We start from the raw sequence: 461373 nt of genomic DNA, 5'->3' as shown, positions 1-461373 counted from the left end.
GTCGATGGCCTGCCACAGCACCGATTCCAGGTGGGCACGATCGCGCGGAGCGGCCATCATGAGACCAGGAACGATCCCGCAGATGGCAAGATCCCACATGCCGTTGTGGCTGGCTCCATCCGTGCCGGTGATCCCGGCACGATCCAGGACGACGGTGACTCCCTGCTCATGCAGGCCGACATCCATGAGCAACTGGTCGAAGGCTCGGTTGAGGAAGGTCGAGTACAGCGCAACGACGGGGTGCAGACCGGCGGTGGCCATACCTGCCGCAACGGTGAGTGCGTGCTGCTCGGCGATACCGACGTCCATGACGCGATCGGGGTGTCGGGCAGCGAATGGCGCCAGACCTACCGGATAGAGCATTGCCGCAGTGATCCCGAAGACGTCGGGGCGTTTCTCACCGATCTCCACCATGCTCGCAGAAAAAGCACCGCTCCAGGTGTGTGCGCTGGTCCCACCCAAGGATTGTCCGGTGGTGGGATCGATCTTGCCGACCGCGTGGAAGGCGTCCTCCTTGTTGTTCTCGGCTGCTGCGAAGCCCTTGCCCTTGACGGTGATGGCATGGACGATGACGGGACGGCCAAACCGTTTGGCAAGCTCGAAGGCACGTTCCAGGTCGGCCACGTTGTGACCGTCGACCGGCCCCAGATACTTGATCCCGAGGTCTGAGAAGATTCCCGGCCCACCGACCAGGACGTCCTTGACGCCAGCCTTGACACCGTGCATGAGCCCGTAGACCTGCTTGCCCAGGGGGGCACCGGTCACGGCCTTCTTCATGCGCACCAAGGCGTCCTCGTAGTGCGGGTCGGTACGGATGGCCGAGAGTCGATCGGCCAGACCGCCCACCGTTGGGGTGTAGGAGCGTCCGTTGTCGTTGACGACGATGACGAGTGGGAGGTCTGGCTGGGCGGCAATGGAATTGAGTGCCTCCCACGCCATACCGCCGGTGAGTGCCCCGTCTCCGATGACAGCCACCACGGTGCGATCGTCACGTCCTTGGTGCTGGAAGGCCCTGGCCATCCCCTCGGCCCACGACAACGAGGTGGAGGCATGGGAATTCTCGACCCAGTCGTGCTCGGACTCCGCACGACTGGGGTACCCGGACAGCCCGTCCTCCTGACGCATCCTGTCGAACTGGTCGGCACGCCCGGTGAGGATCTTGTGGACGTAACTCTGATGACCGGTGTCGAAGATGATCGGGTCCCGTGGGGAGTCGAAGACCCGGTGCAGGGCGATGGTGATCTCCACGACGCCGAGATTCGGGCCGAGGTGGCCTCCGGTGCGACTCACATGCTCGATGAGGAAGCTACGGATCTCCCTCGCCAGTTCCTCTGACTCCTCCGGGGAGAGGTGTCGAAGATCATCTGGGCAGTGAACGCGGTCGAGTAGGGACATGGTCACAATCCTATGCTCAATGCATGGCCAGTCACGTCGGTCACCTCATCGGGATGATGGGTTGACACGCGCCATGCGGTTCCTGACGTGTGGTGCCCTGCGATACGCCCGTCTCAGCGTGTCGCAGGGCACCTCGTCAGACGTGGTCGCGGGTCATGCGCATCTGGGGTGGCCCGAGCTGGAACGTGTCACTTCGCCATCCGACGCAGCACGTACTGCAGGATTCCACCGTTGAGGTAGTACTCACGCTCCCCCGGGGTGTCGATACGCACGACGACGTCGAACTCGGTGGCCCGGCCGTCCCTGGTCGCGGTGACGTGAATGGTCGGCGGGATCGTCTCATTGATCTGCTCGATGCCCTCGAAGTCGAAGGTCTCCTCACCGCTCAGACCCAGCGAGTCTGCGCTGACCCCCTCGGGGAACTGCAGGGGCAGCACACCCATGCCAATGAGGTTGGAGCGGTGGATGCGCTCGTAGCTCTCGGCGATGACGACCTTGACGCCCAGCAGCATGGTGCCCTTGGCGGCCCAGTCGCGTGAGGATCCCGAGCCGTACTCCTTGCCGCCCAGGACGACGAGCGGGGTGTTGGCGGCTCGGTAGTTCACCGCGGCGTCGTAGACGGTGCTCACCGGGCCGTCTGCGACGGTGAAGTCACGGGTGAAGCCACCCTCGGTGCCGGGGGCGAGCTGGTTGCGCAACCGAATGTTGGCGAAGGTGCCACGCATCATGACCTCGTGGTTGCCGCGGCGGGAACCATAGGAGTTGAAGTCCTTGCGCTGCACGCCCTGCTCGGCCAGCCACAGCCCGGCTGGGGAGTCGGGCTTGATGGCACCGGCCGGGGAGATGTGGTCGGTGGTCACCGAGTCGCCGAGCTTGAGCAGCACCCGGGCGTCGTGGATGTCGTGCACGGGCTCGGGACTGGCGGCCATGCCGTCGAAGATCGGCAACTTGCGCACATAGGTGGAGTCGGCATCCCAGGCGAAGGTGTCACCCTCGGGTGTCTCCAACGACTTCCAGCGCTCCCCTCCGTCGAAGACGTCGGCGTAGCGCTCGGTGTACATCTGCGCCGAGATGGACGAGTTGACGATCTCGGCGATCTCGGTGGCCGAGGGCCACAGATCCGTGAGGAACACCTCCTTCCCGTCGTCGGTGACGGCGACCGGCTCGGTGGCGAGATCGATGTCCATCGTCCCGGCCAGCGCATAGATGACGACCAGTGGCGGAGAGGCCAGATAGTTCATCTTGACATCGGGGCTGATGCGTCCTTCGAAGTTGCGATTGCCCGAGAGCACCGCAGTGACGGCCAGATCGTTGTCGTTGATGGCCGTCGAGACCTCGGGGATGAGCGGTCCGGTGTTGCCGATGCAGGTGGTGCAGCCGTAACCGACGAGGTCGAACCCGACAGCGCTGAGGTGCTGCGCCAGTCCAGCACGATTGAAGTAGTCGGTGACGACCTGGGATCCGGGGGCCAGGGAGGTCTTGACCCATGGCTTGGGCTTCAGGCCGAGCTCGTGGGCCTTCTTGGCGACCAGACCGGCGGCGATCATGACACTCGGGTTGGAGGTGTTGGTGCACGAGGTGATCGCGGCCACGGTGACGGCGCCATTGGCCAGCTCGAAGGAACGCCCGTCGGACAACGTCACCGGAACCTTGACACCCGGGTTGGAGGTGTAGCTGGGCACGAGACCCTCGAAGGACTCCTTGGCCTCGGTGAGTTCAATACGATCCTGCGGACGTTTCGGACCAGCGATGGCGGGGGTGACGGTGGACAGGTCGAGCTCCAGGTATTCGGAGTAGCGCGCCTCGTGACTGGGATCGTGCCACATGCCCTGGGCCTTGGTGTAGGCCTCGATGAGCTTGATCTGGTGCTCGTCGCGTCCGGTGAGTCGCAGATAGTCCAGGGTGACGTCATCGACCGGGAAGATCGCGACGGTCGAACCGTACTCGGGGCTCATGTTGCCCAGGGTGGCCCGGTTGGCCAGCGGAACGGCGGAGACACCGGAACCGTAGAACTCGACGAACTTGCCGACGACCTTGTGCTCACGCAGCATCTGGGTGATGCGCAGGACGAGGTCGGTGGCCGTGACCCCCTCCCGGAGCTCCCCGGAGAGCTTGAAGCCGACGACACGCGGAACGAGCATGGAGACCGGCTGGCCGAGCATGGCAGCCTCGGCCTCGATGCCGCCGACCCCCCAGCCGACGACGCCCAGCCCGTTGACCATGGTGGTGTGGGAGTCGGTGCCCACGCAGGTGTCCGGGTAGGCGATCCTGGTGCCGTCCTCCTCACGCACGAAGGTGACGCGGGCCAGGTGTTCCAGATTCACCTGGTGGACGATGCCAGTGCCCGGCGGGACGACGCGGAAGTTCTCGAAGGCCGTCTGCCCCCACCGCAGGAACTGGTAGCGCTCCCGGTTGCGATCGTACTCGATGCCCATGTTGGCCTGCAGGGCGTCGGGGACGCCGAACTTCTCGACGATGACGGAGTGGTCGATGACCATCTCTGCCGGGGAGAGCGGATTGACCTTGTTGGGGTCTCCGCCGAGGTCGGCGATGGCTTCTCGCATGGTGGCGAGGTCGACGATGCACGGCACCCCGGTGAAGTCCTGCATGATGACGCGCGCCGGGGTGAACTGGATCTCATGGGAGGGCTGAGCGGTGGCGTCCCACTGGCCAAGAGCCGTGATCTGGTCGGCAGTGATGTTGGCACCGTCCTCGGTGCGCAGCAGATTCTCCAGAAGGACCTTCAAGCTGTACGGAAGGTCGGAGGAACCGGGAACGGCGTCGATGTCGTAGATCTCGTAGGACTGACCATCGACGTCGAGGGTACGCCGGGCGCCGAAACTGTTGATGCTCATCGAATGAACTCCAAGCTCTAGATGACCGTTGGCTCCATCATCGCGCGAGATCGCCACCGCGTCTCGATTCCGAAGGATATCTTGATGTCAAGATACCATGCGACCATCGGGAGCGCAGAGTTCCTGCGCCATGGATCGGTGAACATCGGATCCTCACACCGCGGAGGTGACCGCCCCCGTCTCGGCAGGGGAATCGAGGATCTTGTGGAGGAGCCGGTGCAACTCCTTCGCCTCCCCTTCACTCAGCGGGAGGCATGCCCCCACGGCCTGCGGGATGTCCTTCACCTCATCGCGCAGGGCCTGCCCCTCAGGAGTGAGTCGGATGTGTACACGCCGCTCGTCCCGAGTGCAGCGAGACCGTGTGATCCACCCCTTGGTGGCCATCTTCTTGAGCACCGGGGTGAGAGTTCCACTGTCCAGATGAAGCCGTCGCCCCAGGTCATTGACCGAGACGTCATCGTGCTCCCACAGCACCAGAAGAACGATGTACTGAGTGTACGTCAGACCCAACTTGCGAAAGTACGGTGTGTAGACGCCAGTCACCTTCCGCGCACAGGCATACAGCGGGAAGCACAGTTGGCGATCGAGCAGCAGATCGTCCTCGCTCACAGCAGACCCTCGACGCAGTCCCGGACGTCCTTCATGTCGGCAGTGGGCTCGAAGCGAGCAACGACGTTGCCAGCCCGGTCGATGACGAACTTCGTGAAGTTCCACTTGATGTCGGGGTTCGACTTGTAGTTCCTGTCGATCCTCTTGAGCATGACGCTCATGGCGAACGCCTTGGCACCTCGTCCGAAGCCCTCGAAGGGCCGCTGGCCCTTGAGGTAGGTGTAGAGGTCCAGCGCATGCTCACCGTTGACGTCACTCTTGCGCATCTGCGGAAATTCCGTGTGGTACTTGAGAGTGCAGAACTCATGGATCTCCTCGTCGGTGCCCGGCGTCTGCCCCTTGAACTGGTTGCACGGTATGTCGATGATCTCCAGACCCTTGTCGTGGCAGTCGTGATAGATCTGCTCGAGGTCCTCGTACTGCGGGGTGAAGCCACACCCGGTGGCAGTGTTGACGATCATGATCACCTTGCCCTCGTACTGCTTGAGATCGAGGTCGGTTCCATCGGGGGTGGGAATGCTGTAGTCGTAGATGCTCATCGCTGCATGCCTCCTGGGGCTCAAAATCAAGTGACAAATAAAATTGTACACAACTTAATTTGATGTCAAGCAGGTGCTTGACCTCCTGCGCGGTGGAGTTCTGCTGGGGATCACACCTCTCGTTCGAGGATGGCGACTGCCTCCACGTGGTGGGTCATCGGGAACAGGTCAAAGGCCTGGATGGTTCTGGGGCGGTAGCCCTGCTCGGCAAAAAGTTTGAGATCGCGTGCCAGGGCTGCCGGATCGCAGGCCACATGGGCAATGGCGCGAGGTGACGTCGCAGCCACGGCCTCGACGACCTTGCGCCCGGCTCCCCGACGCGGCGGGTCCAGCACAACGACATTGGTGCGACGGGGCAGCCTGCCCAAGGATCGCTCCATACGCCCAGCAATGAATCGGGCTCCGGGCACGTTCCTTCTGGCCAGCCGTACAGCTCGTCTGGAGATCTCGATCCCCGTGACACGAGCTCCGGCATCGGCCAACAGGCCGGCGAAAAGTCCCACGCCGCAGTAGAGGTCCAGGGCAGTCTCACCGGGACGTGGTGCGAGTTCTTCCAGGACGACCGATCCGAGGGTCTGTGCAGCGTGCGGATGCACCTGCCAGAACCCGGAGGCATCCACTTTCCAGCGCCGATCACCCACCGACTCGGTGACCGGGGTGGCCCCGAGAACCAGCTCCCCGTCATTGATGACCGACACCTGTGGATCATCGGTCGATGCCGCCGAGACGGTGACGAGAAGCAGGTCCTGGGTGTGGGGGGCCGCCGCAGTCGCGGCAGCTCGGCCAGCAGGATGGGCAAGGGGGCAGCCGTCGTCGGGAACCGCGACGAGGTCGTGGGATCGGTGGCCACGCAGGGCGGGAACGCCATCGAGGGATCGGTACTGCATACGAGTGCGCCAGCCCAGACCATCCTCGGCTCCCGGGATCGGCTGCACCCTACCGTGCCAGTCGATTCCAGCGATGCGATTGAGCTGCTCGGCAAGTACCGCACCCTTGAGTTCTCGCTGTTGACCCAACTCGACGTGCTGGAAGTCACAACCCCCACACAGCTGCGCCACGGGGCAGGGGGGCACGACGCGGTACGGGCTGGGGTGCCGAATCGAGACGACCTGGGCGAACCAGTGCGATGCGTGGGAATCGTCGGTGATCTCGATGCTCACGTCCTCACCTGGCAGTCCGCCTCGCACGAACACGACGCGACCGTCCACCCGTGCAACGCAGTACCCGCCGTGCGCAATGGGGCCAAGATGAGCATCACAAGTCATGTCTGGACCTCATCCCGATGTGTACCTTTCGAGCAATGGCGTGCTCTGTTCGGCGTGACAACCTCGCATGGGCGCACACCGTGCCGGGAACGCCACCCACTGCGGGGACATGAGTCTGGCGTCGCGCATGCCACATGGGGGTCGACGCGGTGCCCACGCCCTGCTCACCTCCGGTCGAGGGAGCAGCGACACGGCCTGTGGAACAATTCACAGCGCCCTACCCTAGCCGGTGTTGCCGTAACGCAGCACGTGCCGAGGCTGCAGATCAGCAGTAGTTGCATGCGGGCCGGTCCCCGTGTCTATCGCTGGTGTGGTGCTCAGCCAGTCACGTGTGCGCCACCGTGCAGATCAGGTGCACCGCCGACAGGGGCAAGGACCACACGGGATCACTGCTGTTGCTGCTGTTCGTCGGCTCTCAACTGGTTGGGCACCTGCAAGGTGATGAGATCGCCCGGAACGCGTGGTGAGTCGTCACGGCGTACCACGAGATTGCAGAAGAACTCCAACAGCAGTTGACCCGTGGCGTTGAGATCCTCCTGGAACGCGGCCTCCCCCATGAGGACACCACGCAGCAGCCACCGCGGCCCCTGGACCAGCCAGGTACGCGAGACGTGGTATCCCTCCTGGCCTTCTGGCGTCTTGACGGGGACGATCCGACGCAATTCGGCTCCCAACGGGCCGGGGCCAACATTCGCCTCGCCTCCCTCGGAGGCAGTACCACTCATCATGTCACGGTGGACGTCGTCAATGATGAGGCCAGTGGATGGAGCAGCGAAGAGCGCCACTTCCAAGGCACTGCCGCCCTGCATGATGAGCAGGGACTGCACGGCGCCGCTCTGCTGATCCAGCTGGATCTGCATCTGCATGTTCTCGAAGGGAGTGAGGATGAGGGATCCGAAGTCGATACGCTCGATCTCATCGGCGTCGAGATCGACCTCCTCGTAGTCGAACGGTCCGTCGACACGCTCGAGGTTGGGCCGGTACAGCTCAGCCACCTCGTCGTCCTGGTCAGCCTCTACCTCGTCCTCATCACCGGGAGCGTGCGACTCAGTCTCGTCGTCGAGATCCTGTTGCTCATCCAGTTCTTCCTTCTTGGGCTGAAATGGGCTCGTCTCGTCGACGGCGTCATTCTTCTTCTTGCGACCGAACACGACTTGCGAATCCTTCCTACGGCAACGCCGCGTATTCTAGCTGGACGACGTCACGAACCACGAGACAGGTCTCCTGAGAGTTCATCGCAGATTTGCGCCATGCGGCATGGCCGATGGAGGCGCCTCAGCTGCGACCCGTGGATCCATAACCGCCTTGGCCACGTTCGGTGTCGTCCAGCTCGTCGACACGGACGAACTGGGCATGGACGAATGGAACGATGACGAGCTGCGCGACACGATCACCAACCTGGAGCTCAATGGGCTCGTGCTGATCCAGGTTGACCAGCGCCACCTTGATCTCGCCTCGGTACCCCGAGTCGATGGTTCCGGGAGCGTTGACGATGGACAGACCGGTACGGATGGCAAGCCCCGACCTGGGATTGACGAACCCCACATGTCCATCGGGGATGGCGGCTCGAACGCCGGTGGGGACGAGCCTGCGCTCCCCCGGCCGGAGAATGACGTGTTCCCGACAACGCAGGTCGGCTCCCGCGTCTCCGGGCAGTGCGTAGCGCGGCAGCGACGAGTCATCGTCAACCACACTGGGAACGATCATGATGCCTCCTGTGGCGAGTCCGCACGGCACCGCGAACAGAGTCGTCGCGTGCCAGTCTCATCTGCATGGTACTGATGCAGCCCACAGGAGGCATGTCACAGCGATCCGGAGGGCAGAACCGGGCAGGACAGGTTTCTCGGCTGGGGCCACATCCCACGTCGATCGCCCATTAGAATCGTGGTCATGAAGCCCGAAAAAATCGCTTGGAAGATCTACGCCAGCGCCATCGGTGCCGTCACCACCCTCGTCTCCCAGAAGCTCGTCGAGGGGGCATGGCGCTACGTCACCGGAGATGACGAGCCGCCCAGTGCGGAGGACCCCGAGGAGACCACGGGGCGCGCACTGTCGTGGGCCGTGGCCAGTGGCCTGGGAGTTGCCGGGGCGCAGCTCATCGCGCGTCGGTTCACCAACCGTCGTTGGATGAAGTACAGCTTGGTGAACCCGGTCACCGGCAAGAAGGTGGGAGTGCGCAGGCAGGACGACGACTGATCCAGTCGCACACGCACGAGCGCCCCCATCGTTGTCTTGGGAATGATCGTGCCCACACCCCGGCACCCACCGCTTGATGAGTCGATGCCCATGCTCTGTACTCATCGCGCACATCTGGGGTATCTGGGGTGAGAGAGGATGGCGAGACGCATGATGTGCCTCGCCATCTCGACATTCGGGGGACGTCCGCCGTCGGGGCTCAGACGCAGTCGACGCAGTAGAACTTTCCGTTCCGTTCCTCGGCCAGCTGCGAGCGTCCCTTCACCAGGAAGCAGGAGGCGCAGGTGAATTCACCGTTCTGGCGAGGCAGTACTCGTACCGTCAGCTCCTCGTGGGAGAGGTCGGCACCTGGTAGCTCGAAAGCCTCGGCAGCTTCGACCTCGTCCTGGTCCACCTTGCCGGAGTTCTGCTCGTTCCGATGGTTCTTGAGCTCCTCGATGGAGTCCTCGCGGACCTCTTCATCGGACTTGCGCGGGGCGTCGTAATCAGTTGCCATGGTTACCTTCCCTGACCTTGATGTTCGGCCATATGTGTATCACGCCTGTCAAATTGATCGGGGGACATGCATGTCAAGCCATGTGGTGACGCAACCATATACGGTTGGATGAGAATGCCCGGGTACTGGTTACCCTGCATGACAAAGAGAGGTTGACGATGGACAGTGCACTCAGCCCACGCGAGATTCAGGCGCGCATCCGCAGTGGCGCACGCGTGACAGACGTCGCTGACGAGGCTGGTGTGTCCGTGGAGGATGTCGAACCCTTTGCCGTGCCAGTGCTCGCCGAGCTGGACCACGTCGTCAGCACTGCTCTGGACGGTCCGATTCGGCATCGCAACAATCCCTCGTCACGACGCAGTCTGCGCTCGGTCGTCGATCGAGTGGCCACCAAGGTCGGTTTCGATCCCGACGATCTCACTTGGAGTGCACGTCGTCTTGCGGATCGGTCCTGGGAGGTCTGCGCTCGATGGCACGGGGAACAAGGCCCCGCCGATCCACTGTCCGACGACCCCCAGTCGCATGTGGCAACCTTCCGATTCGACCAGCACACTCGCCGCTCGCGCCCACTGGATGCTGGAGCCCGGTGGCTCACCGATGACCGAGTCTCGGCGTCCCGCACTCGCGAGACCGAGAACCCTGACGAGGAACCCACCGTCGATCTCAACGACGAGCTGGCAATCGTACGAGCGGTGAGTGAGTCGGCGGACCGACACTTCTTCGCCGGCCTGCTGGGCCAACCCGAGGCACCTGGCACGGGCGAAGCCGACCAAGTGGGCCAACCTGGCGGTGCAGCCGACACCCGCCGTGCAGCACAACGCCCCCGGACAACCACGGACCACGACCAGCACTCCGATGGGGCAGAGCAGGGCATCGCCTCGAGCACCGAGCAGGCCGACACCCCCACGTCGTCGAGCCCGACGATCCCCGGCATGACGTCGACCAACGGGGTCTACGACTTCGTTCCCTCAACCGACAGCCAGATGGACGCCCTGTACGAGGCCGTGGCTGGTTTCCAGGAGGATTCGGTCAACATCTACGAAGGCCTCAACTCCCCCATGAGCGCCACCGCCACATCGGATCCCGACGACGACTCGAGCACGACCACCGGACAGGCGACGGACGGGGACGACGCCGCAGGCACCGGGTCCCCCCGGGGGCAAGTAGCGGAACATGATGCATCGAGCAACGACACAACCCCCGACAAGGACGCCGCCACCCCCGATGACGACAAGGACTCCACGAAGGACCCCAAACCAGGCCAGGCCAGGAAGAAGCAGTCACGCAAACGCCGCAAGCGCGCCTCGATCCCCAGTTGGGACGAGATCATGTTTGGTGGTCCCGCCCCACACGCGTGAGACCCGCCTCACGCCGAACCACGCCCGAACCAAGAAATACCAATCGCCTCACAACTCGTCGAAGGGCAGGGTCTGTTCCGACAGGGTTGCCCGTGACCTTTCAGCGGTGATTCGCTGCCGGTGATGGCGGCGGCACAGCACCTCGTAGTGCACCTCGTCACTGGTGTCGGTGTCACCGACGACGACCTGGTCACCTTGGGTGGTCATGACCCCGTTGACGACACGGGCATTGTGGGTTGCTGGCCGGCCACACCAGCACAACGGCATGACGGGCGGTTTGTCGAGACGATCACACAGCTCCACCAGACGCCGGGACCCGGGAAAGAGCTCGGTTCGAAAATCGGCGAGAATGCCGAAACAAAAGACATCGATACCCAGTTCGTCAACGACCCGGGACAATTGGTCGATCTGCTCGGGGCGATAGAACTGAGCCTCATCACATATCAGATAGTCAACCCGAGTGCCGGTCGTGAGGGTCGCCACCACGTCGTCATAGACATCGATGCCATTGACGTCACGGGCCGTGGCGGACAACCCGATCCGGGACGTGATCATCGTCTGACCAGATGATCCGTTGTCTGGCGGATCGCTCCTCCGAGACGCCTCAGGACGTGACTCATCATCTTCTGAATCAATCTGGCCAAGGCTTTCTCGGTCCGAGGTGGCGTGCTCCGGGTCATCAGGTTGGCAACCGGCATGACCGGACCGGTCATGCATGGTGTACCGCATCCCCTGACGGTCGTGGGCCGACTGGCTGTAGTCGAGCTGCAGCGCCAAGGTGGATTTCCCCGAATCCATCGGTCCAGTGTAGAAAACAAGCTCTGCCACGGGATCAGCCTTCACAGTACAGAAGAGGAATGAGCATTTCATCATCCGTGAGCGAACCGTGCATACCGATCAGGGACATCTCCCTGGGCATCTGACGGGTCATCACCGCCCACTGCCCCCTCATGAATGCCAGGACGTCTCCCAACCGATTGCGCATCGCCGGGTCCCACTTCCCCAGAAGCCCCATGTGCAGGGCCTGGTCGGCGGTGAGGACCATGGCTCGATCGGCGAGGATGGAACGCCACCGCTCGGCAACCTCATCTGGGTGATCGGTGTAGACGTGTCGGGTACGTGGCTCCCCGCCCAGCTCATTGACGTCGGCCAGCAACCCGGCCTGGTCCTCGGCGATGATCATGTGGTCATCCGGCACATCGACCATGCCATGATCGGCGGTGACGACGAGTGCGCTGTCTGGCGTGAGCACCTCACCAATGGCCTCGACGAGCTCATCGGTCCACGTGAGACGACGTCGCCACTGCGCCGAACGGCATCCTGAGCCATGCCCGACGTGGTCGAGGGATCGTTCATAGACATAACTCACCGAGGCAGTCGTGCCGCGCAGGGTGTCGGCAACCAGTTCGGCACGCAGGTCGATGTCGTCCTCATCACGAACCGAGAGGTACCGCGGACCGCGCAGCCCAGACTGGGTGAGTCCAGACGTGACGAATCCGGTAGGGCCGATGCTGAACGTCTCCACACCGTGCTCGGCGAGACGCTCGAAGGCGGTGGGACGGGCCTGCATGGTGAGCGGATCGGGGCCATTGGCCCAGCTCAGGGCATTCATGATCGGCCCCTCTGGGGAGCGGAAGGTGTAGCCCAGGGTGCCATGGTGCCCCGGCTCCATCCCGGTACCCAGGCAGGTGAGTGAGGTGGCCGTCGTGGAGGGTACGGCACAGGTCATGTCGGGTATCGAGTTCATCCGGGTGAGGAACGGTGCCAAGCTGGCATGTTCCTCCACCAGGTTCCTGCCCATCCCGTCCACGAGCATGACCACCCAGTGACGTGCCTGCGGCAGGGCAGCCATCGGATCGGCGGGTGCACTGCGTCCGGACCATTGGCGATCGTCAAGGCCAAGGCTTCGAGCCACAGCTGGCATCACGTCAGCCAGACAGTGACCGCCGTAGCGCGGCAGGACGAACTCGTCGGGAAGCTCGACGAGGTTGTCCATGGCCGACGAGTTGGCCGATGGCTCATCGAATCGATGGGTGGGGACATTGGAACTCACCGCGCCATTTTCCCACGTCTCCAGGCAGATGGGCCACCTCGCACAATCATGCGGCCGCTGGTGCACCCGAGGCGGTGAGTCGATGGTCACCGCTCCCCCGCCCCGGCATCGACGGAAGGTTCTCGAGAGTTCCCGGCACACACGACGGGCCGGAGACGACTATCGTCTGTGTCATGTCCGACCGCCCGTTCATCGGAGCCCGCATCGAGGACGCCGTGCACCGGCGTCTGGGTGCGGTATTGACCAGACGCGATTGGAAACCACTGCTCATACCGTTTCGCGGCTACGGCTCACAGAACCACATCCGCATCCTGGCCCGCGTGATCCTGGCCCCACACGAGATCGCCGAGGACCCGTCGAGCTGGTACGACTCCGACATGCTCGTGCGACGTGGCTGGCGCAACTTCGGTGCCGTGCCAGCCCCCCAGGTGAGGATCGAGATCGAGACTGGTGGGGCCTGCATCATGGCACGCACCGACCGACTCGGGTACTTGGATGTCCGGGTGCGCAACGAAGGGCTCGCCCCCGGCTGGCACGATGTCCTGCTGCGCACCGAGGAGGGACGCGAGACCAGCGCACCCATACTCGTCGTCGACTCGTCACAGACCTTCGGCATCGTCTCAGACATCGACGACACGGTGATCTCCACCTCGCTGCCGCGCGGATTCATCGCAGCATGGAACACCTTCGTCCTCACCGAGCAGGCCAGGCAGTCAATTCCCGGAATGGCTCGGATGTATCAGAAGCTGCTCGCCGAGCACCCCGCTGCTCCCGTGATCTACGTGTCCACCGGATCGTGGACCACATACCCGTTCCTCACGCGATTCCTCCGCAGACATGGGTATCCAACGGGTCCCATGCTGCTCACCGACTGGGGACCGACGAACACTGGCTGGTTCCGTTCTGGCCCCAACCACAAACGGCAGGCGCTGCGAGAACTTGCCCGCGACTTCCCCAACATCACGTGGCTGCTCGTCGGCGACGACGGTCAGCGCGACATCAGCCTGTACCAGGAGTTTGCCGAGCTGCAACCAGGTCACGTCCGGGCCATCGCCATTCGCCAGCTCTCCCCCACCCAGCAGGTGCTGGCACACGGCACGGCAGTCATCATGGAGGACGACGAACATGTGCAGTGGGTGCCTGATCCCGCCCCTCTGGTACGGGCTCCCGATGGCGACAAACTCCACCTGCTGCTCAAGGACGTACTGAGCTGAGCTGTCGTCGCGGAACCTTCCGACCGCCCGATTCGATGTCGCCCTGCAGCTGATTCCCCGGCCCAGGACCCACCAGTCACTGCCCCACCGGAGGTTTGCGTCCAGTCCATCTGGGATGTGGGGGACGGTGGCATCGGGCAAAAATTTCTCCGATGAGCAAGAATGGAACCTTGCCAACCCCCGAATCCATGCGGGGGCGGATCGACATGGGCAGGAGTAGGAATGGCCAGGAGGACGGCCGACGACGATCTCACCGAGAGCATCATCGATGTGGACGTCTCCAACGAGATGGAGAACAGTTTCCTCGAATATGCGTACTCGGTGATCTATTCACGTGCCCTGCCCGATGCACGCGATGGCCTCAAACCGGTGCAGCGACGCATCCTCTACTCGATGGACGACATGAACGTGCGTCCGGACCGTCCACACGTCAAGAGCGCCCGTGTCGTGGGACAGGTGATGGGCCAGTTGCACCCGCATGGGGACGCTGCCATCTATGACGCCCTGGTCCGGTTGGCGCAGCCGTGGTCGATGCGGCTGCCACTGGCCGATGGCCACGGCAATTTTGGTTCCCTCGACGCCGGCCCGGCCGCCATGCGTTACACCGAGTGCAGAATGGCTCCGGCCGCCCTGGCCATGGTGGAGGGGCTGGGTGAGGACACCGTCGATTTCGTCCCCAACTACGACGGCAAGGCAACCGAGCCGGGGGTTCTTCCGGCCGCTTTCCCCAACCTCCTCGTCAATGGCGCTTCTGGCATCGCCGTGGGCATGGCGACGAACATTCCCCCACACAACCTGGTGGAGGTCATCGCTGCACTGAAGTACCTGCTGAAGAACCCGGATGCGGATCTGGACAAGGTCATGCGCTACGTCCCCGGCCCAGACCTTCCCACTGGGGGGTCAATCATCGGACTGGACGGGGTGAAGAGCGCTTACACCTCCGGTCGGGGAACATTCCGGATCCGAGCACGGGCAACGATCGAGAAGGTCAGCCCGCGTCGTCAGGGAATCGTCGTCACCGAGCTTCCATACACCGTGGGCCCGGAGAAGATCATTGCCCAGATCAAGACACTGGTCCAGTCCAAGAAATTGACTGGCATCGCCGACGTCAAGGACCTCACCGATCTCAAGAACGGCACCCGTCTCGTCATCGAGATCAAGAATGGTTTCAACCCGGAGGCCGTCCTGGAACGTCTTTACAAGATGACGAAACTCCAGGACTCCTTCGCCATCAACACCGTGGCACTGGTCGAGGGACAGCCACGCACCCTTGGCCTGCTCGAACTGCTCAACGTCTATCTCGACCACCGACTCGAGGTCACCCTACGGCGTACGAAATTTCGCCTGGGGAAGGCGGAGGAACGTCTGCACCTCATCGAAGGACTGCTGCTGGCCATCGTCGACATCGACGAGGTCATCGCCATCATCCGATCCTCCGACGACACGGCGTCGGCTCGGGAGCGCCTCATGAAGGCCTTCGATCTGGACGAGCCCCAGGCCAATTACATCCTCGACATGCAGCTGCGTCGGCTCACCAAGTTCTCCCGCATCGAGTTGGAGTCGGAGAAGGACCAGCTCAGCAGCCAGATAGCCGAGTACACCAGGATCGTCACGTCCGACGACGAGCTGCGCAAGGTCGTCGCCGACGAGCTCACGGCCGTCTCCAAGAAGTACGGCACCCCGCGACGGACGGTCCTGCTGGGGTCCACCGGCATCACCGCAACCGACGTCCCGTTGGAGGTACCCGATGAGCCGTGCTGGATCCTCATGTCGGCCACTGGGCACCTGGCCCGTATCGACACCGTCGACCCACTGCCACAGGATGGCCCGCGCGCCGACCATGACGTCATCACCTCGGCAGCACGTACCACGACTCGCGGCGAGTTCGGTGTCATCACCTCGGCAGGACGTCTGATCCGAGCACGCGCAATCGACCTGGTGTCGCTTCCCGCCACGGCGACGGCACCCTCGATGTCCGGAGGATCCCCCCTCACCGATCTCATCGACCTGGACGCTGGAGAACGCGCGTTGGCAATCGTGAGCTTGGACGGGGGCGGCCCGGAGCTGGCACTGGGCACTCGTCATGGCGTGGTCAAGCGAGTGAATCCGGAGCTGCTCAGCAGGGATTGCTGGGAGGTCATCACGCTCAAGGGCGACGACGAGGTGGTCGGTGCCGTACAGACACACGGCGATGCCGGGGAGCTGTGTCTCATCACCCGAGGAGCCGCGTTGCTGCACTTCCCGTTGGCGTCGGTTCGGTCGCAGGGGCGCCTGGGTGGCGGAGTCACCGGTATGCGTTCTGCGGACCCGGTCATCTGGGCCGGGGTCGTGTCCGATCCCGACTCGGTCGTCGTGACCGTGGCCGGGCACGATGCCACGTCCGGTGCGACTGGATCGGTGAAGGTCACCGCATTCGAGGCCTACCCGGGCAAGGGACGAGGAACCAAGGGCATGCGGTGTCATCGGTTCCTCAAGGGTGAGACGGCCCTGGTGCAGGCCTGGGCAGGGGCGAGGCCTGCAGTGGCCTGCAGTCCCAAGGGCAAACCGGTGGAGCTGCCGGAGGTCGATTCCCGACGTGACGGTTCGGGCACCAGCGTCGCGGCGTCGATACTCGCGATCTCCACACGGTGCTGGTCACACCCGACTGCCTCTGATCCAGGTGCTGCCGAGAAGACCGCAGTGGAGGCACAGCCCCGTTCGACTGCGGGCAGCGCCATCAGCACCGACGGCCCCGGCAGCCCTGACACCGCCAGTGGTCCCGGCAACGATGGTCCGACCCAGAGGACGAGGCACGAGACCGAGCAGCCGGACCTGTTTGACGAGTGATCCGGTTTCCATCTTTGACGAGTGATCCGGTTCATCGTCATGCACGGTGGACCCCAGACACAGGGGCGTACAGCACAGGGGCGTCGTCGTTACTGTGAATGCTGATGGACCCACGGGGCGTATGGGCCAGAGTCGTCGTTGCTGCCGTGCATGGTGATGAACCCCATGCACGAGGACGTCGTGGCGGGGTGAGAACTGGGGGCTGCTGCGCACGGTGATGGAACCATGCACGGGGAGGTACGGCGCAGTCATTGTGCTGACGGCATAGTGAGGGCGAACCGGTGAGCACACGTTCTGCGGCACGAGTCGTTCCGGCCCCGCGACCCCATGCGTCGCCAGCCTCGCTACCGTATGCGTCTACCGTGCAGGAACCGCTCGGCAACCTACCCGGTACTCTCCTACTTGGGGGTACCCACGTGTCGTGTCCGTGCTGCCGTGCCATGTCCGTGCTGCGGGATCCTGTTCACTGGCCCAGACCTTGGATCTCGACACGACACCCCCGCACATACTCAGGCATCGATCTGCTCGCTGTCCAGCCGATAGGCACCCTCGACGATGAACTTCTTGCGGGGGGCGACTTCCTGGCCCATGAGCATTTCAAAGGTGTGCTCCGCCTCCACGACATCGTCGACAGTGATCCTCCGGAGCATTCGATGCCGCTTGTCCATCGTGGTCTCCTTGAGCTGATCGGCGTCCATCTCGCCCAGGCCCTTGTAGCGTTGCGGTTCCTTGAACCGCACACCTCTCTTGGCCAGTCGAGCAGCAGTGCGCTGGTACTCAGCGTCGGTGTAGGTGTAGATGTACTTCTCCATGCCCCGTTTGGGGTTGATGAGTTCGAACCGATGCAGTGGTGGCACGGCCGAGAAAACCCGGCCCGCCTCGACCATCGGTCGCATGTACTTGAAGAACAACGTCGCCAGCAACGTGCGGATGTGTGCACCATCGGAGTCGGCATCGGCCATGAAGATGACCTTGCCGTACCGAGCTTGGTCTATGTCGAAGGTCTTGCCGGAACCGGCACCAACCACCTGGATGATCGACGCACACTCGGCGTTCTTGAGCATGGCGCCAAGATCGGCCTTCTGCACGTTGAGGATTTTTCCCCGGATGGGCAGCAGAGCCTGAAACTCCGAGTCCCGTGCCACGTTGGCCGTCCCCAGGGCAGAATCACCCTCGACGATGAACAACTCGGTGAGGTCGGGATCGGAGGATCGGCAGTCCTTGAGTTTGGGAGGCAGGTGCGAGGACTCCAGGGCATTCTTGCGTCGCTGGTTCTCCTTGTGCGCCCGAGCGGCGACTCGGGCGCGCGAGGCATTGACGACCTTCTCCATGACGGTACGGGCCACCGGTTTGACGGCTGCCTTGCTCGACGTGAGGAATTCCGCCATCTCGGACTCGACGATCCGGCTCACGATCCGACGCACCGGCGGGGTACCGAGCACTTCCTTGGTCTGCCCCTCGAACTGCGGTTCGGCCAAACTCACGGTGACGACTGCCGTCAGCCCTTCCAGGACGTCGTCCTTGACGATGTCATCGGAACTCTTGAGCAGCCTGGTGCCCTCCAAGGATGAGGAGAAGGCCCGTAACAGTCCCTGCTCGAATCCTTGGACGTGGGTGCCGCCCTTGGGAGTGGCGATGATGTTGACGAAGGAACGCACCGTGGTGTCATAGCCATCGCCCCATCGAAGAGCGATGTCCACCTGGAGGTCACGATCAACGTCGGTGGGCGTCATGCCGCCATTCTCGTCCAGCATCGGGACGGTCTCGGTGAAGGAGGACTTCCCCTGCAACCTCATGACGTCATTGACCGGCTGGTCATTGGCGAGGTACTCGGCGAACTCCGAGATACCGCCGTCGAAACGCATCGTCTCGGAGACGGTCTCGAGGACATCGCCGGTCTGCGGATCAGTCTGGACGCCACGCTCGTCGGTGATGACGATCTCCAGCCCCGGGACGAGGAAGGCGGTCTGACGAGCACGGTCGGCAAGCTTGGACCACGACAGCTTGGCATCGGGCAGAAAGATCTGCGAATCCGGCCAGTAACGCACCCGGGTACCGGTGGCTCCCCGCTTGGCCTTGCCGATCTTGCGCACCCCGGACTCGGGGGTGAAGGGGGCATCGGGGCCGTCGCCGTCGAAGACGCCGGGGACACCGCGTCGGAAGCTCATTCCCCACACCGTGGACTTGCGGTCCACCTCCACGTCCAGACGAGAGGAGACGGCGTTGACGACCGAGGCGCCCACACCGTGAAGGCCACCTGAGACGTTGTAGGCGCCGCCGCCGAATTTTCCACCGGCATGGAGCTTGGTGTAGACGACCTCGACGCCACTCAGCCCAGTTCTCGGCTCGACGTCGACCGGAATACCGCGACCCTCGTCGGTGACGAGGATGGACCCGCCCTTTTCCAGGGTGACGGTGATACGGCGTCCGAACCCGGCCAAGGCCTCGTCCACACCGTTGTCGAAGATCTCCCACAGACAGTGCATGAGGCCGCGGGTGTCCGTCGACCCGATGTACATGGCGGGACGCTTTCGGACAGCCTCAAGACCTTCGAGAACAAGAATGTTTCTCGCCTCGTAGTCCCGGTCCGTCGCTCGTTTCGTTGCTGCCCGCGGTTTCGCTGTACTCGAAGCCGATCCACTCTGGGGCAATCCACTCTGGGTCGTCACAGTCCTCAATTCTATCGGGGTGGTGTTCCCACGTCGTTCTCGCGAACACGTCAAGTGTATCGAACTGGAATTCGATGTTCAAGTCCGAAATCGAACAGATGTTCCGTCCTTCGTGATTCTCATCCTTGATCGGGAGGCTCACTGGCTATGATGGAGAACATCAGATGTCACTCAGGTTGAGTTGGCATCCACAGCAAGCGTCAAGCGGTGCGGAACGCATGAGTGAATCATGCTTCCCACCGACAAGGACGAACCGTGGCTCAGGAATGTCAGGAGCGAATCGGGAACAAGCGATGGTGTCGTTGCGTTGCGACACCATATGCCAGCGTCAGAGGAGGAAGCCATGAGCACCATGATGATCGAGGACACCGCACTGACCACTGCGGATCGCTGCGACCGATGCGGAGCACAGGCTTACTACCGTGTCACGCTGAACAACGGCGGTGAACTACTGTTCTGCGCTCACCACGCACACATGCATGAGGACAAGCTCAAGCAGGTTGCCCTCCACATCCAGGACGAGTCCGCCAAGCTTCACTGATCAGTCCGGCCGCCCGATGAGGCCCCTGGGCAGGAATCACCGCAGCGACAGCCACCCACTCGCTGACGCTGACCCCCGCTGAGGTCACACTCCCCGAACCATGCGTTGCAGCGGGATCCCGCCCAAGGTGTTGTCCAAGGACCCTGCGGTGTGGTCCAGGCTGAAACCGTTCTTCTCGAAGAACCCGATGGCGTGCTCACTCGTGTTCAGCACCCAGACGAATGCCGGTTCCTGACCAATGGCGGTGCTCAAGAGCTCATCGGCCACTCCTTGCAGTCGTGCCCGCGGCATGACGTGGATGGTGGCAAGTTCCAAGGTGGTCGGCGCCTCTGCTGGTGGCATGCGTCGTGTCATGACAACCCCAACGATCGCACCGTCGTCATCAAGCACCCAGAACTGAGCGCCCTCATCGTAGAGCTGCCGCCACTGCTCAACCGTTGACTCCACCGCATCCTCACTCGTGAGTGCAGCAAGGACGTCGGCATCGATGGACCCAGCACCTATCTCGGCCAAACACTCGGACTGAACACGAGCTGCATCCGGAAGGTCCTCCCCGGTCGCCCTGCGCACCCGAGGATGTTGTGGCTGACGGTCGGCAACGCTGCATGATGTGTCCATGCCAGAAGCTTAGCCACACAGAGGCATCGCCGAGGCCATGAAGTGAAAACATCTCGGTACCCAAGAATCGTCCACGGCAGAGAATCTGAGGACTGGTCCTATCGTGGACACATGGGCTCTACATCCCGATCCACCCGGCACCTGCCTGGAGTGACCACCAAGCTCCTCACTGCCACCGCCATACTCATGGGGAGCGTGCTGGTGCTGCTCACCATCATGGAACTGACCCCGAGCCTCAACAACGCTGGTCTGGCAGCATCAGTCCTCCTGTCGTCCACCGCACCGTGGTGCGTCGTCGCCGCCCTTGTCGCACTGACAATGGCTTGGCTGGGCCGGCGCGCCGAGCGAGCCAGTCGTATCGCAGCCATACTCACCACGATCGGTCTCGTGCTGCCACTGACCGTATGCGTGACCACCCCGGTGACCGTGAGGCACGCTGGCGGGACGGCCAATCCTCTCAGCGCTCTGCACACAGCCTCGATGATCTCTCCACCAGATGAAGTCCTGCATGACACGCCCCGCAAGGGGCAGTCGATTCAGGTCTACCGACCCCACTCCCCCGGGCCACATCCGGTGCTGGTCGACATTCACGGTGGCGGTTGGAACACCGACGCGAAAATGCCAGCGGTACTGCGTTCCCTGGCTGACACTGGCTGGGTCGTCGTACGCCCCAGCTATCCGCTGTCCACTCCGACCAGAGCAACATGGGAGAAGGCTCCTGAGGCAGTGGCATGTTCCTGGGCCTGGGCAGGAACCCATGCCGACCGACTGGACGCCGACACCTCGTCAATGGTGATCATGGGAGACTCTGCTGGCGGGCAACTGGCCATCAATCTGAGCTACCAGATTGCCCAGGGCAAGGCGTCCACGTCCTGCGGCAAACTGCATGAACCAGCTGCAGTCATCGGACTCTACCCTGCCCTTGACCTCACCCAACTGGCCTCACTCAAGGCCTTGGGGATCAACCATGCAGCCACCGAGTACCTTGGTGGGACACCGGAGCAGTATCCTGACCGGTACCGCTACGCGAACAGTGTGACGTGGGTCTCACCCAAGGCACCGCGCACGTTCATTGTGCGCGGCGGACGCGACACCCTCGTCCCACCCTCCGGCACTGACAGGTTCGTCGCCAGAGCCCGTGCTGCCGGAGCTGACGTCACAGATGTGAAGATTCCACTGCTCGATCATGCCTTTGACTCACAGACTCGCAACTCGCTGGGATACCAGTCAACTGTTTCGGTGCTGAGAGCATGGCTGGCACAGGTGCGTTGAGCCTCGCCCCCGACGGCGATGCCGTGGTCCGTCAGGCCATCTGCATCCCCCGACATCGAGTAGCTGCACGACATGTCGCTCGCGATCATGTACGATCACTCAGTGCCTCGATCGGGAACTCATCGGCAGGCGTTGCGGCGGGAGTGTCAGACAGAGTTCGTGTTCTGCTATTTCACCGGCCGATAGGTGAAGCATTCGTCACTGGGCAAGCAGGGTGAGTGCACGTTCCCACCGCTTGGTGGCAGCAGCACAGCCACTCAGTACGTCGTCCATGTCGGCCACCTGACGTCCACTCGGGACGGCGACACGCCGTGGTCCGACACCGGCCATGCTCTGGGCAGAGTAAGCGCGACGCATGGAATCATGTGTGATGGGTGCACTGCAATTCTCACCGGGAGCGCAATCACCACGTGCTTCCTGCCAAGGACGCTCACCGTGGCTCAACTCGCCAAGAGCAGTGCCCGAGTTGTCAGCATAGTGGGCAAGGACCGCGTCAATACTGGCCTTCTGTTGGTCAGTGAGACGCACGTCCTCGTCAGCCATGACCGTGGTGTGGCGCAGACTCGGAACCACCGGGCCGTTCTTCCACGCCTCAATCCTGCCATCGAAGAGAGGCACCCCGTCCCATGCCAAGGACCACGCCTGGGCATAGTACAAGAGCTTGTGCATCTGTATTTCCCCAGAGAACTCATGCCTGGAACGGATGTGCGAAGCAATCTCGTATGCAGTGGTCATTGTCGCCCTCCCCCCGTGACCTTGTCATGTTCAAGACCATTGTTCCTGATTGTATCTCACGGAGAATCTGCTCAGTGAACTGTCACGGACAGGCTGCTCACCCACGTCAAAGCAACGCAGGTACTCGATCGCCACCGGCAACCACGAAGTGGAACGTATCGCTGAACTCCGAATCCTCCTCAGGCCAGGACAGCTCGGAGAACCCACGACCAGCGGTGTCGTTCCAGCTCGGTCCACTCAGTCCAAGTAGTCGCGCAGCACCTGGGAGCGACTCGGGTGACGCAGCTTGCTCATCGTCTTGGCCTCGATCTGACGGATCCGCTCACGCGTGACGCCGTAGACCTTGCCGATCTCGTCAAGGGTCTTGGGCTGACCGTCAGTGAGGCCGAAGCGCATCGACACCACGCCCGCCTCACGCTCGGACAAGGTGTCGAGGACGTCGTGCAGCTGCTCCTGCAGCAGGGTGAAGTTCACGGCGTCTGCCGGGACGATCGCCTCGGAGTCCTCGATGAGATCGCCGAACTCGGAGTCGCCGTCCTCACCCAGCGGGGTGTGCAGCGAGATCGGCTCGCGGCCGTACTTCTGGACCTCGACGACCTTCTCGGGGGTCATGTCGAGTTCCTTGGCTAGTTCCTCGGGAGTGGGTTCCCGGCCAAGGTCCTGAAGCATCTGGCGCTGGACACGGGCAAGTTTGTTGATGACCTCGACCATGTGCACCGGGATGCGGATGGTGCGCGCCTGGTCGGCCATGGCACGGGTGATGGCCTGCTTGATCCACCATGTTGCATAGGTGGAGAACTTGTAGCCCTTGGTGTAGTCGAACTTCTCGACGGCGCGGATGAGGCCGAGGTTGCCTTCCTGGATGAGGTCGAGGAAGAGCATGCCGCGGCCGGTGTAGCGCTTGGCCAGCGAGACGACGAGACGCAGGTTCGCCTCGAGCAGGTGGTTCTTGGCCACCACTCCGTCCTCGGCGATCCACTCGTAGTCGGCGCGATCGGCGTCGGCCACGCTGGCATCCGGATCACTCAACTGCTCACCGGCGAACAGTCCGGCCTCGATACGTTTGGCCAGGTCAACCTCCTGGGCGGCGTTGAGGAGCGCCACCTTGCCAATCTGCTTGAGGTAGTCCTTGACAGGGTCGGCGGTCGCACCGGCAACCATGACCTGCTGCTCGGGCTCATCGGTGTCGTCGTTGTCGGAGACGACGAAACCCTGCGCCTCCTTGTTGAGCTCCGCCTCGTCCTTGGCAGCCTGCTTGGGGTCGTACTTGGAATCGTCGATGTCGTCGAGGCTGCGCTTCTTGCCGCCGATGGTGAGGACGATCTCGTCACCCTCGCGCTTGGCTTCCACATCCACCTGGCCGGAAGCGGCCTCGGCGATCGTTGGGTCCTTCTTCTTGGCCGGGCTCTTCTTGCCAGTGCTCTTCGTGGACCGCTTGCGCGTGGTCGTGGTGGATTTGGTGGAAGCCTTGGTCGACGTCGTCGACGCCTTCTTCTTCGTAGCAGTCTTCTTGGCGGTGGTCGTCTTCTTCGTTCCGGAGGTCTTGGCAGCGGTCGCCGAAGTCTTCTTCGTCCCCGATGTTCTGGACGTGGTCGACTTCGTTGTACCGGTCTTCGCGGCCGTCTTGGATCCACTGGCCTTACCTGCAGACCCAGACTTGGTGGCCGAAGCGGAAGACTTGGTCGTCCTTGACGCACTGCCACGACGTGTGGTTGACGACGTCGACGTGCGCTTCCTGGTCGTCTTGGTGGGCTTCGCCTCCTCGTCGACAGCGGACTTGCTGGTGCTGGACGTGGAACGAGACGTCACTGCGATCCTCTCGAAGGCGGACAGAACCTGTTAAGGGCACACGAAAGCCCCGAGGGCGTCAAGTGCCTTGTCACATTGTGGCACCACAACACCTGCATTGCCAAATGGGAGGCGAAACCTGCCCCAGTCGTAGCACGCGAACCAGGCAACTACGACTGTGGTCTTAACCTCCCGTACTTCGCGCTACCAAGGGCTCTCATACCCGAGCAGGGAATGACGCGGACGTCATGACGCGTTTGTATGGATGTCGCAGGTTGAAAACTGCTGAAAGGCGGAACTCATGGACACCAAGACTCGCGTCCGTACCACTGACGGAATTGATGGCAAAGACGCTGTTGGCCTGTATCTGGAAGGAATCGCCAAGACCCCACTGTTGAGTGCTGCCGATGAGGTGATGCTCGCCAAGCGCATTGAGGCCGGACTGTTCGCCCAGGCCGTCCTGGACGGAACCGTGGAGACGAAGGTCGAGGCCAGCACCGAGGAACTCCAGCAGATCGCCGAGGACGGCGAGGCTGCGATGGCCCGGTTCGTGCGCGCCAACCTTCGTCTGGTCGTCTCCGTCGCCCGCAAGTACGGCCGCTCACGGATGCCGCTGCTGGACCTCGTCCAGGAGGGCAACACCGGTCTCATCCGCGCGGTCGAGAAGTTCGACTACGCCAAGGGCTTCAAGTTCTCCACCTATGCCACATGGTGGGTGCGTCAGGCGATCAGCCGTGGCATTGCCCAGCAGGGACGCGTCGTGCGGCTGCCAGTGCACGTTGCCGAACAGGTCAACCAGGTGTCGGCGGCACGACGTGACCTGGAACGCGAACTGGGTCGCGAACCCGAGCTCTTCGAGATCGCAGAAAAACTGGACCTCACCGAGGAGAAGGTTGCCGAGCTCGTCACCTTCGGCCGGGACCACGTCAGCCTCGACGCACCTGTGGAGGACGACGGTGACACCAGCCTTGGCGACCTCATTGCCCGTGAGACGGCACCCGGCCCGGACTCCATCGTGCTCGACGCCGAGGATCGCACCCGGCTCGAGGTGATGCTGCAGGATCTCGACCAGCGCTCCGCAGACGTCGTACGTCGTCGTTATGGACTGCTCGACGGACGTCAGGCCAAGCTCGCCGACATCGGCAAGGTGTGGGGCATCACCGCTGAGCGGGTGCGTCAGATCGAGCGGGCTGCCCTGGCGACGATGCGTGAGGCCAACCAGGAGGCCATGGCTGCCTGAGACACCTCACGCAGCCTGAGCCCGGACATCCTGCTGGATTCCGGGTTCGGGTTCTTGGGCGTGTGACCCCGATGTCCTGAGCATCAATGTCATGGCACGGATCTGGATCATGACAGGGACAGGGCCGTGCCACATGAATGTGTCACGATCACCGCGTGGGAGCGCCGAAGGGTGAACCCTGATCGGCCACGTCCACGACACGTATGACCCCTTCCTGGGCACACGAGGCAATGAGTCGTCCATTCTGGATGAGCCGTCCCATGGAGAATCCGTGGGACCCCGAGGCACTCGGCGAGATCTGGTCGTAGAGCATCCACTGATCCGCGATGCCCTTGCGATGGAACCACATGGCGTGATCGATTGACGCCGGACTCACCGTGTGACCGGCCGGCAATGCTGGCAGGTGCGGCAGGATCGCCGCGGCCATGAGACTCATGTCCGACAGGTAGGCGAGGATCGCGCGATGGGTAACGGCGTCATCGGGAAGCGTACTGCTCGCCTTGACCCACAACCGCATGTGGGTTGCATGGTTCTGATGGTGGTACGCGCTGCCGTCACCGGCGTAACGCACGTCGAGGGCATCCCACTCTGTGCCCATGGGCATGGCGCGTCCCATGGCAGCCGCCATGGCTTGGGCCAGGGTCGGGCACTCCTCGGGATCCGGGACGTGTGACGGTTTGCGATCACTGTGGTCCAGTCCTTCCTCGGAGGTCTTGAACGACACCTCCGAGGTGAAGATCACTCGGCCGTGCTGACGGGCGTCAACACGACGCGTCGACAGGGTCCGTCCATCCCGCAACCGCTTGACGTCGTAGATGATGGGCGCGTCGTTGCGTCCGCCATGCAGGAAGTACGCGTGCAGGGAGTGGACCTTGCGATCCTGCACGGTACGGCACCCAGCGACGAGGGACTGCGCCAGAACCTGACCACCAAAGGTACGTTGCCAGGTCGTCTCAGGGCGTGGCCCCCGGAAGAGGTTGGGCTCGAGCACCTCGAGATCGAGCAGGTCGAGTAGTTCTGCAGTCGTTGATGGCATGGATCAACTCTGCCACCACCCAGGCAATCGTGGTCAGGATTGGGACCGAACCTGCCCGATGGCCTGACGAATTCGCTTGGGAGAGACCGGGATGTGGGTGCGCAGCCGCTGGGCGAAGTACTGCACGCGAAGCTCCTCGATCATGAATCCCACCTCCTCCACCTGGGCAGGAAGCCGGCCAGCAGGCTGTTCGGCGCAGAGCTCGTCGTACTCGCCGAGCAGGACGTCGATCTCATCCATCTGGGTGGCGTCCCTGCCCGGGTTGAGCAGCAGCGACTCCGCGCGCACGACGACGGCATCCATCCACCGCGACATGTAGCCGAACCACGGGTCCGGGGTGGCCGAGACGAAATTGCAGAACACCAGATCCTCGAGTTGGGAGGTCATGTCCGCACGTGCCGCCCCGTCGGGCAGGCTCAGCAGTGCTCGTCGCGCCCCGGCATGGGACTGGAGGATCCGCGATGTCTCCTCGACCACCTGGGCCATCCGCTCGGCCTGGTCCTGCCGCACCTGAAGTGCCAGGGAGTCGAAGGCCTTCTCGTCGCGGATGGTGGCGATCCCGTCACTGTGTTTCCTGGCCAGGGAGTCGACCGTCTTGAGTCGGCAGTCCGTCAACAGATCGGGCACCGAGGGGTACGGCGAGTCGGCCAGGGACAACTTGGTGGCGTTCGACATGTGTGCCACGACCCACTTGGTGGGGTCGGGAAGGCAGAGCATCAGCAGACGGACGACTCCTTGACCGTGACTCTGATCTGCTGCAGTGCGGGTCTCCTTGACAGCGGTGCCCACCCCGTCGCGCTCGTCGACCAGGCACGGGTATCCGACGGCATCGACCCCAGCACGTCGCACGTCCACGTGTGACGGCACGGCACCGAATTGCCAGCTCGTCGCACCGTGAATCTGCTTGGTTCGGGCTGCCTTCGTCAACGTCTTGGCTATCTTGGGCGCCAGATCCACCTGCAGTTGACCCAGATCCTCCGAGTGAGCCATCTTTCGGGGCTGGGAGGTACGAGGCCGCTGGGACTTCTTGACGTTCTTCGATGCCGCTGTTCGGTGACCGGACCCGTCGAGCACCTCGAACCCCACCCGCAGGTGTGACGACAGATTTTCTGGATGCCAGTCGGAGTCCTTGATGGAGACACCGGTGAGAGCGGTGAGAGCGCGGGCAAGTTCGCCGGTGAAATCCTTCGTGTGGTCGGCGCCGTTGTCGGCAAGCCAGAGCAAGGCCGCACGGGCACGATCAGGTGCTGGGACGAGCTGGGTGCGAATCTGTTTGGGCAGACCGCGTACCAGTTCGGTTGCCAGTTCCTGACGCAGCCCGGGAACCTGCCAGGTGAACGGTTCCCGAGGTACCTGGCCCAGCAAAGGCAAGGGAATCTGCACCGTCACTCCGTCATGACCGGATCCCGGCTCGAAGACGTAACGCACCGGCAGGTCGAGGTCTCCCACCTGCCATGTGTCGGGAAACTGGTCGACCGCCACGGCTCCGGGCTCGATGAGGTCGTCCACGGTGAGGTCGAGCAGATGCTTGTCGTCCTGGCGACGCCACCACGCATTGAACTGGCTGCCCGAGACGATGTCACTGGGGATCCGCTGATCGTAATGGTCGTACAGCGCCTGGTCATCAGCCATGAGTCCGCGCTGCCGAGAACGATCCTCCAGCTCCTGGGCCTGGGCCACCACGGCGTCGTTGTTCCTCAGGAAGTCATGACGAGCACGCCAGTCACGTTCGACCAGAGCCGATTGGATGAAGATCTGTCGTGCCACCTGGGCGTCGATGCGTCCGTAATTGACGCGTCGATCCGTCCACAGCGGAACACCGTACAGGGTGGCGCGTTCGTTGGCCACGACCGAGGCGCTCGAGGCGGCCCAGTGAGGTTCGGAGAAGGAACGCTTGAGCAGGTGCGAGCCCACCTGCTCCACCCACTCCGGACGAATTGCCGCCACATTGCGCGCCCACAGTCGGGAGGTCTCCACCAGCTCGACTGCCACGACGAGTTCTGGCGGATGCTTGGCCAGAACCGATCCGGGATTGATGGCGAAATTGGAGCCCCGGGTGCCCAGGTACTCTCGCGGACCGGGACGTGCTCCCTTGCGTCGTGCCGAGGTGCGTGTCTCCGACGTCTTGAGCAGACCGATGTGCGACAGCAGACCAGAGAGCAGGGCGGTGATGATGTCTCCCACCTCGGCTGGCTCATCGTTGCGCCGCAGTTTGAGGTCCTTGGCGATACGTTTGAGTTGGCTGTGCAGATCCTGCCACTCCCGGATTCTCAGGTAGTTGAGGTACTCCGCACGACACATCCGCCGGAATGCCGAGCTGCCCATCGCCTTGCGTTGGTGGCGCAGATAGTGCCACAGCCGCACGATGGACATGATGTCTCCGCCATCATCGATGCCCTGCGATGGCGACGTGGATTCCCCGCTCCGTATGTGCTGGCCCCGTGTGCGTTGGCCCTGCGTGTGCTGGTCACGACCGGCATCCCGATGGTTCTTCCCACGCGAGTTCGCACGCTGTGCGGGTTTCACCGGACGAGTCCCGGTGTGGACGGTGTGGCGCAACGGCCGTCCGGCGGTGTCGGTGGCAGCGACGGCAGCTTGGGCCGTCTCGCGTTGCCGAATCGTCGACCAGTCGCCACTACGGTGATCGTCGGACCGATCGACCGCACTCAACGTCGTCTGCAGAGCAGCTTCGCTGGTGAACCGGCGATGAAAACCGTCCGCCTCGTCTCGCTTGTCACTGGGGCGTTCTCGCACGTCCGGAATGGACAGCGCGGAGACGATGATGAGGATTTCCCGCAGACATCCCCGTCTGGCTCCCTCCAGGATCATGCGTCCCATACGAGGGTCGATGGGGATCTGGGCGAGCTGATGACCGACTCTGGTGAGTCGTGGGGTGTCGTGGTGGCCCGAACGCAGCGCTCCGAGCTCGTCGAGAAGTCGCAGACCATCATTGATCTGGGAACGATCCGGGGTCTCCACGAAGGGAAAGTCGTTGATCGCCCCCAGACGCGCCTGGGCCATCTGCAGGATGACCGAAGCAAGGTTGGTGCGCAGGATCTCCGGCTCGGTGAACTCGGGACGGGTCTGGAAGTCCTGCTCGGAGTACAGCCGGATGCAGATTCCCGGAGCGACACGGCCACACCGTCCGGCGCGCTGGTTGGCACTGGCCTGGCTGATGGGCTCGATGGGCAGACGCTGCACCTTGGTCCGTGAGGAGTACCTGGAGATGCGGGCCGTCCCCGGATCGATGACGTAGCGAATACCGGGCACGGTCAACGACGTCTCGGCAACGTTGGTGGCCAGGACGATGCGTCGCCCCTGGTGCGCCGTGAAGACCCGATGCTGTTGGGCAGCGGAGAGCCTGGCGTACAGCGGCAGGATCTCCGTGTTGGCCAGGGCCAGGTCTGCCAGGGCATCGGCGGCGTCTCGGATCTCGCGCTCCCCGGCCAGGAAGACGAGGATGTCACCCGCGCCCTCCCGGCTCAGCTCAGTGACGGCCTGACAGATTCCCGTGGGCTGGTCAATGGCCTCGGCCGGTTCTTCGGGGTCGTCGGGCTGGGTCTCCAGGGGGCGGTAGCGCACCTCGACCGGATAGGTGCGTCCGGAGACCTCGATGATGGGGGCATCGTCGAAGTGTGCACTGAATCGTGCCGTGTCGATGGTGGCCGAGGTGATGATGACCTTGAGGTCGTCACGCCTGCTCAGCAACTGTTTGAGGTAGCCCAGCAGAAAGTCGATGTTGAGGCTGCGCTCGTGGGCCTCGTCGATGATGATGGTGTCCCAGGCTCGCAGGTCGCGGTCATGGGAGATCTGGGCGAGCAGGACACCATCGGTCATGACAGTGAGAGCGGTGTCACTGGTGGTGTGCCGGGTGAACCTCACCTGGTACCCCACTTGGTTGCCGAGTTCGACGTCCATCTCATCGGCAACTCGCTCGGCGACCGTGCGCGCAGCGATACGGCGCGGCTGGGTGTGGGCGATGCGGGTACGCCCCAGCCCCAGGCAGATCTTGGGCAGCTGGGTCGTCTTGCCCGAACCGGTTTCACCAGCGACGACGACCACCTGATGACTGGCGATGGCCTCAGCGATCTCGTCGGCATGCTCGCTGATGGGAAGGTCTGGGGGAAAATCGATCGTGCCGCCATCGGGCAACGTATTGCGCAGGGTAACAGCCATGACCGAACAAGTTTATCGCGTGACGGGGCACATCTGGACGATGCACGAGCAGCGACGATGAGGAGGTCCCTGGGGCGCCCCGGATCGGTACCTGCCGCAGGTCGGGTCAGTGCCTGCCGTAGGCGGAACGGGGATGGCGCCGTGGTGGCGGTGTGGATCCGACCGTCACACACCGCCACCAGCGTTTCATCAGTGAACGATCCCCAGTGGGCACTTGGCGTGTGCCATGATGCCGCGGGCCACTCCCCCAGCAGTCCAGCCGAGCAGTGGGTGCTTGTTGACGCCGATGATGAGTTGATCGACGGTCTCCGACAAACTCACCAGTTCGTCGACAGGTTGCCCGGTGAGCACACGTCGATGACACGACACCTCCGGGTAGGAGCTGACAACTGGATCGGCGATCTCGGCCAGACGTTGATCGAGTTCGCTGATCATGCGTTCCATGGACTCATCGGTGAGCTTGTAGCCACCGGTGGCACCAGCGGGCAGTGGTGGGGTCACGGTGACGACTTCCAACTCGGCGTCATAGCGCTTGGCCTGGTCACAGGCGAATGTCAGGGTCTTGGTGTTCGAGGTCTGCGGCCCCACGGCAATGGCGACCTTGTGCTTGTCGCCCACGGGGTGTGGTGTGGCAGCCTGGGAGATGACGATGACTGGGCAGGATGCCATTCCGGCGATGGCCACCGACGTCGAGCCGACGAACATGCGCTCCAACCCACTGGTGGCACGGCGTCCCACGACGATGAGTTCGGCCTTCTCGGAGCGGTCGGCCAGCAGGGCTGCCGGGTTTCCGACGATGACCTCGCCATGAATGCGTTCCTTGTCGAGGCCCTGTTCCAAAGCAACCTTGATGGCGTCCTCGACGATGGCCTGCCCCACCTCCTCCAAGGCCTTGCGGTCATAGGCAAATCCCCATGCCCCGGCAACGCCATTGTCGTCCACGGCATGGATGATGAGCAGATCGGCACTGCGCGCCTTGGCTGATCCGGCAGCGAACTTCGTGGCTCGCAGGCCGTCCTCCGACCCGTCGACACCGGCAATGACGACACGTTGCGTCCTGTTCTCAGTCATCTTCGTCCTTCCTCGGCAGGTCAACCACAACCGATCATTGGTCGTCGGGTTCGTCGGAACTGACCGCCCGACCACTCAGGGAGGTTATCGAGATGGTCATCACATTACGCCGAACACCGGGTGCCCACGTGAGTTTCGGTGCTCCCGCCGCCACGACAGCGGCCTCATCGGGGTAGCTGTTCACGGACTGGACCGTTCCCCGGGCGACGACGTCCCACCCGGTGTGGGTGGCCTCGTCGAGTTCATCCACCTCGAAGGCGATCCGCTGGCCCACCCCGATACGGGCCATGGGGGTGTTGGGTGCGATTCGCATCACCAGCGAATGACCAACGACATGGTGTGTCACTGGCATGAGTTCGATGTCGTCATCCTGGGTCCAGGCGAGTCTGCCGGCGGAGCGAGTCGACAGCAGTTCCAGACACTCCTCCTCACTGAGGGTGATGAAATGTCCGATACCCAATCCTGGCTCCTCTCCTGTTGCTCACACAGTAGCGAAGTGCGATGGCCGAATCGAACGGGTTTCTGTCCACAGTGATGTGCTCACATACGTTCTCGACGAAAAGCAGCAGTCAGGTCCAGTCCTCGGTGTCCCTGTCGAACGTCGTGCGTCCGTGCAACTTGCGTGCGAGTTCGTCGTCGATGCCGTCGGACAGCTGCGACATGATGCGCACTGCCCGGTGCAAATGTTCTGGTACGAACGGTTTGGCCATGAGCGACATCGTGACGAGAACACGGTCCTGGTGCAGGGCGAACCGCCCGTAGCGTGACTGAACGTTGAGGTCATTGAGTACTTCCACGGCCCGGGAACGTCCGTCGACGTCATGGACGATGACGGAGAACAGCAGGAGCTCCTCCCCATCGCTGGTGGCTCGGATGAACACCATCGTCGATCCCACACGGATTGCGAAGTCGCCCTCCTCGTCACGGAACGGTGGGTGGCCGAACATGGTCGTGAGTTCGTCGGCGACCTGCTGGGCCAACACTGGTCCGTCGAGCTCACTGTCGTCCTGTGGTTGCAGGACCTCAGCAAGCTGGTCTGGAGCGAGGAACACCGGGTGCTGGACGCTGAAAATCGTTCGCAGTGTGGTCACGGCGAGTTCTGCCACGTCATGACAGTCGTTCTGCGAGCTGAGAACCCAGAAATCGCCATGTGCCAGGGCCTCCTCGTGCGCGGGATTCCCAGTGCGGTTGAGCCGCCCATCGTTGGGCAGTTCCTCCTCGTCGGGAAGCTGCCACCCCAGGCGGGTCATCTCCTCGACCTGCGGCTGGGTCAGCTGGGACGAGGGGCCCAGATGGGCGTTGCTGGAGGCTTGCAGCACGATTCGCGCATCGTCGCGAGGATCATCAGGATCGATCTGGACGAAGCGGACATAGGGAACCATCTCATCGCGCAACGACGGCGTGCCAATGGTGAGGCTTCCGTTGTCGTCAATGACGGAAACCACCTCGGCAAGACGCTCGGTGAATTGTGCCCACGCTTGCTCGATACTCCGATCAAGATCGAAATCAAAGTCCGCTGGCTCATCCATGCCTTCAACCTAGCAAGACTTCTTCCCCGGGATTCACCGGTGGTGGGAGAACTGCCCGTCTGGACGAACGACGACCTGCTCGACGTCCCGGCGCACTCCGAAAATCCAGCGCACCCCGAAAATCCCTGCTCCCGATGGTGGGCCGTGGCGGTGGGGCCGCCTCCTGCGACCGGTGCTCCCCGTTCAGCTCGGAGATGCACATGCCCGAGACCGGGAAAGGGGCGACCCGAGCTGATCTCTCGCTGGGCCAGACACCCTGCACACGCACACGCATGGTCGAGCGTGGAATCGACCGTCACCAACCGCCGTGGCGATGGTTACCCTTGCGCAGGCCCAGAACAGGGCGAGATGGCCATGTACTGCTCTCCTGGGATGACGGCCACTTCGTGATGACAAGTCCTCGCACTGCAGACAAATGGGGTGCTGGAGTGATTCATCATCACCCCAGCACCCCGAAACCTCATCCTCTCAGCCACCTCAGCCAGAAGACGTCATGGCATGAGAGTTACTCGGAACATCAGCTGCATCCGCTGGTGGATCCGCAGCTCTCGCACACGTAGCAGGACCCGGATGGGCGCATCTTGGTACCGCAGGTCATGCACAACGGAGCATCAACAGCCATACCAGTCATCTCCTCGACCAGCTCAGCGCTGGTGTGAGCATTCTCGCCCTGGGCAGCTGCGCTGGGATCAGGATCGAACAGTCCGGGCTGATTTGCCCCATCCTCGTGCACCTGCACTCGATCGGCTGGGGTCGATTTCAACGACTCGGACTCGATGAGTTCGGCGTCCTCGTCCTCGAATTGGTACGACCCGGTCTCGACGTACTGCGCTCGTTCAGCGGCGGTGTAGATGCCCAACTCGGCACGCTCATCGAAGTCGAGGTAGTCAAGGGCGAGGCGGCGGGCAATGTAGTCGATGATCGACTGGGCAATTCGAATGTCCGGATCATCGGTCATGCCGGCTGGCTCGAACTTGAGGTTCGAGAATTTCTGCACGAAGCTCTCAAGCGGGACGCCGTACTGCAGACCGATGGACACGGAGATGGAGAGGGCATCCATGACTCCTGCCAAGGTCGATCCCTGCTTGCCCAGCTTGAGGAATATCTCACCGAGACGACCGTCGTCATAGGCTCCTGTTGTGAGGTAACCACCAGCACCAGCGACCTGGAAGCTCGTGGTGCGACCCGCACGGGACTTGGGAAGCCGTTGACGGCGCGGACGGTACTCGACACGCACCTCTGGCTCGGGAGTGGCGTCCTCCTCATCCTTCTTGTCGGAGAGCGGCTGGCTCACCTTGCAGTTGTCGCGGTAGACGGCCAATGCCTTGAGGCCGAGTTTCCAGCCCTGCATGTAAACATCGGCAATGTCCTCGACGGTTGAGCTCTCGGGAAGGTTCACCGTCTTGGAGATGGCACCGGACAGGAACGGCTGGACAGCGGCCATCATGCGCACGTGACCCATCGGGGCGATGAACCGAGCGCCCATGGCACAGTCGAAGACCTCGTAGTGTTCCTCGGCCAGGTGCGGGGCATCGATCACCGAGCCGTGCTCCCTGATGTGCTCCACGATCTCGGCAATCTGCTCGGGGGCATAGCCCAGATTTGTGAGTGCCCGCGGAACGGTCTGGTTGACGATCTGCATCGAGTCACCGTCAACCATTTTCTTGAACTTCACCAAGGAGAAATCCGGCTCGATACCGGTGGTGTCACAGTCCATCATGAAGCCGATGGTCCCGGTGGGCGCCAGCACCGAGGCCTGCGCATTGCGGTAACCGTTCCGGTCGCCAATCTCGATGACCTGATCCCACTCGGCCTTGGCAGCGGCGAGTACGGCCTTGTCATTGGTGTGCAGTGGCTGGACGTCGGCATTGGCATCACGGTGCTTGCGCATGACGGCCTTGTGAGGCTCGGTGTTGGCGGCATAGCCCTCATAGGGGCCGACAATGCCAGCGAGTTCAGCGCTACGCCGGTAGGCCACACCCGTCATGAGCGAGGTGATGGCAGCAGCCAGGGCTCGACCACCGTCGGAGTCGTAGCCCAATCCCTGGGCCATGAGCAACGCACCAAGATTGGCGTACCCGATACCGAGCTGCCGGAACTTCCGGGTGATCTCGGCGATCGACTCGGTCGGGAAATCTGCGAAGCAGATGGAGATGTCCATGGCAGTGATGACCAGCTCGACTGCACGACGGAACTTGTCGATGTCAAAGACATCCTCATCCAGGAACCGCAGCAGGTTGAGGCTGGCCAGGTTGCACGAGGAGTTGTCCAGGCTCATGTACTCTGAGCACGGGTTGGACGCGTTGATGCGGCCGGTGTTGGCGCTGGTGTGCCACGAGTTGATGGTGTCATCGAACTGAATACCGGGATCGGCGCACTCCCAGGCGGCCTTGGCCACCTTGCCGAAGAGGTCGCGAGCGTCAACCTCCTCGATGATCTTGTCGGTGGTACGGGCCCGAAGCCCGAACTTCTCACCTTTCTCCACGGCATGCATGAAGTCATCACTGACGCGCACCGAGTTGTTGGCGTTCTGGTACTGCACCGAGTTGACGTCCTTGCCGCCAATCCCCATGTCGAAGCCAGCAGCGCTGAGGGCGCGGATCTTGTCCTCCTCGCGCGCCTTGGTCTCGATGAACTCCTCGATGTCGGGGTGATCGATGTCGAGGACGACCATCTTGGCAGCTCGGCGAGTGGCACCACCGGACTTGATGGTTCCGGCCGAGGCATCGGCACCCCGCATGAAGGAGACCGGCCCGGAGGCGGTCCCGCCACTGCTCAGCAGCTCCTTGGAGGAACGAATCCTGGAGATGTTGACTCCAGCGCCAGAACCGCCCTTGAAGATCATTCCCTCCTCGGTGTACCAGTGCAGGATCGACTCCATCGAGTCGTCCACCGAGAGGATGAAGCAGGCGCTGACCTGTTGTGGGCTGGCAGTACCGACGTTGAACCAGACCGGGGAGTTGAAGCTGAAGTACTGGTGCAGCAACAGCCACGTGAGTTCCTCGCCGAACACCGTGGCATCGGCATCGGTGGCGAAGTAACCATTCTTCTTGCCGGTGCTCACGTAAACCGCAACGACACGGTCGATGAGCGTCTTGAGGCTGGCCTCGCGCTGCACCGTGCCCAAGGCACCACGGAAGTACTTGTTCGTCACGATCGTGGCGGCATTAGCGCTCCAGAAATCGGGGAACTCCACCCCACGCTGTTCGAAGACGACCTCATTGGTACGCCAGTTCGTCTGGACGACGTCGCGACGCTCCCAGGTGACCTCGTCGTAGGGATGAGTGCCCTCAGTACTGAAGAACCGCTCTATGTGCAGCCCCTTGCGTCGAGAATTCGACGTGCGCGACGTGGCTTTGGTTTCGGTCATGACTCCCTCTGCTGTCTGGTGGTGGGTGGGGGTGATCTGTCGATCGGGCAGTTGACGAACTGCCGTGGAACCGTCAGAAAAGTGGCTGATGGGAAGATGTCGAGTACCGGTCCTCCACCGGGGTCTCGGCATCGTCGGCATTGGCTGTCTCATCACGCAGCCGATCAATCTCGTCGGCGAAGTCGTCGATCGAGTCGTAGTTACGGTAGACGCTGGCAAATCTCAGGTATGCGATGGGATCAAGATCACGCAGCGGCTTGAGGATGGCCACCCCGATCTGGTCGGACGGAATGGCAGCCATGCCGCGGGCGCGAAGCCCATCCTCGACACGCTGCCCGAGCACCGCGAGATCAGAGTCGTCGACCGGCCTGCCCTTGCAAGCTTTCCGCACACCGGCAATGACCTTCTCTCGATTGAAGGGTTCCTCAGTCCCATTGCGTTTGAGGACGGTCAACTGCATGCGCTCGATCGTCGTGAACCTGCTGCTGCAGACCGGGCACTGTCTGCGACGACGGATCGCCGTACCGTCCTCGCAGACTCGTGAATCAAGAACTCGGGAATCATCATGCTGGCAGAATGGGCATCTCACGACTCATCCTCCTTCACACCTGACGTCTCCGACACTCGAGAACACTACCTGCAATTCGCCGTGCATCAAAACTACAACCACAAGTTGTAGTACTACATCACCAGATGTCCACTAGATATGGTGTTTGCATCATCACTGTCGCGACACGCGTCAGCAGTCATGATCCCTGGCTGTCCACCCCACTGTCATCACTGGACGTCCAGAACGCTGACACCACACCTCGCCCATCTCGACCATCGGCAACAGCATCCAGCCGAACCACGGCCGTCACCGCACCAATGATCATGATCGCTGCGGCAAAAGCCATCAGGATGTCCCAGAACAACAATTCCCCTCGCCGGGGTCTTGCCTCCCCCACGGCAGCTGCCCTCGACACGACGATCGAGTCCACCGCGCCAGCGGATCGGTCTGCGACATCTGCATCGAAACCAGTCAGTGCAGCTGCCAGCTCCCTTCTGTCAAGACGGACGACCGGCTCGTACTCGATGTCACCCGCCTCGTCGTCCGGCCACGGGCCATGCACGACTCGGGATCCTTCCCTCCGCCGCAAACCCACAGTCAGACTGGAGGATGCACCAGCTCCATCACGATCTTCTGCGGAACCCAGAACACCCCACTCACGGGTCACCACGCTCATTGCACACCTTCCTCGTCGCCACGAAAGCAGCTGTCACACGCCAACACGTCACTTCGGCACCATGCGCCACAGTCAATTCAGACGGGACATCCGACTCAGCATCGAACGTCTTTGCGATTGAAGATTAGAACATCTATTCGACAGACGCAAGATGCGGCGACCTTGCATCTCTCGCCACCCCCGGAACCAGCACCATTGGGTGGCGGAAACGATCTCCTGGGCTCGAAAGCAGGTTCACACTCCAGTGAGACATTCCGGGAAAACACTCATGCGCAGGATCGAACACATGTTTGCTTTGCCGGGAGGTGATCGATTATCCTTGATGCCATGGAGCAGCACGAGCACCCCCATCGACAACTGGCTGGGACGACACCTGTCCCGACGCCCGGTGACGTCGTACCAGATCCGGCGATCCTCACACCGCGCCAGCGCAAGGTCTACGAGTTCATCGTCACCAACGTTGATGAGCGCGGGTACCCGCCGAGCGTGCGCGAGATCGCCGACCAAGTTGGCCTGTCCAGCACATCGTCAGTGCACTACCAGCTCAGGGCTCTGGAGGATAAGGGATTCATCCGGCGCGATCCCAGGCGACCACGGGCACTGGAGATCGTGGGGCACAACCGCCCTGCACCGATCACCACACATTCCATCCCCGTGAGCGACGGGGGTGATGCCGACTCGATCACCGTGCCGCTCGTCGGTCGAATTGCGGCTGGCGCCCCGATCCTCGCCGAGCAGAGCGTTGAGGACACCATGGCCGTGCCCACCCAGTTGCTCGGTCACGGTACGCATTTCATGCTGGAGGTTCACGGTGACTCCATGATCGACGCAGCAATCTGCGACGGGGACTGGGTGATCGTGCGCCAACAGCAGCAAGCCGAGAACGGCGAGATCGTTGCAGCACTCATCGACGACGAGGCGACCGTCAAGATGCTCTCCCAACACTCCGGGCACACCTGGCTGCTGCCACGCAACCCCGCCTACTCCCCCATCGATGGCGACCATGCCAGCATCATGGGCAAGGTGGTCGCCGTCATGCGCCGAATCTGACCCGCGATCTGGCACCCAGTACCGGCAAAACCACTACTGGGGCCCGATCACGATATGTAGGGTGGCCGAGACACTGGCGTTGCCGGTTTGCCCGACCAAGCGATGACCGGCCAATGGTGCAGCTGGTGCAGTGTCACCATGTGCCGTTGATCTGCCGCCTATTGCCCGAGTCGTCGCAAGGCTGCGAGTGTTGTCGACAGATCCGTCGTCATCCAGAACTGTGGCATCGACTTGCGCAGATATCCCGCGTATCGAGCCGTGGAAAGTCGGGGATCCAGAACTGCCACGACTCCCCGGTCGTCGGATCGACGAATGAGTCGTCCCGCTCCCTGAGCCAGCAGCAGCGCAGCTCGCCGCACGGAAATCGCCATGAATCCGTTCCCGCCTGCCTCCTCGACAGCTTGACTACGCGCCAGCACCAACGGATCATCCGGACGCGGGAAGGGAATCTTGTCGATGACCACCAGGCGGCACGTGTCGCCGGGCACATCGACCCCCTGCCACAGTGACATCGTTCCAAACAGGCAGGTCTGCGGTTCAGCAGTGAATCGGCGAGTCAATTCGGCGAGATGTCCCTCCCCCTGCCGCAGGATCGTCAGATCGTGCAAGTGCTCGCGAACGTACTGTGCGGCTGCCTCGGCATTGCGCTGCGATGCGAAGAGCCCAAGAGTCCGCCCTCCTGCTGCCTGGACGAGCTGCACCAGGGCATCCAGCACCTCATGGGGCATCTGATCGCGCCCGGGTCTGGGCAGGGAACGTCCCACGAACATGATCCCCTGCCGTGCATAGTCGAATGGCGAACCCACGTCCAGGCCCCGCCACCCCAACTGGGTCTCCATGACCTCCGGTGCCTCGTCGGCAATGTACTCCTGCGAGCTGAGTCCCACATCACGCGCCGCCGGTCCCAGCTCACCACCGATCTTCAAGGTCGCCGATGTGAGAATCGTCGTCGCAGTCGTCAGGACGTGCTGTCTCAGCAGGCCGGACACACTCAACGGTGCCACGTGGACGCTGCGTTCACCGCGTTCGGACTCCGACACCCACACGACATCCTCGGTTCGCAGGGCACAGACACGGTCCGTGATCTCGAAGATCTCCCGCATGGCGGCATGGGCCTGCACCCGATCCGGATCGGATTTCTCGTCCTCGTCCTGCGGATTCATCACCGACAGCGCCTGACGAGTCAGTCCTCGCAACGTCGTCGTGGCGATGAGCAACTGGGACTGTGGATCGGTGATACGTCCTGGCCGAGTGACCTCCAACGCTTCGTGCAACACATCGACCTGGTCAAGCAGATCAGCACCGAGATCATCGTCAAGCCAAGTGAGGCCTTGCCTTGCGACCGTCGAGAGGCGTCCCGGCCACAGATCGACCGAGGCAGCACCGGTGAACCGGTCAGCGACCTCATGCGCCTCGTCAATGACCACCACGTCATGCTCGGGCAGCAGGGTGCCACCATTCATGGCATCAATGGCGAGCATCGCGTGATTCGTGACGACGATGTCGGCATCACGGGCCCGTTCCCGGGCACGTTCAGCCAGACACTGTGGCCCGAACGGGCAGTTCTGCGCTCCCAGGCACTCGTTGGCACGCATCGAGACCTGATCCCACGCCTGCTGACTGTGGGCGGGCGCGTCGTCCCGATCGCCCACCCCGTTCTCTGCTGCCTGCTGCTCGGCCCACTGACGCAGGGCAATGACCTCGGCACCGAGTTCACTGGCCTGATCGGTGCCCTTGCCGTCCGATCTGGCCGCAAACGAGTCGGCGTCGTCGAGCAGCATGTCCTGATCCGGACGAGAAGAACCACCACGCACCTTGTGCAGACATGCATGGTTGTGTCGGCCCTTGAGGATTGCGGCTCGCGGTCGACGTGGCAGGACCTTCTCGGCTGCGGTGAGAGCGGCCGGGATGTCCTTGCCCGCCAACTGGGCCTGCAGCGCCAGGGTTGCCGTCGCCACCACCACGGCCTCATCGTCCAACACGGCATGGGCCATGGCCGGGGCAAGGTACCCCAACGACTTTCCAGTACCGGTACCGGCCTGCACGAGCAGGTGGATCTCCTCGTCAATCGCCCGATCTACGGCTTGGGCCATCTCCACCTGGCCAGAGCGCGGCGTTCCGCCGATGGCGTCAACCGCCACCGACAGTATGCGGGCGGACTCCTCGTGAGCAGACATTACCGGACCCCCACCGCACGAACCTCGGCTGCCAGCCCAGGATGCAGATCAGCAATGACGTGGGTCCCCTGCACACCGTGCTCCAACTCATGGATCGTGCCATGTTTGTGGATTCGATCGACGAGGTCCCCGCGGGAGTACGGGATGACGACGTCCACTCGCTCCTGGGGTGTGGGCAGGGCCTGCTCGACCTGGGAGATGAGCTCGGCAATTCCCTCTCCGGTACGAGTGCTGATGAACCGAGCACGCGGATGGCTGGCTCGCAGCCCAGCCAGGGTCACCTCATCGATGAGATCGATCTTGTTGAAGACGAGGATCTCCGAGACCTGGGAGATCTCGGAGGACTGTGGTCTGTCCTGCAGCGATCGCAGCACATCACGTACCGCAACGATCTGTCCGGAAGGATCGGGATCGGACGCATCGACGACGTGGACGAGGACGTCTGCTCCAGCGGTCTCCTCCAAGGTCGACTTGAACGCCTCGACGAGGTCGTGGGGAAGATGCCGCACGAAACCCACCGTGTCGGTGAGGGTGTAGACCCGACCGTCCTGGGTGGTGGTGCGCCGCGTCGTCGGGTCCAAGGTGGCGAACAGGGCGTCCTCGACAAGGACACCGACTCCGGTGAGCCGATTGAGCAGGGACGACTTTCCAGCATTGGTGTAGCCCACGATGGCCACCGACGGAATGCGATCACGCTCGCGACGAGCTCGAGTGGTGGCTCGTGTGGAATCCATCTGCCGGAGACGTCGCCGCAGCACCGTGATCCGATGGCCGATCCGACGTCGATCGGTCTCGATACGCGTCTCACCCGGACCACGACCGCCGATACCGGCGCCGCCGGCAGCTCGACCACCAGCCTGACGGGAGAGACTCTGCCCCCAACCACGCAGCCGCTGTTTCAGATACGTGAGTTGGGCAAGTTCCACCTGGGTCTTGCCCTCGGTGCTGCGAGCATGTTGGGCGAAGATGTCGAGGATGAGGGCCGTGCGATCCACGACCTTGACCCCCACTCTGTCCTCGAGGTTGCGCAGCTGGGCTGCGGTGAGTTCGCCGTCACAGATGACGGTGTCGGCACCGGTGGCACGGACCAGGTCTGCCAATTCGCGTACCTTGCCACTGCCCAGGTAGGTGGCGGGATCGGGAACGTCCCGACGTTGGACGATCCCTTCCAGCACCTGTGATCCGGCGGTCTCGGCCAGCGCCTTGAGCTCGAGCATGGCGTTCTCGGCATCCTGAACGGTGCCGGTGGTCCACACCGACACCAGGACGACACGTTCCAGACGCAGCTGTCGGTACTCGACCTCGCTGATGTCGGACAGATCGGTCGACATGCCGGGAACTCGGGTGAGCGAGAGCCGTGCCTCAAGATCGAACTGGTCACCGTCCGGGTCCCGCTGGTCGTCTGGGGCAGCCACGTCACCGAAGGGGAAATCCGGTGACTCGTGCTGAGTGGTCATCGGCTCACCGCTTCATCGGGAATGTGCACCTCTCCCTGGGCCACCAGCACGGCAGGGCCCGTGAGACTCGCCAGCACCTCGCCGTTCTGCGATTGCGCAAGTTCGACGGTGATGCGCCCGCCGGGCACGTCGACGCGCCACGGACCGAGATCTCCAGTACGGCGGGCCATGACAGCGGCCACGGCGACAGTTCCCGTCCCGCAGGACAGCGTCTCCCCTACGCCACGCTCGAAGACTCGCATCTGCACATGCGTGCGTCCCACCTGGCGGACGAACTCGACGTTGACCCCCTCAGGAAAGGCCTCGGCAGGTGACCACACCGGCGCTGAGCTGAGGTCCATCCCAGTCACCGATTCGTGGCCGTCGAGGACCACGACGGCATGGGGGTTGCCGACATCTGCCGGACGGGCTGGGCAGGAATGCCCGGTGGTGGAGATGCTCACCAGTTCATCGCCCACCTGCACCGGTCCCAGCTCGGCGTGTACCGTGCCGTCATCGAACAGCCGCACCCGTTTGACCCCGGACCGGGTCGCCACCTCGGCCTCGTCGCCGTCGATGAGTCCCTCGGTGCGCAGGAATCGTGCGAAGACCCGTAGCCCGTTACCGCACATCTGCGCCACCGAGCCGTCTGCGTTGTAGTAGTCCATGAACCACAGATCGGGGTCACCATCCCACTGGGGGACGTCGCCCGCAGGCAGGGCACGCAACAGCCCGTCCCCACCGATACCGAATCGACGGTCGCACAGCCAGCGAATCTCACGAGCACTGGGTGAGGCCGCCGACCGGTCATCGGGAAGTATGACGAAATCGTTGCCAGTTCCGTGCCCCTTGATGAATCGTGTCGTCACCATGAAGTCATCGTCTCCTCAAGATGGGTCAGCACGTCACCCACGGCATGGGGTGACAATGCATCGACCCAGAAGATGCGGTCGTCCTTGCGATACCACATGAGTTGTTTGCGGGCGAATCTACGCGTGCGCACAATCGTCTGCTCGAAAGCCTCGTCCTCGTTGATCTCACCGGCGAGGAATTGCAGGATCTGACGGTACCCCAACGCACGACTGGCGGTACGCCCGCACGGAAGATCAGGGAGTGCGCGCACCTCGTCAACGAACCCATCGCGCCACATCTGCTCCACACGCAGGGCGATGCGTCGGTCCATGTCCTCTCGTGGCAGGGTCAAACCGATCTGGATGACGGGGGCCACCTGCGCGTCGTAACGACCAGTGGGCATGGTGGCGGTGAAGGAACCAGTGAGTTCGACGACCTCCAGGGCCCGGACGAGGCGACGCCCATTGCCGGGAAGAATGGCCTTGGCAGCCTGGGGGTCGAGGCGACCCAGCCGATCGTGAAGAGCATGTGGACCGGCCTCGACGAGTTCTGACTCAAGACGCGCCCGCACAGCAGGATCGGTGGGGGGAATGGTCATCTCGTCCAGGATCGCCCGTGAATACAGCGCGGAGCCCCCGACGAGGATCGGTACGACGCCTCGACCACGAAGGTCGACAAAGGTCTGTCTGGCACGTGACTGCATGAGCGCAACGGATGAGCTCTGGGTCACGTCGAGAATGTCGACGAGATGGTGCGGTACGGTGGCCCGATCATCATGGCTGGGCTTGGCCGTGCCGATGTCCATCCCGCGATAGACCACCATCGAGTCACCATTGACGATCTCGGCGGGGTGGTCGTGCTGAGCAAGGGCCAGAGCGAGTTGGATGGCCAGAGCAGACTTTCCACTGGCCGTTGGCCCCACCAAGGCGATGACGGGAAGTGGCACTGGCAATTCCTCTGCACGGGTCGAGACGGGTACTTGGATTCGGTCCTCAGACAAATTTAGCGCCAACTGGTTGTGCACACCATGACCACCTGCAAGGCTGGACACGTCAGCCCCAATCGGGGTAACCAACAGAAGGGAGTCACGGTATGGGACTGCTTGACAAGGCCAAGGATGCCATCAACGATCACAAGGACGACCTCAAGGACGCTGCCCACGACCATGAGGATCAGGTCAACGACGCCATCGACAAGGGTGGCGACGCCATCAACGACAAGACCGGTGGCAAGGCCTCCGATCAGATCGACAAGGGCGAGGACTTCCTCAAGGACAAGGCCAAGGACCTCTGAGGTTCATGAGACTTCACACCATCCCCGTCACTGGGTGACGACAGGCTCCGAATGGGGGCCATGGGAGGTTGACACGGTGGTGACGAGCGAAACTCGTCACCACCGTTGTTTTTCACCAGTTCCGCCGTGTCCGTTCAAAACACACCGGACTCATGGTCATCGCGGCTCCCGCGTCACCGATTTTCATGACCGGGGAATCCTCGGCATGCCCAGGTCCACACCTGTGGGGGCACCATCCTGGCCGGCCTCCTGACGTGCCTGCCAGGCATCACCGCCAGGAGTGCGACGCAGGTCCAGCAATCCGTGGTCGGCGGTGAGGTGATGCGGATGCGCACCGGTGATGACGACATGTGCAAGGTCACCGGGACGGGGTACCTCGTCATGGGGCCCCAGACCGACGTGCACGAGCCGATTGTCGCGGCTACGACCCGTCATGCGATGGGTCTGGTTGTCCTTGCGCCCCTCCCCCTCAGCGAACATCACCTCGACGGTCCTGCCCTGCTGGGCTTGGTTCTCCTGCCAGGACATGTCGTCCACCAGGGCGACGAGCCGTTCGTAGCGTTCCTGGACGACCTCCTTGGGCACCTGATCGGTCATGACACCAGCCGGCGTGTTGGGGCGGATCGAGTATTGAAAGGTGTAGGCCGCCGAGAACCGTGACTGCTCGACGATGCGCATCGTCTCCTCGAACTCCTCGTCGGTCTCGCCGGGGAAGCCCACGATGATGTCCGTGGTGATGGCGGCCTCGGGGATTGCGGCACGCACTCGATCGAGAATACCGAGGAATTTCGAGGAGCGGTACGAGCGGCGCATGCGACGCAGCACCGCGTCCGACCCGGACTGCAGCGGCATGTGCAGGCTTGGCATGACGTTGGGGGTCTCGGCCATCGCCTCGATGACGTCGTCGGTGAAGGCCGCCGGATGGGGAGAGGTGAATCGCACCCGCTCCAACCCGTCGATCTCACCGCAGGCCCGCAACAACTTGGCGAATGCTCCCCGATCCCCGAACTGAACCCCGTAGGAGTTGACGTTCTGCCCGAGCAGGGTGATCTCCTGCACACCTTCGTCGACCAGGGTCTGGATCTCGGCCAGAATCTCGCCGGGGCGTCGATCGGCCTCCTTGCCACGCAGCTGCGGCACGATGCAGAAGGTGCAGGTGTTGTTGCACCCCACGGAGATGGACACCCAGGCCGAGTAGGCACTGTCCCGATGCGTCGGTAGGTTGGAGGGAAACGTCACGAGAGCGTCCTCGATCTCGATCGCGGCCTCATGGTTGGCACGGGCCCGCAACAGCAGTGCCGGCAGGGAGCCGACGTTGTGGGTGCCGAAGACGACGTCCACCCACGGGGCCCTGGTCAGGACGGTGTCCTTGTCCTTCTGAGCCATGCATCCGCCGACGGCCAGCTGCATGGCGGGGTGCTTGGCCTTGACGGCAGCCATGTGACCGAGCGTTCCGTAGAGTCGGTTGTCGGCGTTCTCCCGGACGGCACAGGTGTTGAAGACGACGACGTCGGCCGGGTCCAAGGTGTCCTGTCTGGGGTCGCGAACATAGCCGGCGTCCTCCAACAGACCGGCTATCCGTTCGGAATCGTGGACATTCATCTGGCACCCGTAGGTGACCACCCGATAGGTCGGCGCAGCTTCACGTGTCATGGCGGCCCAACTCTACGACTCAGGTGAACCCATGTCACAATTGCAGACGCTAGGGTTGGTCCATGACCAGCAGTGATGCGCAGAATCACCCGATGCCGCCCACCGGCGAGCAGTATGAGATCTCGGGCGGAGGCTACTGCGCGGTCGTCACCGAGCAGGGGGCGACCCTGCGTGCTCTGAGCCATGACGGTGTCGATCTCATCGTCCCCACCGCAGTCGACGCAGTTCCCACGGATGCACGCGGTCAGCAGCTGTTGCCCTGGCCCAACCGGGTGCGCGACGGGCGCTACGTCTTCGATGGTCAGCCCCAGCAGCTGGCCATCAATGAGGTGGAGCGTGGCAACGCCATCCACGGGCTGGCGAGGTGGGCCATGTGGCGCCTCGTCGAGCTGGGGCAGGACACGGTACGTCAGCGGCTGGTCATCGCTCCCCAGGACGGTTGGCCTGGAATGCTGGAGGCACTTCTCACCCATCATCTTGACGCCGGGGGCATGACGGTGCATCTGGCAGCACGCAACGTGGGCACCACTGCTGTGCCGTTCGGCTACGCCGCACACCCCTACCTCGTCATGACCGGCTCGATCGATCAGTGGCAGGTGAGCTCCCCGTTCCGCACGTGTGCCGTGGTCAACGAGCGTCTGCTCCCGGTGGAAGTTGCCACGGTGCAGGGCCCGACGGATCTGAGCGACACCACTCTTGGCGAGCGACATCTGGACACTGCCTTCACCGGAGGCCCTGGTGGATCCTGGCAGATACAGCTGAGATGCGGGGCCGAGCGTCGCGTTCTGTGGGCGGACGAACATTTCGGATGGGTACAGATCTACACCCCCGACGACCGCTCGAGCCTTGCCGTCGAGCCCATGACGTGCGGACCGGATGCCTTCAATGAGGGCCCCACCCATGATTCGATGTTGCGCCTGGAGCCTGGATCAGGCGTCGAGATGAGGTGGGGAATCCACCTCTGAGGGGAATCCACCCCCTGGCGTCCCTACGAACCTGTGATTCGGGACGCAGCAGTCGCCGGAGCAGGTACCGCCGGGGCCATGGCCCGACATGTGTCACCGGGCCCGAGGGGCCAAGCAGCACACATGCGCTTCGACTGCTTCGCCCCGCCGGCGTGGGATGACCCGGTGTGACACATGAGGGAAATCCCGCTTGTTCCCATCTGACAACAGCATGGTCACTGAGAGGCAGGCATCTCAGTCGCGCGGCCCGGATTGGCCGATGACCTCCACGGCACGAGTCTCCCGAATGACGATGACCCGTACCTGGCCCGGTACGACAACTCGATCCGCCACCTCGGCGACGATGGAGCGGGCCAGCTCTCGAGCTGCCAGATCGTCGATCTCCTCGGGATCGACCATGACACGCAGTTCTCGCCCCGCCTGGACGGCGACTGCCCGCTGTACCCCGCTGTGGGATTGCGCAAGGGTCTCCATCTCCTCCAGCCGGCTGACATGGGACTCCAGGGAATCGCGTCTGGCACCGGGGCGTGAGGCGGAGATGGCATCGGCGGCCTGGGTGATGAGATCGGTGACGGATTCCACGGGTATCTCGTCGTGGTGGGCCGCGATGGCGTGGACGACCTCGTCACTCTCCCCATACCGACGCGCCAGTTCAGCGCCCACGGCCGCATGAGGTCCCTCGATACCGGGAGTGAGGGCCTTGCCGATGTCGTGCAGAAATGCCGCTCGGGTACACGCCTCGGCATCCGCCCCGATCTCGGCGGCAAGTTGGGCAGCCAGACGCCCACACTCGACACTGTGGGACAACACGTCCTGGCCGTAGGAGGTCCGGAACTTCAGCGACCCGACGATGGGGCGCAACGGATCGGGGAACTGGGTGATGCGGAGTTGGCCGAGAGCATCGTCGGCTGCCGACAGACACATGTTCTCGATCTGCTCCACGGCTCGTCGATGTGCCTGCTCGATACGTCCGGGATGGATCCGGCCATCGGCGACGAGACGCTCCAGCGTGGTCTTGGCGACTTCACGACGCATGGGGTCGAAACAGCTCACCAGGACGATGCCGGGGGTGTCGTCGACAATGATCGTGGCACCAGTCGTCTGCTCGATGGCGCGGATGTTGCGGCCCTCACGACCGATGATCCTGCCCTTCATGGCATCGGACGGCAGGTCGACGACGGCCACCACGGAATCAGCAGTCACCTCACCGGCATATCGCTCGATGGCCGTGGCGATGACGTCCCGGGCCTTGGCCTCGGCATTCATTCTGGCCTGGGCCACGACGGATCGGGTCAGCTGTTCGGCCTCCAGGACGGCCTCCTCCCGCGCCCGAGTCATGATCTCCTCGCGAGCCTGTTCCGCAGTGAGAGCACCGATGTGCACAAGCTCGTCGTCAGCTTTCTTCAGCTCGACCTCCGCCTGCTCGATCTTCTCGTCGAGCAGCGCCATTCGATCCGCATGTGCAGTGTCGAGGGACTGTCGGTGCCCCTCGATATCGGCCTCGAGATCGCAACGGCGTTGGGCCATCTGCCGTTCCAACCTGGTGCGATCCCGTTCCAGTTCGTCACGACCGGCTTCGACGACCGATCCGGCCTTGCGTCGCGAGAGAAATCCACCGACGATGGTGGCGGTCAGCGCAACGGCCAGAACGATCGAGACGACCGGCCAAGGATTCCATGACACGAGGGTACCGATCTGAGCGATCATTTCGTCCCCTTCGTCAGCAGATGATGCACGCAACGCACCATCGTTCTTTGATAATTGTAGGGTTCAACCTTGCCACAATCGATCGCACAACGGCTCACTGGGGTATGAGCACCTCACCACTCATCGTCGCCCAGTTCCTCCTTGACCTGGCGTACCGCCTGCCAGGTGATGTCTGGACCGTAACCCTTGCGCGCCAGTGCAGCGGCAACCCTGCGAGTGAGTCTGGGCTCGGGCACCGAGGCGCCTGTTCGAAACTTCTTCCGGGCAAGTTCCACGGCTGCCCGGGCCTCGTCATCATCGGAGATGTGGTTGACGGCCTCATCGATGACGTCCGGGGCCACGCCCTTGCGGGACAGCTCCATGGCCACAGCTCGCCGGGACAGTCCACGCGCGCCATGGCGTGACTCCACCCATTGCATGGCGAAGTTGCCATCGTCGATCAGACCAAGTTCCTCGAACCGATCCAGAACCTGGTGCTGGACCTGCTCAGGCACCCCGTTGCGGGACATGGCGATGCCAAGTTCACCGCGTGTGTGCGCCCGTGAGTCAAGTTTGGTGAGCACGACCTCTCGTCCTCGCTCATACCATTCATCGTCACTGAGCTCGTCAGGGTCGGGGATCCTCGCTCTTCTCCGAGACCCCCTCCCCCGTCGTGATGAGGAACCGACCGTAGCGGCACCTGTTTCCGGGCGCGTGTGCTCACCCCTGGTCACGGTCAGGATTCCGCCTCGTCAGACTTCACCTCGCCAGTGTGGGGATCGACTCCCTCGGGCACCTCCTCCTCGTCGAGTCCAAGCTTCGTCCTGATCCGTGCCTCCAGGGAATCAGTGACGTCAGGGTTGGCCCGCAGGAAGGTTCGCACGTTCTCCTTGCCCTGCCCCAGCTGCTCCCCGTCACAGCTGAACCACGACCCGGACTTGGTGATGATGCCGGTGTCCACACCGAGATCAATGATGCTGCCCTCCCGGGAGATTCCCCTGCCGTAGAGGATGTCGAACTCGGCCTGCTTGAACGGCGGAGCCACCTTGTTCTTGACGACCTTGACCCGGGTACGGTTGCCCACCATGTCCCCACCGTCCTTGAGCGTCTCGATGCGTCGCACGTCAAGACGAACCGAGGAGTAGAACTTCAGGGCCCGACCACCAGTGGTGGTTTCCGGGGAGCCGAACATGACGCCGATCTTCTCACGCAACTGGTTGATGAAGATTGCCGTGGTACCAGCGGCATTGAGAGCTCCGGCCATCTTTCGCAGCGCCTGACTCATCAACCTGGCCTGCAGACCCACGTGGGAGTCGCCCATCTCACCCTCGATCTCCGCCTTGGGAGTGAGAGCAGCCACCGAGTCGACGACGATCAGTTCCAAGGCCCCCGACCGCACCAGGGTGTCGGCAATTTCCAGGGCCTGCTCACCGTTGTCGGGCTGACTGACCAGCAGCGCATCGGTGTCAACACCCAACTTTTCCGCGTACTCGGGATCCAGTGCATGCTCGGCGTCGATGAAAGCGCAGATGCCCCCCTCGGCCTGGGCATTGGCGATTGCGTGCAGGGCAACCGTGGTCTTACCGCTGGACTCCGGTCCGTAGATCTCGACGATCCGGCCACGTGGGAGTCCACCAACGCCCAGAGCGATGTCGAGCGCGACCGATCCAGTGGGGATCGCCGCAATCTTGACTGCTTCGCGTTCCCCCAGTCGCATGACCGAACCCTTGCCATGCTGCTTCTCAATCTGACTGAGAGCAGCCTTGAGCGCCTTTTCCCGATCCGCCGCAGCTACCATCCTTGACACCTTTCATCAGGGCAGGTCGGACCTGCCATCGTCAACCGGATCATCCGGCAGTCACTCAAACCGTAGGCGCTGGCAGTGACAATCCGGCAGAGGCGAAAGACATCTGTGGATCATCGACGCCGCGCAGCGTGGCCCTGTGGACAACAGGATAACGAACATGTGTTCGATTTTCAACCAAGGGAGTCCCCCGGTCAACGCAGCGAGTCGGGCAGTTCCAGCAAGGTCCAACACGCACGCCAGATAGTCTTCGGTGACTCGCCCTGTTCCAGGGCCTCGAGGACGGTGCGCGAACCCAGTTCGGGAATGGCCTGGGAGCCAGCCCAACTGCGCACATATCCATCACCAAGCACCTCGGTCAAGCGTCGCCACAGCTCAGATTCACGCACGAGGCCAGAGTATGGCACCTGGGGAGCACGTAGAATGGATACCCGTGGTGGTTCGCTCACAGCCGCGAGGACCGTGGAGCATCCAATCGGGAACCCACCACATCGTCGAGCACGCGTCGCCCCCGAAGCACGATGGTTGACGCCAGGCATCGCTCCACTGCAAGGAGGCACCATGGTCAGGACGAGCGAATCCGCCACGTCCAGCAGACGCAGCGAACGCATGGTCACTCTCCTGGCAATTCTCAGGGAGCATGGTGAGGTTCAACTTCGAGACATTGCGACAACATTGGGGACCAGCGTTGCGACCATCCGGCGTGATGTCGCAGTCCTGGCGGAACAGGGCCTCCTGATACGCACCCACGGTGGGGCTCGCAGCACTGGACCAGATGGGGAGCTGCCCGTCAACCTTCGCGATGGCCGTCACCACCAGGCCAAGCAGGCCATCGCTAGAACCGCCGTGGCCGAGTTGCCGCGCGGACGTCACGCCATCGCGCTCACCGGAGGTACGACCACCGCCGAAGTGGTGCGGGCCCTGCACCACCGTCACGATCTCACCATCGTCACGAACTCGGTGAGCATCGCCCTGGAGGCTGCTCGTCACGGTCAACAGCGGGTGCTCATCACCGGCGGTGTCCTGCGCAGCTCCTCGTTGGAACTGGTCGGCCTCCTGGCGGAGAACACGTTCAAGCTCGCCAACATCGGTACGGCCATCGTCGGGTGCGATGGCCTGAGCGTTGCAGGCGGGTTGACCACCCATGACCCCATCGAGGCGGCCACGAACCACACCATGATCCGGCAGGCGCCCCGCGTGATTGCCGTCGTCGACGGCTCAAAGATCGGCCAGGTGACACTCGCCAAAATGGCCGAGACCAAGGACATTGACGTCCTCATCACGGACGACACGGCAGACGCCCGCGAGATCTCGCGCATACGCAGTCTCGGAGTCACCGTGCGCATCGTCACCGATCCCGACTGCCCACCGGACCCCAAGGCCAAGACATCGTGAATCAGGCTGCCAGGGCAGCCTTGCGGGAGCTACCGTCCTCGAGCTCACGGAACTTGGCAGAGACCAGCAGCATGAGATCGGACTGATTGAGGTCCAAGGCGTGGCAGATCGAGGAGATGAGTTCGCTGGACGCCTCCTTCTGCCCTCGCTCGACCTCGGAGAGATATCCCAGGGACACGCGGGCATCAGAGGAGACTTCGCGCAGGGTACGACACTGCGCGAAACGCTGCTCCCGGAGTGCCTCGCCCAGAAGTTCACGTAACAGACCTGGTTTCATGCTGATCCTCCTTGTTCGTTCACGAGGTACAACACGCAGCAGGATCAGTTCATTCCCGAAAATCAAGGAATGTCTTTGATCTTTTCTCGTATTACGTGACATGTGAATTCGAGGAGAGCGGAAACAGTGCCAAGACGAACTGCCTCACGCTCCCCGGAAAGACTGAGCTGACGGGTGAACACCTGGGCATCGTGGGCCACGGCTATGTGCACCGTCCCGGGACGCTGCCCGTCCTGCCGGTCGGGTCCGGCAACACCAGTACAGGCCAGCCCGAGATCGGCCTGACAGGCCTGCGCGCACCCAGTGGCCATTTGACGAGCAGTCATGGCGTTGATGACGCCGTGCTCGTCGATCCAGTCGGCGTCCACCCCTGCCAGAACGGTCTTGAGATCGCTCGCATAGGTGATGAGACCACCACGGAAAATGGCTGAAGAACCGGGTACCGAGGTGATCGTCGCCCCGACCAGTCCACCGGTGAGGGATTCACAGGTGGCCGCGGTGAGCTCGGCATCGGCGAGCAGGTGCACGAGACGGTGAGCCGATGCATGGGACTGCTCGAGCATGGTGTTGCTCCTCATGATTCATTCCCCTCAATCCGATTGATTCCAAACCCGGCCATTGCACGAATACGTCCCGGAGGAATCATTGCCGTTGACGCACGGCATCACGTCGGATTCGCCAGGCATCACGCAGATAGAACAGACCGGTGAGAATCGTCAGGACGAAGGCCACGATCATGACGCTCCAGGCGATGACGACAACCCAGGTGGGCACGCGCCACAGACCAAGACAGAACATGATGATGGCGAGGGCCTGGGTGGCCGTCTTGAGTTTGCCGCCCCGGTTGGCAGCCATCACCTGGTACTTGAGCATGAACACCCGCATGAGGGTGATCCCCCACTCCCGCAACAGGATGAGAATCGTCATCCACCACGGCAGTTCACCGAGGATCGACAACCCGATGAATGCCATACCGGTGAGGGCCTTGTCGGCCACCGAGTCCCAGATCTTGCCGAAATTGGTGACGAGGCCGTACTTGCGCGCGACCTTCCCATCGACGAAATCGGTGAGGATGGCGACGATGAAGACGATCGTCGATGCGCTGCGCCAACTGCCCTCGTGGGCATGGGCAAGCAACATCCATCCGAAAACCGGCACCAGAACGATCCTGAGGACCGTCAGCGCGTTCGGGACGTTGATGTTGCTGGGTCTGGTCTCGTCGTCACTCATCGGTATCCTCGCATGGTTACAGTATGTCGTTTCTGGCAGCGCCTCGGGCCGCGGACGGCACGGACGACCACCGGAAATGACGTGCGAATCAGGCCAGCTCCCCGGTGAGGTCGATCCCCTCGCAACCAGTGATCGTGACGTCCACCAGATCTCCGACGTGCAGCCCCATCGCATCGGGGAGGCACACCGTTCCATCCACCTCGGGGCCCTGGTGCGGGGCTCGGCCCGTCGCCGTCTGTGCGTCGACGTCCTCGATGAGCACCCGAGTGCGCTCCCCGATCCGCTCCTCGGCACGCTGGGCCATGAGTTCGTCGACGAGATCGGCCAGTGCGGAACGACGTTCCTCGATGACCTCGTCGGGAACATGTCCGTCGAGGGTGGCAGCCTCGGTGTCCTCCTCATCGGAGTAGGCGAAGACTCCAGCAACGTCCAGCCGGGCCTGGGCGAGGAAGTCGTGCAGGACAGCGACGTCCTCGTCGGTCTCACCGGGGAAACCGACGATGAAGTTGGATCGGAACCCCGCCTCGGGGCAGCGTCGGCGAATGTCGTCGATGATCCCCAGGAACGACTCGGCGTCACCGAACCGACGCATCCGCCGCAGCAAGGAGCCAGAGGCGTGCTGGAAGGACAGGTCGAAGTACGGGACGACCTTTGGGGTGGTGAGCATGACGTCGACGAGGCTGGGGCGCAACTCGGCCGGCTGCAGGTACGACACACGCACCCAGTCCAATCCGGCTACCCGGTCCAGGTCGACCAGGAGTTTTTCGAGCATGCGCAGATCCCCGAGGTCCTTGCCGAACGAGCTGGAGTTCTCCGAGACGAGGAACACCTCACGCACACCGTGGTCGACGAGCCAACGGGCCTCCTCGACGATTTCCTGCCGAGGCCGGGAGAGGTACGATCCGCGAAACCGCGGGATCGCGCAGAAGGCACACCGGCGATCACAGCCCGAGGCCATCTTGAGTGGGGCGTATGGGCCAGAACCCAAGCGGCGTCGTCGTGCTCGTGGTCCGGAGGCCGGTGCCAGTCCAGCGGGAAGATCGGGGGCGTTCTCAGCGGGATTGAGAGTCGCCGCGGGCGAACCTGACGATGCCTGACCTTCCTCGGTTCGAGCAGGGGCGGCTGCGCGGTCACTCGAGGCGGTGTGCTGATCCGCAGCAGGAGCAGTGTGGTGGCCTGGTGCTGCGACCTCGTCGGCTGCGGCCTGACGTGCCACTGGCGAGAGCGGTAGCAGGGTGCGACGATCCCGGGGGACGTGGGCCTCGATGGATCCGCCGGACAGAATCGTCTGGAGTCGACCAGCGATGTCGTCGTAGTCGTCGAAACCGAGCACTGCGTCCGCCTCGGGCAGGGCCTGGGCGAGTTCTCGTCCATACCGTTCAGCCATGCATCCCACGGCGACGACGGCCTTGGTCGAGCCAGTCTCCTTGAGGTCTGCTGCAGCCAGCAGGGTGTCCACCGAGTCCTTCTTGGCCTGTTCGATGAACCCACAGGTGTTGACGACGACCGTCTCAGCCTGCTCGGGATCGTCCACCAGACGAAATCCCCCGGTCTCCAGTCGGGCCGCCAATTCCTCGGAATCGACGTCGTTGCGCGCGCACCCCATCGAGACGAGGTGGACGGTCATGAGTTTGTCGGTGCCGGACACGAGACTCCATTCACGGTCGATGCTGATCTCCGATGTTACGTCCTCACGGGTCTGCGAAGCATCCCGGCCGAGTCATGCAGGCCGACCTGGTGTGACGAACGACGCCCACATTTTCGTCACACATCGAGCAATTTGACACACGTCCATTTTTGTCACATCTCGAGCTCTGGTACGTATGTGGTACGAGCGTCCCGGCCCCGCCACACGCGACGAGCCCCCTGCCACACGGAATGAGCCCAACGTGACACACAGTCATCTGCACAGCCACACCTCGGCACACCATCAGTCCCATGCCGTACCACATCCGAGCGATCCCGATCCGGCTGGCTCCCGACCACTTGGGCCAGGACAGATCGCGCTGATCGTCGTCCTCGTCATCGTCGGTGCCCTCACCGCCCTGGGCTTGGTACGACTGTGGCCACACGGCAACATCCACGACCACGTGGCTGCTGGCCAGGGAGCCACCTATGCCGACGGTGTCACCGTGCACGAGGCCACGGTGCAGAAGGCCACGGCGATCTCGTGTCAGGATGCTGGCCTGGAGACTCCCGCACAGGATCCGTCCAACAAGTGTGGCTCCCTCAGTGTGCGTATCGACACAGATGCCGGCGCAGGCAAGGTCGTCGATCTCACCGTCAACCACGCCGTGTGGGACTCGGGAATCAGCCCCGGGCAAAACGTCGTCGTCTATCACGTGCCAGATCCGTCCGGTGGGGACGGTACCTACCAGTTCCGTGACTTCGACCGGAACCACTCGATGATTGCCTTCGCCCTCATCTTTCTCGTCGTCGTCATCGCCGTGGCCAGGTGGCGAGGGGTACGTGCCGTCGTCGCCCTGGGGTTCGCATTGTGGCTCATCTGGACGTTCATGATCCCCGCACTCGTCATGGGTCGTGACCCGCTGCTCATCGGTGTGGTGACCAGCCTGGCGATCATGTTCCTCGTGCTGTACCTCACCCACGGCGTCAACATGCGCACCACGACTGCGCTGGTCGGCACGATTTTCGGCATCCTGGTGTGCGCCGGACTGGGGATGTGGGCAGCGACCTGGTCACATTTCACCGGTGTGAGCGGCGAGGACGACCTTCTGCTGGGAGCGATCGCACCGCAGATGCACATGTCGGTCCTCGTCACCTGCGCCATCGTCGTCGCCGGACTGGGTGTGCTCAACGACGTCACCATCACCCAGGCCTCGGCAGTGTGGGAACTTGCCGACATCTGGGAGGGAGGACTGGACCGGCGACGGTTGTTCACCAGTGCCATGCGTATTGGACGCGATCACATCGCCTCGACGATCTACACGACCGCCTTCGCCGCGGCCGGAGCCGCGCTGCCGGTGCTCGTTCTCATGCACCTGGACAACCAGCCGTTGTGGCAGGTGCTCACCAGTGAGCAGTTCGCCGCGGAGATCATCCGAACGCTCGTCGGGTCGATCGGTCTGGTGCTGGCCGTTCCGTTGACGACGGCGGTGGCGGTGGCCAGTGTGCCAACACGTGCTGACGGGCAACGCACAGTCCCAGCGGAGGACGTCTCGCCGTTCGCACCGCAGGATCGCTGAGCGTGGCCATCGTGGCACTGTCCTGACACGAGATGTGTACGCACCGGGGATTCCGGACTCGAATGGCGAGTTTCATCGCGGGTGATACGGGATGTCTGGGAACGCCTGGCTGAAACACCTAGGCTCGAGACGTGAGCGCATCGCAGACCTTCCGCAAGACCGATTCCCGTCCCGGAGCCATCGACTACGAGGTGGCAGGGTTGACGTGGCTGGCGCAGGCCGGCCCCCAGGCTGCACCGATCGTCCCGGTTCTCGACCACGGCTCGACCTGGCTCACCGAGCCACGCCTGCGGTCGGTGGCCCCGACCGCCGAGGCCGCCGAGGAGTTCGGGCGTGCCCTGGCCCACACCCATGCCGCCGGGGCCGAGTATCTTGGTGCTCCCCCGCCGGGGTCACCGTCCCACCGCTGGATCGGGCAGGCCAACCTCAGCTTTCCCACCGAACCCACTGGTGGCTCGTGGGGTGAGTTCTACGCGACCTACCGCATCGCGCCATATCTGGATGCCCCGGCCTTCGACCACGACGACCGCCGGATCATGGACAAACTGTGCTCCACCCTGGCCAGTGGAGCACTGGACCATGACCAACCTGAGCTGGTGCGACGCGATGGCGTGGCGGCACGCATCCACGGCGACATGTGGAGCGGTAACATCATGTGGACCCCAGACGGCGCCACCCTCATCGATCCGGCGGCCCAGGGCGGGCACGCCGAGGAGGACCTCGCCTCCCTCAACGTCTTCGGAGCACCGTTCACCGAGCGCATCCGCGCCGCCTACGACGAGGAGTCCCCCTTGGCCCCAGGATGGCAGGAGCGCATCGAACTGCACCAGGTGCACATGCTCGTCATGCACTGTGCCGTGTTCGGACGCTCCTACGTGGGCCCGACGGTGTCCATCGCACGCCGCTGGGCGTGAGATCTGGTGGGACTGGTGTGAGACACGGTGGGGTGAGTCACGGCTCACACCACCGATGGATCCGCTGCACATGCCCCACCGACATGTGCTACGGATGACCGGAACTGGCTCAGTGGGCGTCCGACCAGGCCTGCGGATCCGCCGACCAGGTCTTGAGGGCTGCCAGCTGGTCCGGCGTGATGGCCTGGTTCGCCGCCGCGACCTCGATGAGGGTCGGATAGTTCGACAGGGTGAACAGCGGCCAGCCGGTCTGCACAAAGGCCTGGTGGCCGCGTTCCAGCTCGTAGGAGAAGATCGCCAACACACCGACGACGGTGCTGCCAGCCCGCTCCACGGCCTTGGCCGCCTCGATCACCGAGCCACCGGTGGAGATGAGATCCTCGACCATGACGACCGAGGAACCCGGCTCGATCCGACCCTCGATCTGGTTGCCCTTGCCGTGATCCTTGGGGGCCGAACGCACGTAGGCCATCGATGTGCCGAGCCGGTCGGCGGCCAGCGCCGCATGAGCGATACCCGCCGTCGCGGTGCCGGCAACGACGTCGACGTGTGTGAAGTTCTCGGTGACGAGGGTGGCCAGGCCCTCGGCGATGAGCCCGCGGGTGCGGGGGTCGGACAGGGTGATGCGGTTGTCGCAGTAGATCGGCGAGTGCAGTCCCGAGGCCCAGGTGAAGGGCTGGTCCGGGCTCAGGGAGACCGCCTTGATGCTCAGCAAGGCGCTGGCCACGTCACGGGCGAGGTCTGGGTGGGAAATCGTCATGGCTGATCCTTTCCGAAAATCGTGTGAGGGTGGGTTGTCGGGATGATCGCTCAGGCGTCCTGACCACTCTGCCAGGCAGCACGAATGGTGTGGTAGGCAGCCACCGGATCGTCGGCCTTGGTGATTGGACGGCCGACGACGATCGCGGACGATCCCATCGACGCGGCCGTACCGGGGGTGGCCACCCGGGCCTGGTCACCCACGGCGCTGCCCGCCGGGCGGATTCCCGGGGTGACCCGCAGGAAGTCCTCCGCCGTGGCGTCGGCGATGGCTCGGGCCTCCAGGGCGGAGCACACCACACCGGCCAGCCCGGCCTGCCGGGCCAGGTCGGCGTAGTGGCACACCGACTCGATGAGCGGGGCCTCGACGAGCTGCTCGTCGCGCAGGGCCTGCTGCGAGGTCGAGGTGAGCTGGGTGATGGCGATGACGTTGGACGTCGATCCGCCGTCGTGCAGGCCTTCCAGGGCCGCCTCCATCATGGCCCGGCCCCCGGCGGCATGGACGGTGAGCAGGTCTGCCCCCAGCCGGGACAGGCTGCGTGCTGCGCCACGTACCGTGTTGGGGATGTCGTGCAGCTTGAGGTCACAGAAGACGTCGTGGCCGGCGTCCTTGAGCTCGGTGACGATCTGCGGCCCGGCAGCGTAGAACAGCTCCATGCCCACCTTGACGAAGAGTTTCTCCTCGGTGAACTTCGAGACGAAGCCCAGGGCGTGCCCGGCGGATGGAAGGTCAAGGGCGATGATCGGTCTGCTGGTGTCCATGCGTTCTCCTGTGCGGGTGGGCTGTGTGGATGGTGTCTGGGCGAAGGATGACGAGTTGGCGAAACCACTGTGGTGTGGCGGGCGAGACGTGGAGGATCCCGACGAGTCGCGGTGCAGCCGTCAGGTCGTGCGGGATGAACGAACCTCGGCACGCAGGCTCTCGAGGGTGTCGATGCCCAACTCGTCCATCAGGGGTTCCAAACCGTCGATGATCCTCGGGCAGGCCAGCGGATCGGTGAAGTTGGCAGTTCCCACCCCGACCGCGCTGGCTCCGGCCATCATGAGTTCCAGGGCGTCTGCTGCCGTGGTGACCCCGCCCATCCCGATGACCGGCAGGTCCACCGCACGGGTGACGGCGTCGATCATGCGCACTGCAATGGGCAGCACAGCTGGCCCGGACAGCCCTCCGGTGCGATTGGCGATGATCGGACGACGCCGGTGCAGGTCCAACCGCATCCCGGTGAGGGTGTTGATGAGGGTGAGGCCATCGGCCCCGGCGTCGGCCACGGCTCGGGCGATCTCGGTGATGTCGGTGACGTTCGGGGAGAGCTTGACGTAGACCGGCACCGACGACACGGCCATGATCGCCGCCGTCAGGTCGTGGGCGGCCTGCGGTTGGGTTCCGAAGGTGATTCCGCCCTGCGTGACGTTGGGGCAGGAGATGTTGATCTCCAGGGCTGCGACGTTCGGCGCGGTGGAGATGCGCTCGGCAACCGCCACGTAGTCCGATGTCGTCGTGCCGGCGACATTGGCGATGATCGGCAGGCCGGGAGCGTGCTGTTCCAACCACGGCAGTCGTTCGGCCAGGACGACGTCCAGGCCGGGGTTCTGCAGTCCGATGGCGTTGAGCATGCCCGAGGGACTCTCGGCCACTCTTGGCACCGGGTTGCCCAGGCGCGGCTCCAGAGTCGTTGCCTTGACCATGATCGATCCCAACCGGGTGAGGTCGAAGTATCGGGCGTACTCCTGACCGAATCCGAAGCACCCGGAGGCCGGCATGATCGGATTGGTGAGGTCAAGCCCGGGAAGATGTACGTTCAGCCGTTCGTTCACAGGATCACCTTCCCGGCATCGAGGACGGGTCCGTCGTAGCAGATTCGCCACTGGTGGTCAGTGTGCTCGGCGTCCGGAACGACGCAGGCGTAGCAGGCCCCCACCCCGCAGGCCATCCGCTCCTCCAGCGAGAGCTGGGTGGGAAGATCGGCGGCAAAGCTCTGCTGGACGTGGCGCAGCATCGGGATGGGGCCGCATGCATACACTGCGTCGGGAGGAAATTGCCTGGCCTGGTCGGTGCCCTGCAAGTCGGCGACCGTGCCACGGGTGCCGACCGAGCCGTCGTCGGTGGAGACGAGCACCTCACCCAGGTGGGCGAACCGGTCGGTCCAGAAGACGTCTGCCGCATCGCGGAAGCCCAGTCGGAACTGAACCTGCACGCCGCGCTCAGCCAATCGACGACCCAGCAGGTACATCGGCGGTACCCCCACTCCCCCGCCGAACAGCAGCGCCCGGTCCCCGGCCGCGGTGAGGTCGAAACCGTGTCCCAGCGGCCCGGCACAGTCGATCTCGGCGCCGACCGGCAATTCACTGAGTACCGTCGTGCCGGCACCGACGACCCGGAAGATGAGGGTGATGAGCCGGCCGTCGTCGGACACGTCGGCGATGGACAACGGGCGACGCAGCACCATCGAGGTGACGCGAGTGCCGCACAGCACGTTGAGGAACTGGCCAGCGGCAACTGGGGTGGTGGGGTCGTCGCGTCGCACCACGATGGCCCACACCCCAGCCGCGATCTGCTCGCGAGACTCCAGCCTCATGAGCTGGCCCACCTCAGATCACCTCCGTGGAGAAGACCCGCGATTCCATGACCCGGCAGATGGCACGGGCAGTGTCCAACGAGGTGAACAGCGGGATGGCCCGGCTGATCGCTGCACGCCGGATCTGCTTGCCGTCGATGATGGTGCTCTGCCCCTTGCTCATGACGTTGATGACGGCGTCGCAACCAGAGCTGTTGATGAGATCGAGCACGGACTGACTCGACTCGTCCTGCGTGGCTCCGATCTTGAGGGCTGTGGTGACGCTCAACCCGTTGTCACGGAAGTACTGCGCCGTGCCCGAGGTGCCGATGAGCTGGAAGCCGATCCGGTCGAACCGGCGGGCGATCTCCAGCGCCTCCCCCTTGGCACCGTCAGCCACCGTGAAGAGGATCCGGCCGTACTCGGGCACGTGCAGCCCGGCAGCCTCGAAGGCCTTGTACAGCGCCTTCTCCAAGGTGGAGTCGGATCCCATGACCTCACCGGTCGACTTCATCTCCGGGCCGAGGTGGGAGTCGACGAGGTCAAGTTTGGAGAAGCTGAACACCGGGGACTTCACGTGAATGCGCTCGGGCTCGGCAAGCAGTCCGGGGGCCAGACCCAGGTCGGAGAGTTTCTCACCCAGGATCACCCGGGTGGCAGCCTCCGCCATTGACACCCCGGTCACCTTGGACAGGAACGGCACGGTACGCGAGGCGCGTGGATTGGCCTCGATGACGTTGACCTGCCCCTCGTAGACGACGAACTGGATGTTGAGGATGCCCTTGGTGTTGAGCCCCAGGGCCAATTTGGTCGTGACGTCGACGATGCGGTCCTTGACAGCCTGCTGCATGCCGACCGGCGGGTAGACGGCCATCGAGTCACCGGAGTGCACCCCGGCTCGCTCGATGTGACGCATGACGCCGGGAATGAGCACATCGGTGCCGTCACAGATGGCGTCCACCTCGCACTCGATGCCCTCAAGATATCGGTCGATGAGCACGGGTCGGTCCGGGCTGGCATGCACGGCCTCGGACATGTAGGTGCGCAGCTCGTCGGTGCTGTTGACGATGGCCATGGCCCGCCCACCGATGACGTAGGACGGGCGCACCAGCACCGGGAATCCGAGGTCCTCGGCAACGGCCAGGGCCTCCTCGGCAGAACGAGCCGTGCCACCGGGAGCCTGTGGAATGTCCAGCTCGGCCAGCAGCGACTCGAACCCCTCCCGGTCCTCGGCCCGGTCCAGGTCCGCCAGCTGGGTACCGAGGATTCGCACCCCGTGTGCCGACAGCGGGGCAGCGAGGTTGATGGCCGTCTGACCGCCGAACTGGACGATGACTCCCTCCGGCTGCTCCAGATCGACGACGTCCAGGACGTCCTCGACGGTGAGCGGCTGGAAGTACAGCTTGTCGGAGACGGAGAAGTCGGTGGAGACCGTCTCCGGGTTCGAGTTCATGATGATGGCCTCGTAGCCAGCAGCCTGGATTGCCTTGACGCAGTGGACGGTGGCGTAGTCGAACTCGATGCCCTGCCCGATGCGGATCGGGCCGGATCCCAGTACGAGGATGCTGGGACGATCGCTGCGCGTCGACTCGTTCTCCAGCTCGTAGCTGGAGTAGAAGTACGGGGTCTGCGACTCGAACTCACCGGCGCAGGTGTCCACCATCTTGTAGACCGGGACGAGTCCGTTGTCGTGGCGAGTCTCGCGAATCTCATCGGGGGTGCACTGCCAGGCCCGCGCGATGGCCGGATCGGAGAATCCGTTGCGCTTGGCGGTGCGCAGCAGGTCGACGTTGCCCGGATTGGCGGCCAGGGCATCCTCGAGCTCGATGATGTGGGCGAGTTTGTCGAGGAAGAAGAGGTCGATGCGGGTGAGTTCGTGCAACTCGCCAATGGTGCGGCCGCGACGCAGGGCCTCGGCAAGGCAGAACAGTCGATCGTCCCGAGCTGTGGTGATCCGCTGGACAAGGACATCATCGGGCAGCTGGGTGATGGCCGGGGAGGACACATGGTCGACGCCGATCTCCAGGGAGCGCACCGCCTTGAGCAGGGACTCCTCGATGGTGCGTCCCAGCGCCATGACCTCACCGGTCGCCTTCATCTGGGTGCCCAGGCTGCGATCGGCACGAGCGAACTTGTCGAACGGCCAGCGCGGAATCTTGGCGACGACGTAGTCGAGCATCGGCTCGAACATGGACCACGTCGTGCCGGTGACCGGATTGCGTATCTCGTCGAGGGTGAGACCGACGGCGATCTTGGCGGCGATCTTGGCGATCGGGTAGCCGGTGGCCTTGGAGGCCAGCGCCGAGGACCGCGACACCCGCGGGTTGACCTCGATGACGTAGTAGTTGAACGAGGCGGGGTCCAGGGCGAGCTGGACATTGCACCCACCCTCGATACCCAGTGCGTCGACGATGGTGATCGCCGCGTCACGCAGCATCTCGTGCTCGACGTCGGTGAGGGTCTGGGTGGGAGCGAGGACGATGGAGTCGCCGGTGTGCACGCCCACCGGGTCGAAGTTCTCCATGGTGCACACCACCATGGTGTTCCCGGCACCGTCTCGCATCATCTCGTACTCGATCTCCTTGAATCCGGCGATCGACTGTTCGACGAGACACTCATTGACCGGGGAGAGTTCCAGGCCCTTGCTCACCACGCGCACCAGATCTGCCTCGTCATCGCAGATCCCGCCACCGGTACCGCCCAGGGTGTAGGCGGGACGCACGATGAGTGGGTAGCCGAGTCGAGCGCCGACCTCGACGGCCTCCACCACCGTGTGGACGATGTCGGAGGACGGGATCGGCTGGCCGAGATCCTCCATGAGCTTCTTGAAGAGGTCACGGTCCTCGGCCTGCTCGATGGCTGACAGGTCGGTGCCGAGAAGTTCGATGCCGAGCTCGTCGAGGATTCCGCACTCGGCGAGGTCACGGGCCATGTTGAGACCGGTCTGGCCGCCCAGGGTGGGCACGATGGCCTCGGGACGCTCCCGGCGCAGGATCTGGCAGACGAACTCCAGGGTGATCGGCTCGATGTAGACCCGGTCGGCGATCTCACGGTCGGTCATGATGGTGGCCGGGTTGGAGTTGACGAGGATGACCTCGTAACCCTCCTCACGCAGGGCCAGGCAGGCCTGGGTCCCGGCGTAGTCGAACTCGGCGGCCTGACCGATGACGATCGGGCCGGATCCGATGACGAGGATGCGGTGGATGTCGGTGCGGCGTGGCATCAGCACTTTCCTTCCGCCCGTGCGCTGCGATGGGAACGCATCAGGTCGATGAAATCGTCGAAGAGGTGGACGGCGTCGTGAGGGCCGGCAGCAGCATCGGGGTGGTACTGCACCGAGAACGAGCCGGTGCGTCGGTTGCGCACACCCTCGATGGTCTCGTCGTTGATCTCGATGTGGGTGACCTCCAGATCGGTGCCCGTCAGCGACTGGGGGTCGACGGCGTACCCGTGATTCTGGCTGGTGAACTCGATGCGTCCGGTGCGCAGGTCGCGTACCGGGTGGTTGAACCCGCGATGGCCGAACCGCAGTTTGTAGGTGTCGGCCCCATTGGCCAGGCTGAGCAACTGATGTCCCATGCAAATACCGAAGATGGGGTATTCCTCCTGGAGATCCCGGATGACGTCGATCGCCTGGGGAATGCTCTTGGGGTCGCCGGGGCCGTTGGACAGCATGATCCCGTCGGGTGAGAGGGTGCGCACCCGGTTTGCGGTGAAGTCGTGCGGGACGACGGTGACGGCGCAGCCACGTCTGTCGAGTTCCCGCAGGATCGAGTGTTTGAGACCGAAGTCGAAGAGGACGACGTTGTACTTGCCCAAGGGGCTGGGATACGCGGTACGTGTGGACACCTGGCTGATCTGGTCGGTGGGCAGCTGCCGAGCACGCAAACCCTCCAGTGCGGCCCCGAGGTCGGCATCGGGGCCGAGCAGCGTCCCCTTCATGACGCCGTGGTCCCGCAACCGACGCACCAGAGCCCGAGTGTCGATCCCGGCCAGACCGGGAATGTCGTGGGCCCGGAGGAACTCGTCCAGACTCATCTGGTTGCGCCAGTTGGATGCCACCCGAGGTACCTCACGGCACACGACCCCCGCCGTCGTCGGGAACAACGACTCCATGTCGTCGCGGTTGATGCCGGTGTTGCCGATGAGCGGGTAGGTGAAGGTGACGATCTGACCGTTGTAGGACTGATCGGTCAAGGTCTCCTGGTAGCCGGTCATACCGGTGGTGAAGACGACCTCGGCGCTCACCTCGGCGTCGGCTCCGAAGGCCTCCCCCGGGAACGTCGTACCGTCCTCGAGCAGCAGGGTTCGTGTCGTCATGACAGATCCTTTCGATTCGAGTGGACCACGACTCCGTCAACGAGGGTCAGGATGCAGTCACCGTGCACCTCACGGCCAGCGAATGGCGTGTTGCGCCCCTTGCCAGCGAAGTGCTCTGGGTCGATGACGGTCTGTCCGACGAGGTCGAAGGCAGCGAGATCAGCTGGTCCCCCGACCCGCAAACGCCCGGCCTCCGGCATACCGTGCAGATCGGCCGGGCCAGAGGTGAGCCATCCGACGAGCTGGTCGAGTCGGAACCGTCCGGGCAGGACGAAGGCGGTGTAGAGCAGGGCGAAGGTGTGCTCATTGGTGATGACGCCGAAGGCGGCATCCCGCATCGAACAGTTCTTCTCCGCAGCGGTGTGCGGGGCATTGTCGGTGGCGATGGCATCGATCGTGCCGTCACACAGACCCGCGACGATGGCGTCGACGTCGGCTCGAGTACGCAGCGGCGGGTTCATCTTGTAATTGCCGTCGTCTGAGGGGATGTCCTCATCGGCCAGCAGCAAGTGGTGGGGCTCGGCCTCGGCGGTGGCATGCACCCCGTCGGCACGGGCGCGACGCACGGCACGGATGGATTCGCCGGTCGAGGCGTGACACAGGTGGTAGTGGACACCGGTCTCCTCGGCGATGGCAAGGTCACGCACCACCTGGACGGTCTCGGCGAGTCGGGTGGTGCCGGGCAGTTCCAGCTGCGCACTGCGCCGCCCCTGATTAATGACACCGCCACGAACCAGGGAGTTGTCCTCGGCATGCGCGGCAACCGGCAGGTCCAGCCTGGCGGCGGCAGTCATCGCGTCATACATGACGCCGGCGCTCTGCACCCCCTTGCCGTCGTTGGAGAACCCGATGGCGCCGGCACGAGCCTGGGCGTCGAAGTCCACGAGCTCCTCACTGGTCAACCCGGCAGTGATCGGTGAGTACGGCAGGGTCTTGACGACGGCGTCGCGGGCGAACCGCTCACGCAGCTCGGTCAGCAGCTCCGGGGTGTGGGGATCGGGTGAGGTGTTGGGCATGGCGCAGATCGTCGTCCATCCGCCCCGGGCGGCAGCTGCCGTACCCGAGGCAATGGTCTCCTTGGCCTCCTGGCCCGGTTCACGCAGGTGATCGTGCAGATCCACCAGCCCCGGCGTGACGAGGGCACCGTCCAGGCTCCTCACCTGGGCATCGGCACCGTCGAGCTGGTGAGCCCTGCCGATTGACAGGGCCTCGATCCGGCCTGCGTCCACGAGGATCTGGGAGGGCACCGGCGTGCCCCCCTGAAGCATCACCAGGTCGGTCAGCAGGGTGCGCGTCATGCCTGCTCCGCTGCATCGAGAACGGATTCGAGGATCGCCATGCGCACCATGACGCCGTTGTGCATCTGTGCGAAGATGCGCGACTGCGGAGCCTCGACCAGTTTGGAGGAGATCTCGGTGCCACGGTTGACCGGGGCCGGATGCATGATGATGGCGTCCGGGCGCATCTGCGCAGCACGTTCATCGGTGAGACCGTAGGCGTGCAGGTAGTCCTCGGCGGAGAAGTCTGGGCCGGCATCGAACCGTTCATGCTGCACACGCAGCATCATGGCGACGTCCACGTCCTCGATGACCTCATCGAGGGTGGAGATCTCCCCCAGCCGAGTCACCTCGTGATCCATCCACTCACGTGGCCCGGTGAAGATGACGCGAGCACCCAGTCTGTTGAGGATCTGGGCGTCGGAGCGGGCAACCCGGGAATGGGCGATGTCTCCACTGATCGCGATGGTGAGGTCGTCGAAGTGGCCGAACTCCTCGGCAATCGTCATGAGGTCCAGCATGCACTGGCTGGGATGCTGGCCTGACCCGTCACCGGCGTTGACCAAGCTCAGTTCCAGACGTCCGGGAGCCAGCAGCTGATCATAGTAGGCGTTGCGGGAATGACGGATGACGGCCACGTCGGCACCAATGGCGTCCACCGTGCGCACCGAGTCGTAGAGGCTCTCCCCCTTGGTCACCGAGGAGTGCTTGGGGTCGAAGTCCAGCACCTTCATGCCCAGACGGTGCTCGGCCATCTGGAAACTCGTCATGGTGCGGGTCGAGTCCTCGAAGAACATGTTGATGGCGACGCGGTCGGGCCCCAGACGAGGACGGGCGCCAGCCTTGAAGGCACGACCGCGTTCGACGATCGCCAGGACGGCGTCATTGGGAAGATCCTCCACCGACAGGAAGTGCTGGGAGGCATAGCGGGATGGGATGGTGAAACCGGTGGCGCTGCTCATGCGTTGACCTTTCGGATCGAGACGAGATCCTCACCGTCAACCTCTGAGACGTTCACGTCGACGGCCTCGTCGAGGGAGGTGGGCAGGTTCTTGCCGACGAAATCGGCGCGAATCGGCAGCTCCCGGTGGCCACGGTCGACCAGCACGGCGAGCAGAATGCGATCGGGACGCGAGTCGTCCATGATGGCGTCCAGGGCAGCACGGGTGGTGCGTCCGGTGAAGAGCACGTCATCGACGAGGACGACCGTGCTACCGGCCAGGGACTCCGGAAGGTTGGTTCCGTGCACGACGGGCCCCTTCGCCGGGGTGGGCTGTTCATTGGGATCGAGGTCGTCGCGGTACAAGGTGATGTCGAGCTCACCGCACGGAACTCGTGTGCCCTCGATCTCAGAGAGGCGGGCAGCAATGCGTTGGGCCAGATGTGCCCCACGGGTACGGATTCCGACAACGACGAGGTTGCCGAGCCCCTCATTGCGCTCGATGATCTCGTAACAGATACGAGCCAGTGCCCGATTGACGGCGCCTGCGTCCATGACGGTCACGGCACCACTGGTGGTGGACATGTCAGTACTCCTCCTTTTCATGACGCCGCTTCAAACGGCGCGATGGGCCGGTGAGGCGGAAGGAGGTAGCACCTGGGGAGCCATCAGGGGACCGTGCACCACGGGCTCCGACAGCTTCACATCGTGAGCCGGCTGATACCCCGGCTCCGTGCCAACGACCTTCGCGACCTCACGGGATCGCTCTTAAAGGGCGTTGAACAGAGCATAGCAGGCATGGGAACGTCGAGGTCAATGGCATCAGATGATGAGATGCCACCAGCGGTCTGAATCGCGGTCGATGGCGTCCAGCGGCAACCAATCAGGCTGCCCGGGTGCACAACGCACGTGGCGAGGACGTCCCCCAGGACCGCAGCCGATCAGGACAACGCATCCTTGACCAGGGCAGCGGTGGTCTTGCCATCGAACCTGCCCATGACTCGCGCCTGAACGGCCTTCATCACCGATCCCATGAGTTTCATCGTCGCCGGGCCACCATCGGCGGCCTTGGCGATCTCCTCGTCGATGATGGTCCGCACCTCGGACTCCTCGAGCTGCGCAGGCAGGTACTTCTGCAGAATGGCGAGTTCGGCCTCCTCGGCCTCGGCCAACTCGTCACGGCCAGCGTCCCGGTAGGCCTGGGCGGAGTCCTTGCGAACGTTGACCTGTTTGGTGATGATGGCCTGCTCCTGGTCGTCGGTGAGTTCCCGGGCGGAGTCGCCGGCAACCTCCTCCGCTGAAATGGCCGAGATGGCCATGCGGATGGCGGATTTTGCCTTGTCGTCGTGCGCCTTCATGGCCGCCACGAGATCGGACTTCAGTTGACTCTTCACAGCTGCCAAGGCAGGTTCCTTCTTCCGTCGTCGGGTGTTGATGGGATGAGGCGTCTGGCACACGTGTCACGGCATGCCACGCCACGAGGATTCTTTCATGGGACGATTTTCATGGATCGCCGCGCAATTCAGAGCTGGTGCTCGGCAAGCACCGTCTCGATACGGATGAGGTCGTCATCGGTGAGCTGGTTGCCCGACAGGGCGTCGATGTCGGCATCAAGCTGGGTGACATTGGATGCCCCCACGAGCACCGAGGTGATGCGTTCCTCACGCAGGATCCACGACAGGGCGAGTTGGGCCAGGGACTGGTCCCGGTCCATCGCGATCTCGTTGAGGGCACGCACGGTGTCCATCGTCTGCTCGTCGAGGTTCTCCGGGCGCAGGTGACGAGAGCCCATCCCGACGCGAGAATTGCGTGGGATCCCGGAAAGATACCTCGTCGTCAGCAGCCCCTGTGCCAGCGGGGAGAAGCAGATGACGCCCATCCCCTCCTGCTCACAGGTGTCGAGCAGATCGTCCTCGATCCACCGGTCGAACATGTTGTAGCGCGGCTGGTGAATGAGCAGTGGGGTTCCGAGCTCACGGGCAATGGCGGCAGCACGGACCGTCTGCTCATGGTCGTAGGACGATATACCGATGTAGAGGGCGCGTCCGGATCGCACGATGTGGTCCAGCGCCCCCATCGTCTCCTCCAACGGGGTGTCCGGATCGAATCGGTGGGAGTAGAAGATGTCGACGTAGTCCAGCCCCATGCGTTTGAGGGACTGGTCGCAGGAAGCGATGAGGTACTTGCGACTGCCCCCACCTTGCCCGTAGGGGCCGGGCCACATGTCGTAGCCAGCCTTGGTGGAGATGATGAGTTCATCGCGATGGGGCTTGAGGTCGGAGGCGAAGATGCGTCCGAAGTTGGTTTCGGCCTGGCCGTAGGGCGGGCCGTAGTTGTTGGCGAGGTCGAAATGCGTCACCCCGCGGTCGAAGGCACGGCGCAGGACGGCGCGTTGGGTGCCCCCGGGATGCAGATCTCCAAAATTGTGCCAGAGTCCGAGAGACACCGCCGGAAGCATGAGACCGCTGGTGCCACAACGGCGATACTGCATGTCGTCGTACCGGTTCTCAGCTGCGACGTAGGAACTCACTGCCATGGGCACAGGCTACCAAGGGCACGACGGTCGGGAAGATTGTCCCACTGACGGGATGTGAGGTGCGTACCCCCGAGACAGGGGCATGCCGTGCCAGCGCATCGGAACTGGTCGAATCCAACGACCTCCCATTCCCAGAGGCAGTGGGCCAGGAATCACATCATCGCCGTACGCCGCGCGGACGCACCACCTTGTGGGCCTGCCAGTCGGAGTCGAGGTTGTGGGTGGAGGTCAGCGTCATACCGGCCGTCTCCGCCCCCTCGTTGAGATCGGAGGCATCGATGGCGCCCGGCCGTCCCACCTTGGGGGTGACCAAGACGATGAAGCCATCATCGGAGAGGTCTCGCATGGCGTCGACGAGTGCATCGGCAACCTCGTCATCATCGCTGCGCAACCACAACCACACAGCATCCACAGCGTCCAGGGAGTCCTCGACGAGGTCACCGTCAATCGTCTCCATGAGCAGCTGGCGCAGCTCCTCATCAACGTCCTCGTCCCAGCCCAGCTCCTGGACGATTTGTCCGGCCTCAAAACCAATTCTGTCGAAACCGGTCCCGTTACTCACTGATCCTTCGCTTTCCTTCGTTCATGATCTCCCCTTGAGGGGTGATCGGCGGTGCAGGTGGAGTACCTGTCAGTCATAGCGTGCCAGACCCGCCCCGTCGAAGCCAGCGAATCCCCGGGAAGAGAGGTTCGAGTGAGTCACACCACTCTCCCGCTGTTTTCCGCAAAACATCAGGGTTGACGTCCGGGCAGATGATGGCGCTCAGCTGTCTGGAGCGAGACGTCACCGTCCACCGCCCCCTCTACGCCCTCGGAGGTACCACAGCCGGTCAGACGACCATGAGTAGGATCAATCATTGGCACACCTTTGCACGGTGGCGACCACCAGCAACGACCAATGACCAAGGAGGACCATGGCACGTTCGTCCGACACCGAGAAACGATCTCGGCCCGCAACGACAGGCCGCGACATCGTCCCCTCCGATCGCACCCGCAAGGCCATCACCAAGCGCCTGGCCTCCCACACCTCCGCCATGACGACGGCGACCCTGGCGACGATGAGTTCACGGCACTCGTGGTTCCGCCGCCTGTCCGCCGAGGAACGATCCTGGATCTCCATCGTCGCCCGATCCGGCATCGACGGTTTCGTCACCTGGTTTTCCGACGACCAGACCAAGCCCTACCGACCCACCAACATCTTCGGAGTGGCCCCGGCGTCCATGACGCGCAAGATCTCACTGCGTCAGACGGTTGATCTGGTGCGCACGACGATTGACGTCGTCGAGGATCAGATACGCACCACCATGTCGCGCTCCGACCGGCAGGTGCTGCTCAATGCCATCGTCCACTACTCCCGCGAGGTCGCCTTCGCCGCAGCCGAGGTGTACGCCCGCGCAGCGGAACGGCGCGGCACCTGGGACGAGCGACTGGAGTCACTGGTCATCGACGCGGTGGTGCGCTCCGAACCCGATGACGAGCTGATCTCCCGAGCCTCGACACTGGGATGGCGCTCCGGGCTCAACCTGTGCGTCGTCGTGGGACGTGGGGCCGGCTCGGGGGTCGGCGTCCGCGCACTGCGCCGAGCCGGGGAGCAGAAGGGGCTGACCATTCTTGCCGCAACCCAGGCTCACCGTCTGGTGGCTGTCGTGGCCGGGGAACAGATCGTCGACGACGCCTCTGCCGTCAAGGTGGTGGCCGCTCTGGCCGATCATTTCTCCGAAGGGCCCATCGTCGTGGGCCCGGTGGTTGACGAACTGACCAATGCACCGACCTCGGCACGAGCCGCCATGGCGGGGGCCCGGGTGGCCAGTGGCTGGCCGGAGGGCCCACGAGTGCTGTCCTCGACCGATCTGCTCCCCGAGCGTGCGCTGACCGGTGATGAGCAGGCCATTGCCTGGCTCGTCGAGCAGATCTACGAGCCACTGTCCAGATCGACCGGCAACCTCATGGAGACCTGTGTCGCCTTCCTGGACCATGGCGGTTCGGTCGAGGGCACTGGACGTGCGCTCTACATCCACCCCAACACGGTGCGCTACCGCCTCAAGAAGATTCAGGAGACCACGGGATACTCCCCCAACGATCCCCGGGAGGCGTACGTCATGCGTCTGGCGATCACCTTCGGTCGACTGCACACGACAGACCAGAACGACCAGCACCGCCCTGATCTGCCTCGTTTCCCGTTCCCTGCTCTAGGGTGAGGGCATGACGATGAACTTCATGATCCCGGTACGCGACGACGGATCCGTCGAACCACGATTCGGCCGAGCACCCAAGGTTGCGGTGGCCACCGTCGACGACTCCGGATCCATCACCGGATGGCAGACCTTCGACGTGCAGTGGGACCGTCTGCACGACGAGGGCCCGGAGGGATCCCACCACGCCCGTATCGTCCGCTTCCTACGCGAGCACGAGGTGGCTGCGGTCGTGTCCACCCACATCGGGGCAGGTATGCAGCACACCATCATGAAGATGGGGCTCGCCATGCTGCCAGCCACCAATCCTGATGCCCGCGCCAGTGTTGCGGCCGTGGCGGAGCAGGTCGCCCGATGATGGATCGTCTCAAGGTTGCCGTCGTCGGCGCAGGTGCCATTGGAACATTCTACGGAATGATGCTCGAACAAGCCGGAGCCGACGTGAGTTTTGTCGCCCGAGGCGCCACCTTGGCGGCCATCCGACGCGACGGGCTGCGCATCACGGGAAAACGTACGAGAACGATCCACCCTCTGGTCACCGACGATCCAGCCCAGATCGACGTGGTCGACGCAGTACTCGTGTGCATCAAGACATTTCAGGTCGCACCGGCCCTGGAGGACTACTCGTCATCCCTCATCGGCCCGGACACCGTGGTCGTGACCACTCAGAACGGGGTGGCGACTCCTCAGGTGGTGGCCGACATCGTGGGACGACGACGCACCTGTCCAGGTGTGTGCCGGGAGTGGGTGAAGATCGTCGAACCGGGAGTCGTGGACGACATGGGCGGCCCGGCCAGCATCCACATCGGCATGCTGGATGACACGCAGAACCCTATCGTGGACGAGATCCGGTCCAGGTTCGAGTCGGTGGGGGTCACCTGTCCCCCGGTCGACGACATCACCACCGAGCTGTGGTTCAAGGCCGTCAACGTCTGTGCCCAGGGAGCCATCGGTGCCGCCCTGGAAGCCACCCTGGGCGAGCTGCTCACCTACCATCGTGACCTCTTCGTCCGATGTGTCCGTGAGTGGATCGCCGTGGGTGAGGCGCACGGTGCGGACTTCTCCCCAGACGTCCTCGCGGCGGTTTTCGCATATTTCGAGTCGCAGGAGGACCATCTCACCACCTCTTTCCAACGTGACATCACAGCTGGACGAGCCAGTGAGTTGGAGGCCCAGGTGGGTGCCCTGCCCGAGTTGGGCGACGAGGTCGGCGTCGACACACCACTCAACGATGCCTTTGCCGCCGTGTTGCGAGCCAAGGCAGCACGAGCCGGGCACTGAGTACCTGCCTCTGCGGCCCGCACCTGTCGACTCCACGGCATTGTGGGATGTCCACAAACCATTGTGGGGTACCCACAAAGAGTGGGAGATCGAATTAGCTGGCCCGTCGGTGACACAACGCTGTGACAGGAGGCACAGTGGGAACATGCTTGCACTTGTCTCACCGGGCCAAGGTGCCCAGAAACCTGGTTTTCTCGGGCCCTGGCTGGAGGACGCATCCTTCGCCGCACACCTGAACTGGCTCTCCGCAGTGGCGAACATGGATCTGGCCGAACATGGCACGGTGTCCGACGAGGCCACCATCAAGGACACTGCCGTGGCCCAACCACTGCTGGTGGCCGCCGCACTGGCCACCGGGTGGGCCGTCAAGGACAACTTCTTCCCCCAGGCAGACATGATCGCCGGCCACAGCGTCGGTGAGATCGCCGCAGGAGCTGGGGCGGGGGCATTCAGCCCCGAGGCCGCGATGGTGCTGGTACGTGAACGTGGTCGGGCCATGGCCGAGGCCGCCGCCGTCACCAAGACGTCGATGACCGCCGTCATCGGTGGCCAGCCCGACGAGGTGCTCGCAGCCATCGAGAAGCACGGACTCACCCCCGCCAACCACAATGGCAAGGGTCAGATCGTCGCAGCTGGCACCGTCGAGCAGCTCGAAGCATTTGCTGCCGAACCCCCGGCCCGCACCCGACTGTTCCCGTTGAGTGTCGCCGGTGCCTTCCACTCGGTGCACATGGAACCAGCCGTTGGCCACCTTCGTTCGGTTGCCGCAGCCATGCCGACCTCCTCGTCGCTGAGCACCACTCTGCTCAGCGATCTGGACGGCGCTGTCGTGACCGACGGACGCGACTTCGCCGACCGCCTGGTTGCCCAGGTTGCCCAACCGGTACGCTGGGACCTGGTCATGCAGACCATGGCCAGCCGTGGCATCACCGGTATGATCGAGCTCGCCCCGGCGGGTACCCTCACCGGTATCGCCAAGCGCAATCTCAAGGGCGTCGAGCTGTTCAACCTCAACACCCCCGACCAGTTGGAGGACGCCCGCGCCTTCGCTGCTGCACACAGTCACAAGACCCCGGAGACCGCATGAACAACCCGACCCTGTCGGCAAGCACCGGAGCATCCTACGCCCGGATCCTCGGAACCGGCTCAGTACGTGGTGACCGCGTCGTCACCAATGAAGAGATGTGCACCATGATCGACTCCACCCCGGAGTGGATCGAACAGCGCACCGGAATTCGTGAACGGCGTTGGGCCACCCCCGAGCAGACCGTCATTGCGATGGCCTCCCAGGCGGCTCGTCAGGCCATCGAGGACGCCGGGCTCACTCCCGACCAGATCGACACCGTCATCATCGCCTCGGTCTCACACCACCGCCCCTCCCCCTCGCTGGCCACCTATGTGGCCCGTGAGATCGGCGCCACGTCTGCTGCCGCCCTGGACATCAACGCCGCATGTGCTGGATTCTGCTACGCGACAACCCTCTCGGAGTCGCTCATCCGCTCCGGGGCGAGCACCCACGTCGTGTCCATCGGGGTGGAGCGTCTCTCCGACATGATCAACATGAAGGACCGTTCCACGGCATTCCTGTTCTCCGACGGTGCCGGTGCGGCTGTCTTCGGCCCGTCCGAGGAGCCTGCCATCGCCCCGACGCAGTGGGGATCGCGCGCCGACCAGGTCGAGGTCATCGAGATCGAGGACTGGACGCAGGCAGCCAGCCATCCGGACGTCAACTACCCGCTCATCGCCATGGAGGGCCGGAAGGTCTTCAAGTGGGCGCTGACCGAGGTGGCCGCCAAGGCCAAGGAGGCCATCGCAGCTGCCGGCATCACTGCAGACGACCTGGACGTCTTCATCCCCCACCAGGCCAATGACCGTATCGTCGACGTCATCGTGCGCCATCTCGGACTCCCAGATTCCGTGACGGTGTGCCATGACATCGCCGGGATGGGCAACACCTCTGCTGCCTCCATTCCCATTGCCATGGATCGGATGCGTCGGCGCGGAGACGCGCACAGCGGCGATCTGGCACTTATCATCGGATTCGGGGCCGGGCTGGTCTATGCCGGCCAGGTCGTGCGTCTACCTTGACGTCGACCGGGCCCCACCCAGACGCGTCATCTCCCGATGGCGTTTCCACCACCGCGTCACCGCTGGGTGATGCGATCTACAGATGAGGAACACCAATGGCTGACAAAGCCCAGATTCTGGCCGATCTCGCAGACATCGTCAACGACATCACCGGTGTCGAGCAGTCCGAGGTGACCGAGGAGAAGGCCTTCACCGACGATCTCGACGTCGACTCCCTGTCCATGGTCGAGATCATCTACTCCTGCGAGGAGAAGTTCGGCGTCGAGATCCCCGACGAGGAGTCCAAGAACCTCCGCACCGTCGGTGACGCCGTGAAGTACATCGAAGATCACCAGTCCTGATCCAGCACCCCATCTGCCGAGGAGAGTACATGACCGACGTCGTCATCACCGGATTCGGAGCCACCACACCCTTGGGGGCAGACGCCCCGAGCACGTGGCAGGGGCTTGTCGAAGGACGTAACGGCGTCCACACCCTTGACCACGAGTGGGCCGAGGGGCTTCCGGTCACCTTCGCCGCTGAGGTCGTTGACGAACCCGGTAACCACATACCCCGCCCGCGGGCCCGTCGGCTGGACCGTTCCAGCCAGTTGGCGCTCGTTGCGGCACGGGAGGCGTGGGCCGATGCCGGACTGTCGCTGCCGCGCGATGAGGACGGCAACCCAGTGGACAACGGTGTCGACCCGGACCGGCTCATCGTCTCGGTGGCCACTGGAATCGGTGGTCTGCACTCTCTGCTCGGGCAGTGGGACGTCCAGAAGGACAAGGGATTTCGACGGGTGAGCCCGTTCACCATCCCCATGCTCATGGCCAACGCGCCGGCTGCAAACATTGGTCTTGAGTTTCATGCGACCGGTGGTATCCACACCCCGGTGTCAGCGTGTGCCTCCTCCTCGGAGGCCATCTCCCTGGGGCTGGACCAGATTCGCCTGGGACGCGCCGACATCGTCGTCGCCGGCGGTACGGAAGCCGTCATCCATCCCCTACCACTGGCCGCCTTCTCCCAGATGAAGGCACTGTCGTCGCGCAATGACGACCCGGAACACGCATCCCGTCCCTGGGACGTGGACCGCAACGGCTTCGTCCTCGGTGAGGGCGCGGCCATCCTCGTGCTGGAGACCCTTGAGCATGCCCAGGCCCGCGGTGCCACGATCTATGGCACCTTGGCTGGCTCGGGCATTTCGGCCGATGCCCACGACATCGTCCAACCCGATCCGTCCGGGTACGGTCAGGCCTCGGCGATGCGCAAGGCCTTGGCTTCGGCAGATCTGGAACCCAGCGACATCAAGCACATCAATGCCCATGCCACCTCGACGCCGCAGGGTGACACGGCGGAGGCCATGTCGATCCGCGAGGCCCTGGGCACGGCAGCAGAGGACGTCCTCGTCACCGGCACCAAGTCGATGACTGGTCATCTGCTTGGCGGAGCGGGTGCCTTGGAGTCCTTTGCGACGGTCATGGCATTGCTGCGCCACAAGGTTCCCGGCACGATCAACACCGAGCATCTCGAGGAAGGGCTGCCGGTACGGATCGCCACCGAGACGACGGATCTTGTTGACGGCGATCTTGCCGCCCTCAACAATTCCTTCGGTTTCGGCGGACACAACGTCACCCTGGCGTTCACCAATCAGCACGCCACTCGCTGACTGCCCAGCCGACAACCTCGGCCGGTAAACATTGCTGGTCGAGGTTCGCGGTCGTCTGCCACGCGGCGTCGCCCGAAAAAGTGGCCACCCGCACATGTGACCGCCATCCACATGGCACCGCAGAACCCCGATGTCACGGTGCGTCAACTGCACATGTGCCGCCGTCCTGTGCCCGACTCTCGGGAGAGCAGGGTCGGACGAGCCTTGCAGGGATCGCTCAGCCAACCTGGGCGGCGAACCAACTCACGTCGATGGTGGGATCGCCAGCGCGATACGCCTCCAACTCAACGTCCCACGGTTCGCCGAGCAGATCGGAGATCTGGGTGGCGAGATCCGTTCCCATCCGGCGAGACTCCATCACGGCGGTCCGCAGCCGCACCTCGTCGACGCGGATGGATCCGGCGTCATCGGTGGCGCAATGAAACACCCCGAGGTCGGGTGTGTACGACCACCGCTGAGTGGGAGCACCCGACTCGACCGTCACCTCGAATCGCAGTTTCCGCCATGCACACAGTGTGGAGACGAGACCGACGACCTGCTGCATGTCACCGCTCCACGCAACCTCGGCGCGCCAACTTCCCGGACAGACCGGTTGAGGCCTCCACTGCCACATGGGCGCGACAACAGCGGCATTGACCATCCACTCGATGTGGTCGCGCAATGCCGTCGGCGCCGAGTGGATGAAGATCATGCCCTCGGCATGCAGGTGTGAACTGCTCATGTGACCGTCCTCTCGGTACCACGTGCCTTCCCCTGCAGGGTCCCGAAGCGGTCAGGCTCCATTGTGCCGTTCCGGGTCCGAGCACACAAGTACGAAGAAAAATCAATGGGACATCGCGGGCACACCAAGAAAAACTCAGATGTCGGGCGAGCACCTGAGCACATGCTGCGTGCGGCAATTGCCACCCTCGTTCACTTCAGGGCACAGCCCTGGGCCATGCCTCACCGTCCCATGGGCGGCCTGCTGCCGAAGATCGCCTGGCCAACCCGCACCGTCGTCGCGCCATGTGCAATGGCAATCTCGAAATCTCCCGACATTCCCATGGAAAGGTCGTTCCAGGAACTCACCTCGGAGGCCTCGTTGCGCAGCTGCTCCTGGACCACCCGCATCCGTTGGAAGCAGGCAGTCACCTGGGATTCGTCATCGCTGTGGAGCGCGACCGTCATCAGGCCCTTGACGCGCAGTGCGTCGAAGGCGCTCAGCTGTCGCGCAAAGTCAGCTGCCTCGGACGGGGCCACACCAGACTTCTGGGGCTCACCGGAGGAATTGACCTCCACGAGCACGTCGAGTTGGCGTCCCTGGGCATGGAGTCTCTTGTCGAGTTCCCGAGCCAGCCGCAGCGAATCCAGCGCCTGGAACTCGGAGGCAAATTTTGCGACGTCCCGTGCCTTGTTGGTCTGCAGATGGCCGATGATCGCCCACTCGATCTGTGGATGGTCGTCGGAAAGCTCCTGCCACTTGCCCATCGCCTCCTGGACACGATTCTCGCCGAACCGCCTCACACCCGCCTGGGCAGCCTCGACGACGTCACTGGCCGGCTTGGTCTTGCTCACCGGCAGCAGCCGCACCGATGCCGGGTCACGATCCACCTGGCGACATGCCTGGGCGATACGGCTGTGAATCATCTCAAGGTTCTCTGCGATGGTCATGTATCCACTCAACCACTAGGGCCAGCGAGCGGCCAGCATCACCGCGCCACCTGCCGCGACAAGGGCCAGAATCACCGATATTCCCACGTAGACGTCCGTGATCTCGGCATAAACCTTGTCCGATCCCACGGAGTGCGAGATCTCTCGGTACACCTTCTTGAGTTCGCCCAGGGATTGCGCCGAGAACTTCTCACCGCCAGAGGCCTTGGCCACGGCAGCCAACTCGCTGCGATTCACCGGCACCCGTTGCCTCACCCCATCCTCGACGAGATACCCACGCGCCGTTCCGTAGGCAATGGTGTACACCGGAACTCCCTTAGTACCGGAGTCCCGACCTGCCTGCAGGGAGGGGCGCCCCATGTTCGTCGAACCATCGGAGAGCAGGACGATCGCAGCAGGAGCCACCTCCTTGGGATGTTTGGGGTCGGGCGGAGCCAGCTTGATGGCGTCCAGGCTGGTGTAGATGCCCTCCCCGATGGCCGTGGATGGCAGCACCTTGAGGTTGTCAATGGCACGGTCCACGGTTCCCCGGTCCGTCGTCGGGGGGACGACGACCTGCGCAGTGCCGGCGAACCTCACCAGGGCCACGTTGAATCGTGGCGGCAATGACCCCACGAACTCCTTCGCCGCGTCCTGGGCAGCCGCGAGGCGATTGGGTTCGACGTCATTGGCCTCCATGGATCGTGACACGTCGATGGCCACGGCAATGGTGGCGCGGTCCCTGGGCACTGATCGGTACGACTGGGGCTGTGCAAAGGCCAGGACCAGGCATGCCGTGGAGGCCACCGATGACATCACGGCGAGCCACCGTTTCCAACCGTTTTGGTGTGGCAGCACGCGCCGCAGCCGGTCGTCGGGGCTGCGCACCGAACGGCGTCGGATGTCCAGCACCAGCCAGGCCAGGAGCAGCAGCACCGGGACGATGAGCCACCACAGCCGTCCGGGACGAGCGAAATGTATGAGCATCGTCATACCTACCGCCTCACTGCCATCGTCAACACACCAACTCCTGCGAGTACTGCGAACCCCATCGCGTAGAAAGCCCACGTGGCGGTGACTTCCTTCTTGACGTCCTCGTAGCCCACCGAGGAGTGCACGTCCTGGTACACCTTGTCGAGCCGGGGAGCCGAGTCAGCCTCCCAGCTCTGCCCTCGCGACGACGAGGCGATCTGCTTCATGACCTGCGTGTCGGGAGCGACTCGTTCCCGACGCCCGTCCAGGTCGACATAGCCGGTCTGGGTGCCGAAGGCGATGGTGTAGATCGGAACCTTCGCCCTACCAGCCTTGGTCGCTAGGGGGACCGGGTCCGGCCCATGGTTGTTGCCCCCGTCGGAGAGCAGGACGATCGCTGCCGGGGCGGGGGTACCATCCTCGGACTTGGGAGCCTGCCTGATGGAGTCCATGCTCTCGATGATGGTGTCGCCCAAGGCCGTGCCGTCGCTGGGTTCGATGTTGTCGATCGCGCGTCGCACGACGGCCCGGTCCTTGCTGGGAGGCACGAGCACGGTCGGGCTGCCCGACACACGCACGACGGAGACGTTGAATCCCTCGGGCATGGTGTCGATGAATCTGGTGGCAGCCTGCTTGGCGGCGTCCATCCGAGTGGGGTCGACGTCCTTGGCCCCCATGGATCGGGAGGCGTCGATGGCCACGACGATGGTGGCCCGCTCCCGTGGAACCTTCTCGATCCCCAATGGTCGGCACCAGGCAACGATGGCGGCTGCCAAGGCCAGCAGTGACATGGCCACCGAGAAATGTCGTTTCCACTGCGGTTGGCCCCGCATGACGGCAGCAACCATTCCTGCATTGGGGGTGCGTACCGGGGAGCTGGCGGATCTGCGCAACGCCACCAGGTAAAAGGCGAGCAGCGCAGGAACGGCGAGCAGGGCCCACAGATGGTGCGGTGATCTCAACTCGGGCAGGCCCAGGACCATGCTTGGCAGGGTCTTCGGCAGGATCGTCAAGGTCTGTGCCGTCATGGGTTCATCACCTGGCCGGTGTTGTGCAGCACGGGTGCCACCCTGCGGTAGCCGATGACGAATCGGGCGATGTCGCGCACCCAGTCGGAGTCGGTACGCAGCTGGACGTGGGCGGCTCCGGAACGTCGAATGGCTGCCGCGACCCGGCGGCGTTGGGTTGCAGCTGCCTCGTTCATGCGCATCCGGGCCTGTTCGTCGGAGGTGTCGACGAGCTGTGCGGCCGATGTCTCCGGATCCGCGATGAGTACCTCGCCCATGTTGGGGAAATTGATCTCTGCCGGGTCGACGATCTCCATGCACACCACTTGATTGCGACTGGCCAGGCGGCGCAGCGCCCGTTCCCACTCGGTGGGCACGGCAGGGTCGAGTTCAAGATCTCCCGGGGTGACGAAGTCGGAGACGACGATACGCATGCCCCGACGCCGCTCCACCCGGAGCACATGCTCAATACCCTCTGACAAGGGCATTGACGGCGATGAACTGTCCGGGACGATGGGCTCGGTGAGCATGGAACGCAACAGCGCGTACAAGGCGGTACGTCCGGATCGGGCCGGGAACCGTCGTACCGAGTCGTGTCGCATGATGATCCCGCCGAACCGGTCACCCATCTTCTGGGTGAGGAACCCCATGGTGGCGATCCCTGCGATGCCAAGGTCGCGTTTGGTCATGGTTCGGGTGCCCCAGTTCATCGAGGCGGTGGCGTCGAGCAGGGCCCACACCTCGAGTTCCCGATCGGCAATGGTGTCGCGCACGTGCGGCTCGGTGGTACGAGCAGTGACGGCCCAGTCCATTCGCCGTACATCGTCCAGGCCAGGCTGGTAGGGACGCGCATCACTGGTCTCGGTGCCCACCGCAGGAATGAGTCCGCGATGGTCGCCATGCAGGAAGCCCTCCAGTCGACGCACGATACTCAGTTCCAGGCGCTGCAGTGCAGCTTCGGGGGCCAGCTGGTGCAGGGCCACCGATGCCCCGGTCGGCTGATGGACAATGGTGTCGACCACCCCGTCCGTCGTACTCGTTCGGCGTCGATTCGTGGTAGCCATGGCCACCTCAGTTGTCGTAGGACGCGTCGTAGCGATGCTGCTGGTGGGACGTCTCGCGTTGCTGCCTGTTCCACACCGGGGTGGGCGGGGGAACCATGGCGAGGATGCGATCGATCACCTGAGCCGGGGCGATGTTGTCGGCCACTGCGTCGAAGGAGAGCATGATGCGGTGTGCCATGACGTCCTTGGCAATGGCCTGGACGTCGGTGGGTAGGACGTAGTCACGGCCGTGGATGAGGGCCAGGGCGCGGGAGGCGGCCACCAGTCCCAGGGTGGCACGCGGGGAACACCCGATCTGGATGACGGGTTCCAGGTCGGGCATGTCGAAATCACCGGGGCTCCGGGTGGCCAGGACGAGACGCACGATGTACTCGGCAACCAGGTTGTGGACGAAGACGTCGGAGGCCATGTCCTGCAGCTCGATGATCGTGTCGGTGGTGAGTACCTGGGTGGGCTGGGGAGCCTTGACGCTCATACGCCGCAGGATCTCGAACTCCTCGTTGCCCCGCGGGTAGGGCACGTCGACCTTGAGCAGGAACCGGTCTCGCTGAGCCTCGGGCAGTGGGTAGACGCCCTCGGACTCCACTGGGTTCTGAGTGGCGATGACGCTGAAAGGTTTGCGGGCCGGGAAGGTTCTCCCGGCGATGGACACCTGTTTCTCCGCCATGAGCTCGAGCATCGCCGACTGCACCTTGGCAGGGGCACGGTTGATCTCGTCGGCCAGGACGAAGTTGACGAAGACCGGGCCAAGTTCGATGTCGAACTGCTCGCGTGATGCGGAGTAGATCCTGGTGCCGATGATGTCGGAGGGCACGAGGTCGGGGGTGAACTGCACACGGGCGAAGTCCCCGCCCAGGACCGTTGCGAACGAGCGTACTGCCAGGGTCTTGGCCACACCGGGCACGCCTTCGAGCAGAATGTGTCCCTTGGCGAGCACCCCCACCATGAGCTGTTCGACCATGTGCTCCTGACCGACGATGACCCTCTGCACCTGTCCGATCGCCTCGCCGAGCAGGCGGGCGGCTTCGGCATTGCTCATCGAGGCGTTCGCATTCCCGGTGCCGATGTTCTGGCCACCGGAAATCTCGAAGGGCGCTCGACCACCATGCTGGTCTGCCGGGTTCGTCGACGGTGTGCTCACAAAATCTCCTGCCTGAATCGTCGTTCCCACCTGCGAGGACGCCGACCTGGATGGCCTGCCGAAGCAACGATACCTGCACTGGAAAAGGTATCCAGTCGTGTGCGGCTGGGAACGATTTCGCCGATGTGGTGAGATAGACGACGATGTCTACCACACCACCAGCAGATGCTCCCCAGCCTGCACCGCTGCTCCCCCAGGATCCCCCCAAGGTGGGAGAGTTCTGGCTCGATGCCCGGGCTGCGGATTCTGCTGCCGGTGTGGCATATCTTGCCCACCGGAGCACCCAGCGGGTGATCCTCGTCATGTTGTGTGCGGGGGCGGCATCCGATGGCGGCGCCCGGGACCGCCTGGCCGGCCAGGTGAACCTGTTGCCGGCACGCATGGTCCTTGCCCGTGGCGGGCAGGGGCAGGACTCCGGACGGTTGGGGCATCTCTTCCAGGAAGTCGCGGATTACCCCGCCCCCGTCGACCAGACCCCACCAGCACCGTGGGTGGCGCTGGTGGACGACGAAACCCCCTACGCACTCCAGGAGGCCCGACGAATCCTCGGCGAGGTGGAGTTGGCCCACATCAGTCAGCTCGGGAGGGTGGCCGGCCCCTCCTTCCAGGTGCACTGGGCGAAGGATCGTGCCCCGGGGACCTCTCGGTCATGGCCGCTTCCCTGGCCCGGACGTCATGACCAAGCCGGCTGGTCGACGACAGTGGTGGCCTGGCTGCTCACCCTCGTCATTGCTGGGTTGGGGCTGCTCATCGCCGTTCTGCTGTTCCAGAACGTTCCGCCAACTCCCCCACCGCCGCCGGTTCCCACATCTCCTCCACCACCCCCCACATCGAACAGTTCCAGCTCGCCGACGTCCTCGCCATCGAGTTCGCAGCAGTCGCCGTCGTCCGGTGGCAGTGGTTCCTCCTCACCGAGTCCGCAACCCAGTGATGCGCAGAGCTCACGACCGGAATCGAGTTCCTCCCCCAGCGAGGGGCCGGCCTCCCCAACCCCCACCTCCAGTGGTGAGCCACACGACGGACGGCCCAGCGCGTCCGGCAGCCCCGACGATCACCCCAATGGAAGGCTCTGATGACCTCTCTCACGCTTGTCGCCACTGACTTGGACCACACCTTCCTGGGAGCCGATCAGCGGCCCTCGGAGCTCAACACCCACTCCGTGTTCGCCGCCGCCGAGCATGGGGCAGCCGTCGTCTTCGCCACCGGACGACCACTGCGTTGGCTCGATCTGTTGGAGGTCTTCACCGACGTCAACCCGACGGTGATCGCCTCCAATGGTGCTGTCACCTACGATCTGCGCAATCATCGGGTGATCTCGGACACCCCATTTCCCATCGACGTCATCACGGACGTGGTGAACGACATTGCCTCTGAGCTGCCCGAGGCCAAGTTCAGCCTCGAGGAGGCACAGAGATGCTGCGTGGAACCGGGATTCGATCGGGTGGACCACGGCCGGCCCGTCACCCATCAGGGGCCGATACGCGAGTTCCTCACGCCAGATTCACGGCCGGTGAAGATGCTGGTACGCGCCTTCGGCATCCCCACCGAGGAGCTCTTCGAGATCGTGGACGGTCTCGTCGACGGCAGGGTGTCCACCACATTCTCGGTGCAGCTGGACGACGGTCTCGTCGAGCTCGCCCCGATCGGGGTGTCCAAGGGGGCAGCCCTGAGCGCTACGGCCGAGCAGCTCGGTGTCGATCTGGCTGACGCTGCTGCCTTCGGCGACATGCCCAACGATCTGTCGATGCTGCGACTGGTGGGCCACCCGTTCGTCGTGTCCAATGCACACCGCCGCGTCCTGCAGGAGGGCTTCCCCGTCATCGGACACCACGACACCTCAGCGGTGGGACATGCGATCCTCGATCTGCTCAATGGACGACAACCCGCTACAGTGTCCTGAGACACACAAGACCTTCGAGGCAGCCCACTGCCTTGGGGATGTCGGGGGCGTTAGCTCAGCAGGTCAGAGCAGGGGACTCATAATCCCTGGGTCGCGGGTTCGAGCCCCGCACGCCCCACCACATACCGCGATTCGGTCGGCACGAGCTGCGATGTGGTTGGCACGGGCCCGGCGCCTGTCCCTTTGCGACAGTCATCACCGTGGATCCCTCCGAAAGGATCACGTCCACCAGCCCCCAAGGATTGAGACGTGGTGTGACCTCCCATGCCATGCAGCTGCAAAGACAGCATGAGACGTGTTGGGCTGTAGACCCTCGACCAAGCCACGCCGGTGGTTGTTGAGTTTTCCACGGTCTATACTGGGGCGCAGGAAAAAACGGAGTTGGAATCTGCGTGATAGCCAACACGACCCCCGGTGGGATGTCCAGCCTTGTGCGGACCGATGCCGGGGGATTCCTCATATCTGGACGGTGACGGTGTGGCCATCGTGTGCGTCGCCTGCCTTGCCCTTGGTCGCGGCGAGGCGGCTGGGGTGCGTGGCTGCGGTAGCTGTGGGGCTGTCGGCCTGCCATGGCGGCAGGGCGGCTGACGGATTGTCGCGGGGCGGTGGCCCGCTCTGGATGCCGAGGTTGGCCAGGAACGGAGCGCGTCGAGGTTGGCTTACCCCCACATGCGCCGTAGTGCTCGAAAAACCCAGGCCGTCATGGAATCCTGTGGTGAATGTCTGGTGGCCGATGTGCGTCCTCGTCGGTGAGGACGGTGTCGCTGACGCTGTCTTCCTCTCGGCCCTCAGCAGAGCGATGGCCTTCCGCTTGCGTGCGGCCGCGTGCGTGCTCCAGTGCCTTGCGGGCGTGGCACTCTTCCCTTGCACCTTTTCTCACATGCGTTACGCTCCAGCCTCGCCATCCAAACGAACCTGGACTGTGACCGAATCCTCATCGGGTCCGTCCTCATTCCAAGCAGCAATGATCCCGCGGGCCTCGTCTGCGACCTGACCCAATTCCGCTGCCTGCCCGACAACCCCCGAGGGCCGGAATCTCGAACACCCAGAAATTCGCCTCAGCCGAGACCTCACGATGGGTGACCACTTCATAGGTCGTCCCACTTTCCACGGTCGTGTCCATCACTTCCACTCCTTCGGAGGTGAAGTAGCGAGTGAGGGCTTCCTGGATGATCCCCAACTCACTGCGCCCCTCAGCATGAGCCCGCTCGGCGAGCTGCCTGTTCAACCACACCGGTAGCCCATCAGACACCGCAAGACCCCAAGCACGCCGAGCAGCCGCAATACGCTCACCCGACCACCCCAGCTCGAAATCAGCAGCAGCCGCCTCATCATGGGTATCCATGTCCGTCATCATAGGCTCCCCTCAGATCACATCGGTGCAGCGCTTACGTGCAGACATCGCATGAAACACGATTACCGGAAATGAAGAAGCAGGAGCGGAATGAGGCATGGGTGGAGTGTCTTGTTCTGGTTGTCGTCTGCAACGTGTTCTCCAGGCGATGTCGCGTGCGTATCCTGTTGTGTGCGTCAGTGGTTCACCCGACGAATGCGTTGAAACACGGGTCAAGTGTGGAGCTGGTTCGACAGGCGTATGAGACGGGTTCGGGTGGTGCTCGGGTACGTCGGGGTGCTGAGGAGAGCGAGATGAGTGAGTTTGTTGCCGACAACGGTGTTCGTGTCACCGACGAGATGGTGCGGCAATGGGCACGTGAGGCCGAGTCGGGTTTTGAGGGCACGCAGGTCGAACTGTTCGAGGGCCGAGACTGGGAGGAAGTGGAGACTGAACCCCTGGAACCTCGCACGATCCGAGTGAGTACCAGCGTGTGAAGGATGATCGAACAGGATGCGTCCCGGCAAGGCATGACCGTATCCGCATGGACAGCACTCACCCGCGAAGCCACCCAGACCCGCAAAGCCAGCTGAGGATCCAAGAACCGGGGGCTCTTGGAGTCGTTCTGAGGCCGTGATTTCCGTAGACGTGCTCCCTGACTGCTTGTGGTAGGGGGACGCGGGACGTCGAGCGTTCGGTGATTGCGGTCGGTACCGAGTCGGGGCTTGATGTGGTGGGTGTCGAGGGTGGCCAGGACACGGAGCGCGTCGAGGTTGGCCTCCACGCGCGCCGTGGTGCCTGAGGGGGCCAGATCGTCCTGCGAGCCCGGGGTGAATGTCAGCTGGCCGGAATCGCGTCCTCGCCCAGCAGCTCCCTGCAGCGGGCGACGAGTCTCTCGTGTTCCTTTTCCTTGTTGGCCATTTTCTCCTGTGCGTCGTACTTTCGTCCGATCAGTGACCAGTACAGGTCGTACATGTCCTCGTCCTCCTCCGGGTCGGGTTCTTCCTCGATCCACGGCAGGAGGTAGTAGTTGACCCCCGTCGACCACCATTCCGCTGCCTCGCGATCGTCCATCAGATCGTCGCTGTCGTCCTCCATCAGGTCGGCTGGTGGACGACACATCTCGACGATCACCTGCCCGCGGGCTGCGTTCGTCGCCTGCTGGATCCGTCCTGCCTTGGCCATCGTCGATTCCCCTGGCTTGTCCGGGCCCTGCATCGCTGCTGCCAGTTGGCTCTCCTGTTCCTGGGCTCGCTCCCCCAGTCTCGAAAAGAACGTCCTGGGGTCCCGAAGCATCCCGAATGCTGTCGGGGCGTATTCCTGCCATGCTTCCCAGGTGATCCGCGCCAGTTGAGTCAGCGCCTCCATGTCGTCGGGCGCCTCCTGCCAACCTTGTTGTGTCCCGTTGGTTTCCGTCATGGGGGTCTCCTCTGTCTGGGCGGGTTCTGGTTCCTGGGCCCACCAGTCCTCCGGGGTTGGCTGCCACATGTTGTCGTCATGGCTGTGCCGCATGATCCGATGCTAAAGCGGGGGTGAGACACTCCCGAGACGCGATGAGGTCTCCCCTCACTGGCGAGGGCGTCGAGACCGTTCCACATATGACCCACCATGACGCTGAAGTGGAGCAACACTGGTAGTCACATGGCGCTGGGAGGAACTGAGCCCAGGCCAACACGGTATTCTTGTCGCCCTATCCTCGCCCTTGACCTCCAGGAGAACCGATGCCTGGCACGAATCAGCAGCCGTGGGACACCCGCCCCCATCCCCAACCCGGCAGCCTCCCTGCCTCCCAGCAGCCATCCGGTTCACCTGAGCCGGACCCACATCGGCCACCTCGGATGAAGGCGTGGGTGGGGATTGCAGTCCTCGTCATCCTCTTCGGATGGCCGTTCCTGGCCGGCAGGACGTCCTTGGGGCTCATCCTGTGCGCTCTGTTCCTGCTGGGCTCGACCCTGTGGCACCTGGCCTTCGGGCACTCCTGGATCACGCCACTGTTCGACGCCACTCGCAAGCAGTCGTTGTGGGGTCTGCTCGTCTCCTTCGTCCTGCTTGTCACCGGCGGGGCCATCGCCCCGGCCGACGAGTCGGAGTCGACCGCTCCACAGACATCCCCATCCGCGTCGTCCCCGGCTGGGGATGCCGAGGACCCAATCGCCACACCGAAGCCACATGCCGTGGACAGGCCGAGTGCCACCTCTCATCCCAGTGTCTCTGCGCACCCTTCGACAAGCTCATCGGCCTCCCCGAGGCCACGTGCCACGACGTCCGGAACCACCGCTGGCAGCGCACTGGAGATGCTTGCCACCCTGCCGGTGAAAGGGCGAGCGCCGAAGACGGGGTACTCCCGCCAGCAGTTTGGGGACGCCTGGCTGGACGTCGACCGCAATGGGTGTGACACGCGCAACGACATTCTGCGCCGAGACCTCGTCAACAAGACGTACAAGTCCGGAACCGGCGAGTGTGTCGTCGCCTCCGGAGATCTCCCCGATCCCTACACCGGGCGAGTGATTACCTTTCACCGCGGGCAGAAAACCTCGTCGGCAGTGCAGATCGACCATGTCATCGCCCTGTCGAATGCCTGGCAGACTGGCGCCCAGAAGATCCCGCTGCAGCAGCGGGTGGCCCTAGCCAACGACCCGCTCAACCTCCTGGCAGTCGACGGCCCGGCCAATCAACAGAAGTCCGATGCGGACGCCGCAACCTGGCTACCGGCGAACACGTCGTTCCGTTGCGCCTATGTGGCTCGTCAGGTGGGTGTGAAGAAGAAGTACCAGCTGTGGGTGACGCTGGCGGAGAAGGATGCCATGACCCGGGTATTGCACGGCTGCCCGAACCAGTCCGTGCCCAACGCGGTGAGCGCACCCATCGTCAAGGTTCCGGCGGGGATGGCGAAGGCCCCTGCCACCAAGCCCAGGACGTCCAAGCCCAAGACACCCCGGAACAGGACGACTCCAAAGACACGCCACACCACCAAACCCAGGCCAGCCAGTGGCGGCGCGTACTACGCAAGGTGCAAGGACGCCTGGGCTGCAGGAGCAGCCCCACTCCACCGCGGTGAGCCCGGGTACCGAACCGAGCTGGACCGTGACGGGGATGGAATCGCCTGCGAAAAACCGCCCCGCTGATGGAGTGGGTGGGCCCACTCGTCATGACACCCCCGACAGGGCCATGTGTCGCCCCCACGGGGGCACCACCCGTTCATGGGTAGTGCCCCGAAAGAACGGCCATCTGTGCAGAATCGCTGTCCCAACCACACGTGCTCCCCCACCAGACGACGCCGGCCGGGAAACCGCACCCAGGTGATCGTCGAGACCCCCATGTCCGGGAAGTCCCGACGACCATTCACGAGGACCCGTCGGAGGTGACGCATCCGCTACAGTCGATCCACCCAGGTGCGGTGAATCGTGAGATCCTCGTTCTGCTCAGGGTGAAACGCCAATGCCGTGATCCGACCCTGCTGGACGCCGACCACACTGCCATCACTCATGGTCGCGATGGCCTGGACGGCGGGCCCGAGTTCCACCACTCGAGGCGCGCGAATGAAGGTGGCCGGCACTGATCCGTATCCCTTGACGTCGAGGGTGGTCTCGAAGGAGTCCACCTGGCTTCCGAACGCATTGCGTCCCACGACGACGTCGAGTACCCCGAGGGTCTGCTGGCCGACAGCGGCGTCTCGAACCTCTCGTGCGCAGTAGATGAGTCCGGCACAGGTCGCCAAGGTGGGCAGACCACCGGCGATCGCGTCACGCAACGGCTGGTCGAGGTGGAATGCACGCGCCAGCTTGTCGAACACCGTCGACTCCCCGCCGGGCAGGATGATTCCGTCCAACCCGTCAAGATCGGCTGGTCGCCGCACCTTCCTCACCTGCACATCGAGTTGCCGAAGCTTGGCGGCGTGCTCGTCCACTCCTCCTTGCAGGGCAAGGATGCCGACCCTCACCATCCGCGTTCGGCGAGTCGGTGGGGCGCGGGCACGTCGGCGACGTTGATGCCAACCATGGCCTCTCCCAGGCAGCGGGACACGTCGGCGATGGCCTGGGGATCGTCGAACATCGTCGTGGCATTGACGATCGCCGCAGCACGTTTGGCAGGATTTCCGGACTTGAAGATGCCCGATCCTACGAAGACGCCCTCGGCTCCCATCTGCATGACGAGCGCGGCGTCCGCCGGGGTGGCGACTCCACCGGCGACGAACATGACGACTGGTAGCTTGCCGGTGTGGGCCACCTCGGCGACGAGATCGTAGGGGGCCTGGAGTTCCTTGGCTGCGACGTAGAGTTCGTCGTCGTCCATGCTGGTGAGTTTGTTGATCTGGCCGCGGATGGTGCGTAGGTGCTTGACGGCCTCGGAGACGTCCCCGGTGCCCGCTTCCCCCTTGGACCGGATCATGGCTGCACCCTCGGTGATGCGCCGCAGGGCCTCGCCCAGGTTGGTCGCACCGCACACGAAGGGGACGTCGAATTCCCACTTGTTGATGTGATTGGCGTAGTCAGCCGGGCTGAGCACCTCGGACTCGTCGATGTAGTCCACCTTGAGTGCCTGCAGCACCTGTGCCTCGACGAAGTGGCCGATGCGGGCCTTGGCCATCACCGGGATGGACACGGCGTCCTTGATGGCCTCGATGAGCTCGGGGTCGCTCATCCGTGCCACGCCGCCCTGGGCGCGAATGTCTGCAGGCACGCGCTCCAGGGCCATGACGGCCGACGCCCCGGAATCCTCGGCGATCCTCGCCTGGTCGGGGGTGACGACGTCCATGATGACGCCTCCCTTGAGCATGTCGGCGAGTCCTCGCTTGACTCGGGTCGTGCCGGTGTGTGAGGTCCGAACCTCTGTGTTCTCAGTCATGGGCTCCATCCAAGCCGGGCAAGTGGTCCATCACAAGATCCACATCACACGAGTTGCAATGGACCACTTTTGGGGAGTTCACTGAGTGAGGTCCAGTTCTCGCCCCATTTCCCAGGAGGTGCCCGTGCGATATTTCCTAGGAGGTTCCCGTGCGATCGGATCTCGTCGTCGATCTGCCCGTGACGCTGGATCGCACCGATGACACTGCGCTCCCCCAACAGCTGGCCCAGCAGATCCGCGCTCTCATCGGACGTGGGGTGCTCAATCCCGGCGATCAGCTTCCCAGCGGACGCGCTCTGGCCGGCGAACTGTCGGTGGCCCGTGGCACGGTCGTCACCGCCTACGAGGAGCTGTGCGCCGAGGGATATCTGGTCGCCCGTCACGGTTCTGGGACGATGGTCAATCCGAACCTTGCCCATCTGCACCCGCAGGGAACCACCACCCCACTACGCACCCCGGTGCGTCACAGTCGTCTCGTCGAACTGACCCCGGGCGTCCCCGACACCTCCGACCTGGCCGATCCGTCCTGGCGCGCGGCATGGCGGCAGGCCGCAGCCCATCCAGGAATCACCAACTCCGATCCGCTGGGGCTGCCAGAATTGCGCTGGCAGATTTGCGAGCACCTGCGTCAGATGCGCAGTCTGGTGTGTGACCCGGGCCAGGTCGTCGTCACGTCTGGAGCCCGGGAAGGTCTTGCCCTGCTACTGCATGTTGCACGGGGTTCCCGGCAGACCATCGGTGTCGAGTCGCCGGGATACCCGAGCCTGCGCAAGGTGCCGCCCGCGCTGGGGCATCGCACCGTCAACCTGCCCACCGACGAGCACGGTCTGCTCACCGATGAGTTGCCGGAGCAGGGGCTGGACGCCGTCCTGGTGACCCCAGGGCACCAGTACCCCGATGGCGGGAGCCTGTCGACACCACGTCGAGTCGAGTTGGCCGCCTGGGCAGCACGTACCCACAGCTGGATCATCGAGGACGACTTCGACTCCGAGCTGCGTCACGTCGGCCAACCGCTTCCAGCCCTGGCAACCCTGCAGCCCTCCCACACCGTCCTGTTGGGAACGTTCTCCTCGGTGATGACGTCGGCCCTGGCCTGCGGATACCTCATCGTCCCGCCCCGTCTCGTCCCGGTGATTCGAGATCATCGGCGGGCCACCGGTCAGCCGGTCGGAGCCCTGGTGCAACATGCCCTGGCCAGTTATCTGGAGACCGGGGCACTGCGGCGGCGAACCCAACGGCTACGCCAGGTGTATCGCCGTCGCCGTCAACTCGTCATCGACACCTTGGCAGACGTCGACGGCACCGAACTCCTGCCGATCAATGGCGGGTTGCACGCGGTACTCGTCATCGATCCCACCGGTCATGCCGCCGCTCGTGGGCCAGCGGATTCGCATGCAACCAGTGCAGAGCTGGAGACCTCCCTGGTGCGTTCCTGCGCTGCCCATGGGATCGGGGTACGTGCCCTGTCCCGGTACTGGGGTGGCGAAGGCGCCAAGCATGGCATCGTCCTGGGGTTCGGCAGGTTGAGCGACGAGGTCCTCGCCGCTGCCCTGGAGCAGGTGGCGAGGATCATTCGCACGAAGCGATGAGATGTGTCCCCATCACTCCGACGTCGTACCCACACGTCGGGCGATCTCGTCGAGGAATGCGGCAACTCCTTCCGGGCCATCACAGAGGATGTCTGCGCGGGAGGCGAGTTGTGGCTGCTCGGCGGAGTACGACACCACACGAGCTCCCGATCCGCCGTGCCGGATCCATTCGTCGACGGCGCCGAAGGCCGGCACGTCCCCCAGGTCGTCGCCGCACATGACGATGATCCTGGCATGCGTCTGCTCCTGCAGTTCGCGCAAGGCATCATCCTTGCCGATGCTCTCGGCCTTGAGCTCGATGACCTCGCGACCTTCCTCGGCGTGCAGATCGTGCTGGTCGGCCACCTCGTGACACAGTGGGGCGAAGATACGCCATGCCGCCCTGCTGTCGCGTGCCCGCCGGGTGTGAACCGCAACGGCACGCCCCTTGTCCTCGACATGTGTACCAGCGAGCCGGGAGTCGGCCACGCACATCTGATCGATGCGCTCTGTGAGTTCGGACACCGCTCGACGCACCTGTGGCGGGTCGTCCGGAACGATCAGTTTCCCACTGGCTACGTCGTAGCGTTCCACCCCGTACTGGCCCAGGACGACGAGATGATGCAGCTGAGGATCGGTGTCGAGTCCAGCCATCTCGCGCACGGCCTGCACCGGGCGTCCGGTGATGATCGCGCAGCCGCCCAGCGCTGCTCCAATGTGGCCGATGGCGTCTCGACTCGCCGGGAGAATACGGCTCTGGGTGGGATCGGAGACGATGGGCGCCAGCGTCCCGTCAAAGTCCATGGCAAGCAGGGTGGTCTGCGGTTCGGCAGCGATCGCATCCACGACGTCCTGACCGGCACTGGTCGTGGCGACCCACGAGCGCGGTCCGAGCCGCACCCCGTCCGGCAAGGTGATGACGTCCGCGGACTCAGCTGAACGCAAATGTTGTGCATCATCCATGCCTTCATCGTCACACACGGAGCAACACACCGTTGATATCCTTCACACAAAGGAGGAGATTCTCATGACCTCTACATCAGATGACCTGGCGACATTCATCGTCGTCGCCAACAGACTCCCAGTGGACCGTGTTGTCAATGAGGACGGAAGCATCGACTGGACGACGTCACCTGGTGGCCTCGTCACGGCACTTGAACCCGTCATGCAGCGCAAGGGTGGTGCGTGGATCGGTTGGCACGGTGCCCCGGACGAAACCGTCGAGCCCTTCCACCACGAGGGGTACGACATCGTCCCAATACCGTTGAGCGCCCAGGAAGTCACCGAGTACTACGAGGGCTTCTCCAACGCGAGCCTGTGGCCGCTCTACCACGACTGTGTCGTCGATCCCGAGTTCCACCGTGAGTGGTGGGACTCCTATCGCACGGTCAACACCCGATTCGCCGAGGAGGTCGCCAAGCGGGCGGCGAAGAATGCCACGGTGTGGGTGCAGGACTACCAGCTGCAGCTGGTCCCCCGGATGCTGCGTGAGGCCCGCCCGGACCTCAAGATCGGTTTCTTCCTGCACATCCCCTTCCCGCCGATCGAGTTGTATCAGCACATCCCATGGCGTGGTGAGCTCGTCGACGGCCTGCTGGGCGCCGACCTCATCGGTTTCCAGACGCCGGGAGCGGCCCACAACTTCGCCCGGCTGGCCCATCACCGCGACGGTGTCACTGGCCCCGACGACTCAGACGACATCGCCACCCTGTCCGATGGTCGCGTCGTGAAGATCAAGGACTTCCCCATCTCCATCGACGCCCGGGGATTCCACGAGCTGGCATCGTCTCCCCAGGTGCACCAGGAGGCCGAGGAGATGCGCACGGAACTCGGCAACCCGTCGACAATCATCTTCGGTGTGGATCGGCTGGACTACACCAAGGGTCTTCGGCAGCGCATTCGGGCCATCGGCGAACTCTTCGACGAGGGCAAACTCGACCAGGAAGACTGCGTCTTCCTGCAGCTGGCCACCCCGTCCCGGGAGCGAGTCGAGGAGTACAAGATCCTGCGCAACGACATCGACCTGCTGGTGGGCCGCATCAATTCGGCCTCCGATACCCTGGCCCGTCCCCGGATCGCCTACCGCCACACCTCGGTGCCGCGCAGCACCTTGGCGGCCATGTACCAGATTGCCGACATCATGATCGTCACCCCGTTGCGCGACGGGATGAACCTCGTCGCCAAGGAGTACCTGGCCTGCCGTGACGACGACAACTCCGCACTCATCCTCTCCGAGTTCGCCGGTGCCGCTCTGGAGCTTGACGAGGCATACATGGTCAACCCGTATGACATTGACGGCATGAAGACAACGATCATGAAGGCCATCAATGACTCCCCGCAGGCCCGCGCCCAGAAGATGCGTGCCATGCGACAGCAGGTCTTCGCCCACACGATTGACGACTGGGCAGATTCCTTCCTCACCGAGCTGGGTGAGTGATCATCCTGCCCATTTGAGCGCATGCCCAGGTGGGGGAAGCTGGTCCAATCATCCTCTGACAACTGAACGCAGCTGTGGGGCCCGTCGTTGACGAGCCCCACAGCTGCGTCATGGCTTTCAGCACCGCATCAGATGTCCAGACCATGCCAGCTCGGGAATCATGAGTTGGTTGGGGATGAATCGCACTGACGTGGCTGGATCCGATGATTTCCGATGACCTGGCAAAGGCTTTGGATGGCTTGGACATGATTGTCTGACGGAGCAGCTGACATGTCAGACCTGCCAACCGATTCGGGCAGCTGAGTTACCGGAAGGTGACCACCACTCCACCTAACTGACCAGTTGAGGAAACCTTGTCGTCATCCCCAGGTGGCACACTTGTCAATGTGACCGAAGAGTGCTGCATCGAGTTCACATCCAGCTCGCGACGTCACTGCCCGACCTACGTCAGTGACACCGCCGGTCGAGCACGCTCTCGGATCAGCCGCTGGAGCGTCTTCAAACGCATCGACCTGGGATTCTCCATTGCCGCAACTGCGGCGGTGCTCTGGTTGACCTGGGTGGTTCTGCGATCGAGTTTCGACACCCATCCGGCACACATTGCGAATCTGTTGATTTTCTGGCTGGTTCTCACCTATCTCGCGCTGCCGCGGATCCACCAGGTACTCACCTCGTTCTACGTCCCGGACTACTTCATCGGACGCACCCGTAATGGTGACGGGCTGCTCGGTGATCCGGTCAACCTGGCGCTTCTGGGTTCGCAGCAGCAGATCTGTGAGGTGATGACCCAAGCTGGTTGGTGCACTGCTGATCCGATCACTCCTCGCACGGCCTGGCACACCATTGCCGCAACGCTGGGACGTCACTCCTACCCCACTTCGCCGGTGTCGAACCTGTACCTCTTCGGCCGCGAACAGGATCTGGTCTTTCAGAAGGAGTCGGACGGCAATCCAGCCAACCGGCACCATGTGCGGTTCTGGCATGTGCCAGAAGGCTGGTGCCTGCCCGGTGGACACCACGTTGAATGGGTCGCCGCGGGGACCTTTGACCGCTCGGTCGGGTTGTCTGCATTCACCTGGCAGATCACGCACAAAATTGATGAGAACGTCGACACTGAACGCGACTACATCGTCGAGGACGTGCAGTGGGCATGCCCCGAGGCGCGGCACCGGGTCATCGAAGGTTTCTCGACCTCATACCGTTCGCGCAACGGTGGTGGCGACAACATCGTCACTGACGGTCATCTGCCAGTCATCGACCTGCGTGAGGTGCCCAGCCACACCACTCGGATGACGTCTGACACGCCAGCGACCGGCAGACCCCGTCCGGCCAGCTTGGTCTTTGGAGTGATACTTCCCTTGGTGTGGACGCTGTGCGCTGGGACGTCATGGATGTGGCATCACGTCGTGACCGGCGACACCTCCGGAGCGCAGTTGTCCTGGCTGCCATGGTTGGGCAGTGCGTCATTGCCCATTGCGTGGGTTCTGGGCACCGTGATGATGGGTGTCCTCATCTGCTCCGCAGTGGCGACGTGGCGCGGACATCCGCGCGGGCGAGTGATCTTCGAGGCAGCTCTCCTGGCACACATCATCATCACCGGCATGCAGATCGAGGCCAGCACCAGTCACACGATGACGTCGATGCTCACCATGATGTGCTCGGTACTGGCCCTGGTTGCCGTCACCTCCCAACGATCCAGACAGTGGAGCGCGCAGACGAAAGCAGCAGCGCTGAAACTGCAGGAATCCGAATCATGTAAGAGCGAGACGGCCGCACCGAGCAATCCGATGACGGCTACCACGCTGCCCTGCTGAGGACCTCATACATCTACCGAATCATGTGACCAAGCCCCCGAAGCTTTACCCCATTGTGCCAAGCTGTGTGAAACCGTTTCCTCGGTTGTGAACTCGGTGGTCCGAACGCACCAGAGGGGGGACCCATATGACGCAGAAGCCCCCGACACGCCACCTCCGACACCGCCAGTTCAGAGCGTTGCTGCAGGGCTTGGCCTTCTGAGATCTAAGGGCTGCGTGGCCCGGTGACGACGAACCAGAGTTGAATAAGAAATTCGGGGGCTGTCCTCGAGATCTGGTGACTCCAGTGTGACCTGATTTCGACCCGCCAAGCATTCGCACTGCTGTCAGGTACTTTATGGTGCAGGTTCTCATCCGCCTCGACCACCGGGTTGAGACCTTATTCCACTGCCGAATCCGCCACAAATCCTCTACAGATTTTGCGGCTACCAACGTTTAACCTAGTCAAACAGACATTAACAAGCTCCCCCGACTGGACTCGAACCAGTAACCCTCTGATTAACAGTCAGATGCTCTGCCAATTGAGCTACAGGGGATCAGCACTGCAAGCGCGAGACATCACTATAGACCCCTCCCTAGGCTCAATGCAAAACGAGGTCCATGAACATGCCTCTGCCCTTGTCATGACGCAGTTTTCAACGGCTCTCCCACCGTCCTTTGAGATCCTCGGAATGTTCCAGGACCAATTGTTTGGTTTCGGGGTCGCTCAGGTCGGCCTCCCCCACGGCCATGGCCGTCCACAGGATCGAGGGATCCCGTCGGCCCAGTGCTCCGGCGCGGCGGCGCCCAGCAACAACGACTCGCCCGCCGGGGACATCCACCCCCTCCTGACACAGGATGGTGGCGTTGACCTGACTCTGGAAAACCCCGGGGATGTCGCCAGGTTGATCCATGATGATCCTGACTTCACTCTGGTCGAGAACCATCCACCACAGCGCCGACTTCTCCTTGTGCCAGCCACCACGGATGATCTCGTGCCAGGCCACCGCCCCAGGCTCAGCCTGCTCGGGCACGACGACCAGCCCTTCCTCAACGGCAATGACGGTGACCGGGCCGTCCATCCGACCGTGGCCCCACGCAAGCACCTTCACCATCGACTGGCCGAGAACCTGCCTGACCGCCGCCATGACGTCGTCGCCGGGGCGTGACTTCCTGAATAGTCCCATGGACCCATTGTGGCTCATGCCACCTCAGCCAGTCCTCGCCCCAGCTGGGTGCGCAGCCGCGAGTGTGCCTGCTTCTGAATGCGCCGCACAGATCGTTCCGAGCACCCCAACTGGCATGCCACCTGGTCCAGGCCCATGGGTGCTCCCTCGAAACCGTGCCGCAACCGCACCACCGACCGATGTGGCTCGGGGAGCGTCTCGACCAGTTTCCGGACGTCATCCAGTCCGTTGTCGGTGATGTCGTGAGTCATCATGCGCATGTCGGCGAACAACGCAATGCCCTCCAGTGGAACGTTCTTGTCGATCTGCCAGCGCTGCCGCACCCACTCCTTGGGACGGCCGAGTTCAGCCGCCACTTCGGCGACGGTTGCTGCGTGGCCACGCAGCGTCGACAAATTCTCCGCCGTCCTGGCGACGACCATCTCGGTACGTCGACGCCACATGGTGCGACTCGTGCCGTCGCACAGGGATTCCTCGGAGACGTATCGGCGTATCCACGTCCATGCCAGCGTGGAGAACCTGGTGCCCCGACTCGGATCGTAGCGACGGATCGCCTCGGCGAGTCCGATGCAGCCAGCCCCGACAAGATCGTCCAGACTTGTCCTTCCTCGTGCATGCGGTCTGGCCATGGACCACACCATGGGCAGAAAGAGGGTCCACACCTGAACAGTTGCCTGCTGACCCTCGGCAATGATGACGGCCAACTCCTCGGAGCTGGCATCCGTGTCCAGATGTCCGTCGACAGCAGCTTGGGCGATGACGCCCAGTTCGATGGCAGCAAAAAGACGCTGCTCCCGTTCTCGGGACTGGTTCTCGGTCCGAAGCGGATCGTGGATGGGGGTGATGCTCATGGCCCAATCCTGCGAAACCCTCCTGGGAACGGACCAGTGGTTCTCGACAACTGTGGACAACTTTCTGGTTGTCCACACCCGTTGATCGTGCAGTTGCCAAAATGAATCATGTAAGCAGGAACACGAGCTGACGCGTTTCTCGAGAGGCGAAGGGAGAACACATCACCGTGCCGCTGCAACCACACTCACCCCCAGATCGACCGCTGCAACGTCATATGCATCGATTCACGCATGGCGTGGAGCCATGAAGCAGCTGACAGCGTCAGTCCTCATTCCACGGCGCTGCGGCCTGTGCTGCGATGAGTTCCTTGCGTAGGGACTCCAAGGTCACCAGATCGGCAAACATGGCGTTGTAGGCCTTGGGATCCTGTTGCGGGTTGGTGCGCTGCAAGCGTGACTTCAGGTTTGCGATGTCGTCGACGACTGAGAGCAGACGCACCCGTGCCGCATAGGCTCGTGCATAGAAGGCTGTCGGATCATCGTGCAGAACAGCCTCCACGAGCAGGGAGACGATGAGCTGTTTGACGACGTCGTCGTGGGTGGCTTCCTGGATGCGCTGTTGCCAACCGTCACCTGGCTGTGTCGTGCGGACGAGGTCGAAAACGGTGCGGTAGGTGGGATGTCGGAAATCCTCCGGCTCCACCAGCGCCCACTGGGCGTCGAAGAGTTGCGGGTACTGCAGCATGAGCTTGAGCAGTCCCCGTTCGGCCATGAGCTTGGGATCGCGCGGATCTGGCCACGGAGTGGACGGGACCGACTCACCCGCCCCGGTGGCTTCGACCAGCGACTCATCCGAATCGACTGTTCGTGGCGAGACGGGGGAACCGGTGGGAGCACCTGCACCCTGACCATCGATCACCCGTAATGCGGGTGCTCCTCCCCCGCGGGACGCGAAGGGTCTCACATCACCATCTGGATGTCGCTGGGCCCCGCCATGCAGACCGGTCGGGGCCTGTCCTTGGTACGTGCCGTAGCCGTGCGTGCCCTCACCGCGAGTGGTTCCGTAGTGCCCTGCCGATCCTCGTGGGTTTGCTGGGGCTCCACCTGAGCTGCCACCATGCGGGTGCCGACGGGCAGCCACCACTTCACGACGCACGTCGTCGACGTCCATGCCGATGATCTGGGCAAGTTCGCGGGTGAACTCGCTGACCAGTGCGGCGTCGCGAATACTCGTCACCAGTGGTGCTGCAGCCCGTGCCGCGGCGAGTCGCCCGTCAGCCCGATCGAGATCGAACCTGTCGACGGTGTTCTCCATGACGAATCGGTACAACGGCACCCGTCGTGCCACGAGCTCCCGAACTGCCGCGTCCCCCTCCTGCATGCGCAGGTCGCACGGATCCAACCCGTTGGGTTCGACGGCCACATAGGTCTGGCTGGTGAACTCCTCGTCATCCCGGTACGCCTTGAGCGCTGCCGATCGACCGGCCGCATCGCCGTCAAAGGTGAAGATCACCTCACCATTGAGGGCACCGCGATTGCCCATGAGCCGCTGCACCAGGTGCGCATGCTCCGGACCAAATGCCGTACCACACGACGCCACGGCGGTGTCGATCCCGGCGACGTGCATGGCCATGACGTCGGTGTAGCCCTCCACGACGACGACTTGGTTCTTCTTGCCGATGTTGGTACGGGCCAGGTCGAGCCCGTAGAGAACATGGGACTTCTTGTAGACCGGGGTCTCAGGGGTGTTGACGTACTTCGCCGGCATGCGGTCGTCGCCCCACACCCGCCTGGCACCGAATCCCAGCACCGACGCCGCGGAGTCCTTGATCGGCCAGAGCACTCGTCCCTGGAAGAAGTCCCATCCCGAGTCGCGGACCAGCCCCGAGGTCACCAGCACCTGGGGCGTGAATCCCTGGGCGAGCAGATGATCCCGCAGGACATGGCCGCCCTTGGGGGCATACCCCATGCCGAAGTACTCCGCATGCTCGCGGGTGAATCCGCGTCCGGTGACGAAATCGCGTGCGATGGCTCCCTCGTCGGAGAGCATCTGGCGGCGGAAGAACTCGGCTGCTGCATCATTGGCAGCCAGAATCTGGCTACGCATCCCCGGCGGGGTGGACGGGGTGCCGTCGTCAATGATCCTCAGCTGCACGCCGGTGCGGTCTGCAAGACGTTGGACCGCCTCGACAAAGGTGAGGTTCTCGATGAGCTGAAGAAAGGTGATGGTGTCGCCGCCGGTCTGGCAGCCGAAGCAGTAGAACAGGCCGCGCGACGGCGTCACCTGGAAACTTGGCGTCCGCTCGTCGTGGAACGGGCACAGCCCCTTGAGTGAGCCGCCCCCAGCATTGCGCAGTTGCACATAGTCCCGGACGACCTCGTCGATCCGAGCCCGTTCGCGGACCAGAGCAATGTCTTCCTCATTGATCCGTCCAGCCATGTGTCGATCCTATTCACTCATCTGAGAGACTGACAGTTGTGTCAATCAATCCAACATGGCAGTTAGCACTGAGTCTCGTCCTACTCGTCGCACTCACCGTGGCCTTCTCGGCGTGGGGACGGTTGGGAATCGGCAAGGCCTCGGTGTGGGCAGCAGCACGCGCCATCATCCAGCTGGGTGTGGTCTCGATGGTGCTGGTCTACGCCCTCAAGCATCTGTGGGCTGCCGCACTGTTCACGTTGCTCATGTTTGCCGTGGCAGTACGCACGACGGCCAAGAGGACCGAGATCGGAAGGGCCTGGCCCTGGGCGGCAGCCGCGATGGCCTGTGGCACCCTTCCAGTGCTGCTCATCGTCTTCGGGACGGGTTGCTCACCGTTCACGGCAGCTTCCCTCATCCCGCTGGCCGGAATCATCATTGGCAACATGATGAACGGTCACACCCTGGCCGGACGGCGACTGTTCCCCACCCTGCGTGACAATTTCGGCACCTACGAGGCGGCCCTGTCGATGGGCGTGCTGCGCCCTGAGGCGATCCGAATGGTGACCCAACGTTCGGTGGCCGAAGCCATCATCCCGACCGTCGACAACACCCGCACCGTGGGGCTGGTGACCCTGCCAGGAGCCTTCGTCGGTGTGCTGCTGGGTGGCGGGTCGGCTCTGCAGGCCGGTGCCTCCCAGATGCTCGTCCTGCTGGGAATCCTCGCCGGGCAGGCCGTGACGATCGTCGTGGCCCACCGATTCATGATGCAGGGCCGTCTGCTGCCGAGCGACCTCAAGGAGAAACTGCACGACTGAGGCGTCAGTACCCGCGTCCCAGCCCCTTGGGCACGCGCGCCTTGTCCCAGCCCAGATGGATCTGTGCCTGATCGAAGGCGAAGGAGTCCGTCATACCGGCGACGTAGGCGACGACTTGATGCACCCGGTCCGTCGGCCGAGCCAGAAACTCCTGCGGCACCAGGTCGAGATGCTCCAGGTAGTACTCGACGAGCTGCTGCAACACCTTGACGACGACCTCGGCCTGGGCCAGGGACTCCTCACGGGTGTAGATCCTCATGTAGTTGAAGGAACGCAACTTGGCCAATGACTGCGCAGTCTGGGGATCCATTCCGACTCCTCCGGTACGGCATGTGGTGGCGATGACCGAGCGAATGAATCGGGACAGCTGGGTTCGCCGATCCTCCCCCGCCACCTCGCGCACCTCTTGGGGCAGGTCGTCAACGGTGACGATTCCCGCATGGATGGCGTCCTCCAAGTCGTGGGCACAGTAGGCGATCCGGTCGGAGAACGACACGATCTCACCCTCCACGGTGAGTGGTGTGGGGCGTGACCAAGAGTGGTTGCGAATCCCGTCCAGGGTCTCGGCACACAGGTTGAGCGGTTCCAGGCTGACGTCGGAGCCCCATGGCCCGTGATCGAATCCCTCGGGGAGAAAGGCGTCGAAGGCCTGTTCGGAGGCATGCCCACCAGGGCCGTGGCCGCAGTCGTGCCCCAATGCCATCGCATCGGCGAGGGTGACGTTGGCGCCGATTCCGGCAGCAATGGATCGTGCCACCTGCGCCACCTCGAGAGCATGGGTGAGTCGGGTGCGCTGGTGATCCGTGGGGTGGACGACAACCTGGGTCTTGCCGGCCAGGCGTCGAAACGCCGTCGAGTGGACGATACGGTCCCGGTCGCGTTCGAAACAGGTGCGTTCCGGATCCGGCTCCTCCGGACGAGCTCGGTGCCCGGCACCACTGGCCAGGGTCGCGCCCGGGCGCAGCATCTCGCGCTCCCGCTCCTCACGCTGCAGGCGCCCCACGATGTCACCGGCAGCGATACGTGGTCCGGCGTCACGATGGGAGTGGATGACACCGCCCGTACCGTGTCCAGCCATCGTGGTGGCCCACTGACGAGCGCGATCGGAGATCTCAGGCATGGTTCCATCTTCGCACGGTCACTGGCACCTGCAGCGGACGGTAGGTCACGAGACGGCAGGGCTGGAAGCGATCAGGTACCTGCCCCCAAGTTCACGTACTTGCTCCCAGGGCAGTCATGAGCGTGTTCAGCCCCCACACAACGCTCCGCCGCAGCCGGGGAGGGCCGGGGGCACATCAACAGGCGAAGTCGGCACGATGCCGCACTGCCCCCCGCACACACTCACTCGGCGTCATCGGCAGGTCAGCCGCCGGAGATGCCCAACTCGGCCTCGGAGAGGTCGTGATCGTCCAAGGTGCGCGAGTCCAGCCAACCCATCGGCATGACGACCTTGCGCCGCGGGGTGCCTTGTCGCCCCCGTGCCTTGCCCAGTTCCTTGACGGGGAATGGGGCGTCATGATCGAGCGAGGAAAGCAGCTCGTCGAGCTCGTCAAAATTGGATATCTTTCCCAGTGCATGACGAGTTTCCCCACCCACCGGAAAGCCTTTGAAGTACCAGGCCATGTGTTTGCGCATGTCGACCAGACCGTGCATTCCCTGGTATTTCACAAGCAGTTCGGCATGCCGACGAACCATCTCACACACCTCTCCCAGGGTGGGCAGGGTCTGGGTCTGGCATCCGCAGAAGGCGTCTGCAAGGTCTCGGAACAGCCACGGACGGCCCAGGCAGCCGCGTCCGACCTCCACCCCGGCGCATCCGGTCTGTTCCACCATGTCAACGGCGTCACGGGCTTCCCAGATGTCACCATTGCCGATCACCGGGATGTTCACGGCACTGACGAGCTCGGCGATGGCCTGCCAGTGCGAGTGACCGGAATAGGCCTCGGCAACACTGCGAGCATGCAGACACACGGCGGCGGCGCCAGCATCCTCGGCAGCCTTGGCGGAGTCGATGAAGGTGACATGGTCGTCGTCGATGCCGATACGCGTCTTGACACTCACCGGTACGTCGAACTCGTCGGCGGCCTGCACCACAGCAGCGACGACGGAGCGGAATCGATCCCGTTTCCAGGGCAGTACACCCCCACCGCCCTTGCGCGTCACCTTGGGTACCGGGCATCCGAAATTGAGGTCGACGTGATCGACGTGATACTCGGTACACAGAATACGGGTGGCATCGGCCATCATCTGTGGATCCACACCGTACAATTGCACGGAACGAATCTTCTCGTTGTCGGCGAAGGCCAGCATGTCCTTGGTTTTGTGGTCGCCGTACACCAGACCGCGCGAGGTGATCATCTCGCACACGTACAGCCCTGCCCCCTGCTCGGCGCACAGTTGACGGAAGGCAGCATTCGTCACCCCTGCCATCGGGGCCAGGACGACCGGGACGCGCGCCGTCACACACCCACCGGAGGGGGCGCGCAGTGTCAGGGGGGCAACATTCACCCGCGCAACGATACGTCGCGCAGACGACAGCTCCCAAAAAGACTGTGGGCACCGCCGAAGCGGTGCCCACAGTGCGGATCAACGTGTCTCAGATGACTCAGTTGTCCTTGGTCCTGCCACGGAACCCGGCACGCATGCGTTCCTTGTTCACGGTGGCAACGGCGGCCAGCGGAATGCCCACCGGGCAGGCCTTGGCGCACTCACCGTACAGCGAGCAGGGCCCGAAGTAGGTGTCCAGAGCGTCAACCATGCGACGGGCACGGCGGCTGCGCTCATGGCTGCCCTGAGGCATCTTGGACAGGTGAGCGAGCTTGGCACCGGCGAAGAGCATTGCCGAGCCGTTCGGGCAGGCAGCCACACAGGCACCACAGCCGATGCAGGAGGCGAAGTCGAGAGCCTGCTCGGCCTGCTCCTTGGGCTGAGGAACGGTGTCGGCGTCCGGGGCGGTGCCGGTCATGACGTCCACCGTGCCACCGGCGCGGATGAGCGCGTCGAGCGGGCCACGGTCGACGGTGAGGTCGCGCACCACGCGGAAGGCGGTGGAACGCCACGGCTCCAGCTTGAAGTGGGTCACGCCGGGGAAGGCACGCAGGTGCTGACGGCAGGCCGGAGTGTTGTCCAGCGGGCCATGTGGCACACCGTTGACCATGAACCCGCAGGCGCCACACACACCCTCGCGGCAGTCGGACTCGAAGACCACCGGGTCTCCGCCATCCTCGACGATCTGGTCGTTGAGGCGATCGAGCAGCTCGAGGATGCTCCACTCGGCCTCGGCATCGTTGACGACGTAGTTCTGGAAGTGCCCAGTGGCCTTCGGGCCGTCCTGACGCCAGATTTCAAGAGTTACTTTCATCGGTAATCCCTCACCTGCAGATCGATCAGCGAGAACTCAAGAGGCTCGGCGTGACGCACGTGGACGCCGTCGGGACGGGTCTGCCACGCCGACACACATGCCCACTCGTCGTCATTGCGCTTGGCCTCACCCTCGGGGGTGGAGTACTCGGTGCGGAAGTGGGCCCCGGCGGACTCGCGACGGTCCAGGGCGTCGAGCACCATGACCTCGGCGAGTTCGATGAAGTCGGCAACACGACCGGCCTTCTCCAGCTCCTGGTTGATGCGGTTGGGGCCACCGACGACCTTGACGTCGTTCCAGAACTCCTCGCGCAGGGCACGCACCTCGGCCAGGGCCTTGGACAGGCCCTCCTCGTCACGGCTCACACCACAGCCCTCGTAGAGGATGTCACCGAGCTTGCGGTGGAACCACTCCGGACGGTGGGTGCCGTTGATGGTCAGCAGCTTGTCGACACGCTTGTTGACCCGGTTCAACGCGGCCTTGACCTCGGGAGCGTCCAGAGGAAGCACCGGGGCCTTGATGTAGTCGGCCAGGTAGTTCGGGATCGACAGCGGCAGGGTGAACCATCCGTCGACCGAGGCCGACAGCAGCGAGTTCGCGCCCAGACGGTTGGCACCGTGGTAGTTGTTCGACGCCTCGCCACCCACGAACAGGCCGGGGATGGTGCTCATGTGGTCGTAGTTGACCCACAGGCCACCCATGGTGAAGTGAGCACCCGGGGCGATGCGCATCGGCACCTCGTAGGGGTTCTCACCGGTGGCGTCGAGGTACATGTCGAAGAGGTTGCCGTAGCGCTCCTTGATGACGTCCTTGCCGAGACGCTCGATGGCGTCGCGGAAGTCCAGGTACACGGAGTTCTTCAGCGGTCCGACACCACGACCGGAGTCGATCTGGGTACGGGCGTTGCGCGAGGCGACGTCACGCGGGGTGAGGTTGCCGAATGCCGGGTACTTGCGTTCCAGGTAGTAGTCACGCTCGTTCTCCGGGATGTCGTTGGCGGCACGCGGATCACCGGGCTTCTTGGGCACCCAGATGCGTCCGTCGTTGCGCAGCGACTCCGACATGAGGGTCGTCTTGGACTGCCAGTGCGAGCTCACCGGCAGGGCCGTCGGGTGGAACTGCACGAAGCAGGGGCTGGCGAAGTAGGCACCCTGGCGGTGGGCACGCCACGTGGCGGTCGCGTTGGATCCCTTGGCCAGCGTGGACCAGTGGTACACCGAACCGTAGCCGCCGGTGCACAGGGCCACGACGTGGGCGGTCCAAGGCCGGATCTCACCGGTGAGCAGGTCACGGGTGACGATGCCCTGGGCGCGTCCGTCGGCGACGATGAGATCGAGCATCTCGGTGCGGGTGTGCATCGTGACGTTGCCGGCGTCGATCTGGGCCTGCAGGGCCTGCGAGCAGGCAACCTCGAGCTGCTGACCGGTCTCGCCACGGGTGTAGTAGGTACGCGAGACCTGCACACCACCGAACGAACGGGTGGCGAGCTGGCCGCCGTACTCACGGGCGAACGGGGCACCGATGGAGTACATGTGATCGATGACGCGCACCGACTCGGTACCCAGACGCACCACGTCGGCCTCACGGCCGCGGTAGTCGCCACCCTTGACGGTGTCCTTGACGAACCGCTTGAGCGAGTCGCCGTCCACCTTGCGGGCACGAGCGGCGTTGATACCGCCCTGGGCAGCCACCGAGTGGGCGCGACGCGGGGAGTCGTGGAAGACGAAGCAGTCCACCTTGTACCCCAGCTGACCCAGGGTGGCAGCCACACCCGAACCAGCAAGTCCGGCGCCGACGACGATGACGTGCATCTTGCGACGGTTGGCCGGGTTGACGAGCTTGTACTCGGTCTGACGACGGGTCCACGCGGTCAACGGATCCCCGGCGGGGGCGCCACCGTCGAGCTCGTCACCGATCTCGTAGCCGGCAGCCTTCTGCGCCGGGCCCATGATGTCGCGCGGCAGCTTGCCGTGTCGTTTCGGAGCTTCCGAGGCCGAGGCGGGTTCCGGGGCCTTGGGAGCTGGCACCGACTCGACCTTGGTCTCGGTGTCGGTGTGTGGGAGCTTGTCGTGCAGGAAGTCCTTCAACCCGCTCATGAGATCACCCCAGCAAGAATCAGCATTGGAAGTGCGCCATTGCACACGGCGATGGCGAGGGCAATGAGGATGGCCACGATGAGCCACACCTTGCGCAGACGCGGACCGGTGCCACCGAGGTCATTGATGGCGTTCCAACCGCCCTGGCACAGGTGCAGGCAGACCACCAGCATGACGATGGTGTAGAAGATCGCCATACCCGGACGCGAGAGGCTCGCGACGAGGTTCTCGTAGGCGCTCATCTGGACATCCGGGCCCGGGTTCTGCGGTCCGGAGAAGCTGGACGACGCGACACCGGCGCCGATCGTGAGGTCCAGGATGTGGACGATGATGAAGGCCAGGATCAGCAGGCCACTGAGGATCATCGTGCGGGATCCGAAGGTCAGACTGCGCATGCTCTTGCGACGGTACGACCCACGTCCCTTGCGACCACGGATCCAGATCGTCAGACCTGCCCAGACGTGCAGGACCAGACAGGTGAGGAGCACGATGCGGAAGATCCACAACGCCCCCTCGTAGGGCAGCAGCGGATAGAACAGTGTCCGCAGCAGCTTGGCATAACCGTTGTAGTCCTCAGGACCCATCAGGGCCTTGAGGTTTCCAACCATGTGTACGAAGACGAACAGGCCCAGGATCGTACCGGTCACTGCCATCGTCACCTTCAATGTGACGTGAGACGGCCGGACCTTCGTCCGGTCGAGCTCTGGCAGCTGATCCCCTCGCTGTTGCGTCCGTGTTGCGACGCTCATGGAGCAACTCCCTCGTGAAGCTTGACGCTAGAAGCTTTAGCCGGAGACTAGCAAATAAGTAGCTCAGTCCAGTAACCGGGGGCCAGCACTGCACAATGATCCATGACGGCCTGGTCACAGCCGCTTGGTGATCGACTCCCGGCGCACGGAGGAGGCCATACGGGACGCCTTGCCACACGTGACCCAGAAGTGATCAGCCCTGGCCTGCGTACCGCGGGAGGATACCCGGCATGTGACATGGGCTGTTCTCAAGCTATTCTGCAGGTCGTGGTTCACGCATCATGCGAAAGACGCTCACACGACATCCCCCATCGCTGCACGAAAGACCACGACAACCGGAAGATCTCATGACCACACTCACTTTTGACGATGTCTGCCACTCATACGGCAGACACCGCGCCTTGGACCATGTCTCGTCCACGATCGGCACCGGTGTGTGCGGACTCATCGGGGAGAATGGTGCGGGCAAATCGACGTTGCTGGGTGTCTGTTCGGGTGCGCAGGTACCCACCAGCGGTCACGTGTTGATCGACGGTGTGGAGCTGACCGCTCGCCCTTCCCGTCGAGAGGCGCTTCGCCGCATTGCCTTCATGCCCCAGTCGGCGTCCGCGCCCGGGAATCTGTCGGTGCTCGAGACGGTGACCTATCTCACCTGGATGCGCGGCGCACCGTGGTCACGCGCTCGTCAACAGGCTCGTCAGGCGCTGGCACTGGTCGATCTGGAGAAGATGTCTGACACTCGTTGCAAGGCCCTGTCGGGTGGTATGCAGCGACGGGTCTGGCTGGCACAGGCACTGGCATCCGAGGCGGACGTGCTGCTGCTCGACGAGCCGAGCACCGGTCTGGACCCCCGACAGCGTCAACTCATGCTCACCGCCCTGCATCGCGCAGCCGAGACGGGGGCCACCATCGTGTTGTCGAGTCACGTCCTGGAGGACGTCGCCGATCTGGCAGACCATCTCGTCGTCCTCACGCATGGCACGGTCGCCTTCGACGCAGCGATGCCGGAGTCGTTGGACTCCACGTGGTTCCTCGACGTCACCGATGGAGTCCGTCCATGAACGCAGTTCTCATGTGGATGCGACGCACCTGGATGCTGGGCATCGTCTTCATCATCATCCAATGCCTCACTTGGTTCAGGTACCAGGAGGCCTACCGGGACTGGTCGTGGACGATCTCGCTTGTGCAGGGTGCGACGATGCTGGGCTCTCCGTTCATCGCCGGGGTGTGCGCCTACATGGTTCACCGACAGTGGCCACGCACGACGCGCCGTGACCTTGCCGGGACCGGCCGCTCCCACCACCTCGTCTCGGACATGACATGGGCAGTCATCGCCTGGGGATGGGCGGCCCAGGCCGTGTTCCTCGTCATCGGGTGTGTCTCCTGCGTGGTGCATCATGCCGATTCAAGCGGTCTCACCCTGCCGTGGCAGCTGCTCACCGGACCGATCGCCCTGGGAGCGTCGGCGTGGCTGGGGACGCTGGCGGCATGTCTGTGGGACTCGGTGATGACGATTCCGGTCATGGTGCTCGCCGTGTTCCTGGCCCATCAGATGTTCTGGGACATGCATCTGCCTCAGCTCCTGTCGCCGGATTTCGCCACCGTCCCGATGTCTCCCATGCGTCCGAACCCGGTCCACATGGCGCTGAGCATTCTTGGCAATGCCGGCATCCTCGTCGCCGCCAAAGCTGGATGTCGTTGGCAACAGTCACCGGCTGGGGCGAGATCTCACGGTGCACTCGCGACGTCGATCACCGGGATGGTGGCGCTGGTCGTCAGCTGTGTGCTCGTGGCGACACATCCGTCGGCCGACCTCATCTTCATCTGATCGCCATGCACGTCATCACCATTGCACGAGCACGCCAGTGGGTCATCACCGCTCTGGTGGTGGTAGCCGTTCTGGTCATCGCCGCCCTGACGACCCGCGTGACGGTTGGCGTACCGATCGCCGACGGCACCAGGACCGTGGCCCTCATCCTGGCTGCGCTCCTGCCAGCGGTGTCAGGAGTCGTCCTCATCGACCGTTTTCCGCGACTTTCCCCAACGTTCTTGCGTGAACGGCGCCTGCGCACCGTTGAGTTGACGGGATTCTGGATCGCCAATGCCCTCGGTATCGTCATCACAGGTCAGGGCAGCGTGCCCTACCGGCTCTACACGGTGACCTCTGGACTGCTGCTGGCCGACATCAGCCTCGTGCTCGTCTCCTGGCTCGGAATGACCGGTGTGCTGGGATCGTGCCTGGCCGGAGTTGTCTGGATCATCGGGGCAGGAGGCCTGGCGCAGGTGCTCGGGTACCCGCCCGATCTCCTCACCGACCCGAGCAGTCAGGTATTGGCCATGTGGGTGCGTCCGCTGTACTACTACGAGTTGGGTGGCGTCGTGGCGCTGGGGCTTGCCGCGAGTCTGCGACACGTCCTGCGGCGAGGTGACAATCGACCGGATGCGTGAGCGAAGGGTGGTCGCATCCCGGCAGGCGACCGCACTCCATCGTGGCGAGCACCACCGAGCTGGGACTCCACCGGGACGAAAGCACCACGGCATCTTCGCCAAGCGTGCTTCCCTGGCTCGTCGCAGACCTCACGTCTGGAACTCGGGGGCTGTTCAGTTGCCGGGGGCCAGCACTGCGAAGGGGTCCGTGACGGCGTAGCGGCGATCAATGAACCGCCAGGTCGACGCCGGACGGCCACCCCGCTCCCCCGGCGCCGCCACATCACCGGTCTTCTCGATCTGGTCACGTCTGCGCAGCACCCGACCCAGGTTCGTGACGTCCACCTCGTGGCCAAGAACGGCCTGGTAGATCGCGCGCAGTCGGGCCATCGTGAACTCCTCGGGAGCCAGGGCGTAGACGATGTTGGTGTAGGAGGTCTTGCTGCGCAACCGTCGCGCGGCTGCGGAGACGATCTGCGCATGATCGAAGGCCATGTTCGGCAGGTCATCGACGGGCAACCAGCTGTTCCCGACCATCTCGGGCAGCCCGTCGGGCGGGGTGAGTGCGAGATATGCGGTGGCGATGGTGCGCTCGAACGGGTCACGTGCCGGGTCGGAGACGGTGCTCACCTGCTCCACGTGTACCGGCCGAGCCCCGTCCAGATGTCCGGTCATGTGCCGAGCGATCGCCTGCTCCATCGTCTCGTCGACCTCCACCGGTCCGCCGATCAGCGCCCACTGCCCCACGAAGGGGTCCCGGGAACGCGGTGTGGCGAGCACCTCGAGCCGTTCATCGACGCGCAGGATGGCGGCAAGCACCTCATGACGGTACTTGGCGACGCCACGGTGGTCACGGTAGGGCCTGTTCCTCACGGGTAGAGCCTATCCGACGACAGTTTTCGTCTCCTCGTCGAAAAAGTTATAGACTACCGATCAATAACCGTCGGAAGGAGAGGTTCCGTGACCACGACGACGTCGATGTCCTGGGCGCAACAGGTGCGCAGGGAGGCAGACCGGCAGGATGCCGTCATCCTTGCCCACAACTATCAGGATCCCCAGATCCAGGACGTCGCCGATCACGTCGGCGATTCCTTGGCGCTGTCCCGGATCGCCGCCACGTCGGACGCCTCGACGATTGTCTTCGCCGGGGTGCACTTCATGGCCGAGACCGCCAAGTTGCTCTCCCCCGACAAGCGGGTGCTCATTCCGGACGCCTCCGCCGGTTGCTCCCTGGCCGACTGCATCACCGCCGACCAGCTGCGAGCGTGGAAGGCCGAGCACCCCGGCGCGGTCGTGGTGAGCTACGTCAACACCACAGCGGCCGTCAAGGCGGAGACCGATGTGTGCTGCACGAGTTCCAATGCGGTCGACGTCGTCAACTCCATCTCCCCCGATCAGGAGATCCTCTTCTGCCCCGACCAGTTCCTCGGGGCCCATGTGCGTCGGGTGACCGGACGCCGCAACATCCACGTGTGGATGGGCGAGTGCCACGTCCACGCCGACATCTCACCGTCGGACCTCGTCGACCAGGTGCGCGCCGACCACGATGCCGAGTTGTTCGTCCACCCGGAGTGTGGATGCACGACATCGGCCCTGTGGTTGGCTGGGCAGGGCGAGCTCCCCGAGGAGCGCACCCATGTCCTGTCCACCGGTGGCATGCTCGATGCCGCCCGTGCCACCAGCGCTGATCGGGTGCTGGTGGCCACCGAGGTCGGGATGCTGCACCAGCTGCGCGCCGCGAACCCCGACACCACCTTCGACCCGGTGAACCAGCATGCGATCTGCCCATTCATGAAGCTGACCACCCCCGACAAGCTGCTCACCTGCCTGCGCGAGGGAACCGACGAGGTGACGGTGGACCCGGCAATTGCCAGCCGGGCGCGCCGGGCCGTGGAGCGCATGATCGAGATTGGATCGGGCCGTGACCACTGACCTCATGGGTGAAACCCAACTCATCTGCCCTCCGGTGCAGGAACATCTGACCACGCAGGTCGTGATCGTCGGATCGGGAGCCGCCGGGATGCGCACTGCCCTGGATCTTGCCGACGCCGGTGTGCCAACCCTGCTGGTGACACGCGGCGAACTCACCGATTCGGCCACCGACTGGGCCCAGGGTGGTCTGGCGGCGGTGTGGCGTGCGGACGACTCGGTGGACCTGCATGTCGCAGACACCCTGACCGCTGGTGCCGGCCTGTGTGACGAGCAGGCGGTACGCACCTTGGTGACGCGAGCACCCGGTGCCCTGCGCCGGCTCATGGCCGATGGTGCATCCTTCGACACCGACGACGCAGGCGACATCGATCTGCACCTGGAAGGCGGCCACCATGCACGGCGAATCCTGCACGCCGGGGGCGACCAGTCCGGTCACGAGGTGGAGGTGACGCTGGCCCGTCGGGCAGGAGCGCTCGACGTGTGTGACCATGCGCGCCTCATCGACATCTGCACGGACTGCCGCGGTGCGGCATGTGGTGTGCTCGTGGCCCGGGGCGGGACGACCGTCGAGATCTCCTGCGACCATGTCGTGCTGGCCACCGGGGGTATCGGGCAGTTGTGGTCGACCACGACCAATCCAACGGTGTCCACCGGCGACGGACTGGCAGCAGGTCTGCGCGCCGGAGCAGTGGCCCGTGACGTCGAGTTCATGCAGTTCCACCCGACGATCCTCGTCGTGCCACCAGCCCACCGCATTCCCGATGATCGCGGGGTGCTCATCTCCGAGGCGGTACGTGGTGAGGGGGCATTTCTCGTCGACGCCCACGGTGGGCGCGTCATGACCGGGGTGCATCCGCTTGCCGATCTGGCCCCGCGCGACGTCGTCTCCGCGGCCGAGTGGGCGCACATGATGCGTATTGGCGCCGATCATCTCTTCCTGGATGCCACGGCGTTCGGGGTGCACACGTGGGAGACGATGTTCCCGTCGATCCTGCAGATGTGCCGGGAGCGCGGCATCGACCCGGTGGCGGAACCCATTCCGGTGCGGCCAGGAGCGCACTACCACTGCGGGGGTCTGGTGGCCGACATGGCTGGCCGCACCAGTGTGCCGGGGTTGTGGGCGGTCGGTGAGGTCGCGTGCACGGGGGTGCAGGGGGCCAATCGGCTTGCCTCGAACTCCTTGACCGAGGGACTCGTCATGGGCGAGCTCGCGGCGCGCGCCATTGCAGAACAGGTGCTGGGAGCAGATCCCCAAAAGGATCTGGCACCCCATGTGGACCCTGACACTTCGGCTGTGCGGCGAAACCACATGAGTCATGGGATCAGGGATCAAGCGATCCCAGAGCATCCGGTCCCGGAGCGCCTCACCGCCCGTCGTGCCGTTTCCCGACGCACGGTGGCCCCGGTGGCAGCCAGTCAGCTCAGCGAGTTGCACACGCTCATGGACCGTCACATGTCGGTGCTGCGGCAGGAGGCAGGAATGCACGACGTCCTCGATTTCCTCGACCGTCTGGAACCAGGATCGTCACTGACCGACGACACCCTCACGACGACGAATCTGTGCACGGTGGCCTGGGCAGCGACGACGTCGGCCCTGGCACGTACCGAGTCCCGTGGCTGCCATCGTCGTTCCGACCATCCAGATCGTGACGCACGGTGGCAGCGCCATCTCGACGTGTGTGCCTCCAGTGGCATGGTGAGGGCAGCATGATGGGCAGCGCGAGCAGTACGCACGACGACATCGTTGCAACCCTGAAGGACGCCGGTCTGGACCCAGCTCAGGTGCGTACCCTCATCGAGGCGACCTTTGCCGAGGACCTGCGCTGGGGGCCGGACGTCACCACCGAAGCGATCTTCGGCGACGAACGTGCCACCGCCCAGGTGGTGAGCAGAGCGCACGGCACGCTGGCCGGAGTGCCGGTCGGGGCGTACGCACTGCAGTTCATGGCGCCGTACTCACCCGCCCACCGCCTCACAAGTCAGGGGAGTCACGAAACACAGGTCCACGTCCAGATGCGGATGACCGATGGTGAGCGAGTGCATCCGGGTGACGTCGTCCTCACGGTTGAGGGGCCGGTGCGCACCCTGCTCACGGCTGAGCGCACCATGCTGAACCTCGTCTCACAGCTCTCCGGGGTGGCAACGGCCACCGCCGCCTGGGTGGATGCCCTGGCTGGCAGCCCCACCAAGGTGCGTGACACCCGCAAGACCGTTCCCGGGCTGCGGGTGCTGCAGAAGTACGCGGTACGGTGTGGCGGGGGCGTCAATCATCGTATGGGACTGGGTGACGCCGCGCTCGTCAAGGACAATCACATCGCCGCGGCGGGATCGGTGGCAGCGGCACTGGCTGCCGTGCATCGCCATGCCCCCGAGGTGGGCTGTGAGGTGGAGTGTGACCGGCTCGATCAGGTGAGCGAGGCCATCGAGGCAGGTGCGCAACTGGTGCTGCTGGACAACATGAGTCCCGATCTCATGGCGCAGGCAGTGGCCCTGGCCCGTCCGGCCGGAGTGCGCACCGAGGCGTCCGGTGGGTTGCGGCTGGACGACGCCCCGGCCGTGGCTGCCACCGGAGTCGACTTCGTCGCAGTGGGGGCGTTGACACACTCAGCGCCGGTGCTGGACCTGGGCCTCGACCTGCTCGGCTGAGGCAGCCGCCCTGCCTGACCCCAGGTGGAGCCAGGCAGGGCGGGCATGTCTGAAAAGGCGTTGCCTCAGAAGCGCGGAAGCCGCTCGGCGAGGTAGTCCTCCACCTTGTCCAGCGCGATGCGCTCCTGACCCATGGTGTCGCGGTCCCGCACCGTCACGGCATTGTCGTCAAGGGTGTCGAAGTCCACAGTGACGCAGAACGGGGTGCCGATCTCGTCCTGGCGACGGTAACGCTTGCCGATGGCCTGGGCATCGTCGAAGTCGACGTTCCACCGCTGACGCAGCTGCGCGGCAAGGTCACGAGCCTTGGGCGAGAGGTCGGAGTTGCGGCTCAGCGGCAGGACGGCGGCCTTCACCGGGGCAAGACGCGGATCGAGCTTGAGGACGGTGCGTTTGTCGACACCACCCTTGGCGTTGGGGGCCTCGTCCTCGGTGTAGGCGTCGACCATGAACGCCATGAGTGAACGCGTGAGACCGGCTGCCGGCTCGATGACGTAGGGCAGGTAGCGCTTGTTCTGCGCCTGGTCGAAGTACGACAGGTCCTTGCCGGAGTGCTTGGTGTGGGTGCCCAGATCGAAATCGGTGCGGTTGGCGATACCCTCCAGCTCACCCCAGTCCGAACCGGCGAAACCGAATTTGTACTCGATGTCGACGGTGCGCTTGGAATAGTGGGAGAGCTTTTCCTTGGGATGTTCGTAGTGGCGAAGGTTGTCGGCATTGATTCCCAGGTCGGTGTACCAGTTGGTGCGCTCGTCAATCCAGTACTGGTGCCACTTCTCGTCGGTTCCTGGTTCGACGAAGAACTCCATCTCCATCTGCTCGAACTCGCGGGTACGGAAGATGAAGTTGCCGGGGGTGATCTCGTTGCGGAACGACTTTCCGGTCTGGGCTATGCCGAACGGCGGCTTCTTGCGTGCCGAGGTGACGACGTTCTGGAAGTTGATGAAGATGCCCTGCGCGGTCTCGGGGCGCAGGTAGTGCAGTCCGGACTCGTCCTCGATGACGCCCAGGTAGGTCTTGAGCATCATGTTGAAGTCACGCGGCTCGGTCCACTGGCCCTTGTTGCCACAGTTGGGGCAGTTGATCTCTGCGAGGTCGACGGAATCGGGGTCGTCAAGGCCGTGCTTCTCGGCGTAGGCCTCCTGCAGGTGGTCAGCGCGCATACGTTTGTGACAGGAGAGGCACTCGGTGAGCGGGTCGTTGAAGACGCCGACGTGACCCGAGGCGACCCACACGTCCTTGGGAAGGATCACCGAGGAGTCCAGACCGACGACATCGTCGCGAGTGGTGACCATGTGGCGCCACCACTGCTTCTTGATGTTCTCCTTGAGCTCGACACCGAAGGGGCCGTAGTCCCAGGCTGCTCGGGTGCCGCCGTAGATCTCTCCGCACGGGAAGACGAATCCGCGTCGTTTGCACAGGTTGATGACGTTGTCCAGGGTACTCGTGGGGGCCATGGCCGTCCTTTCTTCCAAGTCCTCATTGGCATAGCCGTCCGGATGACGGCTAGGTGAATTCGGCTGAGCCGCTGAGCGCGATTGTAGCGGGTCAGATGAGAGGCATGGTGACGGAGTCAGTCGCGATCTGTTCCAAGCCATGGTTTGTCTTGGCCTTGGGGCCCGCCCAGGCGCACTGCCGGCCACAAACGTGGGATGGCGAATGGCTGCAATGAGAAATATGTACCATGTAGCTACAACAACCTATTTCCCCGGCTGAATACGACAGAGAGCTCCTGCATTCCCATGAGAGAACAATTCACAGCTTCCGTCACGTCGACGTCTCAAGTCCTCAGCCTCGTCGGAGTGCATCATCGGTTCAGCTCGGGGACCGAGGTCCTCAAGGGTATCGATCTCGATTTCACACCGGCCACGACGACCGCGATCATGGGACCGTCGGGCTCTGGTAAGACGACGTTGTTGAACTGCCTGTCCGGCATGATTCGACCGAGCTCGGGTCAGGTCCTCTACCGCGGTCAGGATCTTGCGAAGATGAGCCAGTCCAAACTCGACTCGCTCCGGCGCAAGGCGTGGGGCTTCATTTTCCAGCAGTACAACCTCATTGATGCCCTCACGGCCATCGAGAATGTCAAGCTGCCGGCTCTCTTCGACGGGACTCGCATGGCTGACGACGTCGCCACCGAGTCGCTGACCCGCGTCGGGCTGGCTGAGTTGACTCACCGCTACCCCGACAAGATGTCAGGTGGTCAGCAGCAGCGGGTCGCGATCGCCCGAGCCATCGCGACGCACCGGGATATCCTCTTCGCCGACGAACCGACAGGGGCCCTCGACTCCGAGTCGCGCCGCGAAGTCATGGACAATCTCGTCGCGCTGCCCGAGGTGGGAACCACCCTCGTCATGGTGACCCACGACCCGGTCGTCGCGACCCAGGCGCAGCGGGTCGTCTTCCTCTACGACGGTGAGATCGCCGATGACACGACAGGGTTGAGCACCCAGGAAATCTCCAACCGTCTGGTGAACCTGGAGGCGTCGGCATGATCGCCATGATCCGCTTGGCATGGCGCCTCGTGAAGCGTCATCTCGACCTCTACGCCGGCGTCATCGTCACCGTCGTGCTGACGATGCTCATCGGTGGCGCCGAAGTGACACTGGCCTCCGACTTCTCCGACCCCTCCCGGGTGAACGTTCCCGGCGTCAGTGCCGACGAACTCGCCGTGCAGCTGGACAACGTCAGCTGGATCCTGTGGTTCATCGCCATCCTCGCGGTGACGATCTGCGGTTTCATGCTCATATCCATCGTCACCCAAGTCGTCTCCTACCGTCAGCGCGAGTTGGCGATGATGCGCTTGGCCGGCGCGACTCGCCGGCGCCTGGGGTGGCTCATGTTCCTCGAGTGTTTCTTCGTCTCACTCGTGGCCGGCGTGCCCTCGGTGATCGTCGGGGCGCTCCTCGCCCCGACGTTCCTGCGCGGACTGCAGGCCATCAAGTTCTTCGGGCCCAACGTGTCGGTGAGGACCGGGGTCAGCGTCCGGCCACTGCTCATCCTTCTGGTGGTCATGGCTCTGCTGGCAGGGCTGGCCGGTCGCAGAGCCCTGCGACGGATTCCCGATCGCGAGCTCGTCGATTCCCACGACAACACCGTCTCCTCGATGTCGAAGTGGTCCGTCACCCTGCGCTTGGTCATCGGTGTGGGCGGGATCCTCGCCATCATCTTCCTGGATCCACAGACCCTCGGCGCCTGGGGCATGCTGGCCCTGCCCTTCCTCGCCATCATCCCGGCCATTGCACTCGCCCCCCTGCTTGTGCCGGCGGGAGCGTGGCTCGTGGGTCACCTCGTCGGCCTCGTGGCACCGGGATCGGGGCTCCTAGCCGCCAAGCGCTCCTCCAAGGACCGTCTGCGTTACGCACGTCTGGCGACTCCGGTGATCGTGGGGGTGGGCATGATCGGTGGCTTCATGGTCGCGAACGTCCCCGACGAACAGGTGCAGGCTGCCAACTTTCGCAAGGCCGCCCAGTCACAGACCGTCTCCGAGGCGATCGGTCTGGACCAGACTGATCGTGCCGCCCAGGCATGGTCGAGGCATGGTGGGAAGGTCGCACGATTCGCGATCCTCCCCCGGCTCGACGACAGCTGTTCCTTCGCCGACGTGAAGACCATGGAAAAGCTGACGGGACTGAAGATCATCTCCGGTGACGCGAGCAAGGTCCACGGCACCGACGTCGCGGCCCTCGCGAAGGGTTACAACGTCGGCGACACCATGGACGTGACGGACGTGCAGGGACACAAGCTGACGGCCCACGTCGTAGCGACGTACACGCACCCGTTCCTCGAAACCCCGATCATGAGCTGGGACCAGGTGGGCCGCTTCGCCAAGGAACCCGACAAGCTCCACACGACGACGTATCTCGACAGCTTGGACGCCTCTGCGGCCGAGCAGGTTGCGAGCTCCTCCGGTGCGAGTGTGACACCCATGTCCAAGGAGCAGTGGGTCAGCAACGCCATCGCCGAACGCAAGGCGAACTCCTACCAAGGCAATGTGGGCATCTTCGGTACGGTCTACGTCATGTGCCTCGTCTCCGTGATCCAGATGGCCGTGAGCGGAGCCATGGCACGACACCGCGAGTTCCACGTCCTCCATTCGTTGGGGATCGGGATGCGTCGCCTGCTCAACGTCGTAGGTACTGAGACTCTCATCGTCCAGCTGGCAGCCGGCGTACTCATCGCGCTGAGCATCACGGCACTGGGGATCGAGTTCGCCACGACCAACGGAACCTCAGCCGGCTCGGCGCTGGCAGAGGTGGCTCCGCTCAGCCTCGAGACGTTCGGATCGATCGTCCTGCTGACCCTCATCGCCCAGCTGGGTGGAGCCTGGGTCGTCGGGAGCCGCGCCCGCAACCCCGAATGACCTCGATGGCGCCACCGGCGGGTCGTGTCATCACAGCGCTGGCAGCGTGAACGACTCATCGGTGGCGTCGGAGTACGCGGTGGGTTCGTCGATGAGCCAGGCCATCACCGGCAGGAAAGCAGCGCGGCCAGCCGCTCCAGTGAAGGCGTTGCGCCATGACTTGGGAAGGTCCCACGTGGTGACCACGGTGTGCAGCCCATCATCGTCGACCGCCACGCCGACATGCAGCGATTCCAGGCCGGAACAGCTCCGCAGATGATGCTCCAGATGCCTCAGGGCAGCACTGAAACCGGAGCGAGCGGCAGCGGGGACACGGAAACGCAGGATGACGAGCATGACGGAAGCCTACCGAGCACAAAAGCCCACCGACAGACCCCAAAATGACATACGAGGTATGCTTGATGAGCCGGAGAGACAGCGACCGAGTATCCTTGACAAGGTCATGTCGGCCAAACCTGATGGAAGGACGAATCGTGGCCACACCTCGCACTGGACGTCGCACCACCAAACAGCGACTGGCCATCAGTGCCGTGTTCCAGGATGAATCGTCGTTCATGACTGCCCAACAGGTGTTCGACGCGCTGCGTGATGGTGACGTCTCCGTCGGCCTGGCAACCGTCTATCGCAATCTGCAGGCCATGGCCGATGATGGCGAGCTCGACGCCATCCGCACCCCCGAGGGCGAGATGACGTACCGCCGCTGCTCCCCCACCCACCATCATCACCTGGTGTGCAGCCAGTGCGGGACAGCCGTGGAAATCGAGGCTGACTCCACCATCGAGCAGTGGGCTCGTAACATCGCCACCGATCATGGATTCACCCTTACCGGCCACGACATCGAGCTGTACGGGACGTGCGGAAAATGCACGGCCAAGGCACAGCAGGCTTCTCACCAGGGGTAAGGCCCTTGGGTCCTCATCGGACTCACACCCAGGACACGAATCGATCACTTCGATGGCGACCTTCTGACGTCGTACTTCCTGAGACCAGCATCTTTCCCATGCCTCACTGTGCCGTTGTGACGGCTGGGTGCCTCCGCCCCACCCAGAAATCTGACCGCCTGGCCATCTGGTGACACGTGGATGAATTCCTGTGCACCCACAGATGAAATGTGACGATCAACCCTGTCACCGCGATGAGTGGCCCGCATATGACAGAAGTGTCCACGCAGACCTCATTCACATCCCCATTTTCTCAGGTGAGGACCCATGACACTTCGACATGCCACTGCCATCACCGCAGCACTTGCTACAGTGCTGGCTGCCTGCACTGCCTGCGGCCACAACACAGACGCTCCTGCTTCCCCTCCGACTCCCAGCCATCGGCCCAGCTTGGATCTCAGTCATGCCGAAGGGGCACCCGTGCCCTATGACGAGGCCGTCAAGACATACGCCACACTCATGGAGAACATCTATCAAATACACAAGCAGGGGACATTCACACCCGATGGACCTGTACCGAAAGAATTAAGCGATTACTCACAGGGGGAGGCGCTAAAAAAGCACTCCACTTCTTTAAATATTCTCGCAAAAAATAAGATTGGATGGAGATCAGGAAAGTATAGAATATCAAACATACACCAAATTCCAACCCCCTCAAATCATCCAAAAGGTACGACCTTACAGGCATGTGAGGACTGGAGAGGACTCACTAACGTGAGAAATGGGAAGGAGAGCCATGGTCTTGCCACGATCTTCCGTAGCACTTATCAATACACCACCGATGGCAAGGTCAAACAGGTCTACTTCGACGGAGCGGATGTCGAGTCATGCAAGTAGCACTCACACTTACTCTTGCAGTCATGCATCCTCTTCAACAAGAAATCCCATCTTTTTCCGATACGAATGACAGTATCGATAGTATTATCAGAACTAATACATCAAAAAATGATGCGGAAATCGATGTTACCGTCACCCGAACCCGCCCAGGTGGTTCGGGTACCAGAAACCGTGGTTCCGGTGCCAAAAGTCCCCACGCCCACACCACGATCAATAGCCACTCGACAGCCAAGGAATCTGCCGAGGTCGCACGTCGGGAACGCGAACGCATTGCCAAATGCAAGGAGATTGCCCGGATGCTCACCGACACCATTGATGGTGCCCCCAACCACAGCCAGGCCGACGCTCGCGACAAAGCCGTGCACAGTTGCATCGTTGGCGACCCCGCCACGGCAAAGCCATCAAAACCGGGGAAGCCTGCTGCCGTCGCGCCGGCTCCAGATCCTGAGCTGCTGGCTCGTCGAGCCATGTTGGGGCTCAACCTGCCCCAGCCCACGCCCATCGTCGAGCCCAGCCCGAACCTCAACAAGTGGCACACCCTGGCCATCGGACAGCCCTTGTGGCTACGCACCCGTGACAATGCCACCACCATGACTCGCACCATGACCGTCGAGGGATATCCGGTCCGTCTCACCGCCACCCGACGTCCCATCTCCTTCGCCATGGGTGACGGCCACACGGTGACCTGCACCAGGACCACATCTTGGAATCCGCACGTTGATCCCGACGCCGATTCACCGACCTGCGGCTACCGCTACGCCACGCTCCCCAAGGGCGACCACAGCTACACCGTCACCGCCACGACGCCCTGGACCATCACCTGGAGCGTGCTGGGCAAGAGCGGCACGACTACCCTCACCAAGTCCGACGCGACCACCATCCCCATTCATGAGATCCTCACCGTTCTCGTCCCCAACCGTGGTCGAGCACGCTGAAACCGGCCGGCGTCACCGAGGCCACAGACACGTCACAGGCACAGTGTCATGACGAGCCAGCCCACCGGGGCGGAGAACAGCAGGGAGTCGAGCCGATCCATCACTCCCCCGTGACCGGGGATGAAATTCGACATGTCCTTGAGGCCCACGTCGCGTTTGACCATGGACTCGACGAGATCGCCAGCGGTGCCGAACACCGCCAGCAGCACGCCAAGGACGAGCCCGATCCACCAGTGGCCGTGCAGCAACCACACCGTGAGTCCGATCCCCACCAGGGCTGCTGTGACCACTGATCCGATGAACCCCTCCCAACTCTTCTTCGGGCTGATCCTGGGGGCCATGGGGTGACGTCCGAGCAGCACCCCAACGGCATACCCGCCGGTGTCGGAGCCGACGATGCACAACATCCACGTAATGATGCGTCGAGGCCCTTGATCGTCGCCCATCATGAGCGGGATGAAACTGCCCAGCAGCGGAACGTAGGCGATCGTCAACAGACTGGCGGCGACGTCACCGACGAATCCCCGTGCCCCGCGTGGCAGTCGCCACAACATGGCCAACCCCGTCGTCAGCCCCAGTGCAGCAATGAGAAAGGTGTTGGGGGGGATCGGCACCGTCCGGATCGACGCGGCATAGGCGCCGATCACCATGACGACCACCCCGATGCAGATCGGCACGACGGCCGACGTCATGCCGATACGATTCATGGCCCGATGCAGCTCGACCGTCGCGGCACACAGGACGGCTGCGAGCAGGAAGACGAATCCCCAGTGCCACCATCCCACCGTGGCGATGACGGCTCCGGCCAGGATGACACCGGAGGCGATCGCCGCTGGCAGATCGCGACCGGCGCGACCCGCTGACGGTTTCTGCTGCTCCGAGCCACTCCGGCCGGTTGAGGACTTCTTCTCGCTCACTGGCAACCCCGTCAGATTTCGAGCAGTTCCTGCTCCTTGACCTTGAGCAGGGAGTCGATCTGCTCGACGTGACGCTTGGTCACCTGATCGAGTTCCTTCTCCAGCCGAGCCAGGTCGTCCTCGGAGATCTCCTTCTCCTTCTCCTGCTTCTTGAAGAGGTCGTTGGTGGAGCGACGGATGGCGCGGATGGCGATTCGGCCTTCCTCAGCCTTGGCCTTGGCCATCTTGGTGTACTCCTTGCGGCGCTCCTCCGTCAGCTGTGGCAGCACGCAGCGCACCACATTGCCGTCACTGGACGGATTGACCCCCAGATCGGAGTCGCGCACGGCCTTCTCGACCTCGTTGATGCAGCCCTTGTCGAACGGGGCGATGAGGATGGTGCGAGCCTCGGGCACCTGGAAGGTGGCCAGCTGCTGCAGCGGGGTGGGAGTGCCGTAGTACTCGACCATCAGCGTGTCGAACATCTTGGGATTGGCACGGCCGGTTCGAATGGTCGCGAACTCCTCGCGAGTGTGGTCCACGCTGGCCTCCATCTTGCGGCCAGCTTCCTTGATTGCGTCGTCAGTCATGGTGAGGTCCTTCCGTAGGTCGTGAGTGAGGGTGCGGGTCTCAGTGGACCGTCGTCCCAATGGGTTCTCCATTGACGACCCGGCCGATGTTGCCCGGGGTCTCAAGATTGAAGAAGATCATGCGCAAGTCGTTGTCTCGCGCCATGGCGACGGCGGTGGCGTCGGCAACCTTGAGGTCACGAGCCAGGAACTCGTCATAGGTGAGGTCGTCGAACTTCGTGGCGGACGAGTCCTTGGCAGGGTCACGGTCGTAGACGCCGTCCACCCCCTGCTTGCCCATGAGGAGTGCATCGGCGCCAATCTCCAAGGCACGCTGGGCGGCCACCGTGTCGGTGGAGAAGTACGGCATACCGGAGCCAGCACCGAAGATGACGACTCGCCCCTTCTCCATGTGACGCTCGGCGCGACGCGGGATGTAGGGTTCGGCCACCTGGGCCATGTGGATGGCGGTCTGCACACGAGTTGGGGTGCCGGTCTTCTCCAGGAAGTCCTGCAGGGCAAGGCAGTTCATGACGGTGCCGAGCATGCCCATGTAGTCGGCACGATCTCGATCCATGCCGCTCTGCTGCAGTTCGGCACCACGGAAGAAGTTGCCCCCGCCAACGACGATGGACACCTGAGTGCCCCCGGCGACGACCTCGGCGATCTCCTTGGCCTTGGTGTCGACGACATGCGGATCAACACCGACCCCTCCACCGCCGAAAACCTCGCCGGAAAGTTTCAGCAGAACACGATGATAAGGGGTTGACATCTCTCTCCTAGGTCGCTGGTGCGTCACCCAAAGCCTATCGCGACACGTGGGAGCGAGCGACTTGGCGGCACGACGTGCAGAGGACATCGCAGATCAGATGCCCGCACACGAACAACAGGGCCCCGCCACCGAGGTGGCAGGACCCTGCAGAAACCGTGGGATGCGACTCACTCGCCAGCGGACAGGCGCACGAAACGCGTCACGGTGACACCAGCAGCCTTGAGCAGGTCACCGACGGACTTCTTGTCGTCGGAGACGGCCGGCTGCTCGAGCAGGCAGTTCTCCTTGTAGAAGCCGCCCAGACGACCCTCGACGATGCGGTCGATGATCTTCTCGGGCTTGCCCTCCTCGCGAGCCATGTCGGCGGCGACGGTGCGCTCGTGATCGATGACGTCAGCGGGCACCTCGTCACGGTTGACCCAACGCGGGTTCATCGCGGCAATCTGCAGACAGACGCCGTGAACGGCCTCGGTGTCCTCACCGGTGTACTCCACCATGACACCCACCTGGGGCGGCAGGTCCTGGGAGCGGCGGTGCAGGTAGATGTGGGCGTTGCCCTCGAAGTAGGCGGCGTCGGCCAGCTCGATCTTCTCGCCGATGGTGCCGGCCAGGTCCTCAAGGGTCTGGGCAACGGTCTTGCCGTCGTCGAGCTGCACCTGGGCGGCAGCATCCTTGGAATCGGCCTTGGCGACGTCAACAGCCTTGGCGATCTTGTCGGCGGTGGCGACGAAGTCGGCGTTCTTGGCGACGAAGTCGGTCTCCGAACCAATCTGGACCAGGGCATTGCCGGCGCCGACGACCAGCCCGTTGGCAGCCTCACGGTCGGAGCGCTTGGCGGCCTTGGCCTGGCCAGCGACACGCAGCAGGTCAACGGCCTTGTCGAAATCACCGTCAGCCTCGGTGAGAGCCTTCTTGGCGTCCATCATGCCCGCGCCGGTGGCGTCGCGCAGCTTCTTCACATCAGCAGCCTTGATGGCCATGGATGTCATCCTCTCGGTGGTGCTTGTACCTCAGTTGGACTTCTCGGCGGACTCGGGCTTCTCAGCAGCCTCGGTGGACTCCTCCTTGGGGGCTTCGGCCTGGGCGGCAGGCTTGTCCTTGCCCTCCAGGAGTTCACGCTCCCAGTCAGGCATGGGCTCGGCCTGGGCGGACTCCTCACCGGACTTGCCCTGGGAACGAGCCATGAGGCCCTCGGCAGCGGCGTCGGCGATGATGCGGGTCAGCAGCGAGACGGAGCGGATGGCGTCGTCGTTGCCGGGGATGGGGTGATCGACCTCGTCGGGGTCGCAGTTGGTGTCGAGGATGGCGACCACCGGGATGCGCAGCTTGCGGGCCTCGTCGATGGCGAGGTGCTCCTTCTTGGTGTCGACGATCCAGACGGCCTGGGGAAGCTTGCCCATGTCACGGATACCGCCGAGGTCCTTGGCCAGCTTGTCCTTCTCGCGAGAGAGCATGAGCAGCTCTTTCTTGGTCAGGCCGGTGCCGCCGGACTTGTCGAAGTTCATGGCCTCGAGCTCCTTGAGGCGGGCGATGCGCTTGGAGATGGTCTGGAAGTTGGTGAGCATGCCACCGAGCCAACGCTGGTTGACGTAGGGCATGCCAACCCGGCTCGCCTGCTCGGCGATGGACTCCTGGGCCTGCTTCTTCGTGCCGACGAAGAGGATCTGGCCACCCTTGGCCACGGTCTCCTTGACGAAGGCGTAGGCCTTGTCGATGTAGGTCAGCGACTGGTGCAGGTCGATGATGTAGATGCCATTGCGCTCGGTGAAGATGAAACGCTTCATTTTCGGGTTCCAGCGACGGGTCTGGTGTCCGAAGTGGACTCCGCTCTCGAGCAGTTGACGAGTGGTGACGACGGCCATGACCGTGTCCTTCCATGATCAGGGTGCACCCGAAAGGTGGCACCGAACGGTTGACCGATGACGCCCGATGCGTCATCGCCTGACGCGCCTGCCTGACACCGCTCGTCCGTGGACGAGACCAAGGCGACAGGCCCCTTCACGGGACAGACGCATGCGAAGTCAGTCCAAGATGACCCCAGACTGCACCAGCAGTCTACGTCATGAGCCCCACCAGACTCCATTCGAGGACCGACCTGCCGTCCACGACAGACCAGACTCCTGAGATCTCGCTGCCGGTCACGCTGTCCACAGGCAGGTGTCACACGGTGACGGCGTTGTCCACAGGCGTCGGAAAAACTGCCGGATGACGGCCCGGCTCTCAATGATTCCCATCGTGAGAACCCTGACACAGCCCAGATCATGGCACCACCGTTGCCATGCCGTACCACCGCCGCGCACCAAGGTCCCATGCCCCACCCACGCCGGTGTCGTGCCGGTCGACCCAGCCCCGACGTCCCGAACAGAATCGTGCCGCGGCTGGCCCAGATCGATGCCGGAGCACCCGACGTCGGCCTCGACATCATCCCGTCTGTCGCACCCCCGTGCTCTGGTCACTGGGTGGTTGGTGACGATCGTGTGCGCCGTACTGCTCATGAAACCGATGGCGACAACGGCACTGGCCGTGGGAGCGCGCACGACACCCGCGCATGCACAGCCCCCAGTTCCCGGAGCGGTGGTCAGAGGATTCGACCCACCCGACCAGCCGTGGTTGCCCGGACATCGTGGTGTGGACCTACAGGCCTCGGCAGGTGCACCAGTACGCTCTGCGGTGGCCGGTGTCGTCGTGGTCGCCGGCCAGGTGGCGACCAACCGTGTCGTCGTCATCCTCATGCCCGACGGGCGACGCCTCACGCACATGCCGGTGGAGCCGTCGGTCCAGGTGGGAGACGTCGTACATGCCGGCCAGGTGATCGGACATGTGCTGCCCAACACCCACTGCCAGACGTCGTGCCTGCACTGGGGGCTGAAGAAGGATGGGGGCTACGAGAACCCATTGTCCCTGATCGGGCAGGTACCGGTTCGGCTCCTGCCAACGGGCAGCAAGCCCGATCCGGACCCAGCTCCGACCGAGGTGTTCGATCCGGCGAGTCTTCCCTCGGCCGCGGGGATGGGCGGGGCCTCGGCACTGTTGCGGCCGGTGCCCGGTCCGGTGTCCTCGCCGTTCGGGTATCGGGTGCATCCGGTCACCCATGTGCGCAAATTGCACGACGGCGTGGATCTGGCTTCCGGATGTGGCACGCCGGTACACGCGGCGTACACCGGACGGGTGGTGTGGGTGGGCAGCACTCGGGCCTGGGGAAACCGCGTCATCGTCGATCACGGCACGGTGGGATCGACCCACCTGCGCACCACGTACAACCATCTGGAGAGCATCGGGGTGGGCCAGGGATCGGTCGTGCTGCGTGGCCAGGTGCTGGGACGCGTCGGCTCCACCGGATTCTCGACCGGGTGCCATCTGCACCTGGGGCTGGAACGAGACGGCCACCTCGTCGATCCGCTGCCCTACCTGGCAACACGCTGAGTGAGGCACGGATGGGAGCAGGTCATGAGGTCACACCGGGCCACGTCATCATCAGGAGTCATCGTCAGGGCACGAACGAGCCGGGCCTCCGATCAGGACGCAAACGAGCTGGGCTTCCAGCCGTGCGTCCCCGTCGCCACCGTCAGGCGCGCGGATGGGCCAGTCGGAAGGCGGCCTGCAGGCGTTCATTGGACACATGGGTGTAGATCTGCGTGGTCGCCAACGATTCGTGGCCAAGCATTTCCTGCACCGATCGAAGATCCGCCCCGCCTTCGAGCAGATGGGTCGCCATGGCGTGTCGCAGACCATGCGGACCAAGGTCGGGGGCGTCCTCATCGAGTCGGAGGTGGGTGTGGACGACGCGGCGCACCACCCGGGGATCGATCCGCCCACCACGCACCCCCAGTATGACGGCCTGACCGGAGGCCGCAGTGACCCACTCCCCTCGTCGTGGCAACCATCGATCCAGGGCCTGCCATGCCGGATCACCCAGTGGGACCGTGCGCTGCTTGTTGCCCTTGCCAAGCACCCGCACCGTCGCACGGCCACGATCCAGATCGGAAAGATCCAACCCGCACAACTCGGAGACTCGAATGCCGCTACCGTAGAGCACCTCGAGTATGGCGGCATCGCGACAACCTCGGGGGGATTCGTCGTCCTGAGCAGCCGCGACGGCCTGGTCCATGATGCGAGCAGCCTGTTCGGCACCGAGCACCTGCGGCAGCCGCTTGGGAACCTTGGCGGAGCGCACTCCGGCAGAAGGATCGGCCTCGATGAAACCATGCGTCCTGGCCCAGCGGAAGAAGCTGCGCGCAGCTGCCCAGTGACGTTGGATCGTCGCTGGGGATTTTCCGTCGTCATGCAGACTGGCCAGCCAGGTTCGCACATCGGTGACGGCGATGCTCGGCAGGGCGTCCACCCCGCAGTCATGAACACATGTCATCAACGAGGTGAGGTCGCGTCGGTAGGCACGAATGGTGTTGTCGGATCGCCGGGCAAGCTCCATGTCTGCACAGAAGTCGTCCACCGGCACGCGCAGGGCGGACGGCAGGTCACCGACATCATGTTGGTTGGTCATCGCCTCCACTGTGACACGTCCACCAGAATCGATCGAGCAGCCACGACGAATCCCCTAAGCTCTACCCATGTCGACCACTCCGGTACTCGCCAGTTCTGCCAACACCCGCGCCCCAGAAGGATCTGGAGCAACGACACCAGGTGGCCTGACCACCTGGCTCGTCACGAACGATGGGGACGATCCTGCCGCCACACCAACCGCGCAACAGACCGGCTGGGTCGAGTTGGGCGATGCCAGCTGGGTGAGTCCGATGGGCAACCATCTGGCGGTGCTAGGAGAGCACGACCACCACCTCTGGGTGATGAGCCCCGGCCTGAGAATCGTCAGCGAGTGCGATCTTGGCGGTGGACAACCGTGTCACTGTGCCATCGATCCCACCGGACGGCTCCTGGCCGTGGCCCACTACGAGTCCGGTGAGGTCAGCGTGGTGCAGGTCGACCAGTGGGGAACCGATCCGCAGATCATCGCCCATACCCATGTCGAGGGAGAAGGGCCGGTTGCAGGACGACAGGACTCGGCACATCCGCACCACATCCTGTGGCTGGATCGCACGCATTTTGCCGTCACCGACCTGGGGGCCGACGCGGTGCGGTTCCTCAGGCTGTCGGGTCTGGGACTGGAACAGACCGGTGAACTTGCTGCTCCCGCTGGCCTGGGGCCACGTCACGCCCTGCTCACCCGGGATCGTTCCAAACAGATCCTCACGGTCTCCGGTGAACTCTCGGCCTCGGTGCAGAGCTGGTCCCGACGGGCCAGCGAGGACGCCTGGTCACGGGGTTGGCGTCTGGTGGACCAGACGCCGAGTTCGTCAGATACGACTGCCGTGCCCTCGGCAATCGTTCCGGGCCCCGATGGCCAGCTGTTGGTGGCCAATCGAGGCGTCGGAACATGTGGCGTGCTCTCCGGGCCATTGGGCCATCACAAACTCATCGACGAGTTCCCGCTGGGCGGCGTCCAGCCACGTGACCTCACCAGCGACGGAGACCAACTGTGGGTTGCCGAACAGGCTGACGGAGCTGTGCTGTGCCTGCACAGATCCAGCGAGGGGTGGCGGCAACGACTTCGGCTCGATCTTCCGGGAGCGAGCAGGGTCCTCATCGGTCCAACGCTGGGGTGAGGCGGGACCGGCCGCACACCGTGGACTCGACCGGCCAATTCGGTACTTCACAAGGAGAAAACCATCGGTGGGAATCTCACCTGGTGCCCGAGCAGCGAGCCCACCCTTGCGGGGCCTGTCATTGGCAGAAGATCCATTCACTCGTGCGGTGGAACGAGCCAGCTCCTGCGTGGACCACGCTCAGAGGCCGATGCCTCCAACCGAATTGTCTCCAGCGAACCCACCCCTGAGTGAGCCACGCCATTTGCAGAAGAGCCCTTCACACGTGGGCTGGAACGAGCCAGCCCCTGCGCAGGCCACGCACGGTGGGAAACCCCCCCGATCATGGGGCCGCCATGCATGGGGCCGCCATGCTTCGACGTGGAACCACGAACGACGCAGCGGGGCGAAGGTGGCACAATGAGTCGATGAGTTCGCATGGCCCCAGGGGACGGCACCACACCCGTCAGCACCGGGGCTCACGTCATGACCAACTGGCCGACGACCTGCAGGAGTTTTCATGAAGAAGCACACCCCGACTGACGATCCCCGTTGGGAAGATCTGTTCACCGGTGGTTCCCTGCGCCGGGTGACGAGGTGGGGCGAGCCCGTCCTGCATGCCCGGACCAAACCGGTCACCGACTTCGACACCGACCTGCACGACCTCATCCGTGACATGTTCACCACGATGGATGCTGCCGACGGTGTGGGGCTCGCAGCCACCCAGGTTGGCCTGGGAATTGCGCTGTTCGTGTACGTCTGCCCCGACGACGACAATGTCATGCACCACGGAGCCGTCTGCAACCCCGTCGTCACGCTGCCCGAGGGCAGGGATCGTCGCCTCGTCTCCTCCGAGGAGGGGTGCCTGTCGTGGCCCGGCGGTTTCAGCCCGTTGGCACGTCCCGACCATGCCACCTGCGAGGGGCAGGATCCGTGGGGCAATCCGCTCACGGTCACCGGCACCGGATTCTTCGCGCGGTGTCTGCAGCACGAGACCGATCACTGCAATGGCATCGTCTTCGGGGATCGCCTCTCCAAGCGTTCGCGTCGCAAGCTTGACGAGCAGCACGAGGGACGAGCCCACCTCTACCCCGACGACTGGCCGATCCATCCCAAGGGTTGATGCCACTACGCGCTGCCCCCGTCTCTGCTGGCCCCTCGCTGACTCCGGCGCCGCGAAGTGGCAAACATTCGCCCCCGGACTGAGGGGTCACTCTGTGGCGGGCATGTCGGCAACGGCGCAGCCGTGGTTCGTCCCCAGACTGAAAAGGGTCACTCCCCCGGACCCATCGCGTAGCAGGCCACGGCAGCGGCGGCTGCGACGTTGAGGGAGTCGACCTGACGCGCCATCGGGATGGTGACGATGACATCGGCCTGATCGATCCATCGCGAGGACAGACCCGACCCCTCGGTTCCCATGAGCAGCGCGATCCGGTGTGGTTCGCGAGCCTGCTGCCGGACGAACTGCGGCAGGGAGACGGCATCGTCCGACAGGGCCATGGCAACCACCGTGAATCCGCGCTCCCTGAGCTCGTCAAGCCCACCCCTCCAGTCCTCCATACGGGCCCAGGGCAGCGAGAAGACCGTCCCCATCGATGTCTTGACGGCACGTCGGTACAGCGGGTCGGCAGCCCGAGGGGCCAGCAGCACACCGTCCCAACCCAGACCGGCCGCGCACCGAATGATGGCCCCGACGTTGGTGTGATCGACGATGTCCTCGCACACGACGAGCCGGTCGACGTCCATCAAGTCCGCCATCTGCCAGCGGGTCTCCCGCCGCATCGATGCCAGAGCCCCACGATGGACGTGGAATCCGGTGATCTGCTCGGCCAAGGCCTCGCTCACCACGTAGACCGGCACGTCGACGGCGTCCAGGATGTCGCGCAGCCCATCGATCCAGCGCGGTGCGAGCAGGAACGATCGTGGCTGGTACCCGGCCTCCCCCGCCCGTCGGATGATCTTGGCCCCCTCGGCGATGAACAGTCCATGCTCGGCCTCCAGGCTGCGCCGCAGGTTGACGTCGCGCAATTGGACGTAGTCGGCCAGTCGCTCGTCGGATGAATCGTTGATCTCAATGAAGCAAGCCACGCAGACAACCTACCCACACCTGGGGCACCACACGTGGCCCGGACGGTCTCCAGCGCAGAAATCACTCATCGCCCTGCCATAAAGTGGCGGCCATGAGCACCAAGCGCCATCTGCCCATCGACGGATTCGTCACCGCAATCGTGGTGACGGCCGTCATCGCCTGCCTGTTACCGGCACGGGGATTCATGGTTCCGGTCCTCGACTGGGCGGTGAAGGTTCTGGTCTTCGCACTGTTCTTCCTCTACGGCGCACGCCTGCACCCCTCCGAAACCCTTGAGGGCCTGAAGAACTGGCGGATGCACAGGCTCATCATGGCATTCACCTTCATCGCCTTTCCCCTCATCGGTCTGGCGCTGAGGGTCCTCGTACCCTGGGCGCTGACTCCGGCTCTCCACACCGGTGTCATGTGGTTGTGTCTGGTGCCTTCCACGGTGCAGTCGTCAATCAACTTCACCTCGATCGCCCACGGCAACATCGCCGGTGCCATCGTCGCCGCCACGACGTCCAACCTGCTGGGTACATTCATCACGCCAGTCCTGGCGATGCTGCTCATGTCGACCAGTGGCGGGCTGCAGATCCAGGCCTCGTCCCTGCTCGACGTCGCCATCCAGCTGTTGCTTCCCTTCATCCTGGGTCAGCTGTCACGACGATGGACGGCCGGCTTCGTCACGGAACACAAGAAGCCGCTGAAGTTCGTGGACCAAGGCGTCATCATCGTTGTCGTGTACTCGGCGTTCTCGGAGGGAATGCGTGAACACATGTGGTCGCTGGTGACCACACGGTCGTTGGTGGCGGTGATCGTCGTGTGCCTGGTGGTTCTCGGGTTCATGCTGTGGTTCACCTGGGCGGTGCCGGGCTGGCTGGGATTCACTCGCGAGGATCGGATCGCCGTGCAGTTCTGCGGTACCAAGAAGTCCTTGGCGACCGGTCTGCCGATGGCCACCGTGCTGTTCGCAGGACAACCGGTCGGTCTCATCGTCCTACCGCTCATGCTCTTCCACATGGCTCAGCTCATCGCCTGTGGCAGCCTTGCCGGCCGTTACGCACGCCGGTGGGAGGCTGCCCAGAACCATGTGGCGTGATCCTTGGCCACGCCGCCCTCCCGCGCCCGACGTCCTTGGCCGCAGCAGTCAGCGCACAGAGCTGACGCGATTCGTCACTGCACGGGACTGACGGGTTCATTTGCTGCACGGGGCTGATCGGGCTGTCGAACGGACAGCCGCCGATCGGTGGGGATCCACAGTTGTCACACCGTTGCCCGGCGTGCCGCATGTTCGCAGCAGTGACCAGGGCTTCCGGGGAGACACGTCCCCCGGGAACGCCCCGACGTCTCATCCCTGCTCCGGGTCGTCACCCTCCTGGCCCCGGGACTGCTGCCGAGGTTCATCGGATTCGTCATCATGAGCAGGATGGTTGGTGCCGCGGTCGGAATCTGAGTCGCCGTGGGCGGAGGCGACGTCGTCACCGCGAGCAGATGGCGACCCCTCATCAGGGGTCGTGGTCAGCTGCGTGTTGCTGGTCTGCCGATCACTGCCGGGGCCGACCTGCTGCGGTTGAGCACGTCGGGTCATGCGGGGACGATTCCCGGGCGATTCCAGTTTGGCCGCCTCGTCAATGGCTTTCTGCACGGTTGCGTCGGACGACTTCTTCTCGTCGGCCTTCTGGGCCTCGATCTCGGAAAAGACGTCGATCTTCTCCGGGGGCTGGAAATGCGTCGGATCGGCAGTGTGATACGAGCCCGTTCCCTCCTCCGACTCACCGTGGCCAACCATCGAGCCCAAACCACGCAGGGCGTCGTTGAGCTCGGATGGGACGACCCACACCTTGTTGGAGTCACCGTGAGCCAACTCCGGCAACATCTGCATGTACTGGTAGGCCAGCAGTCCTTGATCCGGCTGCCCGGCATGAATGGCGTTGAACACGGTCGTGATGGCCTGGGCCTCGCCCTCGGCACGCAGCATCTGGGCCTGACGGTCTGCCTGAGCCTGCAGGACGGCCGCCTCTCGCTCACCCTGGGCACGCAGGATGGCCGACTCCCGGTCACCGCCGGCAGCAAGGATCTGTGACTGCCGCTGTCCCTCGGCCAACAGGATCGAGGCCCGCTTGTCGCGCTCGGCACGGGCACCCTTCTCCATGGCGTCGCGAATGGTGGGCGGCGGCTCGATGGCACGCAGTTCAACGCGATTGACCTTGATGCCCCACTTGCCGGTGGCCTCGTCGAGGACGAGACGTAGCTTCTGGTTGATCTCCTCACGGCTGGTGAGAGCGGCCTCCATGTCCATACCGCCGATGATGTTGCGCAAGGTGGTCATTGTCAGCTGTTCGATGGCCGTCTTGTACGACTGGGCCTCATAGGCTGCGCGCTCCGGGTCGACGATCTGGAAGTAGATCACCGAGTCGATGTTGACCATGAGGTTGTCCTCGGTGATGACGCCCTGCGGCGGGAACGGGACCACCTGCTCGCGCATGTCAAGGGTGTACCTGACTCGGTCGATGAAGGGGAGCATGAGGTGTGGTCCGGGATTGAGACGACGATGGTACTTCCCGAGCCGTTCCACCAGACCGATCTGTTGTTGGCTGATGATCTTGATGGTCGATCCAATGGCCACCAGGACGACGGCCAGAATGATGACGGCGACGATGACTCCTCCAGGCACGACCGCTTCCTCTCTGCACAGCGTGTGAGGCGAATTCAGGTGTCACCTCGTCCACCCAGAATCGCGCATGGCCCATTCTGCCACTGGCAGTACATCCGTCGGGTGAGGGGGAATCGGACGTCACCGCCCACGTGCGTGATCAAGCTGGCCATCGCTCGGATAGACGAGCAACGTCGTCCCCTCCACGGCGTACACCTCGACACGGTCCCCGTCCTCGACTGGGCCTGCCGCATCCACGAGTCGTGCCGTCCACGTGTCTCCGTTGACGCGCACCGTCCCGGAATGGTCGGTGATCTCGCCGAGGGCATATCCCGTCGATCCGACCAGAATGTCCAAGGAGGAGCGGTAGCCCACCGAGTCACGCACCCTGCGCAGCAGGGTGGGGCGTAGCAGGGCGAGCAACAGTCCGGCGACCAGGGCAGCCACCACGACCTGTACCACCCACATATCGGGAGCAATTGCAGCGGCAGCTGCTCCAGCCGCAGCTCCGACCGCCACCATGAGCAGGGTGAAGTCTGCCGTGAGCATCTCGAGGCAACCGAGCACAGCTGCGGCCAGCAACCAGCCGATCCAGGCGTTGTCGTCAAACAGGCTCATGCCTCACCGCACCGCCCGAGCGCTCCATCGCCCGTCATCATGGCTCACCACCAGCGGCAACCCGAATGCCGTGCCGAGCACCTCGGCGGTGAGGATCTGCTCGATCGGGCCAGCCTGCACGATCCGTCCCTCGTCCAGGACCAGGGCATGGGTGATCCCAGCCGGGATCTCCTCCAGATGGTGGGTGACGAGCACCGTGGCGGGAGCTGTCGGATCGGTGCACAGTTCCCCGAGTACCGAGACCAACTGTTCTCGTCCGGCAAGGTCCAGCCCCGCTGCGGGTTCGTCGAGCAGCAGCAGTTCCGGGTCGGTCATGAGGGCCCGAGCAATCTCCACCCGTTTGCGTTCCCCCTCGCTGAGGGTCCCGTAACGGCGCGTCTGCTTACCGGCCAGCCCCATTCGGGCGATGAGTTCATCGGCGCGGGCCTCGTCGGTGGGGTCGTAGGTCTCGCCACGGCGGCCGAGCACCGCCCAGGCAGCCGACACGATGAGGTCGTGCACGGTTTCCTCGTCGGGGATGCGGTGTGCCAGCGCAGACGAACACATGCCGATCCGGGGACGCAGGTCGAAGACGTCGACCGTGCCGAGGATCTCGTCCAGAATTCCCACCAGGCCAGTGGTGGGAAACGTCTGGGCCGCGAGGATTTGCAGCAGGGTCGTCTTGCCAGCACCGTTGGGGCCGACGATCACCCAACGTTCGTCGTCCATGACGGTCCAGTCGAGGTCGTTGAGGATCACATTGTTCCCGCGCCGCACGGTGACATCGGCCAGCTGCACCACTGCACTCATGACAGCGAACCTACCTCACCACGAGCTGCCTCAACCAGTGCCGCGCGCATATCCTCGTGGGGTGCTCGAGATTTCGTTGCGTCTGACCTGTCTGCTCAATGCGCTGGCGGCTGGCACCACGACGGCAGCCCACGCCGAGGAACACCTCAACCGGTGGGCGGTGGCCCACCACGTCAACGATCCGGATGAGTTGTTGGCGCTGCCCGACCACGATCCCATCGCCTCCCTGCCCATCCGTCAGGCCTTGGCACGGTTGGAGCACGGAGGAATCGATCATACACGTGCGCCGGAAAGCGCAGCAGCCGGCATCGTACGCACGGACCCCGAGGCACCGACCGCCTGGGAGCTGGTGCTGCCCACTCCCGGCAACTACGCCGGGCTGCGTGGCCCGGCACGGATCGTCTCCGAGGCTCTCGATACCGGGACAGCGGTGATCTGTCACCAAGGTGCGTGGGCAGGAACGATGTGGATCGGCACCAGGGTGGGGCACGGTGTCCACTGGCGGATCCTACGGGCCAATCCCCCACTGCCCCCGATGTCACCTCTGGAGGCGCTGCAGGAACTGCGCGCCCAGATGCGTCATACGGCCGACCTGCTGGAGGGTCTGGGGCTGAGCGCCGGTGAGCGTCCGGACACCGTGGCTCCCCGGCTCGGCAGCGGATACTCCAGCGGGGACCAGGCCGTGCTGGAGACGGCCTGGACGGTGTGGCACGCATGCCAGGCCGGGCTGGACTCGGCGCACGAGGTACTCACCGCCCACGGCGTGCGAACCAGGCTGGATGCGCTGTACCACCTGCGCCACGCCGCAGGACAGGCCATCACTGCCGCAACGGCGTGGCCCAGAACCGCCCGTCCACCACACTGATCCCCTCCCCGACCCTCAAGGGCCGGGTTCTCAGGGGCCGAGGGCACGGAACGTGAGTGCGTCGGGCGGTGCAGATCTTCGCCAGTGCCGAGGGAGGTGGTTTCTCAGGCCCCGGTGGAGTGCAGACCGCCGTCGACGTGGATCATCTCGCCGGTGGTGGCGGGGAACCAGTCCGAGAGCAGGGAGACGATCGCCCTGGCCACGGCCGTGCTGTCCTTGGGGTCCCAGCCCAGCGGGGCACGTTCGGACCAGACGTCGTTGAACTGCGAGGCCCCCGGGATGGCCTTCTTGGCAACGGTGTCCAGCGGGCCGGCTGCCACGAGGTTGCAGCGAATGCCGTCCTTGCCGAGGTATCGGGCGAGGTAGCGGTTGGCCGACTCCAGACCTGCCTTGGCCACCCCCATCCAGTCGTAGAACGGCCAGCTGACGGTGGCGTCGAAGGTGAGTCCGACGACCGAGGCGTCCTGCGTCAGCATCGGTGCCAGGGCGCGAGCCAGCGCCACGTAGGAGTAGGTCGAGGTGTGCAGCGCGACATCGACGTCGTCCCACTCGGTGCTCAGGAAGGCACCACCCAGGGCACGTTCCGGGTTGGCGAAGGCGATGGCATGGACGACACCGTCGAGCTTGTCCACACCAAGATCGTTGAGCACCGACGGCAGGGCCGTCAGCTGATCGGCATCGGTGACGTCGAGCTCGATGACGTCTGGTTCGACGTCGAGTCGGCGCACGGCCCGTCGGGTGGCGCCGATGGCCCGCTCCAGATTGGAGACGATGACCCGGGCACCCTCCTGCTGGGCGAGCTGGGCGGCGCGGAACGCGATGGAGGTGGGCATCGTCACACCGGTGACGAGGATGGTGCGTCCGTCAAGGAGTCCCATGAACATTCCTTTCAGAGAATTGTGATCGTGAATTGTTGGCCTCAGTCGTGACTGGCCTCGGTCATGACTGCTGGGTGCCACGCAAGCTGTTGGCTGAGCTGTGGTCAGTGCCCCATGACCAGGCCACCGTCGACGGGCAGCACGGTTCCGTTGATGTAGCCGGCCTCGTCGCTGACGAGGAACTTCACAGCGGCGACGACGTCGTCCACCTCACCCAACCGCTTGGCGGGGATGCGTTCGAGATAGCTCGCGACGGTCTTCTCCGGCAGCCCGGCGGTCATGTCGGTGTTGATGAATCCGGGAGCGACGAGGTTCGCGGTGACGCCACGTGACCCCAGTTCCCGGGCCACCGAGCGGGCCAGACCGATCATTGCGGACTTGGAGGCGGCGTAGTTCACCTGACCGGCGGAACCCAGCAGCCCCACCACCGAGGAGATCGCGACAATTCGGCCGAACCGGGCTCGTGTCATGCCACGGGCGGCTCGACGCACGACCCGGTAGGTGCCGGTGAGATTCGTGTCGACGACCGAGGTGAAGTCGTCCTCCTTCATGCGTGCCAGCAGCCCATCGCGGGTAACCCCAGCGTTGGCGACGAGCACCTCGACCGGTCCGAGCTGCTCCTCGACGGTGGTGAAGGCGTGGTCCACGGATTCGGAGTCGGTGACGTCACACACCACCGGAAGCACACCGTCGGGGGCCTTCCCAGATCGGCTGGTGGCGGCAACTCGGTAGCCTGCCTGGGCCAGTGCAGCGGCGATGGCAGCGCCGATTCCTCGGGATCCGCCAGTGACCAGGGCGACACGGCCTGCATTGACTTGCTGTTCGCTCATACCGTAAACCTAGCGCGCTGGGCGCTCTGACGCCCAGCGCTGGGTCAAAAGTCGCGACGGGCTGAAATTCGGACGGGTTGAAATCAGTTGGTGCCGAATTCTCCCTGCAGTTGCGTGTCGGTGCTGCTCCCCCGGTGCTCGCACTCCTGTTGCTCACCCTTCGGCCCTGTTACCAGACTTCGGCACAGAAACCTCACGGATGGCGTTGACGCCAGACCGCCGTGTGCTGGGGGCAGGGTACAGTCGCTGTACATGCCCACCGAGGAGAGACATGGTCGCACACATTGAGCGTCTGGAACCGGTCATCGACTGGTTGGCCTGCCCCGTGTGTGCCCGGCAAGGCTGCTGGCAGCGACTCACGGCGGACGGCACCAGCCTTGTCTGCCCGCACCGCCACACCATTGACGTGGCCAGGCAGGGATATGCCACCATGACGGCTGGTCCGGCCGGCGTCAATGCCGACACCGCCGCGATGCTTGACGCCCGCACCCGAGTGCTGTCCAGCGGGTTGCTCGACCCGGTGGACGATCTGCTGGCCCGTCGTCTGCACGGCGCACGCCGCATTCTTGAGGTGGGTGCCGGAACCGGGTTTCATCTGGCAGCGGTGCTGGACAGGCTGGGCGCACCGGCACAGGGATTGGCGACCGACATCTCCCCCGCTGCGGTGCGACGCGCTGCCGTGGCCCATCCCCGGATGTCTGCCGTGGTGGCCGACACCTGGCAGCAGATCCCGCTGCGCGACGGCCAGGTGGACGCGATCATGTGCATCTTCGCGCCACGCAACCGTGCCGAGTTCGCTCGCGTCCTCCACGACGGGGGAACCCTCGTCGTCGTCACCCCCATGGCGGACCACCTGATGCAGTTGAGGGACCTCACAAGGATGATCTCGGTCGCGCCACACAAGCAGTCCACCCTGCTCGCGTCATTGTCCGGATCCTTCGAACCGGTGGCTCGCGATCACATTCGCAGGACGGTGACACTCGAACCAGACCTGGCCGCCGACGTCGTGGCCATGGGACCGAGCGCCCACCATGCCGCTGCTGCGCACCTGGATGACTCGGTGGATGTCACCGTTGCCCTGGAGGTGACCACACTGCGCAGGACGGCATCACATGCGGCGAAGGAGTCCGATGGGTGAAGGCGCCTGAGGACGCCACGTCCCACCCCGGCAAGGGTCATTCTCCGGCATCGGCCGCCGGACGGCTCCTCGCCGAGTGCCGGGCCCGTTCCAGCGCCGACTCGGCCTGTTCGAACACTCGCTGCGCCTTCTCAGCCTTGCGAGCCTTGCGCTTGGCCTTCTTGACCGCTGCCTTGCGCTTGGCCTTCGAGGCACCGTTCTTCTTGATCTTCCTGGCCTTGCGACGAGCCTTGTCAGCCTTGTGTCGCGCAGCCTTGGCGTGTTTCCTGGCCTTCTTGAGGTCAGACTTGAGTTCGGACGTCGAGGGAGCGTCGGGGTCCTCCTGGGGCTCCGACGGGTCGGGAGGAATGACACCCTTCTCGTCCTGGGGATGCTCACGGGCCTCGTCATGGGACTGCTCACGGGCAGGGGAATCCGGGCCAGTCATTGGGCCGTGGCTGGGGCCTTCTGAACGATGGGCCTGTTGGGCCCGAACCTGTGGCGATGCTGGATTGGCCCCACCACGAGCCCGAAACTGCACCCCGGCCTCCGTCAGCAACCTCTGACACAGACCGTAGGATCGTCCAATCTCTCGGGCCAGAGCCCGGATCGACGCGCCCTGTTCGTAGCGATGGGCAAGCTCACGCGCCATGGCCTGACGTTCGGCCCCGACGAGACGGGGTGGACGGGTGGGCATGAAACCTCCTGATGGCCATGGGCACAAGGGTGACATCGCAGAACACGAGTGTGTGACATTTTATGACGTCACGCTCGTCACCGCTGGTAGTCACGACAACGAGATGAGCTCGGCGTAGTCGTCCCCCCACATGTCCTCCACCCCGTCGGGCAGCATGAGGACGCGATCGGGCTCGAGAGCTCGCACTGCTCCCTCGTCGTGGGTGACGAGGACGATGGCCCCGCCGAAGTTGGCGATGGCACCCAGCACCTGCTCCCGGCTGGCTGGATCAAGGTTGTTGGTGGGTTCGTCGAGCAGCAGGACGTTGGCCGAGGACACCACCAAGGTGGCCAGGGCCACTCGGGTCTTCTCACCACCGGAAAGTACCCGCACCGGCTTGTCGACGTCGTCACCGGTGAAGAGGAACGAGCCGAGGATCTTGCGCATCTCGGTCTCGTTGAGATCCTGGGCGGCCGAGGCCATGTTCTCCAGGATCGTGCGGTCCATGTCGAGCAGATCGTGCTCCTGGGCGAAGTAGCCGATCTTGAGCCCGTGCCCCGCAATGACCTCTCCGGTGTCGGGCTGCTCGGCACCGGCCAGGATGCGCAGCAGGGTCGTCTTGCCGGCACCATTGAGCCCCAGGATGACGACCTGACTGCCACGATCGATCGCCAGGTCCACCCCGGTGAAGACCTCCAGGGAACCGTAGGTCTTGGTGAGGTTCCTGGCCATGAGAGGCGTCTTGCCGCATGGTGCGGGCTCCGGGAACCGGATGGCGGCCACCTTGTCGGCGGCCCGCTCCCCCTCCACGGCGTCGAGCATGCGTTCTGCTCGTCGTGCCATGTTCTTGGCAGCGACGGCCTTGGTGGCCTTGGCCCCCATCTTCTCGGCCTGGGCCTGCAGGGCCGAGGCCTTGCGTTCGGCGTTGATGCGCTCCTTGTGGCGACGTTTCTCGTCGGCAGCGCGCTGGCGCAGGTAGAGCTTCCACCCCATGGAGTAGATGTCGATCGTCGAGCGGTTGGCGTCCAGGTGGAACACCTTGTTGACGGTGGCCTCCACCAGATCCGTGTCGTGGCTGATCATGAGGACGCCACCGGAGTATGACTGCAGGAAACTCCGCAGCCAGACGATGGAGTCGGCGTCCAGGTGGTTGGTGGGCTCGTCGAGCAGCAGGGTGTCGGCCCCGGAGAAGAGGATGCGGGCAAGTTCCACTCGGCGCCGCTGACCGCCGGAGAGATTCCTCAATGGTTGGGAGAGCACCCGGTCGGGCAGCGCCAGGTTGGACGAGATACGTGCCGCCTCAGCCTCGGCCCCGTAGCCACCAGCTGCGACCAGACGGGCCTCGGCCTTGGTGTACTTGTCCATGGCACGGTCGCGTTCCTCGCCAGTGGCCGTCGCCATGGTCTGTTCCAGGTCGTGCATACGGTCCAGCAGATGGTCCAGCCCACGGGCCTGGAGGATCCGGTCCCGAGCCAGGGTGTCCATGTCCGGGTCGCGTGGATCCTGCGGCAGGTAGCCCAACGTACCGGTGCGTCGTACCGTACCCGACGTCGGGAGACCTTCACCGGCAAGGATGCGGGTGAGCGTCGTCTTGCCGGCGCCATTTCGGCCCACCAGACCAATCTTGTCGCCAGCAATGACCTGAAAACTCACGGGCTTGAGCAGCAACCGGGCACCGACTCGAACCTCAACATCATTGACCTGCAGCACCCGCATATATTGCCCCGCTGCCGGGGCATAACCCAAACCGTCTCTGGCGAATAACCGCTTCCACACCTCGAATGTCGGTGGCACGACGCCCTCACATCTGCGAAGACCGCACGACACGAACTGGTGTGCCGATTCCCACCTCGCAGTGACCACTGCCGGACATCCTTGACCAACCCTGTCAGAATGGGCCCATGGCTTCTCCGCGGCACGCTGCACCTGCTCCTGATGACGAACCGGATCTCGCCGAGCTCAACCGGGCCTGGCGCCGTTATCTTGCATGGATCATCGCAGGACTCGTCATTGCCGTCCTTGGCCTGGTGATCTTCGGATACCTCGGCTGGTGGAGCATGTGCGGAGTGGCCTCCGGCACGTGCGGACACACCGAGCCCGCCATCTACTGGGGGTCGACAATCAGCGCCGGTCTGCTGGGCGGCCTCATCGGTCTGCTGCTGCAGGGCTGGCTGGACAAGCGCACGAGCACGATCATCGCGATCAGCGCAGGGGCTGGGATCATCGTGCTCATGAGCATCTTCTGGTTGCTCGTCTGAGGGATCAGACGTTGAACCCGATCGCCTGCAGCTGGGTCCGTCCATCATCGGTGATACGCTCCAGCCCCCACGGTGGCAGCCACACCCAGTTGATGCGCACCGAGTTGACGAGCCCCTCCAGAACGGTCTGGGTGTCGTACTCCAGTCGGTCGGTGAGCGGACAGGCAGGGCTGGTGAGCGTCATGTCGATGACGACATTGCCGTCGTCATCGATGTCAACGCCGTAGACGAGCCCGAGATCCACGACGTTGACCATGAGCTCGGGGTCGATGACATCCTTCATGGCCTCGATGACGTCGTCGACGCTGGGCTTGACCGAGCTGCGGGCAGCAGCGGCCTGTTCCGAGAAAGACTCCGAGTCCGGTGTGGACTCGGGGGTCTTGGGCCCCGATCCGTCCGGCAGCACGTCGTCAACAAGGTCCGAGGGTTTGGTCTCAGGGTTGTCCGTCATCTCAGTGTCCCCTTTCCTCAGGACGCGTCGGTGGTCTGGGTGGCGTGGGTACCAGCGTCGCCCAGGACGTCGCTCTCGACGAGGGCGTCCTCCAGGGCTGACCAGCCGAGCATGGCGCACTTCACCCGCGCCATGAGCTGGGCCACTCCCTGGAAGGCCACGGCATCCTCATAGGCCTCCTCGTCCAGGCTGATGGTGCCGCGTGAGCGCATCATCTCCTGAAAACCCCGGTACAGCTGCTGGGCCTGTTCGGCAGTTTTCCCGATGACGAGATCGGTCATCACCGAGGTGGAGGCCTGCGAGATGGAACAGCCCACCGAGTCGTAGGAGACGTCGGTGATGGTGTCACCGTCCAGGTGCAGACGTAGCTTGAGCTCGTCACCGCACGACGGGTTGACCTGACTCACCTCGGCGGCGTAGCCGTCCCGCAGTCCGCTGTGGTGCTTCTCCTTGTAGTGGTCAAGGATGATCTGCTGATACATCTCCTCGACGTTCATGACCGCGTCCCTCCGACGAAGAAATTGCGTGCGTGGTCGACGGACTCGACGAGTCGATCGATCTCGGCCTCCGTGGTGTACAGGTATGACGACGCACGCAGCGACGACTGTATTCCCAGTCGCTCGTGCAACGGCCGGGCACAGTGGTGACCACCGCGCACGGCGACACCGCGACCGTCCATGATGCTCATGGCGTCGTGCGGGTGCACACCGTCGACGGTGAACGAGACGGTGCCGGTACGAGCCGTGGCATCCGTGGGGCCGAGGATGTGCACCCCGGGCACCGACCCCAGCCCCTCGAGCATGAGTGCAGCCAGCCGATGTTCTCGCTGGGCGATGGCAGCCATTCCGACCTCGTCCAGGTAGTCGGCAGCGACCGCGAGGGCCGTCAGCTGGGCGATCGGCGGGGTGCCTGCCTCGAAGCGGTGCGGGGGTTTGGCATAGGTGGAACCCGTCATGCGCACGACCTCGATCATCTCCCCGCCACCAAGGAAGGGTGGCAGGTCGTCGAGCAGGTCGTAGCGCCCCCACAGGATGCCGATGCCGGTGGGGCCGAGCATCTTGTGGCCGGTGAAGGCGAGCAGGTCCACCCCGAGTTCGGTGACGTCCACTGGCATCTGTGGCACGGCCTGGGAGGCATCGACGACGACGACCGCGCCCACCTGATGCGCCCACTGGGCGATGCGCTGCACCGGGTTGATCGTGCCCAGCACGTTGGAGGCCAGGGCCAGTGAGACGACCTTGGTGTGCTCATTGATGAGTCCCTCGCGCTCGGCCTTGTCAAGATCGAGTTGGCCGTCGTCGGTGATGTCGAACCAGCGCAGTTTCGCCCCGGTACGTTCACACACCAGCTGCCAGGGCACCAGATTGGAGTGGTGCTCCATGATGGTGATGACGACCTCGTCGCGGGGGCCGAGTCGGGTTCCGAGGGTGTTCGCGGCAAGGTTCAGCGCCTCGGAGGCATTGGACAGGGCGACGACCTCCTCGGGTCGACTCGCCCCGAGGAACTGGGCGATACGCTCACGTCCACCCTCGAATGCCTGGGTGGCCTCCAGACCCAGCCGGTGCATCGCCCGGGCGACATTGGCGTTGTGCTGGCCGTAGTGCTCGGCGATGGCATCGATGACCACCTGGGGTTTCTGGGAGGTGTTGGCCGAGTCGAGATAGGTCAGCGGGTGGCCGCCCACCTCCCGATCGAGGATCGGGAAATCGGCCCTGATGGCTGCGACATCGGCCTCGGAAAGACTGGCCGTGGCATCGACGTTGCCAGCCATCAGGCGTTGGCCTTTGCAGCCTCGACGTACTTCTCGTAGCCGGTGGCCTCGAGTTCCTCACCCAGCTCCGGCCCGCCAGTGGTGATGACGCGTCCGTCGACGAAGACGTGCACCTGGGAGGCCTTCACGTATCGCAGGATGCGGGTGTAGTGGGTGATGAGCATGAGCCCCCTGGAGGAGTCCTCCAGGTAATGGTTGACGGCCTTGGAGACAACCTTGAGGGCGTCGATGTCCAGTCCGGAGTCGGTCTCGTCGAGAATGGCGACCTTGGGGTGCAGCAGCTCGAGCTGGGCCATCTCGGAGCGCTTCTTCTCGCCACCGGAGAATCCCTCGTTGACCGAACGCTCGGCGAAGTCGGGGTCGAGCTCCTGACGGGTCAGGGCGTCATTGACCTCCTTGACCCAGGTGCGCAGCTTGGGGGCCTGTCCGTCCACGGCAGTGCGCGCGGTGCGCAGGAAGTTCGACATGGAGACACCCGGCACCTCGACCGGGTACTGCATGGACAGGAACAGTCCGGCGCGAGCCCGCTCGTCGACGCTCATGGCGAGCAGGTCCTCACCGTCGAGGGTCACCGAGCCGCCGGTGACGGTGTACTTGGGGTGGCCTGCCAAGGTGTAGGCCAGGGTGGACTTGCCGGAGCCGTTGGGGCCCATGATGGCGTGCACCTCACCGGAGTTGATGGTGAGGTCGACGCCCTTGAGGATCTCCTTGGGGCCGGCTTCGGTCTCGACATTGGCGTGAAGATCGGTGATCTGCAGGGTAGCCATGGGTTCAGGACTCCTTCATGGGGTTGTCGACGTCGACGAGGACGTCGTCGCCGTCAATGGTCACGGGGTAGACGGGGACCGGCTCGGTGGCCGGGAGGCTCAAGGGTTTTCCGGTGTGCAGGTCGAACATCGCGCCGTGCATGTAACACTCCAAGGCGCATTTCTCGACGTCACCGTCCACGAGGGGGACGGCGGCATGTGAGCACAGGGCGGAGATGGCGAACACGTCGCCCTCGGTACGTACCAGCACGACGTCGGTGCCATTGACGTTCGTCTCGACCGGTGTGTCGTCATCCAGTTCGTGCAGGCTGGCTGCCTTCACGGCGCTCACTGCCCTGCTCCTTCGACGGCTGGGGACTCGGAGGTGCCCAGGGCATCGACCAGTTCGGACTCGATGCGCTCGATGAGCTCGTCACTCACCGACTCCACACCGATACGCCGCACGATGTCGGTGAAGAATCCGTGCACTACCAGGCGACGGGCCTCGACCTCGTCGATGCCACGGGCCTGCAGGTAGAACAGCTGATCGGCGTCGAATCGTCCGGTGGATGCGGAGTGCCCGGCTCCGCGGATGCGTCCGGTCTGGATCTCCAGGTTCGGCACGGCGTCGGCACGGCAACCCTCGGTGAGCACGAGGTTCTTGTTGGACTCGAAGGTCTCGATGTCCTCGGCGGTGGGACGGATGAGCACGTCCCCGATCCACACCGAGTGGGCATCCTGGCCCTGCAGACATCCGCGGTAGTCCACGTGTGACACGCTGCGCGGCTCGTTGTGGTCGACGAACAGCCGATGCTCGACGTGCTGATCGGCGTCGACGAAGTAGGCGCCAAGATCGGTGAGGTCACCCCCGGGGCCGGTGTAGCGGGCTGCCTGACTCACACGAACCGCCTTGCCACCGAACGACGCCTGGGCGGTGCGCACGACGGCGTCCCGCCCGATCTCGAAGGCGATCTGGGCACCGTGGACGGCCTCGGCCTCCCACTCCTGGATGAACAGGACGACGACATGGGCCTCGTCGCCGACCCGGAAGGTCCAGTTCTCACCGAGCTGGGCCGTGCCGCGGTAGCGCACGATGACCGTCGCACGAGCGTTGTGCCCGATCTCCACGACGACGTTCTGGAATGCCGCCTCCTCGACGCCGGTTCCGGTGAGGGTGGTCTCGATCGGGGAGTCGAGTTCGACGTCATCGGGAACGACGATGTGACGGGGGGCATGAGTGGAATTGGCCGCGGCCATCATCGAGATGCGATCCTGTGGCGTCTCGGCGAGGTCGTGGAGCCGGGCAGGATCGAGTTCGTCCACCTGCACCGATTCCGGCGCGTCGATCGTCCAGTCGAGGCACGCCGTGGTCGTCTGTTCGGCCAGCACGGTGGCGAACTTGGCGATGGGAGTGAATCGCCAGACCTCCTCGTGCCCGGTGGGCATGGGATGATCGGCAACCTGCCAGGACGGGGTGGGATGGAGATGGGACTCGACGTCGCCCTCAATGGTGACGTTGTGTTCCTTGTCGGTTGGAGCCGACGAGCTCTGAGGTGCGCTCAACGCAATCTGCCTTTCTGAGAATGTCTGATGTGCGTGCCGGCGTCAGCCGACGGCACCTTCCATCTGAATTTCGATGAGCCGGTTGAGCTCGAGGGCGTACTCCATCGGCAGCTCCTTGGCGATGGGTTCGACGAATCCACGCACGATCATGGCCATCGCCTCCTCTTCGGTCATTCCACGCTGCATGAGGTAGAAGAGTTGGTCCTCGCTCACCTTCGACACCGTCGCCTCGTGGGCCATCGACACCTCGTCGGTACGGATGTCGTTGTAGGGATAGGTGTCGGAGCGCGAGATGTCATCGACGAGTAGGGCGTCACAACGCACGGCCGACGAGGAGTGGTGTGCCCGCTTGTTGACACGCACCAGGCCACGGTAGGCCGAGCGTCCACCTCCCTGGGAGATCGACTTGGAGACGATCGTGGAGGACGTGTGGGGTGCCATGTGCACCATCTTGGCGCCGGTGTCCTGGTACTGACCCTCGGAGGCGAAGGCCACCGAGAGCGCCTCACCCTTGGCATTGGGCCCCATGAGATAGCAGGCCGGGTACTTCATGTTGGCCTTGGACCCAATGTTGCCGTCGATCCACTCCATCGTGCCGCCCTCCTCGACGTAGGCACGCTGGGTGACGAGGTTGTAGACGTTGTTGGACCAGTTCTGGATGGTCGTGTACCGGCACCGGGCGTTCTTCTTGACGATGATCTCCACGATGGCGGCGTGCAGGGAGTCCGACTTGTAGATCGGTGCGGTGCATCCCTCGACGTAGTGCACGTAGGAGTCCTCGTCGGCGATGATGAGGGTGCGCTCGAACTGGCCGAGGTTCTCGGTGTTCATGCGGAAGTACGCCTGCAACGGAATGGTGCAGTGCACCCCCTTGGGCACGTAGATGAACGATCCACCCGACCACACGGCGGTGTTGAGGGCAGCGAACTTGTTGTCGCCGGCTGGCACTGCGGTACCGAAGTACTCCTCGAACAGTTCCGGGTACTCTCGCAGGGCGGTGTCGGTGTCGAGGAAGATGACGCCCTGACGTTCGAGTTCCTCATTGATCTTGTTGTAGACGACCTCGGATTCGTACTGGGCGGCGACACCGGCCACCAGGCGATCCTTCTCGGCCTCGGGAATGCCCAGACGGTCGTAGGTGGTGCGGATGTCGTCGGGAAGGTCGTCCCAGGACTCGGCCTGCCGATCCGAGGCACGCACGAAGTACTTGATGTCGTCGAAGTTGACCGAGTCCAGGTTGACTCCCCAGGTCGGCATCGGCTTGCGATCGAAGATGCGCAACGCCTTGAGTCGGCGTTGCAGCATCCACTCCGGTTCATTCTTCAGCGTGGAGATGCCCCGGACGACGTCCTCGGAGAGCCCACGCTGGGATGCCGCGGCATAGGCGTCGGAATCGTGCCAGCCGTACTTGTAGCCTGACAGCGCAGCGATGTGCTCGTCCTGGCTCTCCCCGGTGCCGGGCAGGGCGGCGTCGGAGGTGGTGTTGTCTACCTGGGTCATTGATCAGCCTTTCGGATGGATCACTCATCGGTGGAAGCCGGGGTGGCCGCACAATGACACAGTGTCCTTGCCACGACCGGATCCGCAGGCTCAGTTTTCACGCAGCCATTGTTGCGTAAATGCCGAGCTCGTCAAAGTTTGCCGTCTGTGGACTGCGGGGGCAACGGATTTCGCCGGCGAATGAGATCGACGTCGATGGGGACGTGAGTGGTGCACACCCCATCGCCGTGCGCAATGGTGGCAAGCCGTTGCACCCGCGAACCCAGAAGTTCGGAGAACAGCTGGGTCTCGGCCTCACACATCTGCGGGAAGGCCTTGGCCACCTCGGCCACCGGGCAGTTGTGCTGGCAGATCTGCTGGCCAACGGCAGCCGGAACCGTCGAGGCGGCGTAGCCATCGGCGGACAGGGCCTCTGCCAACGCCTCGACCGGATCTCGCTGGGGGTCCTGCTCCCGCAGCGCCCGGTACCTGGCCTCGATGTCGTCCACCCGAGCCTGGGCGACGGCGTTGAGGGCGTCAGGGCCACCGGCCCGGGCGAGTTGCCGCAGGGCAGCGATGGCAAGCGCGTCATAGGCCGTGTAGTAGTCGGCGCGACCGGAATCGGTGAGGCAGAACACCCGGGACGGGCGTCCTCTCCCCCGAGCCCCGAAGACTCGCTGTTCCCGGGACTCGACGACCCCGTCCTCGGTGAGGGTGGTGAGATGACGACGGACGGCCGCGGCAGTGAGACCCAGTCGGTCGGCAAGCTCAGCAGCCGTCGACGGGCCATTGTGCAGAATCGACGAGATGACGCGCTGCCGGGTCGAACCGTCCGGGACCACACCATGCTGAGCAGTACCCGGTTCCAGCGTGAAGTGGGCAGAATTCTGCCCACTCGCAACGTCACCAAGGGGCTGTACCGCCGGGGTTGCGTCGGCCGGCGTCAGGGCGTCAGAGGATTCCACAACCCCATTGTTGCGTAATTTGGTTTCTCCGCAACCCGTCCTCGCAGACCAACGCCATCAGCGTACTGGCGAATCCGCCATTCCTCACTCATGTGGTGGTTGACAAGGACGAGGACGAGGCTCTTCGGGGAGCGCTCACCTTCACTGAGCTGTCCACAAACGCTCACCCACAGTGAGCGTTTCCCCTGGTTTTTGTGGCGTTGCCCACACAGTATGCCGAGATCGCTGACACCACGACATCACCCTCCTACCATGAGATTGAATCCCTGCACGGATGCAGGGGACGCGATTTTCAGAGACGAAGAAGGTGAGCCGTATGGCCACGAATTCTCTCCAGGGTTCCAGCGAGCCTGTCATGTCCAGAAATCACCGGTGGGCCGCCGGGCTGGCACTGCTGGCACTTTTCCTCACCGGGTGCAGCTCATCGAACGGGCGGGCCGGCGGTGGCGGCGAGGCCAACCTCAAACTTCCGCCCCTCGACGAGCAGGTCGGTTCGGTGTCTGGCACCACCTTGTTGTGGATAGGCCTGGCTGTGTGCGTGCTGGGCCTGGTCTTCGGCCTGACGACATACTCGAAACTACGCAAACTTCCGGTGCACCAGGCCATGCGTGAGGTCTCCGAGCTCATCTACACCACGTGCAAGACGTACCTCAAGCAGCAGGCCAAGTTCCTCATGGTGCTCTGGGCGTTCATCGCCATCGTCATCGTCGTGTACTTCCTGTTCCTGGAGCACATGGGTGCCAAGGTGCTCATCATCCTGCTGTTCAGCCTCATCGGCATGGCCGGATCGTTCGGGGTGGCCTGGTACGGCATTCGCGTCAACACCTTCGCCAACTCTCGCACGGCACACGCCTCGCTCAAGGGTCGCCCGTTCGAGTGCTTCGACATTCCGCTGCGTTCGGGTATGAGCATCGGCATGGTGCTCATCAGTGTCGAGCTGTTCATGATGCTGGCGATCATGCTCCTGCTGCCCGGCGACCTGGCCGGCCCATGCTTCATCGGCTTCGCCATCGGTGAGTCGCTGGGAGCTGCCTGCCTGCGTATCGCCGGCGGCATCTTCACCAAGATCGCCGACGTGGGCGCGGACCTCATGAAGATCGCCTTCCACATCAAGGAGGACGACGCCCGTAACCCCGGCGTCATCGCCGACTGCACTGGTGACAATGCCGGTGACTCGGTGGGGCCGTCGGCCGATGGATTCGAGACCTACGGCGTCACCGGGGTCGCCCTGGTGACGTTCATCCTCGGCGCGGTACCCAACCAGTCCGAACAGGTGCAGCTGCTGGTGTGGATCTTCGTGGTACGAGTCGTCATGTTGGTGGCGAGCTACCTGTCATACCTCGTCAACAACGCCATCGCCCGTGCGAAGTACGGCAAGGTTGACGAGTTCGACTTCGAGAAACCCCTGTCGAGTCTGGTGTGGATCACCTCGGCGATGTCGATCCTGCTCACGGCCCTGACGACGTGGTGGATGCTCGGCGGCATGGGTGACGGCACCATGTGGTGGAAACTCACCGTCATCATCTCGTGCGGCACCCTGGCCGGAGCCCTCATCCCCGAACTGGTCAAGGCCTTCACCTCCACCAACTCCCGTCACGTGCGCGAGGTCGTCACCAGCGCCAAGGAGGGCGGGGCGTCGCTGGACATCCTGTCGGGTCTGGTGGCCGGCAACTTCTCCGGATACTGGCTGGGTGTGGCGATCGTCGCCCTCATGGGTGCCGCATTTCTGGTCTCGGGAACCGGATCGGGCCTGGGTGACATGGGCGCGATGAGCGAGGTGAAGTGGGCCGTCTTCGCCTTCGGTCTGGTGGCCTTCGGTTTCCTCGGCATGGGCGCGGTGACGATTGCCGTCGACTCCTACGGGCCTGTCACCGACAACGCCCAGAGCGTCTACGAGCTGTCGACCATCGAGGAGCTGCCCGACATCGACGAGCAGGTGAAGGCCGAGTTCGGCTTCACTCCTCGGTGGAAGGTGGCCAAGCACTTCCTGGAGGCTCAGGATGGGGCGGGAAACACCTTCAAGGCCACCGCCAAGCCAGTGCTCATCGGGACGGCCGTCGTCGGAGCGACGACGATGATCTTCTCGATCATCATGATGCTCACCGATGGCTTGCAGAACACCACCGAGGTGACCAAGCTCGGCCTCACCCATGCTCCGTTCCTGCTGGGTCTCATCACCGGTGGAGCCATCATCTACTGGTTCTCCGGGGCCTCCATGCAGGCCGTCACCACTGGTGCCTACCGGGCCGTGGAGTACATCAAGGCCAACATGAAGCTGGATGCCACGGCCACCAAGGCCTCCGCCGAGGACTCCACCCGCGTCGTGCAGATCTGCACCGAGTACGCCCAGAAGGGCATGATCAACATCTTCCTGGCGGTGTTCTTCTCCGCCCTGGCCTTCGCCTTCGTCGATCCCTACTTCTTCATCGGCTACCTCATCTCGATCGCCGTCTTCGGCTTGTACCAGGCGATCTTCATGGCCAACGCCGGTGGCGCTTGGGACAACGCCAAGAAGATCGTCGAGGTGGATCTGGACGCCAAGGGAACACAACTGCACGATGCCTCGGTGGTTGGTGACACCGTGGGTGATCCGTTCAAGGACACCTCCTCGGTGGCCCTCAACCCGGTCATCAAGTTCACCACCCTGTTCGGCCTGCTTGCCGTGGAGCTCGCGGTCTCGATCGGGGCAGGCCCACTCACCCACATCCTGGCCGTGGTGTTCTTCCTCATTGCCGCGTTCTTCGTGCACCGCTCGTTCTACGGCATGCGTATTCGTCGCACCGATGACGACTTCGTCTCCTTCGACGACGTCCCCCATGCAGATGACGAGCCAGCGGCGTTCGCCGGAGCCGGGCACGAGACGTCGCCCTCGAGTGATCCGAGGCCACGTCGAGTGGATCCGGAGCACTGACAACCGGATCACAAAGTCATCCGTCCCCGTGGCGGGCAGGAGGGCGTGCCAATCCCATGGTGTGCCCTCCTGCGTCGTGGCGAGGCTTCTCGTGACTGGCTTCGGTGCCCACCGGATCTGGACTTGACTGCACCGATGTGGGAAAGTCAGTGAAAGATCAGACTTACCGATGCTGCGGGTGTCTGACGCAGGAAGGGTGGGGACGATGCCGCATCAGCGTGTCATCCGGTACTTGTCGGCCAACGACCTGGCCGACGGGCTTGCGCGCCGCCTGGTTCGGGCCATACTCCATCGCCAGGACACCCAGGGTGAGGTGCATCTGTGTGTCGCCGGCGGCCAGGCTGCCACCCGGGTGTACGAGTGTCTGCACGACGTGGACGAACGCACCTCGGTGGATCCGTCCCGGTTGCACGTGTGGTGGAGCGATGACGCATTCGTCCCCACCGGCGATGCACAGCGTACGTCGTTGCGCACCCTGCCGTTGCTGCTCACCGCCTTTCACCTGGATCCCTCCCGCACCCACCCCATCCCGACGATGGACGGCAAGGACGATGCCGACGATGCCGCCTACGCCTATGCCCAGGAATTGGGCAACACCATCTTCGACATCTGCCTGCTGGACGTGGGGGAAAGCGGTGCGGTGGCGTCGCTCTTCGCCGACGATCCCTCGTTCTCCCCACACACGACGGCACTGGCGGTGGGGGTGACGGCCTCGCCCACTCCCGCCACGGAACGGATCTCGCTCACCCTTCCCGAGATCAATCGTTCCCATCAGGTGTGGCTCATCGCATCGGGTGCGCACAAGGCCAAGGCAGTCAATGAGTCCTTGCTGGAAGGGTCTCAACTGCCAGCTGCCCTGGCCCATGGCACCGAGGAGACGCTGTGGTGGACCGACCAGCTGGCCGCTGCACAATTGCCGAGCTACAACTGCTCGCTGTGAATCCTGCCGCGTGAAGGACCCGCAGGGATCACACGTACCCCTGCCCTCCAGCACTGCCGACGTCGTACTGCCCCGCCCAGATCATGAATCGACGATCTGGGTGCCAACATGCACTACCGCCTTGGACGCCGGGAACGACTCTGGAAGACAGCGCCTACCATGACGTCATGGACAAGACGACACAGACTCCCCCGGCGCACCAGAAATCGTGGCAACGCTGGGTCGGACTGGTGGCACGGCTCATCCTGGGAGTCACACTCATCGTTGCGGGACTGCTGAAGGTCACCGCCGTGGACTCGAGCATCGCCGCGGTACGTACCTATCGCATCGTCTCGTGGGATTTCGCGAAGGTCGTCGGCACTGCCATGCCGGTTGTCGAGATCATCGTGGGGCTGGCCATCCTCGTGGGACTTCTCACCCGATGGTCGGCCCTGCTCGGCGCGCTGGCCATGGTGGCGTTCATCGCCGGGATCGCATCCGTGTGGGCCCGCGGGATCAGCCTCGACTGCGGATGCTTCGGCGGAGGCGGACTGCGTCAGGACCCGTGGTCCACCGTGGTCCACGGTTACATCAAGGACATCGTGCGTGACACCGGCCTGCTCCTGTGCGGCCTGTGGCTGGTCATCCATCCACGTACCGCCCTGTCCTTGGACGGTTGGATGAGCGCACCGGACGCTGCCATGCCGCCCGAGAAGCCTGTGGCCCCTGAACACGCGTCCCAGCTGCAAGGCAGCGTGGGCGATGGGCGGTGAACGCGTGTTCTTGCCGTCTCGTCTATCCTGAACTCGTCACCATGAGTCAACCCCTGGAGCACCAATGAGCCAGAACTCCTCCCGCCGCGAAGCAATGCGGGCCCAGCAACAGGCCGAGGAGGCCGCCGCACGACGCCGCAAGATCGTCGGCATCGTCGCGGGCATCCTCGTCGTCGCCATCATCGCCGCTGTCGTCATCTGGGCCGTCAATCGGGACAAGGGATCTGAGGAAGCCACCGGACCTCAGGTGAAGCCGCCGAGTGCCACCGGCTCTGCCCATGCCTACGTCGTCAACAAGGGCAAGGCCAAGAAGGGTGCCCCGGTGCTCAAGGTGTACGAGGACTTCCAGTGCCCGGTCTGCAAGCAGGTGGAGGACATCTTCGGCAAGAAGTTCGAGGCCTTGGCAGCCTCCGGTGACATCGAGTTGCAGTGGCAGACCCTCACTTTTCTAGACGATAAAATACCTGGTGAGTCTTCTCAGCGCTCTGCAGTTGCCACCGCCTGTGCTGACACTGTTGGCAAAATCGCTCCATATCACGACGTCGTTTTCGCCCACCAACCAGAAGAGGGCACCGGCTACACCGACGACCAGCTGCGCGGCGCCTTCGCCAAGGATGCCGGAATCACTGGCGCCGATCTCACCAAATTCCAGAAGTGCTATGACACAAAGGCCACCAAGGACTTCGCCACGAATGCTGCCGAGGAGGGGCTGAAGGAAGGCATGAAGCTCGAGAAGAAATTCGGGACTCCATTCATGACAGTTGACGGAAAACCCTGGAATGACTGGACGAACTTGGCAGAAGCCAATCAGAACCAGCTGCTAGACGCCATCAAGAAGGCCGCCAAGTGAACCTTTCATCCTGCCCCACGTGGGTTCGGGTCCACCACTGCTGACGAATGACTCGCGGGTGGCAGGTGAGTGACTGCCACCCGCGAACCCCCACCATGCGAAGCCATCGAGAACCCGGGTCATGACGCCCCTGGACGCGGTGTGGATGCGAACAACAGTCTCAGCATTCACACCGCGTCCGTCGCATTCACTAGACTTCAGGCCATGACGTCACAGACCCACGAAGAAAACGGCACGCCGACTCGCGGCGTGGTGCCCGACAAGCCAGCCCTGGAGGGGCTCGAAGCCAAATGGGGCAAGGTCTGGGAGGACGAGCAGCTCTACGCATTCCATGGTGACCAGGTGGAGTCCCGCGAGGCAGTGTTCTCCATCGACACCCCGCCGCCGACCGTCTCGGGACATCTGCATCCCGGGCACGTGTTCTCCTACACCCACACCGACACCATCGCTCGTTACCAGCGAATGCGGGGCAAGAAGGTCTTCTACCCGATGGGCTGGGATGACAACGGCCTGCCCACCGAACGTCGCGTCCAGAACTACTACGGCGTGCGCTGCGACCCGTCGCTGCCCTACGACCCGGACTTCGAGCCACCGGCCAAGCCGGATCCCAAGCACCAGATCTCCATCTCGCGTCGCAACTTCGTGGAACTGTGCGTCAAGCTGACCGCAGTCGATGAGAAGACCTTCCAGGACCTGTGGCGTTCCGTCGGTCTGTCGGTGGACTGGAATCAGCTCTACACGACGATCTCACCGGAGTCCCAGCGCATCGCCCAGTTGGCGTTCCTGCGCAATCACGCCCGCGGCGAGGCCTACCTCAACGACGCCCCGACCCTGTGGGACGTCACCTACCAGACGGCGGTGGCCCAGGCCGAGTTGGAGGCTCGCGACTACCCCGGTGCCTATCACCGACTGGCCTTCCATCGCGACAATGGTGACGACGTCTTCATCGAGACGACTCGCCCAGAGCTCCTGGCAGCCTGCTGCGCCCTCATCGCCCACCCCGACGACGAGCGCTACCAGCATCTGTTCGGCACCACCGTCACCACACCGTTGTACGGGGTCGAGGTGCCGGTGATCGCCCACCCGGCTGCCGAGATGGACAAGGGCGCCGGCATCGCCATGTGCTGCACCTTCGGTGATCTCACCGACGTGCAGTGGTGGCGGGAGCTGCAGCTGCCGACTCGCACCATCATGGGACGCGACGGACGTATCATCCGCGAGACGCCGGACTGGATCGTCAACACCGAGGCCTACGAACAGATTGCCGGCAAGACGGCCTTCACCGCCCGCAAACTCGTCGTGGAGGCCGTGACGGCATCCGGTGAGATGGACGGTGATCCCCGGCCCACCGAGCGCAAGGCGAACTTCTACGAGAAGGGCGACAAGCCCCTGGAGATCATCGGCACCCGCCAGTGGTACATCCGCAACGGCGGCCGCGACGAGGAGCTGCGCGCCCAGCTGCTGGAACGTGGCCGCGAACTGGACTGGGTGCCCGAGCACATGCGGCACCGCTACGAGAACTGGGTCGAGGGACTCAACGGTGACTGGCTCATCAGCCGTCAGCGCTTCTTCGGGGTGCCGTTCCCGGTGTGGTACCGGCTCGACGAGCAGGGCGAGCCCGACTACGAGCATCCGATCGTGCCTGCCGAGGACGAGCTGCCGGTCGACCCGGCCTCCCAGACCCCGCAGGGCTACCAGGAGGAGCAGCGCGGCCAGGCTGGTGGGTTCATCGGTGACCCGGACGTCATGGACACCTGGGCGACCAGCTCACTGACCCCGCAGCTGGTGACCGGTTGGCAGCGCGACGACGACCTGTTCGCCAAGACCTTCCCGATGGACTTCGCCCCCGAGGCCCATGACATCATCCGCACCTGGGTGTTCTCCCGCATCGTGCGTGCCCATCTGGAGAATGGCGTGCTACCGTGGAAACGTGCCGCGATCTCCGGGTTCGTCACGGATCCCGATCGCAAGAAGATGAGCAAGTCCAAGGGCAACACGGTGGTGCCCACCGAGATCATCGAGCAGTTCGGTGCCGATGCGGTGCGTTGGCGTGCGGCGATGGCACGGCCCGGCATGGACTCCCCCTTCGACAAGGCACAGATGAAGGTGGGTCGTCGTCTGGCGATGAAGGTCCTCAACGCGTCGAAGTTCGTGCTGGGTTTCGGGGAGGGCGGCGAGCTCACGGACGTGACGAACCCCGCCGACCTGGCCATGCTGGCTGGACTGCGCCAACTCATCGCCACGGTCACCGAGGCTTTCGAGCAGTTCAACTACACCGCTGCCCTGGAGGCCTCCGAGCAGTTCTTCTGGACGTTCTGCGACGACTATCTGGAGCTCGTCAAGGAACGTGCCTACGACTCCGACGGCGCCGATGAGGCCGGTGCACTGAGCGCTCGCACCGCACTGCGTACCGCCCTGGACGTCCTGCTGCGGCTCTTCGCGCCGTTCCTGCCGTTCGTCACCGAGGAGGTGTGGAGCTGGTGGAAACCTGGCTCGGTACACATCGCCTCGTGGCCGATTCCCGAGGAACTGCCCTGTGCCGGTGACGTGGAGCTGCTCGAGGACATCTCGGCGGCCCTGGTCGAGCTGCGCGGCGTGAAGTCCACCCACAAGAAGCCGATGCGCACCCCGATCCTGCACGCCACGGTGAGCGCCCCGGCATCCATGATCGAGCATCTCAAGTTGGTGCAGACCGATCTGGCGTACGTCTCCAAGACCGAGAAGTTCACCTGGGTCGAGGGCGGTGAGGAGCTGAGCCTGGAGGCTGAGCTCGGCGAGCCGCCAGCCAAGAGGAAGTAAGGCCGCACCGCTGACGTTCGTCAGAAGGACGCCAGCGCAGGACGGGCGTTGGTGTGAGGTTCGCGCCAACGCCCGTTCCCGCACCACGCACATTTCACGTCCCGGCAAGGCATGTCACCGGCCAGAGACTTTGATCCCCTCCGGGGCCCTGACCACTCGACCTGGTAGGTCAGTGCTGAACGAGCGGTGCGGAACAGCCGAGCGGTACGGGCAATACTCGGTGCGGGACAACACGAGCAGTGCGGCACCACGCAGTACGGGACACCACAGGAGGCACAGGGCAACACAGGTATGCAGGGCAGCACGAGTGGTGACCCGCCCCCCGCGAGGCAGACGGGTCACCGCTGCATGTGATGGCTTCGTCAGCGCGGCACGACCCCGCCAGGATCGGGGCAGCTTCCGTCAAGGCACGGGGGCTGCCCAGGCGTCGTTGCGACGGTTCAGGGGCAGACCGGCCGCTTCGTCAGTGACGGGGCTGCCTCACCAGGATTGGGGGCAGGATTGCGGGCTTCCTGTCAGGCTGCCCGCGGCTCACTCCTCCACCGGACCACCGAAAGCTGCCGGCGGCATGGCAGGTGGGATGGCAGCCGGCCGCTCACCCAGCTGGGCGATGCAGTAATCGATGGCGGCATCGAGCTGGACGTCGCGATCGGACTCCCAGTCCTCCGGGCGAACGGTCACGGTGATGTCCGGATCGACGCCGTGGTTCTCCACGCCCCACCCGTAGTCGCCGTACCATCCGGCATAGCGCGGCTGGGTGACCTCGGTGCCGTCGACCAGGTCGAAACGTCCGTCGATACCAACCACACCACCCCAAGACCGCTCCCCCACGATCGGGGCATATCCCATGGCCTGGGTGACGGCCGAGACGATGTCACCGTCCGAACCGGCCCACTGGTTGGTCACCATGACGATCGGACCGCGCACGGCATTCTGGGGATACGTGGCGGGGGTGTCATACCATTTGCCGAAGTCCCAGCCGAGCACCTGACGTGACAGCCGCTCCACGACGAGCTGGGAGGTGTGGCCGCCGTGGTTGAAGCGCACATCGGCAACAACCCCTTCGTGACGAGTGGCCTCGACGATCTGACGGTGCAGCTCGGCCCATCCGTTGGAGACCATGTCTGGTACGTGCAGGTAGCCCAGCCGCCCACCGGATCGTTCCTCGACATAGCGGCGTCGAGAGGCGACCCAGTCGTGGTAACGCAATGGGGCCTCATCGGCCATGGGTACCACGGCCACCCGACGCATTTGATCCCCGGTACGCACGGTGAGTTCCACCGTGTGCCCGGCAGAGCCCTCCAGAGCCTCGCCCAGGCTGAGATCGTGCCCGAGCTTGTTGCCGTCCACGGCCACGATGACATCGCCATCGCGCACTGCCACCCCGGCGGCACGCAACGGTGACCAGGCCAGCGGGTCCGATGATTCGCCGGGCACGACACGCACGATCGGTACCCCATCGTCGGTGGGGACACCGTAGTCGGCTCCGAGCAGTCCAGCGCGCAGACTCGGGTCACCGTCGAGCCCGGCTGGCGAGACGTAGGAGTGTGAGGTGTTGAGCTCGCCAACGGTCTCCCAGAGGATGTCGTACAGGTCGTCGACGCTGTGGATACGATCGACCAGTGGGCGGTACCGACGCAGCACCGCCTCCCAGTCGACGCCATTCATGTCGTCGCGCCAGTAGTGGGTGGCCATGAGACGGCCATTCTCGTCGAACATCTGACGCCACTCGTCACGCGGGGTGATGCGTCGACGCAATCGCGTGAGATCAACGGCAACGTGGGCGGGATCCTCGGCATCCACCTTGTGATCGCTGGGCACGACGCTGACCTCGTCCTTGTGACGCACGATGAGTCGTTCCCCGTCACCGGAGACGGCAAAGGTGTCGACGGCCTCGACGATCCTCTCGATGCGCCGGGAGGCGAACCCGTAATGGACGAGGGCGTCGGCGGGAGCCTCACCGGTGACCCCGGCACGGGCGGCTCCGAGCTCACCGCCCCGATCGGCCTCCTCGATCCACACGACACCGTCCTTGACGGCAGCCAGACTGCGATACCGACCCGAGGCAACCGGGAAGGGCACCAGACGCTCCTCGAAACCATCACTGTCCAGTTCGCAGGTGACCGTGGGTGCATGGTCCGAGTCACCAGCGGCGTTGGCGAGAGCCTTCGCCTTGGCGTCCTGCACCTCGCTGATCCGCCATCCTTCGGGAACCGGTCCGAACGGTGAGGGTTCACTCGCCGACAGGGGCGCAAGCCACGGCCGGATGGTGTGCCCGAAGGACAGGTCGAAGGTCTGACCGTCGTAATGCGGGTCGAAGGTGCGTGCGGAGAGCACGACGAGATACTTGCCGTCCGCGGTGAACACCGGGTTGGAGTCATCGAAGGTGCCCTTGGTGAGTTGGAACGACTCGCCGAGCCCGTGTTCGTCCCAGCAGAAGATTGCTCCGCAGCTGTCCTCACCGTCGCGTGCCTGACGCCACACCAGGTACCGTCCGTCCGGGGACCATGCCAGGCCGGTGGCCTCACCCTGTGGGGAGCGACCCACCTGACGTACCTGACCGGATTGCACCGTGACGATGAGAACACGTCCGTCGTGGCTCACCACGGCAACCTTGTCACCGGCCGGGGAGGGCTCCAACCAGAGCACCATGCCCAGCTGGCCGGCGGCGATCCGACGCGGCTCGCCACTGTCGTGGTAACCGGTCCCGTCCAAGGCGGCCACCTCCAGGCAGTCGTCGTCGGTGACGTCACTGGCCCACACCCCCAGACCGGTGTTGCCCAGCGCCTTGGGGCAACGCACTCGGGCCGTGCCGTCGGCGGACAGCGCACGTGCCGGGCCGCTGCGATGGGTGAGATAGTAGGCAGCTCCGCGCCACTCGATCAGGGAACCGTCCCCACCGAAATCCGAGGTGATCGACTGCAACCGATCCGTGGGATCGACCGGAACCGGGGCGGGGGCACCGATGCCCAGTTCCACATCGATCTGGTCGGAATGGGCGTCCAAACCGTCCATGACGTACAGCTGGCCATGCGCATGGTAGACGATCGTCGTGCCGTCGGTGCGCGGGTCACGCACGTAGCCGTGTTCCTCGGAGTGGTGGGTGTGCTGGCGCAGATCGGCACCGTGGGCGTTGACCGACCACAGTTGGGCCTGTTCGGTAGGGTTGTTCGGCAGCACGGCACCCATGTCGGAGCTGAAGATGAGTCTGCCGTCGATCCAGCCGACTCCGTACCGTCCAGCCTCGACGTCAATGCCGTCATGGTCCTCGCCATCTCGCAGCAGACGCGTGAACTCGTCCTGCCCAGCGGCCCGCAGCCAGATCTGCCCGGCGGTGCCGCCTCGATAGCGCTTCCACTTGGAGCAGTCACCGGAGTTCGGGGTGACGGTGGCGATGTCACCCTCCGGTGAGATCGCCAGATCCATGCCGGGTCCGTATTCCAGTCGCTCGATCTGACCGTCCAGACTCACCGTGTACAGCCACATGAGGCCGATGTCATTGGTCTGGTGCGGGGAGCAGAAGACGATGTGGTCCTCGTCGAGCCAGCCGATCGTCAACAGTTTGCGAGCACCGAGCCAGGTGAGTCGGTGCTGTTGCCCACTGGCCAGGTCGAGTACGTACACCTCGGGACGCTGGGCCAGGTATGACGTCCACGCAATGCGCGTGCCCGACGGCGAGAACCGAGGATTGCGTACCGGGACATGGTCAGTGGTGACGCGGCTGGCGCGTCCTCCGGTGACGGGAACCAGCCACAGATCGTCGTCAGCGGTGAACACCACCAGGTCATCGTGAATGTCGGGGTATCGCAGATAGCCAGATGCCATGAATTGAGCCTAGCCGAGCGATGGAACACTTGGGGAGCATCTCTCGATAGAATCGTCGTTACCTCATTCGACACCACCGACCTGTGAGACGAGGAGTGACCATGGCAGGCAAGTTCAAGGCAGCGAAAAAGGCAGTCGGAGCCGCAGCCGCGTTCATTCCCGTGGCTCAACGCGCCTGGGACACCATCAACGAGAACGACCGTGCCTCCAAGGCCCTGCACACCGGAGTCGATGGGATTCGCCGATGGGCGATGTCACGCACCCGCACTGGTCAGCTGATCCTCACGGCCGAGGCCATTCGACAGTATGCCCGGCAGTCACACGATCCCCGGGCCAGCCAGTGGATTGCCAAGGCCGACGAGATTGATCGGCTCGTCCCGGTGCTCGATCGTCAGAATGGCGCCCAGCGCAGGAAGACCTTGGACCAGCTCAGGAGAAGCGCCGATCAGGTCCTGGACGAGGTGGCACACCACACCAATCTCACGGACGTCTGAGGATCCAAGCTGGACCTGCTGCCACACCACGTCGGCTCCTCCCCACGACCAGGCGACCAACCCGGTTCATGGCGACGCCGCGCAAGCACCGGGCAGGCAAGGCCCGCGGGATCGAATCCGTCAGGCGGACAGCCTGCGGGGCCGAGTCCGTCAGGCGGACAGCCTGCCGCGGGCCACTCGGGCCCGGGAGGAGTACTTGCACCGAGCGAGGCCACGCACGGCGTCTGCGGTGACGACGACTCGTGCCACGTCCTGACGCGACGGCACCTCGTACATGACCTCCATGAGGGTCTCCTCGAGGATGGCACGTAGTCCACGAGCGCCCGTGCCCCGTTCCAAGGCCTTGTCGGCAACCGCGCCGATGGCCTCCTCGGTGAACTCGAGTTGCACGCCATCAAGCTCGAAAAGTTTCTCGAACTGCTGAGTGAGCGCATTGCACGGCTCGGTGAGAATGCTCATGAGAGCCTCCCGATCCAACGGATCCACCGTCGTGATCATGGGCAGTCGCCCAATGAACTCCGGGATGAGCCCGAACTTGTGCAGATCCTCCGGGGTCGCCTGGGAGAGCAGGTCGTCCTCATCGACGACGTCGCAGCCGTCATCGACGTTGAACCCGACCGGACGGGCCCCAACACGCTGGTTGATGATGTCCTCCAACCCAGCGAATGCCCCCGCGACGATGAAGAGAATGTTCGTCGTGTCAATCTGCAGGAAGTCCTGGTGCGGGTGCTTGCGTCCACCCTGGGGCGGCACCGAGGCAGTCGTCCCCTCGAGGATCTTCAGCAGGGCCTGCTGGACGCCCTCACCCGACACATCACGGGTGATGGAGGGATTCTCGGACTTGCGGGCGACCTTGTCGATCTCGTCAATGTAGATGATTCCGGTTTCGGCGCGTTTGATGTCGAAATCAGCGGCCTGGATGAGTTTGAGGAGAATGTTCTCCACGTCCTCACCGACATACCCGGCTTCCGTGAGAGCCGTGGCATCCGCCATGGCGAATGGCACATTGAGCCTGCGCGCCAAGGTCTGGGCAAGGTACGTCTTGCCACACCCGGTTGGTCCCAGCAGCAGGATGTTCGACTTGCCCAGTTCGATGTCGTCGTCCTCGGCACGTCGGGCGTGGGACACCTCGGTGGCGGCGTGGATGCGCTTGTAGTGGTTGTACACCGCCACGGAGAGAGTACGTTTTGCTCGTTCCTGACCAATGACGTAGGTGTCGAGGAATTCGCACATTTCCCGTGGCCGAGGAAGATCCTCCAAGGAGGTCGTCTGGGATGACTCGGCGAATTCCTCCTCAATGATCTCATTGCACAGGTCAATGCACTCATCACAGATGTACACCCCGGGCCCGGCAATGAGTTTCTTCACGAGTTTCTGACTCTTGCCACAGAAGGAGCACTTGAACAGATCACTGCTCTCTCCCAGACGCGACATGCGGTTTCCACCCATCAGGATCAGATGTATTCGTCACGCGGAACACTGAAGAATACTTTTTACCGTTCAATGAATTTTAGCTCGCGGTGTGGTCCGGACAAAAATATCGAATTGTCTGTGGACGAAACCACGGCATGGGGTACGCAAGGTGGTGGACAACTCCGGTGCCCACCACCTTCAGTACGTGCTCAGGCCATCACGGCCTCTCAGGCCACTCCGAAGATCTCGTCAATGAGACCGTACTCCTTGGCCTCGGGTGCCGTGAGGTACTTGTCGCGGTCGACGTCCTTGGACACCTGCTCCACACTCTGCCCGGTGGCCTCGGAGAGCATGGTTTCCATGAGACGACGAATTCGCTGGATCTCGTTGTCCAGGATCTCGATGTCGGTGGCCTGACCGTACGTGGCCTGCCCCATCGCCGGCTGGTGGATGAGGATGGTCGAGTTCGGCAGCGCGAACCGCTTGCCCTTGGTACCAGCAGCCAGCAGGACGGCAGCAGCCGAGGCAGCCATTCCCAGGCAGACGGTCTGCACGTCGGGACGCACGTACTTCATCGTGTCGTAGATGGCGCTCATCGCCGAGAAGGAGCCGCCGGGTGAGTTGATGTACATGCTGATGGTGCGCTCCGGATCCATCGACTGCAGGCACAGCAGCTGGGCCATGACGGCATTCGCGATGTCATCGGTCACCGGGGTGCCAAGGAAGATGATGCGATCCTCGAAGAGCTTGGTGTAGGGGTCGACCCGGCGCACGCCGTAGGAGGTGCGCTCCTCCCACTGCGGGATGTAGTAGTCCATGGACGGGTTCATCGGCGCGGTGCCGGACGGTGTCGACTCGGATTCGCGCAGTGCAGCACCCGCCTGGGCTGCGTTGAAGTCAGCCATGTCGAAAAGATTCATGTCAGTCCTCACTTGCTGGGAGCGTCCTGGCTCAGATGAGCCGCGCTGGCATAGACGTGGTCGATGAAGCCGTAGTCGAGTGCCTCGGCAGCGGTGAACCAGTGGTCCCGCTCGGAGTCCTCGATGATCTTCTCGACGCTCTGGCCGGTGTGCTCGGCATTGATCTCGGCCATCTCACGCTTGGTGTCCTTGAGGAACTTCGCATTGATGGAGATCTCGGTGGCAGTGCCGCCCACACCGCCCAGCGGCTGGTGCATGAGGATCTTGGCGTGTGGCAGGGCGTAACGCTTGCCCTTCGTGCCAGCGGTGAGCAGGAACTGCCCCATGGAGGCAGCCATACCCATGGCAACGGTGACGACGTCGTTGGAAATCCACTCCATGGTGTCGTAGATCGCCATGCCGGCGGAGATCGATCCACCTGGGGAGTTGATGTACAGGTAGATGTCAGCGTTCGGGTCCTCGGCATTGAGCAGGAGCATCTGCGCGCACAGGGCGTTGGCATTCTCGTCCTTGACCTCCGAGCCAAGGAAGATGATCCGGTTGCGCAGCAGGGACTGGTAGACGTTGTCCGTCATGCCGACTCCAGCAGACGCGGCGTCAGCCATCCGGGGCATGTCCGGCGCAGTGGGTGCATTCTTCTCATTCACGTCTACGAAACTACCGCGTCAGACCAACACATTCGACGAGCACCCCAGCATTTCGCCACAAGCCGGTTCATACTGGGCCGTCCGGGGTGATCGTGCAGCTGGCTCGTGCGCACGAGAGCATTGGTCGGGACCGAGCTCGTACGCACTGCGGTCAGCCCTCAACCCCCGTCGTCCAGTCCCGTCACCGAGACGCCCGGGCCGAACTCATGGAGTCGAGGTCAGGAATGCTTCGACGGTGCGGGCGGGCCCACCGCCTCCTCGGGGTCGTTGGAGATCAGCGCGTTGACCCACCGCGAGTTGGGGTCGTGGTCCAGCAGCAGCGACTTCACGAGCAGCGAGCAGGGCAGGGCGATGAGTGTGCCCAGTGCTCCGAAGCACCACCCCCACAGCAGCAGGGAGACGAATGACATCGTCGGTGTGAGCCCCACCGCGTCACCGGCGAACTTGGGCTGGATGATCGACTGGATGACGAAGTTGAGCACGCTGTAGGAGACGATGACGGCCACGCAGGCGACCCAACCGTCCTGGAAGAAGGCCAACATGGCCGGGGGGAGCAATCCGACGATGAAGCCGATGTTGGGAATGTAGTTCGTGAGGAAGCTGAACAGTGCCCACACCCCGGCCAGCGGCACACCGATGATGATCAACGCCACCCAGTCGAAACCCGCCACGATGAGGCCGAAGACAGTGGTCACCAGCCAGTAGCGGCGGATGCCGTGGGCGAAATCACTGAGTCCCAGTGCCATCCGGGGCTTGCTCAAGGCGGTGAGCTCAAGGCGTCGGTGCATGGACGGGGTGTCCATCACCATGAAGATCATTCCTGTGAGGATGACGACGATGAGGGTGACGACGCTCGAGGTGTCGGAAAGCACCGAGGACGTCACCGAGATGATCTTGCTCGTGTCGATTCCCTTGAGCTTCTCAGCGATGGCGTCCTCGCTGAAGCCGATCTTCGCCAGCCCTCGAACGCTTTCCTCGTAGGTGCTCACCATCTGTGGCATGTACTTCTGCAACTCGGTGACGGTGGCGGCCACCGACCACCCCATCCCGACGAATCCCAGGGCCAGGACGATGAGTACCGTCAGCCCAGACGTGAGGGCGCCGAGCCAGGAGGGGAAGGAGTGCTTCACCATCCATCGGTGGATCGGGTATGCCGTGATGAGCATGTTGAGCGCGAAGAACATGGGCGCAGCGACGTCGGAGAGCTCGTGCAGCAGGCTGAGCACCAACCAACCGGCAGCAGTGGTGATGAGGACGACGGTGATCGACGGCAGCGGTCGATGGACGACGGCATCGGGATCATCGGCGCGACGCTTGTCGACGGCGTCCACCAGGGCGGAGGCCGCCTTCATGATGTCGCGCTGGTTGGCCTCCTCGGTGGCCACGACCTCCGCACGCAGCTCTTTCTTGAACTGCTCGGTGGATTGGCGGACTGCCTCGTCCTCGGCGGCCTTGCGTTCCCTGCGGGCCACTTCTCGGCGTCGAGCGTTGTCGTTGATCCGTGTCCCTGACCAGAGGTCTCGAAGCTTCTGAGGCAATTCCATGTGCTCTCCTGCTGCAGAAATAGGGGGACGGGACCAGCGCACGTGTGTGGCCGACCCGGTGAGAGATGCGTCATGACGGATACGCCAGTCTCATTCTGACAGAGTGGCAGCCAGTGCCCAAAGCGCGTCAAGTGACAGCTCCCTGACGAGGATTTCCGCACCGGACCGAACCCATCTTCTCCCGGGAGACGGCACGGGCACCCCACTGCTGTGGAGTGCCCGTGATTCTGCGTCACTGTGCCGAGGGATCAGTCCTTCTCGACGTCCTTCTTGTCCGCGGTCTTCTTCGCCGTGGCTTTCTTGGCGGTCGACTTCTTGGTTGTGGTCTTCTTGGCGGCTGGCTTCTTGGTCGACTTGGCCTTGGTGCTCGACTTCTTGGCCTCGTCATCAGCCTTGGAGCTCTTGGCGTCGGCAGCCTCGTCAGCGGTGTCGGGCTGAGGATCCTCAGCGGGCTTCTCGTCCTCGGCCGGCTCGATGACGGCCCCGTCAGGACCGATGTGCTCAAGGTCGAGGACGGTGCCATCGGAATCCTTGACGGTGGCCTTGGCGACCATGTCGGCCAGGGCCTTGCCGCGACGAATCTCCTGCATCCACTCACCGACGAGGTTCTGCTCCATCATGCGCTGGGCCTCGACCTCCGGGGAGGTGCCATTGGCCTGGGCCTTCTGGAAGAGCAACTGGGTGAGGTCGTCCTGCTCGATCTCGAACTCGCCGTCCTCGGCAGCCTTGTCCAGGATGAGCTGGGCACGCAGGGCGTCGATGGAACGCTTCTCGATCTCTGCCCAGAAGTCGTCCTCGTTGTCGATGTCCTCCTCGGAGTCCTCGAGGTACTGCTCAACCGTGAGGCCGGCCTGGGCGAGCTGCTGGGTGACCTGCGTGCGGCGAGCCTCGATCTGGGACTCGACGACCTTCTCGGGCAGGTCGAAGGACGTCTTGCCGAGCAGGGCCTCCAGGACGTTGTCCCGGGCGTCGGCAACCTGGCTCAGACGAGCCTGGTTCTCCATGGACGTGCGCAGGTCCGCGCGCATCTCCTCGACGGTGTCGAACTGGCTGACGAGCTGAGCGAACTCCTCGTCAACCTCCGGGAGTTCCTGCTCTGACACCTTGGTGACGGTGACCTTGATGTCGGCCTCCTCACCGCGCAGTGCGCCACCGACCAGGGTGGAGTGGAAGGTGGCGTCCTCACCGGCCTTGAGTCCGATGACGGCGTCGTCAAGGCCCTCCAGCATGCCCTCGGCACCGACCTTGTAGGTGATGCCCTCGGCAGTGGCGTCCTCGAGGATCTCACCATCCTTGGAGCCTTCGAGGTTGATGACGGTGATGTCGCCCTTGGCGGCGGCACGATCCACCTCGGTGTTGGTGGCGAAGCGCTCACGCAGCAGCTCGACCTGCTTGTCGATGTCCTCGTCGGCAACGGTGAGCACCGGCACCTCGGCGGTGACCTCGGAGGCATCGGGAACCTCGAAGTCAGGACGCACGTCCACCTCGGCGGTGAACTCGACGAGTTCACCATCCTCCAGCTTGGTGACGTCGACCTCGGGCTGGCCCAGGGGAACGATCTCGTTGTCCTGGATGGCCTGGTTGTAGGCCTCCGGGAGAGCATCGTTGATGGCCTGCTGCAGCACGGCGCCGCGGCCGAAGCGCTGGTCAATCACTGGGGCGGGAACCTTGCCCTTGCGAAAGCCGGGAACGCTCACCTGGGAGGCGATGTCCTTGTAGGCCTGGTCGAGAGTGGGCTTGAGCTCATCAAACGTCATCGTGATGGTGAGCTTCACCCGGGTGGGGCTGAGCTGCTCGAGGGTGCTGGGCACGAAAGGTCTCCTGAGTGGTCCGATATTTCCTCCGCCGGTTGGGCGGACACATGCTCAGCAATTCTAGCGAGATGGGTGGATGGTATCCAAGCCCGGTACCCACATGGGTCCAGCCATCACAGGACAATTCAGTGTTCGCGGGCTTGACTGGTGGGTTCGTTGGTGCCCACACGTCGCAGACATGGGATGCTCTGGAAACTGGAAAAGGCCCCTTGCGGGGCCTTCTGGAGCGGATGACGAGAATCGAACTCGCGTAGCCAGTTTGGAAGACTGGGGCTCTACCATTGAGCTACATCCGCACGTTCCGCACGGAACTTGGTCAAGTGTACACGACCTGAGCGGACGCGTCACATCGTGGAGCGCCGTGTCATGACTCCTCCAGCAGTGGCAACGATCTCAACCCCCGTTCCAGATGCCAGGTGACGTAGGCCGAGACCAGGCCAGCCGCCTCACGGATGACCACCATCGGCACGTCGCGAACCGCGGGCCAGTCCCCCACCAGCAGGGCCTGAAGGTAGGCAAGGGTTTCTGGACGCGGATGTGGGGTGGCGGGCGGCTGGCAATCCGCACACACCACTCCCCCCAGGCTCGGGGAGAATCCGGCATGCGGTCCGGGACGTCCACACACGACGCAGTCCTGCAGGTCGGGTGCGTACCCGGCTGCCGACAACGCTCGCAGCAGGTAGGAGTCCATGATGGTCTCCGCAGGGCGCCGCCCGTCAGGGGTCCCATGACCCAGGGTGCGCAGTCCACCGGCCAACAGACGGTACTGGACCGGGTCGGGCTCCTTCTCCACCGGTACCAGCCGATCGGCGGTCTCCACCATGACCTCGGCGGCGGTGAACAACTGGTAGTCCAGTCGCAGTGGGCGTGAGTATGCGGTGATCGTCTCCACCTGCGAGACGACGTCCAGACTGCGTCCGACGACCAGCTGCAGGTCGACGTGGTTGAACGGGTCGAGTCGTCCGCCAAACTTGCTGGACGTGCGACGAACGCCTCGCGCCACGGCACGAATCTTTCCGTGGTCCCGCGACAGCATCGAGATGATGCGGTCGGCCTCACCGAGCTTGTAGGTGCGTAGCACGACGGCACGATCACGATAGGTGGGCATGCATCCCATTATGTGCCCGCACCACCAGCGCACCGCCTGCGTCCTGGAGCAACACCGTCGCGCCACCAGTCCACCTTGCCATCAGGAGCGCCACCGGATCATCTGGAATGCTCACCAAGTCATCAGGAGTGCTCACCCATCTGGGGCTTCACCGGAACAGCTGCAATGGGGCACGGCCGGTCACGAGGAGTCGGTCAACCGCTGCTTGGCAAGTGCTTTGGCCACTCGGAGCCCACCAACTAACATGGCCCCATGTGAATTTCGGTGTTCTTCTCATGCTCGCAGTGTCCATCTCGATCCAACTCGGAAACACGTTCGCCGCAGTTCTCTTCCCCACCGTCGGCCCGATGGGAACCATGACACTGCGCATGGTGATCGCAGCACTGCTGCTGGCACCGGTGGCCCGTCCCAAGATTCACAACCACACCCGCTCCGACTGGATCTCGGTCCTTGAACTTGCCGTGTGCCTGGGCGGTCTCAACATCTGCATCTACTACGCCCTGTCACACCTGCCCATCGGTGTCGCCGTCACCGTGGAGTTCCTCGGACCGCTCACCCTTGCCGCCCTGGGCAGCCGCTCATGGCGCGACGGCATCGCCATTCTTCTCGCCCTCACCGGTGTGGCAACGGTCTCCGGGGCGATCAACGCCGACTGGAGCCAGCTCGATCTCTTCGGACTGGGCATGGGACTGGCCGCCGGAGCCTTCTGGGGCCTGTACGTCAATGTGGCCCAGCGAGTGGGACGCACCTGGCCGCAGGTCGAGGGGTTGTGGTGGGCCATCCTCATCATCGGCATCGGCGTGACGCCATTCGGCATCTCCCAGGCGGGCTCCAACCTCGTCGCACCGAAGATGCTGCTCGCCGGCGCAGGAGTCGCCCTTCTCAGCTCGGCACTGCCCTACAGCCTCGAGATGTACGCGCTGCGCCGCATCAAGCAGAAGGTGTACGGGATCATCGTCGGTCTGGAGCCCGTGGTGGCAGCCCTTGCCGGCCTCATCGTGCTGCACCAGCACCTTTCCGGCACCCAGATCGGCGGTATCGCCCTGGTCATCGTCGCCGGCTGGCTCGTCCTGGCCCGCGACAAGTCCGAGGAGCAGACGCTCACCGTCGAGGCCGGGCAGGACGATGGGACCGAGGACGTGGCTGCGGAGGATCCGGCATCTGCCGGAGCTGCGACTGCGGCCACGGCAGAGGCCGATGCACATGCCCACGCTGACCACTCATCGGCATCTGCCGGAGCTGCGACTGCGGCCACGGCAGAGGCCGATGCACATGCCCACGCTGACCACTCATCGGCATCTGCCGAGCCGCACAACAACGCATGATCCCCTGTGGTCGTGAGGTTCTGGCCCCAGCCAGTCCGCCCCCGTGCCTGAATCTGCCCCGTGCCTGGCGTGACCGACCCCGCGCCTCGCTGCAGTTGACGCCGACCTTGGCCAAGTAGGCTGGCTCCATGCCATCGACCTCTCGTCCTGCCAAGCACGGCCCCACCCCCCATCCCTCGGGTGCCCGTCCGCCGAGACTTCCCGCCGAACTCATCCCCCGCCATGTCGCCATCGTCATGGACGGCAATGGTCGATGGGCCAAACAGCGCGGCCTCAAACGCACCGACGGGCACGCCAGGGGGGAGTTCGCCCTCTTCGACGTCATCGAAGGGGCCATCGAGATGGGTATCCCGTATCTCTCCGCATATGCGTTCTCCACCGAGAATTGGAAGCGCTCCCCTGAGGAGGTCCGCTGGCTCATGGGCTTCAATCGCGACGTCATCCACCGCCGCCGCGACCAGCTCGACGCCCTGGGGGTACGGATCCGGTGGGCCGGACGCCGCCCGAAACTGTGGAAGTCCGTCATCAGGGAGCTGACGCAGGCCCAGGAGCAGAGCGCCGACAACACGGTGCTCACCCTGCAGTTCTGCGTCAACTACGGGGGACGCGCCGAGATCGTCGACGCCACGCGTGAGATCGCCCGTCAGGCCGCCGAGGGCCGGATCGACCCCGACCACATCTCGGAGAAGACCTTCCGCACCCACCTCGACGAGCCCGAGATTCCCGACGTCGACCTGTTCTGGCGATCGTCGGGCGAGCAGCGACTCTCCAACTTCCTGCTCTGGCAGAACGCGTATTCCGAAATGGTGTTCTCCGACAAGTTGTGGCCCGACGTCGACCGCCGCGATCTGTGGGAGGCCGTCGTCGAGTACGCCTCCCGCGACCGCCGGTTCGGAGGGGCCATCCCCAACGAGGTCGCCGGGAGCGCGGACGAACGACGCTGAGTGCTGTCGGCAAGTGAGTGCTGACCCCGGCATGTGCGTCATCCAAGAACCCCGGTTGCCCAGCGGTTCGGCCTGTTCTGCTCGAGGGACGTCGGGGCCAGCTCACGGCATTGAGCTGTCCGCACCCCGATTCAGAATCCCAGCCGATTGAGGTACCTGGGGTCGGACTGCCAGTCCTCCAGCACCTTGACCTGAAGGTCCAGATGCACGGGGGTGCCCAGCAGGGCCGAGATGTGGCTGCGGGCCCGAGTGCCGACCTCGCGAATGTGTGAACCCTTGGCGCCGATGAGGATGCCCTTCTGGGAATTGCGCTCCACGACGATGTTGGCCACGACGTCCAGCAGCGGGCGATCCTGCGGACGTCCCTCCCGGTTGCCCATCTCGACGATCTCCACCGCCACCGAGTGCGGCAACTCGTCACGCAGATCCTCCAAGGCCGCCTCACGAATGAGCTCGGCCACCAGCGTCTCGGTGGGCTCATCGGTGATCTCGCCATCGGGATAGTACGCCGGCCCCTCCGGCAACAGGTCGATGACGATGTCACGCACCTCGTCGACCTGGCTTCCCTCCAGGGCCGAGCACGGCACGATCTCGGCGAACGTCACGCCGGTCTGCTGCTCCAGCTCGGTGATCGAGGCAAGGTGCTCGGCCATCCGCCCCGAGCTCACCAGATCGGATTTCGTGGCCAGGGCGATGAGTGTGGGCCGGTGGGCAAGTTCGGCGATCTGGGAAACGAGGTAGGCGTCGCCCGGCCCGATGCGCTGGTTGGACGGCAGGCACACCCCGATGACGTCCACCTGCGACCAGGTGTCGAAAACGAGGTCGTTGAGCCGTTCGCCCAGCAGGGTACGCGGTTTGTGCAGACCGGGGGTGTCGATGAGGACGAGTTGGGCCTGCGCCGTGCTCACCACGCCACGGATGACGTGGCGAGTGGTCTGCGGCTTGGAACTCGAAATGGCGATCTTGGAGCCGACCAAGGCATTCGTCAGCGTCGACTTGCCGGCATTGGGACGGCCCACCAGGCACATGAACCCGGAGTGGAAACCGGGGGTGGTGGCCTCGGCGACCCGTGCCGCGACGTAGTCGACGTCGCTGAGGCCCTCCTCGTCGCCATCCATGAGATCGGCCAAGGACGGCATCTGCTCATCGGTCATCGTCGTTCTCCTGTTCCATGCTGTCCTCGGGTGCCCGGCGCACGACGTACGTGGCCACCTGGTGACGTCGTCCCGTGGTCTTGTCGGCAGTGATCTGCAAACCCTCCCACACGATGGAGGACCCGGCGATGGGAACCACGGAAAGTTCCTTGGCGACCAGACCACCGACCGTCTCGACGTCGTCGTCGTCGACGTCGAGGTCGAAGAGCTTGCCCAGATCATCGACCTGCATGCGAGTCGGCACCCGGAACACCCCGTCCTCGAGCTGCTCGGTCTGGGTGGGCTCGGGATCGTACTCGTCGACGATCTCGCCGACGATCTCCTCCAGGATGTCCTCGATGGTGGCAAGTCCCGCCGTCCCGCCGAACTCATCCACGACGACGGTGATGTGGTTGCGGGCCATCTGCATGTCCTTGAGCACCCCGTCGACCGGGCGGGAGTCCGGGGAAAACACCGCAGGGCGCATGATGGACGACACGGTCTCACTGCGATCGGCGTCCGGCTTGTCCTGCAGCCGCTTGACGATGTCCTTGAGGTACAGCACCCCCTGGACGTCGTCCAACCCCGCACCGATGACCGGGATGCGGGAGAATCCGGACCGCAGCGCCAGGGAAAGGGCCTGACGCAGATTCCTGTCTGCCTTGATGAAGACGACGTCGGTGCGCGGAACCATGACTTCCTTGAGCAGGGTGTCACCCAGGTCGAACACCGAATGGATCATGTCGCGTTCGTCGGCCTCGATGAGGTCGCTGGACTCCGCGTAGTCAACCATTTCGCGCAGTTCCGACTCCGTGGTGAATGGTCCGTCGGCAAAACCCTTCCCGGGGGTCACGGCATTTCCCACCAGGATGAGCACCTGCGCCACCGGGGCCAGGACGGTTGCCATCCCGGCCCACAGACGTGACCAGAACATGCACACCTTGACGTCGTGCTGCTTGCCCAGGGTCCGTGGGGTGACACCCCACATGAGGAAGCTCACCGCGACCATGATCGCCCCGCTCACCAGGACCTGCTGCCACACGGCGTCGAACTGTCCGAAGATGACGACGGCCACCAACAGCACCGAGGCAATCTCGGCACAGGTGCGCAGCAGTGTCGAGGCATTGACGTAGGGAGCCGGGTCGGAGGTCATGTCGATCAACCGGCGATGGGAGGCTCTGCCGTCCTCGGCGAGTTCCACGGCCCTACTGTGCGACAGATGGTCCAGGGCAGCTTCGGCATTGGCACACAGACTCGCGATGATCGCGAACAGCAGTGCCAGGACGAGGTCGATCCACTGATTCTGGGTCATTGGCCACTCGCCTGACGGTGTTCGTCCCAGGCGGCGATGATCTCGTCGTTGAGGCCGAACATGATGCGTTTCTCCTCGGGCTCGGCATGGTCGTGGCCCAACAGGTGCAGCAGACCGTGGATGAGCAGGTACTCCGCCTCACCGTCGGGGGTACGACCGTTCTCGGGAGCCTGGCGGGCAGTGACGGTAGGGCACATGACGATGTCGCCGAGCACCCCGGTGGGTGGTGTCTGTCCGTCGGCCGGGACACGAAGCTCGTCCATGGGGAAACTCAGCACGTCGGTCGGGCCGGGAAGCCCCATGAACTTCTCGTGGTAGGCCGACATGGCCGTCTCATCGACGAGAAGGATCGACAGTTCGGCACTGGGATGGATCCGCAACCAGTCCAGGGCAAAGGTCGCCAGACCCACCAGTCGCTGTTCGTCAACCTTCTGGTCGGATTCATTGATGATGTCGATCATGCATTCCTCCTGGGGGTTGCGTGGTCCCCGTCCTCACTGGTCCGCAGGTGCGTGGTGCCGGACTGACGCTCGGTGATGGTTGCCATGTGGGTCCTGGCATCTGCGATGACCCTGCCCGGACCTCTGCTCCCCGAGTCATGTTCCATCTTCTGTGCATCGTAGTGGTCGTAGGCGGCGACGATACGTCCCACCAGTTCGTGGCGTACCACGTCGGTGCTGGTGAGATTGCAGAAGGCGATGTCGTCGACACCGTCCAGGATTCCCCGTACCACTCGCAGGCCCGACTGCATCGAACCGGGCAGGTCGGTCTGGGTGATGTCTCCGGTGACGACGATCTTCGACCCAAACCCCAGTCGGGTGAGGAACATCTTCATCTGCTGTGGCGAGGTGTTCTGGGCCTCGTCGAGGATGACGAAGGCGTCGTTGAGGGTACGACCACGCATGTACGCCAACGGAGCCACCTCGACGGTACCCGAATCCATGAGCCTGGGGACGGCGTCCGAACCCACCATGTCACGCAGCGCGTCATGGAGCGGACGCAGGTACGGGTCGATCTTCTCGGTGAGGGTACCGGGCAGGAACCCCATCTTCTCGCCGGCCTCCACTGCTGGACGAGTGAGGATGATCCGGCTCACCTTCTTGGCATGCAGTGCCTGCACCGCCTTGGCCATGGCCAGATACGTCTTCCCGGTGCCGGCCGGGCCAATCCCGAAGACGATGGTGTTGGCATCCATGGCGTCGACGTAACGCTTCTGGTTGCGAGTCTTGGGGCGGATGACGTGGCCGTGATGGCTGATGATGTCGGCCGTCATCACCTGCGCCGGGGCCTCGCCCTTGCGGGTCATGGTGACGATGCGATCGACGTCATCGATGCGCAGTGAATGCCCGGTGCGCAGAATCGTCACCATCTCGGTGAGGACCTCGGTGGCCTCACTCACATGATCCGGGGAACCGGACAGACGGACCTCATTGCCACGTACCAGGATCTCCGCGTCCAGATCGTCCTCCAGCCGACGCAGGAATTCGTCACTGGGGCCAACCAGACCGATCATGGGGACACCGGCGGGAACGGTGAAAACGCGAGTGGCAGGTGCGTTGGGTGTTGTGGTGCTCAGGACAATCTCCATGGGTGCTCGCGTGCCAGATACCCTTCAACTGTAGTCGAGTACCGTACAGCGTCGAGAACCCGAGCATCCCACCCGACCATGACGAGACGTCCGAGATCTGGCACATCGGCGGACGTACAGTTTCAGACGGAGCAACCGGGCAGCTTGGGTCGTGAACGCATGAGAACCGGCGAGCACGGGATGGAGGCACGTATGGGCATGGGTTGGATCGACGATGCCGCATATGTCCTGGGCAGTGAGCTGTCGGTGGCGCAGACGCTCGGTACGGGGATGCGCACCTCGGTGGCCCGCTGCTGGGTGGACGGTTCGACAACGGCCACTGGCGGTGCCCGCACCGTGATCGCCAAGTGCTTTCACTCCAAGGCCATGTCACACAACTCCGGCGGGTTGGGGATCGTCCGGGAGATTGCCGGGTTGCGCAGTCTGGCGAATGCACCACTGTGCTACGCGGGCGACCAGGACCTGGGCGTGGTGGTCATGGAGGATGTGCCAGGCACGAGTCTGGGAACCATTCTGGCAGGCAACGACCCCTCGGCCGCGCTGGCCGCCGCCGAGATGTGGGGACGGGCGACAGCGACTGTGATGGCGGCATCGAGGCAGGAAACTTCTGATCGCCCGACACGCGACAGGGTCGTCGCATTTCAGGACGCCATCCGTCGCCTCGACCCACAGACACGTTCAGCGGGCGGGCCAGCCTCTCCTCGTCTGCCAGCGCGTGGCCTGACGACACTGTGCGCGGCACTGGGACTCGACGTGCCCAACGATGCCGAACTCGAGATGTTCGCGACACTACGTGGGGGTGAGGCTGCAGAGGTCGTCACCCAGGCCGATCCACGTCCCGGCAATGTGCTCATCACCGATCACGCCAGATTCGTCGACTACGAAGCAGCCTCCGTTCACCACCCGGCAGTCGACGTCGTCAATCTGGTGATGCCGTGGGCCAGTTGTGATGGTCTCGTGGGAGTTCCCACAGAGTTCGTCGCTGCCGTGCGCGACGGATTCCTGGCTGGTTCCCGTCATGCAGGTTCGTGGCTGGCCGATGAACCGATGATCGGCCTGGCGGGGACGGCGGCAACACTTCAGCTGACCGAGCTGTCCCTGGACTCGCTTCGTCGAGACCGCCTGGATCAACGCAGCGACATGGCCAGGGGTGCGATGGTGTACCGCTGGTCATGGACCGCAGCACATGGCACGCTGACACCGATCATCGCGGACCTGTGCGGGCGGATGGCGCAGCGTGCAGTTCGGAGCTGGGGATGGCCCGAGCACCTGAATGTTGCACACTGTTTTTCACCCGAGAACCTCAGAGGCTGAGGATGCCCGATGTGATCAAGGCCATGTCCACCCGCATGGAATTGGGTGGCGTTGTCATCTTCACCGCCCGGCGAACTCGTCACACACCTTGACCAATTCGGACGTGATGAGCGGCTCGAAGGCGGAGTGGCCGGCCATGACGATGCGCAGGTCTGCCGTCGGCAGGGCACGTTTGAGATCCACCGCCGTGGTCGCCGGGCAGCACATGTCGTAGCGGCCCTGGACGATGACCGTCGGGATGTCTGCCAACAGATTCGCGTTGCGGATGAGCTGGCCCTCCGTCATGAATCCGTGGTTGACGAAGTAGTGGTTCTCGATGCGGGCGAAGGCCAGGGCGTACTCGGGATCAGCCATCTCGTCAACGTGGGACTGCTGGTATCCCAGCGTCGTCGTCGCAGCCTCCCAGCTCGTCCATGCCACGGCTGCCGGTCCGTGGACGGCCGGGCTCGGGTCCCACAGCAGGTCGTAGTAGGCCGAGATGTTGTCCTGGGAGAAGTCATGGCCGGCGCGGCGCAGTGGCTCGCAGAACTTGGCCCACAGGTCCGGGAAGACGTTGGAGGCACCTTTGTTGTAGTACCAGTCCAGCTCGTTCTGGCGCAGGGTGAAGATGCCGCGCAGCACGAGCTCGCTCACCGCCTCGGGATGGGTCTCGGCATAGGCCAGGGCCAGACACGAACCCCATGAACCGCCGAACACCTGCCATGTGTCGATGCCAAGTGCCGTGCGCACCCGTTCGCAGTCGTCGACGAGATTCCACGTCGTGTTGGTCGCCATGTCGGCTGGTGTCTGGGCCGAGGCGATGTGCGGGGTGGACAGGCCACAGCCACGCTGGTCGATGACGACGATCCGGTAGGCCTGCGGATCGAAGAAGCGACGACGCTCGGTGCCACCACCGCCACCGGGGCCACCATGCAGGAAGATCACCGGTTTGCCCTCGGGATTGCCGCACTGCTCGACGTAGATCTGCTGGCCATCGCCCAGATCCAACATCCGGGTGTCGTAGGGCTCGATCTCGGGATACAGCTCGGCCTGCGGCTTGATGCCGAGTTCGCTCGTGGCGACGGTCATGACTCCTCCTCAGGTGTGCGGTGAGATCGACGATAGCAGCACCACCCGCCAGCCCGGCGAACCCAGCAGAGCCCGTGAGCACCAAGGCGCGGGAACGTCCTCGGCGTCATGCCGGATTGCCCCGAAAAGCGCCGGGAATGGCCCTGAGGAGTGCATTCACCGATGTCAGGCCGCGGGGCCTAAAATGCTCTGGCGTGACAACCAACGAGACCACTCGTACCCCGAGAACTGCCGTGTACGCCGATCGTGGCTCCGGCTACTTCGACATCATCCTGGCAATGATGTGCGTCACCGTGATCATCAGCAACATCGGTGGTTCCAAGGGCGTGCAACTCGGCCCGATCACCACCGACGGTGGCTTCTTCCTCTTTCCGCTCGCCTACGTCCTGGGTGACATCACCACCGAGGTGTACGGCATGAAGGCTGCCCGTCGTGCCATCGCCATGGGATTCATCATGGCCCTGATGGCGGTGCTGTGTTTCTGGGTCATCATCGCCCTGCCCGGATTCGACGACGACTACTCCCGCATGCACGACGCCCAGATCGCCGGGGCCCTGGGGCCCGTCTGGCAGATCGTCGCCGCCGGACTGTGCGGATTCGTGTGCGGTCAACTCACGAACTCGTTCATCATGACGCGAATGAAGGGTCGCTGGCTCGAACGCGGCCTCATCGGGCGTCTCATGAGCTCCACCGGCGTGGGCGAGCTCGTCGACACCGTCATCTTCTGCACCATCGCCGCCCCGGTGGTGGGCATCTCCAGCTTCGGCCAGTGGCTCAACTACGCCTTCTTCGGTTTTCTGTGGAAGACCCTCGTCGAGTACGCCTTCATCCCCGTGACGCGCCGGGTGATCGGGGTCATCAAGAAGCACGAACCGAGCTACCAGGCACGGCTGGCCGAGCAGACTGGGGCGTCCGAGCAGACGATGCAGCGCTGAGAGGCCGGACCCACCAGACGTATTGGCTGGCTGCGCCGGGCTGAAGGATCAGGCGACGACGTCGGTGCTGCGCCATGCCACGCGCAACTTGACCTTTCCACCGGTCTTGAGCACCGAACGACGGTAGATACGCTCCCCACCCCAGATCGTCAGGGCGGAGAACAGCACCGAGATGAGTATGGAGACGACGACCTCCCACCACGCAGCTCCACCGGTGGCCACCCGGGTGGGCATCGCAATGGCGGAGGCCACCGGGACGTAACTGGCCACCACGGCCGAGATGCCATGATTCTGCACGGCCTGAATGCCGAAGACGTAGGCAATCATGACGATCATGACCAGTGGCATCGAGGTGGATTGCAAGTCCTCGGTACGTGATGCGAGTGCACCGGTAGCTGCCCACAGGCAGGCCAGGGACAGAAATCCAACGATGAAGAAGACGATGAACCATGCCGTCGGAACAGCAATGGTGCCGAGCAGGTCGGCAGCTGGGGTGAACGACACCCCGACACACCCCAGGACGAGCAGGATCAACATGAGTCCTGCCGCGAGGATCGTGTTTCCGATGATCTTGCCGGCCAACAACTGACGGGCTGGGATGCAGGCAAGCAGGATCTCGACGATCCGGGACTGCTTCTCCTCCACCACGGAAGCTGCGATGCCGTTGCCGAAGAACATCATGGTAAACATGTAGACGACAGCGAAGCCCACGCCCATGAACGTGGCGACGGTGTCGCACCAGTTGTCGGCCTGGCCTGGGTCCACCGTTCCCGGTAGAACCGTGCCATCCGCCACTGCCTGCTGCGGGTCAACACCTGCCTTCTGCGCCAAGTCCGCGGTGGCCCGCGCCTCGACGGCCTTGGCAATGAGCTGGCCTGCACCACTGGTGACCGACGGGGGTTCATCACCGGACTCCAGGTGCCACGTCCCATCCTCGTGGTGGAGCACCAACTTCGCCTTCTCATCGGTGACGACCTCCCGCCCCTGTTCCAGCGAGGTCGTCCGCACTGTCTCGAGGATCTGCCTCTCACCGGTCTGCTGTGCCATCTTCTGCGCCTGGGCGACGATGGCTGCGCCGGCATCATCCGTCACGGCAACCGAGGTGGGCTTGTCATCCGAGGTACCCGATGTGATCAACGAGACTCCCACCGAGACCGCCACGATGACCAGAACGATGATGAGGGAGACGAGCAGCGACCTGTCGCGGATCTTCACACTCATCTCACGTCTGGCCACCGTCCACCACATCGACGACGTGCCTGCAACCCCGTCGGATCCCACACCGTCCCGCCGTGCACTGCTCGTTGCGTTGTTGCTCATGAGGCCACTCCTCGGTAGATCTCGGCGACGGTGGGCACGATGGCAGCGAATTCCTCCAACCCACCGTGCGACAGTGCCTCGGCGACGACTCGGTCCCTAGCCGCTGGATCGGTGAACTCCAGGATGGCACGTGCCCCCTGCTGCTCGACAACCTTGACACCGGCGAGGCCATGCACCCAGTCCACGTCGGAGGTGGCCACGAGACGGTGCCGTTCCGGACCAGATCGACGCAGCTCGTCGGTGCTGCCCTGGGCAACGATCCTGCCGTGGGACAGGATGACGAGGTCGTCACACAGTCGCTCGACGAGGTCGAGCTGATGGGAGCTGAAGAGTACCGGAACACCAGTACTGGTGACTTCGGAGAGAATGGCGGCCATCGCATCGACGGCAACCGGATCCAAGCCGGAGAAGGGTTCGTCGAGGACGAGGGCCACTGGCTCACCGAGCAGGGCCGCAATGACTTGGACGCGCTGCTGGTTGCCCAGCGAGAGTTCGGTGAGCTTGTCCTTGGCCCGATCGGCCAGGCCGAACCGCTCCAGGTACTCCATGACCTGGACGCGTACTCGATTCGTGGTGTACCCCTTGAGCGTTCCCAGGTAGACCAGTTGGTCGATGACGGGTTGCTTGAGGTACAAGCCACGTTCCTCGGGCATGTAGCCGATCTGACGGCGTACTCGGGTGGTGATGGAGTGGCCGTCCCACAACACCTGCCCACTGGTGGGTTCCAGGACGCCGACCACCATTCGCATCGTCGTCGTCTTGCCTGCACCGTTGGCCCCGACGAAACCTGTCATCACTGCCGAACGCACCGTCATCGACAGCTGATCGACAGCTCGTATCTCACCAAATGATCGACACAGATCCACAGTTTGCAGCAGGCTCATTGGCTCCTCACAGCATCATCAATTCCACTGGTTACATTCACATGGATGGTCATCACGAGCGACGATATCATAGAAATACTCTGAATTGAGAAATTATCCAGAAATCACATTCTTAATATCTGTCAAAATTGCTGGGCAGCAAATCCCCAGCTCAAAGAAGCAAGCATCAAAGTCCCTCGCATCAGAATCCTGTGACATCGCATGAGTCATCGAGGAAGAAGACGTATGAATACTAAAAGAAAGCCAGAAGAAATGGGATAATTCATCCTGGGATGAATCTCCGAAAGACATCATCGTGCTGTTGGCACCAGACGTCCACCGTAGGCATTCCATCGGCCCATGAACTCTGCCTCGAAATCGTCGAGTTCGCCATTGGCCATGGCGGCACGGATGCCGTCGACCAGACGTACCGTCCACCGTTCGTTGTGGATCGTCGCCAAGGTGTTGGCGAGCAGCTCCCTGGCCTTGAAGAGGTGGTGCAGGTAGGCGCGGGTGACATGGGTGCAGGTGTAGCAGTCACATCCCGGTTCCAGTGGCCTGAAATCGTGACGAAACGGCGCGGTGTTGACGTTGTAGCGTCCGTCGGCGGTGTAGATGGCGGCATTGCGCGCCACCCGGGAGGGGTTGACGCAGTCGAAGGTGTCGGCACCGGCCCGACACGCGGCGAAGAGATCGTCGGGTTCGGAGATGCCGAGCAGGTGACGGGGACGATCCTCCGGCAACTCGTCGGCACACCAGCCGACGATCGTGCCGAGATTGGCCTTCTCGATGGCCCCACCGATACCAAACCCGTCGAAGCGCTGCCCGTCGACCGTCATCGACGAGAGATCGCGGCAGGCCCTGCGACGCAGGTCCTCGTACTGGGCTCCCTGAATGACGCCGTAGAGGGCCTGGTAGGGACGCTCGGCACGCTCGGCGCTCAGACGTCGATGCTCGGTCAAGCACCGCTCGGCCCACCGCCGGGTGCGTTCCAAGGCCTCCTCCTGGTAGGCGCGGGTGTTGAACAGGGTCGTGAGCTCGTCAAAGGCCATCATGACGTCGGCCCCCAGCCGGTGCTGGATCGACATCGAGACCTCCGGGGTGAACCGGTGCAGGTCGCCATTGAGCGGGCTGCGGAAGGTGACGCCGTCATCGTCGACCATGGCCTTGCGGTCCCGATCGGCCGCGATGACGTCGGCCTCGGTGAGCTGGGAGACGTCCATGGCGAGGGTCTTCTTGAACCCGGCCCCCAGGCTCAGCACCTGGAACCCTCCGGAGTCGGTGAAGGTGGGGCCATCCCAGGCCATGAACTGACCCACTCCCCCGGCCTCGTCCACCAGATCGGGTCCAGGCTGCAGGAAGAGGTGGTAGGCATTGGCCAGCACGGCCTGGGCACCCAGATCGGTGAGCTGGTCGGGGGTGAGTGCCTTGACGCTGGCCTTGGTGCCCACGACGATGAACGCCGGGGTCGCGATGTCGCCGTGCGGAGTGTGGATGATGCCGGTACGCCCCAACCCGTTGTCCAGCCGTGAGGTCACCTGGAAGCCAAATGTCATGGCAGCCATTCTTGCAGGAATGACACCATGACCCACCCGCCGAGGGGGCGGCTGCCGTCGTGTGGCGCACAACACTAAACTCCGAATGGTGAATCTCGGTGTGCTTCTCATGCTCGCCACAGCACTGTCGGTCCAACTGGGCGGTGCCGTCGCAGCAACCCTCATCCCCCCCAGGTCGGCCCAATGGGCACCGTGGCGTTGCGAATCACGATCGCAACGCTCCTCATCGCCCCCGTCGCTCGCCCACGGCTACGTGGTCACAGCCGCACCGACTGGATCAACGTCATCATCCTGGGGCTGTGTCTGGGCGGTATGAACACGTCGTTCTACTTCGCCCTGGGGCATCTGCCCTACGGTGTGGCCGTCACCATCGAGTTCCTGGGCCCGCTCACCCTAGCTGCTCTGGGGAGCAGGTCGTGGCGCGACGTCGTCGCCATCATCATGGCTCTGCTCGGCGTTGCTGGCGTCTCGGGAGCCATCGGCGCGCGCTGGAGCCAGTTGAGCCTGTTCGGTATCGGCATGGCGCTGCTCGCCGGACTGTGTTGGGCGTTGTACGCCAAAGCGGCGCAGCGAGTGGGAGGTGCCTGGCGTCAGCTCGAGGGGCTGTGGTTCGCCATGGTGCTGTGCACCCTCATCCAACTGCCCCTCGGCATCGCGCAGGCGGGGGCGAACCTGCTGCACCCAACGACGCTGCTCCTGGGGCTGACCGTCGCCATCCTCAGTTCCGCCCTGCCGTACAGCTTCGAGATGTACGCCCTGCGCCGCATCAGCACCAAGGTCTACGGCATCATCGTCGGTTTCGAACCGATGCTCGCTGCCCTGGCCGGGCTGGTCATCCTGCACCAACGCCTCACCAGTTGGCAGATCGGCGGAATGGCGCTGGTCATCGTGGCCGGATGGCTCGTCCTGGCACGCGAACGCACGGGCTCGGTCAAGGTCACTGCCAGCGACGACACCGTCCAACCCGAGGACTCCCCAGCACCACGACCCAACAGCCACGGTTCCCGGGCGTCCGACCGGCACACACGGTCGTGATACTCGCCGCCCGACCAGCGAAGGTGGCCCCATCCCACTGCCCCCATTCATCGACACGCCCGTTCATCGCACACCCCCGATCGGTGCCGCCTGATCGGTGCCGGGACGCCGATTCCCAGTGGGCATTCAGACGTCAGGCACACATTGGGTGGACGCGGATACGCTGGACCCATCACACATCTCGGCCCGGAAAGGACGACTGATGGACAATCGTGGAGCTGCAACCGTCGAGGCGCTCATCGCCAAGGGGGTCGAGATCCCCAATCCCAGCACCGTCGACATCACCGACGACGTCGATCCCGACCTCATCAGTGCCGAGGGTGTCGTCATCCATCCGGGGTGCCGGATTCGTGGTTCTCGTACCGTCATCTCGTCCGGGTCGATCCTCGGGGCCGAAACCCCGATGACGATCGAGAACTGCCGGCTGGGTAGGAACGTCGAGCTCAAGGGCGGGTTTGCCCAGGATGCCGTTTTCCTGGATGGGGCCTCTATGGGCTCGGGAGCGCATGTGCGCAGCGGATGTCTGCTGGAGGAGCAGGCCAACGGTGCACACACCGTCGGGCTCAAACAGACGATCCTCTTCCCGTTCGCCACACTGGGCAGCCTCATCAACTTCTGTGACGCCATGCTCACCGGCGGTACCTCGCGTTCCGACCACTCCGAGGTGGGGTCGTCGTACATTCACTTCAACTTCACCCCGGACGGCGACAAGACCACGGCCTCCCTGTTCGGCGACGTGCCGCGCGGGGTACTGCTCGACCAGCCCCCGATCTTCCTGGGCGGCCAGGGTGGAGCGGTCGGCCCGGTGAGGACTGGCTTCGGGACCGTCGTCGGGGCCGGCGCCGTGTTGCGAGCGGATGTGCCCGATGACGGCATGCTCGTACTGCCCGAGACCCCTTCGGGGGTGAATCGGCCGGTGGAGGCAGCTTCGTACCGCAAATTGGCAGCCGTCCTCGCCAAGAACATCACCTATCTGGGAAACCTGTCGGCCCTGGAATCGTGGTACCGCCAAGTGCGACGACTCTTCCTCACCCGACTCGAGTACGGCGACGCCATCCTGGCTGGTGCCCTGGACTGCCTGGCCTCGGCGCGTGCCGAACGAATCAAGCGACTGGGCCGTCTCATCGAGAAGGTGAGGCCAGACACCCCGGAACGTCAGGAGCTCGTCGACAATCGTGCGAAGTTGCTGGCCACGCTGACGGTTGCCGACGGGCCAGCTCCGGCACATATCATCCGCAAGTTCGGGGCGGCCTCTGGTGACGGCATGGAATATCTGGATGCCATCGCGACATTGAATGATGAGGAACGTCATGACATCACCGCATGGTTGAGCGCAATCGTGGCGGAGCAGCACAGGACTGCTGCGCAGACCATTCCTGCTCTGTCAGCGCAGTTCTGAACGCCCGCATCATCACGCACGTCGCGTGGCACGATGGAACCACAGCATTGTCACCGCAGGAGGAGTCCACATGTCCTTGTTCAAATTTGTCGCCCGCGCCGCCGCTGCCGCCCCCATGGTCAGGGGTGGCCTCAATGCCGCACAGAACGCCGACCAGCTCACCGGGATCATCGAGGAGTTCATTGACTCCCTCCCCCAGCAGGTCAAGTCACAGCTGAGCGACGTCGAGCCGGCCCTGCTCGCCAAGATCAACGGTTGCACGATGGTTGCCGCCTCCGCAGCCATGGTGCTGGGGATCAAGCCGCGCACCGCTGCCACCATTCTTGCCCTGCAGCTCGTGCCGACCACCCTTGCCGGCCATCCCTTCTGGAACTACGAGGGTGACGCCCGTGCGCAGCAGATCGACGAGTTCGTGCGCAACGTCGGCTACGCCGGCGGCCTGCTCGCCATCGCGACCGCTGCGAAGAAGTCCAAGAAGAAGTGAGACTGCGGACGTTGCCCGTCGTCGCGAGTGTGAGTCGAGGACATCACTCGAGCGACTGAGAAACCACGGCTCTGGCCCCGGTTGACGCCGGGGCCGGGTCGTACACCGACCTCTCGACATCCCCATCATCGTACCCCGACCCTTCGACATCGTCACCAGGGGCGGACCCATCACGATCACCGTGGAACCGTGAGACGGTTTTTCTGCGAGAATTGACGCGGCGCCCTCAACGAGTGCCGAGCACCATGTTCGGGTGTGCCTGAACCAGGTGTCATGCACACCTGCTCACCTCACAAGGCTTCAGCCGCTCAGTCCTCCGCGAGGATCCTCAGCTGGGCCAGTCCGACCACACCAGCCGTCGAGGTACGCAGCACCCCGTCGGAGACGAGGACTGGGAGCGCGCCAGCGTCAACGAAGGCATCCAGCTCGTCGGGACTGATGCCGCCCTCGGGGCCGACGATGAGCATGACCTCTCCCCCAGCAGGAATCTGGCTGGGATCGATCAGGGCGTCAGCTGATTCGTGCAGGATGAAGGTGCGCTCGACCTTGCGGATACGTTGGCAGATCTGCTTGGTGGTGGCAAAGCGCACTGGGGGGATCGTGAACCTGCGCGACTGTTTGGTCGCCTCACGGGCGGTGGCCTGCCATTTGGCCACCCCTTTGTCACGTTTGTCCGCCGACCACCGTGAAATGGATCGGGAGGCCTGCCAGGCGATGATCTCGTCCACGCCCATCTCGGTGAGGGTCTCCACGGCACGATCCGCGCGATCCCCCTTGGCCAGGGCTTGCACGGCCACCCAGCGGTGCGCATGCTCGGCGGATCGCAGGGTCTGCGCGACACGCACCTGCACACACCGCTTTGCGACGCCCACGACCGGCCCACGTACTGCGAGTCCCTGGCCATTGGTGACCAGGACGGACTCCCCGACCTCGATGCGTCGCACCACGGCAGCATGATGGGCCTCGGATCCCGTGATCTCCACGAGGTCGCCGACGGCCAGAGGCTGGTCACCCGACGTGGCAGGGCCCAGATCTGCGATGAAGCAGGCGTCACTCATCCGCCGAAGGCCTCACGCAGCCGGGAGAACACCTTCTTGCCCCCCGAGGAGGAGTGCACGGACACGGCCGGGCTGGTCTCCTCGCGCATCTCGGCAAGCCGATGCAGCAGTTCCTCCTGCTCGTGATCGAGCTTGGTCGGGGTCTGGACGATGACCTCGACGACGAGATCGCCGCGTCCGGATGCCCGCAGGCGTGGCACACCGCGTTCCTCAATCGTCACCTTGGTCCCGGACTGGGTGCCGGCGGGTATGTCCAGATCGACGCTGCCCAGGGCCTTGTCCATGTCGTCACGATCGGCCTCGAGGGTACGTACCGGAATGGTTGTCCCCAGGGCAGCGGCCGTCATGGGCACCGAGATCGTCATCTCGAGGTTCTGCCCATTGCGACGGAACACGTCATGCCTGGCCACGGTGAGCTCCACGTAGAGATCACCAGCCGGGCCACCACCGGGGCCGACCTCCCCCTGGGACTCCAGGTGGATGCGGTTGCCATCGGCCACACCTGCTGGAATGCGCACATTGATCGTGCGAGTGGTGCGTACCCGCCCCTCACCGGAGCACTCCTGGCAGGGATGGGGGATGACCGTGCCGAAACCGCGACAGACTGGGCAGGGCTGAGCGGTGCGAATGTTGCCCAGGAAGGAACGCTGCACCGAGATGACCTCACCGGAACCCTTGCAGTTCTCACAGGTCGTGGGTTGCGAACCGTCCTGGGAGCCGTTGCCCTGACATGTGGGACACACCACTGCGGTGTCGACGTCCAACGGTTTGGTGATGCCGAAGACGGCCTCGGCAAGGGTGAGGCGCAACCGCACCAGAGCGTCCTGTCCGCGCCGGGTTCGGGAGCGTGGTCCACGGCTGGATCCGCCGAACGGGCTGGCATCGCCGAACATGGCGTCGACCAGATTGGTGAAATCGAATCCACCACTGCTGAAGCCATCGAACCCGCCGCCACGGGAGTTGGGGTCACCGCCTCGGTCGAAGACGGCCCGCTTCTGCGGGTCCTGGAGCACCTCGTAGGCCTCCTGAACCAGCTTGAACTCATCCTCCGAGCCCGGTCCGGCGACATCGGGGTGCAGTTTCATCGCCTTGCGGCGATATGCCTTCTTGATCTGCTCGGCACTGGCATCCCGCGGGACGCCCAGGACCTCGTAGTAGTCCGTGCTCAATTCGCATTCATCCTTCTGCCAGGAAACGTCCGACGTAACGGGCCACGGAACGCACTGTGGCCATGGTTGACGGGTAGTCCATTCGGGTGGGCCCCACGACACCCAGGCTCGCAAGCATGTCGGCCTCACCGTAGGGGCTGGCGATGAGACTCGTCGACTGGAACGACTGATCCGCGTTCTCCGAACCGATGCGTACCGTCACCTCACCCAGGTCGCCGCTCACCTCGCCCAGCAGACGCAGCAACACCACCTGTTCCTCGAGCGCCTCCAGGATGGGCCGCACCGTGGTGGGAAACTGCGCCCCGAAGGCGGTGAGGTTCGGCACCCCGGCCACCACGACGCGAGAGGACGTATCGGTGGCCAGCACCTCCAGGACGGCGGCTGTCACGGCAGCCGTGTGGCTGGTGGCGTCGGGGTGAGCGCGCTCCACCATCTGCGACAGCAGGTCGGCAGCCTCGGCCACGGGATGACCCACAACCGCAGTCCCGATCCGATCCCGCAGCATGAGGAGATCCTGCTCGTCGTGGGCTGGCAACTCGATGGTGCGCTGCTCGACGGTGCCGGAGGAGAGGATCACGACGACGAGGACTCGATCGGCCGACAGACTCACCAGTTCCAGGTGACGCACGGTGGCCGAGCTGGTCACCGGATACTGCATGATGGCCACCTGACGAGTGACCTGGGCCAGCAATCGCACGGTTCGGGTGACGATGTCGTCCAGATCGACCGCACCATTCATGAAGGTGGCGATGGCCCTCTTCTCAGGTGCGGAGAGGGGCTTGACCGTTGCAATGCGATCGACGAACATGCGATATCCCTTGTCGGTGGGGATCCGCCCGGCACTGGTGTGGGGATGGGTGATGTACCCCTCATCCTCCAGAACAGCCATGTCATTGCGCACGGTTGCCGGTGAGACCTTCAGACCATGCCGCTCGACAAGTGCCTTCGAACCAACCGGCTCCTTGCTGGAGACGTAGTCGGTGATGATGGCCTTGAGGACCTCGAGCTTGCGATCGTCAAGCACTTGTTCCTCCTCATCTGGTGGTCTCGCCCACATGCGCCGACTTCGCGACGAGTACACGTCTCGCACACGTGCACCACAGATTCTGGCACTCAACGTGTGCGAGTGCCAGTCTAGTGGCCCGCAAACAGGATTCCACCCTGCTGCCCCCGAGCAGCCGTACCGCCCGGTCACTCACCCAGAGCAGGCGTCCGTATCCCACTCAGGCCATCACCGTGATCGACGTGGCCAGATGGGCATGAGACAATCCACATCATGGCATCTGACATCCAGTGGTGTGCTGTGAGCTCCCATGTGTGGACGACGAGGGTCGACCCCGAGTCGGTGACCATCGGCCTGGTCATGGGATCGGAACACCTGCTCATGGTCGACTCCGGGTCGACACCCCAGCAGGGGCACGACCTGGCCCTCTCGGCAGCCATGGCCCTGGGCAGGCCGGTGGACCGACTGGTCATCACCCATCACCACGACGACCACGTCGGTGGCCTCTGCGGTGTGACGCGGTGTGCGCAGGAGTCGAAGGTCGACATGGAGTCATGGATGCATCGCCGCGCCGTCGACCGCTGCTCCGACGCCGCCATCAGTCATCCCATCTCGCTCATGGCGTATCTGGATCTGGGAGGCGTCACCGCCGAGATCCTGCATCCGGGAGCGGCACACACCGACGGTGATCTCACCGTTCGGGTGCCAGGCGATCATGTGACCTTCATGGGTGATCTCATCGAGACCTCAAGGCCACCACAGGCCGACTCGACGACCGACTTCTGGGACTGGGCGGGAGCCATCGACATGGTGATGAACGTCACCGACGCCAAGGACCGCTACATTCCCGGTCATGGCGACCCGACCGACGACCAAGGCGTCATGGCGCAGCGCAACGCCATCTGGGGCCTCGTCAGTGCGGTGCGGGAGGCCATGGAACACGGCCGGGCACCCGAATGCGCACTCGACGACACTCCCGCAGGCCTGGATCGTGCCGCGGTGACGGGTTGGATCACACCCATCGCAGAGCAACTGACTGCCCGGGGAATCACTCGCAAGGGGCTGCTGCCACTCACCAGACAGTGACGTCAGTGCAGCCCCACCGGCGAAACACCGCTCTCGGAGTCCCCAGAGCTGGATCCCACCTCAAGGCTTGCTCGGTGGGGCGGCCACGACGCCGTCAGTCGTCCTCCAGGGATTGGGCAGCGATCCGCCAGGACCGCTCGTCGCGTGCCGCAATGATGACGCCACGCTGTTCGGTGTGCCGCGCGCTGTAGTCCGCTCCGCCGGCGACGCGCACCACTCCCCCACATTCGGTGACCATGAGGGCACCGGGCAGATGGTCCCAGGGGTGGATGTGGAACCAGCAGGCCACTTCCTGCTCCCCCAGGCAGATCAGGGGGTAATCCACGCCACAGCAGGAATGTGCTTCCGACCACGTGAGTGACGGGCTCGTACGCCGGTTGTGGGGGTACGCCGTCACGGCACGGACCACTTGCCGATCAGCAGTCACCCGTTGAGCGGGATCCGGGTGGTCGAGCAGCTGAGCGTTGGGGCCGATCGTCTCGGGGTCAGGGCGCCGCCGATCCGACGTCACCGGTTCACCGTCGCAGACGAGCCCGTTGCCACGCTCGGCGATCCACATGTGCCCCAGCTGCGGCTGCCAGATCCATGACCGGGTCGTCACCCCGTGCTGCACCTCGGCGACCATGACGGCATGATGCGTCGATCCGTTGACGTAGTTCTTCGTCCCATCGATGGGGTCGATGACCCAGGCCAGCTCGGCGGTGGTAAGCTCCTGCAGCACCGAGGCATCATCATGCACCGATTCCTCACCGACAACGATCCCGCCACCGGCAGAGGTCAACAGGCGCGACAGTTCGCCTTCCGCCTGACGATCGAGGTCCGTGACGAGGTCGCCGGGTGCCTTCTCGTGAATCTGGTCGGGGGAAAGCCGCCGAAACCCCGGATCGATCACTCGTGTGCTGACCCCACGAATGATCTCGGCAACCTCGGCAGTCGTGACACTCACTGCAATTCCTCCAGATGATCGGCCGTGACGAAGTCGATGAGCTTCTCCATCTCCATGTTGAACCTGGGATCGAGATCGTGCCAGTCGCGCACTCGCCCAAGAATCGCCTGCCAGGCCTTGCCGACGTCCTTCTGGCTCTGGTGTGGCAGCCCCAGCCGTTTGAGGGTGCCCAGCTTGAAGTCTTCGTCCATGGGCACCTCGGGCCAAGTCTTGCGGCCGATCCGCTCCGGTGTGATCGCCTGCCAGATGTCGATGAAACGATGGCCCGTGATCATGACGTAGTCACCGTAGCCACCGCGTCGCACCTCCTCGGCCACCCGGGACTCCTTGGTGCCAGCGACGAGATGGTCGACGAGCACCCCCAACCGGTGCCCCGGTCCGGGGCGGAAGTCCGCGACGATGTCGACGAGATCGTCCATGCCGCCCATGTACTCCACGACGACTCCGACGTGGCGTAGGTCGTCTCCCCAGATCTTCTCGACCAGCTCGGCGTCATGACGCCCTTCGACGTAGATGCGTGAGGGAAGGGCGGTTCGGGATGGCTCAGGCTCCTCACCCACCCGCGACCCGGAAGCAGTGTGGGTCGGGCGAGCCGCACCCTGACGTGACGGGACGCGCAGGGTGACGGGTTTGCCGTCGATCCAGAATCCCGGCCCCACCGGGAAGGATCGGTGATGACCACGGCGGTCCTCGACGACCACGAGTCCGTTCTCCCAACCGACGATGGCCCCCACATAGCCCGATGAGGGGTCCTCGACAACCATTCCCAGCTCCATGGGCACGTCGATGCTGGTGGGTCTGCCCGCTTTCTGCCAGCCGGGCGCCAACACGTCCTTGCCGTATCGATCAATCACCGCTCAAGCCTATCGAGAGGTGACGGGACTCATCGAGAGGCGACGGGGCACATCAAGAGGTGACAGGGCACATCAAGAGGTGACAGGGTTCAGTCACCGGCAAGGAGCAGGTCGGTGATGATGCGATCGGCGACGAGACGTCCATCCAGGGTGAGCTGCAATCGTCCCCCGACGATCTCGCCCTGGCCTCGTTCGACGACCTGTCCGGCGAATCTGCGTTCGGCTGGGGTGAGCCGGGACAGTTCCAGCCCGTCGGCGAGTCTGAGCTGCAACAGGACGGTCTCCTCGTGGCGTTGCTCGTCGGTGAGACGTTCGCTTCCCTCGATGGGGAGCCGTCCTGCCATGAGTTCCTCGTGGTAGCGCCTGGGGTGCTTGACGTTCCACCACCGCACACCATTGACGTGGGAGTGTGCACCCGGCCCCGCGCCCCACCAGTCATGTCCGAGCCAGTAGCCCATGTTGTGTCTGCTGCGGTGATCGCGCCCGGCGCGGGGGCGAGCCCAGTTGGAGATCTCATAGTTGACGAATCCTGCCTCGGTGAGCACCTGCTCGGTGATGAGGTACTTGTCGGCCAGATCGTCCTCGTCGGTCATGGGCAGTTCGCCACGGCGTACCCGAGCCGCGAATCGGGTTCCCTCCTCGACGATGAGCGAGTAGGCGGACAGGTGGTCCACATCCGCCTCCAGGGCCGATTCGAGGCTGGCTCGCCACGAGTCGACGGATTCCCCGGGAGTGCCGAAGATGAGGTCGAGCGAGATGTCGTCGAATCCCACCTCACGGGCCAGACGCGCCATGTGCACCGCCCGTTGCGGGGTGTGGTGGCGATCCAGCAGGGCCAGGACGCGCTCGTCGGCGGACTGCATACCCATGGACAGTCGATTGACGCCCCCCTCGAGCAGCCCGTTGAGCACTTGGGCGTCCAAGGTTTCCGGATTGGCCTCGGTCGTCACCTCGGCATCCGGGCTCAGACCCCACAGATCGCGCACATGCCCAACGAGCTCACCCAGTTGCGAGGGGCGAAGCATGGTGGGGGTGCCCCCGCCGAAGAACACCGTGCTCACCGGGGGCATGCCTGCACCATGCCCATGTTCGTCAGCCTCGTACGTGTGTATTCCTCCCCGCGGCAGGTCAGACCCAATTCGCTGCATGCCGTGGGACAGATGTGCTGCTGCCAGGTCCAGCTCGCGGTGTGCCGCGGCGAGGTAGTCATCCACCGCAGTACTCCCCATCGACGAGAGTACATAGGTGTTGAAGTCGCAGTAGCCGCACCGACTCGAGCAGAACGGCACGTGCAGATAGACCCCCCACGGCTCGCTGACTGCGAGCTCGACGTCTTCTCCTCTGGCGGTTCCCGAGGATCCGCCAGCGTTGCCGGAGCGGAGATCAGCAGAATCACGGCGGGTTCCCGTCACCGGGGCTTCCCCCACCGCCTGCACCGAATCCGTCCGCACCGACGTCGTTGCCCTCTCGCGGGTCGCCGGGACGTCCGGCGCACGAGGCCCGTCATCAGGGCGGGCACACGCCTTGTCGCAGCCAGGATGTCCTCCCGGCAACTGCAACGGCTCTTCAGACATGACGTCTCCCAATCGACGGGGATGCACCCGTGGTATTTCTGCGTGTACGCAGCGACGATCCCACATCACGTGTCACCACGCGAGTTGACCAACACAAAATCCACACGGGTCGTGGAACATGTCGCGGCGCCATTCGGGTTACCCTGTGCACCATGAGCATTTCTCGACGTCATCTGCTGGGCGGAATAGCCGCAACCGCCGTCCTGTCCGCATGTGGATCCAACTCCGGTGGCGTCGACAATGGGTCGGCCAATGCCTCCAGCCGAACGAGCACGGCAAAACTCACCCAGTGGTACCACGAGTACGGTGAAAAGGGCGTCCGGGACGCCGTGCAGCGATACGCCGCCGACTACAAGAAGTCCGAGGTCTCCGTGAAGTGGAACCCGGGCGATGCCTACATGAAGCTGCTCTCGACGACGCTGCTGTCGGGATCGGGAGTGCCAGACGTCTTCGAGTCCGAGAACGGCGCCACCCTTGACATGATCCAGCAGGGCCAGGTCACCGATCTCACCGAGCTCATCGGCGATGACAAGGACAAGTTCTCCCCCCGCGTCCTGGATCGCATGACCTTGGACGGCAAGATCTACGCCATCCCGATGGCGGTGGACATGCAGATGCTGTACTACCGTCCGTCGCTACTGGAGAAGGCCAAGGTGTCGGCTCCCAAGACCTTTGCCGAACTCGCCGAGGCCGCCAAGGCCGTCAAGACCGACTCCATGGGAGGGTTCTTCGCCGGCAATGACGGTGGCCTCGGGGTGCTCGCCAACCAGATCATCTGGTCATCCGGCATGGAACAGCTCAACTCCGAACGCACCGACCTGGGCTTCCTGGAGAAGGAGTTCTTCGACGCCGTCACCGCATTCCGGGAGTTCTTCACCTCCGGCGCCCTGCTGCACAGCGCCTCCAAGGACTGGTTCGACGCCTCGCCATTCATCAACGAGGAGACCGCCATGCAATGGGGCGGCCTGTGGTCGCTCAACGACGTGAAGAAGAAATGGGGCGAGGACGTCGGCGCCGTCGCCTTCCCGGCATTCGGTTCCACCGGACGCCCGTCGGTGCCGTTCGGTGCTTTCGGTTCCTGCGTGGCAACAGTGGGTGCCAACAACGACGTCGAGGCGGCCAAGGCGTTCAACCGGTGGCTGTGGATCGATCAGACCGACAAGCAGGTTGACTTCGACGATTCCTATGGAACGCACGTGCCCGCCCGCACCGACCTGGTCTCCCAGGCCACCCAGATCTCCGAGGGTGTCGGCAAGCAGGCTGCCACCATGGTCGACGAATGCGGTCACGCCTCCGACCTGTTCTGGACCAGCGCCATTGCCGAGGCCTTCAACGCCGCCCTGACCAACGTCGTCAAGAAGGGTGCCGAGCCCAGGAAGGCCTTCGAACAGGTGCGCCGGACCGTGCGCACCGAGCTGGAGCGCGTCAAGAAGTGAGCCATCCTCTCGCAGCAAGCCAGAAGACGCACCCACAACGCGAGAGAACCTTGGGGGCCCGGCTGCGCGGTCGTCAGGGACGCAACCTGTGGTTCGGGTTGTTCATCGCACCATTTCTCACTGGTCTGATCGTCTTCGTCTACGTCCCGATCGGCTGGAGTGCCGTTCTGTCGTTCTTCGACGCCCGGGCCACCTTGCACCCGACGACATTCGTGGGGTGGCGCAACTACCGGTACCTGCTGACGGACCCCCTGTTCCGCGACTCACTGCTGGTGTTCACCGTCTTTGCCCTGTTCATCGTCCCGCTGACGTATCTCTGTTCCTTGGCGCTGGCCCTTGCGCTGGACAATGTCACCCGATTTCGGGCTTTCTTCCGCTCGGCATTCTTTCTTCCGGCAGCATGCTCCTACGTCGTCGCGGCGATGGTGTGGCGGCTGAGTTTCTTCAATGGTGCCCGGTTCGGGTTCGTCAACTCCATCCTGCACCGGTTCGGCGCCGATCAGATCAACTGGCTCGGCGGGCAGGGCTACTGGTACTGGATCGCTCTGGTCTCGCTGCGCCTGTGGCTGCAGGTGGGCTACTACATGATTCTGCTCATAGCTGGGCTCAATCGTATTTCGCCGAGCACCTATGAGGCTGCGGCCCTCGACGGGGCCGGACGGTGGCAGACCCTGCGTCACATCACCCTGCCGCAGTTGCGCGCCACCTCGGCAGCCGTCCTCATGCTGCTGCTCATTGGCGCCTTCCAGGCCTTCGACGAGTTCTACAACATGCTTGCCAGTGCCGGCACCTACCCACCGTATGCCCGTCCACCACTGGTGCACCTGTACTCGATCAGCGTTGGCGGGGCCCAGCAGGACCTGGGACTCGGTGGTGCCGGAACCGTCATCCTCACTGCCATCATCGTCGTGTTCGGAGTGCTCCAGAATCGTCTCACGGGAATGGGGAGGAGGATGTCATGAGCATGGTGCGTGGTCATCGTGGCAAGGGGCTGCACCTAGCGAAAATCGTCCTCCTGTTCCTTCTTGCGCTGCTGTTCCTCCTGCCGTTCTACGTCATCTTCCGCAATGCGTTCACCAGCGAGGAAGGTTTTGTCTCGGCCCAGTGGACGTGGATCCCGGACAATCTGCACATCAGTGTCCTCACCGAACTTTTCAACGATCCAGACCTGGATTTCGCCTCGGCCATGGTGCATTCTGCCGTGCAGTCGGTGGGCCAGACGGTGTTGACGATCCTGGTGAGCTTCATGGCCGGCTACGCGCTGGCCCGATTCGACAACAAGGTGACCGATGTCGTTGCCAAACTCACGGTGCTCACCCTCATGGTTCCCACCGCCGTCACCTTCGTGCCGAGTTTCATCATGACGAGTCAGCTGGGATGGATCGACTCCTATCGCGGGCTCATCATCCCCATGTCATTCTCCGCCTTTGCCACCTACCTCTTTCGCGCCAGCCTCATGGAATTTCCCCAGGAACTGGAGGAGGCCGCACTGTTGGATGGGGCAAATCCGTGGACGACGATGTGGCGTATCGTTGTACCCAATTGTCTGGGCATCATTGCCGCGGTGTCCACCATCACGTTCCTCGGCGCATGGAATGCCTTTCTGTGGCCACTGCTGGTGGCCCGTGACAACACCCACACCGTACAGCTGACCCTCAGCTCGTTCATGACGAGTCAGGGGGTGGACTACTCCCGACTGTTCGCCGGAGCCCTGGTGGCCGTCCTTCCGGTGGCCATCGTCTTCCTGTTCCTGCAACGTTTCCTCGTGCAGGGCATCGAGACCTCTGGCCTGGACTGACCCCACGGTCTGACCCCCCACCACGGTTCGGGAAGCTACACGCCCGTCCACCACCACACCGTTTCCGACACACAGCACCGACCGAACACATCGTGAGACCACCCACCCGGTTGAACCCATCACGCACACTGAAGACATGGAGACTGTTGACATGAGCACCTTGACGCCGCGTGAGCCTGCGCCGCCCTCGCGCATGCACAATGCCTTGTCCAGTGGGGCAACCATGCTGGGCATCGTCGCCATCATGTGGATCCTGGAGGGGATCGACGTCGTCCTGGGCAACAGCCTCGACAATCTGGGCATCCACGCCCACACCAGCGCCGGACTGTGGCAGATCTTCCTGGCACCGTGGCTGCACTACGGATGGGCACACCTCACCAGCAACTCCGTGCCGCTGTTCGTCCTGGGTTGGCTGGTCCTGGTGCGATCCAGGCGGGACTGGGCAATTTCCGCCGTCGTCATCATCATCTGCTCCGGGCTGGCAGCCTGGGCATTCAGCCCGCCGGGATCGATCACCCTGGGGGCCTCCGGGGTGGTCTTCGGATGGCTGGCGTTCCTGCTCGTCAAGGGCCTGTTCACGCACAAACTCAGTGACATCGTCATCGCGGTGATGGTCTTCCTGGTGTACGGATCGGTGTTGTGGGGAGTGCTTCCCGGCACGTCCGGGGTGTCGTGGCAGGGCCACATGGGTGGTGCCATCGGCGGTGTCGCCTCCGCCTCGCTGCTGCACCGCCATCGGGAGCCACCAGCGGTGACCAGCTCGTACCCCAACCCCTACCGATGAAATGCCGATGGCGCCTGTGAAGGGGGGACGGGTCAGGGGTGCGCAGCCATCCTCATGGATTTCTCTCGCGCCCCTCGAGTCAACACCTCATGGTCGACAGATCTGCGCACCGATGACATGGTCTGCCTCGCGCCCCCGAGCCACCGCCCCGCGCCCTTGGACCACCTCACACCCCTGGACCAACGCCTCAAGGGCATGGGCCAACCGCCTCATGGACACGCACCACGCATGTGTGGGCGGCCTCCTTGGGTGACGACGAATCACCGCGCATGACCCCCCCCACCCGCGTCATGGGCTCAAGGCCCATGACTTCAGCACCATGACTTCAGCCCCGGTGACCACAGAATCGGGATGCGACCACAGGACCGGGAGGTGGCCACGGTGAACGAGGTGGCCACGGGAACGGGGCGCGACACCTTGATCCCTTGGTCGGCGCGACAGCCGTGGTAACTTCACGAGGGTGAGTAGCCTGCCCTTCGTCTCCGACACCTTTGCCGCCGATCGGTGGCGTCAGATGGACGTCGACCTGACCGACATGACCTTTCACCGTCTCATCTCGCGTGGGGAGGTCGATGGTGCACCGGCAGGTGAGGACCTGCCCGTCACGCGGATCGCCTTCGACCGGCCCAGCCTGCGCAATGCCTTCCGCCCGCACACGGTTGACGAGCTCTACCGTTGCCTGGACATCGCACGGTGTTCTCCCGACGTGGCAGCCGTCATCCTCACCGCCAATGGCCCCTCCCCCAAGGACAGCGGGTACTCGTTCTGCTCGGGTGGCGACCAGCGCATTCGGGGGGCGGCTGGCTACCAGTACGAGACGACGCAGAGCTCCTCCGACGACGACCTGGCCACCTCGGCACGTCGGGAACGCATCGAGAAGGGCAGGCTCGGCCGGCTGCACATCCTCGAGGTGCAGCGGCTCATGCGCGCCACTCCCAAACCGATCATTGCCGCCATCCCCGGCTGGACCACCGGGGGCGGGCACTCCCTCATGGTGGTGGCCGACCTTGCCGTGGCGAGCCGGGAACATGCGCAGTTCAAGCAGGTCGACGCCAATGTGGGTTCCTTCGACGCAGGGTACGGATCGGCTCTGCTGGCCCGCCAGGTGGGTGACAAGCGCGCCCGTGAAATCTTCATGCTGGCGCAGACCTACGACGCCGAACAGGCCGAGAGCTGGGGCGTCATCAACCGTGCCGTGCCGCACGTCGACCTGGAGACCACAGCAATCGACTGGGGTCTCACGATCGCCGGGAAATCACCGCAGGCCATTCGGATGCTCAAGTATGCCTTCAACATGGTCGACGACGGCATCGCAGGCCAGCAGGCCTTCGCCGGTGAGGCCACCCGGCTGGCCTACATGACCGAGGAGGCCCAGGAGGGCCGGGACTCCTTCCTGGAACACCGCCCGGCGAACTGGTCGTCGTTCCCCTACTACTTCTGAGGTCCCCCACGTGCATCGACTGGAAGGACAGGCATCCCATGGGAATTGAGCTCACCGCTCGGGTACGAGCGATTCCGGTGGCTCGCACTGCCGAGGACGTCGCTTGGCTCGCCGGACGCCTGGAGAAGTTCTTCGCCGGCGCGACGAATGCCATCTACGCTCCGGTCGGAGGCGACGAGAATCCGGTGACCGTGTTGCAGGACGTCGAGGCCCGCACGGTGTGGATGCCCGAGGATGCCGGAGTCATCATGCGCACCTCCGGGTCAACGACCGGATCGGGACGACTCGTGGGTCTGTCGGCGGCTCAGATGCGCGCCTCCGCTGCTGCGACCGAGGCACGGCTGGGTGGACCGTGCAGCTGGGTGCTTGCCCTGGCCCCGCATCACATCGCTGGTCTGCAGGTCGTGGCCCGAGCCCTGCTCAGCGAACGTGAGGTCGTCACCTGCGAGGGCAGGGTGGATGCCGAATCCATCGTTGCGGCCATTGATCGGGCACATGCCGCCCATCCCGACGGCCGGGTGGCGGTCTCCCTGGTGCCCACCCAGCTCGCCAGGCTCCTCGCCGATGAGCAGGCGACGGCAGCCCTGGCTCGGTGCACCGCCGTGCTGCTGGGCGGCGCCGCGGCGTCGCAGGAGTTGTTGAGCCAGGCGGATGCCGCGGGTATCACCGTACTCACCACCTACGGCATGAGTGAGACGTGCGGAGGGTGCGTCTACGACGGCATGCCGCTGGAGGGAGTGCAGGTCGATCTCGCCGCGGACGGGCGGATCGGCATCCGTGGTCCGATGGTCATGAGCGGGTACCTTGACGAGGGGCCGGTGGGCGAACGGCTGATCACCAACGACCTGGGGCACTGGCAGGACGGTCGCCTCATCATCGACGGCCGTGCTGACGACGTCATCAACTCCGGAGCGCTGAAGATCCCGGCCGACGTGGTGGCCCGGGAGATCATGGCCACCGGCATGGTGCGTGAGGCAGTCGTCGTCGGAGTCGACGACCGCACCTGGGGCCAGCTGGTGTGCGCCGTCGTCGTACCGGGCCGTGGCTGGAAGGGTCCGGAGGAATTACGTGACCTGGTGGGACGCCGCATTGGCCGGGTCCGCTCCCCCCGCGCCGTCGTTGAGGCAGACGACCTGCCCATGCTGGCCTCCGGCAAGGTCGATCGCAAGGCTGCAACCCTGCTCGCCCAGCAGCGGACGGCCGCGGGAATGGCCTGGTTGGCCACCTCGAACGAGAACGACTCCGCCCCTGCCGACACACGATGAGGTATCACATGACCGTTCTGCCCTGTTCCGACGGAATCACCGCACTGCCGGGTGCGCAATGGCTGGCGGAGGTGTTGGCTTGGGTTCCCGATGGTGTCGATCCGTGGGTGTGGTTGGCCCCGGACGAGGACGACGCCCCGGCCATGGTGGCCTGGTACGAGCAGCACCGCTTCACCGCGCGCGGCGAGAATGGGATCGAGCAGGCTTGGCGGCAGATGGTCGACTGGGCCCGGGAGCAGCCCGAGGGCACATGCCCCATTGCGATTGGTTCCTTTCCCTTCGATCGGTCAGACGCCGGATTTCTCGTCGTTCCGCAGGTACTCATCATGCGTCGTCATGTGGGCGCCCCGACTGAGGTCTTCGGAGCCGAGGAACCGTTGACACGCGCCAGGACGTGCTGGCCACAAGACGACAGTCACATTGCGGCGCGGCCTGTCGACGGCAACCTCGAGATCGATGAGCAGAGCAGCGACGTTTCGTCACTGTGTAGCGACGCCGCAGATACGGGTGGACACATCGTCACGTCCACACCAGTGATCACCGAGGAGGAGTGGACGACGACCGTCCATCGTGCGGTCGACGAACTCACCTCCGATCGGGGACTGCAGAAGGTCGTCCTGGCTGGGGCGCAGGACCTCACCAGTGACGTGCCCATGAATCGCGCACACGTGACCGCAGCCCTGGCAAGGCGTTTCCCGGGATGCTGGACCTACAGCGCCGACGGTCTGGTGGGCGCCACCCCGGAGCTGCTCGTCGACTGCAGGGACGGCCTGTTCCGTTCCCGGGTGCTTGCCGGAACGCGCAAACCCGAATGGGCCGACGAGCTGCTCGATGACCCGAAGGAACAGCATGAGCACGAACTCGCAGTGACTTCGGTACTGGACAAGCTGGCTGACGCGGGGGTCGACACGCCTGCGGTTCATGGACCGTTCCAGCTGCGACTGACCAACGTCGTGCACCTGGCAACCGACATCACCGCGCACGTCGACGGGTCGAATGCCGCCCGGATCGTTAACGCCATGCACCCCACTGCCGCGGTGTGTGGTGCGCCCCGGAGCCAAGCTCGTGAACTCATTACCGAGGTGGAGACGTTGGATCGCGGACGTTTTGCCGGGCCCGTGGGGTGGATGGACACCACCGGAGCAGGCCAGTGGGCCCTGGCGCTACGCTGCGGACAGTTCAGCACGGATTCTCGTCAAGTTCGTCTCTTTGCCGGGGCAGGCATCATGCCCACCTCGGACCCGCACCATGAGTGGATCGAGATCGGGGCGAAGATGCAGGCCTTCTCCTCCGTCCTGGAGACCCAGCACTGAGAATCAAGGAGATCTGGCCCACGACTGTCAGCTCGCCCAAGACGATCAGAAACCTTCTGCACTCACTCTCGATTTTGAAGGTGTAGTCAGGTTTTCGAGTCCGCTCACGTCACTTCGCAGTAATCAGCTGACAGGATCCAGCTCACTCAATCAATGAGACATTGAACCACGTGTTCGGGAAGACAGGCCGAGAGATATGCACGATCGTGCAATGGAGAAGGGAAGACACTGCACATAATATGTGGTCTTCCGTATTCACCATCACCACCCACGGATACATATAGCCTTCTCACAGATCTCATCGTCGAGACAGAAAGTGACCCATGAAACTCACCACAGCTCTTCGCACCATCACCATTGCCGCAAGCACCGCGGCCATCGGCCTGGTTCCCACGGCCGGGGCGCAGGCCCACGCTGCACCGGCGTCCGACGCGCAGGCCCACGCTGCACCGGCAGCCGATACCCCCGGCTACTCCGGCTACACACCCGAGGAGGCCGCGTTCCTCAAGACCGTCGAGGTCAAGGGCAGCCCGGGCGGCGTACCTTCCGGTAGCGACGGTCCTATCCAGCGTATTTTCTACACTGCCTCTTCCTATGCGACATCACACCCTGGCACGAACCCGCCTGGTGCCAACAACTTCAGCTGCAAACCAAAGAAGGGGCAGAATCCCGTCGTTCTGCTTCCCGGCACAAAATCCGATGGTTATGTGTCCTGGTCGATGTACACTCCACAATTGCGTGCTCGCGGCTACTGCCCCTTTGTTGCGAACTTCAACGGCCTGCCCTGGCTGTCGAGTTTCGCCTACACCGGTGACATCCGCACCTCCGCCAAGGCCACCTCGATCTTCATCGATCGCGTGCTGCGCGAAACCGGCGCCAAGAAGGTCGACATCATCGGCTATTCCCAAGGAGGCGGGCCGCTGCCGAACTACTACATCCAGAAACTTGGCGGCGACAAGAAGGTCGACAAGCTGATCGGCATCGCCCCCGCCAACCACGGCGTCGGCGGCCCCATCATCGCCAAATGGATCAACGAAGCCCTCCCCGATGAAACCCACACCTCGATCGAGGATGCCGCCAAATCCGTCCATATGGCTTCCTACCCCCAGCAGCTGGCCTCCTCACAGCTCATGAAGGAGCTGTACCACAGCGGCAAGGTCACTCGCCCAGGCGTGAAGTACATCAACATCGAGGGCAAATACGACTACGTCGTGGCCCCCTACACCAACGCGTTCATCCGGGAACCCGGCGTGAAGAACATCACCGTCCAGGACACCTGCCCACAGGACCACGCAACCCACGTCAACTTCCCCTACGACACCAACGTGGCCCAGATGGTATTCAACGCACTCGACCCCGACAACACCAAGCCGGTCAAGTGCAAGCCACAGCCCTTCATCGGCTGATTCTCCTCAACCATAACCATTTCTCTGCTGTGGGGTCCTCAATGCCGAGGACCCCACAGTTAATCGCACACCTACTGCCTGTATCAATCCGCAGGCATGAGGAATGAAGTCTCTAGTACCAAGGTGACGGCTTAGTTCAGAGCCTCTTGCTCAACCAGTTCAACGCCTCTTTAATATTGAAATGTATGGCAGCTTGAAACTGTCGAATTACGATCATATCGAACAAGGATTAGGAAATTGATACCCGGAACCAGACTCTGAAACCAAGACATATTGAAATTCCTGCAGCACATCTGGTGGCCTCGGAGTGATCTGCCCATTTCTTCCATGGCTACAGTGCAGGGACGACCGCTGTCACATCTGACCCAAGTCCCCTGGAAATAACTCCGTGTACACAACAGCAACGTCTTGAACCACATCGCGGGAACCACCAGAGAAAAGATCCGGACTATCTCGCGTGTGAGACGCATCTGCCACAAAGGCCACTACAGACACTGGATCATTCCCCCAAGCGCTCCATCGACTACATACGACACTCGCTGTCTGGAATCTCGCCTGCTGAATTATCCTTCACCAACTTGTCACTTGATTACATTGTGGCTCAGTGGCACGAATTGGAGAATAAACATTCCCATGACGATCGGAAGGCCCCCGCTCATGCGGGGGCCTTCTCTCCTGTTCGCGTCACAATCGTGACGTCATGAACGCTTCACCAAGAAGTGACTCACTTGTTGTGGTTGTTGATCCAGTCAACGGTGATCTTGATGGGCTCGTTCTTGATGGGCTCGTTGTAGATCTCGTGCATGAGACCGGTCCACAGGTAGGAGGTCTTGTCCTTCGAACTGATGGCATTGAGCCAGTTGTCGTCGAGGTACGGAGGCATGAGGCCGTCAGCCTCACCGTGCATGATCAGAGTCGGTTCCTTGAAGGTGGGTGCGTTGAAGGCGTTGTAGAGCTGGCCAACGGCCATCTGCTGAATCATGCCCGGAGTCATGAACTTGTTGATGAGCGGATCGTACTTGTAGTCATCGGCAACTGCACGGTCGGTGCACACGCCCTTGCCCGGAGCAAGGTTGTAGACCTTGGGAGCAACACTGGTGATCGGCGACGGAGCAGTGAAGTTGCCCGGGTCTTTCAGAGCGAGAGGCAGAAGCTTGGACTGGTAACTCGTGACCTGCTGCAGGGGCAGCTTCGTGGTCGGGTTCGGCTTGGCCTTCTTCTCTGCCGCGGTGAGGTTCGGAGAGGTGATTCGCTCTGCCTTCTGTGAGTTCTTCTCAGTGGTGGGGTTGATGAAGATGCCACCACCGGTGGAGACGATGCCCTGGACGTCACCAGGGTACTTGATGCCGTAGGACTGCACAGCCATAGCACCCAAGGAATGCCCGACGAGGAAGACGTTCTGGCCCGGGTTCTCCTTCTTGGCCATGTGGACGAGTGTGTGGATGTCGCCAACGAAATTGTGCCAGTCGTCAATGTGACCACGCGGGATGGTGTTGTTGACGTAGGGGTTGGCGCTCTTGCCGTGACCACGGTTGTCAATGCGGTAGACGGTGTAGCCCGCCTCATTGAGTTTCTTGGTGATGTAGTCGTAACGGCTGTGATGCTCGGTGGCACCGTGGACGACGACAACGACGCCCTTGGCGTTCTCGACGGCGTTGGTCTCCTCGAAGAGCATCGTGCCGTATTTGTCCTGCGACGTGATGTAGCGCGTGGTCGTGGTGACCTTCGGTGCAGCGGCCTTGGCGACGGCAACCGGGGCGTCAGTAGTCGGAGCAGCCTGGGCGGGGGCCGTGAGGCCGGTGACCGCCATTCCAGCAGCAGCGACAACGGCCAACGCGTTGCGTGCCACATGAGTCTTCTTTGACATGTATTTTCCTCCTTGGCTTCATTCCACACACAGTGCTGTGGAACATAAATACCTTGCAGAGCTCTAGAGCATTCTCGTCTGTCTGGGATTGCACATATCAGGTCGCGCAACTCGTGGTGATCTCTTGTCGATGAGACACGTCAACTTTCACCGTCAGAAATCTGTTGCACGCCTGAGAGAGACCGGCACCGCTGTCAGTGCACCAGCGTCCTGCGGGAGCACCGCGTCATCAAGTGTTCTGCGATGCCGGTCTCGTTCAGATCTCGTTCACCCCTGATCGAGATCGTTGTTCATCGGCTCACTTGTCGTGGTTGTCGATCCAGTCGACGACCATGTCGATGGGCTGATCCTTGACGGGCTCATTGAAGACCTCGTGCATGAGACCGCTCCACACGTATGCGGTCTTGTCGTTGGAGCTAATGGCGTTCTGCCAGTTGACGTCGTAGTACGGCGGAACGAGACCATCGGACTGGCCGTGCATGATGAGTGTCGGGGTCTTGAAGTCGTGTGCGTTGATCGAGTTGTAGACTTGGGCCACGCCCATCTGCTCGATCATGCCCGCAGTGAGATCCTTGTTGTTCAGCGGATCGGCCACGTAGTCGTCAACGACGGCCTGGTCGGTGCACACACCGCCACTGAACGGGTTCTTGATGTGGATGGCCTGCGAGGCTGCCGTGACGGAGGGGGCGGTGAAGTTTCGACGGTTCTTCAGGGCCTTCGGCAGGAGCTTGCTCTGGTAGCTGGTCAGAGCGGGCAGCGGAATGTTCTCGGTCTTGGCCGGCTTGGCGTTGCGCTCAGCCTCGGTCAGGTTGTCCGCGACGATCGTCTGCGGGAACTGGGTGCTCTTGCCCCACGGGTTCATGAAGATGCCACCGCCATTGGAAACGATGCCGTCAACGTCACCGTACTCGATGCCGTAGGACTGCACGGCAAAGGCACCCATCGAGTGACCGATGAGGAAGCTCTTCTTACCCGGGTTCTCACTCTTGGCAATCCCCACCAACTGATGGACATCGGCAATGAGACTGTGCCAGTTGTCGATGTGAGCGCGCGGCACGGCGTTCTTGACGTACGGAGCAGCACTACGACCATGCCCACGATGATCAAGACGGTAGACGGTGTACCCAGCATCATTGAGACGCTTGGTGATGTAGTCATAACGCCCCTGATGCTCAGCAGCACCATGAACGATCACAACAACACCCTTGGCATTGGCAACAGCGTTCTTCTTGGTGAAGATCTTGGTGCCATACTTGTCAGTCGACGTCATGTACTTCGTCGTGACAGTGACCTGGTTCTCGACAGCCTGCTGTGCGATCGACGGCTGAGCAGGAGAGTCGGATGCCGAGGCCATGGTGCCGGTGGTGGCAATTCCTCCGAATGCCAAGCTGGCGGCGGCTACGGCAGCGAGGGTGCGCTTCTTCACATCAGTCTTCATTGACATGTATTTCCTTCCTTGGCCTCGTCCCACCCTGTTGTGGGGCTCGGTTACCGTTACTGACATCCAAGGAGTTCTCGAACTTGAGAGCAAGACGTTTTCAAATAATTGACCATCTGCTTATGGTCGAACCATTTTTCATGAACAAACGTCAACCATGCCCGTGGTCTCCCATCACACTGTTGGCAGGCGCACCTCAACGAGGCTGGTACCCCGGAAAGACCTACCGAGAACGTCGTCCATCACCATGCAGGGATCTGGGGCCAGACCGTCGGAACTGGTCGACGTGAGGTCGACGGTGGTGCATGGAACCCCCACCGCCTGGGCAAAAGCAGTGACATTGAGATCCTGTGGGGTGAGGAAGAATCGTTGCAGCATCGGCCGAGGCGCTCGGGCATGCTCCAACCCGGCGAAGATCGCTCCTCCGTGGTCGTCGAGGACGATGACCTGAAGGTCCAGTGGCTCCTGGCCTGCAGCCTGCAGCAGGGCCATGGCATCGTGTGCGAAGGTCAGGTCGCCCAGGACGACGCGCACTGGTCTGCCGGTGCCCATCGCAATCCCCATGGCGGTGCTCATGGTTCCATCGATCCCGGCAAGGCCCCGGTTGGCATACGCCTGCGCAGGGATGGCAGCAGAGGCAGCATGTCTGTCGAAACTTCGAATGACGTCGGAGGCACCGATGACCAAGGCAGGGGCGGACTCCTGGGCAGACACCTGCCAGATGGTTGCGCAGACGGACTGCTTGATGCTCGGGGAGACACCTTCTCGATCAGCTCGCTTCCACCGCTCCACCCACGTCTCGTCACGCTCAGGGATGTCGAGCTGCACGGGCAGATGAACGGCGCGGGCGACACCGGCGACATCCGTCCACCGCGCACGATCGGTGAGCACGGTGATTCCTGGACCGGTCAGGAGACGAGACACCGGCCGGGAGAGAGTCGGGTGCCCCAGCACGAGCACCCCCTCCACCTCTGAGGCCAACGGCCCGGTGAGGAGGGTCTGGTAGTCGGTGAGGGCATTGTCACCGCACCGAGCCTGCGAGGTGGGTTCGGCGAGCAGCGGCCACCCACCCTCCTCGGCAAGTTCTCGCGCCCGGGGGCCGGCTCCGTCACCGGCGACAACGACGGTGTGCACCGGCATGGTCAATGGGACAGCTGGGCGCAGCGGTGGTGGTTCAAGGACGGCTCGGGGTGACTCGGCATCGTGGGAGGGCTGCCACGGGGAATCTGGCACCAGGGGGTCGTCAAAACTGACGTTGAGATGCACTGGGCCAGGATCATCGGTGAGGGTGCCTCGCGCCGCACTCACAGCGCGCAGCACCACCGCGTCCAGCCGATCATCGGCCGGGAAGCCCGCCGGTACACTGAGCTGCCACCTGGGTGCCGGGCCGAAAATGCCGGTCTGCACCGTTGTCTGGTTGGCCCCGGTGTGCCACATCTGTGCCGGACGATCCGCCGAGATGACGATCATCGGCACTCCCGCCGCATCGGCCTCGGCAACCGCAGGATGCAGATTGGCCACCGCCGTGCCAGACGTGGTGACGACGGCAGCGGGCCGACCGACCTTGCCCAACCCCAGAGCCACGAATCCAGCGGATCGCTCGTCCAGACGCACCGTGAGGTGCAGCATGCCTGCCTCGTCAGCGGCTGCAAGGGCATAGGAGAGTGGGGCATCACGCGATCCGGGGCAGACGATGACGTCGGTGACGCCATGGGCCACCAGGGCCGAGACGATTCTGCGAGCGACGTCGGTTGAACTCACCGAGGACTCCTTTCACACATGCAGCCACGTGAACCCCACCCAGCACCTCCCCGGTGGGGCAGCACCACGGTATCCGTCTTTCGCAGGGTCCGGTTCACGAGCAGCGCTGGACGAGGCGCATTCTGCAGCTGCCTGTTTCCGACGTACGTCAACCACCTGGCCCCGGTGGGGCTAGGCACGACCCGACTCGCTGCGCAGGACGGCGATCGTGGCGTCGAGACGTTGTGCCCAGCGGCGTCGGAGGTCCGCACCGGCATCCCCGACGCGAGCACTGTCAGCGCGTCCACTGGCATCGTGCGCGTCATCGGCGCACATACCGTCGGTCTGTGCTGTCGGGCCATCGGTCCATGCCGTCGGGCTCACCTCGACGTGTCCCACCGGCAGCGTCCCGTCACGAGGAAGGAGCGAGGGGGTGGCGAGGTCACCGTCGAACAGGCGTACCGTGCCGAGTCCGCAGGCGTGGTCGAGCCGCTCCACCTGCCCGGCCAGCTGAGTCGCCATGCCGATCCCGATGCTCGTGTCCAGGGCCGAGGAGACGACTGCGGGCAGCCCAGCCTGCTCAACGATCCGTGTCGCGCGACGCACCCCACCCAGGGGTTGCACCTTGACGATGAGGATGTCGGCTGCCTGAGCCCTCGCCACGGCCAGCGGGTCCTCGGCCCGGCGAACCGACTCGTCGGCGGCGATGGGCACCTCGACCGAACGACGTACCTGGGCGAGTTCTGGGACGCTCGAGCATGGCTGTTCGACGTACTCCAGCCCTCCCGCTGCTCGATCGAGCTCATCGATGGCGCGTCTGGCCTGCTCGACGTCCCAACTCGCGTTCGCATCCACCCGAATCTGCCCCGATCCGATCGCGTCACGCACCGCCTCGAGACGGGCACAGTCCTCGGCCAGTGAGGTGCCGGGATCGGCGACCTTCACCTTGGCGGTCCGACACCCCGAATCGGTGACGATCTGCCAGGCACGCTGCGGACTCGTCACCGGGACCGTGACGTTGACACAGACCTTCTCACGCCTGGGAGGCGGCATCGGCACCGTTGCCGCCTCCACACCGGCACGCAACCAGGTCGAGGACTCCTGAGCGTCGTAGTCCCAGAAAGGCGACCACTCCCCCCATCCAGCCGGACCGTGCAGCACCATGCCTTCCCGCACCAGAATCCGACGGAACCTCATGGTGAGCGGCACCGACCACACACCGAGTTCATCGATTCCCCGGTCTGCGAGCCAGCCCGGGACAGGTAGGTGATACAGCTGCAGAGTCACTTCTTCTCAGACCCCTCACCGGTACGCAGTGCAGCGACGAAAGCCTCCTGGGGCACCTCGACCGAGCCCACCATCTTCATGCGTTTCTTGCCGGCCTTCTGCTTCTCCAGGAGTTTGCGTTTGCGCGAGATGTCACCGCCGTAGCACTTGGCGAGAACGTCCTTGCGCACGGCTCGGATGGTCTCCCGGGCAATGACGTGGGATCCGATGGCGGCCTGGATGGGCACCTCGAACTGCTGACGCGGAATGAGCTCCTTGAGCTTGCTGGCCATGGCCACGCCGTAGGAATAGGCCTTGTCACGATGGACGATCGAACTGAACGCGTCCACCGGATCCCCATTGAGCAGGATGTCCACCTTGACCAGGTCGGAGGACTCCTCACCGACCTCGTGATAGTCGAGGGAGGCGTACCCCTTGGTGCGCGACTTGAGCTGGTCGAAGAAGTCGAAGACGATCTCCGAGAGCGGCAACCGGTAACGGATCTCGATACGGTCGCTGGAGAGGTACTGCAATCCCTGCTGCACCCCACGTCGCTGCTGGCACAGCTCCAGGATGGCGCCGATGAACTCCGCAGGAGACAGGATGGTGGCGTCCACCATGGGCTCGTGGACCTCGGCGATCCTGCCCTCGGTGGGGTACTCCGAGGGATTGGTGACGACGACGTCCGAACCGTCCTCCAGGACGACGTGGTAGACGACCGACGGGGCGGTACTGATGAGGTTGAGGTTGAACTCACGCTCCAGACGCTCCCGCACGATCTCCATGTGCAGCAGTCCGAGGAAACCGACCCGGAAACCGAATCCCAGAGCGGTCGAGGTCTCCGGCTCGTAGACCAGGGCGGCATCATTGAGCTGGAGCTTGTCCAGGGCATCACGCAGGTCGGGAAAGTCCTTGGCGTCGATGGGGAACAGCCCAGAATACACCATGGGCCGCGGATGCTGGTAGCCGCCCAGATCCTCGGCAGCGGGCTCCGTGGCCAAGGTGACGGTGTCACCCACCCGGGACTGACGCACATCCTTCACGCCGGTGATGAGATAGCCCACCTCCCCAGCACCCAGGCCCTTGGCCGGTGTCATTTCAGGGGAGATGACACCAATCTCCAACACCTCGTGGGTGGCACGGGTGCTCATCATGAGGATCTTGGTGCGGGCCGAGAGCTGACCGTCGACAACGCGCACATAGGTGACGACACCCCGATAGGTGTCGTAGACCGAGTCGAAGATGAGGGCGCGGGCCGGGACGTCGGGCTCACCCTCCGGACCGGGAACCACCTCGACGATCCGATTGAGGAGTTCACGGACGCCGTCCCCGGTCTTGGCCGAGACACGCAGCACGTCGTCGGGATCACACCCGATGATGCCGGCGATCTCCTCGGCATGCTTGTCGGGCTCGGCGCCGGGCAGGTCGATCTTGTTGAGGACCGGGATGATCTCCAGATCAGCCTCGAGAGCCAGGTACAGGTTGGCCAGGGTCTGGGCCTCGATGCCCTGGGCCGCGTCGACGAGCAGGATGGCACCTTCGCAGGCCTGCAGGGAACGGGACACCTCGTAGGTGAAGTCCACGTGCCCGGGGGTGTCGATCATGTTGAGCACGTAGCTGGCGCCGTCCACCTGCCACGGCATGCGCACCGCCTGGGACTTGATGGTGATGCCGCGTTCCCGCTCGATGTCCATCCGGTCGAGATACTGGGCGCGGGCATCACGTTCGGCCAGTACCCCCGTGATCTGCAGCATGCGATCGGCCAAGGTCGACTTGCCGTGGTCGATGTGCGCAATGATGCAGAAGTTACGGATGAGCGACTGCTCGGTACTGCCAGGCTGCGGCGTGGACGCTGACATCTGCTCCCTTTGACGATTCTGGACGGCATGGGTGGTGTGCACCGGCAGTGCTCCACCACGACGGATCGCGCTGGTCACGAGGCAACCCGTCATGACAGTCTCTCACGTCACGATGCCTCACGTGACGGACTGGTCCTCAGACCCAGGTCACGCAGCATCCACCGCGATTTGAGGCACGGGGCGGCAAACTGGTAGTCTTGCCTCTCGCGTCTGTGCAAGCCATCATTGCGCCTGCGCACGTCGCCATCAATCATATCGTCATCTCGAGAAAACAGAGGCTGCCCAGTGCCCAACATCAAGTCGCAGGTCAAGCGCGTGAAGACCAACGAGAAGGCTCGCCAGCGCAACAAGGCCGTCAAGTCTGCCCTGCGCACCCACGTGCGCAACTTCCGTCGCGCTGCCGAGGCCGGTGACGCCGAGAAGGCAACCCAGTACGCCAAACTGGCCAACCGTCAGCTCGACAAGGCGGTCTCCAAGGGCGTCATCCACAAGAACCAGGCCAAGAACCGCAAGTCGTCGATCTCCAAGAAGCTCAACAAGCTCGCCTGAGTCTCTTTCTCCGAACTCATCCTCGTGGGTGAGTATCTCACTCCAGCACAGCGCCTTGACCCACTGGGTGGTTGGGGCGCTTTTGCTCGTGCGGTTCCACGTTTCTGATCCTGAGGACGCAGAACAGTGTGACGGGGCGTGGGCAGCCACCATTGGCAGTGCGAATCGCACTCGTGAGCTCCGGAGCACCGGGGAGCGCGACACGGCCAGTCCCTCACTGGGCGTCAGCGGCCCACCCGGGCCTGTTCCACCTCGAGCACCATGGCCTCCAGCGCGTAGTGTGCATCCACGGCTGCTCCCTTGACAGCGGCATCGGCCTGCACGACGTGGCGTAGGGCCCGTGCCACCGCGGCGGAGTCCCAGTGCCGGCGCTGCGCCTCCAGATCCTTGATCTTCCACGGCGGCACACCGATGACGGCGGCGATCTCGGTGTTGGCCATCCTGCGTGTCCGCGCATCGAGGTAGCGCCCCAGGTTGCGCAGGCTGCCTGCCATCACGGTCGTGATGTACGTCGGTGACACCCCGGAGTCCAGGGCCCAGCGCAGATCTTCCAGCGCCTTGTCGACGTGGCCTGCCATGATCGCATCGGCGACGGCATAGGAGGTCACCTCGGCGCGTCCCCCGAAGTAGATGGACACCTGTTGGGAGTCGACGTGACCGTCGCTGTCGTCGGCCAGCTGCTGCACGGCTGCTGCCAAGGTACGAAGATCGTTGCCCAGGGCACGATGCAGGGAGTCGATGGCCGCACGATCCATTCTGAGTCTCGCACCACGTGCCTCATGGGCGATGAAATCGGGAATCTTCCACGGCTTCACCTGATCGGCCTTGACGGTCGTCACCTTGGCCTTGCGCAGTTTGTTGAGCAGACCTCTGCCCTTGTTGCCGCCCGGATGATCCATGATGAGGCACAGGTCATCGGACGGTTGCGCAGCCACGGATGCGACGAGATCGAAGAGGTCCTTGTCCACCTCGCTCAAGGCGTGGACGACGACGATCGTCGTCTGTGCGAACAACGATCCGCCAGTGGCCTCGGTGAAGGCCCCGACGTCCATCCCAGCACCGTCGAGTTCGATGAGCTCGGCATCGGGGGCCTGCCGACGGGCGTCGCGGACCCTGGTGGTGACTGCCCGTTCCCGCAACAGCTGTTCTGGGCCAACAACCAGCAACGACGTCCCAAAGACCGATCCACTCACGTGTTCATCATCTCATCTGGCGAGCAGTTCAGTGCGTACGCAGCCAGGAGGATCGGCGCTGCAGCAACTCGACGGGGGCAGATTCGTTGCGCGGGCCGGGAATCTCCCGATACAGCTGGGCCCAGGCAGCCTGCGGGGTGAGGCTGTGGGATCGTCCGAACTCCAGCAGTTGGCTGGCGATCATACGGCGGAGTTCCTTGGGATCGTCGATCTCGTCGAAGGCCGAGCCGCCGAGTCGCTGCACCTCGATGAGTTCCTCCCGACGGGTCTGACGCTCCTGGGCCTCGTGGACTGCCCGGGCCGCACGTCGCTGCTGGGCAACCTTCTTGGCCTGTTCGGCGCGGGTCTTCTCGTCTCGAGCCAACAGGGCGCGTTCCTGGGCCGGAGTGAGCAGACCGTCCAGGGAGAACAACCCATCGTCACCCGAGTCCCCCGTCGTGGGGGCATAGGTGTCGATGACCTCTCCGAGGATTGCGTCCGAGGCCACTGCGCGCCATCCTCGGGACTCGCCGTCGGGCTCGGTACGCGTACGGTTGGCCTCCTCCAGCTCATCGCCTTCCTGGGGCGGTCCTATGACGTGGTCACGCTGCTCCTCCATCTGGGAGGCCAGGGCGGTGAGTCTGCTCACCGCGGGCAGGAACACGGTCGCGCGTTCCCGGCGATTGCGGGCACGCACCACTCGCCCCACCATCTGGGCGAAGAACAGTGGGGTGGATGCCGTCGTGGAGTAGATGAGCACGGCGGCATCGGGAACATCGACGCCCTCGGTGATGAGACGCACACAAACGGCACATATCGCATCGGGGTTGTCGCGGTACTCGGCGAGCTTGCGCGAGGAGGCGGCATCCTCGCTGAGGATCACCGACGCAGTATTGCCGGTGACGTGCTTCCACACCTCGGCGTATTCCTTGGCGACCTTCTGGTTGGAGGCTGGGATGAGTACCTTGGCGTGTGGGATCCGGTTGGACTCACGCAGGTGGTTGACCCGTGCCCAGGCCGATGCCATGACGTGGGCGATCCACTCACCGTCGGGGTCCAGGGCGGTACGCCACGCCATGTCCTCATTGGTTCTGGTGAGCTCGGAATCACCCAGGATTGCCGTGTGCTCCTCACCCTCGGTGTCGGTCCAGGTGGATCGCCCGGAATAGGTGGCGAAGGTCACCGGTCGCACCACCCCGTCACGCAGGGCCTGTTCGTAACCGTAGGAGTAGTCGGAGACCGATTCGTAGACGCCGTCTCCCACCTCCTCGTAGCGCACATGGGCGATGTGCGCCTCATCGGAACGAAACGGTGTTCCGGTGACCCCGAGGCGGCGGCGAGCTCCGGTGAAGGCGTCGAGGACGGCCGAGCCCCAGCTCATGACATCGCCGGCATGGTGGATCTCGTCGAAGATCACAAGGGTGCGTTGGGAGGTGGCTCGGCCGGCGTGCAGACCTGGATTCTGAGCCACCTGGGCATAGGTGACGACGCAGCCGTGTGCGTCGGAAGGCAGTCGTTCGGAATTGGGGGTGTCCCGCAGGTCGAACCCGAGCGCACGCGCCGCCAGGATCCACTGGGAGCGCAGATGGTCGGTCGGGCACACGACGATGACGCGATTGATGACGTGGTCCTGCCACAGATGGGCAGCTACCGCCAAGGTGAATGTCGTCTTTCCGGCACCAGGGGTGGCACACACCAACCAGTCGGACGGGTTGGCGGCGATGTACTCATCCAGTGCCTCGCGCTGCCAGGTCCGTAGCCTGATGGGCATTCTGGGACCCTTGGTCGAAAAACGTGACGCCACCTGCTCCCCCTTCATCGGCACAACTCGCCACCCACGGGCACCCACTGACCAAGTCCATCAACCGGCCCTCGATCATTCGGACACCGCTGCGCCTGGGCCAGGCTGCCGCCCGGACCACATTCGATCTGGCTTCCCGTGGGAAGAACGCGGCGAGAATCACCGGCCGTCCACAGTAGCAGGCCAGGCCGGCAGAACGTGGGGCAGAACGTCGCCACACTGAAACCCGCCACTCTCATCCCATCGCACCGTGTGTGTCGCGTGTCACCAGGGAATCACCACTGCTGTGTATCGCGATCGACCCGTCCCGATCGGTGCGCATGGTCTGCATGCCCAATTCGCGGGCAAGGTTGAGGGCTTTCGCGGAGGGATGACCGTAGGAGTTGTCGAGTCCTGCCGAGGCCACGGCAAGGCGGGCGCCAGTCGCGGTCCAGAACCGACGATCCTGTCGTGCCGAACCATGATGTGGCATGACGAGCACGTCGCAACCCAGATCAGGGTGTCGTCGCATCGCCGCCTGTTGACCGCCTGGTTCGATGTCGCCGGTCACCAACGCTCGCAGCCCACCGCTGCTGGCGCGGACCAGCACCGAGGAGTCGTTCTCCTTGCTGGACTCCCCCGAGCCAGCCTCCTCCGCCTCGATGAGTGGGGAATCGAGAATCTCGACCGTGGCCTCCCCCACCGTGCGGATCTCTCCGGGGGCAGCATGGCTCACCTCGATACCGTGCTCGGACATGTGGTTCTGCAGCTCCTTCGCAGTGGTGACCGGTGAGTCGAGATCAGAGACAATGGCCTGGTTGACGCCGAACCCGGTGAGGACGGCATCAATGCCCCCGACGTGATCTGCATGGTAGTGGCTCAGGACGATCAGCGGAATCTGGTTGACGTGCAGGTCCGCGACGCAGTCGTGCAGGGGCTGGGGCTCTGGCCCCGCGTCGATGAGCACGGCAGTATTGTGTCCGGCGTTGACCAAGGTGGCGCTGCCCTGACCCACGTCGCACACGACGACCTGCCATTCGCCGGGCCATCCTGGCACCGGGGGCCGGATGATCGATGCCAGGACGAATCCGATGAGGGTGAGGATCGTGGCCCACCATCGTCGAAGCACCCACGGAGTGATCCAGGCCAACCCCAGACAGATGCCGGCCAGGACGCCGAGCGCAAGTGGGGTGACCGGCCACTGCAGTTGCCCGGCTGGGGCGGTGGCCCCCACATGGGCGATCCACAGCACCGGCTGGACGCACCACCCGGCCAACCATCCCGCGGGGACCCCCAGCGGAACCCACAGGCTGGCGGCAATGGCAGCGCTCATTCCCAGGATCGTTGCCGGCCCCACGAATGGAGCCGCAGCGAGGTTGGCGAGCAGCCCGGTGACACTGACGCTGTGTGACAGGGAGGTGACGAGGGGCTGAGTCGCAAGTTGTGCCGCCCAGGGGACGACCAGCGCCATGGCGACAGGTTGTGTGGCCCACTGCATGACCTTGACCCATCGCGTGGACCACCACAGGATCCCTGCCGTTGCCGCCACCGACAGCCAGAATCCGATGGAGCGCACCAACCAAGGATCGGCGAAGGCGAGAATCGTCATGGCAACGGCGAGGGATCGTATCCCTGCTGAGCGATCGAACGACACCCCTGCAGCGCTGAGAGCGACGATTCCCATCGCTGCAGCTCTCATCACCGATGGCTCGGATCGACAGATGAGGACGAAGAGCACCACTCCGAGCACGGACATGACCCGCAGCCACCTTCGCCGCAGCCCCAACCAGGATCCCGACCACCACAGCAGTGCCATGGTCGAGGCCAGATTTGCCCCCGAAACCGCCATGAGATGGGTCAGTGCCGTTGCCTTGAATTCCTCCGACATCTGGGAATCCACGGCAGCCGTGTCGCCCACCACCAGGGAGGGGACGAGGGCTCGCTGCCGTTGTGGACTGAAACGACAGGCCTGCACCAGGGCATCTCGTATGTGATTGACCCGGGCGTCGAGCCAGTTGGCCTGAGTGAGTGCGGTCAGGTTCTTGACGGCGATACGTCCTGCCTGCGAATCGGTCGGTTTCACCGGTGCCAGCCGACCAGTGACCTCAACATGTTGCCCCACCGCGGTGTGGCACAGCTGGTCGGTGTCGTTGCCGCTCAGGGTGATGGCTGCCCGCTGGGAGATGACGCGTCCGCGAGTCGTGACCTGTACCGTGCGAGCTGGGAGGAAGGCCAGTTGCGGCCGGGGACCCTTCGCTGCCACGACTCTGCAGTCTCCCGTGATGATGACCCGAGCAGTGGTCATGGCTCGCTGCTCGGACAGGGCCCCGACCCCCGTGTGGTGCAGAGCCTCCTGCCGCGCACCAGCAGTGACGGCAACGGTGAGGGTGACGAGCGCCACGATCGTCACCGCAACGTGCCCACGTAGGAGGGCCAGCAGCCCCATACACAGGCTGATCGCAGCCAGGACAGCCCACCACGTACGGTGCCCCGCGGTGGCGATGGCGGCGGCAACGACAGCTCCTGCTGCCACCGGGACCATTCGCAGGTCAGGGCTGGACACGGACCCTGTCCTTGAGCTTGGCGAACTTCTTGGGTCCAATCCCGTCAATCTCCTGCAGTTCGTCGACGCTGGTGAATCGTCCATGCTCCTGACGCCAAGTGAAAATGCGCTCCGCCATGACCGGGCCCACCCCGTCGATGGTCTGCAGCTGCTCCACGGTGGCCGTGTTGAGGTCCACCAGGTCGCCGGAGGCCGGACCACCCTGAGTTGCCGCACCATTGACGACGCCCGGTGCAGCTGCCGCACCAGCCAGCGCACCGCTGCCACCCGGCGCACCGCTCGGTGCCGGTTGCCCACCCGGGGATCCGCCACCGCCCTGGATGCCTGAGGGGGCGATGACCTTGCCATTGCCAGAGGCGGGGATGAGGATCTGGCAGCCGTCACACACCGGCTGTGCCATGTTGAGTGACCCCGGATGGGCCCCGGAAGCCATCCCCCCTGCCGCGTCGATGGCATCGATGATGCGGCCGTTGGCGGAGATCTCGTGTACTCCCGGATCGTTGACCCTGCCGATGACGTGCACCCGAATGCTCGACGGCGTGGCCGGTGCCATCGTATTGGGATCTGGCGTCGAGTTCACCGGGGATGCGGAGCCCTGCGGGCTCCCCGAGGCGGCGAGCACCGGCTGGGTGGCGGCAATCTCGGTCGGCCGGGAGCGCATGAGCTGCACGGCAACGACCACCAGGATCAGAACGAGCACCACACCGATGGCCGACAGATGGGCGCGAGTCACCCGACGATGAGGAGCGGGGTCCTCGCCGTCTCGATCGACTTGCCCGGCGTCCTCCTCATCATGTCGGGAGGGAAGCTCGGCCAACAGGTTGTCCAACCGGTCTCGAAATGCATCGTTCACATGAGGATTGTCGGTGCCTCAGCCGTCGATCCGGCACGTCACTGCACATCTGTGGATGACGAATTGGCGCCTGCGGAAACTGTCCACAGGCACCAATGGGTTCGGGTCCGTGCGCCAGCACATCATCATGGTTGACGCACGGTGCGAATCATTTGACGACCAGTGACAGCATCCTCGGCAGCCGGGCGATGACCTTGACGATGTTCTTGTCGGCAACGAACCGTTTGACATTGGCATCCGCCAGCGCGAGCTGCCTGGCCTGGTCCTCGTCAACGTCCGGGCTCACCTGGATCTTGCCACGCACCTTGCCGTTGACCTGAACGACCATCGTCACCTCGTCGGCGACGAGCAGAGCAGGATCGGCAGTCGGCCACGAGGAGCTCGCCACCGAGGGTTGGTAGCCGAGCAGTTCCCACATGTCCTCGGCCACGTAGGGGGCGAACAGGCTCATGGCCTGGGCCGCGAATGTCACAGCCTCGCGTACCGCAGGATCATTTGCACCACAGCCAGTGTCGATGGCCTTGCGCACGGCATTGATGAGCTCCATGCAACGCGCCACGATGACGTTGAACCGCTGCCCCTCGACCAGGGTGGTGATCTCGGAGATCATCTTGTGAGTGGTCTTGCGCAACGCCACATCGCCGGTGGTGACGTCGACCCCCGGATCGGAGGTGACGTCGTCGGCAACCCGCCACGCACGCTGCAGGAACTTCAGGCTGGCCCCCGGCGAGACGTCTGCCCAGTCGATGTCCTCCTCGGGTGGACCGGCGAAGATGACCGTGGTGCGCACGGCGTCAACACCGAACTCGTCGATCTGTTTGCCCAGGTCCACCCCGTTGCCCAGGGACTTCGACATGGCCTTGCCCTCATTGACGACCTGCCCCTGGTTCATGAGTTTGGTGAACGGCTCGTCGAAGTCGACCAGTCCGAGGTCGTGCAGGACCTTGGTGAAGAACCGGGAGTACAGCAGGTGCATCGTGGCGTGCTCGACACCGCCGACGTACTGTGACACCGGCATCCACCGACGCACTGCCTCACCATCGAATGCTCCTTGGGAGTACTGCGGGTTGCAGTAGCGCAGGAAGTACCACGAGGAGTCCACGAAGGTGTCCATGGTGTCGGTGTCACGCTCGGCCGGGCCGCCACACCTGGGACAGTTCACCTCACGCCACTGCCGAGCCTCGACACCTGCCAACGGCGAGGTGCCCTTGGGGGCCAGATCGGCACCGCGCAGATCGGGCAGCTTCACCGGCAACTGCTCATCGGGAACGGGGACGTCACCGCAGGCCTGGCAGTGGATGATGGGGATCGGGCAGCCCCAGAAGCGCTGCCGGCTGAGCAGCCAGTCACGCAACCGGTAGGTGACGGTTGGCTCACCGATCCTGCGATCGGTGAGGAACTCACACACCTTCGCGATGGCCTCGGCCTTGTTCTCCAGTCCGTCGAGCACGCCAGAATTCTGGTAGGCACCATCACCCGTGGTCGCCACCCCGGACTCGCGTGGATCAGCCTGCCCGGTGTCGATGACCGGGATCACCTCAATGCCGTAGCGTCGTGCGAAGTCGAGGTCTCGCTGGTCGTGCGCGGGCACGGCCATGACGGCACCCGTTCCGTAGTCGGAGAGCACGTAGTCGCCAGCCCACACCGGGATCTTCGCACCATTGACCGGGTTGGTGGCCTCCACCCCCAGGTAGACGCCGGTCTTCTCGTGCTCGGTGGACTGACGCTCGATCTCGGTCTGCTTCTTCACCTGTTCGAGGTACTCCTCGAAGGCTGGACGTTGCTCGTCGGAGACGATCTCGTCAGCCAGTCGGGCGTCGGGGGCGACGACCATGAACGTGGCACCGAACAGGGTGTCCGGGCGAGTGGTGAACACACGGACCGGCTCGTCGCGCCCATCGATGCGGAAGTCGACGTAGGCGCCCTCGGATCGTCCGATCCAGTTGCGCTGCATGGTGAGGACGCGATCGGGCCAGTTGCCCTCGAGCCTGTCCATGTCGTCGAGCAGACGCTGGGCGTAGTCGGTGATCCTGAAGTACCACTGATTGAGCTGACGCTTGGTGACGACGGCGCCACAACGGTCGCAGCGGCCGTCCTTGACCTGCTCGTTGGCCAGCACGGTCTGGTCGTTGGGGCACCAGTTGGCCCACGAATCCTTGCGGTAGGCCAGCCCCTTCTTGAAGAACTGCAGGAAGAGCCACTGGGTCCAGCGGTAGTACTCCTCGTCGGAGGTGTGCAATCGCTTGCTCCAGTCGAAGGAGATGCCGTAGCGGCGGAATGAGGCCGCCTGGGTGTCGATGTTGTGGTAGGTCCACTGCGCAGGATGGCTGTCATGCTTGATGGCGGCATTCTCAGCGGGCAGCCCGAAGGAGTCCCAACCCACCGGGTGCAGCACGTCATAGCCCTTGAGACGCCAGTACCGTGCCGTGACGTCACCAATGGCGAAGGCCTCGGCGTGTCCCATGTGCAGATCACCGGAGGGGTAGGCGAACATGTCCAGCAGGTAGCGGCGTTCCCGGGACCCGTCGTCCACGACCTTGAACGTGTCGTGCTCCTGCCAGTAGGTGGACCACTTCTGCTGGGACGCGACGGCGTCGTATCCCCGAGCCGCGGCCTGTCCAGAATCGCTCACAATCAATACCTCCAGGTCACTGCGTGCCCTCCGGCACACACATGGCCACGACTCTACCGAAAAGGCAGGCACCCGGTGACCTGCGTCTACACAGGTGGGCAGTATCCGCCCCGGAAGCACGGGACAGGCCTCACGATCCTCGCCCCACCCTGCTCGATTGGGCATCCACACCCTTCCGGCAGTCGTCGCGACCACTCAGGCGCACGGGCGCGGTGCGGCAACGCTGAGTGATTCGTCCGTTCCCTCGCCGAGCGCCATCACGGCGGGATCCCGTGGCATGACATCCCATGTGTGGGGAGCGAGCAACGCTCGATACGTCGTCTCCAGTGCTGCGATGAGAGACGTACCTGCAGGTTGGCTGGATGGGTCTGCACGGTGAATGAGACGGGCCCGTTCCAAGCTCACCGACTCCAACGCTCCGTCGCCACACAGCCAACAGGCCAGGCCGTGCAGTGCCAGCACGGCCAGGGCATGATCGTCCGGGCAGTGCGTGAGAACCTGGGACCACAGCTCAGCGTGTTTGCGGGCACCGTCTCGCGGGGTTGTCTCCCACAGGTGCCGAGCCACCTCGTCGTTCTCCAGACAGATGACCAGCTGCCAAGCCTGCTCGGCGGACGGTGCAGCACCAGTCGCCACCACACCATCACGCACCTTCTGTGCCAGAGCCGTCTGCTCATCACTGCTGAGATGCGCCACCTGCTGCTGGACTGCCACCCGCACCGGGTGCTCGATGCGAAGCTGGCTGGGGTGGGCCGGGCCCACGGCTTCGGCGAGGCTGGACCTGTTCGGCAGCACGGCAAGTCCGCGATAGACCGCTTCAGCATGAACTCTGCTGCCATTCGCCACCCGGTGGCCAGGACAGTCCTCGGCACAGGAGATTCCCTGCCACATCACCTGGTCGGTGACCACAGCCTCCAGTACCCGGCTACGTGTGAGCAGGGGAAGGCCATTGCGCAGGATGGTCAGGCCCTGATGCACGTCCTGGCTGAATACCACCATGAGCATGTCACAGGATGGGTACGCCGTCTCTATTGCGCCGGGGCCAGCAAGGAAACCAGCACGTGTCGACAGGGGCAGGAGATCCATGCGAGCCACCAATCCTTCGGCGGAGCAGCCGGGCGGACCGACGATGAGGGTCACCAGGCTTTCCTCGGGTTGGAACCCCAACAGATGAGGAAGAAGGTGGATCGCGTCGTCGATGGAAGTGATACGTAACGGTTCCTGGGAAGATCTCATACCCATGTTGTCGTGGTGACTCGCCGAATCCGGCACATCACGAACACACCTGTGGACAGCGCACCTGCGAGTCGCATCTGCCCTGTGGATGAACGAGGCACCACCATTCCGACCACTCTGCTGGAAAGTCCTGCAGGATGCAGCAGACAGCACCGGGCATCGTCGCGCGGCGCGCACTGCATGGTGCGAACGCGGGGCACGTACTCTTGAACTCATGAGCCAGCCGAACATCAGTCAGTACCGGCCTCCCAGACGACGCGCCGGATGGCTCATAGCCGTCCTGGTCGCTGCCTTGGTCGTGGGGCTCGGCGTCACGGCGTGGAAGGTGACGAACGAACCTCAGCTGGCTGCGCCGTCGGCCACGCCTTCCGACGGCGTCGATGGTCCCAGCACACCGGATCCGAACAGCACCGTGGCCCCCTCGATGCCTGGGCACACCCCAACCGGGTCACCGAGCCCGACACAGTCGACGCCATTCGTCGCACACAACGGGGAGGTCAAGGGCACGTGGCGGATCGACTCGACCGAATGGCACCAGGACGAGGTGGTGCTCACCGTCTCTATCACCGTGTCACAGGGCACCCTGGACGACTACAGCTTCTTCATGATGACCGACGACACCGCCACCGTGAACCGTCCGGAGACCTCGAGCGATCCCCGGGACATCTCGACAGGGACCGTCGAGCAGGGCCGCACCGTCACTGGGACGCTCACCATCGCGACGCAGCGGAAGAACTCCATGATCGTCCTGGCGCAGAACGGCGGCGCGACGGCCATCTCGGCCCTTGAGGTCGTGGGCTGAGAACCCTGACCCAGCAACCGCATGGGGCCCGCCTGACCCCACCATCACGCGTCAGATCTGACCGGCCATCACCCGAATCCTCCTCAGATGACCTCGATCCTGGGGTACTCCGGTCGCCACATCGTCTGGAATATCGTGTCCACCGGGTTGTCGAGGTCCTTCTGGGCAAGACCTTCCTGACTGGCCTGCTGGGCCACGGCCATACCAACCCGTGCCGAGATCGGACGCAGCTGGTCGATGTCGGGCAGCAGTGACTCCCCGAGCTTTCGGGGCCGCCCCACCTTGGCCAAGGCCTTTGCAGCAGCAGAGATCATCGAGTCGGAGACGAGCTTGGCATTCGAGGCGATGACGCCGAGCCCCACTCCCGGGAAGATGAGTGCATTGTTCGCCTGGGCAATGTGGTACGTGGTGCCGCGGTACTGCACCGGATCGAACGGTGAGCCAGTTGCGATGAGGGCAGAACCCCCAGTCCACTCGATGATGTCGGAGGGAATCGCCTCAGCACGTGAGATCGGATTCGACAGCGGCATGATGATCGGGCGATCACAGTGGCGGGCCATTTCCTTGACGACGTTCTCGTCGAAGGCACCCTGTTGGGCAGAGGTACCAATGAGAATGGTCGGTTTGACGTTGCGGACGACGTCAATGAGCTCATACATTCCGGGGTCTTCCGTGTGCCATCCGGACAATTCCGAGGCCGGCCGGGCAAAGGATTCTTGGAAATCGCGCATCGGAATCCCCTCCCGCAGCAGTCCACGCGAACCGAGGGCCCAGAAATGGCTGCGAGCCTCGCTCTCACTCATGCCTTCTTCCATCATGAGTTTGATACCGAGTTCGGCTATTCCCACGCCGGCCGTGCCGGCACCGTGGACGACGATCCGATGATCGGAAAGCTTGATCCCCGACACCTTCACGGCACTGACCAGGGCCGCCAGCACCACAGCAGCCGTGCCTTGGATGTCGTCATTGAATGTGCAGTAGTCATCACGGTATCGATCCAGGATTCGGGTGGCATTTGCCGCTCCGAAATCCTCCCAGTGAATCATGGCATTCGGATACCGATCATGGGCTGTGGTGAGGAATTTGTCGATGAACTGGTCATACTTCTCGCCACGGACCCGGCCATGACGGACTCCGAGGTATCCATCGTCATTGAGCAATTCCATGTTGTCGGTTCCCACATCCAGCACGACGGGCAGAACACGATGCGGATGGATTCCGGCAGCTGCCGTATACACCGCAAGTTTTCCAATGGTGATGGCAACCCCACCGACACCTTGATCACCGATTCCAAGGATTCCCTCGGAATCAGTGACGACGATGAGGTCGACCTCGTCGGAATCATGCCCCATGGCAGCCAAGGATTCCTCGATGCCATCAGGATCGTCGATGGACAGGAAGATGCCGCGTGGCCGGTGGTACCAGTAACTGTACTGCTCGATCGCCTGGCCGATGGTCGGCGTGTAGACGATGGGGAGCATCTCCTCGATGTGCTCGCCCAACAGCCGGAAGTACAACACCTCGTTGCGATCATGCATGGCGGTGAGGAACAGGTACTTGCTCAACGCATCCGGCTGAGCACGGTACTGGGAGTAGACGCGTCTGAGTTGGTCCTCGATGTCAACAACCTGTGATGGAAGCAGACCGGTGAGATCCAGTGCCTCCCGTTCTGCAGTGGTGAAGGCTGTTCCGCGGTTGATCAATGCATTGCCGAGTACATCAGTCCCGCGGGCAGCAATGCGAAGCACTTCCCCGTCGGGATTTTCGACGAACTCAAAAGAACTTGTCATGGCTCATACGCTAGTGCTCCACGTCTTCGTCGGGGCACCGCAACTACTCACGGGGGCAGCACATAGACATACGTGCACACCTTCGAACGATTGTGCACCGTGACCGGCATTCCCCAGCACTTACCTAGATGTGCCGGCCACGGTGAAAACTGTCTGGTCCTGCTCAAATCTCTGAGCAGCCCGGCAGATCAGATGTCCAGGCTCGACAGGCTGTCCTTGAGACGCTCGGCGGAAGCGTGCAACTTGGTGATCTCACCATCGCTCATCGGTACCGGGACGACTCCTTCGATACCTTCGCGCGAGACGATGCACGGCATGGACAGGGCGACGTTCTTGACGCCGTGGACGTCGTCGATCACGCTGGACAGCGGAAGGATCGAACGGTTCGCTCCCAGCAGGGCCTCGGCAAGTCGAGCACCAGTCAGGCCGATGGCGTAGTTGGTTGCTCCCTTGCCCTCGATGATCTTGTAGGCGGCGAAGGCTGCCTCGTGGGCAAGGTCGTCGAGTACCTCGTCGGTGAAGACGGACTCGCCGTCCACCTTCCATTCGTGGATCGGCACGCCGGAGATCTGCGCGATGGACCACAGCGGGAACTCCGAGTCGCCGTGCTCACCGACGATGGTGGCGTGCACGTGACGCTGTGCCACATTGGCCCACTGACGGATGAGCCAGCGCAGCCGAGAGGTGTCGAGCATGGTTCCGGTCGAGAACACTCGGCTGGAAGGCAGTCCAGAGATGTTCTGGGCGACGACGGTGAGGACATCGCACGGGTTGGTGACCAGGACGAACAGCGCATTGGGCGACTGTTCGAGCAGCTGGGGCATGAGGGACTTGAGGATTCCGGCGTTGACACCGGCGAGATCGAGCCTGGTCTGACCGGGCTTCTGCTTGGCGCCAGCAGTGATGAAGACAATGTCAGAGTTGACGGTGTCCTTGATGTCGGCACCACCCATGACCGATGCCGGGGTGAACTGGGTGCCGTGAGCCAGGTCGGCGACCTCAGCCTCCACCTTGTCCTTGTTGATGTCGTAGAGACAGACGATGTCGGCCGAACCGCGAATGAGACAGGCATAGGCCAGCGAGCTGCCGACACTTCCAGCACCGATAACCGAGATCTTGCGACGATTGACTGCTTTCAAGGTCATGTCTCGATTCTATTCGAAAAAATCGTCAGAACCAGATGAGCGTTCCTCCAGTAGAACGTCCAAATATTTGGTGAATTGTGACCCATGTCACTCCGGTAAGGTGACAAGAACATGCCGTGGAACACCCCCTGCCGAGTGCCCCAGGAGTGTGGACGCATCGATCCGCCACGATCTCACGGGGCACCTGGCCAGGGCAGCGGCGGCGAGGACGAAAACGGCGGGTGTGGCACCGAGGACGAGCCTCAGGGGAGTGGCCCACACCGCCGCTGTCTCAGCTCCGACCGGTGGCGACCGTCCACGCTGCGAGAAGGTCGGCGGCGGCCTGACGTGGATCAGGTTGGCCGCAGATGGCCGAGACGACGCTCATACCGTCGCAGTGGATACGGGCCAGATCGGCGGCGTCGTCGGCCTTGACGCCACCGATGGCACACACCGGCCACGGACTGACCTCGATGACCTCGGCAAGACGCCTCAACCCCAAGTCGTCGGCCTCGGGTTTCGTCCCCGTGGCATGCAGTGCCCCCACGCCCAGATAGTCGACGATGTCCTCACCAGCAGCGATGGCTGCCCTGACATGTTCGGGGCTCTGGGCCGACAGCCCGAGCAGGCGGTCGGGGCCGATGATGCGCCGCGCCGTGGCAACGTCGGTGTCGGACTGGCCGACGTGGGCACCGGCTGCCCCGATGGTCTCGACGAGGTGCACTCGATCATCAATCAACAGTGGGACTCCTGCGCCGGCGAGCACATCCACCAGACGCCGCCCCAGGACGACGAAGTCGTCATCACCGAGGTGGTGGTCCCGCAGTTGGACCAGAGTCGCTCCCCCATCCACGGCCTGCCGTACCGTCTCGACGACGCCGTCCGCGCCACCACACTGATCGGTGTCGGTGACCAGGTACACCGACAGGTCGACGTCAGGCCTGGACACAGCGGATTCCTCCCTGCTCGGCAACCTCGTCGGGAGTGACGAGGTACAGCTCGTCGATGAGGGCGATGGCGAAGGAGCCGGGGGCGACGGTGCGCCGGGCAGCACGCTCGGCAGCCACGCACATCATCGCCGTGGCGGCCGTGGCGGCGACAAGACGATCGGACTCGGCAGCGGCGAAGGCCGCCATGAGGGCTCCCAAGGAGCAGCCGACACCGGTGACCAGGGTCATCCATTCATGACCCGCCGTGACGGTGGCCACTCGGGTGCCGTCAGTGATGCGATCGACCGGCCCGGAGACGGCGACGACGCACCCGTTGGACCGGGCGAGCTCCCGGGCAGCTGGCAGGGCGGCCTCGGTGGTGTCGACGGCGTCGGTGCCACGTGCACCCTCGCCCGTGCCGTGGAGGGCCAGGATCTCGGAGGCGTTGCCACGAATGATGGCGGGATGACTTGCGGCCAGGCAGTCGCGCACGATCTGGCCACGCCACGGCAGCGCGCACGCCACTGGGTCGAGCACCCATTTTCCGGCAGCTGCACCGGCAGCCTGTTTCATGGCCTCGGCGGTCTCGGGGTAGGGGGTGCCAGAGTTCACCAAGACTCCCCCAGCCACCTGGGCGAAGATCCCGGATTCCTGGGCGTTGTCGACCATCGCCGGTGAGGCGCCAGCAGCAAGTAGCACATTGGCAGTGAAGTTCGTCACAACGATATTGGTGAGGCACTGCGTCACCGGATTGGCTTTTCTCATGGCCGTCACCGCCTCGGCAACGCGGCTGGTGAAAATGGACTCGTCAGTCATTGGTCTCCCTTCGTCGGCATGACCCGGACAGGTTCAGCGGTCGGCATCCAGATGCCCTCTCAGCCCCGACGGGCTCCCGCGCTGGGTACAGCCTAACGCTGGGACGGCAGGACGGCAGCAGCCGTCGGGATCATCACTGACCCACCCATCCCTCGTCTGGGCTGTGGGCTTCGTCAGGGCTGTGAACCAAGAACGACGCTGCACAGTGCTGACCACATGCCGTTGGACCAGGGAAAAACACCTCTGAGCAGGCGGCGCTGGTCGGTGGACAACCACTCAGTTCCCAACCCGGCGCGCCACCCGCGGGTAATCGGTGACGACGGCCCGGGCGTCCACTCCGACGACGTCTGCTCCGGCGCCAACCCCGTGGGTCACACAGTGGGCATCGATGCTGGCGTAGTGCTGCTCCGACGCGGTGACGCGCAGGGAAGGGAGCTCCACCCGCGCCACGATGAGGTTCGTGGACGGCACGGCACCCTCGAGCAGACCCAGCCGCCGGATCGGCATGGTGCAGGTGAGGGGGCACTGGTCAAGATCGCAGTCGAGTGTCGTCGAGAGGTCGGTGCCCGGCGCGATTCCCGGCGAGGCGAGGCTGGGTGGTTGCGTGCCGGAGGCAGTGGCCTTGTCGCGCCACTGACCGTTCCTCCGGCGGACGAGGCGCAGCGTCCTGCCCCACCTGTTGCCTGCCACTTCGACGTTGATCTCGCGGGTGATCCAGTGTGGGCCCGTGATCAGTTCCCATCGGGCGGCGTAGTGCGGGCATTCCTGCACACCGGTGGCATCCAGATGGTTGCGGTGAAAGGCCACGGTTGCGGTGTTGACGAGATCGGGCTCGTCCCAACCACGCCATGCGTACGTCCGCTTCCTCGCCCACATGAGCATCACCCCACCCATCACCACACAGTTTCGCCAAAGAGGATCGGTCCCAGAATACGGATGCCGGGGCAGGAAATCGTGGCAACGAGAAATACGGGGACAAAAAATGGACTGCTCACAATTGAGCAGTCCATTCATGATGTGGAGCATAGGGGATTCGAACCCCTGACCTCTTCCATGCCATGGAAGCGCGCTACCAACTGCGCCAATGCCCCAAACCTGGGAATCATTCCTGACCCAAGTTCTTCCCGACTCGCCGGGCGACTCGTAAAACTCTAGCGGACATGGATTCAAAATGCAAAATCGGCCACTCAGGGGCGTGTGCAGCCTCAACTCACCGTCGCGTTGTACGCCATGAGCCGCCACGGTGACGTGAATCCCCTGCGTTGCCGTTCCTCGGCGTCCAGATGGTCTAGGACGATCCAGCCGCAGTTGGCCAGTCCACCGAACTGACGCGATGCGGCATAGTCACCACCCATGAGATAGGCCGCAGCCGTACGCAATGCGAACCCGTGCGAGACGAGCACCACAGTCTGCCCGGCGTGCTCACCCACGGCGTCCGCACACACGGCGATGATGCGCTCGGCGACCTCGCCGGCACTTTCCCCGCCTGGCCGCACGTAGTCGTCGCGAGCCGTCATGCCAGCGGCGTACGTGGGATCGTTCCGACGCAGCTGGCTGGCCTTTTCACCTGACCAGACACCAACGTCGATCTCCACCAGTCGCTCGTCCTCACGCACCGACACCCCGGCTGCCGAGGCGATGGCCTCAGCCGTGTGTCGAGCCCGCTGCAGCGGTGAGGAGAGGACGGCAGCAGGCTCCATGGCGGCAATGACCGGCGCGGTGGCGGCAACCTGCCGTCGACCCACCTCGTCCAGGTCGATGTCGAGACGGCCCTGCAGCCGTCCCTGAACGTTGTAGGACGTGCGTCCGTGCCGAACGAGGACGAGCCGTGTCCGCCCACTCACTGGCCAGCAATCCGCTCGTCGGACGATTCGCCAGCCACCTCACCGAAGACGTTGTCAGTCGGCTCGCCCTCGGCGGTGAGCCCCTCGACAGCAGAATCCTGGGACTCCGCAGCGTCGATTCCCTGAGTCCCGGACTCGGCGGCACCGGCGCCCCCATGTTCGGGAAGTTGGAGGTCGATGTGCGGGCAGTCCTTCCACAGCCGCTGCAGGGAGTACTGCTCGCGCTCGTCCACCTGCTGGATGTGCACCATGACGTCACGGAAGTCCAGCAGGATCCACCGCTTCTCGGCCTCACCCTCCGAGCGTGCCGGCCGGAGACCCTCGGCGGCGAGTCGGGCCTGGATCTCGTCATTGATCGCATCTGCCTGCGGTTCGTTGGCTGCCGTGACGAGCAGGAAGACGTCGGTGTAGGCGATGTGCTCCGACACGTCGAGGGCGATGATGTCTCGCCCCGCCTTGTCGAACGCGGCACGTGCGGCGTTACGGGCGATGTCAATGGCAAGCTGTGTGGCGGTCAATGATCCTCCGTGGGGTCAGGCCTGGTAGAGGCCACGTTTGTTGATGTACTGCACGATGCCGTCGGGCACCAGGTACCAGATCGGTAGATTACTCGTGACACGTCGTCGGCAATCCGTCGAGGAGATCGCCATGGCCGGCACCTCGAGCAGGGTGACCTTGTCGGCAGGCAGATGCGAGATGTCCTCCGGCGTCAACGGCACACCGGGACGCGAGACACCGATGAAGGTGGCCAGGTCGAACAGCTCGTCGGCTCCGCGCCAGGTGAGGATCTGGCGCAGCGCGTCGGCACCGGTGATGAAGAACAGGTCGACGTCGTCTCCACGTTCCCGGCGCAGGTCACGCAATGTGTCGACGGTGTAGGTCTCCCCCTGCCGGTCGATGTCCACCCGCGAGACCGAGAACGAGGGGTTGGAGGCCGTTGCGATGACCGTCATGAGGTACCGGTCCTCACGGTGGGAGACCTTGCGGTCCTTCTTCTGCCACGGCACACCGGTGGGCACGAAGACCACCTCGTCCAGGCTGAATCGCGCAGCCACCTCCGAGGCCGCCACCAGGTGCCCATGGTGAATCGGGTCGAAAGTGCCGCCCATCACCCCCAGCCGGTAGCGTCGTCCATTGTGCGGACGAGCCAGACCCAGTTCCGTCGACTCCATCAGATCCACGACCTCACACTGGCAATTCGCTGACATGGTGCACGATGCACGCTCCAGACGTGAGGGCCGCGTCATTGCGAGTCATGCACATGGCTCCTCAGCTTATCGAAAACACCTGCCACTGGCATCGGATCAGGATCGGATCTGGCCGGTACCGACGACACGGTAACTGGTCGTCGTCATTTCCGGTAGTCCCATGGGGCCTCGGGCATGCATCTTCTGGGTGGAGATGCCGATCTCGGCGCCGAACCCGAACTGTCCACCGTCGACGAATCTGCTGGACGCATTGACGAGGACGGCTGCCGCGTCAACCATCGCGGTGAACTCCTGGGCGGCCACCACCGAATTGGTGACGATCGTCTCGGAGTGACCGGTGCCGTACCGCGCAATGTGCGCGATGGCCTCGTCCAGGTTGTCGACGACCTTCACAGCGAGGTCCAGGGAGAGATACTCCGCCTCGTACTCCTCGGCGGTGGCCGGGACGATGCGGTTGTCGAGGGCGACAGCACGTGGATCGCCGTGCAGGGCGACGCCGTCGGCCACCATCTGATCGGTGAGGGCTGCGATGGCCTGCGGGGCGATGTCGGCATGGACGAGCACCGTCTCGATGGCATTGCAGACGCTGGGCCGCTGCACCTTGGCATTGCGGGCGATGCGCAGGGCCATGTCGAGATCGGCATCGGCGTCGATGACGAGGTGACAGTTGCCCAGCCCGGTTTCGATGACGGGCACCGTCGAGCCGGTGACCACCCGCTGGATGAGCCCCTTGCCACCACGCGGAATGAGCAGGTCAACCAGTCCGCGAGCCTGCATCATCTCGCCGGTGACCTCATGACCACCTTCCACGAGGCTGACGAGATCTGCGGGCATTCCCGCCCGGGTCAGCCCGGCGCGCAGAGCGGCGACGATGGCTCGGTTGGACTCGAGCGCCGATGAGGAGCCCCGCAACAGAGCCACGTTTCCCGACTTGAGACAGATTCCGGCAGCATCGGTGGTGACGTTCGGACGGGCCTCGTAGATGATCCCGATGACGCCGATGGGGACCCGAACCTGCTCGATGTGGACCCCCTGGGGAGTCGTCCAGCCGCGCACCACCTCACCGACCGGATCGGCGAGTCGAGCCAGGTCCTCCAGCCCGCACGCCATCGCCTCGACCCGCTGCGGGGTGAGGGTGAGGCGGTCGAGCATGGCCTGGGACATTCCAGCGGTACGGCCTCGGGAGACGTCGGCCTCGTTGGCGGTGAGAATGGTGGCGCTGTCGGTGCGCACCTGCTCGGCCATGACACGCAGGGCGGCATCCTTGGTGGCACGATCGGCACGACGCAGCTGGGGGCAGACGGCCTTGGCCGCTTGGGCCTGGCTCACGAAAGCGGTGGTCATGCCCTGATGGTAGAGCCAGATCAGCTCGAAGCGGCAATTGGTCCACCAGAAGAGCAGATGACGCAGCAGTACGAGCCTCCATCTGCCACCATGCCGCTGCCCCCCATGACATGGGGTTGACGAGGGTCAGGGGTGAGAGACGGGTGGAGCGCAACGAACTGGCTCGGCGACGATCCGGCAACAGGGGCGGGACCCGTCGATGAGGCTGCCAGGCGATGGGTCCTGGGTCTGCCGTTCAGCTGCGACGGCGTCTGCGGGAGAGCACCATCGCGTCGCGATGCACCACCTCGCGGGAGGCACCCGGGCCGAACTCGGTGGCCAGCCAGGAGCTCGACCGTCCTCGCATGGCTCGCACCTCCTGGCCACCGTAGGAGGCGATGCCCCGCCCAACAGGTTCGCCATCCGGCCCGATGAGCAGCACCGGGTCCCCGGGCTGGAAGTCGCCGTGCACCGTCGTCACACCGACGGCGAGCAGTGAGGCGTGCCGTTCACGCAGGGCGGTCACCGCTCCGGAGTCGATGTGGATCTCCCCCTGTGGGGACGCGGCATGCGCCAGCCAGAGCAGCCGTCTGGGGCGATGCACCAGGGACGGGGCGAAATAGGTGCCGACATCCTCACCGGCCATCGCCTCCCCGGCCAGATCGGCTCGGGTGAGCACCACCGGAATCCCCGACCCGGCTGCGATGCCGGCAGCGTCGAGCTTGGTCGTCATGCCTCCGGTGCCCACCGCGGATCCGCCCCCGTGGGTCTGCACCTGCAGATCAGCCGTGTCAGTGACCAGGGCGATGCGTTCGGCCCCCGGCGTCGACGGTGGCGCGGTGTAGAGGCTGTCGACGTCGGAGAGCAGGACGAGCGCCTCGGCGCGCACCAGTTCGGCGACCAGCGCTGCCAGACGGTCGTTGTCGCCGAACTGGATCTCGCTGGTGACCACCGTGTCGTTCTCGTTGACGATGGGCACCACCCCCAGCGACAGCAGTCTGGTGAGTGTGGCCGAGGCGTTGCGGTAGCCGCGGGGCCGCACGAGGTCGTGCACGGTGAGCAGCACCTGACCCACCTGCAGGCCGTGGTCGGCGAATTGCCGCGCATAGTGGGCCAGCAGGATTCCCTGCCCCACCGAGGCGGCCGCCTGTTTGCCGGCCAGGTCTCGGGGGCGGTGCGCCATGGCCAGGGCGGGGAATCCGGTGGCGACGGCCCCGGAACTCACCAGAATTGGCTCCTTGCCGTCCTGACGTGCTCGCGCAAGGACGTCGACCAACTCGTCCACCTTCGTCACGTCGATCCCGCCGCCGGGGGCCGTCAGTGACGACGAACCGACCTTGACGACGATCCGGTGTGCGGCGGCGATGACGTTGCGTGCGGACGTGGTCATTGCTGGTTCCAGTTCGGATCCTGCTCGGCGACCTCGGCGCGCCACGAGCGTCCAGTGGTGTCGCGACCGACGACGCCGAACTCCTCGCGGGCCTTGTGGTACTCCCGATCCATCTCACGGCGTCGGGTCGCCGAGGGCCGCTCCCCCTGCAGACGCTGGTCCTGGCCGCGCCGCGACAGGATCTCGGCACCGGCCTCGATCTGTGGGGCGAAGTCGAAGATCACCGCGTCCTCACCACCGATCGCCACGGCATCACCGGCCAGGGCCCCCTGGATGAGCAGTTCCTCCTCCACGCCGAGCCGGTTGAGACGGTCGGAGAGGTAACCCACGGCTTCGGGATTGTTGAAATCGGTCTGGGCAACCCAGTGAGTCGGTTTGGCACCGGTGACCCGCCACAGGAAACCGCCGTTGCCGTCACCCTGACGTTTCACCTCGAACTCCTTGGCTGGCGCGGAGGTCGCCCTGGGACGGATGACGATGCGTTCGGGTTCCGGATCGGGTTGGGCGGCACGCGCCTGCTCCACCAGCTCGGCCATGGCGTAGACGAGTGGTTTGAGCCCCGCACCAGACTTGGTGGAAATGGGGAAGACCGGGAGGCCACGAGCCTCGATGTCGGCCTTGACCATCTCGGCGAGGTCATCGCCGTCGGGTACGTCCACCTTGTTGAGAGCCACCAGACGAGGGCGATCCTCCAGACCACCGTGCGCCGCCAACTCACCCTCGATGACGTCGAGGTCGCTGATCGGATCACGTCCGGGTTCATAGGTGGCGCAGTCGATGACGTGGACGATGGCTCGACACCGTTCGATGTGACGCAGGAAGTCAAATCCCAGTCCCTTGCCCTGGGAGGCACCGGGGATGAGTCCGGGCACGTCGGCCACGGTGTACGTCGTCTCACCGGCCACGACGACGCCGAGGTTCGGCACCAGGGTGGTGAACGGGTAGTCGGCGATCTTGGGGCGTGCCCGCGAGATCGCCGCGATGAGGCTCGACTTGCCAGCCGAGGGGAACCCGACCAGGCCGACGTCGGCGACGACCTTGAGTTCGAACCTGATCCGGCGCTGCTCGCCCTCCTCGCCCAGCAGGGCGAAACCGGGAGCCTTGCGGGCCGCCGACGCCAGGGCAGCGTTGCCCAGCCCGCCGCGTCCCCCAGCAGCAACGGTGAGCTGTGCCCCAGCTCCCGTGAGATCGGCGAGCGTCTCGCCGGTCTCGACATCGGAGACGACCGTGCCGTCGGGCACCATGAGTACGACGTCGGCACCATTGGCACCATCCTGGTCGTCACCACGACCGGGCTCACCATTGGTGGCCTTGCGAGTGGACAACCGGTGATAGTCGACGAGGGTGGTGAGCTGCGGATCGACGCGCACGATCACCGACCCACCGTTGCCGCCGTTGCCACCATTGGGCCCACCCAACGGTTTGAACTTCTCCCGCTTGATCGAGGCGCAGCCGTGGCCGCCGTTGCCGGCGACGGCAAGGATCGTGGCGCGGTCGACGAAGGACGGAATGGCCATGGGACGTCTCCTGGGAAATCGCGGGGTGAATTCAGCCTACCCGTGCGGGGCTGACCAGACGAAGGTTGCCCGCCGGGGAGGCACCGAGACCTGCGGCCCCGCCCGGGGAATGGGCTGGTACCAGACGCAAAGAGGCCCGAACCGCCTCGGCGGCTCGGGCTCTCGTGATGTGGAAACCGGGAGGATCAGGCCTCGACCGGATTCACACTGACGACGCGACGACCCCGGCGGGAGCCGAACTCGACAGCGCCTTCACGCAGTGCGAAGAGAGTGTCGTCGCCACCACGACCGACACCATCTCCGGGATGGAAGTGGGTACCGCGCTGACGCACGATGATCTCACCAGCATTGACGATCTGGCCGCCGTAACGCTTGACGCCGAGACGCTGAGCGTTCGAGTCACGACCGTTGCGCGAGGAGGACGCGCCCTTCTTGTGTGCCATGTCTGTCTACCTTCAGCCTTCGATTCCGGTGACCTTGACCTGGGTGTACTTCTGGCGATGCCCCTGACGTCGCAGGTAACCGGTCTTGTTCTTGTACTTGAGGATGCGGACCTTGGGGCCCTTGGTCTCGCCGAGCACCTCGGCGGTGACCTTGGCCTTGCCCAAGCCATCCTTGTCCGAGGTGACAGACTCGCCGTCCACCAGCAGAAGCGGGGTCAGCTCAATGCTGCTACCCACCTCGTCGGCGACCTTGTCGATCTCGACGATGTCACCCACTGCCACCTTGTGCTGGCGGCCGCCACTACGCACGATCGCGTACACGCCTGACCTACTCTCGTTGTTGTCTTCATCACGGGACCGGAACCAGCGGCCCCGGAAAAACTTCGTCTGACGCCGACGCGATACACGCGCGCCAAACCGGCTGCCTACTATACGTGAGCACGATCCGCGAAGCAAACCGGCATCGGAAGCTCACACGGTCGGTACGTTATGCCACGTGACGCGCTCTGTTCCACTTCAGTCGAAGCCGAAAACCAGTACACCAGGATCACCAAAGGCGGCACCGGCTCCATTTGTCCCTGTCACTCGACGATGGGGTCCTTGCCATCGGATGCATCAAAATTTCATGAAGTATTCATCATACGTTCATGTCATTGTCGGCTGATTTCACCTCCATCCCGCTAGACATGTGAAGGCCTCCATCACTGGTGGAGACCATCACTCATCATCTCTTCGGGAGCTACTGTGACTATCTTCGAAGGTCGGCGAAACCACCGAAACGTTCTGCGCGCTGTGACTGCTGTCGCTGCACTTGCCATCACTGCCCCAGCACTGAGTGCCTGTGGTGGCTCCGACTCCAGTTCCGAGGCGCCCAGCTCGTCGAAGAAATGGGTTTCAGCGGTCTCCGCGGACAAGGGCGGTGGCATGGACGCCTTGGAGAAGGACGCCAAGGCCGAGGGCACGCTCAACGTCATCGCTCTACCGCACAACTGGTCGAACTACGGTCAGGTGATCGAGGGGTTCAAGAAGAAGTACCCCGATATCAAGGTCAACGAGCTCAACCCCAATGCTTCATCGGCTGAGGAGATCAGTGCCGCCAAGACCAATGCCGGCACCAACAAGGCCCCTGACGTCTTCGACCTCGGCATCGGTGTGGCTACCACCAACACCGACAAGTTCGCCCCCTACAAGGTTGCCTCCTTCAACGACATCCCAGCGGGAGCCAAGGACTCCAACGGTGCATTCGTGGGTGACTACACCGGTCTCATGACGCTGGGCTACAACAAGACCAAGTACGGCTCGATCGACGTCAACAACCTCAAGAAGTCCCTCAGCGATCCGAAGTTCAAGGGCACGGTTGCCCTCAATGGCAAACCTGCTGAGGCTGGTTCCGCCCAGAACGGTTTCCTCGCCATCAACCTCAACCAAGGTGGGTCCTTGGACAACTTCCAGCCCGGTCTGGACTTCTTCAAGGCCCTCAAGAACGTCGGCAACCTCAACACCATTGACGTCACCGATGCCACCATCGACTCCGGCCAGACCGGCGTCGTCTTCGACTGGTCGTACAATCAGGCGGCCATCAAGGAGCGTCTGAGCAAGCAGCAGAATGTCGACTGGGAGGTGCTCACCCTGCCCAACGGCGAGGTGGAGCAGTACTACAGCCAGGCCGTCAACAAGGACGCCCCACACCCGGCAGCTGCACGGCTGTGGGAGGAGTACCTCTACAGCCCCGATGCCCAGAACGAGTGGATGCGCGGTGGAGCCATTCCGTCCCTGCTCGAGAAGATGAAGAAGGACGGCACCGTCGACAAGGACGCTCTGGCGAAGTTGCCGGAGATCAAGAAACCGGTGACCTACACCTCCAAGCAGGCTGATGCCATGACGACCTGGCTTGGCAAGAACTGGCCCAAGACCATCGGGAACTGAGTTTTCCATGACTGGTTCCCCTGCTCGCTCCCACGCTGCTGTCACCACCGATGTGCAGGAGCGTGGGGCTGATGCTTCGCGTCCCAAAGCGCAACTGCAACGGGCAACACCCCAATCCAGAAGACGTATCTCGCCACTGTGGGGAACCAGCCTGTTCTTCCTCTACGTGGCAGCCTTCCTCGTGCTTCCGACGATCCTCATCGCCGTCAGCGCCTTCCAGGATTCCGACGGAACCTTCTCCACCACGAACTTCTCGGTGCTCACCGAGGCCAACACCGTGGAGGCGTTCGGTACCTCTCTACTGGTGTCGCTGGCTTCGGCGCTCATCAGTGCGATCATCGGTGGGGCGGCCGCCAATGCCTTGGAGGTACTGTCACAGACCAGGCCACTGCTGCGTCGTCTGGTGACTTCGCTGTGCTCGGTGCTGGCACAGTTCGGCGGTGTCATGCTGGCCTTCGCCTTCATCGCCACCATCGGCGTCACCGGGGTGCTCACCCAGTTGCTCAAGACCATGTTCGGTGTGGAAATTGACCCGACCTGGCTGTCGACCCTGCCCGGGCTCACCCTGGTCTACTGCTACTTCCAGATCCCTCTCATGATCATTGTCTTCCTACCGGCCCTGGACGGTGTGCGTCCACAGTGGCGCGAGGCCAATGCCGTTTTTGGTGGCAGCACCTGGACATACTGGACGAAGGTGGCCGGTCCAATTCTGTGGCCGGCATTTCTCGGCTCGGTGATCTTGCTGTTCGCCAACGCGTTCTCGTCCTTTGCGACGGCCGCAGCGCTGTTCTCGCAGCGTTCCATTCTCGTTCCGCTGATGATCCAGTCGAACATGAGCAATGAGCTCGACACCACCCAGCAGGGGTCTGCTGCCATGTTGGCCCTGGCGATGATCGTCGTCGTCGCCATCGCGATGGCCCTCAACTGGATGCTGTCCGCCAAGTCGGAGAGGTGGTCACAGCAATGAACCGCTCAACTACCGGCAGGCGCCATGAAGCAGGCCACTGGCTTCTCCTCATCCTGGTGCTGCTCTTCTTCCTCATTCCGTTGGTCTCGCTGTTCCTCTACAGCATCCACCGACCATTGGCCGCCACCGATGCGTGGACCTTCGACTCCTGGGCCACTCTCTTTGGTGGGTCGGACGGCAGCGTCGACCTCACGGAGCTGGGCAATGGTCTGGCGAATTCAGCCATCGCAGCCGTCATCACGGTGGCGATCATGCTCATCATCCTGCTGCCGACAATGGTCATCACCAGGTTGAGCTCTCATCGGATGGGCAAGGTGGTGGAGTTCGTCTGCATGCTGCCACTGGCCATTCCAGCCATTGCCCTGGTGGTGGGTCTGGGACCAATCTACCGTTTTCTTTCCACGACCATCCTGTCCACCGATGGGTACTGGCTGGCCCTGGCCTACGTCATCCTCGTACTCCCCTACGCTTACCGTGCTCTGGACGCTGGGTTGCGCCAGCTCGACGTCCGCACCCTCTTCGAGGCGTCTCAGACATTCGGTAGTTCGTGGTTGGGCACGATGGTCAAGGTGATCATTCCCAACTTGCGCACCGCGATTCTCTCGGCCTGTTTCGTGTCGATCGCGGTGGTGCTGGGTGAGTACACCTTGGCTGCGCTGCTGGGCCGTAGCAATCTGCAGAATGCTCTATTCGTCATGAACCAGAACGACTCGTTCATCGCTGCAGCCATGGCGTTGCTGGCAATGGTGTTTGCCATCGTGCTGCTCATGAGCATCGACGTGGTGAGTGCAGCTGCCAACAAGAAGTACCGGAAGGGTTCGAAACGATGAATACTCGTGCGGACGCCGTCGGCGTCACCATGGAGAATGTGGTCAAGAAGTACGGTCAGACGACCGCCCTGCGCGACTTCGGCCTCGTCGTCGAGCCTGGGGAGATGGTCGTCCTGCTCGGGCCGTCCGGCTGTGGCAAGACGACTGCTCTGCGTTGCCTGGCCGGCCTCGAGTCGGTCAATGGAGGGCGGATCCTTGTCGGTGATCGGGACATCACCCACGTGCCGGTTCAGAAGCGTGAGATGGCCATGGTCTTCCAGTCGTACTCCCTCTTTCCACATCTCAACGCCCTCGACAACGTGGCCTTCGGCCTGCGCAACAAGAAAGTGGGCAAATCCGCAGCTCGCACGCAGGCCCAGGAAGCCCTGGAACTGGTGGGACTGGCCGACCAGGTGGGCAAGTACGTCCACCAGATGTCGGGTGGCCAGCAGCAGCGAGTCGCTCTGGCTCGCGCTCTGGCCGTCAAGCCCCAGGTTCTGCTGCTCGACGAGCCACTGTCAGCTCTGGACGCCAAGGTTCGGGTCCAGCTGCGCGAGGAGATTCGTCGTATCCAGCTCGACGTGGGGATGACCACCTTGTTCGTCACCCACGACCAGGAGGAAGCCCTGGCCATCGCCGATCGGGTGGGCGTCATGCATGGCGGACGAATTGCCCAGCTCGATGCACCCGAGAAGATCTACAACGAGCCGAACACACCATTCGTCGCCAAATTCATTGGCGTGACGAACAAGGTCCGTGCCCATTCCGACGGTACGACAGCTCAGTTTGGTGACAATCAACTCCCTCTGCTACCTGGCTCAGCCACCGGCGAGGTTGACGTACTCATCCGCCCCGAACACATGCGACTCGAACCGACTTCACGTGCCAATCGTGATGCCACAGTGGCCTCAGTGTCGTTCCTGGGAGCGTTCGCCCGAGTCAACCTCACCACATCCGCTGGCACCGGGATCGTCGTTCAGACGCCGGCGGCAGCCAGCTCCCACCTGAGCGCTGGGGATGGCGTGCACATCGAGCTCACCGGCGCACCCGTGTTGGCCGAGTCACCTGAGGAACTCACTACGGCGTAACCTACTCACCCGGTGCACAACACACGTCAAGGCCCCAACCACGAGTGGTTGGGGCCTTGTGTCTGACAACGATCGAAAGGCCAGTATGAGGCGAATTGGCCCCACGGTACTGTCGGCCGCGAATGTTAATCGATCAGAGAGGAATCGCGTACCGAATCTGGATCAGTGGAAGGAGTCACCACAGGCGCAGGTGCTGGTGGCATTGGGGTTGTCGATGGTGAAGCCCTGCTTCTCGATGGTGTCCATGAAGTCGATGGTGGCGCCGGAGAGGTAGGGGGCACTCATCCGGTCGGTGACGACGTTGACGCCGTCGTAGCTCTTGACGATGTCGCCGTCCAGCTGACGCTCGTCGAAGAACAGCTGGTATCGCAGCCCGGAGCATCCGCCCGGCTGGACGGCCAGACGCAGGGCGAGATCGGTACGTCCCTCCTGCTCGAGCAGGGACTTCACCTTGGCGGTGGCTGCATCGGTGAGGATGATGCCCTGGGTCTCTGTCGTGGTGTCGGTCATATCTGTCTCCTGTGTGGACGGTTGCGAACCCGTCCTGGTTGAGGATGGAACTGCATGTTTTCAGCTCTGGTGACGGCACCGGCCGAGGAGATCGTCTCCCGCGTCCCATCTGCAGTCACGTGGCGTCCATCGTAACCAGACCACACTGGAATGGCCAGATCCCAAGGGACGAAATCACTCGTATCGCGTTCAGCCGAGTACCGTCCCATGACGTTGAGGGCCGTGGCGAAAAATGCACGCCACCATGACAGGTGCGTCGCGGACAATCCCTCGACAGCACCAGGTGCCACCGAGGACGGCTGGACCTGTCACCAGCACCAGGTACGCGCAACCGGGAGCGTACGAGCAGTGATCCACTGTGGGTCGACGGCCACCAGCTGAGCCTCGGGATCCAGAACCTCGCCCTCGAACAGGGCCTGGGCGTCCTCGATACCGGTCTGTCGCAACTCGCGCGATGACGCGGTGACCGATCCGGCAACGACGATGACGGGGACCATGTGCCCAGCTGCCAGTTGGGTCACCGTCGTGACGACCTCCCCACCCATGGAGCCGAAGTTCAGCTCGGTGCATCCCGTGACGACGAGGTCGGCAACATCCATGCTGGTGGCAACATGGGCATGTTCCATGAGCAACCCGGTGCCGGTACAGACGCGTCCCCCACGTGCCATGACGGCCATCCCCAACCCGCCAGCTGCACCAGCTCCCGGTGTCTGGCCGGAGGAATCGTCGTCCGTGAGCTCTCCTACCCACTCACACAGCTCGCGATCCCTGCGCAGCATCTCGTCTGCGTCCATGAGCTCGGCGCGTCCTTCGGTGGAGACCACCCCGCGCAGGCCGGTGAGCTGGGTCTCGGCTGCTCGACTGTTCACCACCAGTGTCGTGCGCTCCAGCCAGGAGTCACCGGCCTCAACTGCTCCGCGTCCGCCGTCTCGCCACGGCACCTGCCCCAGCTCCAGGACGATGTGTTCATCAGGGCTCGTCAGCCCATCCACGACATTCGCCAACACCGCCGAGGACTCGTTCCACCGCCGTTGGCCCAAGTCGGGCAGCTCAGGACGTATCAGCACCTGACCTGCCGCTCGAGCCACGGTGACGTCAATGTCATTGCCGCTCAAAGCATCTGCCGCACTACAGACACCTTTGGAGGAAGATGCCCGGCCAGAAGTGGTCTGCCCGCCATCACCGACCACCTCGTCGCCGACGAGAGCAGAGCCGGAAACCACAACGTGCTCCAGACGCGCGTGATGGGCATCTGCCCATGCCTGGGAGAACCCTGCACCGCACACGCCCACCGGAACGACGGCCACCTGGGCGTCAAGCTGACTCCATGCCCTCCCCAACGCAGTACCGACGGTTGCCGAGGAAAGCTGCCCCCAGCCGTCGGTCACCACGAGAACACGCACGGGTCAGCCCGGGATGAGCCCGTCGCGGGAGACGTTCTCGTCGAGCCACACGGTGATCTCGTCGATCGTGGAGGAGATGTCGGGGATGATGAGGTCGGAATCCGTGACGGTGGCCTCGGACACGGGCTCACCATGAGTACGCACCCGGTTGACGAGTTCGGTCAGGGCGGCGGTGAGGGCGCTCTGGTCTGCGTCGTCAACGGCCTTCTCCACCTTGGCGTCGATGACGTTGAGGTCTCCGAGCTCACTCTCGGGCACCTCCCACTGGCCCTCACCAACAATCCGAACGATCATCAGTGATCCCCTCCTGAGGTCTGCGATCGGTTCACAGCGCTCGAGCCGGATGGGCCAGCCTCCAGTTGTTCGGGCTGGCTGCCATTCTCGATCGCAATTTTCTTCTTGAGCTCGGCAAGGTCATTCTCGACGGCCGAGGAACTCGCGAACTGGTTGAGTTCTCGGTCGATGTCATCGCCGCCCAGACCGGTGACATCGTCGATGGCGCCGGTGGCCATGAGTTCATCGACGGCACCGGCCCGGGCCTGGAGCTGCATCGTCTTGTCCTCGGCACGCTGGATGGCCATGCCGACGTCACCCATCTCCTCGCCCAGACCACTGAAGGCGTCATTGATGCGGTTCTGGGCCTCAGCCGCAGAGTAGGTGGCCTTGAGGGTCTCCTTCTTGGTGCGGAAGGCGTCGACCTTCGCCTGCAGGCGCTGTTGGCCGGCAATGAGTTTCTCCTCCTGCTCCTGCAGGGAGGCGTACTGATTCTGCATCTCCTGAAGTTGCGTGGTGACCTCACCCTTGCGCCGCAGCGCCTCGCGTGCCAGATCCTCACGTCCCTGTTCCAGTGCGCGTTTCGCCTGGTTCTCGAGTCGATCGGATTCCTGGGCGAGCTGGCGCATCCGCAGCTCCAGACGCTTGCGGCTGGTGGCCACGTCGGCAATGCCGCGACGGACCTTCTGCAGCAACTCGAGCTGCTTCTGGTAGGAGTAGTCCAAGGTGTCACGCGGGTCCTCGACCTTGTCGAGAGCCTTGTTGGCCTTCGACCGGAAAACCGTGGACAGCCGCTCAAAAATACCTGCCATGAGTGGTGTCGGATCCTTCCCCTTCGATGCATGTCGCAGCGCCAACGTCACACGACGTCGAGACGACGACACGTCAAGCCTACGGGACGGGCAAACCCACCGAGGCAGTGGCGTGTCGTCAGGGCAATTGTGGCACGACGTGCCCTGGGCTCCACACACTGTGCCCCACACACACTGGGCCCAACATCGGAATCGTTGCCGCGGGGACGCATCTCGACGGCGCCCGTCCCCACGCCGTACAATGGCAACTCGGCCCGTGCACGGCCAGCTCTCGTCGACGTACGACGGCAACCATCGGACACGTCCAGACATTGGCGGGGCCGATGCGCCAGACCCGGCACGAGCCAACCAACACTGCACATCGACCCAACACATCGACATCGAGGACGAACGTGGGACTGTTCCGCCCCTATGAACAGGGCCAGACCAAGACCAAGACCGACAGGTCCGCCTCCAAGGAGGCAACGGCCCCAGAACCTGCCTCCTCGCAGAGCGGGCACGCCGAGACGAGTGACATTGCCTCCTCAGACCAGTCAACGAGACGAGACGCGTCAGCAGGACGGGGCACGTCGGCGGGACAGGGCAGTGCCGCCTCCAAGGCTCACCAGCCCAAGGGCGCGCCAACCCCCACCAGGGCCGAGGCCGAGGCCGCGCGCCGAGAACGGCTCAATCCCTCCCTGTCGCCCAAGGAGCAGCGTCGCCGCGACCGTCGCGTACGTCAGGAGAAGCGTCTGGAGGCCATGCAGGCTGCAGAACGACGCCCCGAACGTGGTCTCATCCGCGACTACGTCGACAGTCGGTGGACGTTCAGCGAGTTCCTCATGCCGGTCTTCCTCATCGTCATGGCGGTGTGGCTGGCCATCCTCATCTTCGCTCCCCGGGCCATTGCAGCGGTCAACCTGCTCTCCCTGGCCATGCTCGTGGCGATGCTGGGCTGGATCATCGATTCCTGGCGGCTGTGGGCCGGCGTGAAGAAGCAACTCAACGTCAAGTACCCCGGAGTCTCGCGCAAGGGTCTGCTGAGCTACCTCAACAACCGTGCCATGACCCCACGACGGTGGCGCAACCCCGTTCCTCGGGTGGAGCGTGGGTCACACCGGAGGGCGTGAGACTCCGCCCAGAAATTCATGGAACAACAATTCTTGGAACACCTCGGTGCAGCATGGCCGGTCCGGCACTGATGCGTGCCATAGTGGTTCACCGCTGGCCGATTTCCGCGATCGACGGGGCGTCAAGACCCGCCATCTGCTTGCCTGGACAGCATGGCTCTGATTGGGTGAATCCATGAGTTTCTCGTGGTTGCTGTCCCAACCCCACCCCTCCGTGCATTCTGCCGAGGATCTGGCCCAGATCGGTGCCAACCAGTCCTTCGAGACCCGTGAGGAGGCCGAGGAATGGCTGGGCCAGGCGTGGCCGGAACTTGAGGAGATCGGGGTGGAGGCCGTCACCCTGCTGTCGAACGACGAGACCGTGTACGGTCCGATGCCTCTGTCACAGGGATGAGGGCCGTCTCCAACCGGGACGTGCGCGAGCACTGTCCCAGCGAAGCATCCAGTGACCAAGGGACCTTGGCATCGCGGCTGGCCGTGCTGCCGGGCACCAGCTGACAGCTCACTTACTTGTGCAATTTTTCACAATCAGCAGTCACGAGGTATGTGGATCGTATCCACATTCACTCCAGTCCACTAGGCTGGCGTCGATCACCCCGCACAGGTGAGTGCTCACCAATGCCTCGTTTGGCGAGGATCACCGCACGGGGACGTCGCGACTGCTCACAGCGCCCGAGTGACGATCATGTGTCATTTGAAAGGATTCATCCAGTGCCCACTTCCGTCCACCTTCCCGTCACTGCCCGTCCCGCACTACGTGTGTCTCGATCCGCATCGGGGGCTGACGTCGTCGTCGCTGCCCTGACCGGCGCCGAGGGGTCAGCGACTGGGTCGAAGATCGTGGGACTGGCTCCACGAGCCGTCAAGGAGGCCGAGACGTCCCTGGGCACCGACCTGGCATCTCTGGCCATCCGGATGGGTGGCTCCCCCAAGCCGGGAAGCACCGTCATCCTGCCTTGGAAATCCGGCTCCCTGGTCCTCGTCGGCGCCGGCGAGACGGCCCCCGCCGATGAGGATCTGCGCCAGGCCGCCGGCTGGGGCGTGCGGGCCGCAGCCGAGCTGGCTGGGGACAAGGGCGTCAAGGTCGCCATCGACATGGGGATTGGATCGGCCGAGGGCGTGCGCATCGCCGCCGAGGGTGCACTCTTGGGCGCCTACCACATTCCCCGGATCACCGAGTCCGAGTGCGTCGACCCCATCGCCGAGGTGACGATCGTCTCCCAGGCCCGAGGTGCCAAGCCAGAGCTGCGCAAGGCCGAGATCATGGCAGACGCCGTCTTCCTGGCCCGCGACTGGATCAACACTCCGGCCAACCTGCTCTACCCCGAGTCATTCGCCACCTCCGCGACCGAAGAGCTGGGCGACATCGCCAACCTCTCTGTCGACGTGCTCGACGAGAAGGCACTGGCCAGTGGCGGCTACGGCGGCCTGCTGGCCGTGGGCAAGGGGTCCAACCGCAAACCTCGTCTGGTTCGTGCCGACTACCACCCCGAAGGCGCGTCAACCACCTTGGCGCTCGTCGGCAAGGGCATCACCTTCGACTCCGGTGGCCTCAACATCAAGACCGCCGGTGGCATGTACACCATGAAGTGCGACATGGGCGGAGCCGCTGCCGTGCTCGCTGCAATCAAGGCGATCGCTCGTCTCGAACTGCCGATCCATGTCATCGGCTACGGCTGCATGGCCGAGAACATGCCATCCGGCAAGGCATGGCGCCCCTCCGACGTCGTCACCATCCATGGCGGTCGTACGGTGGAGAACTCCAACTCCGACGCCGAGGGACGCATCGTCATGGCCGACGGCTTGGCCCGCAGCACCGAGGACAACCCCGACATGGTCGTCGACATCGCCACCCTCACCGGAGCCTGCATGGTTGCCCTGGGCACCAGCTGGGCCGGTCTCATGACCTCCTCCACCGAGGCTGCCGACACTCTTTTGGACGCCTCGGAGGCTGCCGGTGAGAACTTCTGGGAGCTGCCCATCACCGACGAGGTGCGCGAGGGGCTGCACTCCGACATCGCAGACACCAAGTCGTCCGGGAGCCGTGCCGGTGGTGCCATGGGTGCCGCGGCCTTCCTGCAGGGATTCGTGAGCCCGCAGGCCGACTGGGCCCATCTGGACATCGCCGGGCCAGCATTCAATGAGTCCAAGGCACACGACTACACCCCCTTGGGCGGCACCGGATTCGGGGTTCGGACGCTTGTTCACCTTGCGGCGAACCTGGCCTCGTGAGAGATACTGCACATTTTCGGTCGGGAAGCTAGGCTGAGTTCATACATAGCGCGGCTTGCGAAGGAGCTCCACACTCATGTCGACCGAAGTAACTCTTCCTGCCCTCGGTGAGTCGGTCACCGAAGGCACCATTTCCCGCTGGCTCAAAACCGTTGGCGACACCATCGACGTGGACGAACCACTGGTCGAGGTCTCGACCGACAAGGTCGACACCGAAGTCCCCTCCCCCGCCGCCGGCACCCTGCTGGACATCCGCGTCCAGGAAGACGAGGACGCCGAAGTCGGCTCCGTCCTCGCCATCATCGGCGAGCAGTCCGAGGTGTCGGGTTCCGACTCCCCCGCCGAGCCGGAACCTGCTGCGGCCAGCGATCCTGGTCCTGACCCGTCCGCCCAGCAGGCCTCGACGGACCCTGCTGGAACGGCCAACGGTACCGAGGTGACTCTCCCCGCTCTGGGCGAGTCGGTCACCGAAGGCACCATTTCCCGCTGGCTCAAAACCGTTGGCGACACCATCGACGTGGACGAACCACTGGTCGAGGTCTCGACCGACAAGGTCGACACCGAAGTCCCCTCCCCCGCCGCCGGCACCCTGCTGGACATCCGCGTCCAGGAAGACGAGGACGCCGAAGTCGGCTCCGTCCTCGCCATCATCGGCGATGCCTCAACCGTCTCGACTGAGCAGCCCGCAGCTCCCCAGCCCCCCACCGCCGAACCGGAGCCCAAGCAGGAGGCGCCCACCCCCGCACCAGAGGCCACGCCCGAGCCCGCTATCCCGGAATCGCCGGCTTCCGAGCCGACCACGTCTGCCACCAACGAGGTGGCCCCACGTGCCACCGACCCGTCCTCCGCCGTCTACGTCACCCCGCTGGTGCGCAAGCTGGCACGTGAGAACAACGTCGACCTGTCCACCATCACCGGCACTGGCGTCGGCGGACGTATCCGCAAGCAGGACGTGCTGGACGCCGCCGCCCGGGCCAAGGCGCCATCATCGACACCGGCTCAGCCGGCCACCACTGCACCTGCTGTCCCCACTGCTGGATCGGCTCGCTCGGCCACCCAGGAGGTCTCCCCGGAGGTTGCCGCCCTGCGTGGCACCACCGAGAAGATGAGCCGCCTGCGCAAGGTCATCGCCTCGCGCATGGTGGAGTCCCTGCAGGTCTCCGCCCAGCTCACCGCGACCGTCGAGGTCGACATGACTGCCGTCTCGCGCATTCGCAAGGCCGAGAAGAATGCCTTCAAGGCTCGTGAGGGAGTTGATCTGCCGTATCTGCCGTTCATCGCCAAGGCCGTCGTCGAGGCGCTCAAGCAGAACCCGAGGTTCAACGCCAACATCGACACCGAGGCCGGGACGATCACCTACGGTGCCTCGGAGAACATCGGCATCGCCGTGGACACCCCGCGTGGCCTGCTGGTGCCGGTCATCCGGGACGCCGGTGACCTCAACATCTCTGGCCTGGCCCACCAGATCTCCGATCTGGCTGCCCGCACCCGCAACAACGAGGTCACGCCCGACGAGCTGGCCGGTGGTACCTTCACCATCACCGATTACGGTTCGTACGGCGCCCTGTTCGACACCCCTATCGTCAACCAGCCCGAGGTCGCCATCCTCGGCACCGGGGCCCTGGTGAAGCGTCCGGTCGTCGTCACCAACGAGTTCGACGAGGACACCATCGTCATCCGCGACATGATGTACCTCTCGTTGTCCTACGATCACCGCCTCATCGACAGTGCCGTGGCCGCACGTTTCCTCTCGAGCATCAAGGCTCGCCTGGAGGAGGGCGACTTCTCCGGAGAGTTCTGAGGCCCAAGAAGTGTTGAGGCCCGGGGCGTGTCAACCACGCCCCGGGCCTCAATGGCGTCTGCTCAGAACAGCAGGTCGAGGATCTGGTGCCCCAACTCACGGAATCGAGGATGATCCGTCGAACGAGGACGCGGCAGGTCCACCTCGATGTCGGCGACGACGTGCGCCGGACGCGGGGAGAAGACGACGACCCGGTCCGAGAGCAGCAAGGCCTCCTCGACGTCGTGAGTGACCATGATCCCGGTGAACCCCTGTGCCTGCCAGAGACGCTCTATCTCCTTCTGCAGGGTGGACCGGGTGAGCGCGTCGAGCTTGCCCAGCGGCTCATCGAGCAACAGCACCTCCGGGCTCGTCACCAGGGCACGTGCCAGGGAAGCGCGTTGGGCCATACCGCCGGACAGTTCCGAGGGCACGGCATTGCGAAAGCCGTCCAGGCCCACCTTCTCGAGCATGACGTCAACCCGTCGCATCCACTGCGGATCCTTGGCATGCCCCTGGATCGTCGGGCCCAGGGTGACATTCTGTTCGACGGTCATCCACGGCAGCAGGGTCGGGTCCTGGAAGACGAGCCCACGGCGTGGGTCCGGGCCGGTGATCCGATGCCCGTCGACGTAGATGTTGCCCGACACCGGAGCCTCGAGACCAGCTATGAGCCGCAGCAGGGTCGACTTGCCCGAACCCGACGGCCCGACCAAGCTCACGAACGTCCCCGGCCGCACCGACAGACTGACGTCGTCGATGACAGGCAGTGGGGTGCCGTGATTGAGGAAGGCATGCGTCACATCGAGCACGTCAACCGCACCGGTGGTGGCAGCATCCGTCTGACCGGGCACCGACTGATCTGATGGGCCGTTGGTCTGCACCCGAGCGTCCGGCACGGCAGATGAGTGCGCAACAGGGTTCTGTGATGTCGTGACGTCTTTTACCATCGGGTGAGATCCTTCTGCCAGGCCAGGACACGATTACGGATGGCCAGTTCCACGGTGAGCAGGGTGCCGCACAGGATCACCATGATGGCGATCGCGGAGTACATGGCCGGGTAGGCGCTCCACCCCTTCTTCCAGTTGATGTACCAGCCGAGACCGGAGTTCACGCCCAACGTCTCGGCAATCGTCAGGGTGACGAAGGCGGTGGGCAGGGCCATGAAGATGCCGTCGAAGATGTTGGGCAGGGCAGCTGGCAGGCTCACCTTGAGCACGAGGAACTTCGGGGAGGCCCCCAACGTCTGGCACACGTCGAAATAGCTCTTGGGCACCGATCGAATGCCGGCGTTCGTGAGCACGGTGACCGGGAACCAGACCGTGATCGAGATGAGGAACACCGCCGCCCAGAACGTGTTGGGAAACATGAGGAAGACGATGGGGATCCACGCCAGGGTCGGCACCGGGCCGATGTACTTGACGATCGGGTTGAGCCAGTACCCGGCCTTGCGCGACCATCCCATCCACAGGCCGGTGAGCAGGCCGAGCACACCGCCGATGAGCAGGCCGAGGAACAGCAGCAAGGTTGAGTTGCCGATGGCCTGCCCCAACAGAACGCGGTCGGACCAGGCTTCGGTGAGCAGCTGGCCGGGCGGGGGCACGTAGGGCGGGCGCAGCACGGCGAACTTGGCGGTGAGCACGTCGAGAGCAATGGTGACGACGCCCACGGCGATCCACCACGGCGTCCACTTGCCGAGGAACCGGGACACCGACAGGCGCGCGCCTCGTGTGGCACCAGTAGCCAGGGCCCACAGCGCCCCAAAGATCACCGCCACGGCCCCAGTGACCACGGCGAGTGGTTTCTGACCCCGCACGATGAATTCAGTGGTGTCCGGGGTGAACAGGATGATGGTCGTCGTCGCCACCCACAACACCACATTGGCACCAACGGTCACATGGTTCGCCTTGCGCGCCCTGTGACGTCGGGTGAGTTCATCGATCACTCGCGTGGAATGGACGATCTCCTGATCGCGTGAGGCGAGACGTGTCGGATCAGCTCTCCCCGTCGCCGACGACAGGTCAGTTGTCAGCGACGGGGTTGCAGCGGATTCAGTCTGCGCCGTCACCAGTCCAACCCCAGAGTTGTGAATGACGCGTCCACCAGCTGCTGCGGATCGGTGTCCTCACGCAGGTAACCGGTCTTCTTGAACTTCTTGACACCCGGCAGCAGGGCGTTCCTGAGCTTTGTCACCGATGGTTTCCAGGTGTACGTCTTGAGCACCCGTTCGATCATGGCGACGTCACCGGCAACATTCTTGGTCTCGACCTCGATCTTGGCCACCTCGGCCTCATGACCCTTGACGTAGCGGGCACCTCGGCACCAGGCCTCGACGAGTTTGCGAGCCAGTGGTGTCTCGTTCTTGACGAAGTCGCCGTTGAGGGCAGTGCAGCAGCAGAACTCTTGGGCATTCGTGCCCTTCATGTTGCTGGCGAGTTCCACACCGTACCCCTTGAGCAACGGCAGGTAGGCAATCGGGTCGGAAGTGGCGATGGCGTCCACCTCGCCGCGTTTCAAGGCATCGGCCAGGACGGACGGTTCCATGACCTTCCAGTTCACCTCCTTGGCCTCCGGTAGCGGGTTGATGCCCGCGTCGAGCAGGTCCATGGAGAAGAACATCGTCGCCGAGGCATGGAGATTGGGAATACCGATCGTCGCGCCCTTGAGCTTGGAGACATCGGTGAACTTGGAGTCCTTGAGGACGATGAGACGCAGGCAGCCTCCGTGGAGTCCGGCAACGAATTTGACGTTCTGGCCCTGTTCGACCGGTTTCAGCCAGGAGTAGAAGATTCCTGATGAGGCGTCGTACTGGCCCGATCCCACGGCAGCCTTGATGTCCTCATCGCCGACAGTACGTTTGAGCGTGACGTCAAGACCGGCATCGTCGAAGAAGCCTTTCTCCTTGGCCACGATCGATGGGGCATCACAGACGTCACCGCCATGGATCACCGTCAACGGACGGTTGGCCACCTCGGCCGAGGACGCACTGCTCCTGCCCTTGTGGTAGGCAATGGGTGCACCGACACCAGCTCCGACCAGCAGGCCAGCGACGAGTCCACCACCCACTCCGGTGAGCACTGAACGGCGACTCACCGATCCTGAACCGGGCTGGGAGTCCTCAGACTGGAGTATGGCTCCCGAAGGCAGAATCGTGGGATCGTCCTGAGCAGAGCTGGACTCGTCAGGAGAGCTGGAGCCACCGAGGTTGTTGGGTTTCTCGGAACCAGAACCTGGCTGGGTCATACCGTTCCCCTTCCATAGCGATATGGAACACCAACATCCCCACCGGTGCACCTATTCCCATGGGCATGCACGTTTTTGCTCACAGGGGACAGCGCAAGGACGCCTCGGTGGTGTCGCCACGATCGCAGGGCTTCGGGAGATTCCCGACAACAACCTGCAAAATCTCAGGAATCTGGGTATGTGAGGAGAAACTGCTTCGAGCAGTGTGGGGCTCAGAAGGATCCCGTGCTTCGAGGCAGTTCCTTCTTCATCGCGTCCAGAGCTTCCTCGACAATGTTGAGCATCGCTGCTTGGGCAGCATCGGGATTTCGAGCGGCAACGGCATCGGCCACCTCACGATGCCATGCGATGGCCTGCAAGTTTGGTTCGAAGGGCATGAGTTCGGTACGACCCTCCAACAATGACGACACTGAGTGCCGCAGGGTTGCGAACATCGGGTTGTCGCTGGCACTCAACAAGGTTGAGTGGAACTCCTCATCGGCGATGAGATAGGCCTCCAGATCTCGCACCGCAGCCGCGTGGGTCATCCGGGTCGCTGCCACGGACATGGTGATGCTGTCCTGCTGTGTGGCACGAGTGCAGGCCATGGCAGCTGCCACCGGCTCCACAGCCGCTCTCAACTGGCTGATCCATTCCAAGGTCTGCGGGCGACGTCGTCCCTCCAACCCCCACCGGATCACTCGTGGGTGCAGGACGTTCCAGTCGCTGCGCGCCGAGACGAGGACACCCACTCGGCGACGTGGCACGACGAGTCCCAAGGACTCCAGCACCCGCATGGCCTCACGGGAGACCGATCGGGAGACGTCGAACTCGGTGCCAATGAGGTCCAGCCGCAGGACGTCACCCGGCTGCAGGTGACCGTTGACGATACGTCGCCCCAGGGAATCGACGACATCGGCAGCAAGTGAGTGAACAGCCATGCGGGAATGGTACCGGACAGTGATCACTGCGATGATCGCGCCCTCTCCAGTGACCCGATTCAGATCCCCTTTAATTGGCACATCTGTTGTATTCATATGATCTTTTGGATTACGCTGATCGAGTCAACGATGACCAGCCACGAAGGATCATCATGAGCGCACCCACATGCCGCCCCACCCCGGTCACACCACCCATCGTCGTTATGGGAGTGTGCGGTGCTGGAAAGTCCGTCATCGGGGCGCAACTGGCCGACACGCTCGGGCTCCCCTTCCTCGACGGGGACGATCTGCACCCCGCAGCGAACGTCGCCAAGATGTCCCAGGGGCTCTCCCTCACCGATGAGGACCGCAGACCTTGGCTGGCCGCCGTCGGATCGTGGTTGGCCGACCACTGTGGCTCGGGAGCCGTGATGGCCTGCTCGGCCCTCAAGCGCAGCTACCGTGACCAGTTGCGCGCAGCCTGCCCCGGCATCGTCTTCATTCATCTGGCCGGCGACCAGCACATCGTCACCCACCGTGTGACAGCTCGCCCGGATCACTTCATGCCGCCAAGTCTTGTCACATCGCAATACCAAGCTCTGGAGCCGCTGCAGGACGACGAGACAGGAATCACCCTTGACTTCGACCAGCCGGTCGACGACCTCGTGCACGCTGCCAGACAATGGCTGGGAACCGCTGCGGCGACATGATCGAGACACACGTCGTCTGACATCCTCGTTGTCCGAGGCCGTCGCCCACACCTCTCCACGACCACCCCACGCACCACACTGCTCACGGAGGAGCACCTCATGCCAATCGACATGGTCACCCTGGCCACCACAACGCCGACCTCGCCGGGGTGGCAGCTCATCACGGCAGCCCTCATCGGGTTCGCCATCATCGTGCTGCTCATCACCCGATTCAAACTGCACCCTTTTCTCTCCCTGACGATCGGGGCGCTCGCCGTCGGTGCCATTGCCGGCATGGGCATGGAGGCAATGCTCGCGTCGTATTCCACCGGAGTCGGGTCGACGGTGGCCTCGGTGGGCGTCCTCATCGCTCTGGGAGCGATCATCGGCAAACTTCTGGCCGATTCTGGAGGCGCGGACACCATCGTCGACACACTGGTCGGCAACACCAGCCCCAGGGCCATCCCGTGGGCCATGGCTCTGGTCGGCGCAATCATCGGTCTGCCGATGTTCTTCGAGATCGGCCTGGTGCTCCTGGTGCCGGTGGTCCTGCTCACCGCGAAGAAGTCCAAGCTGCCGCTCATGAAGGTGGCCATCCCGACCCTGGCTGGTCTGTCGACGATGCATGCCCTGGTACCGCCGCATCCTGGCCCGCTGGCTGCGATCGGGCTGCTCAAGGCCGACCTCGGCACCACACTGTGGATGGGCGTTCTCATCGCCGTCCCCACCGTCGTCATCGCCGGACCGCTGTTCGGCAACCTCGCCGCCAGATGGGTGCCCGTGTCTGCTCCAGACCTGTTCACCTCCTCAGATTCCGAGACCTCCGCCGGCATCGCTCCACGCCGACCGGGCTTCGTCATCACCCTCGTCACCGTCCTGCTGCCAGTCGTCCTCATGATGGGCAAGGCGCTGAGTGACGTCCTGGCCTCCGAGGGCAGTGGAGTACGTGTGGCATTCGACTTCGTCGGTCAGCCCATGTTCGCCCTGCTGCTGACCGCGCTCATCGCGTTGTTCACGTTGGGACACGGTTCGGGAATGACGCGTGAGCAGATCAGCGCGTCGGTGGGGGCATCCTTGCCGCCGATTGCTGGGATCCTGCTCATCGTCGCTGCTGGCGGTGGATTCAAGCAGGTGCTCATCGACACCGGTATCGGCACCATGCTCGCCCAGTCGATCCTGGGTTCCCGACTGTCCCCAATCCTGCTGGCCTGGGCCGTGGCGGTCGTCATTCGCCTGGCCACCGGGTCGGCAACCGTCGCCACGGTGACCGCGGCTGGCATCCTGGAACCGGTGGCCGCCGCCCTGCCACCCACACATGCCGCCATGCTCGTGCTGGCGATCGGTGCCGGGTCGGTGTTCTTCTCCCACGTCAATGACGCCGGATTCTGGCTCATCAAGGAGTACTTCGGCATCTCGGTGGGTGAGAACATCAAGACGTGGTCCCTGATGGAAACGGTGCTCTCGGTCGTGGCCCTGTGCTTCATCCTGCTGCTGTCACTGCTCATCTGATCCACCCCGCCCCGCCCGGACACAGATCAATTCCACTGATCGCCCTGCAGCACTCCTGCTGCTGAGCCCCCTCGATCAACTGGCCCACGACATCAAGCAATCATCCACGAAAGGAATCCGCCATGACCATTGGCATGATCGGCCTGGGTCGCATGGGCAACCACATGCGGTCCCGATTGCGCAGCAAGGACATCGAGACCATCGGTTACGACATCGACCCTGACGTGAGCGACGTCTCCTCCATCTCGGAGCTCTGCGACACTCTGGGCAGTGGGCAACACATCGTCTGGCTCATGTTGCCCAACGAGCTCGTCGACGAGACGCTCGAGGCCCTCGTCCCGCTGCTGCGTTCCGGTGACATCGTCATCGATGGCGGCAACAGCAGATGGACCCTGGACGCCCCACGCGCCGAACGACTCGCCGCGCATGGCATCTCCTACCTCGACTGTGGGGTTTCCGGCGGTGTATGGGGCGAGACGCACGGCTACGGAATCATGATCGGCGGCCCGGAGGAGGCAGTACGCACGGTGTGGCCGGTACTGCAGGCGTTGGCCCCCGAGGATGGCGGTCTGGTACATGCTGGCGGGGTGGGTGCCGGACACTTCGCCAAAATGGTGCACAACGGCATTGAGTACGCCATGATGCAGGCCTACGCGGAAGGCTACGAGCTGCTGTGCGCCGATTCACCTGTCACCGACGTACCTGCCGTCTTCGACGCATGGCGGCAGGGAACGGTCATCCGATCCTGGCTGCTCGACCTGTGTTCAACCGCCCTGTCGGACGAACCAGATCTGGAGTCGATCCGCGGCTGGGCCGACGACTCGGGCGAGGGACGGTGGACGGTCGAGGAAGCCATCGACCGCGCGGTTCCCATGCCAGCGATCTCGGCCGCCCTGTTCGCGCGATTCTCGTCCCGCCAGGACGATTCCCCGGCCATGAAGCTCATCGCCGCCATGCGCAACCAGTTCGGAGGACATGCCGTCCACAACTCGTGAGACGCTGCCCCGGCGTCCAGACACGCCTGCTCGGAAGCGGCGGAGAAGCACGGCTTTCCTCACAGGAAGAACCGCCACAATCCTGTACGCACCCATCCTCTGCGAGAAGTGCCGCGCCTCGGGGAGTTGGAGGTGCAGTGGCGCTGCCTCGAGTTCTCCCCACGACGAAACCGCGCCGCTGGCAATGCCCCATGCTGAGAGGAGCACGTGACTAGGATCGATACGTGAGCGTCAACGAATTCATCCCCACTCAGCAGCCCGGAGCAGCCGATCACGCTGGAACGGCTCGTCATGAACCTGACAGCACCGTGGCAGCAGATCGCGCAGCCTCGCCACAGGGCGCACCCCGCCCAGCTCAAGGAGAGGTGAAGCACCCGACCGGACTGGATTTCGAGTACTTGGGCATCACCGACACTCCCCCGACCCGTGGCGAGTACCGCGCCACGTGGGATCATCAGAGGCAGGTGCACGCCCAGGTCAGTTCACACCAGCGTCCCAACACCGTCATCTACGTCGAGCACGATCCCGTCTACACCGCAGGACGGCGCACTCGCCCCGAGGCCTATCCCTTCGATGGCACCCCAGTGGTGGCGGTGGACCGCGGCGGTGAGATCACCTGGCACGGCCCCGGCCAGCTCGTCGGCTACCCCATCGTCTTCCTGCCGCGCGGGATCGGCGTCGTCGACTATGTGCGACGGGTGGAGGAGGCGATCATTCGCCTGCTTGCCCACTACGATCTGCACGCCGGACGGGTACCGGGGCGCACCGGGGTGTGGTTCCCCTCCGACGGTCACGGGCCGGAGCGCAAGATCTGTGCCATCGGCATCCGTGTGTCACACCAGACGGCCCTGCACGGGTTCGCCTTCAACGTCGATCCCGACACTGCCGGGTTCGACAACATCATCCCGTGCGGCATTGCGGACGCCGACGTCACCACCCTGGCCAGAGAGTTGCGTCGCCTGCACGGACCAGACGCCGACGTTCCCACCCTCGTCGAAGTGGCCCGTCACCTCGAGCCGATCCTCACCGAGATGATGTCGTTCGAACCCTACGAGATGAGTCCGGACATCCCCCGTCGTCCCCACCCGGAGTTCCTGCACCCTCTGGGTGAGTGACCTTCCGTCATCCGGTCGGAGCCCTCGTTTCTCGCCACGACTTCTCAATCGCGACGCACATTCCGCAGATCGGCGAACTGTGCGCGACATCTGGGGTGGGCGGGCTGGTGAGGATAGACTCGCCCGCGTGAGTGTCGAAGCTGACGGACGCAAATTGCTGCGCGTCGAGGTCAAGAATTCCCAGACCCCGATCGAGAACAAGCCACGATGGATCCGCACCACCGCCACGATGGGCCCCGAGTACCGGGACATGCGCAATCGCATGGTCAATGCCGAGCTCCACACGGTGTGCCAGGAGGCCGGGTGCCCGAACGTCTTCGAGTGTTGGGAGGATCGCGAGGCCACCTTCCTCATCGGTGGCGACAAGTGCACCCGACGCTGCGACTTCTGCCAGATCAACTCCGCCAAACCCGAGGGCTACGACGCCGACGAGCCACGGAGGGTCGCCCAGTCCGTCGCCCAGATGGGACTGCGGTACGCCACCGTCACCAGCGTGTGCCGTGACGACCTGCCCGACGAGGGAGCTTGGCTGTGCGCCGAGACGATCCGACAGATTCACGACACCAACCCCGGGGTCGGTGTGGAGATGCTGGCCCAGGACTTCTCCGGCAAGCCGGAGCTGCTGGACGCCGTCTTCGCGGCCGGACCCGAGGTGTTCGGACACAATCTGGAGACGGTCCCGCGGCTGTTCAAGCGTATTCGCCCCGGATTCCGGTACGAACGCTCCCTCGAGGCGCTGAACCGGGCCCATGACGCCGGACTCATCACCAAGTCCAACCTCATCCTGGGAATGGGTGAGACGCGCGAGGAGGTCTCGGAGGCGATGGCCGATCTGCGCGCGGCCCACACCGACCTGCTCACCATCACCCAGTACCTGCGCCCCTCCAAGCTCCAGCACCCCATCGACCGCTGGGTGACGCCCGAGGAATTCGATGAGTTGGCCGAGGAGGCTGAGGAACTGGGATTCGCCGGAGTCATGAGCGGACCCTTGGTGCGCTCCTCGTACCGCGCCGGGCGGCTGTACCGTCAAGCCATGGCTGCCCGTGGGGAGAAGCCGGTCACCATCGTCACCGGCTACCGGAACGGCACGGCTCCAGCCCCGTTCGCCGAGAAAGGCTGAGCCAGGATCGCACACGTTCGTGACGGCATGCGCTGTGGGGCGGGACGCCGCGTCGAGCCCCGCAGCGCATGTCGCCAGATCCCCTCACACTGGAGCGACACATGTCACTGCTCCGGCCGAGCTGGCAGTCCACTGTGGCCCGGTTTCGCTGACGATGCCCCATCACCAGAGCCCCACAGCTGTGTCACCTCATGAAGCACCCCGAACTGCGTCACCTCACCGCGTGAAGCACTGCCGAGCTGACAATTCCTGCTGACCACGTGCGGCAGCTACTCGCTCGTCAGCTGTCACGACCTTCTCCACACCAATGCCTGCCAACCGCTCGCCCGGCCACGTGCAGCCCCGGCCACGTGCAGCATTGTCGTGAGTGAATGCGAGTGGCGGCGGGCACAGCCCACCGCCACATCAGTGCATGCCGTGACGAGCCAGCAACGACTCACCACGGTCATGTTCAGTTGTTGTAGTGCGGTGCCTGGTCGATCTGCAGCTCGGCGTACTTCGTCTCCGGTGCGGAGATGTGGTACGGCTTGCCAGACTGCTTCCACACCAGGTCTGGGGTGCAGCGGACGTTCTGTCCCTCGGCCTCCAGAATGATGAATCCCCAAGCCAGACGACCTTGTTGACCTGCTGGCAGGGTGTAGGGCCCCACCTTCTGGTTGAGTTTCCAGTGCACCTCGTGCACATAGGTGAACCCGAAGGTGTTCGTCATGATCTTGGCGAGTTCACCCTCACCCTTGACCTTGGCAGACACCTTGAAGGTCTGCTCCCGGGTCTGGGTGACCGTCTGGGTGACGGGCATGTCGACACTGTCGTGGTTGGCGACGCTTGCCGCGTCGGTCTGCTTGAACCACCTGTCCCGGGCCGTCACATAGGCACCGGTGTCACCAGGGGTCGAGCATGCCGTACCCGGTTTGTAGTCGTCATTCCATCGCTGGGGCAGCTCGAAATGGATGGCGTCCTCACCAGGTGCCACGCTGGTGTCCGCAGCCTGTGCTGGACTGGTGGCGAACGGCACCATGCATGTCGTGGCTGCTGCCAGAGCCGTCACGACTCGAACTCCAGCTCTCAGGACGGTCATGCCTCAGGCTCCCAGCTGGTCGTTGTCACGGGTGCTGATGGCCACGTGACGCTCCTTGGGCAGGGTGGCGGTGAAGTGGTCGCCCTTGCCCTGCCAAGTGTGGTCGGCACCACACACCGTGTGCTCACCCTCGAAATCGGAGACGAGCCAGCCGGCCTGCAGCACAGCGGTCTTGCCCGGAGCCAGGTTGTAGGGCCCGATGGTCTCGCCGACCTGGAAGGACTGGGAGCTGGAGTAGGAGGCCGAGATGCTGATGTGGATCACGTCGAGCAGTGGGAAGTCGACGCCGGCCGAGACGTTCCAGTCGCGAGTCTTGGTCTCGGTGACGCTACGAGTCACCGGGATGGGCTCGTCATTGTAGTTCGAGACGGTCCAGGTGCCAGCGGAGCCGTCGAAGTAGGTGCGCACCACCTTGACGGTCTGGCCGGTCTCACCGGGGGTGGAGCAGGCAGCACCGATGGTGGTGGGGTTGGCCGGCTGGGTCTTCCTCGGGTGGGCGGCGCTGGCCGGGGTGGCAATGAAAGCAGTGGTGGCAAGGGCACCAACCACGGCGGTCGACAATGCGGTGGACAGAATCTTCATGGTTTTCCTCCAGGTTGGAAAATCGAAACAGGAGCCGAGAAATAAAGATTTGATGAATTGTTGGTGACGAATCAGAAATCAGATTGGGTCGGAACAGGAAGTTTCCGGTAATTGTCCGGTGTGACGTCAACCTTACGAGTTGATCCATCCGAGGCGGTGATGACGGCCTCAGCCCAGAAACCCACTGGCGCGCTGGCGAGCGGCTGATTCTTCACCCGGCTGTAGGTGCCATCCTTGCCACAGCTGATCTCGCTGTACTGCAGCGGGGCCACCATGGTTCCGTAGTTGACGGTGACCTTCTCCCCCGGCTTGAGGTTGACCGGCTTGAGAGCGGTGCCCACTGGCATGTAGGCGCGCTGTGCGGCGCCGGTCGACTGCAGCCAGCCCTGTGGCAGGCGACCGCCATTGTCCATCCAGAAGGTGGTGCCGTTGTACTCGGCCCCGACGACGAAATCCGTCACCGGCTTGAACACATAGTCTGCCTTGGACCAGTTGCGGAACTGCGTGGAGTAACCAGCCTTGCGAATCGGCTCCGACACCTGCGTGACGTCATTGGGGTACCAGTGCTGCACTCCACGTGGCTTGCAGGACTGCCCCTTCGTCGGCCAGGACGGATCGTGCTGCGGTTTGGTGGCGGGAGGGATCGAGGGGGCCTCATGGTCGTCGGCGACCTTCTCCAGGCTGGGACCGACCCAGCTGTTGAACCGCTCGGACTCCTTCATGGGACGGGAGTTGGCACCTGCAGTGCGGGACGGAATCTTCATGGCCTGGTCGGAGATGCTGCCGTCCGCCTTGATCTTGTAGACGAAGGCGTACCGCTCGGCAGGCCCCCTGCCGCGGATGACATTGGCGCTGGGCTCGTCAATGATGTGTCCACCCTTGCAAGTAAGGAACATCGAGATGAATTCCTTCTCGACGGTTCCGTACTCGATGCGGATCGACTCACCGGACTCCAGGTCGAACGGTCCGAAGGTCTCGCCCTCGATCCAGCCGTTGGAGAGCTTGATACCGATGTCAGACTTGGCAGTGGTGTTCCATCCCGAAGGCAGGGCGGCAGCCGAGTTGGCCTCGATCTTGTGGTTGACCCCCGTCTCCACCGTCGCAGTGTAGGGAACCTTCTGCTTGGTGCGGTTGGTGAACTGGATCGTTCCATCACTGAGGTAACGACGACCGGTCTCACCGTAGTGCCATTCCGGGTAGCCATCGGCATGTGCCTGCTCGGCCGAGCACTTTTCGTACAGATGCGCGATGGGATACCCCTGGGGCATCGGGGGAACGTCAGCCTGCGCGGCAGGGGCAAGGGCTCCAGCCGCAGCAATGAGACTGGTGGTAACCCCTACGGCCATGAGAGTCGTGTGACGTCGGGATCGTGTGAGCTTCTTCATGAGTGACCTTCTGAGACGAGATGGGCGACGAGGACACCTTGCACTGAGGGCATGACGAGAAGAAGAACAACCACACTTTCTGGAAAAGCTCATCAGCCCGTCACGCCTGCTCGGTAAAAATACTAGATAGACATCGCCAATGCTGTCAACCACGCACCGAATCCTCGGCAGCATGACCTTCGACGTCATGATTCCGCACCGTCCGAAGAATGGTTCCCCACCCCATTTCCAAGCCCACCGTATTTCTAAGCCCACCGTCTGGGCGCCCAGGTGCCGGGTGGTCAGACCGCCAGGTCCTCCATCGAACAGGCTGCCGTGCATTGATTCCTTGCACGACGGACCCTCACTGCACGGTGAACGGAGTACAATCACCACGCGACTGTCTGCCCACCAGACCGTCGACGCCCACGTCGAGCAGCGAACACGTCGAGAATCGGGAGCCGCCCACCATGCCCAAGAGCCAGGCCGCCAAGGAACTCGCAGCCAAGCAGAAGGCACAGGCCAAGGCCGAGAAGCAGCGCCGCAAGGAGTCGTCCAATCCCAAGGACTGGGGGACGATGAAGCAGCTGAAGGAGAGCTTCAAGCTCACTCACCAGGTCGACCCATCGGTGATCTGGTGGACGTTGGGCGGCTTCGTGCTGGGCATCGTCGTCTTCCTCGTCATCGGCCTGTTCGTCCCACCGTTGTGGTTGTGGATCGTCCTGGGCGTCCTCGTCGGGTTCTCGCTGGGCATGTGGGCCTTCCAGTGGCGCGCCAAGAAAGCGCTTTTCCTGCGTTACAAGGGGCAGGCTGGCTCATCGGAGGTGGCACTGTCACTGCTCGACAAGAAGAAGTGGACCGTCGACATGGCGGTGGCCTTCACCCGGCAGCAGGACATGGTGCATCGCGTCGTCGGACCAGCCGGGATCGTCCTCGTCGGCGAAGGACGGATGTCCCAGCTGCGGCCACTCATGAACACCGAGACCAGACGCCACGAGCAGGTGGCCTACGGCACCCCCGTCACCCAGATCTACGTCGGGGAGGGCAAGGACCAGGTACGACTGGAGGACCTGAGCAAACACATCAAGAAACTCCCCAAGGCGCTGAGCGCCACCCAGGTGGACGACGTCAACTCGCGCCTCAAGGCTCTGGACGCCATGCGGCCCCGAGTTCCCATGCCCAAGGGGCCGATGCCGACCTCGATGAAGGGTGCCCGCGCCGCGATGCGTGGCCGCTGATCCCGTGGCAGCCACGAACATCGTCAATGCCGAGCACCTCGGCAAGGCGTACGGCACCCGAATCGTCCTCGATGACCTCTCCCTGGGGCTGGCACAGGGCGACGTCATCGGCGTGGTCGGTCGCAACGGCGACGGCAAGTCGACCCTGCTGGGACTGCTCACCGGAAGCATCCTGCCCGACGAGGGAAAGGTGACACAGACCAGGTCGACGTCCATCGGAGTGCTCGCCCAGGCCGAACGGATCGTCCCCGGCCAGAGCGTACGTGATCTCGTCCTGGACGGTGAACCCGACCATGTGTGGGCGTCCGATCCACTGGCCCGCCCGATCGTCGAGCAGATGCTGGCCGACATCGACCTGGACGCGCAGACGGCGAACCTCTCGGGCGGGGAGCGGCGACGCGCAGCCCTCGTCGCGCTCATGCTGGGCAACCACGACCTGCTCGTGCTCGACGAGCCCACCAACCATCTGGACGTCGAGGCCGTCTCGTGGCTGGCCCAACACCTGCGCACCCTGCAGCAGCGGGGCACGGCCATGCTCGTCGTCTCCCACGACAGGTGGTTCCTCGACGAAGTGTGCACCCACATCTGGGAGGTGCACGACGCCACGGTGGACGCCTACGACGGCGGCTACTCGGCGTACACCTTGGCTCGAGTGGAACGGGAGCGTCAGGCAGCGGCCAACGAGGCACGCCGTCAGAACCTGGCGCGCAAGGAGCTCGCCTGGCTGCGGCGCGGCGCTCCGGCTCGCACGTCCAAACCGAAGTTCCGCATCGAGGCCGCCAACGCGCTCATCGCCGACGTCCCCGAGCCGCGTGACAAACTCTCCCTGGCCCGCTTCTCCGCCAGCCGACTGGGCAAGGACGTCCTGGACCTCAAGGACGTCACCCTCACCCTTCCCGACGGACGTACCCTGCTCGATCACCTCACCTGGTCGATCGGGCCGGGGGAACGTATCGGGCTCATCGGAGTGAACGGGGCCGGGAAGTCCACCCTGCTCAACCTGCTGGACCGTCGGATCGAACCGACCAGTGGACGCGTCAAGCACGGCAAGACCCTGCGGATGGCTCACCTCACCCAGGAGGTGCACGAGCTCGACGGCGACGAACGGGTGCTGGACTCGGTGAAGCGACTCAAGGAGGAGACTCGCCTGGAGACCGGACGGGAGGCCACCGCTGCCAATCTTCTCGAGGAGTTCGGGTTCAGCGGGCAACGACTGGTCACCAGGGTGGGTGAGCTCTCCGGTGGGGAGCGGCGCCGCCTGCAGCTGCTGCGGCTGCTCATCGAGGAGCCCAATGTGCTGCTCCTGGACGAGCCGACCAATGATCTGGACATCGACACCCTGCGCGTGGTCGAGGACTACCTGGACCAGTGGCCGGGCACGCTGCTCGTCGTCTCCCACGACAGGTACTTCCTGGAACGGGTGTGTGACGTCACCTATGCGCTCATGGGCGACGGTTCGTGCGTCCTGCTGCCCGGCGGGATCGACCAGTACCTCGAGCATCGGCGTCGTCGTGATGCCGGACCGTCCAAGTCGGAACGAGCCGGTGCTGCCGAGCACGGCCCGCGGGAATCCGGACCAGACGATCCCGGCAGGAATGGGACTGCGGACGACACACCGCAGGTCAGTGCGGCGCAGTTGCGTCAGATCCAGAAGGACATGGCACGCTACGAGGGCAAGATGGACAAGGCGAAGGCAGCCTTGGACGACTTGTACCAGCAGATGGCCGAGGCAGCCACGGACTACGAGAAACTCACCGAGCTGCAGGGGCAGGCCGATGAGGTGCAGGAAAGACTCGACGAGTTGGAGACTGCATGGCTCGAGGCTGCCCAACAGATCGAGTGAGTCACACCTCCAGAAGCGCGTCACCCGGGCTCACCATGTTCTCGGGTTCAACCAGTGTGGTGAGGTCCTCGGCCGAGTTGTCGAGGACGACTATCGGACAGATCGCCGAGCGACCACCTGCACGCACCTCATCCGGCTGCCAGGTGATGAGGACGTCACCTGCACGCACCTCGTCCCCTTCAGCGGCATGCATGACGAATCCTGCACCATTGAGCTGAACGGTGTCGATCCCCAGATGGACGAGCACCGTCAACTCGTCGGAAGAAATGACGAACGCATGTGGATGCAGTTTCGCAATCCGCCCGGGGATCGGTGCGACGACATCCTGGCCGCCCGCGCCGATCGGCTCCAGTGCCAGCCCGGGGCCAACGACGCCCTGGGCGAACACGGGATCCGGGACATCCGACAGAAGGTGAACGAAGCCGGGCATCGGCGAGGTGATCTCAGTCACGCAGATCCTCGATGTCCTCAGCCAAGGTGTCGGCCTCCGGGCCAACCACAACCTGGACGCTCGTTGCCTGAATGACGACTCCGAAGGCACCAGCAGCCTTGAGGCCCTCCTCGTCAACCAGTTCCTCGTCCTCGACCTCGACGCGGAGCCGAGTGATGCACGCCTCCAGGTCGTTGATGTTGTCATCTCCCCCGAGGGCCCGCAGGATCTGTTCCGCCTTGCTCATGACTACTCCTTGCCAAGACATCGTGAACCGCCCTCATTGGCGGCTCGGACGCTGAAGTGATCGCGTCCCACTGAACCCAAGTGGTACAGCAGTACGTACTAAATACGACCAACCAATTTCTGTCAAGACCGTGGCATCCGAGTGCGCCCGATGCCTATTGCCCGCCCCACAGATCGTCGATGTCACTGGCCAACAGATCTGCATCGGGACCGACGATGATCTGTACGCTGTCCCCCTGGACGGTGACGCCGTGCACCCCCAGATCACGCAGGGCAGCTCGATCAACCTGATCGGGCTCGCGCAACTGGCAGCGCAGACGGGTCACGCACGGCTCAATGGAGATGACATTGTCCATGCCACCGATGGCGGCAAGGACCTGCTCGGGTCTTGTCATCGCGCTCCTCCTTGTCGACGAGGTGGGTAGAAGGTTCGTCCCGGACTGGAGATCGGGACCCACAGCTTGTAACGGTCGCCGCGATACCACGACCGGGAGTACGACACTGCTCGGTCATTGGCGTAGGTGCGCCTGGCGATCGCCAGCAATGGGGCACCTGTCGGGACATGCAACAGACTCGCGATCGTCTCGTCGGCAGTGGCGGACTCGATGGTGTCCTCACCCCAGGTCGGCACCATGCCAGCATCGGCCAGGGCCTGGTACATGCTCTCGGGAACCCCGTGTGAAATGAGTGTGGGGGCCGAGTCCACTGCCACCCAGGTTTTCTCCACCGCCATCGGCACGCCGTCGGCCAGCCGAACCCGGTGGACGAAGTGGACTCGATCGTGGATGGAGATGCCGAGCCATGCGGCGACGTCCGGGGTCGCCAGCAACTGCTCGGCGCGAATGAGACGCGACCCGGGGATCATCCCCCGCTGACGCATCTCCTCGGTGAACGAGGTCATCCGAGCCTGGACGTCCATCTTGGGCTGGGCGACATAGGTGCCGCTGCCCTGCCGACGCGCCAGTACTGCGTCGGCAACCAATGAGTCGATGGCACGTCGCACCGTCATGCGCGACACCCCGAACTGATCGGCAAGGTCGCGCTCACTGGGAATGGCATCCCCCGCGCTGAGTTGGGTGTCGATGAGGTCGGCAAGATGATCGCGAACAGCGACATACTTCATGGCGAGAATTATGGCTCATCGACTGCGCCCACGATGCATGACCTCGTTCCAAGTGATCCGAGTGATCTCACCGGACCCGTCGACAGTCGGTCAAGTCGCTTCACGCGGGTCTGCCACCAAGGCCAGGAGCGCATGCCCGCAACGGATCGGCCGACTGTGAGCGATTTGCGACAGCCACCTTGACACGGACTACGCAAGTGGTTTGTACTTCTACCAAAGTGGTCCATACCAGTATGGTCACGTCGATACCTGATTCCGACTGGAGCCCCAATGACGGGGCCAGTCGGCAATCCCTACTCATCGTGGAGGACACATGACGGCACGAGCCGCATCCAGCACCGGGGGAAAACACCGGAGAACCATCCCCGGCTTCTCCCAGCTCCAACGCATCGGTCGTTCGCTGATGCTGCCCATCGCGTCCCTGCCCGTCGCGGCCCTGCTGCTGCGGTTCGGTGCTGCCGACGTCCTGGGCGCGGACGGCCTGTCCAGGCACGTCCACTGGATGCAGCCGGTCGCTGACGTCCTCGCCGCCGCTGGTGGGGCCATCTTCGACAACCTGCCACTCATCTTCGCCCTGGGGGTGGCCGTCGGCTACGCCAAGAAGGCAGACGGGTCAACGGCCCTTGCCGCCCTCATCGGCTACCTCGTGTTCACTGGAGCAGGCACGTCCAAGACCACACAGGGTGGTGTGCTGGGCGCCCTGGCGCCGTACTTCGCCAAGGACACCGGGGTCATCAACTACGGTGTGCTCGGTGGCATCGTCATCGGCATCATCGCCGCCAAGAAGTACGAGCGTCACCGCCGCAAGAAATTGCCCACCTACCTGGCATTCTTCGGCGGACGCCGGTTCGTGCCGATCGTCACCGCCGCGGCGTCGATCGTGGCAGGCGTCGTCATGGCACTCGTGTACCCGGCCTTCGACTGGCTGTTCAACAAGCAGGTCGGCGGCTTCATCATGGGCCACGGCTCCAACCCGGGCACCGGATTCGTCTTCGGCGCCATCAATCGTCTGCTCATCCCGTTCGGACTGCACCACCTACTCAATTCACTGCCGTGGTTCCAGCTGGGCAATTGTGTCAACGCAGCCGGCGAGACCCTGCACGGCGACATCACCTGCTTCTTCAACGGCACTGTCGAGACGAACTCCTGGACCGGATCCTTCATGACCGGATTCTTCCCGATCATGATGTTCGCCCTACCCGGTGCTGCCCTGGCGATCTACCACACCGCCAAACCTGAGAAGAAGAAGGTCACTGGTGGCGTGATGTTCTCGGTGGCCCTCACCGCATTCCTCACCGGGATCACCGAGCCCCTCGAGTACGCCTTCGCCTACGTCGCCTTCCCGCTGTACCTGGTGCATGCCATTCTCACCGGCACCTCCTTGGCACTGGTGAACGCACTGGGCATCAAGGATGGCTTCGGATTCTCCGCAGGTCTCACCGACTACATCATCAACTTCGGGCGGGCCGCACAGCTCTCCGGCGGCCCCGGCAAGGTTCTCCTCCTGCTGGTCATAGGCTTGGCCTATGGGGTGATCTACTACTTCGTCTTCCGATTCGCCATCACCAGGTGGCAGCTGCACACCCCGGGCCGCGAGGAGGACGGTGAGAGTGCCGCAGCAGCCAGCGTCTTCGACGAGGCACAGGTCGCCGCCGAGGCCTCCACCGGCAAGAAGGCCGCCAAGGACGAAGGCAGGGTGTGACACTCACGTTCGGCGCTGCCCATCGGCGCCGAACGTCATTCCTCCTTCCCGGCTGCTTTCTGACGTCTCGGTGCTGAAGCGGTGGTAGGCGTCTGCCCTCTGGTGTTGGATGCCGTCTGGCCACTCGTACGGCACGACGTCACTGCACGTCAGCCGAGTCTGCTTCCTCGTCCTCGGGATCCTTGTCCGAGGACGGGAACAGACGCCTGATGAGCTGATCGAGCCCCGCACCGATGATGATCGCCCCCACGATCCCAATCGTTGCCGCGAGCAGATGGTTGTCGCCGATGGCACTTGACACCCCTGCTCCAATGGCAGTCGCGTAGGAGGCCCACAGGATGGAGGCGAGGACGTCGATGGGGACGAACACTCGGTAGGAGTAATGCGTCGCCCCTGCCATGGCATTGACGATGACCCGTCCACCGGGGATGTATCTGGCCACGAGGATCACCAGGGGTCCGCGGACCCGCAGCTGCCGGGTTGCCCATGTCACCATCTTGCGGCGACGCTCACCGCCGGTGAGCAGTTTCGTCCTGCCGAGCCAGCGACCTATCCAGTAGGCAAGATTGTCACCACAGAATGCGCCGAAGGCTGCCACCGGAATGAGGATCCACCACGGGGGCTGACCTATCGCCGCCAGGGCCACGACGACGGATTCGCTGGGAACGACGGGAAAGATACCGTCGATGACACTGAGAGCCCACATGACGACGGTGACGATCGGATGAGACGCGTTGGCGGCCACGTACTCGTTGATCGCATCAACCCAGTGGGTGAAGTTCATCGCCCCATGGTCTCACAACACATGCCTTGGTCCAATCGGCATGCTCAGTCAGCACCCACGCCAGTCTCCCCGCAACGGGCCATCCATCATGGTCATGTCAGGATGTCGCCACGTCCCTCTGACGGTTCACCACAGCCACGGCACGGACGTCATCGCGGGACGACGTCCTCGTAGACCTTGGTGAGTTCGGCTGCCACCGCTGCCGGGGAGAACCGATCCACGGCACGTTGCCGAATGTGTGCTGGATCCCAGCTGCCCAGGGAATCGAGAAATTCGCCCAGCCCGGCGCGCAGGTCGTCCTTGGAACCACTCCGGGTGACCATGCCGACGTCGGGGGTGAGAAAATCCGACGGGCCACCACACGGGGTGGCGAGGATCGGCAGTCCGGCAGCCATGGCCTCCACGTAGACGACCCCGAAGGTCTCCCACTGCGACGCCAGGGCGAAACCGTCGGCTCGGGCGAAGCGCTCGGCGATCTGGGGGCGGGAGAGCAGCCCCTCCAACATGATCGTGCCGGGGTGCTCCGCATTGATCCGGGCTGCGAGACGCTCCAGCTCCGGCCGCTGCGGCCCGTCACCGATGACGCTCAACGTGAGTCCCGGACGTACGGCGGCAAGCTCCCCCACCACCTCGATGAGAGGTTTCATCCCCTTGCGTTCAACGAGCTGCCCAGCTGCCACCAGATGGGCATCAGCTCGTGAACCTGATCCCTTCCCAGAGTCTGACAGGGGCGAAATCGCCTCATCCGCGTCCTGCTGGGGCGGCGCGAAGAGGTCGACGTCGATGACATTGGGGACCACGCGGCACGTGGCTCCGTACCGGGTGTCCATGATGTCCTTGAGTGGGCGCGACACGGCAAGGACGGCATCGGCCCGCCGGACGGCACGGCGTACGTCCTCCTCAGTACGTCTGTCGGCACCATCGAGGGACAGACCGGAGAAGTGTTCGGTGTACACCAGGGGCACGTCGTCGACACCAGCTCGGGCCACTGCGGCGGCATGCCTGCTGAAGTGGGCATGGATGACGTCTGGGCTTCCCCAGAGCTTGACGACACGACGATGGAGCAGGCCCGTGGCACGTCGGTAGGCCTGATGGTCCAGCTCGGGACTGACTGCCCCGAGCGGCAGGTCGAGCCCCAGCGTCTCGATCCCGTCGATGGTGCGATGTGACCACCCGAACCGCCGTACTCGACGAGCCGAGCGGCCATCCACGTAGCCCACCAGGACGTCGTGGCCGGCAGCGGCCAACGCCTTGGCCTGGTCCAGCTCGAAGACCCCCCGCAGGGGACTCGACGCACACGGAACGCCGCGGGAGAGCACCAGTACCCGCATGACTCGCCTCCTCGGATCGGGAACCTTCCTAGCACAACGCGAGGACCGTCTGTAACACAGCCGAAACATGCCGGTGATGCCAGAGCAACCGTGACCGGCTACGGTGTGAAGCATCACCACACGTTGATGGAGGACAGATGTTCCAGAATGCCGACGAGCTCCTAGCTTATGTGAAGAACGAGGGAGTCGAAATGATCGACTGCCGGTTCTGTGACCTCATCGGTGTCATGCAGCACTTCACGGTGCCTGCCCGCGAGTTCGACAAGGACACCTACGAGAAGGGCCTGGCCTTCGACGGCTCGTCCATCCGCGGGTTCAAGCAGATCCATGAGTCGGACATGGACCTGCTGCCCGACCCGAGCACCGCCTGGATCGACCCGTTCCGCGAGCACAAGACGCTCATCCTCAACTTCAACGTGCACGACCCCATCACCCGCGAGCCCTACAACCGCGACCCGCGCAACATCGCCGAGCGTGCCCAGAACTACCTTGCCTCCACCGGCATCGCCGACACCGCCTTCTTCGCCTCCGAGGCCGAGTTCTACGTCTTCGACGACATCCGGTTCGACACCCGCGCCAATGAGTCCTACTACTCCATCGACTCCGAGGCCGGAGCCTGGAACACCGGCCGCGTCGAGGAGGGCGGCAACCGCGGCTACAAGGTGAAGTACAAGGGTGGCTACTTCCCCGTCGCCCCCACCGACCACTTCGGGGACCTGCGCGACGAGATGGTCAGTCTCATGGAGCGTGTCGGTCTCAAGGTGGAGCGTGCCCACAGCGAGGTCGGCACCGGCGGCCAGGCCGAGATCAACTGGCGGTTCAACACGTTGGTCAAGGCGGCCGACGAGGTGATGCAGTTCAAGTACATCGTCAAGAACGTCGCCTGGAACAACGGCAAGACGGCCACCTTCATGCCCAAGCCGATCTTCGGGGACAACGGATCGGGCATGCACGTGCACTCCTCGCTGTGGAAGGACGGCGAGCCGCTGTTCTTCGACGAGAACGGTTACGCCCAGCTCTCCGACCTCGCCCGCTACTACATCGGCGGCATCCTCAAGCACGCCCCGTCGTTGGTGGCACTCACCAACCCGTCAGCCAACTCGTACCACCGTCTGGTGCCCGGTTTCGAGGCTCCGGTGAATCTCGTCTACTCCCAGCGCAACCGTTCGGCGTGCATGCGCATCCCGATCACCGGCCCCAACCCCAAGGCCAAGCGCGTCGAGTTCCGCTGCCCGGATCCCTCGGCCAACCCGTACATGGCCTTCGCAGCGATCCTCATGGCCGGTATCGACGGCATCCAGAACAAGATCGAGCCGCACGAGCCGATCGACAAGGACATCTACGAGCTGCCTGCCGAGGAGCACGAGGAGCTGGAGCAGGTGCCGACCACCTTGGAGGGCGCACTGCAGGCCCTGGAGGCCGATCACGAGTACCTCGAGGCCGGTGACGTCTTCTCCTCCGACCTCATCGACACGTGGGTACGCATCAAGCGTGAGGACCTTGCCGAGCTGCAGCAGCGTCCGCACCCCTACGAGTTCGACCTCTACTACGACATCTGATCCACGATCACCATGCGCACCGTTGACGACGTCCGTACCCTCATGGACCACTGGTTTCCTCCTCAGCTCGCCGAGAGTTGGGATGCACCGGGGCTGGTCTGTGGCGATCCCGCCGACGAGGTCCACCGGGTGGCCACCGCCCTGGAAGCCACCGATGAAGTCGTCGGGGCCGCCATCGACTCGGGAGCGCAGATGCTGCTCGTCCATCATCCCCTGCTGATGCGGGGAGTGACGACAGTGTCGGCCGACACCCCGAAGGGGCGGCTGGTGCATCGACTCATTCGTGCCGGTGTGGCGCTCATGGCGGCCCACACCAATGCCGATGCCGCCGTCGGCGGGGTGAACGACGTCCTGGCACGGCTGCTCGAGGTGCGGGTGGACGGTCCGCTGCACCCAGCCGACCACCCCGTCGACGACGAGTGGGCCGGGCCAGTGCACATGCAGGGCATCGGGCGGGTGGGAACCCTGCCCGAACCGATGACCCTGGCCCAGTTCACCGAGCACGTCGCCGAGCGACTGCCACGCACCGTGTGGGGGGTGCGGGCCGCCGGCCGCCCGGAACAGGTGGTGCGCACGGTCGCAATATGTTCCGGCGCCGGAGACTCCCTGCTGGCGGCAGCACGCCGCAGTGGCGCCGACGTCTACCTCACCGGAGATCTGCGTCATCATCCCGCCGATGAGCACCTGCGCCACGGTGGGCCAGCCCTGGTGGACGTCGCCCACTGGGCCAGTGAGTCGCCGTGGTGTGCAGACCTGGCCCGTCGACTGGAGCAGGAGGGGTACGAGACGACGGTGCTGCCCATCCGCACCGATCCGTGGACCGTCGGGGTGCGGCCACCGGAGCAGAACTGAGGCGCACCTGATCCCACGTCACATGTCGCTGGCCTCAGCGTGCCGAGCGTGAAAGAATGCCATCAATGTGAGGACCACTGAGGAACGAGCATTCGTTGACGACACCGAGGCCATCGTGCGGCTGGGATCCATGCTCCTGGAGTCGGGAACCGGTTCGTACCGCGTCAAGCGAGCCATGCACCGCGCCGCCGTCGCACTGGGCATGGACCGGCACGACGCCTCGGTGAGTCTCACCGAGATCATCGCCACCGCCCACCGGGGCGACAACTTCCGTACCGTCATGCGTGAGGTGTACCGGGTACGGGTGGACGCAGCTCGCATCTCGGCCTTGGAGCACCTCTCCCGCAACCTGCCCGAGCCCTGCACGGCGGAGCGACTCGAGGCCGAGCTCGACCGCATCTCACGTACCGTCAGGTCATCGTGGAAACCATGGCAGAACACCGTGGCAGGTGGTGTTGCCTGCGCTGGATTCGCCATCCTCAACCGGTTCACCCCCATTGACGCCCTCGTCGTCCTCCTCGCCGCGAGCACCGGGCAGTACGTGCGGCGTCGTCTGGGAAGCCGCTGGCTCAACCAGTTCGGCGTGGCTGCGCTGGCCGCTGCCCTGGCCGGGTTGGTGTATCTCACGATCGCGACGATCTTCGAGGCCACCGGGCAACCGGTGCTCAGGGGCGTCAACGGTCCGGGGTACGTGGCATCCCTGCTGTTCCTCGTGCCTGGCTTCCCCATGATCACGTCAATCCTCGACATGGCGCGCCTGGATTTCACCGCGGGTCTCAGTCGAGCTGCGTACTCCATGGGACTGGTGGTCTCTGCCACCCTGTCCGCCTGGATCATGAGCCTGGCCTCCGGGATGACGCCACTGCCCGCCGAGTTCACCCTGCCGGGGGCCTGGCAGTGGATCGCGTTCGCCGTTGCCACCTTCTTGGGCGTCGCCGGTTTCGCCATCCTCTTCAACTCGACCCCGCGCATGGTGCTCATGGCAGCTGCGCTGGGCACGGTCGGCAACCTCGTCCGCCTTGCCCTGGGGCAGATGGGGATGCCCAATCAGTTGGCTGCCGGACTTGGCGGGCTCACCATCGGTCTCATCACTGCGCCACTGGCCCCACGTCAGGAACTTCCCCGGATCACGCTCACGGTGCCAGCGTGCGTCATCATGGTGCCGGGAGCGGCGATGTACCGCATGATGTACTGGCTCAGCAGCGACACCCTCCAGGCACTCGGCTATGGCGCAGAAGCCATCCTCACCGTCGTGTGCATTGCCTCGGGGCTTGCCGTGGCCCGTATGCTCACCGATCCACACTGGGCGTTCTCCAAGCCCATCCCCAGCCCACACGCGTTCCGCTCCCAGCCGGACTGATCGGTTCTCCCCCGTGGGGAAGCCACCCGACCCGGGCTCACTGCCGCCGAGCGCCCACGCTCCTTGAACAGCTCAGCGCCCACGCTCCCTGAACAACCGGGCGTCACACGCCCCAGAACAGTTCGTCGACAACCTTGTTGGCCCGCCGTGAGCGACGCAGGTGCTCCTCAACGACCATCTCGGAGGCTCCACGTCCCATGCCCAGCAGCCGAGCAATGGCATCGAGTTCCCGGGAATCGGTGGGGAGCGTGTCGGCTGCACGTCCTCGCACACACATGATTGCGTTGCGCAATGCGCTGGCCCCCAGCCATGCCACCCGCAGGTCCTCGTACTGATCCGGCGTCATGAGATCCGCTGCCCGGGCGGCTGACAGGGCCTCCAGGGTCGACGTCGTGCGCAACTGCGGCAGCCGGGCCCCGAATCGCATCTGCATGAGCTGCACCGTCCACTCCACATCGGCCAGCCCACCGGGCCCCATCTTGAGGTTCATCCGGCGATCCGAGCCACGCCGAACCCGTTCGTCCTCCATCCGGGCCTTGAGCCTGCGAATCTCGGTGCACTGCGACGGGCTCAACCCCTCAGCAGGCCAGCGGAGTCGATCCATCGACGTCAGCAGCTCCCCGGTGAGTTCGCGGTCCCCAGCCCCGTGTCGCGCCCGCACCAGGGCTTGGGACTCCCAGGTGCTCGACCAGCGTGAGTAATACGTGAGGCAGCTGCTCAGCGAGCGCACCAGCGGACCGGATCGTCCTTCCGGACGCAGATCGGCATCAAGGTCGAGCCCGGGCCCAGGCCCCGGAGCCCCCAGCAGTTTGCGCAACGTCGTGACGATCTCCATCGCCTTGCGGGTGGCTCGGGTTCCGGCGTCGTCGACGACGAACATGAGGTCGGCATCGGATGACAGGGCCATCTCACGCCCGCCCCAGCGTCCCAGGGCAATGACGCCGATTCGCGGAGCATCGTCGAGGCTGGCACGCACCGCCTGCAGGCTGGCCTCGATGGTGGCATCGGTGAGATCCGAGAGCCCCCGGGCAACGGTCTCCACCGGTGCCACCCCCAGGACGACGTCGACGACGAGCCGGAAGAATTCGCGCCGACGCACCCCACGGATCGCCCGGATCGAGTCGGCCACCTCGCGATGCCGCCTGCCCACCCGTGTCATCTCGGCACACAGTTCGTCACGACCTCGTGGGCGCAGGTCGACGTCGACCAGCACCTGGACGGTCTCCGGGGAGCGCACCAGCAGGTCGACGCCGAGCCGGGATCCCGAGAGGATGGCTGCCAGTCGTTGCGCGGTGTCCCCCTCGTCACGCAGTGCCCTGAGGTACCACGGTGAGGACCCCAACTCCTCCGACACCTTGCGGAAGGCGAGCAGTCCCGCATCCGGGTTCGGCCCCGAGGCGAGCCAGCCGAGCATCGCCGGCATGAGCTGGGCCTGGATCTTCACCGCACGTGTCGTGCCCTGGGTGAGCGCAGCGATGTGTCGCAGTGCCGCGGACTCGTCGGCGAAGCCCAACGCCTTGAGCCGCGTCTTCGCCGCATCGGTGGTCATGCGCAGTTCCTCGGAGGGGATGCGTGAGACGGCCTCGACCAGCGGGGAGTAGAACACCCGGTTGTGGGTGGACAGCACGGCCTGGGCGGTGGAGTGCCAGGCTTGGCGCACATCGTCACCGGTGCGCAACCCGACCCCGCGAGCAAGACGCCGCAGGGCGGCCTCGTCGGTGGGAAGCAGGTGGGTGCGTCGTAGATGGAACAGCTGGACGCGGTGTTCCAGGAGACGTTCGAATCGATATGCCGACAGCAGTCGCTGGGCATCGGCTCGACCGATGTAGCCTCCTGCCGACAGACTGCGCAGGGCGTCGAAGGTGGACCGTACCCGTAAAGATGCGTCCTGCCGACCGTGCACCAGCTGCAGCAGCTGAACGGTGAACTCGACATCCCGCAGTCCACCGGCCCCCAACTTGATCTCATGATCACGGTTCTTGCGGGCGATGTGGTCGACGACCCTGGTCCGCATGGCACGAGACTCCCCGACGAACCCGTCCCGCTCGGCCACCTGCCACACCAGGGGCGCCACGAGCGCGCAGAACTGCTCCCCCAGTTCGATGTCGCCGGCCATCGGACGAGCCTTGAGCAGCGCCTGGAACTCCCAGTTCCTCGCCCAGGTGCGGTAGTACTCCGCCATTGACGCCAGGGTGCGCACCAAGGGTCCGGCGTCGCCCTCGGGGCGCAGGGCGGCGTCCACCTGCCAGATGGATCCGGCTCCGCTGTGCGCCGAGCAGATGCGTGCCACCGTCGCAGCGAGCCGTTGCCCGACGGCAATGGCCCGTGCATTGTCGATGCCCTCGTCGGCAGGGGCAACGACGTGGATGACGTCGACGTCGGATATGTAGTTGAGTTCCCGTGCCCCACACTTGCCCATCGCAATGACGGCCAACCGTGCAGCCTGATGACCAGGCGTCATGGCTCGTGCCAGGGCCAGGGCCGATTCGATGACACCGTCGGCGAGGTCGGCGAGTTCGACGCTGACCGACTCCAACACCTCGGTGGGATCGTCGTGGCTCAGGTCGCGAGCGGCAATACGCAGCAGATGACGTCGATTGGCCAGCCGCAACTCATCGGCACCGCGGGCAGGATCGGCCTGCGAGACGAGAAAACCGTCCTGCTCGATGGCCGACACACAGCTCAGCAGGTCGGTGCGAATCTGCTCGGCAGACCACTGCTCGGGCTCCGCCGCCAGGACGTCAAGGGCATCGGGATGAGCCGTGAGGTACTTGCCAAGCTCCGCCGATCCCCCCAGGACGCGTACCAGACGGCGGGCCTGGTGAGGATCGGCCACCATGCCACGAACAGTTCCCGGAGCGGCATCGGCCAGATCGGCCAGGCTGGAGAGCGCCTGTTCGACGTCACAGACGTGGCCGAGCTCGTCCTCCCAGGGCTGCCACTGCTCCTCGTCGAGACCGAGTGCAGCAGCCATGAGCCCGTGGAACCTCCGTGCCCGACGAGCGTCATTGGCTCCGTGTCGGACGAGTTCAGCCTCAAGCGTGGAGATTCGATCCGCCATGTCCAGCCTCCGATCGGCGCCAGCCTACCTGCGTGATGAGACTAACCTGTGTCAGCGTCGCTGAAATGTCACATTGGCGATACCTTGCCGTTGCCTGCGAGTCAACGGCTGGGAAACTCATCGCGCTAGCTTCTTGGAGGTGACAGTCATGGCAGACCGCACCGAGCGGGAGATGAGGAAGCTGTCCACCACCTGGGTGGCGGCCATGAGGCTTCTGCTGCCTGAATCCACCAGTCCGGTCGACTCCGACCCACGGTGGAACTGTCGCCATCTGACTCTCGTCATGGTTCTGCTCACCGACACCTTGCAGACCCTTGACGTGTCAGCCACCCAACGCCCGATGGAGTTGTGGGAGCTGTGCCGCGAACGTTCCCTGGCAGCACACACGCTCATCGAGGTGGCCCGTCAGATCGAGGAGGACTCCCCCGAGGACCTTCTGCCCCAGGCCAGCTCACTGCTCTCGACGGTTGAGGAGCGTCTCACCGGAACGCGCCCGACCCCGGCCCGCGTCGAGACCCTCGTGGGACCGGCCCGACTCACCGATCATCTGCGTCTGACCATGATCGACGGGGTCTGCATGGCCCTGGCATCGGGAATCGCCCTGCCCCGTGCCGTCAAGGTCGATGCATGCCGCACCCTGGCGACGATCCTGGGGCAGACCCACGGGGGACGCACGATCGAGCTTCGGGTGCCCCCGGCCACTGCGGTGCAGCTGGAGTCCACGACTGCCGGCCCCGACCATCATCGCGGCACCCCGCCCAACGTCGCCGAGTCCGACATGGAAACCTTCCTCGCTCTGGCGACCGGTTTCCTCAGCTGGTCACAGGCGCGTGAGGACGGCCGTATCTCCACCTCCGGATCGCACGTCGAGGAACTTGCCGAGATGCTCCCCGTCGTCGATGCCGCTCACAGATGCGGCAGGTAACGGTCCAGCTCGAACTGGGTCACCTGGCCCAGGTACTCCTCGTACTCGGCCTTCTTGTTGCGCAGGAAGTAGTCGAAGACGTGCTCACCCAAGGTTTCCGCCACGAGTTCTGAGTCCTCCATGAGTGCAATCGCCTGACCAAGATGCTTCGGCAGGGGGTCGATGCCCAAGGCGCGACGCTCCCTGGCACTGAGACTCCACACGTCGTCGGACGCCTCCTCGGGAAGTTCCCACTCGTGCTCGATGCCGGAGAGCCCGGCCGCCAGGATCAACGCGAGGGCGAGATACGGGTTCGTCGCAGCATCGACGGAGCGCACCTCCACCCGCGCCGAGGACGCCTTGTTCGGTTTGTAGGCCGGCACCCGCACCAGGGCGGACCGGTTGTTGCGTCCCCAGCAGATGTACGCCGGTGCCTCACCACCGCCCATGATGCGACGGTATGAGTTGACCCACTGGTTCGTCACAGCGGTGATCTCGGGGGCATGGTGCAGCAGCCCGGCGATGAAGTGCTTGGCCACCGGCGACAGACGAGCCTCGTCACTGGGGTCGAAGAAGGCGTTCTCATCCCCCTCGAACAGGGAGACATGGGTGTGCATGCCCGAGCCAGGACACTGGGAGAAGGGTTTGGGCATGAACGTCGCCTTGATGCCCTTGAGCGAGGCCACCTCACGGATGACGACACGGAAGGTCATGATGTTGTCGGCCATCGTCAGCGCGTCGGCATAGCGCAGGTCGATCTCGTGCTGGCCGGGAGCCCCCTCGTGGTGACTGAACTCCACCGAGATGCCCATCTGCTCCAACATGGTGATCGAGTCACGCCGGAAATCCGTGCCTGCCCCCAGGGTCGTGTGATCGAAGTAACCACCGTTGTCCAACGGCTCGGGGGAATCGCCGGGGTGGTGTGGCCCCTTCAACAGGTAGAACTCGATCTCCGGGTGCGCGTAGAAGGTGAAGCCCATGTCGGCAGCCTTGTCCATGGCGCGTTTGAGCACGTAGCGCGGATCTGCCCAGCTCGGGGTGCCGTCCGGGTTGGCGATGTCACAGAACATCCGCGCCGTACCGGTACCCTGTCGCCACGGCAGCATCTGGAAGGTCGCCGGATCCGGGTGCGCCACCATGTCGGACTCGTACACCCGGGCGTATCCCTCGATGGAGGAGCCGTCGAAGCCCACTCCCTCGGCAAATGCGCTCTCGATCTCGGCCGGAGCGATGGCCACGGACTTCAGGGAGCCGAGCACGTCGGCGAACCACAGCCTCACGAAATGGACGTTGCGTTCCTCGATCGAACGCAACACGAACTCAGTCTGCCTGGACATGTCCCCATTGTGACTGCCCCGTGTTTCAGTTGTGTTGCTTGTCCCGGTTCTGCCGACGAGGCGGGGTCAGCACCCAACAGTGGGGCCACACTTCTCGCCCCACCCGTGATCACACCACATGCGGAGGAGTCACCGATGCGACACATCGTCCATCGAGCACCGCTCAGCATCATCTGCAGACTGCCAGGGGCCAGAGCTGGGCATGAATCACCCTGCCAGCGCCATTTCCTCCTTTCGCGGTAGGCTCACGTCGACTCCTGCTGCTGACCACGCACACCACCACGTTGGATCGCCCATGATTTTCAAGATCGCCGTCAACTCCGTGATTCGGGGTGCATCGTCATGGTTGGCACTCATCGTCGCGTCGATCGCACTCAGCGTCGTGGTGGCGTTGAGCCTGGGCATGATCGTCGCTGGGGCCTCGGCCAGTGGAGAGGCGCAACAGGCATTCGTCTCCATGGGGGCCACTGCACTCGGGTTCACGGTGCTCACCGCGCTGGCATCCTTCCGTCTGGTGGTGGGCACCTGCGTGCGTCTGCAACGACAGGACGTCGCCCTGTGGCAGATCGCCGGAATCCTGCCGGGTACCGCGCACCTCGTCGTGGCGACCGAGATCGTCCTCGTCACTGCGGTGTCCGCCGCGCTGGGGGCAGCGCTGTCACTGGCGATGTGGCCGCCCTATCTTCACTTCGTGGACGGCAGTGGGCTACCCGAGACAGACGTGTTGCACCGACCACTGCCAGTCATCTCCCTTGTCATCGCGGTGGGAGCGACGACCCTCACCAGTCTGGTGTGTGGGCTTCGATCGGCCCGAGGAATCGTGAAGGCAGATCTCGTCACAGGCGTGCGCCCTGCCGCTGCCCCACCGCCACGATCCACGGCTGCCAGGGTCATCACCGCGATCGTTGCCGTTCTGCTCATCGCAGGCACGGTGACGCTGTACCTCGTCATTGCACATGCCCACCCCGTCACCGACCCCGACGACTTGGCTGGCATCCTCAGTTCGTACGCTGGGATGGGACTGCTGGTCTGCCTGATCTTCGCGATCCTCTCCGGGCCCATCATCCGCGGCCTCGCCCGGCTGGTCAGAGCCTTGCCGTTCGCCGGGACTGCCGGGTTCCTGGCCAGCCGTGAAGCCAGCGCTCGTCCACAGCTCACCCAGGCACTCGTCGTACCCATCACCCTGGCCGCAGCTGCCGTGGGCATCATGGCTGCCTGGATCAACGAACTCACCAACGTCATGGCCGCCCAAGCCGGATCGGAGGAGAAGGTCAACGCCCCGCCTCGACAGATGGCCCTGCTGCTCGGTGGGCCCGTCATCGTCGCCTGTGTGTGCGCCTCGGCCATCGTGTTCGCCACCGCATCCCATCGCCGTGCGGACAATGCACTGCTGCTGGTCTCGGGGGTCACACCAGGAGTCATTCGTGCCAAGGCCCTCGTCGAGGCGGGGATCCACGCCGTCATCTGCCTCGTCTGCGCCTACGGGATCGTCGTCGTCAACGACGTGTCCATGGCCAAGGCGCTGTCGACAGGCCCTGTTCCTTCAGTACCGATCCTCGCGCCGGGGTGGCAGGCTGCCGGAGTCGTCGCCGTGGGGATCGCACTCACCCTCCTCCTACTGCTTGCCGTGACGGCCGACGGTATGCACAGGAATCCCGTCACCACCATCACCGGAGGTCACCAATGACGTCATGGATACACGCCACCGGAGTACACAAGGGATTCGGCAGGGGAGCACGCCGGGTCGAGGTGCTCAGGGGTGTCGACCTCGACGTCGAGCCCGGCGAGTTCGTCACCGTTGTCGGTTCGTCAGGAGCTGGAAAGTCAACCCTGCTGTACTGCCTGTGCGGGCTCATCCCAGCCGACGACGGTCAGATCAGTCTGGTCGGCAACGACATTCGTACCGCGAGCAGGTCTCAGTTGGCACGCATCCGACGCGACCACGTCGGGTTCATCTTCCAGGACCTCAACCTCATCAGTTCACTAACCGTGCGGGACAACGTCGTCCTTCCGGCACGGATGGCTGGTCGGAGGCCACGGCGCCGCGACGTCAACCAGGTGCTTGACGCTGTCGGACTGGCTTCCCAGGCCAGCAAGTACCCGGCCCATCTGTCGGGAGGACAGCGCCAGCGGGTCGCCATCGCGCGATCCCTGCTGCACCAACCCGAACTGCTGCTCGCCGACGAGCCCACCGGCTCACTCGACGTCTCGTCCCGCGACACGGTGTTGGAGCTGCTACGAGCCACGGTGAGCGAGACCACCTCCCTGGTCATGGTGACCCACGACCTCGACATCGCGGCAACCGCTGACCGTGTCGTCGTCCTGGCGGACGGGCACAACGACCGCATCCTCACCCGTCCGAGCTCGACCGAGGTGTTCCAGGCCCTCCATACCGGCCCACGGCACTGCCATGCTGATTACACTGGTGCTTCGTGACTTCCATGCATGCTTACCCTGTTTCCCCGCGTCTGTCCGTCCCGAGTTCCATCCAACGCCCGCCCTATGTGGGCAAGGGTGACGTGCCGGAGAACTACACCGGGTCCCATGTGCAGAGCCCCGAGGTCATCGAGGCCATGCACGAGGCCGGACGCATCGCCTGCGGCGCCATGCACGAGGCCGGCAAGGCGGTGGCCCCCGGAGTCACCACTGACAAGCTCGACAGGATCGCCCACGAGTACATGTGCGATCACGGGGCGTACCCGTCCACCCTAGACTACCGCAACTATCCCAAGTCCATCTGCACCAGCGTCAACGACGTCATCTGCCACGGCATCCCGGATGCTCGTCCCCTGGAGGACGGCGACATCGTCAAGATCGACGTGACCGCCTACAAGAACGGTGTGCACGGCGACAACTGCTACACCTTTCTGTGTGGCGACGTCAGCCAGGAGGCCCGTGACCTCGTCACCCACACCCAGGAGGCCATGAATCGCGCCATCAAGGCGGTGCGTCCGGGCCGGTCCATCAGCATCATCGGACGCATCATCGAAAACTACGCCAAGAGGTTCGGTCACGGCGTGGTCCGCGACTACACCGGCCACGGGGTGCACACGGCCTTCCACTCCGGGCTGGTCGTCTTCCACTACGACGAGCCACGCTACGACGTCACCCTCGAGGAGGGCATGACGCTCACCATCGAGCCGATGCTCACGCTGGGCAACCAGGCCAACCACCAGTGGGACGATGGCTGGACGGTGCAGACCAATGACGGGTCGTGGTGCGCCCAGTTCGAACAGTCGATGGTCATCAACACCGACGGTGCCGAGATCCTCACCCGGTTGGACTGAGGGCCCCACACCAGTGAGGGTTGTGTTGCACTCCCCCAGAGTGCAACACAACACCATCCTTGCAAAGATGCCACTCACCGCTTCAACACCACAATCCTCAATTTGGCGCACGACTCCCACCCCGGTCCTGAACAAATGACCAGGTCAGTAATCTCGTGATTCACAGCATCTCCGCAACAGGACGGAGACACCCAAGCCACGGGAGCTGGAATCGATCATGAGTGAAGCCACCCTCACTTCCCGAGAGAGCACACCACCGTCGGGAATGCCGCCCACATCACTGAGCGCGAAGGAGCGTGCCCGACACGATCGATGGACACCGCCCAAAGTCATCGCATGGATCCTCATCTCGGCCATCGCCGGCCTCGGATGGTGGATGCTCGCCATCCATCGCGGTGAGACCGTCAACGGGATCTGGTTCGTCCTCGCGGCCGTTGGATCATACTTCATCGGCTACCGGTTCTACGCCAAGTACATCCAGGACAAGCTCGTCCATCCCGACGACGAGCGGGCCACCCCAGCCGAGTACGACTACAATGGCCGGGACTTCGTCCCCACTGACCGTCGCATTCTCTACGGTCACCACTTCGCCGCCATTGCGGGAGCTGGCCCGCTGGTCGGTCCGGTGCTGTCGGCCCAGATGGGATATCTGCCCAGCACGATCTGGATCATCGTCGGCGTCATCCTCGCCGGTGCCGTCCAGGACTACCTCGTCCTCGTCATCTCCATGAGACGCGGCGGACGCTCACTGGGCCAGATGGCCAAGGACGAGCTGGGACGCTTCGGCGGAATCGCCGCCCTCGTGGCCACCCTGACAATCATGCTCATCATCGTCGCAATCCTTGCGATGGTCGTCGTCAACTCCTTGGCGGCGTCGTCCTGGGGCGTGTGGAGCGTCGGCCTGACCATCCCGATCGCGCTGCTGATGGGCTTGTACCTGCGGTATCTGCGCCCCGGAAAGGTGCTTGAGGTGTCCGTCATGGGCATCATCCTGCTGGTGCTGGCCATTGCCTCGGGAGCGTGGATCGAGAACACCTCGATCGCCACCGCTCTGCACCTGGGCCGGCCATTTTTGGCATGGGCCATCATCATCTACGGATTCGTGGCCTCGATCCTGCCGGTGTGGATGCTGCTGGCCCCTCGCGACTATCTCTCGACCTTCATGAAGGTCGGTGTCATCACGATGCTGGCGGTCTCGATCGTCATCGTCCGTCCAGTCATCAGCGTGCCTGCGATGAGCGTCTACGCCCACACCGGTACTGGCCCCGTCTTCTCGGGAAAGCTGTTCCCCTTCCTCTTCGTGACGATCGCCTGTGGAGCGTTGTCCGGATTCCACGCCACCATCGCGTCGGGCACCACTCCGAAGCTCATCGAGAAGGAGTCCCAGGCCCGCCTCATCGGGTACGGCGGCATGCTCATGGAGTCCTTCGTCGCAATCATGGCTCTGGTGGCAGCCCTCTGCGTGGATCGCGGCATCTACTTTGCGATGAACTCGCCGGCCGGTGCCACCGGCAACACCGTTCAGTCGGCCGTCACCTACGTCAATTCACTGGGCCTGACGGGGGTCCACACCGACGCCGATGCCCTGACGACGACAGCCAACCTCGTTGGCGAGACGTCGATCATCAGCCGTACTGGCGGCGCACCCACCCTGGCCGTCGGCCTCGCGACGATCATGCACCAGCTCTTCGGTGGCCAGGCCATGATGAGCTTCTGGTACCACTTCGCGATCATGTTCGAGGCCCTGTTCATCCTCACCTCGGTCGACGCCGGTACCCGCGTCGCCCGGTTCATGCTCTCCGATGCTCTGGGGAACTTCTGGCCGCGCCTACGGGACCACTCGTGGAAAGTCGGTTCCTGGTTGACCACCGCCATCATGGTGGCTGGATGGGGCTCGATCCTCCTCATGGGTGTCGCCGACCCGTTGGGTGGTATCAACACCCTCTTCCCGCTGTTCGGAATCGCCAACCAACTGTTGGCAGCCGTGGCGTTGTCCATCTGCCTGGTGGTCTTCGCCCGCAAGGGACACACCTGGCGACTGCTCATCATTGCAGTACCCATGCTCTTCACTGCCATCATCACGGTGTATGGATCATGGCTGAAGATCTTCTCCCCTGACCCGAGGATCGGTTACTGGGCGAATCACATGACCTATCGGCGCGCCATTGCTGCCGGCAAGACCTCGTTGGGCCAGGCCAAGACCCTTGATGAGATGCACACCGTCGTCGGCAACACCGCCATTCAGGGAACGCTGTCGATCATCTTCGTCATCTGTGCCCTCATCGTCATGGTCGTGGCATGCATCCGCACCATCCAGGCACTGCGCGGCCACAACATCATCGACACCGAGGATCCCGCCCTGCCCTCGCATATCTTCGCTCCCAGCGGCCTCGTCGCCAACCGGGCCGAGCAGAACCTGCAGGCCGAGTGGGACTCCTTCACCGCCCAGCACCCCGAGTTCGACCTGGAGAACGTCCACAAGACAACGGAGCACGCATGACGGCTGCACCTCGACGTATGCCCGCCGAACCAGGATGGCGACGATGGTGGTCACTACTGCGATGGTGGGTACGCGGCATCACGGGAGCAGACGTCTACGACAACCACGTGGAGTGGTGCCGACGCACCGGCCACGAACCGATGTCCGAGAAGGACTTCTGGCGCGATCACTGTGACCGTCAGGACCGCAATCCCCAGGCACGTTGTTGCTGACTGCCACCGGGGCTTCTCGTCAATGACGGGAGGGGCCAGTCAGCGCCGACACGATGCGATCGAGGTTGCCCTCGGTCAACTGGATGCACTTGCCGTCTGGCCACACCACCATGAGAGGGGCATGGTTGCAAGGGAACATGCACCCCGTCACCGTGACGAGAACCTCCGTGTCCAGGACGTGTGACTGTGCCAGCTTCTTCTGAAGACGCGCATGCAGATCAGCGGCGCCGACCGCGCTGCAGCGAGGTCCTCGACAGGTGAGCAAATGATACCGGAAGGAGGGAAACTCCTGCCAAGCAGGGCTGCGCAACGGTGCTTCGGCGCCTGTCACGGTTCGCCACTGGCCGGTCAGCTCCTGATTCGGGCGGACAACCCCGACGTGCACGACGACGGTTGGCCCGTTCTCCCGGCCACGCACCCACTGGCCAGCGACCCGCCGAAGCCAGGACAGCGGTACTGGCCCGTGGTCGCGACTCCATCCGACAAGTTCGACCCGGTCGTCATCAACGGCGTCGAGGACATCTGCGAGCGCCGGGCCAGGACCCTGCAGGCTTGCACTCCGATCGGCAGCCACGTGACGGGCCACCGCTTCTGCGTTGATCGTGTCAGAGGCGTCCTCCCAGCGCAGCGAGACAGCGATACGCGTCGTCACGGCTGCAGTCCCCGCCAGGTGAATCCACGTCTGAAATCTGACCAAACCTCGCCGTCAACCCCGAAATGGTCGCGGACGAGGTGAGGGGTCAGTACCTCTGAGGCCGGCCCTGCGGCGACCATCCGGCCCGAATCCAGCACGATGAGGTCATCTGCGTAGGCAACGGCCAGGTCAAGATCGTGGATGACGGTCACCGTTGTCAGACCAAGTCCGCGTACTCTCTCCAACAGGTCAATCTGGTGACGCAGGTCGAGGTGGTTCGTGGGTTCATCCAGGAGCAGGATCTCAGGCTCCTGGGTGAGGGCTCGGGCCAACTGGACCCGCTGCATCTCTCCTCCTGAGAGGGACGACCACGCTCGATCGGCCAGATCAGCCACCCCGGTCGACGCCATCGCGTTCTCGACGACGTCCCCATCACGCCCCTTCCGACGATTCACGTTGCCGATACCCCAGCCTCCCAAGTGCGGGATACGGCCCAACTGAACGACATCGCGAACCGTCAGTTCCACATGAGCCGAAGGATTCTGTTCGAGCAAAGCTATCGCCTGGGAGCGCTCCTTGGCACCGATCCTCGCAAGGTCGCGCTCCCCAAGCCATACCCGTCCCACGCTGGGCTTGCGCAACCCCGCCAGCAGGTGCAGCAAGGTCGTCTTTCCGGATCCATTCAGTCCGATGACCATCGTCATGGCTTTTGGCCGAATCTCCACGTTGACCCCGGACAGGATCGTCGTGTCATCGACGCCCCACCCAAGGTTCTCGGTCCGCAGAGCGGTTGTCGTTGATGTCATGATCGAGACGCCTGACGACGTAGCAGGATGACCAGTACCGGGGCTCCGATGGCTGCCGTGATGACCCCGACCGGAATCTCGGTGTCCGGGCGCAAGCACCTCGCTGCAGTGTCTGACCACACCATGAGCAGTGCCCCGGTGAGGGCAGATGCCGGCAACAGCCGCGCGTGCCGCGGCCCGGTCCAGAACCTCACGATGTGCGGAACCGTCAGCCCGACGAAGCCGATGGGGCCGACGAAGGCGACGCTGAGAGCAGTCAGCAGGGCGGTGCCAACCATGATCATCCAGCGCACAGCGTTGACTGGTACTCCCAGGGACATCGCGCTGACGTCACCGAAGGCGAAAGCGTCAAGAGTGTGGCACAACGCCATCCCGGCGATGAGGGCCGGAACGGTGGCGACGGCCAGGGTGATCGTCGATCCCCATCTCAAACCGGTGAACGACCCAAGTGTCCAGGACAGGGCTGATCGAGCGGCGTTCGACTCGCCGAACACCATGATCATCATGGACACCGCGGCCCCGCACAACTGTCCGACGGCCACCCCAGCCAAGATCGTCCGGCTGGCGGGTAGCTCCCCAGACTTACCAGTGGCCATGGCCAACACCATGACAAGGGCCCCGACCGCCCCGCCGAATGAGGCCAGTGTCATCAGGACGGACTGCCCCAGAGCGCTGGAGATCCCGACGATGAGGACGAAGACCGCACCGACCGAGGCGCCACTGGAAATGCCGAGCAAATAAGGATCGGCCAAGTCATTACCCGTCAGGGTCTGCAGTACCGCTCCACACATCGCCAACAAAGCGCCCACAGCCATTGCGCCAATGACGCGCGGGGCGCGCAACTGCCAGACAATCCGATCGTCAAGGACGGTGACATCAGAGCCATTAATGAGTCGAAATCGTCGAGCAACCACCCGAATCACATCGTGAACCGGCACATGGACTGCCCCAACTCCCAGTACGACCAAGGCACTGGCAACGAGGGCAGTACCAAGAAAGGCAGCCAACAACCAGTTACGTGAGCGGATCATTTCCCAGCGATCTCTGCCAAACCATCGTTGAGAGTCTTGGCACCGTCGATCAGCTCGGCACCCGGGGTACTCTGGGAGAATGGCACCGTTACGAACTTGTTCTCCTTGACAGCTCTCATCTGCTTGAGAACCGGATCGCCCTTGAGATAAGCGATCTTGTCCTTCGCGGTGGACCATTTGGCATCGGCAACGACGATGACGTCCGGATCGGAGGCCACAATCTTTTCCCAGGAGCCATCGGCCCATCCGCCATCGACGTCCGCAAAGACATTCTTGGCTCCCACGGCATCCATGAGCAGCTGTGGGCCACCGTGACCGGCACCGATGAACGGGGTCTTGTCCCCAGAATCGAACCACACGATCGAGGTTCCGGTACCGTGCTTGTGTGTAGTCACGTCCCGCAGGTACTCATGCTGCTTGGTGATCGCAGTGTCGGCACCGTCCTGAGCCCCGATGAGGGATCCGACCTCGCGCATTTCCTTCCAGACATTGCCCCACGTTGTCTCGGCTGACTTAGTGCCTTTGGGACATCCGAAGGGACTGATGTATGTGGCGATTCCCTGCTTCGCGAGCTCATCCCGGGTTCCGACAGCCTTGTCGGTGAAGGCACTGGAGAAAGAGGAAAGAGCAAGATCGGGTTTGGCAGCCAAGAAGGTCTCTTTGGACGGATACTCCTTGGCCAGCACCTTGACCGAATCATAGGACTTTCGCCACTTGGCAGGAATCTCGCCGTCTAGGTAGGCCGTCCCAACCAGATTTGATGCGCCATTGATGGCCAGGACGTCCTCCGTGGCACCTTGGTTGAGAGTTACAGCCCTGGTGGCAGGTTTGTCGAGAATGATCTTTTGACCACAGTTGGTGACTTCCACACGATCTGCGGACGGTTGGGACACCGACGCAGAGGATGGCTCGCTGGAAACGGGATCTTCGGGAGCACCTGCGCAGCCAGCGAGCAGAGTGGCGGGCACGACCAACCCCATGACGAGGCGATGTGACAAGGATGAGCACATGGGCATGAGAAGCCAGCTTTCTGTGACCGGCGTTCGCGGCCGGGGACCGACAGGACGTTGTCAGGTGGTCTTCGGGCTCAACCTCATCTCCGTTTTCCGACACCTTCCCGGTACCAGTGGCACCAGTGGCTCGAGTCGGGTGGATCAGTCATACCGCTGCGCGTCAGCTCCGGTCTCTCACCGGATTCCTGCGCCGGAGAATCTCCAGCAACCTGACTGCCACATACTAATCCGTGTACGCCCCAGAAAAGAAATTCTTCTTCCTGTTTCGCAACTCAGCCAATCCTTAGACACCCTCATGGCAGACGTCCCTATAGGCGTGACACCTACGTCTCGTCTTTTTCTGTACCGTTCAGCACCCATCATCGCCAGAAGCTTTGCTGCAACACAGAACCCATCAACCCACCACAAGTCCCTGGTTGAAAAGGGACGAGCCACCCTTGTAAGCCGGGTTCTGTGACCCCATCGGGGCCGGTGATCATCCATCTGTGAACGCCGTTGCCGACGCCCTCCAGCCTTGCAGCTGCGCGGCCTACCCGGGCGCTCGGGCGGGCAGCCCTCGAACACGTCCGCGACCTCACGGTCTTCTTGGCCTTGCTCCGGGTGGGGTTTGCCGTGCCGGCACCGTCACCGATGCCGCGGTGAGCTCTTGCCTCACCGTTTCACCCTCACCGATTTCTCGGCAGTTTGTTTTCTGTGGCACTGTCCCGCGGGTCTCCCCGGGTGGGCGTTACCCACCACCCTGCCCTGTGGAGCCCGGACTTTCCTCGACAGATCGTCGTCTGCCGCGATCACCCCGGGTGGCTCGTCCAAACATCCATTCTAGCCTGTGAACACCGCTTCATGACAGCCGATGGGGCTCACCACACCTGGTCGGGGCAGACGTTCGCACCTCGCGCACCTTCACCGAACCGTGATCGGCCCCACCTCGGGCAGCGCCCGGTCGGGAACCATCCCCCTCAAGGGGGATGAGCCCACTCCTCAAAGGGGATGTCGTCTCACAGGGGACGCACCATGATGCGGTCGCACTCCTCACAGCGCAGCACCTCGTCTGCCGGGGCCTGGTCGTAGCGACGTTGGTCGCCAGGATTGGCGACGATTCCGCAGGCACTGCACACGCCATGCTCCAACCTGCCGGCCCCCATCCCGGTACGTTCCAACAGAGTCTGGTACAGCTTGAGCAGATCGGCCGGGAGCGCCCCGGCCTGGGCGGTGCGCTGCGCAACAAGACGCTTGAGTTCGGCGTCGATCTCGGAGAGGTCATGGTCCCGGGACGCCAACGCCTCGCGAATGTGGCCGTCAAGAGCTTTGCGAGCCTCGTCGGCCTGCGCCTGAGCCGCTTCCGCCTCCTCGACCCGCTGCATGATGTCGAGCTCGGCATCCTCCAGATCACCGATACGTCGCTTGAGGTGCTCAATCTCGTCGGTGAGACTGCGCAGTGCCTTGTGATCGATCTGGCCGGCATCCACCGTGGCCTGGTTGCGCTCCAGACGGGCCCTCGCCGGGGCAAGGTCTCCCTCGATGCGCTTCTGGTCGGCCTTGAGGTCGAAGACGACCGTCTGCTTGGCGACAAGATCCTCGGCGAGGCTCTGACGCGAGCCAGCAAGTTTCCTGAGTTCGTCGAGTTGGGGAAGGACCTTGCGATCATGACGCCTACGGGCGATGAGCCGGTCGGTCTCTGCCAGGTCGAGAAGTTTCCACTGGTCCTGCGGTGCTGCCTTCACGCTACCTCCTGCAACTGTGAACCCGGGGAGCTCATGGCCACCAGACTCTGCTGAACTCGTGAGAGCCAGCCTATCCGGCTGGACCCGGCTCATTACAATGACACCCAACGCACATTCGACGGAGAGGCGAGAGTTTCCATGACTGATGTGACTGATCGTTCCGGCAGGTCTGCCGGTTCCCAGATCCAGGCCGCTGATGAGCAGAAGGTCCCCAAACGCCAGACCCCGTTCTCCCAGGCGTTCCGTGATTTCATCCCCACCGGCTGGCAGCCCTACGACTCCACCATGCCACAGCCCCTGGACTCGGTGCCCTCGGCGCGTACGCACCGTGACGTCCTGGCTGCAAGGTTCCCCGGCGAGGTGCTCGTCATCCCCGCTGGCGTGCTCATGCCCCGCAACAACGACTGCGACTTCCCGTTTCGTCCACACACGACGTTCGTCTACTACTCCGGGCTGGGCACCGACCGGGAGCCCAACGCGGTGCTCGTCATCGACACCACCGGGTCCACCACCCGCGACGTGCTGTACTTCAAACCGCGCGCCCCGCGCACCGATCGGGAGTTCTACGCCGATCCCACCTACGGCGAGATGTGGGTCGGAAAGCGCGAGTCGTTGGAGGAGATGTCGACGATGACCGGCCTGCAGTGCCGCGACATCGCCGAGCTGGATGCCGCCCTCAGCAGTTCGGCCCCGGGCGGTTCCGCACCGCTGCGCGTCATCCGTCAGGCCGATCCGTCGATCACCGACAAGGTCGACGTCGCCCGTCAGACCGCCTCTGGACGTGGCGACGCAGCTGCCGACGAGGCATTCGACGAGTTCACCTCAGACGCCCGATTCTGCAAGGACGACTGGGAGATCGAGCAGCTGCGCGACGCCTGCCGTAGGTCGAAGGTGGGATTCGAGGACATGATCCGTCAGATGCCCGAGGCCGTGCGGCGCGGCCGCGGCGAGCGATGGATGGAAGGCATCTTCGGACTGCACGCCCGTCACCTGGGCAACAACGTCGGGTACGGCTCGATCTGCGCCGCCGGCGACCACGCCAACACCCTGCACTGGGTGCGCAACGACGGCGACCTGCGCCCCGGAGAACTCATCCTCATCGACGCCGGCATCGAGATCGACTCCCTCTACACCGCAGACATCACCCGTACCCTGCCCATCAGCGGCACGTTCTCACCGGCCCAGCGCCGGGTCTACCAAGCCGTCCTGGATGCCCAGGACGCCGCCTCCAAGGTGGCTCGGGTGGGCCATGACCACGCCGAGATCCACCAGGCGGCGATCCGGGTCATCTGTGAGTACCTGGCCGACTGGGGGATCCTTCCGGTGAGTGTGGACGACGCCGTCTCCCCCGAGGGCGGTCAGTTCCGTCGTTGGATGGTGCACGGCACGAGCCATCATCTCGGTCTGGACGTCCACGACTGCTCCCAGGCCCGCCGTGAGGACTACTCCGGCCCCCTGCGCAAGGGGATGTGCATGTCCGACGAGCCCGGCATCTACTTCAAGCAGACCGACCTGCTCGTTCCCGAGGAGTTCCGGGGCATCGGGGTGCGCATCGAAGACGACCTGTGCATCACCGACGGTGAGCCCGAGTGGCTGTCGAAGGACTGCCCGCGCGAGATCGACGAGGTCGAGGCCTGGATCGCCGACCTCTGGGGCTGAGACGTCAGGCGTTGAACACCTGGTCGCGCACCTCGCGCAGCTCCAGCGCGAGGTCGCGGGCCTGTTGGGCCACCTTGTGCTCGGCGAGCACCTCATAGTGGGTGGCCACCACCTGCTGCACCGAGTTGTAGTCGCGCTCCCCACGACTCATGGCATACGTGATGGCCGCGGTGATCATGCCGATGACCACACCGATGAGCAGGCCGGACAGCAACATGACGACCAGACTGTTGAGCGAGTAGAAGAACGACATCATGAGTCCGACGAGCAGGCCCATACCGACCCCGGAGATGGCGCCCTGACCGAGCACCGTGCCCCAGGTCTTGCGGCCGATGACCCGCTCGATGCTGCGCAGGTCGGTGCCGACGATGCACAGATTCTCCACCGGGAACTCCTTGTCGGAGAGATGATCGACCACCTTCTGCGCCGTCTCGTAGTCGTTGACGACAACAACGGGCTTCGGATACTCCAGCTGGAACAGGGACGACACGTGGGCAGGCTGCATGAAATGGTCACCTCACAGGTTCGGGTACGGCCATCCTACGGGGCCAGATGCCCTGCTGACGACCAAGTGAGCTCCCGGCGTGTACCGACGGCATCGGTCAGCTGCCGGAGAACTTGCCCGGGCGGTGCTCAGGTGTGTAGACAATGCATATGAGCACCGAAAACCCGCTTGTCCCAGCGATCCATGAGGCGCTGTCTCGTGTACAGGATCCGGAGATCAGGCGACCCATCACCGACCTCGGCATGGTTGACGAGGTATCCGTCGACGACAACGGCCGCGCCTACATTCGCATTCTCCTGACGGTTCCGGGATGTCCACTCAAGGACACCCTGCGTGAGGACGTCACCGAAGCAGCCACCTCCGTCGACGGAGTGCGTGGTGCCTACGTCGAGCTCGGGTCCATGACCGACGAGCAGCGCGCCGCCGTGCGTGAGCAGCTTCGTGGTGGCGCCCCAGAACCCACCATCCCGTTCGCCGAGCCGGGCAACACCACCAAGGTCATTGCCGTGGCCTCCGGCAAGGGCGGCGTCGGCAAGTCGTCGATGACCGTCAACCTGGCCCTGGCCCTGGCTGGGCTGGGCCGATCGGTCGGTCTGCTGGACGCCGACATCTACGGCCACTCGATTCCCGACATGCTCGGTGCAGGTGACGCCCACCCCACCCCGCTGGACGATCTGCTCCTGCCGGTGCCGGCCATGGGCATCAAGACGATCAGCATCGGCATGATGAAGCCCAACAAGGACGACGTCATCGCCTGGCGTGGCCCGATCCTCGACCGTGCCCTCACCCAGCTGCTGGCCGACGTGCACTGGGGAGATCTCGACTACCTGCTGCTCGACCTGCCACCCGGCACCGGTGACATCGCCATGAGCCTGGGTCAGAAGGTTCCCACCGCCGAGGTGCTCGTCGTCACCACCCCGCAGCAGGCCGCCTCCGAGGTGGCAGAGCGTGCCGGGACGATGGCTGCCCTCATGAACCAGAAGATCATCGGCGTCGTGGAGAACATGTCGTGGCTGGCGTTCACCGCCCCCGACACCGGTAAGGAGTACCGGATCGACCTGTTCGGCTCCGGCGGTGGTCAGGAGGCTGCCGATGCCCTGTCGAAGCGGTTGGGTACCGAGGTGCCGCTGCTGGCCCAGGTCCCCATGGACATCGAGCTGCGCAAGGGCGGCGACGAGGGTGATCCGATCGTCACCGCACACCCGGAGTCCCCGGCTGCCCAGGCCATCGTCGAGCTGGCCAAGAATCTGGACTCCCGTCCCCGTGGCCTGTCGGGGATGCACCTCGGCGTCTCACCGACGAACAACGCCTGAGAAGCCCGACGTACCCACCTGACGACGAGGGGTGCCGGCATGTCCGGTGCCCCTCATCAATATTCACACCGCGTATCGCATCCTCGCTGAGTCAGACCCGTTGCCGACAGTCGGAGCGCTGTCAGTCGACCTCACCGGTACCCACGTTTTCCCCATCGGCGTCGTCCTTCCTGGGCGACTCAGGCTGCTCCGGCAACGAGCACATCCGTCATCGTGACGCCCGGCAGCGCCTGTCACGGGAGTTTCCGCCACGTGTCCGCTGGAAAGCTCAAGTGGCTTCGACGTCGAAGGGCACCACCATGCCGTCCACCACCTCGACGCTCTCCTCCTGGCTCTGCGACTCGGACACCGCTGACGTCGCTGCCGGATCATCCACCGTGGACAGGTCCAAGGCCGTCTGCACGTCGTGCAGATCTGAGCGCAGATCGTCGATGTCGTCCTGCATGCCATTGATGACGTACTTGCGGACGAAGTTCTTGGGATTGAGGTCGCGATAGTCCAGGCCGGCGAATTCCGGGCCCAGCTCGTCACGCAACTGGTCACGCGTGCTGTTGGCGATGTTCTTCAGGTAGTGCGTGACGCGAGCGGCCTTGCGGGCGAATTCCGGCAATTTCTCCGGGCCGAAGATGAGCACGCCCAGAATGATGAGAACCCCGATCTCGGAGGGCGATGCGGTGGACATGGCTCCTACTCTAGCGGTGCACCGGACGGGACGCGATCACAGATCGATCCGGTCGAGCAGCTCGCAGAATCGTTCGACCGGCTCGCCCGTGGCAGGGACCATGGGCAGTCGCGTCGGTCCGACGTCAAAACCCTGATGGGCCAGACCAGCCTTGACCATCGTCAGCCCCGGCAGGTCGAACACACCGGTGAGCAGCGGCAGGATCTCCCGATAGATCGCCAAGGCTTCGTCCAGACGTCCAGCCAGGCGAGCCTGGAAGATCTGCTGCATCCGCCGTCCGGTGAAATGGGTGGAGGTGCCCACCAGTCCCACCCCGCCCAGACTCAGCAGCGCCGGGGTGATGGCGTCGTCGCCGGAGTAGTAGGCCAGCGTGGTGTCTGCCATGACCTTCGCCGATTCGACGAGCTGGCCCTTGGCATCCTTGACGGCGACGATCTGCGGGTGATCGGCCAGCCGGACGAGTGTCTGCGTCGCAATCGCAGTACCGGTGCGCCCAGGAATGTCATAGACCATGATCGGCAGGTCGGTGGCCTGCGCGACGGCCATGAAGTGCTGGCGAATGCCCTCCTGGGTGGGCTTGGAGTAGTACGGAGTGACGACGAGCAGCCCATCGGCACCTGCCTGCTGAGCCTGCTTGGCCATCCGCACGCTGTGAGCAGTGATGTTCGACCCCACCCCGGCGATGATCTGGGCGCGGTCTCCCACTGCCTGTCTGGTCGTTCGGACGATGTCTGCCTTCTCCTCGTCCGTGGTGGTCGGCGACTCCCCGGTCGTCCCATTGACGACGAGACCATCATTGGCCTGCTCATCCACCAGTCGCTGGGCAAGTTCCCCGGCACGGTCCAGATCCACCGCGAAGTCGTCGGTCATCGGAGTCACCATGGCCGTCAACAGACGACCGAAAACAGGATCAGACATGGCATAGACCTTCCGTTGGCACGTGGAACCCATGCTAACCGCCCGCACCCGCCACCTGAACCGACTTCGACGGTGTGCCTTCGAGGATACCGGTAGGCTTGAGGGCGTGAATCCTCAAGAGTCTCGTCCGTCCCAGCTGGATATTGCCTCCTGGGAGTATTCCGAAGATTTCGTCGCCCCCTCGGAGGCGTTTCGCAACGCGCATGCAGCTGCCCTCGAGGACGGTCTGCCTGCGGTCACTGCGGGGACGGCTGCGATGCTCACCTTCCTGGCCCGGCTGGTGTCCGCGCAGGCGGCCGTCGAGATTGGTACGGATGCCGGGGTGACGGCACTGTCCCTGCTCAGCGGTATGGCGCAGCGCGGGGTCCTCACCAGTGTCGACCCCGAGACCTTCCACCAGGAGACGGCCCGCGAGGTGCTCAAGGAGGCCCAGATCGCCACCAACCGATTCCGCACCATCGCGTCCAACCCGTTGGACGTGCTTCCCAAACTGCGCGGCGGCGCCTACGACCTCGTGCTCATCAACGGGGACCGACTCGAGTACGTCGAGTACCTCTCCCAGGCGTTGCGGCTGCTGCGCTCCGGTGGTCTGCTCATCATGAACGATGCCCTGGCGAGCTACCATCTCGCCGATCCGGACAATCAGGACGACGACACCCTCATCATTCGGGAAGCCCTGGAATCGGTGCAGCAGACCGAAGGGCTGACCACCTCACTGGTACCGGTGGGGGTTGGCCTGCTGCTGGCCGTCAAGGACTGATCGGGCTCGAGGACTGCACTTGGGCAGCGTTGATGTGCCCTCTCGAAATGGTCCGGGCGGTTTGACGCCGGTCCGGGGCATCACCTGACGTGTCATTCCACACGCCCTGGCAGGAACCCGGGGGCCCTGCCAGGCTGAGCCCGTCGATCAGCCGCACAGCACCGACCGGACGCGTCCGGCATGGGGAGTGTCAGTACGGGACGGTGATTCCCTTGCCCACCACGGTGACCCCCGTCGGTGAGACCGTGAATCCACGGGCCCGATCGTGCTCGTGATCCACACCCACCTGGGCCCCATCGGGAACGATGACGTTCTTGTCGAGGATGGCCCGGTGCACGGTGGCGTTGGAGCCGATGCACACGTTGTTCATGAGGATGGACTCATCGACCCGGGCCCACCGTTCGATGCGTACTCGCGGCCCCAGCACGGTGCGGTAGATGTCGGTGCCCGAGATGATGCACCCGGAGGAGACCAAGGTGTCGTCGCAGGAACCACGCATGACGAATTTCGCTCCCGGTGCCTGTTCCTGGATGCTCCAGATCGGCCAGTCGGGGTTGTAGAGGTTGAACTCCGGTTCCACCGACACGAGGTCCATGTGCGCGTCATGGTAGGCATCGATGGTTCCCACGTCACGCCAGTAGTCCCGATCCTTCTCGGTGGTTCCGGGCACCTGGTTGTCACAGAAGTCGTAGACCTGCGCGTCCCCGGCCTCGACGAATCTCGGGATGATGTCGCCACCCATGTCATGACGCGACTCAGCGGACTGGGAGTCTGCGAAGAGTGCCTCGACCAGGGCGTCCCGACTGAAGATGTAGTTGCCCATCGACGCGTACGACTCCTCCGGTGAGTCGGGCAGGCCCGGCGGATCAGCAGGTTTTTCCAGGAAACTGTTGATCTTGTTGTCCTGCGCGGCGTCGATGATGCCAAAGGCCGAGGCATCCTTGCGCGGGACGCGGATTCCAGCGACGGTGCAGTTCAATCCGGACTCGACGTGCGCCTCCAGCATCTGGGAGACGTCCATGCGGTAGATGTTGTCGGCCCCGAAGACGACGACGTAGTCGGGATCTTGGTCATTAATGAGGTTGAGGGACTGGAAGATGGCATCGGCACTGCCTTGGAACCATCGTGGACCGAGCCGCTGTTGGGCTGGTACCGGGGTGACGTAGTTGCCGAGCATGGTGCTCATACGCCATGCCTGGGAGATGTGACGGTCCAAGGAGTGCGATTTGTACTGGGTGAGGACGGCAATCCTCGTCAGCCCGGAGTTGGCCAGATTCGACAGGACGAAATCGATGAGTCGGTACGTGCCGCCGAATGGCACCGCTGGTTTGGCGCGGTCCGTCGTGAGCGGCATGAGACGTTTCCCCTCACCACCGGCAAGGACTATGGACAGGACTTTGGTGTGCGACGTTGCCATGATGTGAACCTATTCCCTGCGACGGTTGGGACACCTCAAATCCTACTCGGACCACACGTTTTCCTCCCCCGGTCATCACAGATCGGGCAACCACCACTGAGAACTGCCTGAGTGTGGGACGATCAGGGCATGAAGGTGTCCATCCTGACCCGTGAGTACCCACCATCGATCTACGGCGGAGCCGGCGTTCACGTCGCCCAGCTCGTCCCCCATCTGCGCCGTCTTGTCGACGTCGACGTGCAGTGCATGGGAGAGCCCCGGGACGGTGCGACTGCCCACCGGGAGGATTTCCCTGCTGGTGCCAACCCTGCGCTACGGGTGTTCGGCGCAGATCTGTCCATGGTGGCTGCCATCGACGAGGACGTCGATCTCGTGCACTCCCACACGTGGTACGCCAACCTGGCCGGTATGCTCACCGGAATCTACCGTGACGTGCCCCACGTGGTGAGCGCCCACTCCCTCGAACCGTTCCGTCCGTGGAAGGCCGAGCAGCTGGGTGGCGGGTACCGGCTGTCGTCGTGGGCCGAGCGCAGCGCCTATGAGGCTGCCGACGCGATCATCGCCGTGTCGGACGGCATGCGCAAGGACGTCCTGAGTGCCTATCCCCAGCTGGACCCGAACACGGTTCACGTCGTGCGCAACGGGGTGGACACCGAGGAGTTCCATCCGGTGGACGAGACCGATGTGTGCGCCCGCATCGGGATGGACCCGCAGGCCCCCTCGGTGGTCTTCGTCGGACGGATCACTCGGCAGAAGGGGCTGGTTCACCTGGTGCGTGCCGCTCTGGAGCTCGACCCGGGCACCCAGGTGGTACTGCTCGCCGGAGCTGCCGACACCCCACAGATCGCCGCTGAGTTCGATGCGGCATTCACAGATCTCAAGGCGGCCCGCAAGGCGCCCGTGGTGCGAGTGGAGCAGATGCTGCCACGTGCCGACGTGCGTCAGGTGCTCTCCGCCGCCACGGTCTTCGCCTGCCCGTCGGTCTACGAACCGTTGGGAATCGTCAATCTTGAGGCCATGGCCTGTGCCACACCGGTGGTCGCCTCGGCCGTCGGCGGTATCCCCGAGGTCGTCGTCGACGGGCAGACCGGTTGGCTCGTCGACGGGGTACCCACCGATTCCTCCACCCCAGACGAGGTGGCCCGATTCCGATCGTCCTTCGCCGAGAGGATCAACATGCTCACTCGAGACGCGCAGCTGGCCGCGCAGTTCGGTCGGGCGGGTCGCCAGCGCTGCATCGACGAGTTCTCCTGGGCGAGGATTGCCGACCAGACGCTGCAGGTGTACCGCCAGGCCGCGATACACCACCTGGCACCTGAACTGTGAGGACCACCCGACCCTCTGGTCAGGAGAAACCGCCTGTCGTCAACGACGCATCGAGGAGCACGCTGCTCACCAGTGGCATCATGCAGGGATTCACATGCCTGGAGCAGGGACCGCACCGGCGTCCACACCCATGAATGCCAATGAGCCTGACCAGAGGCTCAGGAATCCCAGAGATGCAGCAGGACCCGAGGTCACCCCCGGGCCCTGCATCGCAGCGAAGCAAAATGTCAGCCGACGACTTCCTGCAAGCACTTGTGGAGCTCCGCAGCTTCCTCCGCGTTCAGCTCGACAACCAGACGGCCACCGCCGTCCACCGGGACACGCATGATGATGCCGCGCCCCTCCTTCGCAACCTCCATGGGACCGTCACCGGTACGTGGCTTCATAGCTGCCATGTCATACTTCCTTGCTCGTTCGCAGTGGGTGAGTCCCTTCCATTATTCCGCATCCGTCCGAGAATCGGGATCACCGGTCTGGTTCATGACGGGATCGGCGCTCATCTGACTGGCAAGTCGGTCCAGTAGGGCATCCACCTGTGCCGGTGAGTATCCCCGTCGTACGGTGGCAAATTTCGCATTGCGAATGTCAGTTGGCGAGAGTTCTCCCTCGGGGAGGTCTGGCACCGGGCGATCGTCCACGGTGGCGGGCACGTCACCGAATTTCCCGGATCCGGCCATGACGGCCAACCCCATGATGACGACGACGATGACGCACAGGAACCAGATCACTTGCTCTCCCCAATCATCCTGGTGAACAGGCCTCGCTCGATCTCACTCGTCGTCACGGCCTTCCGCCCTCCCCTGCCAGCTTGATCACGTCGTCCTGGTCCAGCCAGGTGACCAGTGCCGCCAGTGTCTCGTCGAGAGACGCCAGTCGACAGCATTCGTCATCTTTGTGAGCATACATCGGGTCACCAGGGCCGAAGTTGAGGGCTGGAATCCCGAGCTCGCTGAACCGGGCGACGTCGGTCCACCCGTACTTGGGGCCCGGTTGGCTCCCCACTGCCGCGACGAAGGACGTGGCCAGTGGCTGGTCCAGCCCCGGACGGGCCGGCGAGGAGAGATCGAGCACCGTCATCGGCCAGTCGGCGAACAACTCCTCCATGGCAGTCCTGGCCTGGGCTGCCGTCTTGTCGGGGGCGAATCGGTAGTTGATCTGGATCTTCGCGCTGGGTGCAATGACGTTTCCGGCCACGCCGGCCTGCAGCATCGTCGCGTTGAGCCCCTCCCGGAACCGCAATCCCTCGACCAGCACGTGCGGGTCATGCTGCTGCCAATCGGAGAGGATCTGCAGGATGGGCAGCAGCCGGTGGATGGCGTTGCGTCCCTTCCAGGAACGCGCCGAGTGTGCCGCCTGTCCCGCGACGTCCAGGGTGAACCGCATCGTCCCCTGACAGCCTCCCTCGACCACACCATCGGTGGGTTCCATGAGGATCGCGAGGTCGGCATGCAGCAGGTCTGGTCGCGCAGCAGCGATCTTGCCCAGCCCATTGTGTTCGGCAGCGATCTCCTCGGCCTCGTAGAAGACGAAGGTGAGGTCGCGATTGGGTTCGTGCAGGTGGCTGGCAAGGTACAGGGCCACTGCCACACCACCCTTCATGTCGCAGGTGCCCCGTCCCACCAGGTATTCCTCACCATCGACGGTGTGCACGTGGGACGGGAGGTTGTCGACGATCGGTACGGTGTCCAGGTGCCCGGCGATGAGAACGCGCTCGGGTCGCCCCAGGTCGGTGCGAGCCACCACGGAGTTGCCGATCCGGTCCACCTGCAGGCCGTTGACCTCGCGCAGTACCGCCTCCACCGCGTCGGCCAACGGACCTTCCTGCTGTGAGACCGATGGGAAATCGACCAGGTCGCGGAACAGTTCATGCAGATTCGTCGTGTCGAGGTGCGCCGGGTTCGCAGATGGCAGGCTCATGACACTTGATATTAGTGGACAGGTGGGTGAGCACCGACTGGCCGCTAAACTCGTGGGCATGACGCAGACGACTTCTCAACCACGCACTGCCTGGGGATGGGGCCTGGCCACCGTCCACGTCGATGGTGAGGTTCTCGACACCTGGTTCCCCAATCCCAAGCTCGGCGACCCCGACGACACCCCCTTCCATGACCGATTCCATCTCGCGGTCGATGCTGGGTTGGACCCCATCCGTCGGGTGCACAGTGAGATCGTGCGCACCGTCATCAATCTTGATGAGCCGCCTGCCGACGTCTCGGACGCCTACCTTCGTCTGCACCTGCTCTCGCGACGACTCTGCCAGCCCCGCACCATCAACCTGGACGGCATCTTCTCCGTGCTGCCGAACAATGCATGGACCAACTTCGGACCGTGCCGGGTGGACGACCTGGACCACGCCCGCATCGAATCCCGCTCCACCCGTACTGCCCTGGTGGTGCACCTGGTGGACAAGTTCCCTCGGATGGTCGACTACATCGTCCCCTCCGAGGTGCGTATCGGTGATGCCGACCGCATCCGACTGGGCGCCCATCTGGCACCGGGAACGACCGTCATGCATGAGGGATTCGTCAACTTCAATGCCGGTACCCTGGGCGCCTCGATGGTGGAAGGCCGTGTCTCGCAGGGAGTGGTCGTGGGAAACGGCTCGGACATCGGTGGTGGTGCCTCGATCATGGGCACCCTGTCCGGCGGCGGCAAGGAGCAGGTGACGATCGGGGAGGGGTGCCTACTGGGCGCCGAGGCCGGTCTGGGCATCTCGCTGGGCGACAACTGCGTCGTCGAGGCCGGCCTGTACCTCACTGCCGGCACCAAGGTGACCCTGCCCGACGGTCGAGTCGTCAAGGCCCGTGAGCTCTCCGGTGCCTCCGACCTGCTGTTCATCCGGGACTCCACCAGCGGAGCCGTCAAGGCATTGAGCCGTTCGGGTGCCTCGATCGAGCTCAATGCCGAGTTGCACTCGAACTGAGCAACCATGGCACGGCACGCTCGTAGACGCCGCAGGGACGGCGCACGGACCGCAGTGGCCCTCCTCGTCAGCGTGACGCTCGTCGCAGCGCTCGCGATCGTTGGGGTGAAGATGTGGCACAAGGTCAAGCCCGCTGCCCGAACCGACGCCGAGGGATGTCACGTCGTGGTGGACTCCGAGACCTACTGGCTGGACCTGGAACAGTCGGAGAACGCCGCGATCATCGTCGCCGAGTCCATCCGACGCGGCCTGTCACCTCGTGCCGCGTCCATCGCCCTGGCCACGGCAATGCAGGAGTCCGGACTGCGCAATCTGGACTACGGCGACCGTGACTCCCTTGGCCTGTTCCAGCAGCGCCCATCCCAGGGATGGGGAACGGCGAAGCAGGTGCGTGACCCGTGGTATGCGTCTGGCAAGTTCTACGATGAGCTGGTGCACGTGTCCGACTGGCGCACTGGCGACATCAATGACGTCGCCCAGGAGGTGCAGCGTTCTGGGGTGCCCGACGGCTACCGCAAGCACGTCGCCAAGGCCAAGGCGTGGGCCAGCGTGCTCACCGGTCAATCTGCTCAAATGGTGTCGTGCGTCAATCGTTCGTCGCCTGCGGCTGCCGCATCACAGCTCGCCGCCCACACCCGCAAGGGGTTGGGCACGGTGGCGACGATTCGCGCCACCGGTGACACGGTGACCATCGGTGCCACCTCTGCCACCACGCTGCGTGCTGCGATCAACATCACCATGGCCTCGACGAACCGGTCGCGACTCCTCGAGGCACATGCCGAGAATCAGGTGTGGAAGCACGATCCGCAACACTTCGCCCAGTGGACGGCGGTTCCGGCCCAACCCGCCGGTAGCCCGGGAGGGGCCGGAAGTGTTCACGGCGGATCCGTCATCGCAGCGTCCTGAGCCGCCGGGCCTCGCGACGGGACATGGGACGACGTCATCGCACGCAGTCATCTCATACGTACTGCTAGCTTGGTGCGGGGCTTGACGTACCGAGGCTGGCTTGGCATGAGATTGGGCGTGAGACTGGTCACGCGGCTCCGCGCCCCGCACGCAGCCGTTGTGCCGCAGCTGCGATCCGCTCATCACTGGCGGTAAGTCCCACCCGCACGTGCTGGCTCGTGCCTGCCACGTAGAAGTCGCCGGGGGCAACGAGAACACCCAGGCGGGCGAACCTGTCCACGGTGGCCCGGCAGTCCTCACCACACGTGGCCCACAGGTACAGCGAGCCCTGGGAGTCGTCGATCCGGTACCCGGCGTCCTGCAAGGCAGACATCATGATTCCGCGACGCCGCCGGTAACGATCTGCCTGGACCTCGACGTGTCCGTCATCATCCAGGGCGGCAACCATGGCAGCACTCACCGGAGTGGAGACCATGAGCCCGGAATGCTTCCGTACTGTGAGGAGCTCGCTGATGAGCGTCTCATCACCGGCCAGGAACCCGGCCCGGTAGCCGGCCATGTTGGATCGTTTCGACAACGAGTGCGCCGCGAGCAGGCCGCTGTGATCACCGCCGCAGATCTCGTCGTCAAGGATCGAGTACGCCTTGCCGTCCCAGACGAACTCCCCGTAGCACTCATCGGAGACCAGCACGGCACCAGTGCGGCGAGTGTAACGGACCCAGCTTCGCAGCTCGTCTGCCGACATCACCCGCCCACTGGGATTCGCCGGGGAATTGATCCAGATGAGGTCGACAGAGCCATCGGGATCAGGGGAATCGGCGAGCTGGTCGGGATGATCCGCAGCGAAGATCCGAGCCCTGGCGAGCTGGGCGCCCACTCGGTAGGTCGGGTAAGCCGTGGTCGGCACGATGACCGTGCTGTCCGACGACAGTCCCAGCTGGGTGGGCAGCCAGGCAACGAGCTCCTTGGTGCCGATGACAGGCAGCACGTTCTCATGGTGCAGTCCACGCACCGACCACCGGCGCTCCAGGTAGCCCACGATGGCGTCCCGCAGTTGTGCAGTACCCCACACCGTGGGATAGCCGTGGGCATCCGAGGTCTCGGCAAGGGCATGCTGGACGAACTGCGGAGTGGGATCGACAGGGGTGCCCACTGAAAGGTCGACCAACCCGTCCGGATATGATTCAGCCATCCTGCGTGCCTGCGCAATGGTGTCCCACGGGAAGCTGGGCAGGGTGGCCGAGACGAGACGACGTGTCATGGGTGCGTCGGCTCACTCACCCTGGGGAGGCAGGGCGGTGACGAGCGGATGATCCGTACCGGTCGGTCCGAGCCGTGCGGCACCGCCCGGGGAACCCAGCGAGTCGAAGAACTCGGAGTTGATGTTGAGGAACTTGCCCTGGTCGTCGGGCAGGTCGTCCTCGTAGTAGATGGCCTCGACTGGGCAGACGGGCTCACAGGCTCCACAGTCGACACACTCGTCGGGGTGGATGTACAGCGTGCGCTCGCCTTCATAGATGCAGTCGACCGGGCACTCCTCGACGCAGGCGCGGTCCTTGACGTCCACGCAGGGCAGGCCAATGACGTATGTCATCTCGCTCTCCTCACTTTTCTCCGATGACTACTGTTGCCAGCAGGGATCACGGTTTGACGATCTGCACCCACTCTAGACCCATGTGGCACGTTGCCTGGTTCTCACCGAGTGGCGTGCCCGGACGCAATTCGCGCGTCACTCGTCTGCTCAGCTCTTCTTCCCGTCCTTGGCAGGCTGACAGACGATCTGGTTCGTGGGTTGGTAGGTCCACGCGAAGGGCTCTTCCTTGGCGACCGAGCCGCCCTTCCAGAACTGGCGGGAATAGGTCACGTGGAAGCCCTCGGATCCACCCTGGGCATGGCAGTCCTTGCCACTCTGGGTGATCGTGGACGGCGGCTTCTTGTCGGTAACCTTCGGATCGGTGGCAGTGATGCGATCCCAGCTGGGGGTGGACCACAGGCGCACGGTGATCGAACCTTGCGACGATGGGGTGGATGGCTTCACAACCGCCTGCACCAGGACGCCGTACTTGGTGTCATTGCGGAACTTCACGTCCAGGGAACCTGAGTACAAGGTGGCCTCTCGGCCCATGGGGTATCGGCTGAAATACAGAGTGTGCGGATGGTGCTCGACATCGGTCATCCCTGCGAAGAATGCGGCGTTGAACACCGTCGTCGCAGATTGCGACACTCCCCCGGCAACTTCCTTGACGAGGGAGGGGCCTTCAATGACCCACCCATCAACATATCCAGTACTGGAATTTCGTGCTCCGAGTTCCTTGTCAAGGCTGAACGTCTTGCCGGGTGCAACGTAGGACTCGTTGATGTGCTTGGCAGCGAGACCCAGATTGGTGTTGCGGTAATCCGCATGCGGGAACGTCGTCGTGAATTCCCCGATGACGGTTTTGACCCCGGCCGCATTGGCCTGGTCGGTGGAGAATGCCGGATCCAGCTTCTTGACGGGAACCGAGACGTCACGTTGTGATCCGGTCCGGGTGAGTGCGGAACCGACGATGGCGGTGAAGTCCTTCTCGACGATTCCCTCCCCCACCGACGAGGGGACGACCGTGGGCTTGCCGCCAGCAAGGGTGAACGAGGCATCGTGCGGCTGTGTGAAGCCGAGGTTGAGGTGCGCCATCACATCCTTGTAGAGCTTCGACGTGTCGGCGCTGGCGGTGATCGCCTTGTCCTTGGTCGTGATCGTCGTCACCGCGGCGATCTGCTCGGGGGTCACCGAGAAGTCGCCGCGTGAGGTCTTCACCCGCACCGGGCCGGACACCATGGGTTTGAGCTGCTTGGTGACGACCTCGTCAACGGCTTTGTCCGTGATGTTCGGAGCGGGGCGCTTGACCGTTGCCGGTACGGAGGTCTTCATCTGGTGCCATGCCGTCTCAACGGATTTCGCAGTGGCGGGAACGTCGAGCTCGCGGCCCTGCACGGCCTTGCTGGTGACGATCTTGGCACCGTCGAGGTGAACGGTGGCGTCCTTGGCATTGATGGCAAATGCGCCTGCGTTCTTGTCGATCGTCTTCTCCACGGCAGTGGTGTCGACCTTGGTCTGCAGCGGCACTGGACCGCCCCCGAGCAGGGTGTTCCAGATGGTGGCAGGATTCCACGAGTTCTTGGCACCGGCACGATCCATCGTCGCGTCCCAGTCAACGACAAGCCCCGCCTTGGCGGGGTCGATGGTGACCTTGGTGCCGTGGTCGGCAACAGTGATCGGAGCAGTCATCTTTGGTCCGAGCTCGTCCTTGAGTGTCGCCTCGGCGGTGGCGTGGTCCATTCGCCCGATGGGGACCCCCTCGACGGTGGTCTTGGCCGGCATGGTGCCGTTCGCCATGGCATGACCAGTCAGGTACGTGCCGCCGAGGAGAACGATGAGCGCTGCCGCAATGGAGACCCCGATGATCGCCCTGCGATGCTTCGCGGATGTCTGTGCCACGCTGTTCCGTCCTGTCGAGAATCTGCCGGTCTGGAATGTACTGGTACCGTCCTGCACACAAGACGCAGAACCTCGAGTCATCTTAGACGCCGAGTGCCCCCGCACCCAGTCGAGGGGTGGCGGGGGCACTCGGCAAGAAGGCCTCAGCGCGGTGAGCCTTGCTCAGGTTGACACCACATCAATGCGCCTCGACAGGCAGTGCAGCATTGATCGCCTCGACGCTGGCCTTGGCATCACCGAAGAGCATCCTGGTCTGGTCCATGAAGAACAGTGGGTTCTCCACACCGGCATAGCCGGGCTTCATGGAGCGCTTGAAGACGACGACCTCCTTGCCCTCCCACACGTGCAGCACCGGCATTCCGGAGATCGGGGTGCCGGGTTCGGTGGCGGCAGGGTTGACGGTGTCGTTGGCTCCGATGACCAGGACGATGTCGGCGTCGGAGAAGTCCTCGTTGATCTCGTCCATCTCCATGACGATGTCGTAGGGGACGTGGGCCTCGGCGAGCAGCACGTTCATGTGGCCCGGCAGACGTCCGGCCACCGGATGGATGGCGAACTGAACGTCGACACCCTGCGCAGTGAGCTTGGCGGCGAGATCGGCCACCGGGTACTGCGCCTGGGCGACGGCCATGCCATAGCCCGGAGCGATGATGACCTTGCTGGCATCGGCCAGCTGGGAGGCGAGCTCGTCGGCCTTGATCTCGGTGATCTCACCGGCGGGACCGTCGTCCTGCTTGGCGATGGCATCGCCGAATCCACCGAGGATCACCGAGGTGAACGAGCGGTTCATGGCCTTGCACATGACGTAGGACAGGATGGCACCGGAGAAACCGACCAGGGCGCCGGTGACGATGAGCACCGGGATCTGCAGGCTGAACCCGGAGAACGCTGCGGCCCAACCCGAGTAACTGTTGAGCATCGAGATGACAACCGGCATGTCGGCACCGCCGATGGCTGCCACCAGATGCCAGCCCAGGACCAGCGACATGAGGGTGAGCAGGATGAGCGGCAGCCAGGCGATTCCACCGGTGACGTTGGAGAACCAGATGCCGCACACGATGATGCCCACGACCAGGCCGAGGTTGATCCAGTTGCGGCCGGGGATGGCGAGTGGTTTCGAGGCCATCTTGCCGGAGAGCTTGCCCCACGCCACCAGGGATCCGGTGAAGGTGAGCGCACCGATGAACACACCGATCCAGATCTCGGAGAGCTGGAAGGTGGTGGCGGCGTCGCCGTCCTCCAGGAAGGCTCCGAAACCGATGAGCACGGCTGCCAGACCGACGAAGGAGTGCAGCTGGGCGATGAGCTCGGGCATCCCGGTCATCTCGACCTTGACGGCCTTCATGACGCCGATGGCCCCACCGATGATCATCGGGATGAAGAGCAGCAGCATCGAGCTGGGATGGTAGTCGGGCATCCGGACCAGCCACACGATGGTGGCGATGATGGCGATGAGCATGCCAACCATGCCGAAGGCATTGCCTCGCTTGGAGGTCTCGAACTTCGACAGTCCGGCCAGGGCGAGGATGAACAGAACGCCAGCGACGATGTACGAGGCGTTGATGAAGTTGAACAGGGTCTCAGACATGTCATCAGGCCTTTCGGAACATCTTGAGCATGCGCTGGGTGACGGTGAAGCCACCGAAAATGTTGATGCTGGCGATGAGCACCGTGATCGCCGCAATGATCTTGATGGCCCACGATCCGCTGCCGAGCTGGGTGATGGCACCGACGATGATGATGCCGCTGATGGCGTTCGTCACGCTCATGAGTGGGGTGTGCAGGGCGTGGGTGACGTTCCACACGACGTAGTAGCCCACGACGACGGCAATGGCGAAGGTGCCGAAGAGCTCGACGAAGCTGGCCGGGGCGAAGGTGAGCAGCGCGATGAGGACGACGGCCAGCGCCGTGACGATGCCGAAGCTGTAGGTCCACGGGCGCGGCTCCTTCTTCACCTCCTCGACGGGTTCGGGAGCCTTGGCGGCCGGCTTGGGGGCTGCCGCCACCTGCACCGGGGGCGGTGGGTAGAGCAGCTCACCGTCCTTGCACACCGTCATGGTGCGCACGACCTCGTCGTCCATGTCGAGGACGATCTGACCGTCCTTGCCCGGTGTGACGAGCTTGAGCAGATTGACGAGGTTGGTGCCGTACAGCTGGGAGGACTGACCGGCGAGCCGGGAGGGCAGGTCGATGTAGCCGATGATCGTCACACCGTTGTCGGTGACGTACTTCTCACCAGGGTGAGTGAGTTCGCAGTTCCCACCACCCAGGGCTGCCAGGTCGACGATGACCGACCCGGGCTTCATGGCCGCAACCATGTCGGCAGTGATGAGTTTGGGCGACGGCTTGCCGGGGATGGCAGCCGTGGTGATGATGACGTCGTCCTTGCCCGCCTGCTCCAGGTAGAGCTCGGCAGCACGCACGTTGTAGTCGTCGGAGGTCTCCTTGGCGTAGCCGTCGGAGCTCACGCCCTGATCGCTGCCGGCATCGGACTGACGCACGTGCAGGAAGGTGGCACCCATCGACTGCACCTGCTCGGCGGTCTCGGGACGCACGTCGGTGGCGTAGACCTCGGCACCCATGGAGTTTGCGGCACCCAAGGCCGCCAGACCGGCCACGCCGGTCCCGATGACGAAGACCTTGGCTGGCGGAACCTTGCCAGCTGCCGTCACCTGACCACCGAATGTGCGTCCGTAGGCATGGGCGGCCTCGACGACGGCACGGTAGCCGGAGATGTTGGCCATCGAGCTCAGGGCGTCCATCGACTGGGCACGCGAGATGCGCGGCACCATGTCCATGCTCATGCCGGTGATGCCAGCAGCCTGCAATTTCTGGGTGAGCTCGAGATCCTGACGCGGGTTCAGGAAGGTGACGAGAATCGCGCCACGCTGCATGAGCCCGATCTGTTCGTCGGAAGGTTCATTGACTGCCAGGACGATGTCCGACCCCCACACCGTGGTGGAGTCGGTCAACGTCGCCCCAGCCTTCTCGTAGGCGTCGTCGGGCAGAGACGCGTTGTCCCCGGCGTGATGTTCGACTGCGATGTCGTACCCGAGTTTGCGGATCGCCGCCACCGTGGTCGGCGTCGCAGCGACCCTGTTCTCACCCGGGACGATTTCCCGTGGTATTCCGATTCTCATGTCCCTGACTCTTTTTCCTTACGATCATTTTTCATCGCCTGGGACCGTGCTGTGCACATTTTTCCCGTCGACGGGTGCGAAGCCGTCATTGGCGTTGGCACTCACAGGTTACTACGACAGCATGTCGTTGTGGGTGTTGCCCGAATGGCGTGGTGAACACACGAATCGAGCCAGGAGCAACCAGGCCCCGCCCGGCTCGGTGGGAACCAGCCGCGCCTGGGTTCAGATGCCGGTGCGTGGGCCAGCGATGCCGGTGGTGTGTCCGCGTTCCTGACGGGGACGCCTGCTCGGATGTGAACACCATCACCTGCTCACAGACGCCTCCGCCACACTCAGCCATCCGTCAGGAGAGCAGCTGCTGCGCAACGGTGACGACGTGTTCGGCCGTCATGCCGAACTTCTCCATGCACACGTCCCCGGAGGCAGAGGCTCCGAAGCGCTCGATGGACACCGAGGCACCCTCGCAGCCGACGTACTTGGCCCATCCCATGGCGATTCCGGCCTCGACACTGACCCGAGCCTCCACATCGCTGGGCAGCACCTGTTCGCGATAGTCGGTGTCCTGGGCGTCGAACCACTCCTGACACGGCATGGACACCACGCGGGTGGGGGTTCCCGCCTTCTCGAGGCTCAACTGAGCCTCGAGGGCAACTCCAACCTCCGAACCAGTGGCGATGAGGATGAGCTGCGGGTCGGACGATGCCTCGGACAGTACGTAGCCGCCCCTGGCCGTCCCCTCGGCGCTGGCGCACTGGGTACGGTCCGCGGTGGGCACGTCCTGACGGGTGAGGACGAGAGCCGAAGGACGATCGGTGTGTTCCAGCACGGTGCGCCAGGCCACCGCCGTCTCATTGGCGTCCGCCGGACGAATGACATCCAGGCCAGGGATGGCGCGGTAGGCGGCCAGGTGCTCGATCGGCTGGTGAGTTGGCCCGTCCTCCCCGACGCCCACCGAGTCGTGGGTCCACACGAAGATCGACGGGATCTTCATGAGGGCAGCCAGGCGAACCGCCGGACGCATGTAGTCGGAGAAGACGAAGAAGGTGCCGCCGTAGCAACGAGTGAGCCCCGACAGAGTGATGCCGTTGATGATGCCGCCCATGGCATGTTCCCGGATACCGAAGTGCAGGGTACGCCCGTAGGGATCCCCAGGATTGGCCTCGCTCACCCGGCTACGGGGCAGGAAGGACGGGGCACCAGCCATTGACGTGTTGTTGGACCCGCCCAGGTCGGCCGATCCGCCCCACAGCTCGGGCATCTGATCGGCCAGGGCGTTGAGGACGGCTCCCGAGGCCTTGCGGGTACTCATCCTTCCCGGTTCGAAGGTCGGCAGGCTGAGATCCTCTGGCAGCTCGCGCCGCGAGATCCGGTCGTGGAGGGCAGCCTTGTCCGGGTGAGCGGCGCGCCAGGAGTTGAAGGCATCGTCCCATCTGCTGCGCTCGGCACGGGACTGCTCGGCCCGACGGGAGCGCACTCGCTCCACCAGGTCGGTGTCGATGGCGAACGGCTCGTCGTCGAAACCAAGGGCCTGCTTGAGGGCGGTGATCTCTGCGGTGCCGATCTTGGCGCCGTGCACCGAAGCACTGCCCTGCAGGTGGGGCATCGGCCAACCGATGACGGTGCTCACCCGGATGAGCGAGGGTTTGTCGGTGACGGCCTTGGCGGCCTCGATGGCCCGGTACAGCCCTTCGACGTCCTCGACGTAGTCGGTGCCGCCGCGGGTGAAGTCGACGTGCTGGACGTCCCACCCATAGGCACGGTAGCGGGCCTCGACGTCCTCGGTGAAGGCAATGCCGGTCTGGCCCTCGATGGTGATCCGGTTGTCGTCGTACAGGACGATGAGGTTGCCCAACTCCTGGGTGCCGGCCAGTGAGGACGCCTCGGCCGAGACACCTTCCTGCAGGCAACCGTCGCCGGCGATGGCGTAGACGAAGTGGTCGAACGGGCTGGTGCCGGGGTCGGCGTCCGGGTCGAGCAGTCCGCGCTCACGGCGAGCTGCCATGGCCATGCCGACGGCATTGGAGGTGCCCGACCCCAGCGGACCGGTGGTGGTCTCGACGAAATCGGTGTGCCCGTACTCGGGATGGCCGGGGGTCTTGGACCCCCAGGTGCGCAGTGCCTTGAGATCGTCGAGTTCCAGTCCGCAACCGGCCAGGTACAACTGGTTGTACAGGGTGAGCGAGGAGTGGCCGGCTGACAGGACGAATCGATCACGCCCCACCCAGGAGGGGTCCCTGGGGTCAATCTTCATGACCTTGTGGAACAGCAGGTAGGCCAGCGGGGCCAGGGAGACGGCAGTTCCAGGATGGCCGTTGCCCGCCTTCTCGACAGCGTCGACGGCCAGCACCCGTGCCGTGTCCACGGCACGCTGGTCGTCCTCGGTCCAAGTGAATTGAGTGGTCACGTGTCTTCCTCTCAGCAGTGACGATCGATGCGGATGGAAAAATGCGGATCAGCCAGCCCAATTCCACTCCGGCATCGCAACGGCCTCTCCACATGAATCGTACAAAGTCAGAGTCGGTACATGCATACTGACGTCGGTACGCAGGCGGCGCCTTGCATCGTGCGCACCGCCTGGACGATGATCTGCGATAATTCATCCAGCGCGTCAACGCAGGACACAGAGCAAGGAGAGGACGCCATGACCGCCTACCATGCCGATTCATCGGAGCTTGAGGACAAGGAGATCCTCAGCTGGGAGCTCTTCGGACAGGCCCAGGAGGAGCTCGCCCAGCAGATTGCCGACTCCGACTTCTCACCGGAGGTGCTGGTGGCGGTGGCCCGTGGCGGCATGCTTCCCGGCGGCGCTCTCACCTACTCCCTTGGCGTGAAACTCACCGATGCCATCAACGTCGAGTTCTACACCGACGTCAACGAGACCTTGGCCGACCCCATTCTGCTGGCGCCGCTGCTGGACACCGATTCCATCCGCGGCCGGCGCATCCTCGTCGTCGACGACGTGGCCGACTCCGGACGCACCCTGGCCCTGGTGCTCAAGCTGCTGCGTGGTTTCGGTGCCGAGGTGCGTTCGGCGGTGCTCTACACCAAACCCCGAACCGTCGTTCAGCCCGATTTCTCGTGGCGCACCACCGACAAGTGGATCGTCTTCCCGTGGAGCGCCAAGCCTCCGGTCACGGCACGCAGCTGACGCCGTACGAGCCGCCGCAGCACTGACCGAACTGCCGACTGCACGACTGGCCGGACGTGGGATGAGCTTCTGCGACCGCACCCCCAGCGATCACCCGTCCGTGGGACGGATCAGGCCCATGCCCCCCGAGGACTCCGTGCCCCATGAACCCCGTGCTCTGAGGACCCGATAGCCCCGAGAACCCATGCCACATGCACAGTGGACCCGGTGCACAGAAGACCGCGTACGCAGACGACGCACCATGTCGTCCCCCTGACCACCATGCCGTCCCCTTGCGCCGGCTCCACACCCGGGCAGGCGTCACCTACCCCGGAACAGTGACACAATCATCTGGGGCCGCTGCAACCACCGGCACCATGGCCCCACCCCACTCGTCAGCAATGGAGCAGAGAGAGCCATGAACCAGTCAGCCACGCCGCAACAGGATGCGGCGTCGACCTCACGAGGAATCGAGACCACTGGGATCGAGATCATCGGCGAGGACCAGCGCACCGCCAGACCGCGTGATCTCTTCCTACCCTGGTTCGCAGCCAACATCTCGGTGTTCGGCATGAGCTACGGGGCATTCATCCTGGGGTTCGGGGTGTCGTTTCGCCAGGCGGTCGTTGCCGCAGTCGTCGGCGTCATCGTCTCGTTCCTGCTGTGTGGCATCGTCGCCATCGCCGGCAAACGTGGCTCCGCACCGACGATGGTGGCCTCCCGAGCGGCCTTCGGGGCGCAGGGCAACAAGGTGCCCGGAATCGTCTCGTGGGTCACGTCGATCGGCTGGGAGACGTCGCTGGCCATCACGGCAGTACTGGCCACGGCGACGATCTTCCAACGACTGGGCTGGAGTTCGGGCACGACGGTGAAGGTCATCGCCGCCATCGTCGTCGCCGTCCTCATCGTGCTGGGGGCAGTGGCCGGCTACCACATCATCATGCGGATGCAGACCGTGCTCACCTGGGTCACCGGAATCGTCACCGCCATCTACGTCATCATGACGATTCCACACATCGACTGGGGCGTGGTGACACACCTGCCGGACGGACCGTGGCAGGCCGGGATCGGTGCCATGACGATGGTCATGACCGGCATGGGGCTGGGTTGGATCAACATCGCAGCGGACTGGTCGCGGTACCAGAGCCGGGACGCCTCCGGCAGCTCCATCGTGCTGTGGAACACGGTGGGCGGGTCACTGGGACCGGTCGTTCTCATCACCATGGGCTTGCTGCTGGCCGGCTCGTCACAGGATCTGTCCGAGGCCATCGCCCTGGACCCGGTCGGCGCCCTGGCGACGATCCTGCCCACCTGGTTCCTCGCACCCTTCCTCCTGGTCGCCGTACTCTCCCTGCTCTCGGGGGCCATCAACGGCATCTACTCCTCCGGCCTCACCCTGCTCAGCCTGGGGATTCGTATTCCCCGCCCAGCGGCATCGCTCATCGACGGCACCATCCTCACCATTGGCACGATCTACGTCGTCTTCCTCTCCCCGAACTTCATCTCACCGTTCCAGTCGTTCCTCGTCACCCTGGGTGTGCCGCTGGCCGCCTGGGCCGGAATCATGATCGCCGACATCACCTTGCGCCAGAAGCCCTACGACGACACCGACCTGTTCCGTTCCGCGGGACGCTACCGTGCCGTCGACCCGGTCTCGATGGTGTCCTTCCTGGTGTGCGTGGCAATCGGCTGGGGTCTGGTCATCAACCAGTACGAGGGAGTGAGCTGGAACGACTGGCAGGGCTACCTGCTCGAGCCTCTCGGTCTGGGCGGCAGGCAGGGGCCGTGGGCCTACGCCAACATCGGGGTCATCGCAGCCCTGGTACTGGGATTCCTCCTCACGGTGATCGGACGACGTGGCATCGTGCGTCGCCAGGAGGCCATTGCGCCCAGCACTGCGGTTGACGCGCACGCGAGCGCGGGCAGGTGAACACAAGGCAATGAACACGAGGAGACGGTGATGAGTGAGCTGAGCAGCCCTTGCGAGCCGTGGCTGGTCGTCATCGATCCGCAACGGATCTTCGCCGATCCGTCGTCGGAGTGGTGTGCACCCCGATTCGACGAGATCGTGCCGGTCATCGACCGACTCGTCGCCAGTTTCGGTGATCGGGTGATCGTCACCCGGTGGGTTGCCGAGCAGCCACACGAGGGGTCGTGGCGGGACTACTTCACGCGCTGGCCCTTCGCCGATCTTGCCACGAATGATCCACTGCTGGATCTGGTGGACGTTGCCCGGCCGTGGGCGCGTCGCCCCACTGTGGACTGCTCCACCTTCGGCAAGTGGGGCGCCTCCATGCAGGAGCTCACCGGAGAGCATCCGCACCTGGTGCTCACCGGGGTGGCCACCGATTGCTGCGTCATCTCGACGGCCCTTGCCGCTGCCGACGCCGGGGCGTGGGTGAGCGTCGTCTCCGACGCCGTTGCAGGTTCCGCAGATGCCGAGCACGAGGCTGCCCTGCACGTCATGGAGCTGTTCTCACCGCAGATCGAGGTGATCGAGGCGCAGGAGGTACTGGCCGAGCCGGAGTACCGCGAAGGTGGGTTCCACTAACGATCAGGCGATCGTCTCACCGTTCAATCAGTCGCGACTCCAAGCCCCTAGGGGCGGTGGGCGCTGTGCCCGTACGGCGGCCTCACCTCGCAGCTGTACTCCTGACGTCAACCGGATCGAGCGAACCTTCGCCCGGTGCGCCGGGCTCCGACCGGGTGATCGTCATCGGAATTGGCGCGCGAGTGGACATGGGTACCACCCATCCCCCGTGAAGCACCTCCCCACAGATACGAGGTACTGCACCGCCGAGCTCGGCGCATGAAACCGTCGGCATCCGAGAACCGGCACCATCCTTCGTCGACCCGCCAGCTGCTGCATGAGAACGTGCGACCCATGTGCAAGCTGGCTTGATTCCCCACCCAAAAATATTGATAATGGTTCTCAATCATTGCTATGGAGAGGACACCATGCGACACCCAATCCTGACCGCTGCGCTCGCCGGCACCGTCGCGCTGACGATGGTCGGCTGCTCCACCAACAAGGACGACCAGTCCGCCTCAGGCGACAAGTCCGACAAGCCCGTCATCGTGGCCTCGACGAATGTCTGGGGATCAGTTGCCCAGGCCGTGGGCGGCGACCAGGCCGAGGTGAAGTCCGTCATCACCAAACCCACCCAGGATCCGCACGACTACGAGGCGACAGCACAGGACAAGCTCGCCTTCTCCAAGGCATCCATCGCCATCGTCAACGGCGGTGGGTACGACGACTGGGCCACCACCTTGGCCAAGTCCTCGGACTCCAAGCCGACACTCATCGACGCCGTCACTGCGTCCGGGCTCAAAACCACCGATGACGCCGACCATGACGAGGACACCGACCACGAGGAGCACGGCGATCACGACGCGGATCACGAGGGCCACCATCACCACCACGGCGAGTTCAACGAACACGTCTTCTACAGCATCGACACCGCGCTCAAGGTGTCCAAGGTGATCGAGACCCAGCTGTCCAAGGCAGATCCCGACCATGCCAATGACTACAAGGCCAATGCCGACGAATTCGCCGGCCAGCTCAAGGACCTCGACAAGAAGGCCGACTCCTTCACCGATTCCCACAAGGACGTCCATGCCCTGGCCACCGAGCCGGTCGCCGGGTACCTGCTTCAGGAGATGGGCATCGAGGACTCCACCCCCGAGGAGTTCGTGACCCAGTCCGAGACCGACGCCGGCCCGTCCACCAAGACCGTCGCCGACACCAAGGCCCTGCTCAGCGGCAAGAAGGTCCAGCTGCTCGTCGTCAATGGGCAGACCACCGACGCCATCACCGATCAGCTGCGTTCCACCGCCAAGACCGCAGGCATTCCGGAGGTCGGAGTCACCGAGACCCTCCCCGAGGGTGTCGACACCTATGCCGACTTCATCGGCTCGACGATCGACAAGATCTCCACAACCGTCAAGTGAGAGGCTCCTCGTACCGACCAGGACGCCGGACGCACCGGCACGCCTGATCGGCGGGTGAGCCCTTGTTCTCCCGTCCGGGGTTGTCATGGACAGCCCCGGACGGGTTATTGTCACTGCTACCGGCCTGCCGAGATCGTTTCTCAGGAAGTTCACATGCCATCTGCCACACCAGCCCAGTTGGACAATGCCAAGGTTGCCTTCGGTGAACGCATCCTGTGGGAACACGTCAACCTCACCGTGCATCCCGGCGAGTTCATCGCCGTCCTGGGTCCCAATGGCGTCGGCAAGACGACGATGCTGCGCGTCCTGCTCGGGCAGACCGCTCTGTCCGAGGGCACCGCACGGGTCAACGGCAAACCCGTCCGGCCCGGATCACGTGACATTGGTTACATCCCGCAGCAACGCACCCTTGACGCCCTGGCCCCTGTTCGCGGCAGGGATCTGGTCGGCATGGGGATCGATGGTCACCGGTGGGGGCCGGGGTGGCCGTCGCGGACGAGGCGGAGACGCATCGCCGAGGTCATCGAGCGAGTTGGGGCGTCTGCCTACGCAGACTCACCAATCAGTGTGCTCTCCGGAGGTGAGCAGCAACGGCTGCGCATCGCCCAGGCCCTCGTGAGCGAACCAGTGCTCATGCTCTGTGACGAGCCGCTGCTGAGTCTGGACATCCATCATCAGCAGGCCGTCACACGCCTCATCGATCAGGCCCGCCGCGACAATCCACTGGGCGTCCTCTTCGTCACCCACGAGATCAACCCGATCCTGCCGTTCGTCGACCGCGTCGTCTACGTTGCCAATGGCGGTATGCGCATCGGGACCCCCGACGAGGTGCTGCGTACCGAGGTGCTCACCGACCTCTTCGGCTCCCCGGTGGAGGTGTTCCAGCACGGCGATCGAATCATCGTGCTGGCCGACGAGGAGCAGGGCCGCCACGTCCACGGCGAGAATCGGGAGCGCTGAGCATGGATTTCTCGACAATCATCAATTTCAATGACTTCGCCACCCTCGTCCCGCTGGTGACCGGTTCGATCATTGCCGGACTCATCCTGGGGGTCGTCTCGGGGCTCATCGGCCCGATGATCGATGCAAGAGACCTCGCCTTCGCCGTGCACGGCACCTCCGAGCTGTCCTTTGCCGGGGCCTCGGTGGCGCTGTATTTCGGGACGTCAGTGACCGGTGGCGCCGTGGCCGGTTCGCTGGTGGCCGCCGTCATCCTGGGAATGCTGGGGGTGCGAGCCAAGGAACGCAATGCCTCGATCGGCGTCATGTTGCCGTTCGGTTTGGGTATCGGGATGCTCTTCCTGAGCCTGTACGACGGACGATCGTCCAACAAGTTCGGCCTGCTTGCCGGGCAGATCGTGGCGATGGAGTCGACCCAGATCACCACCCTGGCGGCAGTTGCCGCACTCGTCACGGCTGTCCTGGCGTTCATCTGGCGTCCGTTGTTCTTCGCCTCGGTGGATCCCGAGGTGGCTCGGGCACGCGGGGTGCCGATGCGCACCCTGTCCATTCTCTTCATGGTGTTGCTCGGCCTGACGACGGCCATGGCCGTCCAGCTCGTCGGTGCACTGCTCGTGCTCTCCCTGCTCATCACGCCGACTGCAGCCGCCAGCAAGATCACGGTGCGGCCGACCATGCTCGTCGTGTGGTCCATTCTCTTCGCCGTCGTCTCGGCGGTGGGAGGCATTCTGCTCTCCCTGGGGCCCGGTCTACCGATCAGCCCCTACGTGACGACGGTGAGTTTCCTCATCTACCTCGTCTGCCTGATCATTGGGGCCCTTCGCAGCCGACGTGGCTGGGGGCGACGAGCTGCTGCATGAGCTGCGGCACGTGTTCCGCAGCTCATCGTCCAACGGATCTCTTTCGCTTCCCATCGCGAGCGATGAGAACACCGATGGGGGCCCACGCCGCGATCGTCACGAGGATTCCCACGTACGGTCGTGGGGTCTCCTGGCTCTTGGCCACCAGGAACCAGCCAGCGACGAGCAGGACCAGAGCCATCCATGCGAGGGCTCCCCGGATCGCTGCGGAGAACAGTCCCCGCTTCGTCAGTTCCTCAACGAGCCAGTACAACAGGATCACCTGGGCCATGGCGAGGTAGGGCGCCGCCCACGCGCCATGACATGCCCTGGCGTCGAGGAAGAGGACGACGTCGACAACGTTCAGTATCACAGCCAGTACGAGCATGACGACCTCCTGGCAACGAGTCACTGCAGTCAGTTCCATCCTTGCACACTGGGTACTGCCGTTCGTCGCACTCTGCAGATGTAGATGTTCAAGGTAGATGTTCGGGGAAATCAGGGGCCGGGACGAATCAGTGCCCGGGCAGCCCGTGCCATCCCATCGTGCCGCGCGCCATGTCCTGCAGGCCGCACCCCGTGCACAGTTTTCCTCCTCGCCACCGTGGCGATGCCGCGATGTCATCGTCATTCGATTGACTGCAGCCATCCCCTAGTCCGAAGGACGAAAATGAGAAAACACTCCCACATCGTTGTGTTCACTCTTGCCGCGCTGATGACCAGCACAGGAGTTGCACACGCTGCTCCGCAGTCCACCGGTGACGCCGAGGCGGCCAAGGCCATCAGCCTCTACACCAGTGCACTCGGCGACATCACGACCATGTCCAATGGTGTGCACATCACGAACAGCGGCCACGGCTCATCGTTCCATGCCGCACCCAGCGCCGAGCTCGTGGACCACCAGAGTGTCTTCTACGGTCTGACCGACCGTGGCCCCAATGTTGACGGTGACCTTGCCGGCAAGGAGGTCAAGGTCGAGCCCGTGGTGGACTTTCAGCCCAACATCACCAAGTTCGTCCTCAGGAACGGCGTGATGGAGCCGCAGGAAACCATTGGGCTCAAGCGCAACGGCAAACCGATCAACGGTCAACTCAACAGCCAGGCCGACACCGGCGAGACGATCGTCGACATCACCGGCAGGAAACTTGCCCCCAGCGACAACGGCCTGGACCCCGAGGGGTTGGTGGCCGCCAAGGACGGCAGCTTCTTCGTCTCCGACGAGTACGGCCCGTTCATCGTGCATTTCGACGCCGACGGCAACGAGATCAACCGTCTGAATCCCTACGAAGGCACTCTGCCCGCTGAGCTGCGGTTCCGCACGGCCAACAAGGGCATGGAGGGGCTCACCCTGAGCCCGGACGGCAAGACCTTGTACGGGGTCATGCAGTCCGCGCTGACGACGCCGGACATCGAGGGCAAGTCCAAGAATGTGCCGTTCGTGCGCATCGTCGCCATCGACACCGCATCCATGAAGGTGACCGGGCAGTACCTCTACATGTTGCACTCCTCACAGGCACACACCACCGTCTCGGAGATCTCGGCCTTGGGCAACCACACCCTCCTCGTCGACGAGCGGGATGGCAAGGCTGGCTCCGACACCTTCAAGCGTCTGTACCGCATCGACCTGGCCCAGGCCACCAACCTGCTTGATCTCAACAATGCCTACGACCCCGACAAGGGTGGCGTCCTCGTCGACGGGAAGTCTCTGGAGGGCTACGTGTCGCACACCGACGGAGCGAAGGCCAACGAGCAGGTCGCCGCCGAGACGTTGCGTGCGGCTGGCATTTCACCGGCGCAGGGCAGGCTGTACCTTGACGTCACCAAGCTGGTCTGGGGAGCCGATCCCAGTGGGAACACCTTCAGCCACGACAAGGTGGAGGGGGTCGCCGTCACCAAGGGTGGTCAGCATCTCACCTTGGCCAATGACTCCGATTTCGGGCTGGAGGGTTCCAGCCACACCGGGACGCAGTTCGAGCTCAGGCAGAAGGAGTACCAGGGCAGGCCCGAGACCGGCGAGGCCCTGGACATCGACATGACCGCCGTCCCGCAGCAGTACCGAGGTGACGGTTACATCGCACCCGAGGTCAACACCACAGACGCTGGCACCGAGGTGAAGGTCGCTCTCAGTGGCCTGCAACCCGACACCAGCTACAAACTGCTCGCTGGGGGCAAGGAGCTGGCCGCGGTGAATGCCGATGCCCGGGGAGATGCCACTGCGACGGTCGATCGCGCTGAACTCACCGCTGCTGGGAGCGCCCTCACCCTTGCCCTGGGCAACCAGGTCGTGGGTTCCTGGTCGGTGCAGCCTGCAGCCACGCCGTCACCATCCATGAGCCCCTCCGCTCCTGCAGCGTCTCCCACTGCCACGGCGTCTGGCTCCTCGCCCATCACCTCTCCGACCTCGAGCACTCGTGCCACACCTGCGGCCACTCCGACTGGTGTTCCGTCGGCAATCGTGACCCCCGAGCCGTCATCGCACAAGGAAGCCACACCCGCTGGGTCCACCACCGGACACGCCCACGGCACCGACGACGATTCGAGCACCTCATCTGGCAGCCAGATCGTCACGTCGAGCCCCTCACGTGGCCTGGCCCTACCTCGCACCGGTAGCTGAGACACGACCGACGCCAGAACAGTCATCACCAGGTCATGATGCTGCGCTGATTCCCGAACGAGGGATCAGCTGCTGACCACAATTCCCACCACATCACCCATCACCACCACGGGCGGGGCACGTGCTGCAGCACGTGCCCCGCCCGTCGTCATCAGAGAATGTTCATTCATGCCTCACATGGCACATTCGCATGATCCACAGCTCCGATACTCGATCCCAACCATCTCGTCATATGACCTCATTGCAAAAATATTCTCACTCATGCATAATTATTTTCATCAACGTCGAAACTCCAGGATCTGTCATGAACGTCACAAAGCTCGCACTGGCCATTCCCGCCGCCGTTGTCTCACTGTCTCTGGCCCTCACCGGATGCACCCACGCCTCCGAGGAGAGCGCATTTGATGGCGGTTCGGACACCTCGGACAATGCCAAGATCATCGATGCAATGGACAAGGACGAAGACATCGCCAAGCTGGTCCCGGCCAAGATCGCCAACCGTGGCACCCTGTCCAGCGGCATGGCCGCCAACTACGCCCCGGCTGAGTTCATCGATTCAGATGGCTCGACGATCATCGGCTTCGACATCGACTACCTCAAGGCCATGAGCAAACTCATGGGTCTCGAACTCACCACGGCCAACACGGCGTTCCCCAGCCTGCTGCCGGCACTGGGCACCAAGTACGACCTCTCCGCATCGACCTTCACCATCACCGATGAACGTCTCACACAGGTGAACATGGTGTCGTACTTCAAGGCTGGATTCTCGATGGCCGTCCAGAAGGGCAATCCTCAGAACGTCTCCCCCGACGATCTGTGCGGTCACAAGGTTGCCGTGCAGACCGGCACCGCCCAGGAGACCGATGCCCAGCAGAAGAACAAGAAATGCGCAGCTGACGGGAAGAAACCGATCGACCTGCTCTCCTACCCCAGTCAGGCTGACGCGACCACCAACGTCGCCGGAGGCAAGGCCGACGTCCTGTTCGCCGATTCGGTGATCACCTCCTACGCCGTTTCGAAGAATGATGCCCTTGAGACCTTGGGCGGTGTGACCAACGCCGCTCTGTTCGGTGTGGCCACCGCCAAGAATGACGACGGCCTGTCCAAGGCCGTGCAGGCTGCCACCCAGAAACTCATCGACGACGGCACCATGAAGAAGCTGCTCGCCAACTGGGGCAATGAGTCCGGCATGGTCGACAAGGCAGAACTCAACCCCAGGAGCGGCTCGCAGAGCTGACCCCGCGGAGCATCGCCCCTGGACCGACCTGACAGTGCCTGCTTGCATCTGGATGATCAGCTCGATCCAGCCCCCAGTCCCCCATCCACCCGCTCCCTTCAAAAGGAACTCATGGACACCCAACACCACGCCGACATCCCCAATCGGATCAAGGCCAAGGACGTTCCGCATCCGGGCACGTGGATCGCCGCGATCATCGTCGCCGTTCTCGTGGCGATGCTCATCCACGGCCTGGTCACCAACCCCAACTACCAGTGGGACATCGTCTGGCTGTACCTGCGCGACGTCAAGGTCGTCCAGGGTATCGGCTACACGCTGCTACTCACCGTCGCCGCGATGATCCTGGGTACGATCGTCGCCCTCATCATGGCGATCATGCGGCAGGCCCGAAATCCGGTACTCCGCGCTGTGGCGTGGGCGTACATCTTCGTGTTCCGTGGGGTGCCGGTCTACACCCAGCTGGTGTTCTGGGGACTGTTCGCAGTGCTCTACCCCATGCTCTCGGTGGGCGTGCCCTTCGGACCAGAATTCGTGAAGTTCCGCACCCAGGACGTGCTCACGGCCCTGGCCGCTGCAATCATCGGCCTGGGACTCAACGAAGGTGCCTACCTTGCCGAGATCATCCGCGCTGGGTTGGAGTCGGTGGACGCCGGTCAGACCGAGGCAGCCAAGGCACTGGGCATGAAACCGAGCCTCATCATGCGCCGGATCATCATTCCCCAGTCGATGCGGGTCATCGTGCCACCGCTGGGCAACGAGACGATTGGCATGCTCAAGACGACCTCGCTGGTGCTGGCAGTGCCATTCACCCTGGATCTGCAGTACGCCACCAACGCCATTGCCAACCGCATTTACGCCACGATTCCCCTGCTCATCGTGGCTGCCATCTGGTACCTCGTCATGACGAGCGTCCTCATGATCATCCAGCACTACGTCGAGGCGTACTACGGACGGGGATTCTCCCGTCGCAGGACCACCGGATCGACGCGTCACAATCGTCAGTCCGCGGTCAATGCATCTGGAACCACCCCTGCCGAGCCACTCCCCGAGGTAGAACTGTGAGCACCACTCCCACCCCACGTCACGAAAAGACATCCGACACCCCGACCGGGGCCGGACCACTCGTCGAGCACACGGCGGCGCCGGACAACAGCGCCGACCAGACGCCCATGGTCCATGTCGCGGGTCTGCACAAGGAATTCGGCTCCCTGCACATTCTCAAGGGGATAGACCTGGACGTCGGCAAGGGTCAGGTGTGCGTCCTGCTCGGCCCGTCCGGATCGGGAAAGTCGACGTTGCTGCGGTGCATCAACCAGTTGGAGACCTTCGAGGCCGGCAGTATTCGCATCGACGGTGAGCTGGTGGGATACCAGGAGACCTCCACCAGAGGGGGGTGGCTGCGCCGGCTCCCGGAGAAAACGATTGCCGCCCAGCGAGCCAGGATCGGCATGGTCTTCCAGCGATTCAACCTCTTTCCGCACATGACGGCCCGGGAGAACGTCATGGAGGCCCCGATCCACGTTGCCGGAGCCGGCAAGGACGAGGCCCGGACCACTGCTCTGCACCTGCTGGAGCGGGTGGGCATGGGTGGACGCGCCGACCACTACCCCGCCGAACTGTCCGGCGGACAGCAGCAGCGGGTGGCCATCGCTCGTGCCATGGCGATGAAGCCCGATCTCATGCTCTTCGACGAGCCCACCAGTGCGCTGGACCCAGAACTCGTCGGCGAGGTGTTGGCCGTGCTCAAGGACCTGGCAGCCGAGGGAATGACGATGGTCATCGTCACCCACGAGATCGGCTTCGCCCGTGAGGTGGCAGACATCGTTGCCTTCATGGACGACGGAGTCATCGTTGAGTCCGGCGACCCCCAGAGCGTCATTGACGATCCGCAGTCACCCCGCCTGAAGGGTTTCCTCGACTCGGTGCTGTAGAACTGGTGTCATGGGCAACGACATGATTCGGCTCGGCCAGTTCCTCAAATTCGCCAACCTCGTCGAGACCGGCGGACAGGCACGTGAGCTCATCACGGCAGAGGTGGTGAGTGTCAATGGTGAGGTGGAGACGCGACGAGGGCGCCAGTTGCACCCCGGCGACACCGTCACCATCGAGACCGACGCGGGTCCAGTGACGGAGGAGGTGAACCTGGACCCGATCGACGTCCCGTGGTGATACTCAGCTCTGGCCTCCCATGGTGCCCTGGGCCCACGGCAGGTCGGGGACAACTTGGGCGAAGGTCTGCAGGATCTCCTCGGCACCCTTGAGCGCACTGGTGGCCTCGATGCTCATGTCGGCCTCGATCTTCTGGGCAATCTCGCGCAACTTCGGCTCGTGCCGCAACGACTCCAGGATCTCGTCCTCCACCATGGCCCACAACCATTCACGTTGCTGCTCCAAGCGGCGGGCTTGCAGGGATCCGTCCGACTCCAGGTACTCCCGATGGTCGAGAATCGCCTGCCACAGGTCGTCCAGTCCGTCACCGGTGTAGGAGGAGCAGGTGAGCACCGGGACGCGACGGTTCTGGTCGGCCTGGACGAGTTTCATGGCGATGGACAGTTCCCGTGCCGAGACGCGGGCGTTGCCGGCATTGTCACCGTCTGCCTTGTTGACCGCGACGACGTCTGCCAGCTCAAGGATGCCCTTCTTGATGCCCTGCAGCTGGTCACCGGTACCAGCCACGGCAAGCATGAGGAAGGTGTCGACCATCTCGGAGACGGCGACCTCCGACTGTCCGACACCGACCGTCTCGACGAGTACGACGTCGTACCCGGCGGCCTCCATGACGATCATGGCCTCTCGGGTGGCCCGGGCCACACCGCCCAGGTGCCCGCCAGAGGGTGAGGGGCGGATGAAGGCGTCATCCAGGGTGGCGAGCTCTCCCATACGGGTCCGGTCACCGAGGATCGATCCGCCAGTTCGGGTGGACGACGGGTCCACGGCCAGCACGGCCACCTGGTGACCGTGCTCCTTGATGAGCTTGGTTCCCATCTTGTTGATGAAGGTGGATTTTCCAGCCCCTGGTACGCCAGAGATCCCGACTCGGATCGCCTTGCCAGTGTGCGGGGCGAGCTGCCGCAACATCTCATGGGCCTTCTCCCGGTGGGAAGGCTTGCTCGATTCCACCAAGGTCAGCGCTCGGGCGATGACCTGGCGGTTTCCGGCCAGCACCTGGTCAACGAGTTCGGGTACGTCGATAGCCATGTCGCTCCTTCTTGGGCTCGCTCTACAAGCGCGTTACTCCAACTTATCGCGTCTGGAGCACGTGTGAGGGGGGTGGGGAATGAAGTCAGACGTCACCCATCTGACTGGGTGGGGACCGAGTGCAGTGCCGGTGTCCAGTCGTGAGGCAGGCTGTTCTGGATCCAGGCCTCCAGTCGTGGGACGGGTTGCACTGGACAGGTGCCCAGTCCTGGACCGGACTGCTCTGTCAGGGGTGCGCCTGGGATGCACGCCGGCCCCGAACCAGCGAGGGTCCGGGGCCGACATGAACCTTGAGGATCAGCTCGTGACGATCAGTCCTCGTCGATACGCTCGAGCAGCTGGGTCATGAGATCGACCGCAGCATCGGGGATGACGGTTCCCGGCGGGTAGATCGCCGCAGCGCCGTCGGCACGCAGCTCGTCGAAGTCCTGAGTCGGGATGACGCCACCGACGACGATCATGATGTCCGAACGTCCCAGCTTGTCCAGCTCCTTGCGCAGGGCCGGCACCAAGGTGAGGTGTCCGGCAGCAAGGGAGGAGACGCCGACCACGTGGACGTCGGCCTCAACGGCCTGACGGGCGGCCTCCTCCGGGGTCTGGAACAGCGGGCCGACATCGACGTCCATGCCGAGGTCGGCGTAGGCGGTTGCGACGACCTTCTGGCCACGGTCGTGACCATCCTGGCCCATCTTGGCGATGAAGATACGCGGACGACGTCCAGCCTTCTGCTCGAATTCCTCAACGAGCTCGTGGACCTTGGCAGCGGACTTCGTGTGCCCCGCCTCCTTCGAGTACACACCGGAAATGGTGCGAATCTGGGCGGTGTAGCGACCGAAGCTGCGCTCCATGGCGTCGCTCATCTCGCCGACCGATGCCTGTGCACGACCGGCGTCGATGCACAACTTAAGCAGATTGCGATCCGGATCGGTGGGATCGGGGTTCGCAGCCGCCCATGCCAGGCGCTCCAGAGCCTGCTGGCAGGCTTCCTCGTCACGCTCAGCACGCAGTTTGACGAGCTTGGCCTTCTGCTCGGCGAGCACCTGGGAGTTGTCGACCTTGAGGACCTCAAGAGGCTCTTCCTGGTCGAGCTGGTACTTGTTGACGCCGATGAGGGGCTGACGGCCCGAGTCGATGCGTGCCTGAGTACGAGCAGCAGCCTCCTCGATGCGCATCTTCGGGATGCCCTTCTCGATGGCCTTGGCCATACCGCCGGCCTTCTCAACCTCCTGGATGTGGCCCCATGCCTTGCGGGCCAACTCCAGGGTGAGCTTCTCGACGTAGGCCGAGCCGGTCCACGGGTCGATGACACGGCAGGTGCCCGACTCCTGCTGGATGAACAGCTGGGTGTTACGGGCAATACGGGCGGAGAAGTCGGTCGGCAGGGCGATGGCCTCGTCGAGGGAGTTCGTGTGCAGGGACTGGGTGTGTCCCTGGGTGGCTCCCATGGCCTCCACACAGGTGCGGATGACGTTGTTGTAGACGTCCTGAGCAGTCAGCGACCAGCCGGAGGTCTGCGAGTGGGTACGCAGGCTCATCGACTTCGGGTTCTTCGGGTTGAACTGGTGCACGAGCTTGGCCCACAGCATGCGGGCAGCGCGCATCTTGGCAACCTCCATGAAGAAGTTGGTGCCAATGGCCCAGAAGAACGACAGGCGCGGGGCGAACTGGTCAACCTGCAGACCCACCGACTCACCAGCACGGATGTAGTCGACGCCGTCGGCCAAGGTGTAGGCCATCTCGATGTCGGCGGTGGCACCGGCCTCCTGCATGTGGTAGCCGGAGATCGAGATGGAGTTCCACTTCGGCATGTTCGCACTGGTGTAGGCGAAGATGTCGGAGATAATCCGCATCGACGGCAGCGGCGGGTAGATGTACGTGTTACGAACCATGAACTCCTTGAGGATGTCGTTCTGGATCGTACCGGCGAGCTGCTCGGGCTTGGCGCCCTGTTCCTCGGCGGCAACCACGTACAGGGCGAGGATCGGCAGCACGGCGCCGTTCATCGTCATGGACACCGACATGCGGTCCAGCGGGATGCCCGCGAAGAGCTCGCGCATGTCGAGGATGGAGTCCACGGCCACACCGGCCATGCCGACGTCACCGGGAACGCGCGGGTTGTCGGAGTCGTAACCACGGTGGGTCGGCAGATCGAAGGCGACCGACAGACCCTTCTGACCAGCAGCCAGGTTGCGGCGGTAGAAGGCGTTGGACTCCTTGGCGGTGGAGAATCCGGCGTACTGACGAATCGTCCACGGACGGAAGGCGTACATCGTCGCGTAGGGACCGTGGGTGAACGGCGGGATACCGGCGTAGGTGCCCAGCCAGTCCATGTCGGAGTAGACGTCCTGGGAGTAGAGGTGCCCGACCTCGATCTGCTCAGGAGTGATCCACGGGTCCTGCTCACCAGCAGCGGCGGCGAGCTTGGCGAACTGTTCCTGGGCATCGGCGGGAACGGCCGACTCGCCCAGGTTGATGGAATCGAAACGGGGCAAGGTTGTCACTTGGCAACTCCCATCGTGTCGAGAACGGAGGAGAGGGTGTCGACGACGTTCATCCCGAGGAAGACGCGTCCGTCGACGAGCTCTTCGGCTGCTGCGGCGTCATCACCGAGCTCCTTGAAGGCACCGGAGAGGTAGACGGCCTTGGCACCGGCGTCCTTGAGGGCTTTGACGACCTCAAGGCCCTGCTCGGCGTAGGTCTTGGCGTTGGAGCACAGGTCGGCGATCTGGGCACCGGACTCCTTGAAGGCCTTGACGACCTCCTCGGTGGTACCACCCTCGCACTCAGGGGTCTCCAGGCCAGCGATGTGCCACACCGGGGCGGAGAATCCCTCACGGGGGCCGAAGTCGCGACGAGTCCCCAGGCAGGCCAGGAAGACCTTCGGGCGCTCGGCGCAGGTGGCGGAGCGATCGACGAGGGCCTCGAAGACCTCGGCATCGCGATGCCACTGCAGCCCGTTGTGGGGTGCACCCTGCGGGAACGGCTTGGTCTCGACGGTCTTGGCGTCCAGCAGCGGGAACTCGCTGACGGCCGTAATCGGCTGTTTGCGAGTGGCCAACCGCTTGGCACGCTCGGCGTTGAGCTTGTCGAGCTCGGTGCGGACATGGTCACCGGTGAGGGCGGCCGCCATGCCGCCAGCGGCCTCGACGCTCTGGAACTCAGCCCAGGCAGCATCTGCCAGGGACTTGGTGAGCGACTCGACGTAGAAGGAGCCACCAGCCGGATCGTTGACGCGGCCGATGTTCGACTCCTCGGAGAGGATGATGCCGGTGTTGCGGGCGATACGACGTGAGAAGTCACTCTTCGGCAGGCCGATGGCGTCGTCGAAGGGCAGCGTCGTGACGGCCTCGGCACCACCGACGGCGGCACCGAAGGTGGAGATGGTGCCACGCAGGATGTTGACGTAGGGATCGTCGCGGGTGAGCTCACGCCAGCTGGTGACGGCCTCCTGACGTGCACCACGCTTGGCAGCAGGAACCTCGAAGACCTCACCGACGCGGTTCCACAGGGTACGCAGGGCACGCAGTCGCGAGATGGTGAGGAACTGGTCGTGGGTGGCGGACACTCGGAAGTTGATGCTGTCGAAGGCCTGCTCGGCAGTCAGCCCCTGCTCGATGAGGGCACGCACGTACTCCACACCGGTGGCGATGGCCCAGGCGAGCTCGGCGACGTCACCGGCACCGGCGTTGTGGTACACGGTCGCGTCGACGACGATCGGTCGAGCGTTCTTGTAGCCGTCCACCTTCTTGACCCATTCGGAGAGTCCGGACAGGTCGGGCTCGCCACCATTGATGGCAGCCGAACCGATCGGGTCGATGCCCAGGTTGAACGAGATCTCATCCTTCTTGGCATCGGACTTCTCGATGGCAGCAAGCAGGGCATCGGCGGCAACGGTTTGGTCGTCGCGGCTGGACACCTCGATCTTGGCCAAGTTGAGCAGCACACCCTCGAGCACGGAATCGATGTCGGAGGCGGCAATGGCGTCGTCACCGACTCGCAGCCAGATGGAGGTGACACCACGCTCGAGATCGGTGAGGATCGCCTTGCGGGTGAAGGCGACATCGGGGTCCTCGTGCAGGGCACGCACGTCCCAGGAGTCGATGACGCCGGTACGAATGGTGGTACCACGAGTGAATGGAGGAACACCGGGAGCTCCGAGGTCCTCGGGAGCATCCTGGCGGGTGTACATGGGTTCGATCTTGACGCCGTCGACCGTGGTCGGCTGCAGACGTGCCATGCCCTTCTCAAGGTTGAGCTGCTTGCCCTCGGGACGCCCACGGTTGAGGACCTTGAGCACCTCCTTGTGCCACTGCTCCTGGGTCGGGGCCGGGAAGTCACCGGCGAGGGTGAGCGTCTCGGGCATGTCGACCTTGGCCGGCGTCGAGACGTTGTCGGGATCAGTCATACTCTTCAGACTCCTGCTCCGCTTTGGATAGACATACGTCGTCGTCCTCCCCTCGGGGACCACGTCATTGTCGTCGCACCGGGTGCGGCAACATGCTGGCAGGTCTTCGGACTCATGGGCGTCTCGTCGTTGACGAGTCCTACGTCACCGCTTCCCGGGGCCGAAGCCCAGTGCTTGATTGCCGTCGTCCCGGACGGGATGGCGTCAATGGTGATCTCGTTCCCATTCACCGCTGCGGGGCAGTTCCGGAGTCTCACCGGATTCCCTTTCACTGCTGGTCCAACCCATGACCTCACGCGATCACGACCTTCCCAGCACCAGCTCGTACCAGTTTATAAGATGAACGTCGACCGGGCAGCAGGGGGCTACCTCCTACGCACGATCGTGCAGCGAGGAATTGGCACAATCGGCCCAGTTCTCACTCGTTCGTCGTATCCTTCGCTCACAGATCTGCATCCCTGCAGCGAAATCCGACTCCGGGGCCACTGTGCCACGACACGAGCCAGCGTCTCCTGGGCGCTGGCCAGCCGTCACCCCTCCCGGAAGATTCATCGGAGGCAGAGGATACGGCCTTGTCACGGCGTCACCTTGGTGAGACCGCACATCGGGGATGGTCCGAGCGAGCCTCAACCGTCTTGCCGATCCACGTCTCCAGAAGCCGATACGTCTGTTCCCGGTCTCGTTCGTGCAGCAGCTCATGTCGAGCATCAGGCTCCAGATGGACGTCCACCTGGTGCACCCCGTTCGCCGTAAGCTCACCGGCCACGCGACGCACTCCCCTGCCGTTGCCGCCGACCGGATCGCTGTCACCGCTCATGAGCAGCACCGGCAGCCGCGGTGGAATGGCTCGCAGGATCGTACTGGAGTTGCTCGTCTCGCTGAGCCGAACCAGCTCCCGGTACAGCCCCACCGAGGCAGTGAATCCGCACAGTGGATCATTGCAGTAGGCGTCCACCTCACTGGCCTGTCGGCTGAGCCAGTCGAACCGGGTACGAACGGGACGAAAACGAAGATTCATGGAGCCAAAGATCAGGGTCTCCATCACTCGACTGGCAGAGTCCTCACCTGCCATGACGATCTGGCTGGTCGCCGCACCACGAGCCACCTTCGCCAATGGGCCTGCTGAAGCTCCGGTTCCCAGTAGTACGAGTGCGGTCATTTCCCGGCCCCGACGAGCTGCGACGATCCGGGCCAGGAACGACCCCATCGAGTGACCCACGAGGATCCAGGGCAGCTTCGGGTGCTGGGAGCGCACATGATCGGTCGCCCGGCACAGGTCGTCGACGATCTGATGGTAGCCCCGGTCGGGGGCCTGCCCGAGGGTGCCGTCCGCCAGGGCACGCGGTCCGTGGCCACGGTGATCGTTGGCCACCACGAGCCAGCCAGACTGCGCCAGGCAACGTGCGAACTCGTCGTAGCGAGCAGCGTACTCGGCGAACCCGTGCACTAGCTGGATGAATCCACGCGGTTGGCAGTCGGGCCGCCAGATGAGCACGTCAATCTGCGCACCGTCGTCGGCCGCGAGGGTGATGGTGTCCATGGATCCTCCCGAGGTAGTCATCGAGCATCGCAGTGCCCAGAGTATTCGGTCAATGCATCACGGCCGTGACCGGTGCGGCTCACTGTGGATGATTCTCGACGTACACATCCATGGTGTCGTTGCGCATGGCATCCGAGAGTTCCTGCAGCCCTTCCTTGTCGACGACGTCATAGGCCTGGCCATCCTTCGATCTGCCAAATCCGGAGATGGGGGCCTGCACCTGCACGACACTGTCACCGGAGGTGAATCGCAGGCTCATGGCAAGCTTACGGATCTCCGCGTTGGTGAGCTTGTCGTCGACGGTCATGGTACGTCCGGCCAAGGTGGCGACGTCATCGAACTTCGAGGGATTGGCGAGCGTACCCGCAGAGAGGGTTTTGTCGATGATGGCCGTGAGGACATCCCGCTGACGGCGCGCACGATCAAGATCGCCGTTCTTGAGATCCCGGCGTTCGCGGACGTATTTGAGGGCAGCATTGCCTTTGAGCGTGATGTCTCCGGCAGGAAAGTGCATGCCCTCAATGGTGGAATCCTGATCGTTGTACACCTGTACACCGCCAAGAGCGGTCGTGAGTTCCTTGAAACCAGTGAAGTCGATGACGGCAGCATGATCCATACGTACGTTCGTCAAATTTTCAAGGGTCTGGATGGTCAGGGGCACGCCACCCCACGAATATGCAGCGTTGATCTTGGCCTGAGAAGGTTTGCCGATGACCTTGTTGGGCGGGATCGTCACCCACATGTCACGCAGGAAGCTGATGAGGTACAGGTGCTCTCGGTCCGCTGGCAGGTAGGCCACCATCAGGGAGTCGGACCGGCCTCGATCCCAACCCCGGGAGTCCGATCCCAGGAGTACGAAGGTTCGAGCACCGTCCGTAGCCGTACTGGGGCGGGGACTCGCAGTGGGCATGGTGAGGGGCTCCCGATTGATCTCGTCCAGACCATTGGTGAGGTGTTTGAGGAAATAGCCCAGAACACCGACGACAAGCAGGATGATGGCCAGCACAGCACACAGGAAGATCATTGGGGCGCGACGACGACGCCCCGATGATGCAGCTCCAGCGCCCTCGGTGATCGATTCCTCGTCCTGCCTGTGTGCATCCATACCGCGCCGCGGAGGAACACCCTCATCGGCACCAAAGAGGTCAAGCTCATCATCGTCATCCACGCTGGATCCCCTTGTCCTGTCTCCACCTTCCGCACACCATCAGAGCTGATACGGGAAATCCCGCCCCAAGTTCTCCGTCCAAGGATACTGATTTTGGATGGGGGTGCTGAGCAAGATGCTAAGCCAAATGTTAGCATGATCGCAGCTCAGGTTTCTTGGTACCAGCGCGTACGCCGTATCTGAAAGGCATCATCATCATTCCCAGTAGCAAGCCAGTGGGTGTAAGGCATCCATCTTGGCCGAGCCACATACGCAATGTGCTTGTCCTTGGCGATGCCTTGGCCATTACCACGGCGCTCGTGGCAACGTTGTACATCCGCATACCCGATCCTGACACCCCTTTGGCCGGGGCTCGGTGCCTCACCTATCCGACACTCGCCCTGGGCCTTGGGAGTGTGTGGCTCATCGTCCTTTCCACCAATGGCAGCCATCGAATCCGACTGGTGGGCTCTGGCCTTCAGCAGTACCAACTGGCCATGCGTGGAACCCTGTGGGTCTTCGGCGTTCTGGCAGTTCTCAGCTACCTGTTCAAGTTGTCGGTGTCCCGATCCCTGTTCCTCATTGCGTTGCCCCTGGGACTGATCCTCATGTGCCTCGAGCGGAAGGTGATCCGGAAAGTCATCCAACAGTCCCGCAAGCAAGGACGATTCCTGATCCCGACACTTGTGACCGGGGCTGGCCCAGAGGTCGAGCGAACCGTCCAGACTCTTCGCCGGAACATCGCCGTCGGTTACGCACCTGCTGCCGTCTGCCTCAACGGGGAGGAGCCACAAAAATGCAGTGACCTTCCTGCAGACTTGCCAGTACTCGGCTACCCACAGCTCCTCAAGGAGGCTCGCAAGTTTCCACTCTCTGCCGTGGTGGCCGCCGGCGGCATGTCGAGCGCACAGACGAAACAGTTGTCCTGGGATCTTGAGGATTGTCGCACCCAGCTTCTTTTCATACCCGAACTCATCGATGTCGCCGGACCGCGGATGAGCACATACGAGGCAGCGGGGCTCAACCTCGTTCACGTCGATCTGGCCAGATACTCCGGAATAAAGTATCTCATCAAAAGGGTATTCGACATTTTGGCGTCAGCTGTGGCCTTGATTGTCTTCTCACCAACCATGGCAGTCACGGCACTCGCCATCCGACTGGAGGACGGCGGACCAGTCATTTTCAAGCAGGAACGCATCGGCGAGAATGGGAAGCCCTTCACGATTCACAAATTCCGAAGCATGGCGGTGGATGCCGAGGCGCGTATGGCGCAACTCATCGCCGCCAACGGTGGATCTGCGCTCCTGTTCAAGATGGAGGATGACCCAAGAATCACCAGGGTCGGCAAATTCATCAGAAAATACTCCATCGATGAACTTCCTCAGTTCTGGACCGTCCTTCGAGGCTCGATGAGCATCGTCGGGCCACGTCCTCAAGTGCAGCGTGAGGTGGACGAATATGTGGGGCCAACACATAGACGTCTGCTCGTCAAACCCGGGATCACGGGGCTGTGGCAAATTGGAGGGCGCTCAGACCTGCCACTCAAGGAAGCCGTCCGGCTCGACCTCAAGTACGTCGAGAACTGGTCTCTTCTGGGAGACATCTCGATCATCCTCAAGACGGTCAAGGTCGTACTGTTCCCCAACGGAGCATATTGATGTTGCACAGCGGAGAACCGAGCAAGCGGCAACCCTTGGACCGTCTCAACCACCCGGCACATCGACAGCCGGCACGTCTCCTGCCCCCGGACACACCCAGCGTCCACGACCATCGCCCCTACAGTCCTCGCCGAGCGATTCCGGACGACGAATTACGCTCAGAGAGCTGGTATGACTCGCCAGAGCCTGCTCCTCGGCACACAACTTGGGCTTTCTGGCTGGAACCACGATTCATCGTCATCGCATTTTCTGGCGTGCTTGCGCTGTGCACGTTCCTTTACCCCGCGAACAGGTTCGACAACTGGTCGACGAGCAAATATTTCAACACGACGGAGTTTGCGCTCACGGTGGCAGCCATCGCGGCTTTCTGCCTCGGAATGACGCTGACACCTCATTTGACATCCCTCGACTCGGCGAACAGAGCGGAGTCCGATGCCAAACCGCATGTGATCGAGGGGTGGTACCACGCCTTGGGCCTCATCGTCGTCATGGGATACGTGGCCTGGGCCGTCATCGCCACCGCGCGCGGGGCGACCTTGGCACTGTTCGTGGCCGTGATCCACCGGAACATGGGGGCCATCTCTTTCCTCAAGCAACGCTTGGCTCCAGTCTCGGGAGTGACGACCCTCACACAGGTCTCCTGCATCGTGTCTGCCTTGGGGGCATATCGATACATCACGACCAGAAAAATCGGAAAGCTCTGGTGCTTCGTCCTCTTGACGGGCACACTTCGGGCATTGTTCTATGCTGAACGTCTTGCACTCATGGAGGTCGTCATCCCAGCCGTGCTTGTCCTCATCATGACGAGCAATTTCATGAGGAATCACCGGTTCCTCATGAAACTCATCCCCGTGATCGGACTCGCATTCCTTGTCGTCGTCTTCTCAGCCTCGGAGTACTTTCGGAGCTGGATCTTCTATTCGCAGTCCGGCGACACATCATTCGCCCCTTGGGTGCTTGACAGACTGCTGGCCTACTACGCGACATCGTTCAACAACAATGCCCTCTTCCACTCCCAGGTGTCTGGAGTACCACACCCCATATATTTCACCCTCCCATTCGTCTTTGACTTTCCGGGATTTTCATCCATCTTTGGGACGCCATCATTTGGCGGCGTAACACCGAAGGATTGGTGGTTCTCCACACTGTCCTGGTATGCAACTCCGGAGTTCAACAACAGCGGATCCTATCTGACACCAATTGCCGATCTGGGTCTCGTTGGCGGCCTGACATTCTGGCTCATACTTGGTGTTCCCATTGGCTACGTGTACAGAAGGGCACGAGAGGGCTCTGATGTGGCACTCATCGCGTACTCAACTCTCTTTCTCGGCCTACTCGAAATGCCGCGATTCACATATTGGACCCTGGGAAGATTCTTTCCCGCCGCCGTGGCATTGATATTCTTCATGGGGAATTCAATGGTCCATGGCGAGTCGCCAATTCGAAAGAAACCGCACCACAGACATGAATTGAGGGAATCTTCACGATGATCGGCAGCCGCCATACAATTCCCCCACATCAGGGGCGACGTTTTCGCATTCTGCACGTCACGGAATGTTTCCTGGGTGGCACCCGAAGCGCCATCCTGTCCTACGCAGGCGACATTCCAGAGATGGATCATGGACTCCTTGGAACACTGGGTCGCTCACATGGTGAGCTCAACGCACCTGACGAGAAGTTCTTGCAGATTCAAGCCCTCCCCGACGGCCACCTCTGCCGTGTCAGAGCCATCCGCTCCCTGGTCGACAGGTGGCAACCTGACATCATCCACGCCCATTCCAGTTTCGCTGGAGTCTACGTGCGTCTCGCCATCCACAACAGCCCCCGACGCAGGGTGGTGTACACACCGCATGCCTACGGTTTCGAAAGACTCGACATCGGACCGGTGAAGCGTGCACTCATACACGCTGCTGAAGCCCTTCTGACACGCAATACCGAGGTCGTTGCCGCATGCAGCACACGGGAGCAGAAACTCGCCCGCGACATGCATGCCAGACGAACCGTTTTCGTTCCCAACGTCGCGGCCCCACAATTCCACACGCGTGATGCCGTACTGCCATTGCCAGAACGTCGTGTCATCACCGTCATGGGCCGTGTCGTTCCGCAACGCGACCCCGAGTTCATCTGTCACGTGGCGGACGAACTCACGCGACGAGACCGCGATACGACGATCCAGTGGATCGGGGACGGCGACCGTGATGCCGTGGCCGCCCTGCGTCGACACGGGATCACGGTCACGGGATGGCTCGACGCCACAGACATCATGGCCAGACTCGAGAAGTCCAGCGTCTACCTCCATCCCGGACGCTGGGAGGGGTTTCCCATCGCCATCCTCGAGGCGCACGCAATGGGGCTCCCCATCATCGCCCGAAACGCCTCGTACCTGGATGACGCCCCCTCCGACGTCCGTGGGTCGGACCCCTCCGAGATCGCCAAGGCTCTCGTGTCACTCGTCTCGGACGAATCAGCTCGTCAGGGCAACTACGCGTTGTGGTCGGCTCATTTGAGCCGCAACACCTTCGAGGCACAGCGGGCAGCTCTGCTCGAGGTCTACACTCCACAGGACACCCCATCCTCCCCGGAAAACCACAGGAGGGCATCATGAGAGTCAGTCTCTCGGGACGCTTCATCGAGCGAAATGTCGGCGGCAACACCACCTACGCCCGCAACCTCGAATCCGGTCTCATCGCACGGGGAGTGGAGATCGATCACATCCCGTACGCCTCGTCAGCCCCGTTGACTGCTCTCCGGGAGTCGCTTCACGGCGTGAATCCACCTCAACAGGTGCAGGTCATCCACTACATCGCAGACACTGGACCACTTCTGCCTCTCCGGCGTCCCAGCGTCGTGACGGTACATGGTTTGGCATCCCGATGGACGACCGTGTCCCGCAGCCGTCGTGCCCAAGCCGTGTGGACCGCGCGAGTGAGGGCAGCAATCCACCTGTGCGACCACGTCATCACCGTCTCCCATTCCAGTGCAAACGACATCCGTGAGGTGTTCGGCGTCGATTCGGACGACATCACCGTCATTCCGCACGGATTCGACCCGAAGATCACAGCAGGTCCGTCGGAGCCACCGGACCGGCTGTCCCACCTCGAGCACGACCCCTTCGTGCTGTACCTGGGGAACATCGAGCCCCGCAAGAATCTCGTTGCCCTTGCCGAGGCTTTCGACTCACCGGAACTCACCGGGATGAAACTCGTCGTCGCCGGGCGCAAGGCGTGGGACTTCGAGGAATCCATCCGCGCCTTCGAGGCTCGTGACAACATCGAATACTTGGGATTCGTGAGCGACGAGGAACGCATGTGGCTCTACCAACACTGCGCGATCTTCGTGTTCCCAAGCCATTACGAAGGTTTCGGTCTGCCCGTGCTCGAGGCACTCGGTGCTGGTACGCCAGTGGCCTGCACCAGAAACGGATCTCTGGCCGAGGTCGCCGGCCCGTCTGCCGTGATCGAGGACACCTCGCGAGAGGCCATCGCCGATGGTCTGGCGCGAGCCTTGGCCGACACGTCATGGCTGCAGAAGGTTCGTCATGACGGTCCGCAATGGGCGCGTCAATTCAGCTGGGATCGATCGGTCGAGGCCCACATCGACGTCTACCGGAGGCTGTGCGCATGACACGCGTCGCCCTGCTCCACGCATACAGCCCCCGGAATTCAGGAGACGGCCTCCTCGTGCAGGAAGCCCTCACCTTCATCCACAAGTCACTGGGGCCAGAGGTCGACATCGATCTTTTCGCCTCTCGCGCCGAGGATTTCGCCGAACTCCATCTGCCACGCACGACCTGTATCTCGACGAAACCCACCCGTCGCGGTCTGAGCCGGGATTATCTTCGTCGTATTTCCCACCTGGACTCATACGATCTCGTCGTGGGGGTGGGCGGAGCATATCTGCGCTTCGGCCAGCCCATCGAAGCGCTCAAGAGCTGGCTGGTCCACGTACCGCAGCTGTACCTCGCGTCCAGGACCACGACTCCAACCGTCTACCTGCCCCAGAGCTGCGGTCCGTTCGGTCCGCTCTCCAGGCTCGTCGTTCCCCGAATGATGTCGCGCATGGACCATGTGTGGTTGCGAGACGACCGGTCGATCGACCAGTGCCGTATGGACCATGCTCACCGTGCCCCCGACTGTGCTCTGCTGAGTCTCGAACGCGTCCAGCTGCCTTTCGACGACATGGCATCGCCCATTGTTGGCAGCCGAACCCTGCGCGGAGATGCGAACGAGTCCGTCGCAGACCTGGCCAAGCTCGTAGGCCCCGTTGACGGGCTGGTGCAAAGTGCTGTGGGGGCCAACAATGATGCACCCACGACGAGCAGGATCGCCACCGGGGAACTCTTCGACCAATCAGGACTGCAGGCTCTGGACCGTGCCCGCGTCGTCGTCTCCGTTCGTCTGCATGGTGCCATCATGGCCCTGGCCGCCGGACACTACGTTGTCCACCTGTCCTACGAGCGCAAGGGGTTCGGGGCGTTCGAGGATCTCGGTCTGACCGAGTACGTGCACAACGTCTACTCGTTCAGCCCCGCCACGGTGGCCAACCAGGTACGCACCCTGCAACAGAGCCCAGCGGCTCGCGCCCGCTACGACGAGTGCGTCGCACGTGCCCAGGAACGACTTCACGCCTCACGCCGAGCCATCGTGACGGCAATGCACACGGCGTCGAGAGGAGCCCGTCTGTGACAGCGACAGCAGTGCGCGTCCTCGTCGACACCTTGTTGAGTCTGGGCACACGATCCGCATGAGCGCATCACCGTCCACCGCGCCGGACACTGAGTCGGCACAGCATACTTCCACCCGTGCCAGGTTGATGTCCTTGGTCAGCAAGCTGGCGAGCATCGCCTCGGCCGGGATGGCCGCAGTCATCCCGATCGGCATTCTCAGCGGCGCCGGTTACCTCTACGACAGCACATCGGTGGGGCAACTCGCCGTTCGTCTCGCCATGACTGCCTATGTGGCACAGGTCACCGGAGCAGCACTCGTTGAGGCACCGCTGTTCGGCAAATCCGGCCATCGTCCCCAGCTGCCGACCCTCCTCTATCTCGTTGGCTTCGTGGGCTGTGCCGTCTGGGCGCTCGGGGCCGGGCACCTTGCGGTGGCCACCGTCGGGCTTTTCCTCATGCTCCCATCACTGGAGTGCGCCCGCGCCGCCGCCGTACTCCAAGGAGGCTGGCAACGTGAGCTCGTGGTGGGAACCGTCCTGTTCGCCTCGGTCGTCCTCGTGCTCGTCTGCAAAAGTACTGTGGCACTCCATGTGGGAGTCGCCATTGCCGTGGCCATCGCCATCGCCATCCGCATGCCAGGACGTTGGACAGGATTCCAGCCAGTTCGAGGAGCACAGTGGTGGGTCGTGGCGGAGACGGCAATCATAGGGCTGGTCCAACCCGTCGCGCTCAAACTCGCCTACCACGGGCTCGGCCCGAGCGCCGCCACGGGTCTGAAATTCGTGATGACCATCGCCAACGTCATCTCGCCAATCCTGTACTACCTCAGGCTCAGACTCCTCGATCGGCACTCCAGGGCCGACATCATGCTGTCAACCGTCCTCATCGTCGCATCCAGCGGAGCCATCCTCATCATGCAGATCTGCGGCATCCTGCGTCTCGCGCTGGGCCCCGGCTGGGACACGGTGACGATGCTCATGCTCGTCGTTGCCATGATCTGGAAGTTCGTCACGGTCGTGTCGACCATCCCCTTCACCACCTTGCGACGCCTGGGGCGTGGCGCGACGGTCCTGGTGCTGAGGAGCCTCACCACCGCTGCATACATTGGTGGCGTCCTCGCAGCGCTCGCCGCCAGGCCGACGACAACCGGGGTGCTGTGCGCATTCGTCCTGGCTGAAGCGGCATCATGCGTACTGTTCGAGATCGCCTGTGTACGTGCCAAGGAACAGGAGAGCAGATGACCGGCCTAGTCTCCCCAGTCGACGCGCGTCGCAAGGATGTCGACAGCAGCCAGAATGCGCTTGGCACAGATCATTTTCACCCTGTCGTCGTACCCATAGGGATCCTCGATCCAGTCAGTGTCAACGATGCGGGGGGCACCACTCGTGACTGCTTCGACGACTTGCGTCAAGGGCAGTCGTCTGTTCCGTGGGAGCATGCCGAGACCACGCGCCACCTGCCCGATCGCCAAAACCCGACCCATGTGCTCGGGGAACTCCTGCCTCATCCATGCGCGGTGCTCAGGGCCGAACACCACGACAGCCGCAGTGTTCGCAATCATCCTCCCCGTCACCTGGCGGGCTTCGTGACCCCCGAGGGCCAAACCGAGTTCTGCTCCAGCTCGCGCCATTCCCGGATCCATGGGCCATCCCTGCATGGCACGAATCCCGGCCGAGACCACACACGTGTCGGCACGATCCCCCACACGTGCTCGCAACGCCGCTGCAGCGAATGCCGACCGGCAGATGTTCCCCGTACAGACGAACAGGAGCGTCGACCCAGACACCTGGTTCCGGACGGCTCCAGTCCGGAGCCAACGTGGCGGATTGCTCATCCTCATCTCCCTTGGGCCAGTACGACGATCCCTGGTATGAACAGTACGGTTCCGGGCCAAACCGCACGTTGGCTCACGACGAGCTCATCCTCACCCTAGACCTGCCTCATCGGCTACCGCATCGCGACTTCCCCATACACAACCCCGATCACACACCTGGACGGACAGGACGGCATGAAATTCACCAACTTCGTCAAGCTGACCCGGCGACGCCTCGTGACGATTCTCTTGTGCACCCTTCTGGGGGTTGCCGCTGGTGTCGGTCTTCTTCTCACCACTCCCGCCACGTACACCGCCAGTGCCACGGCGTATGTCCGTGTCTCCGTTGCATCGTCGACCAACGGCTCGACGGACAACTACTACAGTGCCTCCCAGCTGGCGAGTCAGAAGGCGAAGGCATTCGTCACCGTGTTCACGTCACAGACGGTGGCGCAGCAGGTCATTCATGACCTCGGACTGTCCATGACTCCCGATGCCCTTGCATCGAACATCACTGCCAGCAATGAGGCCAACTCCTTGACCATCAAGGTCACCGCCACCGCGGACTCCGCCGATACGGCCAGGAACATAGCCAATTCAGTCATCTCGGAATCCGCCAAGCAGGTGAAGAACCTCGAGGGAGAGAAATCCCCAGTCCAGGTGGTCATGATGACTCCCGCTGACCTTTCGCAGGTGAAGAAGGCACCATCACCAGCGAAGTATGTCATCGCCGGTCTCCTGGCTGGAATCCTGCTGGGATACGTCGTGGCCGGCATCCGACAATTGACCGATCGGCGTGTGCACACGGTGCACGATGTCACCGACCGTGTCGACAAACCCATTCTTGCCACCATTCCGACCTCGTCGACGGTCGCAGCGATTTCAACCGATTTCACCGACGACTTCAGAGCGGCCGAGGCCATCAGAAAGCTGCGCACGAATCTTCGCTACGCGATGATCGACAACAGCTCCAAGGTCATTCTCGTCACATCATCGGTGCAAGGAGAAGGAAAGTCCTCGGTGGCCGGGAATCTGGCCAAGGTGATGGCCCTTGCCGGTGAGGACGTCATCCTTGTCGATGCCGATCTACGACGCCCCGGAGTACAGAGGAATTTCGATCTCGAAGATGGACTGGGGCTCCCCGAAGTCCTCATCGGGGCAGCGTCCCTGGAAGAGGCGCTGCGAACCACGTCAACCGCCGGGCTGCGTATCCTGCCCTGTACCGACACCCCGCCGAATCCCTCGGAGCTGCTCAGCTCTCAGCACATGTCCGAGCTGGTGTCCTTCCTGGCCCAGAGCCATGTCGTCATCATTGACGCCCCGCCGGTGCTGCCCGTGACCGACTCAGTGATCCTCTCCCGGCTGGCGGACAGCGTCATCGTCGTGGCACGCGTCGGACGTATCACCGTGGACCAGGTTGAGAGCACGGTCTCCTCCATCGAGGATGCCGGAGGTCTGGTGTCCGGCATTGTCCTGAACCGTGCCGATTCCTCGAAACTGTCAAATCTACGATATGGAGATTCGGCATATGGTTACGGATACTCCAAGTATGACAGTGACTACCGGGCATCCACCGACAAGACACCACAGACAGATTCCACCACGCGTCAGGAGAGTGGCGAAGAAGTACGTCACGGCGGGCAAGCCCCGGACAGCGGATCGACATCCATTGCACGTCTAGAATGATGGCGTTCGAGTGTGACGGCCGCCATCGTCACACACAACTTTTTGGGAGCCTCCGTGAAGATCGCCGTTGCAGGCTTGGGATACGTCGGGATGGCCAATGCCGTGCTGCTGGCCCAACACAACCACGTCGTTGCACTCGACATCGACGAGGACCGAGTACGACTGGTCAACGAGGGGCACTCGACGATCGTCGATCCACAGATCTCGCAGTACTTGGCAGATCGTCCGCTGGACCTCACTGCGACGACCGATCCGCAGCGGGCCTATGCCGATGCCGAATACGTCGTCGTCGCCACTCCGACCAACTATGACCCCGACCAGAACTACTTCGACACCTCCAGCGTGGACTCGGTCGTCGAACTCGTCTCACAGATCTGTCCCGGGACGATGGTCGTCATCAAGTCGACGATCCCGGTGGGCTACACGACAACCCTGCGCAAGCAGTACCCGCACATGCAGATCGTCTTCTCACCGGAGTTCCTGCGGGAGGGTAAGGCATTGCAGGACAACCTTCATCCCTCCCGGATCATCGTCGGCTCCACGGAGCCACGCGCTGCCAGGTTCGCCGATCTGCTGTTGGAGGGCGCTCTCGCCGATGACGTGCCTGTGCTACTCACCGGCTCCACCGAGGCCGAGGCCATCAAACTGTTCGCCAACACCTACCTGGCAATGCGGGTGTCGTTCTTCAACGAACTCGACACCTACGCCTCCCAACGCGGACTGTCCACCCGCCAGGTGATCGACGGGGTGTGCCTCGACCCTCGGATCGGGGGCCACTACAACAACCCGTCCTTCGGCTACGGAGGCTACTGCCTGCCCAAGGACACCCGTCAGCTGCTCGCCAATTACCAGGACGTTCCGCAAACCCTCATCCAGGCCATCGTTGACTCCAACACGGTGCGCAAGGACTTCATCGCTGCCGACATCGTCGCCCGAAATCCGGCACGGGTCGGTGTCTACCGTCTCGTCATGAAATCCGGATCTGACAACTTCCGTTCGTCATCGATCCAAGGGGTCATGAAGCGTGTCAAGGCCAAGGGCATCCCGGTGGAGGTCTACGAGCCCACCTTCGAGGGCGACGAGTTCTTCCGCTCTCCCGTCACCCGTGATCTCGAGTCCTTCAAGGCCGAGTGTGACGTCATCATCGCCAATCGGATGTCTCCGGAACTCGCCGACGTGGCAGGCAAAGTCTACACCCGCGATCTGTTCGGGCAGGACTGAGACCTCCAGACTGTTCGGGCAGGACTGGGGCTTCCAGAGCTGGGGCTCCAGGGCCGGGGCTGTCAACCGCACCCCTCAATCGAGGTTCTCGTCGATGTCGAAACTTGCAGTGGTCAGGTCGGCCCTCCGTGCCCCAGTGACGAGCTTGTGGATGAGCCACACGGCGACGAAGGCGAAAATTCCCACGTAGGCAACGAGGATGCCTCGCCAGTCGGCCCCTCGGACCGCGTTCCAGCCTTGCCCCAACGTGATCGTGAGACACAGTGCGAAAGCAAGGATGGGTCCAGCTGGATACAACTTGGCACGGAATGGCAGGTCGTCCAAGCTGTTGCCCTGTTTGAGGTAGGCACGACGGAACTGGAAATGGCTCACGGCAATACCCAGCCACACGATGAACCCGCAGAGACTCGAGACACTCACCAGCCAGGTGTAGGCAGTGCCATCGCCCACCAGGCTGGACAGGAAGCACGAGGCTGCGACCACGGTGGTGAGTGCCATGGCCGGCACCGGAACCCCACGCTTGTTGGTACGCGAGAAGATCGCGGACGCCTTGCCATCCTTGGCGAGGGCATAGAGCATGCGGGTGGACGCGTAGAGCCCGGAATTTCCTGCCGAGAGGATCGCTGTGAGGATGACGGCATTCATGAGGGAGGCAGCAATGCCAATTCCCGCCTGCTTGAGGACGATGGTGAACGGGCTCATGGCAACCTGGGTGAGTTCGCCGGCCAGCAGGTTCTCGTTGGTGTAGGGCAGAAGAAATCCCATGACGATGACCGTGCCGATGTAGAAGATCATGATTCGCCAGAAGATCTGTCGGGTGGCCTTCGGCACGGCGCTACGGGGATCCTTTGACTCCCCAGCGGCAACACCAATGAGCTCGGTTCCCTGGAAGGAGAATCCCGCAACGAGGAAGACGGTCATCACTCCCCCGAACCCGTCGACGAATGGGGCATCCCCCGTCGTCCAGTTGGAGACCCCCGGCGACTTGCCTCCCATGATGCCGGCGATCATGAGGACCCCCACGATGAGGAAGACGATGACCGCGATCACCTTGACGATGGCGAACCAGAACTCACCCTCACCGTACGCCCGCGCCGAGAGCAGGTTGAGCACGACAAGGATGGTGAGGAAGATGACGGACCACACCCACCCAGGACTGTCCGGCAGCCAGTACTGCATGACGATACCGGCAGCCGACAGCTCAGCGGCTACGGTGATGGCCCAGTTGAACCAGTAGTTCCATCCCAGGGCGAATCCGAAGGAGGGTGAGACGAACCGCGTCGCGTAGGTCTCGAAGGCACCGGGGACCGGCATGAGGGCACTCATCTCGCCCAGGGACTGCATGAGCAGGAAGACCATGAGGCCGATGACGACGAAGGCCACCAACGCCCCACCCGGACCAGCCTGGGAGATCGTCGCACCTGAGGCGAGGAAGAGCCCGGTCCCGATTGCGCCGCCAATGGCGATCATGTTCATGTGGCGCGAGTCGAGACCACGCTGGAGTTCATCATGGGATTCAGACGCAACTTCACTGGGAGGCTGTTGGTCACTGGATGAGTTGTCTACCGAGGGCACGGCCACTTCCTTCATCGATCACGCCGAGATCCTCCGATGCACGACTGACTGTTCACGTCCAGTGGACGCGGTAGGCAGACAGGATACTTGGTGAGGAAGAGATTTGGGCGTCTCGAGGACAATTTGTGAGGCACCCGAAGCGACAATGCCGAAACCGATCAGAGCAGGAGCCACCTCTTGCGCATGGACTGAGCAGCAGTGACTCCACGCGAATCCACACTGGCCCGAACTCAATGAACGTACGATGATCACTCCGGCCCCGGCCCCCTGAGAACAGAAAACAGAGCTGGCCTCACTTGCCCTGTGCCGCGTCCAGAGCAGCGGAGTAGTCCGGCTCAGAGGCAATGTCATCAACCAGCTGGGTGTGAACCACCGTGCCATCCTCGTCAAGGACGACGATCGAGCGGGCAAGCAGGCCGGAGAGGGGGCCGTCACTCATCGTGACCCCGAAATCGTCTCCGAAGGTGGACCGAAATCCCGAGGCCACGGTGACGTTCTCGATGCCTTCGGCTCCACAGAACCGACTCTGGGCAAAGGGAAGGTCGTTGGAGACGCACAGCACGCTCACTGCCTCGAGGCCGGCAGCCTTCTCGTTGAAGGTGCGCACGCTCTGGGCGCACACGCCAGTGTCGATACTGGGGAAGATGTTGAGGACGATGCGGCCGGGCAACGATTCCCGAGTGACCGGGGTCAGGTCGGTTCCGACGAGGTCAAAAGTTGGTGCGGGCTGACCAACGGTGGGCAGCTCACCAACGGTCGTGACAGGGGTACCTTTGAAAGCAGTAGCCGCCATGTACACATTTTTGCGCGCAGCGCCAAGTGGTACAAGACATTCACTCACAGACCGGCTGGGAGCGAAACCCTGCACCATGCGTACCGGGCAGGGCCACGCGTGCGGGCGGCTGGGAGCCCCACGCTCCGAGAGTGACTCGCCGTGCTGATACGTCACCCCGCCCACCAGGGTTCAGCCACACAGCCGGATGCGAGCCACCAGACAGCCCTGGTCAGAGGATCCCGGTGAACCTCAGTTACGGTTGACGACGGTGATGTCGACCATGAGTTCGGCAGCAATGTTCTCCAGGGCCTGCTGGAGATCGTCCTGGGTCGTGGCGCCGGTGATACGGCACAGCACCTCGGCCTCGAACAGCACCCCGTCACCCATCGGAGCGTCACGCAAACTGGTCTGCATGTCGTCGATCGTCACGCCAAGGTCGGCGAACGTACTCGTGACCTGACGCACGATGCCCGGCCGATCATGACCGGTGAGACGCACCTTGAGGACGAGCTGGTCCGGCTCGGAGGCCTCGTCGGTGGAGGTGATGGTGATCCTCACCCCTTGGGAGGCGAGCTCGTCAAGGGCGGTACTGAGGTCTGAAACATGGTCTGCTGGGACGTCGACCAGGACGATTCCGGCGAAGGCACCAGCCAGACGGGCCATTCGACTGCCGAGCCAGTTGCCGCCGTGCTCGGCAACCGTCGTCGACATCGCAGCGACGAATCCGGGACGGTCCACACCGACCGCTGTGAGAAGGAGCTGTGTCATGTGCCGAGAATATCTCTCCTCGCAGCAGAATCGGCGCGGATCGGCGATGATCTCAACCCTCGGAATGCACCCCGGATTCGGGGGCGCACATGGCATGCCAGTAGGCGCGAGTGGTGGCTGTGGGACCGTCGAACTCGGTGAACCCGGCATCGATGATCTCCACCGGACGCGTGTGTTCCTGCCACTGCTCGACGGTTGGTGTGACGACGCGCACCCGAAATCGGTCGGCACGCCAACATCGCAGGATCTCTGCTTCGCCACCCTCCTGCAGCTGACCATGTACCTGATCGCACCTCTGCTGCGGCGCGGGAACGACGTGACCGTGCAGCCCCTGTGCTCGCTGCTCATCATCGTCGTCCCAGGTCTTCTGGGACGATTCCTGTGTCTGGGACTCCTGAAGGATGCGATACGCACGTTGGGCCGCGTGGCCGCACTGCGCGCAGGCCTTGCCAGTCGTCATCTCGATCATCGGATTGATCTCGATGGTGACGATCGCGTCGGAGCTGGCCGAGACACCATCGTCTGGCAGGCGGGTGCCACTGATCTGCAACTTGTTGACTGCCCTGGGCTGGCCACCCACCGGCGCCGGGACGATGGCACGGACGGCAGCGGCGTCATGGTCGTCATCTGGAGCAGGCTGGGTGACGGTGACTCCGGCCACCTCCTGGACGTCCGTCCAGCGTTTGCCGTCGGCACGGCGTACGATCTTGCGAATTCGGGTGTTCTCCCAGTGCTGGACCGCCTGCCACCATGGCCCGTCGGGCTGGCAACGTGGGTCGTCCAACAGACTGACGACCGCTCGGGCAGCTGCTTCGCAGGCGTCGACGCGACGTGCCGGACGGTGCTTGTCACGCAGCACCACCACATCCATCGCCCACGGGTCGGGTTCGTGTTCGGGTTTCGTCGCAGCGCTCACAGACCTCCACTCTATGCCGGGCTGCAGCTGGCATGGCCGCAGGAGCCAGAGGCGGGGTGGTCGACGCTGTTGCATGACGATCTGCCACACTGGAATCAATGCGCAACATCATCTGGGACATGGGCGGCACACTCATCGACACCTACCCGCAGGTCGCCGAGGCGCTGGCATCCTGCGTGAATGACCACGTGGACGCATCGCGCTCCCCCGACGGGTCTGTGAAGGATCACGTCACGACTGAGGCCGTGACCGAGTTGACGATGGTCTCCATCGACCATGCCATCCAGACCCTTGCCACCCGCCACCAGATGGACGTCGGCGTTCTGAAACAGGCCTATGCCGACCTCAAGGAGCGGTGGCGGAGGCAACCGGCCCCGGTGATGCCCGGTGCCCGAGCGATCATGGCACAGGTGCATGACTCGGGTGGCCTCAATCTGGTGGCGACGCATCGGGACCGCACCAGCGCGCAGAGCCTTTTCACCGCTGTGGACATGAGGGTAGACGACCTGGTCTGTGCCCCGGACGGGGTGGACCGCAAGCCCTCACCCGCCATGAACCTGCTTCTGCTGGGTCGGCACGGACTGCGTCCTGATGAGGTGCTGTGCGTCGGGGACCGTCAGATCGACGTCGACGCCGCCCATGCTGCCGACTGCCCGGCCGCCCTGCTGGATCCCACTGGGGCGCTGAGCACCGATGCCGAGTATCACATCGAGAGCCTCGCCCAGCTGAGCGGGCTCATCGGCTGAGGAGCAGAGGGCCTGGCAGGCCCACTCGTGGGAAATGCACTTTCGCTGACGCCTTGGCCCAACCAACCTCACCTGATCAACCGGCCTCCCCCGAAAGCGACGATGGGGCCAGCCCAAAGGAGCTGGCCCCATCACGTGGGAGGACATGTCATCGTCAGTCGGCGAGCTTCACCTCGGACTCGGCAATGATCTTGTCCACGTCCAAGTCTGGGTTCTCGTCCTGGTTGGCGATGAGCTCGTGGGCCTCCTCGGTGCTGGATACCGTCGGCATGGCACCGGGCATGGGCTTCTTCGCGGACTCCTCCATGATGACCACGGCAATGAATCCGGCCACCGAGGTGCCCATGATCCAGTAGGCCGGAGCCAAGGCGCTACCCGTCGCCGAGACCAGCGCCTCCATGATGAACGGAGCGGTGCCGGCGAACAGGGCCACGGCCAGGTTGTACGACAGTCCCATGCCACCGTAGCGCGACGAGGTGGGGAACAATGCCGGCAACGAGGATGCCAGGTTCGACACGTAGAGCGAGACCGGGATGGCCAGCAGCAGCACACCGAGCATGGTCGTCGCGGCACTTCCCTTGCCGAGCAGCAGGAATGCAGGCAGCGCCAGGACGACGGCCGATCCCGATCCGAAGAACAGCACGCGACGGCGTCCGACGCGGTCGGACAGCCGGCCCGACAGTGGAATGGACAGGGAGAGCAGGACGAGCACCGGCAGGGTGAGCAGGTTGCCGTGCGCAGCGTCGTAATGCAGCGTGGTCGTGAGATAGGTCGGCATGTAGGAGGTCACGGCGTAACCGAGGGTGTTGGCTGCCGAGACGAGCACGAAAGCGATGATGAGCTCGCGCCAGTAGGCCTTGACCAAACCGCCCACGCCCTTGTTGAGTTTCTCCTGGCCCTCCTGTGCAGCGGACTCCTGGGCCTGGCGGTATGCCGGAGTGTCCTCGATACGCATTCGGAAGTAGATGGCCACGCCGCCCAGGGGCAGGGCCACCAGGAATGGAATACGCCAGGCGAATCCCTCCATCGAGGCATCCGAGATGGTCAGCTGCAGGATCGAGACGAATGCGGCGCCGACGGCGAAACCCATGTAGGAGCCGAGATCGAGCAGGGAGGCGTAGAAGCCACGTTTCCGGTCCGGTGCGTATTCCGTGATGAACGTCGTCGCGCCGGCATACTCCCCACCGGTGGAGAACCCCTGAACCAGTTTGAGGAAGATGAGCAGGGCGGGAGCCCAGTACCCGATCTTGGAGTATCCGGGCAGCACACCGATGAGGAAGGTCGCCGTGGCCATCATGATGAGGGTGAACGCCAACACACGCTGCCGCCCCAGCCGGTCACCAAGCTGGCCCAGGATGATGCCGCCCAGGGGACGAGCGATGAACGTCACCGCGAACACACCCAGCGAGAACAGGTTCTGCACGGTCTGAGTTGCTTCCGGCAGGAAGATGTGACCGATGAGCACGGCAAGATAACCGTAGACGCCAACGTCGTACCACTCCATGAGGTTGCCGACCACCGTACCGGCGACTGCTTCACGAAGCACCTTTTGATCGACGACGTTGACGTCCTCCACCCGCAATTTGCGGCGATGGTGCCGATGTGGATGCGGGAATCCGTGATGTTTGTGCTTGTTCTGGGGCGTGGAAGGATCGGTGTTGTTGACCGCCATAATGCCTTTCGTCCGGAGTGACGGCACGCGCCCAGCACGGAAAACCACACGTCAGCCTGATGTGGCCGGGCGGTTCATCAAACGTGTTGAGCCTCGGTCGACGAGCCGGAAAACCGCGTCAACCCACAGATCTCACAGTGGAGCAGGTGCTCCACACGTACCGTCGCCTGCGACGCCGTTGCGTCGCCGGCCTGAGTTGGGGCTGCCGTCGAAGTGTCGATCAACGGTCACGATCCATTCCCTGCATGGATCGTCGCCCAGTGGACGTGAAGTCGATGAGCGAGCCACAACCGTACAGCATTATGTCACACGTCGATGAAGTGTCGGAAAGCCCGGGGCTCACCTCACCTGTCGTCGGTCATGACCGATGTGTCTGCAATCCACGAGCACACCAGCACTCCCACCCGCTCAGGCTCTGGCTTCCGCCTGGATCTGGATAGACCCTCGATCTGGATAGGCATGGTGACAGCGACCAGATCGGGGCATGTCCTGGGCGACACGGGCCGTGGGCCGCCACGACGCTGGAACCGTGGGCAGAACTTCGTCGGCCCAGCCAGCACGAGCAGCAACAAGCACACAGGTAATTCACACAGTAGTAATTCACTGGCACATGCGAGGTGAGAGATGGGTGTCAGACTCTGTCCTGCCCGCCATGCCAGGCTCGGCCTCCCCTGCCCTGTACTGTGCCGTTGGGGCATCTGTCGCGCTGGAGGGCGGCACCCTGGCGTCCTCCAGCATCATTAGCACCATTGTTCTCATGCTCACTCGAACCGAAGGGGGGAATCATGCGCCTGTGGTCGCTGCATCCCCAGTACCTTGACACTGCCGGTCTCACGGCGTGCTGGCGAGAGGCGCTGCTGGCACAGGCCGCTCTGGCCGGACGCACCCGTGGCTACACCCGCCACCCGCAGCTCAACCGGTTCCGCGAGAGCACCGATCCGCTGGGGGCCGTCGCTGCCTTTCTGGACGGCATCCACGCCGAGGCGACCAGCCGCGGCTTCTCCTATGACGCCACCCGCATCGACGAGGTCGCGCGTCTCACCGATCACATCGACGTCACTCGTGGCCAGCTCGACTACGAGCTGGAGCATCTGCGCCGCAAGCTGGCCAGACGCAGCCCCGAACGTCTCGAGCAGTTGCCGACGTCAGAACCGACACCCCACCCGTTGTTCCGCGTCATTGATGGCCCCATCGCCGACTGGGAGGTGCGATAGGCACTGCTATTCCCAGGGTGGGCCATGCCGATTCCAGTGGGCCGGGTAGCATCGAAGAATGTTCTGCACACGCGCACGCAAATCATCGGACAAGGCCGGACATGCCCGTCACACCGCCCACCTGCTCATTGGCCTGTGCGCCAGCGCAGGAACGATGCACTTCGTCCGACCTGAACCCTTCGACTCGATCATCCCGCCCGAGATCCCTGGTGAACCGCGAGCCTGGACGTACGGCTCTGGTGTGGCCGAGCTCGTCACAGCTGGCTTGCTGGCATGTCCGGCCACCCGCAGATTGGGTGGGCGAGCCGCGGCTGCCCTGTTCGTCGCCGTCTTCCCCGGAAATCTCGAGATGGCACGTCAGTGGCGCGATCGTGAGCCCAAGTGGCAGGTTCTCTCGCTGGGACGTCTGCCACTGCAGGCCGTGCTCGTGCACCAGGCTCGGGACGTGGCCCAGAACTGCTGAGACACTGGTCAGATCGCCGAGCTGACCGGCATCGCCCGCCCAACAGCAGGCCGCGCCCTGCACTCCCTGGCACAAGCCGGACTCGTCCGCTGGGAAGGCACCTCCGACCGAGACCCCCGAGCCTCATGGCACCTGCTGTAACCAACTGAAACACCAATGTTGCAGTACATGTTTCAGTAGACGTTCCAGTAACCCCCCTGCACACATTGCAGCCCACCTGCAACTCACACCCAGAACCATCAACACCCCTAGTCAACTGGGACTACAACAGAAACACGACGACACCGACACCCTCCCAGCAACCCAACTGAAAAGTACTGAAACAATGTTACAGTAGATGTTCGCCTCAACTCCTTCGAGTCGTCACGACCGAGATTTCCACACAGCGACGCCCGCCGAGTCATTACGGTGAGGGTCCATGCCTCAGCATGGAGCTCGCCCCGCAGAGCGGCGCTGGGTACCGTCCTGCGGGGCGAGTTGTTCGGTGAACCGAAGGTGTCAGTGAGCCATCAGGTCGAGCAGTCGCTGGGCCGCGGCAGCCGACGAGGCGGGGTTCTGGCCCGTGACGAGCATCTTGTCGGTGACGACGTAGCTGTCGCCGTCAGGGCCCTTGCTGTACTGGGCGCCTGCCTCCTTGAGGGAGTCCTCGACGAGGAACGGGACGACGTCGGTCAGGCCGGCGGCCTCCTCCTCGCTGTTGGAGAATCCGGCCACCGATCGTCCAACGACGAACGACGTTCCGTCCTCCTTAGTGAGGGTGTGCAGCACACCGGGGGCGTGGCACACCAGGCCCAGCGGTCGTCCGGCGGCGTCGCTGTCCAGGATGATCTGCTGCGACGTGGGATCGTTCGCCAGGTCCCACAGCGGACCGTGCCCACCGGGGTAGAAGACGGCGTCGAACTCGGCGACGTCGACCTGGGAGAGCGGGACGGTGGCTTCCATGGCGGCCTTGGCCTGCTCGTCGTCATTGAAACGACGGGTGGCGTCGGTCTGCATCTGCGGCTGCGAGCTGGTCGGGTCGATCGGCGGCTGGCCACCCCTCGGTGAGGCAAGGGTGACGTCGTGACCGGCGTCGCGGAACACGTAATAGGGAGAGGCGAACTCCTCGAGCCAGAAACCGGTCTTCTTGCCGGTGTCGCCCAGCTGGTCGTGGGAGGTGAGAATCATGAGGATTCGAGACATGGTGTGTACTCCTTTCGGTGTTTCGTGCGGTGGTGCTCACGAGCGGCACAGCAGTGGTGACGCCCACTACGGCAGCTTGGACTACCTGGGGAGCGCTGTGGAACGATCAGTCGTCGACGACGGTGACGTCGACACGAATGTTGCCCCGGGTGGCGTTGGAGTAGGGGCACACCTGGTGGGCCTTGTCGGCGAGCTGTTGGGCCTCGTCATGCGGCAGGTTCGGGATGACGACCTCGAGAGTGACGGCGAGGCCGAACCCCTCCCCGGCACGACCGATCGAGACTCGCGCACCCACCGAGGAGTCACCGAGATCCTTCTTCGCCTTGCGGGCGACCAACTGCAGGGCGGAGTGGAAACATGCGGCATAGCCAGCGGCAAACAGCTGTTCGGGGTTCGTTCCCTTGCCATTCCCGCCCATCTCGACGGGAACGGCCAAGTCCTCGACCACGCGCCCGTCGGAGCTCTGGACGTGGCCATCGCGGCCGGCCCCGGTGGCAATGGCTTCGGTGGTGTAGATGGGCTCGATCTCGATCATGGTGTCTCCTTGCGTGTTGTGGGGTGTGTGTTGCTGCTCGCTTCGGGCAGCAACACACGAAACGTAGCTCGCTATTAGGTTGTGCTCAATCTTTTCGTGCAGAGCGTGAGGCAGTGCGTCTATCCGGCTTCTCGAGCGCGCTACATTGAGACGGAGATAGCGCAGCCGCGTCATCGCGACGTAGGGCCGCGATGACCTCGAACCCACTACGGAGGATTGGATCATGAAACTATCTTTGGATCGTGAGAACTCCCAGAAACGCACCCGGCACCTGCTGGGCGCAATCATGACTACCGCGGGCATCGGCCACTTCACCTTCGCTCGAAAGGACTTTCAGGCGCAGGTTCCGGACTGGTTCCCGATGGACAAGGACTTTGTGGTTCTTGCGTCTGGGGTAGCTGAAGTTGCCGCTGGTGCAGCAGAGTTCTTCCTGCCGAAGCAGCGAAAACTCACGGGCCTAACGCTCGCCGCTTTCTATTGGCTGATCTACCCAGGAAACATCGGCCAGTACGCCGAGAAGCACTCAATGCCCGGTCTGGACAACGACCGGGCACGGTTGATCCGACTGTTCGGCCAGCCCGCTCTTATCGCGATGGCGCTCTGGAGTGCGGGCATTCCAGAGAAGTAGTCCCGGCGTCAAGTACCTCCTGCACGCGCCACCAGAGATCGGGGGGAAGCAATCGGCTTCCACTGCCCCTTCATTGGTTCGTCCATTTCAGCTTTCAGCAGCACGCACGATATGGGCGTGACAGTGGTACTTGGTCGTATTGCTCTGCAGTACCACGCGTTTCACTCAATCGAAGCCGGCGGGATTCGCAGAGACCTTCTCGGGAAACTGACGAGGAAGAGCGCTCCGAAAGGCCCAAACTTTCGATTGTTTTGAGTTCTTGAGGTCGAGCAAGAACTGCGTGGCACGGCAAAGTTCTACTTCAGTGTCCGTCGTCTGAATGAACTCAGTAGCGTTGAAGCCATCACCTCGCCGACGATTCTGCGGCGGCTCCAGGCCCCCGATGAGAAGGGTCTCCATGGTGGAGACGAGCATGACGTCGTCACCACCCCGATCTCGGACGACGCGTCTGGACCGGGGAGAAACGCTACGCCGGGATAGCTTGGACGGGCTGAATCTGCTCGATTTCAGCGAAGATCCTATCCTCTGCCACATCCAGGTCGTACTGGGTCTGCAACCCGAGCCAGAACTGCGGGCTCATTCCAAAGTACTTCGCCAAACGAAGGGCAGTATCGGCGGTGACAGCCCGCTTTTCGTGGACGATCTCATTGATCCGGCGGGGCGGAACGCCGATGGAGACGGCGAGTTTGTTCTGCGAAATTCCCATTTCCTTCAAGAGATCCTCCATGAGAATTTCTCCCGGGTGTACTGGGGCAGCTTGTCAGTGGTAGTCAACGATCTCAACCTCCTCTGGTCCAGCTGCGGTCCACCGAAAACAGATCCGCCACTGGTCGTTGTTCGAATACTATGTTGACCCTTGCGATCACCCTTTAGGGCTTCGAGCCGGTTCCCCGGCGGAATTCGAAGCTCATCCAAGATCTGCACGTAACCAAGCTGACGCAGTTTCCTCAGCGCCACCGAGTGAATGCGAGAATCGATTGAGCGCACCCACTCTCGATTCCACAGACGCTCAGTATCCTTGTCGGCGAAGGACTGGATCGCACTCCACCCTACCCCCTCTATAACGCGAAGCGTCAATAACGTTAAACGTTAAACCTGAACTCCACGGTATCTCGTTGCAAAGTTACTCTCTCGTTAACACCATCAAAAAGAGTGTTATCCAATGAAAGCGTTCGGATTCTTAAGCTTCGGCATTACGCCTTCGGCGGCCAGTGCGGGCCATCTGCGGAAAAGATCGCCAAGACTCATCTGGAGGTCGCCCAGGCCGCGGACGAAATCGGCGTGAACAACGCGTCCTTCCGTTTCCACCATTTCGTGCCACAGGCCTCCGCCCCGATGCCACTGCTGGGTGCTGTCGCGGCCACCACCAATCACATCGAGGTGGGCACCGGTGTCATCGACATACGCTATGAAAACCCACTCTACCTCGCCGAAGAGGCCGCGTCGCTGTACCAAATTTCCGGTGGCCGCGTGGCCCTGGGCGTCTCGCGCGGCGCCCCGGAGGTGGCTGACCGCGGCTGGGAGGCCTTCGGCTATAAGGGCGAAACTCCCAACGGCGCGGACGTGGCACGAGCCCACCTCGAGGCGTTCATGGCTGCAGTGGACGGCAACGGGTTCGCCACCGCCGCACCGCTGGACCGGCAGTACCCCAAGATGTTCCATCCCGGCTCCGCCCTGCCGGTCTTCCCCATGGCGCCGGAGCTGCGCAAACACATTTTCTACGGCTCCGGCACCCGCACCTCGGCGGAACAGGCCGCCAAGGACGGGCTCAACCTGATATCCTCCACCCTGGTCTCCGAGACCACCGCCGAGACCCTGGGCGAAATCCAGGCGGATCAGATCAGCCGCTACCGCGCCGCGTGGAAGGAGGCGGGCCACGATTGGACGCCGCGCGTGTCGGTGTCCCGCTCTATCTTCCCCATCGTCGACGGCGCGGACATGCAGTTGTTCGGCATGCAGGCCTCCGGCTCCGACCAGGTGGGCACGCTGCCTGACGTCGGCGCCTCCACCTTCGACCGCACCTACGTCGCCGAGCCGGACAAGCTCATTGAGCAGCTCAAAGCCGACGCCGCCGTCATGTCCGCCGACACCCTGCTCATCACCATCCCCACCGGGATGGGCGTGGACGTCAACGTGAAGATCTTGGACAGCTTCGCCACGCACGTCGCCCCCGCGTTGGGTTGGCTGCCGAACCGCGAAGGCCCAGCTACCGGCTATCTCATCGACTAATTCCCGCAAGTCGCAAGCTCTTCGCTCCAATGTCAGTTCAGTGCGTGTTGAATAGTTCAGTGAATGATGTATAGTTCAGCACATGCTGACCATTGCTTCACGCCTCGACGTCATGAACCGGCTCGGCCGGGCCATGGCGGATCCGACGCGTTCCAGAATCCTGATGACCCTACTCGACGGCCCGAGCTACCCGGCCGTGCTCTCGGACAGCTTGAATCTGACCCGCTCGAACGTCTCGAACCACCTGACCTGCCTGCGCGACTGCGGCATCGTCGTCGCCGAGCCAGAGGGCCGCAAGACCCGCTACGAAATCGCCGATCCGCACCTCGCGGCAGCGCTCGACGCGCTGGTGAACGCGAAGTTGGCTGTCGACGAAAACGCCCCCTGCATCGACCCTGAGTGTTCGGTGCCCGGCTGCGGCGAAAAGGGAGCGGACGCATGAGCTCGGCGTGTGGGTGCGAACACGAACCCGCCACGGAGATCGAAGAGCTCGATCGGCCATGGTGGAAGGACCCCGAGTTGCTACTGCCGATCTTCTCCGGCGTAGCCCTCTGCATAGGCCTGGCGTTGGACTGGTCCGGGCTGGAGACACCCGCGACAGTACTGTTCTGGGTCGGCCTGCTGTTGGGCGCATACACGTTCGCGCCTGGAGCGATCCGGAACCTTGTCACGAAGCGCAAGCTCGGCATTGGCCTGCTGATGACGATCAGCGCGGTTGGTGCGGTGATCCTCGGCTTCGTCGGAGAGGCCGCGGCGCTAGCGTTCCTATACTCGATCGTCGAGGCACTGGAAGACAAGGCGATGGACCGGGCCCAGGGCGGACTGCGGGCACTGTTGAAGTTGGTACCGCAAACCGCGACGGTGCTACGCGACGGCACGGCGGTCGAGGTCGCAGCGAAGAACCTCGTGGCTGGTGAGCTGATGCTCGTGCGCCCCGGGGAGCGGATCGCCACGGACGGCATCATTCGGTCTGGGCGCTCCAGCCTTGACACCTCAGCGATCACCGGAGAATCCATTCCGGAGGAGGTTGCGCCCGGCGACGAGGTCCCCGCGGGAGCGATCAACTCCGCCGGTGCGCTGGAGGTCGAAACGACCGCAGCTGGAACGGACAACTCACTGACCACACTCGTGGACCTGGTCGAGCAGGCGCAGGCGGAAAAGGGCGACCGCGCCCGGATCGCCGACCGGATTGCCCAACCCCTAGTGCCCGGAGTGATGATCCTGGCAGTGCTGGTCGGCGTGATCGGCTCGCTGCTGGGCGACCCCGAGACGTGGATCACGCGTGCGTTGGTGGTTCTGGTCGCAGCGTCGCCGTGCGCGCTAGCAATCTCCGTGCCGCTGACGGTCGTGGCCGCGATCGGCGCGGCCAGCCAGTTTGGCGTGGTCATCAAGTCCGGCGCGGCGTTCGAGCGGCTCGGCGGCATCCGTCACCTGGCGGTGGACAAGACCGGAACCCTCACTGGCAACCAGCCCGAGGTTACCGGCGTGGTCCCGGCAGACGGATTCGATCGGGCGCAGGTGCTTGCCTTCGCGGCAGCAGTTGAGCAGCAGTCGACGCACCCTCTCGCCGCGGCGATCGCGGCAGCGGGGCCCGAAGCACCCGCCGCCCTAGACATCAGCGAGGAAGCCGGACACGGCATCGGCGGCACCGTCGAAGGCCGACGGGTGCTGGTGGGCAGCCCCCGGTGGATCGATACCGGGCCACTGAAGGCAGACGTTGAGCGCATGGAGTCCGAGGGCCAGACCTGCGTCTTGGTCACCGTCGATGGCGCCCTAGCCGGGGCGATCGGGGTCCGCGACGAGCTGCGGCCCGAGGTACCCGAAGCCGTGCAGACCCTGCACGCCAACGGCGTGGAAGTGAGCATGCTCACCGGCGACAACACTCGCACCGCCCGGGCGCTGGCTGCAATCGCCGGAATCGACGACGTGCGCGCCGAGCTGCGCCCAGAGGACAAGGCAAGCATCGTCGCCGAACTCTCCTCCAAGACGCCGACGGCGATGATCGGCGACGGCATCAACGACGCTCCAGCATTGGCGGGCGCGACGGTGGGCATCGCGATGGGAGCGACCGGTTCTGACGCCGCGATCGAGTCCGCTGACGTCGCCTTCACCGGCCACGACCTCCGGCTGATCCCGCAGGCGCTGCAGCACGCCCGCCGAGGCAGCAGGATCATCAACCAAAACATCGTGCTGTCTCTGGCCATCATCATCGTGTTGATGCCGCTGGCGATCAGCGGCGTGCTGGGCCTGGCCGCCGTCGTGTTGGTTCACGAGGTCGCCGAAGTCATCGTGATTTTGAACGGCCTGCGGGCTGCGCAAGCGAAGCGCTGAGTCGAGTTACGTTGGCGCCATTTCAAAACTCGTGCTGCCGTGCTTCATCGACACGGCCCGCGACTACCCGGGCAGTGTGTTTGGCAAAGGGCCCGACACCCATCAGGGTTGCCGAGCCGTCGCCGGTCCAGTTGCCGTAGCCGACGAGATGCAGATTCTTCACCGCGGGTTCGCGGCCACGCATGAGGTGGCGGAATGGGCCGAGGGCCGGACGGAAACCAGTGCACCAGATCAGATGGTCGTGGTCGAGCTCGCTCAAACTATCGAAGATGGGGGTAGCGCTGAGCGGGCCGGAATCGCGGAGCTCACGGAGATGAGGAAGCGCGACAATGTCCCCGAGGTTCAGGCCGGAATCGCCACCGAGAATCCGGCGGCGCCTACGTCTCTTGTTCCTGCAGTAGAGCAGCTGCGTCGAGTTGGTGTGAACCTGAACCAGGCGCTCCGCAAGGGTACTGCCGTCGATGACAGCCTCCTTCACGAGGTGATGGTTGCGGTGGACGAGGTGCGTGCCTCGCTCGGCGACCGGACGCGGACATGAACACCGTGAACGTCCGCCCCTCGACCAATGCTGCAGGAGCCGTGGGGTACATCCTCTACGGGCGTGACCCTGAGGTGCGCAGGGAGCTCCTCAGGGTCGGATCGACACGTGCGGCCGCGTATGCGATGTCCATGGTCGACGACGGGTCGACTCCGGCGGAGTTCATCGCGTGTGCTGAGGCGCACGCCGCTGCTCATGGCCGAACGAACCAACTTCAGAGCTACGTTCTGGCGTTCCACCCTGACGAGTTCGACGTGACCTCGCAGGCCGACCTTGAACGCATCCGGGACGTGGCCGTCGAACTCGCGGAACGCATGCACAGCGCTGACTACATGGTCGCGGTGCACTCTGATTCCGCCGGAGGTCACGGGCATGCACACATCCTGGTCATCAACCACGACAACCTCACCGGTAAGAGCCTCCAGCGGTACACATCGTGGAAGCACGGACTGCGCCAGTTGAACGACGAACTGATGGCAGACGAGGGCCTGCGGGTGCTCCCCGATCCCGCGGAACCAAAGCCCGACTGGGAGCTGCGGCGCGAGGAATCCGCGCCGGGCGGATTCGAGCAGGCCCTCGGGGACAAGGTCTATGACGCACTGACCGACTCGCGCTCAACGAATCGCGAGGCGTTCGAGCACGTCCTCGCCGAGCGCGGGGTCACGCTCGCGGTGACGAACCGCGACGGTTGGAGCTACAAGATGCGCCGGGATGACAACGGGAAGCTCGGACGGAAGAAGGCCTCGGCGCTGACACCCGAATTCACGGCCGAAGGTACTCAAGAGATCTTCGACTATCACGCACAGAAGGGACAGGCTCATGGGAGCGCTGGACAGGATCAAGCAGGCCGACGAGCAGCAGAAGACTACGGAGCTCCTGGAGAACTTGATCTCACAGCACGACGCCAACATGCAGCAGATCGCGAAGCTGACGAACACCGTCGCCGACCTGACCGAGTACGTGAAGGTGATGGACGAGGAGCAGATGACGCGGCTGGATCGCCTGTCGACCTCGCGGCAGCACGAGCTTCCCTCCACGCTGCCGCTCGACGCCGAGACGAAGAAGCGGCTGAACGAGATCGAGAAGACGCTGAGCGCCGTCGCGCACCAGCTGAGCAGCAGCGAGGTCGTGAAGCTGCCCGACGGGTCCTCGGTCACCAGGGCGGACCTGGCCGCATACACGATGACACAGAAGATCAGCGAGGAGCTGAAGACGACGACTTCAGCCTCGGCTGACCTCGCCGAGGCCGTCCGTAAGCGCGGCCACGTCCGTATCGACACGGGCAAGCTCACCGAGCACGCTGTGAAGGTACTCGATGACCGACTTGCAGAGGCTGTCGAGGTTCCCGTCCAGAGGGTCAAGAAGACCGTCGAGGGGCTCGAAGAGCGGTTGGTCAGGCTCGGCCCCGAGAAGCTCGCCGAGCTTACCGGCCGCGCCCACGAAGTGGTCAGCGCCGTCGGGCAGGCCGAGCGGCGAGTCGAGCGACTTTCGGCGAGGGTCACCTGGGCGACGGTCGGTCGTATGTGCCTTGCCCTGGTCCCGTTCACCGTCGCGTTCATCATGCTCACGGGGATGGTCGGCGGGATCACGCAGATGCTCGGCCTCGGACCGCTGCTCGGATGGGCCTGAGACTCCTTCGCCGCCGCGAGTGCCTGGTGGGCGAAGGCACTCATTGCCCTCGCCGCCCTCGGCGGATGCGCTCTGTTCGCCTGGCTGCTCTGGTGACTCGGAAAGAAGCTGTACGAGAGCTACCGCGGCTGGTAGTCGGAAGAAAAGCGAGTGCCCGTAGCCGAAGCTACGGGCACTCTGAACTCAGTCGACGTCGGGGTCATCGCCGAACAGCTCGGCATCGGTGTCGTAATACCCGAGAAGGTCGCGCTGCTGGCGGATCAGCTCGACGGTTGCCTTGTGCAAGGCGAGCAGGTCATGGAGGTGACCCTCCTCATCGCCCATCTCGGGGTTGCCGACCCACCAGCGAAACGATTCGGCGTGGCTGTAGGCGTTGGACTCAGCACTCATGATCGTTCCCTTCACAGGTCCCTGAAGACGTACACGGAGATCGCGTCGGCTCGGACAACCGTGTAGTCGTGTTCGAGGTCGCGTGTCCAGGCAACCCAGTTGAAGTAGCGCACAAGCTCTTCCGGCGCGTCCTGCGGGATGAGGCCGATCTCCTCGGCGAGAGTCTCGGCGTAGTCCCGGAAACTGCCCCAGGTTCCGCAGAAGCGCTCTTCGAAGTCGGGAACAGACGGCAGGTCTCCGGTACCTTCGGCGACGTAGCTTCCGGAGGCCGTCCAGGCGCACAGGGCCTCGCGCTGATGCTCGGGGACCGCGAGGAGGACGCGCGCCCACTCGGCGGCTTCCGCCGGGCTCATCTCGCCCGAGGCGGGGATGTTCTCGTGGTCCATGACCCACAGCTCTTCGCATCCACTGCGTACACGATGAGCCCCGCCGTGGACGTCGGCGAGGGTGACTTCGTCGGCGGTCTCGGCGTTGAACCACTCGCCGACGAGGCGAGCGTTGTTGTAGCAGGCGAGGCAGCCGATCCAGGCTCGTGGAGTGATATCGGTGTTCGTTCGTGTGGTCATGGCGGGTCTCCTCCGTGGTTGAGGAGAGCGGCGGGCGCGACAGGCAGTCGTGCTCGGTGAATCGACGCGCTTACGCCACGTCGCCGCTCTCAAGAGGTCTCCCGGCCACGCTCCGCGTGGCTACCCAACCAGGTGGTCTACCTCCAGTCGACGACGACAGACTCGGTCCTGAACCCCTTGCGCCCGCGCGGCTGCGGGAGAAGCGTGATCGTGGCGAGGGTGTCGACGGTCTGACGCCGGAGGTCAAGTGACGCTTCCCGGAATGCTGCGGCAGGGTCATCGACGCCCAGGATCGGCGACAACGCGCCCGCACGGCTTTGCATCAGCCTTTCGGCCTCCAGCTCCTGGATACGCGCTTCTGCAGCGTCCCGTACGCGCTTGAGGTCGCGTGCCTCAATGATCTCGGCGTCGTAGTCGGCCTCGGCGCGCAGAATGCGCGCTCTCTGGTCGCTGATCGCCGAGTCGATGCCGGCCGCATGCGGCCCACCGTCCGCGACCTCGACCATCACCCTCGCGTCCTTGCGCGCAAGACGCTTGGCGATGACCGTGGTGACGAAGTCGTCGATGGCGGCGCCCGAGCGGACGATGTGGCCCGCGCACTTGTACCCGCGCGGCGCCCCGGTAACCTTCTTCCCACACGTCTCGCCGGTGTCCTCATTGACGTATCCGCACCGGTAGAGCCCGCTGCCGAGGTGCTTGCGCTTGGTCGAGCCGGATGTGTTCGTCACCCGCTCCGTGTCGTCGAGGACTTGCTGTGCCTTCCACCAGGTCTCGTCGTCAACGATCTGCTCCCACTGCCCTCGGATCGGCTCACCGGCGTCGTCTCGGAGGATCTGTGCCTTCCACATCCGGCGCCGCTTCCCGTCAGCCTGGGCAAACTTCGGGGTGTACGTGCTCAGCGCCGCGTAACGAGGGTTCCGCAGGATGCCCAGCACGGTCGAGGGAGACCACGGACCGTCCTCGACGATCGGCCGAGGTTCGAGGCCTTGCCGCTCGCGGGCGGCGGCACGCTCGACACTCACGGTGTGCGTGTGCTTGGGAAGGGGCGAAAGACCATCGATCTTCTCGGAGTCGCTGAGTGCCCGCGCGAGCGAGCGCAGCGATTCAGGGTGCTCGATCCTAGTGAACAGGTCGTAGATCGCCCTCACGGCCTCAGCCTCGTGGGGGATCACTTCGCCGTCTACGGCGTAGCCAAGTGGGCGCATGCCCTTCGGGGCACGCCCCTGCATGGCGCGCTGACGCTGGGCGGCAGACTGACGGGCGCTCTTGCGCTCCATCTCGGCACGCGCCACGGCGGCTTTGATGCGTGCATACATGCGCCCGCCGTCGGTGGAGAGGTCCGCGTCGCCGTTCGCCGTAACGAGGGCGAGTCCGCGCAGCTCAGCGGCGTCGATCCAGTCCTCCAGCTGTCGGGGCTGCCTGGTGAGCCTATCGAGGTCGTAGCAGATGATCGCGTCGAACCGTCCGAGCAGGTAGTCCGCAACCATACGGTCGTAATCCGGACGGATCGTTGTTCGATCAGTGGCGCTCTTGGACTGGTCCACGTAGGTCTCGATGACGTCCCAGCGCCGGAACTGGGCGAGGTTCTCGCAGTCCTCGCGCTGGCGGTCGATGGCGAGTCCGTCCATCTCGCGGTCCTGCGAGATGCGGAGGTAGATGGCTGCCTTGCGAGGTGCGGTCGAACGCCCGTTCACGAGTCAAGGCTACCGCTAGACGTAACTCCCGTCCAGCACTATAGCCATCGCGTTCTTACCTCTGCAAGACAACACCGACCTGCCCGAGCGGTGGATGCGAAGATTCCCGCGAACACGGTGGAGGTATCCCGAAACCGAGTTTTCTCAAGACACCATCGTCAGCCGGGTTGGCAAGATCCGCGTCATGCTCCACGGGGCAGCTGAACGATTCACGAGGCGCACGATTAGGTCGCCACAACGATCACGACACCCACACCAATGACCGCGAGCGCCGAGTAGAACGGCAGGATGGACCAGGATTTCCAGATGCCCCATTCAGGGAGATAATCTCGAACGAACGCGCGCCACTTGGTCTCCGCCGACATCCCGTCCTCAGGAGGCTCGTCGGCATCTGAGGGGTCGAGGGTGAAGTCCGGGACCATCCGGCGCGACCGCGCGACGGTGTTGTAGAGCTTCCGGAACCTCTTCTCGCTCCGGAGGTAGTTCGCATCTAGATACGCGAACAACATGACCGAGACAAGCCCGAGCGCTGCGAGCGGCCATGAGTCCTGCGTCAGGGCGAATCCGAACGTAGCGGTTACGATCGGCAACAGCCAGCTCTTTACCGACGCGGATGCGGCGGACTGTCGAGTGACGACAGCCTGAATGTAGTCCAAGTGCTTGCGCCGGTCATCGGGACTGAGAGCAGGCGCCTCGACAGCCAGGTTCCCGACAGCACCGCGCACCCGCTGAAGCGCCTTGTCCTTCTCCGCCTCAGAGAAGTCGGTCTCGTCGGGCCAGATCGGCCCCATGGCGTCATTCTCCCAGCGCGGGACCAGGTGGATGTGCAGGTGCGGTACGGACTGGGTGGCGGCTTCTCCGTTGGACTGGATGACGTTCAAGCCGTCGGGGACGAGAGCATCGCGAATCGCCGACGAGATACGAAGCGAGGTACGCGAGAGACGTGCCGCTTCCTCAGGTTTCAGGCTCCAGATGTCGGGAACGTGTCGTCGCGGCACGAGCAGGACATGACCGAGGACCGCGGGCTCAGTCGGGAAGAAGGCGACCACGTGGTCGTCCCGGTAGACCTCACGGGCGACGGGATCATCCTGCTGAACGATCTCACAGAACGGGCACTCAGGACGGCCTGTAGGCACAGTTATTCACCCAGCCCTCCAGGTTGTTCTCGATGTCGCGGTAGACCGCCTTACTGTCTCCGTCGACCGGGTCGATGAGCTCCACATAGTTGGCCATCGTTCCGCCGCCTGTCATGGAAATACTCGCGAACGGGTCGGCGCCGCGGGATGCTGTGTAGCCGTCCTTGTTGCGCAGACCGTGAATTCGCACGCCGAGCAATGGACGCTTGTCGTTCCACGCCTTGATGATCTCGTGCCTGACCCATCGGCTCTTCGAAGTTGTCGCACCGACGAGCACGATCACAGCCTTGGTGTAGTTCATCTGCTCGTGGATCCACTTTTCGATGGCGGCGTCGGTCTTGTACCGCACGGCTTCCCAGTCCTGCGGAGAGAACGCGGACCCGCCGGAGACCGCGCCCATGTTCATCACCTGCTGGACGCGCCAATTGTCGGGGTCGTACTGAAAACTGAAGAACACGGACTGCGTCATTGCTCTGCTCCTTCGGGTGCGGTCTTCTCGCCGTCTGCTCGTCTCGCGGCACGCATCGCTATCATTTTAGTAGTCACTGGCCAGCTCCGATTCGTATAGCGCCCTGGCGCTCTTGGCTGCGCGGATCGACTCACGGACACGCGGCTTCGTGATGTCCAGGACCCGGAGCACGCCGCCGGTCTCTGCGACCGACTCGATGCGGCGGAAGTCGTCTGCGAAGCGCTCGGCGAAGTCGGCAAGGCCACGCAACTTCGGAAGCGCATCGGAGAGGTGGTGGCCGTGTGGGTCTACGAGGTCCACGGCGACGCTGCCGTCGTGGTTGGTGCCGAAGAAGATGAAGTCCGGACGCAGCGCCTTCCAGTCGCCCACCTCGTCCCTGTAGGCCACGGCGAGGGATTCCTTTGCCGCGCGGTCGGGGTTGCGGTACCAGCCCTGGAAGCCGGGCTGTGCGGCTTCGGAGTCGAGGACCTTCCGCTCCCACTCGTTCAGTGTGATCGGCACTGTGCCGTCCTCAGCGGCTAGCAGGTGCATCTCGCGGGTGGGCAGGCCTTCTTCGGTGCCGTCGGGATGACGCACCTTGGTGTCTGCCTGGCCGTTCCTCGGGACGACAAGGCTGATCGGTTCGGGCGTCGTCGACATCGACTCCAGCCCGTCGTACGCGGCCTGACGCTCATCGCTCAGTCCCTTGCGCGCGACGCGGGTATCCGTAAGCCACTGTCGCGACAGTTCATCGGCCTCGTGTTCGACAGCCTGGGCGATCTCGTGTACTCGGCCGAGTGAGGCGAGGGTGATGTGCGCTTCGAGGAGGTCGTCCTCGTCCCCGTCTGGCCCGACGAGGTGGTCGACGTAGGACGAGCACAGCGCTGGACTCAGTATCCGCGTGGCTGTGCGGTAGTAGTCCTCGATTGCGCGAGGGTCGGCGCTCACGGAGAACGCACGATAGGAGAATCCGCCTCCGACTCGGCCGCGGACCTCTTCGCCCTCCATCGTGAGCACGTCCTGGCGTGCTTCGTCGACCTTCTCCTTGTACTGCACGGCGCGCCCGTCGAGCACGGCGTGGAGGTGCTTGTGCGCCTTCTCCACGGCTTCGTCCAGAAGGTGATCTTTCGACAGCGCCGTCGCCAGGGCGGTGAGCCGACGGATGGGCTTCACATTCTTCTTCGGGATCGTTACCGACGGGATAGCCGCGAAGCGCCCCCACACGGCCTGGGCGATCGCCGGGTTCGGGTTTAGCACGATCGGGTCGAATAGCACCCGGCGCCCAAGTCCACCGCCGCCATCTTCACCCTCGTCGGCGTCCTTGCTCGTAGCGCCCTTCATGAGCAGTTCCGCGACTTCTGTGGCAGTCTTGCGATCGAAGAGCGGCAGTAGGCAGTCCACCGAGTTGAGCAGTTCGTTGCCGGGGATGCGCCGGGCGAGCGGTGTGCGCATCATCCGTCCGAGCAGCTGTGTGATGTGGGTGCGATCCTTGGCGGGCCGGAACGAGACGAGCACCTCGGCCCGTGGACAGTCCCAGCCGGTCGAGATTGCGCTCTTGGCCAGCAGCACCCGCACATGCGTGGCGTCCTGGACGCGCTGCGGCTCGATGTACGGCACGACCTGTTGTCCTACGGTCAAGTCCGTGTGCTCTCCGAAGACGTTCGCCACGGCGTCGTAGGGCAGCTCCGGCCAGGCCTCGTAGATCGTGTCCAGCGTCCGAGTGAGGGTCTCCTGCGAGGGCTTGTCCCCGACCTGGACCACCAGCAGCGGGCGAACGGCTTCGGCCTCGCCCTGCTCACGCGCATAGTCCTGCCACGCGCTCTCGGAGGCCCTGATCTTCTCGACGGCCTTGGTCAGGAGCACGGTCTCGAACGCGCCGTCCTCGGCGGGGATCGACAGGGCGATGTCGTCCTTCAACAACCCCGAAGCCTGAACCATCGCGGAGTCCACCTGCACCGATGGGAGCGCGTCACGGCCCTTGGCTTCCTTCATCGCAGTCTCGAAGCGCTCAACCGTGGCCGAGATGCCGAAGACGACCGGCATAGCAGGCACGCTGCTCTGGCCGTTGATGAGGCGCTGCACGATGGTGGACCGTTCGCGTGCGCGCGTCCCCATGCCGCGATGCGCCTCGTCCAGCACAAGGTAGAGGGTCAGGTCCTCGTTGGCGATAGTGTTTGTGATCGTGTCGTAGATGGACGACTGGACCTCGTCGGGACGAGGTTCGAGGCCTGGCAGCGCGTCGTCGCTGTTGACTTCCGGCGCACCCTTGACCAGGCGGGAGTTCTTGCTCAACTTCTGCGTGTTGAGGAAATAGACGTTGCCGGGTCGGAACGAGGGCTCGGAGAACGTCGTCGGCACCACCCGGAGGCGGTGGTCCAACTTGCTTGCCGCAGCCTGGATGCGAGCACGCGACTGCTCGTTCAGCGCCGGGTCGTCGGAGAACCACAGCACGACCGCGCCAGGGTCCGGTTCCATGTCGAACTCGTCGCTGCCGAAGAACAGCGCCTCGATCACGGCGGCAGCCATCACGGTCTTGCCCGCGCCCGTCGTCGCTGCGAGGGAGAACTGCGACTTCGCGGTGTACCGGCGGTAGGAGTCGCGGGCACGTTCCAGGTTCCGCAGAACGTCACGCACGGCCTCGGCCTGGTAATCCTTTAGCGTGTATCGCATCTACAGGCTCCGTCCCGTGTTGATCTCGAAGTTCTGGAGGTAGGACTCATACAGCCGCACCGGGACGATCGCACCAGGCAGTTCTCGGCACGCCATCTGGAAGGCACTGTCGTCGTCCGTGACGACGTACACGATCTCGATGCTCTCTCGTGTACTCACTGCGGCAACGAACTCATCCAACTGGTCCAAGTTCTCCAGCACGCCATAGGAATCAGCCACGTCCCAACCGTCTTCGCCGAGGTCATAGATGATCCGACCGCGAGAGCCTGCACGCAGCCACAGCATCGGCGCGACTCGCTCGAACGACCGGTTGTGCCGCACAGACAACGGCGCTTCGTAGGTCAGCGTGAAGAACGCCGCGTTCTCATCCAAGCCCTCCGACATCGGGAATTCGTCGTTGAACTTGTAGCCGCTATTGATTGCCAACCCCTGTGGGGTTTGTCCGGTAATGGCCGAAGTGAGACGCGGCTTGGTGATGTAGTCGCAGATTCCGAGCGCTTCCCATTCGGCGTCGCCAGGACGTAACCCGCGTGCACGAAGTCCTGTCTGCTCGTCAGCAGAGACCTCGTTGTTCGTAACTGAAATGCATTGACGACGACCGCCGTCCTGCCGGTTCAACCGCATCACAGCATGAGCTGTGGTACCAGATCCGGAGAAGAAGTCAAGTACGACCGCATCGGGCTTCCCAGTAACTAATGGACGCAAAGTGTCCTCAACTGCGTACAGCGATTTTGGGAACGGGAATGTACGTCCTGCTCCAAGGAGAGACCCCACTAGGTCAGTCCCATGTGCGCCAGCATCATGGCTCGATCGATGCCAGACAGTGCGTATACGACGCGCCGCAGTGTCTACGTAGACAACGTCAGCAACACCGGTCACTTCATCATAGTTTCGGACTTCTAAGAGTCCGACGCTCAGATCATCCCGTACTTGTCGCGATAGGTACGAGACAGCCCAGGTTCCGCGCTTCTTATCAAAACGCCCCAATGAAGCAAACCCTTGCTGTATCAACGAATTTAGGGTCGACCGCCCAACCCCCCAACGACCCTCCTTCATGTCCCGCCTAATAGGCCAGATCGGCGTCAGGCCATCCTGCGGGCTGAAGTCAGGAGCTTCGTTAAGCGGCAATGCTTCGCCCGCGTGGCTGAGTCGACCAGTCGACTCGTCGAACCACACCGGATAGAACATATCTTTGCGGTCAGCTCGAAGTGAGTCGTCGCCTGACCGCAAGAGCCCCTTCCATCGAGGCCTCTGCAGTTCCCCTTCAGCATCTGCCATGTCTCGATGCGTCAGAAGGTCGTCATCGACCGAACCGATTCGCGCGTCAGGACCAAAAACAAAGAACGCGTACTCTTCAACCCTCGAAAGATATCCCTGAGTGACGCCTTTAGGGTTGTTGACAATTGTGACGAGTTGCCGCGTAGATTCCGGGAAGAGCTGATCTAGCAACACGCCCAGACGGTTCACTTCATGCTCATCGATAGTTACCACAAGAGTAGCATCGTTACGCATGAGCTCCCGACAGATCTTCAACCGACGCTCCATGAACGCCAGCCATTTCGAGTGCCGGTAGTCGTCATCACTGGCGACGTAATCGTTGTCGTACTTCCAGTCCCTCGCCCCAGTGTTGTACGGCGGATCGATGTAGATGGCGTCGATGGAATGCCGGTGCGTGTAGGTCAGCATCTCCAGCGCGTGGTAGTTCTCAGCGTTGATTACCGTGTGGAAGGGCTTGTCGCCACCCCGCTCAACCCTGCCTGTCTCCACCAGGCCCGGGTAGATGCGATCCCGGAACTCTGCGACGACCACCACGTCGTCGGCGGGCATGATCTGAGTCTCGGGCTCCTCGACGTCCAACTCCGCGAGATGGGCCAGGCGTTGCCCGTCGGCTCGTTCGATCCGCGTGACGCGCCACAGACGCTGGTCGCCAGTCTTCGTCTCCCCACGAGGAGGAAGCACACGCACCTTGTCGCCGCGACGTACAGCTCTACCGGGCAGCTCGACGGCCTCAGGCTGATGCTGCTCGAAGACGAGCCCGAAGGTGCGACGCTTAGTGAGCGCGGCGATCTCTGCTTCCAGATCAGCACCAAGTTGCGGATCGGCCTTGTGCGCCTGCCGCAGCAGCTCCGTCAGTCTCGACAATGGTGTGCCCTCCTCGTCCGCACCGATGCGAACTAGCGCTTACTTCTTGCTCCCAGACGGAATTCCTGTACGGAACTCGACCACGTCACCATCCTGCATGACGTAGTCCTTGCCTTCCAGACGCAACTTTCCAGCGGCCTGGGCCTCCTTCTCTCCGCCGTACTCGACGAGGTCGTCGAACGAGACCACCTGGGCCTTGATGAACCCCTTCTCGAAGTCGGTGTGGATGACGCCGGCCGCCTGTGGGGCCGTCCACCCCTTGTGGATCGTCCAGGCGCGGGATTCCTTCTCCCCCGCGGTGAGGAAGGTCTGCAGCCCCAGGGTGTCGAATCCGACCCGGGCGAGCTTGTCCAGGCCCGGCTCCTCGATACCGGCGTCGGCGAGGAACTCGGCGGCATCCTCAGGCTCCATCTCGGCCAGCTCGGCCTCGAACTCGGCGTCCAGGAAGATCGCCTCAGCGGGAGCAACCAGCTCCTCCATCTTGGCCTGGAAATCGGCGTCATCCAGCTGATCCTGATCGCAGTTGAAGACGTAGATGAAGGGCTTTGTCGTCAACAGGAACAGATCGTGCAGCGGCTCGGGATCAAGCCCAGCCGAGAAGATCGTCCTGCCTTCCTCGAGCACCTTCTTGGCCTGCTCCCACGCCTCGGCCTTGGGGCGCGACTCCTTCTTGATCGCGGCTTCTTTCTGCAGCTTGGGCAGCTGCTTCTCCATCGTCTGCAGGTCGGCGAGCACCAGCTCGGTGGTGATGGTCTCGATGTCATCGGCAGCGTCGACGTGGCCGTTGACGTGAGTGACGTCGTCGTCGGCAAAGCACCTGGTCACCTGGCAGATGGCGTCGGCCTCCCGGATGTTGGAGAGGAACTCGTTGCCCATCCCCTCGCCCTGGCTGGCACCCTTGACGATGCCGGCAATGTCGACGAACGAGACGGTCGCCTGCACCGTCTTGGCCGAGTCGAACATCTTGGACAGCACGTCGAGCCGCTGGTCCGGCACCCCCACGACACCGACGTTGGGCTCGATCGTCGCGAACGGGTAATTGGCCGCCAACACGTCATTGCGAGTCAGCGCGTTGAACAGGGTTGACTTGCCGGCGTTGGGAAGACCGACGATTCCAATGGTGAGTGACACGTCTACCTATCTTAGTCTCTCGAGTTCTCCGGCCGTGGTTTCCCGGGCCGCGGTTTCAGTTCATGGATTCGTTCCAGTATGCCTTCAGCGCCCGCGACAGGTACGCAAGATCGGCGGTACCGGCCAGTTCCCGGCTGGAGTGCATGGACAGCAGCGGCACACCGACATCCACCGTGACGATCCCCAGTCGAGTGGCGGTGAGTGGACCGATCGTCGTGCCACAGGGCACCGCATTGCTGGAGACGAAATCCTGGGTGGGTACCTCTGCCGCCCGGCAGACTCGCCTCCACAGTGCCCCACCGACCGCATCACTGGCATACCGCTGATTCGCGTTGATCTTGAGCAGCGGGCCGGCGTTGAGCAGCGGATGGTTGTTCGGATCGAACTTCTCCACGTAATTGGGATGGACGCCGTGGCCGGCATCGGCGGAGATGCACGAGGATCGTGCCAGCATCGCCCGATACTGCGCCCCGGTGTGACCCAGCCCCTCGGCAATGCGCACCAACACGTCCTCCAGGAACGGTCCGCAGGCCCCCGAGCGAGTCGAAGAGCCCACCTCCTCGTGGTCGAAACACGCCATGACGGCAACGTCGCCACGCGGCGCGACATGCGTGAATGCCGCAATCGAGGAGTGCACCGACGACAGGTTGTCCATGCGCTGGCTGGCGAGGAACTCTCCTCGTGCCCCGATGACGGCTGGTGACTGGGTGAGATGGGCGAAGACGTCGAAGAACGCGAGATCGTCGTGGCTGATCGACGCAGCCTCGCACAGCAGCTCCTCGGCGTCCAGATCGGGATTGGCCACCGAGAGGATCGGCAACAGGTGTTTCTGCCGATCGAGCTTGAGATCATCGTTGACGCTGCGATCAAGGTGTGGGGCGAGCTGGCTGATGCGCAGGATCGGACCGGTGCGCACCAGATGGACGGTGCCGTCGTTCGCCACCAGCCGACCGGCGAGGCCGAGATCACGATCCAGCCAGGAGTTGAGCAGACCGCCACCGTAGACCTCCATGCCCACCTGCTGCCAACCGGCGTTGGTCGTGGTCGAGTGGGGCTTGAGTTTGAAACTCGGCGAGTCGGTGTGCGACCCGACGATGCGGAATCCTGCCTTGTCACCGACGTTCTGCGGGGTGATCCACGCCATGACGGCCCCGTCGCGCACGACGAACCGCCGGCCTGCCACCTCGGGCCAGGGCTCGGTCTCGTCCATACGCGTGAACCCGGCATCCTGAAGCCTGCGCGCCAGCTCGGCGGCGGCATGGTAGGAGGTGGGGGACGCCTCGACGAACCGGATCGTGTCGGCGATGTGATCGGCGAATTCCTGTGGAGCTTCGGTGCTGGCCATGCCCTCATTTAACCAGCACAGTTGGCCAGCGTCATCGAACACGGCTCTGACAAGGCCAGAGAGTGTGAGGAAAAAATGTCACACCCTTACACGACAATGGAGCCATGAACACGACGACGATTGTGGCCATCATCCTGGCCCTGGTGTGTGGACTGGCCGTGGGGTGGCTGCTGGCCAGCCGCGTGGCTGCCGGTGACGCGCACCGTCAACGTATGGAGCACCAGGCCGAGTTGGAACGTGCCAATGAGGCGTTGAGTCAACAATTTCGCGCACTCTCCACCGAGGCTGCCGCCACCCAGCAGCGCACCGCCGAACACACCGCCTCCCAGACCCTCGCCTCGGCGCAGCGCATGATGGATCCCGTCTCCCAGGCACTGCGCCAACTGGACCAGCGTCTGCTCGCCGTGGAGAAGGAACGCACCGAGTCGTCGGCCTCGCTCAAGGAGCAGATCGCCGGGATGCGTAACCTCAACGAGTCGCTGCGCAAGGAGACGGCGTCGCTGTCCACTGCGCTGCGCCGGCCCCAGGTACGGGGTGCGTGGGGTGAGATGCAGCTGCAGCGGATCGCGGAACTGGCCGGGATGCTCGACCACTGCGACTTCCGCACCCAGTCGACGACCACCGCCAACGGCACGGCGCAACGCCCGGACATGACGGTGTACCTGGCCGGGAATCGGTGCGTCCACATCGACGCGAAGACGCCACTGGAGGCTTTCCTCGACGCTGCCGCCACCGACGATCCGCAGTTGCAGCGGGAGCAGCTGGGCCGGTTCGTCTCCCACGTGCGCACCCACATCGCGCAGCTCTCGAGCAAGAAGTACTGGGCGACCGACGTGACCTCCCCACAGTTCGTCGTCCTCTTCCTGCCCTCCGACGCCCTGCTGCAGGCAGCGCTGAGCAACGACCCGAGCCTGCACGAGTACGCCGCCAGCAAGGACATCGTCCTGGCGAGCCCCTCGATCCTCATCCCCATGCTGCGCGTCATTGCCCTGGCATGGCGCCAGGAGTCGATCGTGGAGTCGGCCACCGAGATTGCCGAGCTGGGACGCCAGCTGCACGCCCGACTGGGCACTGTGGCCGATCATCTGACGAAGATGGGCAAGTCGCTCACGGGCAGCGTGGAGGCATACAACTCGCTGGTGGGTTCCCTGGAGTCGCGGGTGATGGTCAGTGCACGCAAGTTCGAGGACGTCCAGGCGACTCGGGAGACGCTGCCAGCCACCCAGCCAGTGACGTCGACCACCCGGCCACTGACCGCTCCGGAATTCACCGACCCCGCGTTCACCGATCGCAGCAAGCAGTCCTGAGGACGTGTGCAGTGCGCTCATAGTGGGATCTCTGTCGGCAGGTGGCGAGGCAGGGCGGTCCGGGGCGAGGCAGGGCTGCCCGAGCGGACTGAGCTGTCCGGGGGCGAGGCAAGGCTGCCCGGGGCCGTGCCGGAGAGTCTGAGCCCCAGGAACTGTTGGCTGGATCTCACGTCAGCTGTTGGCTGGGCGCTCACGTCGTTCTGGTTCACTATTCTGATTCACTCGGTCTGGGCAGGGTCCACCCGTCCTGGGCAGGCTTCACCTGTCCTGGGCAGACTTCACCCGTCGCTGACGCAGCTGGGGAGGCAGGGCGAACGACAGGGATTCCTCAATGAGGGTCTCCTCCACCGCCGGTGGCCAACCCTGGGACTCCAAGAGTTCCAGGACGCCCTGCACCAACTCCTCGGGTACCGAGGCCCCAGAGGCGACGCCGACGGTGGCAACATCCTGCAACCACGCGGGGTCGATCTCGGAGGCGTTGTCGACGCGATACGCCGCTCCGGCCCCGGACTCCACGGCGACCTCGACGAGACGGCCGGTGTTGGAGGAGTTCTGTGACCCGACGACGATCACCAGGTCACACTTGGGCGCCATCTGCTTGACGGCGTGCTGCCGATTCTGGGTGGCGTAACAGATGTCGTCGGAGGGCGGATTGATGAGATGGGGGTGCACCTCGCGGATCCGCTGCACCGTCTCACTCGTCTCGTCGACGCTGAGGGTGGTCTGGGAGAGCCAGGCGATCGGCTCGTCGGGGTCCAGGCTCAGGGCGTCGACGTCCTCAGGGGTCTGGACCAGGGTGATGTGGTCGGGTGCCTCACCCGTGGTACCCTCCACCTCCTCGTGGCCGGCATGGCCGATGAGCAAGATCCTCGTGCCGTCCTGGGCGAACCGGCGTGCCTCGTGATGCACCTTGGTGACCAGCGGGCAGGTGGCGTCGATGGTACGCAGACCGCGCCGTTTGGCCTCCTGCTGCACCTGCGGGGAGACGCCGTGTGCCGAGAAGATCACCAAGGAGCCGTCCGGGACCTGGTCGAGGTCGTCGACGAAGACGGCGCCACGCTCCTCCAGGTTCTCCACGACGTGCTTGTTGTGGACGATCTGTTTACGCACGTACACCGGTTCGCCGTACGTCTGCAGGGCACGTTCGACGGTGACGACCGCTCGGTCCACACCAGCGCAGTATCCACGCGGTGCCGCGAGCAGAAGCGTCTTCTCAGAGTGAGCCATGACCACAAGTTTACGAGGCCATACCAGACCACCAGGCACCCCAACGGTGGTTCACGCGCAGCTGAGCCGGGCCATCACGTCATACGGCTCTCCTGCACGTCACGACATTTCTCACTGCCCGCCCTCACCAACACCCTCACACCGACTCCCCGGCCCCGTCCAGGGGTGGCCGGCCGCCGGTTCCAGGGCACCCCTCCTTGGCATCCATGGGATGGGGGTGGTGCGTGGCCCCGGCGGCCGCTGACATTTCCGTTTTGACATCCATGGGGCGAAGGGACGGCGCACGCGGATGGGTCCGCCGGGCTGGTGGGCTGACATTCATGGGGCGCGGGACCGGCGAGGAGCACTGGCGCACTGCCCAGATCCGCATCACCTGACACCACTGCCCCGATCCACATCACCTCGGCGCCATCTCCCCGACCCAAAGCACCCGGGCTCCATCGAGACGAACCCACCACCTGCACTGACCCCACGTCCTGTGGTCTACTGGCAGACATGGATACCTCCACCGCCACGTCCAGTCCAGACGCGGCAGTCTCCCTGTCGTGGGTCGTCAACTCGGTGCGCGACTGGGTGGAACGATGCTCGAGCATCTGGGTCGAGGCGCAGATCATCGAACTCAAACGCCGCTCGGGCTATCAACAGTTCCTCACCCTGCACGACGTCACCGAGGAAGTCTCGGCCACCGCCACCTGCCCACGCCACGTGCTCGACGCAGCGGGCCCGGTGGAGGCCGGTATGACGGTGTTCGCACTCATCCACCCCACGGTGTGGCGCAAGAGTGGTCGGCTGTCGTTCGTCATCGCCGAGATTCGCCCCACTGGTCAAGGCCAGCTGCTCGCCCAGCTGGAGAAGCGACGCCGTCAGTTGGAGGCCGAAGGGCTATTTCGTCCCGAGCTGCGCAAGCCCCTGCCGCTGCTGCCGCAGGGCGTGGGGCTCATCACCGGGGCGGACTCCGACGCGCAGAAGGACGTCGTCCGCAATGCCCGGCTGCGCTGGCCTGCCGTGCGATTCGTCATACGCAACACCTTGGTGCAGGGTCCGCACGCCGTCGGGCAGATCGTCACGGCCCTGGCCGATCTGGATGCCGATCCCAGCGTCGACGTCATTGTCCTGGCCCGGGGCGGCGGGTCGTTGGAGGATCTGCTGGCCTTCTCCGATGAGTCCCTGGTGCGCGCGGTGCATGCCGCCACCACCCCGGTGGTCTCGGCGATCGGCCATGAGGCCGACACCCCGATCGTGGACCTCGTCGCCGATCTGCGCGCCTCCACCCCCACCGACGCGGGGAAACGCATCGTTCCCGATGCTGCCCAGGAACGCGACGGGGTGAGCCAGACCCTGGCCCGGATCCGTCAGCTCATTGACTCCCGGCTGAGGGCCGAGGAGACCACCCTGAGCAATCTCATGAGCCGTCCAGTGATGCGCAACCCCGCTGCCAGTCTTGCGCTGGAGGCCGAACGGATCGAGACCATGCACCGTCTACTGCGCGTACAGGTCGACCGTCACCTCACCGGGCGCAGCCAGGAACTCGATCATCTCATCGCCCAGGTGCGATCCCTCTCTCCCAAGGCAACCCTCGACCGGGGCTACGCGGTCCTCACGAGCCCTTCCGGGGAGGTTCGGACCAGTGTGTCCGACGTCCACCCGGCCGACGCCATGTTCGTGCGTCTTGCCGATGGCGAACTCGATGTCACCGTCAACGCCCTACGACCAACCCCGTCGTCAACGTCACCCACCACCGCACCCGACAAGGAGCAGTCATGACCGACGCACCCCTCCCCGAAGACCGCGACAGCGCAACGGATCGAAATGCCGCCACGGATCAGACCACCCTGGCCAACCAGAACGCCACCGAGCAGCTGGGCAACGATGAGCCGCCCAGCGGCCCAACCGACTCCGACGAGGATCTCAGCTACGAACAGGCCCGCGACGAGCTCATCTCCATCGTTCACAGCCTGGAGGACGGCGGTGCCGACCTGTCCCGAACGATGCAGCTGTGGGAACGCGGCGAACACCTGGCCACCATCTGCCGAGCCCACCTGGATGGCGCCAGACGCCGATTCGCGGAAATCCAGGTCACCGAGGCAGCCGGAGCAGAGGAGACCCGAACCACCTCCGACGACCAGGCCGATCCCCGCACCTGACGACGGCCGGGCCCGTCACCTCGTCACACCATGTCCTCCATCATCGAGGTGACCAGGGCGGCGATCTGGGAGCGCTCGGAGCGCACCAATGTCACATGCCCGAACAGGTCGTTTCCTCGCAGCCGCTCAACGACCGCCGCAACCCCGTCGTAGCGCCCCACTCGCAGGTTGTCGCGCTGGGCGACGTCGTGGGTGAGCACCACGCGGGAGTTCTGGCCGATGCGGGAGAGCACGGTGAGCAGCACATTGCGTTCCAGAGACTGGGCCTCGTCGACGATGACGAAGGCATCGTGCAGGGAGCGGCCGCGAATGTGGGTGAGGGGTAGCACCTCGAGCAGTCCACGCTGGACGACCTCGTCGATGACGTAGTTGTTCGTCAGTGACGACAGGGTGTCCAGGACGGCCTGCCCCCAGGGAGCCATCTTCTCCCCCTCGGAACCGGGCAGGTACCCGAGATCCTGACCACCGACCGCGTAGATCGGTCGGAACACGATGACCTTCTTGTACCGTTCCTGTTCCAGGGCAAGTTCCAGACCCGCTGCCAACGCCAGCGCGGATTTCCCGGTACCTGCTCGTCCACCCAGGGACACGATGCCGACACTCTCGTCGAGCAGCAGGTCCAGGGCGATGCGCTGCTCGGCGGAGCGACCGTGGATACCGAATGCCTGGGCGTCCGGTCGTACGAGTTTGACGTTGCCGTCGGCCGTACGTCTGCCCAAGGCGCTGCTCGTCGGGCCCTCCAGGACCAGTCCGGTGTTGACCGGCAGGTCGTGGGCCTCGTCCAGATCGACGGTGGTGCGTTCGTAGAGCCAGGAGATGGCCTCGTCGGACACGTCGAGAGTGGCCATCCCGGTCCACGTACCCTCGGTGGCGAGCTCGTGACGGTACTCCTCGGCGGCCAGACCGATGGCCGAGGCCTTGACACGCAGTGGCAGATCCTTGCTCACCAGCACGACGTCGTGACCGTCATCGCGATAGTTCGCGGCCACCGAGAGGATGCGGGTGTCGTTGTCGCCCAGCCGGAATCCGTCCGGCAACCCGTAGGGTTCGGAGTGATTGAGCTCGACCCACAACTGCCCGCCATCGTCGTTGAGTGGGATCGTGTGGTCGAGTCCTCCGTTGCGGATGCGCAGGTCGTCGAGCAGTCGCAGGGCGGCCCGGGCCAGGTGCCCGAGCTCGGGGTGGTGCCGCTTGCCCTCCAGCTCGGTGATGACGACGATCGGCAGGACGACGAGGTGCTCGGCGAACCGCAACATCGCCTTGGGATCGGACAGCAGTACCGAGGTGTCGACGACGTAGGTTCGCCGTCCCGGCATCGGAGAGGGGATCTCGGTGCGGGCACACGGCTGAGAATTGCTGGACAAGGTGGGCCTCCTGCATGTTCATCGGCGCCGCCTGCGGAGAAGAACCACGAGGTGCCGCAAGCGGTCCTGCATCCAACTTATGAGGGCGACACCAGTAGCGGCATGAGCTTGGCGAACTTCAGACAGATTTCACCTTGTGGCCATCTGGACGACATCTGACGCCGCCACATCAGCTGCCCAACCATGCCTCGACCTTCTTGCCTCGGCTTCCCTTCCCCCCAGGCCCATACCCGGCACGTCCTGCCCGGCACGATTCCCAGACGTCGAGACCGCACCCAGGGCGCCCAGCGCTGGCCCGCACAGCTCAGAGCACCGCCAGGCCGATGGCGATTCCGTGGCAGATGGCCCCCACGGCGGTACCAGCATGGAACACCTCGTGGAAACCAAAACGTGGCGAAGGATTGGGCCTCCTACGCGCGTAACACACGGCACCAATGGTGTAGAAGACGCCACCAACCAGGATGAGGATGACGACTACCGGCCCACCGGTACGCCAGAACTGCGGCAGCCACCACAGAGCCGTCCACCCCATGACGACGTAGAGAGCAGTCGAGACCCACCGTGGCACCGAGCTCCACCAAAACCTCAACCCCACCCCGATGAGTGCGCAGGCCCAGATGATCGCCAGCAGCACCACTCGGGACGATCCATGGCTCATCGACACCGCCAGAGGCGTGTAGGTACCAGCAATGAACACCGCGATGTTGGCATGGTCGATCCGCTGCAACACGGACTTGGTTCGCATGCTCCACCGGCCACGGTGGTAGGCAGCGGAATTACCAAAGAGCATGAGTCCGGTGAGAGTCCACACGGCCAGGGCGAGTCGATCACCCCAGTGGTCGGCCGCGATCATGAGCCCGAGCCCGCCAAGCACCATGACAGGCACCATGACGGTGTGGATCCAGCCGCGCCACAGTGGCTTCCCGCTGGTGGACGCCGGGCACTTCGCAGTTTGTCGGGTCTGTGCAGCGGCCTCGGACATTGCTGCATCGTCCTTCGGGGGTGTCTGGCGGCCAGTGACCATGTGGGATCAGTCCTCTCGCGGTGTCGCCTCCCAACCTACCGCTCGGTAACTTGTGTGTGACACCCGTTCTACGAAGCGGGAGCGATCCTGGGAGAACGGGAGCACCTCGGGGACGACGACCAGGCCTTGGCAGAGTCGCTAGGCTTTGTGCCATGGGCAAAGTCGAGCACTACGCGACGCGGTTGTCGGAAATCATCGACCGCATGCACCCCTCCGGGCTTCTGTACAGCACCTATGAGGGACGTCTGCTCGCCCAGCTCGATCGTTCTCGTCTGCCGCAGCATGTTGCGGTGCTCGCCGACGGCAATCGGCGGTGGGCCCGACTCAACGCCCCCGGGCAACCGCTGGTGGCCGGTTACGAGGCTGGGGCCGACAAGCTCACCCAGTTCTGCTCCTGGTGCGACGAGGTGGGCATCCCCATCGTCACCTTGTGGGTGTTGTCCACCGACAACCTGCAGCGAGCCAGGACCGGAGAGTTGGAGGAGCTCCTCAAGGTCATCGAGGAACTGGTCGTCACCTTGTCCCGCCACCCTCACTGGCGAGTACAGACGGTGGGTGATCTCGGGCTGCTCCCCGACGAGATGCGCTCCACCCTGTGCACGGCGACCGAGCGCACTGCTGACCACACCGGCATGCACATCAACGTGGCCATTGCCTATGGTGGACGACACGAGTTGCGCGACGCCGTGCGCTCCCTGCTGGCTGAGGAGGCCGACAAGGGCACGAGCCTGCGCGAACTGTCGCAGACCGTCGACATGGACCAGATCTCCGAGCACCTCTACACCCGTGGCCAGCCCGACCCCGATCTCATCATTCGCACCTCCGGGGAGCAGCGACTCTCCGGGTTCCTCATGTGGCAGTCGGCACACTCGGAGTTCTACTTCTGCGAGGCCCTGTGGCCAGATTTCCGCAAGGTCGACTTCCTGCGTGCACTGCGCTCCTTCACGCAACGGGAGCGACGCTACGGACGCTGACCCCCAGCACTTTCGCCGATCCGTGGGTCGGCGTCAGCACTGACCATGTGGAAGATGACGTCAAGCGCGATAGTATTGAGCAATGTCTGAGTCTGAGAGCACTGTGTGGCTGACCCAAGAGGCATATGACAAGCTCCGCGAGGAGCTCGACTACCTCAAGGGCGAGGGCCGCACCACGATTGCCAACAAGATCGCCGAGGCACGCGCCGAGGGTGACCTGTCCGAGAATGGCGGATACCACGCCGCACGTGAGGAACAGGGCCAGGCCGAGGCGCGCATCCGCCAGCTGGAGCAGATGCTCCGGGAGGCCAAGGTGGGCGAGGCCCCGTCCACCACCGACGAGGTCGTCCCCGGTTCCAAGGTGACGGTGGCCTACTTCGGCGACGAGGACGACACCGAGACCTTCCTGCTGGGTTCGCGCGAGGTCATGGGTATCGACGACTCGGTGGACGTTTCCGTCTACTCCCCGCAGGCGCCTCTCGGTGGTGCCGTGGTGGGCCACCACACGGGCGAGACCGTCAGCTACAAGGCTCCCAATGGCAAGACGATCGAGGTGAAGATCCTCTCGGTGGAGGGATTCTCCTCCTGAGATTCCGACCTTGCGATGCCCTCCGACTGAGACGGGGAGCATCGGCCAGGGGGTCGTGAAAAATCAGTTGCAGTGGCCGTGGGGTTTCGTACTCCACGGCCGTCGGCGTCTCAACCGTGGCGTACGGCGATGTGCCCCACGAGTACGGAGAGATCCAGCCGCGCCGAGCCATTGCCGACCACGTACTCATCGGTGTCGCCGGGCTCGGGCCAGGACACGATGCCGTTGTGGCTGGTGGCGCGTACCGCAACATTGGCGTCCTCGGTGAGTTGAACGGTGAGATTGCCCGACTCGACGCGGATCTGGGAATGCCCGGTGTCGAAGCTTCCCCGAACGGTCGTGGACCCAGCCTGGACCAGACCGCTACGGATGTGGCGCACGTCAGCCAGCTGGGCAGCGCAGGCCGTGGTACGCAGGGTCCCCAACTCCTCGATTCCCTCGCTGCGCAGCGCACCACCGGACACCTCGACGTCGACTGCCAGCTGGGGGTTGACACGAATGACGATTTCCCGGCCCAGTCCCAAGTCCTTGAGGTCCTCGGTGGTACGCGGCATCTTGAGACGAAGCAGCCCCGACAGATCGGGGGCGAGATGCCCTTCGCAGATGATCTGGATCGTCGTTCCCCGTCGGCGCCGGGTGTGCTCTCCCTCAACCGTGACACTGGCAACCGAGGGGTCAGCGATGAGTCGGACACGTCGTCCGGTGGCCTGGATGCTCACCTGATCGGCAACTGGCGAGCTGGTGGACGTCTGTCGCGGTGCGTTTTCCCGGCTGGACCAGGCAGTGCCCTCGGAAGCGTCCGGTCCACCGGCCGAGGACACCTTGTGCCACATGTTCGTCAATCCCTGACGGGCCTCCGACGGCACCTTGGCCCACCCGTCTCCCAGAACCTGGCGGGCCGCTGACCACGCAGACCGAGCATCGAATGCACCGGCACCGGGAGCATCGGAACCGTCTTCACTCCCCGAATCAGAACTGCTGGGGTTCGGGTGCCCGGCCGAGCCCTCGTCGTGGACCGTCCTGTCGTGAGTGCTCCCGTCAGAGCCGTGCATGTGGTAATCCTGCCCAGCAGCGGCCCAGGAATCACGTTCCTCTTGACACGTCGTGGTACTGGAGCCGGGCGAGTCCTTGTCACCAGATTCTCCGGGGGCCTGCCTGACGTGTGCCTCGTCCCTTGTCACCTTGGCGCTGTGGCGACGAGATGGGTCGGATTCACGAGACTGCACATCGGGGGCTTCATCCCCCACGCTTGGCTTCTCAGCGCATGACTCTCCGGCACCCTGCTCGTCGGCAGCGGATCCCCCGACACGGGTCTCACCAGCACGAAGACCGCCGGTGTAGGAGGCTCCCGCGCCCTCGCCTGCCGACGCCGACCCGGTCTGGGCATGCCGAGCTGGACGTGACGTCGAATCCGCGGGGTCTGCATCAGCCGTGCTGAATCGGCACCCACATCGGCCACCCTCGTCCGAAGGCTCCGAGTCGTCGGGTCGCGATTGCCGTCCGCCCACCTGGGACGGCCGTACATCAGTACCGTTCGCCTCCGCCTCCTCGAGGAGCCGTTCTGCCTGGATTGCCGTGATGCGTCCAGCAGCCAGGTCGGCAAGGATCGCGGGAATGTCAGAGCTCATGACTCCAAATGTATGGCCCCGGGCAACTCTGCGCGGCATTCGGGGCGACGATGCCTCGACACCTGGGCCGATCACCACCGGGAGAGGCACCCATGAGACTCATGAGGTCGTGACGCCGTCAGCCCGGGCTTGAATCCCTCACGTGTCGAGTGCCGGTCGGTGGTTGTATGGATCATGCAGCGGTAGCGTTGTGCGTGACGCAATCCGCCGTCGCCCCACCTTCAGCCCGTACTCGGGCTCCACTTCCCGCGGAGGATCATGACTCCCAAACCACTCACGGAACTCATCAGCCCGGACTGGGCGGCTGCCTTGGAGCCAGTGGAGCCTCAGATTCACCGGATGGGGGATTTTCTGCGTCACGAGATGGCCGAGGGGCGCAGCTACCTTCCCGCCGGGGATGCCGTACTGCGTGCGTTCACCCTGCCCATGTCGCAGGTACGGGTTCTCATCGTCGGCCAGGATCCATACCCGACGGTGGGCCATCCAGTGGGGCTGAGTTTCTCGGTGGACCGCCATGTGCGCCCGCTCCCGCGCTCGTTGCAGAACATCTACACCGAGTTGTACGACGACCTGGGAATTGCACCGTGTGAGCACGGGGATCTGTCGGGATGGTTCAATCAGGGGGTCCTGCTACTCAACAGGTGCCTCACCGTGCAGCCTGGTCATCCGGCGTCGCATCGCGGCAAGGGGTGGGAGGACGTCACGGCCTGCGCCATCGACGCCCTCGCCCATCGCGGTGGCCCTCTGGTGGCGATCTTGTGGGGACGCGACGCGCAGTCCCTGGAGCCGATGCTCGGCGGCATCCCGATCGTGAAGTCCTCACATCCCTCCCCCATGTCGGCACGCTACGGATTTCTCGGTTCGCGACCGTTCAGTCGCACGAACGAGCTGCTGGAACGTCAGGGAGCGGACCCCATCGACTGGGATCTGTCGCATTTCTGACCGGACTCACCACCCCACCCCTTGGAGGGACCATGCCAGACATTTCCCGCACTGACCAGAGCAATGCTCTCCCGACCCGCCCCTTGCCCGGCCGTGACACTCCCGTCTTGGACATGCCGTTCTTCCATCGAGTGTTCGGGGACCGATTGGATCGTCATTTCGAGCAGGGCGAGACGATCTACTTGGCGATGGGGTGCTTCTGGGGAGCTGAAAAGCTGTTCTGGCAGGCTGACGGTGTGCTGCAGACTGCGGTGGGATTCATGGGAGGATCCACTCCCCACCCCACCTATCGCGAGGTGTGCACCGGGCAGACGGGGCATGCCGAGACCGTCCGGGTGAGTTACGACCCCGATAGCATCGCCATCGACGAGATCCTCCGACTGTTCTACGAGAACCATGATCCCACGCAGGGGATGCGTCAGGGTAACGATGTGGGGACCCAGTACCGTTCCGCGATCTGGTGCACCACCGCACAGCAATACCTCCGTGCCATCGCACTACGTGGGCAGTTCCAGAGTCAACTACTCCATGCGGGTCACGGCGCGATCACGACGACGATCGACATGCAGCTCGACCATGAGTTCCATCTGGCTGAGGCAGAGCACCAGCAGTACCTCGACGCCAATCCCAACGGGTACTGCCCGGTTCACGCCACTGGAGTCTGTCTGAGCGGGGACTGACTCACTGCTCTTGCGGATCGCGCGTCTGGACCACCCGTCCCGTCCGTGCCCACCCATCGCGTTCGTGAAACAGATGGGATCCGGCGTACCCCTTAGCGCCTCCGGCTGGAGCAGACCTTGCTGAAGACAGCAGCCCTTGCCAGCGACAATGCGCTGCATGACAGGTACAGACCCTGACGGGCCATACCAGTTGTCCTGGCATGGAGCGGGGCCAAGGACAGTTCGACCCGACGCCGGTGCCCGTCCCGCAGGCCATGACGTCGGACCAGATCAGTGAGTTCCGTGTCAACCAATGACGTTGATGAGAACGACGCACTCGGGGGTTTTGGAGCGGAACAGTTCCTTGGTCTTGTCGACGAGACCAGCCCATCCGGCTTCGAGGGCGTACTTCTCGTGGATGGCCTTCCTGACCTCGTCGAAGAGGGAGCCCTCGGAAAGGACACGTACTCGCCCCTCCAGCACAGGTTCCGTCTCCACGGGCCGTCCTCGTTTGTCGCACTCTCGCACGCTCACCACCCCGTCCGTGACGAAGCGGTCGCGCGCACCAGTGTCGTCGGGCAGCCAGAACCCAATACTGGTGTCGCTGACGCTCACCAGCCGTTCAACGCTGCTCTGTGCTTGGCCATAGGAGTCATAGGAGGTGACGAGGATCCACTCAGCGGTACGCAGGCTCACGGTCATTCCCCATGCTCAGGGCCGGGCCCACCAGCAGTGCCAGCATGCCCATCCGTACCCACGTCATCAGGAGAAGCGTGTCCGTCAGCGGTGGCTGGAGATGCAGCAGCACGATCTGCCAGCGACTGTTCCCCAGCAGAACCACCACGGCTGATGGCATTCTCCCGGATGGCAGCTTCGCGCTGATCTGCGGCCTCGCGCAGGGTGTCCCGACGAACATTGCGAGCAGTGCGCCCGGGAAGGCCGATGGCCAGGCCGAACAGCAGACCGACGCCCAGACCGAGACCAGCAGCAATCCAGATACGCGGCATGGGGTTGGAGAGGTTGTCAATGGTCTTGGCAGCGTTTGCGGCACCCATGATCTTGTTCATGTCCCAGGACAGCTTGAGCATGAAGTAGATACCAAAACCGGCAAGGGCGGCCCCGAGGATACCCAATGTCATACGTAGAGGTTTCACAGCTCGATCCTACGGCGTTGGCACCCAATGTGGAACAGAACCAGCAGTAATCTGGGGATCATGGCAACGATTCGACCAGCCACTCCCACAGACATGGGTTTTCTAGCCCACATGCTCCGCCTGATTGCCGGGGAGCCGGGACAACCGAGAACGCTGGAGGAATGTCGTGCCGATCCACGTATCGCCTGTTACGTGGATGGCTGGTCACCAGATCAGCTGGGTGTGATCTGCATGGACGCCGATGCCCGAATCGGAGCAGCATGGTTGCGACAGTTCACACCGTCCGACCAGTCGCGCGGCTTCGTCTCCCCCACCATCCCAGAATTGTCCCTGGCCCTCGTCCCCGAGTACCAAGGCAGGGGACGTGGGGCATACCTTCGAAACGCCTTCCTGGCCCTTGCACAACGACATGGTGTGAACTCCATCAGTGCAGCAGCACGAAGAGACGCTCCAGGGCTACAGAGATTCCTTGCCGAAGGTGGTTTCTCACCTGTTTCGGAAGGGAAAACGGACATCACCTATCTGCACGTCTGCCAATGAACGTCAGGCGCGACGGCTGATCTGGCACAATTTCCATTTGCTCGTCAGCTGTTCACATCGCGATGAACAGGGCATGGTGAAACCCAATGGAGCACTGCCGGGCATCACCCGCCTGGCCATACACGACAATCAGCAGAACCAGATCGCAGAATCACCCATGACTGGTGTCACCAAAACGGGGGCAGCGCTCGGTCACGCCATGGGGTACGCATCACTGTCTCAGTGGCAGTGAGAATCCCCACCGGGGCCACTCGACAAAAAGCATCCAGACATGTGTTTGTGGTTTTGTGGCTCTCAGCCATACAAGCTGAGAACCACAAACAATATATAAAGTCCGGCAGTGTCCTACTCTCCCACCAGATCCCTCTGGCAGTACCATCAGCGTGGTAAGGCTTAACGACCGGGTTCGGAATGGGACCGGGTGTTTCCCTTACGCTATAACCACCGAAACATCCACAGGGCACACACCCTGAACATGCCACACACCCAACACTCAGGGTGTCTTCCACACCACCTGTCTCGGGTGGTGGAAGGGAGCCACATAGTGGATACGAACACACAGAAAAACTGTTTCGATCAACAAGAAGTTGTTGTGTAACAAGCCCTCGACTTATTAGTACTGGTCAGCTCCACACCTTACAGTGCTTCCACATCCAGCCTATCAACCCGGTCGTCTACCGGAAGTCTTACCAGATTCATCTGCGGGAACCCTCATCTCGAAGCGTGCTTCCCGCTTAGATGCTTTCAGCGGTTATCACAACCCGACGTAGCCAACCAGCCATGCACTTGGCAGTACAACTGGCACACCAGAGGTCAGTCCGTCCCGGTCCTCTCGTACTAAGGACAGCTCTTCTCAAGATTCCTACGCGCGCAGCGGATAGGGACCGAACTGTCTCACGACGTTCTGAACCCAGCTCGCGTGCCGCTTTAATGGGCGAACAGCCCAACCCTTGGGACCGACTCCAGCCCCAGGATGCGACGAGCCGACATCGAGGTGCCAAACCATGCCGTCGCTGTGAGCGCTCGGGCAAGATCAGCCTGTTATCCCCGGGGTACCTTTTATCCGTTGAGTGACGGCACTTCCACAAGCCACCGTCAGATCACTAGTCCCGACTTTCGTCCCTGCTCGACATGTCTGTCTCACAGTCAAGCTCCCTTGTGCACTTACACTCGACACCTGATTACCAACCAGGATGAGGGAACCTTTGGGCGCCTCCGTTACCTTTTAGGAGGCGACCGCCCCAGTCAAACTACCCATCAGGCACTGTCCGTGAACCAGATCATGGCCCAACGTTAGATAACCAGAACGACCAGAGTGGTATTTCACCAACGACTCCACCACCACTAGCGTGACAGCTTCACAGTCTCCCACCTATCCTGCACAAGTCGAACCGATCACCAATACCAAACTATAGTGAAGGTCCCGGGGTCTTTCCGTCCTGCTGCGCGTAACGAGCATCTTTACTCGTAATGCAATTTCACCGAGTTCATGGTGGAGACAGTAGGGAAGTCGTTACTCCATTCGTGCAGGTCGGAACTTACCCGACAAGGAATTTCGCTACCTTAGGATGGTTATAGTTACCACCGCCGTTTACTGGGGCTTAAGTTCACCGCGTCGCCAAAGCTAACAGTTCCCCTTAACCTTCCAGCACCGGGCAGGAGTCAGTCCGTATACATCGTCTTACGACTTCGCACGGACCTGTGTTTTTGGTAAACAGTCGCTTCCCCCAATTCTCTGCGCCCCTCACCGCAACCACCAGCACGTGGCGGCAACAGCTCAGGTCCCCCTTCTTCCAAAGTTACGGGGGCATTTTGCCGAGTTCCTTCACCATGATTCTCTCGATCGCCTCGGTATACTCTACCAATCCACCAGTGTCGGTTTAGGGTACGGGCGGCTCACACCTCGCTCACGAAGCTTTTCTCGACAGCACAGGATCACTCGCTCACCACACAAACATGGCTCGCCATCATGCCTCAACACAACGCCTGACGGATTTACCTACCAGACAGTCCACACATTTAGCCCCGGACAACCATCGCCGGGGACGAGCTACCTCACTGTGTCCCTCCGCAGCTTGTCTACTACATGATCGGTTCACACACTCACGCCACAAGATCACCCCGAAGGGATCACCAGGACACTCGCACGCTTAGCATCACACACCTCGACACGGACGGTGCTACACCGGTACCAGAATATCAACTGGTCGTCCATCGACTACGCCTGTCGGCCTCGCCTTAGGTCCCGACTCACCCAGGGCAGATTAACTTGACCCTGGAACCCTTGGATATTCGGCGGACGGGTTTCCCACCCGTCATTCGCTACTCATGCCTGCATTCTCACTCGCATCCACTCCACAACCCATCACCAGGCTGCTTCACCACGAACACGACGCTCCCCTACCCAACTCAAAAAAAGTTGCCACAGCTTCGGCGGATAACTTGAGCCCCGCTACATTGTCGGCGCGGAATCACTTGACCAGTGAGCTATTACGCACTCTTTCAAGGATGGCTGCTTCCAAGCCAACCTCCTGGTTGTCTACGCAACTCCACATCCTTTTCCACTTAGCTATCACTTAGGGGCCTTAGCTGATGATCTGGGCTGTTTCCCTCTCGACGACGAAGCTTATCCCCCGCCGTCTCACTGCTGCGCTCCACGTGCCGGCATTCGGAGTTTGGCTGGTTTCGGTAAGCTGATAGGCCCCCTAGACCATCCAGTGCTCTACCTCCGACACGAACCACACAACGCTGCACCTAAATGCATTTCGGGGAGAACCAGCTATCACGGTGTTTGATTGGCCTTTCACCCCTATCCACAGCTCATCCCCTCCATTTTCAACTGAAGTGGGTTCGGACCTCCACGACGTCTTACCGACGCTTCATCCTGGCCATGGATAGATCACACCGCTTCGGGTCTAGAGCATGCGACTGACGCCCTTATCGGACTCGCTTTCGCTACGACTACCCCACACAGGTTAACCTCGCCACATACCACTAACTCGCAGGCTCATTTTTCAATAGGCACGCCGTCACCCCACAAGGCTCCGACGGCTTGTATGCGACCGGTTTCAGGTACTATTTCACTCCCCTCCCGGGGTACTTTTCACCATTCCCTCACGGTACTGATACACTATCGGTCACCAAGAAGTATTTAGGCTTAACGGGTGGTCCCGCCAGATTCACGCGACATTCCACGAGTACCGCGCTACTTGGGGCAACCTGAAACCACACATGACACTCACGTCTACGGGACTCTCACCCACTACGGTCCGCCTTCCCAGACGATTCAACTTCACACCACATGCAAGCCGATCCCACGGCAGCAGGATCACACAGGCCCCCACAACCCCGCACATGCAACGCCTGCCGGCTTGAACACACACACGGTTTGGCCACATCCGCTTTCGCTCGCCACTACTCACGGAATCACAATTGTTTTCTCTTCCTACGGGTACTGAGATGTTTCACTTCCCCGCGTTACCTCCCACACCCCTATACATTCAGGGCAGGGTCACCGGACATGACTCCGGACATTCAAGGTTTCCCCATTCGGACATCCCCGGATCACAGCTCGTTTACCAACTCCCCAGGGCTTATCGCAGGTTACAACGTCCTTCATCGGCTCTTGGTGCCAAGGCATCCACCGATCGCACTTAGTAGCTTGTCACACAACAAACAACAAAATCACAAAACAAAAATGCTCGCATCCACTATGCAGTTCTCAACCACCACACGAGACACCCACCACACACCAACGCATGCAGCCACGGCGTTCGCACATCCAGGAAACCACACCAGCCGGCGTGATACCCCAGAACCCCAACAACGTGCCCCACCACAAACGGTGACCACAGCCAACATTCCACAACAAGAACACACAACAGTGCGCCACTTGCTCCTTAGAAAGGAGGTGATCCAGCCGCACCTTCCGGTACGGCTACCTTGTTACGACTTAGTCCTAATCACCAGTCCCACCTTCGACAGCTCCCCCACAAAAAGTGTTAGGCCACCGGCTTCGAGTGTTACCGACTTTCATGACTTGACGGGCGGTGTGTACAAGCCCCGGGAACGTATTCACCGCAGCGTTGCTGATCTGCGATTACTAGCGACTCCGACTTCATGAGGTCGAGTTGCAGACCCCAATCCGAACTGAGACCGGCTTTTTGAGATTCGCTCCACCTTACGATGTCGCAACTCACTGTACCGGCCATTGTAGCATGCGTGAAGCCCTGGACATAAGGGGCATGATGACTTGACGTCATCCCCACCTTCCTCCGAGTTGACCCCGGCGGTCTCCACTGAGTCCCCAACCGAATTGCTGGCAACAGTGGACGAGGGTTGCGCTCGTTGCGGGACTTAACCCAACATCTCACGACACGAGCTGACGACAGCCATGCACCACCTGTGAACCGACCCCAAAAGAGGCACAACCATCTCTGGAAGCTCCCGATCCATGTCAAACCCAGGTAAGGTTCTTCGCGTTGCATCGAATTAATCCGCATGCTCCGCCGCTTGTGCGGGGCCCCGTCAATTCCTTTGAGTTTTAGCCTTGCGGCCGTACTCCCCAGGCGGGGTACTTAATGCGTTAGCTACGGCACAGAATCCGTGGAATGGACCCCACACCTAGTACCCACCGTTTACAGCGTGGACTACCAGGGTATCTAAGCCTGTTCGCTCCCCACGCTTTCGCTCCTCAGCGTCAGGAAAGGTCCAGAGAACCGCCTTCGCCACTGGTGTTCCTCCTGATATCTGCGCATTCCACCGCTCCACCAGGAATTCCATTCTCCCCTACCTTCCTCAAGTCAACCCGTATCGAAAGCACGCTCAACGTTAAGCATCAAGTTTCCACTTCCGACGCGATCAACCGCCTACGAGCCCTTTACGCCCAATAAATCCGGACAACGCTCGCACCCTACGTATCACCGCGGCTGCTGGCACGTAGTTAGCCGGTGCTTCTTCTGCAGGTACCGTCACAAAAAGCTTCGTCCCTGCTGAAAGCGGTTTACAACCCGAAGGCCGTCATCCCGCACGCGGCGTTGCTGCATCAGGCTTGCGCCCATTGTGCAATATTCCCCACTGCTGCCTCCCGTAGGAGTCTGGGCCGTATCTCAGTCCCAATGTGGCCGGTCACCCTCTCAGGCCGGCTACCCGTCGCCGCCTTGGTAGGCCACTACCCCACCAACAAGCTGATAGGCCGCGAGTCCATCCACAACCGCCGGAGCTTTCCAACCCCCACCATGCAGCAGGAGCACATATCCAGTATTAGCACCAGTTTCCTAGCGTTATCCCAAAGTTGTGGGCAGGTTACTCACGTGTTACTCACCCGTTCGCCACTCGTGTACCCCCGAAAGGGCCTTACCGTACGACTTGCATGTGTTAAGCACGCCGCCAGCGTTCGTCCTGAGCCAGGATCAAACTCTCCAATGAAAAAATATCACCAACCCCACACCCAAAAGGCACAGGGCAACGGTGTCAACATGAAGAATCCAAAACACTAACCCAAACAAACAACCAACGAAAAACGTCAATCCGTCCATTTGAATCAATCAAAGGAATCATAATTAAAACGACACACAAAAGTGCATCTATTGACTATGAAAGACACGCTGTTGAGTTCTCAAGCATCACACGCGACCCGCGGAACCGTCTCCCGACAACCCCTTGGGGCACCCGATCAAGTCTACCAGACCGAAACCCGAATGTCAAACCCGGATCCCAGCCCCGGACAACCACACGACCATCCAGACCGGCAAACCGCCTCACGGCGACTCGACCAAGCTTACCAGATCAGATCACCGAAATCAACCCCGGCTCACATCACCAGCCACCACACCAAACAACCCAGAAACCAATCCAGACCACTCGACGCAGCCAGCCACCCTCAGGCAGCCCACCTGACTCTACCCATCAACAATCCCCAAGTCAAACCCGGACCTAAGCGGCTACACACTGCAGACACACCATATCCATGGCCAACCCAAAGAAGAAAGGCAAAACCACACCCCCACAAAACCACCCAGAAACCCGGACAACCCCGCAAGGACTCGGAAAACAATACACACCTCTCGAGGAAAAACAAAATCGTCTTGATGCGCGCAGATGTTGAGCGTCGAACATGCGGCTCAGCCTTGGTGGCATGGTGTGCCCCACCACCTGTGGGGTTGCTGGCACCATGACACGAGTCATCGCGATCGCCTTCGGTACACCCCACCATGTGTGGGGCAGCTGCCGACGCGTCAACCCTGAGATGGTCGAGAGTGGTGGGCCCCACCTTCTGTGAAGCTCTCTGATTCCCGTGAAGCTCTCTGATTCCCGTGTCGATGTTGACGCCCTGCACCGGGTGGGCCCCACCTCCTGTGGAACTCTCCCCATCGGGTACGTGACTGGATCGGCAGCGCTCACATGCTCACCACCTGTCCTGCCTGCCAGCTGGTGTGACCCACGCTGTCCCCAGGCGGAAGCCAGAAACCCCTTGCACGTGAATTCACACCGATGGTGTGCCGGCACCGTCCTGCCTGCCACACTCCCACCTCACCGGTTCGTACACTTTCCCTGTGCCGTACCGTTCTCACCGCCGTTGTGCTGCCAGCATCGTCACCGTTGCCCTGTGCACAGCCATCGCAACCGGGTGCAGCTCCCAATCCGCCGCGCCCGACCCAGAACGTATCGAGATGACGCCAGTGAGCACCATTGACCCAGGAGCCTCACCCCTGCGCCCCGGCAACGCCACGCGCATCGTGGCCGATCTGATCCAGGCGTCGGGGGCTGCCCCGGTGACGAAGATCGACATCACCAAGACCCAGGTGAGTCTCACGGTCAATGGCCCGGATGGTCTGCTCACCTGGACGTGGTCACGGGGAATCGTCTCCACCAGCGACACCCAGAGCACCCAGGTGTCATCGACGCCATTCGACCCCACACAGTTCGCCCTGGACAAGGTCCCGAGCATCCTGGCGACCGCTGCCCGACTCGCCGGTTCCGAGTCCAACCAGAGCTTGCAGATCGTCGAGTACAACGCCGGCACCGTCCTCATGACTGTCACCACGAGACCCGAGACGCGCCCGGTGTTCTTCCGAGCAGACGGTTCGGTCATCAATGTGCTCGACTTCACGACTGCCCAGGGCATGGCCGAAGGCCTCAAGGATGCCGTCGGCGCCTCCCCCCTGGTGAGATCGATCACCTTTGATCCTGCGCACGGAATCGTCGTTGACGCGCCTGAGCAGAACTCCACCGCATCGCAGAACGGCCAGGACCTCGTCATCCGCCGAACCCGGTCGGCAAAACTCCCCGTCTGGTCGGTACCGCGCCAGGACGACTCCCCTGCAGACCTGTTCAGTCCCACGGACGTCGACCCAGCCGTCCTGGCTGCCTTGGTGGACGCGAACTCCAAGGACCCGAAGAACTCCGACGTTCCCAAACTCACCATTGACATGAGTCACGGAACGTCACTGCCCACCATCACCGTGGACACCGGCGACGCCCACACCGTGCACGACCTGCAGGGACGTGACATCACCAATGAGGTCACGTGACCCTCACCCCGCCGCCACCATCTTGAGTGCAGTGGTTGAATGGAGAGGTGATCGTCACCGCCGTGGGAATGCCAGGTAGCGGGGTGATCCATACCTTCTCGGTCGGTCACGGCGTCAATCCACACGAGGTTCTGTGGTCTCAGGGGTACGTCATCCGTGACTACCTGTCTGCCGAGCTCGTCGACGACGACATCTGCGTCACCGTGCACATCTCCAAACGGCACCGGCACACGAAGATACCGTTCGTCCGCCGTGGGGTGCCGGACCTCACCACCGATCGACACGCGGGTGAGACCGTCCACCCCTACCAGCGAGTCTCGGCATGCGCCGTGGTTCGCTCCGGCCGGGGCATGTTGGGCACCGAGTGCTCCGAGGAGACGTCCGTGCCCGGTCTGTGGACCCTGCCTGGAGGCGGGATCGAGCCCGGGGAGTCCCCAGCCCAGGCCGTCCTGCGAGAAGTCATGGAGGAGTCCGCACAACACGTGCGTCTCAATCGGATACTGGAGTTGCAGTCCGACCACTGGATTGGCCGCGCCCCATCGGGCAAGCTGGAGGATTTCCACGCCCTGCGGATCATCTACAGCGCCACTGCGCCAGATCCCACTGACCCCATAGTTCTGGACGTCGGTGGGACGACCCGGCTCGCGCGATGGGTTCCGCTGCCGCAATGGCGGCGACTCTCCTGGGGATCGGCAACACGCAGCTGCCTGGAACGGCACCTGGGTGACGTCCCCAGCCAGTGATCCGAGTCCGTACCACCGCAGACATGACGATGGCCCCACAATGGGGGCCATCAATCGTCGACCTCACCGGGTGCGCGTCACATGCAGACGCCGTCACCCGTCATTCCCGGAAGTAGCTGAGGATTCGCAGGATCTCCGTGTAGAGCCAGACCATCGTCACCGCGATACCGAATGCCGCCCGCCACGACTCGGAGGTTGGCGCATGGTTGTCGATACCGACGCGTACCGAGTCGAAGTCCATGATGAGACTGGATGCTGCCAGCACGACCCCCACGATCGAGGCGATGATCGCTATGCCACTGACCGCGCCACCGGAGTCACGGATGCCAAGGTTGATCCCGCACAGCGCGAGAATGAGGTTGAGCAGCATGGCACCGGCAAACCCGAACGTTGCGATCGTGACGATCCTGCGGAACCGACTGGTGACGCGGAACCCGGTGAATTTGTACACGGCCAAGGTGACTCCGGCCGCGGCAAAAGTACCCAACGCCGCCTGAACGACGATTCCGGGATACATGGCCTCGAAAACTGCCGAGAAGGCACCGATGAACACGCCCTCGACGAGGGCATAGGCCATGACCCCACCCGCCGGCACGCGTCTGCGGGCACTCACGATGAGCACTGTGACGAAACTCACCAAGCTGGTGACAACCGTGATCGTCCCAGCAGTCGCAAGGTTCGTCCCGACGAAGGAGAAGGTGAGGGCTGCTGCAGCTGCGAGGACGAGCAGGACGACGCCCGTCTTGGCAATGACATCATCCAAGGTCATGGTCGCCTGACGCGGCTGATCCACGCCCCCCGGCTGCCCCATGGCAGCAGCGCCGACCATTCCCTGGCCCTGCAGGTACGGCTGTGACGTGCCCCACTCACCGGCCGGTGAGCCATGGTTGGCGGACTGCTGGGGGTGGCGAGGCTGAAAAACATCTGCTCGCCCGAAAACGGGATTGCCCATTGGCCTTCCTTTGCAGAAACTTCGGTTGGCTCAATCGTAGACAACGCCACGGAAGATCCCAACCAGTCTCGCTGTGCCCTCGGCGGGATTCGAACCCGCACTGGAGCGGGTTTAAGCCGCCTGCCTCTGCCGTTGGGCTACGAGGGCCTCCCGGTGGGTGCCATCAGGCAACGATATCTGAAGCTCGTGGGAATCGTCACCGACGCAACAGATCCAGGGCGATTCCGTCAAGGATGTCGGCCTCGCTGACGACGAGTTGGGGGCAGCTGAGCCGGCCGACCAGTTCGTCGATGATGAGGGCCCCTGCGCAGATGACCTCGGCACGGCGACGTTTGAGCGGCCCCATGGTCTCCGCCTCGTCGACGGTTGCGCAGAGCAGTCGTTCGGCGAGCGCGTGCACGTCCGCTGCGTCCAGTACGGATCGGTGCACCGCAGCTCTGTCGTACTCCCGCAGCCCCTGATTGATCGCCGAGAGACTCGTCACCGTCCCGGCAACTCCGATCGCGGTGCGGGCCTCGGCCACGTCCACCGCACAGTTGTCCAGCAGACCAGCGACGAGAGCCCGTGCCTGATCCTTCTGTTCTGCAGTGGGTGGGTCGTCATGCAGGAAACGCTCCCGCAGTCGCACCGACCCCACGTCGAGGCTCACCGAGGAGATGATCGACCCGTCGAGCCTGCCCAGCACGAGCTCGGTCGAGCCACCGCCACAGTCGACGACGAGGATGGGATCAGCAGGGCACGACACCCCGGAAACAGCCCCGGAGAAGGACAGACGCGCCTCCTCCAGACCAGGGATCACTTCTGGTACGACACCGAGACGCTGCCGTACCCCGGCTTCGAACTCGTCACGGTTGGAGACGTCGCGGGCAGCGGAAGTGGCGACGAAACGGATCGTGTCACACCCGGATGCCTCGATGAGGTGACGGTACTTCTCGCAGGCATCGAAGGTGCGCTGCAAGGCATCGGGGTGAAACGCCCCAGTGGCGTCAACTCCCTGCCCCAGTCGGGCCAGTTCGAGCTTGCGGGCATGCTCGACGAGACCTCCCTGCTCATCGAGTGAGGCAATGAGCAGGCGGATGGAATTGGTTCCGCAGTCGATGGCCGCAACTGGTGGGGTTGAGGTGCTCATGAGGCCTCCGACTCGTGGTGCTCTGATGGATTTGCGGGTGGGGTGGCCAGGTTCCGGGACGACCCGGGATCGTGTGGCACAGGTGGCTCAGGACGGTGACGGGGCTCTGAGCTGCCGGGGCGCCCGGAGTCATCAGAATGTTCGGAGTCATCGGAATCATCGGGGTTTTGGGGGATGGCTGGACGCTCTGGGGCCACGTGCTCCGGATGACACGGATTGGTCCAGAACTCTCCCAGTTCGGCGACGACCTCGTCGCCCAGAGGATTGACGCCGGGGCCGCTGGCCAGGGCCTGGGCCGCCAGGGCGTGCAGGCACTTGACTCGGGTGGGCATGCCGCCAGCAGAGATCCCCTCGATCTGTGCAACCGGCCCCGTACCCTGCTCCGCGGCGATCTGTGTCCGATCCGCCAGATACCGCTCATGAGCCGCCTGGTAGGCCTCGGCAAGTTCGGGGTCCCCGGCCAGCCGTTCGGTCATCTGCGCCATGAGTCCAGAGGCCTCCAATCTACCGATGAGCGAAGCTGCACGTGGACAGGTGAGGTAGTAGGTCGTCGGGAAGGGACTGCCATTGGGCAGTCTCGGCTCGGTGGCGATCACCCCGGGGCGTCCGCACGGACAGCGCCAGGCGACACCGGCCACGGCACGCGGCTCGCGTCCCAACTGGTCGCGCACGGTGGCGACGTCGGCAGGTGTGAAGGGTTGGAGATCCATGGGTGTTCATGTCCTTCGGTTCGGCATGGTGCTTGTGGGAGATGGCTGGCCACTGGGCTGCAGACAGGATCGACAGCCACACGCGGTCATCGGGGGCCAGATGACGCATGTGGTGCGGGTTGTGCAGTTGAGCTCGCTGCCGCCGAACCACGATTTCCCGGCAGCGGGGTGGACGATGCCTTGGGGACTGCCCCTTCATCCTTCTTCGCCTTGGGCGGACGGTCAACCGTGGTGACGGACTGCGACAAGGACTTCCACCACACCGTCGGAGTGGGTTTGGGGCGGTTGGCAGACAGACCGGCAACCTGGTCCGAGATGCCAATGACCTCACCGTCGTCCCCGATGACTCGATAACCCACCTCGCCAGGTTTCACCCACCCCAGCCGGGAACGGGCCTGGGTACGCACGAAATCCTGATCCTTCCACCGCTGGGTCTCATCGTTGAGGGCCGCGATGGAGGACTTGGTGTCCGTCTCCTGCTGCTGCAACTCCTGCAGACGCCTTCGCTGGTCGAAGTACACATTGAGGCTGGGGGCAACCATGAGGACGATGAGAAAGATCACCGCACCAAAAATCATCGCCCGGGCGGCAAGGGACAGGCCGGTGTCTGGCACGGACTGTTCCTCCAGACCGTTCTGCTCCTGCCGTGGCTCCTTGGTACGCACGGTGCGTCCCCCCGCGTCCTGACGGCGTCTGGTACCAGAACGCCGGTCCGCTCCCGAGCCGGGGGCGGACGTACCGCGACGGCGTTGGCCACCACGACCTGGGGTGGCGGGTCTACGTGAGTTCGTCATCATTCCCATCTTCGTGCACCAGCCAGCAGAATTCGAGCAGGCTCACCTGGGACGGGCTGTGCCACAGGTATGGCCATCACGATGGGACACGCAGCACATGGCACCCAAGTTGGCAGCGCCTCCCAAAGCTTCGGCCCGGCTCCTCACGGGGCCGGGCCGAAGGTCAGTTGCTCACAAGCATTGCGTCACCGCTCAGCCCTGGAAGCGGGGGAAGGCGGAACGACCGGCGTAGACGGCCTGATCGTCGAGCTCCTCCTCGATGCGCAGCAGCTGGTTGTACTTGGCGACGCGCTCGCCACGGGCCGGGGCTCCAGACTTGATCTGGCCGGTGCTCAGGGCGACGGCGAGATCGGCGATGGTGGTGTCCTCGGTCTCACCGGAACGGTGCGACATCATGCAACGGTAACCGTTGCGGTGGGCCAGCTCGACGGCGTCGATGGTCTCCGAGAGCGAACCGATCTGGTTGACCTTGACCAGCAGGGCGTTTGCGGCGTTGGTCTCGATGCCCTTGGCCAGGCGCTGCGGGTTGGTGACGAACAGGTCGTCGCCGACGATCTGCACCTTGTCGCCGACCTTCTCGTTGAAGGCGGTCCAGGACTCCCAGTCCTCCTGGTCGAAGGGGTCCTCGATGGAGACCAGCGGGTACTTGGCAACGAGCTGCTCGTAGTACTCGACCATCTCGGCGCTCGACTTGGCCGAGCCCTCGAAGTTGTACTTGCCGTCGGCGTAGAACTCGGAGGCGGCGACGTCCAAGGCCAGGGCGACGTCCTTGCCGGGCTCGTAGCCAGCAGCCTTGATGGCCTCGCAGATGAGGTCGAGGGCAGCGGCATTGCTGGGCAGGTTCGGGGCGAAGCCGCCCTCGTCACCCAGACCGGTGGCCAGGCCCTTGTCCTTGAGGACCTTCTTGAGTGCGTGGTAGACGGCAGCGCCCATGCGGTAGGCCTCACGGAAGGAGTCCGCACCGATCGGGGCGATCATGAACTCCTGGATGTCGACGTCGGAGTCGGCGTGGGCTCCACCGTTGAGGATGTTCATCATGGGAACGGGCAGGACGTGGGCGTTCGGTCCACCCAGGTACTGGTAGAGGGGCAGCTCGGCCGAGTCGGCGGCGGCACGGGCGACGGCCAGGGACACGCCGAGGATGGCGTTGGCACCGAGCTTGCCCTTGTTGTCGGTTCCGTCGAGCTCGATCATCACCGAATCGATGATGCGCTGCTCGGAGGCGTCGTATCCGATGACCTCTTCGGCCAGAGTCTCCTTGACGTTCTCAACAGCCTTGAGAACACCCTTGCCGCTGTAGCGATCCTTGTCGCCGTCGCGAAGCTCAACGGCCTCGAAGTCGCCGGTGGAGGCACCGGACGGAACGGCGGCACGGGCCTCGGTCGCGTCGTCGAGAATGATCTCGACCTCGACAGTGGGGTTGCCGCGCGAGTCGAGGATCTCACGTGCATCGATGAATTCGATGGTTGCCATGGACCAACCTTTCAGAGAGGATCTTTCGTCCAGCCCCCAGACTATCGGAGCTGTTCAAGGCGCGCAGCAGCACCGTCGACGAACATGACGCCGGGCAGGCATCGGATCGCCCGTCCCGTGCCGACAGCCATGTCTGGTCAGCGCCGCGCGCGAATGGCATCCTGCTCACTCGGCGGCAGCGATGCGCCCCTCCAGACGACGAAGGGCCTCACGAGTGGCCTGGTCGGCGTCGACGCCGCTGGCCTGGGCCCGGGCGACGAGGATGAGGATCTGCTCGCCGACCTCGGTGCCGATCGGCTCGTCGGGAAGGTCCACCGGAACCTGATGACTGCGTGCCCGTGAAACGACTTTCGTGGCACGGGCAATGCTGGAGAGCGATTGTGCAATACCGTCGAGACTGGAGGTGCGGCCCTTCTCCGCAGCCTTGCGCTGCTCCCAGGTGACGTCCATGTCGTCTGGGACCTGTTCCTCGGCAAAGACGTGCGGATGCCGTCGCACCAGTTTCGTGACGATTCCGCCGATCACCTCGGAAATGCCGAAACGGCCCTGCTCGGCACCGATCTGGCTGTGAAAGACCACCTGCAGCAGCAGGTCACCCAGTTCCTCGACGACGTCGTCGTCGCTGCCAGTCTCCAGGGCATCAACGAGTTCCCCGGTCTCCTCGATGAGGTAGGTGACCAGGCTGCGATGGGTCTGGGAGGCATCCCACGGACAGTCATGGCGAGTACGGGCCATGACCGCCACGAGCTCGTCGAAGCTGTCCTGGGGCCGCTCGGTCACTGTTGCGATCCGGACCAAGGCTCCGACAGGGATGAGACTCCGCCGGCAACGACGTTCTGGGGATCCCATCGGCCCAGCCGGGGGTTGAGGTCGACGTCGACGTCGTGGATCTCCTTGAGCGTCTTGTCCTGGCCGTCATTCGTGGCGATGTGGACGAGTTTGCTCACCGAATCCGAGAGGACCCGACACTTGGGATCCTTGATGAGCACGTCCATCCGGTTCATCTCACCAATCTTGGTGAGCTCGTCGTGGGAAACCGATCGGTTGGTGCGCTTGAGTATCTCATCGGCAACAGCCCCCTGCGCCAAGGCGGTCGCCACCACCTGGTTGGCCGGCATGTTGGGGTTCTGAACATACTTCGCACAGTCCTTGGTGGTCTGATCGACCGTCTTCATCGACACGACGCTGTCACCTGCCCGGATTCCGTCGGAGGGACGATTGCTGCAGCCGGTGAGGGCCAGCGCGGCAATGGCAACACCGGCGACGGCTCGCAGCGGGACGGAACGAGACGAGATCATTGGCTCTCCCCTGAGTGGACGCCGCAACAGCGGCACTACGTGCGATCACCGTCGATACTACGTCCCCTGGGCGCTTCGCGGCCAACCTTGGGTAATCTGGCGGGAGCGCACTGAACAGCCGGGACCACCGCCGCAACAGCCTGGCTGCGAGCGCTGCGGGACGATTCGCAGGCGGCCGCCCAGTCCGCTCCTTGTGCGATGGTCACCATCCCGAGCTCGGCGTGGGCAACGCCCCCGCACCGAGCTGCGAAGGATCGCGCAGCAACGTGGACGTCGGGGTGAGGAACCGGGGCGAGTGGGCGTCAGCCTTGCCGTGGAGCGATGACCGAGGTGATGACGCTCGATGCCCAGTCGAGCAGTTCATGCCCTTGGAGCATGCGTCCTCCGATCCGCTCCGTCCTGGGTTTGGGCACCAGGATGATCCCGGCCGTCTGCTTGACGACGGATCCGGGGTACAGCCGCTTCAACCGCATGACGCGCGACTCGGGGAGCTGCACCGGGGAGAATCGGATGTTGTTGCCGGCCGGCACGACGTCCCGAACACCGGCAGCTCGACACAGCAGTCGAAACCGTGCCACCCCCAGCAGGTTCTGCACCGGTTCGGGGAGGGGGCCGTAGCGGTCCTGCAGTTCCTCGGCAATCGCGTCGATCTCGGCGTCGTCACGTACCTGGGCGAGTCGTTTGTACATTTCCAGACGCAACCGCTCGGTCTCCACGTAGTCGGCCGGCAGACTGGCATCCACCGGCAACTCGATGCGCATCTCGGGTTCCTCGTCGGCATCCTTCTCCCCACGAAACTCCGAGACCGCATCGCCCACCAGGCGAATGTAGAGGTCGAAACCGACATCGGCGATGTGGCCGGACTGCTCGCCACCCAACAGGTTGCCGGCCCCACGAATCTCCAGGTCCTTCATGGCGATCGCCATGCCGGCACCCAGATCGGTGTGCGCCGCCATCGTCGCCAGCCGGTCGTGGGCCATCTGGGAGATGGGTTTGTCTGCCGGGTACAGGAAGTACGCGTACCCGCGCTCCCGGGAGCGGCCCACCCTGCCACGCAGCTGGTGCAGCTGGGAGAGCCCCATGAGGTCGGCACGGTCGATGAGCAGGGTGTTGGCGGTGGAGATGTCGATGCCGGACTCGACGATCGTCGTGCACACCAGGACGTCGGCGCGACGCTCCCAGAAATCCACCATGATCTGCTCGAGCTGTTTCTCGGGCATCTGGCCGTGGGCGGTGAGCACCCGGGCCTCGGGAACGAGTTCGCGGATCTTCTTGGCCGTCTTCTCGATGGACTGCACCCGATTGTGGATGAAGAACACCTGCCCCTCGCGGGCGAGCTCACGCCGGATGGCGGCGACGACCTGGCCCTCGTCGTAGGGGCCGGCAAAGGTGAGCACCGGATGGCGTTCCTCCGGCGGGGTGGTGATGGTACTCATCTCACGAATACCCGTCACCGCCATCTCCAAGGTGCGAGGGATCGGGGTGGCACTCATCGCGAGCACGTCGACATTGACTCGTAGCTGCTTGAGAGCCTCCTTGTGCTCGACACCGAAGCGCTGCTCCTCGTCGATGATGACCAGTCCCAGGTCGTTGAACTTCACCTGACTGCTCAACAGTCGGTGGGTGCCGACGACGACGTCCACCGTGCCGCGTTCGATGCCCTCCCGCACTGCTTTTGCCTCGGCATCGGTCTGGAACCTCGACAATGCCGCGACATTGACCGGGAAGCCGGCGTAGCGTTCGGTGAAGGTCTGCAGATGCTGTTGGACGAGCAGGGTGGTGGGCACGAGCACGGCGACCTGTTTGCCATCCTGGACGGCCTTGAAGGCAGCTCGCACCGCGATCTCGGTCTTGCCGTAACCGACGTCGCCACACACCAGACGATCCATCGGCACCACTTGTTCCATGTCTGCCTTGACGTCGGCGATGGTGGTGAGCTGGTCCGGCGTCTCGACGTAGGCGAAGGCATCCTCCAATTCCCGTTGCCAGGTGGTGTCGGGGCCGAAGGCATGGCCCTTGGTGGCCTGGCGGGCGGCGTAGAGCTTGATGAGTTCGGCGGCGATCTTGCGCACCGCCTTCTTGGCACGGCTCTTGCGTTTCTTCCAGTCCGCGCCGCCCATCTTGTCCAGACTCGGGGCATCGCCACCGACGTAGCGGGAGATCTGGTCCAGGGAGTCCATGGGCACGAAGAGCCGGTCACCGGGTTGGCCACGCCGGGCAGGGGCGTACTCGATGACGAGGTACTCGCGGGTGGCTCCGGCCACCGTACGCTGGATCATCTCGACGTAGCGGCCAACCCCGTGCCGTTCGTGCACGACGAGGTCGCCAGCCTTGAGTTCCATGGGCTGGATCTGGTTGCGACGCCGTCGGGGCATCCGTCGGGCGGACGGATTGTCCTGGTCCGGGCTCTCGACGAGATCGCCGGTGGAGTGGACGACCAGGTGCAACCGTTGGCTGGCGAAACCACGACGCTGGTGCATTCGTACAATCTGGACGGTGGGTTCGGTGGTGGTGGCATCGACGTCGTCGACGATGGACGCCCGGATCCCGTGCTCGGTGAGCAGCTCGTGCATACGGCGGGCCGTCCCCTCACCCTCAGCGGTGAGTACGACCATCCAGTCATCGGTCAGTCGGGCGGACAGGTGCTGCACGGCAGCCTCGACGTCACCTCGCCAGGGTTCGACCTCGACGAGTTGGGGATTGACGGTCTGCGGTGCACTGGTCCAGTCGTCCTGCGGCTCGGTGAGTTCGTCGGTGGCGGCGGTGCCATCGGCAGTGGTCATGTCCAGGGAGAACGAGGACATGGACCACCACGACATGCCGCGTTCCAGCGCCCGGCGCCGCACCTCGGCCAGGCTGCGGTAGCCCCCGGAGGCCAGGTCGATCGGGGCATTCCCGCCGCCAGCTGCCGCCGCCCAACCGGCGTTGAGGAACTCCTCGGAGGTACGCACCAGATCGGCCGCTCGCGATCGCACCAGTTCTGGATCGGACAGGATGACGGTGGCCGTGTCCGGGAACACGTCGACGAGCAGCTCGGTGTCGTCGACGAGCGCGGGGATGAGGGCCTCCATGCCCTCCACGGCCTGCCCCTGGCCGATCTTCTCCAGCATGTCGGAGAGCTCGGGATGATCGGGAAGCAGCTGTCGGGCCCGGGCGCGCACCGCGTCATCGAGGATGAGTTCACGGCATGGCGAGCACAGCACGACCTCGTGGGTCTCGTCGGTGGAGCGTTGGTCGGCAACTTCGAAGGAGCGGATCTCCTCGATCTCGTCACCGAAGAAATCGATGCGCACCGGGTGGTCCAGGACGGGCGGGAAGACGTCGACGATCCCGCCACGTACCGCGAACTCGCCGCGGCGTTCCACCATGTCGACCCGGGAGTAGGCAGCTGCAACCAGCTGGGTTGCAAGGTCGCTGAGGTCATGGTTGTCGCCCACTCGCAGTTCCACCGGCGTGATGCCGCCCAACCCGGCAACCTGGGGTTGCAGCAGGGCACGCACCGGAGCCACCACCACGGAGGGTGCTGGGGCAGCTGCATTGCCCACGAGGCGACGGAGCACGGCCATGCGCCGCCCCACGGTGTCGGTACGTGGGCTCAGACGTTCGTGCGGCAGGGTCTCCCAGGACGGGTAGTAGGCCACCTCGTCGGGGCCGAGCCACGACTCCAGGGTGGTGGTGGTCTCCTCGGCCTCCCGGAAGGTGCTCGTCACCAGCAGGATGGGGAGTCGTTCGGTGCCGGCGAACTGTCTGGTGAGGGTGGCCGCCACTGCTGGACGAGCGGGCGGGGTCACTGTGAGATCAAGAGTGGGGACACGCCCAGCCAAGGCGTCGGTGCTGGCACGTGCCAGCACGGGTTCCTGGGACAGCAGAGTGATCAAACCATCAGAACTCACCGGGTCAGTGTATGTGCCAGGGCAGCCTTGTGGGGACCAGTGGCTGGGAGGACGGGGGAAGCTGATGGAGCGCGTTCACCCCCCGCTGCCACAGCGACAATTCTCATGCTCGGTCAGGAGCCTCGCAGCGCCATCAGTGCGACGCAGCTGTCGAATCAGCGAAGGACCTTGTCGGAAGGGGGTTTGACCAGCTGGAACCGAGAAGATGATTCAGGTGTTGTAGCGGTTCTGGGCCGCCGCGAGGCCATCGGTCATGATCATCTCGACGGCGTCTGCTGCCAGGGTCACCTGAAGATCCAGATCATTCTGATCGCGGGCAGGGAAATTGCTCAGAACGTAGTCGGCGGGATTCATGCGCCCGGGCGGTCGTCCCACACCGAATCGAACCCGGTTGAAGTCGCCGGTACGTAGATGGGCACGGATGGATTTCAACCCGTTGTGGCCATTGTCACCACCACCGGCCTTGAGCCGCATCCGACCGAGATCCAGGTCGAGTTCGTCGTGGACGACGATGAGGTGGTCGGGACTGATGTGTGAGAAGTCCGCGACCTTGCGGACGGCGATCCCCGACTCGTTCATGTAGGTGCGGGAGCGCATGAGCACCACTGGCTCGGTCTGCGCGCCAGGTGCTCCCAGCCCAACCGGGCTGGTGCGGGTGCGCACCACGTCGGCACGCTGCGCCCGCGCGGACGTCCATCTCTCGTTCGCGCGGCGGCGCAACTCTTCGACAACCAAATACCCGACATTGTGTCGGGTCCTGGTGTACGCCGGGCCGGGATTGCCCAGCCCGGCAATGAGCCAGCTCACTCAGCAGCTTCCTCGGACTCGTCCTCGGCGTCCTCCTCCTCGTCACCGAGGTCCTCGGCGTCGGGGAACTGCACGGAGGCGACAACCTCGTCGGGGTCGTCGACGAGCTCGACGCCCTCGGGCAGGGTGATGTCCTTGAAGAGGATCGAGCTGCCGGCCTCGAGGCCCTCGACCGAGATGGTGAGAGCGTCCGGGATGGACATGGCGTCGGCCTCGACGTCGATCTCGCTGAACTCGGTGTTGACGATGGTGCCGGGGGCAGGCTCACCCTCGACGCGCAGCGCCACCTGCACACCAACCTTCTGGCCGCTGGTGATCGACAACAGGTCGACGTGCTTGAGGAAGCCCGTCATGACGTCGCGCTGAACTTCCTTCGGCAGGGCGAGAACAGGGCTCTGACCCTCGACCTCGATGGACAGCAGCTGGTTCTCCTGGCGCAGGGCGAGCATGGACTCGTGGCCCTCGAGGACGATGTGCTTGGGGTCGTGGCCCTGGCCGTAGACAACGGCGGGAACCTGTCCGGCAGCACGAAGCCGACGTGCCGGCCCCTTGCCGAACTCGGTGCGCTCGGTGGCCTTCAGTGTGATGACGTTCGCCATGTTCATTCTCCTCACTCGGAACTGACACAGCTCGACGAGCGGAACGGGTCTCCGGGCGGAGACAGCCAGTCGATCACGGGTTCCCGAGCCGATGCCCCACGCCACCATCGATCACTGCGGGTGCGCAGCCGGCCATGACCCAGAACCCCTCGCCAAGCCCGGCAATGATAACTGCGGTTGCCGGCAAAACACAAGACCTGGGAAAACACTGCCGCTGAGGCAACTCCTCAGCGGCAGTGGATGGTTTCTGCAGGACCATCGTGGACTCAGCGGAACAGGCTGGTGACCGAACCGTCCTCGAAGACTTCCTGAATGGCCTTGGCAACGAGCGGAGCAATCGACAGCACGGTGAGGTTGCGGATCTCCACGTCCTTGCGAATCGGCAGGGTGTTGGTGACGATGAGGTCCTCGATGCACGAATTGTTGAGGCGCTCGGCAGCCGGACCGGAGAGCACCGGATGGGTCGCCGCGGCGATGACGCGGGAAGCACCATGATCCTTGAGGGCCTGGGCGGCCTGGCACATGGTGCCGGCGGTGTCGATCATGTCGTCGACGAGCAGGCAGGTCTTGCCCTTGACGTCACCGACCACCTCGTGAGTGGTGACCTCATTGGCCTTGTTCGGGTCGCGACGCTTGTGGATGATGGCCAGCTGACAGCCCAGCTTGTCGGTCCACATGTCGGCCAGACGCACTCGTCCGGCATCCGGGGAGACGACGGCCATCTCCTCACCCTGGTACTTCTCACGCACATAGTCCGAGAGCACCGGCAGGGCCCACAGGTGGTCGACCGGGCCGTCGAAGAATCCCTGGATCTGGGCGGCGTGCAGGTCGACGCTCATGATGCGATCGGCACCAGCCGCCCGGTACAGGTCGGCGACCAGGCGAGCCGAGATGGGCTCTCGTCCCAGGTGCTTCTTGTCCTGACGGGCGTAGGGGTAGAACGGCGACACCACGGTGATCCGCTTGGCGGAGGCCCGCTTGAGGGCGTCGACCATGATGAGCTGCTCCATGAGCGCCTCGTTGACCGGGGCGGCATGGGACTGGATGACGAAGGCGTCGCAGCCACGCACGGATTCCTGGAACTGCACGTAGATCTCGGAATTGGCATAGGTCACCTGCCGCGACGGCACCAGCTCGACACCCAGCTCCTGCGCTACTTCGTCTGCCAGCTCGGGGTATGCGCGTCCCGAGCACACCATGAGATGCTTGTTGTTGGGTCGTGTGGCACCACTCACAGGTCCGCCTCCGAGGTCGGGTTGTCTGAACTTGCATCGGACGTGTCGTCCGGGTCCTGGGCCGACGCCGATTCGGCGTCAATGACGGATCCCGCCGGAATGAAGGATCCTGACTCGATCTTAACCGGGGCGACGACCGTCGTGCTCGACGAGAGGAAAACTCCGTCCCCCACGGTACTGGTCTGCTTGGCAACGCCGTCGTTGTTGGCGAAGACCGTCCCCGCCGAGACGGTGACCCCGTCACCGAGCTGGACGTCCCCGGCGTAACTGAGCCGTTTGATGGCAGTGCCACGCCCCGTCTGGGCATTCTTGGTCTCGGTGAAGGCACCGACGGTGGCCTGTGGCCCCAGCATGGTTCCCGGCCGCAGGTTGGCCCACGGCCCGATCCGTGCACCGTCGGCGATGTCGGTGAGGGTCACCTCGGAACGAGTGATGACGACGTCATGGCCGATCTCGGAATCGGTGATGGTGCAGTCCGGGCCGACGATCGAGTTCGAACGAATCGTCGTGGCACCGTTGAGGAAGGTTCCCGGCTCGATCTGCACATCCTGCTCGATGTCGACGTCCGGCTGGATCCACGTGGTGTCGGGGTCGACGATCGTCACCCCGGCTCGCATCCACGTCTCGACGATGCGGCGGTTGACCTCACGGTTCATGCGCGCCAGCTGGACGCGATCGTTGACACCCTCGGTCTGCCAGAGGTCGTCGGTGCGCCAGGCTCCCACCCCACGGTGCCCGGGAGCGCTGACGGTGCCGGCAGCAGCCATGGTCACCACATCGGTGAGGTAGTACTCGCCCTGGGCATTGTCGTTGGACAGCTGGGCGACCCCCTGGCTCAGGGCCGCAGAGTCGAAGACGTAGATTCCCGAGTTGATCTCGGTGATGGCGAGCTGATCCTCGCTGGCGTCCTTGTGTTCGACGATCCCGGTGACCTTCTCACCGTCGCGCAGGATGCGTCCATAGCCGGTGGGATCGGGCAGGTCGGCCGTGAGCACCGTGACGAGGTTGCCCTGCTCGCGATGGGCCGCGACGAGATCGCGCAGGGTGTCGCCGGTGAGCATGGGCACGTCGCCGTAGGTGACGACGACCTCGCCATCCAACTCGCCGAGGCCGTCAAGACCACAGGCGACGGCGTGACCGGTGCCCTTCTGCTCGGCCTGCACGGCAGTGCGCACGTCGGGGGCGTCCTCGTGCAGGTGGGCCTCGACCTGGTCGCGTTTGTGGCCGACGACGACCACGAGATTCTCCGGGTCCAGACCGCGCGCTGCGGCAACCGCCCACGACAGCATGGGACGTCCCGCGACACGGTGCAGCAATTTCGACGTCGCAGACTTCATGCGCGTGCCGCCACCGGCAGCCAGCACGATGACAGCTGCCACACCATCCGATCGTTCACTCGTCGAGTTCAACGTCGCTCCCCTGTTGCACACGACGATCTTCGTGACAGACCGTCTTGAGCTCCCCGGGCAGGAGTCGAACCTGCATCGCTCATCCTGATTCAAAGTCAGGCGGGCCCTGCCGATAGACCAACCGGGGATCACTCATCCGAGCGCCTCAAGGTTACGGCACAGTGACATTTTTTGCGAAGCGAGGGATATTTCTCGCCAGGTGAGGGGCACTTCCTGCGACGTGAGGGACGTCTCTGCACGTCGCGAGCCCGGAAATCAACGCGGCAACACGCCGGGCGCAGTTCCCCTGACAGCTCTGCCGTACTCATGGTTGCCGTACCCATGATCCTCGTGTGTCGGCCGGGCCAACGGTTCATGCCGGCACGGGACCGACCTGGGAGTAGATTCATCCCCATGTCTGACACATCCCGACAGCCAGCCCACCGGGTGCGCATGACGAGCGCGGAACGCCGCGAGCAGCTCATTGAGGTTGCCACCCAGGTGTTCGCCTCCGAGGGAGCGGATCGGGCCTCCGTCGAGTCGATCGCATCCCGGGCAGGGGTCTCCAAACCGGTGATCTACGAGCACTTCGGCTCCAAGGACGGTCTGTACGCCGTCGTCGTCGATCGGCACGTGCGTCTGCTGCAGGACGGACTGCGCTGTGTGCTCAGCAAGTCTCGTCGTGGACCTCGCCGCATCATGGAGGCTGCCGTCATGGTGCTGTTGGACTACATCGATGAGTACCCCGACGGGTTTCGCATCATCTCCCGGGACTCCCCCGTCGGCTCGTCACGGGGATCATATGCGTCGATCCTCTCCGACGTCGCCTCCTGGGTGGAGGGGCTCATCGTCGATCGGTTCATCGACCATGGGCTGGACCCCACCTATGCCAGCATCTACGCCCAGGCCCTCACCGGGATGGTGGGCATGACCGGACTGTGGTGGGTGGAGGATCGCAATCCGTCCAAGGAACTGGTCGCCGCCCACCTCGTCGACCTGGCTCTCAACGGGATGGCGCGTCTGAGCCCCGAGCCACACCTCATCCGCAGTCTTGATCGAGTTTTTCCTGACGCGTCAGCACGGTCTTGAGAAGGTGAGCGAGTTCATCGATCTGGTCGGGGGCCATCGTCTCCAGCAGACGCCCCTCGGAGGCCAGCAACTCCTCCAGTGCCCAGTCGACGCGTCGCCTGCCTTGCTCACACAGCTCGACGATCACTCCACGACCGTCCTTGGGGTTGGGAAGACGACGTACCCAGCCGCGCTGCGTCAACCGGGTGACTCGGTTCGTCATGGTGCCAGAGGTCACCTCGAGCTCGGCGAGCAGGGCTCCGGGGCTGAGCTGGTAGGGCGTACCGGAGCGGCGCAGCGCTGCCAGCACGTCGAACTCCCAGATCTCCAGCCCAGCGACGGCACAGGCCCGCGAGCGTGCCCGATCCAACCGCCGGGACAGACGTGTCACCCGCGACCAGACCTCCATGGAGTGCACCGGCAGGTCGGGACGCTCACGACTCCAGGCTGCGATGATCCTGTCGACGGCATCGGCGCTGCTGCCACTGACAACTGGCTGCCCATCCGGGCCACCCGTCGTTGCTTCGTTCACCGGGCACTCCCCGCAGTATCCCGGGCACTTCCCACAACATTGGGGAGTAGCTGGGCCCCGGCAACCGGCCCGGTGGCAATGCGAGTGGTGCGCACCTGGGGCAGCTGGACGAGCTGTGCGGCGATCCGGTGAGCTGCTGACTTGTCGAGGGCCAGGAAGACGCAGGTGGGGCCCGAACCAGACACCAGGGCCGCCCGGGCCCCGGCACGCCGCCCCTCGGCAAGGACGTCGGCAAGGTCGGGGCGCAGACTCACTGCAGCAGGTTGCAGGTCGTTGCCCATCACGTCCGCGATGTCCTCGGCATCCGACGTGGCCAGGGCAGCGATGAGTTGGGTGGGTACACATACCTCGTGGACGTCTCCGAGGTCGTCGAACCTGCCGAAGACCGACGGGGTGGGAAGTCCCTCGTGAGCTGTGGCGACGACCCAGGTGTGGGTGGCGGGGGTGGGGACCGGGACGAGACGCTCACCACGTCCGGTTCCCAGGGCCACTCCACCCATGAGGCAGAAGGGGACGTCGGACCCCAACTGGGCGGCAAGGTCGTGCAGTTCCTCGGCAGAGGCGTCCAACCCCCAGGCCACCGAGCAGGCGAGCAGCGCGCCAGCTGCGTCGGCAGAACCGCCTGCCATACCGCCGGCGACCGGGATCGCCTTGTCGAGGTGCAGATCCACCCCGAGATGGGGATGGCGCCGGGTGCAGCGCAACAGATCGGCTGCTCGCACCGCGAGGTTCGTCCTGTCGTCGGGAACCTCATCGGCATCCTCACCACTGGTCGTGACGGTGATGGCGTCATCGGTACGTGTCGTGGCGGTGACGACGTCATGCAGCCCGATGGCCTCGAACACCGTGGCGAGCGGGTGGTAGCCGTCCTCGCCACGCCGACCGACCCCCAGGAAAAGGTTGATCTTGGCCGAGACACGCACGGCAACGGGCACGGTCGAGACTTCTGCACTCATGACATCAACCTATCCACATCTGCACCGCTGCACTCCCCGGACACCACCGACGAACCATGCATCCTGCCCAGGCCTCAGCCCCAGACACCGGCCCGAGCCAGGACCTCGGCGATCGCCGCGAAGTCGGTGACGGCGAGGGACTCACCGCGAGCCGTGGGATCGACCCCGGCGGCGTCGATGAGCTCGGCGGCTCGGGCAGAACCACCGCACAGACCGCCCAGGGCGCCACGCAGCATCTTTCGTCGCGACGCGAAGGCTGCATCGATGACGGTGAACACCTGAGCACGGGAAGCCGACGTGGGTGGCGGGTCACGACAAACGATGCGTACCAGGCCGGACTCCACATTGGGCACCGGCCAGAACACCTTCGCAGGCACGGTACCAACCCGTTCGGCCTGAGCGAACCAGGCCAGTTTGGCGCTCGGCACCCCGTAGACCTTCGATCCGGGACCTGCCACGAGACGATCTGCCACCTCGAGCTGCACCATGACCAGACCAGTGGTCCATGAATCGGACAGTTCGAGCATGTGCAGCAGCACCGGTACCGACACGTTGTAGGGCAGGTTGGCCACCAGGGCGGTCGGCGCGCTCGTCCCCGCTCCGTTGTTGTCGGACAGGCCGGCAGCAGGCAGTTCGACGACGTCCAGGGCGTCGGAGACGACGAGGTCAAGCCGGTCAGCAGCCTCGGGCATGCGCTCACCGACGGTTCTCGGCAACTGCTCGGCGAGCAGCTCGTCGATCTCGATCGCCACCACGGACGCCCCCGTCTCCAACAGGCCGAGGGTGAGGGATCCCAACCCGGGGCCGACCTCGATGACCCGATCGTGCGCATCGACTCCGGCCAGCGCGACGATACGACGCACGGTGTTGGCGTCGTGGACGAAGTTCTGACCCCTGGTCTTGGTGGGGCGCAGTCCGATCTGGTTGGCGACGGAGCGCAACGAGGTGGGGTCGAGCAGCCCGCTCATCGTGTCTCCTCACCGCTCGCCGGCAACTGCAGGGGCGTCACCCCATGCACGTCCTCCCAGGGCCCTCCATAGGCGGCAAGGGTGTTGCGCCGCAACTGCTCACAACAGGATGCCTCGTCCCAGTCGAGTTGCTCACTCAGGAATCGGATGGTGTGGGCAATGAGGTATGGACCGTTGCGCTTGCCACGTCGCGGGTGCGGGGTGAGGAACGGGGCGTCGGTCTCCACGAGGATCTTGTCGACGGGGGTGGCGTGCAGGGCCTGGCGAGTCCGTTCGGCGTTGTTGAAGGTGAGCACCCCGGGAAACGACAGCCATGCCCCATGACGCACACACTCCCGGGCCAGCTCGGCATCGCCTGAGAAGCAGTGCATGATGACGCGCTCTGGCCAGCCCTCCTGATCCAAGATGTGCAGGACGTCGTCGTGGCCCTCCCGATCATGGATGGCCAGGGTGCAGTGATGCTCGTGGGCCATGCGCACGTGGGCGGCGAACACCTCGCGCTGCACCTGCCAGCCGGGTTCCTCGGTGCCCCAGTGGTCGATGCCGGTCTCTCCGATGGCACGCACATGTGGTCCTGCCCCGGCGAGCTCGTCGATCGTCGCCAGGGCCTCGTCGAGCTCGCTGCGGGATCGGGCCGCGAGATCGGCAGCGTCATTGGGGTGGATGGCCACCGCTGCGACGACCCCGTCGTAGCTGCGGGCGAACTGCTCGGCGAACCGTGACCCGGCGACATCGCAGCCGATCTGGACCAGCCGGGTGATCCCCACCTCGGCTGCCAGGTGCAGCGAGGTCTCGGGAGCCAGACCGGTGAACTCCTCGACGGTGTCCAGGTGGGTGTGGGAGTCGATGCACGGGCTGGCCAGCGGCTCGGGCAGGGGCGGCAGGGATCTTTCCGCCAGGACGTCAGTGAGGCTCATTGCATCTCCCGTACTGCTCGTTCGGTCGTGGGGCACTCATTCATTCTGCACTGGTTCATTCTGCACTGGGTTGGTCTGGAGCCTCCGCGTGCCCATCGCCCGACTGGCTGGCACCGACCCCGGCGCGACGGGCGGCAAGGAAGGCGTCGTAGAGCTCACGGCGCCGCAGCCCCGTCCGAGCGGCGATCCCGGCGACGGCCCGCGAGGTCTTCTCACCGTCTGCCACCACCTCGTCAACCATCTCGACGGCGTCGGCGAGGCTGACGGTCTGCACAGTTGCCCCGGCCAACACGAGGGTGATCTCACCGCGCACCCCCTGCTCGACCCAGTCACACAGCTGCGCCAGGGTGCCACGGTGGACCTCCTCGTAGGTCTTGGTGAGCTCCCGGCAGATCGCGGCATGTCGCTGTGCCCCCAGGATCTCGACAGCGTCGTGCAGCAGGTCGGTCACCCGGTGCGGGGCCTCGTACAGGACGGTGGTGCGTGTTTCGTCCACCAGCTCCTGCAGACGACGTCGCCGCTCCCCTCGCTTGCGCGGCAGGAAACCCTCGAAGCAGAACCGGTCGGTGGGCATCCCACTGATCGCCAAGGCCGTGGTGACCGCCGTGGGACCGGGGACCGAGGTCACCCGGACACCGTGCTCGATGGCGGCCGTGACGAGCCGGAATCCCGGGTCGGAGACCGAGGGCATTCCGGCATCGGTGACGACCACGACGTCCTGGCCGGCCAGCAGGGCCTCCAACAGCTCCTGGGTACGTGCGGCCTCGTTGCCCTCGAAGTAGGACACGACCCGCGCCGAGGTGCTGATCTGCAGTCGGTGCAGCAGGTCCGTCAACCGTCTGGTGTCCTCGGCCGCGATGACCTGGGCGCCCTGCAAGGTCTGCACCAGGCGAGGCGATGCGCTCGCCGTGTCGCCGATCGGGGTACCGGCCAGAATGACCATTCCGGTGGATGTCTGAGAGCTCACAGGGCCAAGTGTGACATGAAAGCACGTGTCCGACCCCTTAGCATGGGCACGTGACCCAAAGCAGCAACACCGCCACCACACTCGACAAACTTGACGATGGTCGCATGGATGACGGCCTCGTGAGTTGGCTCGTGACCATCAGTATCGGCGGTGTCGCGCTGATCATGCGGCTGTGGAACCTCTCGTACCCCTCCAAGCTGCTCTTCGACGAGACCTACTACCCCAAGGACGCCTGGACGATGCTGCACCAGGGCTACGAGGGGACGTGGGGCGACGCCAAGACGATCAATCCGCAGATCGCTGCTGGCACGAGCAATGGGTGGACCCCCGACGCGGAGTTCGTCGTCCACCCCCCGCTGGGCAAGGAGTTGATCTCCATCGGCGAACATCTTTTCGGGATGACGTCGTTCGGGTGGCGGTTCTCCTCGGCACTGTTCGGCACCCTCATGATCGTCCTCACGATTCGACTGGCCCGTCGTCTCTCCCGATCGACGATGGTGGGTGCCATTGCCGGCATCCTGCTCACCCTGGACGGCCTGCAGTTCGTCATGAGTCGAGTGGGGCTGCTCGACATCTTCCAGGCCACCTTCCTCGTTGCCGGGGTCGCGGCGGTGGCAGCTGATCGGGACTGGTTCCGTCATCATCTGGCCGACGAGATCCGGCAGCGCGGTCAACTGAGCCTGGCCGGACAGTTCGGACCGCGGCTGTGGTGGCGGCCGTGGCGTCTGGTGGCCGGGATCATGTTGGGAGCGGCCTGCGCCGTCAAGTGGAACTCCATGTTCGTCCTGGCGACGATGGGCATCGTCTCTGTGGCATGGGACGTCTCGGCGCGACGGCTGGCCGGTGCCGGACGCGCCGCATGGTGGTCCATCCTCAAGGACGGTGTTCCGGCCTTCCTGTACCTGGTGGTCGTCGGTGCCGCGACATACCTCGCATCGTGGGGACGCTGGCTCAGCAGCTATTCGACGATGACGTTCGGCAAGGGGTGGGGCGGCCCCCGGGCAGATCCCGGGCTGGCCAAGGTGGTCGGAACCCCGCTCGCCGCGCTGTGGGACTACCACGTGCAGATGTACAACTTCCACACCGGCGACTACATGATGCACCAGACCCACGCCTATTCGGCCCATCCGGCCGGGTGGCTCATCATGCAACGTCCGATCGGCATCGACGCCGTCAACGACATCAAGCCCGGCCAGGATGGCTGCGATGCGGTGGGCGACACCTGCCTGCGGGTCATCTCGGGCATGGGCACACCGGTGCTGTGGTGGATGGCTGCCATCGCCCTGGCTGCCGGGATCGTGTGGTGGATCGCTGGACGGGACTGGCGGTTCACCCTGCCGATCGTGGCCATGGCGTCCACCTGGCTGCCCTGGTTCAAGTACACCGACCGGCCACTGTTCTTCTTCTACGCGATCTGCATCATCCCGTTCACGGTGACGATCCTGGCCATCTGGCTGGGCAGGATCATGGGATCGGCCCAGCGACCCGAGCGGCGGCGAATCGGTGCCATCATCGTGGGGGCGGCAGTGGTCGCGGTGGCGGTGAACTTCGTGTTCATCTATCCCGTCCTCACCGATGGTCTGCTCACCCGGAAGGCCTGGCTGGCCAGGATGTGGTTCAACTCATGGATCTGAGGGCCATGAGCCTGCGGCACACGCACCTCGCGGTCACACCATGTGGGATGGGCCGCCCCCGACGTGAGATGGGGCACCTGCGCCAGTTTCGGTAAACTCCTGTCCCCGGAAGGGAGAACCCATGATCTGGACACTCCACAACGGAGGCAAGCTCGAACCCGGGGAAATCGTCGCACCAGACGAGCGACTCACGTGGGGCCGTACCATTGGGCTCGGTGCCCAGCACGTCGTGGCAATGTTCGGGGCCACCTTCGTCTTTCCGATCCTCATGGGGCTCAACCCCCAGCTGGCCGTGATGATGTCGGGCATCGCGACCTTGGTCTTCATCTTCGTCACCAAGCACGAGGTACCCAGCTACCTGGGCTCCTCCGCCTCGTTCCCGGGGGTGGCCGCAGCGATCTACGCCTCCGGCGGCAAACCCAATGACGTCTCCGGGGCACTCTTCGTCGTCGGCCTGACGCTGTTCCTGTGCGGCATCATCATCCATGCCGCCGGCGCCAAGGTGGTGCACCGACTGCTTCCTCCTGTGGTGACGGGTGCCGTCGTCATGCTCATCGGGTTCAACCTGGCACCGGTCGTCGCCAAGACGTACTGGCCGGTGGATCAGTGGACCGCGCTGATCGTCATGGTCCTTGTCGTGGCGCTGTCGGTGGCACCGCGGGGATTCCTCTCCCGCATCGCGATCTTCGTGGCGCTCATCATCGGATACGTGCTCTCGTGGCTGGAGGACCTGGTTCTCGGGCCGATGCACAAGACCGTCGACGGCGTGAGCACCACCGTCAACCGGGTCGACTGGTCGGGGGTGCGGGCCGCCGACTGGGTGGGGTTGCCGCAGATGACCGACCTCGACTCGTGGACGTACACGGTCGATTCGAATGGCGCAGGCCATTTCGGCGCCGGCAACGTCGTCGGGTTCCACCTACCGGCATTCCACCTGTCCTTCATCCTGCTGGCCCTGCCGGTGGTCATCGCCCTCATCGCCGAGAACACTGGCCACGTCAAGGCCGTGGCCGAGATGACGGACCGCAACCTCGACCACCAGATGGGACGAGCCATCGCGGCAGACGGTGCCACCTCGATGATGGCCACCCTGGCTGGTGCCGGACCGACGACGACCTATGCCGAGAACATCGGCGTCATGGCGGCCACCAAGGTGTACTCCACCGCCGCGTACACCGTCGCCGCACTCGTGGCCATCCTCTTCGGGTTCTCCCCGAAATTCGGCGCCATCATCTCAGCCACCCCCGGTGGCGTCCTGGGTGGAATCACCGTCGTGCTCTACGGCATGATTGGACTGCTCGGTGCCAAGATCTGGAGGGAGAACCGGGTCGATTTCGGCAATCCGGTGAACATCGTTCCCGTTGCTGCCGGAATCATCATTGGCATTGGTGACGTGTCCCTGAAGTTCACCGAGTCCTTCACCCTGGGCGGTATTGCCTTGGGCACGATCGTCACCGTCGGCGTCTATCACCTCGCAAAGTGGCTGGCTCCCAGGGAACTTGCCGATGCCGCAGGGGGCACCAACATCGTTCTCGACACGCCCGGCATGTACAAGGACGACGACCGGCGTGCCAACAAACGATCCGATCGGGACCAGTGATTCTGGCCCGCGGAGCACAATGATTCAGGTACCGGTATCGGGTGCCCGAGCCACGATGCCCTGATTCACAGGGCCTGACCCACAGGGGGAGCGTGATGAACAAGATCAACGGGAAAGTGCGTCAGAGTACCATCGCACGGATCCGCACCAGCAGCAGCGGAAATGGTCTGGCCAACCGGGCATCCGACGTCGTCACCAGACCCGGGCCGGTGGGCATCCAGTGGTTCGCCGACGGACACGAGACCACCGTGCCCGAACGTGCCGGGATCCGGCAGACCCTGGACTGGTTGGACGGTCATGACGAGCGTCTCGGAGTCGCCGTCGTCCACCAGCCCAACAGAACCCAGATCGATCACGTCATCACCGAGATGAGGCTGACCCCGCTGTTGGCCGAGGACCTCAAGGAAGGCCACCAGCGACCCAAGCTGGAGCGCCACGGCGACGCCCTGTTCATGGTGCTGCACCCGCCGTTCTACATCGACTCCAGTGAGGACGTGGCCTTCGTGGAGGCCGAGGTCGTCAAGCAGAACAATTTCGTGCTCATCATCACCCAGCGCATTCCCGACGAGCTGGCGACCCTGTCATGGAGCCCCCGCATCCCCTCGAATGCCCACATGCTCTCCAAGGGATCCGAATCGGTGCTGTACACCGTCCTGGATGGGGTGGTCGACCAGACCAACCCGGTCATTGACGGCCTGCAGAAGGACATCGAGCAGATTGAGTACCAGGTGTTCACCGGTGACCCGGCCGCCCCGGAGCGCATCTACCGACTCTCCCGCGAGACGATGGACCTGCAACGTGCCATCAACCCGCTCATTCCCATCGTCGGCTCGCTGCGGGCCGGATTCAACAAGCATCAGGTCTCCGAGAGCCTGCAAGGGTATCTGGGCGACGTCGCCGACCACCTGGCGCGCATCGTCAACCAGATCACCGACATCCGGGAGCTGCTCAATCAGGTGCTCGCCGTCAACTCGACGCTGGTGGACCAGGAGCGCAACGAGAACCTCAAGAAGGTCTCGTCCTGGGCTGCCATCCTCGTCGTGCCCACCCTCATCAGTGGCATCTATGGCATGAACTTCGACAACATGCCGTCCCTGCACCTGAAGTACGGGTATCCCCTGTCGCTGGCGATGATGGCCGCGGCGGCATTCATCCTGTGGTTGATCTTCCGCAAGAAGGACTGGTTGTGAGAAGATCGGGACGACCCATAGGCTGACGCGCTGGGTCGCGGCGACGCGTCACCAGCAGGTCGCCGAACTCGCGCACCTAGGTGGTGCCGCTGGGCAGCGAGTGAAGCGCCCTGCACCTTGACGCCAGCGCTTCCCGATGGCACGGTACTACACCTTGCTGACACAGAGTTGACACAGGGACGAACCACGCAGGCCGCCCCTCCATCATCGTTGTGGAGCATACGGGAGTCGAACCCGTGACCTTCTCGATGCGACCGAGACGCGCTACCAACTGCGCTAATGCCCCAAGACAAGGTGTCACGTTACTACAGGTGCGCCGGCAGATCAATTGCCAGCCCCGCCGGATGCGGATGTGCTCCCGCAATCCCCACGCTCCCGCGAACCGTGGTTCCTGACTCCTCCGCCGGCGACCCACACCGGCCCACGAATTGGGCAATCCCCGCAAGCCCTGACTCTCACCGGATGATCTCTCCGGCACGGACCCCACAGCGCACGAGCGCGAACTGCGCAGCCAGCACCTCACGCCGTCCGGCGAACAGCCACCTCTCGAGTCTCTTCCTCGTCACCACGGGTAGCGACTGGGCTGGTCACCTCGCCGGGAACCGGGCCCAGCGAGGACAGATCGATCGTGCGTACCGTACGGGCCGACAGCGGCTGGGAGATGTATGTGGGGGCAGTGACTGGCACAGCTTCCCACAGGGAACCTGCGGAATCCTCGATCGGACTGTTCAGGTCGATGGAGAATCCGGGGGGTTCGGAGGCCTCCAGGACCTCGTCACGAAAGGAATCTGGGATCTCCATGGCGGTGGTTCTTTCATCCCACCCCTCATTGATCAATGCCAGCCGCGCATCGAATCGTCGTGCCATCCGTACCACCGAAACTCGCGACAGAACGAGGAATCCGGCAATGAGCACCGTCCCAGCGATGGTGAACCACCAGGAAATGGTGTTCGTGGCACCGAGAATGGCAAGGAGGGTCGTCAGACCGAGCAGAATGAACAAGGTGTTTCTGCGTCGTCGGGCAGCCTTTGCCCACGCGCGCCGCAATTCCTGTTTGGCCGTGGCCCGGGTGAACGGGGTGGAGACCTCGAGATCGGAATCCTGCGTGTCCGGCGTGTCCGAGCTGATGGTGTATCCACTCTCGGAGACGACGGTCATCGTCTCGGGGAACTGAGTGGTGGCGGAGTCCTCATCGGCATGGTCGCGGTGGCGGCTGACGAACGCAGGCACCAAGTACCCGAGCCATGCCACCACGAGAGCGCCAATGATGATTGCTACCACGAGGAACACGTTAGAGGCACCGAGCTGCCACCCGAATCACCAGACACGGTGTGTCGTCAAAATGACAGCGGTGTGATTTCACACTTCACTGCTCAGATCTTTTCCGGGTTCGTCCGCGAAAAGAGTTCCGGCACACCGGTGGAAAATTGTTGTCGAGACCCTACTCATCAGGGAAATCCGTCACGGCCGCGATGTCGTTGATCCACCGCCCATCCCCGAAGCAGGGAAATTCTTCTTCAGATCGTGGAGAACGCCCTGCGGATGGTCGCTGGGGAACATGCGGAACACCCGGTGATCCCGCCAGCTCCCGTCAATGTGGAGGTACTGGTGACGCAGCCCTTCCTCCGTCATTCCGATCTTTTCTACGACGCGCAGACTCTTGACATTTTCCGGGCGCACGCAGATCTCGATGCGATGCATTCCCAGCGCGCTGAAGCAGTGGTCACAGGCCATGGCGACGGCGGTGGGGACGGCACCTCGACCTGCATGGTCTGCACTGATCCAGTACCCGATCGAGCACGACAGTGCTGCACCGTAGGAGATGTCGAAGACCGTCACCTGACCAGTGATCGGGAGGTCGTACGGATTCCTGGTCGGATGATCGGGCCACCCATCGTCCCAGACCAGTGCCCAGGGCAGGATCTCACCGCGGCGGGCACGCCGTTGATTGCCTCGCACCATCTGTGCGAAGGTCGGCGCCTTCTCTGGGCTGCCCGGTGGACGCGTCGCCTCCCATCTGGCCAGCCAGTCCTGATTGCGTTGTCGTAGAACGATCCAGTCGTCCTCGTCACTGCGCCGTAGTGGGCGCAGCACAACGGCGCCGCTGCGCAGGATCACGGGCCAGTTCCCACCAGGATGGTCACCATGCAGCCGTCGGGCACCCCCGTGCCCGTGCCACCGGCTGCGATGCTGCAAGCTCTGCCAGATGGTGGTCGCCGTGGGGAATCGCCTTCTCACCGGGTCACCACGCAGCTGGTTCCCAACGTTCGACGCAGACCGTACCGCTCACCGTCACGATGCGCCCAGCCGGCAGGCCCACGCGATTCCTCATCGCCTCAGGGATGTTGCGCTTCCTCATCGCCTCGGGGCTCATGCGTCCAGACGCCAGTACGACACGGCACTTCCTGCCGCAATCTCCTGCTCCCCGGGTGGCAGCACGGCGATCGCATCAGCCGCAGCCAGCAGCGGCAGACTGGCGACGTCCCCGGTGTCCAGAACCGTGAGCTGCGGGCCACCCTCGGCATCGATGCACTTGACGGCCCGGAAGGTGGTGAGAGCAGGGTCTGGCTGCACATCATGCCTCCACCGGCCCGTCAACCGATCGGAGTTGACGTCCATCCCGGCCAGCTTGCGCATGAGAGGCAGACCGAAGCACAGCAATGACGTCAGTGCCGGTGCGGGTCCGGGCGGAAGCATGAGCACCGGCGTCATGCCGGCACCGGCCAGGGCGAAACCATGCATTCCAGAAGGTGCCATCGCCACCTGGCTGAACTCGGTGGGGCCGAACCTGTGCAGCACGGCGGCAATCGGATCGTATCCGCCAGCCGTCATGCGGTCACTGGTGGCAATGACGAGATCCGCACGGATGAACTGGTCGCTGATGGTCTGCGTGAGACGTTCCCGGTCGTCTCCCAGGCACTCGACTCGCCACGCGTCGAATCCACGGGCATGCACGGCAGCCGCGACGGTACGGGCAGTGACGTCCAGATCGGGGATGGCCTCGTGGCTGTGGCCGTTGCCGGTACCGATGACGACGATCCGCGGACGTGGTCGGGCCAGCACCCGGTCAATCCCGGCCCGGGAGAGCAGTGCCGCCAGACCGACGTGGAGGATCTCACCGTTCTCCATGAGCGACTCACCGCTGAGGTAGTCGCTGCCGGCAAGGGTGCAGCCGTCCCAGCGGCGTACTGGCTGGGACAGGACGACCTCACCGTTCTCCATGTGATTCTCGCTGACGACGGCGTCCGCACCACGGGGAAGCTCCTGACCTCCCTGGATCGACACCACGGTGCCACCAATGATGGGAATGGGAGGGCGCCTGTCCAGCTGCAGTCGGAGCTTGTCGGGGCGTCCGGCAGATTTCGTGGACGAGGCCGTGAGGGCATATCCATCGAAACTGGCCACCGTGCGCCGTGGCACGTCGATCGGGGACGGGACGTTCTCGCACACGGCAAGCCCGAGCGCATCGGTGATGCCCATCCCGAACGGTTCGAGTGGTGGGACCAGCGACAACAGATAATCGCGGTACGTCTGGACCGAGCGTCGTCCCTGGTCGTCGCCAGCGGGGGGCTGCGGAAGCGCCTCGACGGTCTCCACCGGCTCCTCGGTTGGTTCAACAGTTTTCCTACGGAACAACGCCATGCCTAGATGGTAAAGGTGCAAATACCGAAAACGACACAACGACTCGGGCCACTGCCTATGGTGAGTCCATGACCGACAACCCCAGCGGCAGTGACGCCGAGCCGAACACACCGGACGACCCGAGCAGGAATCCCGTGCACCGGGTTGACGAGGGCGATGAACCGCGTCGCCCCTCCGAGCTGCCGTCCCGGACGTCTGAGGTGAAGCGGCAGTGGCGGGATCGCAGTCACAGGTCGCGCACCAGTGCGCAGCGGCTGGCCGACCGCCCCCAGGTGGACGCTCGACGCACCGAGGCTGCGCTCGAGGAACTCGCCGGGGTGAAAGCCGTGTGCACCTATCTGTCTCGCTCTCCTGAACCCGACACCCTTGAGCTGGCTCGCGGACTCGTCGCGGCCGGCACTCGCGTCCTGGCACCCGTGCTCACCGACGGCCGTGGACACGGACTGGGACACCCAGCATGGGCCTGGTTCACACCAGAGGACGTGCGGCCTGGACTCTGGTCGATTCCCGAACCGTGTGGCCCGTTGCTACCGGCCGAGTCCATCGAGCAGTGTGACGTCATCCTGTGTTCGGCATTGTGGGTGGACCGACGTGGCTACCGGGTGGGCGTCGGTGGCGGATGGTACGACCGAGTTCTGGAGGATCGCCGTACCGGAGCGCCGGTGTGGGCCGTGGTGGACGACTGCGAGATCGTCGACGAGGTCCCCAAGCAGCCGTGGGACCTGCCGGTGGATGCAGCGTTCACACAGACTGGTCTGCACCCTCTGGGGTGATCTGTTGGGCGAATTTCCTTGACTGCTCGCAGCGCCTTATCATGTGCCAGTGTTCGACTGTCCCAGTCGCACGGATTGAGGAGATTCATGCCCACGTACCAGTACCGTTGCACCAATTGCGGCCAGGAGTTGGAGGTCGTGCAGCGCTTCAGCGATGATCCCCTCACGGTGTGCGAAAAATGCAATGGCACCCTGCGAAAGGTGTTCAGCGCAGTGGGTGTCGTGTTCAAGGGGTCAGGCTTCTACTCCACCGACAATCACACCTCGGGCAGCAGCAACGTCAGCACTCCGACGCACGGGGACAAGGCATCTTCTGCTGGTTCAGACTCCAGCGCTTCCGCGTCGTCGGAGTCCTCGGCCACAGCTTCGGCGTCGTCCACAGCTGACACCGTGGCCAGCTGACCATCGACGTCTGCCTGTGGACAACTGCCGGTTCGTCCCGGTGCCCACGACAACAGGGGTATGACTTCCTCACATCATCGATCCGGTCGTCGTGCGTCCGCATCGTTCCCGGCATCATCTCGAGGAGAGCTCTCCCCCGCCCACCCGAGTCGGCGACCCCGGTCGGGGCGGCCTGCATCCTCTGCACTCTCCACGAGGGCCACACGTCGCGCCAGCCACTCAGAGCGCGGCGGCACCATGGGGCGAGGCTGGCGGCGTTCGATTCATCTCTTCGTCTGCCGACACCGCCGTATCCTGGCCGCCCTTCTGACCGGTCTGGCCGTGCTGACGTTCTCCTCGGCACAACGTCCTCCGCGAGGCACTGTGTGCGTCGTCAATGCCAAGGAACCCATCAGCGGGGGTTCCCGGGTACAGGCCAAGCAGGTGGGAACCATCTGCGTGCCCGAGTCCATGGTTCCGGAAGGGAAATTCGGCCGGGTCGATGAGGTGATCGGGCAGTCCGTCAGCATCGACGTGCCGACCGGGGCCATCCTCACCTCGTCCCACCTGCTCACCAGATCCCACGCGAAACCGGGAACGGCACTGGTGGGAGTGCAGCTGTCGGATTCCTCGTTGCTGTCAATGTTGCGGGTGGGGCAACGCGTCTCAGTGGTGGCAAGTGGCGATGACGGCCCCGGCATCATCGCCAAGGATGCCGTGATCCGTGGTCTACCGCACGAGGGTGGCGGCGGACTCATGTCGAATGACCAGTCCGAACTGGTTGTCGTCTCCACCGATGAGCAGTCCGCTGCACGAGTGGCGACACAGAACTCACAAGGACAGATCGGAATTGTCGTACGGTGAAAACACGTTGGGGGGCAGGCCGGCGGAACGGTCTGTCACCCACGATCTGTCGAGGAACACATGGAAAGGACGACACCTGTGAAGGGTTTCAAGAATTTCTTGATGCGAGGCAATCTCATCGACATGGCAGTTGCCTTCATCATGGGCACTGCCTTCGCCACGGTGGTGAAATCATTCACGACCATCATCCTGGATCTGCTCGGGAAGCTGGGCGGCACCCCCAACTTCTCAGGATGGGTTCCCGGCGGGATTCACGTCGGCGCATTCATCACGGACGCCATTGCCTTCCTGATCATCGCTGCCGTGTTGTACTTCGGCATCGTCAAGCCGGTCGAGATCGCCAGTGAGCACCGCAAGTCCGGCAAGCTGTCCGAGGAGGAGGCCCCGGCCCCCAGCAGCGAGGACCTGCTCACCGAGATCCGTGACCTGCTGGCGGCACGGAACTCCGGGAAGTGATGCCGTCACGCCCTTGAGAGCAGTGCTGGCTGAAGACAGCTCCGACCGAGATGATCTGCGGATTGGGGGACACGTCGCTACGGTGCTCGGCATGCGGCTCGCCTCAGCGCTTGCTGTCGCGTGCTGAGCGGCGAGGACCAGCACGTGCACGGCCCCACCGCCCTCGTAGCGCGTCGCTCAGGACTCGCCACGAGGTCAGGACTGCGCCGCAGGGACTGGTCAGTGCAGGACGTTGTGCGGCGGCAATTCTGCAATGAGACGAGCCTCCTGGGGGCCAATGCGCAGTGGCCCCCGATGGATGGTTGACGTCAACCCGTCAAGACCAGTGTGCTTCCTCACCTGAGCCAGCAACGCCCCGTAGCGGGCAAATTCCAGACCTTCCATGAGTTCCTCGGGCAGTCGGGTCGGCCAGGGTTGCCGGACCTGCTGGGCTTGTTGTCGTCGCTCGACGAGTCGACCGGCGTCCCAACCGTTGTCGGCCAGCCAGGCGACGACGTCACACGCCTGCCAGGTGGGGGCGTCGGGAGCAGTGAGCTGCCGGCCGGTCAGGGCGTACCCCAGAGCCACCCAGCAGCGTCGCGCGGCCTCCTCACTCACTGAGACGCTCGAGACACAGTGCAGACGTCTGCGGGATGCACCTCACCGGAGAGCTCGGCACCATCCGGCACGGTGGCCGGCTCGTCAGTGCTGAGGACGGCGTCACCGGTGACGGTGACGTGCGCACCAAAGGTCCAGTCGCCAGCAACCTTGAGGCTCGTGGCGTCCTTGAGCGACGGGGGCTCGCCCAGCCGTCGGTCGAAATCACCCACCCGCTTGTAGAACTGCTTGTCGAGGTCGACCTCGCAGACGTTGTCGGTCGTCTTGCACAGGTGGAATCGCTCATCGAGGTCGTAGACGTCCGAGCGCAGCAGGAGCAGCTCGTTGGTGGTCTTCACCGGCAGGAACCTGGCGCGATCGACGACGATGCAGGTGGCTCCCTCGAAGACCTCGATCGCAGCTCCCATGGCCGACTCCACCTGAATCACCGGAGTGGTCGAGGAGTCCTTGGGATCAACGGTCTTCTCGTTGCGGATGAGGGCCAGGCCCATGACGCCATGACGTTCGGTCATGACCTCACGCAGGGCTCGCAGGTCGAACCACAGATTGTTGGTGTGGAAGAACGGATGGCGTGACTCGTCGGTGAAGTATGTCATCTCGTCATCGGCGGTCTGGGCAGTGTCGCGCAGCACGAGGTGACCGTCGGACTTGCGTACCGCCAGGTGCCCACCCTTGCGATCGTTGACGGTACGCCGACACAACTCGGCGGCGTAGGGCGCACCAGTTGCGGCGAACCATCCGGCGATACGGGCGTCCGGGGTGGCACCGAGATTGTCGCCATTGGAGACCGAGGCATACCGGTAACCCTTGTCGAGCAGCTGGTCCAGGATGCCCGAACCGAGCAGAGCGGTGTAGAGGTCACCGTGGCCCGGCGGACACCACTCGAGTCTGGGATCGGTCGGGAACTCCACCGGGGTGAGGTCATCGGCACGCAACTTGGGTTCCTGATTCTGCAGGAAGTCCAGCGGCAGGCCGTCCACCTGGACATCGGGGTACTGCTCCAGTGCCTCCAAGGTGTCATCCCGCGTGTTGAAGGAGTCCATGAACAACAGGGGAAGACGCGCACCATGCTGTTCCCGAGCCGCCCGGACCTGGCCGACGATGATGTCGAGGAAGGATTTTCCGTTCCGCACCGGAAGCAGGGACTTCGCCCGGTCCAGTCCCATCGAGGTGCCCAACCCTCCGTTGAGTTTGATGATCACCGTGTGATCAAGGGCATCAGCAGCCACCTCGTCGTCGACCGTGACGTCGTCGAGTCTGTCCGGATCGGTGAGAGGACTGATGGAGTCCTCGGGAATGATCCCGGTGCGCCCTTCCTCGATCTGGGTGTAGTAGGAACTGAAGACGTCGATGGCGATGGGGTCGACCCCGGCATCGCGCATCTTGGCCTGGGCGGCATCAAGCCCGCTCTCGCTCATCACTGGGCTCCTTTCGCAGGTTCTCGGAATCAATCCTATGAGGTGAGCAGTCGTCGTGGACCCCACGAGCCAGAACTCATGCCTGACCTGCAGGTCGGCTCTGGTAGCATAGGTAGTCGGCCACCGATTTCGTGTGGTAGCCACTCGTCTGCAGTGGCTGTGAGGCCCCGTAGCTCAGGGGATAGAGCAGTGGTTTCCTAAACCATGTGTCGCAGGTTCGAATCCTGTCGGGGCCGCCAAAGAAAGAATGAGACACCTCACTTGTCAGTCCCGCAAGCCAACTTTCGTACCCGAGTGCGATGACATGCGGCTCTCCAGTGATCACGAATGCAACCCGATCAGCGCTCTTCTCCGCAGCGGCATCCCCGACTCTCGTGACGCCCATTGCTTCATTCATTGTAAAAATCACATGTAGCAATCACGCGAGTGTCCAGAACCATTCCTGGGTGACAGAGCGCACACAACATGCCATGCGCTGAAACACACGATCCGTGTAAACTCCATCTAGACACTTACGTCGTGGGGCACTAGAATTTTTCTGTGAAACGCCGTGACGTGCTGAGGAAGCTCCAGAAGGCTGCGAGGAAACGCGGCTTGGAGTTCACCACCGTGGAACTGTCGCGCCACACAGGTGTACGAGTGGGTTCGACGACTCACACACTTGGTCGGCATGGCGAGGTTCCTGACGTCGCGGCACACAAGTTCTTCGACGAGTTTGCCAACGAGCTGGGAAAGGGGTGGTGGCGGTGAGCCAAGTTTTCACGGTGACTGCCGAACGCGCCGATGGTTGGTGGGTTCTTGAGGCCCCAGATGTTGGCGCGGTGTCACAGGTGCGACATTTGAGTCAAGCACGCTCAGAGATGGCGGAGGCACTGGCATGGCTCGCCGGTGTCGACGAGTCCGAAGTTGAGATCCGCATCGAGGTGATTCCTCCTGCCGGGGTCGCTGAACATTTGGCGGCTTCCCGTCAGGCATCGGAAGAGGCCGAACGTCTTCGTGGGGTGGCCTCCACCGAATCCGCCGCGGCAGCTCGCATGCTGCATGACTCAGGCGTGTCCTTGCGCGATGCTGGTGAAGTGATGGGAATCTCGCACCAGCGAGTGGCCCAGTTGCTGGCCTGAGACAGATGAGGTGACGGGGCGTGACGTCGTGGGAACAGTTCGGCTATCGTGCCACGTGACGTCACCATGTGACGATGACGCCGACCTGACCTGAGTCAGACCGGCGTCACCACGCGATACGGCAGTCAGGCTTTCTGGGCCTCGGACTGCTTCTTCAGCTCCTCGGGGTCAAGGGCCTTCACCTGATCGATGAGCTCGTCGAGCTGCTTGCCCTGCAACAGCCCTGCCTGACGGAACACGAGGTAACCGCCGCGGAAGGCCATGAGAGTCGGGATGGACGTGATCTCCAGTCCTGCCGACAGCTCCTGCTGGTCCTCGGTGTCCACCTTGGCGAACACGACGTCGTCATGACGCTCGCTGGCCTCCTCGTAGATCGGTGCGAACCGCATACAGGGGCCACACCATCCGGCCCAGAAGTCGACGAGAACCACGTCGTTGGAATCAATGGTCGACGAGAACGTGTCCTTGGTGATAGCGGTGGTTGCCATATTTTCCTCCGGATGTCTGCTTGCCGGTCACGGGCGTACACCGGGTGAACGCGTCGTGTCACACCCGTATTCCGCCAGGCACCCACGTGGCAGTGGTACTGCGCGGCCGCATCACGACGACGGTCTCGGCTCAGTCCGATGAAAGTCAATCAGCCTGATCGCCGTCCAGCTCGTCGATGACGGCCGCGCTGAGGTCTGCGAACAGGTGCCCGGCCTTCACCGGACGGCAGGCAATGACCGACACGAGCCGTGACAGACCGGGGAGCGCCTCCTGAGGCGCCTGGACGCCCCACCCGGGGGCGTCCTCGTCGAGCAACGGGTTGCAGCCGTCCGCCCACTGCTCGTTGAGTTTGTTCCACGTGTCGATCCATGCCGCAGAGATCTCCTGGGCCGACGGCACCCCGAAGAAATGCCCGACCGGGGCGTGATGGCGCAGGGCAACGAGGGAGGACTCCTGGTACATGCGAGCCAGTCGCACCCGGGCATCGAGTCCACGACGCTGTGCCCGGGTGCCCTGCAGCACCCAGGCACACGGGTGCGGGCAGGTGATGCCCACGTCCGGGCGTTCGCCGACGCCGATCGTTGCATGATTCATCGCGCACACCCCCAACGCCTCACCGAGCCGGGAATGGAATTTGTCCAGGTATGCGGTGTATCCGGTGACGTCGCCGGAGGCAGCATTGAGACTGCGATGGGCGGTGGCATTCATGGCCGAGGTGTGAGCGCAGTCGTGGCCATCGCCGCCCCACTTCTCCCCCACCACCGACGGCAGGGTGATGGGGTCGCCACCGTCACCCAGAACGGGTTCCCACGCCAGTTGCTCCAGGTACTCGCCAATGATGTGTGCAGTGACGACGACGTGCTGGGGTTCCTCGCGGACCATTCGGACGTCGAGCACCTCGAGCATCACCTCATACAGCGGCACCAGACTTCCCAGGGCACCGCGATGCTCGGCGCGCGGCTCATGGGGAAATCCGGCGTCAATGAGTGATTGCCGGAACCGTGGTGGGACGTGTTCGGCCATGACCTCGAAATCCTCGGCATCGAGGGTGAGGACGCGCCGCACGATCTTGGCAAGGCTGCCGGCCCGATGTTCGGCGGCGTCCCCCAGACCGGTGGCCTGGCGAGTGCGCATCAGGGAGTCGGCGGCGTCGACCCAACCGTGATCGCACAGCATCGCAATCTCGCGAGGCGTCAGCGGGTCGACCGGGGGCACTTCATGACCGCTCATCGCTAGTCGTCCGCCCCGGTGACGAACAATCCCTCGGCGTCCGCCTCGGGGAATCTCACCTCACCCGTGGTGGTTCGCACCGCGATGGCATCGTCATCACGGGAGGCAGCCATGACGTCACCGGGAAGCATCCCCACCCGCTCCGCCATGGCAAGGTTGGGTTCAGTGGCCTGGAAGAACTCACTCATGCGTACCAGACGGAATCGGACGGGGCCGGTTCGCCCCTCGAGAAAACTGGTGAGGGGCTCGGAATCGTCCCGGAAGTGCTGGGCCGAGTCACTGGGCATCTGACCGTGCGCGTATGGGATGGCGTTGCCAAAGGGCGAGACCCGGGGATGCCCCAGAATGATGTCGAGGCGCTGCTCGACCTGCGGGGAGATGACGTGCTCCCACCGACAGGCCTCGTCATGGACGTCGACGCGATCCAGCCCGATGACCTCCGTGAGCAGACACTCGACGAGCCGGTGCCGGCGCATCACGGCCTGGGCCCGATCGTGGCCTGTCTGGGTGAGCCCCAGGGAACGATCCCTATGCAGCACGACGAGACCGTCACGCTCCATCCTGCTCACGGTCTGGGACACGGTCGGTCCCGACTGATGCAACCGGTCGACGATGCGAGCCCGACGCAGGTCGATGCCCTCCTCGAGCAGTTCGTAGAGCGTACGCAGGTACATCTCGGTCGTGTCAATGAGTTCGCTCATCTCGTCCTCCGATCTGATCCCCACGTGCTGCCGGGTGAATCACTGCACTGACAGGTGAATCATTGCACGTCCACGAACCACCCGCCTCACCGTCGAGCCCCATCACGGCTACGACCCGCCCCACACCGACTGGGTCCCCTGTTGTGGAAGATCACCTCGGCAGCCTCAACACCCGACGCGCCTTGGGACGGCCGATCAGTGCTCTGGTGCTCCCGAACAGACCACCCCAGCCACCTCAGACGAGGGTGGGCCGATCGATCTCCCTGCCGTGACGAATGACCCGTTCCACATGACCCGCGTCGTCAACCAGACACAGGTCGGCGAGACGTCCCTCCTCGATGACGCCCACCTCGTCCAGCCCATACCAGCGTGCCGGAGTGGTGGCGGCCATCGTCGCTGCGTCGGCCAGGGCGACGCCCACGCTGCCCACGAGGAACTCCACGGCCCCGCCCATCGTCAGCGTGGATCCGGCGATCGCCCCCAACGAACCGTCGGCATGACGGATCCGGGCCCGCCCCTGATCCACCTGCACCGGGAGCGTCCCGAGCATGTACCGACCATCCGGCTGACCGGTGGCGCTCATGGCATCGGTGACGAGGGCCACGCGCTCCACCCCGGCAGTACGAATCGCCATGCGGAGCACATCGGGAGCGACATGCACCCCGTCACAGATGAGCTCGATGAGTGTACGGGAATCGGTGAGCAGCCAGGGCACGGGGCCGGGCTCGCGGTGGTGGATGGGGGCCATCGCGTTGAACAGGTGGGTGACGACATCAGCCCCGGCGTCCACCGCCTCCCGGGTGATGCCAGCGTCGGCATCGGAGTGTCCGAATGCCGCATGCACCCCGTGGGCCGTCAAGGTCTGCACGGCCCGGATCCCGTACTCACGCTCGGGGGCGAGGGTGACCGCCCTGAGATCGCCCTCGCCAGCCTGCAGCAGCCGGGTGACGGCCGCATCACTGGGGTCCCGAAGCAGCTCGGGGTTGTGGGCACCCCTGCGGTTCTCGGCCAGGAACGGCCCCTCGGCGTGAATCCCGGCAAGCTCCCCCGCAGCGACGATGGGCCGCAGCCGATGGATCTGATCGACGAGATCGTCCATGCGTTCGGTGACGGTGCTGGCGAACTGGGTGGTGGTGCCATTGGCACGGTGGTGCTCGATGGCTGCCCGGACCTTCTGCGGGTCCTCGTCGGTGAAATCCGCTCCTGCTGCACCATGGCAGTGCGTGTCGACGTATCCGGGGACGATGGCGAGGTCGACCTGCTCGGCCTGTGGACTGATCCGATCCTCCACCGCGGTGATCCGACCGGCGTCGATGTGAATGGTCGCGGGGGCAAAGCCTCCGTCCGGCCGGAGTACACGTTGTGAGGCAAGCACCATGCCGTCACCTCCATTGGTCTGTCTCATCGTCATGATTGCACACTGCCGACAACTCGCCATGATGCTGGACACCTTGGCCACCCACCCGGAACAGCTGAGAGACTGGGATCATGAATGCTGCTCCCGATGACTTCGTCCAGAACCTGAGGATCCCCGACAACCTGCTGCCCGCCGACGGGCGGTTCGGGTGTGGTCCGAGCCGGATCCGACCCGAGGCGATGGCTGGTCTGGCTGCCCCCACGTCGATCTTGGGCACATCACACCGCCAGGCTCCCGTCAAGCAGGTCGTGGCCGAGCTGAGAGCCGGGCTGACCGAGTTGTACCACGCACCGGATGGCTACCAGGTGGCACTGGGCGATGGGGGTGCCACCCTGTTCTGGGACGCCGCGGCATGCTGCCTGGTGCGCAACCGGGCTGCATGTGGCGTCTTCGGTGCGTTCAGCAACAAATTTGCTGTCGAACTGCAACAGTCCCCCTTCCTGGCCGACCCGGCGATCTTCTCCGCAGAACCGGGATCTGTCTGCCTGCCCTCTGCCGTGGCCGATGTGGACGCCTACTGCTGGCCACACAACGAGACCTCCACAGGTGCGCGGGTACCCGTGGAACGTCCGGAGGGTATCGACGAGGACGATCTCGTTCTCGTCGACGGCACCTCGGCGGCCGGGGCGATTCCGGTGGATGTGTCACAGACCGATGCCTACTACTTCTCCGCACAGAAGAACCTGGCCGCCGACGGTGGCATGTGGCTCGCGTTCCTCTCCCCGGCTGCCATCGAGCGCATTGGCGAGTTGTCCGCCTCGGCCAGATGGGTGCCGGGAATCCTCAATCTGCAGAAGGCCCTGGACAACTCCGTCAAGGACCAGACCTTCAACACCCCCTCGTTGTCGGCACTGCAGATGGCTCGGGACCAGGTGTCCTGGGTGCTCGACAAGGGCGGCATGAACTGGGTGGCTGCCCGTACCTCCCGGTCGAGCCAGCTACTGTACTCGTGGGCAAGTGACCGCCCGTGGGCACGTCCCTTCGTCGAGAATCCGCAGTACCGCAGCCCAGTGACGGCCACCATCGACTTCGATGAGGCGATCGATGCCACCGTACTGTGCGAGGTGGCACGCGCCAACGGGATCGTCGACATCGATGGCTATCACAAGCTCGGCAGGAACCAGATCCGCGTGGGGACCTTTGCCTCCGTCGATCCCGATGACGTCGAGGCGCTCATCGCATGCCTGGACTGGATCGTCGAGCGAATCACCGACGAGAAGTGAGCTGGACGACGCGCACTGAGCCACGGCTCGAGCACCACGGCGTGTGATCTGCGGGGGTTGGACGAGGAGGATACCCGAGCCTAGGCGTCCTCCCGACGGCCCCACAGCCCCACGAACACTCCTGCCACGACGGCCAGCACAACGGCACCGATGATGGCTGCCACCGTTCCGACCGGCCGTTTCGAGGTGCTCCTGCTGGAGTCGGGCTCCGTGGCTGCAGTTGGTTTCTGTGATGCCGTGTGGTCTGAGCTGGCGGTGGGGACCGCCGCGATCTTCTCCACCTTGCTGGGGATCTGTGCCGTGGTGACCTTCGTGGCAGAGGTCGTGAGTTCCAGGTTCGCCTGGCGCAGATCGGTCGTCATGGCCTCACCACCACCATCGGTGAAGTTGGCCGCCCCGATCGTGTGCCATGAGTAGGCGTCCACGACGTGGATCGCGTTGTCGGTGCGCATGGCGATTCGGCTGCCATCTGCGAGGAAGGTGGCATCCGTGACGCCAGCCGGAGCGTCGGCCACCTTGATCAGGGCATTGACGCCGGTGCGACTGGGGTTGGACCTGGTGCGGTAGATCGCGGGCTTGTCACCACGAGTGATGAAGTACATGTTCCCGCGCGGGCTCACCGCCATGGCGGCGGCATCATGTGGACCATCGGGGTAGGAGAAGTCCCAGGCCATCCAGCTAGCGCTGCCGCCGTTCAGACTCATCGGGGACAGCACCTGGATGTGGTCCCGACGACGTGCGGAGTCGCCGATGTCGCCGACGTAGAGATGCTCGTCGTACCAGGACAGAGCCTGGACGTCGGTGGTCGGAGCCTGCCAGTTCAGCTTCGTGCCAAGCTTGCCGTCATCGCCCACCGACACCACTGTGGTACGCCCCGAGGTGGTGCCATCCGTGACCCAGTACCGTCCTTCGGACAGGTCGGCAGCAATCCCCACCGGTTCGCCGAGGTCGGGCACGTCGAGAGTGAGGCTGGCCGGTGCAGCCACCGCTGGAGCAGCCGTCAGGGCCCACCCCATGCAGCAACACAGGGCAGCAGTCCACGACCGTCGCTCACCTGTCATGGCAGCCATCCTGCCACGTGGACGCAGCACCCTGCACATTGCCACGCGTGCAGATCCACACCCACCGTCGTCTCCGACACCTCATCGACCCCCAGAAATGACATGAACCCAACATGTGAAATTCACCAAGTGTTTCTGTTCCGGAGTTAGGGTGGAACCCATGGGTGAGTTTCGACTGCACGCCCTGGCGATCAATGAAGTTCGCGACGTGTTCGGTGCTGACGATGTCCTTGCCGCGAAGCTGCGGAGCTGGGCCTTGGAAGCATTCCCCACACCTGCGCAACCGGATCGGCACGTAGGGCGCAATCATCTGTTCCGTCGTGCCCGGAGGCGACCGCACATCGTCATGCACCGAGCCGGCAGCCCCACTGAACGCACGGCTGACGATCTGTTGGAAGGGCGATTCGTCGCGCCCAACGAACTGGTCAAGAGTTGGCGGGTGCTGGATCTGTGGCTGGAGAAGTTGTCGTGGGGAACGCTGACGACCAGTTGCACCCGCCAGGAGTACGACGCCCTCGAGTTCGAGCTGGCCCGCGCCGGAGTCCCGAGCTACCTGGGTCTCAACCGCCTCTTCGGCGGTGATCCGCAGATTCCTCTGCGTCCAGCGCCTGGTATGCGAGTGGGATATTCTCGCGCCAGCCATGTGGAGGCCACCTGTGCAGCGCTGGACCGGGCCGTACCGTACCTCTCCGACGACAATGCCCGGAATGTTCGGGCGCTGGTGGACTTCCTCGAGAGATTCCCCAGCTGGTACGACGAGGCACATGCTGCTGGACGTCCTCGCCCAGATCTCATCATCCTGCGCCACGAGGACCCGGCGACCCTGGCCACCGTCCCGCCGGTCAGCGGCATCCTCCCGACGCGCTCAGCCTCGTGATCGGACCCGACATCTCTGTGCCTCGCCGGTCTGTGCCTGCGCCGGAAGCTGCCTCTCCGACAGTGCTCGGCTGGCGAGAGCTCGTCTGTCGAGCAGACTCCGCCGCTACCATGGTGGCGTGGGTAACAGCCAGAAGCACGTCGTCAGCACCGCAGATGCGCACACATCGTCGCGGGGCCCCCTCCTCGTGCAGGCGACGGTCCCTCCCCTTGACGAGGACGGCGTGATGGTCTCGATCATCGGGACCGTCCTGTTCGCCGTGGCGAGTCTCGTGTGCTGGATTCGGCTGGACGCCCTCACCGAGGCAGGTTATCGGGACTGGCTGTGGATCTGCGTGTCCGCGACTGTTCTGGGACTGTGTGGGATGGTGTACGCAATCCGGCGGCGCGGCCGCACGAACGCCATCCGCGACCACTGAGAGCGGCCCCGGCCAGAGCCCGTCCATCCGAGAGCCCGTACCATCCGATCCTGTGCCTCCCCCGAGACCGGGGGCACTCGTCGTGGATGCCGACCAGCCCCAGCCGAATCAGGGGTGGGCAGGATCAGGGTGTGGGCGGCATCACTCGGAGAAGATCGACTGATCGGTGTCGATCGTGTCGTAGACCGGTTCGGGAATCTCGATTCCCGTATGTTTCTCGACGACATCGGAATGGCCACCACAGCCGTGCTCGACGTGGACGACCGTCCCGTCGAAGGGCGCGTACTCATTGGTGCAGACCCCGAAGATCCGTCCCAGACTGTCGGACAGCCGCACGAAGTAGCCGCACGTCTGACAGGGATGCGGGGCATGTTTGGTGGACTTGTCGGAGGGACCGCCCGTGCCCTTCATCCACCGTTCGGCTGTCCGATCTCGTCCGGCCTGGGACAGCAGGCGTTCCCTTCCCAGCCCCAGCTCGGAGACAATGGCGCGAGTCGCCGCCCATTCGGCCGGGTCCTCATCGGCGGCCAGCTCACCCCCGGTGTAGCCGGGCTCCAGGCGGGGGTCGTTGTCCGGGGTCGGCAGCAGTGTCCCGGGGGCGATGTCGCCTGGCTGCAGACGATCCCGCCACGGCACCCATGATGGGGGGACGAGGGAGTCGTCACCGGGAATGAGGCACACCTCACTGACGGAGACGTTGCGGGCCCGGGAGGCGCGCACCATGGAGACCGCCCAGCGCCATCCCCGATATCCCGGATGGGTGCACTCGAACAGGTGGGTGAGCATCCGTTCCCCGTCGACGACGGCTCCCAGGTAGTCACCGACACCGAAATCCCTGGCCTCGAACTCGGCTGCCTCTCGGGCCTCGTCGACTGCCCTGGCAATGGTGGGATCAGCCTTGGGCCTGGCCGCCGCGCGTGCGCGACGACGCGGCCTGGCCGGCTCCTTCTCAGCCTCAGCGGCCGATTCGTGGTTGGCGGCGACTGGTTCGGAAGGTGTCTGGCTCATCACAGCTCCAGTTCATCGGCGACGACCCGCAGCATCTTGGCCACCCGCTCGGCGCTGCGCGGATCTGGGTGACGCCCGTGTCGGTAGCCATTGCCCATCCGGTCGAGCATCTTGATGAGATCTTCGCAGATGACCGCCATCTCCTGCGGACGCTTGCGCGCAGCCTTCGAGACGGACGGCGGGGTGTCGAGAACCTGGATGGAGAGCGCCTGCTCACCACGTCGCCCCTCGACGATGCCGAAATCGACTCGCTGACCGGGCCTCAGCGCCGACACGCCGTCCGGCAGCGCCTGCGCGTTGACATAGACGTCTCCACCGCCATCCTTGGTCAGAAAACCGAACCCCTTGGCAGCGTCGTAGAAACGCACCTTACCGGTTGGCATCTCTGGCTCACTCCTGTCGTCACGAAATACGTCATCGCCCGAAACACTCGATTGTCCGGACAGTATGTCAAGAGTACCGGCAGCAGCAAACCAACTCCACCGCGCAGTGGATCGCATCAGCCCCGCTGGCCGGCGACACCCCACCCATCGAGCTGGTTCTTCTGCACGTGGCGGTAGTAATCGGCGTTGACAAGCTTGGACGCCGCCGCCTCGTCGACGATGACGACTGCCTGCTGGTGGAACTGCAGCACGGACGCCGGACACATGGCACTGACCGGCCCCTCGACGGCTGCAGCGATGGCGCCGGCCTTGGCCTCACCATTGGCGAGCAGGACGAGATGACGGGCCTCCATGATCGTCCCCAGCCCCTGGGTGAGGCAATGGGTGGGCACGGCCTCGTCGGCACGGAAGAACCGCTGGTTGTCCTCACGGGTACGCGGGGCGAGTGTCATGACACGGGTGCGAGAGCTGAACGGGGAACTCGGTTCGTTGAAACCGATGTGGCCGTTGCCACCAATGCCGAGGATCTGGATGTCCACCCCGCCGGCGGCCTTGATCGCCTTCTCGTAGTTCTGACATGCTGCGACGAGGTCGCGCGCCGAGCCCTCCGGCACGTGGACGTTGGCAGGGTCGAGCCCCAGCTGCTCGGTGACGGTGTGCTTGATGGTGGCGGTGTAGGAGCGCTCGTCATCGGGGCTCAGACCGATGTACTCGTCCAGGGCGAAGGCGGAGAGGTTGCTGAAATCGGCCATGTCGGCCTTGGCAAGCCGAGCCAAGGCCTGGTAGGTGGACAGCGGGGAGGAACCAGTGGCCACCCCCAGAACCGGATGCGTGCTCCGGGCGAGCACGGCGATGATGTGACGAGCGGCGATCTCGCCCATCTCGGTGGTGTCCTTGCAGATGATGACCTCCATGGCCTCTCCTCCGTGTCGTGTTCGGGTGCCCATTGCCCATGCGTCCGAGCGTCATTGCTCAATGCCGTGCGTCCGGTGATCCTTCACCTGGCGCGCCGGGCCCGTGGACTCGTCATTGGAGAGTCAGTATAGGGGACGCTGCGACCGGCGAAGCAGAATCACGACCAGCCGCCCCGTGGATGCGGCGCCCACCAACCCCATGAACACCAACCAGCCCCAGTGTGTGTGCCAACCAACCCCGTGAGTCATCGTCACCCAACGATGACCAGCCCTGGACGATGACTCACCCCGGACGACTCGGGATTTTCCCGGACACACCTAGGATGGTGGGCATGGTTGCACGATCTGGCCCCGCTGAGCACCCGAGACATGCGTGCGCACCGACTGCTGCACCATCCGACTCGACCGACCTCGATCCGATCAGCCCCGATTCGACCGGTCGTGAAACCACCCCGCCCACCTGTCCACCGCCGCACCACAACCCTCCCATCGGCTCTGTCATCAACGTTCTCGGAGCTGCCCCGGCCCCCTACGGGCTGGCCATGCCCGACACCGCCCCCCTGGAGGACGTCGCCCCGACGGCGATGCCGGTCCTCGACCCGCCCACCCCTCCGACGGCCTACACCCCCGCCCAGGGGCCGGCCCTGGAACACGTGGTGCCCAGCAGCGGGCCACATCGTGATCCCACTGCGGCGTTTCCCACGACGCAGACACTTCACGACCACATGACCGGCCAGGTGGATCCACACCAGCCGCTGCGCGTCATGACCTCCCAGCTCTCCACCGCGTCGGGGGAAGCCAGCCAGCGTCCCACGGATGCTCTCCACCTGTCGGCCGCCGTCGAACAGCCCCTGCCGGAGGATGCTGCACCCGAGGGCCTGTGGCAGCGGATCCCTGCCTCCTGGCGAGGTACCGGGACCCCGCACAGCGCCCACCGTGACATCACCGATCTGGTGCTCGTGCTGGGGTGGGGAATGATGGTCGGATTCCTCCTGCACCTGGTGCCGCGAACGGCTCCGCTGGGCGCCCTCGTCGTGGCTTGCTTCGCCATGACGAATCCCGTCATGGGTCCCGCACTGCGCAAGCTCGTCGGAGTGCTGGGAGTCGTCATGGTGACGCTCGTCGTGATCGGTTCACCCACCAGGTCGACGTTCGAGCAGATCTGCTGGGTGTGTCAGATCGGCGCCCTCGTCATGGCTCCGTTGAGCCTCATCCTTGCCGACCGAGAACTCACCCCGGAGATCCCGTGAGTTCAGCCATCACTGTTGCCGGGAAACTGCGGAGCCTGTCCACCCAGGAGCTCACCCAGCTGCTCACTCTGCGCCCCGATCTCGCCAACCCGGCGCCACGGTCCCTGCCCGACCTCGCCGAGCGCGCCACGACGGCAGCCTCGACACGGGCGGCCGTGGAGTCCCTCGATGCCTGGCAGCTGCGCGTACTCACCGCCGCCGTCGCCCTGGGCGACGTACCGCGCCGCGACATCGTCATGGCATGCACGGCCGACACCTGCCCGAGGAGTGAGGAGCAGAGGAAATCGGACGAAGGCCGTGACACCACTGATGGGCCAGACCGGCCAGCCGCGTCGCCAGGGCCGGGCACGGCTTTTCTGCCCACCCAGGCAGACGTCGACACGACCCTTGACGACCTCGGGACCATCCTCCTGCTGCTCGAGGACCACGACACCGTGCACGTGGTGGGAGCCGCGGCAGGCCTGCTGGGGCCGTTCCCCGCCGGACTGGCGCCACGCAGCACCACGGTCATTGACGACGTCCCCGGACGGCTGGCGGCTGCTGGCCCCGCCGTCATCCCGGTCATCGAACGGCTCGCCTGGAGCCCCACCGGCCGACTGCCCCACGCCAACCGGCCACTCTCCCCACAGGACGCCACCACTCCGGTCGAGCTGGCTCTGGCGCATCACCTGTTGCGTCCCGTGGACGACCACACCGTCATCCTGCCCAGGGAGGTTGCCCTGCACGCGCGTCGTGGAAGGCTCTTCCCCGACGTCGTGGCCCCTCAGCCGCCCGCCTGGCCCGAGGCCCAGGACCCCGATCGTGTCAGCACCGCCGCCATCGGGACGGCCTTGGAGGCCGTGAGCGCCATGTCTGCTCTGCTCGAGGCCGTCGACCACATGCATCCTGCCCGATTGCGAAACGGCGGCATGGCTCGCCGTGACGGGTTCAAGGCCTTGTCACGAGTGTGCCGACGCGAGGACGGTTGGTTCCACCTGTGGCTCGCCGTGAGCGCCGATCTGCTGGGGGCCGACGCCCGGGGCTGGCTTCCCAGCCAAGCCTCCGACCACTGGAGTGAGTCCACCCTGTGGCAACGATGGCTCGCCCTGCACGACGCATGGCTCACCATGACAGGCACCCCGGGACAGCTCTCCAACTCACTCGATGCCCCATCACCGGCCACCGCCCAGACGTGGCGGCGCGAGATCGTCACCCAGATCGCCAGCGCACCGGTGGGTACACCGGTCGACACCGAGAAGGTGAGCGAGAGGCTGGCCTGGTTCCACCCCACCTGGCCGGTCGCCGAGGCCCGCGAGGTCATTGACGCGGTGCTGCACGAGGCATCGCTGTTGGGAGTCATCGCCCTGGGGCGTCGCAGCCGGTTGGCCGACGACCGGAGCGATCCGGGGATGCCTGAGCCCGGTACCGATCTCATCCTGCAGTCCGACCTCACTGTCGTCGCCCCGGGGCCACTCACCCCGGCGATGTCTCGTGACCTCGCTCTGCTGGCCGATCGGGAGTCGACAGGGGTTGCCGGTGTCCGACGATTCTCCCGTGGTTCGCTGCGCCGTGGTCTGGACGCCGGCTGGACACGGGAGCAGATTCGTGGTTGGTGGGCGGAGCATTCCATGACCGCGGTGCCGCAGGGCCTGCTCATCCTGCTCGACGACGTGGTGCGTGACCACGGCAGGGTGTCGGTGTCCGCTGCATCGTGCCTCATCGAGGTGGACGACCCGGCGTCGGCTGAGATACTGCTGCGCAGCGACCAGGCCAGCGAGCTCGGTCTGCGTCGAGTGGCCCCCACCCTGCTCATCGCCCAGGCAGAGCCCGAGGTGACCTTGGTTGCGTTGCGTGCGCAGGGACTCGCCCCGGTGGCTCGCGATCAGCACGGCACGGTGCTCAATTCCCCGATCCCGGCACGATTCCGCACACCCGCCCGGGAACCGGCCTCCGAGCCGGTCGACCCACAGACGGTGGCCGAGGCTCTGGTTGCCAGCACGGAACCGTCGGCAAGCAGCACGGACGAGATCGCCAGCCTGCTGCGCGAGGCCCAGAGCCGTGGCGCCTGGGTACGTCTGGACCACGTCGACGACTCCGGCCAGGCTCGTCAGAGCGTCGTGCGGGTGCTGGCGGTGGCCAGCGGTGCCGCCCGATGTGTGCACCGTGGTGGTGGCGGGATGCGAATCATCCCCCTGCCACGAATGGTGCGGGCTCGCCTCGAGAGCGCCTGACCGCGCGATCTCGCGACGGCGCACGTCTCTGCACCAGATGTGCCCATGCTGGCTCAGCGGCGATGGTCCTGACCATTGTGCTGTGCAGACACCCCGCATCTCCTAGGCTTGAGGCGTGGGGTCACGAGCCATTACCGCTACGGCGGCTGGGATCACCCTCCTCGGGGTGGTCGCAGCCATCGTCGCCCTGCGTCAACACTCCACTGCCCCACCGCAGAACTCCGTGCCGGCCTCCTCCGCGGTGAGTGCACCGGCATGGACGTCAAGCCCTCCGCCCGGTCCCCGTTCGGTGCCCCCGGCGGTGGCGGATCTGACCTTGGCCCACAATGATGCCCAGTCCTTCACCCTCACCTGGCAGGCTCCACGCAGCGATGAGAGCTTGGAGTACGACGTCACGGTGGACGGACGTCAGATGGCACGTATCGCGCAGACCACGGCGACGATTCCGTGGCCCACCTCGACAGATCATGTGCTGGTGCAGGTGGCTGCGGTCACTCCGACCCAGGTTCACAGCCCGTGGCGGGCACTGTTCGTCGTCCCGCCTCCGGTGGACCATCGAGATTCCGGGGCAGCCGGTGAACCAGAGACGTCTTCCCAGCAGCGGGAGGGCTCCGAGGAACAGCAGGACGAGCGGAAGAGGACCAGCCCCCGGCGTCATCGCGCCCCACGCCCCCGCCATTCACACGCCGCGCGACGGCGAGGTACCACACCGAGAACCTCCTCGTCACAACGTCGTCAGTCGCCCTCCCCCACGACCACGCCGAGCGCCTCAGGGCACAACACCCCGGAGCCGGACACGTCGGAATCGCCCAGCACGTCTGCGACTCCCAGCCCCAGTGACACGGCACGTTCCACGTCGTCGCCCGACGCCAACCCGACATCAACTGCCCATCCGACACCAACCGTCACGGGTAGTGCACCACCCGATGACGCATCACGTCCATCTGCGGGACGGAGCGCTCCAGCGCGGCACCAGACTCCCCGGCAATCGCCGGGAAACCCCACCAGACCAGGCCAGTGACCCCTGGCCCCAGCCACGATCCTCGTTGCCATTGCCGCCTCTGGGCTGGGCTGTCAGCTCCCCGGCGAATCGCCGTCTCCGTTCCGCACCCCGTGCCCACCAGGCCATGACTGAGTCATAATTGACAGGATGTCTCACGTTCCTGGTCCCCTCATCGTCCAGTCCGACCGAACCCTGCTGCTGGAGGTCGATCATCCCCTGGCCGACGAGTGCCGTCATGCCATTGCCCCGTTCGCCGAGCTGGAGCGAGCCCCCGAGCACATCCACACCTACCGGCTCACCCCGCTGGGGCTGTGGAATGCGATGGCTGCCGGCCATGATGCCGAGCAGGTCGTCGACGTCCTCATGCGCTACTCGCGCTACCCGGTGGCAAGTTCCCTGCTCATCGACGTCACCGACACCATGAGCCGGTACGGCCGGCTGCGCATCGAGAAACATCCGACCCACGGTCTCGTGCTGCTGAGCACCGACAAGGCAGTCCTCACCGAGGTGCTTCGCTCCAAGCAGGTGCGCGGTCTGGTGGGCGAGCAGATCGACGAGGTCACGGCGATCGTGCATCCCTCCCAACGGGGCACCCTCAAGCAGGCCCTGCTCAAGTTGGGGTGGCCAGCCGAGGATCTCGCTGGGTACGTGGACGGGGAACACCACGACATTGCCCTGGACGAGGACGGCTGGCAGCTGCGGGAGTACCAGAAGTTTGCTGCGGACTCATTCTTCAGTGGCGGATCCGGCGTCGTCGTGCTGCCCTGTGGAGCTGGCAAGACGGTCGTGGGAGCTGCTGCGATGGCACGGGCTCGCTGCACGACGCTCATCCTGGTGACCAACACCGTCTCGGCCCGACAGTGGAAGGACGAGTTGGTGCGGCGCACCACCCTCACTCCCGACGAGATCGGCGAGTACTCCGGGTCCCGCAAGGAAGTACGCCCGGTCACCATCGCGACGTATCAGGTCATCACGACCAAGCGGCACGGCGTGCATCCCCACCTGGAACTCTTCGAGGCCCGCGACTGGGGACTCGTCATCTACGACGAGGTGCACCTGCTGCCTGCGCCGGTGTTTCGCATGACGGCAGATCTGCAGGCGAGACGACGGCTGGGACTGACGGCAACCCTGGTGCGGGAGGACGGTCACGAGGACGACGTCTTCAGCCTCATCGGCCCCAAACGCTATGACGCGCCGTGGAAGGAACTGGAGAACCAGGGCTACATCGCCCCGGCGGACTGCGTGGAGGTACGCGTCACACTCGACGATGGCGAGCGGATGGCCTGCGCTCTGGCCGAGCCGGACGTACGCTATCGGATGGCGGCCACCCAGCCGAGCAAGAACGGCGTCGTCCAGCAGCTGGTTCTCAGACATCGCGGTCAACCGACGCTCATCATCGGCCAGTACGTGGATCAGCTGGAGGAATTGGCCGAGCAACTGGACTGTCCGCTCATCACTGGCCACACGTCCTCGGTGCAGCGTCAGCGGATCTACCAAGAGTTCCGCGACGGGGAGATCGATCTGCTCGTCGTCTCCAAGGTGGCGAATTTCTCCATCGACCTGCCCAGTGCCGAGGTGTCCATCCAGGTGTCGGGGGCATTCGGGTCACGTCAGGAGGAGGCCCAGCGACTGGGGCGGCTGCTGCGCCCCAAGGAAGGCCGCACGGCGCGGTTCTACGCCATCGTCTCCCGGGACACCGTGGATGCCGAGTTCGCCTCGCATCGGCAACGTTTCCTGGCCGAGCAGGGGTATTCGTACCGTATCATCGACTCCGCGGAGTTGAGCGGTGAGGCAGGAATGGGGTGACGCCGTGATCCGTTTGCCACATCATGAGCCGACCGGGCATGCAGCACAGCCCGGGGAGCAGAACGGGCATGCATCGCCGCGCGTGGTCATGCGACACAGGGTGATACGGCACAGGGCGATTCTGCGCGGCCACCGGCGTGTGCCACTCGCCCCGGCCAGCCATGACGTGCAGCCGTATCATCTCGCCGGGCGCACCGCGCTCTACCACACCCTGCGTCGGGCACCGACTCGCGGCGCCGTCTGCCTGGTGTGTCTGTCACTGCTTGCTGGCTGCGGGGCCCAGCACGGTCCGAGTCGATCGGACGACGCCCTGCCCTCGCCCACGGTACGACCAGCTCTGAGCGCGTCGGCCCGGCCCACCATCGCTGCGAGCTCACCAACTGTCGCCAACCCGACACCGAGCGTTGCCACACCAGCCTCCCTGCGGTGCTCAAGCCCCCGTGGCAAGGATCCGGCCGCTCCGGGACGTACCGAGAGGTTCAGCTACGAATCCAGCTTGAGCAGCTACATGCAGAATCGCCGCGGCAGCGCTGCGGTGGCCATGCGGTATCCCGGTTGCGCCACGATCTATGCCTTCGACACCGGCAGTCATGATCCCTACATCACGGCGAGTGTCGTCAAGCTCTCGGTGATGGCCACCGTCATGGTCCAGGCCCACCGGGAGGGGCGTGACCTCACCGCCACCGAGAAGTCGCTCATCGAGCCGATGATCACCGAGTCCGACAATGACGCCACCACCGAGCTGTGGACGAGAGTCGGTGAGGCCCCTGCGGTGCAGAAGGTGCTGCGTTCCATGGGGGCCGACCAGACCACGCCCTCGACCCAGGGTTGGGGGCTCACGACGACCACTGCCCGCGACCAGGTGGTCATCATGAGCCACTTCGCCATGAAGAACCCGATCATCCCCGAATCCATGCGGCGTTACGCCATCAACCTGCTGGGCCACGTGGACGACGAGCAGACCTGGGGAATGACGGCTGCCATTCCGCACACCGTCGATCGACGGGTGAAGAACGGCTGGTTGCCCTATGACAATGCGTGGCACGTCAACTCGGTGGCCGCGATGGACGGGCCCGAGGGCATGATCCTGGCCGGGCTGAGCCGTGCCGCGGCGTCAACCATGGAATACCAGATCTCCACGTTGGAATCCCTTGCGGGGATCGTGGCCGTCCACGAGCACCCCCAGTGGCCTGCGAAGTATCCGCAGGATTTCAGTTCGACAGGTGCGCGGGCCTCCCAGGCATCTTCCCGGACCGCCACACCACGATGAGAAGACTGGTCACCACCACGAGGAACACCGTGGTGGACAGCGCTGCCTCGGCTCCGAAACTTCCGCCGGTCCACAGCGTCGATGCAGCTGCCGGGTGTGTCTGGCGCAGGATCGTCTGACCGAAATCCATCCCGGAGACGTCGAATCCCAGCACTGGCCCCTGCAACCAGTTCCACACCCCGTGGAATCCCACTGCTGGCCACAGGCTGCCCCGCCACAGCACGAGGACGCCGAGCATGAGGCCGAACAGGGCGATGTTGACCACGGCCACGACCGACACTCCGGGGTTGGCACTGTGCAGCACGGCGAAGAGCACGGCCTGGATCGAAACTCCGGCGATGATGCCCCACCGCGCCGCAACGGTCTGCATGAGATGGCCGCGCAGCACGACCTCCTCGGCACTGCCCTGGATGACGAAGAGCACGGCCAGACCGAGAACCTGCCAGATCTGGGCGGGGTGCGGGTGGGCCCAGTGCAGCCGGCCCTGCCCAGCCGCCGTCATGACGACGAGATCTCCACCCAGGACAACCAGCGCGATCACCAGACCGATCCACACCTCGGTGCGTCGGCCTTCCAGCCCCAGGGCACGCACCGGGCGTCCGTCGACGAATCGCATCCATGCCCACAGCGCGAGCCACACCCCCCAGAACGAGAGGAGCACCACCACCGAGCTCGTCCGCGGTGCCGGGTTGGTGTCAAGGAGAGCGGTGGCTGGCACCGAGACGATCAGTTGCCCGACGGCCAGGATCACCAACGACGCCACGATGACGATCATGGGCGGCAGCCGCGAGGCGTGCGCCAGAAAGGCGTCGCAGTAGGTGATGTCACGTGCCTCACCGGGGCTTGACGTCTGCGGGGAGGGGTGGTTGCTGGGCGAGGTGCTCACCCGGGCATGGTACCGGGTGAGCCCGCGGGTCAGGGCTGACGCGATGGCTGCGACCCGGCTCAGGAGTACCGCTGCTCCATCTCCGTCTCGATCTGTTCCAGGGACTTGCCCCGGGTCTCCGGCATGATCCTCACCAGCACCACGGCGATGACGAGGTTGAGCAGCCCGTAGCCGAGATAGGTGACGCTGCCGCCGAGCCCAGCCATCATTGCGGGGAAGGTGAAGGTGATGGCGGCGTTGACGATCCACATGAAGAAGATCGCCGTTCCGTTCATGACGCCACGCACATGGGAGGGGAACATCTCACCGAGCATGGTCCACACGACGGTGCCATTGGTCGACTGGACGACGAGCATGAACACCGCCATGAGCACGAGCACCAGGTACGGCGCCCAGGGCGGTGGCGTCGTCCCGTCGGCGATGTGCGAGGCGATGGCGTGGTGAAAGGTCGCGGCAATGGCCAGCAGGATGACCCCCACAGCCGTCACGTCGAAGATGAGCAGGCTGCGACGGCTGAATCGGGAGACGAGCCACAGCCCGGCTGCTGCCCCGATGACCGACATGACGCCGTTGCCCACCTGGGCGGTGATGGAGGCCGAGGTCGTCATCCCGGCGTACTCCAGTACCTTGGGGGCGTAGTACATGACGGTGTTGACGCCGGTGGCCTGGTTGACGATGGCCAGGAAGATGCCGACGAACAGCAGCTTGCGCAGCCACGGTGTGCGCCACACATGTGCCAGGGCATGCCCCTGGTGGGCATCCTGCTTCTCGTGACGCTGGGCGGCGAGCATCTCCTCGATCTCGTCCTGGATGGGGCCGTCCTTGGCCTCGTCCCGAACGCGCTTCAGCACCCCGATGGCGTCGGTGAGGCGTCCCTTGGACAGGTACCAGCGGGCCGACTCGGGCATGAGGCGGATGCCGATCCACAGGGCGATGGCTGGGATGGAGCACAGCACGAGCATCCATCGCCACGCCGCACCGTTGCCCGAGGAGATGACGAGGTTGTCGAGGAAGGCATGGTAGGTCGTCTCGTCGAGTGGGCCACCCTTGGAGGTCTGCAGGCCAAGAACCTCGTCCCAGGAATGTGGGCCCGGGGTGATGCCGAGCGGATCGGCATTGCCATTGCGCCGCACCGTGATCTGCGGCCCCCCGTGGGCGGCGTTGATGACGGCGTTCATGGTGAAGGCCAGTAGTTGGCCGGTGACGATCATGAATTGGTCGATGGCCACGACCGTTCCGCGAATACGCTTGGGAGAGCTCTCGGCGAGATATATCGGCACGGTGGCCGAGGCGGCACCGACGGCGAATCCCAGGACGAAGCGGAAGAGGTAGACCATGCCCACGGTGGGAGCGAACGTCGTCCCCAGGGCCCCGAGCAGGAAGATGATGGCAAGGGTGGTGATGTTGTGACGCCGCCCCCACCGATCGGACATCGCTCCCCCGACCATGGCGCCGATGGCCGCTCCGATGAGCAGGATTCCACCGATCGCCCCCTCCTGGACGGCGGTGAGTCCCAGCCCGCCGGCGGAACCGGGCATGTACATGTAGGGCAGGGCACCGGAGATGACACCGGTGTCGTAGCCGAAGAGCAGGGAGCCCAGGGTGGCGACGGCGGCAATGGCACCGATTCCGCGGTGCGGGCCCGAGGGTGGGGTGTCGCGGACCAGTCGTGTGGTCTCATCCGCACCGTGCGGCAGTGTGCTCATCGTCGTCCTTCTGTCGTGATCGTTCCCGTCCAGTACTGGGACTGGCGCGCCCAACGGTGTGCGCGGTGCTCACCGACGGCACCACACGCCGGGCAGTGACGCTGGGAGATCATCAATTATCACTCACCATCACCCATCGGGAAGCCACATTGCATGTCCTGGACGCGATCGGCTGGCACTGGATGGCCCCTCAGCCGGAAAACATTCCCGCCCCGGCAGATCGGGAGGCACAGCAGATCGGCAGGACACGGGGTAGATCTGCAGACACGGACATGGGGCGGCCCAACCGAGCCGCCCCATGTCCGTACCAGCGCTGTGTCTGTACCAGCACTGCGTCAGATCAGCATTGCCGATGGCACGTCACATCATGCCACCCATGCCGCCCATGTCACCCATGCCGGGATCACCGGCGGGGGCCGCCGGAGCAGGCTCGGGCTTGTCGGCGATGACGGCCTCGGTGGTGAGGAACAGGGCCGCAATGGAGGACGCGTTCTGCAGGGCGGAACGCGTCACCTTGGCCGGGTCAATGATACCGGCCTTGACCATGTCGACGTACTCACCGGTGGCAGCGTTGAGGCCCTCACCAGCCGGCAGGTTGGCGACCTTCTCGGCAATGACGCCGCCCTCGAGACCGGCGTTCGTGGCGATCTGCTTGAGCGGGGCGGAGCAGGCGGACAGGACGATCTGGGCACCGGTGGCCTCGTCACCCTCCAAGCCCTCGATCGTGGCGGCCTTGGATGCCTGCATGAGCGCGACTCCACCACCGGGGATGATGCCCTCCTCGACGGCAGCCTTGGCGTTGCGCACGGCGTCTTCGATGCGGTGCTTGCGCTCCTTGAGCTCCACCTCGGTGGCGGCACCGACCTTGATGACGGCGACGCCGCCGGCCAGCTTGGCCAGACGCTCCTGGAGCTTCTCGCGGTCGTAGTCGGAGTCGGAGTTCTCGATCTCCTTGCGGATCTGGGTGACGCGGCCGGCGATCTGCTCGGCGTCGCCAGCACCGTCGACGATGGTGCACTCGTCCTTGGTGACGCGCACCGAGCGGGCCTTGCCGAGCAGGTCGAGGGTGACGGCGTCGAGCGACAGGCCGACCTCCTCGGAGATGACCTGGCCACCGGTGAGGATGGCGATGTCGGCGAGCATGGCCTTGCGACGGTCACCGAAGCCCGGGGCCTTGACGGCGACGGACTTGAAGGTGCCACGGATCTTGTTGACGATGAGACCGGCCAGGGCCTCGCCCTCGACGTCCTCGGCGATGACCAGCAGCGGCTTGCCGGACTTCATGACCTGCTCCAGGACGGGAAGGATGTCCTTGAGCGAGCTGATCTTGGAGTTGACGATGAGGATGTAGGGGTCCTCGAGGACGGCCTCCATCGACTCGGTGTCGGTGACGAAGTAGGGCGAGATGTAGCCCTTGTCGAAACGCATGCCCTCGGTGAGCTCGAGGTCGATGCCGAAGGTGTTCGACTCCTCGACGGTGATGACGCCTTCCTTGCCGACCTTGTCCATGGCCTCGGCAATGGTCTCGCCGACGCTGGGATCACCGGCCGAGATGGTGGCGGTGGCAGCGATGTGCTCCTTGGTCTCGATGTCGATGGCCATCTCGGAGAGTCGGGCGCTGATGGCCTCGACGGCGGTCTCGATGCCCTTCTTGAGACCCATCGGGTTGGCGCCGGCGGTAACGTTGCGCAGCCCCTCGCGCACCATGGCCTGGGCCAGGACGGTGGCAGTGGTGGTGCCGTCGCCAGCGACGTCGTCGGTCTTCTTGGCAACTTCCTTGACAAGCTCGGCGCCGATCTTCTCGTAGGGGTCCTCGAGCTCGATTTCCTTGGCAATCGACACGCCGTCGTTGGTGATCGTCGGTGCGCCCCAGGACTTCTCCAGGACGACGTTGCGACCCTTGGGGCCGAGAGTGACCTTGACCGCGTCGGCAAGGGTGTTCATGCCCTGCTCGAGTGCGCGGCGGGCCTCGATGTTGAATTCAATGAGTTTCGCCATGTTTGGGGGAGTCCTCCGCTCCGGTGGGCTGTGTGCCCTGGACGTCAGATGTACTGCGAGGTGTCGGCCTCGCGTTGTTGCCCCGTGATGCCCGCGACGGACGATCAGGTGATCTCATCACCGGGTCCCCGACCGGATCGACACTCGCAACATCGCTCCAGTCGGTAGCACTCGTCAGGTACGAGTGCCAAGATCATTTTTAGCACTCGCACCCCATGAGTGCAAAGGGATTGTGCCCACGAATTCATCGGGATGGTGCCATGAGCGCAACAGCCCCATGGGCACAACGGGATCGCCCACAAAGGATTGTCCAGGCGCAGCAGGATTGCCTGGGCGCATCGGGATCGTCCGGGATCGTCTGAGCGTAGCGAGGTCTCTGGCAGATTCCGGCTCCGGCCGGGCCAGACATGCCCCAACCGGACCGGACATCTCGACGCTCCTCGCACGTACGTCTCCGCTTCCTGGACCATGTGGTGCGGCAGGCGCACGTCGGCCATCGGCCTCGGGTTGACCGACCCGCATCCTCCTCACGTGGTGCGACGGGCGTGCTGCGCACCTCGCCGGATGGTCGTGGCAGGATTGAGGTACCGGTGTCCACGTGGGAGGACTGGCGATGGAGCGTCTGACAGGCAGCATTCGACAGTACGCATGGGGAAGCACCACCGGCGTCCCCACCATCCTGGGCACCGAACCGGACGGCAACCCCCAGGCCGAGTACTGGCTCGGCGCCCACCCCCTGGCGCCATCGCAGCTGAGCAGTGGTGAACCGTTGACGCAGCACCTTCACGTGCATCCCGATGAGCTCGGATCAGCTGGGCAGCGGTTCGAAGAACGACTGCCCTACATGATGAAGATCGTCTCCGCGGCACGCCCCATGAGTCTGCAGGCCCACCCCACTGACGAACAGGCCTGGGAGGGGTTCGCCGCCGACAACGAGCATAGCCTGACCTTGGACTCCCCCGATCGCACCTTTCTGGATCCGTGGGGCAAACCGGAGATCTTCGTCGCCATGGACGAGGTGGACGTGCTGCACGGCTTCCGCGACCCGATCCAGACGCGCACCCTCTTCGATGCACTCGACGTGCATGCTTCGTTGGACCAGGTCATCGGCCCGCTCACCGAACGCCGCAGTTCCGCCGGCCTGGCCGAGGTGTTCCTCGACTGTCTGAGCGGTGGACCGGAACGCGAGGCATGGGTCAGCGAGGTAGCGTCAGCCGCCGTCAACCATGTGGATGACGAGGGAGAGCTGGGTGTGTTCGCCCGCACTGCCGTTGCCCTGGACGAGCACCACCCCTCAGATCCGTCCATCCTGGCCGCTCTGCTGCTCAATCACCGTCATCTGCACCGCGGGGATGCGCTGCTGGTGGATCCCGGCACCCTGCACTGTTACCTCACTGGCACCGGGGTGGAGCTTGCCGCCAACTCGAGCAACGTCGTGCGCGGTGGGCTCACCCACAAGCACATCGACATCGACCGGCTCATCTCGATCGTCAATTTCGTCACGCAACCCATCGACCTGGTCGACCTCGTGGGTGTGGGAGCCGGCATGGGACGTTATGACACGCAGTACCCGCAGTTCCAGTTGTATCGCTTCGACCTTGACGTCGATCAACCAGCAATGGCGCCGCGCCCCGATCAACCACGAATCCTCCTGGTGACGGGGGGTTATGTCGTGTGCACCAGCCCGAGTGGCACCGACGAGTTGGTGCACGGTATGGCCGCCTGGATCCCCGCGGGTGAGCAGGTACAGCTCAATGGGGACTGCGAGGGGTTCATCGCCTCACCAGGTATGTGACAAATCTCATACTTTCACGTGATGGTCGAGTTTTTGCTTCCACTTCTTCAGTATGTTAAAAGAAGAACCCCTTGTGATTCCATACATCACCACAAGATTGTCAGCCAGTCACACGACACCCGCATCGCAGTCCCGCTCCCCACGAGTTCCTGACGCATCCGACAGCCCTAGCTGCACTGCGGGAGGCCATTGCCGTCCGACAAGGAGATTCATCGGTGCTCTCGATTTGTGTCAGACAGGCATTGACTTTCGTTCTCATCTGATACCGGATGGGCCATACTCGTATGCCAATACAGCTTTGACACCCTACTCTGAAAGTATGTACAGTCACTCGGGTCTAACAACCTGACCCCGGTGTGTGCTTCATGATCAGCGTATTGGCCTCTGAACTCTCGGTAAACATCCGTGAAACTCACCATCAGAGGCATGCTGCATGGCAACAGCGAAGGTCAAGTTCCTACCTGCTCACAGAAAGGGCGCCATGCGCAAGGTACTGATCAACGCTGGTCTGGGGGTGTTGTCCGCGCTCGTCGGTGGTGCCGGTTTCCTGACACCGGCCCAGGCGAACGCAGCCCCCGGAGACGCCGACCAGCCCGTGAATCCGGGACTCTCCGAGGGATACCCCAAACCAATCAACTTTGTAAAGCATTCCAACTTTAAGGAGATGGTGGGGTACAGAACCCACTACAGCGTCCCCACCCCGCACACCGGGGATCCCAGACATGCAATCGAAGATCTGATCCAGACTGTGGAGATTGCCCCAGGTAAATATGCATACACATACTGCATCGAACCTGGGATCAAGTACTACACGGTTGAGGAAAACCCCGCCACCACCTTGACTATGGAGGACTGGAGCGGACTCAAGGCCGAGAATCAGCGAACCCCGCTGCCGATCACGAATGACAAGGATCGTCAGCAGGAAGCCCAATGGGTGACCGAGAACGGCTACCCGACGAAGGACCTCGACCAGCTCAGGGCTGACTCAGGAGTCAGCAACCTGACCAGGCCTGAAGCCATTTCTGCCACTCACGCCGCGCTACTCCACTACGTGGACAACCGCGACCTCCAGAGTGCTGCCGCCTATGACCCGGTTACCAACAGTGAATCTGACCTGCCCGAAGATGTCACCAAGGATCTGAAGGATTTCTACAGCTACCTCACTGGCCCCAAGAACACCGGCGCCCCACTGGACACCTCGGACAAGAAGGCAGCGGAAGTCACCGTCACCGGCCCCTCAGGGACTGGGGTCGCTGGCCAGCCCGTCGGTCCGATCCGCTTCGGTGGCACCGAGAAGACGCTGCCTCTCACCGTGAGCGATCCCGCCAGTGATTGGGAGATCGTTGACGCCGACGGCAACGCCATCGACAAGGCCAAGGCCCCGGTCGGCAAGGATCTCTACCTCAAGGTGCCCGCCGATGCCCCGGCCGGCTCGGCCACCATCAGCACCTCGGTGAAGAAGTCCAATCTGTCCGGCAAGGTCCTCTTTGAGAAGTCTGGCAAAAAGCACGGTCAGACGACGGTCATCATTGATTCAGACGACAGTGAGTCCAGCGCCTCGGTGTCTGTGAGTTGGGACGCCGCCCAGAAGCCGACACCCACACCCACACCATCTGATACTCCGACACCAACCCCGTCGGTCACACCGACGCCGACCCCGAGTGACACTCCCACCCCGGAGCCCACTCCATGCCTGCCAGGAGACACCTCCGAGGACTGCATCACACCAGCCCCCACACCCTCCGACAGCCCCACACCGACCCCGTCGGACACCCCAACACCCACGCCAAGCGACACGCCCAGCGTGACCCCAACCCCGACACCCTGCGTGCCAGGCCAGGGCGGAACCGACGAGAACGGCAACCCCTGCAACACCCCGACACCAACCCCGTCGGTCACACCGACGCCGACCCCGAGTGACACTCCCACCCCGGAGCCCACTCCATGCCTGCCAGGAGACACCTCCGAGGACTGCATCACACCAGCCCCCACACCCTCCGACAGCCCCACACCGACCCCGTCGGACACCCCAACACCCACGCCAAGCGACACGCCCAGCGTGACCCCAACCCCGACACCCTGCGTGCCAGGCCAGGGCGGAACCGACGAGAACGGCAACCCCTGCGAGACTCCGTCGGTCACCCCGACCCCGACACCCTGCGTGCCAGGCCAAGGTGGAACCGACGAGAACGGGAAGCCGTGTGGAACCCCGACACCCAGCGTGACTCCGGCTCCGAGCAGCACTCCCACGGCCTGCGTGCCAGGCCAGGGTGGAACCGACGAGAACGGGAAACCCTGCGTCGTCGTTCCCACGACCTGCGTGCCGGATCAGGGCGCCACTGCCGACAAGCATGGTGCCGTGGCCAAGGACAAGGCTGGTAAGGCTGATGTCTGCGTGGAGCCCGGGCTGCCCGCCACCGGTGTGTGACAACTGAATCAGGAATCATCAGAAGTCATGTGACTTCCTAGGTGATCCACAAAAGGTGCCCCGCGACCCAACAGTCGCGGGGCACCTTTCCGTCATCTGCTGGGGAAAGGTCCAGGACGGGGAAAGGTCACCGCCAGATTTGCCGGGGCAGAGATCACCGATGTTGGGCCAACGAATCATGCACTGCGGACATTCGTACCCGCAGTGAAAGGAGAATCTCGTCGGTGACGCAGCCAGCCACATCCCCGACATGGGCAACCGTGGCTCGCTGTGCTGTCAGCGGTCAACGAATCGACACGACCTGCTCAGGTGAACGCTCGGGTGTCACACCGGCTGCGCGGTGTCACAACCCGAGATCCTGCCTGGAGGGAGGTCTCGGGGCTCCTGCAGGACGCGGGATTCGACTGCGGGACGAGGGCACCGGGACATTCTCCCCGCCGGGTGCGGTAATGCTTTCGCCAGTGCTGGTGACGGCACCATCACCTGCGGCGCTCCGAGCCGGAGCTGGATCCCATCCCCTCTCGACGACTTTCTTCTGCACCGCAATGGCAGACAGCAGAATGATGGCGCCGATCAGGGTGAGGATGACCGCTCCCGGCACGACACCGGCCCGGGAACCACAACCGATGAGGATGCCGAACCATCCGAAGTCGGCGTCTCCGAAAGTCGTGTTCGCCGATCCGAAGGATCCCAGCACCTTGAGTAGGAAGGCCGGCAGGAACGTCACGAGCAAGCCATTGACAAAGGCTCCGGCGATGGCGCCGCGGCGTCCTCCGGTCGCATTGCCGTAGACACCCGCTGCGCCACCGGTGAAGAAGTGAGGCACCAGGCCGGGAAGGATCAATGCCAGTCCGAAGGCAGGTCCGAGCAAGGCGGCAAGGAGCGTCAGCCCGATCAGACCACCGATGAATGAGGACATGAATCCGATGAGCACCGCGTTCTGGGCATAGGGAAAGACGATGGGGCAGTCGAGGGCTGGGACCGCCCCCGGCACAACTTTTTTGGCGATGCCCTGGAATGCCGGGATGAGCTCACCGAGGATCGTCCGCACGCCGAACAGGATGACGGCGACGGCGATACCGAATTCGAGGCCCTCGGTCACCGACGACATGATGTAGTTGCCGATCCCGGTGGCCCCATCGGGGAAGGCTGTGAAAGCTACCGTCCTGCCACGTCGTGCAAGGAAGACGATGGCCATGATGACGTACATGAGGACCATGGACAGGGCTGTCGCCACCATTGAGTCGCGCAGGAATCGCAGACCCTCGGGAACCTTGATCTCCTCCGTCGAACGGCTCCGCCCATGCGGGTCCACGAGACGCCCGGTCGCAGCGGAGGCGATGTACCCCGAGGTGCCGAAGTGCCCGATGGCGATGTTCTCACCACCGGTGACCTTGCGGGTGAAGGGGTGCGCAAGGGCGGGAAGGCTCACCATGAGTGTGCCCAGCAACAAGGATCCCAGTCCGATGACGATCGGGGTGGGCATCGAGGCAGAGGCCATGACGATCGTGATGAGGGTCGCCATGAACAACATGTGATGCCCGGTGAGGAACACGTATCGCAACGGCGTGACGCGGGCCAGTACCAGCGAGACGAGGAATCCGGCAAGCATGATCCAGGCGACCTGCGACCCGTACTGCTGCTGGGCAATGCCGGCGATCGCCTCGTTCGTCGGAACGACTCCATGAGCGCCGAGAGCACCCTCGATCATCGTGCCCAGTGGGTTCAGGGAGTTGACCACCAACCCGGCGCCAGCCCCGATGAGCAGGAAACCGAGGACAGCCTTGATGGCACCTCCCACAACCTGCCCGACCCCCTTGCGCATGGCTGCAAGACCAATGGCGGTGATGATGCCGATGAGGAAGGCGGGAACACTGAGGACCTCGTTGACAAGGAATTGGACGATGGCCAGGACGATGCTCATGGGTGACTTTCGGTGTGACGCAGGGCTGTGTGGACGGTTGGTGATCAGACGTCGAAGATGCGACGCAGCGCAGCGTCCACCTCGGAGATCGACGTGAAGTCGTCAACGACCTCCACCGGGATGGGGAGCTCCCCAAGGGTCTGGGCGATGGCACCGGAGGTGAGGATCGCGTCGGCCTCGCTGCACCGTCCCTTGGCCGAGATCGTGTCCGTGGCCTCGACGCCGAGGTACGGCATCCATCCCCAGGCATCCAGAACCTGCTCTGTGGTGTTCTTGAGGAACAGGCTTGTGCCCACCCCATTCCCGCAGACGGTGAGCAGGAGATTCCGAGAGGTCGTGGTGGCGGGCGATGCGGCCTGCCGTCCACCGTCCGAGTCGTTCCTCCCCAACAGGATTGACACGACGTCTTGGGCGGTGTGTGCCGTCTCCAAGGCCGTACGTCTGCTGGGATCTGCCAGGACGGTCGCCAGCGCGGCAAGGACGTCCTGATGGTCCGAAGCGTCACTGGCGGCCAGTCCGGCCACCATGGTGACGGGATCATTGGTCTGGTGACCGAAGGCCACCGGTTCGTCAAGATGGACCCAGGACATCCCGGTGTGTCGTACCGACCCATCGGGCCGGGCGTGGGCCAGTGCGAATCCGGGAGCGACGACAATGTAGGGACCGTTCTGCCTGACGTTGTCGATCATGGCCTCGGTGTACTCCGGGGTGGCCGTACCGGTGGCAACCAGCAATTCGCCAGCAGCACGAATGGCTGCCGGCCAGTCGGAGGCCGACGCCTCCACCCGAATTGCCTCCAGGGGCAGGATGTCGGTGAGGTCGATCACAGCAGAATCCTCCGTCGTCGCAGGAAGTGGAACGGTTCAGTGTACTTCCGCGCCGTTGTCAGGTGCCGGTGGGAGTACCTCCATCCTCGATCAGGCCGTCACCTGTTCCCACTCATCGCGTCGATCCAGCATCGTGCGAACAGCCTCCTGCGCAGCATGGATGGAGTGATTGGTTCCCCAACCACACTGCACCTCGTTGGCAGCCGGGGTGGCATCGAGCTTCAGGATGTCGCGGAAGGTCATCTCCACCAGATCGCAGACGGCCGGAACGTCGGGCTCACCGACCATGATGAGGTAGAACCCGGTCTGGCAACCCATCGGACCGAAGTCGATGACCGACTCACTGTGGTCTCGCACGCACTCGGCAAAGGAGTGCTCGATCGAGTGGACCGCCGGCATCTCCAGATGGTCATGGTTGGGTTGGCAGAACCTCACGTCGTACTTGGTGAGGGTGTCGCCGACAGGTAGGTGCTTGACGTCTGCCACCCGCACGAATGGTGCTGCCACCGTGGTGTGATCCAGATTGAAACTCTCGACATTCATCTTGTGTGCCATGGATCCATCATCTCGCACCCAGGACTCCCAGCGGCAAGGATTGCCCGGGGAGGTGGGGAGAAGCCCAATCCGATGGGCGACAGAGCCGGTAGCCGTCCCACTTGACGGTGCGCACGCACCGACCTACCGACGAGGTTGTCCTTGCCGATACGGCCGAGGTGGCCAATGGAGCCTCTGACAGGAATCGAACCCGCGACCATCGCTTTACAAGAGCGGCGCTCTACCTACTGAGCTACAGAGGCACGGCCCAACAGGGCATACGGCACATTGTGGCACGTTTGGCCGGTCAACGCATAGTTGACGTCAGCTGGGACCGAGCACCAACCATCATGGGCCCGTACCACACCAGACGCTGACCGTCGACGAATCGCACGTCGCAACCGGGCAGGTCGGCGGCGTCGGAGGGGCCGAAGGAGTAGGGCTCGTCGGGCAGGATGACGCGGTCGGCGCCAAGTTCCAGGATCGTCTCGAGCTCCACGTGCGGATAGCGCGTACCGTCGTCGGGCAGTGGTGCCAGATCGACTCCACAGTGCGCCAGCACGTCGGCGGCATAGGTGTTCGGGCCGATGCACATCCACGGGTCGCGCCAGATCGGCACGACGGCAGTGAGCCTGGGGCCGTCGGACGGGGGCTGCCACTCCTGGCGTGCAGCGGTGAGCCAGCTCGGCTCCTCGGCGCACCCCAGGACGTCGAACAGCCGTGCCATGCTGGTGAGGGCGTCTGGAACAGTGGGGATGTGCGTCACCCACACCGGAACACCGCCGGCGCGCAGCTTCTCGACGTCGAAGGCGCGATTCTCCTCGTCATTGGCGATGACGAGATCGGGACGCAGTTCGGCGATCGCGGCACGATCCGGGTTCTTCGTGCCCCGCACCCGGCGCACCGCATGACCGACCACGTCGTCCATGTCTGGTGGGCGCACACAGAAGTCGGTGCAGCCCACCAGAAGCTGTGGGCAGGTGGCGGCGATGGCCTCGGTGAGTGAGGGGACGAGGCTCACCACTCGACGGATCTCACCGATCTGCACCGGGGTGCCCCGATCGTCCCGGAACCGTCCGGGCGTGGCACCAGCATCGTCGGATCGTTGCGTGCCGTACGGCTTCTCCCCATGTCGATCTGCGTCCCGGTCGGCACCACACCGATCTACGTGCCGGTCGGTTTCACACTGTTTGGCCGCATCCAGACTGGCCCCAACCTGGGCGTTCTCGGCAGAGCCGCCCTCGCGCTGCTCCTCGTCGCGCCGTCCACTGGTCATCGTGCGTCCTCCCTCACCGTCTTGCGCACTGCCACGTTCTCATGCCGCATCCTCGGCCACGTTCTCATGCCACCACGGCCAACGCCAGGGCCAGCAGGGTCCAGGTGACGGTCTGGGTGAGTTCGTTGATCGAGCCGTAGCAGTCGCCGGTGAGCCCGCCGAACCGCTTGACGAGGTGTCTGATCCACAGCCATGCCATGCCCAGCGCCACCAGCGTGGCCACCGCCACGGTCACGGCCCACTGCCAGCCACCGACCGCCCAGCCCAAGGCGGCCCACACCAGCTCCAGCGCAGCGAAGTTGACGGCCACGGTGCGCGGGGTGCTCACCCCAGCCACCAGGGAACCGAACCCGCCGGGTCGGGCGCACGGGATGGACGGCATCGTCGCCACGATGATCGCGGCACGGGCCACTGACGGCCCCAGCATCACGAGCAGCCCGACTCGCCACCACGATCCTGCACCCAGTGCCCCGGCAGTACCGGTGAGCGAGCTGAGCGCGCCGAGGTCGACGAGCAGGGTGAGCACCAGGGCGATGACACCCATCGGCCCGATGTCGGACTGTTTCATGATCTCCAGGGCCCGGGCTGGGTCACGTCGCGAGCCGAGTCCGTCGGCGGTGTCGGCGACGCCGTCCAGATGGAAACCTCCGGTGGCACCGGTGAGCCACACCAGCGCCAGGATCGCGGCGAGCCACGATCCGGCTCCCATCGCCAGTACTCCCCCGGCGATGAGTCCACCGACCACGCCCAGACACAGTCCCAGCCAGGGGAAGGCGCGGATGGCACGGATGGCCACTCGACGGTCCACGTCGGCGATCATGGGGGCAGGCAGGATGGTGAACAGTGAGGTGGCGGCGGCCAGACCCCCCAGTGGGCCGCGGGCTGAGGTGGTCCGGGGGGCACCGTCCTGGGAATCTGTTGGCGTTTCCATCATGCCCACCTGCGCGGGATGCCCGCCACGCACATCCACACCTCGTCGCAGGCACCGGCGACGGCGGCATTGAGACGTCCGAGCTCGTCACGAAAGAGGCGTCCGGCAGCGGTGTCGGGTACCACGCCCATCCCCACCTCGTTGGAGACGAGGATCACTCGTCGGTGGGTACGTCGGATGGCGTCGACGAGCTCGTCGACGCGGGTCCTCAGCCCATCGCGCCAGCCCGGCTCGTCGTTCCAGGCGCCGACCTCGTCGAGGATGCGGGTGATCCACACCCCCAGGCAGTCCACGAGCACCGGGCTCGGATCGTCGTCGAGCAGCACGGCGGCGACGTCGAGAGTCTCCGCGGTGCGCCACGACTCGGGGCGGCGTTGCTGGTGCAGCCGGATGCGTTCGGTCCACTCCGGGTCGTCGGGGTTGCGTGCGCTGGTGGCCACATAGGTGACGACCTCGCACTGGGCCAGCTGCGACTCGGCGAAGGTCGACTTGCCCGAGCGTGCCCCACCGAGCACGATGGCGCGGCTGGGACGGGAATCCACTGGTGTCGGGGTGTGCACACTCATCGGACGGCGTCCTCACTGGTTTCAGCCTCCGCCGAGCCGGGGAAGTCGGTCTCGCCGGTCACCTTGACGTCGGTCACCCCGACCTCGTCGAAGGTGGTCATCTCTGCCATGATGTGCGCTGCGGCCTGCACGATGGGGAAGGCAAGGATGGCCCCGGAACCCTCCCCCAGCCGCATACCGAGATCCAGCAGGGCGGGCAGACCAAGTTTCTCGGTGGCGGCGACGATACCCGGCTCGGCCCCGGCATGCCCGGCGACGAGATGGTCCAGGGTGGCTGGGGCGATGGCGGTGGCGGTGAGGGCCGCCGAGCAGGCCAGGACACCGTCGATGATGACGGGGACGTGCCTGCTGGCACCGGCGAGCATGAGGCCGGCCATGGCGGCGAGCTCGAACCCGCCGACCAGGGCCATGGCCGTCACGGGATCCTCGGCATCGGGTTCGTTGACGGCGAGAGCCTTGTCGACGACGGCGATCTTGTGGGCGCGACGGCGTTCGTCGGCCCCGGCCCCGTGACCGGTGACCTCCTTGGCAGACTTTCCGGTGAACAGGGCGATGAGGGCGGCCGCCGGGGTGGTGTTGCCGATGCCCATCTCACCGGCGACGAGGATGTCGGCTCCGTCGTCGATGGCGTCCAGGCCGGTCTGGATGCCCACCTCGAAGGCAGTGACGGCATCATCGAGGCTCATGGCTGGGCCGAGGGAGATGTCGTTGGTGCCGTGCTGGATCTTGCGATCCACGACTCCGGTTCCTGCGGGAAGGTCCTTGAGTATGCCGACGTCGATGACGATGACCTTGCCACCCATCTGACGGGTGAGCACCCCCACACCGGCTCCCCCGGCAGCCATGTTGATGGCCTGCTGGTAGGTGATCTCCTGGGGGTCGGGCGAGACGCCCTGGGCACACACACCGTGATCACCGGCGAACAGGCCGACGACGGGATGGCTGGGGATCGGCCCGGGAACCTGCCCGTAAATCGCACACAACTGCTCGGAGAGGGACTCCAACAACCCGAGGGACCCCTCCGGCTTGGTGAGTATCTGCTGACGCTCGTGGGCCTCGTGCCGGATCCTCGGATCCACCGGGGTGATGGCCCTGGCGGTACGAGCGAGCAGGCTCTGGGGCGGCAAGGAGGCTGGCAACCTGACAGACATGGAGTTCTCTCCCGGGGTCAAGAACGTACCCCGTTCCCGCAGCTGTGTCCGCGCAGCTGGAACCGTCAGGTGACGTCCGGCAACCATCCCCGGACTGGGGATGAGCGGGCGGTTGTGGTCTGACTTCGCTGTCCCCAGCGTCACAGTGGCGGGACCGTCCCGGACTCACACCGGTGTTCCACCGCGCCGCGGGATCTATCCTTGCACATGAGGTCTCTGAACGCATGGGAGCCTTGGCCGCGTGAAAGCCTGGGGCACATGACGCCCCAGGCCGACGTCTGGCCTCGGCAGTGCTGCTCGGTGCCAATCGAGCCGGGCCAAATTGTGCTGGGGCCAATCGAGCCAAGGCCAGTCGTGAATGGATGGAAGGTGTGCGGCATGGACGTCCTGGTTCTGGGGGGCACCGGTCTGGCCGGGAAACTGTCCGCCCGGCTCGTCGAGCAGCAGGTGGACGTCGTCACCTCCATCGCCGGACGCACCACGGCACCGTCCCGGCTCCCCGGCAAGGTGCGGGTCGGCGGTTTCGGCGGGGTGGACGGGCTGCGCACCTTCCTGCGCACCGAGAACGTCGGATCGGTGGTTGATGCCACCCACGCCTTCGCCACGACGATGCACTGGCACGCCTTCCAGGCCTGCCAGGCCGAGGACGTCCCCCTGCTGCGGTTGGGACGGCCCAGTTGGCGTGA

General features: G+C 63.9%; 392 protein-coding genes, 9 tRNA genes, 3 rRNA genes, 1 other RNA gene, 15 pseudogenes and 2 riboswitches (2 of these 422 running past the window's edge). Of the genes and pseudogenes, 162 read left to right on the top strand and 258 right to left on the bottom strand.

Translation table 11 applies throughout. From position 1 onward, the window contains the following. The 7 genes from dxs to dut form a co-directional block, all read right to left on the bottom strand. A protein-coding gene (dxs, locus tag ACP8JZ_RS03975; protein WP_484482728.1) for a 1-deoxy-D-xylulose-5-phosphate synthase crosses the window boundary here: on the bottom strand, positions 1 to 1395 show its 5' portion. Its footprint begins 471 nt before the window's first position; the window shows 1395 of its 1866 coding nt (coding positions 1-1395); its start codon is at positions 1393 to 1395; its stop codon lies beyond the left edge, outside the window. A 188-nt stretch (positions 1396 to 1583) separates the two neighbouring features. Next, complete coding sequence (gene acnA, locus ACP8JZ_RS03970; RefSeq protein WP_484482727.1) at positions 1584 to 4250, bottom strand: aconitate hydratase AcnA; 2667 nt, start codon at positions 4248 to 4250, stop codon at positions 1584 to 1586. A 153-nt stretch (positions 4251 to 4403) separates the two neighbouring features. Next, positions 4404 to 4859, bottom strand: a complete 456-nt coding sequence (locus ACP8JZ_RS03965) for a MarR family winged helix-turn-helix transcriptional regulator (protein WP_323458136.1) — start codon at positions 4857 to 4859, stop codon at positions 4404 to 4406. After that, positions 4856 to 5398 carry a glutathione peroxidase gene (locus ACP8JZ_RS03960; protein WP_323458135.1) on the bottom strand — a complete coding sequence of 181 codons (543 nt, stop codon included), beginning with the start codon at positions 5396 to 5398 and terminating at the stop codon, positions 4856 to 4858. The genes ACP8JZ_RS03965 and ACP8JZ_RS03960 overlap by 4 nt, the downstream gene beginning before the upstream one ends. Before the next feature lie 110 nt (positions 5399 to 5508). Next, complete coding sequence (locus ACP8JZ_RS03955; RefSeq protein ID WP_484482726.1) at positions 5509 to 6663, bottom strand: class I SAM-dependent RNA methyltransferase; 1155 nt, start codon at positions 6661 to 6663, stop codon at positions 5509 to 5511. 386 nt (positions 6664 to 7049) lie between these two features. After that, the gene (locus tag ACP8JZ_RS03950) at positions 7050 to 7814 is read right to left on the bottom strand and encodes a DUF3710 domain-containing protein (RefSeq protein WP_306516981.1); all 765 of its coding nucleotides are present in this window, start codon (positions 7812 to 7814) and stop codon (positions 7050 to 7052) included. Positions 7815 to 7938: 124 nt separating this feature from the next. Beyond that, positions 7939 to 8370 carry a dUTP diphosphatase gene (dut, locus tag ACP8JZ_RS03945; RefSeq protein WP_306516982.1) on the bottom strand — a complete coding sequence of 144 codons (432 nt, stop codon included), beginning with the start codon at positions 8368 to 8370 and terminating at the stop codon, positions 7939 to 7941. Between the two features lie 183 nt (positions 8371 to 8553). On the opposite strand from dut, the gene ACP8JZ_RS03940 reads away from it, so the two are divergent. Beyond that, complete coding sequence (locus ACP8JZ_RS03940) at positions 8554 to 8859, top strand: DUF4235 domain-containing protein (protein WP_286321535.1); 306 nt, start codon at positions 8554 to 8556, stop codon at positions 8857 to 8859. 199 nt (positions 8860 to 9058) lie between these two features. On the opposite strand, the gene ACP8JZ_RS03935 is transcribed toward ACP8JZ_RS03940, so the two are convergent. After that, a complete protein-coding gene (locus tag ACP8JZ_RS03935) occupies positions 9059 to 9355 on the bottom strand; it encodes a DUF4193 domain-containing protein (protein WP_277101574.1) in 297 nt (98 codons plus the stop codon). Between the two features lie 104 nt (positions 9356 to 9459). Here ACP8JZ_RS03935 and sepH point away from each other — a divergent pair, with 104 nt between their 5' ends. Beyond that, the gene (sepH, locus tag ACP8JZ_RS03930; RefSeq protein ID WP_306516983.1) at positions 9460 to 10713 is read left to right on the top strand and encodes a septation protein SepH; all 1254 of its coding nucleotides are present in this window, start codon (positions 9460 to 9462) and stop codon (positions 10711 to 10713) included. 48 nt (positions 10714 to 10761) lie between these two features. On the opposite strand, the pseudogene ACP8JZ_RS03925 reads toward sepH, so the two are convergent. Beyond that, positions 10762 to 11268, bottom strand: a pseudogene (locus ACP8JZ_RS03925) (thymidine kinase); the annotation flags it as partial. Positions 11269 to 11545: 277 nt separating this feature from the next. Continuing rightward, a complete protein-coding gene (locus ACP8JZ_RS03920; protein ID WP_371415860.1) occupies positions 11546 to 12709 on the bottom strand; it encodes an alkaline phosphatase family protein in 1164 nt (387 codons plus the stop codon). Positions 12710 to 13143: 434 nt separating this feature from the next. Here ACP8JZ_RS03920 and ACP8JZ_RS03915 point away from each other — a divergent pair, with 434 nt between their 5' ends. Then, positions 13144 to 13980: an App1 family protein phosphatidate phosphatase gene (locus tag ACP8JZ_RS03915; RefSeq protein WP_036957371.1), complete on the top strand. Its 837-nt coding sequence runs from the start codon at positions 13144 to 13146 to the stop codon at positions 13978 to 13980. 222 nt (positions 13981 to 14202) lie between these two features. Then, complete coding sequence (locus tag ACP8JZ_RS03910; protein WP_306516985.1) at positions 14203 to 16806, top strand: DNA gyrase/topoisomerase IV subunit A; 2604 nt, start codon at positions 14203 to 14205, stop codon at positions 16804 to 16806. A gap of 509 nt (positions 16807 to 17315) precedes the next feature. Here the strand turns inward: ACP8JZ_RS03910 and ACP8JZ_RS03905 are convergent. Further along, positions 17316 to 19457 carry a DNA gyrase/topoisomerase IV subunit B gene (locus tag ACP8JZ_RS03905; protein WP_036957370.1) on the bottom strand — a complete coding sequence of 714 codons (2142 nt, stop codon included), beginning with the start codon at positions 19455 to 19457 and terminating at the stop codon, positions 17316 to 17318. Between the two features lie 337 nt (positions 19458 to 19794). On the opposite strand from ACP8JZ_RS03905, the gene ACP8JZ_RS03900 reads away from it, so the two are divergent. After that, a complete protein-coding gene (locus ACP8JZ_RS03900; RefSeq protein ID WP_036904271.1) occupies positions 19795 to 20016 on the top strand; it encodes a DUF7455 domain-containing protein in 222 nt (73 codons plus the stop codon). 84 nt (positions 20017 to 20100) lie between these two features. On the opposite strand, the gene ACP8JZ_RS03895 is transcribed toward ACP8JZ_RS03900, so the two are convergent. Beyond that, positions 20101 to 20586, bottom strand: coding sequence for a GNAT family N-acetyltransferase (locus tag ACP8JZ_RS03895; protein WP_484484266.1), 486 nt, complete (start codon positions 20584 to 20586; stop codon positions 20101 to 20103). 159 nt (positions 20587 to 20745) lie between these two features. Between ACP8JZ_RS03895 and ACP8JZ_RS03890 the strand changes: the two genes are divergently transcribed. Beyond that, complete coding sequence (locus tag ACP8JZ_RS03890; protein WP_306516987.1) at positions 20746 to 21906, top strand: alpha/beta hydrolase; 1161 nt, start codon at positions 20746 to 20748, stop codon at positions 21904 to 21906. 198 nt (positions 21907 to 22104) lie between these two features. On the opposite strand, the gene ACP8JZ_RS03885 is transcribed toward ACP8JZ_RS03890, so the two are convergent. After that, positions 22105 to 22575, bottom strand: a complete 471-nt coding sequence (locus tag ACP8JZ_RS03885) for a Panacea domain-containing protein (protein ID WP_306516988.1) — start codon at positions 22573 to 22575, stop codon at positions 22105 to 22107. A gap of 303 nt (positions 22576 to 22878) precedes the next feature. Beyond that, positions 22879 to 24450, bottom strand: a complete 1572-nt coding sequence (locus ACP8JZ_RS03880; RefSeq protein ID WP_023035432.1) for an RNA polymerase sigma factor — start codon at positions 24448 to 24450, stop codon at positions 22879 to 22881. Positions 24451 to 24730: 280 nt separating this feature from the next. Here ACP8JZ_RS03880 and ACP8JZ_RS03875 point away from each other — a divergent pair, with 280 nt between their 5' ends. Beyond that, on the top strand, positions 24731 to 25669 hold the full coding sequence (locus tag ACP8JZ_RS03875) for a sigma-70 family RNA polymerase sigma factor (RefSeq protein ID WP_021103238.1): 939 nt from the start codon (positions 24731 to 24733) through the stop codon (positions 25667 to 25669). Between the two features lie 148 nt (positions 25670 to 25817). On the opposite strand, the gene ACP8JZ_RS03870 is transcribed toward ACP8JZ_RS03875, so the two are convergent. From ACP8JZ_RS03870 to ACP8JZ_RS03830, 9 genes and pseudogenes are all read right to left on the bottom strand, one after another. Continuing rightward, positions 25818 to 26705, bottom strand: coding sequence for an acyl-CoA thioesterase (locus ACP8JZ_RS03870; RefSeq protein ID WP_484482725.1), 888 nt, complete (start codon positions 26703 to 26705; stop codon positions 25818 to 25820). A 33-nt stretch (positions 26706 to 26738) separates the two neighbouring features. Continuing rightward, positions 26739 to 29138, bottom strand: a pseudogene (locus tag ACP8JZ_RS03865) (DUF3418 domain-containing protein); the annotation flags it as partial. A 69-nt stretch (positions 29139 to 29207) separates the two neighbouring features. Beyond that, positions 29208 to 30881, bottom strand: a pseudogene (gene hrpA, locus ACP8JZ_RS03860) (ATP-dependent RNA helicase HrpA); the annotation flags it as partial. Between the two features lie 189 nt (positions 30882 to 31070). Continuing rightward, positions 31071 to 31952 carry a universal stress protein gene (locus ACP8JZ_RS03855; RefSeq protein WP_021103234.1) on the bottom strand — a complete coding sequence of 294 codons (882 nt, stop codon included), beginning with the start codon at positions 31950 to 31952 and terminating at the stop codon, positions 31071 to 31073. A gap of 34 nt (positions 31953 to 31986) precedes the next feature. Beyond that, positions 31987 to 32412, bottom strand: coding sequence for a pyridoxamine 5'-phosphate oxidase family protein (locus ACP8JZ_RS03850; RefSeq protein WP_023035437.1), 426 nt, complete (start codon positions 32410 to 32412; stop codon positions 31987 to 31989). Positions 32413 to 32521: 109 nt separating this feature from the next. Continuing rightward, a complete protein-coding gene (locus ACP8JZ_RS03845; RefSeq protein WP_484482724.1) occupies positions 32522 to 33481 on the bottom strand; it encodes a T3SS (YopN, CesT) and YbjN peptide-binding chaperone 1 in 960 nt (319 codons plus the stop codon). 517 nt (positions 33482 to 33998) lie between these two features. Further along, complete coding sequence (locus ACP8JZ_RS03840) at positions 33999 to 36851, bottom strand: vitamin B12-dependent ribonucleotide reductase (protein ID WP_306516991.1); 2853 nt, start codon at positions 36849 to 36851, stop codon at positions 33999 to 34001. Positions 36852 to 36924: 73 nt separating this feature from the next. Beyond that, a complete protein-coding gene (gene nrdR / locus ACP8JZ_RS03835; RefSeq protein WP_023035440.1) occupies positions 36925 to 37440 on the bottom strand; it encodes a transcriptional regulator NrdR in 516 nt (171 codons plus the stop codon). A 157-nt stretch (positions 37441 to 37597) separates the two neighbouring features. Then, positions 37598 to 37963: a hypothetical protein gene (locus ACP8JZ_RS03830; RefSeq protein ID WP_306516992.1), complete on the bottom strand. Its 366-nt coding sequence runs from the start codon at positions 37961 to 37963 to the stop codon at positions 37598 to 37600. A 441-nt stretch (positions 37964 to 38404) separates the two neighbouring features. On the opposite strand from ACP8JZ_RS03830, the gene lexA reads away from it, so the two are divergent. Beyond that, entirely contained in the window at positions 38405 to 39127 is a 723-nt protein-coding gene (lexA, locus tag ACP8JZ_RS03825; protein WP_286321486.1) for a transcriptional repressor LexA, read from the top strand. Positions 39128 to 39285: 158 nt separating this feature from the next. Here lexA and ACP8JZ_RS03820 read toward each other — a convergent pair whose 3' ends face one another. Genes ACP8JZ_RS03820 through miaA form a run of 4 tightly spaced genes read right to left on the bottom strand, consistent with a single transcriptional unit; the run spans position 39286 to position 44478 of the window. Further along, positions 39286 to 41304 (bottom strand): ATP-dependent DNA helicase, encoded by a 2019-nt coding sequence (locus ACP8JZ_RS03820; protein ID WP_484482723.1) that lies wholly within the window; start codon positions 41302 to 41304, stop codon positions 39286 to 39288. Further along, the gene (hflX, locus tag ACP8JZ_RS03815) at positions 41304 to 42761 is read right to left on the bottom strand and encodes a GTPase HflX (protein ID WP_306516994.1); all 1458 of its coding nucleotides are present in this window, start codon (positions 42759 to 42761) and stop codon (positions 41304 to 41306) included. The genes ACP8JZ_RS03820 and hflX overlap by 1 nt, the downstream gene beginning before the upstream one ends. Further along, positions 42758 to 43612 carry a diaminopimelate epimerase gene (dapF, locus tag ACP8JZ_RS03810; RefSeq protein ID WP_306516995.1) on the bottom strand — a complete coding sequence of 285 codons (855 nt, stop codon included), beginning with the start codon at positions 43610 to 43612 and terminating at the stop codon, positions 42758 to 42760. Before dapF ends, hflX begins: the two co-directional genes overlap by 4 nt. Then, positions 43606 to 44478, bottom strand: coding sequence for a tRNA (adenosine(37)-N6)-dimethylallyltransferase MiaA (miaA, locus tag ACP8JZ_RS03805; RefSeq protein WP_371415861.1), 873 nt, complete (start codon positions 44476 to 44478; stop codon positions 43606 to 43608). Before miaA ends, dapF begins: the two co-directional genes overlap by 7 nt. A 206-nt stretch (positions 44479 to 44684) precedes the next feature. On the opposite strand from miaA, the gene ACP8JZ_RS03800 reads away from it, so the two are divergent. Further along, the gene (locus ACP8JZ_RS03800) at positions 44685 to 44885 is read left to right on the top strand and encodes an antitoxin (protein WP_021103221.1); all 201 of its coding nucleotides are present in this window, start codon (positions 44685 to 44687) and stop codon (positions 44883 to 44885) included. A 183-nt stretch (positions 44886 to 45068) separates the two neighbouring features. Here the strand turns inward: ACP8JZ_RS03800 and miaB are convergent, their stop codons facing one another. Continuing rightward, positions 45069 to 46538, bottom strand: coding sequence for a tRNA (N6-isopentenyl adenosine(37)-C2)-methylthiotransferase MiaB (gene miaB, locus ACP8JZ_RS03795; RefSeq protein WP_306516996.1), 1470 nt, complete (start codon positions 46536 to 46538; stop codon positions 45069 to 45071). Positions 46539 to 46600: 62 nt separating this feature from the next. Between miaB and ACP8JZ_RS03790 the strand changes: the two genes are divergently transcribed. Continuing rightward, positions 46601 to 47503 (top strand): aldose 1-epimerase family protein, encoded by a 903-nt coding sequence (locus ACP8JZ_RS03790; RefSeq protein WP_323459622.1) that lies wholly within the window; start codon positions 46601 to 46603, stop codon positions 47501 to 47503. 234 nt (positions 47504 to 47737) lie between these two features. Here ACP8JZ_RS03790 and rny read toward each other — a convergent pair whose 3' ends face one another. The 4 genes from rny to ACP8JZ_RS03770 form a co-directional block, all read right to left on the bottom strand. Further along, on the bottom strand, positions 47738 to 49210 hold the full coding sequence (rny, locus tag ACP8JZ_RS03785) for a ribonuclease Y (RefSeq protein WP_306516998.1): 1473 nt from the start codon (positions 49208 to 49210) through the stop codon (positions 47738 to 47740). Positions 49211 to 49323: 113 nt separating this feature from the next. Beyond that, complete coding sequence (locus tag ACP8JZ_RS03780) at positions 49324 to 49773, bottom strand: regulatory protein RecX (RefSeq protein ID WP_484482722.1); 450 nt, start codon at positions 49771 to 49773, stop codon at positions 49324 to 49326. A 152-nt stretch (positions 49774 to 49925) separates the two neighbouring features. After that, the gene (gene recA, locus ACP8JZ_RS03775; protein WP_021103216.1) at positions 49926 to 50987 is read right to left on the bottom strand and encodes a recombinase RecA; all 1062 of its coding nucleotides are present in this window, start codon (positions 50985 to 50987) and stop codon (positions 49926 to 49928) included. A 200-nt stretch (positions 50988 to 51187) separates the two neighbouring features. After that, on the bottom strand, positions 51188 to 51382 hold the full coding sequence (locus tag ACP8JZ_RS03770) for a DUF3046 domain-containing protein (RefSeq protein ID WP_036904290.1): 195 nt from the start codon (positions 51380 to 51382) through the stop codon (positions 51188 to 51190). A gap of 220 nt (positions 51383 to 51602) precedes the next feature. Between ACP8JZ_RS03770 and ACP8JZ_RS03765 the strand changes: the two genes are divergently transcribed. Then, entirely contained in the window at positions 51603 to 52388 is a 786-nt protein-coding gene (locus ACP8JZ_RS03765; protein ID WP_021105504.1) for a DeoR/GlpR family DNA-binding transcription regulator, read from the top strand. 1 nt (position 52389) lies between these two features. On the opposite strand, the gene ACP8JZ_RS03760 is transcribed toward ACP8JZ_RS03765, so the two are convergent. The 4 genes from ACP8JZ_RS03760 to rimO form a co-directional block, all read right to left on the bottom strand. Then, positions 52390 to 52665: a helix-turn-helix domain-containing protein gene (locus tag ACP8JZ_RS03760; protein WP_023035451.1), complete on the bottom strand. Its 276-nt coding sequence runs from the start codon at positions 52663 to 52665 to the stop codon at positions 52390 to 52392. A gap of 62 nt (positions 52666 to 52727) precedes the next feature. Further along, on the bottom strand, positions 52728 to 53243 hold the full coding sequence (locus ACP8JZ_RS03755; protein WP_484484265.1) for a CinA family protein: 516 nt from the start codon (positions 53241 to 53243) through the stop codon (positions 52728 to 52730). Positions 53244 to 53307: 64 nt separating this feature from the next. Further along, positions 53308 to 53895, bottom strand: coding sequence for a CDP-diacylglycerol--glycerol-3-phosphate 3-phosphatidyltransferase (pgsA, locus tag ACP8JZ_RS03750; protein WP_484482720.1), 588 nt, complete (start codon positions 53893 to 53895; stop codon positions 53308 to 53310). Positions 53896 to 53983: 88 nt separating this feature from the next. Continuing rightward, a complete protein-coding gene (rimO, locus tag ACP8JZ_RS03745) occupies positions 53984 to 55522 on the bottom strand; it encodes a 30S ribosomal protein S12 methylthiotransferase RimO (RefSeq protein WP_484482797.1) in 1539 nt (512 codons plus the stop codon). Between the two features lie 262 nt (positions 55523 to 55784). Between rimO and ACP8JZ_RS03740 the strand changes: the two genes are divergently transcribed. Both ACP8JZ_RS03740 and ACP8JZ_RS03735 read left to right on the top strand, forming a co-directional pair. Next, a complete protein-coding gene (locus tag ACP8JZ_RS03740) occupies positions 55785 to 57101 on the top strand; it encodes a YibE/F family protein (protein WP_484482719.1) in 1317 nt (438 codons plus the stop codon). Positions 57102 to 57232: 131 nt separating this feature from the next. Then, positions 57233 to 58015, top strand: coding sequence for a fructosamine kinase family protein (locus tag ACP8JZ_RS03735; protein WP_484482718.1), 783 nt, complete (start codon positions 57233 to 57235; stop codon positions 58013 to 58015). A gap of 109 nt (positions 58016 to 58124) precedes the next feature. Here the strand turns inward: ACP8JZ_RS03735 and pyrE are convergent, their stop codons facing one another. From pyrE to ACP8JZ_RS03675, 12 genes are all read right to left on the bottom strand, one after another. Continuing rightward, positions 58125 to 58775, bottom strand: coding sequence for an orotate phosphoribosyltransferase (gene pyrE, locus ACP8JZ_RS03730; protein ID WP_484482717.1), 651 nt, complete (start codon positions 58773 to 58775; stop codon positions 58125 to 58127). 50 nt (positions 58776 to 58825) lie between these two features. Continuing rightward, positions 58826 to 59536: an orotidine-5'-phosphate decarboxylase gene (gene pyrF / locus ACP8JZ_RS03725; protein ID WP_484482716.1), complete on the bottom strand. Its 711-nt coding sequence runs from the start codon at positions 59534 to 59536 to the stop codon at positions 58826 to 58828. A 120-nt stretch (positions 59537 to 59656) separates the two neighbouring features. After that, positions 59657 to 60589 carry a dihydroorotate dehydrogenase gene (locus ACP8JZ_RS03720; protein WP_484482715.1) on the bottom strand — a complete coding sequence of 311 codons (933 nt, stop codon included), beginning with the start codon at positions 60587 to 60589 and terminating at the stop codon, positions 59657 to 59659. Beyond that, complete coding sequence (locus ACP8JZ_RS03715; protein ID WP_484482714.1) at positions 60586 to 61350, bottom strand: dihydroorotate dehydrogenase electron transfer subunit; 765 nt, start codon at positions 61348 to 61350, stop codon at positions 60586 to 60588. The genes ACP8JZ_RS03720 and ACP8JZ_RS03715 overlap by 4 nt, the downstream gene beginning before the upstream one ends. Positions 61351 to 61363: 13 nt before the next feature. Then, positions 61364 to 64552: a carbamoyl-phosphate synthase large subunit gene (gene carB / locus ACP8JZ_RS03710; protein ID WP_323458660.1), complete on the bottom strand. Its 3189-nt coding sequence runs from the start codon at positions 64550 to 64552 to the stop codon at positions 61364 to 61366. Beyond that, entirely contained in the window at positions 64552 to 65649 is a 1098-nt protein-coding gene (locus ACP8JZ_RS03705; protein ID WP_484482713.1) for a carbamoyl phosphate synthase small subunit, read from the bottom strand. Before ACP8JZ_RS03705 ends, carB begins: the two co-directional genes overlap by 1 nt. Next, entirely contained in the window at positions 65646 to 66947 is a 1302-nt protein-coding gene (locus ACP8JZ_RS03700; RefSeq protein ID WP_306517010.1) for a dihydroorotase, read from the bottom strand. The genes ACP8JZ_RS03705 and ACP8JZ_RS03700 overlap by 4 nt, the downstream gene beginning before the upstream one ends. Further along, positions 66944 to 67888, bottom strand: coding sequence for an aspartate carbamoyltransferase catalytic subunit (locus tag ACP8JZ_RS03695; protein WP_021105490.1), 945 nt, complete (start codon positions 67886 to 67888; stop codon positions 66944 to 66946). Before ACP8JZ_RS03695 ends, ACP8JZ_RS03700 begins: the two co-directional genes overlap by 4 nt. Then, positions 67885 to 68451 carry a bifunctional pyr operon transcriptional regulator/uracil phosphoribosyltransferase PyrR gene (gene pyrR, locus ACP8JZ_RS03690; RefSeq protein ID WP_021103193.1) on the bottom strand — a complete coding sequence of 189 codons (567 nt, stop codon included), beginning with the start codon at positions 68449 to 68451 and terminating at the stop codon, positions 67885 to 67887. Before pyrR ends, ACP8JZ_RS03695 begins: the two co-directional genes overlap by 4 nt. 356 nt (positions 68452 to 68807) lie before the next feature. Then, complete coding sequence (locus ACP8JZ_RS03685) at positions 68808 to 69260, bottom strand: GatB/YqeY domain-containing protein (RefSeq protein WP_306517017.1); 453 nt, start codon at positions 69258 to 69260, stop codon at positions 68808 to 68810. Positions 69261 to 69388: 128 nt separating this feature from the next. Then, the gene (gene mgrA / locus ACP8JZ_RS03680; RefSeq protein WP_065860894.1) at positions 69389 to 70402 is read right to left on the bottom strand and encodes an L-glyceraldehyde 3-phosphate reductase; all 1014 of its coding nucleotides are present in this window, start codon (positions 70400 to 70402) and stop codon (positions 69389 to 69391) included. A gap of 157 nt (positions 70403 to 70559) precedes the next feature. Continuing rightward, positions 70560 to 70964 (bottom strand): DUF3052 domain-containing protein, encoded by a 405-nt coding sequence (locus ACP8JZ_RS03675; protein WP_021105487.1) that lies wholly within the window; start codon positions 70962 to 70964, stop codon positions 70560 to 70562. A 472-nt stretch (positions 70965 to 71436) separates the two neighbouring features. Between ACP8JZ_RS03675 and ACP8JZ_RS03670 the strand changes: the two are divergent. The 7 genes and pseudogenes from ACP8JZ_RS03670 to ACP8JZ_RS03640 all read left to right on the top strand — a co-directional run. Beyond that, positions 71437 to 72531 (top strand): annotated as a pseudogene (locus tag ACP8JZ_RS03670) (PucR family transcriptional regulator); the annotation flags it as partial. Positions 72532 to 72610: 79 nt separating this feature from the next. After that, a complete protein-coding gene (locus ACP8JZ_RS03665; protein WP_306517018.1) occupies positions 72611 to 72952 on the top strand; it encodes a NifB/NifX family molybdenum-iron cluster-binding protein in 342 nt (113 codons plus the stop codon). Next, positions 72949 to 73875 (top strand): 2-dehydropantoate 2-reductase, encoded by a 927-nt coding sequence (locus tag ACP8JZ_RS03660; protein WP_484482712.1) that lies wholly within the window; start codon positions 72949 to 72951, stop codon positions 73873 to 73875. The genes ACP8JZ_RS03665 and ACP8JZ_RS03660 overlap by 4 nt, the downstream gene beginning before the upstream one ends. Positions 73876 to 74020: 145 nt before the next feature. Next, positions 74021 to 74962, top strand: coding sequence for an ACP S-malonyltransferase (locus ACP8JZ_RS03655; RefSeq protein ID WP_306517012.1), 942 nt, complete (start codon positions 74021 to 74023; stop codon positions 74960 to 74962). Beyond that, entirely contained in the window at positions 74959 to 75963 is a 1005-nt protein-coding gene (locus ACP8JZ_RS03650) for a beta-ketoacyl-ACP synthase III (protein ID WP_021103184.1), read from the top strand. Before ACP8JZ_RS03655 ends, ACP8JZ_RS03650 begins: the two co-directional genes overlap by 4 nt. 95 nt (positions 75964 to 76058) lie before the next feature. Beyond that, entirely contained in the window at positions 76059 to 76304 is a 246-nt protein-coding gene (locus ACP8JZ_RS03645; RefSeq protein WP_021103183.1) for an acyl carrier protein, read from the top strand. Between the two features lie 29 nt (positions 76305 to 76333). Then, entirely contained in the window at positions 76334 to 77608 is a 1275-nt protein-coding gene (locus ACP8JZ_RS03640) for a beta-ketoacyl-[acyl-carrier-protein] synthase family protein (protein WP_306517880.1), read from the top strand. A 217-nt stretch (positions 77609 to 77825) separates the two neighbouring features. On the opposite strand, the gene ACP8JZ_RS03635 is transcribed toward ACP8JZ_RS03640, so the two are convergent. The 6 genes from ACP8JZ_RS03635 to ACP8JZ_RS03610 form a co-directional block, all read right to left on the bottom strand. Then, positions 77826 to 78329: a DUF3145 family protein gene (locus ACP8JZ_RS03635; RefSeq protein WP_023035470.1), complete on the bottom strand. Its 504-nt coding sequence runs from the start codon at positions 78327 to 78329 to the stop codon at positions 77826 to 77828. A 221-nt stretch (positions 78330 to 78550) separates the two neighbouring features. Then, positions 78551 to 79258: a YggS family pyridoxal phosphate-dependent enzyme gene (locus ACP8JZ_RS03630; protein ID WP_306517879.1), complete on the bottom strand. Its 708-nt coding sequence runs from the start codon at positions 79256 to 79258 to the stop codon at positions 78551 to 78553. A 15-nt stretch (positions 79259 to 79273) separates the two neighbouring features. Continuing rightward, positions 79274 to 80230: a VWA domain-containing protein gene (locus ACP8JZ_RS03625; RefSeq protein ID WP_484482711.1), complete on the bottom strand. Its 957-nt coding sequence runs from the start codon at positions 80228 to 80230 to the stop codon at positions 79274 to 79276. A 2-nt stretch (positions 80231 to 80232) separates the two neighbouring features. Beyond that, positions 80233 to 81201, bottom strand: coding sequence for a VWA domain-containing protein (locus ACP8JZ_RS03620; RefSeq protein ID WP_152332812.1), 969 nt, complete (start codon positions 81199 to 81201; stop codon positions 80233 to 80235). A gap of 32 nt (positions 81202 to 81233) precedes the next feature. Continuing rightward, positions 81234 to 82238 carry a DUF58 domain-containing protein gene (locus ACP8JZ_RS03615; RefSeq protein WP_323458600.1) on the bottom strand — a complete coding sequence of 335 codons (1005 nt, stop codon included), beginning with the start codon at positions 82236 to 82238 and terminating at the stop codon, positions 81234 to 81236. A gap of 49 nt (positions 82239 to 82287) precedes the next feature. Continuing rightward, on the bottom strand, positions 82288 to 83319 hold the full coding sequence (locus ACP8JZ_RS03610) for an AAA family ATPase (RefSeq protein ID WP_081659052.1): 1032 nt from the start codon (positions 83317 to 83319) through the stop codon (positions 82288 to 82290). A gap of 245 nt (positions 83320 to 83564) precedes the next feature. On the opposite strand from ACP8JZ_RS03610, the gene ACP8JZ_RS03605 reads away from it, so the two are divergent. The 3 genes from ACP8JZ_RS03605 (at position 83565) to ACP8JZ_RS03595 (ending at position 85442) form a co-directional block, all read left to right on the top strand. Further along, positions 83565 to 84494 (top strand): hypothetical protein, encoded by a 930-nt coding sequence (locus tag ACP8JZ_RS03605; RefSeq protein WP_484482710.1) that lies wholly within the window; start codon positions 83565 to 83567, stop codon positions 84492 to 84494. Then, complete coding sequence (locus ACP8JZ_RS03600) at positions 84494 to 85321, top strand: HAD-IIB family hydrolase (RefSeq protein WP_484482709.1); 828 nt, start codon at positions 84494 to 84496, stop codon at positions 85319 to 85321. The genes ACP8JZ_RS03605 and ACP8JZ_RS03600 overlap by 1 nt, the downstream gene beginning before the upstream one ends. A 44-nt stretch (positions 85322 to 85365) precedes the next feature. Next, positions 85366 to 85442 (top strand) — tRNA-Ile (locus ACP8JZ_RS03595). A gap of 653 nt (positions 85443 to 86095) precedes the next feature. On the opposite strand, the pseudogene ACP8JZ_RS03590 reads toward ACP8JZ_RS03595, so the two are convergent. Further along, a pseudogene (locus tag ACP8JZ_RS03590) lies at positions 86096 to 86444 on the bottom strand (XRE family transcriptional regulator); the annotation flags it as partial. A 569-nt stretch (positions 86445 to 87013) separates the two neighbouring features. Here ACP8JZ_RS03590 and ACP8JZ_RS03585 point away from each other — a divergent pair. After that, positions 87014 to 87247 (top strand): annotated as a pseudogene (locus tag ACP8JZ_RS03585) (hypothetical protein). 244 nt (positions 87248 to 87491) lie between these two features. Here ACP8JZ_RS03585 and ACP8JZ_RS03580 read toward each other — a convergent pair. Continuing rightward, entirely contained in the window at positions 87492 to 88166 is a 675-nt protein-coding gene (locus ACP8JZ_RS03580; RefSeq protein ID WP_484482708.1) for a hypothetical protein, read from the bottom strand. Between the two features lie 338 nt (positions 88167 to 88504). Here ACP8JZ_RS03580 and ACP8JZ_RS03575 point away from each other — a divergent pair, with 338 nt between their 5' ends. Further along, entirely contained in the window at positions 88505 to 89779 is a 1275-nt protein-coding gene (locus ACP8JZ_RS03575) for a GmrSD restriction endonuclease domain-containing protein (protein WP_484482707.1), read from the top strand. A 248-nt stretch (positions 89780 to 90027) separates the two neighbouring features. On the opposite strand, the gene pdxT is transcribed toward ACP8JZ_RS03575, so the two are convergent. Together pdxT and pdxS are read right to left on the bottom strand one after the other, a co-directional pair. Beyond that, complete coding sequence (gene pdxT, locus ACP8JZ_RS03570; protein WP_484482706.1) at positions 90028 to 90597, bottom strand: pyridoxal 5'-phosphate synthase glutaminase subunit PdxT; 570 nt, start codon at positions 90595 to 90597, stop codon at positions 90028 to 90030. Beyond that, entirely contained in the window at positions 90591 to 91430 is an 840-nt protein-coding gene (gene pdxS, locus ACP8JZ_RS03565) for a pyridoxal 5'-phosphate synthase lyase subunit PdxS (protein WP_484482796.1), read from the bottom strand. The genes pdxT and pdxS overlap by 7 nt, the downstream gene beginning before the upstream one ends. A gap of 218 nt (positions 91431 to 91648) precedes the next feature. On the opposite strand from pdxS, the gene pdxR reads away from it, so the two are divergent. After that, complete coding sequence (gene pdxR / locus ACP8JZ_RS03560; RefSeq protein ID WP_484482705.1) at positions 91649 to 93088, top strand: MocR-like pyridoxine biosynthesis transcription factor PdxR; 1440 nt, start codon at positions 91649 to 91651, stop codon at positions 93086 to 93088. Positions 93089 to 93100: 12 nt separating this feature from the next. Here pdxR and otsB read toward each other — a convergent pair whose 3' ends face one another. After that, positions 93101 to 94030, bottom strand: a complete 930-nt coding sequence (gene otsB / locus ACP8JZ_RS03555) for a trehalose-phosphatase (RefSeq protein ID WP_484482704.1) — start codon at positions 94028 to 94030, stop codon at positions 93101 to 93103. A 64-nt stretch (positions 94031 to 94094) separates the two neighbouring features. Here otsB and ACP8JZ_RS03550 point away from each other — a divergent pair, with 64 nt between their 5' ends. Together ACP8JZ_RS03550 and ACP8JZ_RS03545 are read left to right on the top strand one after the other, a co-directional pair. Next, on the top strand, positions 94095 to 95504 hold the full coding sequence (locus ACP8JZ_RS03550; RefSeq protein WP_323459071.1) for an alpha,alpha-trehalose-phosphate synthase (UDP-forming): 1410 nt from the start codon (positions 94095 to 94097) through the stop codon (positions 95502 to 95504). A gap of 386 nt (positions 95505 to 95890) precedes the next feature. Then, positions 95891 to 97318 (top strand): LssY C-terminal domain-containing protein, encoded by a 1428-nt coding sequence (locus tag ACP8JZ_RS03545; RefSeq protein WP_484482703.1) that lies wholly within the window; start codon positions 95891 to 95893, stop codon positions 97316 to 97318. Between the two features lie 463 nt (positions 97319 to 97781). Here the strand turns inward: ACP8JZ_RS03545 and ACP8JZ_RS03540 are convergent. The 5 genes and pseudogenes from ACP8JZ_RS03540 to dnaG form a co-directional block, all read right to left on the bottom strand. Beyond that, positions 97782 to 97854 (bottom strand) — tRNA-Asn (locus ACP8JZ_RS03540). Between the two features lie 99 nt (positions 97855 to 97953). After that, on the bottom strand, positions 97954 to 98484 hold the full coding sequence (locus ACP8JZ_RS03535) for a hypothetical protein (RefSeq protein WP_036977020.1): 531 nt from the start codon (positions 98482 to 98484) through the stop codon (positions 97954 to 97956). 14 nt (positions 98485 to 98498) lie between these two features. Further along, on the bottom strand, positions 98499 to 99335 hold the full coding sequence (locus ACP8JZ_RS03530) for a sigma-70 family RNA polymerase sigma factor (protein WP_484482702.1): 837 nt from the start codon (positions 99333 to 99335) through the stop codon (positions 98499 to 98501). A 262-nt stretch (positions 99336 to 99597) separates the two neighbouring features. Continuing rightward, positions 99598 to 100077: pseudogene (locus ACP8JZ_RS03525) on the bottom strand (DNA primase); the annotation flags it as partial. A gap of 324 nt (positions 100078 to 100401) precedes the next feature. Further along, positions 100402 to 101715 (bottom strand): annotated as a pseudogene (dnaG, locus tag ACP8JZ_RS03520) (DNA primase); the annotation flags it as partial. A gap of 38 nt (positions 101716 to 101753) precedes the next feature. Here dnaG and ACP8JZ_RS03515 point away from each other — a divergent pair. Continuing rightward, the gene (locus ACP8JZ_RS03515) at positions 101754 to 102512 is read left to right on the top strand and encodes an ABC transporter permease (protein ID WP_484482701.1); all 759 of its coding nucleotides are present in this window, start codon (positions 101754 to 101756) and stop codon (positions 102510 to 102512) included. Between the two features lie 4 nt (positions 102513 to 102516). Here the strand turns inward: ACP8JZ_RS03515 and ACP8JZ_RS03510 are convergent, their stop codons facing one another. From ACP8JZ_RS03510 to ACP8JZ_RS03490, 5 genes are all read right to left on the bottom strand, one after another. After that, positions 102517 to 103632 carry an HD domain-containing protein gene (locus ACP8JZ_RS03510; RefSeq protein ID WP_484482700.1) on the bottom strand — a complete coding sequence of 372 codons (1116 nt, stop codon included), beginning with the start codon at positions 103630 to 103632 and terminating at the stop codon, positions 102517 to 102519. A gap of 242 nt (positions 103633 to 103874) precedes the next feature. Beyond that, positions 103875 to 104975 (bottom strand): tRNA dihydrouridine synthase DusB, encoded by a 1101-nt coding sequence (gene dusB, locus ACP8JZ_RS03505; protein ID WP_316327184.1) that lies wholly within the window; start codon positions 104973 to 104975, stop codon positions 103875 to 103877. A 142-nt stretch (positions 104976 to 105117) separates the two neighbouring features. Continuing rightward, positions 105118 to 105873 (bottom strand): succinate dehydrogenase/fumarate reductase iron-sulfur subunit, encoded by a 756-nt coding sequence (locus tag ACP8JZ_RS03500; protein ID WP_021103122.1) that lies wholly within the window; start codon positions 105871 to 105873, stop codon positions 105118 to 105120. Next, entirely contained in the window at positions 105870 to 107822 is a 1953-nt protein-coding gene (locus ACP8JZ_RS03495; RefSeq protein WP_231933847.1) for a fumarate reductase/succinate dehydrogenase flavoprotein subunit, read from the bottom strand. The genes ACP8JZ_RS03500 and ACP8JZ_RS03495 overlap by 4 nt, the downstream gene beginning before the upstream one ends. A gap of 143 nt (positions 107823 to 107965) precedes the next feature. Further along, positions 107966 to 108718: a succinate dehydrogenase cytochrome b subunit gene (locus ACP8JZ_RS03490; RefSeq protein ID WP_484482699.1), complete on the bottom strand. Its 753-nt coding sequence runs from the start codon at positions 108716 to 108718 to the stop codon at positions 107966 to 107968. A gap of 347 nt (positions 108719 to 109065) precedes the next feature. Here ACP8JZ_RS03490 and ACP8JZ_RS03485 point away from each other — a divergent pair, with 347 nt between their 5' ends. The 3 genes from ACP8JZ_RS03485 to ACP8JZ_RS03475 are packed head-to-tail and all read left to right on the top strand — an operon-like array spanning position 109066 to position 111166. Then, complete coding sequence (locus ACP8JZ_RS03485) at positions 109066 to 109779, top strand: ABC transporter ATP-binding protein (RefSeq protein ID WP_484482698.1); 714 nt, start codon at positions 109066 to 109068, stop codon at positions 109777 to 109779. Then, complete coding sequence (locus tag ACP8JZ_RS03480; protein ID WP_021105429.1) at positions 109776 to 110546, top strand: hypothetical protein; 771 nt, start codon at positions 109776 to 109778, stop codon at positions 110544 to 110546. Before ACP8JZ_RS03485 ends, ACP8JZ_RS03480 begins: the two co-directional genes overlap by 4 nt. Positions 110547 to 110551: 5 nt before the next feature. Next, positions 110552 to 111166 carry a hypothetical protein gene (locus ACP8JZ_RS03475; RefSeq protein WP_277100824.1) on the top strand — a complete coding sequence of 205 codons (615 nt, stop codon included), beginning with the start codon at positions 110552 to 110554 and terminating at the stop codon, positions 111164 to 111166. A gap of 153 nt (positions 111167 to 111319) precedes the next feature. Here the strand turns inward: ACP8JZ_RS03475 and ACP8JZ_RS03470 are convergent, their stop codons facing one another. After that, positions 111320 to 112018, bottom strand: coding sequence for an NUDIX hydrolase (locus ACP8JZ_RS03470; protein ID WP_306517376.1), 699 nt, complete (start codon positions 112016 to 112018; stop codon positions 111320 to 111322). 87 nt (positions 112019 to 112105) lie between these two features. Here ACP8JZ_RS03470 and nadA point away from each other — a divergent pair, with 87 nt between their 5' ends. From nadA to nadC, 3 genes are read left to right on the top strand one after another with little or no spacing between them, the layout of a single operon-like run. Next, positions 112106 to 113077 carry a quinolinate synthase NadA gene (gene nadA / locus ACP8JZ_RS03465; RefSeq protein WP_484482697.1) on the top strand — a complete coding sequence of 324 codons (972 nt, stop codon included), beginning with the start codon at positions 112106 to 112108 and terminating at the stop codon, positions 113075 to 113077. Beyond that, positions 113067 to 114788: an L-aspartate oxidase gene (locus ACP8JZ_RS03460; protein WP_484482696.1), complete on the top strand. Its 1722-nt coding sequence runs from the start codon at positions 113067 to 113069 to the stop codon at positions 114786 to 114788. The genes nadA and ACP8JZ_RS03460 overlap by 11 nt, the downstream gene beginning before the upstream one ends. Continuing rightward, positions 114788 to 115723 carry a carboxylating nicotinate-nucleotide diphosphorylase gene (gene nadC / locus ACP8JZ_RS03455; RefSeq protein ID WP_484482795.1) on the top strand — a complete coding sequence of 312 codons (936 nt, stop codon included), beginning with the start codon at positions 114788 to 114790 and terminating at the stop codon, positions 115721 to 115723. The genes ACP8JZ_RS03460 and nadC overlap by 1 nt, the downstream gene beginning before the upstream one ends. 65 nt (positions 115724 to 115788) lie before the next feature. On the opposite strand, the gene ACP8JZ_RS03450 is transcribed toward nadC, so the two are convergent. Next, positions 115789 to 117180: a glycine--tRNA ligase gene (locus ACP8JZ_RS03450; protein WP_306517373.1), complete on the bottom strand. Its 1392-nt coding sequence runs from the start codon at positions 117178 to 117180 to the stop codon at positions 115789 to 115791. A 285-nt stretch (positions 117181 to 117465) separates the two neighbouring features. Between ACP8JZ_RS03450 and ACP8JZ_RS03445 the strand changes: the two genes are divergently transcribed. Next, complete coding sequence (locus ACP8JZ_RS03445; protein WP_484482695.1) at positions 117466 to 118218, top strand: ABC transporter ATP-binding protein; 753 nt, start codon at positions 117466 to 117468, stop codon at positions 118216 to 118218. Next, a complete protein-coding gene (locus ACP8JZ_RS03440) occupies positions 118215 to 120086 on the top strand; it encodes an ABC transporter permease (RefSeq protein WP_484482694.1) in 1872 nt (623 codons plus the stop codon). The genes ACP8JZ_RS03445 and ACP8JZ_RS03440 overlap by 4 nt, the downstream gene beginning before the upstream one ends. Before the next feature lie 30 nt (positions 120087 to 120116). Here the strand turns inward: ACP8JZ_RS03440 and ACP8JZ_RS03435 are convergent, their stop codons facing one another. Beyond that, positions 120117 to 120422 (bottom strand): antibiotic biosynthesis monooxygenase family protein, encoded by a 306-nt coding sequence (locus ACP8JZ_RS03435; protein WP_484482693.1) that lies wholly within the window; start codon positions 120420 to 120422, stop codon positions 120117 to 120119. Positions 120423 to 120559: 137 nt separating this feature from the next. On the opposite strand from ACP8JZ_RS03435, the gene ACP8JZ_RS03430 reads away from it, so the two are divergent. Continuing rightward, positions 120560 to 120988 carry a Fur family transcriptional regulator gene (locus tag ACP8JZ_RS03430; protein ID WP_023035512.1) on the top strand — a complete coding sequence of 143 codons (429 nt, stop codon included), beginning with the start codon at positions 120560 to 120562 and terminating at the stop codon, positions 120986 to 120988. A gap of 1172 nt (positions 120989 to 122160) precedes the next feature. Then, a complete protein-coding gene (locus tag ACP8JZ_RS03425; protein WP_484482691.1) occupies positions 122161 to 122799 on the top strand; it encodes a hypothetical protein in 639 nt (212 codons plus the stop codon). A gap of 32 nt (positions 122800 to 122831) precedes the next feature. Here the strand turns inward: ACP8JZ_RS03425 and ACP8JZ_RS03420 are convergent, their stop codons facing one another. The 5 genes from ACP8JZ_RS03420 to rpsB all read right to left on the bottom strand — a co-directional run bounded on the left by ACP8JZ_RS03420 (position 122832) and on the right by rpsB (position 126898). Next, a complete protein-coding gene (locus ACP8JZ_RS03420; protein WP_410173171.1) occupies positions 122832 to 123638 on the bottom strand; it encodes a phosphatidate cytidylyltransferase in 807 nt (268 codons plus the stop codon). An 89-nt stretch (positions 123639 to 123727) separates the two neighbouring features. Then, complete coding sequence (gene frr, locus ACP8JZ_RS03415; protein WP_021103101.1) at positions 123728 to 124285, bottom strand: ribosome recycling factor; 558 nt, start codon at positions 124283 to 124285, stop codon at positions 123728 to 123730. A 40-nt stretch (positions 124286 to 124325) separates the two neighbouring features. Then, entirely contained in the window at positions 124326 to 125036 is a 711-nt protein-coding gene (gene pyrH / locus ACP8JZ_RS03410; protein ID WP_021103100.1) for a UMP kinase, read from the bottom strand. A gap of 167 nt (positions 125037 to 125203) precedes the next feature. Beyond that, entirely contained in the window at positions 125204 to 126016 is an 813-nt protein-coding gene (gene tsf / locus ACP8JZ_RS03405) for a translation elongation factor Ts (RefSeq protein ID WP_323460221.1), read from the bottom strand. A gap of 30 nt (positions 126017 to 126046) precedes the next feature. Then, on the bottom strand, positions 126047 to 126898 hold the full coding sequence (rpsB, locus tag ACP8JZ_RS03400) for a 30S ribosomal protein S2 (protein WP_484482690.1): 852 nt from the start codon (positions 126896 to 126898) through the stop codon (positions 126047 to 126049). 604 nt (positions 126899 to 127502) lie between these two features. Between rpsB and ACP8JZ_RS03395 the strand changes: the two genes are divergently transcribed. Then, positions 127503 to 128459, top strand: a complete 957-nt coding sequence (locus ACP8JZ_RS03395) for a M23 family metallopeptidase (RefSeq protein ID WP_484482689.1) — start codon at positions 127503 to 127505, stop codon at positions 128457 to 128459. A 142-nt stretch (positions 128460 to 128601) separates the two neighbouring features. Here ACP8JZ_RS03395 and ACP8JZ_RS03390 read toward each other — a convergent pair whose 3' ends face one another. Next, the gene (locus tag ACP8JZ_RS03390; RefSeq protein ID WP_484482688.1) at positions 128602 to 129537 is read right to left on the bottom strand and encodes a tyrosine recombinase XerC; all 936 of its coding nucleotides are present in this window, start codon (positions 129535 to 129537) and stop codon (positions 128602 to 128604) included. A gap of 67 nt (positions 129538 to 129604) precedes the next feature. On the opposite strand from ACP8JZ_RS03390, the gene ACP8JZ_RS03385 reads away from it, so the two are divergent. Further along, on the top strand, positions 129605 to 130654 hold the full coding sequence (locus ACP8JZ_RS03385; protein WP_484482687.1) for a lactonase family protein: 1050 nt from the start codon (positions 129605 to 129607) through the stop codon (positions 130652 to 130654). Positions 130655 to 131153: 499 nt separating this feature from the next. Next, on the top strand, positions 131154 to 131756 hold the full coding sequence (gene def / locus ACP8JZ_RS03380) for a peptide deformylase (RefSeq protein WP_484482686.1): 603 nt from the start codon (positions 131154 to 131156) through the stop codon (positions 131754 to 131756). Positions 131757 to 131905: 149 nt separating this feature from the next. Here the strand turns inward: def and ACP8JZ_RS03375 are convergent, their stop codons facing one another. Continuing rightward, positions 131906 to 132721: a TrmH family RNA methyltransferase gene (locus ACP8JZ_RS03375; RefSeq protein WP_484482685.1), complete on the bottom strand. Its 816-nt coding sequence runs from the start codon at positions 132719 to 132721 to the stop codon at positions 131906 to 131908. 92 nt (positions 132722 to 132813) lie between these two features. On the opposite strand from ACP8JZ_RS03375, the gene ACP8JZ_RS03370 reads away from it, so the two are divergent. Then, positions 132814 to 133803: a bile acid:sodium symporter family protein gene (locus tag ACP8JZ_RS03370; RefSeq protein ID WP_484482684.1), complete on the top strand. Its 990-nt coding sequence runs from the start codon at positions 132814 to 132816 to the stop codon at positions 133801 to 133803. Between the two features lie 249 nt (positions 133804 to 134052). Here ACP8JZ_RS03370 and ACP8JZ_RS03365 read toward each other — a convergent pair whose 3' ends face one another. The 3 genes from ACP8JZ_RS03365 to ACP8JZ_RS03355 all read right to left on the bottom strand — a co-directional run bounded on the left by ACP8JZ_RS03365 (position 134053) and on the right by ACP8JZ_RS03355 (position 136764). Beyond that, entirely contained in the window at positions 134053 to 135363 is a 1311-nt protein-coding gene (locus ACP8JZ_RS03365) for an SPFH domain-containing protein (RefSeq protein WP_484482794.1), read from the bottom strand. A 135-nt stretch (positions 135364 to 135498) separates the two neighbouring features. Then, a complete protein-coding gene (locus ACP8JZ_RS03360) occupies positions 135499 to 135975 on the bottom strand; it encodes an NfeD family protein (RefSeq protein WP_484482683.1) in 477 nt (158 codons plus the stop codon). A 3-nt stretch (positions 135976 to 135978) separates the two neighbouring features. Then, complete coding sequence (locus ACP8JZ_RS03355; protein ID WP_484482682.1) at positions 135979 to 136764, bottom strand: ABC transporter ATP-binding protein; 786 nt, start codon at positions 136762 to 136764, stop codon at positions 135979 to 135981. 61 nt (positions 136765 to 136825) lie between these two features. Here ACP8JZ_RS03355 and ACP8JZ_RS03350 point away from each other — a divergent pair, with 61 nt between their 5' ends. Further along, positions 136826 to 137629, top strand: coding sequence for a hypothetical protein (locus tag ACP8JZ_RS03350; protein ID WP_484482681.1), 804 nt, complete (start codon positions 136826 to 136828; stop codon positions 137627 to 137629). 104 nt (positions 137630 to 137733) lie between these two features. Here ACP8JZ_RS03350 and fabI read toward each other — a convergent pair whose 3' ends face one another. Further along, a complete protein-coding gene (fabI, locus tag ACP8JZ_RS03345) occupies positions 137734 to 138507 on the bottom strand; it encodes an enoyl-ACP reductase FabI (protein ID WP_023035527.1) in 774 nt (257 codons plus the stop codon). A 104-nt stretch (positions 138508 to 138611) separates the two neighbouring features. Then, positions 138612 to 139337: a 3-oxoacyl-ACP reductase FabG gene (fabG, locus tag ACP8JZ_RS03340; RefSeq protein ID WP_021103086.1), complete on the bottom strand. Its 726-nt coding sequence runs from the start codon at positions 139335 to 139337 to the stop codon at positions 138612 to 138614. Positions 139338 to 139767: 430 nt separating this feature from the next. On the opposite strand from fabG, the gene ACP8JZ_RS03335 reads away from it, so the two are divergent. Next, on the top strand, positions 139768 to 140475 hold the full coding sequence (locus ACP8JZ_RS03335) for a methyltransferase domain-containing protein (RefSeq protein WP_484482793.1): 708 nt from the start codon (positions 139768 to 139770) through the stop codon (positions 140473 to 140475). A 37-nt stretch (positions 140476 to 140512) separates the two neighbouring features. Here ACP8JZ_RS03335 and ACP8JZ_RS03330 read toward each other — a convergent pair whose 3' ends face one another. Both ACP8JZ_RS03330 and ACP8JZ_RS03325 read right to left on the bottom strand, forming a co-directional pair. Further along, positions 140513 to 141151, bottom strand: a complete 639-nt coding sequence (locus ACP8JZ_RS03330) for a helix-turn-helix domain-containing protein (protein ID WP_323462914.1) — start codon at positions 141149 to 141151, stop codon at positions 140513 to 140515. A 90-nt stretch (positions 141152 to 141241) separates the two neighbouring features. Beyond that, positions 141242 to 142840 (bottom strand): ABC-F family ATP-binding cassette domain-containing protein, encoded by a 1599-nt coding sequence (locus ACP8JZ_RS03325; protein WP_036904365.1) that lies wholly within the window; start codon positions 142838 to 142840, stop codon positions 141242 to 141244. A 191-nt stretch (positions 142841 to 143031) separates the two neighbouring features. On the opposite strand from ACP8JZ_RS03325, the gene ACP8JZ_RS03320 reads away from it, so the two are divergent. Next, positions 143032 to 143388 carry a hypothetical protein gene (locus ACP8JZ_RS03320; RefSeq protein ID WP_023035531.1) on the top strand — a complete coding sequence of 119 codons (357 nt, stop codon included), beginning with the start codon at positions 143032 to 143034 and terminating at the stop codon, positions 143386 to 143388. A 4-nt stretch (positions 143389 to 143392) separates the two neighbouring features. Here ACP8JZ_RS03320 and ACP8JZ_RS03315 read toward each other — a convergent pair whose 3' ends face one another. From ACP8JZ_RS03315 to ACP8JZ_RS03280, 8 genes are all read right to left on the bottom strand, one after another. After that, positions 143393 to 143680, bottom strand: a complete 288-nt coding sequence (locus tag ACP8JZ_RS03315) for a metal-sulfur cluster assembly factor (protein WP_410171571.1) — start codon at positions 143678 to 143680, stop codon at positions 143393 to 143395. Positions 143681 to 143856: 176 nt separating this feature from the next. After that, positions 143857 to 144336 carry a Fe-S cluster assembly sulfur transfer protein SufU gene (sufU, locus tag ACP8JZ_RS03310; RefSeq protein ID WP_021103079.1) on the bottom strand — a complete coding sequence of 160 codons (480 nt, stop codon included), beginning with the start codon at positions 144334 to 144336 and terminating at the stop codon, positions 143857 to 143859. After that, positions 144333 to 145610, bottom strand: coding sequence for a SufS family cysteine desulfurase (locus ACP8JZ_RS03305; RefSeq protein WP_306517082.1), 1278 nt, complete (start codon positions 145608 to 145610; stop codon positions 144333 to 144335). Before ACP8JZ_RS03305 ends, sufU begins: the two co-directional genes overlap by 4 nt. After that, entirely contained in the window at positions 145610 to 146377 is a 768-nt protein-coding gene (sufC, locus tag ACP8JZ_RS03300) for a Fe-S cluster assembly ATPase SufC (RefSeq protein WP_021103076.1), read from the bottom strand. The genes ACP8JZ_RS03305 and sufC overlap by 1 nt, the downstream gene beginning before the upstream one ends. A gap of 4 nt (positions 146378 to 146381) precedes the next feature. Beyond that, on the bottom strand, positions 146382 to 146699 hold the full coding sequence (locus ACP8JZ_RS03295; RefSeq protein ID WP_277100859.1) for a non-heme iron oxygenase ferredoxin subunit: 318 nt from the start codon (positions 146697 to 146699) through the stop codon (positions 146382 to 146384). A 5-nt stretch (positions 146700 to 146704) separates the two neighbouring features. Next, positions 146705 to 147802, bottom strand: coding sequence for a SufB/SufD family protein (locus ACP8JZ_RS03290; RefSeq protein ID WP_484482792.1), 1098 nt, complete (start codon positions 147800 to 147802; stop codon positions 146705 to 146707). Between the two features lie 159 nt (positions 147803 to 147961). Continuing rightward, the gene (sufB, locus tag ACP8JZ_RS03285) at positions 147962 to 149419 is read right to left on the bottom strand and encodes a Fe-S cluster assembly protein SufB (RefSeq protein ID WP_484482680.1); all 1458 of its coding nucleotides are present in this window, start codon (positions 149417 to 149419) and stop codon (positions 147962 to 147964) included. Between the two features lie 131 nt (positions 149420 to 149550). Further along, positions 149551 to 150267 (bottom strand): helix-turn-helix transcriptional regulator, encoded by a 717-nt coding sequence (locus ACP8JZ_RS03280; RefSeq protein WP_306517115.1) that lies wholly within the window; start codon positions 150265 to 150267, stop codon positions 149551 to 149553. A 451-nt stretch (positions 150268 to 150718) separates the two neighbouring features. Between ACP8JZ_RS03280 and ACP8JZ_RS03275 the strand changes: the two genes are divergently transcribed. The 5 genes from ACP8JZ_RS03275 to valS all read left to right on the top strand — a co-directional run bounded on the left by ACP8JZ_RS03275 (position 150719) and on the right by valS (position 158615). Further along, positions 150719 to 153274, top strand: a complete 2556-nt coding sequence (locus ACP8JZ_RS03275) for a sodium-translocating pyrophosphatase (RefSeq protein ID WP_371415866.1) — start codon at positions 150719 to 150721, stop codon at positions 153272 to 153274. A 205-nt stretch (positions 153275 to 153479) separates the two neighbouring features. Continuing rightward, positions 153480 to 154214, top strand: coding sequence for a 6-phosphogluconolactonase (pgl, locus tag ACP8JZ_RS03270; RefSeq protein ID WP_323458930.1), 735 nt, complete (start codon positions 153480 to 153482; stop codon positions 154212 to 154214). Positions 154215 to 154381: 167 nt separating this feature from the next. After that, complete coding sequence (locus ACP8JZ_RS03265; RefSeq protein ID WP_323458931.1) at positions 154382 to 154966, top strand: DoxX family protein; 585 nt, start codon at positions 154382 to 154384, stop codon at positions 154964 to 154966. A gap of 64 nt (positions 154967 to 155030) precedes the next feature. Beyond that, the gene (locus ACP8JZ_RS03260) at positions 155031 to 155816 is read left to right on the top strand and encodes a DsbA family protein (protein WP_484482679.1); all 786 of its coding nucleotides are present in this window, start codon (positions 155031 to 155033) and stop codon (positions 155814 to 155816) included. Positions 155817 to 156020: 204 nt separating this feature from the next. After that, on the top strand, positions 156021 to 158615 hold the full coding sequence (gene valS / locus ACP8JZ_RS03255; protein WP_484482678.1) for a valine--tRNA ligase: 2595 nt from the start codon (positions 156021 to 156023) through the stop codon (positions 158613 to 158615). A 531-nt stretch (positions 158616 to 159146) separates the two neighbouring features. Here the strand turns inward: valS and ACP8JZ_RS03250 are convergent. Further along, positions 159147 to 162440, bottom strand: a complete 3294-nt coding sequence (locus ACP8JZ_RS03250) for a S41 family peptidase (RefSeq protein ID WP_484482677.1) — start codon at positions 162438 to 162440, stop codon at positions 159147 to 159149. A 101-nt stretch (positions 162441 to 162541) separates the two neighbouring features. Between ACP8JZ_RS03250 and ACP8JZ_RS03245 the strand changes: the two genes are divergently transcribed. After that, complete coding sequence (locus ACP8JZ_RS03245) at positions 162542 to 162934, top strand: hypothetical protein (protein WP_484482676.1); 393 nt, start codon at positions 162542 to 162544, stop codon at positions 162932 to 162934. Between the two features lie 150 nt (positions 162935 to 163084). Here the strand turns inward: ACP8JZ_RS03245 and clpX are convergent, their stop codons facing one another. The 7 genes from clpX to recO form a co-directional block, all read right to left on the bottom strand. Further along, positions 163085 to 164368: an ATP-dependent Clp protease ATP-binding subunit ClpX gene (gene clpX / locus ACP8JZ_RS03240; protein ID WP_021105397.1), complete on the bottom strand. Its 1284-nt coding sequence runs from the start codon at positions 164366 to 164368 to the stop codon at positions 163085 to 163087. 206 nt (positions 164369 to 164574) lie between these two features. After that, positions 164575 to 165267, bottom strand: coding sequence for an ATP-dependent Clp protease proteolytic subunit (locus tag ACP8JZ_RS03235; RefSeq protein WP_021103061.1), 693 nt, complete (start codon positions 165265 to 165267; stop codon positions 164575 to 164577). Between the two features lie 8 nt (positions 165268 to 165275). Further along, positions 165276 to 165881, bottom strand: a complete 606-nt coding sequence (locus ACP8JZ_RS03230; RefSeq protein ID WP_036904039.1) for an ATP-dependent Clp protease proteolytic subunit — start codon at positions 165879 to 165881, stop codon at positions 165276 to 165278. Between the two features lie 251 nt (positions 165882 to 166132). Further along, entirely contained in the window at positions 166133 to 167458 is a 1326-nt protein-coding gene (locus ACP8JZ_RS03225; RefSeq protein ID WP_023035548.1) for an AI-2E family transporter, read from the bottom strand. A gap of 248 nt (positions 167459 to 167706) precedes the next feature. Further along, on the bottom strand, positions 167707 to 169269 hold the full coding sequence (gene tig / locus ACP8JZ_RS03220) for a trigger factor (protein WP_484482675.1): 1563 nt from the start codon (positions 169267 to 169269) through the stop codon (positions 167707 to 167709). A gap of 225 nt (positions 169270 to 169494) precedes the next feature. Then, a tRNA-Gly gene (locus ACP8JZ_RS03215) sits at positions 169495 to 169568 on the bottom strand. Positions 169569 to 169636: 68 nt separating this feature from the next. Continuing rightward, the gene (gene recO / locus ACP8JZ_RS03210) at positions 169637 to 170380 is read right to left on the bottom strand and encodes a DNA repair protein RecO (RefSeq protein WP_021103056.1); all 744 of its coding nucleotides are present in this window, start codon (positions 170378 to 170380) and stop codon (positions 169637 to 169639) included. A gap of 254 nt (positions 170381 to 170634) precedes the next feature. On the opposite strand from recO, the pseudogene ACP8JZ_RS03205 reads away from it, so the two are divergent. Beyond that, positions 170635 to 171474, top strand: a pseudogene (locus ACP8JZ_RS03205) (EamA family transporter); the annotation flags it as partial. Positions 171475 to 171941: 467 nt separating this feature from the next. Further along, positions 171942 to 172649: an isoprenyl transferase gene (locus ACP8JZ_RS03200; protein ID WP_484482791.1), complete on the top strand. Its 708-nt coding sequence runs from the start codon at positions 171942 to 171944 to the stop codon at positions 172647 to 172649. Positions 172650 to 172780: 131 nt separating this feature from the next. Here the strand turns inward: ACP8JZ_RS03200 and era are convergent, their stop codons facing one another. The 4 genes from era to ACP8JZ_RS03180 are packed head-to-tail and all read right to left on the bottom strand — an operon-like array spanning position 172781 to position 176682. Further along, the gene (era, locus tag ACP8JZ_RS03195; protein ID WP_023035553.1) at positions 172781 to 173803 is read right to left on the bottom strand and encodes a GTPase Era; all 1023 of its coding nucleotides are present in this window, start codon (positions 173801 to 173803) and stop codon (positions 172781 to 172783) included. Then, positions 173793 to 175094 (bottom strand): hemolysin family protein, encoded by a 1302-nt coding sequence (locus tag ACP8JZ_RS03190; protein WP_021103052.1) that lies wholly within the window; start codon positions 175092 to 175094, stop codon positions 173793 to 173795. Before ACP8JZ_RS03190 ends, era begins: the two co-directional genes overlap by 11 nt. Continuing rightward, positions 175091 to 175555, bottom strand: coding sequence for an rRNA maturation RNase YbeY (gene ybeY / locus ACP8JZ_RS03185; protein WP_021103051.1), 465 nt, complete (start codon positions 175553 to 175555; stop codon positions 175091 to 175093). The genes ACP8JZ_RS03190 and ybeY overlap by 4 nt, the downstream gene beginning before the upstream one ends. Further along, a complete protein-coding gene (locus ACP8JZ_RS03180) occupies positions 175552 to 176682 on the bottom strand; it encodes a PhoH family protein (protein WP_484482674.1) in 1131 nt (376 codons plus the stop codon). Before ACP8JZ_RS03180 ends, ybeY begins: the two co-directional genes overlap by 4 nt. 192 nt (positions 176683 to 176874) lie before the next feature. Between ACP8JZ_RS03180 and ACP8JZ_RS03175 the strand changes: the two genes are divergently transcribed. Further along, on the top strand, positions 176875 to 177996 hold the full coding sequence (locus ACP8JZ_RS03175; protein ID WP_484482790.1) for a phosphotransferase: 1122 nt from the start codon (positions 176875 to 176877) through the stop codon (positions 177994 to 177996). 60 nt (positions 177997 to 178056) lie between these two features. Here ACP8JZ_RS03175 and pip read toward each other — a convergent pair whose 3' ends face one another. Beyond that, a complete protein-coding gene (pip, locus tag ACP8JZ_RS03170; protein WP_484482673.1) occupies positions 178057 to 179064 on the bottom strand; it encodes a prolyl aminopeptidase in 1008 nt (335 codons plus the stop codon). Between the two features lie 194 nt (positions 179065 to 179258). Here pip and ACP8JZ_RS03165 point away from each other — a divergent pair, with 194 nt between their 5' ends. Beyond that, positions 179259 to 179999 (top strand): queuosine precursor transporter, encoded by a 741-nt coding sequence (locus tag ACP8JZ_RS03165; RefSeq protein ID WP_484482672.1) that lies wholly within the window; start codon positions 179259 to 179261, stop codon positions 179997 to 179999. 48 nt (positions 180000 to 180047) lie between these two features. On the opposite strand, the gene ACP8JZ_RS03160 is transcribed toward ACP8JZ_RS03165, so the two are convergent. The 3 genes from ACP8JZ_RS03160 to tgt form a co-directional block, all read right to left on the bottom strand. Then, a complete protein-coding gene (locus tag ACP8JZ_RS03160) occupies positions 180048 to 181319 on the bottom strand; it encodes an ABC transporter permease (protein WP_484482671.1) in 1272 nt (423 codons plus the stop codon). Then, positions 181316 to 182203 (bottom strand): ABC transporter ATP-binding protein, encoded by an 888-nt coding sequence (locus tag ACP8JZ_RS03155; protein WP_021103045.1) that lies wholly within the window; start codon positions 182201 to 182203, stop codon positions 181316 to 181318. Before ACP8JZ_RS03155 ends, ACP8JZ_RS03160 begins: the two co-directional genes overlap by 4 nt. A gap of 290 nt (positions 182204 to 182493) precedes the next feature. Then, positions 182494 to 183738: a tRNA guanosine(34) transglycosylase Tgt gene (tgt, locus tag ACP8JZ_RS03150; RefSeq protein WP_484482670.1), complete on the bottom strand. Its 1245-nt coding sequence runs from the start codon at positions 183736 to 183738 to the stop codon at positions 182494 to 182496. Positions 183739 to 183823: 85 nt separating this feature from the next. On the opposite strand from tgt, the pseudogene ACP8JZ_RS03145 reads away from it, so the two are divergent. The 3 genes and pseudogenes from ACP8JZ_RS03145 to ACP8JZ_RS03135 form a co-directional block, all read left to right on the top strand. Then, positions 183824 to 184659, top strand: a pseudogene (locus ACP8JZ_RS03145) (EamA family transporter); the annotation flags it as partial. A gap of 316 nt (positions 184660 to 184975) precedes the next feature. Next, entirely contained in the window at positions 184976 to 186172 is a 1197-nt protein-coding gene (locus ACP8JZ_RS03140; RefSeq protein WP_484482669.1) for a UDP-N-acetylglucosamine pyrophosphorylase, read from the top strand. Between the two features lie 70 nt (positions 186173 to 186242). Further along, the gene (locus ACP8JZ_RS03135) at positions 186243 to 186656 is read left to right on the top strand and encodes a DoxX family membrane protein (RefSeq protein WP_484482668.1); all 414 of its coding nucleotides are present in this window, start codon (positions 186243 to 186245) and stop codon (positions 186654 to 186656) included. A 308-nt stretch (positions 186657 to 186964) separates the two neighbouring features. On the opposite strand, the gene ACP8JZ_RS03130 is transcribed toward ACP8JZ_RS03135, so the two are convergent. The 3 genes from ACP8JZ_RS03130 to hrcA are packed head-to-tail and all read right to left on the bottom strand — an operon-like array spanning position 186965 to position 189907. Then, positions 186965 to 187714: a 16S rRNA (uracil(1498)-N(3))-methyltransferase gene (locus ACP8JZ_RS03130; protein WP_484482667.1), complete on the bottom strand. Its 750-nt coding sequence runs from the start codon at positions 187712 to 187714 to the stop codon at positions 186965 to 186967. Continuing rightward, complete coding sequence (dnaJ, locus tag ACP8JZ_RS03125) at positions 187711 to 188883, bottom strand: molecular chaperone DnaJ (protein ID WP_021103039.1); 1173 nt, start codon at positions 188881 to 188883, stop codon at positions 187711 to 187713. The genes ACP8JZ_RS03130 and dnaJ overlap by 4 nt, the downstream gene beginning before the upstream one ends. A gap of 7 nt (positions 188884 to 188890) precedes the next feature. Next, positions 188891 to 189907, bottom strand: coding sequence for a heat-inducible transcriptional repressor HrcA (gene hrcA / locus ACP8JZ_RS03120; RefSeq protein WP_306517100.1), 1017 nt, complete (start codon positions 189905 to 189907; stop codon positions 188891 to 188893). Positions 189908 to 190159: 252 nt separating this feature from the next. Here hrcA and ACP8JZ_RS03115 point away from each other — a divergent pair, with 252 nt between their 5' ends. Continuing rightward, positions 190160 to 190972 (top strand): MBL fold metallo-hydrolase, encoded by an 813-nt coding sequence (locus ACP8JZ_RS03115; RefSeq protein ID WP_484482666.1) that lies wholly within the window; start codon positions 190160 to 190162, stop codon positions 190970 to 190972. Between the two features lie 94 nt (positions 190973 to 191066). Here the strand turns inward: ACP8JZ_RS03115 and ACP8JZ_RS03110 are convergent, their stop codons facing one another. The 3 genes from ACP8JZ_RS03110 to hemW all read right to left on the bottom strand — a co-directional run bounded on the left by ACP8JZ_RS03110 (position 191067) and on the right by hemW (position 194346). Then, positions 191067 to 191918 carry an inositol monophosphatase family protein gene (locus tag ACP8JZ_RS03110; RefSeq protein WP_484482665.1) on the bottom strand — a complete coding sequence of 284 codons (852 nt, stop codon included), beginning with the start codon at positions 191916 to 191918 and terminating at the stop codon, positions 191067 to 191069. After that, entirely contained in the window at positions 191915 to 192772 is an 858-nt protein-coding gene (locus tag ACP8JZ_RS03105) for a DUF3097 domain-containing protein (RefSeq protein WP_306517103.1), read from the bottom strand. The genes ACP8JZ_RS03110 and ACP8JZ_RS03105 overlap by 4 nt, the downstream gene beginning before the upstream one ends. Positions 192773 to 192861: 89 nt before the next feature. Beyond that, positions 192862 to 194346, bottom strand: coding sequence for a radical SAM family heme chaperone HemW (gene hemW, locus ACP8JZ_RS03100; RefSeq protein ID WP_484482664.1), 1485 nt, complete (start codon positions 194344 to 194346; stop codon positions 192862 to 192864). 152 nt (positions 194347 to 194498) lie between these two features. Between hemW and ACP8JZ_RS03095 the strand changes: the two genes are divergently transcribed. The 8 genes from ACP8JZ_RS03095 (at position 194499) to ACP8JZ_RS03060 (ending at position 203789) form a co-directional block, all read left to right on the top strand. Then, a complete protein-coding gene (locus tag ACP8JZ_RS03095) occupies positions 194499 to 195782 on the top strand; it encodes an ABC transporter substrate-binding protein (protein WP_306517105.1) in 1284 nt (427 codons plus the stop codon). Next, the gene (locus tag ACP8JZ_RS03090) at positions 195779 to 196744 is read left to right on the top strand and encodes a carbohydrate ABC transporter permease (protein ID WP_371415864.1); all 966 of its coding nucleotides are present in this window, start codon (positions 195779 to 195781) and stop codon (positions 196742 to 196744) included. Before ACP8JZ_RS03095 ends, ACP8JZ_RS03090 begins: the two co-directional genes overlap by 4 nt. 2 nt (positions 196745 to 196746) lie before the next feature. Next, positions 196747 to 197580 (top strand): carbohydrate ABC transporter permease, encoded by an 834-nt coding sequence (locus ACP8JZ_RS03085; protein ID WP_306517118.1) that lies wholly within the window; start codon positions 196747 to 196749, stop codon positions 197578 to 197580. Between the two features lie 223 nt (positions 197581 to 197803). Continuing rightward, positions 197804 to 198364, top strand: a complete 561-nt coding sequence (locus tag ACP8JZ_RS03080; RefSeq protein WP_051139431.1) for a rhomboid family intramembrane serine protease — start codon at positions 197804 to 197806, stop codon at positions 198362 to 198364. A gap of 460 nt (positions 198365 to 198824) precedes the next feature. Further along, entirely contained in the window at positions 198825 to 199805 is a 981-nt protein-coding gene (locus tag ACP8JZ_RS03075) for a 1,4-dihydroxy-2-naphthoyl-CoA synthase (protein ID WP_306517106.1), read from the top strand. Between the two features lie 38 nt (positions 199806 to 199843). Next, complete coding sequence (locus ACP8JZ_RS03070; protein ID WP_306517107.1) at positions 199844 to 201070, top strand: AMP-binding enzyme; 1227 nt, start codon at positions 199844 to 199846, stop codon at positions 201068 to 201070. 8 nt (positions 201071 to 201078) lie between these two features. Then, on the top strand, positions 201079 to 202383 hold the full coding sequence (locus ACP8JZ_RS03065) for an isochorismate synthase (protein WP_484484264.1): 1305 nt from the start codon (positions 201079 to 201081) through the stop codon (positions 202381 to 202383). Between the two features lie 323 nt (positions 202384 to 202706). After that, positions 202707 to 203789: an esterase/lipase family protein gene (locus tag ACP8JZ_RS03060; RefSeq protein WP_306517109.1), complete on the top strand. Its 1083-nt coding sequence runs from the start codon at positions 202707 to 202709 to the stop codon at positions 203787 to 203789. Between the two features lie 724 nt (positions 203790 to 204513). Here the strand turns inward: ACP8JZ_RS03060 and ACP8JZ_RS03055 are convergent. The 5 genes from ACP8JZ_RS03055 to lepA all read right to left on the bottom strand — a co-directional run bounded on the left by ACP8JZ_RS03055 (position 204514) and on the right by lepA (position 211959). After that, a complete protein-coding gene (locus tag ACP8JZ_RS03055; protein ID WP_306517110.1) occupies positions 204514 to 205656 on the bottom strand; it encodes an alpha/beta fold hydrolase in 1143 nt (380 codons plus the stop codon). 298 nt (positions 205657 to 205954) lie between these two features. Then, the gene (locus tag ACP8JZ_RS03050) at positions 205955 to 207100 is read right to left on the bottom strand and encodes an alpha/beta hydrolase (protein ID WP_306517111.1); all 1146 of its coding nucleotides are present in this window, start codon (positions 207098 to 207100) and stop codon (positions 205955 to 205957) included. Positions 207101 to 207268: 168 nt separating this feature from the next. Continuing rightward, positions 207269 to 208855: a 2-succinyl-5-enolpyruvyl-6-hydroxy-3-cyclohexene-1-carboxylic-acid synthase gene (menD, locus tag ACP8JZ_RS03045; protein WP_306517112.1), complete on the bottom strand. Its 1587-nt coding sequence runs from the start codon at positions 208853 to 208855 to the stop codon at positions 207269 to 207271. Between the two features lie 171 nt (positions 208856 to 209026). Then, the gene (locus ACP8JZ_RS03040; RefSeq protein WP_410172877.1) at positions 209027 to 210121 is read right to left on the bottom strand and encodes an o-succinylbenzoate synthase; all 1095 of its coding nucleotides are present in this window, start codon (positions 210119 to 210121) and stop codon (positions 209027 to 209029) included. Beyond that, entirely contained in the window at positions 210118 to 211959 is a 1842-nt protein-coding gene (lepA, locus tag ACP8JZ_RS03035) for a translation elongation factor 4 (RefSeq protein ID WP_036904426.1), read from the bottom strand. Before lepA ends, ACP8JZ_RS03040 begins: the two co-directional genes overlap by 4 nt. Positions 211960 to 212244: 285 nt before the next feature. Between lepA and rpsT the strand changes: the two genes are divergently transcribed. Next, positions 212245 to 212508, top strand: coding sequence for a 30S ribosomal protein S20 (gene rpsT, locus ACP8JZ_RS03030; RefSeq protein ID WP_021104428.1), 264 nt, complete (start codon positions 212245 to 212247; stop codon positions 212506 to 212508). Between the two features lie 224 nt (positions 212509 to 212732). Here the strand turns inward: rpsT and holA are convergent, their stop codons facing one another. The 6 genes from holA to ACP8JZ_RS03000 all read right to left on the bottom strand — a co-directional run bounded on the left by holA (position 212733) and on the right by ACP8JZ_RS03000 (position 222744). Next, complete coding sequence (holA, locus tag ACP8JZ_RS03025; protein ID WP_023035585.1) at positions 212733 to 213701, bottom strand: DNA polymerase III subunit delta; 969 nt, start codon at positions 213699 to 213701, stop codon at positions 212733 to 212735. A 28-nt stretch (positions 213702 to 213729) separates the two neighbouring features. Then, positions 213730 to 215484, bottom strand: coding sequence for a DEAD/DEAH box helicase (locus ACP8JZ_RS03020; RefSeq protein WP_484482663.1), 1755 nt, complete (start codon positions 215482 to 215484; stop codon positions 213730 to 213732). A gap of 232 nt (positions 215485 to 215716) precedes the next feature. Beyond that, on the bottom strand, positions 215717 to 218023 hold the full coding sequence (locus ACP8JZ_RS03015; protein WP_371415908.1) for a ComEC/Rec2 family competence protein: 2307 nt from the start codon (positions 218021 to 218023) through the stop codon (positions 215717 to 215719). Further along, positions 218010 to 218876 carry a ComEA family DNA-binding protein gene (locus tag ACP8JZ_RS03010; RefSeq protein WP_484482662.1) on the bottom strand — a complete coding sequence of 289 codons (867 nt, stop codon included), beginning with the start codon at positions 218874 to 218876 and terminating at the stop codon, positions 218010 to 218012. Before ACP8JZ_RS03010 ends, ACP8JZ_RS03015 begins: the two co-directional genes overlap by 14 nt. 148 nt (positions 218877 to 219024) lie before the next feature. Beyond that, complete coding sequence (gene leuS, locus ACP8JZ_RS03005) at positions 219025 to 221508, bottom strand: leucine--tRNA ligase (RefSeq protein ID WP_306517651.1); 2484 nt, start codon at positions 221506 to 221508, stop codon at positions 219025 to 219027. Between the two features lie 195 nt (positions 221509 to 221703). Next, a complete protein-coding gene (locus ACP8JZ_RS03000; protein WP_484482661.1) occupies positions 221704 to 222744 on the bottom strand; it encodes a DUF4192 family protein in 1041 nt (346 codons plus the stop codon). Positions 222745 to 222958: 214 nt separating this feature from the next. On the opposite strand from ACP8JZ_RS03000, the gene ACP8JZ_RS02995 reads away from it, so the two are divergent. Then, positions 222959 to 223546 carry a hypothetical protein gene (locus tag ACP8JZ_RS02995; protein ID WP_306517649.1) on the top strand — a complete coding sequence of 196 codons (588 nt, stop codon included), beginning with the start codon at positions 222959 to 222961 and terminating at the stop codon, positions 223544 to 223546. An 83-nt stretch (positions 223547 to 223629) separates the two neighbouring features. Here ACP8JZ_RS02995 and ACP8JZ_RS02990 read toward each other — a convergent pair whose 3' ends face one another. The 14 genes and pseudogenes from ACP8JZ_RS02990 to rplU form a co-directional block, all read right to left on the bottom strand. Beyond that, the gene (locus ACP8JZ_RS02990; RefSeq protein WP_306517648.1) at positions 223630 to 225336 is read right to left on the bottom strand and encodes an NAD-dependent malic enzyme; all 1707 of its coding nucleotides are present in this window, start codon (positions 225334 to 225336) and stop codon (positions 223630 to 223632) included. 188 nt (positions 225337 to 225524) lie between these two features. Further along, complete coding sequence (locus ACP8JZ_RS02985) at positions 225525 to 226481, bottom strand: L-lactate dehydrogenase (protein WP_021106089.1); 957 nt, start codon at positions 226479 to 226481, stop codon at positions 225525 to 225527. Positions 226482 to 226752: 271 nt separating this feature from the next. Next, positions 226753 to 227409, bottom strand: coding sequence for a thiamine phosphate synthase (gene thiE, locus ACP8JZ_RS02980; RefSeq protein WP_306517647.1), 657 nt, complete (start codon positions 227407 to 227409; stop codon positions 226753 to 226755). Beyond that, entirely contained in the window at positions 227396 to 228205 is an 810-nt protein-coding gene (gene thiM / locus ACP8JZ_RS02975; protein ID WP_484482660.1) for a hydroxyethylthiazole kinase, read from the bottom strand. Before thiM ends, thiE begins: the two co-directional genes overlap by 14 nt. Positions 228206 to 228481: 276 nt before the next feature. Continuing rightward, positions 228482 to 229081 carry a putative glycolipid-binding domain-containing protein gene (locus ACP8JZ_RS02970; protein ID WP_306517645.1) on the bottom strand — a complete coding sequence of 200 codons (600 nt, stop codon included), beginning with the start codon at positions 229079 to 229081 and terminating at the stop codon, positions 228482 to 228484. Between the two features lie 142 nt (positions 229082 to 229223). Then, positions 229224 to 229296: transfer RNA gene (locus ACP8JZ_RS02965), tRNA-Ala, on the bottom strand. 114 nt (positions 229297 to 229410) lie between these two features. Further along, positions 229411 to 230049, bottom strand: coding sequence for a histidine phosphatase family protein (locus ACP8JZ_RS02960; RefSeq protein ID WP_286321147.1), 639 nt, complete (start codon positions 230047 to 230049; stop codon positions 229411 to 229413). Between the two features lie 125 nt (positions 230050 to 230174). Further along, positions 230175 to 230567 (bottom strand): annotated as a pseudogene (gene rsfS / locus ACP8JZ_RS02955) (ribosome silencing factor); the annotation flags it as partial. Positions 230568 to 230582: 15 nt separating this feature from the next. Continuing rightward, complete coding sequence (nadD, locus tag ACP8JZ_RS02950; protein WP_036904434.1) at positions 230583 to 231221, bottom strand: nicotinate-nucleotide adenylyltransferase; 639 nt, start codon at positions 231219 to 231221, stop codon at positions 230583 to 230585. Between the two features lie 132 nt (positions 231222 to 231353). After that, positions 231354 to 232601, bottom strand: a complete 1248-nt coding sequence (locus ACP8JZ_RS02945) for a glutamate-5-semialdehyde dehydrogenase (RefSeq protein WP_484482659.1) — start codon at positions 232599 to 232601, stop codon at positions 231354 to 231356. Positions 232602 to 232836: 235 nt separating this feature from the next. Then, positions 232837 to 233970, bottom strand: coding sequence for a glutamate 5-kinase (gene proB, locus ACP8JZ_RS02940; RefSeq protein ID WP_484482658.1), 1134 nt, complete (start codon positions 233968 to 233970; stop codon positions 232837 to 232839). Further along, a complete protein-coding gene (gene obgE, locus ACP8JZ_RS02935; RefSeq protein WP_323458697.1) occupies positions 233967 to 235487 on the bottom strand; it encodes a GTPase ObgE in 1521 nt (506 codons plus the stop codon). Before obgE ends, proB begins: the two co-directional genes overlap by 4 nt. 185 nt (positions 235488 to 235672) lie before the next feature. Continuing rightward, positions 235673 to 235930 (bottom strand): 50S ribosomal protein L27, encoded by a 258-nt coding sequence (rpmA, locus tag ACP8JZ_RS02930; RefSeq protein WP_021106098.1) that lies wholly within the window; start codon positions 235928 to 235930, stop codon positions 235673 to 235675. Positions 235931 to 235942: 12 nt separating this feature from the next. Then, positions 235943 to 236251: a 50S ribosomal protein L21 gene (gene rplU / locus ACP8JZ_RS02925; protein ID WP_021106099.1), complete on the bottom strand. Its 309-nt coding sequence runs from the start codon at positions 236249 to 236251 to the stop codon at positions 235943 to 235945. Positions 236252 to 236722: 471 nt separating this feature from the next. On the opposite strand from rplU, the gene ACP8JZ_RS02920 reads away from it, so the two are divergent. Genes ACP8JZ_RS02920 through ACP8JZ_RS02905 form a run of 4 tightly spaced genes read left to right on the top strand, consistent with a single transcriptional unit; the run spans position 236723 to position 240720 of the window. Continuing rightward, on the top strand, positions 236723 to 237856 hold the full coding sequence (locus ACP8JZ_RS02920; RefSeq protein WP_484482657.1) for an ABC transporter substrate-binding protein: 1134 nt from the start codon (positions 236723 to 236725) through the stop codon (positions 237854 to 237856). A 7-nt stretch (positions 237857 to 237863) separates the two neighbouring features. Then, a complete protein-coding gene (locus ACP8JZ_RS02915; RefSeq protein ID WP_323458939.1) occupies positions 237864 to 238823 on the top strand; it encodes an ABC transporter permease in 960 nt (319 codons plus the stop codon). After that, positions 238820 to 239653, top strand: coding sequence for an ABC transporter permease subunit (locus ACP8JZ_RS02910; RefSeq protein ID WP_023035605.1), 834 nt, complete (start codon positions 238820 to 238822; stop codon positions 239651 to 239653). Before ACP8JZ_RS02915 ends, ACP8JZ_RS02910 begins: the two co-directional genes overlap by 4 nt. Continuing rightward, entirely contained in the window at positions 239650 to 240720 is a 1071-nt protein-coding gene (locus tag ACP8JZ_RS02905; protein ID WP_286321131.1) for an ABC transporter ATP-binding protein, read from the top strand. Before ACP8JZ_RS02910 ends, ACP8JZ_RS02905 begins: the two co-directional genes overlap by 4 nt. Positions 240721 to 240882: 162 nt before the next feature. Here ACP8JZ_RS02905 and erpA read toward each other — a convergent pair whose 3' ends face one another. The 4 genes from erpA to ACP8JZ_RS02885 all read right to left on the bottom strand — a co-directional run bounded on the left by erpA (position 240883) and on the right by ACP8JZ_RS02885 (position 243718). Next, complete coding sequence (gene erpA, locus ACP8JZ_RS02900; RefSeq protein WP_021104452.1) at positions 240883 to 241230, bottom strand: iron-sulfur cluster insertion protein ErpA; 348 nt, start codon at positions 241228 to 241230, stop codon at positions 240883 to 240885. Between the two features lie 308 nt (positions 241231 to 241538). Next, complete coding sequence (locus ACP8JZ_RS02895; RefSeq protein WP_306517639.1) at positions 241539 to 242633, bottom strand: glycerate kinase; 1095 nt, start codon at positions 242631 to 242633, stop codon at positions 241539 to 241541. Between the two features lie 3 nt (positions 242634 to 242636). Next, positions 242637 to 242927, bottom strand: coding sequence for a PspA-associated protein PspAA (gene pspAA / locus ACP8JZ_RS02890; RefSeq protein ID WP_021104454.1), 291 nt, complete (start codon positions 242925 to 242927; stop codon positions 242637 to 242639). Next, on the bottom strand, positions 242927 to 243718 hold the full coding sequence (locus tag ACP8JZ_RS02885) for a PspA/IM30 family protein (protein WP_286321119.1): 792 nt from the start codon (positions 243716 to 243718) through the stop codon (positions 242927 to 242929). The genes pspAA and ACP8JZ_RS02885 overlap by 1 nt, the downstream gene beginning before the upstream one ends. Positions 243719 to 244110: 392 nt before the next feature. Between ACP8JZ_RS02885 and ACP8JZ_RS02880 the strand changes: the two genes are divergently transcribed. The 4 genes from ACP8JZ_RS02880 (at position 244111) to sucB (ending at position 248860) form a co-directional block, all read left to right on the top strand. Then, positions 244111 to 244827, top strand: a complete 717-nt coding sequence (locus ACP8JZ_RS02880) for a DUF3043 domain-containing protein (RefSeq protein WP_306517638.1) — start codon at positions 244111 to 244113, stop codon at positions 244825 to 244827. Positions 244828 to 245002: 175 nt separating this feature from the next. Next, positions 245003 to 245221 carry a hypothetical protein gene (locus ACP8JZ_RS02875; RefSeq protein ID WP_021104457.1) on the top strand — a complete coding sequence of 73 codons (219 nt, stop codon included), beginning with the start codon at positions 245003 to 245005 and terminating at the stop codon, positions 245219 to 245221. A 317-nt stretch (positions 245222 to 245538) separates the two neighbouring features. Then, the gene (locus ACP8JZ_RS02870) at positions 245539 to 247059 is read left to right on the top strand and encodes a leucyl aminopeptidase (RefSeq protein WP_484482656.1); all 1521 of its coding nucleotides are present in this window, start codon (positions 245539 to 245541) and stop codon (positions 247057 to 247059) included. A gap of 76 nt (positions 247060 to 247135) precedes the next feature. Next, positions 247136 to 248860: a 2-oxoglutarate dehydrogenase, E2 component, dihydrolipoamide succinyltransferase gene (sucB, locus tag ACP8JZ_RS02865; protein WP_484482655.1), complete on the top strand. Its 1725-nt coding sequence runs from the start codon at positions 247136 to 247138 to the stop codon at positions 248858 to 248860. A 62-nt stretch (positions 248861 to 248922) separates the two neighbouring features. Here sucB and ACP8JZ_RS02860 read toward each other — a convergent pair whose 3' ends face one another. The 4 genes from ACP8JZ_RS02860 to ACP8JZ_RS02845 form a co-directional block, all read right to left on the bottom strand. Then, positions 248923 to 249789 (bottom strand): ABC transporter ATP-binding protein, encoded by an 867-nt coding sequence (locus ACP8JZ_RS02860; protein ID WP_306517316.1) that lies wholly within the window; start codon positions 249787 to 249789, stop codon positions 248923 to 248925. Beyond that, a complete protein-coding gene (locus ACP8JZ_RS02855) occupies positions 249783 to 250907 on the bottom strand; it encodes an ABC transporter permease (protein WP_306517315.1) in 1125 nt (374 codons plus the stop codon). Before ACP8JZ_RS02855 ends, ACP8JZ_RS02860 begins: the two co-directional genes overlap by 7 nt. Beyond that, the gene (locus ACP8JZ_RS02850; RefSeq protein WP_306517314.1) at positions 250904 to 252082 is read right to left on the bottom strand and encodes an ABC transporter substrate-binding protein; all 1179 of its coding nucleotides are present in this window, start codon (positions 252080 to 252082) and stop codon (positions 250904 to 250906) included. Before ACP8JZ_RS02850 ends, ACP8JZ_RS02855 begins: the two co-directional genes overlap by 4 nt. Before the next feature lie 212 nt (positions 252083 to 252294). Next, entirely contained in the window at positions 252295 to 253002 is a 708-nt protein-coding gene (locus ACP8JZ_RS02845; RefSeq protein ID WP_306517313.1) for a FadR/GntR family transcriptional regulator, read from the bottom strand. A 152-nt stretch (positions 253003 to 253154) separates the two neighbouring features. On the opposite strand from ACP8JZ_RS02845, the gene ACP8JZ_RS02840 reads away from it, so the two are divergent. From ACP8JZ_RS02840 to lipA, 5 genes are all read left to right on the top strand, one after another. Next, a complete protein-coding gene (locus ACP8JZ_RS02840) occupies positions 253155 to 253691 on the top strand; it encodes a gluconokinase (RefSeq protein WP_306517312.1) in 537 nt (178 codons plus the stop codon). Between the two features lie 99 nt (positions 253692 to 253790). Further along, complete coding sequence (locus tag ACP8JZ_RS02835; protein WP_306517311.1) at positions 253791 to 255179, top strand: GntT/GntP/DsdX family permease; 1389 nt, start codon at positions 253791 to 253793, stop codon at positions 255177 to 255179. A gap of 122 nt (positions 255180 to 255301) precedes the next feature. Further along, complete coding sequence (gene gnd, locus ACP8JZ_RS02830) at positions 255302 to 256174, top strand: phosphogluconate dehydrogenase (NAD(+)-dependent, decarboxylating) (RefSeq protein WP_306517310.1); 873 nt, start codon at positions 255302 to 255304, stop codon at positions 256172 to 256174. Between the two features lie 308 nt (positions 256175 to 256482). Then, positions 256483 to 257289, top strand: coding sequence for a lipoyl(octanoyl) transferase LipB (gene lipB / locus ACP8JZ_RS02825; RefSeq protein ID WP_306517322.1), 807 nt, complete (start codon positions 256483 to 256485; stop codon positions 257287 to 257289). Positions 257290 to 257416: 127 nt separating this feature from the next. Continuing rightward, entirely contained in the window at positions 257417 to 258409 is a 993-nt protein-coding gene (gene lipA / locus ACP8JZ_RS02820; protein WP_306517309.1) for a lipoyl synthase, read from the top strand. A gap of 451 nt (positions 258410 to 258860) precedes the next feature. On the opposite strand, the gene ACP8JZ_RS02815 is transcribed toward lipA, so the two are convergent. From ACP8JZ_RS02815 to ACP8JZ_RS02805, 3 genes are all read right to left on the bottom strand, one after another. Then, positions 258861 to 259487 carry a hypothetical protein gene (locus tag ACP8JZ_RS02815; RefSeq protein ID WP_306517308.1) on the bottom strand — a complete coding sequence of 209 codons (627 nt, stop codon included), beginning with the start codon at positions 259485 to 259487 and terminating at the stop codon, positions 258861 to 258863. A gap of 3 nt (positions 259488 to 259490) precedes the next feature. After that, positions 259491 to 260063: a hypothetical protein gene (locus tag ACP8JZ_RS02810; RefSeq protein WP_306517321.1), complete on the bottom strand. Its 573-nt coding sequence runs from the start codon at positions 260061 to 260063 to the stop codon at positions 259491 to 259493. Positions 260064 to 260140: 77 nt separating this feature from the next. Then, positions 260141 to 261454 (bottom strand): hypothetical protein, encoded by a 1314-nt coding sequence (locus ACP8JZ_RS02805; protein ID WP_306517307.1) that lies wholly within the window; start codon positions 261452 to 261454, stop codon positions 260141 to 260143. A gap of 449 nt (positions 261455 to 261903) precedes the next feature. Here ACP8JZ_RS02805 and ACP8JZ_RS02800 point away from each other — a divergent pair, with 449 nt between their 5' ends. Continuing rightward, positions 261904 to 262671 carry a DUF4191 domain-containing protein gene (locus tag ACP8JZ_RS02800; RefSeq protein ID WP_306517306.1) on the top strand — a complete coding sequence of 256 codons (768 nt, stop codon included), beginning with the start codon at positions 261904 to 261906 and terminating at the stop codon, positions 262669 to 262671. A gap of 4 nt (positions 262672 to 262675) precedes the next feature. Continuing rightward, a complete protein-coding gene (locus tag ACP8JZ_RS02795) occupies positions 262676 to 264514 on the top strand; it encodes an ABC-F family ATP-binding cassette domain-containing protein (RefSeq protein ID WP_306517305.1) in 1839 nt (612 codons plus the stop codon). A gap of 1 nt (position 264515) precedes the next feature. Here the strand turns inward: ACP8JZ_RS02795 and ACP8JZ_RS02790 are convergent, their stop codons facing one another. The 4 genes from ACP8JZ_RS02790 to ACP8JZ_RS02775 form a co-directional block, all read right to left on the bottom strand. Further along, positions 264516 to 264965, bottom strand: a complete 450-nt coding sequence (locus tag ACP8JZ_RS02790; RefSeq protein WP_306517304.1) for a PTS sugar transporter subunit IIA — start codon at positions 264963 to 264965, stop codon at positions 264516 to 264518. Then, entirely contained in the window at positions 264958 to 265191 is a 234-nt protein-coding gene (locus ACP8JZ_RS02785; protein WP_021104481.1) for a PTS sugar transporter subunit IIB, read from the bottom strand. The genes ACP8JZ_RS02790 and ACP8JZ_RS02785 overlap by 8 nt, the downstream gene beginning before the upstream one ends. Before the next feature lie 154 nt (positions 265192 to 265345). Then, positions 265346 to 265585: a PTS sugar transporter subunit IIB gene (locus tag ACP8JZ_RS02780; RefSeq protein WP_021104482.1), complete on the bottom strand. Its 240-nt coding sequence runs from the start codon at positions 265583 to 265585 to the stop codon at positions 265346 to 265348. Then, positions 265582 to 266313: a GntR family transcriptional regulator gene (locus ACP8JZ_RS02775; RefSeq protein WP_023035156.1), complete on the bottom strand. Its 732-nt coding sequence runs from the start codon at positions 266311 to 266313 to the stop codon at positions 265582 to 265584. Before ACP8JZ_RS02775 ends, ACP8JZ_RS02780 begins: the two co-directional genes overlap by 4 nt. Before the next feature lie 313 nt (positions 266314 to 266626). On the opposite strand from ACP8JZ_RS02775, the gene ACP8JZ_RS02770 reads away from it, so the two are divergent. Then, on the top strand, positions 266627 to 268015 hold the full coding sequence (locus tag ACP8JZ_RS02770; protein WP_023035155.1) for a PTS transporter subunit EIIC: 1389 nt from the start codon (positions 266627 to 266629) through the stop codon (positions 268013 to 268015). Positions 268016 to 268154: 139 nt separating this feature from the next. Here ACP8JZ_RS02770 and ACP8JZ_RS02765 read toward each other — a convergent pair whose 3' ends face one another. After that, entirely contained in the window at positions 268155 to 268799 is a 645-nt protein-coding gene (locus ACP8JZ_RS02765) for a DedA family protein (protein ID WP_021104485.1), read from the bottom strand. 149 nt (positions 268800 to 268948) lie between these two features. Further along, entirely contained in the window at positions 268949 to 270130 is a 1182-nt protein-coding gene (locus ACP8JZ_RS02760; protein ID WP_306517303.1) for a glycosyltransferase, read from the bottom strand. 137 nt (positions 270131 to 270267) lie between these two features. Here ACP8JZ_RS02760 and glnA point away from each other — a divergent pair, with 137 nt between their 5' ends. The 3 genes from glnA to ACP8JZ_RS02745 all read left to right on the top strand — a co-directional run bounded on the left by glnA (position 270268) and on the right by ACP8JZ_RS02745 (position 273901). After that, positions 270268 to 271689, top strand: coding sequence for a type I glutamate--ammonia ligase (gene glnA / locus ACP8JZ_RS02755; protein WP_021104487.1), 1422 nt, complete (start codon positions 270268 to 270270; stop codon positions 271687 to 271689). Between the two features lie 12 nt (positions 271690 to 271701). Further along, positions 271702 to 272541 carry a Nif3-like dinuclear metal center hexameric protein gene (locus tag ACP8JZ_RS02750; protein ID WP_371415878.1) on the top strand — a complete coding sequence of 280 codons (840 nt, stop codon included), beginning with the start codon at positions 271702 to 271704 and terminating at the stop codon, positions 272539 to 272541. A 115-nt stretch (positions 272542 to 272656) separates the two neighbouring features. Continuing rightward, on the top strand, positions 272657 to 273901 hold the full coding sequence (locus ACP8JZ_RS02745) for a threonine/serine exporter family protein (protein WP_306517320.1): 1245 nt from the start codon (positions 272657 to 272659) through the stop codon (positions 273899 to 273901). A gap of 103 nt (positions 273902 to 274004) precedes the next feature. Here the strand turns inward: ACP8JZ_RS02745 and ACP8JZ_RS02740 are convergent, their stop codons facing one another. Continuing rightward, positions 274005 to 276962 (bottom strand): bifunctional [glutamine synthetase] adenylyltransferase/[glutamine synthetase]-adenylyl-L-tyrosine phosphorylase, encoded by a 2958-nt coding sequence (locus ACP8JZ_RS02740; RefSeq protein WP_306517302.1) that lies wholly within the window; start codon positions 276960 to 276962, stop codon positions 274005 to 274007. Between the two features lie 148 nt (positions 276963 to 277110). Here ACP8JZ_RS02740 and ACP8JZ_RS02735 point away from each other — a divergent pair, with 148 nt between their 5' ends. Continuing rightward, a complete protein-coding gene (locus tag ACP8JZ_RS02735) occupies positions 277111 to 277887 on the top strand; it encodes a sterol carrier family protein (protein WP_306517301.1) in 777 nt (258 codons plus the stop codon). Here the strand turns inward: ACP8JZ_RS02735 and ACP8JZ_RS02730 are convergent. Further along, positions 277869 to 279170, bottom strand: coding sequence for a glutamine synthetase family protein (locus ACP8JZ_RS02730; protein WP_306517319.1), 1302 nt, complete (start codon positions 279168 to 279170; stop codon positions 277869 to 277871). The two genes, ACP8JZ_RS02735 and ACP8JZ_RS02730, sit on opposite strands and share 19 nt — an antisense overlap. 328 nt (positions 279171 to 279498) lie before the next feature. Between ACP8JZ_RS02730 and ACP8JZ_RS02725 the strand changes: the two genes are divergently transcribed. The 5 genes from ACP8JZ_RS02725 to ACP8JZ_RS02705 all read left to right on the top strand — a co-directional run bounded on the left by ACP8JZ_RS02725 (position 279499) and on the right by ACP8JZ_RS02705 (position 285202). Beyond that, positions 279499 to 280890 (top strand): FtsX-like permease family protein, encoded by a 1392-nt coding sequence (locus ACP8JZ_RS02725; protein WP_316327113.1) that lies wholly within the window; start codon positions 279499 to 279501, stop codon positions 280888 to 280890. Then, entirely contained in the window at positions 280887 to 281639 is a 753-nt protein-coding gene (locus tag ACP8JZ_RS02720) for an ABC transporter ATP-binding protein (protein ID WP_021104496.1), read from the top strand. Before ACP8JZ_RS02725 ends, ACP8JZ_RS02720 begins: the two co-directional genes overlap by 4 nt. A 5-nt stretch (positions 281640 to 281644) precedes the next feature. Next, entirely contained in the window at positions 281645 to 282490 is an 846-nt protein-coding gene (gene map, locus ACP8JZ_RS02715) for a type I methionyl aminopeptidase (protein ID WP_023035145.1), read from the top strand. Between the two features lie 217 nt (positions 282491 to 282707). Then, positions 282708 to 284990, top strand: a complete 2283-nt coding sequence (locus ACP8JZ_RS02710; protein WP_484482654.1) for a carbon starvation CstA family protein — start codon at positions 282708 to 282710, stop codon at positions 284988 to 284990. Beyond that, positions 284987 to 285202 (top strand): CstA-like transporter-associated (seleno)protein, encoded by a 216-nt coding sequence (locus tag ACP8JZ_RS02705; protein WP_484482653.1) that lies wholly within the window; start codon positions 284987 to 284989, stop codon positions 285200 to 285202. Before ACP8JZ_RS02710 ends, ACP8JZ_RS02705 begins: the two co-directional genes overlap by 4 nt. A 19-nt stretch (positions 285203 to 285221) precedes the next feature. Here ACP8JZ_RS02705 and ACP8JZ_RS02700 read toward each other — a convergent pair whose 3' ends face one another. From ACP8JZ_RS02700 to ACP8JZ_RS02675, 6 genes are all read right to left on the bottom strand, one after another. Then, a complete protein-coding gene (locus ACP8JZ_RS02700) occupies positions 285222 to 285854 on the bottom strand; it encodes a (2Fe-2S) ferredoxin domain-containing protein (protein WP_484482652.1) in 633 nt (210 codons plus the stop codon). Then, a complete protein-coding gene (locus tag ACP8JZ_RS02695; protein WP_306517295.1) occupies positions 285851 to 286642 on the bottom strand; it encodes an ABC transporter ATP-binding protein in 792 nt (263 codons plus the stop codon). Before ACP8JZ_RS02695 ends, ACP8JZ_RS02700 begins: the two co-directional genes overlap by 4 nt. Continuing rightward, a complete protein-coding gene (locus tag ACP8JZ_RS02690) occupies positions 286639 to 287673 on the bottom strand; it encodes a FecCD family ABC transporter permease (RefSeq protein WP_306517294.1) in 1035 nt (344 codons plus the stop codon). Before ACP8JZ_RS02690 ends, ACP8JZ_RS02695 begins: the two co-directional genes overlap by 4 nt. Beyond that, positions 287670 to 288689, bottom strand: coding sequence for an ABC transporter substrate-binding protein (locus ACP8JZ_RS02685; protein WP_316327328.1), 1020 nt, complete (start codon positions 288687 to 288689; stop codon positions 287670 to 287672). The genes ACP8JZ_RS02690 and ACP8JZ_RS02685 overlap by 4 nt, the downstream gene beginning before the upstream one ends. Before the next feature lie 40 nt (positions 288690 to 288729). After that, positions 288730 to 288914, bottom strand: a riboswitch (cobalamin riboswitch). Positions 288915 to 289110: 196 nt separating this feature from the next. Next, positions 289111 to 289490, bottom strand: an RNA gene (rnpB, locus tag ACP8JZ_RS02680) — RNase P RNA component class A. A gap of 191 nt (positions 289491 to 289681) precedes the next feature. Then, positions 289682 to 290407, bottom strand: coding sequence for a zinc ribbon domain-containing protein (locus ACP8JZ_RS02675; RefSeq protein ID WP_023035138.1), 726 nt, complete (start codon positions 290405 to 290407; stop codon positions 289682 to 289684). Between the two features lie 138 nt (positions 290408 to 290545). Between ACP8JZ_RS02675 and ACP8JZ_RS02670 the strand changes: the two genes are divergently transcribed. Next, complete coding sequence (locus ACP8JZ_RS02670; protein WP_484482651.1) at positions 290546 to 292066, top strand: aminopeptidase P family protein; 1521 nt, start codon at positions 290546 to 290548, stop codon at positions 292064 to 292066. Positions 292067 to 292070: 4 nt separating this feature from the next. Here ACP8JZ_RS02670 and ACP8JZ_RS02665 read toward each other — a convergent pair whose 3' ends face one another. Next, positions 292071 to 292571 carry a YflT domain-containing protein gene (locus tag ACP8JZ_RS02665; protein WP_021104506.1) on the bottom strand — a complete coding sequence of 167 codons (501 nt, stop codon included), beginning with the start codon at positions 292569 to 292571 and terminating at the stop codon, positions 292071 to 292073. A 149-nt stretch (positions 292572 to 292720) separates the two neighbouring features. On the opposite strand from ACP8JZ_RS02665, the gene ACP8JZ_RS02660 reads away from it, so the two are divergent. Beyond that, on the top strand, positions 292721 to 293884 hold the full coding sequence (locus tag ACP8JZ_RS02660; protein ID WP_286321041.1) for an Mrp/NBP35 family ATP-binding protein: 1164 nt from the start codon (positions 292721 to 292723) through the stop codon (positions 293882 to 293884). Positions 293885 to 294152: 268 nt separating this feature from the next. On the opposite strand, the gene ACP8JZ_RS02655 is transcribed toward ACP8JZ_RS02660, so the two are convergent. Beyond that, positions 294153 to 294566, bottom strand: coding sequence for a sec-independent translocase (locus ACP8JZ_RS02655; RefSeq protein WP_023035135.1), 414 nt, complete (start codon positions 294564 to 294566; stop codon positions 294153 to 294155). A gap of 36 nt (positions 294567 to 294602) precedes the next feature. Further along, positions 294603 to 295484, bottom strand: coding sequence for a 4-hydroxy-tetrahydrodipicolinate synthase (dapA, locus tag ACP8JZ_RS02650; RefSeq protein WP_023035134.1), 882 nt, complete (start codon positions 295482 to 295484; stop codon positions 294603 to 294605). A 106-nt stretch (positions 295485 to 295590) separates the two neighbouring features. On the opposite strand from dapA, the gene ACP8JZ_RS02645 reads away from it, so the two are divergent. Beyond that, entirely contained in the window at positions 295591 to 296244 is a 654-nt protein-coding gene (locus ACP8JZ_RS02645; RefSeq protein WP_484482650.1) for an O-methyltransferase, read from the top strand. A gap of 190 nt (positions 296245 to 296434) precedes the next feature. Here ACP8JZ_RS02645 and glgC read toward each other — a convergent pair whose 3' ends face one another. Continuing rightward, a complete protein-coding gene (gene glgC / locus ACP8JZ_RS02640) occupies positions 296435 to 297661 on the bottom strand; it encodes a glucose-1-phosphate adenylyltransferase (RefSeq protein ID WP_021104513.1) in 1227 nt (408 codons plus the stop codon). Positions 297662 to 297790: 129 nt separating this feature from the next. Between glgC and glgA the strand changes: the two genes are divergently transcribed. Further along, the gene (glgA, locus tag ACP8JZ_RS02635) at positions 297791 to 298987 is read left to right on the top strand and encodes a glycogen synthase (protein WP_323458212.1); all 1197 of its coding nucleotides are present in this window, start codon (positions 297791 to 297793) and stop codon (positions 298985 to 298987) included. 227 nt (positions 298988 to 299214) lie between these two features. Here the strand turns inward: glgA and ACP8JZ_RS02630 are convergent, their stop codons facing one another. Genes ACP8JZ_RS02630 through dapE form a run of 3 tightly spaced genes read right to left on the bottom strand, consistent with a single transcriptional unit; the run spans position 299215 to position 300904 of the window. Beyond that, on the bottom strand, positions 299215 to 299382 hold the full coding sequence (locus ACP8JZ_RS02630; RefSeq protein WP_021104515.1) for a DUF3117 domain-containing protein: 168 nt from the start codon (positions 299380 to 299382) through the stop codon (positions 299215 to 299217). A 42-nt stretch (positions 299383 to 299424) separates the two neighbouring features. After that, positions 299425 to 299715: a DivIVA domain-containing protein gene (locus ACP8JZ_RS02625; protein WP_316327318.1), complete on the bottom strand. Its 291-nt coding sequence runs from the start codon at positions 299713 to 299715 to the stop codon at positions 299425 to 299427. A gap of 52 nt (positions 299716 to 299767) precedes the next feature. Continuing rightward, positions 299768 to 300904, bottom strand: coding sequence for a succinyl-diaminopimelate desuccinylase (gene dapE, locus ACP8JZ_RS02620; RefSeq protein WP_484482649.1), 1137 nt, complete (start codon positions 300902 to 300904; stop codon positions 299768 to 299770). 58 nt (positions 300905 to 300962) lie between these two features. Here dapE and dapD point away from each other — a divergent pair, with 58 nt between their 5' ends. Both dapD and ACP8JZ_RS02610 read left to right on the top strand, forming a co-directional pair. Continuing rightward, the gene (gene dapD, locus ACP8JZ_RS02615; RefSeq protein ID WP_484482648.1) at positions 300963 to 301910 is read left to right on the top strand and encodes a 2,3,4,5-tetrahydropyridine-2,6-dicarboxylate N-succinyltransferase; all 948 of its coding nucleotides are present in this window, start codon (positions 300963 to 300965) and stop codon (positions 301908 to 301910) included. 6 nt (positions 301911 to 301916) lie between these two features. After that, positions 301917 to 302816: a hypothetical protein gene (locus ACP8JZ_RS02610; protein ID WP_323458213.1), complete on the top strand. Its 900-nt coding sequence runs from the start codon at positions 301917 to 301919 to the stop codon at positions 302814 to 302816. 127 nt (positions 302817 to 302943) lie between these two features. Here ACP8JZ_RS02610 and dapC read toward each other — a convergent pair whose 3' ends face one another. The 6 genes from dapC to tkt all read right to left on the bottom strand — a co-directional run bounded on the left by dapC (position 302944) and on the right by tkt (position 311835). Next, complete coding sequence (dapC, locus tag ACP8JZ_RS02605) at positions 302944 to 304077, bottom strand: succinyldiaminopimelate transaminase (protein WP_484482647.1); 1134 nt, start codon at positions 304075 to 304077, stop codon at positions 302944 to 302946. Positions 304078 to 304089: 12 nt separating this feature from the next. Next, positions 304090 to 304410 carry a ferredoxin gene (fdxA, locus tag ACP8JZ_RS02600; RefSeq protein ID WP_308613688.1) on the bottom strand — a complete coding sequence of 107 codons (321 nt, stop codon included), beginning with the start codon at positions 304408 to 304410 and terminating at the stop codon, positions 304090 to 304092. 147 nt (positions 304411 to 304557) lie between these two features. After that, positions 304558 to 306291, bottom strand: a complete 1734-nt coding sequence (locus ACP8JZ_RS02595; protein ID WP_484482646.1) for a VanW family protein — start codon at positions 306289 to 306291, stop codon at positions 304558 to 304560. Between the two features lie 178 nt (positions 306292 to 306469). Further along, on the bottom strand, positions 306470 to 307879 hold the full coding sequence (locus ACP8JZ_RS02590; RefSeq protein ID WP_021104524.1) for an NAD(P)(+) transhydrogenase (Re/Si-specific) subunit beta: 1410 nt from the start codon (positions 307877 to 307879) through the stop codon (positions 306470 to 306472). 4 nt (positions 307880 to 307883) lie between these two features. Then, positions 307884 to 309431, bottom strand: coding sequence for a Re/Si-specific NAD(P)(+) transhydrogenase subunit alpha (locus tag ACP8JZ_RS02585; RefSeq protein WP_484482645.1), 1548 nt, complete (start codon positions 309429 to 309431; stop codon positions 307884 to 307886). A gap of 343 nt (positions 309432 to 309774) precedes the next feature. Beyond that, positions 309775 to 311835 (bottom strand): transketolase, encoded by a 2061-nt coding sequence (tkt, locus tag ACP8JZ_RS02580; protein WP_484482644.1) that lies wholly within the window; start codon positions 311833 to 311835, stop codon positions 309775 to 309777. A 237-nt stretch (positions 311836 to 312072) separates the two neighbouring features. On the opposite strand from tkt, the gene ACP8JZ_RS02575 reads away from it, so the two are divergent. The 6 genes from ACP8JZ_RS02575 (at position 312073) to ACP8JZ_RS02550 (ending at position 318329) form a co-directional block, all read left to right on the top strand. Beyond that, positions 312073 to 312579 (top strand): phosphoribosyltransferase, encoded by a 507-nt coding sequence (locus tag ACP8JZ_RS02575; RefSeq protein ID WP_023035114.1) that lies wholly within the window; start codon positions 312073 to 312075, stop codon positions 312577 to 312579. 397 nt (positions 312580 to 312976) lie between these two features. Beyond that, entirely contained in the window at positions 312977 to 314488 is a 1512-nt protein-coding gene (locus ACP8JZ_RS02570) for a purine-cytosine permease family protein (protein ID WP_484482643.1), read from the top strand. 30 nt (positions 314489 to 314518) lie between these two features. Beyond that, positions 314519 to 315109: a cysteine hydrolase family protein gene (locus ACP8JZ_RS02565; protein WP_484482642.1), complete on the top strand. Its 591-nt coding sequence runs from the start codon at positions 314519 to 314521 to the stop codon at positions 315107 to 315109. A gap of 407 nt (positions 315110 to 315516) precedes the next feature. Then, positions 315517 to 316509: a metal ABC transporter solute-binding protein, Zn/Mn family gene (locus ACP8JZ_RS02560; protein ID WP_323464312.1), complete on the top strand. Its 993-nt coding sequence runs from the start codon at positions 315517 to 315519 to the stop codon at positions 316507 to 316509. A 153-nt stretch (positions 316510 to 316662) separates the two neighbouring features. After that, entirely contained in the window at positions 316663 to 317469 is an 807-nt protein-coding gene (locus tag ACP8JZ_RS02555; protein ID WP_021104531.1) for a metal ABC transporter ATP-binding protein, read from the top strand. Positions 317470 to 317471: 2 nt separating this feature from the next. Beyond that, positions 317472 to 318329, top strand: a complete 858-nt coding sequence (locus tag ACP8JZ_RS02550) for a metal ABC transporter permease (RefSeq protein WP_484482641.1) — start codon at positions 317472 to 317474, stop codon at positions 318327 to 318329. A 22-nt stretch (positions 318330 to 318351) separates the two neighbouring features. Here ACP8JZ_RS02550 and ACP8JZ_RS02545 read toward each other — a convergent pair whose 3' ends face one another. Continuing rightward, positions 318352 to 318696, bottom strand: coding sequence for a hypothetical protein (locus ACP8JZ_RS02545; protein ID WP_484482640.1), 345 nt, complete (start codon positions 318694 to 318696; stop codon positions 318352 to 318354). A 282-nt stretch (positions 318697 to 318978) separates the two neighbouring features. Here ACP8JZ_RS02545 and ACP8JZ_RS02540 point away from each other — a divergent pair, with 282 nt between their 5' ends. From ACP8JZ_RS02540 to ACP8JZ_RS02520, 5 genes are all read left to right on the top strand, one after another. Further along, positions 318979 to 320922 (top strand): esterase-like activity of phytase family protein, encoded by a 1944-nt coding sequence (locus ACP8JZ_RS02540; protein WP_484484263.1) that lies wholly within the window; start codon positions 318979 to 318981, stop codon positions 320920 to 320922. Between the two features lie 304 nt (positions 320923 to 321226). Beyond that, positions 321227 to 322159, top strand: coding sequence for an ABC transporter substrate-binding protein (locus tag ACP8JZ_RS02535; protein ID WP_306517832.1), 933 nt, complete (start codon positions 321227 to 321229; stop codon positions 322157 to 322159). Between the two features lie 111 nt (positions 322160 to 322270). Continuing rightward, complete coding sequence (locus tag ACP8JZ_RS02530; protein ID WP_484482638.1) at positions 322271 to 323221, top strand: amino acid ABC transporter permease; 951 nt, start codon at positions 322271 to 322273, stop codon at positions 323219 to 323221. 107 nt (positions 323222 to 323328) lie between these two features. Beyond that, positions 323329 to 324090, top strand: coding sequence for an amino acid ABC transporter ATP-binding protein (locus ACP8JZ_RS02525; protein ID WP_306517838.1), 762 nt, complete (start codon positions 323329 to 323331; stop codon positions 324088 to 324090). Between the two features lie 22 nt (positions 324091 to 324112). Beyond that, entirely contained in the window at positions 324113 to 324328 is a 216-nt protein-coding gene (locus ACP8JZ_RS02520) for an RNA-binding S4 domain-containing protein (protein ID WP_286321911.1), read from the top strand. Between the two features lie 3 nt (positions 324329 to 324331). Here ACP8JZ_RS02520 and meaB read toward each other — a convergent pair whose 3' ends face one another. The 5 genes from meaB to ACP8JZ_RS02495 form a co-directional block, all read right to left on the bottom strand. Next, on the bottom strand, positions 324332 to 325357 hold the full coding sequence (meaB, locus tag ACP8JZ_RS02515; RefSeq protein ID WP_306517833.1) for a methylmalonyl Co-A mutase-associated GTPase MeaB: 1026 nt from the start codon (positions 325355 to 325357) through the stop codon (positions 324332 to 324334). Positions 325358 to 325668: 311 nt separating this feature from the next. Beyond that, positions 325669 to 327858: a methylmalonyl-CoA mutase gene (gene scpA / locus ACP8JZ_RS02510; protein WP_306517834.1), complete on the bottom strand. Its 2190-nt coding sequence runs from the start codon at positions 327856 to 327858 to the stop codon at positions 325669 to 325671. After that, a complete protein-coding gene (gene mutA / locus ACP8JZ_RS02505) occupies positions 327855 to 329762 on the bottom strand; it encodes a methylmalonyl-CoA mutase small subunit (protein WP_306517835.1) in 1908 nt (635 codons plus the stop codon). The genes scpA and mutA overlap by 4 nt, the downstream gene beginning before the upstream one ends. A gap of 80 nt (positions 329763 to 329842) precedes the next feature. Further along, positions 329843 to 330065, bottom strand: a riboswitch (cobalamin riboswitch). A 280-nt stretch (positions 330066 to 330345) separates the two neighbouring features. Then, positions 330346 to 331302 (bottom strand): alpha/beta fold hydrolase, encoded by a 957-nt coding sequence (locus ACP8JZ_RS02500; RefSeq protein ID WP_323458687.1) that lies wholly within the window; start codon positions 331300 to 331302, stop codon positions 330346 to 330348. Between the two features lie 79 nt (positions 331303 to 331381). Then, on the bottom strand, positions 331382 to 332470 hold the full coding sequence (locus tag ACP8JZ_RS02495; RefSeq protein ID WP_484482637.1) for an LCP family protein: 1089 nt from the start codon (positions 332468 to 332470) through the stop codon (positions 331382 to 331384). Positions 332471 to 332769: 299 nt separating this feature from the next. Between ACP8JZ_RS02495 and ACP8JZ_RS02490 the strand changes: the two genes are divergently transcribed. The 6 genes from ACP8JZ_RS02490 (at position 332770) to ACP8JZ_RS02465 (ending at position 340014) form a co-directional block, all read left to right on the top strand. Next, on the top strand, positions 332770 to 334107 hold the full coding sequence (locus ACP8JZ_RS02490; protein WP_484482636.1) for a sugar transferase: 1338 nt from the start codon (positions 332770 to 332772) through the stop codon (positions 334105 to 334107). Continuing rightward, positions 334107 to 335597, top strand: a complete 1491-nt coding sequence (locus tag ACP8JZ_RS02485) for an O-antigen polymerase (RefSeq protein WP_323458684.1) — start codon at positions 334107 to 334109, stop codon at positions 335595 to 335597. The genes ACP8JZ_RS02490 and ACP8JZ_RS02485 overlap by 1 nt, the downstream gene beginning before the upstream one ends. Beyond that, positions 335594 to 336712 carry a glycosyltransferase gene (locus ACP8JZ_RS02480; RefSeq protein WP_484482635.1) on the top strand — a complete coding sequence of 373 codons (1119 nt, stop codon included), beginning with the start codon at positions 335594 to 335596 and terminating at the stop codon, positions 336710 to 336712. Before ACP8JZ_RS02485 ends, ACP8JZ_RS02480 begins: the two co-directional genes overlap by 4 nt. After that, complete coding sequence (locus tag ACP8JZ_RS02475; protein ID WP_484482634.1) at positions 336709 to 337731, top strand: glycosyltransferase family 4 protein; 1023 nt, start codon at positions 336709 to 336711, stop codon at positions 337729 to 337731. The genes ACP8JZ_RS02480 and ACP8JZ_RS02475 overlap by 4 nt, the downstream gene beginning before the upstream one ends. Further along, a complete protein-coding gene (locus ACP8JZ_RS02470) occupies positions 337728 to 338792 on the top strand; it encodes a polysaccharide pyruvyl transferase family protein (protein ID WP_484484262.1) in 1065 nt (354 codons plus the stop codon). The genes ACP8JZ_RS02475 and ACP8JZ_RS02470 overlap by 4 nt, the downstream gene beginning before the upstream one ends. A gap of 133 nt (positions 338793 to 338925) precedes the next feature. Then, complete coding sequence (locus ACP8JZ_RS02465) at positions 338926 to 340014, top strand: hypothetical protein (RefSeq protein WP_323458823.1); 1089 nt, start codon at positions 338926 to 338928, stop codon at positions 340012 to 340014. A gap of 5 nt (positions 340015 to 340019) precedes the next feature. Here ACP8JZ_RS02465 and ACP8JZ_RS02460 read toward each other — a convergent pair whose 3' ends face one another. Further along, positions 340020 to 340607 (bottom strand): arsenate reductase/protein-tyrosine-phosphatase family protein, encoded by a 588-nt coding sequence (locus tag ACP8JZ_RS02460; RefSeq protein ID WP_306517764.1) that lies wholly within the window; start codon positions 340605 to 340607, stop codon positions 340020 to 340022. A gap of 174 nt (positions 340608 to 340781) precedes the next feature. On the opposite strand from ACP8JZ_RS02460, the gene ACP8JZ_RS02455 reads away from it, so the two are divergent. Then, the gene (locus ACP8JZ_RS02455) at positions 340782 to 342272 is read left to right on the top strand and encodes a tyrosine-protein kinase domain-containing protein (RefSeq protein ID WP_306517763.1); all 1491 of its coding nucleotides are present in this window, start codon (positions 340782 to 340784) and stop codon (positions 342270 to 342272) included. Between the two features lie 54 nt (positions 342273 to 342326). Continuing rightward, positions 342327 to 343493, top strand: coding sequence for a nucleotide sugar dehydrogenase (locus ACP8JZ_RS02450; protein ID WP_306517762.1), 1167 nt, complete (start codon positions 342327 to 342329; stop codon positions 343491 to 343493). Positions 343494 to 343568: 75 nt separating this feature from the next. On the opposite strand, the gene ACP8JZ_RS02445 is transcribed toward ACP8JZ_RS02450, so the two are convergent. The 4 genes from ACP8JZ_RS02445 to ACP8JZ_RS02430 all read right to left on the bottom strand — a co-directional run bounded on the left by ACP8JZ_RS02445 (position 343569) and on the right by ACP8JZ_RS02430 (position 347482). Continuing rightward, entirely contained in the window at positions 343569 to 344969 is a 1401-nt protein-coding gene (locus ACP8JZ_RS02445) for an amino acid permease (protein ID WP_306517761.1), read from the bottom strand. A 391-nt stretch (positions 344970 to 345360) separates the two neighbouring features. After that, on the bottom strand, positions 345361 to 345861 hold the full coding sequence (tpx, locus tag ACP8JZ_RS02440) for a thiol peroxidase (RefSeq protein ID WP_306517760.1): 501 nt from the start codon (positions 345859 to 345861) through the stop codon (positions 345361 to 345363). Between the two features lie 231 nt (positions 345862 to 346092). Continuing rightward, positions 346093 to 346611, bottom strand: a complete 519-nt coding sequence (locus ACP8JZ_RS02435; protein WP_023035086.1) for a glycine cleavage system transcriptional repressor — start codon at positions 346609 to 346611, stop codon at positions 346093 to 346095. A 52-nt stretch (positions 346612 to 346663) separates the two neighbouring features. After that, positions 346664 to 347482, bottom strand: a complete 819-nt coding sequence (locus tag ACP8JZ_RS02430) for a peptidyl-tRNA hydrolase (protein WP_371415919.1) — start codon at positions 347480 to 347482, stop codon at positions 346664 to 346666. A gap of 143 nt (positions 347483 to 347625) precedes the next feature. Here ACP8JZ_RS02430 and ACP8JZ_RS02425 point away from each other — a divergent pair, with 143 nt between their 5' ends. Continuing rightward, a complete protein-coding gene (locus ACP8JZ_RS02425) occupies positions 347626 to 348273 on the top strand; it encodes an HAD-IA family hydrolase (RefSeq protein WP_306517758.1) in 648 nt (215 codons plus the stop codon). Between the two features lie 154 nt (positions 348274 to 348427). On the opposite strand, the gene ACP8JZ_RS02420 is transcribed toward ACP8JZ_RS02425, so the two are convergent. Then, positions 348428 to 349945: an MFS transporter gene (locus ACP8JZ_RS02420; RefSeq protein WP_021104561.1), complete on the bottom strand. Its 1518-nt coding sequence runs from the start codon at positions 349943 to 349945 to the stop codon at positions 348428 to 348430. Between the two features lie 785 nt (positions 349946 to 350730). On the opposite strand from ACP8JZ_RS02420, the gene ACP8JZ_RS02415 reads away from it, so the two are divergent. From ACP8JZ_RS02415 to ACP8JZ_RS02405, 3 genes are read left to right on the top strand one after another with little or no spacing between them, the layout of a single operon-like run. Continuing rightward, the gene (locus tag ACP8JZ_RS02415) at positions 350731 to 351159 is read left to right on the top strand and encodes a pyrimidine dimer DNA glycosylase/endonuclease V (protein WP_023035083.1); all 429 of its coding nucleotides are present in this window, start codon (positions 350731 to 350733) and stop codon (positions 351157 to 351159) included. A gap of 58 nt (positions 351160 to 351217) precedes the next feature. Further along, on the top strand, positions 351218 to 351622 hold the full coding sequence (locus ACP8JZ_RS02410; RefSeq protein WP_021105941.1) for a DoxX family protein: 405 nt from the start codon (positions 351218 to 351220) through the stop codon (positions 351620 to 351622). 12 nt (positions 351623 to 351634) lie between these two features. After that, a complete protein-coding gene (locus ACP8JZ_RS02405) occupies positions 351635 to 351763 on the top strand; it encodes a helix-turn-helix domain-containing protein (protein WP_084204852.1) in 129 nt (42 codons plus the stop codon). 357 nt (positions 351764 to 352120) lie between these two features. On the opposite strand, the gene ACP8JZ_RS02400 is transcribed toward ACP8JZ_RS02405, so the two are convergent. Beyond that, entirely contained in the window at positions 352121 to 352804 is a 684-nt protein-coding gene (locus ACP8JZ_RS02400) for a type 1 glutamine amidotransferase domain-containing protein (protein ID WP_306517756.1), read from the bottom strand. Between the two features lie 106 nt (positions 352805 to 352910). Continuing rightward, positions 352911 to 353339, bottom strand: a complete 429-nt coding sequence (locus ACP8JZ_RS02395) for an organic hydroperoxide resistance protein (protein ID WP_023035080.1) — start codon at positions 353337 to 353339, stop codon at positions 352911 to 352913. A 223-nt stretch (positions 353340 to 353562) separates the two neighbouring features. On the opposite strand from ACP8JZ_RS02395, the gene ACP8JZ_RS02390 reads away from it, so the two are divergent. Beyond that, a complete protein-coding gene (locus ACP8JZ_RS02390) occupies positions 353563 to 353967 on the top strand; it encodes a DoxX family protein (RefSeq protein ID WP_286320928.1) in 405 nt (134 codons plus the stop codon). Between the two features lie 165 nt (positions 353968 to 354132). Here ACP8JZ_RS02390 and ACP8JZ_RS02385 read toward each other — a convergent pair whose 3' ends face one another. The 3 genes from ACP8JZ_RS02385 to ACP8JZ_RS02375 are packed head-to-tail and all read right to left on the bottom strand — an operon-like array spanning position 354133 to position 354954. Next, entirely contained in the window at positions 354133 to 354381 is a 249-nt protein-coding gene (locus ACP8JZ_RS02385; protein ID WP_306517774.1) for a hypothetical protein, read from the bottom strand. Between the two features lie 52 nt (positions 354382 to 354433). After that, complete coding sequence (locus ACP8JZ_RS02380) at positions 354434 to 354694, bottom strand: HigA family addiction module antitoxin (protein WP_306517755.1); 261 nt, start codon at positions 354692 to 354694, stop codon at positions 354434 to 354436. Continuing rightward, positions 354679 to 354954, bottom strand: coding sequence for a type II toxin-antitoxin system RelE/ParE family toxin (locus tag ACP8JZ_RS02375; protein WP_306517773.1), 276 nt, complete (start codon positions 354952 to 354954; stop codon positions 354679 to 354681). The genes ACP8JZ_RS02380 and ACP8JZ_RS02375 overlap by 16 nt, the downstream gene beginning before the upstream one ends. Before the next feature lie 165 nt (positions 354955 to 355119). Here ACP8JZ_RS02375 and ACP8JZ_RS02370 point away from each other — a divergent pair, with 165 nt between their 5' ends. The 3 genes from ACP8JZ_RS02370 (at position 355120) to ACP8JZ_RS02360 (ending at position 358527) form a co-directional block, all read left to right on the top strand. Beyond that, entirely contained in the window at positions 355120 to 356196 is a 1077-nt protein-coding gene (locus tag ACP8JZ_RS02370; RefSeq protein WP_306517754.1) for an LLM class flavin-dependent oxidoreductase, read from the top strand. Between the two features lie 82 nt (positions 356197 to 356278). Further along, a complete protein-coding gene (cmtR, locus tag ACP8JZ_RS02365) occupies positions 356279 to 356638 on the top strand; it encodes a Cd(II)/Pb(II)-sensing metalloregulatory transcriptional regulator CmtR (RefSeq protein WP_308613714.1) in 360 nt (119 codons plus the stop codon). Then, positions 356635 to 358527 (top strand): heavy metal translocating P-type ATPase, encoded by a 1893-nt coding sequence (locus tag ACP8JZ_RS02360; RefSeq protein WP_323457461.1) that lies wholly within the window; start codon positions 356635 to 356637, stop codon positions 358525 to 358527. Before cmtR ends, ACP8JZ_RS02360 begins: the two co-directional genes overlap by 4 nt. A 22-nt stretch (positions 358528 to 358549) precedes the next feature. Here the strand turns inward: ACP8JZ_RS02360 and ACP8JZ_RS02355 are convergent, their stop codons facing one another. Further along, on the bottom strand, positions 358550 to 359005 hold the full coding sequence (locus ACP8JZ_RS02355) for a hypothetical protein (protein WP_484482632.1): 456 nt from the start codon (positions 359003 to 359005) through the stop codon (positions 358550 to 358552). Positions 359006 to 359061: 56 nt separating this feature from the next. On the opposite strand from ACP8JZ_RS02355, the pseudogene ACP8JZ_RS02350 reads away from it, so the two are divergent. Then, positions 359062 to 359544: pseudogene (locus ACP8JZ_RS02350) on the top strand (relaxase/mobilization nuclease domain-containing protein); the annotation flags it as partial. Between the two features lie 340 nt (positions 359545 to 359884). Further along, complete coding sequence (locus ACP8JZ_RS02345) at positions 359885 to 360694, top strand: hypothetical protein (protein ID WP_306517775.1); 810 nt, start codon at positions 359885 to 359887, stop codon at positions 360692 to 360694. A 183-nt stretch (positions 360695 to 360877) separates the two neighbouring features. On the opposite strand, the gene ACP8JZ_RS02340 is transcribed toward ACP8JZ_RS02345, so the two are convergent. The 9 genes from ACP8JZ_RS02340 to ACP8JZ_RS02300 all read right to left on the bottom strand — a co-directional run bounded on the left by ACP8JZ_RS02340 (position 360878) and on the right by ACP8JZ_RS02300 (position 372216). Beyond that, the gene (locus tag ACP8JZ_RS02340) at positions 360878 to 361084 is read right to left on the bottom strand and encodes a hypothetical protein (protein ID WP_235243804.1); all 207 of its coding nucleotides are present in this window, start codon (positions 361082 to 361084) and stop codon (positions 360878 to 360880) included. An 11-nt stretch (positions 361085 to 361095) separates the two neighbouring features. Further along, the gene (locus ACP8JZ_RS02335; protein ID WP_002549351.1) at positions 361096 to 361650 is read right to left on the bottom strand and encodes an antirestriction protein ArdA; all 555 of its coding nucleotides are present in this window, start codon (positions 361648 to 361650) and stop codon (positions 361096 to 361098) included. A 137-nt stretch (positions 361651 to 361787) separates the two neighbouring features. Beyond that, the gene (locus ACP8JZ_RS02330; RefSeq protein WP_002549300.1) at positions 361788 to 363344 is read right to left on the bottom strand and encodes a recombinase family protein; all 1557 of its coding nucleotides are present in this window, start codon (positions 363342 to 363344) and stop codon (positions 361788 to 361790) included. A 224-nt stretch (positions 363345 to 363568) separates the two neighbouring features. Then, complete coding sequence (locus ACP8JZ_RS02325; RefSeq protein WP_306517776.1) at positions 363569 to 364480, bottom strand: HIT family protein; 912 nt, start codon at positions 364478 to 364480, stop codon at positions 363569 to 363571. Further along, on the bottom strand, positions 364461 to 364949 hold the full coding sequence (locus ACP8JZ_RS02320; RefSeq protein WP_306517777.1) for a TIR domain-containing protein: 489 nt from the start codon (positions 364947 to 364949) through the stop codon (positions 364461 to 364463). Before ACP8JZ_RS02320 ends, ACP8JZ_RS02325 begins: the two co-directional genes overlap by 20 nt. Positions 364950 to 365015: 66 nt before the next feature. After that, on the bottom strand, positions 365016 to 367598 hold the full coding sequence (locus ACP8JZ_RS02315; RefSeq protein ID WP_306517778.1) for a DEAD/DEAH box helicase: 2583 nt from the start codon (positions 367596 to 367598) through the stop codon (positions 365016 to 365018). Continuing rightward, a complete protein-coding gene (locus ACP8JZ_RS02310) occupies positions 367599 to 369740 on the bottom strand; it encodes a site-specific DNA-methyltransferase (protein WP_306517779.1) in 2142 nt (713 codons plus the stop codon). A gap of 39 nt (positions 369741 to 369779) precedes the next feature. Beyond that, positions 369780 to 370871, bottom strand: a complete 1092-nt coding sequence (gene ychF, locus ACP8JZ_RS02305; RefSeq protein ID WP_306517780.1) for a redox-regulated ATPase YchF — start codon at positions 370869 to 370871, stop codon at positions 369780 to 369782. Between the two features lie 55 nt (positions 370872 to 370926). Beyond that, positions 370927 to 372216: a M18 family aminopeptidase gene (locus ACP8JZ_RS02300; protein WP_065861015.1), complete on the bottom strand. Its 1290-nt coding sequence runs from the start codon at positions 372214 to 372216 to the stop codon at positions 370927 to 370929. A gap of 104 nt (positions 372217 to 372320) precedes the next feature. Here ACP8JZ_RS02300 and ACP8JZ_RS02295 point away from each other — a divergent pair, with 104 nt between their 5' ends. Beyond that, positions 372321 to 373523, top strand: a complete 1203-nt coding sequence (locus ACP8JZ_RS02295) for a DNA recombination protein RmuC (RefSeq protein ID WP_065861014.1) — start codon at positions 372321 to 372323, stop codon at positions 373521 to 373523. A 258-nt stretch (positions 373524 to 373781) separates the two neighbouring features. On the opposite strand, the gene ACP8JZ_RS02290 is transcribed toward ACP8JZ_RS02295, so the two are convergent. Continuing rightward, a complete protein-coding gene (locus ACP8JZ_RS02290) occupies positions 373782 to 374750 on the bottom strand; it encodes a 4-hydroxy-3-methylbut-2-enyl diphosphate reductase (protein WP_306517781.1) in 969 nt (322 codons plus the stop codon). Positions 374751 to 375245: 495 nt separating this feature from the next. On the opposite strand from ACP8JZ_RS02290, the gene xseA reads away from it, so the two are divergent. Further along, entirely contained in the window at positions 375246 to 376514 is a 1269-nt protein-coding gene (gene xseA / locus ACP8JZ_RS02285; RefSeq protein WP_484482631.1) for an exodeoxyribonuclease VII large subunit, read from the top strand. Then, positions 376511 to 376894 carry an exodeoxyribonuclease VII small subunit gene (locus ACP8JZ_RS02280; RefSeq protein WP_410172909.1) on the top strand — a complete coding sequence of 128 codons (384 nt, stop codon included), beginning with the start codon at positions 376511 to 376513 and terminating at the stop codon, positions 376892 to 376894. Before xseA ends, ACP8JZ_RS02280 begins: the two co-directional genes overlap by 4 nt. A 23-nt stretch (positions 376895 to 376917) precedes the next feature. On the opposite strand, the gene phoH2 is transcribed toward ACP8JZ_RS02280, so the two are convergent. Both phoH2 and trhA read right to left on the bottom strand, forming a co-directional pair. Continuing rightward, positions 376918 to 378210: an RNA 5'-3' helicase PhoH2 gene (gene phoH2, locus ACP8JZ_RS02275; protein WP_306517789.1), complete on the bottom strand. Its 1293-nt coding sequence runs from the start codon at positions 378208 to 378210 to the stop codon at positions 376918 to 376920. Positions 378211 to 378562: 352 nt separating this feature from the next. Beyond that, the gene (gene trhA / locus ACP8JZ_RS02270; RefSeq protein WP_306517784.1) at positions 378563 to 379240 is read right to left on the bottom strand and encodes a PAQR family membrane homeostasis protein TrhA; all 678 of its coding nucleotides are present in this window, start codon (positions 379238 to 379240) and stop codon (positions 378563 to 378565) included. Between the two features lie 194 nt (positions 379241 to 379434). Between trhA and ACP8JZ_RS02265 the strand changes: the two genes are divergently transcribed. Together ACP8JZ_RS02265 and greA are read left to right on the top strand one after the other, a co-directional pair. Continuing rightward, on the top strand, positions 379435 to 380256 hold the full coding sequence (locus ACP8JZ_RS02265) for an isoprenyl transferase (protein ID WP_023035059.1): 822 nt from the start codon (positions 379435 to 379437) through the stop codon (positions 380254 to 380256). Between the two features lie 82 nt (positions 380257 to 380338). Then, positions 380339 to 380845: a transcription elongation factor GreA gene (greA, locus tag ACP8JZ_RS02260; protein ID WP_286320880.1), complete on the top strand. Its 507-nt coding sequence runs from the start codon at positions 380339 to 380341 to the stop codon at positions 380843 to 380845. 110 nt (positions 380846 to 380955) lie between these two features. On the opposite strand, the gene ACP8JZ_RS02255 is transcribed toward greA, so the two are convergent. Then, the gene (locus ACP8JZ_RS02255) at positions 380956 to 382473 is read right to left on the bottom strand and encodes a hypothetical protein (protein WP_484482630.1); all 1518 of its coding nucleotides are present in this window, start codon (positions 382471 to 382473) and stop codon (positions 380956 to 380958) included. Positions 382474 to 382731: 258 nt separating this feature from the next. Between ACP8JZ_RS02255 and ACP8JZ_RS02250 the strand changes: the two genes are divergently transcribed. Both ACP8JZ_RS02250 and msrA read left to right on the top strand, forming a co-directional pair. Then, positions 382732 to 383415: a uracil-DNA glycosylase gene (locus tag ACP8JZ_RS02250; RefSeq protein ID WP_021104587.1), complete on the top strand. Its 684-nt coding sequence runs from the start codon at positions 382732 to 382734 to the stop codon at positions 383413 to 383415. 32 nt (positions 383416 to 383447) lie between these two features. Then, positions 383448 to 384095: a peptide-methionine (S)-S-oxide reductase MsrA gene (msrA, locus tag ACP8JZ_RS02245; protein ID WP_371415920.1), complete on the top strand. Its 648-nt coding sequence runs from the start codon at positions 383448 to 383450 to the stop codon at positions 384093 to 384095. 285 nt (positions 384096 to 384380) lie between these two features. Here msrA and ACP8JZ_RS02240 read toward each other — a convergent pair whose 3' ends face one another. Continuing rightward, positions 384381 to 384770, bottom strand: a complete 390-nt coding sequence (locus ACP8JZ_RS02240; protein ID WP_306517786.1) for a hypothetical protein — start codon at positions 384768 to 384770, stop codon at positions 384381 to 384383. A 2-nt stretch (positions 384771 to 384772) separates the two neighbouring features. Then, positions 384773 to 385213, bottom strand: coding sequence for a hypothetical protein (locus ACP8JZ_RS02235; RefSeq protein ID WP_323461283.1), 441 nt, complete (start codon positions 385211 to 385213; stop codon positions 384773 to 384775). Positions 385214 to 385339: 126 nt separating this feature from the next. Between ACP8JZ_RS02235 and ACP8JZ_RS02230 the strand changes: the two genes are divergently transcribed. Beyond that, complete coding sequence (locus ACP8JZ_RS02230; protein WP_484484261.1) at positions 385340 to 385768, top strand: GNAT family N-acetyltransferase; 429 nt, start codon at positions 385340 to 385342, stop codon at positions 385766 to 385768. 332 nt (positions 385769 to 386100) lie between these two features. Here ACP8JZ_RS02230 and rrf read toward each other — a convergent pair. The 3 genes from rrf to ACP8JZ_RS02215 form a co-directional block, all read right to left on the bottom strand. Continuing rightward, positions 386101 to 386217 (bottom strand): 5S ribosomal RNA (rrf, locus tag ACP8JZ_RS02225). A 144-nt stretch (positions 386218 to 386361) separates the two neighbouring features. Beyond that, positions 386362 to 389435: ribosomal RNA gene (locus ACP8JZ_RS02220) — 23S ribosomal RNA — on the bottom strand. A 236-nt stretch (positions 389436 to 389671) separates the two neighbouring features. Continuing rightward, a 16S ribosomal RNA gene (locus ACP8JZ_RS02215) occupies positions 389672 to 391195 on the bottom strand. Together the 16S, 23S and 5S rRNA genes form the textbook arrangement of a ribosomal RNA operon. Before the next feature lie 1244 nt (positions 391196 to 392439). On the opposite strand from ACP8JZ_RS02215, the gene ACP8JZ_RS02210 reads away from it, so the two are divergent. Both ACP8JZ_RS02210 and ACP8JZ_RS02205 read left to right on the top strand, forming a co-directional pair. Next, entirely contained in the window at positions 392440 to 393300 is an 861-nt protein-coding gene (locus ACP8JZ_RS02210) for a hypothetical protein (RefSeq protein ID WP_484482788.1), read from the top strand. A 68-nt stretch (positions 393301 to 393368) separates the two neighbouring features. Continuing rightward, positions 393369 to 394043 (top strand): NUDIX hydrolase, encoded by a 675-nt coding sequence (locus ACP8JZ_RS02205; protein WP_484482787.1) that lies wholly within the window; start codon positions 393369 to 393371, stop codon positions 394041 to 394043. Positions 394044 to 394143: 100 nt separating this feature from the next. Here the strand turns inward: ACP8JZ_RS02205 and ACP8JZ_RS02200 are convergent, their stop codons facing one another. The 14 genes and pseudogenes from ACP8JZ_RS02200 to ACP8JZ_RS02135 all read right to left on the bottom strand — a co-directional run bounded on the left by ACP8JZ_RS02200 (position 394144) and on the right by ACP8JZ_RS02135 (position 408470). Continuing rightward, on the bottom strand, positions 394144 to 394995 hold the full coding sequence (locus ACP8JZ_RS02200; RefSeq protein ID WP_286320866.1) for a Bax inhibitor-1/YccA family protein: 852 nt from the start codon (positions 394993 to 394995) through the stop codon (positions 394144 to 394146). A gap of 74 nt (positions 394996 to 395069) precedes the next feature. Continuing rightward, positions 395070 to 395142 (bottom strand) — tRNA-Leu (locus ACP8JZ_RS02195). Between the two features lie 49 nt (positions 395143 to 395191). Next, the gene (locus tag ACP8JZ_RS02190; RefSeq protein WP_323457722.1) at positions 395192 to 396124 is read right to left on the bottom strand and encodes a Ppx/GppA phosphatase family protein; all 933 of its coding nucleotides are present in this window, start codon (positions 396122 to 396124) and stop codon (positions 395192 to 395194) included. A 185-nt stretch (positions 396125 to 396309) separates the two neighbouring features. Further along, positions 396310 to 396834, bottom strand: a pseudogene (locus ACP8JZ_RS02185) (DUF501 domain-containing protein); the annotation flags it as partial. Between the two features lie 86 nt (positions 396835 to 396920). Then, positions 396921 to 397631, bottom strand: coding sequence for an FtsB family cell division protein (locus tag ACP8JZ_RS02180; RefSeq protein ID WP_286320862.1), 711 nt, complete (start codon positions 397629 to 397631; stop codon positions 396921 to 396923). Positions 397632 to 397820: 189 nt separating this feature from the next. Further along, positions 397821 to 399101 (bottom strand): phosphopyruvate hydratase, encoded by a 1281-nt coding sequence (eno, locus tag ACP8JZ_RS02175; protein WP_023035045.1) that lies wholly within the window; start codon positions 399099 to 399101, stop codon positions 397821 to 397823. Between the two features lie 165 nt (positions 399102 to 399266). Continuing rightward, positions 399267 to 399890 carry a nucleoside triphosphate pyrophosphohydrolase gene (locus ACP8JZ_RS02170; protein ID WP_484482786.1) on the bottom strand — a complete coding sequence of 208 codons (624 nt, stop codon included), beginning with the start codon at positions 399888 to 399890 and terminating at the stop codon, positions 399267 to 399269. Beyond that, positions 399878 to 400399: a hypothetical protein gene (locus tag ACP8JZ_RS02165; protein WP_484482628.1), complete on the bottom strand. Its 522-nt coding sequence runs from the start codon at positions 400397 to 400399 to the stop codon at positions 399878 to 399880. The genes ACP8JZ_RS02170 and ACP8JZ_RS02165 overlap by 13 nt, the downstream gene beginning before the upstream one ends. Before the next feature lie 302 nt (positions 400400 to 400701). After that, complete coding sequence (gene mfd, locus ACP8JZ_RS02160) at positions 400702 to 404292, bottom strand: transcription-repair coupling factor (protein WP_484482627.1); 3591 nt, start codon at positions 404290 to 404292, stop codon at positions 400702 to 400704. A gap of 210 nt (positions 404293 to 404502) precedes the next feature. Beyond that, positions 404503 to 405099, bottom strand: coding sequence for an aminoacyl-tRNA hydrolase (pth, locus tag ACP8JZ_RS02155; RefSeq protein ID WP_306517522.1), 597 nt, complete (start codon positions 405097 to 405099; stop codon positions 404503 to 404505). Further along, positions 405096 to 405698 (bottom strand): 50S ribosomal protein L25/general stress protein Ctc, encoded by a 603-nt coding sequence (locus ACP8JZ_RS02150; protein ID WP_306517523.1) that lies wholly within the window; start codon positions 405696 to 405698, stop codon positions 405096 to 405098. The genes pth and ACP8JZ_RS02150 overlap by 4 nt, the downstream gene beginning before the upstream one ends. A gap of 266 nt (positions 405699 to 405964) precedes the next feature. After that, positions 405965 to 406933, bottom strand: a complete 969-nt coding sequence (locus ACP8JZ_RS02145; protein ID WP_021104833.1) for a ribose-phosphate diphosphokinase — start codon at positions 406931 to 406933, stop codon at positions 405965 to 405967. A gap of 80 nt (positions 406934 to 407013) precedes the next feature. Continuing rightward, a pseudogene (gene glmU, locus ACP8JZ_RS02140) lies at positions 407014 to 408270 on the bottom strand (bifunctional UDP-N-acetylglucosamine diphosphorylase/glucosamine-1-phosphate N-acetyltransferase GlmU); the annotation flags it as partial. 121 nt (positions 408271 to 408391) lie between these two features. Then, positions 408392 to 408470 (bottom strand) — tRNA-Gln (locus ACP8JZ_RS02135). 304 nt (positions 408471 to 408774) lie between these two features. On the opposite strand from ACP8JZ_RS02135, the gene ACP8JZ_RS02130 reads away from it, so the two are divergent. Beyond that, positions 408775 to 409410: a TetR/AcrR family transcriptional regulator gene (locus ACP8JZ_RS02130; RefSeq protein WP_323461862.1), complete on the top strand. Its 636-nt coding sequence runs from the start codon at positions 408775 to 408777 to the stop codon at positions 409408 to 409410. Here ACP8JZ_RS02130 and ACP8JZ_RS02125 read toward each other — a convergent pair. The 5 genes from ACP8JZ_RS02125 to rsmI form a co-directional block, all read right to left on the bottom strand. Continuing rightward, positions 409361 to 409921 carry a MarR family winged helix-turn-helix transcriptional regulator gene (locus tag ACP8JZ_RS02125; RefSeq protein WP_484482626.1) on the bottom strand — a complete coding sequence of 187 codons (561 nt, stop codon included), beginning with the start codon at positions 409919 to 409921 and terminating at the stop codon, positions 409361 to 409363. The genes ACP8JZ_RS02130 and ACP8JZ_RS02125 overlap by 50 nt on opposite strands. Beyond that, the gene (locus tag ACP8JZ_RS02120; RefSeq protein ID WP_484482625.1) at positions 409918 to 410877 is read right to left on the bottom strand and encodes a 4-(cytidine 5'-diphospho)-2-C-methyl-D-erythritol kinase; all 960 of its coding nucleotides are present in this window, start codon (positions 410875 to 410877) and stop codon (positions 409918 to 409920) included. Before ACP8JZ_RS02120 ends, ACP8JZ_RS02125 begins: the two co-directional genes overlap by 4 nt. Positions 410878 to 410951: 74 nt before the next feature. Continuing rightward, positions 410952 to 411845, bottom strand: a complete 894-nt coding sequence (rsmA, locus tag ACP8JZ_RS02115) for a 16S rRNA (adenine(1518)-N(6)/adenine(1519)-N(6))-dimethyltransferase RsmA (protein WP_484482624.1) — start codon at positions 411843 to 411845, stop codon at positions 410952 to 410954. After that, the gene (locus ACP8JZ_RS02110) at positions 411842 to 412762 is read right to left on the bottom strand and encodes a TatD family hydrolase (protein WP_484482623.1); all 921 of its coding nucleotides are present in this window, start codon (positions 412760 to 412762) and stop codon (positions 411842 to 411844) included. The genes rsmA and ACP8JZ_RS02110 overlap by 4 nt, the downstream gene beginning before the upstream one ends. A 55-nt stretch (positions 412763 to 412817) precedes the next feature. Further along, positions 412818 to 413705, bottom strand: coding sequence for a 16S rRNA (cytidine(1402)-2'-O)-methyltransferase (gene rsmI / locus ACP8JZ_RS02105; protein ID WP_306517543.1), 888 nt, complete (start codon positions 413703 to 413705; stop codon positions 412818 to 412820). Between the two features lie 128 nt (positions 413706 to 413833). Between rsmI and ACP8JZ_RS02100 the strand changes: the two genes are divergently transcribed. The 3 genes from ACP8JZ_RS02100 to ACP8JZ_RS02090 all read left to right on the top strand — a co-directional run bounded on the left by ACP8JZ_RS02100 (position 413834) and on the right by ACP8JZ_RS02090 (position 418153). Beyond that, positions 413834 to 415363, top strand: a complete 1530-nt coding sequence (locus ACP8JZ_RS02100) for a dolichyl-phosphate-mannose--protein mannosyltransferase (RefSeq protein WP_036903864.1) — start codon at positions 413834 to 413836, stop codon at positions 415361 to 415363. Between the two features lie 121 nt (positions 415364 to 415484). Continuing rightward, positions 415485 to 416963, top strand: a complete 1479-nt coding sequence (locus ACP8JZ_RS02095; RefSeq protein ID WP_306517527.1) for a uracil-xanthine permease family protein — start codon at positions 415485 to 415487, stop codon at positions 416961 to 416963. A 95-nt stretch (positions 416964 to 417058) separates the two neighbouring features. After that, positions 417059 to 418153, top strand: coding sequence for a magnesium and cobalt transport protein CorA (locus ACP8JZ_RS02090; protein WP_021104821.1), 1095 nt, complete (start codon positions 417059 to 417061; stop codon positions 418151 to 418153). A 213-nt stretch (positions 418154 to 418366) separates the two neighbouring features. Here ACP8JZ_RS02090 and ACP8JZ_RS02085 read toward each other — a convergent pair. The 4 genes from ACP8JZ_RS02085 to ACP8JZ_RS02070 all read right to left on the bottom strand — a co-directional run bounded on the left by ACP8JZ_RS02085 (position 418367) and on the right by ACP8JZ_RS02070 (position 421795). Then, positions 418367 to 418439 (bottom strand) — tRNA-Ala (locus ACP8JZ_RS02085). 233 nt (positions 418440 to 418672) lie between these two features. Then, positions 418673 to 419434, bottom strand: a complete 762-nt coding sequence (locus ACP8JZ_RS02080; RefSeq protein ID WP_306517528.1) for a hypothetical protein — start codon at positions 419432 to 419434, stop codon at positions 418673 to 418675. Between the two features lie 180 nt (positions 419435 to 419614). Beyond that, positions 419615 to 420265 carry a GNAT family N-acetyltransferase gene (locus ACP8JZ_RS02075; RefSeq protein WP_286321877.1) on the bottom strand — a complete coding sequence of 217 codons (651 nt, stop codon included), beginning with the start codon at positions 420263 to 420265 and terminating at the stop codon, positions 419615 to 419617. Positions 420266 to 420523: 258 nt separating this feature from the next. Further along, positions 420524 to 421795 carry a molybdopterin-binding protein gene (locus tag ACP8JZ_RS02070; RefSeq protein ID WP_306517529.1) on the bottom strand — a complete coding sequence of 424 codons (1272 nt, stop codon included), beginning with the start codon at positions 421793 to 421795 and terminating at the stop codon, positions 420524 to 420526. 179 nt (positions 421796 to 421974) lie between these two features. Between ACP8JZ_RS02070 and ACP8JZ_RS02065 the strand changes: the two genes are divergently transcribed. The 4 genes from ACP8JZ_RS02065 to mscL all read left to right on the top strand — a co-directional run bounded on the left by ACP8JZ_RS02065 (position 421975) and on the right by mscL (position 424269). Continuing rightward, the gene (locus ACP8JZ_RS02065; protein ID WP_484482785.1) at positions 421975 to 422568 is read left to right on the top strand and encodes a 5-formyltetrahydrofolate cyclo-ligase; all 594 of its coding nucleotides are present in this window, start codon (positions 421975 to 421977) and stop codon (positions 422566 to 422568) included. Between the two features lie 87 nt (positions 422569 to 422655). Then, positions 422656 to 422970, top strand: coding sequence for an FmdB family zinc ribbon protein (locus ACP8JZ_RS02060; RefSeq protein ID WP_286320833.1), 315 nt, complete (start codon positions 422656 to 422658; stop codon positions 422968 to 422970). A 237-nt stretch (positions 422971 to 423207) separates the two neighbouring features. Further along, complete coding sequence (locus tag ACP8JZ_RS02055) at positions 423208 to 423813, top strand: SAF domain-containing protein (protein WP_484482622.1); 606 nt, start codon at positions 423208 to 423210, stop codon at positions 423811 to 423813. Positions 423814 to 423891: 78 nt separating this feature from the next. After that, complete coding sequence (gene mscL, locus ACP8JZ_RS02050; RefSeq protein ID WP_277101781.1) at positions 423892 to 424269, top strand: large conductance mechanosensitive channel protein MscL; 378 nt, start codon at positions 423892 to 423894, stop codon at positions 424267 to 424269. Between the two features lie 219 nt (positions 424270 to 424488). Here the strand turns inward: mscL and ACP8JZ_RS02045 are convergent, their stop codons facing one another. Both ACP8JZ_RS02045 and ACP8JZ_RS02040 read right to left on the bottom strand, forming a co-directional pair. Then, a complete protein-coding gene (locus tag ACP8JZ_RS02045) occupies positions 424489 to 424830 on the bottom strand; it encodes a hypothetical protein (RefSeq protein WP_484482784.1) in 342 nt (113 codons plus the stop codon). Between the two features lie 32 nt (positions 424831 to 424862). Next, positions 424863 to 426284, bottom strand: coding sequence for a UTP--glucose-1-phosphate uridylyltransferase (locus tag ACP8JZ_RS02040; protein WP_484482621.1), 1422 nt, complete (start codon positions 426282 to 426284; stop codon positions 424863 to 424865). 163 nt (positions 426285 to 426447) lie between these two features. Between ACP8JZ_RS02040 and ACP8JZ_RS02035 the strand changes: the two genes are divergently transcribed. From ACP8JZ_RS02035 to ACP8JZ_RS02025, 3 genes are all read left to right on the top strand, one after another. Further along, positions 426448 to 426523 (top strand) — tRNA-Arg (locus ACP8JZ_RS02035). A gap of 301 nt (positions 426524 to 426824) precedes the next feature. Beyond that, positions 426825 to 427034, top strand: coding sequence for a ribonuclease PH (locus ACP8JZ_RS02030; RefSeq protein WP_286320828.1), 210 nt, complete (start codon positions 426825 to 426827; stop codon positions 427032 to 427034). A gap of 110 nt (positions 427035 to 427144) precedes the next feature. Then, a complete protein-coding gene (locus ACP8JZ_RS02025) occupies positions 427145 to 427405 on the top strand; it encodes a hypothetical protein (RefSeq protein ID WP_286320826.1) in 261 nt (86 codons plus the stop codon). Between the two features lie 125 nt (positions 427406 to 427530). Here ACP8JZ_RS02025 and trxA read toward each other — a convergent pair whose 3' ends face one another. The 4 genes from trxA to nagA form a co-directional block, all read right to left on the bottom strand. After that, complete coding sequence (gene trxA / locus ACP8JZ_RS02020) at positions 427531 to 427893, bottom strand: thioredoxin (RefSeq protein WP_021104810.1); 363 nt, start codon at positions 427891 to 427893, stop codon at positions 427531 to 427533. Between the two features lie 145 nt (positions 427894 to 428038). Next, positions 428039 to 429124 (bottom strand): hypothetical protein, encoded by a 1086-nt coding sequence (locus ACP8JZ_RS02015; protein WP_316326803.1) that lies wholly within the window; start codon positions 429122 to 429124, stop codon positions 428039 to 428041. A 2-nt stretch (positions 429125 to 429126) separates the two neighbouring features. Then, positions 429127 to 429825 (bottom strand): metal-dependent transcriptional regulator, encoded by a 699-nt coding sequence (locus ACP8JZ_RS02010; RefSeq protein ID WP_484482620.1) that lies wholly within the window; start codon positions 429823 to 429825, stop codon positions 429127 to 429129. A gap of 235 nt (positions 429826 to 430060) precedes the next feature. Further along, positions 430061 to 431230, bottom strand: coding sequence for an N-acetylglucosamine-6-phosphate deacetylase (gene nagA, locus ACP8JZ_RS02005; RefSeq protein WP_410172881.1), 1170 nt, complete (start codon positions 431228 to 431230; stop codon positions 430061 to 430063). 83 nt (positions 431231 to 431313) lie between these two features. On the opposite strand from nagA, the gene serC reads away from it, so the two are divergent. Further along, entirely contained in the window at positions 431314 to 432465 is a 1152-nt protein-coding gene (gene serC / locus ACP8JZ_RS02000) for a phosphoserine transaminase (RefSeq protein ID WP_323458832.1), read from the top strand. An 80-nt stretch (positions 432466 to 432545) separates the two neighbouring features. Here serC and ACP8JZ_RS01995 read toward each other — a convergent pair whose 3' ends face one another. Continuing rightward, on the bottom strand, positions 432546 to 433526 hold the full coding sequence (locus ACP8JZ_RS01995; protein ID WP_023035016.1) for a hypothetical protein: 981 nt from the start codon (positions 433524 to 433526) through the stop codon (positions 432546 to 432548). 160 nt (positions 433527 to 433686) lie between these two features. On the opposite strand from ACP8JZ_RS01995, the gene ACP8JZ_RS01990 reads away from it, so the two are divergent. Together ACP8JZ_RS01990 and ACP8JZ_RS01985 are read left to right on the top strand one after the other, a co-directional pair. Next, complete coding sequence (locus tag ACP8JZ_RS01990) at positions 433687 to 434403, top strand: DUF7691 family protein (protein WP_484482619.1); 717 nt, start codon at positions 433687 to 433689, stop codon at positions 434401 to 434403. Positions 434404 to 434590: 187 nt separating this feature from the next. Then, a complete protein-coding gene (locus tag ACP8JZ_RS01985; protein ID WP_323458838.1) occupies positions 434591 to 434821 on the top strand; it encodes a DUF2530 domain-containing protein in 231 nt (76 codons plus the stop codon). Positions 434822 to 434962: 141 nt separating this feature from the next. Here the strand turns inward: ACP8JZ_RS01985 and ACP8JZ_RS01980 are convergent, their stop codons facing one another. From ACP8JZ_RS01980 to nagB, 3 genes are all read right to left on the bottom strand, one after another. Further along, entirely contained in the window at positions 434963 to 435829 is an 867-nt protein-coding gene (locus ACP8JZ_RS01980) for a DUF3027 domain-containing protein (RefSeq protein ID WP_484482618.1), read from the bottom strand. Beyond that, positions 435829 to 436212: a cold-shock protein gene (locus ACP8JZ_RS01975; RefSeq protein ID WP_023035012.1), complete on the bottom strand. Its 384-nt coding sequence runs from the start codon at positions 436210 to 436212 to the stop codon at positions 435829 to 435831. Before ACP8JZ_RS01975 ends, ACP8JZ_RS01980 begins: the two co-directional genes overlap by 1 nt. 116 nt (positions 436213 to 436328) lie before the next feature. Then, complete coding sequence (nagB, locus tag ACP8JZ_RS01970) at positions 436329 to 437126, bottom strand: glucosamine-6-phosphate deaminase (RefSeq protein WP_484482617.1); 798 nt, start codon at positions 437124 to 437126, stop codon at positions 436329 to 436331. A gap of 332 nt (positions 437127 to 437458) precedes the next feature. Between nagB and ACP8JZ_RS01965 the strand changes: the two genes are divergently transcribed. The 5 genes from ACP8JZ_RS01965 (at position 437459) to ACP8JZ_RS01945 (ending at position 444665) form a co-directional block, all read left to right on the top strand. Then, positions 437459 to 438376, top strand: coding sequence for a hypothetical protein (locus ACP8JZ_RS01965; RefSeq protein WP_323459059.1), 918 nt, complete (start codon positions 437459 to 437461; stop codon positions 438374 to 438376). Beyond that, complete coding sequence (locus tag ACP8JZ_RS01960) at positions 438373 to 440586, top strand: helicase-associated domain-containing protein (protein ID WP_484482616.1); 2214 nt, start codon at positions 438373 to 438375, stop codon at positions 440584 to 440586. The genes ACP8JZ_RS01965 and ACP8JZ_RS01960 overlap by 4 nt, the downstream gene beginning before the upstream one ends. A gap of 115 nt (positions 440587 to 440701) precedes the next feature. After that, complete coding sequence (locus ACP8JZ_RS01955; protein WP_484482615.1) at positions 440702 to 441607, top strand: hypothetical protein; 906 nt, start codon at positions 440702 to 440704, stop codon at positions 441605 to 441607. A 129-nt stretch (positions 441608 to 441736) separates the two neighbouring features. Further along, positions 441737 to 443395 (top strand): DNA repair helicase XPB, encoded by a 1659-nt coding sequence (locus tag ACP8JZ_RS01950; RefSeq protein WP_484482614.1) that lies wholly within the window; start codon positions 441737 to 441739, stop codon positions 443393 to 443395. A gap of 139 nt (positions 443396 to 443534) precedes the next feature. Next, entirely contained in the window at positions 443535 to 444665 is a 1131-nt protein-coding gene (locus tag ACP8JZ_RS01945; protein WP_306517539.1) for a serine hydrolase, read from the top strand. Here the strand turns inward: ACP8JZ_RS01945 and ACP8JZ_RS01940 are convergent. The 3 genes from ACP8JZ_RS01940 to groL form a co-directional block, all read right to left on the bottom strand. After that, the gene (locus tag ACP8JZ_RS01940; protein ID WP_484482613.1) at positions 444607 to 445551 is read right to left on the bottom strand and encodes a CPBP family intramembrane glutamic endopeptidase; all 945 of its coding nucleotides are present in this window, start codon (positions 445549 to 445551) and stop codon (positions 444607 to 444609) included. The genes ACP8JZ_RS01945 and ACP8JZ_RS01940 overlap by 59 nt on opposite strands. 59 nt (positions 445552 to 445610) lie before the next feature. Continuing rightward, positions 445611 to 447218: an MFS transporter gene (locus ACP8JZ_RS01935; RefSeq protein WP_484482783.1), complete on the bottom strand. Its 1608-nt coding sequence runs from the start codon at positions 447216 to 447218 to the stop codon at positions 445611 to 445613. A 399-nt stretch (positions 447219 to 447617) separates the two neighbouring features. After that, entirely contained in the window at positions 447618 to 449255 is a 1638-nt protein-coding gene (gene groL, locus ACP8JZ_RS01930) for a chaperonin GroEL (RefSeq protein WP_306517892.1), read from the bottom strand. Positions 449256 to 449868: 613 nt separating this feature from the next. Between groL and manA the strand changes: the two genes are divergently transcribed. Then, positions 449869 to 451050, top strand: a complete 1182-nt coding sequence (manA, locus tag ACP8JZ_RS01925) for a mannose-6-phosphate isomerase, class I (RefSeq protein ID WP_484482612.1) — start codon at positions 449869 to 449871, stop codon at positions 451048 to 451050. 433 nt (positions 451051 to 451483) lie between these two features. Continuing rightward, entirely contained in the window at positions 451484 to 453478 is a 1995-nt protein-coding gene (locus ACP8JZ_RS01920; protein WP_484482611.1) for a thioester domain-containing protein, read from the top strand. Between the two features lie 343 nt (positions 453479 to 453821). On the opposite strand, the gene ulaA is transcribed toward ACP8JZ_RS01920, so the two are convergent. The 7 genes and pseudogenes from ulaA to cobT form a co-directional block, all read right to left on the bottom strand. Next, positions 453822 to 455402 (bottom strand): PTS ascorbate transporter subunit IIC, encoded by a 1581-nt coding sequence (gene ulaA / locus ACP8JZ_RS01915; protein ID WP_484482610.1) that lies wholly within the window; start codon positions 455400 to 455402, stop codon positions 453822 to 453824. 44 nt (positions 455403 to 455446) lie between these two features. Beyond that, positions 455447 to 456229, bottom strand: coding sequence for a PTS sugar transporter subunit IIAB (locus ACP8JZ_RS01910; protein WP_306516818.1), 783 nt, complete (start codon positions 456227 to 456229; stop codon positions 455447 to 455449). 90 nt (positions 456230 to 456319) lie between these two features. After that, positions 456320 to 456802: an S-ribosylhomocysteine lyase gene (locus tag ACP8JZ_RS01905; protein WP_484482609.1), complete on the bottom strand. Its 483-nt coding sequence runs from the start codon at positions 456800 to 456802 to the stop codon at positions 456320 to 456322. Between the two features lie 148 nt (positions 456803 to 456950). Continuing rightward, positions 456951 to 457026 (bottom strand) — tRNA-Thr (locus tag ACP8JZ_RS01900). 44 nt (positions 457027 to 457070) lie between these two features. After that, positions 457071 to 457811, bottom strand: a complete 741-nt coding sequence (locus ACP8JZ_RS01895) for a helical backbone metal receptor (RefSeq protein ID WP_484482782.1) — start codon at positions 457809 to 457811, stop codon at positions 457071 to 457073. A 292-nt stretch (positions 457812 to 458103) separates the two neighbouring features. Then, on the bottom strand, positions 458104 to 458970 hold the full coding sequence (locus ACP8JZ_RS01890; protein WP_051167342.1) for an adenosylcobinamide-GDP ribazoletransferase: 867 nt from the start codon (positions 458968 to 458970) through the stop codon (positions 458104 to 458106). Continuing rightward, positions 458970 to 460687, bottom strand: a pseudogene (gene cobT / locus ACP8JZ_RS01885) (nicotinate-nucleotide--dimethylbenzimidazole phosphoribosyltransferase). The gene ACP8JZ_RS01890 and the pseudogene cobT overlap by 1 nt, the downstream one beginning before the upstream one ends. A 378-nt stretch (positions 460688 to 461065) precedes the next feature. Between cobT and ACP8JZ_RS01880 the strand changes: the two are divergent. Continuing rightward, a protein-coding gene (locus tag ACP8JZ_RS01880; protein WP_484482608.1) for a cobalt-precorrin-6A reductase crosses the window boundary here: on the top strand, positions 461066 to 461373 show its start. Its footprint extends 469 nt past the window's final position; only the first 308 of its 777 coding nucleotides appear in the window; it begins with the start codon at positions 461066 to 461068; its stop codon lies off the right edge, out of view.

Source organism: Cutibacterium sp. LaCa_286 (assembly GCF_057198075.1).
The sequence above is the reverse complement of the archived record's forward strand: the minus strand, read 5'-3'. Positions and strand labels throughout refer to the sequence as shown.

Excerpts from the sequence above, each read along its gene's own strand:
- pip (WP_484482673.1), bottom strand. The coding sequence starts at position 179,064 with ATGACCGTCGCCACGAGCGAACTCGGCATCAAGCCGCAGGCCGAGCTG.
- ACP8JZ_RS03885 (WP_306516988.1), bottom strand. The coding sequence starts at position 22,575 with ATGCACAAGCTCTTGTACTATGCCCAGGCGTGGTCCTTGGCATGGGAC.
- cmtR (WP_308613714.1), top strand. The coding sequence starts at position 356,279 with ATGCTGACCATTGCTTCACGCCTCGACGTCATGAACCGGCTCGGCCGG.
- dapF (WP_306516995.1), bottom strand. The coding sequence starts at position 43,612 with ATGGTGACGACACGATTCATCAAGGGGCACGGAACTGGCAACGATTTC.
- obgE (WP_323458697.1), bottom strand. The coding sequence starts at position 235,487 with ATGGCCATTCCGTCCTTCGTCGACCGCGCCACGATCCTTGCCGTCGCC.
- ACP8JZ_RS02040 (WP_484482621.1), bottom strand. The coding sequence starts at position 426,284 with ATGAGCGAGAGCGGGCTTGATGCCGCCCAGGCCAAGATGCGCGATGCC.
- ACP8JZ_RS02290 (WP_306517781.1), bottom strand. The coding sequence starts at position 374,750 with ATGGCTCACTCTGAGAAGACGCTTCTGCTCGCGGCACCGCGTGGATAC.
- ACP8JZ_RS02860 (WP_306517316.1), bottom strand. The coding sequence starts at position 249,789 with ATGGTAAAAGACGTCACGACATCACAGAACCCTGTTGCGCACTCATCT.
- ACP8JZ_RS03065 (WP_484484264.1), top strand. The coding sequence starts at position 201,079 with ATGACCGTTCTGCCCTGTTCCGACGGAATCACCGCACTGCCGGGTGCG.
- ACP8JZ_RS02575 (WP_023035114.1), top strand. The coding sequence starts at position 312,073 with ATGACCGCCTACCATGCCGATTCATCGGAGCTTGAGGACAAGGAGATC.
- glgC (WP_021104513.1), bottom strand. The coding sequence starts at position 297,661 with ATGGCAACGTCGCACACCAAAGTCCTGTCCATAGTCCTTGCCGGTGGT.
- ACP8JZ_RS03480 (WP_021105429.1), top strand. The coding sequence starts at position 109,776 with ATGAACGCAGTTCTCATGTGGATGCGACGCACCTGGATGCTGGGCATC.
- ybeY (WP_021103051.1), bottom strand. The coding sequence starts at position 175,555 with ATGATCGACATCATCAATGAATCCGACCAGAAGGTTGACGAACAGCGA.
- ACP8JZ_RS03225 (WP_023035548.1), bottom strand. The coding sequence starts at position 167,458 with ATGGAATTGCCTCAGAAGCTTCGAGACCTCTGGTCAGGGACACGGATC.
- ACP8JZ_RS02480 (WP_484482635.1), top strand. The coding sequence starts at position 335,594 with ATGATCGGCAGCCGCCATACAATTCCCCCACATCAGGGGCGACGTTTT.
- ACP8JZ_RS03625 (WP_484482711.1), bottom strand. The coding sequence starts at position 80,230 with ATGACGATGCTCATACATTTCGCTCGTCCCGGACGGCTGTGGTGGCTC.
- ACP8JZ_RS03390 (WP_484482688.1), bottom strand. The coding sequence starts at position 129,537 with ATGACCAACCAACATGATGTCGGTGACCTGCCGTCCGCCCTGCGCGTG.
- ACP8JZ_RS02265 (WP_023035059.1), top strand. The coding sequence starts at position 379,435 with ATGGGCAAAGTCGAGCACTACGCGACGCGGTTGTCGGAAATCATCGAC.
- ACP8JZ_RS01890 (WP_051167342.1), bottom strand. The coding sequence starts at position 458,970 with ATGGAAACGCCAACAGATTCCCAGGACGGTGCCCCCCGGACCACCTCA.
- ACP8JZ_RS03440 (WP_484482694.1), top strand. The coding sequence starts at position 118,215 with ATGATCGCCATGATCCGCTTGGCATGGCGCCTCGTGAAGCGTCATCTC.
- ACP8JZ_RS03055 (WP_306517110.1), bottom strand. The coding sequence starts at position 205,656 with ATGTCAAAGAAGACTCATGTGGCACGCAACGCGTTGGCCGTTGTCGCT.
- ACP8JZ_RS03335 (WP_484482793.1), top strand. The coding sequence starts at position 139,768 with ATGACGGCTGGTCCGGCCGGCGTCAATGCCGACACCGCCGCGATGCTT.
- ACP8JZ_RS01980 (WP_484482618.1), bottom strand. The coding sequence starts at position 435,829 with ATGAGCCAGACACCTTCCGAACCAGTCGCCGCCAACCACGAATCGGCC.
- ACP8JZ_RS02540 (WP_484484263.1), top strand. The coding sequence starts at position 318,979 with ATGAGAAAACACTCCCACATCGTTGTGTTCACTCTTGCCGCGCTGATG.
- ACP8JZ_RS03955 (WP_484482726.1), bottom strand. The coding sequence starts at position 6,663 with ATGACTTGTGATGCTCATCTTGGCCCCATTGCGCACGGCGGGTACTGC.
- pyrE (WP_484482717.1), bottom strand. The coding sequence starts at position 58,775 with ATGACGATTTCCCACCCAGACCTCGCCCGTGACGTGGCCAGCGCCTTG.
- ACP8JZ_RS02090 (WP_021104821.1), top strand. The coding sequence starts at position 417,059 with ATGAACAAGATCAACGGGAAAGTGCGTCAGAGTACCATCGCACGGATC.
- ACP8JZ_RS03485 (WP_484482698.1), top strand. The coding sequence starts at position 109,066 with ATGACCACACTCACTTTTGACGATGTCTGCCACTCATACGGCAGACAC.
- pyrR (WP_021103193.1), bottom strand. The coding sequence starts at position 68,451 with ATGTCCACCACCAGTGGTGCCGTGACCGTCATGGACGCAGGCGCCGTC.
- dapE (WP_484482649.1), bottom strand. The coding sequence starts at position 300,904 with ATGAGCCTGCCATCTGCGAACCCGGCGCACCTCGACACGACGAATCTG.
- ACP8JZ_RS03535 (WP_036977020.1), bottom strand. The coding sequence starts at position 98,484 with ATGGGACTATTCAGGAAGTCACGCCCCGGCGACGACGTCATGGCGGCG.
- ACP8JZ_RS03175 (WP_484482790.1), top strand. The coding sequence starts at position 176,875 with ATGGGCATGGGTTGGATCGACGATGCCGCATATGTCCTGGGCAGTGAG.
- ACP8JZ_RS02740 (WP_306517302.1), bottom strand. The coding sequence starts at position 276,962 with ATGGCGGATCGAATCTCCACGCTTGAGGCTGAACTCGTCCGACACGGA.
- era (WP_023035553.1), bottom strand. The coding sequence starts at position 173,803 with ATGACCGATGAGCAGATGCCGTCCTTGGCCGATCTCATGGATGGCGAC.
- ACP8JZ_RS02500 (WP_323458687.1), bottom strand. The coding sequence starts at position 331,302 with ATGGACACCATCACCCTCGCGGCCGACGACGGTGCGCAGATTGACGTG.
- ACP8JZ_RS03245 (WP_484482676.1), top strand. The coding sequence starts at position 162,542 with ATGGCAGGCAAGTTCAAGGCAGCGAAAAAGGCAGTCGGAGCCGCAGCC.
- ACP8JZ_RS02690 (WP_306517294.1), bottom strand. The coding sequence starts at position 287,673 with ATGATCCGCTCACGTAACTGGTTGTTGGCTGCCTTTCTTGGTACTGCC.
- ulaA (WP_484482610.1), bottom strand. The coding sequence starts at position 455,402 with ATGAGCATCGTCCTGGCCATCGTCCAATTCCTTGTCAACGAGGTCCTC.
- def (WP_484482686.1), top strand. The coding sequence starts at position 131,154 with ATGAAGAAGCACACCCCGACTGACGATCCCCGTTGGGAAGATCTGTTC.
- ACP8JZ_RS03960 (WP_323458135.1), bottom strand. The coding sequence starts at position 5,398 with ATGAGCATCTACGACTACAGCATTCCCACCCCCGATGGAACCGACCTC.
- ACP8JZ_RS03715 (WP_484482714.1), bottom strand. The coding sequence starts at position 61,350 with ATGAGGCTGGAGTCTCGCGAGCAGATCGCGGCTGGGGTGTGGGCCATC.
- dapD (WP_484482648.1), top strand. The coding sequence starts at position 300,963 with ATGACGCAGACGACTTCTCAACCACGCACTGCCTGGGGATGGGGCCTG.
- ACP8JZ_RS03705 (WP_484482713.1), bottom strand. The coding sequence starts at position 65,649 with ATGACGACACGAACCCTGCTGCTCGAGGACGGTACGACGTTCCCGGGG.
- ACP8JZ_RS03290 (WP_484482792.1), bottom strand. The coding sequence starts at position 147,802 with ATGCCCACCGGGCACGAGGAGGTCTGGCGATTCACTCCCATCGCCAAG.
- ACP8JZ_RS02130 (WP_323461862.1), top strand. The coding sequence starts at position 408,775 with ATGACGAGCGCGGAACGCCGCGAGCAGCTCATTGAGGTTGCCACCCAG.
- ACP8JZ_RS02565 (WP_484482642.1), top strand. The coding sequence starts at position 314,519 with ATGAGTGAGCTGAGCAGCCCTTGCGAGCCGTGGCTGGTCGTCATCGAT.
- glnA (WP_021104487.1), top strand. The coding sequence starts at position 270,268 with ATGTTCCAGAATGCCGACGAGCTCCTAGCTTATGTGAAGAACGAGGGA.
- pgl (WP_323458930.1), top strand. The coding sequence starts at position 153,480 with ATGCCGCATCAGCGTGTCATCCGGTACTTGTCGGCCAACGACCTGGCC.
- ACP8JZ_RS03635 (WP_023035470.1), bottom strand. The coding sequence starts at position 78,329 with ATGAGCAGTTCACACCTGCATGCCGAGGGCATGATCTTCATCCACTCG.
- ACP8JZ_RS03855 (WP_021103234.1), bottom strand. The coding sequence starts at position 31,952 with ATGACTGAGAACAGGACGCAACGTGTCGTCATTGCCGGTGTCGACGGG.
- mutA (WP_306517835.1), bottom strand. The coding sequence starts at position 329,762 with ATGACTGATCCCGACAACGTCTCGACGCCGGCCAAGGTCGACATGCCC.
- ACP8JZ_RS02230 (WP_484484261.1), top strand. The coding sequence starts at position 385,340 with ATGCTCCGCCTGATTGCCGGGGAGCCGGGACAACCGAGAACGCTGGAG.
- ACP8JZ_RS03900 (WP_036904271.1), top strand. The coding sequence starts at position 19,795 with ATGCCAGCGTCAGAGGAGGAAGCCATGAGCACCATGATGATCGAGGAC.
- ACP8JZ_RS02165 (WP_484482628.1), bottom strand. The coding sequence starts at position 400,399 with ATGATCTCGTCTCGTTCCGTCCCGCTGCGAGCCGTCGCCGGTGTTGCC.
- map (WP_023035145.1), top strand. The coding sequence starts at position 281,645 with ATGCATGCTTACCCTGTTTCCCCGCGTCTGTCCGTCCCGAGTTCCATC.
- ACP8JZ_RS02475 (WP_484482634.1), top strand. The coding sequence starts at position 336,709 with ATGAGAGTCAGTCTCTCGGGACGCTTCATCGAGCGAAATGTCGGCGGC.
- ACP8JZ_RS02425 (WP_306517758.1), top strand. The coding sequence starts at position 347,626 with ATGCGCAACATCATCTGGGACATGGGCGGCACACTCATCGACACCTAC.
- lexA (WP_286321486.1), top strand. The coding sequence starts at position 38,405 with ATGGAGCAGCACGAGCACCCCCATCGACAACTGGCTGGGACGACACCT.
- ACP8JZ_RS03890 (WP_306516987.1), top strand. The coding sequence starts at position 20,746 with ATGGGCTCTACATCCCGATCCACCCGGCACCTGCCTGGAGTGACCACC.
- ACP8JZ_RS02555 (WP_021104531.1), top strand. The coding sequence starts at position 316,663 with ATGCCATCTGCCACACCAGCCCAGTTGGACAATGCCAAGGTTGCCTTC.
- mgrA (WP_065860894.1), bottom strand. The coding sequence starts at position 70,402 with ATGGCAGTGAGTTCCTACGTCGCAGCTGAGAACCGGTACGACGACATG.
- msrA (WP_371415920.1), top strand. The coding sequence starts at position 383,448 with ATGCCAGACATTTCCCGCACTGACCAGAGCAATGCTCTCCCGACCCGC.
- ACP8JZ_RS03920 (WP_371415860.1), bottom strand. The coding sequence starts at position 12,709 with ATGGACAACCTCGTCGAGCTTCCCGACGAGTTCGTCCTGCCGCGCTAC.
- ACP8JZ_RS02985 (WP_021106089.1), bottom strand. The coding sequence starts at position 226,481 with ATGACCTTGAAAGCAGTCAATCGTCGCAAGATCTCGGTTATCGGTGCT.
- ACP8JZ_RS02100 (WP_036903864.1), top strand. The coding sequence starts at position 413,834 with ATGGATGACGGCCTCGTGAGTTGGCTCGTGACCATCAGTATCGGCGGT.
- ACP8JZ_RS02550 (WP_484482641.1), top strand. The coding sequence starts at position 317,472 with ATGGATTTCTCGACAATCATCAATTTCAATGACTTCGCCACCCTCGTC.
- ACP8JZ_RS03085 (WP_306517118.1), top strand. The coding sequence starts at position 196,747 with ATGGTGCGTGGTCATCGTGGCAAGGGGCTGCACCTAGCGAAAATCGTC.
- ACP8JZ_RS02570 (WP_484482643.1), top strand. The coding sequence starts at position 312,977 with ATGAACCAGTCAGCCACGCCGCAACAGGATGCGGCGTCGACCTCACGA.
- ACP8JZ_RS03050 (WP_306517111.1), bottom strand. The coding sequence starts at position 207,100 with ATGTCAATGAAGACTGATGTGAAGAAGCGCACCCTCGCTGCCGTAGCC.
- ACP8JZ_RS02705 (WP_484482653.1), top strand. The coding sequence starts at position 284,987 with ATGACGGCTGCACCTCGACGTATGCCCGCCGAACCAGGATGGCGACGA.
- tsf (WP_323460221.1), bottom strand. The coding sequence starts at position 126,016 with ATGGCCATCAAGGCTGCTGATGTGAAGAAGCTGCGCGACGCCACCGGC.
- valS (WP_484482678.1), top strand. The coding sequence starts at position 156,021 with ATGACGTCACAGACCCACGAAGAAAACGGCACGCCGACTCGCGGCGTG.
- pspAA (WP_021104454.1), bottom strand. The coding sequence starts at position 242,927 with ATGATCGTTCGGATTGTTGGTGAGGGCCAGTGGGAGGTGCCCGAGAGT.
- dut (WP_306516982.1), bottom strand. The coding sequence starts at position 8,370 with ATGATCGTTCCCAGTGTGGTTGACGATGACTCGTCGCTGCCGCGCTAC.
- ACP8JZ_RS02300 (WP_065861015.1), bottom strand. The coding sequence starts at position 372,216 with ATGGCCAGCACCGAAGCTCCACAGGAATTCGCCGATCACATCGCCGAC.
- fabG (WP_021103086.1), bottom strand. The coding sequence starts at position 139,337 with ATGAGCGAACAGCAAGTCAATGCAGGCCGTGTCGCCCTGGTCACTGGC.
- rsmA (WP_484482624.1), bottom strand. The coding sequence starts at position 411,845 with ATGAGCGGGCTGCTCGACCCCACCTCGTTGCGCTCCGTCGCCAACCAG.
- ACP8JZ_RS02945 (WP_484482659.1), bottom strand. The coding sequence starts at position 232,601 with ATGACCACCGCTTTCGTGAGCCAGGCCCAAGCGGCCAAGGCCGTCTGC.
- ACP8JZ_RS03275 (WP_371415866.1), top strand. The coding sequence starts at position 150,719 with ATGTCCAGAAATCACCGGTGGGCCGCCGGGCTGGCACTGCTGGCACTT.
- ACP8JZ_RS03665 (WP_306517018.1), top strand. The coding sequence starts at position 72,611 with ATGAACTTCATGATCCCGGTACGCGACGACGGATCCGTCGAACCACGA.
- ACP8JZ_RS02205 (WP_484482787.1), top strand. The coding sequence starts at position 393,369 with ATGCCAGGTAGCGGGGTGATCCATACCTTCTCGGTCGGTCACGGCGTC.
- lepA (WP_036904426.1), bottom strand. The coding sequence starts at position 211,959 with ATGTCAGCGTCCACGCCGCAGCCTGGCAGTACCGAGCAGTCGCTCATC.
- ACP8JZ_RS02460 (WP_306517764.1), bottom strand. The coding sequence starts at position 340,607 with ATGAGCAATCCGCCACGTTGGCTCCGGACTGGAGCCGTCCGGAACCAG.
- ACP8JZ_RS03600 (WP_484482709.1), top strand. The coding sequence starts at position 84,494 with ATGACCTCTCTCACGCTTGTCGCCACTGACTTGGACCACACCTTCCTG.
- ACP8JZ_RS02685 (WP_316327328.1), bottom strand. The coding sequence starts at position 288,689 with ATGCCCATGTGCTCATCCTTGTCACATCGCCTCGTCATGGGGTTGGTC.
- meaB (WP_306517833.1), bottom strand. The coding sequence starts at position 325,357 with ATGGCTATCGACGTACCCGAACTCGTTGACCAGGTGCTGGCCGGAAAC.
- ACP8JZ_RS03755 (WP_484484265.1), bottom strand. The coding sequence starts at position 53,243 with ATGAGGAGCAACACCATGCTCGAGCAGTCCCATGCATCGGCTCACCGT.
- ACP8JZ_RS02315 (WP_306517778.1), bottom strand. The coding sequence starts at position 367,598 with ATGCGATACACGCTAAAGGATTACCAGGCCGAGGCCGTGCGTGACGTT.
- miaB (WP_306516996.1), bottom strand. The coding sequence starts at position 46,538 with ATGACACGTGAAGCTGCGCCGACCTATCGGGTGGTCACCTACGGGTGC.
- ACP8JZ_RS03305 (WP_306517082.1), bottom strand. The coding sequence starts at position 145,610 with ATGGCTGGCAACGTCGATGCCACGGCCAGTCTTTCCGAGGCCGATGTC.
- ACP8JZ_RS02395 (WP_023035080.1), bottom strand. The coding sequence starts at position 353,339 with ATGATCGAGATCGAGCCCATCTACACCACCGAAGCCATTGCCACCGGG.
- nagA (WP_410172881.1), bottom strand. The coding sequence starts at position 431,230 with ATGAGACAGACCAATGGAGGTGACGGCATGGTGCTTGCCTCACAACGT.
- ACP8JZ_RS03115 (WP_484482666.1), top strand. The coding sequence starts at position 190,160 with ATGGCATCTGACATCCAGTGGTGTGCTGTGAGCTCCCATGTGTGGACG.
- ACP8JZ_RS02190 (WP_323457722.1), bottom strand. The coding sequence starts at position 396,124 with ATGAGCACCTCAACCCCACCAGTTGCGGCCATCGACTGCGGAACCAAT.
- ACP8JZ_RS03610 (WP_081659052.1), bottom strand. The coding sequence starts at position 83,319 with ATGAGCAATGCCGAAGCCGCCCGCCTGCTCGGCGAGGCGATCGGACAG.
- ACP8JZ_RS01975 (WP_023035012.1), bottom strand. The coding sequence starts at position 436,212 with ATGCCAACCGGTAAGGTGCGTTTCTACGACGCTGCCAAGGGGTTCGGT.
- ACP8JZ_RS02255 (WP_484482630.1), bottom strand. The coding sequence starts at position 382,473 with ATGAGCTCTGACATTCCCGCGATCCTTGCCGACCTGGCTGCTGGACGC.
- ACP8JZ_RS02995 (WP_306517649.1), top strand. The coding sequence starts at position 222,959 with ATGAGCCAGCCGAACATCAGTCAGTACCGGCCTCCCAGACGACGCGCC.
- ACP8JZ_RS02535 (WP_306517832.1), top strand. The coding sequence starts at position 321,227 with ATGAACGTCACAAAGCTCGCACTGGCCATTCCCGCCGCCGTTGTCTCA.
- ACP8JZ_RS03180 (WP_484482674.1), bottom strand. The coding sequence starts at position 176,682 with ATGGAGATTGTCCTGAGCACCACAACACCCAACGCACCTGCCACTCGC.
- fdxA (WP_308613688.1), bottom strand. The coding sequence starts at position 304,410 with ATGACATACGTCATTGGCCTGCCCTGCGTGGACGTCAAGGACCGCGCC.
- ACP8JZ_RS02060 (WP_286320833.1), top strand. The coding sequence starts at position 422,656 with ATGCCCACGTACCAGTACCGTTGCACCAATTGCGGCCAGGAGTTGGAG.
- ACP8JZ_RS02150 (WP_306517523.1), bottom strand. The coding sequence starts at position 405,698 with ATGGCGAACGTCATCACACTGAAGGCCACCGAGCGCACCGAGTTCGGC.
- ACP8JZ_RS03605 (WP_484482710.1), top strand. The coding sequence starts at position 83,565 with ATGTCTACCACACCACCAGCAGATGCTCCCCAGCCTGCACCGCTGCTC.
- ACP8JZ_RS03260 (WP_484482679.1), top strand. The coding sequence starts at position 155,031 with ATGAGCCAGAACTCCTCCCGCCGCGAAGCAATGCGGGCCCAGCAACAG.
- ACP8JZ_RS02835 (WP_306517311.1), top strand. The coding sequence starts at position 253,791 with ATGCCAATCGACATGGTCACCCTGGCCACCACAACGCCGACCTCGCCG.
- ACP8JZ_RS03915 (WP_036957371.1), top strand. The coding sequence starts at position 13,144 with ATGCTCGTGCGACGTGGCTGGCGCAACTTCGGTGCCGTGCCAGCCCCC.
- ACP8JZ_RS03940 (WP_286321535.1), top strand. The coding sequence starts at position 8,554 with ATGAAGCCCGAAAAAATCGCTTGGAAGATCTACGCCAGCGCCATCGGT.
- ACP8JZ_RS02320 (WP_306517777.1), bottom strand. The coding sequence starts at position 364,949 with ATGACGCAGTCCGTGTTCTTCAGTTTTCAGTACGACCCCGACAATTGG.
- tgt (WP_484482670.1), bottom strand. The coding sequence starts at position 183,738 with ATGACATTTGGCTTCCAGGTGACCTCACGGCTGGACAACGGGTTGGGG.
- ACP8JZ_RS03650 (WP_021103184.1), top strand. The coding sequence starts at position 74,959 with ATGAACAACCCGACCCTGTCGGCAAGCACCGGAGCATCCTACGCCCGG.
- ACP8JZ_RS03870 (WP_484482725.1), bottom strand. The coding sequence starts at position 26,705 with ATGCCATCAACGACTGCAGAACTACTCGACCTGCTCGATCTCGAGGTG.
- ACP8JZ_RS03130 (WP_484482667.1), bottom strand. The coding sequence starts at position 187,714 with ATGAGTGACGCCTGCTTCATCGCAGATCTGGGCCCTGCCACGTCGGGT.
- sufB (WP_484482680.1), bottom strand. The coding sequence starts at position 149,419 with ATGACCCAGGTAGACAACACCACCTCCGACGCCGCCCTGCCCGGCACC.
- ACP8JZ_RS03935 (WP_277101574.1), bottom strand. The coding sequence starts at position 9,355 with ATGGCAACTGATTACGACGCCCCGCGCAAGTCCGATGAAGAGGTCCGC.
- nagB (WP_484482617.1), bottom strand. The coding sequence starts at position 437,126 with ATGGAGGTCATCATCTGCAAGGACACCACCGAGATGGGCGAGATCGCC.
- ACP8JZ_RS02415 (WP_023035083.1), top strand. The coding sequence starts at position 350,731 with ATGCGCCTGTGGTCGCTGCATCCCCAGTACCTTGACACTGCCGGTCTC.
- ACP8JZ_RS02120 (WP_484482625.1), bottom strand. The coding sequence starts at position 410,877 with ATGAGTGCAGAAGTCTCGACCGTGCCCGTTGCCGTGCGTGTCTCGGCC.
- pdxS (WP_484482796.1), bottom strand. The coding sequence starts at position 91,430 with ATGCTCAAGGGAGGCGTCATCATGGACGTCGTCACCCCCGACCAGGCG.
- ACP8JZ_RS03845 (WP_484482724.1), bottom strand. The coding sequence starts at position 33,481 with ATGGATGAGCCAGCGGACTTTGATTTCGATCTTGATCGGAGTATCGAG.
- ACP8JZ_RS02875 (WP_021104457.1), top strand. The coding sequence starts at position 245,003 with ATGAGTTTCTCGTGGTTGCTGTCCCAACCCCACCCCTCCGTGCATTCT.
- greA (WP_286320880.1), top strand. The coding sequence starts at position 380,339 with ATGTCTGAGTCTGAGAGCACTGTGTGGCTGACCCAAGAGGCATATGAC.
- ACP8JZ_RS02210 (WP_484482788.1), top strand. The coding sequence starts at position 392,440 with ATGACGCCAGTGAGCACCATTGACCCAGGAGCCTCACCCCTGCGCCCC.
- ACP8JZ_RS03235 (WP_021103061.1), bottom strand. The coding sequence starts at position 165,267 with ATGAATCTTTTCGACATGGCTGACTTCAACGCAGCCCAGGCGGGTGCT.
- ACP8JZ_RS02915 (WP_323458939.1), top strand. The coding sequence starts at position 237,864 with ATGACTGGTTCCCCTGCTCGCTCCCACGCTGCTGTCACCACCGATGTG.
- trxA (WP_021104810.1), bottom strand. The coding sequence starts at position 427,893 with ATGGCAACCACCGCTATCACCAAGGACACGTTCTCGTCGACCATTGAT.
- ACP8JZ_RS02805 (WP_306517307.1), bottom strand. The coding sequence starts at position 261,454 with ATGAAGAAGCTCACACGATCCCGACGTCACACGACTCTCATGGCCGTA.
- ACP8JZ_RS02775 (WP_023035156.1), bottom strand. The coding sequence starts at position 266,313 with ATGAAGTATGTCGCTGTTCGCGATCATCTTGCCGACCTCATCGACACC.
- nadC (WP_484482795.1), top strand. The coding sequence starts at position 114,788 with ATGGGCAGCGCGAGCAGTACGCACGACGACATCGTTGCAACCCTGAAG.
- ACP8JZ_RS03820 (WP_484482723.1), bottom strand. The coding sequence starts at position 41,304 with ATGTCTGCTCACGAGGAGTCCGCCCGCATACTGTCGGTGGCGGTTGAC.
- ACP8JZ_RS02760 (WP_306517303.1), bottom strand. The coding sequence starts at position 270,130 with ATGCGGGTACTGGTGCTCTCCCGCGGCGTTCCGTGTGCGTCGAGTCCC.
- hemW (WP_484482664.1), bottom strand. The coding sequence starts at position 194,346 with ATGTCTGAAGAGCCGTTGCAGTTGCCGGGAGGACATCCTGGCTGCGAC.
- sufC (WP_021103076.1), bottom strand. The coding sequence starts at position 146,377 with ATGGCTACCCTGCAGATCACCGATCTTCACGCCAATGTCGAGACCGAA.
- ACP8JZ_RS02850 (WP_306517314.1), bottom strand. The coding sequence starts at position 252,082 with ATGACCCAGCCAGGTTCTGGTTCCGAGAAACCCAACAACCTCGGTGGC.
- hflX (WP_306516994.1), bottom strand. The coding sequence starts at position 42,761 with ATGACCACTCAGCACGAGTCACCGGATTTCCCCTTCGGTGACGTGGCT.
- ACP8JZ_RS02845 (WP_306517313.1), bottom strand. The coding sequence starts at position 253,002 with ATGGCTGTTCACTCACTTGCTGCCGATGTCGTCGATTCCCTGGGGCGA.
- ACP8JZ_RS03640 (WP_306517880.1), top strand. The coding sequence starts at position 76,334 with ATGACCGACGTCGTCATCACCGGATTCGGAGCCACCACACCCTTGGGG.
- ACP8JZ_RS02610 (WP_323458213.1), top strand. The coding sequence starts at position 301,917 with ATGGCACGGCACGCTCGTAGACGCCGCAGGGACGGCGCACGGACCGCA.
- ACP8JZ_RS02010 (WP_484482620.1), bottom strand. The coding sequence starts at position 429,825 with ATGAGCGAACTCATTGACACGACCGAGATGTACCTGCGTACGCTCTAC.
- gnd (WP_306517310.1), top strand. The coding sequence starts at position 255,302 with ATGACCATTGGCATGATCGGCCTGGGTCGCATGGGCAACCACATGCGG.
- ACP8JZ_RS02055 (WP_484482622.1), top strand. The coding sequence starts at position 423,208 with ATGGGGCGAGGCTGGCGGCGTTCGATTCATCTCTTCGTCTGCCGACAC.
- phoH2 (WP_306517789.1), bottom strand. The coding sequence starts at position 378,210 with ATGCCGGGACGGCGAACCTACGTCGTCGACACCTCGGTACTGCTGTCC.
- ACP8JZ_RS02400 (WP_306517756.1), bottom strand. The coding sequence starts at position 352,804 with ATGTCTCGAATCCTCATGATTCTCACCTCCCACGACCAGCTGGGCGAC.
- ACP8JZ_RS02340 (WP_235243804.1), bottom strand. The coding sequence starts at position 361,084 with ATGAGTGCTGAGTCCAACGCCTACAGCCACGCCGAATCGTTTCGCTGG.
- ACP8JZ_RS03070 (WP_306517107.1), top strand. The coding sequence starts at position 199,844 with ATGGGAATTGAGCTCACCGCTCGGGTACGAGCGATTCCGGTGGCTCGC.
- eno (WP_023035045.1), bottom strand. The coding sequence starts at position 399,101 with ATGGCAACCATCGAATTCATCGATGCACGTGAGATCCTCGACTCGCGC.
- sucB (WP_484482655.1), top strand. The coding sequence starts at position 247,136 with ATGTCGACCGAAGTAACTCTTCCTGCCCTCGGTGAGTCGGTCACCGAA.
- ACP8JZ_RS03370 (WP_484482684.1), top strand. The coding sequence starts at position 132,814 with ATGAGCACCAAGCGCCATCTGCCCATCGACGGATTCGTCACCGCAATC.
- ACP8JZ_RS02630 (WP_021104515.1), bottom strand. The coding sequence starts at position 299,382 with ATGGCAGCTATGAAGCCACGTACCGGTGACGGTCCCATGGAGGTTGCG.
- ACP8JZ_RS02485 (WP_323458684.1), top strand. The coding sequence starts at position 334,107 with ATGTTGCACAGCGGAGAACCGAGCAAGCGGCAACCCTTGGACCGTCTC.
- ACP8JZ_RS02840 (WP_306517312.1), top strand. The coding sequence starts at position 253,155 with ATGAGCGCACCCACATGCCGCCCCACCCCGGTCACACCACCCATCGTC.
- ACP8JZ_RS03840 (WP_306516991.1), bottom strand. The coding sequence starts at position 36,851 with ATGACCGAAACCAAAGCCACGTCGCGCACGTCGAATTCTCGACGCAAG.
- ACP8JZ_RS02380 (WP_306517755.1), bottom strand. The coding sequence starts at position 354,694 with ATGGAGGATCTCTTGAAGGAAATGGGAATTTCGCAGAACAAACTCGCC.
- ACP8JZ_RS02410 (WP_021105941.1), top strand. The coding sequence starts at position 351,218 with ATGTTCTGCACACGCGCACGCAAATCATCGGACAAGGCCGGACATGCC.
- ACP8JZ_RS03790 (WP_323459622.1), top strand. The coding sequence starts at position 46,601 with ATGACCAGCAGTGATGCGCAGAATCACCCGATGCCGCCCACCGGCGAG.
- ACP8JZ_RS01920 (WP_484482611.1), top strand. The coding sequence starts at position 451,484 with ATGGCAACAGCGAAGGTCAAGTTCCTACCTGCTCACAGAAAGGGCGCC.
- ACP8JZ_RS02250 (WP_021104587.1), top strand. The coding sequence starts at position 382,732 with ATGACTCCCAAACCACTCACGGAACTCATCAGCCCGGACTGGGCGGCT.
- ACP8JZ_RS02780 (WP_021104482.1), bottom strand. The coding sequence starts at position 265,585 with ATGACAAGACCCGAGCAGGTCCTTGCCGCCATCGGTGGCATGGACAAT.
- ACP8JZ_RS02905 (WP_286321131.1), top strand. The coding sequence starts at position 239,650 with ATGAATACTCGTGCGGACGCCGTCGGCGTCACCATGGAGAATGTGGTC.
- ACP8JZ_RS02735 (WP_306517301.1), top strand. The coding sequence starts at position 277,111 with ATGGCAGACCGCACCGAGCGGGAGATGAGGAAGCTGTCCACCACCTGG.
- pyrF (WP_484482716.1), bottom strand. The coding sequence starts at position 59,536 with ATGGACACCAGCAGACCGATCATCGCCCTTGACCTTCCATCCGCCGGG.
- frr (WP_021103101.1), bottom strand. The coding sequence starts at position 124,285 with ATGACTGACGACGCAATCAAGGAAGCTGGCCGCAAGATGGAGGCCAGC.
- ACP8JZ_RS01990 (WP_484482619.1), top strand. The coding sequence starts at position 433,687 with ATGGGTGAGTTTCGACTGCACGCCCTGGCGATCAATGAAGTTCGCGAC.
- ACP8JZ_RS03875 (WP_021103238.1), top strand. The coding sequence starts at position 24,731 with ATGGACACCAAGACTCGCGTCCGTACCACTGACGGAATTGATGGCAAA.
- ACP8JZ_RS03760 (WP_023035451.1), bottom strand. The coding sequence starts at position 52,665 with ATGAAACCAGGTCTGTTACGTGAACTTCTGGGCGAGGCACTCCGGGAG.
- ACP8JZ_RS02455 (WP_306517763.1), top strand. The coding sequence starts at position 340,782 with ATGAAATTCACCAACTTCGTCAAGCTGACCCGGCGACGCCTCGTGACG.
- clpX (WP_021105397.1), bottom strand. The coding sequence starts at position 164,368 with ATGTCGCGTCTGGGAGAGAGCAGTGATCTGTTCAAGTGCTCCTTCTGT.
- ACP8JZ_RS02800 (WP_306517306.1), top strand. The coding sequence starts at position 261,904 with ATGCCCAAGAGCCAGGCCGCCAAGGAACTCGCAGCCAAGCAGAAGGCA.
- ACP8JZ_RS03320 (WP_023035531.1), top strand. The coding sequence starts at position 143,032 with ATGGCTTCTCCGCGGCACGCTGCACCTGCTCCTGATGACGAACCGGAT.
- ACP8JZ_RS02295 (WP_065861014.1), top strand. The coding sequence starts at position 372,321 with ATGAACACGACGACGATTGTGGCCATCATCCTGGCCCTGGTGTGTGGA.
- ACP8JZ_RS02530 (WP_484482638.1), top strand. The coding sequence starts at position 322,271 with ATGGACACCCAACACCACGCCGACATCCCCAATCGGATCAAGGCCAAG.
- ACP8JZ_RS01950 (WP_484482614.1), top strand. The coding sequence starts at position 441,737 with ATGTCTCACGTTCCTGGTCCCCTCATCGTCCAGTCCGACCGAACCCTG.
- pyrH (WP_021103100.1), bottom strand. The coding sequence starts at position 125,036 with ATGTCAACCCCTTATCATCGTGTTCTGCTGAAACTTTCCGGCGAGGTT.
- groL (WP_306517892.1), bottom strand. The coding sequence starts at position 449,255 with ATGGCGAAACTCATTGAATTCAACATCGAGGCCCGCCGCGCACTCGAG.
- ACP8JZ_RS02545 (WP_484482640.1), bottom strand. The coding sequence starts at position 318,696 with ATGCTCGTACTGGCTGTGATACTGAACGTTGTCGACGTCGTCCTCTTC.
- thiM (WP_484482660.1), bottom strand. The coding sequence starts at position 228,205 with ATGACTGACGAGTCCATTTTCACCAGCCGCGTTGCCGAGGCGGTGACG.
- ACP8JZ_RS03355 (WP_484482682.1), bottom strand. The coding sequence starts at position 136,764 with ATGAGTGCAGTGGTGCAGCTGGCCGATGTCACCGTGCGGCGCGGGAAC.
- ACP8JZ_RS03230 (WP_036904039.1), bottom strand. The coding sequence starts at position 165,881 with ATGCCCCGGATGGCTGACGCCGCGTCTGCTGGAGTCGGCATGACGGAC.
- ACP8JZ_RS02525 (WP_306517838.1), top strand. The coding sequence starts at position 323,329 with ATGGTCCATGTCGCGGGTCTGCACAAGGAATTCGGCTCCCTGCACATT.
- rny (WP_306516998.1), bottom strand. The coding sequence starts at position 49,210 with ATGATCGCTCAGATCGGTACCCTCGTGTCATGGAATCCTTGGCCGGTC.
- recO (WP_021103056.1), bottom strand. The coding sequence starts at position 170,380 with ATGCCCACCTATCGTGATCGTGCCGTCGTGCTACGCACCTACAAGCTC.
- ACP8JZ_RS03265 (WP_323458931.1), top strand. The coding sequence starts at position 154,382 with ATGGACAAGACGACACAGACTCCCCCGGCGCACCAGAAATCGTGGCAA.
- manA (WP_484482612.1), top strand. The coding sequence starts at position 449,869 with ATGGAGCGTCTGACAGGCAGCATTCGACAGTACGCATGGGGAAGCACC.
- ACP8JZ_RS02345 (WP_306517775.1), top strand. The coding sequence starts at position 359,885 with ATGGGAGCGCTGGACAGGATCAAGCAGGCCGACGAGCAGCAGAAGACT.
- rpsB (WP_484482690.1), bottom strand. The coding sequence starts at position 126,898 with ATGGCCGTCGTCACCACTCGTCAACTGCTCGAGAGCGGAGTCCACTTC.
- ACP8JZ_RS02470 (WP_484484262.1), top strand. The coding sequence starts at position 337,728 with ATGACACGCGTCGCCCTGCTCCACGCATACAGCCCCCGGAATTCAGGA.
- ACP8JZ_RS03360 (WP_484482683.1), bottom strand. The coding sequence starts at position 135,975 with ATGAGCCTGTTTGACGACAACGCCTGGATCGGCTGGTTGCTGGCCGCA.
- ACP8JZ_RS03800 (WP_021103221.1), top strand. The coding sequence starts at position 44,685 with ATGGGACTGCTTGACAAGGCCAAGGATGCCATCAACGATCACAAGGAC.
- ACP8JZ_RS02430 (WP_371415919.1), bottom strand. The coding sequence starts at position 347,482 with ATGGATGTGGTGGTGCTGCGTGACAAGCACCGTCCGGCACGTCGCGTC.
- ACP8JZ_RS02180 (WP_286320862.1), bottom strand. The coding sequence starts at position 397,631 with ATGATGACGAACTCACGTAGACCCGCCACCCCAGGTCGTGGTGGCCAA.
- ACP8JZ_RS03445 (WP_484482695.1), top strand. The coding sequence starts at position 117,466 with ATGAGAGAACAATTCACAGCTTCCGTCACGTCGACGTCTCAAGTCCTC.
- ACP8JZ_RS02660 (WP_286321041.1), top strand. The coding sequence starts at position 292,721 with ATGAGCACCGAAAACCCGCTTGTCCCAGCGATCCATGAGGCGCTGTCT.
- ACP8JZ_RS02435 (WP_023035086.1), bottom strand. The coding sequence starts at position 346,611 with ATGACACAGCTCCTTCTCACAGCGGTCGGTGTGGACCGTCCCGGATTC.
- ACP8JZ_RS02765 (WP_021104485.1), bottom strand. The coding sequence starts at position 268,799 with ATGAACTTCACCCACTGGGTTGATGCGATCAACGAGTACGTGGCCGCC.
- ACP8JZ_RS02750 (WP_371415878.1), top strand. The coding sequence starts at position 271,702 with ATGCGCACCGTTGACGACGTCCGTACCCTCATGGACCACTGGTTTCCT.
- ACP8JZ_RS02695 (WP_306517295.1), bottom strand. The coding sequence starts at position 286,642 with ATGACATCAACGACAACCGCTCTGCGGACCGAGAACCTTGGGTGGGGC.
- ACP8JZ_RS03700 (WP_306517010.1), bottom strand. The coding sequence starts at position 66,947 with ATGACGCGCACCCTGCTGACCGACCTGGTGATGCTTCAGGGGGGCACG.
- erpA (WP_021104452.1), bottom strand. The coding sequence starts at position 241,230 with ATGACCGACACCACGACAGAGACCCAGGGCATCATCCTCACCGATGCA.
- ACP8JZ_RS02110 (WP_484482623.1), bottom strand. The coding sequence starts at position 412,762 with ATGAGCCTCACTGACGTCCTGGCGGAAAGATCCCTGCCGCCCCTGCCC.
- ACP8JZ_RS03495 (WP_231933847.1), bottom strand. The coding sequence starts at position 107,822 with ATGGGCCCGGCGCAGAAGGCTGCCGGCTACGAGATCGGTGACGAGCTC.
- ACP8JZ_RS02385 (WP_306517774.1), bottom strand. The coding sequence starts at position 354,381 with ATGCTCGTCTCCACCATGGAGACCCTTCTCATCGGGGGCCTGGAGCCG.
- ACP8JZ_RS02725 (WP_316327113.1), top strand. The coding sequence starts at position 279,499 with ATGATTTTCAAGATCGCCGTCAACTCCGTGATTCGGGGTGCATCGTCA.
- ACP8JZ_RS03645 (WP_021103183.1), top strand. The coding sequence starts at position 76,059 with ATGGCTGACAAAGCCCAGATTCTGGCCGATCTCGCAGACATCGTCAAC.
- ACP8JZ_RS03580 (WP_484482708.1), bottom strand. The coding sequence starts at position 88,166 with ATGCGGCACAGCCATGACGACAACATGTGGCAGCCAACCCCGGAGGAC.
- carB (WP_323458660.1), bottom strand. The coding sequence starts at position 64,552 with ATGCCACGCCGCACCGACATCCACCGCATCCTCGTCATCGGATCCGGC.
- recA (WP_021103216.1), bottom strand. The coding sequence starts at position 50,987 with ATGGTAGCTGCGGCGGATCGGGAAAAGGCGCTCAAGGCTGCTCTCAGT.
- ACP8JZ_RS02585 (WP_484482645.1), bottom strand. The coding sequence starts at position 309,431 with ATGAGAATCGGAATACCACGGGAAATCGTCCCGGGTGAGAACAGGGTC.
- ACP8JZ_RS02335 (WP_002549351.1), bottom strand. The coding sequence starts at position 361,650 with ATGACCACACGAACGAACACCGATATCACTCCACGAGCCTGGATCGGC.
- ACP8JZ_RS02015 (WP_316326803.1), bottom strand. The coding sequence starts at position 429,124 with ATGAGCGGTCATGAAGTGCCCCCGGTCGACCCGCTGACGCCTCGCGAG.
- ACP8JZ_RS02390 (WP_286320928.1), top strand. The coding sequence starts at position 353,563 with ATGAAACTATCTTTGGATCGTGAGAACTCCCAGAAACGCACCCGGCAC.
- ACP8JZ_RS03330 (WP_323462914.1), bottom strand. The coding sequence starts at position 141,151 with ATGCCCACCCGTCCACCCCGTCTCGTCGGGGCCGAACGTCAGGCCATG.
- trhA (WP_306517784.1), bottom strand. The coding sequence starts at position 379,240 with ATGTCCGAGGCCGCTGCACAGACCCGACAAACTGCGAAGTGCCCGGCG.
- acnA (WP_484482727.1), bottom strand. The coding sequence starts at position 4,250 with ATGAGCATCAACAGTTTCGGCGCCCGGCGTACCCTCGACGTCGATGGT.
- ACP8JZ_RS03510 (WP_484482700.1), bottom strand. The coding sequence starts at position 103,632 with ATGCCTGAGATCTCCGATCGCGCTCGTCAGTGGGCCACCACGATGGCT.
- ACP8JZ_RS03500 (WP_021103122.1), bottom strand. The coding sequence starts at position 105,873 with ATGAAAGTAACTCTTGAAATCTGGCGTCAGGACGGCCCGAAGGCCACT.
- ACP8JZ_RS03630 (WP_306517879.1), bottom strand. The coding sequence starts at position 79,258 with ATGACCATCGCAGAGAACCTTGAGATGATTCACAGCCGTATCGCCCAG.
- tpx (WP_306517760.1), bottom strand. The coding sequence starts at position 345,861 with ATGGCGGCTACTGCTTTCAAAGGTACCCCTGTCACGACCGTTGGTGAG.
- ACP8JZ_RS02420 (WP_021104561.1), bottom strand. The coding sequence starts at position 349,945 with ATGGCGGTCAACAACACCGATCCTTCCACGCCCCAGAACAAGCACAAA.
- ACP8JZ_RS03660 (WP_484482712.1), top strand. The coding sequence starts at position 72,949 with ATGATGGATCGTCTCAAGGTTGCCGTCGTCGGCGCAGGTGCCATTGGA.
- nadD (WP_036904434.1), bottom strand. The coding sequence starts at position 231,221 with ATGGAGTCGACGGAACTGGGTCTGGCTCGTCCGCACAATGGACGACGC.
- ACP8JZ_RS02670 (WP_484482651.1), top strand. The coding sequence starts at position 290,546 with ATGACTGATGTGACTGATCGTTCCGGCAGGTCTGCCGGTTCCCAGATC.
- ACP8JZ_RS03080 (WP_051139431.1), top strand. The coding sequence starts at position 197,804 with ATGCTGGGCATCGTCGCCATCATGTGGATCCTGGAGGGGATCGACGTC.
- ACP8JZ_RS02560 (WP_323464312.1), top strand. The coding sequence starts at position 315,517 with ATGCGACACCCAATCCTGACCGCTGCGCTCGCCGGCACCGTCGCGCTG.
- ACP8JZ_RS03135 (WP_484482668.1), top strand. The coding sequence starts at position 186,243 with ATGTCCTTGTTCAAATTTGTCGCCCGCGCCGCCGCTGCCGCCCCCATG.
- dapC (WP_484482647.1), bottom strand. The coding sequence starts at position 304,077 with ATGACACGTCGTCTCGTCTCGGCCACCCTGCCCAGCTTCCCGTGGGAC.
- ACP8JZ_RS03155 (WP_021103045.1), bottom strand. The coding sequence starts at position 182,203 with ATGAGCCTGCTGCAAACTGTGGATCTGTGTCGATCATTTGGTGAGATA.
- glgA (WP_323458212.1), top strand. The coding sequence starts at position 297,791 with ATGAAGGTGTCCATCCTGACCCGTGAGTACCCACCATCGATCTACGGC.
- fabI (WP_023035527.1), bottom strand. The coding sequence starts at position 138,507 with ATGGGACTCCTTGACGGACGCACCATCCTCGTCACCGGTGTGACGATG.
- ACP8JZ_RS02360 (WP_323457461.1), top strand. The coding sequence starts at position 356,635 with ATGAGCTCGGCGTGTGGGTGCGAACACGAACCCGCCACGGAGATCGAA.
- ACP8JZ_RS03425 (WP_484482691.1), top strand. The coding sequence starts at position 122,161 with ATGCTCACCGACACCATTGATGGTGCCCCCAACCACAGCCAGGCCGAC.
- ACP8JZ_RS03435 (WP_484482693.1), bottom strand. The coding sequence starts at position 120,422 with ATGCTCGTCATCCTGCGTTTCCGTGTCCCCGCTGCCGCTCGCTCCGGT.
- xseA (WP_484482631.1), top strand. The coding sequence starts at position 375,246 with ATGGATACCTCCACCGCCACGTCCAGTCCAGACGCGGCAGTCTCCCTG.
- ACP8JZ_RS02710 (WP_484482654.1), top strand. The coding sequence starts at position 282,708 with ATGAGTGAAGCCACCCTCACTTCCCGAGAGAGCACACCACCGTCGGGA.
- ACP8JZ_RS03000 (WP_484482661.1), bottom strand. The coding sequence starts at position 222,744 with ATGAGATCTTCCCAGGAACCGTTACGTATCACTTCCATCGACGACGCG.
- ACP8JZ_RS02770 (WP_023035155.1), top strand. The coding sequence starts at position 266,627 with ATGACGGCACGAGCCGCATCCAGCACCGGGGGAAAACACCGGAGAACC.
- ACP8JZ_RS02095 (WP_306517527.1), top strand. The coding sequence starts at position 415,485 with ATGATCTGGACACTCCACAACGGAGGCAAGCTCGAACCCGGGGAAATC.
- ACP8JZ_RS02200 (WP_286320866.1), bottom strand. The coding sequence starts at position 394,995 with ATGGGCAATCCCGTTTTCGGGCGAGCAGATGTTTTTCAGCCTCGCCAC.
- ACP8JZ_RS02655 (WP_023035135.1), bottom strand. The coding sequence starts at position 294,566 with ATGTCCACCGCATCGCCCTCCGAGATCGGGGTTCTCATCATTCTGGGC.
- ACP8JZ_RS01965 (WP_323459059.1), top strand. The coding sequence starts at position 437,459 with ATGGTTGCACGATCTGGCCCCGCTGAGCACCCGAGACATGCGTGCGCA.
- proB (WP_484482658.1), bottom strand. The coding sequence starts at position 233,970 with ATGACCACGTCCGCACGCAACGTCATCGCCGCCGCACACCGGATCGTC.
- ACP8JZ_RS03655 (WP_306517012.1), top strand. The coding sequence starts at position 74,021 with ATGCTTGCACTTGTCTCACCGGGCCAAGGTGCCCAGAAACCTGGTTTT.
- ACP8JZ_RS03450 (WP_306517373.1), bottom strand. The coding sequence starts at position 117,180 with ATGGCCCCCACGAGTACCCTGGACAACGTCATCAACCTGTGCAAACGA.
- ACP8JZ_RS02970 (WP_306517645.1), bottom strand. The coding sequence starts at position 229,081 with ATGTGGGCGAGGAAGCGGACGTACGCATGGCGTGGTTGGGACGAGCCC.
- sufU (WP_021103079.1), bottom strand. The coding sequence starts at position 144,336 with ATGAACGTCGAGGAGATGTATCAGCAGATCATCCTTGACCACTACAAG.
- ACP8JZ_RS03695 (WP_021105490.1), bottom strand. The coding sequence starts at position 67,888 with ATGAGCAGCGCCACCGGTTTCACCATCCCATCCCGCTATGCCTCCCAG.
- serC (WP_323458832.1), top strand. The coding sequence starts at position 431,314 with ATGAATGCTGCTCCCGATGACTTCGTCCAGAACCTGAGGATCCCCGAC.
- rpmA (WP_021106098.1), bottom strand. The coding sequence starts at position 235,930 with ATGGCACACAAGAAGGGCGCGTCCTCCTCGCGCAACGGTCGTGACTCG.
- ACP8JZ_RS03490 (WP_484482699.1), bottom strand. The coding sequence starts at position 108,718 with ATGAGCGTCGCAACACGGACGCAACAGCGAGGGGATCAGCTGCCAGAG.
- ACP8JZ_RS03910 (WP_306516985.1), top strand. The coding sequence starts at position 14,203 with ATGGCCAGGAGGACGGCCGACGACGATCTCACCGAGAGCATCATCGAT.
- ACP8JZ_RS03385 (WP_484482687.1), top strand. The coding sequence starts at position 129,605 with ATGTCGACCACTCCGGTACTCGCCAGTTCTGCCAACACCCGCGCCCCA.
- ACP8JZ_RS03550 (WP_323459071.1), top strand. The coding sequence starts at position 94,095 with ATGACCTCTACATCAGATGACCTGGCGACATTCATCGTCGTCGCCAAC.
- ACP8JZ_RS02910 (WP_023035605.1), top strand. The coding sequence starts at position 238,820 with ATGAACCGCTCAACTACCGGCAGGCGCCATGAAGCAGGCCACTGGCTT.
- ACP8JZ_RS03060 (WP_306517109.1), top strand. The coding sequence starts at position 202,707 with ATGAAACTCACCACAGCTCTTCGCACCATCACCATTGCCGCAAGCACC.
- otsB (WP_484482704.1), bottom strand. The coding sequence starts at position 94,030 with ATGGATGATGCACAACATTTGCGTTCAGCTGAGTCCGCGGACGTCATC.
- rsmI (WP_306517543.1), bottom strand. The coding sequence starts at position 413,705 with ATGGTCATTCTGGCCGGTACCCCGATCGGCGACACGGCGAGCGCATCG.
- ACP8JZ_RS02590 (WP_021104524.1), bottom strand. The coding sequence starts at position 307,879 with ATGTCTGAGACCCTGTTCAACTTCATCAACGCCTCGTACATCGTCGCT.
- ACP8JZ_RS02520 (WP_286321911.1), top strand. The coding sequence starts at position 324,113 with ATGATTCGGCTCGGCCAGTTCCTCAAATTCGCCAACCTCGTCGAGACC.
- ACP8JZ_RS03530 (WP_484482702.1), bottom strand. The coding sequence starts at position 99,335 with ATGAGCATCACCCCCATCCACGATCCGCTTCGGACCGAGAACCAGTCC.
- ACP8JZ_RS03765 (WP_021105504.1), top strand. The coding sequence starts at position 51,603 with ATGGTCACTCTCCTGGCAATTCTCAGGGAGCATGGTGAGGTTCAACTT.
- pdxT (WP_484482706.1), bottom strand. The coding sequence starts at position 90,597 with ATGGTGAGGGTCGGCATCCTTGCCCTGCAAGGAGGAGTGGACGAGCAC.
- ACP8JZ_RS02070 (WP_306517529.1), bottom strand. The coding sequence starts at position 421,795 with ATGGCGTTGTTCCGTAGGAAAACTGTTGAACCAACCGAGGAGCCGGTG.
- ACP8JZ_RS02885 (WP_286321119.1), bottom strand. The coding sequence starts at position 243,718 with ATGGCAGGTATTTTTGAGCGGCTGTCCACGGTTTTCCGGTCGAAGGCC.
- ACP8JZ_RS03160 (WP_484482671.1), bottom strand. The coding sequence starts at position 181,319 with ATGAGCAACAACGCAACGAGCAGTGCACGGCGGGACGGTGTGGGATCC.
- ACP8JZ_RS01995 (WP_023035016.1), bottom strand. The coding sequence starts at position 433,526 with ATGACAGGTGAGCGACGGTCGTGGACTGCTGCCCTGTGTTGCTGCATG.
- ACP8JZ_RS02025 (WP_286320826.1), top strand. The coding sequence starts at position 427,145 with ATGGCGGAGGCACTGGCATGGCTCGCCGGTGTCGACGAGTCCGAAGTT.
- ACP8JZ_RS02235 (WP_323461283.1), bottom strand. The coding sequence starts at position 385,213 with ATGACATTGGGTATCCTCGGGGCCGCCCTTGCCGGTTTTGGTATCTAC.
- ACP8JZ_RS02280 (WP_410172909.1), top strand. The coding sequence starts at position 376,511 with ATGACCGACGCACCCCTCCCCGAAGACCGCGACAGCGCAACGGATCGA.
- ACP8JZ_RS03140 (WP_484482669.1), top strand. The coding sequence starts at position 184,976 with ATGGACAATCGTGGAGCTGCAACCGTCGAGGCGCTCATCGCCAAGGGG.
- ACP8JZ_RS03250 (WP_484482677.1), bottom strand. The coding sequence starts at position 162,440 with ATGGCATCTGGCTATCTGCGATACCCCGACATTCACGATGACCTGGTG.
- ACP8JZ_RS02665 (WP_021104506.1), bottom strand. The coding sequence starts at position 292,571 with ATGCAGCCTGCCCACGTGTCGTCCCTGTTCCAGCTGGAGTATCCGAAG.
- ACP8JZ_RS02720 (WP_021104496.1), top strand. The coding sequence starts at position 280,887 with ATGACGTCATGGATACACGCCACCGGAGTACACAAGGGATTCGGCAGG.
- ACP8JZ_RS02445 (WP_306517761.1), bottom strand. The coding sequence starts at position 344,969 with ATGAACATGATCGCCATTGGCGGCGCAATCGGGACCGGGCTCTTCCTC.
- pgsA (WP_484482720.1), bottom strand. The coding sequence starts at position 53,895 with ATGAGTGACGACGAGACCAGACCCAGCAACATCAACGTCCCGAACGCG.
- ACP8JZ_RS03475 (WP_277100824.1), top strand. The coding sequence starts at position 110,552 with ATGCACGTCATCACCATTGCACGAGCACGCCAGTGGGTCATCACCGCT.
- ACP8JZ_RS02990 (WP_306517648.1), bottom strand. The coding sequence starts at position 225,336 with ATGACAAGTTCTTTTGAGTTCGTCGAAAATCCCGACGGGGAAGTGCTT.
- ACP8JZ_RS03095 (WP_306517105.1), top strand. The coding sequence starts at position 194,499 with ATGAGCATTTCTCGACGTCATCTGCTGGGCGGAATAGCCGCAACCGCC.
- ACP8JZ_RS03190 (WP_021103052.1), bottom strand. The coding sequence starts at position 175,094 with ATGACCCAGAATCAGTGGATCGACCTCGTCCTGGCACTGCTGTTCGCG.
- dapA (WP_023035134.1), bottom strand. The coding sequence starts at position 295,484 with ATGTCTGATCCTGTTTTCGGTCGTCTGTTGACGGCCATGGTGACTCCG.
- rimO (WP_484482797.1), bottom strand. The coding sequence starts at position 55,522 with ATGACCGTCCACCTCGTCTCGATGGGGTGCGCGCGCAACGACGTCGAT.
- ACP8JZ_RS02815 (WP_306517308.1), bottom strand. The coding sequence starts at position 259,487 with ATGACCGTCCTGAGAGCTGGAGTTCGAGTCGTGACGGCTCTGGCAGCA.
- ACP8JZ_RS02785 (WP_021104481.1), bottom strand. The coding sequence starts at position 265,191 with ATGAGCAAGGCGGAACAGATCCTGCGGGCCCTCGGGGGAGATGACAAC.
- ACP8JZ_RS03200 (WP_484482791.1), top strand. The coding sequence starts at position 171,942 with ATGGACGGCAATGGTCGATGGGCCAAACAGCGCGGCCTCAAACGCACC.